Annotated in this window: 404 protein-coding genes, 3 tRNA genes, 3 rRNA genes, 1 other RNA gene and 14 pseudogenes (2 of these 425 running past the window's edge); 211 read left to right on the top strand and 214 right to left on the bottom strand. The window is 60.1% G+C overall.

The window, feature by feature from the left end; genetic code table 11:
* From KQ659_RS05050 to KQ659_RS05035, 4 genes are all read left to right on the top strand, one after another.
* Positions 1–1,215, top strand: partial view of an MFS transporter gene (locus KQ659_RS05050; protein ID WP_216690016.1) — the 3' portion only. The gene continues 24 nt to the left of window position 1, outside the view; 1,215 of the gene's 1,239 nt are visible here — the last part of the coding sequence; its start codon lies beyond the left edge, outside the window; it ends in the stop codon at positions 1,213–1,215.
* A gap of 264 nt (positions 1,216–1,479) precedes the next feature.
* Positions 1,480–3,540, top strand: coding sequence for a DUF3857 domain-containing protein (locus tag KQ659_RS05045; RefSeq protein WP_216690017.1), 2,061 nt, complete (start codon positions 1,480–1,482; stop codon positions 3,538–3,540).
* A 113-nt stretch (positions 3,541–3,653) separates the two neighbouring features.
* Complete coding sequence (locus KQ659_RS05040; protein ID WP_216690018.1) at positions 3,654–5,705, top strand: DUF3857 domain-containing protein; 2,052 nt, start codon at positions 3,654–3,656, stop codon at positions 5,703–5,705.
* 91 nt (positions 5,706–5,796) lie between these two features.
* Complete coding sequence (locus KQ659_RS05035; protein WP_216690019.1) at positions 5,797–7,737, top strand: DUF3857 domain-containing protein; 1,941 nt, start codon at positions 5,797–5,799, stop codon at positions 7,735–7,737.
* A gap of 174 nt (positions 7,738–7,911) precedes the next feature.
* Here KQ659_RS05035 and KQ659_RS05030 read toward each other — a convergent pair whose 3' ends face one another.
* The 3 genes from KQ659_RS05030 to KQ659_RS05020 all read right to left on the bottom strand — a co-directional run bounded on the left by KQ659_RS05030 (position 7,912) and on the right by KQ659_RS05020 (position 15,311).
* Positions 7,912–11,418, bottom strand: a complete 3,507-nt coding sequence (locus KQ659_RS05030) for a T9SS type A sorting domain-containing protein (RefSeq protein ID WP_216690020.1) — start codon at positions 11,416–11,418, stop codon at positions 7,912–7,914.
* A gap of 684 nt (positions 11,419–12,102) precedes the next feature.
* On the bottom strand, positions 12,103–14,160 hold the full coding sequence (locus KQ659_RS05025) for a helix-hairpin-helix domain-containing protein (protein ID WP_226929846.1): 2,058 nt from the start codon (positions 14,158–14,160) through the stop codon (positions 12,103–12,105).
* 206 nt (positions 14,161–14,366) lie between these two features.
* Positions 14,367–15,311, bottom strand: coding sequence for a PorV/PorQ family protein (locus KQ659_RS05020; RefSeq protein ID WP_216690022.1), 945 nt, complete (start codon positions 15,309–15,311; stop codon positions 14,367–14,369).
* 106 nt (positions 15,312–15,417) lie between these two features.
* On the opposite strand from KQ659_RS05020, the gene KQ659_RS05015 reads away from it, so the two are divergent.
* The 3 genes from KQ659_RS05015 to KQ659_RS05005 are packed head-to-tail and all read left to right on the top strand — an operon-like array spanning position 15,418 to position 17,350.
* The gene (locus KQ659_RS05015) at positions 15,418–16,152 is read left to right on the top strand and encodes a M48 family metallopeptidase (RefSeq protein ID WP_216690023.1); all 735 of its coding nucleotides are present in this window, start codon (positions 15,418–15,420) and stop codon (positions 16,150–16,152) included.
* A gap of 22 nt (positions 16,153–16,174) precedes the next feature.
* Positions 16,175–16,399: a membrane protein insertion efficiency factor YidD gene (gene yidD, locus KQ659_RS05010; RefSeq protein WP_216690024.1), complete on the top strand. Its 225-nt coding sequence runs from the start codon at positions 16,175–16,177 to the stop codon at positions 16,397–16,399.
* A 45-nt stretch (positions 16,400–16,444) separates the two neighbouring features.
* Entirely contained in the window at positions 16,445–17,350 is a 906-nt protein-coding gene (locus KQ659_RS05005) for an SdiA-regulated/phytase-like domain-containing protein (RefSeq protein WP_216690025.1), read from the top strand.
* A 94-nt stretch (positions 17,351–17,444) separates the two neighbouring features.
* Here KQ659_RS05005 and lgt read toward each other — a convergent pair whose 3' ends face one another.
* From lgt to KQ659_RS04970, 7 genes are all read right to left on the bottom strand, one after another.
* Complete coding sequence (gene lgt, locus KQ659_RS05000) at positions 17,445–18,455, bottom strand: prolipoprotein diacylglyceryl transferase (protein WP_216690026.1); 1,011 nt, start codon at positions 18,453–18,455, stop codon at positions 17,445–17,447.
* A 99-nt stretch (positions 18,456–18,554) separates the two neighbouring features.
* Entirely contained in the window at positions 18,555–18,857 is a 303-nt protein-coding gene (locus KQ659_RS04995; RefSeq protein WP_216690027.1) for a hypothetical protein, read from the bottom strand.
* The gene (locus KQ659_RS04990) at positions 18,850–19,482 is read right to left on the bottom strand and encodes an RNA polymerase sigma factor (RefSeq protein WP_226929839.1); all 633 of its coding nucleotides are present in this window, start codon (positions 19,480–19,482) and stop codon (positions 18,850–18,852) included. The genes KQ659_RS04995 and KQ659_RS04990 overlap by 8 nt, the downstream gene beginning before the upstream one ends.
* 215 nt (positions 19,483–19,697) lie before the next feature.
* Positions 19,698–21,620 carry an NAD(+) synthase gene (gene nadE, locus KQ659_RS04985; protein WP_216690029.1) on the bottom strand — a complete coding sequence of 641 codons (1,923 nt, stop codon included), beginning with the start codon at positions 21,618–21,620 and terminating at the stop codon, positions 19,698–19,700.
* A 171-nt stretch (positions 21,621–21,791) separates the two neighbouring features.
* Complete coding sequence (gene rnc / locus KQ659_RS04980; protein ID WP_226915646.1) at positions 21,792–22,517, bottom strand: ribonuclease III; 726 nt, start codon at positions 22,515–22,517, stop codon at positions 21,792–21,794.
* A 165-nt stretch (positions 22,518–22,682) separates the two neighbouring features.
* Complete coding sequence (gene fabF, locus KQ659_RS04975; RefSeq protein ID WP_216690030.1) at positions 22,683–23,933, bottom strand: beta-ketoacyl-ACP synthase II; 1,251 nt, start codon at positions 23,931–23,933, stop codon at positions 22,683–22,685.
* A 167-nt stretch (positions 23,934–24,100) separates the two neighbouring features.
* Positions 24,101–24,337, bottom strand: coding sequence for an acyl carrier protein (locus KQ659_RS04970; protein WP_019948606.1), 237 nt, complete (start codon positions 24,335–24,337; stop codon positions 24,101–24,103).
* 162 nt (positions 24,338–24,499) lie between these two features.
* On the opposite strand from KQ659_RS04970, the gene KQ659_RS04965 reads away from it, so the two are divergent.
* Together KQ659_RS04965 and pyk are read left to right on the top strand one after the other, a co-directional pair.
* Positions 24,500–24,928 carry an IPExxxVDY family protein gene (locus KQ659_RS04965; RefSeq protein ID WP_216690031.1) on the top strand — a complete coding sequence of 143 codons (429 nt, stop codon included), beginning with the start codon at positions 24,500–24,502 and terminating at the stop codon, positions 24,926–24,928.
* 267 nt (positions 24,929–25,195) lie between these two features.
* Entirely contained in the window at positions 25,196–26,635 is a 1,440-nt protein-coding gene (gene pyk / locus KQ659_RS04960) for a pyruvate kinase (protein ID WP_216690032.1), read from the top strand.
* An 81-nt stretch (positions 26,636–26,716) separates the two neighbouring features.
* On the opposite strand, the gene KQ659_RS04955 is transcribed toward pyk, so the two are convergent.
* The 4 genes from KQ659_RS04955 to rpsT form a co-directional block, all read right to left on the bottom strand.
* Positions 26,717–27,670: a T9SS type A sorting domain-containing protein gene (locus KQ659_RS04955; protein WP_226929838.1), complete on the bottom strand. Its 954-nt coding sequence runs from the start codon at positions 27,668–27,670 to the stop codon at positions 26,717–26,719.
* A 33-nt stretch (positions 27,671–27,703) separates the two neighbouring features.
* Positions 27,704–27,916, bottom strand: coding sequence for a hypothetical protein (locus KQ659_RS04950; protein ID WP_216690034.1), 213 nt, complete (start codon positions 27,914–27,916; stop codon positions 27,704–27,706).
* A gap of 70 nt (positions 27,917–27,986) precedes the next feature.
* Positions 27,987–28,277, bottom strand: coding sequence for a hypothetical protein (locus tag KQ659_RS04945; RefSeq protein ID WP_216690035.1), 291 nt, complete (start codon positions 28,275–28,277; stop codon positions 27,987–27,989).
* Between the two features lie 200 nt (positions 28,278–28,477).
* Positions 28,478–28,729 (bottom strand): 30S ribosomal protein S20, encoded by a 252-nt coding sequence (rpsT, locus tag KQ659_RS04940; protein WP_168674786.1) that lies wholly within the window; start codon positions 28,727–28,729, stop codon positions 28,478–28,480.
* A gap of 276 nt (positions 28,730–29,005) precedes the next feature.
* Between rpsT and KQ659_RS04935 the strand changes: the two genes are divergently transcribed.
* The gene (locus KQ659_RS04935) at positions 29,006–29,986 is read left to right on the top strand and encodes a YheT family hydrolase (protein ID WP_216690036.1); all 981 of its coding nucleotides are present in this window, start codon (positions 29,006–29,008) and stop codon (positions 29,984–29,986) included.
* A 215-nt stretch (positions 29,987–30,201) separates the two neighbouring features.
* Here the strand turns inward: KQ659_RS04935 and rsmG are convergent, their stop codons facing one another.
* The 3 genes from rsmG to KQ659_RS04920 all read right to left on the bottom strand — a co-directional run bounded on the left by rsmG (position 30,202) and on the right by KQ659_RS04920 (position 32,731).
* Positions 30,202–30,819 carry a 16S rRNA (guanine(527)-N(7))-methyltransferase RsmG gene (rsmG, locus tag KQ659_RS04930; RefSeq protein ID WP_216690037.1) on the bottom strand — a complete coding sequence of 206 codons (618 nt, stop codon included), beginning with the start codon at positions 30,817–30,819 and terminating at the stop codon, positions 30,202–30,204.
* Between the two features lie 149 nt (positions 30,820–30,968).
* Positions 30,969–31,592: an RNA polymerase sigma factor gene (locus tag KQ659_RS04925; protein WP_216690038.1), complete on the bottom strand. Its 624-nt coding sequence runs from the start codon at positions 31,590–31,592 to the stop codon at positions 30,969–30,971.
* On the bottom strand, positions 31,583–32,731 hold the full coding sequence (locus KQ659_RS04920) for a glycosyltransferase (protein WP_216690039.1): 1,149 nt from the start codon (positions 32,729–32,731) through the stop codon (positions 31,583–31,585). The genes KQ659_RS04925 and KQ659_RS04920 overlap by 10 nt, the downstream gene beginning before the upstream one ends.
* Before the next feature lie 228 nt (positions 32,732–32,959).
* Here KQ659_RS04920 and tgt point away from each other — a divergent pair, with 228 nt between their 5' ends.
* The 3 genes from tgt (at position 32,960) to KQ659_RS04905 (ending at position 36,390) form a co-directional block, all read left to right on the top strand.
* Positions 32,960–34,090: a tRNA guanosine(34) transglycosylase Tgt gene (tgt, locus tag KQ659_RS04915; protein WP_168674780.1), complete on the top strand. Its 1,131-nt coding sequence runs from the start codon at positions 32,960–32,962 to the stop codon at positions 34,088–34,090.
* A gap of 138 nt (positions 34,091–34,228) precedes the next feature.
* Positions 34,229–35,308, top strand: a complete 1,080-nt coding sequence (locus tag KQ659_RS04910; RefSeq protein WP_216690040.1) for an LptF/LptG family permease — start codon at positions 34,229–34,231, stop codon at positions 35,306–35,308.
* A 134-nt stretch (positions 35,309–35,442) separates the two neighbouring features.
* Positions 35,443–36,390: a DMT family transporter gene (locus tag KQ659_RS04905; RefSeq protein WP_216690041.1), complete on the top strand. Its 948-nt coding sequence runs from the start codon at positions 35,443–35,445 to the stop codon at positions 36,388–36,390.
* A gap of 69 nt (positions 36,391–36,459) precedes the next feature.
* Here KQ659_RS04905 and ispE read toward each other — a convergent pair whose 3' ends face one another.
* Positions 36,460–37,281: a 4-(cytidine 5'-diphospho)-2-C-methyl-D-erythritol kinase gene (gene ispE / locus KQ659_RS04900; protein WP_216690042.1), complete on the bottom strand. Its 822-nt coding sequence runs from the start codon at positions 37,279–37,281 to the stop codon at positions 36,460–36,462.
* A gap of 102 nt (positions 37,282–37,383) precedes the next feature.
* On the opposite strand from ispE, the gene KQ659_RS04895 reads away from it, so the two are divergent.
* The 5 genes from KQ659_RS04895 (at position 37,384) to KQ659_RS04875 (ending at position 41,219) form a co-directional block, all read left to right on the top strand.
* A complete protein-coding gene (locus KQ659_RS04895) occupies positions 37,384–38,025 on the top strand; it encodes a sugar transferase (RefSeq protein ID WP_216690043.1) in 642 nt (213 codons plus the stop codon).
* Positions 38,026–38,171: 146 nt separating this feature from the next.
* Positions 38,172–38,855 carry an acetyltransferase gene (locus KQ659_RS04890; protein WP_216690044.1) on the top strand — a complete coding sequence of 228 codons (684 nt, stop codon included), beginning with the start codon at positions 38,172–38,174 and terminating at the stop codon, positions 38,853–38,855.
* A gap of 5 nt (positions 38,856–38,860) precedes the next feature.
* A complete protein-coding gene (locus tag KQ659_RS04885) occupies positions 38,861–39,235 on the top strand; it encodes a four helix bundle protein (protein ID WP_216690045.1) in 375 nt (124 codons plus the stop codon).
* A gap of 2 nt (positions 39,236–39,237) precedes the next feature.
* Positions 39,238–40,398, top strand: a complete 1,161-nt coding sequence (locus KQ659_RS04880) for a DegT/DnrJ/EryC1/StrS family aminotransferase (RefSeq protein WP_216690046.1) — start codon at positions 39,238–39,240, stop codon at positions 40,396–40,398.
* A 227-nt stretch (positions 40,399–40,625) separates the two neighbouring features.
* A complete protein-coding gene (locus KQ659_RS04875) occupies positions 40,626–41,219 on the top strand; it encodes a hypothetical protein (RefSeq protein ID WP_216690047.1) in 594 nt (197 codons plus the stop codon).
* Between the two features lie 133 nt (positions 41,220–41,352).
* Here KQ659_RS04875 and KQ659_RS04870 read toward each other — a convergent pair whose 3' ends face one another.
* From KQ659_RS04870 to atpD, 4 genes are all read right to left on the bottom strand, one after another.
* Complete coding sequence (locus tag KQ659_RS04870) at positions 41,353–42,483, bottom strand: trans-sulfuration enzyme family protein (protein ID WP_216690048.1); 1,131 nt, start codon at positions 42,481–42,483, stop codon at positions 41,353–41,355.
* A gap of 123 nt (positions 42,484–42,606) precedes the next feature.
* Entirely contained in the window at positions 42,607–43,710 is a 1,104-nt protein-coding gene (locus tag KQ659_RS04865; protein WP_216690049.1) for an AI-2E family transporter, read from the bottom strand.
* Positions 43,711–43,845: 135 nt separating this feature from the next.
* The gene (gene atpC / locus KQ659_RS04860; RefSeq protein WP_216690050.1) at positions 43,846–44,094 is read right to left on the bottom strand and encodes an ATP synthase F1 subunit epsilon; all 249 of its coding nucleotides are present in this window, start codon (positions 44,092–44,094) and stop codon (positions 43,846–43,848) included.
* A 117-nt stretch (positions 44,095–44,211) separates the two neighbouring features.
* Positions 44,212–45,717 carry a F0F1 ATP synthase subunit beta gene (gene atpD / locus KQ659_RS04855; RefSeq protein ID WP_216690051.1) on the bottom strand — a complete coding sequence of 502 codons (1,506 nt, stop codon included), beginning with the start codon at positions 45,715–45,717 and terminating at the stop codon, positions 44,212–44,214.
* Positions 45,718–45,992: 275 nt separating this feature from the next.
* On the opposite strand from atpD, the gene KQ659_RS04850 reads away from it, so the two are divergent.
* The 5 genes from KQ659_RS04850 to pth all read left to right on the top strand — a co-directional run bounded on the left by KQ659_RS04850 (position 45,993) and on the right by pth (position 49,124).
* Positions 45,993–46,065, top strand: a tRNA-Gln gene (locus KQ659_RS04850).
* A 153-nt stretch (positions 46,066–46,218) separates the two neighbouring features.
* Positions 46,219–47,148 carry a ribose-phosphate pyrophosphokinase gene (locus KQ659_RS04845; RefSeq protein WP_216690052.1) on the top strand — a complete coding sequence of 310 codons (930 nt, stop codon included), beginning with the start codon at positions 46,219–46,221 and terminating at the stop codon, positions 47,146–47,148.
* Between the two features lie 262 nt (positions 47,149–47,410).
* Entirely contained in the window at positions 47,411–47,680 is a 270-nt protein-coding gene (locus KQ659_RS04840) for a hypothetical protein (protein WP_216690053.1), read from the top strand.
* A gap of 92 nt (positions 47,681–47,772) precedes the next feature.
* Positions 47,773–48,345 (top strand): 50S ribosomal protein L25/general stress protein Ctc, encoded by a 573-nt coding sequence (locus KQ659_RS04835; protein ID WP_216690054.1) that lies wholly within the window; start codon positions 47,773–47,775, stop codon positions 48,343–48,345.
* Positions 48,346–48,557: 212 nt separating this feature from the next.
* Positions 48,558–49,124: an aminoacyl-tRNA hydrolase gene (gene pth / locus KQ659_RS04830; protein ID WP_216690055.1), complete on the top strand. Its 567-nt coding sequence runs from the start codon at positions 48,558–48,560 to the stop codon at positions 49,122–49,124.
* Between the two features lie 64 nt (positions 49,125–49,188).
* Here pth and metG read toward each other — a convergent pair whose 3' ends face one another.
* Entirely contained in the window at positions 49,189–51,231 is a 2,043-nt protein-coding gene (metG, locus tag KQ659_RS04825; protein WP_216690056.1) for a methionine--tRNA ligase, read from the bottom strand.
* 345 nt (positions 51,232–51,576) lie between these two features.
* Between metG and KQ659_RS04820 the strand changes: the two genes are divergently transcribed.
* Positions 51,577–52,200 (top strand): hypothetical protein, encoded by a 624-nt coding sequence (locus KQ659_RS04820; protein ID WP_216690057.1) that lies wholly within the window; start codon positions 51,577–51,579, stop codon positions 52,198–52,200.
* Between the two features lie 153 nt (positions 52,201–52,353).
* Here KQ659_RS04820 and KQ659_RS04815 read toward each other — a convergent pair whose 3' ends face one another.
* From KQ659_RS04815 to msrB, 3 genes are all read right to left on the bottom strand, one after another.
* Positions 52,354–52,725 carry a hypothetical protein gene (locus tag KQ659_RS04815; protein ID WP_216690058.1) on the bottom strand — a complete coding sequence of 124 codons (372 nt, stop codon included), beginning with the start codon at positions 52,723–52,725 and terminating at the stop codon, positions 52,354–52,356.
* Positions 52,726–52,800: 75 nt separating this feature from the next.
* Complete coding sequence (locus KQ659_RS04810) at positions 52,801–53,592, bottom strand: DUF3050 domain-containing protein (RefSeq protein ID WP_216690059.1); 792 nt, start codon at positions 53,590–53,592, stop codon at positions 52,801–52,803.
* 156 nt (positions 53,593–53,748) lie between these two features.
* A complete protein-coding gene (gene msrB / locus KQ659_RS04805) occupies positions 53,749–54,297 on the bottom strand; it encodes a peptide-methionine (R)-S-oxide reductase MsrB (protein WP_216690060.1) in 549 nt (182 codons plus the stop codon).
* A gap of 229 nt (positions 54,298–54,526) precedes the next feature.
* Here msrB and typA point away from each other — a divergent pair, with 229 nt between their 5' ends.
* The 5 genes from typA to KQ659_RS04780 all read left to right on the top strand — a co-directional run bounded on the left by typA (position 54,527) and on the right by KQ659_RS04780 (position 60,506).
* The gene (typA, locus tag KQ659_RS04800) at positions 54,527–56,338 is read left to right on the top strand and encodes a translational GTPase TypA (protein ID WP_216690061.1); all 1,812 of its coding nucleotides are present in this window, start codon (positions 54,527–54,529) and stop codon (positions 56,336–56,338) included.
* Positions 56,339–56,486: 148 nt separating this feature from the next.
* Entirely contained in the window at positions 56,487–57,014 is a 528-nt protein-coding gene (locus tag KQ659_RS04795) for a hypothetical protein (RefSeq protein WP_216690062.1), read from the top strand.
* A gap of 10 nt (positions 57,015–57,024) precedes the next feature.
* Positions 57,025–57,552, top strand: coding sequence for a DUF6630 family protein (locus KQ659_RS04790; RefSeq protein ID WP_216690063.1), 528 nt, complete (start codon positions 57,025–57,027; stop codon positions 57,550–57,552).
* Positions 57,553–57,635: 83 nt separating this feature from the next.
* On the top strand, positions 57,636–60,089 hold the full coding sequence (gene galB / locus KQ659_RS04785) for a beta-galactosidase GalB (RefSeq protein ID WP_216690064.1): 2,454 nt from the start codon (positions 57,636–57,638) through the stop codon (positions 60,087–60,089).
* Positions 60,090–60,170: 81 nt separating this feature from the next.
* Complete coding sequence (locus KQ659_RS04780) at positions 60,171–60,506, top strand: hypothetical protein (RefSeq protein ID WP_216690065.1); 336 nt, start codon at positions 60,171–60,173, stop codon at positions 60,504–60,506.
* Here the strand turns inward: KQ659_RS04780 and KQ659_RS04775 are convergent.
* Entirely contained in the window at positions 60,503–61,330 is an 828-nt protein-coding gene (locus KQ659_RS04775; protein WP_216690066.1) for a TrmH family RNA methyltransferase, read from the bottom strand. The genes KQ659_RS04780 and KQ659_RS04775 overlap by 4 nt on opposite strands.
* Positions 61,331–61,411: 81 nt before the next feature.
* On the opposite strand from KQ659_RS04775, the gene KQ659_RS04770 reads away from it, so the two are divergent.
* From KQ659_RS04770 to KQ659_RS04745, 6 genes are all read left to right on the top strand, one after another.
* The gene (locus KQ659_RS04770; RefSeq protein WP_216690067.1) at positions 61,412–62,914 is read left to right on the top strand and encodes a sensor histidine kinase; all 1,503 of its coding nucleotides are present in this window, start codon (positions 61,412–61,414) and stop codon (positions 62,912–62,914) included.
* 119 nt (positions 62,915–63,033) lie between these two features.
* On the top strand, positions 63,034–63,444 hold the full coding sequence (locus KQ659_RS04765; RefSeq protein WP_216690068.1) for a response regulator: 411 nt from the start codon (positions 63,034–63,036) through the stop codon (positions 63,442–63,444).
* Between the two features lie 193 nt (positions 63,445–63,637).
* Positions 63,638–64,618 carry a hypothetical protein gene (locus KQ659_RS04760; protein ID WP_216690069.1) on the top strand — a complete coding sequence of 327 codons (981 nt, stop codon included), beginning with the start codon at positions 63,638–63,640 and terminating at the stop codon, positions 64,616–64,618.
* A gap of 113 nt (positions 64,619–64,731) precedes the next feature.
* Entirely contained in the window at positions 64,732–65,010 is a 279-nt protein-coding gene (locus tag KQ659_RS04755; RefSeq protein WP_216690070.1) for an endonuclease III domain-containing protein, read from the top strand.
* A gap of 18 nt (positions 65,011–65,028) precedes the next feature.
* Complete coding sequence (locus KQ659_RS04750; RefSeq protein ID WP_216690071.1) at positions 65,029–65,211, top strand: hypothetical protein; 183 nt, start codon at positions 65,029–65,031, stop codon at positions 65,209–65,211.
* Between the two features lie 243 nt (positions 65,212–65,454).
* Positions 65,455–65,781, top strand: a complete 327-nt coding sequence (locus tag KQ659_RS04745; RefSeq protein WP_216690072.1) for a DUF167 domain-containing protein — start codon at positions 65,455–65,457, stop codon at positions 65,779–65,781.
* Positions 65,782–65,807: 26 nt separating this feature from the next.
* Here KQ659_RS04745 and KQ659_RS04740 read toward each other — a convergent pair whose 3' ends face one another.
* The 4 genes from KQ659_RS04740 to KQ659_RS04725 form a co-directional block, all read right to left on the bottom strand.
* Positions 65,808–67,694 (bottom strand): polysaccharide deacetylase family protein, encoded by a 1,887-nt coding sequence (locus tag KQ659_RS04740; protein ID WP_216690073.1) that lies wholly within the window; start codon positions 67,692–67,694, stop codon positions 65,808–65,810.
* Between the two features lie 168 nt (positions 67,695–67,862).
* A complete protein-coding gene (locus tag KQ659_RS04735) occupies positions 67,863–69,065 on the bottom strand; it encodes a threonine synthase (protein WP_216690074.1) in 1,203 nt (400 codons plus the stop codon).
* 63 nt (positions 69,066–69,128) lie between these two features.
* Positions 69,129–70,034: a LysR family transcriptional regulator gene (locus KQ659_RS04730; protein WP_216690075.1), complete on the bottom strand. Its 906-nt coding sequence runs from the start codon at positions 70,032–70,034 to the stop codon at positions 69,129–69,131.
* A gap of 79 nt (positions 70,035–70,113) precedes the next feature.
* On the bottom strand, positions 70,114–70,743 hold the full coding sequence (locus tag KQ659_RS04725) for a CatA-like O-acetyltransferase (RefSeq protein ID WP_216690076.1): 630 nt from the start codon (positions 70,741–70,743) through the stop codon (positions 70,114–70,116).
* Positions 70,744–70,911: 168 nt separating this feature from the next.
* Between KQ659_RS04725 and KQ659_RS04720 the strand changes: the two genes are divergently transcribed.
* Positions 70,912–71,607, top strand: a complete 696-nt coding sequence (locus KQ659_RS04720; RefSeq protein WP_216690077.1) for an HAD family hydrolase — start codon at positions 70,912–70,914, stop codon at positions 71,605–71,607.
* Between the two features lie 219 nt (positions 71,608–71,826).
* Here KQ659_RS04720 and KQ659_RS04715 read toward each other — a convergent pair whose 3' ends face one another.
* Positions 71,827–72,954 carry a PAS domain-containing sensor histidine kinase gene (locus KQ659_RS04715; protein WP_216690078.1) on the bottom strand — a complete coding sequence of 376 codons (1,128 nt, stop codon included), beginning with the start codon at positions 72,952–72,954 and terminating at the stop codon, positions 71,827–71,829.
* Positions 72,955–73,206: 252 nt separating this feature from the next.
* Between KQ659_RS04715 and KQ659_RS04710 the strand changes: the two genes are divergently transcribed.
* The 4 genes from KQ659_RS04710 (at position 73,207) to KQ659_RS04695 (ending at position 76,264) form a co-directional block, all read left to right on the top strand.
* Entirely contained in the window at positions 73,207–73,560 is a 354-nt protein-coding gene (locus KQ659_RS04710; RefSeq protein ID WP_216690079.1) for a hypothetical protein, read from the top strand.
* Complete coding sequence (locus tag KQ659_RS04705) at positions 73,530–74,402, top strand: hypothetical protein (protein ID WP_216690080.1); 873 nt, start codon at positions 73,530–73,532, stop codon at positions 74,400–74,402. Before KQ659_RS04710 ends, KQ659_RS04705 begins: the two co-directional genes overlap by 31 nt.
* A gap of 207 nt (positions 74,403–74,609) precedes the next feature.
* Positions 74,610–75,629, top strand: coding sequence for a helix-turn-helix domain-containing protein (locus KQ659_RS04700; RefSeq protein ID WP_216690081.1), 1,020 nt, complete (start codon positions 74,610–74,612; stop codon positions 75,627–75,629).
* Positions 75,626–76,264: an IS630 family transposase gene (locus KQ659_RS04695; protein WP_226929833.1), complete on the top strand. Its 639-nt coding sequence runs from the start codon at positions 75,626–75,628 to the stop codon at positions 76,262–76,264. Before KQ659_RS04700 ends, KQ659_RS04695 begins: the two co-directional genes overlap by 4 nt.
* A gap of 63 nt (positions 76,265–76,327) precedes the next feature.
* Here the strand turns inward: KQ659_RS04695 and KQ659_RS04690 are convergent, their stop codons facing one another.
* Together KQ659_RS04690 and KQ659_RS04685 are read right to left on the bottom strand one after the other, a co-directional pair.
* A complete protein-coding gene (locus KQ659_RS04690) occupies positions 76,328–77,404 on the bottom strand; it encodes a sodium:calcium antiporter (RefSeq protein ID WP_216690083.1) in 1,077 nt (358 codons plus the stop codon).
* 784 nt (positions 77,405–78,188) lie between these two features.
* Positions 78,189–80,921, bottom strand: coding sequence for a S8 family serine peptidase (locus KQ659_RS04685; protein ID WP_216690084.1), 2,733 nt, complete (start codon positions 80,919–80,921; stop codon positions 78,189–78,191).
* 444 nt (positions 80,922–81,365) lie between these two features.
* Between KQ659_RS04685 and KQ659_RS04680 the strand changes: the two genes are divergently transcribed.
* The 3 genes from KQ659_RS04680 to KQ659_RS04670 all read left to right on the top strand — a co-directional run bounded on the left by KQ659_RS04680 (position 81,366) and on the right by KQ659_RS04670 (position 83,707).
* Positions 81,366–81,557 carry a hypothetical protein gene (locus tag KQ659_RS04680; protein ID WP_216690085.1) on the top strand — a complete coding sequence of 64 codons (192 nt, stop codon included), beginning with the start codon at positions 81,366–81,368 and terminating at the stop codon, positions 81,555–81,557.
* Between the two features lie 30 nt (positions 81,558–81,587).
* The gene (locus KQ659_RS04675; RefSeq protein WP_216690086.1) at positions 81,588–82,739 is read left to right on the top strand and encodes a transglycosylase domain-containing protein; all 1,152 of its coding nucleotides are present in this window, start codon (positions 81,588–81,590) and stop codon (positions 82,737–82,739) included.
* Between the two features lie 77 nt (positions 82,740–82,816).
* Positions 82,817–83,707, top strand: a complete 891-nt coding sequence (locus tag KQ659_RS04670) for a penicillin-binding protein 1C (protein ID WP_216690087.1) — start codon at positions 82,817–82,819, stop codon at positions 83,705–83,707.
* Between the two features lie 55 nt (positions 83,708–83,762).
* Here KQ659_RS04670 and KQ659_RS04665 read toward each other — a convergent pair whose 3' ends face one another.
* The 4 genes from KQ659_RS04665 to KQ659_RS04650 all read right to left on the bottom strand — a co-directional run bounded on the left by KQ659_RS04665 (position 83,763) and on the right by KQ659_RS04650 (position 87,733).
* The gene (locus tag KQ659_RS04665) at positions 83,763–84,632 is read right to left on the bottom strand and encodes an SMP-30/gluconolactonase/LRE family protein (RefSeq protein WP_216690088.1); all 870 of its coding nucleotides are present in this window, start codon (positions 84,630–84,632) and stop codon (positions 83,763–83,765) included.
* A 10-nt stretch (positions 84,633–84,642) separates the two neighbouring features.
* Positions 84,643–85,635 carry a 2-dehydro-3-deoxygalactonokinase gene (locus KQ659_RS04660; RefSeq protein ID WP_216690089.1) on the bottom strand — a complete coding sequence of 331 codons (993 nt, stop codon included), beginning with the start codon at positions 85,633–85,635 and terminating at the stop codon, positions 84,643–84,645.
* 199 nt (positions 85,636–85,834) lie between these two features.
* Positions 85,835–86,983 carry a galactonate dehydratase gene (gene dgoD / locus KQ659_RS04655; protein WP_216690090.1) on the bottom strand — a complete coding sequence of 383 codons (1,149 nt, stop codon included), beginning with the start codon at positions 86,981–86,983 and terminating at the stop codon, positions 85,835–85,837.
* Positions 86,984–87,103: 120 nt separating this feature from the next.
* Entirely contained in the window at positions 87,104–87,733 is a 630-nt protein-coding gene (locus tag KQ659_RS04650; protein ID WP_216690091.1) for a bifunctional 4-hydroxy-2-oxoglutarate aldolase/2-dehydro-3-deoxy-phosphogluconate aldolase, read from the bottom strand.
* Between the two features lie 106 nt (positions 87,734–87,839).
* On the opposite strand from KQ659_RS04650, the gene KQ659_RS04645 reads away from it, so the two are divergent.
* From KQ659_RS04645 to KQ659_RS04620, 6 genes and pseudogenes are all read left to right on the top strand, one after another.
* Complete coding sequence (locus tag KQ659_RS04645) at positions 87,840–88,445, top strand: 2,3-bisphosphoglycerate-dependent phosphoglycerate mutase (protein WP_216690092.1); 606 nt, start codon at positions 87,840–87,842, stop codon at positions 88,443–88,445.
* 112 nt (positions 88,446–88,557) lie between these two features.
* Positions 88,558–89,877: a family 1 glycosylhydrolase gene (locus KQ659_RS04640; protein WP_216690093.1), complete on the top strand. Its 1,320-nt coding sequence runs from the start codon at positions 88,558–88,560 to the stop codon at positions 89,875–89,877.
* A 151-nt stretch (positions 89,878–90,028) separates the two neighbouring features.
* A complete protein-coding gene (locus KQ659_RS04635; RefSeq protein ID WP_216690094.1) occupies positions 90,029–90,772 on the top strand; it encodes an SDR family NAD(P)-dependent oxidoreductase in 744 nt (247 codons plus the stop codon).
* A gap of 264 nt (positions 90,773–91,036) precedes the next feature.
* Positions 91,037–91,615, top strand: a pseudogene (locus KQ659_RS04630) (DUF4197 domain-containing protein); the annotation flags it as partial.
* A gap of 172 nt (positions 91,616–91,787) precedes the next feature.
* On the top strand, positions 91,788–92,258 hold the full coding sequence (locus KQ659_RS04625) for a MaoC family dehydratase (RefSeq protein ID WP_216690095.1): 471 nt from the start codon (positions 91,788–91,790) through the stop codon (positions 92,256–92,258).
* Positions 92,259–92,376: 118 nt separating this feature from the next.
* Positions 92,377–94,419: a S9 family peptidase gene (locus KQ659_RS04620; protein ID WP_216690096.1), complete on the top strand. Its 2,043-nt coding sequence runs from the start codon at positions 92,377–92,379 to the stop codon at positions 94,417–94,419.
* A gap of 53 nt (positions 94,420–94,472) precedes the next feature.
* On the opposite strand, the gene KQ659_RS04615 is transcribed toward KQ659_RS04620, so the two are convergent.
* From KQ659_RS04615 to KQ659_RS04605, 3 genes are all read right to left on the bottom strand, one after another.
* A complete protein-coding gene (locus KQ659_RS04615; protein WP_216690097.1) occupies positions 94,473–94,868 on the bottom strand; it encodes a DUF779 domain-containing protein in 396 nt (131 codons plus the stop codon).
* A 65-nt stretch (positions 94,869–94,933) separates the two neighbouring features.
* Positions 94,934–95,116, bottom strand: a complete 183-nt coding sequence (locus KQ659_RS04610) for a hypothetical protein (RefSeq protein WP_216690098.1) — start codon at positions 95,114–95,116, stop codon at positions 94,934–94,936.
* 375 nt (positions 95,117–95,491) lie between these two features.
* Positions 95,492–97,021 carry an aldehyde dehydrogenase family protein gene (locus KQ659_RS04605; protein WP_216690099.1) on the bottom strand — a complete coding sequence of 510 codons (1,530 nt, stop codon included), beginning with the start codon at positions 97,019–97,021 and terminating at the stop codon, positions 95,492–95,494.
* A gap of 164 nt (positions 97,022–97,185) precedes the next feature.
* Here KQ659_RS04605 and KQ659_RS04600 point away from each other — a divergent pair, with 164 nt between their 5' ends.
* Positions 97,186–98,115 carry a helix-turn-helix transcriptional regulator gene (locus tag KQ659_RS04600; RefSeq protein ID WP_216690100.1) on the top strand — a complete coding sequence of 310 codons (930 nt, stop codon included), beginning with the start codon at positions 97,186–97,188 and terminating at the stop codon, positions 98,113–98,115.
* Positions 98,116–98,202: 87 nt separating this feature from the next.
* Here the strand turns inward: KQ659_RS04600 and KQ659_RS04595 are convergent, their stop codons facing one another.
* On the bottom strand, positions 98,203–99,129 hold the full coding sequence (locus KQ659_RS04595; RefSeq protein WP_216690101.1) for a bestrophin family protein: 927 nt from the start codon (positions 99,127–99,129) through the stop codon (positions 98,203–98,205).
* A gap of 41 nt (positions 99,130–99,170) precedes the next feature.
* Positions 99,171–99,686 carry a GreA/GreB family elongation factor gene (locus KQ659_RS04590; protein ID WP_216690102.1) on the bottom strand — a complete coding sequence of 172 codons (516 nt, stop codon included), beginning with the start codon at positions 99,684–99,686 and terminating at the stop codon, positions 99,171–99,173.
* Positions 99,687–99,807: 121 nt separating this feature from the next.
* On the opposite strand from KQ659_RS04590, the gene KQ659_RS04585 reads away from it, so the two are divergent.
* A complete protein-coding gene (locus tag KQ659_RS04585; protein ID WP_216690103.1) occupies positions 99,808–101,061 on the top strand; it encodes an MFS transporter in 1,254 nt (417 codons plus the stop codon).
* Here KQ659_RS04585 and rfbD read toward each other — a convergent pair.
* From rfbD to KQ659_RS04560, 5 genes are all read right to left on the bottom strand, one after another.
* Complete coding sequence (rfbD, locus tag KQ659_RS04580; protein WP_216690104.1) at positions 101,058–101,924, bottom strand: dTDP-4-dehydrorhamnose reductase; 867 nt, start codon at positions 101,922–101,924, stop codon at positions 101,058–101,060. The genes KQ659_RS04585 and rfbD overlap by 4 nt on opposite strands.
* 120 nt (positions 101,925–102,044) lie before the next feature.
* A complete protein-coding gene (locus tag KQ659_RS04575; protein ID WP_216690105.1) occupies positions 102,045–102,977 on the bottom strand; it encodes a TIGR03915 family putative DNA repair protein in 933 nt (310 codons plus the stop codon).
* Positions 102,978–103,083: 106 nt separating this feature from the next.
* Positions 103,084–104,430: an Ig-like domain-containing protein gene (locus KQ659_RS04570; RefSeq protein ID WP_216690106.1), complete on the bottom strand. Its 1,347-nt coding sequence runs from the start codon at positions 104,428–104,430 to the stop codon at positions 103,084–103,086.
* Between the two features lie 593 nt (positions 104,431–105,023).
* Positions 105,024–105,299 (bottom strand): hypothetical protein, encoded by a 276-nt coding sequence (locus KQ659_RS04565; protein ID WP_216690107.1) that lies wholly within the window; start codon positions 105,297–105,299, stop codon positions 105,024–105,026.
* A 7-nt stretch (positions 105,300–105,306) separates the two neighbouring features.
* On the bottom strand, positions 105,307–106,575 hold the full coding sequence (locus tag KQ659_RS04560) for a putative DNA modification/repair radical SAM protein (protein WP_216690108.1): 1,269 nt from the start codon (positions 106,573–106,575) through the stop codon (positions 105,307–105,309).
* Positions 106,576–107,043: 468 nt separating this feature from the next.
* Between KQ659_RS04560 and KQ659_RS04555 the strand changes: the two genes are divergently transcribed.
* The gene (locus KQ659_RS04555; RefSeq protein ID WP_216690109.1) at positions 107,044–108,948 is read left to right on the top strand and encodes a BamA/TamA family outer membrane protein; all 1,905 of its coding nucleotides are present in this window, start codon (positions 107,044–107,046) and stop codon (positions 108,946–108,948) included.
* 53 nt (positions 108,949–109,001) lie between these two features.
* Here KQ659_RS04555 and KQ659_RS04550 read toward each other — a convergent pair whose 3' ends face one another.
* Positions 109,002–109,454 carry an energy transducer TonB gene (locus tag KQ659_RS04550; protein WP_216690110.1) on the bottom strand — a complete coding sequence of 151 codons (453 nt, stop codon included), beginning with the start codon at positions 109,452–109,454 and terminating at the stop codon, positions 109,002–109,004.
* Between the two features lie 367 nt (positions 109,455–109,821).
* On the opposite strand from KQ659_RS04550, the gene KQ659_RS04545 reads away from it, so the two are divergent.
* From KQ659_RS04545 to KQ659_RS04525, 5 genes are all read left to right on the top strand, one after another.
* Positions 109,822–110,172 (top strand): ArsR/SmtB family transcription factor, encoded by a 351-nt coding sequence (locus tag KQ659_RS04545; RefSeq protein WP_216690111.1) that lies wholly within the window; start codon positions 109,822–109,824, stop codon positions 110,170–110,172.
* Between the two features lie 61 nt (positions 110,173–110,233).
* Entirely contained in the window at positions 110,234–110,695 is a 462-nt protein-coding gene (locus KQ659_RS04540; protein WP_216690112.1) for a DUF6428 family protein, read from the top strand.
* A gap of 43 nt (positions 110,696–110,738) precedes the next feature.
* Positions 110,739–111,167 carry an arsenate reductase ArsC gene (locus tag KQ659_RS04535; protein ID WP_216690113.1) on the top strand — a complete coding sequence of 143 codons (429 nt, stop codon included), beginning with the start codon at positions 110,739–110,741 and terminating at the stop codon, positions 111,165–111,167.
* 48 nt (positions 111,168–111,215) lie between these two features.
* Complete coding sequence (locus KQ659_RS04530; RefSeq protein WP_216690114.1) at positions 111,216–111,749, top strand: GNAT family N-acetyltransferase; 534 nt, start codon at positions 111,216–111,218, stop codon at positions 111,747–111,749.
* Positions 111,749–112,459, top strand: coding sequence for an MIP/aquaporin family protein (locus KQ659_RS04525; RefSeq protein WP_216690115.1), 711 nt, complete (start codon positions 111,749–111,751; stop codon positions 112,457–112,459). The genes KQ659_RS04530 and KQ659_RS04525 overlap by 1 nt, the downstream gene beginning before the upstream one ends.
* Before the next feature lie 298 nt (positions 112,460–112,757).
* Here the strand turns inward: KQ659_RS04525 and KQ659_RS21680 are convergent, their stop codons facing one another.
* Positions 112,758–114,227, bottom strand: a complete 1,470-nt coding sequence (locus KQ659_RS21680) for an OmpA family protein (protein WP_216690116.1) — start codon at positions 114,225–114,227, stop codon at positions 112,758–112,760.
* Between the two features lie 297 nt (positions 114,228–114,524).
* On the opposite strand from KQ659_RS21680, the gene KQ659_RS04510 reads away from it, so the two are divergent.
* Positions 114,525–115,361 (top strand): CvfB family protein, encoded by an 837-nt coding sequence (locus tag KQ659_RS04510; RefSeq protein WP_216690117.1) that lies wholly within the window; start codon positions 114,525–114,527, stop codon positions 115,359–115,361.
* 307 nt (positions 115,362–115,668) lie between these two features.
* Here KQ659_RS04510 and KQ659_RS04505 read toward each other — a convergent pair whose 3' ends face one another.
* Entirely contained in the window at positions 115,669–116,784 is a 1,116-nt protein-coding gene (locus KQ659_RS04505; protein ID WP_216690118.1) for an IS4 family transposase, read from the bottom strand.
* A gap of 117 nt (positions 116,785–116,901) precedes the next feature.
* Here KQ659_RS04505 and KQ659_RS22040 point away from each other — a divergent pair.
* The 5 genes and pseudogenes from KQ659_RS22040 to KQ659_RS04480 form a co-directional block, all read left to right on the top strand.
* Positions 116,902–117,153, top strand: a pseudogene (locus KQ659_RS22040) (transposase); the annotation flags it as partial.
* Positions 117,154–117,247: 94 nt separating this feature from the next.
* On the top strand, positions 117,248–117,898 hold the full coding sequence (locus KQ659_RS04495) for an NAD-dependent epimerase/dehydratase family protein (protein ID WP_216690120.1): 651 nt from the start codon (positions 117,248–117,250) through the stop codon (positions 117,896–117,898).
* Positions 117,899–118,154: 256 nt separating this feature from the next.
* Positions 118,155–118,760 carry a peroxiredoxin-like family protein gene (locus KQ659_RS04490; RefSeq protein WP_216690121.1) on the top strand — a complete coding sequence of 202 codons (606 nt, stop codon included), beginning with the start codon at positions 118,155–118,157 and terminating at the stop codon, positions 118,758–118,760.
* Between the two features lie 31 nt (positions 118,761–118,791).
* The gene (locus KQ659_RS04485; RefSeq protein WP_216690122.1) at positions 118,792–119,478 is read left to right on the top strand and encodes a spondin domain-containing protein; all 687 of its coding nucleotides are present in this window, start codon (positions 118,792–118,794) and stop codon (positions 119,476–119,478) included.
* Positions 119,479–119,700: 222 nt separating this feature from the next.
* Positions 119,701–120,300: a hypothetical protein gene (locus tag KQ659_RS04480; protein WP_216690123.1), complete on the top strand. Its 600-nt coding sequence runs from the start codon at positions 119,701–119,703 to the stop codon at positions 120,298–120,300.
* A 168-nt stretch (positions 120,301–120,468) separates the two neighbouring features.
* Here KQ659_RS04480 and KQ659_RS04475 read toward each other — a convergent pair.
* Positions 120,469–121,190, bottom strand: a pseudogene (locus KQ659_RS04475) (IS5 family transposase); the annotation flags it as partial.
* A gap of 293 nt (positions 121,191–121,483) precedes the next feature.
* Here KQ659_RS04475 and KQ659_RS04470 point away from each other — a divergent pair.
* From KQ659_RS04470 to KQ659_RS04445, 6 genes are all read left to right on the top strand, one after another.
* Complete coding sequence (locus KQ659_RS04470; protein ID WP_216690124.1) at positions 121,484–122,017, top strand: double zinc ribbon domain-containing protein; 534 nt, start codon at positions 121,484–121,486, stop codon at positions 122,015–122,017.
* A 223-nt stretch (positions 122,018–122,240) separates the two neighbouring features.
* A complete protein-coding gene (locus KQ659_RS04465) occupies positions 122,241–122,876 on the top strand; it encodes an ABC transporter ATP-binding protein (protein WP_216690125.1) in 636 nt (211 codons plus the stop codon).
* The gene (locus KQ659_RS04460; protein WP_216690126.1) at positions 122,873–123,331 is read left to right on the top strand and encodes a hypothetical protein; all 459 of its coding nucleotides are present in this window, start codon (positions 122,873–122,875) and stop codon (positions 123,329–123,331) included. The genes KQ659_RS04465 and KQ659_RS04460 overlap by 4 nt, the downstream gene beginning before the upstream one ends.
* Positions 123,332–123,460: 129 nt before the next feature.
* The gene (locus tag KQ659_RS04455) at positions 123,461–123,985 is read left to right on the top strand and encodes a hypothetical protein (protein WP_216690127.1); all 525 of its coding nucleotides are present in this window, start codon (positions 123,461–123,463) and stop codon (positions 123,983–123,985) included.
* Between the two features lie 340 nt (positions 123,986–124,325).
* Positions 124,326–126,935 carry a PAS domain-containing sensor histidine kinase gene (locus tag KQ659_RS04450; protein WP_216690128.1) on the top strand — a complete coding sequence of 870 codons (2,610 nt, stop codon included), beginning with the start codon at positions 124,326–124,328 and terminating at the stop codon, positions 126,933–126,935.
* Between the two features lie 32 nt (positions 126,936–126,967).
* On the top strand, positions 126,968–127,372 hold the full coding sequence (locus KQ659_RS04445) for a response regulator (protein ID WP_216690129.1): 405 nt from the start codon (positions 126,968–126,970) through the stop codon (positions 127,370–127,372).
* Between the two features lie 116 nt (positions 127,373–127,488).
* Here KQ659_RS04445 and KQ659_RS04440 read toward each other — a convergent pair whose 3' ends face one another.
* From KQ659_RS04440 to KQ659_RS04355, 18 genes are all read right to left on the bottom strand, one after another.
* Positions 127,489–128,598 carry a porin gene (locus KQ659_RS04440; RefSeq protein ID WP_216690130.1) on the bottom strand — a complete coding sequence of 370 codons (1,110 nt, stop codon included), beginning with the start codon at positions 128,596–128,598 and terminating at the stop codon, positions 127,489–127,491.
* 23 nt (positions 128,599–128,621) lie between these two features.
* Complete coding sequence (locus KQ659_RS04435; RefSeq protein ID WP_216690131.1) at positions 128,622–129,185, bottom strand: potassium-transporting ATPase subunit C; 564 nt, start codon at positions 129,183–129,185, stop codon at positions 128,622–128,624.
* 408 nt (positions 129,186–129,593) lie between these two features.
* Positions 129,594–130,724 carry a redoxin domain-containing protein gene (locus tag KQ659_RS04430; RefSeq protein ID WP_216690132.1) on the bottom strand — a complete coding sequence of 377 codons (1,131 nt, stop codon included), beginning with the start codon at positions 130,722–130,724 and terminating at the stop codon, positions 129,594–129,596.
* Between the two features lie 202 nt (positions 130,725–130,926).
* Positions 130,927–132,279 carry a sigma-54-dependent transcriptional regulator gene (locus KQ659_RS04425; RefSeq protein ID WP_216690133.1) on the bottom strand — a complete coding sequence of 451 codons (1,353 nt, stop codon included), beginning with the start codon at positions 132,277–132,279 and terminating at the stop codon, positions 130,927–130,929.
* A gap of 85 nt (positions 132,280–132,364) precedes the next feature.
* The gene (locus KQ659_RS04420) at positions 132,365–132,742 is read right to left on the bottom strand and encodes a cupin domain-containing protein (RefSeq protein WP_216690134.1); all 378 of its coding nucleotides are present in this window, start codon (positions 132,740–132,742) and stop codon (positions 132,365–132,367) included.
* 22 nt (positions 132,743–132,764) lie between these two features.
* A complete protein-coding gene (locus KQ659_RS04415; RefSeq protein ID WP_216690135.1) occupies positions 132,765–133,373 on the bottom strand; it encodes a hypothetical protein in 609 nt (202 codons plus the stop codon).
* Between the two features lie 184 nt (positions 133,374–133,557).
* Positions 133,558–133,830, bottom strand: coding sequence for a hypothetical protein (locus tag KQ659_RS04410; protein ID WP_216690136.1), 273 nt, complete (start codon positions 133,828–133,830; stop codon positions 133,558–133,560).
* Positions 133,831–134,162: 332 nt separating this feature from the next.
* The gene (locus tag KQ659_RS04405) at positions 134,163–134,855 is read right to left on the bottom strand and encodes an OmpH family outer membrane protein (RefSeq protein WP_216690137.1); all 693 of its coding nucleotides are present in this window, start codon (positions 134,853–134,855) and stop codon (positions 134,163–134,165) included.
* A gap of 306 nt (positions 134,856–135,161) precedes the next feature.
* Positions 135,162–136,121: a succinylglutamate desuccinylase/aspartoacylase family protein gene (locus KQ659_RS04400; RefSeq protein WP_216690138.1), complete on the bottom strand. Its 960-nt coding sequence runs from the start codon at positions 136,119–136,121 to the stop codon at positions 135,162–135,164.
* 261 nt (positions 136,122–136,382) lie between these two features.
* Positions 136,383–137,336, bottom strand: coding sequence for a 30S ribosomal protein S6--L-glutamate ligase (gene rimK, locus KQ659_RS04395; RefSeq protein ID WP_216690139.1), 954 nt, complete (start codon positions 137,334–137,336; stop codon positions 136,383–136,385).
* Between the two features lie 69 nt (positions 137,337–137,405).
* Positions 137,406–137,882 carry an ATP-dependent zinc protease family protein gene (locus KQ659_RS04390; RefSeq protein ID WP_216690140.1) on the bottom strand — a complete coding sequence of 159 codons (477 nt, stop codon included), beginning with the start codon at positions 137,880–137,882 and terminating at the stop codon, positions 137,406–137,408.
* Complete coding sequence (locus KQ659_RS04385; protein WP_216690141.1) at positions 137,879–138,043, bottom strand: 2TM domain-containing protein; 165 nt, start codon at positions 138,041–138,043, stop codon at positions 137,879–137,881. Before KQ659_RS04385 ends, KQ659_RS04390 begins: the two co-directional genes overlap by 4 nt.
* A 297-nt stretch (positions 138,044–138,340) precedes the next feature.
* Positions 138,341–139,108 carry a hypothetical protein gene (locus KQ659_RS04380; RefSeq protein WP_216690142.1) on the bottom strand — a complete coding sequence of 256 codons (768 nt, stop codon included), beginning with the start codon at positions 139,106–139,108 and terminating at the stop codon, positions 138,341–138,343.
* Positions 139,109–139,162: 54 nt separating this feature from the next.
* Positions 139,163–140,044: a 4-hydroxy-3-methylbut-2-enyl diphosphate reductase gene (locus KQ659_RS04375; RefSeq protein WP_216690143.1), complete on the bottom strand. Its 882-nt coding sequence runs from the start codon at positions 140,042–140,044 to the stop codon at positions 139,163–139,165.
* 208 nt (positions 140,045–140,252) lie between these two features.
* Positions 140,253–140,945 carry a (d)CMP kinase gene (gene cmk, locus KQ659_RS04370; protein ID WP_216690144.1) on the bottom strand — a complete coding sequence of 231 codons (693 nt, stop codon included), beginning with the start codon at positions 140,943–140,945 and terminating at the stop codon, positions 140,253–140,255.
* 31 nt (positions 140,946–140,976) lie between these two features.
* Complete coding sequence (locus KQ659_RS04365; RefSeq protein ID WP_216690145.1) at positions 140,977–141,381, bottom strand: hypothetical protein; 405 nt, start codon at positions 141,379–141,381, stop codon at positions 140,977–140,979.
* A gap of 32 nt (positions 141,382–141,413) precedes the next feature.
* On the bottom strand, positions 141,414–142,250 hold the full coding sequence (locus KQ659_RS04360) for a hypothetical protein (RefSeq protein ID WP_216690146.1): 837 nt from the start codon (positions 142,248–142,250) through the stop codon (positions 141,414–141,416).
* A 102-nt stretch (positions 142,251–142,352) separates the two neighbouring features.
* Positions 142,353–142,502 carry a hypothetical protein gene (locus tag KQ659_RS04355; RefSeq protein ID WP_168673697.1) on the bottom strand — a complete coding sequence of 50 codons (150 nt, stop codon included), beginning with the start codon at positions 142,500–142,502 and terminating at the stop codon, positions 142,353–142,355.
* 87 nt (positions 142,503–142,589) lie between these two features.
* Between KQ659_RS04355 and ade the strand changes: the two genes are divergently transcribed.
* Together ade and KQ659_RS04345 are read left to right on the top strand one after the other, a co-directional pair.
* Positions 142,590–144,245 carry an adenine deaminase gene (gene ade, locus KQ659_RS04350; protein ID WP_216690147.1) on the top strand — a complete coding sequence of 552 codons (1,656 nt, stop codon included), beginning with the start codon at positions 142,590–142,592 and terminating at the stop codon, positions 144,243–144,245.
* A gap of 50 nt (positions 144,246–144,295) precedes the next feature.
* Positions 144,296–144,778, top strand: coding sequence for a hypothetical protein (locus KQ659_RS04345; RefSeq protein ID WP_216690148.1), 483 nt, complete (start codon positions 144,296–144,298; stop codon positions 144,776–144,778).
* Between the two features lie 84 nt (positions 144,779–144,862).
* Here the strand turns inward: KQ659_RS04345 and KQ659_RS04340 are convergent, their stop codons facing one another.
* Positions 144,863–145,273: a response regulator gene (locus KQ659_RS04340; RefSeq protein ID WP_216690149.1), complete on the bottom strand. Its 411-nt coding sequence runs from the start codon at positions 145,271–145,273 to the stop codon at positions 144,863–144,865.
* A 74-nt stretch (positions 145,274–145,347) separates the two neighbouring features.
* Positions 145,348–146,322, bottom strand: a pseudogene (locus KQ659_RS04335) (PLP-dependent cysteine synthase family protein); the annotation flags it as partial.
* A 356-nt stretch (positions 146,323–146,678) separates the two neighbouring features.
* On the opposite strand from KQ659_RS04335, the gene sucD reads away from it, so the two are divergent.
* Positions 146,679–147,560, top strand: a complete 882-nt coding sequence (gene sucD / locus KQ659_RS04330; RefSeq protein WP_168673693.1) for a succinate--CoA ligase subunit alpha — start codon at positions 146,679–146,681, stop codon at positions 147,558–147,560.
* A 376-nt stretch (positions 147,561–147,936) separates the two neighbouring features.
* On the opposite strand, the gene KQ659_RS04325 is transcribed toward sucD, so the two are convergent.
* The gene (locus tag KQ659_RS04325; RefSeq protein WP_216690150.1) at positions 147,937–148,671 is read right to left on the bottom strand and encodes a hypothetical protein; all 735 of its coding nucleotides are present in this window, start codon (positions 148,669–148,671) and stop codon (positions 147,937–147,939) included.
* Positions 148,672–149,110: 439 nt separating this feature from the next.
* Between KQ659_RS04325 and KQ659_RS21765 the strand changes: the two genes are divergently transcribed.
* The 5 genes from KQ659_RS21765 to KQ659_RS04300 all read left to right on the top strand — a co-directional run bounded on the left by KQ659_RS21765 (position 149,111) and on the right by KQ659_RS04300 (position 152,353).
* On the top strand, positions 149,111–150,526 hold the full coding sequence (locus KQ659_RS21765; RefSeq protein ID WP_226930095.1) for an FAD-dependent oxidoreductase: 1,416 nt from the start codon (positions 149,111–149,113) through the stop codon (positions 150,524–150,526).
* Between the two features lie 168 nt (positions 150,527–150,694).
* Complete coding sequence (locus KQ659_RS04315; RefSeq protein ID WP_216689832.1) at positions 150,695–150,979, top strand: transposase; 285 nt, start codon at positions 150,695–150,697, stop codon at positions 150,977–150,979.
* Positions 150,976–151,380 (top strand): IS3 family transposase, encoded by a 405-nt coding sequence (locus KQ659_RS04310; protein WP_216689834.1) that lies wholly within the window; start codon positions 150,976–150,978, stop codon positions 151,378–151,380. The genes KQ659_RS04315 and KQ659_RS04310 overlap by 4 nt, the downstream gene beginning before the upstream one ends.
* Before the next feature lie 69 nt (positions 151,381–151,449).
* Complete coding sequence (locus tag KQ659_RS04305) at positions 151,450–152,007, top strand: IS3 family transposase (protein WP_216689836.1); 558 nt, start codon at positions 151,450–151,452, stop codon at positions 152,005–152,007.
* 163 nt (positions 152,008–152,170) lie between these two features.
* On the top strand, positions 152,171–152,353 hold the full coding sequence (locus tag KQ659_RS04300) for a hypothetical protein (RefSeq protein ID WP_216690152.1): 183 nt from the start codon (positions 152,171–152,173) through the stop codon (positions 152,351–152,353).
* A 105-nt stretch (positions 152,354–152,458) separates the two neighbouring features.
* Here KQ659_RS04300 and icd read toward each other — a convergent pair whose 3' ends face one another.
* The 3 genes from icd to KQ659_RS04285 form a co-directional block, all read right to left on the bottom strand.
* Positions 152,459–153,724 carry an NADP-dependent isocitrate dehydrogenase gene (icd, locus tag KQ659_RS04295; protein WP_168673688.1) on the bottom strand — a complete coding sequence of 422 codons (1,266 nt, stop codon included), beginning with the start codon at positions 153,722–153,724 and terminating at the stop codon, positions 152,459–152,461.
* Positions 153,725–153,926: 202 nt separating this feature from the next.
* On the bottom strand, positions 153,927–156,917 hold the full coding sequence (locus KQ659_RS04290; RefSeq protein ID WP_226929831.1) for a M16 family metallopeptidase: 2,991 nt from the start codon (positions 156,915–156,917) through the stop codon (positions 153,927–153,929).
* A 215-nt stretch (positions 156,918–157,132) separates the two neighbouring features.
* Positions 157,133–159,244, bottom strand: coding sequence for a DNA polymerase III subunit gamma/tau (locus tag KQ659_RS04285; RefSeq protein ID WP_216690154.1), 2,112 nt, complete (start codon positions 159,242–159,244; stop codon positions 157,133–157,135).
* Between the two features lie 297 nt (positions 159,245–159,541).
* Here KQ659_RS04285 and ssrA point away from each other — a divergent pair.
* Positions 159,542–159,914, top strand: a transfer-messenger RNA (tmRNA) gene (ssrA, locus tag KQ659_RS04280).
* A gap of 101 nt (positions 159,915–160,015) precedes the next feature.
* Positions 160,016–162,133 (top strand): glycoside hydrolase family 97 protein, encoded by a 2,118-nt coding sequence (locus tag KQ659_RS04275; RefSeq protein ID WP_216690155.1) that lies wholly within the window; start codon positions 160,016–160,018, stop codon positions 162,131–162,133.
* 99 nt (positions 162,134–162,232) lie between these two features.
* Here KQ659_RS04275 and KQ659_RS04270 read toward each other — a convergent pair whose 3' ends face one another.
* From KQ659_RS04270 to KQ659_RS04250, 5 genes are all read right to left on the bottom strand, one after another.
* The gene (locus KQ659_RS04270; protein ID WP_216690156.1) at positions 162,233–162,631 is read right to left on the bottom strand and encodes a hypothetical protein; all 399 of its coding nucleotides are present in this window, start codon (positions 162,629–162,631) and stop codon (positions 162,233–162,235) included.
* 327 nt (positions 162,632–162,958) lie between these two features.
* Complete coding sequence (locus KQ659_RS04265) at positions 162,959–163,333, bottom strand: DUF3037 domain-containing protein (protein WP_216690157.1); 375 nt, start codon at positions 163,331–163,333, stop codon at positions 162,959–162,961.
* A complete protein-coding gene (locus tag KQ659_RS04260) occupies positions 163,320–164,114 on the bottom strand; it encodes a HipA family kinase (RefSeq protein WP_216690158.1) in 795 nt (264 codons plus the stop codon). Before KQ659_RS04260 ends, KQ659_RS04265 begins: the two co-directional genes overlap by 14 nt.
* 205 nt (positions 164,115–164,319) lie before the next feature.
* On the bottom strand, positions 164,320–165,165 hold the full coding sequence (locus KQ659_RS04255; protein ID WP_216690159.1) for a DUF5916 domain-containing protein: 846 nt from the start codon (positions 165,163–165,165) through the stop codon (positions 164,320–164,322).
* A 165-nt stretch (positions 165,166–165,330) separates the two neighbouring features.
* Positions 165,331–165,750 (bottom strand): carbohydrate binding family 9 domain-containing protein, encoded by a 420-nt coding sequence (locus KQ659_RS04250; RefSeq protein WP_216690160.1) that lies wholly within the window; start codon positions 165,748–165,750, stop codon positions 165,331–165,333.
* 480 nt (positions 165,751–166,230) lie between these two features.
* Here KQ659_RS04250 and KQ659_RS04245 point away from each other — a divergent pair, with 480 nt between their 5' ends.
* From KQ659_RS04245 to KQ659_RS04230, 4 genes are all read left to right on the top strand, one after another.
* Positions 166,231–167,118: an ISAs1 family transposase gene (locus KQ659_RS04245; protein ID WP_216690161.1), complete on the top strand. Its 888-nt coding sequence runs from the start codon at positions 166,231–166,233 to the stop codon at positions 167,116–167,118.
* Between the two features lie 88 nt (positions 167,119–167,206).
* The gene (locus KQ659_RS04240) at positions 167,207–167,353 is read left to right on the top strand and encodes a hypothetical protein (RefSeq protein WP_216690162.1); all 147 of its coding nucleotides are present in this window, start codon (positions 167,207–167,209) and stop codon (positions 167,351–167,353) included.
* A gap of 120 nt (positions 167,354–167,473) precedes the next feature.
* The gene (locus tag KQ659_RS04235; protein ID WP_216690163.1) at positions 167,474–167,617 is read left to right on the top strand and encodes a hypothetical protein; all 144 of its coding nucleotides are present in this window, start codon (positions 167,474–167,476) and stop codon (positions 167,615–167,617) included.
* Positions 167,618–167,709: 92 nt separating this feature from the next.
* Positions 167,710–168,123: a hypothetical protein gene (locus KQ659_RS04230; RefSeq protein ID WP_216690164.1), complete on the top strand. Its 414-nt coding sequence runs from the start codon at positions 167,710–167,712 to the stop codon at positions 168,121–168,123.
* Between the two features lie 74 nt (positions 168,124–168,197).
* Here the strand turns inward: KQ659_RS04230 and KQ659_RS04225 are convergent, their stop codons facing one another.
* From KQ659_RS04225 to KQ659_RS04205, 5 genes are all read right to left on the bottom strand, one after another.
* Positions 168,198–168,548: a hypothetical protein gene (locus tag KQ659_RS04225; protein ID WP_216690165.1), complete on the bottom strand. Its 351-nt coding sequence runs from the start codon at positions 168,546–168,548 to the stop codon at positions 168,198–168,200.
* 84 nt (positions 168,549–168,632) lie between these two features.
* Positions 168,633–169,619, bottom strand: coding sequence for a UV DNA damage repair endonuclease UvsE (gene uvsE, locus KQ659_RS04220; RefSeq protein ID WP_216690166.1), 987 nt, complete (start codon positions 169,617–169,619; stop codon positions 168,633–168,635).
* A gap of 131 nt (positions 169,620–169,750) precedes the next feature.
* Positions 169,751–170,425 (bottom strand): carboxypeptidase-like regulatory domain-containing protein, encoded by a 675-nt coding sequence (locus KQ659_RS04215; protein WP_216690167.1) that lies wholly within the window; start codon positions 170,423–170,425, stop codon positions 169,751–169,753.
* Between the two features lie 140 nt (positions 170,426–170,565).
* Entirely contained in the window at positions 170,566–171,222 is a 657-nt protein-coding gene (locus KQ659_RS04210; protein ID WP_216690168.1) for a hypothetical protein, read from the bottom strand.
* A gap of 157 nt (positions 171,223–171,379) precedes the next feature.
* Positions 171,380–172,606, bottom strand: coding sequence for a metallophosphoesterase (locus KQ659_RS04205; RefSeq protein ID WP_226915650.1), 1,227 nt, complete (start codon positions 172,604–172,606; stop codon positions 171,380–171,382).
* A gap of 291 nt (positions 172,607–172,897) precedes the next feature.
* On the opposite strand from KQ659_RS04205, the gene radC reads away from it, so the two are divergent.
* From radC to KQ659_RS04145, 12 genes are all read left to right on the top strand, one after another.
* Positions 172,898–173,653, top strand: a complete 756-nt coding sequence (radC, locus tag KQ659_RS04200; RefSeq protein WP_216690170.1) for a RadC family protein — start codon at positions 172,898–172,900, stop codon at positions 173,651–173,653.
* 111 nt (positions 173,654–173,764) lie between these two features.
* Positions 173,765–174,376, top strand: a complete 612-nt coding sequence (locus tag KQ659_RS04195) for a DUF1684 domain-containing protein (protein ID WP_216690171.1) — start codon at positions 173,765–173,767, stop codon at positions 174,374–174,376.
* 203 nt (positions 174,377–174,579) lie between these two features.
* Entirely contained in the window at positions 174,580–175,479 is a 900-nt protein-coding gene (locus KQ659_RS04190) for a bestrophin family protein (RefSeq protein WP_216690172.1), read from the top strand.
* Positions 175,480–175,903: 424 nt separating this feature from the next.
* Positions 175,904–178,339, top strand: a complete 2,436-nt coding sequence (gene pheT / locus KQ659_RS04185; RefSeq protein ID WP_216690173.1) for a phenylalanine--tRNA ligase subunit beta — start codon at positions 175,904–175,906, stop codon at positions 178,337–178,339.
* A gap of 217 nt (positions 178,340–178,556) precedes the next feature.
* Positions 178,557–181,568 (top strand): M16 family metallopeptidase, encoded by a 3,012-nt coding sequence (locus KQ659_RS04180; protein ID WP_226929826.1) that lies wholly within the window; start codon positions 178,557–178,559, stop codon positions 181,566–181,568.
* A gap of 255 nt (positions 181,569–181,823) precedes the next feature.
* Positions 181,824–182,120, top strand: a complete 297-nt coding sequence (locus KQ659_RS04175; RefSeq protein WP_168673663.1) for a coiled-coil domain-containing protein 22 — start codon at positions 181,824–181,826, stop codon at positions 182,118–182,120.
* A gap of 40 nt (positions 182,121–182,160) precedes the next feature.
* Positions 182,161–182,454 (top strand): cell division protein ZapA, encoded by a 294-nt coding sequence (locus KQ659_RS04170; RefSeq protein ID WP_168673662.1) that lies wholly within the window; start codon positions 182,161–182,163, stop codon positions 182,452–182,454.
* 131 nt (positions 182,455–182,585) lie between these two features.
* The gene (gene rny / locus KQ659_RS04165; protein WP_216690174.1) at positions 182,586–184,274 is read left to right on the top strand and encodes a ribonuclease Y; all 1,689 of its coding nucleotides are present in this window, start codon (positions 182,586–182,588) and stop codon (positions 184,272–184,274) included.
* A 134-nt stretch (positions 184,275–184,408) separates the two neighbouring features.
* A complete protein-coding gene (locus KQ659_RS04160) occupies positions 184,409–185,191 on the top strand; it encodes a hypothetical protein (RefSeq protein ID WP_216690175.1) in 783 nt (260 codons plus the stop codon).
* Positions 185,192–185,273: 82 nt separating this feature from the next.
* Positions 185,274–186,239 (top strand): N-acetylmuramoyl-L-alanine amidase, encoded by a 966-nt coding sequence (locus KQ659_RS04155; protein ID WP_216690176.1) that lies wholly within the window; start codon positions 185,274–185,276, stop codon positions 186,237–186,239.
* A gap of 79 nt (positions 186,240–186,318) precedes the next feature.
* Positions 186,319–187,563 (top strand): pyridoxal phosphate-dependent aminotransferase, encoded by a 1,245-nt coding sequence (locus KQ659_RS04150; RefSeq protein WP_216690177.1) that lies wholly within the window; start codon positions 186,319–186,321, stop codon positions 187,561–187,563.
* Between the two features lie 22 nt (positions 187,564–187,585).
* Positions 187,586–188,257, top strand: a complete 672-nt coding sequence (locus KQ659_RS04145; RefSeq protein ID WP_216690178.1) for a cytochrome b/b6 domain-containing protein — start codon at positions 187,586–187,588, stop codon at positions 188,255–188,257.
* 151 nt (positions 188,258–188,408) lie between these two features.
* Here KQ659_RS04145 and KQ659_RS04140 read toward each other — a convergent pair whose 3' ends face one another.
* Both KQ659_RS04140 and KQ659_RS04135 read right to left on the bottom strand, forming a co-directional pair.
* Positions 188,409–190,769, bottom strand: a complete 2,361-nt coding sequence (locus KQ659_RS04140; RefSeq protein ID WP_216690179.1) for a M1 family metallopeptidase — start codon at positions 190,767–190,769, stop codon at positions 188,409–188,411.
* A 270-nt stretch (positions 190,770–191,039) separates the two neighbouring features.
* Positions 191,040–191,636 carry a HupE/UreJ family protein gene (locus tag KQ659_RS04135; RefSeq protein ID WP_216690180.1) on the bottom strand — a complete coding sequence of 199 codons (597 nt, stop codon included), beginning with the start codon at positions 191,634–191,636 and terminating at the stop codon, positions 191,040–191,042.
* 76 nt (positions 191,637–191,712) lie between these two features.
* On the opposite strand from KQ659_RS04135, the gene KQ659_RS04130 reads away from it, so the two are divergent.
* From KQ659_RS04130 to KQ659_RS22205, 3 genes and pseudogenes are all read left to right on the top strand, one after another.
* Complete coding sequence (locus KQ659_RS04130; protein ID WP_216690181.1) at positions 191,713–192,636, top strand: hypothetical protein; 924 nt, start codon at positions 191,713–191,715, stop codon at positions 192,634–192,636.
* A 250-nt stretch (positions 192,637–192,886) separates the two neighbouring features.
* Positions 192,887–193,028: pseudogene (locus tag KQ659_RS04125) on the top strand (IS3 family transposase); the annotation flags it as partial.
* A gap of 612 nt (positions 193,029–193,640) precedes the next feature.
* Positions 193,641–193,979 (top strand): annotated as a pseudogene (locus tag KQ659_RS22205) (transposase); the annotation flags it as partial.
* 33 nt (positions 193,980–194,012) lie between these two features.
* On the opposite strand, the gene KQ659_RS04115 reads toward KQ659_RS22205, so the two are convergent.
* Both KQ659_RS04115 and KQ659_RS04110 read right to left on the bottom strand, forming a co-directional pair.
* Positions 194,013–194,558, bottom strand: a complete 546-nt coding sequence (locus tag KQ659_RS04115) for a DUF305 domain-containing protein (protein WP_216690184.1) — start codon at positions 194,556–194,558, stop codon at positions 194,013–194,015.
* A 180-nt stretch (positions 194,559–194,738) separates the two neighbouring features.
* Complete coding sequence (locus KQ659_RS04110; RefSeq protein WP_226929825.1) at positions 194,739–195,026, bottom strand: helix-turn-helix domain-containing protein; 288 nt, start codon at positions 195,024–195,026, stop codon at positions 194,739–194,741.
* 418 nt (positions 195,027–195,444) lie between these two features.
* Between KQ659_RS04110 and KQ659_RS04105 the strand changes: the two genes are divergently transcribed.
* The 3 genes from KQ659_RS04105 (at position 195,445) to KQ659_RS21410 (ending at position 196,428) form a co-directional block, all read left to right on the top strand.
* Entirely contained in the window at positions 195,445–195,795 is a 351-nt protein-coding gene (locus KQ659_RS04105) for a DoxX family protein (RefSeq protein WP_216690186.1), read from the top strand.
* 5 nt (positions 195,796–195,800) lie between these two features.
* Positions 195,801–196,145 carry a DoxX family protein gene (locus KQ659_RS04100; RefSeq protein ID WP_216690187.1) on the top strand — a complete coding sequence of 115 codons (345 nt, stop codon included), beginning with the start codon at positions 195,801–195,803 and terminating at the stop codon, positions 196,143–196,145.
* A gap of 154 nt (positions 196,146–196,299) precedes the next feature.
* Positions 196,300–196,428 (top strand): hypothetical protein, encoded by a 129-nt coding sequence (locus tag KQ659_RS21410; protein WP_262905473.1) that lies wholly within the window; start codon positions 196,300–196,302, stop codon positions 196,426–196,428.
* A gap of 403 nt (positions 196,429–196,831) precedes the next feature.
* Here the strand turns inward: KQ659_RS21410 and KQ659_RS04095 are convergent, their stop codons facing one another.
* The 7 genes from KQ659_RS04095 to KQ659_RS04065 all read right to left on the bottom strand — a co-directional run bounded on the left by KQ659_RS04095 (position 196,832) and on the right by KQ659_RS04065 (position 204,306).
* The gene (locus KQ659_RS04095) at positions 196,832–197,947 is read right to left on the bottom strand and encodes an IS4 family transposase (protein WP_216685403.1); all 1,116 of its coding nucleotides are present in this window, start codon (positions 197,945–197,947) and stop codon (positions 196,832–196,834) included.
* A gap of 420 nt (positions 197,948–198,367) precedes the next feature.
* Positions 198,368–200,977, bottom strand: coding sequence for an ATP-dependent chaperone ClpB (gene clpB, locus KQ659_RS04090; RefSeq protein ID WP_216690188.1), 2,610 nt, complete (start codon positions 200,975–200,977; stop codon positions 198,368–198,370).
* Between the two features lie 138 nt (positions 200,978–201,115).
* A complete protein-coding gene (locus KQ659_RS04085; protein WP_216690189.1) occupies positions 201,116–201,844 on the bottom strand; it encodes a hypothetical protein in 729 nt (242 codons plus the stop codon).
* Position 201,845: 1 nt separating this feature from the next.
* Positions 201,846–202,616: a glycosyltransferase family 25 protein gene (locus tag KQ659_RS04080; protein WP_216690190.1), complete on the bottom strand. Its 771-nt coding sequence runs from the start codon at positions 202,614–202,616 to the stop codon at positions 201,846–201,848.
* A 241-nt stretch (positions 202,617–202,857) separates the two neighbouring features.
* Positions 202,858–203,274, bottom strand: coding sequence for a type II toxin-antitoxin system VapC family toxin (locus tag KQ659_RS04075; RefSeq protein WP_216690191.1), 417 nt, complete (start codon positions 203,272–203,274; stop codon positions 202,858–202,860).
* Entirely contained in the window at positions 203,271–203,513 is a 243-nt protein-coding gene (locus tag KQ659_RS04070; protein ID WP_216690192.1) for a hypothetical protein, read from the bottom strand. The genes KQ659_RS04075 and KQ659_RS04070 overlap by 4 nt, the downstream gene beginning before the upstream one ends.
* Before the next feature lie 220 nt (positions 203,514–203,733).
* The gene (locus tag KQ659_RS04065; protein ID WP_216690193.1) at positions 203,734–204,306 is read right to left on the bottom strand and encodes a hypothetical protein; all 573 of its coding nucleotides are present in this window, start codon (positions 204,304–204,306) and stop codon (positions 203,734–203,736) included.
* A gap of 662 nt (positions 204,307–204,968) precedes the next feature.
* On the opposite strand from KQ659_RS04065, the gene KQ659_RS04060 reads away from it, so the two are divergent.
* Positions 204,969–205,640, top strand: coding sequence for a T9SS type A sorting domain-containing protein (locus KQ659_RS04060; protein WP_216690194.1), 672 nt, complete (start codon positions 204,969–204,971; stop codon positions 205,638–205,640).
* Between the two features lie 82 nt (positions 205,641–205,722).
* On the opposite strand, the gene KQ659_RS04055 is transcribed toward KQ659_RS04060, so the two are convergent.
* Positions 205,723–206,616, bottom strand: a complete 894-nt coding sequence (locus tag KQ659_RS04055; protein WP_226929823.1) for an NmrA family NAD(P)-binding protein — start codon at positions 206,614–206,616, stop codon at positions 205,723–205,725.
* Between the two features lie 149 nt (positions 206,617–206,765).
* Here KQ659_RS04055 and KQ659_RS04050 point away from each other — a divergent pair, with 149 nt between their 5' ends.
* The 4 genes and pseudogenes from KQ659_RS04050 (at position 206,766) to KQ659_RS04035 (ending at position 210,757) form a co-directional block, all read left to right on the top strand.
* A complete protein-coding gene (locus KQ659_RS04050) occupies positions 206,766–207,110 on the top strand; it encodes a fibronectin type III-like domain-contianing protein (RefSeq protein ID WP_216690195.1) in 345 nt (114 codons plus the stop codon).
* Between the two features lie 74 nt (positions 207,111–207,184).
* The gene (locus KQ659_RS04045; RefSeq protein WP_216690196.1) at positions 207,185–207,976 is read left to right on the top strand and encodes an SDR family oxidoreductase; all 792 of its coding nucleotides are present in this window, start codon (positions 207,185–207,187) and stop codon (positions 207,974–207,976) included.
* Between the two features lie 167 nt (positions 207,977–208,143).
* A pseudogene (gene uxuA, locus KQ659_RS04040) lies at positions 208,144–209,204 on the top strand (mannonate dehydratase).
* 86 nt (positions 209,205–209,290) lie between these two features.
* Complete coding sequence (locus tag KQ659_RS04035; protein ID WP_216690197.1) at positions 209,291–210,757, top strand: hypothetical protein; 1,467 nt, start codon at positions 209,291–209,293, stop codon at positions 210,755–210,757.
* Positions 210,758–210,892: 135 nt separating this feature from the next.
* Here KQ659_RS04035 and KQ659_RS04030 read toward each other — a convergent pair whose 3' ends face one another.
* On the bottom strand, positions 210,893–212,230 hold the full coding sequence (locus KQ659_RS04030) for a PQQ-dependent sugar dehydrogenase (protein ID WP_216690756.1): 1,338 nt from the start codon (positions 212,228–212,230) through the stop codon (positions 210,893–210,895).
* Positions 212,231–212,335: 105 nt separating this feature from the next.
* Positions 212,336–212,737 (bottom strand): NUDIX hydrolase, encoded by a 402-nt coding sequence (locus KQ659_RS04025; protein ID WP_216690198.1) that lies wholly within the window; start codon positions 212,735–212,737, stop codon positions 212,336–212,338.
* A 261-nt stretch (positions 212,738–212,998) separates the two neighbouring features.
* Here KQ659_RS04025 and KQ659_RS04020 point away from each other — a divergent pair, with 261 nt between their 5' ends.
* On the top strand, positions 212,999–213,358 hold the full coding sequence (locus KQ659_RS04020; protein ID WP_216690199.1) for a winged helix-turn-helix domain-containing protein: 360 nt from the start codon (positions 212,999–213,001) through the stop codon (positions 213,356–213,358).
* Positions 213,359–213,407: 49 nt separating this feature from the next.
* Positions 213,408–216,050 carry a TonB-dependent receptor gene (locus tag KQ659_RS04015; protein WP_216690200.1) on the top strand — a complete coding sequence of 881 codons (2,643 nt, stop codon included), beginning with the start codon at positions 213,408–213,410 and terminating at the stop codon, positions 216,048–216,050.
* A gap of 76 nt (positions 216,051–216,126) precedes the next feature.
* Here KQ659_RS04015 and KQ659_RS21675 read toward each other — a convergent pair whose 3' ends face one another.
* The 3 genes from KQ659_RS21675 to nuoK form a co-directional block, all read right to left on the bottom strand.
* Positions 216,127–217,722 (bottom strand): OmpA family protein, encoded by a 1,596-nt coding sequence (locus KQ659_RS21675; protein WP_269808171.1) that lies wholly within the window; start codon positions 217,720–217,722, stop codon positions 216,127–216,129.
* A gap of 310 nt (positions 217,723–218,032) precedes the next feature.
* A complete protein-coding gene (gene nuoL, locus KQ659_RS03995; protein ID WP_216690201.1) occupies positions 218,033–219,982 on the bottom strand; it encodes an NADH-quinone oxidoreductase subunit L in 1,950 nt (649 codons plus the stop codon).
* A gap of 109 nt (positions 219,983–220,091) precedes the next feature.
* Positions 220,092–220,436, bottom strand: a complete 345-nt coding sequence (gene nuoK, locus KQ659_RS03990; protein ID WP_168673615.1) for an NADH-quinone oxidoreductase subunit NuoK — start codon at positions 220,434–220,436, stop codon at positions 220,092–220,094.
* A gap of 481 nt (positions 220,437–220,917) precedes the next feature.
* On the opposite strand from nuoK, the gene KQ659_RS03985 reads away from it, so the two are divergent.
* Positions 220,918–228,963 carry a T9SS type A sorting domain-containing protein gene (locus tag KQ659_RS03985; protein ID WP_226929818.1) on the top strand — a complete coding sequence of 2,682 codons (8,046 nt, stop codon included), beginning with the start codon at positions 220,918–220,920 and terminating at the stop codon, positions 228,961–228,963.
* Positions 228,964–229,615: 652 nt separating this feature from the next.
* Here KQ659_RS03985 and KQ659_RS21760 read toward each other — a convergent pair.
* Entirely contained in the window at positions 229,616–231,652 is a 2,037-nt protein-coding gene (locus tag KQ659_RS21760) for an IPT/TIG domain-containing protein (RefSeq protein ID WP_216690203.1), read from the bottom strand.
* 392 nt (positions 231,653–232,044) lie between these two features.
* Here KQ659_RS21760 and KQ659_RS03975 point away from each other — a divergent pair, with 392 nt between their 5' ends.
* From KQ659_RS03975 to KQ659_RS03945, 6 genes are all read left to right on the top strand, one after another.
* Positions 232,045–232,647: an RNA polymerase sigma factor gene (locus KQ659_RS03975; protein WP_226929815.1), complete on the top strand. Its 603-nt coding sequence runs from the start codon at positions 232,045–232,047 to the stop codon at positions 232,645–232,647.
* Positions 232,648–232,750: 103 nt separating this feature from the next.
* Positions 232,751–233,134, top strand: a complete 384-nt coding sequence (locus KQ659_RS03970; protein ID WP_216690204.1) for a hypothetical protein — start codon at positions 232,751–232,753, stop codon at positions 233,132–233,134.
* A gap of 117 nt (positions 233,135–233,251) precedes the next feature.
* Positions 233,252–233,506: an autorepressor SdpR family transcription factor gene (locus KQ659_RS03965; RefSeq protein ID WP_168673613.1), complete on the top strand. Its 255-nt coding sequence runs from the start codon at positions 233,252–233,254 to the stop codon at positions 233,504–233,506.
* 28 nt (positions 233,507–233,534) lie between these two features.
* Positions 233,535–234,251: a DUF1648 domain-containing protein gene (locus tag KQ659_RS22200; RefSeq protein WP_216690205.1), complete on the top strand. Its 717-nt coding sequence runs from the start codon at positions 233,535–233,537 to the stop codon at positions 234,249–234,251.
* Between the two features lie 187 nt (positions 234,252–234,438).
* Positions 234,439–234,843 carry a carboxypeptidase-like regulatory domain-containing protein gene (locus KQ659_RS03950; RefSeq protein ID WP_216690206.1) on the top strand — a complete coding sequence of 135 codons (405 nt, stop codon included), beginning with the start codon at positions 234,439–234,441 and terminating at the stop codon, positions 234,841–234,843.
* 612 nt (positions 234,844–235,455) lie between these two features.
* Complete coding sequence (locus KQ659_RS03945) at positions 235,456–235,938, top strand: carboxypeptidase-like regulatory domain-containing protein (protein WP_216690207.1); 483 nt, start codon at positions 235,456–235,458, stop codon at positions 235,936–235,938.
* A 79-nt stretch (positions 235,939–236,017) separates the two neighbouring features.
* Here the strand turns inward: KQ659_RS03945 and KQ659_RS03940 are convergent, their stop codons facing one another.
* The 4 genes and pseudogenes from KQ659_RS03940 to KQ659_RS22025 all read right to left on the bottom strand — a co-directional run.
* Complete coding sequence (locus KQ659_RS03940; RefSeq protein ID WP_216690208.1) at positions 236,018–239,677, bottom strand: ABC transporter permease/M1 family aminopeptidase; 3,660 nt, start codon at positions 239,675–239,677, stop codon at positions 236,018–236,020.
* A 68-nt stretch (positions 239,678–239,745) separates the two neighbouring features.
* Positions 239,746–240,648: an ABC transporter ATP-binding protein gene (locus KQ659_RS03935; protein WP_216690209.1), complete on the bottom strand. Its 903-nt coding sequence runs from the start codon at positions 240,646–240,648 to the stop codon at positions 239,746–239,748.
* 404 nt (positions 240,649–241,052) lie between these two features.
* A complete protein-coding gene (locus tag KQ659_RS03930) occupies positions 241,053–242,750 on the bottom strand; it encodes an outer membrane beta-barrel family protein (protein ID WP_408610789.1) in 1,698 nt (565 codons plus the stop codon).
* Between the two features lie 96 nt (positions 242,751–242,846).
* Positions 242,847–243,545: pseudogene (locus tag KQ659_RS22025) on the bottom strand (carboxypeptidase regulatory-like domain-containing protein); the annotation flags it as partial.
* Between the two features lie 395 nt (positions 243,546–243,940).
* On the opposite strand from KQ659_RS22025, the gene KQ659_RS03925 reads away from it, so the two are divergent.
* The 4 genes and pseudogenes from KQ659_RS03925 to KQ659_RS03910 all read left to right on the top strand — a co-directional run.
* The gene (locus tag KQ659_RS03925) at positions 243,941–244,774 is read left to right on the top strand and encodes a ribonuclease H-like domain-containing protein (RefSeq protein ID WP_216690211.1); all 834 of its coding nucleotides are present in this window, start codon (positions 243,941–243,943) and stop codon (positions 244,772–244,774) included.
* Between the two features lie 295 nt (positions 244,775–245,069).
* Positions 245,070–246,614, top strand: coding sequence for a serine hydrolase (locus KQ659_RS03920; protein ID WP_216690212.1), 1,545 nt, complete (start codon positions 245,070–245,072; stop codon positions 246,612–246,614).
* Between the two features lie 56 nt (positions 246,615–246,670).
* Positions 246,671–247,189, top strand: coding sequence for a delta-60 repeat domain-containing protein (locus KQ659_RS03915; protein WP_216690213.1), 519 nt, complete (start codon positions 246,671–246,673; stop codon positions 247,187–247,189).
* Between the two features lie 12 nt (positions 247,190–247,201).
* Positions 247,202–248,968, top strand: a pseudogene (locus KQ659_RS03910) (delta-60 repeat domain-containing protein); the annotation flags it as partial.
* A 365-nt stretch (positions 248,969–249,333) separates the two neighbouring features.
* On the opposite strand, the gene KQ659_RS03900 reads toward KQ659_RS03910, so the two are convergent.
* Positions 249,334–250,380, bottom strand: coding sequence for an NAD(P)-dependent alcohol dehydrogenase (locus tag KQ659_RS03900; protein ID WP_226915656.1), 1,047 nt, complete (start codon positions 250,378–250,380; stop codon positions 249,334–249,336).
* Positions 250,381–250,565: 185 nt separating this feature from the next.
* On the opposite strand from KQ659_RS03900, the gene KQ659_RS03895 reads away from it, so the two are divergent.
* The gene (locus KQ659_RS03895; protein ID WP_216690215.1) at positions 250,566–250,871 is read left to right on the top strand and encodes a DUF3817 domain-containing protein; all 306 of its coding nucleotides are present in this window, start codon (positions 250,566–250,568) and stop codon (positions 250,869–250,871) included.
* 14 nt (positions 250,872–250,885) lie between these two features.
* Here KQ659_RS03895 and KQ659_RS03890 read toward each other — a convergent pair whose 3' ends face one another.
* Positions 250,886–251,611: a DUF1990 domain-containing protein gene (locus tag KQ659_RS03890; RefSeq protein WP_216690216.1), complete on the bottom strand. Its 726-nt coding sequence runs from the start codon at positions 251,609–251,611 to the stop codon at positions 250,886–250,888.
* Complete coding sequence (locus tag KQ659_RS03885; protein WP_216690217.1) at positions 251,604–252,182, bottom strand: DUF1990 family protein; 579 nt, start codon at positions 252,180–252,182, stop codon at positions 251,604–251,606. Before KQ659_RS03885 ends, KQ659_RS03890 begins: the two co-directional genes overlap by 8 nt.
* Before the next feature lie 123 nt (positions 252,183–252,305).
* On the opposite strand from KQ659_RS03885, the gene nfi reads away from it, so the two are divergent.
* On the top strand, positions 252,306–252,995 hold the full coding sequence (nfi, locus tag KQ659_RS03880; protein WP_216690218.1) for a deoxyribonuclease V: 690 nt from the start codon (positions 252,306–252,308) through the stop codon (positions 252,993–252,995).
* A gap of 14 nt (positions 252,996–253,009) precedes the next feature.
* Here the strand turns inward: nfi and KQ659_RS03875 are convergent, their stop codons facing one another.
* Positions 253,010–253,912, bottom strand: a complete 903-nt coding sequence (locus KQ659_RS03875; RefSeq protein WP_216690219.1) for a glutamate--tRNA ligase family protein — start codon at positions 253,910–253,912, stop codon at positions 253,010–253,012.
* A gap of 18 nt (positions 253,913–253,930) precedes the next feature.
* Positions 253,931–254,323: a VOC family protein gene (locus KQ659_RS03870; protein WP_216690220.1), complete on the bottom strand. Its 393-nt coding sequence runs from the start codon at positions 254,321–254,323 to the stop codon at positions 253,931–253,933.
* Positions 254,324–254,501: 178 nt separating this feature from the next.
* On the opposite strand from KQ659_RS03870, the gene KQ659_RS03865 reads away from it, so the two are divergent.
* The 6 genes from KQ659_RS03865 to pgl all read left to right on the top strand — a co-directional run bounded on the left by KQ659_RS03865 (position 254,502) and on the right by pgl (position 262,717).
* A complete protein-coding gene (locus tag KQ659_RS03865) occupies positions 254,502–255,968 on the top strand; it encodes a complex I subunit 4 family protein (RefSeq protein ID WP_216690221.1) in 1,467 nt (488 codons plus the stop codon).
* A 192-nt stretch (positions 255,969–256,160) separates the two neighbouring features.
* The gene (locus KQ659_RS03860; RefSeq protein ID WP_216690222.1) at positions 256,161–257,561 is read left to right on the top strand and encodes an NADH-quinone oxidoreductase subunit N; all 1,401 of its coding nucleotides are present in this window, start codon (positions 256,161–256,163) and stop codon (positions 257,559–257,561) included.
* 242 nt (positions 257,562–257,803) lie between these two features.
* Positions 257,804–258,502 carry a M15 family metallopeptidase gene (locus tag KQ659_RS03855; protein ID WP_216690223.1) on the top strand — a complete coding sequence of 233 codons (699 nt, stop codon included), beginning with the start codon at positions 257,804–257,806 and terminating at the stop codon, positions 258,500–258,502.
* A 261-nt stretch (positions 258,503–258,763) separates the two neighbouring features.
* Positions 258,764–260,266: an NADP-dependent phosphogluconate dehydrogenase gene (gene gndA, locus KQ659_RS03850; protein ID WP_226929813.1), complete on the top strand. Its 1,503-nt coding sequence runs from the start codon at positions 258,764–258,766 to the stop codon at positions 260,264–260,266.
* A gap of 98 nt (positions 260,267–260,364) precedes the next feature.
* Positions 260,365–261,891: a glucose-6-phosphate dehydrogenase gene (zwf, locus tag KQ659_RS03845; protein WP_216690224.1), complete on the top strand. Its 1,527-nt coding sequence runs from the start codon at positions 260,365–260,367 to the stop codon at positions 261,889–261,891.
* A 100-nt stretch (positions 261,892–261,991) separates the two neighbouring features.
* Positions 261,992–262,717, top strand: coding sequence for a 6-phosphogluconolactonase (gene pgl, locus KQ659_RS03840; RefSeq protein WP_216690225.1), 726 nt, complete (start codon positions 261,992–261,994; stop codon positions 262,715–262,717).
* A 123-nt stretch (positions 262,718–262,840) separates the two neighbouring features.
* Here the strand turns inward: pgl and KQ659_RS03835 are convergent, their stop codons facing one another.
* The 9 genes from KQ659_RS03835 to purH all read right to left on the bottom strand — a co-directional run bounded on the left by KQ659_RS03835 (position 262,841) and on the right by purH (position 275,385).
* Positions 262,841–266,044: a TonB-dependent receptor gene (locus KQ659_RS03835; protein WP_216690226.1), complete on the bottom strand. Its 3,204-nt coding sequence runs from the start codon at positions 266,042–266,044 to the stop codon at positions 262,841–262,843.
* A gap of 325 nt (positions 266,045–266,369) precedes the next feature.
* Positions 266,370–267,248 (bottom strand): EamA family transporter, encoded by an 879-nt coding sequence (locus KQ659_RS03830; protein WP_216690227.1) that lies wholly within the window; start codon positions 267,246–267,248, stop codon positions 266,370–266,372.
* Positions 267,248–268,006 carry a ribose-5-phosphate isomerase RpiA gene (rpiA, locus tag KQ659_RS03825; RefSeq protein WP_216690228.1) on the bottom strand — a complete coding sequence of 253 codons (759 nt, stop codon included), beginning with the start codon at positions 268,004–268,006 and terminating at the stop codon, positions 267,248–267,250. The genes KQ659_RS03830 and rpiA overlap by 1 nt, the downstream gene beginning before the upstream one ends.
* An 84-nt stretch (positions 268,007–268,090) precedes the next feature.
* The gene (locus KQ659_RS03820) at positions 268,091–268,807 is read right to left on the bottom strand and encodes a 3-ketoacyl-ACP reductase (protein ID WP_216690229.1); all 717 of its coding nucleotides are present in this window, start codon (positions 268,805–268,807) and stop codon (positions 268,091–268,093) included.
* 117 nt (positions 268,808–268,924) lie between these two features.
* Positions 268,925–270,784 (bottom strand): penicillin-binding protein 2, encoded by a 1,860-nt coding sequence (gene mrdA, locus KQ659_RS03815; RefSeq protein WP_216690230.1) that lies wholly within the window; start codon positions 270,782–270,784, stop codon positions 268,925–268,927.
* A gap of 133 nt (positions 270,785–270,917) precedes the next feature.
* Positions 270,918–271,445 (bottom strand): hypothetical protein, encoded by a 528-nt coding sequence (locus KQ659_RS03810; protein ID WP_216690231.1) that lies wholly within the window; start codon positions 271,443–271,445, stop codon positions 270,918–270,920.
* On the bottom strand, positions 271,442–272,380 hold the full coding sequence (mreC, locus tag KQ659_RS03805; RefSeq protein WP_216690232.1) for a rod shape-determining protein MreC: 939 nt from the start codon (positions 272,378–272,380) through the stop codon (positions 271,442–271,444). The genes KQ659_RS03810 and mreC overlap by 4 nt, the downstream gene beginning before the upstream one ends.
* 145 nt (positions 272,381–272,525) lie before the next feature.
* Complete coding sequence (locus KQ659_RS03800; protein WP_168673580.1) at positions 272,526–273,551, bottom strand: rod shape-determining protein; 1,026 nt, start codon at positions 273,549–273,551, stop codon at positions 272,526–272,528.
* 298 nt (positions 273,552–273,849) lie between these two features.
* Positions 273,850–275,385: a bifunctional phosphoribosylaminoimidazolecarboxamide formyltransferase/IMP cyclohydrolase gene (gene purH / locus KQ659_RS03795; protein WP_216690233.1), complete on the bottom strand. Its 1,536-nt coding sequence runs from the start codon at positions 275,383–275,385 to the stop codon at positions 273,850–273,852.
* Between the two features lie 183 nt (positions 275,386–275,568).
* Here purH and KQ659_RS03790 point away from each other — a divergent pair, with 183 nt between their 5' ends.
* Positions 275,569–275,850, top strand: coding sequence for a hypothetical protein (locus KQ659_RS03790; RefSeq protein WP_216690234.1), 282 nt, complete (start codon positions 275,569–275,571; stop codon positions 275,848–275,850).
* A gap of 24 nt (positions 275,851–275,874) precedes the next feature.
* Positions 275,875–276,879 carry a hypothetical protein gene (locus tag KQ659_RS03785; RefSeq protein ID WP_216690235.1) on the top strand — a complete coding sequence of 335 codons (1,005 nt, stop codon included), beginning with the start codon at positions 275,875–275,877 and terminating at the stop codon, positions 276,877–276,879.
* On the opposite strand, the gene KQ659_RS03780 is transcribed toward KQ659_RS03785, so the two are convergent.
* The 4 genes from KQ659_RS03780 to KQ659_RS03765 form a co-directional block, all read right to left on the bottom strand.
* The gene (locus KQ659_RS03780) at positions 276,860–277,147 is read right to left on the bottom strand and encodes a hypothetical protein (protein WP_216690236.1); all 288 of its coding nucleotides are present in this window, start codon (positions 277,145–277,147) and stop codon (positions 276,860–276,862) included. The two genes, KQ659_RS03785 and KQ659_RS03780, sit on opposite strands and share 20 nt — an antisense overlap.
* A gap of 216 nt (positions 277,148–277,363) precedes the next feature.
* Positions 277,364–278,632: a BamA/TamA family outer membrane protein gene (locus tag KQ659_RS03775; RefSeq protein ID WP_216690237.1), complete on the bottom strand. Its 1,269-nt coding sequence runs from the start codon at positions 278,630–278,632 to the stop codon at positions 277,364–277,366.
* A 125-nt stretch (positions 278,633–278,757) separates the two neighbouring features.
* Positions 278,758–279,081 carry a (2Fe-2S) ferredoxin domain-containing protein gene (locus KQ659_RS03770; RefSeq protein WP_216690238.1) on the bottom strand — a complete coding sequence of 108 codons (324 nt, stop codon included), beginning with the start codon at positions 279,079–279,081 and terminating at the stop codon, positions 278,758–278,760.
* Between the two features lie 130 nt (positions 279,082–279,211).
* Complete coding sequence (locus KQ659_RS03765) at positions 279,212–279,601, bottom strand: ArsR/SmtB family transcription factor (protein WP_216690239.1); 390 nt, start codon at positions 279,599–279,601, stop codon at positions 279,212–279,214.
* Between the two features lie 101 nt (positions 279,602–279,702).
* Between KQ659_RS03765 and KQ659_RS03760 the strand changes: the two genes are divergently transcribed.
* The 3 genes and pseudogenes from KQ659_RS03760 to KQ659_RS03750 all read left to right on the top strand — a co-directional run bounded on the left by KQ659_RS03760 (position 279,703) and on the right by KQ659_RS03750 (position 282,211).
* Complete coding sequence (locus KQ659_RS03760) at positions 279,703–280,389, top strand: carboxypeptidase-like regulatory domain-containing protein (protein WP_168673572.1); 687 nt, start codon at positions 279,703–279,705, stop codon at positions 280,387–280,389.
* Positions 280,390–280,535: 146 nt separating this feature from the next.
* Positions 280,536–280,778, top strand: a pseudogene (locus KQ659_RS22015) (GxxExxY protein); the annotation flags it as partial.
* A 59-nt stretch (positions 280,779–280,837) separates the two neighbouring features.
* Positions 280,838–282,211 carry an NAD(P)/FAD-dependent oxidoreductase gene (locus tag KQ659_RS03750; RefSeq protein WP_216690241.1) on the top strand — a complete coding sequence of 458 codons (1,374 nt, stop codon included), beginning with the start codon at positions 280,838–280,840 and terminating at the stop codon, positions 282,209–282,211.
* Between the two features lie 148 nt (positions 282,212–282,359).
* Here the strand turns inward: KQ659_RS03750 and KQ659_RS03745 are convergent, their stop codons facing one another.
* The 7 genes from KQ659_RS03745 to KQ659_RS03715 all read right to left on the bottom strand — a co-directional run bounded on the left by KQ659_RS03745 (position 282,360) and on the right by KQ659_RS03715 (position 291,838).
* Entirely contained in the window at positions 282,360–283,679 is a 1,320-nt protein-coding gene (locus KQ659_RS03745; protein WP_216690242.1) for a M16 family metallopeptidase, read from the bottom strand.
* A gap of 68 nt (positions 283,680–283,747) precedes the next feature.
* A complete protein-coding gene (locus KQ659_RS03740; RefSeq protein ID WP_226929812.1) occupies positions 283,748–284,053 on the bottom strand; it encodes a hypothetical protein in 306 nt (101 codons plus the stop codon).
* 478 nt (positions 284,054–284,531) lie between these two features.
* On the bottom strand, positions 284,532–284,738 hold the full coding sequence (locus tag KQ659_RS03735) for a hypothetical protein (protein ID WP_226929811.1): 207 nt from the start codon (positions 284,736–284,738) through the stop codon (positions 284,532–284,534).
* A gap of 198 nt (positions 284,739–284,936) precedes the next feature.
* The gene (gene porV / locus KQ659_RS03730; RefSeq protein WP_226929810.1) at positions 284,937–286,166 is read right to left on the bottom strand and encodes a type IX secretion system outer membrane channel protein PorV; all 1,230 of its coding nucleotides are present in this window, start codon (positions 286,164–286,166) and stop codon (positions 284,937–284,939) included.
* A gap of 50 nt (positions 286,167–286,216) precedes the next feature.
* Positions 286,217–290,239 (bottom strand): type IX secretion system sortase PorU, encoded by a 4,023-nt coding sequence (gene porU, locus KQ659_RS03725; protein ID WP_216690244.1) that lies wholly within the window; start codon positions 290,237–290,239, stop codon positions 286,217–286,219.
* Positions 290,240–290,387: 148 nt separating this feature from the next.
* Entirely contained in the window at positions 290,388–291,083 is a 696-nt protein-coding gene (locus tag KQ659_RS03720; RefSeq protein ID WP_216690245.1) for a CDP-alcohol phosphatidyltransferase family protein, read from the bottom strand.
* A 113-nt stretch (positions 291,084–291,196) separates the two neighbouring features.
* Complete coding sequence (locus tag KQ659_RS03715; protein ID WP_216690246.1) at positions 291,197–291,838, bottom strand: MBL fold metallo-hydrolase; 642 nt, start codon at positions 291,836–291,838, stop codon at positions 291,197–291,199.
* A 176-nt stretch (positions 291,839–292,014) separates the two neighbouring features.
* On the opposite strand from KQ659_RS03715, the gene KQ659_RS03710 reads away from it, so the two are divergent.
* The 9 genes from KQ659_RS03710 to ccsA (KQ659_RS03670) all read left to right on the top strand — a co-directional run bounded on the left by KQ659_RS03710 (position 292,015) and on the right by ccsA (KQ659_RS03670) (position 302,563).
* Complete coding sequence (locus KQ659_RS03710; RefSeq protein WP_216690247.1) at positions 292,015–293,091, top strand: NAD(P)/FAD-dependent oxidoreductase; 1,077 nt, start codon at positions 292,015–292,017, stop codon at positions 293,089–293,091.
* A gap of 200 nt (positions 293,092–293,291) precedes the next feature.
* Positions 293,292–296,570 (top strand): hypothetical protein, encoded by a 3,279-nt coding sequence (locus tag KQ659_RS03705; RefSeq protein ID WP_216690248.1) that lies wholly within the window; start codon positions 293,292–293,294, stop codon positions 296,568–296,570.
* 153 nt (positions 296,571–296,723) lie between these two features.
* A complete protein-coding gene (locus KQ659_RS03700; protein WP_394369638.1) occupies positions 296,724–297,395 on the top strand; it encodes a heme exporter protein CcmB in 672 nt (223 codons plus the stop codon).
* 17 nt (positions 297,396–297,412) lie between these two features.
* Complete coding sequence (gene ccsA, locus KQ659_RS03695) at positions 297,413–298,168, top strand: cytochrome c biogenesis protein CcsA (protein WP_226915661.1); 756 nt, start codon at positions 297,413–297,415, stop codon at positions 298,166–298,168.
* Entirely contained in the window at positions 298,158–298,406 is a 249-nt protein-coding gene (locus KQ659_RS03690; protein WP_216690249.1) for a CcmD family protein, read from the top strand. Before ccsA (KQ659_RS03695) ends, KQ659_RS03690 begins: the two co-directional genes overlap by 11 nt.
* A gap of 133 nt (positions 298,407–298,539) precedes the next feature.
* A complete protein-coding gene (locus KQ659_RS03685; protein WP_216690250.1) occupies positions 298,540–298,968 on the top strand; it encodes a cytochrome c maturation protein CcmE domain-containing protein in 429 nt (142 codons plus the stop codon).
* 223 nt (positions 298,969–299,191) lie between these two features.
* Positions 299,192–299,611: a nucleotidyltransferase substrate binding protein gene (locus tag KQ659_RS03680; RefSeq protein WP_216690251.1), complete on the top strand. Its 420-nt coding sequence runs from the start codon at positions 299,192–299,194 to the stop codon at positions 299,609–299,611.
* Between the two features lie 3 nt (positions 299,612–299,614).
* Complete coding sequence (locus tag KQ659_RS03675) at positions 299,615–299,947, top strand: nucleotidyltransferase family protein (protein WP_216690252.1); 333 nt, start codon at positions 299,615–299,617, stop codon at positions 299,945–299,947.
* A 15-nt stretch (positions 299,948–299,962) separates the two neighbouring features.
* Entirely contained in the window at positions 299,963–302,563 is a 2,601-nt protein-coding gene (gene ccsA / locus KQ659_RS03670; RefSeq protein WP_216690253.1) for a cytochrome c biogenesis protein CcsA, read from the top strand.
* A gap of 391 nt (positions 302,564–302,954) precedes the next feature.
* Here the strand turns inward: ccsA (KQ659_RS03670) and KQ659_RS03665 are convergent, their stop codons facing one another.
* A complete protein-coding gene (locus KQ659_RS03665; protein WP_216690254.1) occupies positions 302,955–306,605 on the bottom strand; it encodes a T9SS type A sorting domain-containing protein in 3,651 nt (1,216 codons plus the stop codon).
* A 242-nt stretch (positions 306,606–306,847) separates the two neighbouring features.
* Between KQ659_RS03665 and KQ659_RS03660 the strand changes: the two genes are divergently transcribed.
* From KQ659_RS03660 to pruA, 9 genes are all read left to right on the top strand, one after another.
* Complete coding sequence (locus tag KQ659_RS03660; RefSeq protein ID WP_216690255.1) at positions 306,848–307,642, top strand: Rossmann-like and DUF2520 domain-containing protein; 795 nt, start codon at positions 306,848–306,850, stop codon at positions 307,640–307,642.
* A gap of 70 nt (positions 307,643–307,712) precedes the next feature.
* Positions 307,713–308,048, top strand: a complete 336-nt coding sequence (locus tag KQ659_RS03655) for a 2Fe-2S iron-sulfur cluster-binding protein (RefSeq protein ID WP_226915662.1) — start codon at positions 307,713–307,715, stop codon at positions 308,046–308,048.
* A 119-nt stretch (positions 308,049–308,167) separates the two neighbouring features.
* Positions 308,168–308,404 carry a Fe-S cluster assembly protein IscX gene (gene iscX / locus KQ659_RS03650; protein WP_226915663.1) on the top strand — a complete coding sequence of 79 codons (237 nt, stop codon included), beginning with the start codon at positions 308,168–308,170 and terminating at the stop codon, positions 308,402–308,404.
* A gap of 140 nt (positions 308,405–308,544) precedes the next feature.
* Positions 308,545–308,739: a cold-shock protein gene (locus tag KQ659_RS03645; protein WP_216690257.1), complete on the top strand. Its 195-nt coding sequence runs from the start codon at positions 308,545–308,547 to the stop codon at positions 308,737–308,739.
* Between the two features lie 147 nt (positions 308,740–308,886).
* Positions 308,887–309,825 carry a geranylgeranylglycerol-phosphate geranylgeranyltransferase gene (locus tag KQ659_RS03640; protein ID WP_216690258.1) on the top strand — a complete coding sequence of 313 codons (939 nt, stop codon included), beginning with the start codon at positions 308,887–308,889 and terminating at the stop codon, positions 309,823–309,825.
* Between the two features lie 95 nt (positions 309,826–309,920).
* Positions 309,921–310,613: a YjjG family noncanonical pyrimidine nucleotidase gene (locus KQ659_RS03635; RefSeq protein WP_216690259.1), complete on the top strand. Its 693-nt coding sequence runs from the start codon at positions 309,921–309,923 to the stop codon at positions 310,611–310,613.
* 133 nt (positions 310,614–310,746) lie between these two features.
* Positions 310,747–311,295, top strand: coding sequence for a hypothetical protein (locus KQ659_RS03630; RefSeq protein WP_216690260.1), 549 nt, complete (start codon positions 310,747–310,749; stop codon positions 311,293–311,295).
* 63 nt (positions 311,296–311,358) lie between these two features.
* A complete protein-coding gene (locus KQ659_RS03625) occupies positions 311,359–311,766 on the top strand; it encodes an energy transducer TonB (RefSeq protein WP_216690261.1) in 408 nt (135 codons plus the stop codon).
* Between the two features lie 81 nt (positions 311,767–311,847).
* Complete coding sequence (pruA, locus tag KQ659_RS03620; RefSeq protein WP_216690262.1) at positions 311,848–313,512, top strand: L-glutamate gamma-semialdehyde dehydrogenase; 1,665 nt, start codon at positions 311,848–311,850, stop codon at positions 313,510–313,512.
* 121 nt (positions 313,513–313,633) lie between these two features.
* Here the strand turns inward: pruA and KQ659_RS21755 are convergent, their stop codons facing one another.
* Complete coding sequence (locus KQ659_RS21755) at positions 313,634–314,578, bottom strand: PAS domain-containing protein (RefSeq protein ID WP_226930087.1); 945 nt, start codon at positions 314,576–314,578, stop codon at positions 313,634–313,636.
* Positions 314,470–314,769, bottom strand: coding sequence for a PAS domain-containing protein (locus KQ659_RS22010; RefSeq protein WP_408610788.1), 300 nt, complete (start codon positions 314,767–314,769; stop codon positions 314,470–314,472). The genes KQ659_RS21755 and KQ659_RS22010 overlap by 109 nt, the downstream gene beginning before the upstream one ends.
* A 261-nt stretch (positions 314,770–315,030) precedes the next feature.
* Between KQ659_RS22010 and KQ659_RS03610 the strand changes: the two are divergent.
* From KQ659_RS03610 to KQ659_RS03560, 11 genes and pseudogenes are all read left to right on the top strand, one after another.
* A pseudogene (locus KQ659_RS03610) lies at positions 315,031–315,411 on the top strand (NADH-quinone oxidoreductase subunit A); the annotation flags it as partial.
* Between the two features lie 101 nt (positions 315,412–315,512).
* Positions 315,513–316,070 (top strand): NADH-quinone oxidoreductase subunit B, encoded by a 558-nt coding sequence (locus KQ659_RS03605; protein WP_226915664.1) that lies wholly within the window; start codon positions 315,513–315,515, stop codon positions 316,068–316,070.
* A gap of 110 nt (positions 316,071–316,180) precedes the next feature.
* Positions 316,181–316,741, top strand: a complete 561-nt coding sequence (locus KQ659_RS03600; RefSeq protein WP_216690265.1) for an NADH-quinone oxidoreductase subunit C — start codon at positions 316,181–316,183, stop codon at positions 316,739–316,741.
* A 193-nt stretch (positions 316,742–316,934) separates the two neighbouring features.
* Entirely contained in the window at positions 316,935–318,122 is a 1,188-nt protein-coding gene (locus KQ659_RS03595) for an NADH-quinone oxidoreductase subunit D (RefSeq protein ID WP_226915852.1), read from the top strand.
* 16 nt (positions 318,123–318,138) lie between these two features.
* Entirely contained in the window at positions 318,139–318,711 is a 573-nt protein-coding gene (locus KQ659_RS03590; protein WP_216690267.1) for an NADH-quinone oxidoreductase subunit NuoE family protein, read from the top strand.
* A gap of 4 nt (positions 318,712–318,715) precedes the next feature.
* The gene (locus KQ659_RS03585) at positions 318,716–319,060 is read left to right on the top strand and encodes a hypothetical protein (protein WP_216690268.1); all 345 of its coding nucleotides are present in this window, start codon (positions 318,716–318,718) and stop codon (positions 319,058–319,060) included.
* A gap of 12 nt (positions 319,061–319,072) precedes the next feature.
* On the top strand, positions 319,073–320,413 hold the full coding sequence (gene nuoF, locus KQ659_RS03580) for an NADH-quinone oxidoreductase subunit NuoF (RefSeq protein ID WP_168673543.1): 1,341 nt from the start codon (positions 319,073–319,075) through the stop codon (positions 320,411–320,413).
* A 168-nt stretch (positions 320,414–320,581) separates the two neighbouring features.
* The gene (locus KQ659_RS03575) at positions 320,582–321,598 is read left to right on the top strand and encodes a 2Fe-2S iron-sulfur cluster-binding protein (RefSeq protein WP_226915665.1); all 1,017 of its coding nucleotides are present in this window, start codon (positions 320,582–320,584) and stop codon (positions 321,596–321,598) included.
* A 146-nt stretch (positions 321,599–321,744) separates the two neighbouring features.
* Complete coding sequence (gene nuoH, locus KQ659_RS03570) at positions 321,745–322,839, top strand: NADH-quinone oxidoreductase subunit NuoH (RefSeq protein ID WP_216690269.1); 1,095 nt, start codon at positions 321,745–321,747, stop codon at positions 322,837–322,839.
* Positions 322,840–322,845: 6 nt separating this feature from the next.
* Entirely contained in the window at positions 322,846–323,424 is a 579-nt protein-coding gene (locus KQ659_RS03565; RefSeq protein ID WP_168673540.1) for a NuoI/complex I 23 kDa subunit family protein, read from the top strand.
* An 81-nt stretch (positions 323,425–323,505) separates the two neighbouring features.
* A complete protein-coding gene (locus KQ659_RS03560) occupies positions 323,506–324,012 on the top strand; it encodes an NADH-quinone oxidoreductase subunit J family protein (protein WP_168673539.1) in 507 nt (168 codons plus the stop codon).
* A 59-nt stretch (positions 324,013–324,071) separates the two neighbouring features.
* Here KQ659_RS03560 and KQ659_RS03555 read toward each other — a convergent pair whose 3' ends face one another.
* The 4 genes from KQ659_RS03555 to aspS all read right to left on the bottom strand — a co-directional run bounded on the left by KQ659_RS03555 (position 324,072) and on the right by aspS (position 328,054).
* Positions 324,072–325,058, bottom strand: coding sequence for an SWIM zinc finger family protein (locus KQ659_RS03555; protein WP_216690270.1), 987 nt, complete (start codon positions 325,056–325,058; stop codon positions 324,072–324,074).
* Between the two features lie 370 nt (positions 325,059–325,428).
* A complete protein-coding gene (locus KQ659_RS03550; protein ID WP_216690271.1) occupies positions 325,429–325,617 on the bottom strand; it encodes a hypothetical protein in 189 nt (62 codons plus the stop codon).
* A gap of 208 nt (positions 325,618–325,825) precedes the next feature.
* A complete protein-coding gene (locus KQ659_RS03545; protein ID WP_216690272.1) occupies positions 325,826–326,287 on the bottom strand; it encodes a hypothetical protein in 462 nt (153 codons plus the stop codon).
* A 3-nt stretch (positions 326,288–326,290) separates the two neighbouring features.
* Positions 326,291–328,054 carry an aspartate--tRNA ligase gene (gene aspS / locus KQ659_RS03540; protein ID WP_216690273.1) on the bottom strand — a complete coding sequence of 588 codons (1,764 nt, stop codon included), beginning with the start codon at positions 328,052–328,054 and terminating at the stop codon, positions 326,291–326,293.
* A gap of 253 nt (positions 328,055–328,307) precedes the next feature.
* Here aspS and KQ659_RS03535 point away from each other — a divergent pair, with 253 nt between their 5' ends.
* From KQ659_RS03535 to KQ659_RS03505, 7 genes are all read left to right on the top strand, one after another.
* On the top strand, positions 328,308–328,748 hold the full coding sequence (locus KQ659_RS03535; protein ID WP_168673533.1) for a T9SS type A sorting domain-containing protein: 441 nt from the start codon (positions 328,308–328,310) through the stop codon (positions 328,746–328,748).
* Between the two features lie 172 nt (positions 328,749–328,920).
* Positions 328,921–329,475: a hypothetical protein gene (locus tag KQ659_RS03530; RefSeq protein WP_216690274.1), complete on the top strand. Its 555-nt coding sequence runs from the start codon at positions 328,921–328,923 to the stop codon at positions 329,473–329,475.
* A 27-nt stretch (positions 329,476–329,502) separates the two neighbouring features.
* A complete protein-coding gene (locus KQ659_RS03525) occupies positions 329,503–329,916 on the top strand; it encodes a nucleoside deaminase (RefSeq protein WP_216690275.1) in 414 nt (137 codons plus the stop codon).
* A 106-nt stretch (positions 329,917–330,022) separates the two neighbouring features.
* Positions 330,023–330,637, top strand: a complete 615-nt coding sequence (locus KQ659_RS03520; RefSeq protein ID WP_216690276.1) for a superoxide dismutase — start codon at positions 330,023–330,025, stop codon at positions 330,635–330,637.
* A 178-nt stretch (positions 330,638–330,815) separates the two neighbouring features.
* Positions 330,816–331,931 carry an alkene reductase gene (locus tag KQ659_RS03515; RefSeq protein ID WP_216690277.1) on the top strand — a complete coding sequence of 372 codons (1,116 nt, stop codon included), beginning with the start codon at positions 330,816–330,818 and terminating at the stop codon, positions 331,929–331,931.
* Positions 331,932–332,078: 147 nt separating this feature from the next.
* The gene (locus KQ659_RS03510; protein ID WP_216690278.1) at positions 332,079–333,365 is read left to right on the top strand and encodes a nucleoside permease; all 1,287 of its coding nucleotides are present in this window, start codon (positions 332,079–332,081) and stop codon (positions 333,363–333,365) included.
* 33 nt (positions 333,366–333,398) lie between these two features.
* Positions 333,399–334,493, top strand: coding sequence for an AAA family ATPase (locus KQ659_RS03505; RefSeq protein WP_216690279.1), 1,095 nt, complete (start codon positions 333,399–333,401; stop codon positions 334,491–334,493).
* Positions 334,494–334,604: 111 nt separating this feature from the next.
* Here KQ659_RS03505 and KQ659_RS03500 read toward each other — a convergent pair whose 3' ends face one another.
* Positions 334,605–335,015 carry a nucleoside-diphosphate kinase gene (locus KQ659_RS03500; protein ID WP_216690280.1) on the bottom strand — a complete coding sequence of 137 codons (411 nt, stop codon included), beginning with the start codon at positions 335,013–335,015 and terminating at the stop codon, positions 334,605–334,607.
* Positions 335,016–335,240: 225 nt separating this feature from the next.
* On the opposite strand from KQ659_RS03500, the gene KQ659_RS03495 reads away from it, so the two are divergent.
* The 5 genes from KQ659_RS03495 (at position 335,241) to KQ659_RS03475 (ending at position 339,580) form a co-directional block, all read left to right on the top strand.
* A complete protein-coding gene (locus KQ659_RS03495) occupies positions 335,241–336,287 on the top strand; it encodes a DHH family phosphoesterase (RefSeq protein ID WP_216690281.1) in 1,047 nt (348 codons plus the stop codon).
* 37 nt (positions 336,288–336,324) lie between these two features.
* Positions 336,325–337,368: an FKBP-type peptidyl-prolyl cis-trans isomerase gene (locus KQ659_RS03490; RefSeq protein ID WP_216690282.1), complete on the top strand. Its 1,044-nt coding sequence runs from the start codon at positions 336,325–336,327 to the stop codon at positions 337,366–337,368.
* 89 nt (positions 337,369–337,457) lie between these two features.
* Positions 337,458–338,054: an FKBP-type peptidyl-prolyl cis-trans isomerase gene (locus KQ659_RS03485; protein ID WP_216690283.1), complete on the top strand. Its 597-nt coding sequence runs from the start codon at positions 337,458–337,460 to the stop codon at positions 338,052–338,054.
* A gap of 108 nt (positions 338,055–338,162) precedes the next feature.
* Entirely contained in the window at positions 338,163–338,582 is a 420-nt protein-coding gene (locus KQ659_RS03480; RefSeq protein ID WP_216690284.1) for an FKBP-type peptidyl-prolyl cis-trans isomerase, read from the top strand.
* 44 nt (positions 338,583–338,626) lie between these two features.
* Positions 338,627–339,580, top strand: a complete 954-nt coding sequence (locus tag KQ659_RS03475) for an FKBP-type peptidyl-prolyl cis-trans isomerase (protein ID WP_216690285.1) — start codon at positions 338,627–338,629, stop codon at positions 339,578–339,580.
* 100 nt (positions 339,581–339,680) lie between these two features.
* Here the strand turns inward: KQ659_RS03475 and recO are convergent, their stop codons facing one another.
* From recO to KQ659_RS03455, 4 genes are all read right to left on the bottom strand, one after another.
* Complete coding sequence (gene recO / locus KQ659_RS03470; RefSeq protein WP_216690286.1) at positions 339,681–340,400, bottom strand: DNA repair protein RecO; 720 nt, start codon at positions 340,398–340,400, stop codon at positions 339,681–339,683.
* A gap of 111 nt (positions 340,401–340,511) precedes the next feature.
* On the bottom strand, positions 340,512–342,887 hold the full coding sequence (gene porZ / locus KQ659_RS03465) for a type IX secretion system anionic LPS delivery protein PorZ (protein ID WP_216690287.1): 2,376 nt from the start codon (positions 342,885–342,887) through the stop codon (positions 340,512–340,514).
* 71 nt (positions 342,888–342,958) lie between these two features.
* Positions 342,959–343,585 carry a thymidine kinase gene (locus tag KQ659_RS03460; protein WP_216690288.1) on the bottom strand — a complete coding sequence of 209 codons (627 nt, stop codon included), beginning with the start codon at positions 343,583–343,585 and terminating at the stop codon, positions 342,959–342,961.
* 151 nt (positions 343,586–343,736) lie between these two features.
* Positions 343,737–344,075: a 2Fe-2S iron-sulfur cluster-binding protein gene (locus KQ659_RS03455; RefSeq protein WP_216685327.1), complete on the bottom strand. Its 339-nt coding sequence runs from the start codon at positions 344,073–344,075 to the stop codon at positions 343,737–343,739.
* Between the two features lie 37 nt (positions 344,076–344,112).
* On the opposite strand from KQ659_RS03455, the gene KQ659_RS03450 reads away from it, so the two are divergent.
* The gene (locus KQ659_RS03450) at positions 344,113–345,279 is read left to right on the top strand and encodes a hypothetical protein (protein WP_216690289.1); all 1,167 of its coding nucleotides are present in this window, start codon (positions 344,113–344,115) and stop codon (positions 345,277–345,279) included.
* Between the two features lie 64 nt (positions 345,280–345,343).
* On the opposite strand, the gene KQ659_RS03445 is transcribed toward KQ659_RS03450, so the two are convergent.
* The 12 genes from KQ659_RS03445 to KQ659_RS03390 form a co-directional block, all read right to left on the bottom strand.
* Positions 345,344–346,318, bottom strand: a complete 975-nt coding sequence (locus KQ659_RS03445) for a hypothetical protein (RefSeq protein ID WP_216690290.1) — start codon at positions 346,316–346,318, stop codon at positions 345,344–345,346.
* A 362-nt stretch (positions 346,319–346,680) separates the two neighbouring features.
* Complete coding sequence (rodA, locus tag KQ659_RS03440) at positions 346,681–347,976, bottom strand: rod shape-determining protein RodA (protein WP_216690291.1); 1,296 nt, start codon at positions 347,974–347,976, stop codon at positions 346,681–346,683.
* Positions 347,977–348,099: 123 nt separating this feature from the next.
* Positions 348,100–348,211, bottom strand: a 5S ribosomal RNA gene (gene rrf / locus KQ659_RS03435).
* 120 nt (positions 348,212–348,331) lie between these two features.
* Positions 348,332–351,251: ribosomal RNA gene (locus KQ659_RS03430) — 23S ribosomal RNA — on the bottom strand.
* Positions 351,252–351,447: 196 nt separating this feature from the next.
* A tRNA-Ile gene (locus tag KQ659_RS03425) sits at positions 351,448–351,521 on the bottom strand.
* Positions 351,522–351,619: 98 nt separating this feature from the next.
* Positions 351,620–353,135, bottom strand: a 16S ribosomal RNA gene (locus KQ659_RS03420).
* Together the 16S, 23S and 5S rRNA genes with 1 tRNA gene alongside form the textbook arrangement of a ribosomal RNA operon.
* Positions 353,136–353,798: 663 nt before the next feature.
* Complete coding sequence (locus KQ659_RS03415; protein WP_216678786.1) at positions 353,799–355,001, bottom strand: serine hydrolase; 1,203 nt, start codon at positions 354,999–355,001, stop codon at positions 353,799–353,801.
* 316 nt (positions 355,002–355,317) lie between these two features.
* A complete protein-coding gene (locus tag KQ659_RS03410) occupies positions 355,318–356,583 on the bottom strand; it encodes a hypothetical protein (protein WP_216690292.1) in 1,266 nt (421 codons plus the stop codon).
* Between the two features lie 62 nt (positions 356,584–356,645).
* Complete coding sequence (locus KQ659_RS03405; protein ID WP_226929809.1) at positions 356,646–357,992, bottom strand: APC family permease; 1,347 nt, start codon at positions 357,990–357,992, stop codon at positions 356,646–356,648.
* Between the two features lie 29 nt (positions 357,993–358,021).
* Positions 358,022–358,555, bottom strand: a complete 534-nt coding sequence (locus KQ659_RS03400; protein WP_216678788.1) for a DUF2480 family protein — start codon at positions 358,553–358,555, stop codon at positions 358,022–358,024.
* Between the two features lie 259 nt (positions 358,556–358,814).
* Positions 358,815–359,513: a tRNA (adenosine(37)-N6)-threonylcarbamoyltransferase complex dimerization subunit type 1 TsaB gene (tsaB, locus tag KQ659_RS03395; RefSeq protein WP_216678789.1), complete on the bottom strand. Its 699-nt coding sequence runs from the start codon at positions 359,511–359,513 to the stop codon at positions 358,815–358,817.
* 5 nt (positions 359,514–359,518) lie between these two features.
* On the bottom strand, positions 359,519–359,677 hold the full coding sequence (locus KQ659_RS03390) for a hypothetical protein (RefSeq protein WP_216685333.1): 159 nt from the start codon (positions 359,675–359,677) through the stop codon (positions 359,519–359,521).
* Positions 359,678–359,777: 100 nt separating this feature from the next.
* On the opposite strand from KQ659_RS03390, the gene KQ659_RS03385 reads away from it, so the two are divergent.
* Entirely contained in the window at positions 359,778–360,608 is an 831-nt protein-coding gene (locus KQ659_RS03385) for an IS5 family transposase (protein ID WP_216678791.1), read from the top strand.
* Here the strand turns inward: KQ659_RS03385 and KQ659_RS03380 are convergent.
* The 4 genes from KQ659_RS03380 to rpmH form a co-directional block, all read right to left on the bottom strand.
* Positions 360,605–361,042 carry a hypothetical protein gene (locus KQ659_RS03380; protein ID WP_216678792.1) on the bottom strand — a complete coding sequence of 146 codons (438 nt, stop codon included), beginning with the start codon at positions 361,040–361,042 and terminating at the stop codon, positions 360,605–360,607. The genes KQ659_RS03385 and KQ659_RS03380 overlap by 4 nt on opposite strands.
* Before the next feature lie 74 nt (positions 361,043–361,116).
* Positions 361,117–362,811 (bottom strand): S41 family peptidase, encoded by a 1,695-nt coding sequence (locus KQ659_RS03375; RefSeq protein WP_216678793.1) that lies wholly within the window; start codon positions 362,809–362,811, stop codon positions 361,117–361,119.
* 25 nt (positions 362,812–362,836) lie between these two features.
* Positions 362,837–363,328, bottom strand: a complete 492-nt coding sequence (rnpA, locus tag KQ659_RS03370; protein ID WP_216678794.1) for a ribonuclease P protein component — start codon at positions 363,326–363,328, stop codon at positions 362,837–362,839.
* A gap of 51 nt (positions 363,329–363,379) precedes the next feature.
* Positions 363,380–363,538: a 50S ribosomal protein L34 gene (gene rpmH, locus KQ659_RS03365; protein ID WP_035563087.1), complete on the bottom strand. Its 159-nt coding sequence runs from the start codon at positions 363,536–363,538 to the stop codon at positions 363,380–363,382.
* Between the two features lie 141 nt (positions 363,539–363,679).
* Between rpmH and KQ659_RS03360 the strand changes: the two genes are divergently transcribed.
* Complete coding sequence (locus KQ659_RS03360; protein ID WP_216678795.1) at positions 363,680–365,413, top strand: M61 family metallopeptidase; 1,734 nt, start codon at positions 363,680–363,682, stop codon at positions 365,411–365,413.
* A gap of 110 nt (positions 365,414–365,523) precedes the next feature.
* On the opposite strand, the gene KQ659_RS03355 is transcribed toward KQ659_RS03360, so the two are convergent.
* The 3 genes from KQ659_RS03355 to KQ659_RS03345 all read right to left on the bottom strand — a co-directional run bounded on the left by KQ659_RS03355 (position 365,524) and on the right by KQ659_RS03345 (position 366,999).
* The gene (locus tag KQ659_RS03355; protein WP_168671110.1) at positions 365,524–365,778 is read right to left on the bottom strand and encodes a hypothetical protein; all 255 of its coding nucleotides are present in this window, start codon (positions 365,776–365,778) and stop codon (positions 365,524–365,526) included.
* A gap of 100 nt (positions 365,779–365,878) precedes the next feature.
* Positions 365,879–366,817 (bottom strand): PfkB family carbohydrate kinase, encoded by a 939-nt coding sequence (locus KQ659_RS03350; protein WP_216690293.1) that lies wholly within the window; start codon positions 366,815–366,817, stop codon positions 365,879–365,881.
* A 106-nt stretch (positions 366,818–366,923) separates the two neighbouring features.
* Positions 366,924–366,999, bottom strand: a tRNA-His gene (locus KQ659_RS03345).
* Positions 367,000–367,156: 157 nt separating this feature from the next.
* Between KQ659_RS03345 and KQ659_RS03340 the strand changes: the two genes are divergently transcribed.
* The gene (locus tag KQ659_RS03340; protein WP_216678798.1) at positions 367,157–368,566 is read left to right on the top strand and encodes a DEAD/DEAH box helicase; all 1,410 of its coding nucleotides are present in this window, start codon (positions 367,157–367,159) and stop codon (positions 368,564–368,566) included.
* A 68-nt stretch (positions 368,567–368,634) separates the two neighbouring features.
* Here KQ659_RS03340 and KQ659_RS03335 read toward each other — a convergent pair whose 3' ends face one another.
* On the bottom strand, positions 368,635–369,087 hold the full coding sequence (locus tag KQ659_RS03335; protein WP_216678799.1) for a hypothetical protein: 453 nt from the start codon (positions 369,085–369,087) through the stop codon (positions 368,635–368,637).
* A gap of 166 nt (positions 369,088–369,253) precedes the next feature.
* Positions 369,254–369,964, bottom strand: a complete 711-nt coding sequence (gene upp, locus KQ659_RS03330) for a uracil phosphoribosyltransferase (RefSeq protein WP_332875061.1) — start codon at positions 369,962–369,964, stop codon at positions 369,254–369,256.
* Positions 369,965–370,232: 268 nt separating this feature from the next.
* Here upp and KQ659_RS03325 point away from each other — a divergent pair, with 268 nt between their 5' ends.
* The 7 genes from KQ659_RS03325 to KQ659_RS03295 all read left to right on the top strand — a co-directional run bounded on the left by KQ659_RS03325 (position 370,233) and on the right by KQ659_RS03295 (position 378,394).
* Positions 370,233–372,188 carry a capsule assembly Wzi family protein gene (locus KQ659_RS03325; RefSeq protein WP_216678800.1) on the top strand — a complete coding sequence of 652 codons (1,956 nt, stop codon included), beginning with the start codon at positions 370,233–370,235 and terminating at the stop codon, positions 372,186–372,188.
* 103 nt (positions 372,189–372,291) lie between these two features.
* The gene (locus KQ659_RS03320; protein WP_216678801.1) at positions 372,292–372,642 is read left to right on the top strand and encodes a hypothetical protein; all 351 of its coding nucleotides are present in this window, start codon (positions 372,292–372,294) and stop codon (positions 372,640–372,642) included.
* Positions 372,643–372,663: 21 nt separating this feature from the next.
* Positions 372,664–374,508: an ABC transporter ATP-binding protein gene (locus KQ659_RS03315; RefSeq protein ID WP_216678802.1), complete on the top strand. Its 1,845-nt coding sequence runs from the start codon at positions 372,664–372,666 to the stop codon at positions 374,506–374,508.
* A gap of 119 nt (positions 374,509–374,627) precedes the next feature.
* A complete protein-coding gene (locus tag KQ659_RS03310; protein WP_216678803.1) occupies positions 374,628–375,101 on the top strand; it encodes a hypothetical protein in 474 nt (157 codons plus the stop codon).
* A 24-nt stretch (positions 375,102–375,125) separates the two neighbouring features.
* A complete protein-coding gene (gene lpcA, locus KQ659_RS03305; protein ID WP_216678804.1) occupies positions 375,126–375,731 on the top strand; it encodes a D-sedoheptulose 7-phosphate isomerase in 606 nt (201 codons plus the stop codon).
* A gap of 86 nt (positions 375,732–375,817) precedes the next feature.
* On the top strand, positions 375,818–377,353 hold the full coding sequence (locus KQ659_RS03300) for a YifB family Mg chelatase-like AAA ATPase (protein ID WP_216678805.1): 1,536 nt from the start codon (positions 375,818–375,820) through the stop codon (positions 377,351–377,353).
* 6 nt (positions 377,354–377,359) lie between these two features.
* Positions 377,360–378,394, top strand: coding sequence for a quinone-dependent dihydroorotate dehydrogenase (locus KQ659_RS03295; protein WP_216678806.1), 1,035 nt, complete (start codon positions 377,360–377,362; stop codon positions 378,392–378,394).
* Here KQ659_RS03295 and KQ659_RS03290 read toward each other — a convergent pair.
* From KQ659_RS03290 to KQ659_RS03280, 3 genes are all read right to left on the bottom strand, one after another.
* The gene (locus KQ659_RS03290) at positions 378,336–378,710 is read right to left on the bottom strand and encodes a hypothetical protein (protein ID WP_216678807.1); all 375 of its coding nucleotides are present in this window, start codon (positions 378,708–378,710) and stop codon (positions 378,336–378,338) included. The two genes, KQ659_RS03295 and KQ659_RS03290, sit on opposite strands and share 59 nt — an antisense overlap.
* 131 nt (positions 378,711–378,841) lie before the next feature.
* Complete coding sequence (locus KQ659_RS03285) at positions 378,842–379,018, bottom strand: DUF2306 domain-containing protein (protein WP_216678808.1); 177 nt, start codon at positions 379,016–379,018, stop codon at positions 378,842–378,844.
* A gap of 134 nt (positions 379,019–379,152) precedes the next feature.
* Complete coding sequence (locus KQ659_RS03280; RefSeq protein WP_216685337.1) at positions 379,153–380,265, bottom strand: acyloxyacyl hydrolase; 1,113 nt, start codon at positions 380,263–380,265, stop codon at positions 379,153–379,155.
* Between the two features lie 353 nt (positions 380,266–380,618).
* On the opposite strand from KQ659_RS03280, the gene KQ659_RS03275 reads away from it, so the two are divergent.
* The 3 genes from KQ659_RS03275 to KQ659_RS03265 all read left to right on the top strand — a co-directional run bounded on the left by KQ659_RS03275 (position 380,619) and on the right by KQ659_RS03265 (position 382,859).
* Positions 380,619–381,308, top strand: a complete 690-nt coding sequence (locus KQ659_RS03275) for a porin family protein (RefSeq protein ID WP_216678810.1) — start codon at positions 380,619–380,621, stop codon at positions 381,306–381,308.
* Between the two features lie 208 nt (positions 381,309–381,516).
* The gene (locus tag KQ659_RS03270) at positions 381,517–382,119 is read left to right on the top strand and encodes a porin family protein (protein ID WP_216678811.1); all 603 of its coding nucleotides are present in this window, start codon (positions 381,517–381,519) and stop codon (positions 382,117–382,119) included.
* Between the two features lie 149 nt (positions 382,120–382,268).
* The gene (locus tag KQ659_RS03265; RefSeq protein WP_216678812.1) at positions 382,269–382,859 is read left to right on the top strand and encodes a porin family protein; all 591 of its coding nucleotides are present in this window, start codon (positions 382,269–382,271) and stop codon (positions 382,857–382,859) included.
* A gap of 95 nt (positions 382,860–382,954) precedes the next feature.
* Here KQ659_RS03265 and KQ659_RS03260 read toward each other — a convergent pair whose 3' ends face one another.
* The 6 genes from KQ659_RS03260 to KQ659_RS03235 all read right to left on the bottom strand — a co-directional run bounded on the left by KQ659_RS03260 (position 382,955) and on the right by KQ659_RS03235 (position 392,718).
* Positions 382,955–384,319 (bottom strand): dipeptidase, encoded by a 1,365-nt coding sequence (locus KQ659_RS03260; protein WP_216678813.1) that lies wholly within the window; start codon positions 384,317–384,319, stop codon positions 382,955–382,957.
* A gap of 110 nt (positions 384,320–384,429) precedes the next feature.
* On the bottom strand, positions 384,430–384,879 hold the full coding sequence (locus tag KQ659_RS03255) for a QcrA and Rieske domain-containing protein (RefSeq protein WP_216678814.1): 450 nt from the start codon (positions 384,877–384,879) through the stop codon (positions 384,430–384,432).
* Positions 384,880–385,036: 157 nt separating this feature from the next.
* Positions 385,037–385,615, bottom strand: coding sequence for a hypothetical protein (locus tag KQ659_RS03250; protein ID WP_216678815.1), 579 nt, complete (start codon positions 385,613–385,615; stop codon positions 385,037–385,039).
* 414 nt (positions 385,616–386,029) lie between these two features.
* A complete protein-coding gene (locus tag KQ659_RS03245; RefSeq protein WP_216678816.1) occupies positions 386,030–386,392 on the bottom strand; it encodes a hypothetical protein in 363 nt (120 codons plus the stop codon).
* A gap of 37 nt (positions 386,393–386,429) precedes the next feature.
* Positions 386,430–387,074 carry a glycerol-3-phosphate 1-O-acyltransferase PlsY gene (gene plsY / locus KQ659_RS03240; RefSeq protein WP_216678817.1) on the bottom strand — a complete coding sequence of 215 codons (645 nt, stop codon included), beginning with the start codon at positions 387,072–387,074 and terminating at the stop codon, positions 386,430–386,432.
* Between the two features lie 97 nt (positions 387,075–387,171).
* Positions 387,172–392,718, bottom strand: coding sequence for a hypothetical protein (locus tag KQ659_RS03235; protein ID WP_216690294.1), 5,547 nt, complete (start codon positions 392,716–392,718; stop codon positions 387,172–387,174).
* 329 nt (positions 392,719–393,047) lie between these two features.
* Here KQ659_RS03235 and KQ659_RS03230 point away from each other — a divergent pair, with 329 nt between their 5' ends.
* Positions 393,048–394,079 (top strand): Gfo/Idh/MocA family protein, encoded by a 1,032-nt coding sequence (locus KQ659_RS03230; RefSeq protein ID WP_216690295.1) that lies wholly within the window; start codon positions 393,048–393,050, stop codon positions 394,077–394,079.
* Here KQ659_RS03230 and KQ659_RS03225 read toward each other — a convergent pair.
* The 13 genes and pseudogenes from KQ659_RS03225 to KQ659_RS03175 form a co-directional block, all read right to left on the bottom strand.
* Positions 394,076–394,738, bottom strand: a complete 663-nt coding sequence (locus KQ659_RS03225; RefSeq protein ID WP_216690296.1) for a hypothetical protein — start codon at positions 394,736–394,738, stop codon at positions 394,076–394,078. The two genes, KQ659_RS03230 and KQ659_RS03225, sit on opposite strands and share 4 nt — an antisense overlap.
* 66 nt (positions 394,739–394,804) lie before the next feature.
* Positions 394,805–395,026, bottom strand: a complete 222-nt coding sequence (locus tag KQ659_RS03220; protein ID WP_216678821.1) for a hypothetical protein — start codon at positions 395,024–395,026, stop codon at positions 394,805–394,807.
* 60 nt (positions 395,027–395,086) lie between these two features.
* A complete protein-coding gene (locus tag KQ659_RS03215) occupies positions 395,087–396,112 on the bottom strand; it encodes an alpha/beta hydrolase family protein (RefSeq protein WP_216690297.1) in 1,026 nt (341 codons plus the stop codon).
* Between the two features lie 3 nt (positions 396,113–396,115).
* Positions 396,116–397,054 carry a class 1 fructose-bisphosphatase gene (locus KQ659_RS03210; protein ID WP_216690298.1) on the bottom strand — a complete coding sequence of 313 codons (939 nt, stop codon included), beginning with the start codon at positions 397,052–397,054 and terminating at the stop codon, positions 396,116–396,118.
* 89 nt (positions 397,055–397,143) lie between these two features.
* Entirely contained in the window at positions 397,144–397,530 is a 387-nt protein-coding gene (locus KQ659_RS03205; protein WP_216678823.1) for a nuclear transport factor 2 family protein, read from the bottom strand.
* Between the two features lie 139 nt (positions 397,531–397,669).
* Positions 397,670–397,816: a hypothetical protein gene (locus tag KQ659_RS03200; RefSeq protein ID WP_216678824.1), complete on the bottom strand. Its 147-nt coding sequence runs from the start codon at positions 397,814–397,816 to the stop codon at positions 397,670–397,672.
* A gap of 6 nt (positions 397,817–397,822) precedes the next feature.
* Entirely contained in the window at positions 397,823–398,014 is a 192-nt protein-coding gene (locus tag KQ659_RS03195) for a hypothetical protein (protein WP_216678825.1), read from the bottom strand.
* 44 nt (positions 398,015–398,058) lie between these two features.
* Positions 398,059–398,607, bottom strand: a pseudogene (locus tag KQ659_RS03190) (MFS transporter); the annotation flags it as partial.
* Positions 398,608–399,035: 428 nt separating this feature from the next.
* The gene (locus KQ659_RS03185; protein WP_216678826.1) at positions 399,036–400,727 is read right to left on the bottom strand and encodes a sodium/sugar symporter; all 1,692 of its coding nucleotides are present in this window, start codon (positions 400,725–400,727) and stop codon (positions 399,036–399,038) included.
* A gap of 254 nt (positions 400,728–400,981) precedes the next feature.
* Positions 400,982–401,743, bottom strand: a complete 762-nt coding sequence (locus KQ659_RS21750) for a hypothetical protein (RefSeq protein WP_332875089.1) — start codon at positions 401,741–401,743, stop codon at positions 400,982–400,984.
* A gap of 82 nt (positions 401,744–401,825) precedes the next feature.
* Positions 401,826–402,452, bottom strand: a pseudogene (locus KQ659_RS21745) (glycoside hydrolase family 88/105 protein); the annotation flags it as partial.
* Positions 402,453–402,745: 293 nt separating this feature from the next.
* On the bottom strand, positions 402,746–402,916 hold the full coding sequence (locus KQ659_RS21740) for a hypothetical protein (RefSeq protein WP_317196045.1): 171 nt from the start codon (positions 402,914–402,916) through the stop codon (positions 402,746–402,748).
* A gap of 205 nt (positions 402,917–403,121) precedes the next feature.
* Entirely contained in the window at positions 403,122–404,270 is a 1,149-nt protein-coding gene (locus tag KQ659_RS03175; RefSeq protein ID WP_216690299.1) for a GDSL-type esterase/lipase family protein, read from the bottom strand.
* 528 nt (positions 404,271–404,798) lie between these two features.
* On the opposite strand from KQ659_RS03175, the gene KQ659_RS21735 reads away from it, so the two are divergent.
* A complete protein-coding gene (locus KQ659_RS21735; RefSeq protein WP_216690300.1) occupies positions 404,799–405,758 on the top strand; it encodes a T9SS type A sorting domain-containing protein in 960 nt (319 codons plus the stop codon).
* A gap of 217 nt (positions 405,759–405,975) precedes the next feature.
* Here KQ659_RS21735 and KQ659_RS03165 read toward each other — a convergent pair whose 3' ends face one another.
* The 3 genes and pseudogenes from KQ659_RS03165 to prmA form a co-directional block, all read right to left on the bottom strand.
* Positions 405,976–408,492 (bottom strand): MG2 domain-containing protein, encoded by a 2,517-nt coding sequence (locus tag KQ659_RS03165; protein ID WP_216690301.1) that lies wholly within the window; start codon positions 408,490–408,492, stop codon positions 405,976–405,978.
* Positions 408,493–408,695: 203 nt separating this feature from the next.
* Positions 408,696–409,105: pseudogene (locus tag KQ659_RS03160) on the bottom strand (IS701 family transposase); the annotation flags it as partial.
* Between the two features lie 364 nt (positions 409,106–409,469).
* Positions 409,470–410,300 (bottom strand): 50S ribosomal protein L11 methyltransferase, encoded by an 831-nt coding sequence (gene prmA, locus KQ659_RS03155; protein WP_168671167.1) that lies wholly within the window; start codon positions 410,298–410,300, stop codon positions 409,470–409,472.
* Between the two features lie 116 nt (positions 410,301–410,416).
* Here prmA and KQ659_RS03150 point away from each other — a divergent pair, with 116 nt between their 5' ends.
* Entirely contained in the window at positions 410,417–411,529 is a 1,113-nt protein-coding gene (locus KQ659_RS03150; protein ID WP_216690302.1) for an IS4 family transposase, read from the top strand.
* 98 nt (positions 411,530–411,627) lie between these two features.
* Here KQ659_RS03150 and KQ659_RS03145 read toward each other — a convergent pair whose 3' ends face one another.
* The 5 genes from KQ659_RS03145 to uvrA all read right to left on the bottom strand — a co-directional run bounded on the left by KQ659_RS03145 (position 411,628) and on the right by uvrA (position 417,275).
* Positions 411,628–411,978, bottom strand: a complete 351-nt coding sequence (locus KQ659_RS03145) for a hypothetical protein (protein ID WP_216678831.1) — start codon at positions 411,976–411,978, stop codon at positions 411,628–411,630.
* Between the two features lie 106 nt (positions 411,979–412,084).
* Positions 412,085–412,849: a triose-phosphate isomerase gene (gene tpiA / locus KQ659_RS03140; protein ID WP_216678832.1), complete on the bottom strand. Its 765-nt coding sequence runs from the start codon at positions 412,847–412,849 to the stop codon at positions 412,085–412,087.
* A gap of 103 nt (positions 412,850–412,952) precedes the next feature.
* The gene (locus KQ659_RS03135) at positions 412,953–413,834 is read right to left on the bottom strand and encodes a tryptophan-rich sensory protein (RefSeq protein ID WP_216690303.1); all 882 of its coding nucleotides are present in this window, start codon (positions 413,832–413,834) and stop codon (positions 412,953–412,955) included.
* A gap of 175 nt (positions 413,835–414,009) precedes the next feature.
* Positions 414,010–414,408 carry a DUF2251 domain-containing protein gene (locus KQ659_RS03130; protein WP_216690304.1) on the bottom strand — a complete coding sequence of 133 codons (399 nt, stop codon included), beginning with the start codon at positions 414,406–414,408 and terminating at the stop codon, positions 414,010–414,012.
* A gap of 11 nt (positions 414,409–414,419) precedes the next feature.
* Complete coding sequence (gene uvrA / locus KQ659_RS03125; protein WP_216690305.1) at positions 414,420–417,275, bottom strand: excinuclease ABC subunit UvrA; 2,856 nt, start codon at positions 417,273–417,275, stop codon at positions 414,420–414,422.
* 340 nt (positions 417,276–417,615) lie between these two features.
* On the opposite strand from uvrA, the gene KQ659_RS03120 reads away from it, so the two are divergent.
* From KQ659_RS03120 to KQ659_RS03085, 8 genes are all read left to right on the top strand, one after another.
* Positions 417,616–418,443 carry a hypothetical protein gene (locus tag KQ659_RS03120; protein ID WP_216690306.1) on the top strand — a complete coding sequence of 276 codons (828 nt, stop codon included), beginning with the start codon at positions 417,616–417,618 and terminating at the stop codon, positions 418,441–418,443.
* 97 nt (positions 418,444–418,540) lie between these two features.
* Positions 418,541–419,938, top strand: coding sequence for an alpha/beta hydrolase family protein (locus KQ659_RS03115; RefSeq protein WP_216690307.1), 1,398 nt, complete (start codon positions 418,541–418,543; stop codon positions 419,936–419,938).
* A gap of 171 nt (positions 419,939–420,109) precedes the next feature.
* Positions 420,110–421,594, top strand: coding sequence for an alpha/beta hydrolase family protein (locus KQ659_RS03110; protein WP_216678838.1), 1,485 nt, complete (start codon positions 420,110–420,112; stop codon positions 421,592–421,594).
* A 198-nt stretch (positions 421,595–421,792) separates the two neighbouring features.
* Positions 421,793–422,845, top strand: a complete 1,053-nt coding sequence (locus KQ659_RS03105; RefSeq protein WP_216690308.1) for a ComEA family DNA-binding protein — start codon at positions 421,793–421,795, stop codon at positions 422,843–422,845.
* Between the two features lie 164 nt (positions 422,846–423,009).
* Positions 423,010–423,651 (top strand): (2Fe-2S)-binding protein, encoded by a 642-nt coding sequence (locus KQ659_RS03100; protein ID WP_216678840.1) that lies wholly within the window; start codon positions 423,010–423,012, stop codon positions 423,649–423,651.
* Positions 423,652–423,763: 112 nt separating this feature from the next.
* Entirely contained in the window at positions 423,764–424,747 is a 984-nt protein-coding gene (locus KQ659_RS03095) for an FAD binding domain-containing protein (RefSeq protein WP_216678841.1), read from the top strand.
* 101 nt (positions 424,748–424,848) lie between these two features.
* On the top strand, positions 424,849–427,182 hold the full coding sequence (locus KQ659_RS03090; protein ID WP_216678842.1) for a xanthine dehydrogenase family protein molybdopterin-binding subunit: 2,334 nt from the start codon (positions 424,849–424,851) through the stop codon (positions 427,180–427,182).
* Between the two features lie 70 nt (positions 427,183–427,252).
* A complete protein-coding gene (locus KQ659_RS03085; RefSeq protein ID WP_216678843.1) occupies positions 427,253–427,891 on the top strand; it encodes a nucleotidyltransferase family protein in 639 nt (212 codons plus the stop codon).
* Positions 427,892–427,895: 4 nt separating this feature from the next.
* On the opposite strand, the gene KQ659_RS03080 is transcribed toward KQ659_RS03085, so the two are convergent.
* Positions 427,896–429,170, bottom strand: coding sequence for an MFS transporter (locus KQ659_RS03080; RefSeq protein ID WP_216685361.1), 1,275 nt, complete (start codon positions 429,168–429,170; stop codon positions 427,896–427,898).
* Positions 429,171–429,299: 129 nt separating this feature from the next.
* Here KQ659_RS03080 and KQ659_RS03075 point away from each other — a divergent pair, with 129 nt between their 5' ends.
* The 3 genes from KQ659_RS03075 to nth all read left to right on the top strand — a co-directional run bounded on the left by KQ659_RS03075 (position 429,300) and on the right by nth (position 431,698).
* Positions 429,300–429,704 (top strand): hypothetical protein, encoded by a 405-nt coding sequence (locus KQ659_RS03075; protein ID WP_216690309.1) that lies wholly within the window; start codon positions 429,300–429,302, stop codon positions 429,702–429,704.
* Positions 429,705–430,002: 298 nt separating this feature from the next.
* Positions 430,003–430,641 carry an RNA polymerase sigma factor gene (locus KQ659_RS03070; RefSeq protein WP_216678846.1) on the top strand — a complete coding sequence of 213 codons (639 nt, stop codon included), beginning with the start codon at positions 430,003–430,005 and terminating at the stop codon, positions 430,639–430,641.
* A 379-nt stretch (positions 430,642–431,020) separates the two neighbouring features.
* The gene (gene nth / locus KQ659_RS03065) at positions 431,021–431,698 is read left to right on the top strand and encodes an endonuclease III (RefSeq protein ID WP_216678847.1); all 678 of its coding nucleotides are present in this window, start codon (positions 431,021–431,023) and stop codon (positions 431,696–431,698) included.
* Between the two features lie 271 nt (positions 431,699–431,969).
* Here nth and KQ659_RS03060 read toward each other — a convergent pair whose 3' ends face one another.
* Both KQ659_RS03060 and gldB read right to left on the bottom strand, forming a co-directional pair.
* Complete coding sequence (locus KQ659_RS03060) at positions 431,970–433,175, bottom strand: glycosyltransferase family 4 protein (RefSeq protein ID WP_216690310.1); 1,206 nt, start codon at positions 433,173–433,175, stop codon at positions 431,970–431,972.
* Positions 433,176–433,268: 93 nt separating this feature from the next.
* Positions 433,269–434,291 carry a gliding motility lipoprotein GldB gene (gene gldB / locus KQ659_RS03055; protein ID WP_216685363.1) on the bottom strand — a complete coding sequence of 341 codons (1,023 nt, stop codon included), beginning with the start codon at positions 434,289–434,291 and terminating at the stop codon, positions 433,269–433,271.
* Positions 434,292–434,370: 79 nt separating this feature from the next.
* Between gldB and KQ659_RS03050 the strand changes: the two genes are divergently transcribed.
* Positions 434,371–435,078, top strand: a complete 708-nt coding sequence (locus KQ659_RS03050; RefSeq protein WP_216685364.1) for a porin family protein — start codon at positions 434,371–434,373, stop codon at positions 435,076–435,078.
* 61 nt (positions 435,079–435,139) lie between these two features.
* On the opposite strand, the gene KQ659_RS21730 is transcribed toward KQ659_RS03050, so the two are convergent.
* The 5 genes from KQ659_RS21730 to KQ659_RS03025 all read right to left on the bottom strand — a co-directional run bounded on the left by KQ659_RS21730 (position 435,140) and on the right by KQ659_RS03025 (position 440,056).
* Positions 435,140–435,736: an IS4 family transposase gene (locus KQ659_RS21730; RefSeq protein WP_216685365.1), complete on the bottom strand. Its 597-nt coding sequence runs from the start codon at positions 435,734–435,736 to the stop codon at positions 435,140–435,142.
* Positions 435,737–436,332: 596 nt separating this feature from the next.
* Complete coding sequence (locus KQ659_RS03040; RefSeq protein ID WP_216678852.1) at positions 436,333–436,560, bottom strand: IS4/Tn5 family transposase DNA-binding protein; 228 nt, start codon at positions 436,558–436,560, stop codon at positions 436,333–436,335.
* Positions 436,561–436,708: 148 nt separating this feature from the next.
* Entirely contained in the window at positions 436,709–438,316 is a 1,608-nt protein-coding gene (locus tag KQ659_RS03035) for an Rne/Rng family ribonuclease (protein WP_216678853.1), read from the bottom strand.
* 343 nt (positions 438,317–438,659) lie between these two features.
* Complete coding sequence (locus KQ659_RS03030) at positions 438,660–439,580, bottom strand: tetratricopeptide repeat protein (RefSeq protein WP_216678854.1); 921 nt, start codon at positions 439,578–439,580, stop codon at positions 438,660–438,662.
* A 134-nt stretch (positions 439,581–439,714) separates the two neighbouring features.
* Positions 439,715–440,056 (bottom strand): HU family DNA-binding protein, encoded by a 342-nt coding sequence (locus KQ659_RS03025; RefSeq protein WP_317170162.1) that lies wholly within the window; start codon positions 440,054–440,056, stop codon positions 439,715–439,717.
* A 157-nt stretch (positions 440,057–440,213) separates the two neighbouring features.
* Between KQ659_RS03025 and mutY the strand changes: the two genes are divergently transcribed.
* The 4 genes from mutY to recG all read left to right on the top strand — a co-directional run bounded on the left by mutY (position 440,214) and on the right by recG (position 444,823).
* Positions 440,214–441,296, top strand: a complete 1,083-nt coding sequence (gene mutY, locus KQ659_RS03020) for an A/G-specific adenine glycosylase (protein ID WP_226929808.1) — start codon at positions 440,214–440,216, stop codon at positions 441,294–441,296.
* 139 nt (positions 441,297–441,435) lie between these two features.
* The gene (locus KQ659_RS03015) at positions 441,436–441,870 is read left to right on the top strand and encodes a single-stranded DNA-binding protein (RefSeq protein WP_216690311.1); all 435 of its coding nucleotides are present in this window, start codon (positions 441,436–441,438) and stop codon (positions 441,868–441,870) included.
* Between the two features lie 157 nt (positions 441,871–442,027).
* Complete coding sequence (gldD, locus tag KQ659_RS03010; RefSeq protein WP_216685369.1) at positions 442,028–442,612, top strand: gliding motility lipoprotein GldD; 585 nt, start codon at positions 442,028–442,030, stop codon at positions 442,610–442,612.
* Between the two features lie 114 nt (positions 442,613–442,726).
* Positions 442,727–444,823 carry an ATP-dependent DNA helicase RecG gene (gene recG, locus KQ659_RS03005; RefSeq protein WP_216685370.1) on the top strand — a complete coding sequence of 699 codons (2,097 nt, stop codon included), beginning with the start codon at positions 442,727–442,729 and terminating at the stop codon, positions 444,821–444,823.
* A gap of 63 nt (positions 444,824–444,886) precedes the next feature.
* Here recG and KQ659_RS03000 read toward each other — a convergent pair whose 3' ends face one another.
* A complete protein-coding gene (locus KQ659_RS03000) occupies positions 444,887–445,114 on the bottom strand; it encodes a hypothetical protein (RefSeq protein WP_216690312.1) in 228 nt (75 codons plus the stop codon).
* Positions 445,115–445,475: 361 nt separating this feature from the next.
* Between KQ659_RS03000 and KQ659_RS02995 the strand changes: the two genes are divergently transcribed.
* The gene (locus tag KQ659_RS02995) at positions 445,476–446,930 is read left to right on the top strand and encodes a hypothetical protein (RefSeq protein ID WP_216690313.1); all 1,455 of its coding nucleotides are present in this window, start codon (positions 445,476–445,478) and stop codon (positions 446,928–446,930) included.
* Between the two features lie 222 nt (positions 446,931–447,152).
* Here KQ659_RS02995 and KQ659_RS02990 read toward each other — a convergent pair whose 3' ends face one another.
* From KQ659_RS02990 to KQ659_RS02965, 6 genes are all read right to left on the bottom strand, one after another.
* Positions 447,153–448,943 carry an acyl-CoA dehydrogenase family protein gene (locus KQ659_RS02990; RefSeq protein WP_216685373.1) on the bottom strand — a complete coding sequence of 597 codons (1,791 nt, stop codon included), beginning with the start codon at positions 448,941–448,943 and terminating at the stop codon, positions 447,153–447,155.
* A gap of 213 nt (positions 448,944–449,156) precedes the next feature.
* On the bottom strand, positions 449,157–449,609 hold the full coding sequence (locus KQ659_RS02985) for a hypothetical protein (RefSeq protein WP_216678861.1): 453 nt from the start codon (positions 449,607–449,609) through the stop codon (positions 449,157–449,159).
* A 128-nt stretch (positions 449,610–449,737) separates the two neighbouring features.
* Positions 449,738–450,925, bottom strand: a complete 1,188-nt coding sequence (locus tag KQ659_RS02980; RefSeq protein ID WP_216685374.1) for an acetyl-CoA C-acyltransferase — start codon at positions 450,923–450,925, stop codon at positions 449,738–449,740.
* A gap of 209 nt (positions 450,926–451,134) precedes the next feature.
* Positions 451,135–453,543, bottom strand: coding sequence for a 3-hydroxyacyl-CoA dehydrogenase/enoyl-CoA hydratase family protein (locus KQ659_RS02975; RefSeq protein WP_216685375.1), 2,409 nt, complete (start codon positions 453,541–453,543; stop codon positions 451,135–451,137).
* A gap of 120 nt (positions 453,544–453,663) precedes the next feature.
* Entirely contained in the window at positions 453,664–454,149 is a 486-nt protein-coding gene (locus KQ659_RS02970; RefSeq protein WP_216678864.1) for a MarR family winged helix-turn-helix transcriptional regulator, read from the bottom strand.
* A 200-nt stretch (positions 454,150–454,349) separates the two neighbouring features.
* A complete protein-coding gene (locus tag KQ659_RS02965; protein ID WP_216678865.1) occupies positions 454,350–456,128 on the bottom strand; it encodes an AMP-dependent synthetase/ligase in 1,779 nt (592 codons plus the stop codon).
* 197 nt (positions 456,129–456,325) lie between these two features.
* Between KQ659_RS02965 and KQ659_RS02960 the strand changes: the two genes are divergently transcribed.
* The 4 genes from KQ659_RS02960 (at position 456,326) to KQ659_RS02945 (ending at position 459,362) form a co-directional block, all read left to right on the top strand.
* Positions 456,326–457,483, top strand: coding sequence for a formimidoylglutamase (locus tag KQ659_RS02960; protein WP_216678866.1), 1,158 nt, complete (start codon positions 456,326–456,328; stop codon positions 457,481–457,483).
* 64 nt (positions 457,484–457,547) lie between these two features.
* Positions 457,548–457,793: a cytochrome b5 domain-containing protein gene (locus KQ659_RS02955; protein ID WP_216678867.1), complete on the top strand. Its 246-nt coding sequence runs from the start codon at positions 457,548–457,550 to the stop codon at positions 457,791–457,793.
* Between the two features lie 77 nt (positions 457,794–457,870).
* Complete coding sequence (murQ, locus tag KQ659_RS02950) at positions 457,871–458,671, top strand: N-acetylmuramic acid 6-phosphate etherase (protein WP_216690768.1); 801 nt, start codon at positions 457,871–457,873, stop codon at positions 458,669–458,671.
* A gap of 106 nt (positions 458,672–458,777) precedes the next feature.
* The gene (locus KQ659_RS02945; protein WP_216690314.1) at positions 458,778–459,362 is read left to right on the top strand and encodes a hypothetical protein; all 585 of its coding nucleotides are present in this window, start codon (positions 458,778–458,780) and stop codon (positions 459,360–459,362) included.
* Positions 459,363–459,431: 69 nt separating this feature from the next.
* Here the strand turns inward: KQ659_RS02945 and KQ659_RS02940 are convergent, their stop codons facing one another.
* The 3 genes from KQ659_RS02940 to era all read right to left on the bottom strand — a co-directional run.
* A complete protein-coding gene (locus KQ659_RS02940) occupies positions 459,432–459,701 on the bottom strand; it encodes a hypothetical protein (RefSeq protein ID WP_216690315.1) in 270 nt (89 codons plus the stop codon).
* Positions 459,702–459,857: 156 nt separating this feature from the next.
* Complete coding sequence (gene der, locus KQ659_RS02935; RefSeq protein ID WP_216678869.1) at positions 459,858–461,186, bottom strand: ribosome biogenesis GTPase Der; 1,329 nt, start codon at positions 461,184–461,186, stop codon at positions 459,858–459,860.
* A 175-nt stretch (positions 461,187–461,361) separates the two neighbouring features.
* Positions 461,362–461,373, bottom strand: partial view of a GTPase Era gene (gene era / locus KQ659_RS02930; protein ID WP_216678870.1) — the final stretch only. Its footprint extends 885 nt past the window's final position; 12 of the gene's 897 nt are visible here — the last part of the coding sequence; its start codon lies beyond the right edge, outside the window; the stop codon is at positions 461,362–461,364.

Here is a 461,373-nt window from a genome sequence, read left to right as displayed (position 1 = left end):
CCCTACACGCTCGGCTTCTGGCTGATGTGCCTGTCGTCGTTTCTGTTTTTCCTCAGCTTCAACCTGCTGCTGCCCGAGCTGCCCGACCACCTCACCCGGCTGGGCGGGGGCGAGTATAAGGGCTTCATCATTGCCCTCTTCACGCTCACCGCCGGGCTGAGCCGGCCGTTTTCGGGTAAGCTGGCCGATACCGTGGGGCGCATTCCGGTGATGGTCTTTGGCTCGCTGGTGTGCTTTATCTGCGGTTTTTTCTACCCGTGGGCGCTCACGGTCACGGGGTTTCTGGGGCTGCGGCTGCTGCACGGGTTCAGCACGGGCTTCAAGCCCACGGGCACGGCCGCGTTCATCGCCGACATCGTGCCCGTGGCACGGCGCGGCGAGGCCATGGGCCTGCTCGGCGTGACGGGCAGCCTGGGCATGGCCGCCGGCCCGGCCCTGGGCTCGTGGCTGGCCACGCAATTCTCGCTGAACGTGATGTTTTACGTGTCGAGTGGGGTGGCGCTGCTCTCGCTGGCGGTGCAGGGCACCCTCACCGAAACCCTCCCCCCGGCCCAGCGGCAAAAGTTCAGCTTCGGACTGCTGAAGCTGAACTGGGGCGAGGTGCTGGAGCCCCGGGTGCTGCCGGCGGCCCTCACCACGCTACTGTGCCTGTTTCCGTTTGGGGCGGTGCTCACCGTGATTCCCGACCAGAGCCGGCTGCTGGGCCTCACGGGCTCGCACAAGGGCTGGTTTTACCTGTGCTACACCATTGCCTCGCTGGTGGTGCGGCTGGTGGCGGGCAAGTCGTCGGACAAATACGGACGGGTGCCGGTGCTGCGCTGGTCTACGGCGCTGCTGGCCGTGGGGCTGGCCATCCTGGTCTGGACGCCCTCCATCCCGGTGTTTTTGCTGGGCGCGGTGGTGTTTGGGCTGGGCACGGGCCTGAACTCGCCCACCCTCTACGCCTGGACCATCGACCTGAGCGACCCGCTGCGCCGGGGCCGGGCCGTGGCCACCATGTACATCGCCCTCGAAGCCGGCATCGGGCTGGGCGCGCTGGCGGCGGGCTGGATTTTCAGCAACCACGCCACCCACCTGCCCTACGTGCACGCCCTCAGCCTACTGTGCGTGCTGGCGGCGCTGGGGTACCTGCTGCGGGTGCCCGCCGACCGCCCCGCCGGCCACTCAGCCGCCGCCGATGCCGTGCCCGAGCCTTCGGCCGAGGAAGTGGTGTAATAGCGCCGCGAAGGTCTGGCCAAACGATGCGGCAACGCAGCACTTCGTGGCTCGTCGGTCGCTCCGTTCGGGCATTCCCGTTCAACACAATCCGGATTTGAGGCGCTAGCGACGAGGCGCAAAGCTGCGTCTTTACATCGTAGTGAAAGCTTTTGCTGATTTGAACAGCTTCGAAAAAAAAGGAAGATGAAAAATAGATGATTTTCGATTTGATTCCCTTAGTTTTAGGGGTTCAAAGATTGTCTACTCCATTCTTTTTTCTGCATGCAAGCATCTCTACGGCCGGACCGCTGGCTGGGCCTCGCGTGGGCTTTTTTGCTGATTACCGGCTATTCGGCCCGTGCTCAGAATGAGCCCATTAAGTTTGGGGTGATTGATAGCCGTGACCTCACGGCCGCGCCTTTTGTGGGCGATAGCGCGGCGGCGGCCGTGGTGCTGTGCGATTTTGGCCGGTCGCGCCTGAAGGGACAGGGCGGCGGTTTCCAGGTGATTTTTGAGCGGGTGACGCGCATCAAAATCCTCAAAAAGCCCGGCTACGAGTACGCCACCGTCGAAATCCCGCTCTACCACCGCGACGACAACCAGGAAAAGATGTCGAACCTGCGGGGCTTCACCTACAACCTGGTGAACAACGCCGTGGAGAAAACCCGCCTCGAAACCAGCGGCGCGTTTCTGGAAAAGCGCACGCCCACCGTCAATGTGCAGAAGTTTACGCTGCCCAACGTGCGCGTGGGCTCGGTGGTGGAATTTGCCTACACCCTGACGTCGGATTTCCTGTTCAACTTTCAGGACTGGACGTTTCAGCGCGACATTCCGGTGCGCTGGAGCGAATACCGGGTGAGCATCCCGTCGTTTTACCGCTACAAAATCATTTATCAGGGCGCGCAGGCTTTTGCCGTGAACAAGGCCACGGTGGGCTCGACCAACCTGGTAATCGATGATAAGATTCCGGCGGGCGCGGGCATCAGCGCCGGCCAGAAGGTGGGCACGCTCACCGTGAGCGCGCCCACTGCGGAGCACACCTGGGCCCTGAAAGACGTGGCAGCCTTTGGCGAAGAGCCGTTTATGACCACGGCCCAGGACTACGTGGCCCGGCTCGATTTTGAGCTCGCCGGCGAGCAGTGGCCCGACGCGCCCTACCACGACCTGACCGGCACCTGGGAGAAAATCAACGCCAGCCTGCTGGCCGAGGAGGAGTTTGGTGGCCGCCTGGGCCACATCGGCTTCATGCAGTCCCAATTGCAGGGCCTGGCCGCCAAATACCCGGTGATAACCGACCGCGCCGCCGCCGTGCGCCAGCTCGTGATGGCTGCCGTGCGCTACGACGGCACCGACCACTACTTTGCGCCCGAACCGCTGCGCAAGGCCTACGAGGCCCACCGGGGCACCTCGGCCGAGGTGAACCTGCTGCTCATCGCCGCCCTGCGCGAGGCCGGCATCGAGGCCCAGCCGCTGCTGCTGAGCACCCGCGACCACGGCTCCGTGAGCAAGGAATACCCGCTGCTGGACCGCTTCAACTACGTGATGGCGCTGGTGCCACTGGCCGATGGCAAAGACTTGCTGGTGGATGCCACCGAGCCCCTGCTCCCCTGCGGCGTGCTGCCCCAGCGCTGCCTCAACCGGGTGGCCCGCCTCATTACCAAAAAGCCGGAAGACAGCCGCTGGGTGGACCTGGCCCCTGCCCTGCGCCGCGTGCACTACCAGCAGGTGGCCCTCGCCCTGGATGCCCGGGGCGGCCTCACGGGCAAGGTGCACGACGAGCACGGCGGCTATGCCGGGGCCGAAGCCCGCGCCCGACTGGCCAGCCAGGGCGAGAAAAAATACCTGGCCACCGCCGCCCAGCGCCACGAAAGCTGGACGCTGAGCAAGCCCGCCCTGGCCCAAACCGACAACGTGGAGAAGCCCCTGGTGCTGGACTACGAATTTGCGCAGCCCGCCGAGGGCCCCGCCGCCGCCGGCGCGCTCTACCTGAGCCCGCTGAGCGAGTTTGGCCTGGGCCAGAACCCGTTCCGGCGCGAGCAGCGGGACTTCCCCGTCGATTTTGGCCTGGCGCAGGACGAAACGCTGGTTATCAACCTGACCCTGCCGGCCGGCTACGAGCTGGCCGCCGTGCCCAAGCCCGCCGTGGTGGACCTGCCCGAGGGCGGCGGCCGCTTTATGTGCAGCGTGGCCGCCGCCCCGGGGGCGGTGACGCTCACCAGCCGCCTCACGCTCCGCAATGCCGTGTACAGCGCCGAGCAGTACCCTAACCTGCGCGAGCTGTACCGCCTGATGCTGGAAAAGCAGGGCGAAAAGCTCATCATTCAGAAGAAGGCTGGCAGCTGAGCAGCGGGTTTCTATCTGTAATCAATTGAACGTCATGCTTCGACTGCGCTCAGCATGACGTTCAATAAACAACTCCATCATTTCCCATCACTTTCCCCCCACCCCTTCTACTCATGAAGCACTCGTTACGCTACCCGGCGGCGTTGGCCGCTATGGTACTGGCCAGCCTCACGGCCCAGGCCCAGACCGAACCCATCAAATTTGGTAAGCCCGACCCCAAAGACTTCACGGCCGCGCCGTTCGTGGGCGACTCGGCCGCCGCAGCCGTGGTACTCTGCGACTACGGCACCACCAATTTCCAGTACAACAACAACGATTTTCAGCTGATATCGGAGCGTACCACGCGCATCAAAATCCTGAAAAAATCCGGCTACGACGCGGCCACAGTGGAAATATCGCTCTACCACCGCGGCGACAGCCAGGAGAAAATCACCGGCCTGCGCGGCACCACCTATAACCTGGTGAATGGCCAGGTAGTGAAAACCAAGCTGGACGGCTCCAACACCTTCACCGAGGACCTGACGGCCAACGTGCGGGTGCGCAAGTTTACGCTGCCCGATGTGCGCGAGGGCTCGGTGATTGAGTACAACTACACGGTTATTTCCGACTTCCTGTTCAATTTTCAGGACTGGACGTTTCAGCGGGATATTCCCGTGCGCTGGAGCGAGTTTCGGGCCATCATTCCGGAGTATTTCCACTACAAGATGCTGCAACAGGGCTACCACCCGCTGGCCGTGCAGACCCGGAATGAGAGCGCGATACAGTTTACGATACACACGGCGGGGGGATTCTCAGGCAGCGGCTTGATGACCAGCCGCGAGGCGGCTACCAACGACGCCGTGTCGGCGCGCGCCACCAACTATGACTGGGTGATGAAGGACGTCCCGGCTTTCCGCGACGAGCCGTTCATGACCACGTCGGAAGATTACCTGGACCGCATCACCTTTCAGCTGGCCGGCGAGCAGTTTCCGAATCAGGCCTACAAAAATGTATCCGGCACCTGGGCCAAAATCGACATGGAGCTGCTGGGCATGGATAACTTTGGCGGGCAGCTGGACCGGGGTGGCTTTCTGAAAGACCAGATTATGCCGCTGGTGGCCAAATACCCTGACCTGGCGGCCCGCGCCGCCGCCGTGCGCGAAGTGGTGATGGCCGCCGTGCGCTACGACGGCACCGACCACTACGCCACCACGGCATCGCTACGCAAAGCCTTTGATGCCCACCACGGCACGGCGGCCGATGTGAACCTGCTGCTTATCTCGGCCCTGCGCATGGCGGACATTCCGGCCAATCCGCTGCTGCTGAGCACCCGTAGCCACGGCCGCGTAGACCAGACCCAGCCCATGCTGTCGCGCTTCAACTACGTGATGGCGCTGGTGCCGCTGGCCGATGGCAAAGACCTGTTGGTGGATGCCACCGAGCCCCTGCTCCCCTGCGGTGTGCTGCCCAAGCGCTGCCTGAACCAGGCCGGCCGCCTCATCATGAAAAAACCCGAAGATGGCCGCTGGGTCGACCTCAACCCGGCCCAACGCTACGTGCACTACCAGCAGGTAGCCCTGACCATGGACGCTAAGGGCGGCCTCACGGGCAAGGTGCACGAGGAGCACGGCGGCTACGCCGGCGCCGAGGCCCGCCAGGAGCTAAGTAGCCTGGGCGAGAAGAAATACCTGGCCCAGATGACCCGCCCGCACAGCGGGTGGACCGTGCCCAAGCTGACCGTGGGCGAACGCGAAAGCGTGGACAAACCCCTGGCGTTCGACTACGAATTCACCCAGCCCGCCGACGATAACGCCACCGCCGACCTGCTCTATCTGAGCCCATTGCGCGAGTTCAGCGCCGAGCAAAACCCCTTCCGGCACGATGACCGGCTGTTTCCCGTGGACTTTGGCGCGCCGCAGGACGAAACCACGATGGTAACCCTGACCCTGCCCGCCGGCTACGAGCTGGCCGAAATGCCGAAGCCCGCCATTGTGGAGCTGCCCGGGGACGGTGGGCGCTTCATGTGTACCATCACGGCCGGCGCGCCCGGCGTGGTGCAGCTCATGAGTCGTATGAGCCTACGCAAGCCCGTGTACGCGGCCGAGGAATACACCCAGCTCCGCGAGTTCTACCGCCTGATGCTCGAAAAGCAAGGCGAGAAGCTCATTATCAAGAAGAAAGCCTAGATGAGTTAAGAGTTGAAACTGCGCTCGGCAATCCCTAACCTTTAACGCTGAACTCCTAACCTTTAACTCTTAACCCTTAACTCACAATCCAATGAAAGCTCTGCTCTCTTTTCTGGCCGTGCTGCCACTTGGCAGCTTTCTGGTGCGCCCGGCGGCGCCCGCGCCCAAATATGCGGTGGCTGATATTCCGGCGGCCCTGCGCGAAGGGGCCAACGCCGTGTTGCGGGCCAATGATGAGGTAGTGACCGTGAAATCGGCGGGGCGGCTGGTGCACACCGTACACCGCGTGGTGACGGTGCTCAGCGATGCCGGCGACGACTTTGGCCGGCACGGCGAGTATTACTACGACCTCGAATCGTTGAGCTACCTGCACGGGGCCGTGTACGACGCCGACGGCCGCCTGCTGCACCAGCTGCGGGCCGCCGAAATCCACGACCAGGGCGTGGGCGGCAACGATTTGATGACCGATGTCCGGATTCGCTACGCCGACCTGCGCCAGCCCCAAACGCCCTACACCGTAGAATTTGACTACGAAACGGTGTCGGACAACGCATTATTCTACCCGCACTGGCAGCCGCAGGAAGCCGAAGGCCTGGCCGTGCAAAGCGCCACCCTACGCGTGACCACGCCCACCGCCCTGCCCCTGCGCTACCAGGAGCGGCAGCTGCCCGCCGGCACCACCGTGGCCCACACCAGCACCAGCGGCCAGGAAACCTACGAGTGGCACCTGGCCAACCTGCCGGCCGTGGACGAGGAAGAAGCCGCTCCGCTGCTGGCCGACCTGACGCCGACCGTGGCCATGGCCCCCGGCACCTTCGAGGTGCAGGGCCACAAAGGTTCGGCGGCCTCCTGGCAGAACCTTGGGCTGTGGAGCTACGAGCTGAACGCCGGCCGCGACGTGCTGCCGCCCGCCACCCTGGCCAAGGTGCAGGCGCTGGTGCGCGACGCCCCCGATGCCCGCGCCCGCGCCCAGCGCGTGTACGAAATGCTGCAGGGCAGTACCCGCTACATCTCGGTGCAGCTGGGCCTGGGGGGCTGGCAGACCTTCCCGGCCAGTTCGGTGGCCAGCAACGGCTACGGCGACTGCAAGGCCCTGAGCAACTACACGGTGGCCTTGCTGAAGGCGGCAGGCGTACCCGCCTGCGTGGCCCTGGTGAAAGCCGGGCCGGACGAGCCCGATATCCGGGCCGACTTTCCCAGCACCCAGTTCAACCACGTTATTGTGTGCGTGCCGCCGGCCAAAGGCGACCGGGCCGACACGCTGTGGCTGGAGTGCACCAGCCAAACCAATGCCTTCGGCTACATGGGCAGCTTCACGGGCAACCGCCACGCGCTGCTGCTCACGCCCGAGGGCGGCAAGCTGGTGGCTACGCCCCGCTACGGCACCGCCGAGAATCGCCAGGTGCGCCGCCTCGACCTGTTTCTGGATGCTGCGGGCAGCGCCACGGCCACGGCCCGCACCCTGCGCACCGGCCAGGAGCAGGACCTGTATGCCGCCCTGCTGAACGAGCTGGGGCCGGTAGAACAGAAAAAGTACGTCACCGACCACCTGCGGCTGTCCACGTTCACCCTTACCAAGCTGAGCCTGGCCGCCGCGCCGGCCGGCCCGCTGCCAGGAGTGGTCGAGCACCTGGCGCTGACCCTGCCGGGCTTTGCCCTGCCCAGCGGCAAGCGGGTGTTCATCAACCCCAACCTGCTGAGCCGCCTGCCCGCCCTGCCCGCGCAAGTGGGCGAGCGCCAGTCCGACCTGTGGCTCGACCACGCCAGCCTGCACGCCGATACCGTGCGGCTGCACCTGCCCACCGGCTTCCAGCCCGAAACTCTGCCCGCCCCCGTGCAGCTCAGCACCGCTTACGGCACCTACGCCAGCCAGTACGCCACCCTGCCCGATGGCACCATTCAGTATATCCGCCGGCTGGAGCTGAAGCGCGGCCACCTGCCCAAAACCGCTTACGCCGGCTACCTCGACTTCCGCCGTAAAATCAGCGTAGCCGATAAGACGCAGGTGGTGTTATTGAAAACGGAGAGCTAACCGGATATACGGCGGCAGGTGAAATCATTCAGGCACAAAAAAGACCATTTCCAACGAGGAAACGGCCTTTTTTGTGCCTGAATGCAAAACGGTCATTCCGACGGAGGAGGAATCTGATGATTACCGTTCAACGGCTTTACCCAGATTCCTCCTCCGTCGGAATGACCGTTCTGCTTAGTTGCCGGTGTGCACCAGCTTCTGCGTGAAGCGCTGGCCATTCTGCACCACCTGCACCACGTAGATACCGGTGGCCACCGTGCTGAGGTCGAGCGAAGGCTGGGTGACTCCGGCCTCAATGGTCTGCTGCATTACCACGCGGCCGGCCAAATCGGTGAGGCTGATGGTGCCGGCCGTGGCCAGGCTCAGCTGCAGGCCCACGCGCTGCTGTGCCGGGTTGGGAAACAGCACGAAGCCCGCCGCACCCACACCAAATGCCACCGTCCGCACCGGCGAGTATTCGCTGGTGCCGTCCAGGTCCACCTGGCGCAAGCGGTAGTACACCTTGCCCCCGCCCATTTCGGCGGCGTTGGCATCGAGGTAGCTATAGTCATGCGAAATAGTGCTGGAGCCCGCGCCTTTCACTTCGGCCAACTTCTGGAAAGTCACGCCGTCGCGGCTGCGCTCCAGGTCAAAATGGTCGTTGTGCAGCTCCGTGGCGGTATTCCAGTTCAGGCGGGCGGCGCGGCTTTCGGCCTTGGCCGTGAAAGCAGTGAGCGTCACCGGCAGCGGGCCGCTGAACTGGCGGTTGCACATGGCGCTCATAGGAATCACGACCGTGGCATTGCCCGTATCGGGGCCCGAATAAGAAATACGGAACACATTACCGCCAGTATTTTCCCCGTAGAGGGCCAGCAGCGGGTGCGCCCCGGCCCCCATAGTAATGGCCACACTGGTCACCGATTGCGGGCCGTGCAGATTGCCGTCGTTCACTGCGGCATTGGCCGCAACCAGCGGGGTGGCGCGGGCCGAGTTGTCAAGCCACAGGTAAGAAGCATCGTCGCTGTAAAGGGTAAAGGTGTAGCTACCCGCCGTAGTAATGGTGAGGTAGCCCCGATAGCGAACGCTGTACTGGGCGGGATTGGTGACCGAGCCGCTGCCAAAAGCCGCCGACAAATCGCCCCAGGCATTGCTGGCGGTATAGTTCGCACTGCCTTCTGAGCGCTTCATATCAGCTACTTTGGGCGAGTCGAAGAACGTGAGGACGTCGTTGAAATAGCCCTTGAAATATTCGGCATACAGGCCCTGCGTAGCAGTCGTGCCATCGTAGGTGGTGCCGGCGCAGGTGCCGGTGCCGACGGGCATGGTTACGGTGGTAGCCACGCGCATAGTGCTGGCCACGCCGTTGTTGTTGGTCGCGTCCGGGTCGGGCTCAAAGGCCGTGGCCGAAGCCACGCCCGCCACGGACTGGTTGTTGTTGGGCAGCGTGAAGGTGAAGGCGAAGCTCTGCGACGTGCCCCGGTTCACCTGCCCAATGGCCAGCGTGGCAATACCCGTATCGAAATCATACGTCGTACCGGCCGGGAAATCCCTGATGAGCAAGGCCTTGGCCAGCTGCACCGTGAGCACCGTGCTGGTAGCATCGGCCGTGCCGGAGCCACCAGACGGGGTAATATTCTGCACGATAGCCGTATACGTAACAGCGGAGGCCGCTGCCACTGTGCTGGGGCCGCTCAGCGTCACATTCAAATCGGCGGGGTAAATCACCACCAAGTTGTTGGTACCCGAGTTGTCGTCGTCCAACTGGCACGCTTCCGAAGTAGTAGTGCTGATGGTGGACGTTATTGCGACGGTGCCCGCCACGGAAGGCGTGTAGTTGATGGTCGCGTTGGCATTGGCCCCGTTGGCCAGGGTTGTTACCGCGGTGAACGTCACCTGACCAGTCGCATTATCATAGCTACCCGAACCCGTGCTGGTGGTCACCGTCACGGCACCCGCGCCCAGGCCGGCGGGCAGTTGCACGAAGCGCGTCACATTATCCGCCGCGTCGGGGCCATTGTTGATGAAAGTCACATTGATAACCGCCTGCTGATTGGCGGGCAAGGGATTGGTACCGAAGCTGATGCTGGTGGCCACATCAGCCACCGACTGGCACAGCGCTACCGAGCAGGCACCGGCATCGGCGCGACCTGCGCCGCCCCGGGTGCCGCCGTTGGGCGGGAATTCGGTGAGCGACCCTGAGAGCGATGTCCCGTTCAGGCCGCCGCTAACGTCGGTGGTGGGTGCGCCGTTGGTGTAGCTCACCAGGCCGCCGCCGCCGCCGCCACCCGCGCCTTCCGCTTCTGCGGGAAGGGCGCTCTGACTGCCGCCCTTGCCGCCCCGGGCCAGCAGGGCCGTGGTAGTCAGGTTGGTTGAGTTCACTACCACGCTGCCGCCGCCGCCGCCGCCGCCCGCGCCGTCGTTGTTGCTCACTACCGTCACCGAGCCGCCATCGGCCAGCAGCGAGCCGCCGGTTACGGCCCCGCCCGCTACCAGGTAGATAAAGCCGCCACCGGCCGCGCCGGCCGTGCCGCTATTATTGTTCGAGTCGCCGGCGCCGGCGCCGCCACCGAAGAAGGCCCGACCGCTGCTCACCATGGGGTGGCCGCCGAAGCCGCCTTTGTTCTGGCGGTTGTCGCCGCCCCAGGCCGCCTGGCCGGTGGCCAGCGTCAGGGCATTCTGATTGGTCCTGGAGTAACTGTAGCCCCCACGCCCGCCGCCGGAAGAGGTTGAGGTGGCGAAATTGGCCGCCTCCAGGTTCCAGGCGGCGTCGTAGGCGTTGCTGGCGCCCCGGTCGGGGTTGCCGGTGCCGGTGTAGGTGGCCCCGGCCCCGGCCACGTTGGCGCCGCCGCCGCCGCCGCCGCCGGCGTTGTGCGAGTTGCCGCCGCCACCGCCGTTGGCCGGGGCACCGCGCCCGTAGCGGCCATTCAGCGCATCATACTCGGCAATGGTGCCGGCTATGCTCTCGCCTTTCTCAGCCGCGTAGTTACTGGCCGTCGAGCGGTAGCCAAGGTCATTGTTGGGGGCCGCGTCGGTGTTCTGCTCCAACGCGCCACCCCGAAAGCCTAGGGCCGACACGTCGAGCGTAGCGCCGGTAGCCAGCGTCACGTCGCCGGTGGCTTCGATGGCCAGCACGCCACCCGTAGTACCATTCCAGGCCTGCGCTTTCACGCTGATGTTGGTGTTTACGGTGAGCGTGGTGTAGCGCGGCACGCGCACTACCTGGGCATGGCCCGCCGTGGTATACGAGCTGAATAACTTGCAGCTCAGCGCAATAGTAGTGGCCGTGGGTACTGCAGCAACTTCAACCAGCTGGTAGCGGCCGGCATTGTTGAGGGCCGTCACGGTGCCGTAGGTAGCATCATCGGCGGTGCTGATGGCGGCTCCCTGGGGCTGCACCAGCAGCAGCAGGTCGCCGGCCGCCAGCGGAGCGGCGAAGCGGTTGTTGGCGTTCAGCAAGCTGCTGGCTACCGTGATGGTAGTAGCGCCCGTAGTCGCGTTGGCCGTCAGGGCAGTGTATTCGTTCACGATGGCATTGGTAGTAGCTATCGTGCCAACCCCACTTTTGCCCGCCTGGGCAGCCGCCTGCTGCCGGCCCGTGCCCGCCAGCAACAACGCCAAAGCTCCTGTGCGCAGCAGGTGATTGAAACGTTGTTTGCCAACCACGGCCAACAGCTTGCGGCCTAATTGTAATTCTCGTTGCATGAAAGGTGTTTATGTGTGCTTTTTTCTAAAATCAGGTCAATTATTTATAGATTCCAATTTTTATGTTTTTTTGAGCAAAAAAAAATGGCATCACAAATCAGCAATTCCATCTTTATCACCCTGAAAATAAGAATCTAGCAATACCAATGCTATTAAGCATGAGATATTAAAATCAATTATCAACCTAGGAATTGATCAATACAAAATTAGTATTGCAATCAATAGAAGTTATTTTATATTCGACAAAACCCAACTATCGGCGGTTAAAACAGCACTTCTGCACTTTATAATTTTTATATCTGATTATTTACTTTCCTAAATAATCAGTGAACACATTTTTAAAATTAAAATTATATGACAATTAATTATCAATATTCAAGTTTGGTTTTTTTATATCTCTCTCATTTATGCAGGGAAGCTCGCTGCACCTTTATGTTGGTGCTCAATAGTATTATTTCCAAATACGACTTAGGTTTTTTTCGCTCCCCGGCACTTCAGTGCCGGGGAGCGAATGAGGCAGAAGCCAAGGCTGCGGGTTTAGATGCTTTTTGAGTTAGCGACGATGTGGCGGGGCACAGCCCAAACTCAACAGCCCGGAGCAGCGCTCGTGCGCTAAATGCCAGGCGGCTCCACAACAATAGTTGTGGAGCCACCTAGCATTGGACCCGGCCCAAAACTCCAGCGCTAAAACTTCATTCGTACTTGCGCCTTCACCTCACCGCGCAGCGAGCCCTGGATGGACTCCAGGCCCGTACCCACCACGTCCTGGTGGCGGTAGCGGGTTTCGGCGTAGCGCAGCCAGAGGGTGAGCGAGCGGTTGATGCGGATTTCGGCCAGGCCGTACACCCGCGTGCCCTGGCCGTAGAGGGCCGGCACCGACACGGCCAGCAGCACATCCTGCTCGAACACGTATTGGCGGCTGTCGTAGTCGTCGGCGTCGAAAATGGCGTAGCGGGCCGTGAGCTTGAGGGTGCGGTTGAACTGGTAGCCCACGTCCTGGGCCAGCACGTAGCCGCTGCGCCAGGCCAGGCCATCGTCGTCGCGCAGGCGCGAGGCCTGCATGCGGGTGCGCAGCTCCAGCTGCGGCGTGGGGGCGGTGTTGTAGTACACCAGAATGCTCTGGCGAAGCTGCTCGCCGGGCAGCGGCAGGGCGCGGGTGGGGTATAGATTGTTGAGGTCGGTACTGGCCAGGTCGCGGGGCTTCAGGCGCTGGCGCAGCTGCACATAGAGCAGGCTGGTTTTGGTGGGCGTGTAGGCAATGCGCAGCAAGGCATCGTGGCCATCGGTGGGGGCACTGGCGCGGTAGCGCAGCCACGGAAAGCGGAACTGGTCGTAGTAGGCCGAAATTTCCCAGCGGGCCACGGGCCGCACTTTCAGGCCGATATAAACGCCGGTTTCGTTGATGTTGCGGGTGTTTTCGCTGAAAGCGTTTCCGTAAAGCGTGTGGAAATCGGAATCGTAGTGCCGCACCAGCAGGGCCGCGTCCACGCTGGAGCCAAGGCTGGCCAGCAGGCCGTTCACAGTGCCCAAACCGCCGCCGCTACTACGCGCCGTTTCGCCAAAAAGCAGGAAGTTGCGGTACACGTAGCTGTAGTTCAGGCTCAGGGCCAGGTTTTCGCGGCCGCTGAACTCGAAGTAATTGTAGGGCTCGGGCCGCTTGAGGATGGGTGTGCCGTAGTACGTGAACAAGCCGGTGACACCGATGGCCAGGTTGCCGTCGCGGCTGGTGTAGGTGGCATTGCCGCCCCCGAGGGTTTCGGCCAGCCGGTGGCGGTTGGCAATTTCGGAGGCCGTGCGGTGGAAACCGGTGTAGAGCAGGCCCGAGGTAAACTCGTCGTACTGCGCCAGCGAATCCTGGGTTTGCTGCAGGTTGGCATCCACATTCTTGTGCGATACGAAACCCGTGACCTGCACCGTGGGTGCCACCTGATACGTGAGTGCCCCGCCCCGAAAAAACGAGTTTTCGAGCAGCGACGAATACGCCCGCACGCCCACCGATGAGCGCCGCAGCGTGGTAATCGTTTCGGCCCCCTTGCCCACGGCCAGGCCCGACGACAGCAGCAGACCCTGCCCGAATTGCAGCTGGTAGTCGCCCAGCGCCAACGCCTTCAGCTTACCCCGCTCCTGAATAAGCAGGTGCGCCGACACGTAATCGGCCCCGAACTGCCCATTGTTAGGGTTCCACACAATGGGCTCGCCAGCGTCCTTTTCCAGCGAAAAGCCCACGCTGAAATCCTTAGTATGGCTCACGCGGTAGCGAATCAGCATCTTATCGGCCGAGCCGAGGTAGCGGGTAGTGGGCCGGCCCTGGTAGAGGGTGGGCGGCGTGTAGCCCTGGCGCTCCTGCAGCACCCGCTCGTAGCGCAGGTACAGGGCATTATTATCCTCGCGGGCAATGCGCTGCCAGAGCGTGCCCCGGCTGGAATTGGCCCCACTCATCTGCACGCTCACGAAGGGCAGAATGCGATTTATGGTGCGCAGGTCGTAGCCCTCAATGCTTTGCAGCTCATACACGCTCAGCAGGTCGCCGTTGGCCTGGCGGTGGTTTAGCAGCGTGGTTATCTGATTTTCATTGAGCAGCAGCAGCGAGCGCAGCTCCTCGCGGGTGGCGGCATTGAGGTTGATGGGCGTTTGGTAGTACTGGAGCAGCGTCTCGTAAAGGTCCTCGTAGGGCACTTCGTCCGACTGAATTTCGGCAAATAATTCCTGCGTCAGGCGGTCGAGGTCCGGCGCGCGGCGCACGTAGTCCTGGGCGTTGGCGTAATTATTAATTAATAATTGAGAATTAATAATTAGAGCTACAATCCAAATCAACCGCTTCGGAATACCCCTGAAAAGCCAGGACTTACTGGCCCACCGCAAGCCAACGCAGCCCCAGCCCAACCACTTACCAACTATATTTTCCATCCTGAATTTTTAATTATTAATTCTCAATTATTAATTAAAAATTACTTCCCCCACGATTTACTCACGCTCAAATGCTGGCTGAAGCCCAGCGCCTGCTGAAACGCCGCCGCGTAGTCAATCTGGAATGCGCCGGCCAGCACACCAATACCCGCGCTGGCCTGCTCCGTGAGCGAGGCCAGGCCCAGCCGGGCCGCCAGCACCGGCACCGGCCGGTATTCCAGTCCCACCTTGAAATTGGCGGCGCGCTCCACGTCCTTCTCGGTTTCTACCAGCAGCAGCACCTGGCTGCCGGGGCGGTAGGCCAGGCCGGCTTTGAGGATGGTAGGCACCCGCTCGTCCTGGTAGCTGGCCAGTTTGGCCTGGTTGAGGTTGTAGAGCGACGCGCCAAAGCTGAGCCGCCGGGGCACGATTTCAATCTGGCCGCCCAGTGTGCCCAGCACCATGCGACGGCTGCCCAGGCCCTCAATGCTTATCTGGAGCATATCGGCCCGCGCGCCCAAGCTTATCTGGCCAAAACGGTAGGCGTAGCCCACGCCCACGCGGGTTTCATTATAAAGCACGCCGCCGAAGCGCTGCGCCTCGAAGGCTACCACGCCATTGCGCGCCCAGGTGGGGGCGGGCGCGGGGCTCAGCGACGGGGCCGCGCCTTCGGTGCCTTGCATCACGCCGCCCGCGTCGGGAGCCGTGGTACGGCCCAGGGGCAGCGCCACCGTGAGCGCGCCCACGTTCAGGGCCGAGCTGAAGTAGCGGTTTTCGGCGTAGAAGCCCACGCTGGGCCGCTGAATTTCGCTGATGCCGGCCACGTTGTTGCCCATACTCCACACCTCGCCGGCCAGCGCCACCGAGGCGTTGCCGAGCGCGGCGGCGCGGGCTCCGCGCACGCCGGGGCCATTACCCTGCGCCCGCACTCCCGCCCCCGGCAGCACACCCGAGACGATGACAAAAAAGCAAAAAGTAGAAATATATTGAGGTAAACAGTGTTTCATAAGGGTAAGGTAGCAACTCGGATGGGATTGCCTGAACTCGGCCCGAAATTATTTTGCCGGCCCGCGCGGTTATCCATTCCGGCACCACTGCCGAACTTGCCGTCCCATGCCCCGCTACTTCTCTGCCGCGCCCCGCCGCGAAACCCTTGCTTACCAAAATCAGTCCCTCAGCTACACGCTCGTATTCCGGTCGCGGCGCACCATCGGCTTTGCCGTGCGGCCCGATGGCAGCGTGCACATCAGCGCCCCGGCCGGCACCTCGCCCGAGTGGGTGGCCCAGCAGGTATTGAAAAAAGCCGACTGGATTCTTAAGCACCAGGAAACCTTTGCCAGCCGGCCGGCCCCCACTCCTACCCGCCATTTCGAGGCCGGCAGCACGCATTACTACCAGGGCCGGGCCTACCAATTGCGCTTCGCGGAAGCCCGCCGGCCCACCGTGACGCTGGCAGGCGATGAGCTACTAATGGCCACGCCCGCACCGCTCACGCCGGCCCAGGCCGAAGCCCTGCTCCACGCCTGGTACGCCCGCCAGGCCGGGCCGCTGTTCGCCGAATCATTGCTGCGGGTGTGGCCGCGCTTCGCCGAGTTTAACCTGACCCGCCCTATCCTGTCGGTGCGCCAGATGCGGACGCGCTGGGGCAGTTGTACGCCGAGCGCGGCCCGCATTCGCCTCTCGCCGGAGCTGGTGCACGCCCGCCCCGAGTGCCTCGACTACGTGCTGCTGCACGAGTGCTGCCACCTGCTGGTGGGCGACCATTCCAAGGCATTCTACGACCTGCAAACCCGGCTGCTACCCGACTGGGAACGGTGGAAAGCAGAGCTGAACGCGCTGCCCAAGTAAAGAACCCGTTTTATTTCCCGCTATGATTTCCCGTCTTTTTCGCGCCCTCTTCCTTAGCCTTGTCTGGTTTTACCAGCGCTTCATTTCGCCGCTCACCGCACCGAGCTGCCGCTACGCGCCTACGTGTTCGGTGTATGCGGTGCAGGCCATCACCAAACATGGGCCGTGGCAGGGCGGCCGCCTGGCGCTGCGGCGCATTGCCAGCTGCCACCCCTGGGGCGGCCACGGCTTCGACCCCGTACCCTGAACAGCAGCTTGCGTATAGACAGGCTCACTTTCATGCTTTACGTTAATGCGCTTTATTCCCCTCGTGCCGGCCGCGTTGGTCCTGTTGCTCACGGCGGCCTGCTCCCAGGCTCAATCTGATAAAACCACCGACTCGCCGCTGAACGCGGGAGTGGACATGCCCAAGGGCGGCGACCGCCGCAAGGATAAAAACGCGGCTTCTGAAATTGCCGGCCTCAGCAAAGTGGGCTCTGTTAAAGGGGTAGTGCCCGAAAGCTCGGGCCTGGCCCCGGCCCCCGACGGCCAGCACTACTTCAGCTTCGGCGACGACGGCAACTCGCCCACGCTCTACGAAGTCAGCGGCGCGGGCCAGCTGGTGCGCACCCTGGAGGTGCCGGCCACCAACACCGACTGGGAAAGCCTGAGCCGCGACGGCAGCGGTAACTACTACATCGGCGACTGCGGCAACAACGAAAGCCAACGCCAAGACCTCAAAATCTTCAAGTTTCGGCCCGACAGCCCCAAGGTCGTCGGCACCATTGCTTTTACTTACCCCGACCAGCACGATTTCCCACCCAAGAAAAAGCAGCGCAATTTCGACTGCGAAGCCAACCTCTGGCACGATGGCCAGGTGTGGCTTTTCACCAAAGACCGGGGCCAGGACCGCACCAGCAACGTGTATACCGTGCCCGACCAGCCCGGCACCTACACCGCCAAAAAAATCACCGGCCTGGCCATTCCCGGCCAGGTAACCGATGCCGCCCTGCGCGCCGATGGCCACCGCTTGGTGCTGCTGGGCCGCGGCGAGCTGTTCATTCTCGACGGTAATTCCTGGGCCGATATCCTGAAAGCCACGCCCCGCCAGATTTCCCTAGCTGGAGCCGGCCAAACCGAAGGGGCTGTTTTCAAAGACGATAACACGCTGCTCATCAGCACTGAGAAAGGCGATTTGTACGAGTACAAACTGCCGTAAGCGCACAGGTTTGTCAACTAAAAAGCGGTTTCGCAAGGTTGGACGTCGTGTCCAATCCTGCGAAACCGCTTTTTGCGTTACTTAAAACTAAGACCTATACCCGAGGTTGCTCCAGGCCGGGCGTGGGCTGCGGGTCGCCTTCTTTGCCCAAGTCGCGCGGGGCGTAGCCGTAGGGGTTTTCGGGGTCTTTGCCGGCCCGCCACAGCACCCAGATACCGATAAAAATCAGCGGGATACTCAGCAGCTGGCCCTGGTTGAAAAGATGGCCGTCTTCGAAAGCCACCTGGTTCTCCTTTAGGTACTCGCCCAGGAAGCGCTGGGTGAAAAGCAGCACCACAAACAGGCCAAACAGCTGCCCGCGCGGCGTGCGCTCTTTGGTGCGGTTCCACATGAAATAGAGCAGGACGAGCAGGAAAACGCAGAACAGCGCCTCGTAAATCTGGGTGGGGTGGCGCGGCACGGCCATGGGCGCATCGGGCGCTACGGGCGTGCCTTCGGGCTGCAACTGGTAGGTACTGGTGCCATCCTGATACTGCACGGGGCGGGCGGCCACCTGCACGGCTCCGGCTGGCAGCGGGCGCGTTACGGGCAGCAGGTGGTCCACATCGCGCGGGAAGGTGAAGGCCCACGGGGCGCTGCTGGGCTTGCCCACAATCTCAGAGTTCATCAAGTTGCCGGTGCGGATGCAGGCGCCGCCCAGCGCTACCACAATCACAATGCGGTCAAGCACCCACAGGTAATCGAATTTATTATTACGCGCAAACAGCCAGCAGGCCAGCAGGATGCCAATGGTAGCGCCGTGGCTGGCCAGTCCGCCCTGCCATATTTTGAACACCACCATGGGGTCGGCTTTCAGCGCCTCAAAATCATAAAACAGCATGTGGCCCAACCGCGCACCCACAATGGTGCCGATGAGCATGTATATCGTAATCACATCGACCCACTGCGGCGAAACCCGCTCGGAACGGTAGATGTGCGTGAGCACGAACGTGCCCACCACGAAGGGCAGCATGAAAAACAGCCCGTACCAGCGCAGCGTGACCGGCCCGAGGTGGGCGATAATGGGATTAACGTTCCAGAGAATAGCGTCGAGAAAAGGATGCATGCGGGGCGAAGAGGTTATAAGGCGTCAAAGGTACTATGTCCTCCGAGGTTGCGACTTTACGGCGGCGGGGCAATGATAAGTTGGTAGCAGTGGCTGAAATCAGCGCGGAGGCAACGGTTTTAGTCCGCTCGGTGGACTGGCGTGGTACCGCACAGCGGCTGAAGTAAGGGCTGGGCCGTCGCCGCTCAGGGCTAGCACCAGCGCCCCCAGCAGCACCGCGTAGGCGGGCTGGCGTAGCCAGGCGGGCAGCCATTGCCGGGGTGCCCCCGCATTGGCAACGAGCCGGGCCTGCACCCGGGCATAAAAGAACGGCCGGGGCTGGGCTACGGGCTGGTGGCGCAGCTGGCGCATCAGGTCCTCCCATTCTTCGTCGGAACCGGGGCGATTGATGATATCAGACATGGCGAAGATGAGCTTGAACGTGTTTGCGGAGGGTTTGCCGGGCGCGGAACAGCAGGGATTCGACGGCGGCCACGGTGGTACCGAGCACGGCCGCGATTTGCTCATAGCTCAGCTCCTGCTCGTGGCGAAGCGTGAAGGCCACCTGCTGCTGGTCGGGCAGGCGGGCGATGTGGGCCAACAGGAGCTGGAGCTGCTGCTGGCCCTCCAGCAGCGCCAGCGGGTGGGCGTGGTCGGGTGGCTCATGCAGCACGTCGTTATTGCCGCCCAACAGGCTGGTGAAGTAGGCAAAGCGCTTTTTGGCCTGGACCTTGCGGCGGTTTTTCAGGGCCCGCGACGTGGCCAGGCGGTAGAGCCAGGTGCTCAGCGACGCCTCACCCCGAAACTGGCCGATGGTTTGGTAAACCTCCACGAAAACTTCCTGGGCCACATCCTCCGCTTCTTCCTCATTGCGCAGCAGGGAAAATATCGTGCGATAAATCCGGTTCTGGTAGCGCGCTACCAACGTGCGAAACGCGGCTTCGCTCCCGGCTTGCAGCTGCGCTATCAGCTCCACATCGGCGACAGGCGCCGGAGTAGCCAACCGGTCGCCGGGAAGCGGTTCATGAGCCAGAAATAGCGGAAGCACGCAGGTCACAGGGGCCGGACTAAATTTCAGAATTACGCCACGCTGCGGCTGCATCAGCCTACTGCTGCGCGTACCAAGGTTGCGTAGGGTTAGTACCCATTACCGCCTAAAACTTGCGCCCAAGATTAATCGTTTCTTCCAAAACCCTGATTAACAGGGCATATTTCGTGCATATTCGTACTTACACACCCGCTCGGCACAAGCTGAAGCCTGTGCTACAAGGCTGCCAGCTCCTCCGAAAAGCTCCCGCTGAGAATCGGAAACCGCAGCCAGGAGCGCGGGTCCACGTTGTAGTCGTCGAGGTGGAACGAGGGCGCATACCGCTCGCGCTTCCACTGGTTGCGGCTCCAGAGGCTGTAGAAGCGGCGTACAAAGGCGCGGAGCTGTTCGTGGTCGAAGCCGGTGGCCTCACCGTCCAGCGCGGCCAGCACCTGGCTGGGGCTGAGGCGGTCGTAGAAGGCCAGCCGCTCAATGCGGTTGAGCAGCACGTAGGGCATGAGGTCGCGCTCGTCAGTCTGCTTGTCGGCCAGCGGGCGGAGCTCGGCGGTGGGTTGCAGCGCATTTACGTGGCGCAGGGCCGCATAGCCCAGCTCGGTTTCGGCCCAGCGCAGCCACTTTTTCACGAAGTCCTTGTCGACGCCCGCGATGGGCGAGATGCTGCCAGCCGTGTCGCCGTCCATGGTGCAGTAGCCCACGCTGGCCTCCGAGCGGTTAGAAGTGGTGATGAGCAAGCAGTTCAGCACGTTAGCCATCATCCAGATGCCGGGGGCCCGCACCCGTGCCTGAATATTTTGCAGGGCCAAATCGTCGGTTTGCCAGGTCAGCTCCCTGCCCAGTGCACCCTCAATCTTACGCACGTAGCCGGCCACTTCAGCATCAATCTCCCAATTGAAAAACCGCGCGCCAATGCTCTCCGCCAACTCTTTGGCTGAAGTGAAGGTGTCATCCGAAGAATTTACCGTACCCTGGTAGGCGCAGGTCAGCAGCTGATTTACCAGTGCCTGATTGGTGCTTAGTACTTGGTGCTTAGTGCTTGGTTTTTCGTCCTGCACAACCTGTTCAGCCGCGCCGCCGGCACCGGTTTGCACCACGTCTTTTCTCGTTTCCTCGAAGCAGCCGCTGCGGCGCTTAAACTCCTGCAGGCCCAATTCCTCCACGCCCAGGCGCACCATTTCGGCCACGCCCACGGCGCAGAAGCTGGAGTCGGCCCCGCCGCTCAGGCTCAGCACGAAGCCCCGGCTGCGGGCCTTGCGCAGGTAGTCAAACAGGGCCAGGCTCATGGCCTGGTTCAGCTCCTTGTACTCATCGGGCGCGGGCAACGGCACAATTTCGGCCGCCGGCTCCTGCGGGGTGGCGAAATCCACGTCCACCCACTCCAAATCCACTTCCTTGAAGCTCAGTAGTTGGTTGCGCTTCAGCAGATGGCCGTTGCGGGCCACCAGAATTTCCCCGTCGAAGATGATGCGGCCGGCCTCATTGCCCAGCAGGTTGGCGTAGAGATAAGTGCAGTCGAACGTGCGCGACGCCTTCATTACCAGCTGATAGCGCACGTCGGTTTTGCTCATCGCAAAGTGGCTGGCCGAGGGATTTACAATCAAATCCACCTTGCCCATGAGCCGGCAGGCGGGCCGCACGTTGTCGGCCCGCCAGGCATCCTCGCAAATCTCGAAGCCGAAGCGCACGCCCTCGTGCTCAAAAATAAGGTCGCCCAGCGGCCACGTCTCCCCTTCCCAGGTTACCGTTGTGGTTTCGCCCGCCACCCAGGGCGCAAAGAAGCGCGTTTCGTAATGCACGCCGTCGTTGGCCAAAAACTGCTTGGCCGCAAAACCCAGAATCTGCCCGTCGCGCAGCACGGCGGCCGTGTTGTAGGTGCGGCCCGGCAGGCGCACCGGCAAGCCCACCACTACGCAAATGCCCTGCGTCCATTCGCGCACCTTTTGCAGGTGGGCCAGCGCCGCCTCGGGCATCCAGTCGCTCAGAAAAAGGTCCTCGCAGCCGTAGCCAGTCAGGCACAGCTCGGGCAGGCATAGCAGCTCCACGCCCGCACTTTTAGCCTGCTCGATGGCGGTCTGGATATTCCGCAGGTTGTTTTCCCAGTCAATGGGAATCTGGTTGAGGGCGGCTCCGGCGATGCGCATTGGAAGGGTTGAATTTTGAGGGTTGAGGGTTGAGTGCGGTTGGTCACACTCTTCATCGCTAATAGCAACTACCGCTAAGTCACCTGGTTTTCCGCAAAAGGTTATTTCCGCTCTGTTAAAAAGAAATTCCTATCCTACTCACTCAACACTCAACCCTTAAAAATCAACCCTTCAGCTGACTCCCAGCTCCGTCAGCGCCCGCTCGGCCGCCAGCTGCTCCGCCTGTTTCTTGCTCAGCCCCATGCCGGTGGCGATGACTTCCTCATCCAGCAGCACGTTGGCCGTAAACTCCATCATACCGCCCGGCCGGGCCTCACCCGTGATATCGTAGCGCAGGACCCTGCCCTCACGTTGCGCCCATTCCACCAGCTTACTCTTGAAGTTGGCCGTGGTAGTCGTGATAGTATGCACGTCCACAAAGCCATTCACGAGGCGCGTGAGGATGAAGTTACGGGCCGATTTGTAGCCCAAATCCAGGTACACGGCTCCTACCAGGGCCTCCAGCGCGTTGCCGTTCACGGAGCGCGAGCGGGCGGCGCGGCCCTGCGCGGCATCCAGCTGCACCAGCCCATCGAGGCCCAGCTTGAGGGCGATGCCGTTCAGGCTTTCGCGGTTCACGATGCGCGAGCGCACCTCGGTCAGGAAGCCCTCCTGCTCGTAGGGGTACTTTTTGAACAGGTATTCGGCCACCACCGTGCCCAGCACGGCATCGCCGAGAAATTCCAGCCGCTCATTGGTCTGGTGCTTACCAATAGCCGGCTGCTGCCGCACCGCCGACGAGTGCGTGAAGGCCAGCCGGTAGAGGCGGGCATTCTTAGGCGTCTGGCCCGTCACGGTGGCTACCGCCTGCCGAAACGCTTTATCAGAAGCAAACAAACGGGATACAAAACCGAGCAAAGGGAAGATGGTAATAAAGTGGAGTGACTATAAAAGCCCGTCATGCAGAGCGCAGCGCAGTTTCTTGCCCGCCACCAGTAATCCTGTCGATTGAATTACTTACGGCGGTAAAGAAACTGCGCTGCGCTCTGCATGACGGACTTTTTCTATTGCAGCGACTGCCGCCTACAGCTTACGGAAAATCACCGACGTGTTGTGGCCACCGAAACCAAACGTGTTGCTCATGGCCACGCGCACCTCGCGGGGCTGCGCCACGTTCGGCGTGAAGTTCAGCGCCTGGTTGATTTCCGGGTCGGGCGTGTGCAGGTTGATGGTGGGGGGCACCAGGCTGTTCTGCATGGCCAGCAGGCAGGCCACGGCCTCAATGCCGCCAGCGCCGCCCAGCAGGTGGCCGGTCATGCTTTTGGTCGAGGAAATGTTCAGCTTCTCGGCGTGCTCACCGAACACTTTTTCGATAGCCTTGATTTCGGCCCCGTCGCCCAACGGCGTGCTCGTGCCGTGGGTATTAATGTAGTCCACGTCGGTGGTGGCAATGCCGGCGTCGCGCAGGGCATTTTTCATCACCAGCACCACGCCGCTGCCGCTGGGGTCGGGCGCGGTGATGTGGTAGGCGTCCGACGACATACCGCCGCCAATCAGCTCGGCGTACATTTTGGCGCCGCGCGCCTTGGCGTGTTCGTACTCTTCGAGCACCAGCGCACCGGCCCCTTCGCCCAGCACAAAGCCGTCGCGGTCCCTGTCATAAGGCCGCGAGGCCGAAGCCGGGTCGTCGTTGCGCTCGCTCATGGCCTTGAGGGCGTTGAAGCCGCCCACGCCCGATTCGGTAATGGCCGCTTCGGAACCGCCCGTCACCACCGCATCGGCCAGGCCGAGGCGAATGTTGTTGAAGGCCGCAATAATGGCATCATTCGACGAGGCGCAGGCCGACGTCGTCACGAAATTCGGCCCGCGAAAACCGTTTTTGATGCTGATGTTGCCCGACGAGGAGTCGGCAATCATGCGCGGAATGAAGAAAGGCGAGTAGCGGGGAGTGCCGTCGCCTTTCTCAAAGGCGAAGCATTCTTCCTGCAACGATTTCAGGCCGCCGATGCCGGAGCCCCAAATCACGCCCACCCGGTCCTTATCAACGCCGCTTTCCAGCAGGCCCGAGTCGGCGATGGCCTCATCGGCCGCTACCACGGCAAACTGCGTGAACAGGTCCATTTTGCGATGCTCCTTGCGGTCGAAGTAGTTATCGGCTTCGTAGCCTTTCACTTCGCAGGCAAAGCGGGTTTTGAACTTGGTGGGGTCGAAGCGCGTGATGGTGGCCGCGCCGCTGGCGCCCGTGCGCAGACCTTCCCAGTAAGCCGGGGCGGTATTGCCCAGGGGGGTGATGGCTCCAAGGCCGGTAACGACAACCCGTCGGATGGACGACATAAGTCAGGCGCCAGAAGCGCGAAAGATGAGGCAGGATAAAACAGCAAAACCGGCCGGCGGCTAGCCGGCCGGTATGCGCAGAACTTAGGGATTCATTCCAGGCAAAACGCGGAAGTTGAGTAAAGATTATTTACGCAAATTGCTCGTTGTGCTCAGGATGAGGAAGACTACTTAGCGTGCTCTTCGAGGTAGCTGATGGCTTGGCCCACGGTGCCGATGTTCTCGGCCTGGTCGTCGGGGATGCTCACGTTGAATTCCTTTTCGAACTCCATAATCAGCTCGACGGTATCCAGCGAGTCAGCACCCAGGTCGTTGGTGAAGCTTGCCTCGGGGGTAACCTCGGAGGCTTCAACGCCCAGTTTATCAATAATAATGGCCTTTACTTTTTCTGCGATTTCAGACATTTCCGTGGGGGTTTAGGGAAAACTACAGTGCAAAGTAACGAGAGATTTTCCAACTAACCCACGGCTGCGCTTCCAAAATGCGGGTACAAGATTATGGCGATGGCCCGTCGCGGTCCGTAGCTTTGCCGCTTCCCGCCTGCGGGTGCCCCTTTTGTGGCCGCTATGAAAACTTTCACCCTTGATGTTGAGTACGAGTGCGACTTCGCCCTTTTCGGGCTGGTGAGTAGTACCCACGACTACACGCTGGCCTGGACGCTGAACCGCGCCCTGCGCCTGCGCTTCGTAAAGCAGCCCGAACTGCTGCTCAACCTCCTCAGCCATGGCCGGCTGGTGTTTACGCACTACCTGCACGCTACCGAGAGCCTCACGCTGCGGCTGCTGCGCAACCGCTCCATTGCCCCTTCCAGCCTCAAAAAGCCCTACCTGGCCCCGGATATTAAGGAATACGACTACCTGCTGGCCGTGAGCAACGGCAGCGGCCATCTGGCCGATGACGAAATCCTTCAGTGCCTCACCGCCCTCGATGCCGTGCAGTATGCCTGCCAGTTCGACCCGAATTCGCTTAAATACAAGGAAAACCTGATTATGTGATTGCCGGGGCGGGCGAGGCACATGGCCTTGCCCCAACGGAAATAAACCAACGCGCTCAGGTGCCCAATAGGGCCATAAACAAACGTTTGCCTGGAAAAACCCCGGGCAAGTACCGCGGCAAACGGTAGGGTTTTCGGTTAAATTAAACGACTTTTGCGACTATGGGTGGCATTTTTATTCTGCTATCGCCCCAGCTTGCGCGCTGCGCCAGCGTCCCCTTCTGCCTAAGGAGGGGAGTTTTTTTGTTCCGACATTTCATCCCAACGCATGGAAACCCCCAACTCTTTTAACAAAACCAAAATTGTGGCCACCGTGGGCCCCGCCTCCAACACGTATGAGCGCCTCGGCACGCTCATGCGCGAAGGCGTGGACGTATTCCGGCTCAACTTTTCGCACGGCGCGCACGAGGAGCACCTGTCGGTTATCAACACGGTGCGGCGGCTGAACAAGGACATGCGGACTTCGGTGGGCCTGTTGCAGGACTTGCAGGGACCGAAAATCCGGTTGGGTGAGGTAGAAGGCGGCGGTGTGGAAATCAAAGCCGGCGACAAAATCAAGCTGGTGTGCGGCGAGAAGGAAATCAGCACGGCCACGCGGCTGAGCACCATTTACCTGGGCCTGGCCCGCGACGTGAAGGCCGGCGACCAGATTCTGATTGACGATGGCAAAATTGAACTGAAGGTGCTGGCCACCGACCGCGACAAGGAAGTAGACGTGGAAGTGGTGTACGGCGGCCTGGTGAAGCCCCGCAAAGGCATCAATCTACCCGACTCCGAAGTATCGGCCCCGAGCATGACCGAAAAGGACATTGAAGACCTGAAATTCGGCCTGGAGCACGACGTGGACTGGGTGGCCCTGAGCTTTGCCCGCAAGGCCGACGACATTCGCTTCATCAAAAAGCTGATTGCCGACGCCGGCAAAAATACCCGCGTGGTGGCCAAGATTGAGACGCCCGACGGCCTGCGCAATATCGACGAAATCATCGCCATCGCCGATGCTGTGATGGTGGCCCGTGGCGACCTCGGCGTGGAGGTGAAGATGGAAGAGGTGCCGATGGCGCAGAAGATGATTATTGCCAAGTGCAACGCGGCCGGCAAGCCCGTTATCGTGGCCACCCAGATGATGGAGTCGATGATTACGGCCCCCCGCCCTACCCGCGCCGAAACCAGCGACGTGGCCAACGCCGTGCTCGACGGGGCCGATGCCGTGATGCTCTCCGCCGAAACCGCCGTGGGCGCTTACCCCGCCGAGGTGATTCGCTCGATGGTGGGCACCATCCTGAGCGTGGAAAGCCGCAGCCCGCAGCTGTTTCATAAGTGGTGGCCCATCGACTCCAGCGGCACCAACTTCATGGCCGACAGTATTTTGTCGGCCTCCTGCCACCTGGCCAAAAACACCGAGGCCAAAGCCATTACCGGCATGACGCACCGGGGCTACACGGCCTTCCAGCTGGCCAAATACCGCCCCAAAGCCAATATCTTCATCTTCACCGATAACCGGCCTCTGCTCACGGCCCTGAGCCTGGTGTGGGGCGTGCGCGGCTTCTACTACGACCGCCTCGTGAGCACCGACAGCACCGTGGCCGACATCCGCTACGTCCTCACCACCACCGGCCACCTCGAAGCCGGCGACGTGTACATCACCACCGGCTCGATGCCCATCCAGGACAAAGGCAAAGCCAACATGGTGCGGGTGAGCATCGCCTAACTCACAATCCCGGCCCGCTGGCCGAATACGAAAAGAGCCCGCTACGAAAGTAGCGGGCTCTTTTTTGTGGTGATACCCGGCCTATTCGTGGGTCAGCTTCCACGTCGCGGTAGCGCCATCGGGGCTGGTAAGGTGGAGCAGGTAGAGGCCGGCGGGCTGCCCGACCAACGGTACGGATACGGCCGTCTGCCCAGCAGCCACGGGCGCGCGCCACACGGCGCGGCCCAGCGCATCGGTCAGACGCAGCGAGGCCCCGGCGCGGGCGGGCTGGACCAGCGTGAGCGTGGCAGCTTCGGCGGCGGGGTTGGGGTGCAGCGTGGCAATGGCGGCCACCTGGGCGGCACGAGTAGGCAGCAGGGTAGCATAGTTTGTATTCGAGCCGCAGATAATGGGGCCAGTGAATCCGCTTTTCACGGAATATTGTAGCGTTTTTTCATCGGTTCGAATGTCGCCCAATCCGGTTTCTGCGGCAAAATGCTGAAACCAGTTACCGTCCGTTATTGTCCCGTACGACAGTGTATTATTGCTGGCCATTCCACTGCGGTGCAAATATTCGTAGCCCAGAATAGTGTTACCACTCTGGCAGGTAGGAAAGGTTGGCTGCGACAGGCCCAACCCCACCAGCACTACACTGCCAGCGAAACGGGACAGCTCCCGGTACTCTCCGGACAGCAGCGGCAGCGCCTCATACTGTTGCGACTGGCCCGTGCGCAGCGAAAACGCCAACCGGCCCGTTTGCACCGGCCCCAGTACCGTTCCAGGCGGCGTGCCGAAGCAGCCAGAAATACGGTGATTTACGACCTTGCTTTGTTGGCGGTAGGTGAAAATCAGCGAGTCGCCGACCACCTGCCGCGTCAGCATAGCGCGTAGCGTATACGTACTGGTGCAGGGCGGCCCGCCCACCGATTGTGGCGTCGTTTCGTAACCCAACAGGTCGCCAGGATGCAAATCGAAAAGACGGTCCGGCGATAGCGGGGAGCCGGCCAACGCCACCGGCAGTTCGCGGATAACATATTGCGGAGCCGTGCTCGTCAATGTAAGCCAGCGTGGGCCAGCCAGTAGCCCGTATTACCGGCTCAGCCGCACCACTGCTCCCGAGCTGAGGGTGACAACAGCCACCGAATCGAAGGGACTGCCCGGCTGGCTGCCTACCCGGTCCCAGCTACGGCTCGTGAGGGTGGCCGTGAGCGCGGGCGAGGTACTGGCTACCCAGGAGCTGCCCACAGCCGCCCGGGGTCGTAGCCGCAACGATAGGGCCGCTTGCTGGCTTCCTTCAGCCACGTTTTCCAAAATGAATTCGGCCGTACCCGGCTGCCATACCAACCGCGACCCGAATAGGTTGTTACGGCTTTTACGGGCAGTCGTAAAAGCAAACATTCCCCCCCAACGCACTGCCATCAAACGGCCACATTAGCCGGTTAAAGGCCCACACGGAATCACCTCCCGCAGTGCGATATGTTGAGTCAAGACGCAACAAAAACACGTTGGCGGTCCCATTAGAAGCAGAAGACGAAGTGGGAGAAAACGAATAAATCAGCCCCGGCCGAAACGGCCGCCACGCCTGTTGCGCACTGGCGCTCAAAGCCGTAAACGAAATCAGCGCGGCCAGCAAAGGCTGCGCCCAAGGGTAGGCGTGTTTCATGGGTTGGGGGTAGTTGATGTGGAATATTGCCCGTAAGGTAAGCAACCCACTCAAATACTCCCGAATAAAGCTATGTTAGCTCGCCCAAAAACCTATTTACACGCAAAAAGCCCTGCTCAAAACTGAGCAGGGCTTTTTGTAAGGAGCGCGAGACCAGACCTTGGGGCGGCGCAGTCTGGCCTCGCTAGGCTCGTCTCGCACTAAAGCGCGTTGACGAGCTTTGTCAGCTTGCTTTTGTTGTTAGCAGCTTTGTTCTTGTGGATGATGTTCTTCTTGGCCAGACGGTCCAGCATCGAAGTCACCTTCTTCAGCAGCTCTTGGGCAGCCGTTTTGTCGGTCGTCGTACGGAGCTTTTTGATAGCCGTGCGGGTGGATTTGTGCTGGTAACGGTTCAACACGCGCTTGGCTTCGTTGCTGCGGATGCGCTTGAGGGCCGACTTATGGTTTGCCATGAGCAGGAAATATATAGGAGCGTTATGCTTGAGTTCTGTGTTTGGGAGGGCAAAGGTACGAATCCGTCTGACAAATTCAAACCTTACCGCCAAAAATCTTGAGCCAATGCTTATTATATTCCGTTGAGGAAATCAGAGTCCCTCTCAAAACGGCCAATACTCATTCCAAATTCACTTTCAGGCAGCTAAATTAGTATGCATGCCGATTAGGTGCGAACTTTACCAAACCTCCCCCTCCCACCCAGCGCGCCCAGCCACTCCCAGCCCCTCCGTGCCATGCCGCTCGTTGCCGAAACCCATTATCAGTCGCCTTTTTACCTGTTCAATGGTCATTTGCAGACCATTGTGCCCAGCCTGTGGCGCACCGTGCCCGACGTGGCCTACCAGCGCGAGCGCCTGGAGCTGCCCGACGGCGATTTCCTGAACCTGGATTGGAGCCGCCTGCCCAAACACCACCCCACCAACGACCTCGCCATCGTATCGCACGGCCTCGAAGGCGACGCCTCGCGGCCCTACGTGCGGGGCATGGTACGGGCCCTCAACCGCGCGGGCCTCGATGCCTTGGCCTGGAACTACCGCAGCTGCGGCGGCGAGATGAACCGCCTGCTCCGCTCCTACCACCTCGGCGACACCGAGGACCTGGACCTGGTGCTACGCCACGCGCTGGCCACCGGCCGCTACCAGCGGGCCTACCTGCTGGGTTTCAGTGCGGGTGGCAACGTGACGCTGAAGTACCTGGGTGAGGATGCGGCCCGCGTACCGGCCGAGGTGCAGCGGGCGGCGGTATTCTCCGTGCCGACGGATTTGCAGGCCAGCTCGGTGCATATCGGGCGGCTGCAAAACCAGGTGTACCTGCGGCGATTTCTGAAATCGCTGCGCGAGAAGGTGCGGGCCAAGGCCGAGCTGCTGCCCGGCCAGGTCGACCTGGAGGGGATTGAGGAATTGCGCGATTTCCAGCAGTTCGATGACAAATACACTGCGCCCATGCACGGGTTCGATTCGGCCGATGCCTACTACCAGTATGCAAGCTCGGGCCGCTACCTCAGCGGCATTCGGGTGCCTACGCTGCTGGTTAACGCGCAGAACGACCCGTTTTTGCCGGCTTCCTGCTATCCGCGGGAGGTGGCGGTCAGCTCACCCTTTGTGTTCCTCGAAACGCCGCCTGAGGGCGGGCACGTCGGCTTTGCCGAGAGCAGCGGCGAGTATTATTCGGAGCGGCGGGCGGTGGCGTTTCTGACGGCGGCGGTGCCAGCGTAGGCGAAAACGCTTGTTTGTGACTGGCGCGAGTTTAGCGCAGTGTAACTCGTGCCCACTATCTGGGCGAGGCTGTGCCTCGCATCAGAACGGCGCGGCCCATGCAAAGCCGAATTGCCGCTGGCGCGGCACAGGAGGCACAGCCTCCTGCATAGCCGGCACGAGTTACGCTACGCTAAAGTCGCGCCAGAGCCGGCTAAACTCGCAATGACAACCGATTACTTGGCTGGTATAAACACCACTTTTTTCGTCTCGAAAAACTCTTCCGGATAGACGTCGCTCAAGTTCGTTACCCGGGCTTTCAGACCCGACTCGGCGATTTCCTCCGTCAGGTCGCCCCCTTTGAGGTAGTACAGGCCGGCACCGGGCGCGCCCTGGGGCTTGAAGCGGTGGGCAATCCAGGGATGGAAGGTGGCGAGGCGGGCCACGGCGCGGCTCACCACGAAGTCGTATTTGGCGCGCACCTGCTCGGCGCGGGTTTGCTCGGCGGTCACGTTGTTCAGGCCCAGCGCGGCGGCCATGAACTGCACGGCGCGGATTTTCTTGCCAATGCTATCTACCAAGTGGAAGTGCACTTCGGGGAATAGAATGGCCAGCGGCAGGCCGGGCAGGCCGCCGCCGGTGCCCACGTCGAGCACGGCGCTGCCTTTAGGAAACTGCACCACTTTGGCAATGCCCAGCGAGTGCAGCACGTGGCGCTCCGTGAAATTCTCCATGTCGGGGCGCGACACCAGGTTGATGGCTTCGTTGGTGGCGCGGAACTCGGCTTCGAACTGCTGAAAAAGCTCAAGCTGCTGCGGGGTGAGTTGGGGGAAGTGGTGCTGGAGGAGGTTCATGGGTGCGAGCTATTTGAAAACGGTCATTCTGAAAGCAGCGTAGCGAAATGAAGAATCTCTACCGCGAGAGTAATTAATTACTTCCATGGTAGAGATTCTTCATTTCGCTACGCTGCTTTCAGAATGACAAAAACGAAACGCAGCGGGGCTTAAATAATCTGCTTGGTGTGCTTCACCATGTCATAGAGCAGCTCGCGGGCGCGGTGCAGCTGGGCTTTCACGGTGCCGAGAGGGGCTTTGAGCTCGGTGGCGATTTCTTCGTAGCTGAGCTCGTCGAAATAGCGCAACGACACGAGGCGCTGGTACTTATCGGGCAAGCGCGACACGATGTGGCGCATGATTTCGATTTTCTGGTTGCGCACAGCGTGCTCGGCCGGATTCAAGTCGTTGTCGCGGAAATCGATGGTGATTTCGTCGCCGTTGTCAACCTTAATGGCCGAATCAATCGACATGGTTTTGATTTTATTCTTGCGGATAAAATCGATGCAGTTGTTGGTGGCAATGCGGAACAGCCAAGTGCTGAACGCATACTCGGGGTTGAACTTGTGCAGGTTGCGAAAAGCCTTGGCGAAGGCCTCAATGGTGAGGTCTTCGGCATCGTCCTGGTTGCGCACCATCTTGAGCACCACGTGGTACACGGGCTTTTTGTAGATGTGCATCAGCTCGGCATAGGCCTTCTCATCGCCGTGGTCCACGGCGGCGCGAATCAGCTTAAAGTCGTGTTTGGCTTTAGCTGAAAACTGCTTTTGACTATCTTGGTTGTTTACTTCCATCGAAGGGTGCGGTTAAGGAACAGCGAGATTCCCAGAGCCAGGTATTGAAAAAAATAAACCGCATCGAGCACCGGCAAGAGCCCGACGATTACGGACTGGCCGAGCCGCTGGCTCAGACGCGCATACACGACGCTTACGAACAAAGTTCGCAGAACCCATACGACTATCAAAGATACCCAATTGTTTGGCGAAAAAACTAGCACAACGGTAGTCAGATAGAACAACATATTGGCCAGCACGAAGGTGCCCACCCGCAAACGGTCGGGGAGCCGGTAGGCCCGCCCGGCTGATAAGTGCCGGCGCTTTTGGCGCCACCAGGCGGCCCAGGTTTCGGCGGGCGCGCTCAGGGTGTGGGCTGAGGGGTCGGCTACTACGGCCACGCGTTGGCGCTGGCGCACGGCGTCCTGCACCAGCAGGTCGTCGTCGCCGGAGAGCTGGCGGATGTGCGAGGCAAAGCCCTTGGTGGCCGTGAAGCAGGCGCGGGTGTAGGCCAGGTTGCGGCCCACGCCCATGTAGGGCCAGCCGCGCCAGGCAAAGCTGAGGTACTGAGCAGCAGTGAGCAGCGTTTCGTAGCGGATGAGCTGATTGAGGAAGCCGGGCGCTTCGGCGTAGGCGGAAAAGCCCAGGACGAGGTCGGCCCCGTCTTTTTTGGCAAAGCCGCGCTGCATGAGGCGCAGCCACTGGTTGGTGGCCGGAATGCAGTCGGCATCGGTGAAGAGGAGGCAGGCGTAGCGGGTGGCTTTGATGCCGAGGGTGAGGGCGTATTTCTTGGGCGCGAAGCTGTCGGGGGTGCGGCTGATGGTGACGAGGCGAATTTTTTCGGGGTAATACTGGACCAGCTGCTGGGCGTATAAATACGTGTCGTCGTGGCTGCGGTCGTCGATGAGCACGATTTCGAAAGCCGCCGGATAGTCCTGCTGGAGCAGCAGCGGCAGCAGGCGGCGCAGGTTGTCGAGCTCGTTGCGGGCGCAAACGACAATGGACACCGGCTCGGCATCCGGACCGGGCGCGGCGGCCGAGGCTTCGGGGGCGCGGCGGGCAAAGGGCCAGAAGAAATATACCGCGTAGAACAGCTGCACCAGCACGCACGCCAACAAAAGCCAGAAAAATGGGGACGTGGGTACGGGTGGAAGCAACAAAGCGGCGGGTACGAATGAGCCCGCAAAAGTACGGGGCGCGAAACGGGCGGGTTACCTTTGCGGAAAGCAAGGGCCGTAGCCCGTCATGCTGAGCGTAGCCGAAGCATCTCGCGTGCAGCAGTAACTCAATCGTGAAGGCGATTCTAATTACTGCTGCACGCGAGATGCTTCGGCTACGCTCAGCATGACGTTCTTTTTGCGCTCTGCTGCGACCTCGCCTTCCCCCGCATGACCTTCGACCTCCTCGCCCAAGACCCCGCCACCAAGGCCCGCGCCGGCCGCCTCGAAACGGCCCACGGCACCATAGAAACGCCCATTTTTATGCCCGTGGGCACGGCCGGCACCGTGAAGGCCGTGAGCCAAGCCACGCTGAAGGACGATGTGCAGGCCCAAATTATCCTTGGCAACACCTACCACCTCTACCTGCGCCCGGGCCTCGATGTGCTGCGGGCGGCCGGCGGCCTGCACAAGTTTAATGGCTGGGACCGGCCCATTCTCACGGATTCGGGCGGCTACCAGGTGTACTCGCTCAGCAATACCCGGAAGATTAAGGAAGAGGGCGTGAAATTTCGCTCGCACATTGATGGCAGCCAGCATTTGTTCTCCCCGGAGGGCGTGATGGACATTCAGCGCGTGATTGGGGCCGATATTATCATGGCTTTTGATGAGTGCACGCCCTGGCCCTGCGAGTACGACTACGCCGCCCGCTCCCTCGATATGACGCACCGGTGGCTGAAGCGCTGCATTGCACGCTTCGACAGCACCGAGGGCCTCTATGGCTACGAGCAGGCGCTATTTCCGATTGTGCAGGGCAGCACTTTCAAGGACTTACGCATCAAATCGGCCGAGTTCATTGCCGAGCAGGGCCGGGCCGGCAACGCCATCGGCGGCCTGAGCGTGGGCGAGCCCGCCGAGCTGATGTACGAGATGACCGAGCTGGTGTGCGACATCCTGCCCAAGGACAAGCCGCGCTACCTGATGGGCGTGGGCACCCCGGCCAACATATTAGAAAACATTGCGTTGGGCGTGGATATGTTCGACTGCGTGATGCCGACCCGCAACGCCCGCAACGGCATGCTGTTCACCACGCAGGGTATTATGAACGTGACGAACCTGAAATTCGCCACCGATTTCACGCCCATCGACCCGGTGCTGGAGGGCGCGGCCAGCAACTTCTACACCCGGGCCTACGTGCGCCACCTCTTTCAGTGTCAGGAGATGCTGGGGCCGCAAATCGCCTCGGCCCACAACCTCACATTTTACCTGTGGCTGGTGAAGGAAGCCCGCAAGGAAATCATCGCCGGCACGTTTGGGCCGTGGAAAGAGCGCATGGTGAAGCAATTGATGACGCGGTTGTAGAACGTCATGCTGAGCGCCGCCGAAGCATCTCGCTTGCCACCACTAAATAATGGCGCTCTCACGATTAAGTTACTACCGCACGCGAGATGCTTCGGCGGCGCTCAGCATGACGTTCTAATTATTCCATTACTCACCCCAATGAATATCCTCGACAAATACATCATTAAGAAATTTCTCGCCGCGTTTTTCTTCTCGGTGGTAATTCTCGTGACGGTGATTTGCGTGATTGATTTCACGGAGAAAAACGACGACTTTATTCAGCATAATCTGCCGATATCGAAAATTATTTTCGGCTATTATATTTATTTGTTTCCCTATTTCGCCAACCTGCTGTCGCCGATTACCATTTTTATTGCCGTCGTGTTTGTGACGGCGCAACTGGCGGCGCGGACGGAAATTGTGGCTATTCTGGCCAGTGGCGTGAGCTTCCGGCGGCTGATGCTGCCCTACGCCATGGGTGGTGCGGTGGTGGGACTGCTGATATTCGGGTTGATTGGCTGGGTGCTGCCCATCGGCAATAAGTCGCGGGTGGCGTTTGAGCGGGCGTACATCAAACTGCCCTACCGGTTTCAGGGGCGTAACGTGCACATCAAAATCGGGCCGCGCAGCTACGTGTACATGGAGAGCTACGACAACCTGAGCAACATCGGCTTCCATTTTGCGCTCGAAACCGTGGACAGTACCATCCTTAAGCGCCGCCTCACGGCCGATGCCATCAACTGGGATTCGACTAAGCAGGTCTGGCACCTCTCGCCGCAGCTGGTACGCACCTTCAGAGGCGCGCAGGACGAAACCCTGCAAACCGTGCCCGCCCGCGACACCACCCTGAACCTCTTTCCGAAGGACTTTGCCAGCACCTACAAGCTGGCCGAAACCATGACCCTGCCGGAGCTGAACGCCTACATTAAAACTAAAATAGAGCGCGGGGCCGACGACACCCAGCTCTACCTGAGCGAGAAATACGAGCGGTACGCATACCCGTTTTCCATCGTTATTCTGACCCTGATTGGGGTGACGCTCAGCGCCCGCAAGTCGCGGGCCGGGGTGGGTGGGCAAATTGCGCTGGGGTTCGTGCTGGCCTTCGTATTCATCATTTTCGTGATGCTGAGCCGCAACTTGGCGCAGGTGGGCAGCATGTCGCCACTGGTGGCGGCGTGGGTGCCCAGCACCGTATTCTCGGTAATCGGGCTGGCGCTGTACCGGTTTGTGCCGAAATAATTTTATCAATGTGCAGAATGTGGAGATGTGAAAATGTGTGGCCGATAGCTAGGGGAGAAAGTGCGGCACACCGGCACACGCCTGCCTTTTAATTTTCACATTTTCACGTCTTCCCATTTCTCACATTCAACTACGTGCTCCGCGACTACCTCAAGCTTCATTTCATTGTGCTCCTGTGGGGCTTCACGGCCATATTGGGCAAGCTGCTGACGGTGCCACCGGTGGAGCTGGTGTTCTGGCGCACGCTGCTGGCGGCGGCCGGTCTGACGGTACTACTGGCGGGGCGGCGGCAGGCCTGGCGCGTATCGGCGGGGCAGGCGGTGCGGTTGCTGGCGGTGGGCGCGCTGGTAGCGGCGCACTGGATTACCTTCTTTCTGGCGGCGCGGCTGTCGTCCGTTAGCGTGTGCCTGGCGGGGCTGGCCACGCTGGCGCTCTGGACCTCGCTGCTGGAGCCGCTGCTGCTGTGGCGGCGGGTGCGCGGCTACGAGGTGGGGCTAGGTTTGATTACCATGGTGGGGCTGTACCTGGTGAGCCAGGCCGAACTCGACCAGCTGCTGGGCCTGGGCGTAGCGGTGCTCTCGGCGGGCCTGTCGGCACTGTTCAGCGTGCTGAACTCGAAGCTGATTAAGACGCATCCGCCGCTACGACTCACCTTTTACGAGATGGCGGGGGCTTGTTTGAGCATCGTGCTGTTCTTCCCTATTTACAGCCATTATTTCACGCAGGGACGGGGCTTGCAGCTGGCGTGGCACGGCTACGACTGGCTCTGGCTGGGCCTGCTGGCGGGCGTGTGCACAGTATATGCCTTCTCCACATCGGTAGAATTGATGAAGCGAATTTCGCCTTTTGCGGTGAATCTGACCATTAATCTGGAGCCGGTATATGGCATTTCGATGGCAGCGGCCATTTATTGGCTGCACACCAAAGGACTGCTGCACGCGCCGCAGTTCAACGGCGAGCGCATGAGTACGGGCTTCTACATTGGCACCCTGCTCATCGTGCTCAGCGTGCTGATTCACCCATTGGTGGCGCGCCTGATGAAGGACAAGCAGCCGGACCTGGAGCCAGCCATGCCGGTTTGAGTTGAGAGTTGAGGGTTAGGAGTGAAGAGTTAGGAGTCAGTCGACTCTTCACTCCTAACTCTCAACTCTTCACAATAAGCCCTGCCACACTGCGTACGCTGTCGGCCACGTCATGGCCACTGGCTCCCCGCTTTCCCACAAGCCATACACGGCCGAGCCAGAGCCCGACAGGCTCGCGTAAGTAGCGCCGGCGTTGTACAACTGCTGCTTAATCTCGGCCAGCACCGGGTGGCTGGGCGTGAGGGCCGTTTCGAAGTCGTTGCTTACGGTGGCGCGCCAGGTGCTCATGGGTTGCGCCAGCGCCTCGCGCAACGAGTGCTGCGGCGGCTGCGGGCTGATGCAGGCATACGCCTCGGCGGTACTGATGTGGAGGTTGGGATACACCACCACGCAGGCCATACCAGTCAGGCGCAGGCTGATTTCTTCGAATACGTCGCCTTTTTCTACGGCCAGCACCGGCTTGTTTTGGATGAAGAAGGCGCAGTCGGAGCCCAGGCGGCGGGCGTAGCCTTCCAGGGTTTCCGCCGAAAGATTGAGACGGAACAGGTCGTTGGCAGCCCGCAGGGCGAAGGCGGCATCGGCCGAGCCCCCGCCCAGGCCCGCCCCGATGGGCACTATTTTATGCAGGTACAGCTGCGCCGGCGGCAGCTCGGGAAAATCGGCCTGCAACAGCTCGTAGGCCCGCACGCAGAGATTGGTGGCCGGGTCGCCGGGAATGGGGCGGCCGGTGAGGGTGAGGCTAGTAGGATGGCCGGGGGCGGCGGGCAGCATCTCAAAAGCATCGGTCCAGGGCAGGGGTACGAAGACTGATTCGAGGGTGTGGAACCCATCGGGCCGGCGCTGGGTAACGTAGAGGCCGAGGTTGAGCTTGGCGTTGGGGAAGACGAGCATAGGTGCTACGCTTAATTAGGAATGAGGAATGAGGAAACAAAAGAACGTCATGCAGAGCGCAGCGAAGCATGACGTTCTTTGCCTGCTCGTTTAATTAACTCAGTGTCCACCCCTGCTTCCCTTTACGCCCGCCACGGCAAGCGCCTGCTCGACCTCGCGCTGGCCGGGCCGCTGCTGCTGCTCGCGCTGCCGCTGCTGGCGGGTGCGGCGGCGCTGGCGGCCGGCCAGAACCGGGGCCGCTGGCTGTTTCGGCAGCTGCGGCCGGGCTGGCACGGGCGGCTTTTCACGCTCTACAAGCTGCAAACCATGACCGACGCCCGCGACGCTGCCGGCCAGCCGCTGCCCGATGCCGCGCGCCTGCCCCCGCTGGGCCGCTGGCTGCGCGCTACCTCCCTCGATGAATTGCCCCAGCTCTGGAACATTGTGCGCGGCGATTTGAGTCTGGTAGGCCCGCGCCCGCTGCTGCCCGAGTACCTGCCGCTGTACTCGCCGGCGCAGGCCCGCCGCCACGCCGTGCGCCCCGGCCTTACTGGTTGGGCGCAGGTAAACGGCCGCAATGCCATCAGCTGGGAGGAAAAATTCGTGTTTGATGTCTGGTACGTGGACCACCTTTCGCTGCGGCTCGACCTGCTTATTCTGTGGCGCACCGCCGGGCGGGTGCTGGGCGCGCGCGGCATCAATACGCCCGGGCAGGCCACTACTACGGCCTTTCGGGGCAGTCCGCCACCACCGCCTTCTTCGTAAATTATCATCTATTGCTACGCAGTGCTTTCTGCGGCGTCTGTTTTTGTGGCTGGTTGCTCGTTTAATGCTGTTGAGCCGTTTTTTAGCACGAGAAACCAGTTGAAACATCTGACTCAGGAGCTACTTGCGTAACATCAGTTATTGTCATGACACAACTCTTCTTTTCTGATTACGAGGTAGCGGAGGAGCTGCCGCCGCTCGTCATATTCGGAGCGGGCGGCCTGGGGCGCGAGGTTCTGCTGCTACTCCGGCAGCTCAACGAGGCGCAGCCGAGCTGGCAGGTGCGCGGCTTCTACGACGACCACGCCCCTACCACGCCCACCGTGGGCGGCCTCCCCTACCTCGGCACCAGCGCCGACCTCAACGCCACCGCCGAGCCGCTGGCCGTGGCCGTGGCCGTGGGCAGCTCGGCCAGCCGGGCGGCCGTGATGGCACGGCTCACGTCGGAGCAGCTCAGCTTTCCGAGCATTGTGCATCCGGCCGTGGCGCTGGGGCCGATGCAGCGCATTGCGCTGGGCGCGGGCTGCATCATTCAGCAGGGCTGCCTCCTGACCTGTGATATTACGCTGGGCCGGTTCGTGCTACTCAACCTGGGCTGCACGGTGGGGCACGATGCCACGCTGGCCGATTTCTGCTCCCTGATGCCGCACGCCAACGTGAGCGGCGCGGCCCGGCTAGAGCAGGGCGTGTACCTTGGCACGAATGCCACCGTTATCCAGGGCGTACAAATCGGCGAAAACACCATCCTCGGAGCCGGCGCGGTGGCCGTGCGCGATTTGCCGGCGAATGTGACGGCGGTAGGCGTACCGGCGAAGCCAGTTAAGAGTTAAGGGTTATGGAATTGGAAGGAACGGTATTGCATAAGAGCTTTGTGTTTGCAAAACGCATTGCAAAGCTCTATAAGCACTTATTGGCGCAGGGACAACCCCGAGCTTTGGCCGACCAGCTGCTTCGTAGCGGCACTTCAATATGCGCTAATATGGAGGAGGCGACAGGCGGCTTTTCCCGCCGCGACTTTGCCGCTAAATGCGGCATCGCCTACAAAGAAGCCCGCGAAACCCATTATTGGCTGCGCCTGCTCAGCGAAACCGAATGCCTGAATTTTCGCCTGGCCGAATCATTATTGACTGATGCCAAAGAGTTACGCCACATGCTGAGCGCCATCGTTTGCTCCACCCGCGAAAACTCCCAACTCTTAACTGATAACTGATAATGCGCAGCCAGGATTACGACCGTCTCTACCTCTCCCCTCCCCACCTCGGCCGACACGAAATGAACTACGTGCACAAGGCCATTGAGGACAATTGGGTGGCTCCGGCCGGACCAAATATCACGGGCTTCGAGGCCGACATTTGCGCGGCGGTGGGCGTGCCATATGCAGTAGCGCTGAACTCGGGCACGGCGGCCATTCACTTGGGGCTGATTTTGTTGGGCGTAGAGCCGGGCGATGAGGTGCTGTGTCCTTCCTTCACCTTCGTAGCCACAGCCAACCCCATTGTGTACCTCGGGGCCACGCCGGTGTTTGTGGACAGCGAGGCCGAAACCTGGAACATCTGCCCCGAGCGCCTGCGCGAGGCCATCGTGGACCGCATCGCCAAGGGCCGCAAGCCCAAAGCCCTAATCCTGGTACACCTCTACGGAATGCCCGCCAGGTTGCCCGAAATCCTGGCCCTGGCAACAGAATTCGACATTCCCATCCTCGAAGACGCGGCCGAAGCCCTAGGCTCGGAGTGGGAGCAGCAGCCGCTGGGCAGCTTTGGACGGGTGGGCGTGTTCTCCTTCAATGGCAACAAGATTCTGACCACCAGCGGCGGCGGCGCGCTCGTGACCCACGACAAGGCCCTGGCCGACAAAGCCCGCTTCCTGGCCACCCAGGCCAAAGACGACGCCCCCTACTACCAGCACTCCGAAACCGGCTACAACTACCGCCTGAGCAACATCCTGGCCGGCATCGGGCGGGGCCAGATGGAGCTGCTGCCCGAGCGCGTGAAGCGCCGCCGCCAGATTTTCGACTGGTACCGCGAGCACCTCGCCGCCGTGCCCGGCCTCACGGTGGCGCTGGCCCCGGAGCCGGCCGGCAGCCGCGCCAACCGCTGGCTCACCACCATCCTCGTGGCCTCGCCCGACCCGGAAAACCACGCCCCCGCCCCTACGCCCGAGGCCGTGCGGCTGCACCTCGAAACCCGCAACATCGAGAGCCGGCCGCTGTGGAAGCCGCTGCACCTGCAGCCCCTGTTTGCCGCCGCCCCCATGTACGGCGGCGCGGTGTGCGAAGACCTATTTGCCCGGGGCCTGTGCCTGCCCAGCGGCACCGCGATGGGCGACGGCGAGCTGCGCCGCGTGAAAGAGGCCCTGACGGTGGCGCTGGGCTAACGCCAGCCCGACCGGTAGTCGTTGTTTAGCGGAACGTACTTGCTATGAATGGCAGCAGTATAGCGCCATGGGCGACGGCGAGTTGCACCGCGTGACAGAGGCCACGCGTGAGACAGCTCGAGTCAGAGCCATGCAACATTTGATGCGAAAGTCTTGCGGAATTGGCCCGCTTCTACACCGTGGCCCGGACTTTGCCGTTAAAGGATAACCTCACTTCTTTATTTCCCATGAAAAACCCCTGTCTTCTCGCGCTGTTGTTGCTGGCCTCGCCTTTTGCCGCCCTCGCCCAGACTAAATCCACCACAACGACGACGACCAAACCCAGCTCGACCACCACCACCACCGCCCCGGCCGGCACCCAGCAGCAAATCGAAGTAACCGAAGACCTGGACCCCGAAACCGGCAAGGTTATTCGCCGCACCACGCGTACCATCAATGTGCCGGTGGGCACCACCACCAGCCCTGCTTCCACCGCCGGCAGCAGCAGCAGCAGCACGATGGATGCCCCCGCCACGGCCGCCACCGATGCCCAGGTGTCCACCTTTCTGCGCAAGAAAACCACCGTTTCCACGCTCACCACCACCGGCCTGCTCGCGGCCTACGACCTGTTCACCGAGCGCGTGCGCAACGACCGCCAGAATTGGAAACCCGCCGACTGGGCCACCGCCACCAACATCATGAGCAGCCTCAACGACCGGTACCAGCAGCTGCGCGGCAGCTTTTCGCTCGATGATAAGCTGACCATCCGTTCACAGCAGGGCGAGTTTCAGGCCCTGCGCACCGCCAAGCAAATTTCCACCCAGGTATCGGACAAGCTGTAGCTTCTCAACCAGGAAAACAGCTAAAGGAGCTTCATTTGGTATGATGAAGATAGCCTCCAGCCGCGAATAATCAGCCGCAAATCGTTGCTAAATCAGCGCGCTGCCTCGAATTTTCGCATTCACCCAAGCGCCCCTAGTCCAGCGCGTGGGCCAAATCGGCCAGTAGCTCCTCCACCGGTTCAATGCCTACACTCAGCCGCACCAGCCCCACGGTGATGCCCAATTCGGCCCGCTGCGCATCGGTCAGGGCGCGGTGCGAGGTATAGAGCGGGTGCGAGCACGACGAATCGACCCCCGCCAGCGAGGGCGCAAACGGAAACCGCTGGCTGCGCTGCATGAAGCGGTTAACCATGGCCGCATCATCCGGCAGCCGGAACGAGAGCATGCCACCGAAGCGCCCTGCGCCCTGCAATGTGGCCAGCGCGTGCTGCGGGTGTCCGGGCAAGCCCGGATAATACACGGCCTGCACGGCCGGATGCTCGTTCAGAAACTCGGCTACTACCAGCGCGTTTTCGCTGTGGGCGGCCACGCGCAGGCGAATGGTTTTCATACCGCGCACGGCCAGCCAGCTTTCCATAGGGCTCAGCGTGAGGCCGAACACGATGCCAATCTGGCGCAGGCGGGCCACATCTTCCAGGGTGCGGGCCACCACGGCCCCGGCCGTCACGTCGGAGTGGCCGGCCAGGTATTTGGTCACGCTGTGCAGCACGAGGTCGGCCCCGTAGGCCAGCGGCCGGGTGAGCACGGGCGTCGAAAACGTGTTATCGACCACCAGTTTCAGGCCGTGGCGGTGGCATTCGTCGGCGGCGGCGCGCAGGTCTACCACGCGCAGCAGCGGGTTGCTCATCGTTTCACAAAGCAGCAGCCGGGAAGTGGGCTGCACGTAGGCCGCCAGGTTGTACAGGCTATCAAACGGCACGTACGTCACCGCAATGCCCAGCCGCGCCAGCTCCAGGTTCAGCAGCGCCGCCGAGCCGCCGTAGATATCGGCCGCGCACAGCACGTGGTCGCCGGCCTGGCAGTAGGTTAGCAGCGCCGCGAAAATGGCTGCCATGCCCGAGCCCGTGGCTACCGCGCCCGCGCCACCTTCCCAGTGGGCCACGGCGGTGGCCAGCTCATCGGAGTTGGGGTTGCCGTTGCGCGAGTACAGGTAGCGGCTGCCCGGCTCGTCGAAGTATTGCTGCACCGCGTCAAGGTCTTCAAACTTGAAAACCGACGTTTGGTAGATGGGCGTGATTTTAGGCTGAATATTGGGTTGGTCCATGAGCGCGAAAGCGGAGCGTGAGGCGCAAAGGTCGGCACGCGGCCGGCTTCGACGGGTATGCAACGGGCCGAAAAACTATTATTCCTCCGCCGGGGAAAATTCCGGGAAAAGCGTCGTACGATTTCACTCCGTTTTCTCCGGGGTCGGAATAACCGGTTTGTGTTCGGGCGGGCTATTCACCACCAGCTTCATGTGCTGGCGGTTTTCGCGCCGAAACACTTCCATCAATACCATAAAATACGACACCAGCAGCGGCCCCACCACCAGCCCGATGATGCCGAATATCTCCACGCCCAGCACAATGCCCACCAGCGTTATCAGCGGGTGAATATTGCCCATGCGCTTGGCCAACACGATGCGCAGCACGTTATCGATGTTCATAATCAGGATGAAACCCACCAGCAAAATCCCGATGGCCTGCCCCTTATTCCCCTGCGAAAACTGATAGAGCGCGGCCGGCCCCCACACCAGCGGCGTGCCCAGCACCGGCAGAAACGCCGCAAAAAAGGCCACCACACCCCAAAAAACCGCGTCGGGCACCCCAAAAATCAGCAGCGTGGCCCCCGTGAGCACGCCCTGCACCACCGACACCAGCACCTGGCCCAGCACGTTGGCATTCACATTGTTTTGCAGCGACTCACCCAGTTCCTGCAGCGTCTCGTTGCGGAACGGCAGGTAGCGGTGCAGTCCCAGCAGAAAGAACGTTTCCTGCATAAACATGTAGTACATCGTGAACAGCATCAGGCCCACAATCACCAGGAAGTTGAGGGCGCTGCTGGCCAGCGTGGGCAGCCAGCTCGTGACTTTGGCCGCACCCTGCAGCAGCAGCTGGCGCACGTTCAACTGTTCAGTCAGCTGGAAGCCGGTGGCTTTTTCCAGCTTGTGAATCACCTCCAGCAGCCGGTTGGGGTTCTGAGCGAAGGCAATTAGACGGTCGAGCAGCAGCGAAGTCAGGGCGTAGAACGGAATCACGAGTACCACCACCGTCACCAGCAGAATACCCACCACCACCATCTGCCGGTTCCAGCGCCGCTGGTATACCAGCGCCAGCCACCACGGCCGAAACACCACGAACAGGATGCCCGCCGCCAGAAACGCCGTGAGGTACTGCGCCAGCCCAAACACCATCAGGGCCCCCAGTCCAATCAACGAGGCTACCAGCAGCACATAGCGCTGCCGGGGAGTATAAATATTTTCAACGGCAACAAATGGGTCCGAAGATCTCATAAACAGCAAAGGCAAATGGTTTTGCGCGCAGTATGCTATACGGTATTCTCTTCACTTGGCCGGCTCATACCACAAAAAAGCCGCTCCTGCCAGGCAGGAGCGACTTTCGGCCAGATGCTAACGGTTGCTGCGGCGTTACGCCACTGCGCCTTCGGCCAGCACTATCACGTTGTTACGCAGCACTTCCACCACGCCGCCTTCGATGCGGATAACCTCGCGGCCACCGGCACCGCCGGTCAGCGTCACGTCGCCGGCTTTCAGCGCGGCAATGAGCGGAGCGTGATTATTCAGCACTTCAAACGCGCCATTGGCCCCCGGAAACTGGGCCGCCGTCACTTCGCCTTCGAATACCTTGCGGTCGGGGGTGATGATTTCTAAATGCATTTCTTTAAATGTGGGGAATGTGATGATGTGAAAATGTGGAAATGTGGCTAGTGTATTGATTTGTTGACAATCAATTTTCACATCACCCACATTCCCACATTCTCCACATTTAAAAAATTACTTGGCTTCTGCAATCAGGCGCTCGCCTTTGGCCACGGCATCCTCGATGTTACCAACGAGGTTGAACGCCGCCTCGGGGAGGTGGTCGTACTTGCCGTCGATGATTTCGTTGAAGCCTTTGATGGTGTCTTTGATATCAACCAGTACGCCTTTGAGGCCGGTGAACTGCTCAGCCACGAAGAAGGGCTGCGACAGGAAACGCTGCACGCGACGGGCGCGGTTCACAACCTGCTTATCCTCTTCGCTCAGCTCGTCCATACCCAGAATGGCGATGATGTCCTGCAATTCCTTGTAGCGCTGGAGCAGCTCTTTCACGCGCTGGGCGGTGTTGTAGTGCTCGTCGCCGAGGATGTCGGCCGACAGGATGCGCGAGGTCGAGTCCAGCGGGTCAACGGCCGGGTAGATGCCCAGCTCAGCGATTTTGCGGCTCAGTACCGTCGTGGCGTCCAAGTGGGCAAAGGTGTTGGCCGGGGCCGGGTCAGTCAAGTCATCAGCCGGCACGTAAACGGCCTGTACCGACGTGATAGAACCGCGCTTGGTGGAGGTGATACGCTCCTGCATGGCACCCATTTCGGTGGCCAGCGTAGGCTGGTAACCCACGGCCGAAGGCATACGACCCAAGAGAGCCGATACTTCCGAACCTGCCTGCGTGAAGCGGAAAATGTTGTCGATAAAGAACAGGATGTCGCGGCCGGCACCGGTGCCGTCGCCATCGCGGAAGCTCTCGGCAATGGTCAGCCCCGACAGGGCCACGCGGGCACGGGCTCCGGGGGGCTCGTTCATCTGGCCGAACACGAGGGTAGCCTGCGATTTTTCCATCGCCGCCATGTCCACCTTGCTCAGGTCCCAGCCACCTTCTTCCATCGAATGCTTGAAGGCATCGCCGTACAGAATGATGTTGGACTCAATGAATTCACGCAGCAGGTCGTTGCCCTCACGGGTACGCTCACCCACGCCGGCAAAAACCGACAGACCTTCGTAGGCCTTGGCCACGTTGTTGATAAGCTCCTGAATCAGTACGGTTTTGCCTACGCCGGCACCCCCGAACAAACCAATCTTGCCACCCTTCACATAAGGCGCGAGCAAGTCGATAACCTTGATACCGGTGAAGAATACTTCCGAAGAAGTAGCCAGCTCCTCAAACGCCGGGGCGTTGCGGTGAATGGACAAGCGCGGCCCGCTCTTGGGCTGCGGGATGCCGTCAATGGCTTCGCCAATCACGTTGAACAGGCGGCCTTTCACGCCGTCGCCGGTGGGCATCGAGATGGGAGCACCCAGGTCGCGTACTTCCGCGCCACGGGCCAGGCCCTCGGTCGAGTCCATGGCAATGGTCCGAACCCGGTCCTCGCCCAGGTGCTGCTGGCATTCCAGCACTACCACTTGGCCGTTCTCTTTGGTTACTTGGAGGGCGTCGAGAATGTTGGGCAGCTTCGTGTTTTCACCCGCGAAGCTCACGTCCACGACGGGTCCGATGACCTGGGTGATTTTGCCGGTATTGGCCATTTGGTTGTATTTATGATGAAGTTGATGCTCTTTTCAGGCCGCAAAATTACGGTAGAAGCGTGGCTTTTCCAACCATAACGTTTGCGGCACCCGGCCCAACTATAAATATTCTACCCAGCCCCTACCCCGTGAAAATCAGGCATCAATGAGATGAAAGCCGCTTTCGGGGGTGATACCGACGATTTTTTCTTCAATTTTTTTTCAAAAAATCCTTGCACCGAATTTTTCCGGTAGTACATTTGCACTCCCAAACGGCATGTAGCCAACTGGAAAATTGTCCGATGGTGTAACTGGCAACACGCTTGATTTTGATTCAAGAAAGTCCAGGTTCGAGCCCTGGTCGGACAACTTCGACACCGCTCGACAACTTTAGCAAAGGCGCTGGCTTCTCCCTCCCCGGGAGTAAGTTAGTGCCTTTCGCTATTTATTCCTCATCACGCTGCCGCCTGTTGCTCTGCTTAAACCCGGATTAACAGGCGGTTTTGCTTTATCCTTCCCTTTATGGACCCGCACGCTAAACTATTCGCCGGCAGCGCCTCACAGGAGCTGGGCCACAAAATTGCCGCCGCTTTTGGCCAGCCCCTGGGCGACCTCACCCTTCAGCGCTTCGCCGACGACGAGCTCAGCCCCAGCTTCGACGAAAGCGTGCGCGGCTGCGAGGTGTTTCTTATCCAAAGCACTTTTCCGCCCTCCGAGCACCTCATGGAGCTCATGCTGATGGTGGATGCCTGCAAGCGCGCCTCGGCCCACAAGGTGACCATCGTGATGCCCTACATGGGCTACGCCCGGCAGGACCGCAAAGACAAGCCCCGCGTGAGCATCGGGGCAAAGGTCGTGGCCAACATCATCCAGAGCGTGGGCACCGACCGCCTGATGACCTGCGACCTGCACGCCGGCCAGATTCAGGGCTTCTTCGACATTCCGGTCGACCACCTCGACGGGGCCACTGTCACGGCTCCCTACATCCAGTCACTGAACCTGAAAAACCTGATTTTCGCCTCGCCCGACGTGGGCGGCGTGGTGCGGACCCGCGCCTTCGCCAAGAAATTTGGAGCCGAAATCGTGGTCTGCGATAAAATGCGTGTGCGGGCCAATGAGATTGCCTCCATGCAGATTATCGGCGACGTGAAGGGCATGGATGTGGTGTTTGTGGACGACATGGTGGACACCGCTGGCACCATTTGCAAAGCCGCCGACCTGGTGATGGAGCGCGGGGCCAACTCGGTGCGCGCCGTCATCACGCACCCCCTGCTGAGCGGCCCGGCCCACGCCCGTATCCGCGCCTCGGCCCTCACCGAGCTGATTACCACCGATACCATTCCGCAGCGCGAGGTGAACGATAAAATCCGGGTGATTTCGCTGGCTCCGCTGTTCGCTGCCGCCATCCGCAACGTGGTGACGCACGAGAGCATCAGCTCGCTATTCGTGTAGACACTGGCCTGATTGACTTTACCCCGGCACGTCGTGCTGAGCGCTGCTTCGGCCGCGTTTAGCACGACGTGCTCTTTTTATCCCCGATGCCCTACCGTATCTGATAAGATTGGCACAATTTTGTAGAAAGACTTCCCGACTGGAACTTTTTTCTGCAAACGTGATGAACAAGCTTTACACTTCCACCTTCACCCTTTAAGTCGCGCTGCTGCTGAGTGCCTGCGCGTCCTCGGTTCACATTCGGGCGCTGGCCCCGGCGGCGATGCCTATGCCAGCCAACCTGCAAAGTGTGGCCACGGCCAACCGCATTATTCCGAAGTCGCGGCGCGATAAATTCTTCGATGCGCTGGAAGGCGCTTTCACCGGCGAAGGCATTGGCGTGGACCGCGCCGGGGCCGACGAGTGCCTGAACGTGGTGGGCCGGGCGCTTTATGTATTCCGGTGTTCGTATTCGGTGCCGCAGGAACCGGGGGCGGCCGAAGATACCCGCCATTTCTTCACCACCATCGAGTTCAATCCCATTAAGCCGTAGGTTTTTATAGCACTAACCCGTACCTTTGCGGCCCGTTTGCCTCCAACATTGGAGGCGAACGGGCCATTTATCATCCCCCAAAAACCACTTTTATGAAAAGCCTCGAGATTGTAGGGTTTAAAAGAGCGAATCTCGGTAAAACGGACGCCAAGGCATTGCGCCTCGACGCTCAAGTACCGTGCGTATTGTATGGCGGCACCGATACCGTGCACTTCTCCGTGCCCGCTATCCTGTTCCGCGAACTGTTGTACACGCCGGAGGCGCACATTGTGGACCTGAACGTGGAAGGCACGCTGTACAAGGCAATTGTGCAGGACGCCCAGTTCCACCCCGTAAACGAAATGCTCCTCCACGTTGACTTCCTGGAGCTGGAAGAAGGCAAAGAGGTAAAAATGGACATCCCCGTGAAGTACATCGGCGTTTCGCCGGGCGTACTGGCCGGTGGCAAACTGGTGAGCAAGCTGCGCAAAGTGCGCGTGCGTGCTACGATGGACAACCTCCCCGACTACGTGGAAGTGAACATCGGCACCATGGAGTTGGGCAAATCCATCAAAGTGGGTGCCGTGGAGCCGAAGGGCTACACCATCCTCACCAGCGCCGAGGCGCCTATTGCCACCATCACCATCCCGCGTGCCCTGAAAGGCGAGCTGGCCGCTGGCAAGTAATCCTGAACCGCAGCTTTAACGGAATAGACAGACTCTCCCGATTCTTTCATCCATTAAACTACGCTTCAACCGAAAAGCCGCTCCAACTTTGGGGCGGCTTTTTATTTGCGCTGCGAAAAGGTCGCGCTTTGCCATTATCGAGTGGCAGCAGCTTCTGAGAATTGACGCCAGAATCTGTGCAATCCGTTAAATCCGTTAAATCTGCGGTTCAGATGAAATTTTTGGTTCTCTGCCTGGGCAATATTGGCCCCGAATACGCCGATACCCGCCACAACATCGGCTTCATGGTAGCCGATTATCTGGCCGCCAAATTCGACGCGCCGCGCTTCGAAATTGGCCGCCACGCCTTCACCACCGAGTTCAAACACAAAGGCCACACCTACGTGCTGGTGAAACCTACTACCTACATGAACCTCAGCGGCAAAGCCGCCGCCCACTGGCTGGCCACGCTCAAAATCACGGCCGAAAACATGGTCGTCGTGACCGATGACCTGGCCCTGCCCTTCGGTAAGTTGCGGTTGAAAGGCCAGGGCTCGGCCGGCGGGCACAATGGCCTGAAGGATATTCAGGCCACGCTGGGCAACGATGTGTATGCCCGCCTGCGCTTCGGAGTAGATGCCAATTTCCCCAAAGGCCGGCAGGTGGATTATGTACTGGACCCGTTTTCGAAAGATGAATTAATTGAATTGCCCACGCGCATTGAAAAAGCCGGCGAGGCGGTTTTGGCATTCGGCGCGATGGGGCTGGAACGGGCGATGAATGTGGTGAACGTGAAGTAAGCGGCTGGACGACATAAAAAGAACGTCATGCCGAGCGCAGCCGAGGCATGACGTTCTTTCTGACTTACGCCACGCTGCTGCCGTTGCGCACGGGCTTACCGGGCTGCATGAGCGCGAGGCTACCATCGGCATTCTCGGCCATGAGCAGCATGCCCTGGCTTTTGATGCCTTTGATTTCGCGGGGCGCGAGGTTTAGCAACACCTGCACCTGTTGGCCAATCAGGGCCTCGGGGATGAAATGCTCGGCGATGCCGCTCACGATGGTGCGCTCTTCCAGGCCCAGGTCGACGGTGAGCTTGAGGAGCTTTTTGGTTTTGGCTACTTTCTCGGCGGCCGTAATGGTGCCGATGCGCAAATCCATCTGGCCAAAATCATCGAACGAGATATCGTCTTTGGCCGGCGTGACGGGGGTGTTGGCCAACTGATTTTCCTTTTTGGTGTCGAGCAATTTCTGCACCTGGGTTTCCACCACGGCATCTTCAATTTTACCGAAGAGCAGCGCGGCTTCGCGCAGCTGGTGGCCAGCCGGAAGGGCGTCGGGGCGGCCGGCACTGGACCAGTTTCCCAGCTCCAGATTGAGCATGGTGGCCAGTTTCTGGGCCGATTCGGGCAGGAAAGGCTCCAGCAGCGGGGCCAGACCAGCGGCAATCTGCAGCGACACATTCAGCACGGTGCCGGTGCGGACGGCATCGGTTTTGATGAGGTGCCAAGGCTGGGTTTCGGCCAGGTATTTATTGCCAAGGCGCGCCAGATTCATTACCTCAGCTAGAGCATCGCGGAAGCGGTAATTTTCAATCAGCTCGCCAATTTTCGCCGGAAATTCGGAAGCCTGGGCCAACGTAAGCCGGTCAATATCCTGCAATTCACTTACTGCCGGTACTTTGCCTTCGAAGAATTTGTGCGTGAGTACGGTGGCACGGTTCACGAAATTGCCGAGTGTGGCCACCAATTCGTTGTTGTTGCGCGCCTGAAAATCTTTCCAGGTGAAATCGTTATCCTTGGTTTCGGGGGCATTGGCGCACAGCACGTAGCGCAACACATCGGCCTGACCAGGGAAATCCTGCAAATATTCGTGCAGCCACACCGCCCAGTTGCGCGAAGTGCTGATTTTATCGCCTTCAAGGTTCAAAAATTCATTAGCAGGCACATTATCCGGCAGAATAAATTCGCCGTGCGCCTTCAGCATCACTGGGAAAATAATGCAGTGGAAAACGATGTTATCCTTGCCGATAAAATGCACCAGCTTCGAGCCGGCATCTTTCCAGTATAATTCCCACTCGTCGGGGAAGGCTTCTTTGGTGGCTGATATGTAGCCGATTGGCGCGTCAAACCACACGTAGAGCACTTTGCCTTCGGCGCCGGGCACTGGCACGGGCACACCCCAGTCGAGGTCGCGCGTGACGGCGCGGGGGTGCAGGCCCTGGTCAATCCAGGATTTGCACTGGCCATACACGTTGGTTTTCCAGTCGTTTTTGTGGCCCTCAATTATCCATTCGCGCAGCCAGGGCTCGTATTGGTCGAGGGGCAGAAACCAGTGCTTGGTATCGCGCAAAATGGGCTGCGCGCCGCTGAGCATGGAGCGCGGATTAATTAATTCGGTCGGGCTGAGCGAAGTACCGCAACGCTCGCATTGGTCGCCGTAGGCATTTTCGTTGCCACAATTGGGGCAGGTGCCCACAATGTAGCGGTCGGCCAGAAATTGCTGCGCTTTTTCGTCGAAATACTGCTGGGTAGTTTGCTCGATGAACTTGCCTTCGTTATTCAGCTTGGTAAAAAAACTACTGGAAACCTCGGCGTGCGTAGCCGACGACGTGCGCGAATACACATCGAACGAAACGTTGAAATCTTTGAACGAATCCCGAATCAGGGCGTGGTATTTATCGACCACCTGCTGGGGCGTAACACCTTCTTTCTGGGCCCGAATGGTAATGGGAACGCCGTGCTCATCGGAACCGCAAATAAATTTTACATCACGGCCGGCCGAGCGCAGGTAGCGCACATAAATGTCGGCGGGCAAATAAACCCCGGCCAAATGCCCGATGTGCACCGGCCCGTTGGCATAAGGCAAAGCAGCGGTAACGGTGTATCGCTTAGGAAGAAGTGCCATAAAAATCAAAAATAAAAAGGCGGGGATGCGAGGATTAATTTTCGCAGAAAATCAGGGCAATTATTCCCCGTTGCAAAGAAACGATTAAAAAAAGTACAGTATTAAATCAACAAAAAAACCGAGCAAACCGTTTGACGCTTAAATGATTTTATATTTGAGCGTGCTTAATTAAAATGTAGCGCCACTCAATCGACTTCCTTTCGCCTATTTCACCCTTCACTAATCAATTTTTTTCAGATGAAAAAACCTGCTTCTCCGCTTAAAACGGAAAAACGTGCGAAACGCACACCGGAAGATAAAGCAGCCCGTAAATCGGCCAAAAGTGCAGGCCGCGCCTCCGCTGACTTGAACGACGAACGCGCCAGCAAAAAAGCCAGCCAGAAGAAATCCCTCAAGTCGGCCGCCAAGCAATTGCAAAAGGAGCTGAACGGCCGCATGAATGAAGTAGTGGCACGCATCCGCAAAGAAACGAAGGCCAAGCTGAAGGAAGTGGTGAAAGAAGCTACGCGCCGCCTCGATGGCGACACGGAGCGCATGTTTGAGCAGGCCCTGCACACGATTGTGCGGCATTATGACTCGGTATCCGGCGCGGCCGCTACCGACAATAGCCCGAGCGAAGCCCCTGCTCCGGCCGCAGCTACCGGCAAGCCCACGGCAGGCGGCAAAAAAAGCCCCACGCTGAACAAAGATGGCACGCCCCGCAAGGCCCGCGCCCTCCGCGATGCCGATGAGGAAACGACCGCAACGGCTGCCAGCGGCCGGGGACGCAAGCCCAGCACCACGGCTACCAAAAGCAAAGCCACCGGCGCTAAGCGTGGTCCCAAGCCAGCCGCTGCTGCCGCCTCGGCCGGCACGGGTGCCAAGCGGGGCCCCAAGCCCCGCGCTCAGGCGGCACCCGCCCCCGAGCCCGCAGCAACCGGCGTTATGAGTTCGGCCGATAGCCCTGGTACGGGCGAGGCAAGCGAATAGCCTGCTTCAGCCACAGTGCTGCTAGTGGCAGAAAGCCCGCTCCGAATAATCGGGGCGGGCTTTTTTGTTGCACCCGTTCAGGAAGTGCTGAGAATTATGCAGCCCGATATTCTGGCGGGCCTGCCACGCAGCTTTGATGCTGCGGGCGGCACATCAGGGCCGGGGGGTGGTATTCAATGGCACGGGAATATCGGTATTGAGGCGTTTCAGACGGGTTTCGGGCGTGGTGTTGTTGGGGTCGTTGGTATTCACGCTTTCGATGCGCTTCTGGCTGTTGATGCTGGCCGCCTGCTCGCCGAGGCGCACGCGGTTGGGCGTGGCATCGGGCACGGCGTAGCCATTGCTGGTGCCCGCGCCGTTGCTGTTATAGATGGCGCGGCGGTCGGCATCGGTGCGAACCTCGGTGGGCGTGCTGGTGGGCGCGGCGGTTTCCGAGTTTTTCTCCGATACCGAACAGGCCGAGAGCAAGGCAGCGGCCCCGAGCATCAGCCAGGGGCGGGCAGTGAATAATTGAAAAGTCAGCATGGCCGGATAAGTAAAAAGGAGGCAGCCAGGCGGCTGCCTCCTTCAAACGGCGGGTAAGACCTGGTGGTTGGCGGACTACGCCAGCATGGGGCTGGGCTGGGTGGGCCTGATGCCGTCCCAGAGGGCCATACGGGCTTCCAGGCACTCGATAGTGACTTGCTGGGCATCCTGCCAGCGCTGGGGGTCGTCGGCGCACAGCTCGCGCACCATTTGCTGGGCCAGCGGGGCGTGCACTTCCTCGTCGAGCTGAATGTGGCGGTCGAGGTAGTACGTGAACGTGTCGAGCTGGCCGGGGAATCGGTCGCGCAGCTCGCCTACCAACTGGCGGAACATGGCCGGAATCAAATCTTCACGCCCAAAAGTGAAGGCGGACGCCACCGCGTGCGCCTTGCCGGATTCAATAATTCGAAACGTGGTTTCGACGAACTGGCGCACCGACTCGGGAGCTTGCGCATCGGTGAGGGCCTGGGAAACCGGGCGGCCGGCCCCTACTGCCGCTACCAGCCGGCGAATGGGCTGGGTGTTGGCCCCACATTCTTCCATGGCCCGCATGTAAAGCTCGAAATGGCTGGTGGGTTGGCCCTGCGGGTCGAGGTCGGTTTCCTCTTCCAGCACAATCTCGTTGATGAGGCGGCGCGTGGCCGGGTTGGCTGTGGGCACCCACGGCACATCGACGCAGGTCAAATCGCGTTGCAGGGCTTTGAGCAGCGACATAAAATCCCACACGGCAAAAACGTGGTGCTCCATGAACTGACGCAGGTCGGCCATGGTCTGGAGGCGGTAATACAGCCCGTTATTCAGCAATAGCTGGCGGGTATTGGCCACCTCCTGCTGCAAATATTCGATGGGGTCCAGAACATCTTCCATATGACATCTTTTTATAACTATTTGAACACGACTAATTCGCTACTACGTATAACAATAAGCCCTCAAAATGGTTTATACAAACGAAAAACCCCTTGGCTTGGATTGCCAAAGGGTTTTTCGTTTGTTAATTTTCCCAGGAAAGCACTAGGCTTTCTTTTATTTCTTCTCAAAAACCAGCGCATTGCCGTCCATGCAGTAGCGTTGGCCGGTGGGCTTGGGGCCGTCGTTGAAGACGTGGCCGAGGTGGCCGCCGCATTTGGCGCACACAATCTCGTCGCGGCTCATGCCAAAGCTGTTGTCTGCAGCCACCTTGACACTGGTTGCAGCGGCCGGGGCAAAGAAACTGGGCCAGCCGGTGCCCGACTCAAACTTGGTATCGGAAGTGAAGAGCAGGTTGTGGTCGGCGGCGCAATAATAGGTGCCGACGGCGTGATTATCGTGGTATTTGCCGGTGAAGGGACGCTCGGTGCCTTGCTCACGCAGAATGTAGTACTGGTCGGGCGTGAGGAGTTTTTTCCACTCGGCATCGGTGTGACGCACCGCAAATTCGTCGGGCTTGCCGGTGAGGGGCTGCGCCTGGAAGTAAGTTTTGCCGCCCACGGTGCGGGCTGGGGAGGCCGTATTGGCGACTACGTCGCGCTTTTGCGAGCAGGCCGAGTTGAGCGAGAGCACCGAAACAAATAATATCAGCAGGGAAAAGCGCATGGTTGGGATGGGGTTTTAATGACAACTGACCAACATACGGCGGCAGCGTCCGGTTTGGTCGTGAGGTCAGACGAAATAACGCCGGGAACCTTACGCCCCAGCTAATCGATTTAGGGCGACAGGCTTGGCTGTGCGGCAGGGTGCGGCAGCGGGGCTTGAGTTAAGAGTTGAGTATCACAAGGCTTTGCGCGTTTTTATCTGTACCTTTGCACCCGCAAAACCAACCCATATGGCCAACAATATTCGTAACATTGCCATCATCGCTCACGTTGACCACGGCAAGACTACTCTGGTGGATAAGATTATCCACGCATCCAAGATTTTCGATGCGCACCAGCACTTCGACGACCTGATTCTCGACGACAACCCCCTGGAGCGCGAGCGTGGTATTACCATCGTTTCCAAAAACGTATCGGTACGCTACAACGGCACCAAAATCAACATCATCGACACCCCTGGTCACGCCGACTTCGGCGGTGAGGTAGAGCGCGTGTTGAAGCTGGCCGACGGCGTGCTGCTGCTCGTGGATGCCTTCGAAGGCGCCATGCCGCAGACCCGCTTCGTGCTCAGCAAAGCCATTGCCCTGGGCCTGAAGCCCATTGTGGTGGTGAACAAAGTAGACAAGGAAAACTGCCGTCCCGACGAGGTGCACGAGCAGGTTTTTGACCTCATGTTCAACCTTGGCGCTTCGGAAGACCAGCTCGATTTCGTGACTTTGTACGGTTCCTCGAAGCAGGGCTGGATGAGCACCGACTGGAAAGTGAAGACCGACAACCTGATTCCGTTGCTCGACGCGGTTATCTCGTCGATTCCGCCCGCGCCGACCTTGGAAGGCACGCCCCAGATGCAGATTACCTCGCTCGACTACTCGTCGTTCGTGGGTCGTATCGCCATCGGCCGCGTGCACCGCGGCACGCTGAAAGAAGGCTCAAACATGAGCCTGATGAAGGCTGACGGCAGCATCAAAAAAGTAAAAATCCGCGAGCTGCACATATTTGAAGGCCTTGGCCGTGTGAAGGTGGACTCCGTGAGCAGCGGTGAAATCTGCGCTGTGTCGGGCATCGAAGGCTTCGACATTGGTGACACGCTGGCCGACGCTGATAACCCCGAGCAATTGGAGCGCATCAGCATCGACGAACCGACGATGAACATGCTGTTCACCATCAACAACTCGCCGTTCTTCGGCAAGGAAGGCAAGTTCGTGACCTCGCGTCACCTGCGTGACCGTTTGTTCAAAGAAACCGAGAAAAACCTCGCCCTGCGCGTGGAGGCCACCGATAAAGAGGATACGTTCCTCGTGTTCGGCCGCGGCATTCTTCACTTGTCCGTACTCATCGAGACCATGCGTCGCGAAGGCTACGAGCTGCAGGTGGGCCAGCCCCAAGTGTTGTTCAAGGAAGATGATAACGGCAAGCGCACCGAGCCAATCGAATTGCTGGTAGTGGACGTGCCCGAGGAATCGGCCGGCAAGGTAATCGAGCTGGTGAGCATGCGCAAAGGCGAAATGACCATCATGGAGCCCAAGGGCGACTTGCAGCACCTGGAGTTCACCATCCCGTCGCGCGGTCTGATTGGCTTGCGTAACAACGTGCTGACTGCCACCGGCGGCGAGGCAATCATGAACCACCGCTTCGTGGATTATGAGGAGCATAAGGGTCCGATTCCCGGCCGTATTGCTGGTTCGCTGATTTCGCTGGAAACCGGCGCCGGCACGGCTTACACGATTGACAAGCTGCAGGACCGTGGTTCGTTCTTCGTGGACCCGGGCGAGGAAGTGTACGGCGGCCAGGTTATCGGCGAGCACACCCGCCCCAATGACCTGACGGTGAACATCCAGAAAGGCAAGAAGCTGACCAACATGCGTGCTTCGGGCACCGACGACAACGCCAAAATCACCCCCAAGCGCCAGTTTTCGCTGGAAGAAGCCATGGAATACATCCAGAAGGATGAGTACCTGGAGGTGACGCCGAAGTCGATTCGGATGCGCAAGATTCTGCTCGACGAGAATGAGCGTCTGCGCTACGCCAAGCAGGCTGACTAATTGCCGCCTGATTTTATAAGCAAAACGCCCAGCTTCGAATTCCGAGGCTGGGCGTTTTGCTTATGAGTAGCTGCGAATGCGAACGGTGCGTTATTTTTACTGATTGTTCGCTGAACAATTGGTTTTCTTTCCTGCCACGCTTCCCCGTATGCTTAAAAAATCTACCCTGCTACCGTTGCTGGCCCTGCTCATCATGGCCCGGCCGGGACGAGCCCAGTCGCCAGCTGCAACGATGACCGAACACCCGGACAAATCTGAATACAAGCTCTCCCGCGCGGGTTTTGAGGACGCTTATGCATTTAATGACACAGCGCGCGCCATCATCCGCATGTACTACGCCAAGTGGAATACCGGCCGCAACATTATGCGCTTTGCCGCGATTCCGGTGCCGTTGGTAACCGTTGTTGGGCGACACTACGAGCCGAATCCGGCTACGTATGGTGTCACGCCCAACTACAACGCTTATTACTACGATTCGTGGGTTGCACCCATGGCTTTTAGCTTGTTGGGCGTATCGGTGTTTGGAATGGTGCGGGCCATTAACAACGGCCGCGACCAACTGTATCAGACCATCCGGCAGTACCATGCCACGCGGCGGCTGCCGCTGTCGATACGCCCGGCCGCACTGGTTCCTTATCTGCTGGAAGTGCAGCAGGAGGGCGTCCAGCCCCGCTAAATTTTAATTTATGACGAATTTGAAATCCCTCGAAAATCTGAGCCGCTTCGTGCAGCTTTTTACGCTGAATAATACCGAAGCTACCCAGCGCGTAACCGAGCGGCTGGCGCTGGTGCTGCACGACCCGGCTGCCTATCAGGAGCAGTTTGCCGAGGAGTTGGAAGAGCGCAGCGTCGTGGCTGTTCTGCCGGCGCAGGAGCTGCGCGATTTGGCCCTGATTGATGCGCTGCTGGCTGAAGAGCTGCTGTGGGAAAGCGACTGGAAGGACCCGGCGGCCGACCTGGTTTACGGCATTAACGAAACGCTGACGCAGCAGAAGAAATCAATACGGCTGCATGCGCCCGCCAGTGGGCGCGCCACAGTGGCCGGCCCCGAAGCGCTTGACATTGTGCAGGACCTGGCGGAGCCGATGGGCCTGGCAGTGGTGCTGTTTACCTTGGACAGCGACTCGTATGCCTTGAGCGTGGTGGTCGATGCACAGGCCGAGGAAGCCCGGCAGCTGGCACTGGAACTGGGCTTTGGATTGACGGTGTACTAACGCCAACGGAGCAGGATAATCGATTGTGTAAAATTGGGGGCACGTACCTTGCGGCTCCGACTACACTCCTATCCTACTCGCTTATGCTGCTAAAAAACCTGTTGGCCGCTGCCCTGCTGCTGGCCAATACCGCTGCCGACGCTCAGAACCGTCACGAGTATTTACTCGATTCGAACTGGAAATTCTCGAAGGGCGATGTGCCGAATGCAGCCAGAACCGACTTTGCCGATGCCAAATGGCAGACGGTGAGTGTCCCGCACGACTGGGCCATTGTGGGGCCGTTTAGTGGGAACAATGACTTACAGGTCGTTAAAATCGAGCAGAACCAAGAGCAGAAGGCCACGCAGAAATCGGGGCGCACGGGCGGGTTGCCGTTTATCGGCACGGGCTGGTACCGGCGGCGGCTGGCAGTGCCGGGCTTTGGGCCGGGGCAGCGGGCGGTGCTGCTCTTTGATGGAGCGATGAGCAACGCGCATGTTTTTGTGAATGGTAAGGAAGCCGGATTCTGGCCGTATGGCTACAACTCGTTTTCGCTGGACATTACTTCCTTTTTAAAGCCGGGCGACGGCAACGTGCTGGCCGTGCGCCTGGAAAATCAGCCCGAGGCTTCGCGCTGGTACCCCGGCGCGGGCCTCTACCGCAACGTGCACCTGGTGGTGACGGATGCCGTGCACATTCCGGTGTGGGGCACTTACCTGACCACGCCTGAAATCACGGCCGCGCAGGCCCAGGTAGTGCTGAAAACCACGGTGGAAACGCCGGGCGGCAAGCTCCAGCCGTTGCGGCTCGATACCGAAATTCGCGACGCGGCGGGCATGTTGGTGGCCACGACCAGCACGGCGCTAACCAACGGGCTCACGTTTGAACAGCGCCTGACGGTGCCGCAGCCCCGGCTGTGGTCGCCGGAAACGCCGGTGCTCTACACGGCTTCGTCGAAGCTGTATGCGGGCAAGGCGCTGAAAGACGCTTATAAAACTACGTTTGGCATTCGCTCCTTCAAGTTCGAGAAGGGTGTGGGCTTTTCGCTGAACGGGCAGCCGCGCAAGTTCAAGGGCGTGTGCAACCACCATGATTTGGGGCCGCTGGGCGCGGCGGTGAACACGGCGGCATTGCGCCGGCAACTGACGCTGCTGAAAGATTTGGGCTGCGATGCCATTCGGACTTCGCACAACATGCCCGCACCGGAGCTGGTAGCGCTGTGCGACGAGATGGGCCTGATGCTGATGGTGGAGTCGTTCGACGAGTGGAAATCGCCCAAGGTAAAAAATGGCTACAGCCAGTATTTCGATGCGTGGGCGGAGAAGGACCTGGTGAGCATGGTGCACCACTACCGTAATAATCCGTCGGTAATCATGTGGAGCATCGGCAACGAGGTGCCCGACCAAAGCAATGCCAACGGTCCCATTATTGCCCGGCGCTTGCAGGACATCGTGCACCGTGAGGACCCCACCCGCCCCGTGACCATGGGCCTGGACCGCTTCGACGACGATTTCAAGTACGGCATCGCGGCCGTGCTCGACATTCCCGGCTTCAACTACAAGCCCCACCGCTACGCCGAAGCCCTGGCCAAGCTGCCGCAGGGCTTCCTGCTGGGCGCGGAAACGGCTTCGACGGTAAGCTCGCGCGGGGTGTATAAATTTCCAGTCGAGAAGGCCAAGCAGAAGCAGTACCCAGATAATCAGTCGTCGTCGTACGACCTGGAGGCCTGCGTGTGGTCGCAGACGCCGGACGAGGAATTTGCCGCGCAGGACGACCTGCCGAACGTGATGGGCGAGTTTGTGTGGACGGGCTTCGACTACCTCGGCGAGCCCACGCCTTATGACGAAAAATGGCCCTCGCACAGCTCCTACTTCGGTATTCTGGATTTGGCGGGCATGCCCAAGGACCGGTACTACCTCTACCGCGCCCGTTGGAACACGGCCAGCCCAACGCTGCACCTGCTGCCGCACTGGACCTGGCCCGGCCGCGAAGGCCAAACCACGCCGGTTTTTGCCTACACGAGCTACCCCTCGGCCGAGCTGTTTGTGAACGGCCAGAGCCAGGGCCGCCAGACCAAAGCCTCATCGGACCAGCCCCAGACCCGCTACCGCCTGATGTGGAACGATGTAAAATATACGCCCGGCACCCTCAAAATAGTGGCCTACGATGCCCAGGGCAAAGCCGCGGCCACCGAAGAAGTACGCACGGCGGGCGCGCCGCACCACATCCGACTGGTAGCCGACCGCACCGCCCTGGCCGCCGATGGCAAAGACCTGGCCTTCATCACGGCCCGCGTAGAGGATGCCCAAGGCAACCGCTGCCCCGACGCGGCACAGTCGCTCAGCTTCACGGTGAGCGGCGCGGGCAGCTTCCGGGCCATCGGCAACGGCGACGCGACTTGCCTGGAGCCGTTTCAGCAGCCGCAAATGCGGGTGTTTCAGGGACAGCTGGTGGCCATTGTGCAGGCTGGCCAAAAAGCCGGCACGGTGCAGGTGAAGGCCACGAGCCAGGGATTGCAAAGCGGCTCATTGGAACTTTCGACCCAACGGACGCAGTAGTTACGGCAGCTATTTGCAAGTGGGCGAAGTTCGGTTTCGCCTTATCTTATTCCAAGTCTTACCGTTTCCCAACCCGATTTTATGGAACCCCGAGATGAGCGCGATTTACCAGAAGTAGTAGCCGAGATTCTGATTGAGCAACACGCCATGCGTGAGGACATTGCAGCCCTACGCCGGGAAATGGGAGAACAGATTGGCGGCTTGCGCGAAGAAGTTGGCGGCTTGCGCGGGGACGTTGTCGGCTTGCTCCAGGACCTCCAAACCGGTTTGGATAACCTTGCGCAAACATTTAATAGCATGACCAACGCCATTTTGGATGCGATGAACCGGGGCAATGACCGTTACAACAGTTCCGACCAGCAAATTAAGCAACTGGATACCCGCGTGACCAAGCTGGAGAATCCCGACGCCGCCTAACTAGCCGTGCGTTGGCGCACGGCCTCAAACGCCAGCACGGCCCCGGCCACACTCACGTTGAGCGAGTCGATGCGGCCCATCATGGGGATGATGATGGTTTCGTCGCAGGCGGCGAGGGCGGCCGGCGTGAGGCCGTCGGCTTCGGTGCCGAGCACGAGGGCCGTGGGCTGACGGAAGTCGCAGTCGAGATAGGAATGGGCCGTGGGCGTGAGGGCGGCAGCGTAGCTACGAATGTGCTTTTCACGCAGGAAGGCCGTGATTTCAGCCATCGGCGCGGCAATGACGGGCACCGAGAACACACAGCCGATGCTGGACCGGATGGTATTGGGATTGTAGAGGTCGGTGCGCGCATCGCCGATGAGCACGGCATCGACGGGGGCGGCGTCGGCGGTGCGGAGGATAGCGCCGAGGTTGCCGGGCTTTTCCACGGCTTCGAGCACGAGGAGCAGCGGGTTGGCGGGCAGGCGGAGGTCGGCCAAGGTGCGGGCGGGGGTGCGGAGCACGGCCAGCAGGCCATCGGAGCCTTCACGGTAGGCCACTTTCTCGAAGACGGGGCGCGTGACTTCAAACCACTCGGGCGCGTCTTTTTTGCCGGAAAACAGACTTTGTAACTCAGCCATACCGTTTTCGCCGGCCAGCTCGGGACAGGAATAAATGGTGGCTACCGGCACGCCGGCCTCCACGGCAATGGTGAGCTCGCGCAGGCCCTCGACCAGGGTGAGGCCAAGGGCACGGCGCTCGGCCGATTTCTGCTGGAGCTTCAGGAGCTGCTTAATGCGGGGGTTCTGGGGGCTGCTGAGGCGGTCGAGGGGAGCAAAAGACATGGGGCAAAGATACCGGGCCAGCGGCCGGAGCCAACCCGGCGGCGGTGAGTCGCGTAGGGCCGGCCACTACCTTCGCTGCCGATGAACATCAAATCGAACACCAAATCGAACACCAAAATTATTGTGGGCTTTGCCCTGGCCGTGGGCGTGCTGCTGCTCACGGCAGCGGCTTCGTTCTGGAGCATCCGGGGCCTGAGCGTGCAAACCCGAAACGTGGAGCACACCTACCAGGTGCTGCAGGAGGCCGAAACCATTACGGCGGTGCTCAAAGATGCCCAGGCAGGCACGCGCGGCTACCTGCTCACCGGCGACACGGTGTACCTGCGGCCCTACAGCATGGCCACCGGCCAGCTGCCCGCCGCCCTGGAACGCGTGCAGGCCCTGACGGTGGACAACCCCGACCAGCGCGCCCGCCTCGATTCGCTACGCGGCCTGGTGGAGCAGGAATTCCGCATTCTGCGGCCCCTCACGGAGATAAAAAAAGCCATGAGCCAGTCGGCCATGCAAACGCTGCTCGACACCGACCGCCAGACCCTGCGGCAGGTGCGGCTGCTGTACGCCCGCATCAAAACCAGCGAGCTGGCCCTGCTGGCCCAGCGCAGTGCGTTGCAGGATGTTTTTGAAAAAGCCACGCCCATCGTGGTGCTGGTTTCGGCGGTGCTGGCCGTGCTGATTGTGGTGTGGCTGGTGATAAAGGTGGTGAAGGAGCTGGAAGACAACCGCCGCCTGCAAAGCGAGCTGGCCGAAGTGAACGCGCAGGTGAGCCGCCGCATTGCCCAGATTCGGAAGCTGGCCGAGCAGGTGGTACAAGGCGACTACACGGTTAAAATCACGGATGATGCCGAGGACAACCTCGGTGGCCTGGCCGCGTCGCTCAACCACATGACCCAGACGCTGGAAGGCAGCTTCAGCGCCCTGGAAAAGCGCAACCGCGAGCTCGACCAGTTTGCCTACGTGGCTTCGCACGACCTGAAAGCGCCGTTGCGCGGCGTGACCACCATCGTGAAGTGGATTGAGGACGAGCTGGCCGCCGAGCTCTCGCCCCAGCTCCGCACCTACCTCGACCAGATGAAGGGCCGCCTGGCGCGCCTCGAAGACCTGATAAACGGGCTGCTGGCCTACGCCCGCGTGGGCCGCACCGCGCAGTCGCGCGAGGCCGTGAACGTGCAGCAGCTTCTGACCGCCGTGGCCGACTTGGTGGTGCCGCCCGATTTCACGCTGCGCATCGGTCCAGATATGCCTACCTTCGAAACCGACCGGCTGAGCCTGCAACAAGTCTTCACCAACCTGCTCTCGAACGCTGTGAAATACCACCAGCGCGGGGCCGGCCAGCTGGAAGTGACATGCCAGGACATTGGCCGGTGCTATGAGTTCCGGGTGCAGGACGACGGCCCGGGCATCGCCCCGGAATACCACCAGAAGATTTTCCTGCTCTTTCAAACCCTGCGCGACCGCCACACGGCCGAAAGCACGGGCATCGGGCTGAGCATCGTGCAAAAAATTATTAACGAGCAGCAGGGCACTATTCGCGTCGAATCGGCTGTGGGGCAGGGGGCTGGTTTTATCTTTACGTGGCCGAAATAAGGCAATTTGAATAACGGCGAGCAGAACCGTCATTTTTATCCGTCATCCTTCGCAAGCTCAGGATGACGGATAAAAATGACGGGCGAGCTTATAGCTACCCACTACTCATTACCCTATACATGCGCTCTGTTTTACTAGTTGAGGACGATATTTTTGATACGATGACGGCGGAAAAATCCTTCGCCAGATTCAACGTGCCGCACCAGCTGCACACCGCCTTCAACGGCGAGGAGGCTCTGGACCTGCTCCTAGGCCGCAACGGCGCGGAGGCGCTGCGCCCCCTGCCCGAAGTCATTCTGCTCGACCTGAACATGCCCCGCATGAACGGCATCGAATTTCTGACCGAGCTGCGCGGCAACCCCGAATTCCACCATATTCCGGTGTTCATCACCACCACTTCCAGCATGGAGGAGGACCGCGCCGACGCCACTACCCTGGGCGTGAGCGGCTATATTCTGAAGCCGCTGGATTTTGAAACCGGCAACGACCTGTCGGACAGTCTGAGCCTGCTGGAGAAGCTGCTAAAGTAGCGCCGGACGGGGCCGGCACGCTTGCGGGTTCACCTGCGCTTCACGATAAAAGTGCGGAATTTACAGGCGTTTCCCAACGTTGGATTTTCGCGGTTAGCTGGCCCGATTGCGGCGCGGCGGCGCGTGGTTCGGTATTATTGGCGGGACATGGGTACCTTGTTCGGCCTGTTGGTCCTAATTGCTGTCCTTCCGTATGAAAATTCCCGTTTTATATCCGGCCCTGCTGCTGGTTTTGCTGGGTGGGCGCGCGGCGCAGGCCCAGGACGATGGCCCCCGCCAGCTGGGTGCGCCGCCGGCCATGCCCACGCCCGTGCGGCCCCGTCCGGCCCCGTCCCCGCGCCAGCTGGAAGCCGTACCCATGGCCCCGCCCGACTCTTCGCGCCGCACTGCGGTAACGGCGCCGCTGCCCGGCCCCATGGCCGCGCCGGCTCCCGTGTACGCCCCCACGGCGGCCGGCCAGCTGCCGGGCAATAATACCCGCGCGCCCCGCTTCCAGGTGGGCCTGAAAAACGGGATGATATACTCAGCCAATGACGTGGAAACGAAGAATCCGCTTTTCGGCCGCTCCTATCTGCTGCTGGATGGGCGGCAGAAGTTTGAGCTGGCGGAAATCGGGTTTTACGAGGATGAAACCGGCCATTACGTGCGCACCACGCTGCCCAACTCCTCGCGGGAAACCACGCTGCGCCGCGAGAAAACCGGGCGCATCAGCCTGTACTCCATCACCTCTTCGCAGTACAGCTCGGGGCCGGGCGGGTTTGGGGGCTACCCGGGCTATGGCTACGGTGGCTATGGCATGGGCTACGGCGGGTTTGGCGGATACCCCTACGGCGGCTACCGCACCGTGAAAACCGAATACTTTTCCAAAGACAATGGCCCTATTCAAAACCTAACCAACAACAACCTGATGCTGGCCACCCGCGACAATGCCGGGTCGCAGGAGCTGCTGCTGGATTCGCGCCGCTACCAGCGCCTCACGCTGGGCAGCTACGTGGTGGGCGGCGGGCTGCTGGTGGCCGGGCTGTTTCAGTCGCTCCGCCCCGGCGATGGCCAAGCCGGCATTTCGCCGCTGGTTTACGCGGCTATTCCGGTGCTCATCGTGCCCATCGTGCTGCAAAGCAAGCAGTCTAATAACCAGCGCCAAGCCATTGCGCTTTATAACTCGACGCGGTGAGATTGTCATTCGGAGCATTCTGCGTTTAAGTAGTCAGTCATAAGTAATCGGTACACGCGCGGCTGTGCGCCGAGTACGGGGCTCCTTTTCCATTTTTCAGCACCAAAGACCCGTTGAGCGAGCTGGTGAGTGCCCTGCTCTCGCACCGCACCAAAAACGCCGATTCGCACCGGGCCTACCAGGAATTGCGGGCCACGTTTCCCACCTGGGAGGCCGTGCGCGACGCGCCCACCGAGGCCGTGCAGCACGCCATTCGGGCCTGCACCTGGCCCGAGCAAAAGGCCCCGCGCATTCAGACCGTGCTGCGAGAAATCAGCGAGCGCTGCGGCACCGATGTGCCGTGCGCCGTGGATTTCCTGGCCAAAATGCCCATTCCCGAAGCCCGCGCCTAGCTGGAAAGCATCAGCGGCGTGGGGCCAAAAATCAGCGCCGCTACGCTCCTGTTCAGCACGCTGCGCATTCCGGCTATGCCCGTGGATAGCCACCACCACCGCGTGGCCCAGCGCCTGGGCCTCATCGGACCGAAGGTGGGCGAAGGGCCGGCCCACAAGCTGCTCGAGGCCCTGCTCCCGCCCGCCTGGGATGCCCAGTAGGTGTGCGACCACGACGAGGCGCTCATGTTCCACGGCCAGAAGTACTGCTACTTCTCATTGCCGGCCTGCGGGCGCTGCGTGGTGCTCGACCAGTGCCCGTTTGGGCAGGCGCGGCTTGGCGGCAAGGCTGCCGGATACTTAAAGAACATCATGCTTCGACTTCGCTCAGCATGATGTTCTTTAAGTAGTCAGTCATCAGTAATCGGTAGTCAGATAGAAATTAATAGACTAATTTTTAGACAGATGAAATCTGACTACTTATTACTGACTACCTGCTTATTGCCACCAACACTAAATAAAAGCATGATTCTGCACCTGCGGGCCAAGCCCAATGCCCGCCAAAACCAGCTGCTGCGCGCCGCCGACGGCACCCTGACCGTGCGCCTGAAAGCGCCGCCCCAAGAAGGCCAGGCCAATGCCGTGCTGCTGGCTTTTCTGGCCACCGTTTTTGCCGTACCCAAAAGCCGCGTGCTGCTGCTGAGCGGGCACACCGCCCCATTCAAAAAGATGGAGATTGAGGGCGTGAGCGAAGAAGAAGGGCAGCGGGTGCTGGCCGAATTGATTTCGTAAAATCGGCTGTTTCACCGGCGGAGGACTTACTTTCCGCGCTTCCAGCGGTAGTATTTGCGGTACCAGGGTGAGGTTTTTTTGAACAGGCTGCTGGTGGATTCGTTCGGAAACATGTTCACCCGGAACACGTGCATGCGGTCGGCCTCAATAGTGAGGCCGCCGGTGTCGGTGGCTATGCCGAAGGCGAAACCGGCTTCGCGCACGGTGGCTTTCACGGCTTCGCTCAGGTCGCCGTAGGGGTAGGCGAAGGTCACTATTTCGGTTTGCAAGGCGGCTTCCAGCGCGGCTTTGCTGCGCTGGATTTCGGCGGCGGCTTCGTGCAGCGGCAACGTGGTGAGGCGCGGGTGCGACATGGTGTGCGCGCCGATTTCCCAGCCGGCAGCCACGAAAGCCCGTTTTTGGGTCAGGTCCATGATGTCGGAGCGGGGCTCGGTGGGGTCAGCGGCCAGGTCCCATTGATTGTGGCGCACGTCGGCATCGCCCAACAAATACAGCACGCCCCGGTAGCCGTAGTGCTGCATCAGGGGCAGCAGGTTGGTGTAGTTATCGGTGTAGCCGTCGTCGAACGTGAGGATGATGGGGCGCGCCGGAAAATCAGCCAACGACCGTTCACCGTTCGCATATTTCAGATAATCGGCAAACGTTATGGGCGTTAGATTTTGCTTTTTGAAATAAGCCAGGTGCTTTTCAAAATTATCCTTTGTGACGTAAATCTGGTGCTTGGTGGCCAGCGGCGCATCGGGGATTTTGTGGTACATCAGCACCGGAATGAAGCCAGGAACGGCTTTCTGCATTCGGGCGGCCTGGTACACCTCCAGTACCCGCGCCGCGATGGTGGCCAGGCTATAGTGTGCTTGTACCTGCTGCCGGAGCGCGGCCGGCACCGCCTGCGGCTGCCGCAAAAACCCTTGCGCATCGGCCAGCAGAGCGGCAAAATCGACTTCTGAGGCGCTTAGCCGGGCCGCAATATCGCCGAAGTTGGACGCTGCCGCCGGGGCAAAAGTCGCTTCCGTAACGAGGCCCTCGTAGCTGGCTTCGCCCAGCGCCAGCACGGGCCGGCCTGCGCCCAACGCCTCAATTGCCACCCGCCCCGCCCCAACGACCAGCGTGGTGCGGGCCAGCCAGCCGGGCACGTCATCACTAAAGCCCACCACCTCAATGCGCTCACCAAAATCGGCCTGTAGCTGCGCCAGGGCCGTTTTACCCGCTGCCGGCAAGTGTTGCAGCTCGCCGCCGATGAGGGCCACCCGCAACGCCGGAAACTCGCGCAGCAAGGTCGGGAACACCTGCACCAGCAGGGCCGCCGCCCGCTCGCCCTTGCCCCCATTGAAGCGCCCGATGAATGATACCCTCAATGAAGCAGGAGGAATGGGGAATGAGGAATTACCCTCACCACTCCCCAATTCTTCATTCTTTGCGCTTGACGCTGCACTGAGCAGAGCGAAGGAAACCCCGTTGGGAATGGCCTCGATTTTGGCGGCGTCCATCTTCACTTCCGTGATGAGGTGCTCGCGCAGATTGGCACAAATGGCAATGACTTTGTCGCCGTACACATCGAGCAGCGACGTGGAAGTGTGCAGGTGCTGGCGGCCGTGCACGGTGCTCACCAGCGGCACCGCCAGGCCGCGCAGGGCGAAATAGCTCACCCAGCTGGCTGCCCGCGAGTGGCAGTGCACTACATCTATCCGTTCTTTTTTGACAAGCTGGCGGATGATGCGGGCGTTGCGCAGCCGCTGCCGGTAGCTGCGGTTGCTGATGCCGGCCCACACCAGGGTGGCCCCGGTGGGCAGCTTATCGGCATCGGCCACTACCCATACCTGGTGGCCCTGGGCGCGGTGGGCTTCGGCCAGTTGCACGGCATAGGCCACGGAGCCCGCAAAAAACTCAGCCGAAAGAACGTGGAGAATGCGCATGGGGCAAAGGTATTGCCGGAAGCGGGGGGCTGCATAACGAAAAGAGAACGTCATGCTGAGCGCAGCCGAAGCATCTCTACTACGCAACTAATTCTTTCGATTGCGTTAGTAATGAGGCAGCGATGCTTCGGCTGCGCTCAGCATGACGTTCTAGCTACTCGCAGACGGCTACCCCCAGGCCCGGCCGGCCACGTTGTCCATGTATTTCTGGCCGTTGCCAGTGTTCAGGAGCAGGATTTTCTCGTCGGAATGAATGGCGCCGGTGGCCAGCAGCTGGCGGGCGGCCGTCCACACCGCGCCGCCTTCGGGGGCTACGAACAGGCCTTCCTGGTGGCCGAGGTCGCGCATGCCGTCCAGCATGCCTTCTTCGCTCACGCTCACCACCGTGCCATGCGACTCGCGGAGCACGCGGAGCATCATGTTTTCGCCCAGCGGGTGGGGCACGGCCAAGCCGTTGGCCAGCGTGGCGTGGCCGTGGTAGTTGTGGCAGTTGGGCTGGCGGCCCTCGTAAGTTTCGAGGAGCGGGCAGCAGTTTTCGGCTTGCACGGCCACCATGCGCGGTAATTTCACATGGGGGGCGAGCCAGCCAAGCTGCTTCATTTCCTGAAACGCTTTCCAGATGCCGATGAGACCGGTGCCGCCGCCGGCGGGGTAGAGCAGCACGTCGGGCAGCGTCCAGCCAAGCTGCTCGGCGATTTCGTAGCCCATGGTTTTCTTGCCTTCGAGGCGGTAAGGCTCTTTCAAGGTCGAGATGTCGAGGAGTGCGCCGTCGGCGTTGCGCTGGCGCACGCGGGCCCCGCAGTCGCTGATGAGGCCATCGACGAGCTCCACTTCGGCCCCGTACCAGTAGCATTCCTCCTTGAACGCCTCCGGGGTGTGGCGCGGCATCACCACCACGGCGCGCAGGCCGGCGCGGGCGCAATAGGCGGCCAGGGCCACGCCCGCGTTGCCGGCCGTGGGAATAATGCAGCCTTCCACGCCCATCTCCTTGGCTTTGGACACGGCCATGCTCAAGCCGCGCGCCTTAAAGGAGCCGGTGGGGTTCTGGCCTTCGTCTTTCAGCAGGAGGTGGGCCAGCTCGTGGCGGGCGGCCAGGCGCGGCAGGCGCAGCAGCGGCGTGAGGCCTTCGCCGAGGGTCACCTTATTTTCTTCGTGCAATAGCGGCAGCAGCGCGCCGTAGCGCCACATCGAGGTATCGGCCTGGTCGATGACGGCGCGGCTGAGGGGCTGGTGTAGGTCGTAATCGGCCACCAGCGGCACATTGCAGCAGGCTGACACGCGCTGCAAATCGAAGGCAGAGTATTCGGTGCCGCAGGCGGAGCAATGCAGTGCGGCGAGGCGGGACAGGGATTCGGAGGCGACCAGTTTCATGGGGCAAAGTACGGAACTGCCTTGCCCTAGGTATGCCCAATTGGGATGGACTTTTGGAATAGCCTATGCCTTACCAGAATAGTAGCGCCGCGTGAACTGGAGAAAATCCTTATAGGGTGCGTTGTTCTCGGTGCCCTTGCGCTGAATGAAGTTGAACTCCCGCTTCAACAGGAAATTATTAATTTTTACTTCCACTAACTCGCCGGAAGCCAGCTCTTTTATCACCGCCTGCCGGGGCAGAAAGGCCAGACAGGTATCGACGCGCACGAAATTTTTGAGGGCCTCGGTGCCGCCCATACGCACGCGCACCGGCAGGGCGGCCAGCTTGATGCGGTGCCGGGCCAAGGCTTCCTCCAGCACGGCCAGGGTGCCGGAGCCATCCTCGCGCAGCGCCAGGGGCGTGGTGAGCAGGTCGTGCACTTCGAGGGAGCGCTGCTCGAGTGGGTTATTGGCGGCGCACACGGCCACCACGTCGTCGGTGAGCAGCGGGGTATAGGTCACGTTGCTCACTTTGTGGATGCCCTCGATGATGCCCAGCTCGATTTCGTGGTCGAGCAAAGCGCGCAGAATATTATCGGAATTGCGGTTTTTGAGGCTGAGTTGGCGGTTGGGATGCAGGCGCAGGTAGGCCGATACTACCGGCGGCAGCACATAGAGCGAAATAGTGGTACTGGCCCCGATGACGAGGTGCTGCGTAGGCGCGAAATCCGGGCTGAGCGCGCTCATTTCCTGGTGCAGCTCCTGTTGCAGCTGCTTAGCTTGCAGCAGTTTTTCGTAGAGCTTGCGGCCGGCCGGGGTGAGCTGAATGCTGCTGCCCAGGCGCTCGAACAGCCCGGTTTTGTAGCGTTCTTCCAACGCTTTTACCTGCTTGCTCACGGCCGACTGGCTAGTGAACAACGCTTGGCTGGCTTTGGTGAAGCTCAACCGCTGGGCTACTTCGAAGAAGACTTCATGGGAATGGGAGAGCATGATGTGAATGTAGCACATGCTTCAGCTTGTGCAGAGAACGGGGAATAGTGAGCAGGGCCGGCACAAGCTAAAACATGTGCTACAAGCTCAGCCGCCGCTGAAACGCCGCCAGAAACAGCCCAGCGTGGTAGCCATCGCCCAGCCCATGGTGTAAATTGACTGACACGGGCATTTGCAGCGTATCGCGTTCCTGAAAAACCTGGCCGAAGGAAATTTTGGGGCAGCTGTCGGGGTGCGAGAAGCTACGGGCGTGCGAAAGCCCGGTGAAGCGCACCCACGGCAGGGCCGAGCAATGCACGGTATCGGGGCGGCCGGTGGTGTCGTTGAGGCGCAGGCCAATGCTGGCCTGCACGGCGGCAATTTCAGCTTCGGCGGCGACGATGAAGCCGGCCAGCGTGTCGTGCTGCTCGATGAAGGAAAAGGCAAACGTGTGGTCGGGCCGGCCGAGGGTAGCCGAGGCGTGAATGCGGTCGTAGCAGTATACCTGGCCGTTTTCGATGCGGTAGCGGAAGGCTTCGACTTCGTTGGCCGCTTCGAGGGCGTGGTAGAGGTAGTACAGGAAAAACGACACGCCCAGCCGCTTGGCGGCGGCCTGGGCGGCTGTGCAGTCCACGTTGGCCGTGAGGCCGAAGAAGGGCTCTTCGAAGGCCGAAAAAAAGGCAAAGTGCTCGCGGCGGGGCCAGGTTTCGAGGTCAATCAGGTGCTTCATGGGGGGCAAAGGTCGGTAGCTTTGCGGGCTAGTTTGCCGGTTTTGTCATGCAGAGCGTAGCGAAGCATCTCGCTTGTGGCGGTAACTCCATCGCCAGAAAAGGATTAGTGGCGGCATGCGAGATGCTTCGCTACGCTCTGCATGACGTTTTAAATCAACCTGCTTCCCATGCCCACTCAAACCTTTATCGCCTTCGACGCCGACGATACACTCTGGCCCAACCAGCCGCATTTCGACCACGTCGAAGCCCAGTTGCTCCAGATTCTGGCCCCGTATGCTGACCATGCCACCATCAACGCGCGGCTCTACGACGTGCAGCGGGCTAACATGCAGCTATTCGGCTACGGGGCCAAGTCGTTCATGCTCTCGATGATTGAAACCTCGATTCAACTCTCCGGCGGGGCGGTACACGGCCACGAAATCCAGCGAATTTTGGATTTGGGCAAGGACCTGCTGCGCTTCCCCATCGAGCCGCTGCCCGATGTGGTGGCGGTGCTCACGGAGCTGAAAGAGCGCGGCCACCGGCTGCTGCTGCTCACCAAAGGCGACCTGTTCGACCAGGAAAGCAAAATAGCCCGCTCCGGCCTGGGCGACTTCTTCGACCACGTCGAAATCGTGAGCGAGAAGGACGAGCCTACCTACAGCCGCCTCTTCGCCCGCCTCAACATCACGCCCGACAACTTCGTGATGATTGGTAACTCGCTGAAATCCGACATTCTGCCGGTGGTGCAGCTGGGATTTTCGGCCATCCACGTGCCCTACCACGCCAACTGGATTCACGAGCACGTGCCCGCCGAGCGGCTGGCGGAAGTGGAGTTTCGGGCGGTGGGGCGGCTGCGGGAGGTACTGGGGCTGGTGGGGTAGCGGCGTGAGAAGCTTCTCAGCAATTCGCTGGCACGTCATGCTGAGCTTGTCAAAGCATAAGTAAGCGGGCAGAAGAACGTCATGCAGAGCGCAGCGAAGCATCTTGCCCGCATTAGTAATCCAATCGGATGAATTAGTGGTGGCGGGCAAGATGCTGCGCTCTGCATGGCGTTCTACTTTTGCACCACTACTTAAAACCGACCCATTCCCACAAACCCCTTACGCATCGAGCTCGACCAGCTCGGCCGGGACGAGGCTGCCGACGGCTTCCGAGCGCGGAACTTCTACGGTGAAGGTGCTGCCGATGCCTTCGGTGCTATCGACGGAAATGGTACCGTGGTGCCACTCCACAATGGTTTTGCACAGCGCCAGGCCCAGGCCGGTGGTGGATTCGCCGCGCAGGCCCGGCCGCCGGGCTTTGGTGAACCGCTCGAACAGGTAGGGCTGCATGGCCAGCGGAATCCCAACCCCGTCATCGACCACGTGAATGAGCACACTGCCGGGACCGGGCGCAATGTGCACCGCAACGTGGCCGGCATCGGGCGTGAACTTGAAGGCGTTGCCCACCAGGTTGATAAGCACCTGCGTAAACTTGTTGACGTCCAGGTTCACATATATCGGCTCGTCGGGCAGGGTGTAGGCGAAGTGATGGCCCAGCAGCCGCTGCCCAAGCTGGAGCTGGTCGAGCGGCACGCGCAGAATGGCCCCGATATCGACCCGGTTTACCTTGAGGTCAGAGTTGGTCGAGGTCAGAAATTCGATGTTGATGAGCTCGCGAATCATCTTCACGCTGTCGCGGCTGGTGGCTTCGAGCACTTGTAGCATTTCGGGAATGCGGCTGTTTTCCGGCGCCACCACTTCCTCGTGCAGGAACCCCGCAACTTGCTGCACCATGATGAAAGCGCCGCTCAAATCGTGCGAGAGAATCTCCAGCGTGGCGTTTTTGCGGCTGTTGAACAGGTCGGCGTTTCCCTGGTAGTGCTTCATCACGCTCACGTCGCGCAGGGTGCCGCCCAGCAGCACGCGGCCATCGACTTCCTGATACGAGGGCGTAAGGCAGAACCACTGGTTGGGCTTGCCGGGCGTCTGGAGGCGTACTTCTACTTCGTCGGTCACCTCATTTTGCACCCATCGGGCCCAGTAATGGGCAACATAGGCCAAGTCGTCGGGGTGCAGGCGCTGGAGCAGGGCCGGCAGCTCGGCATTTACCCCTTTCAGGCTGCCGTGCAATACAGTTTGGTAGGCGGCGTTGACGAACACGATGCGGCGGGCCGCGAGGTCGTACACAAACTGCACGTGGGGACTGGCTTCCGCCTGGTCAAGAAAGAAGCTGGCGAAGTCAGACATGTGAAAATTATTGATTATCAAAGCAGTGCAAGCATTAGTTCCGCTGGATTGCTTCATACGAGTGCGCCATAATTATGGGCACCCACCGAGGTCGATTACGCTGCCGGGCCGCGCATGCGCCCCGGCCCGGCCCGGTTCCGACTTCGCCCGGCCGGGGCACTTCCGGCAGGGGTCGGCGAAAAAAATAAGCGCCGCCATATAGGCGACAATTATTATTACCTTCCGGCCACAATTCCTTTCCCCCACCCCCCCATGCTGGCTCGTTACCGCTTTTTGCCCCTGCTACTTGTGCTGCTGGCGGCTTCCTCGTGCTCCAAAAAATCGGCCAAGGAACAGGTAGTCCAAACCACCGCCGACGGCGACGAAATCGACCCCTACGCCAACCTCGTCTTCACCTTCGATGACGCGGTGGTGGATGCCGGCCAGATAAACCGCTGGGACACCACCCAGTTCGTGAAGTTCTCGCCGGCCGTGCCGGGCAAGTTTAAGTGGACCAGCGCCCGCGAGCTCACGTTTTCGCCGATGACGCCGTTTCAGCCCAGCACGGTGTTCAAGGCCGATTGCGGCCTTCGACCTTGCCCAGCGGGAAGCAGGAGCTGGCCCTGAACCGGCCGAAATTTCACACGCCATACCTGAAAATGGCGGCGCCGCAGGTGTTTTATGGCAGCTCGAAGCGAGCGGCGGGCACGGCCGAGCTGGCCGCCAACCTCGTGTTCAACTACCCCGTGCGGCCCGCCGACCTGCGCTCCCGCCTGCGCGTGAGCCAGGACGGCAAGCCCGTGGCCGTCGAAATCAGCACGGCCGAGCCGGATGCCACGCTCGGCATCAGCTTCAAGCAGGACGTGAAGGTGGGCACGCCGCTGCGCATTGACATTGCGCCCGGCTTGCGGCCCGCCACCGGCACCGTGGCCACCACCACCCTCACGGCCCAGGCCGAAGTGCCCGACCAGAATGAGTTCAGCAAGGATTTGCGCTACCTGCTGCAATACCCCTACGGCTGCCTGGAGCAAACCGTGTCGGCCGCCTTCCCGCAGCTCTACTACGCCGATTTGGCGGCCACCTTGCAGCAGAAAACCGGCGCGGCGGCCAAGGCCCAGCGCTACAACCCGAACTACCACGTCCAGGAAGCCATCCGCAAAATCGAGAGCATGCAGCTCTACAACGGCAGCCTGAGCTACTGGCCGGGCGGCGACTACGACAACTGGTGGGCCACCGCCTACGCCGCCCATTTCCTGCAGGAAGCCCAGCAGGCCGGCTTCGCGGTGAATAAATCGGTGCTCGACAAAACCCTGAAATACCTGCAGTTCCGCCTCAAAAGCGCGAAACTGAGCCCTACCAGTACTTCGACGCCAACAACATTGCCCGCGAGCGCACCATCGCCAGCAAGGAAATCGCCTACTCGCTCTACGTCCTCGCCCTGGCCGGCCGCCAAGACCCCGTGGCCCTGAGCTACTACCGCACCAACCGCCCCCCTGCTGGCCGAAGACTCCAAGTTCCTCCTCACCTGCACCCAAAGCATCCTCGGCAACCAGCGCGCCTTCCGCGAGCTGCTGCCCCAGCAGTTCGGCCCGCAGCGCCCCACCCACCGCGCCCTCGTCAGCACCGACCCCAACAACCCGCAAATCCCCGGCATCGCCCGCCAGCTCAGCCGCCAGATGAAAGCGGCCGGCTGGCTCAGCACCCAGGAGCGCGCCTTTGCCCTGCTGGCCCTCGGCAAAATAGCCCGCCAAAACGCCCGCAGCACCACCACCGCCAGCCTGTTTATTGACGGTAAACCGGCAGGGAATTTCGATGGCAAAGACCTCACCCTGCGCAACGTGGCCAACCGCAACGTCAGCATCCGCACCGCCGGCCGCGGCAGCCTCTACTACTACTGGGAAACTGAAGGCATCTCCGCCAGCGGCCAGGTACACGAGGAAGACAGCTACCTCAAAGTCCGCCGCCAGTTCCTGAACCGCGACGGCGTGCCGCTGGGCGCCCCCGTCTTCCGCCAGAACGATTTGGTGGTCGTAAAAATCACCCTCGAAGCCGCCGAATCAGCCGGCCAGGTCAAGAACTTCGCCATCAACGACTTGCTCCCGGCCGGCCTAGAAATCGAGAACCCGCGCATCGGCCCCCTGCGCGAGCTAAGCTGGGCGAAGGATGCTGCCACGCCCGATTATCTGGACGTGCGCGACGACCGGATTAACCTGTTCACCACAGCTATACTCGTCGCGAAGTTAAAAGAGAGAAAAAAGGGTTCGCATTACCTCGTGGGATTGACCTTACCTGATTCGGAGCGCGTCTTATTACAGCAGGCGCAGCGTGCCTGCCGGGGCCAGGCGGGGTACGTCCCGGTTACGGTGCTGCTCATGCTCGACCAAGGGCACGCCGCGGCGAGGGTGGCCCAGGCGCTAGGGGTGGACGTGAGCAGCGTGTACCGCTACGCTCAGACCTACCAGTTGCACGGCCTGGCGGGCTACCTGCGGGCCGAGCAGCCGGGCTATTGGGGCTTGCTCACCAGCGCCCAACTGGCGGGCTTGTGCCGGGAACTGGGCCAGCAGTTGTACACCGACTGCCGGGCCATTGCCGACTGGTTGGCCGCTACTTACGGGGTCCGTTACTCGGTTTCGGGCCTGACGGACGTGCTGCACCGGCTGGGCCCAAATGCTTTGTCGCATTTTCCTATAAATTGACCACGGCCGTGCCCTGCCAAGCCGACGCGGCGGCCCAAACGGCCTTCCTCACCGACACGCTGGCCCCGCTGCTGGAAGCGGCCGCCGCCGGGGACGCGGTGGTCTATTTCGCTGACGCGGCCCACCCCACCCACAACACGCGCGCCACCCACGTCTGGACCGAAACCGGCAAGGAGCGCCCCTTGCTCACCGTCAGCGGCCGCGAGCGGGTCAACCGCAACGCCGCCCGCAACGCCCACTGCCCCACCCAGGTCCACCTCGACGAAACCGACTGCGTCAATGCCCAAAGCACCCAGCGGCTCTACGAGAAACGGCTCGCCGCCCACCCGCAAGGCCCGGTACACGTTATCTGCGCCAACGCCCGCTACTACCAAAATAAGGCCCTCAACGCCTGGCTGACCGATAAGCGCCTCGTGCAGGTCTTCTTGCCGCCGTATTCGCCCAACCTGAACCTGATTGAACGCCTCTGGAAGTTTCTGCGCCAGAAAATCATCAACACCGCCTTTTACCGCACCAAGGGCCAGTTTAAAACCGCCGTCCTCGATTTCTTTGACCGACTCGACGAGTTTGGCCCCGAACTCGCGTCCTGTATGCGGCTCAAATTTCACGTCCTGGATTCGCAAAGTAATTCGTGACGAGTATAACTTTTGGACCAAACTTTTAACCAAGGCCAGTCTTGGTAAACGTACTGCCGCTGCTTAGTGGTGGCCACTGATAACAATCAGCCCCACTACGCCGAGCGCGTAGAACACGAGTACCAGCAGCGAATCGAGGCCCATGCCTGCCACCTGCCGGCGCGGGCGGAAGAGTAAGCCAAAGAGGTACACGCAAGTGAGCAGCATGCCTAAACCGGTCAGATAGAGGTCTGTTTTGCCGGCGTGGGGCAACACTGCCTGGCCCGAAATCACGCTGGCCAGCAGAAACAGCACCGGCAGAAAGGCATTGCCGCCAAAGATGTCGCTGACGGCTAGCTGGTAGTCGCCGAGCCTGATGGAGGCCAGCCCGGTAGACACCTCCGGCAGCGAAGTGGCCGCGGCCAGCACGGTCGAGCCAAACAGCACGCCGCTCATGCCCAGGTGCCCGGCGATGGCGTCGCCGCTGCTCTCCAACACGACCCCCGCAACCAGCGTCACCCCGGCGGCCGCCACAAAAACCAGGATGGTCTGGGTGGTACTCCCCGGTTTCTGCTGGGCCTTTTCATCTTTTTTAGGCTTCGCAGTCCCTTTCGGTTCCGGCCGGCCGCCGGGCGGGGCAGTGCCCAGGGCTTGCCAGGGCAAGTCTTTCCGCGCTTTGCCAACCAGCCACAAGCCCGCTACCCACAGCCCGAAAATGAGCAGGGCCGCGGGTGGCACCCGTGCCACGATAGCCGTATCGGGCAGCTGGCTGCCGAGCACGGCCACGGCCAGCACTGCTAGCACGAGCAGGCCTTCGAGCACAAGCACCAGCGAGGCGGCCCGGTACGTGAGCGCGTCCTGCCGGCCCAGCCCAAATACGTCGAGCAACACCAGCACCACCGTCTGGATGGCAATGCCGCCGAGAATATTGCCGGTGGCGATGTCCAAATGGCCGCCCAGCGCGGCGCTCACAGTAATGGCCAGCTCGGGCAAATTGGTGACGATAGCCAGCAGCAGCAAGCCGCCCAGCGCCTGCCCCAGACCAAAGCGTGACGAAAGCACGTCGGTCGTATTGGAAAGGTAAATACCCGCTATCCAGACGGCCACGCCCGCCGCTACGAAAGCCAGCAGCAACAAGGGCAGGGATAAATGCGCGAACATAGTTGAGAGATTAGTGAGCGCCCGCGCCAGCTCGGCGGGCCAGTGCTTCTACTGTAGGGGTAACAAGAGTTGGAACAGAAAGTATCGGTAGGCCCCTTGAACTTCTGAAAAGGGGCCTTCTGGTCTTATTGAAGCCGGTATAGGAGTGCAAAAAGAGGCATTGAGGCACGAGATGAGCAAAAGAAACGAGTCGGAAAGTCAAAGGCTAGTCATGGCACAAAATCGCTTGGAGCCCCTTAAGACGTCCGTTTTTTGCGACGCCCACCCGTTCAGGTTTCCCGTACCGATACTTTCTGTTCCAACTCTTATGCTACCCCATAAGGTGCTAATGGGCCGTAAGAGCCCCGAAAAAGAATAGTCTTTCTCGCTTCTCAAGGCTATCGAGCGGGAGTAGCGAAAACGAACGTTAAAGCTGTCACTTGGCCTTCTGCATAGGTATCGCTCTGTCAAACAAGGTGCTGGCCAGGAAAATTACGCAGGTGCGCGCCCGGGTCGGAGGTTTTGCGCTAGCACTGGCGCGAGTTTAGCGCAGCGTAACTCGCGCCAGTCATGGCCGGGAGGCTGTGCCTCCCGTGCCGCGCCAGCGGCAATGCGGCACTGCGCCAACGGTACCGTTTAGGCAACTTGTTCTGATGCGAGGCGCAGCCTCGCCCGCATGGCCGGCACGAGTTACGCTGCGCTAAACTCGCGCCAGTGCTAGCCAGTTGTGCCCGCCAGAACACAAAAAAAGGCGGCCTGCTCCGGAGAGCAGGCCGCCTTTTTTAGCGGTTAGCCATGTTGCTGCTTATTGCAGCACCAAGCGCTTGATCGAAACCGACTCGCTGGTTTTTACCTTGAACAGGTAGGTACCGCGGGCCATGTCGCGGCCATCAAATTTCACTTCGTGGTAGCCGACATCCTGGGTATCAACTACCAGCATTTTCACTTTGGCACCCAACGTGTTATACACATCCACGCTCACCGGGCCTTGCTGGGCCAAGTAGTAGCTGATGGTGGTAGTTCCAGTGAAGGGATTGGGGTAAGCAGCAGTTTCGGGGGTCAGAACGGCCATGCTGGTGCTGGTGCCCGAAGTACCGCGAGCGGCAGCAGCAGGCTGGGTAACAGCATTGTACTGCGGGAACGTGCGGGTGACGATAACCGCAAACTCACCCCGCGTTACCGACTGCGTGGGATTGAAGGTAGCGTGCACCACCGGCTGCAGGTCGTAAGGGCCCTGCGTTACCGAGAAGTAGGCATTGATGAGGTTGAGCTCCAAGGCAATGCTCACGTAGCCTTCCAGGCCGGCGGGAATGTTGGCGGCATCATCAACGGCCACCTTAGCACCGTTGTAGTTCACCGTTACAGCCTTGCCATTGCGGGCCAGGGCCTGCGTCTGGAAGCCCAGGGCCTGCACCAGCGAGTAGGCCAGCGAAGCGCGGCTCACCTGGCCATTGGGAGCAAACGAACCGTTGGCGGTGGGCACCATCACGCCGTTGAACTGCTGGTACCGGTCGCGGATGGCAGCGCCACGGGCGGCTACCGACTCAGTCAGGAGAATGTCAGTGTCCGACGATACATCGCTGAACGTGCGCGAGCCATCGGTGGGCTGGTACTGGCGCACGCCCTGGCCCATCAGCAGATAGTCGGCCAGCTGCAGACGGGTGAGGGGCTGGCTGGGCTTGAAGCCGTTCGAGAGGCCATCAACGAGGCGGTTGGTCACGGCCATGATGATGGAAGCTTCGGCGGGGTTACCGGCGATGTCGCTCAGGTTGGTGGTGCCAGCGGGGGTTTGCATGGTAATCTTCCCATCGATGTCCTCGGGAGCCGCCACGCCGTCCAAGCCATCTACTTTCAGTGTCCAGGTGCCGGCCATGGGCGAGGCCACGGCTACGCTCCGGCCAGGCGTGAGGGTAAACTCTACGGGAATGCCCGAGCGGTACTGCTTGCCGGTGGGGTCGAGCACAATCAGGTTGACCGTATTGCCAGTCTGGCCCATTACTCCGTAGGTATTGATGCTGGCCTCCAGGCTGTTTACACCGCTGGGCACGCTGAAGGTGAACTGGTTCGAGGCCGTGGTAGCGGGGTTATACTTTACGGTGAAGTTGCTCACTGCGGCCAGCGAGTTCACGCTGCTGCTGAAAGTGCGGGTGCTGTTGACGGTAGCGCCGAAGTTGGTACCCCGGAAAGCGCGGTCCACCGCAGCATAGGCATTCACATAGCCCGCGCCTACTTCCCACGACTCGCGGCCGGGCATATTGGTGGCGGTTTTCTGCAGCAGCTCCTTCACCTGGGCGGGGGACATTGACGGCTTAGCTTCCAGAATAAGGGCAATGACACCAGCCGTGTGGGGCGTGGCCATCGAAGTGCCGCTCAGCACCGTGTAGAAAGGCAGCTCGGCCGGCGTGAGCACGGCGGCATCCGTCTGGGCACCCAGCAGTGGTATCGGGCCCTGCGTGCGGGTCGACACCACATCAACGCCGGGGGCCGTAATCACGGGCTCGTTCTTATAGGTCCAGGTCTGGCCATCTACCTGAAACGTGCCGCTCTGGCCCTTCACCCCACGCGAGGAAAAGCTGGCGAGCAAGCCATTCTTGTCGCCGGCGGCCACCGAAATGGTCCAGGGCGCAATGGCGTAGGGGTTGTGCGTATCGGCACCGGGACCGGAGTTGCCGGCGGCAAACACCACCACCATGTTGCGGTCGTAGCAGCGCTTGGTGGCCACGTTCAGTGGGTCGCTGGGGTTAAAGGTGCCCGACGAGCCAAAGGAGTTGCTGATAACCCGGATATTGTACTGAAACTGGTGCGTCAGGGCATAGTCGAAGCCGCCAATGGCATCGAGCACGAGCAGCGCACCGCCCGAGCCGTAGCCAAGCAGCGAAGCCCCGGGGGCCACGCCCTCGTATTTGCCACCCGACCGCGAGCCGTTGCCGCCTACCGTGCCCGCACAGTGCGTGCCGTGGCCTGAGTTGTTGTCAGTGTTCGGCACGCCTTCCACGTAAGTCACGGGTAGCATGGCATTCACCGAGTTGAGGTTGGTAGAGCCCAGCGTATTCTGCACCAAGTGAGTGCCGAGCTTGATGTCATCGTGCGTGCCATCTACGCCGCTGTCGTTGATGAGCACCCCAATGCCGCGACCCGAAACCGGCGTCCCGTTGTTGCGGGCCGTGATTTGCTGGTCGAGGCGCAGGCGCTTCACGCCGGTCAGGTTGGTATCGTCGTAGTTTTCGTAGTCAAGCTGCTTATTGATGAACAGCGAGCGCACGGCCGGGTTGGCGGCCAGGGCATCGACCTGCGCGGCCGTAGCCACAATCCCGGCAATAGGCAGCGCCTGCATGGTAATGCCGCGCGTGATGCCCAACTGCTGCAGGGCCAGCAGCTGCGAAGCCTGGGGTGCCCCGCTTCCATTGAAGGTCACGACTACCTGGGCAATCGGGCTGGTAGCAAAGGCCGTCCGCAGCTCCGGGTCGACGATGGCCTGGCCAAACGCTGCGCCATTAATCCCTGCCACGAGCAGGGTAAGGAGAATTTTGTTTTTCATGTAAACGTGTGGAAATAGCGAGTAGGTTGGTGAAGTATTGCGGCAGTCGGGCAAGGATATGCAGCAACCCAATTGTTGCGCCGGGCCCAGCGCAAGGGCGTTGCTAGTATTCCTGACTGCTACGACAATACTTACGAGACACTATTTCCGGCGGATTTACCCTGAATGATTATTTTTTTAACTTTTATTCATTTTATTGAAAATACTTTTTAGTAATCAATAAATAGTTGCCAGTACCGTATAATAACACCATTTTAATTGAAAATTACATTTTCGCCATTACGATTGCGAGCAACCTAAGTACGGCGTTTGGCGAAACGGCCCGGGCAGGGCATCCCGCTTATGGCAACCGGAGTAGTATCCTGGGTTTGCTTAGGGTTTCCGCTATCTTTCGTCATGATTCGGCGGCAGAGCATACGACTACTTTGGGGGCTTGCGGGGGCGTTGCTCCTGCTCTTCGCCATTGACCGCCTTTTCCCCGCGCCGCCCGCGCCGCGCTACTCTCCGATTGTGCTGGCGGCCGATGGCAGCGTCCTCCACGCCTACCTGAACCCCACCCAGAAGTGGCGGATAAAAACCGAATTAGCGGAGATAACGCCGACATTGCAGCAGGACATTATCAACAAGGAAGACTGATATTTCCGCTACCATTTCGGCGTGAATCCCGTGGCGATACTGCAGGCGGCCGGGCGCAATATTTTCAAATCCGGCCGCACCACCGGAGCCAGCACCATCACCACGCAGGTGGCCCGACTGCTGGAACCCAAGGAGCGCACCTTCGGCAATAAGCTACTAAAAATGCTACGCGCCACGCAGTTGGAAGCCCATTACAGCAAGGCTGAAATCCTACAGCTCTACCTCAACCTGGTGCCCTACGGTGGCAATATTGAAGACGTGAAATCGGCCGCGCTGCTCTACTTCCAACAGCCACCCGATTACCTCTCCCTGGCCCAAACCGTGACGCTGGCCATTATCCCGAATCAGCCCCGCGTGCTGGTGCTGGGCAAGAACAACGACCGGATTCTGGCCGACCGTAACCGCTGGCCACGACAGTTACGGCAGCAGCATCTGTTTCCGAATCAGGATATTGAGGATGCCATCAACGAACCGCTGGATGCGCAGCGCCGCACCGCGCCCACGCTGACCCCGCACCTGGCGCGGCGGCTGGTGACGCAGTTTCCCGGCCGGCCCATCATCCACTCCATGCTGCGGCGCAACCCCCAGGCCAAAGCCGAGGACCTGACCAAAAACTACGTGCGCCGCCTGCGCGAGCTGGGCATTTCGCAGGCCGCCGTGGTGGTGGTGAGCAACCGCACCCGCGCCGTGGAAGCCTACGTGGGCTCGGCCGACTTTGCCGATGCCGCCAGCAGCGGGCAGGTCGATGGCGTGCGGGCCATCCGCTCGCCGGGCAGCACGCTGAAGCCCTTTTTGTATGCGCTGGCGCTGGATAGGGGCATCGTGACACCGAAACTGAAGCTGCCCGACGTGCCCACCAACTTCAGCGGCTTCCGCCCCGAGAACTTCGACAAGAGCTACGCCGGCGAAGTGACTGTGGAGCGGGCCCTCACCTACTCGCTCAACATCCCGGCCGTGCGCGTGCTATTCGAAGTCGGCGTGCCCGTTTTCATGGATAAGCTGCGGGCGGCCGGGTTCAAAAGTGTGGCAAGAGCGGCCCCGCAACTAGGGTTGAGCACCATTCTGGGCGGCTGCGGGGCCACGCTGGAAGAGCTTACCGGGCTGTACGCGGCGCTGGCCGATGGCGGGCGGTATGCACCACTGAAGCTGGTGCTTAATGAAGAATTAAGAATGAGGAATTGACGCCGAAGCGACTTTCCTCTACGTCAGGCACGCGGCCTCACGCCCGAAATTTCTCATTCTTCATTCCTAATTCTTCATTGATAAGCCCCGCCGCCGCCTTCCTCATCACCGACATTCTGGCCCAGCGCACCCGACCCGACCTCCCGATGGGCTACCAGAACAGCCGCCACCTGCCCAAAATCGCCTGGAAAACCGGCACCAGCTACGGCCGCCGCGATACCTGGAGCATTGGCTACAATCAGGACTACACCATCGGCGTGTGGGTGGGCAACTTCAGCGGGCAGGGCAGCCCGGCCCTCACCGGAGCCGATGTGGCCTCGCCCCTGCTCTTTGACCTCTTCAACACGCTCGCCTACAACTCGCCCAACAACTGGGCCGTGCCGCCCGCCACCCTCGATTGTCGCCTCGTCTGCGCCGAAACGGGCCTCGTACCGGGCGAGCATTGCCCCAACCAGCTCATCGACTACTACCTGCCCGGCACCTCGTCGGCCCGGCGCTGCGAGCACCAGAAAAAAGCCTTGGTATCGGCCGATGGCACGATTGCCTACTGCCGGGCCTGCGTGCCGGCGGCCGGTTTCCGGCGGCAGTTATTCCTAAACCCGCTGCCCGAAGTATTGGCGTTCCGGGAGGCGCAGGGGTTGCCCGCCAGCCGCCTGCCGCCGCACAACCCCGCCTGCCGCCTCGTGCACAACACCGACGGCGGCGCGGGCGCGGCCCTGGTCATCACCTCCCCGCTCGACCATGCCGAGTACGTGCTCGACCGCCACGAGCAGCAGCAAATGCTGCTCAGCTGTGCAGCGGGCAGCGAGGTGCGCCAGGTTTTCTGGTACGTGAACGACCAGTTTCTGCGGGCCGCGTCGGCCACCGAGCGGGTCTTTTTCCGTCCGCCCAGCGGGACCGTCAAAATCTCCTGCGCCGACGACCACGGCCGCAATGTCGACATCAAGTTGGAAGTGCAGGAGTTGTAGCGCGGACTTTTAGTCCGCGGATTCAAGCAAATCACTCGCGGACTAAAAGTCCGCGCTACTCTCCAAAAAAGCAGGCCGGCACGCCCGCCACGCCGGGCCGCACCGCAAAAACGTCGCCACTGAGCGGAAACGTCGCCGCTTGCTGCGGTGTGAGGCCGCCCCGCGCCGAGGTGATGAACAGCGTTTCCAGCCCCGACCCGCCGAAAGCGCACGACGAAGTGAACGGCGCGGGCACCGCCACTACCTGCAGCAATGCCCCCGTGCCAGGGTCGTAGCGCTGCACGCGCCCGCCGCCCCACAGCGCCACCCAGAGCTTACCTTCCGCGTCGATGGTCATGCCATCGGGCCAGCCCTCGGCCTCGGCGAAACGGACGACGACGCGCGAGTTGGCAATGCTGCCGGTGGCATTGTCGTAGTCGAACGCCTGCACGGCGAGCGTGGGCGTGTCGATGTAGTACATTGTGGTGCGGTCCGATGACCACGCGATGCCGTTGGAGTTGGTGATGCGGGGCAGCATGACGTGCGTGCTGCCATCGGGGTCGAAGCGGTAGAGGGTGCCGGCGTGCGGGCGCAGCAGCATATCGAACGTGCCCACCCAGAGGCGGCCCGCCGGGTCGCACTTGCCATCATTGAAGCGTAGATGCTCGTCCGTCAGGGGGTGGGCGAGGCGGGTGAGCAGGCCGGTGGCCAGGTCGATTTCGTGAATGCCGGTTTGCAGGGCCACCAGGGCGCGGCCACTGCACCGGGGCACCACCGTGCCAATGCGCCTGCCCACGGGGTAAGGCCGGTCGTGGCCCGTGGCGGGGTCGAAAACGTGCAGCGCCCGACCCTCGATATCAACCCAATACAACTCGGCCGTTTCCGGATTCCAGATGGCTCCTTCGCCCAAAGCTGCCTGCGCATGAAGAATGGATTCGGCCTGCATAACGGGTTATTTACGCGGTAGGCAAGGTGGCAAGGTGCTGCTTCAACACGGCCAGCTGGCCGTTCAGGGTCACTTCTTCGGCAGTTTTGGTGGTTACCGGGCACTTGTGGGCAATACCCAGCACGCGCAGGGCCGCGCCATAGAGGTCCACCAGCACGGGCTCGCCGGCCAGCACGATGCGGGCCGGGCGGTGGGCCAGCAGCTCGTGGCACTCGCTGCCAATGAGCAGGCCGCTCAGGTAGAAGTAGTTTTCAGACTTGCTATTCTGGCTGAATAAGTCGTTGGTACGCACCATAAAAGCGTTGTGCAGCAGGTTGACCTGCTGGCCTTCCAGCACGCCCCGGGCAAACCACTGCTGATGCCGGCCTTCGGCGAGCATCCCCTCTGCTTCCACCGAGGCCGCCAGGATGCTTTGGGTAGCAAGCAGCGCGAAAAGCTCCCCGGTCATGTAGGTTTTCAGGGCGGTGGCCTGGCCGTGTTGCACCGTTACGTGCTTGGCGTGGGTGCCGGGATGCAGGAAAAGCTGCTCCTCGGGCGTATTTTCAAACCCGCAGCCCACCAACTGCACCTCCTCGCCGCGCATTACATCATCGGCGCTCCGCACGCCCGAAATCAACAAAACGGGATGCGGAAAATCGACCGTCGGAGCAATGGTTTGGGTGAGCAAATCCGAGCCATCCACCGCGAAGGGCAGCGGCTTGTACGGCAGCTCCGCCATGCCGATGGTGGACGAAGCCATGCCCGAAATCACCACGGGCACGCCCGCCAGCGTGGTTTGGGCCGCCGCTGCCATCTGCTGAATGTGCCGCCGCACGATGGTCAGGTAAAACGCCACGCGCTGCTCCGGCGGCTGCCCGGCCTGTTGCCAGCGCCCGGCCGTGGCCGCGTTGCCCTCCTTCGAGCTTGCTCCGGCCAGAATTTTCCGGGTTTCGCGCTCCACCAGCCGCAGGCGGAAGGAAGTAGTGCCCCAGTCGCAGCTGAGGAAGGTGGTAATGGGGTTCATAGCTGAGGATTGAACAGTACTCCCCTCCTCAGCCGAGGAGGGGATGTTTCAGCGAAGCTGAAACGGGGGTGATTGCTTCGTTGAACGGCTCGCGACCGCATCGTGCGGGGGTCGTTTGGGGGTCGTTCAACGAGGTCAACCACCCCAGCTGCCGCTTCGCGGCAGCGTCCCCTCCTCAGCTGAGGAGGGGAGTGATGTGCTACCATTCTGCCACGCTCCCATCCTCATTTCGCCAGATGGGATTGTGCCAGTTGTGGCCAATGGCGGCGCGGCGGCGCACGTATTCCTCGTTGATTTCAATGCCGAGCCCCGGCCCACCGGGAATGCGGCAATGCCCGGCCTCGTAGTCAAATACTGACTTATCAACCAGGTAATCAAGCAAATCATTCTCCTTGTTGTAGTGAATGCCCAGGCTCTGCTCCTGAATGAAAGCATTGTGGCACGAGGCATCCACTTGCAAGCAGGCGGCCAGCGCAATCGGCCCCAACGGGCAGTGCGGCGCGGCGGCCACATCGAAGGCTTCGGCCATGCCGATGATTTTTTTGCACTCGGTGATGCCGCCGGCGTGCGATACATCGGGCTGAATGATATCGACGTAGCCATCGATGAGCAACTGCTTGAAATCCCAGCGCGAAAACATGCGCTCGCCGGTGGCGATGGGAATGCTGGTATGCCGGGCAATCTCGCGCAGAGCCTCGTTGTTCTGCGGCAGCACGGGCTCCTCGATGAACATGGGCCGATAGATTTCCAGCTCGTGGGCCAGCACCTTGGCCATGGTTTTGTGCACCCGACCGTGGAAATCGATGCCGATGCCCAGCCCCGGCCCGCCCGCCGCCCGCACGGCCGCCACGCGGGCCAGCACGGCGTCAATCTTCACGTAGGAATCGACGTAGGCCATTTCGTCGGTGGCGTTCATCTTAATGGCGGTGAATCCCTTGGCCACCATGTCGACGGCCGCCGCGCCTACGTGCTCGGGCCGGTCGCCGCCAATCCAAGAGTAAACGCGCATTTTGTCGCGCACCGGGCCGCCCAGCAATTGGTAAATCGGCGCATCGTGGTACTTGCCCTTGATGTCCCACAGCGCCTGGTCGATACCCGCGATGGCCGACATCAGAATGGGCCCGCCCCGGTAGAAGCCGCCCCGGTACATCACCTGCCAATGGTCTTCGATGTGAAGCGGGTCTTTGCCGATTAGGGTTGACATCAGCTCGGTTACGGCAGCGGCCACGGTGGCCGCCTTGCCCTCAATCACGGGCTCGCCCCAGCCCACGAAGCCGGTATCGGTTTCAATTTTGAGGAACAGCCAGCGCGGCGGCACCTGAAAGAGTTCGAAGCGGGTGATTTTCATGGGGTGTCGGATAGGAATATTTGAACGGGGAAAGGTCGTCATGCAGAGCGCAGCGAACCGATGCTTGGCTACGCCGACCTTCGGTTCGCTGCGCTCTGCATGACGAGCGTCCTCATCGCTCTACCCCGCCACCGCCGCCACAAACTGCCGCGCCCGCTCCGTGAGCTGCGTCAGGTACTCCTCCGTCACGGCCTGCCGGGTATCAACCAGCGCGCTGCCCAGGCCGAAGGCTACTGCCCCGGCTTCTTTAAATCCTTTGATATTATCCAGCGAAACGCCGCCCGTGGGCATGAGCGGAATGAAGGGCAGCGGCCCGGCAATATCTTTAAAATAGCCCGCGCCGCTGGCCGAGGCTGGAAACACTTTGATGATGTCGCCGCCGTATTCGTAGGCCTTCAGAATCTCGGTGGCGGTGTAGGCCCCGGGGATGCTCACGGCCCCGTAGCGCTTGGTCAGGCGAATGGTTTTTTTGTTGAGGGTGGGCGAGATGATGTATTTCGCCCCGGCCAGCAGGGCGGCGCGGGCCGTTTCGGGGTCGAGCACGGTACCGGCACCCACCAGCACCTTGCCTTCCATCGCCCCGGCAACTTCCTCAATCGAAGCCAGCGCGCCGGGCGAGTTCAGCGTCACTTCCATCAGGCGCACGCCACCGGCGTGCAGGGCCCGGGCAATGCGCAGCAGGCTCCGGGGGTCGGCTCCGCGCACAATGGCGATTACCTTGTGTTCGAGAATGTGGGCCAGTGGGTTCATGCAGACTTCAGAACGGGGCGCGCATCATTGCGCCTTCCTGGCAACGTAGAACCACGAACGCAGGTTAGGCCCGGCGGCCGGCGGCTCGTCCTTTTCCCCCTCCCCCATGGCCAACCTGGTGCTCGTCCGGCACGGCGAATCGACTTCCAACCTGGCCAATGTCTTCACCGGCTGGCTCGACGTGCCCCTCAGCCCCACCGGCGAGGCCGAGGCCCACACCGTGGCCGACAAGCTGCGCGGCTACCACTTCGACGCGGCCTACAGCTCCGACCTGATTCGGGCCGAGCGCACGCTCGACATCATTGTGGCGCGGCCGGCCTGGGCCACCATTCCGGTGCACCACGCCGGGGCCCTGCGGGAACGCATGTACGGCGATTTGCAGGGCCTCAACAAAGCCGAAACAGCCCTGAAATACGGCCAGGCCCAAATTGATAGCTGGCGGCGCAGCTACGCCGTGCCCCCGCCCGGCGGCGAAAGCCTGCAGCAAACCCAGGCCCGGGCCGTGAAATACTTTGAGGCCGAGATTGCCCCGAAGCTGCGCGCCGGCCAGGATATTCTGGTGGTATCGCACGGCAACACCTTGCGCGGGCTGCGCATGTACCTAGAGCACCTCACGCCGGAGGAAGTTGAATCGCTGGAAATTGTGACGGGCGGCATCTGCGTGTATGCGTTCGATGCGCAGCTGAAGATTGTGGAGCGGCGGCTACTGTAGCCGCGCCGGCCGCAGTGCCCCTGAACGTAACGTGAACCGGCGAAAGGAGTAAACCGGTGGATACAGACCGGGTTGCCCACCTCGGCGGCCAGCCATCACCTTTCCTTCGCTCATGGTTCCTCAGTTCCTTTTCGCCACCGGCATCGAAAACAGCAACCCCACCATCCAGAACGGCCGGCACCGCGTGGATGAGCTGGAAAAATGCAACCACTACAAGCTCTGGCAGAAGGATTTCGACCTCGTCGATGAGCTGGGCATCAAGTTCCTGCGCTATGGGCCGCCCATTCACACCACGTTTCTGGGGCCGGGCAAGTACGACTGGAGCTTTGCCGATGTGACGTTTCAGGACCTGTTGCGGCGCAACATCTCGCCCATCGTGGACCTGTGCCATTTCGGCGTGCCCGACTGGATTGGCAACTTCCAGAACCCCGATTTTCCGGTGCTGTTTGCGCAGTATGCCAAAGCGTTTGCCCAGCGGTTTCCGTGGGTGCAGCTCTACACGCCGGTGAACGAGATGTACATCTGCGCCGTGTTTTCGGCCCGCTACGGCTGGTGGAACGAGCAGCTGACCGGCGATAAGTCCTTCGTGACGGCCCTTAAATACATCGTGAAGGCCAACGTACTGGCTATGAGCGCCATATTAGAAGCGCGACCCGATGCTATTTTCATCCAGAGCGAGTCGTCGGAATATTTCCACGCCGAAAATCCGGCCGCCATCGGCCCGGCCGAAACCATGAACTCCGAGCGGTTTCTGTCGCTGGATTTGAACTACGGCCGCCGCGTGAATTCGAGCATGTACGAATTCCTGACGGACAACGGCATGACCCGCGAAGAGTATCACTTCTTCCTGAAAAACAAGATGAAGCACCATTGCATAATGGGCAACGACTACTACCACACCAACGAGCACCGCGTGGCGGCCGATGGCAGCACCCGCGCCTCGGGCGAGATTTTTGGCTACCACGTCATCACCACACAGTACCACGACCGCTACCGCCTGCCCGTGATGCACACCGAAACCAACATCTGGCAGGGTCCCAACGGCGACGAGGCCGTGAACTGGCTCTGGAAAGAGTGGGCCAACGTGCTGCGCGTGCGCAACGACGGCGTGCCCATGGTGGGCTTCACCTGGTACTCCCTCACCGACCAGGTGGACTGGGACACCGCCCTGCGCGAAAACAACGGCCGCCTGAACCCCGTGGGTCTCTACGACCTCGACCGCAACATCCGGCCCGTGGGCACGGCCTACAAGCACCTCATCGCCGACTGGCGCCAGGTGCTGCCTGCCCAAAGCGTGTGCCTGCAAGTGCCCATCGTGATGCCCCAGGCCAGCAACGCCGCCTGGGCCCGGGAGCAAAAAGCCAACGCGAAAGCCGACACCGCCGATAGCTCCACCAAACCGGCCAATCCCACTACTACTGATTCCGCGTAAAATACTGTCATGCAGAGCATAGCGAAGCATCTTGCCCGCAGTCACCAATCAATGCGAGTGCGAGGATTGAATTACTGCCTCTGGCAAGATGCTTCGCTGCGCTCTGCATGACGTTCTTCTTTCCTAAATCTCCTCCTTCCCCCCCTTCCCCATGCCTCTTCGCTTCCAGGATAAAGTCGTTCTCATTACCGGCGGTGCCAGCGGCATCGGCCTGGCCACGGCCCGGCGTTTCGCCTCCGAAGGGGCCCGCGTGGTACTCGCCGATTACAACCAGGCCAACCTCGATGCCGCCGTGCCCGAGGTGCAGGCCGCCGGCGCGCCCGAGGTGCTGGCCAGCCTCTGCAACGTGGCCGTGGAGGCCCAGGTAGAAGCCACCGTGGCCGCTACGTTGGCCCGGTTCGGCCGCCTCGATGCGGTGGTGAACAACGCCGGCCTCATGCAGTTCAAAGCCCTGGAGGAGCTGACCGGCGACGATTGGCTGCGCATTCTGAACGTGGACTTGCTGGGCGCGTTCTACTTCACCAAGCAGGCTTTTCTGCACATGAAGCCCGGCGGCAGCATTGTGAACGTGTCCAGCATTCACGCCATCGAAACCAGTCCGCTGGTGGCCCCTTATGCGGCGGCGAAGGCGGCCATGCTGTCGCTCACCCGCTCGTCGGCTCTCGAAGGCAAGCCGAAGGGCATCCGCACCAACGTCGTGCTGCCCGGCGCCATCGACACGCCCATGCTCTGGGAGAATCCGAACGTAAAATCCGGCGTCGAAATCATTGACAAAACCGACGTGGGCAAGCCCGAAGACGTGGCCGCCATCATCGCCTACCTCGCTTCGGATGATGCCGTCTTTGTGCAGGGAGCCGAAGTGCGCGTAGACGGCGGCCGGCTCAACCGGCTTTAGCATCCGGCACGGCCCTTGTACTGCGCCCATTGCCGGGCTGTTCCGCAGTGGCGCTCCTCCTATGAAAACCTTCACTCTCGCGGCCCTGCTGCTGCTTTCGGTTAGTTCTCTCAATGCTTCGGCCCAGTTCCGCCTGCCCAATCTGGGCGGCATCAAGCTGCCCGGGGGCATCAAACTGCCGGGCAGCACCTCGGGCACCACCAGCTCCACGGGCAGCAGCAGCATTGCCGGCCTCAGCAGCGCCTCCTTGAGGCCAATGGCCTCAAGGAGGCGCTGCTGCAAGGCATCAGCAAAGGGGCCGACCAAGCCTCCCAGACCGATGGCTTCTACCTCAACCGCCTCATCCGTATTCCTTTCCCACCCGATACCCAGCGCGTGGCCACCACGCTGCGCAGCATTGGCCTGGGCAGCCAGGTCGATAAGTTCGAGCTGAGCCTGAACCGGGGCGCGGAGGACGCGGCCAAAAGCGCCAAGCCCATTTTCATCTCGGCCATCAAAAGCCTCACGTTTTCCGACGTCTGGAATATCCTGACCGGCCAGAAGGACGCCGCCACGCAGTTCCTGAAGCGCACCACCTCGACGCAGCTGGTTTCGGCTTTCTCGCCCATCATGCAGAAAAGCCTCGACCAGGTGGGAGCCACGCGCTACTACACCCAGCTGGCCGGCAGCTACAACCAGCTGCCCCTGGTACAGAAAGTGGAGCCCGATTTGAACCAGTACGCCACCGGCAAAGCCGTGGATGGCCTGTTCACGCTCATCGCCCAGGAAGAAGCTAACATCCGCGAAAATCCCGTGGCCCGCACTACTGAGCTCCTGCGCCGCGTGTTTGGCGGCCGCAGCTAGGCGAGGCTGGTACGCCCCGGTCTGACCGCCCTAGGCGGTCAGACCGGTTGTTGTAACACGATTTCGTTCCCTCTTCAACCGGTCTGACCGCCTAGGGCGGTCAGACCGGGGAACCAAACCAGTGGCGTATGTTTACGGCCCTTTATCCGTAATCATTCGCCACTTTTCTTTTATGTCCATCCTTACCATTGGCAGTCTTGCCGAACTCGAAGCGCATACCAGCCAGGAGCTGGGCGTGTCCGAATACCACACCATCACGCAGGCCCAAATCGACCAGTTTGCCGCCGCCACACTCGATTTTCAGTGGATTCATACCGATGCCGAGCGCGCTGCGGTAGAGTCGCCCTTTAAGGCCACCATTGCCCACGGCTATCTCACGGTAGCGCTGCTGCCCTACTTGTGGCAGCAAATTGTGACCATCGAGAACCTGAAAATGCAAGTGAATTACGAAATTGAAAGCCTGCGCTTCAACCAGGCCGTGACCGTGAACAGCACCGTGCGCCTGCACGCCAAGCTGCTGTCGGTGGCCAACCTGCGCGGCATTGCCAAAACCCGCATCGAAGTTTCGCTGGAAATTGAGGGCGTGAAAAAGCCGGCGTATACCGGCGTAATTACGTTCCTATACCACTTTCAGGAGCAATAGAAATATAGAATACCTGCGCTTATTTAGGCGACAGGCAGGAATGACCGGGCAGCTCACGCTGTCCGGTCATTTTTTTGGTTAAATTGGTCGAAATATTCATCTTTTTCTGCGAATGCTTATGAAACATCTCCTTTTGGGTTTGGGCCTGCTGCTGGCTTTGGCCACTCCGCAAGACAGCGTGGCCCAAACCGCCAAAACGGGCAGCCAGCCCCCGCTCATCGACCGCGAGCTGCTGTTCGGTGACCCCGAAATTTCGGGGGCGCAACTCTCGCCCGACGGCAAGTTTCTGTCCTTCATCCGGCCCTACAACGGCACCCGCAACATCTGGGTGAAAGGCCTGAACGAGCCCTTCGACAAGGCCCGACCCATGACCAACGACCAGGCTCGCCCGGTGCGCAGCTACTTCTGGAGCCGCAACGGCAAGTACCTGCTTTACAGCCAGGACAAAGCCGGCGACGAGAATTTCAACATCTACGCTGTGAACCCGGCGGAGGCCCTGCCCGCTGGCCAGGCCGTGCCCACCGCCCGCGACCTCACCGGCCTGAAGGGCGTGCGGGTGCAGATTGTCAACGCACCCCTCACCGACCCCAATACCTTGTATATCGGCCTGAATGACCGCGACAAGGCCTGGCACGACCTCTACAAGCTGAACCTGACCACCGGCGAGAAAACCCTGATGCGCCAGAACAACGACCGCATCGGCGACTGGGTGTTCGACTGGAACGACCAGCTGCGCCTGGCGGCCCGCTCGAACCCCGACGGCAGCACCGAGTGGCTGCGCGTGGAAGACGAGCAAATGACGCCCTTCTACAAGACCACGATTGACGAACAGAGCGCCGTGGAAGGCTTCGCCAAAGACAACCAGCACGTATACCTGGCCACCAATAAAGGCTCGCGCAACCTGGCCGAAATCGTGCTCCTCGACCCCGCTACCGGCCAGGAACAGCCCTACCAGACCGACCCGCTGAAACGCGTGGACGTGGGCGGCCTCACTATCTCGGAAAAAACGCATGAGCCAGTGTACGTAAGCTTCGAGGACGACCGGATGCGCCGCGTATGGAAGGACAAGAGCTTTGAGCAGGATTTTGCCGCCGTAAGCCGGCGGCTGCCGGGCCTGGATGTGCAGCCCATATCGCACACCACCGACGAGCGGCTGTGGCTGCTCGCGGCCAGCTCGGCCACCCAGCCCAGCGTGTCCTACTTATTTGACCGCCAGACCAAGCAGCTCAGCAAGCAGTACGAAACCCGTCCCAAGCTGCACCCCGCCGACCTGGCCGACATGAAAGTGGTGCGCTACAAGTCGTCGGACGGCCTCGAAATTCCGGCTTACCTGACCCTGCCCAAGGGCGTGGCGGCCCAAAACCTGCCCGTCATCATTCTGCCCCACGGCGGGCCCTGGGGGCGCGATGTCTACGGCTTCAACACCATGGCCCAGTTTCTGGCCAACCGGGGCTACGCCGTGCTCTCACCCAACTTCCGGGCCAGCACCGGCTACGGCAAGCAATTTCTGAACGCCGGCAATGGCGAGTGGGGCCGCAAAATGCAGGACGACCTGACCTGGGGCGTGAAGTACCTGGTGGCACAGGGCATTGCCGACCCCAAGCGCGTGGGCATCATGGGCGGCTCGTATGGCGGCTATGCCACGCTGGCTGGCGTGGCCTTCACCCCCGATTTGTACAGCGCCGCCGTGGCCATCGTGGCCCCATCCAACCTCACCACGCTGCTCAACGCCATTCCGCCCTACTGGGAGGCCGGCCGCAAGCAGATGTACGCCCGCATGGCCGACCCCGGCACTGCCGAAGGCCGGGCGGCTCTCGACCGCATGTCGCCGCTGGGCTCGGCCAATAAAATCAAAACCCCGCTCATGGTGGTGCAGGGCGCCAACGACCCCCGCGTGAACAAGGCCGAGGCCGACCAGATTGTGGTAGCCCTGCGCGACCGCAACTACCCCGTGCAGTACCTGCTGGCCCCCGACGAAGGCCACGGCTTCGCCCGCCCCGTGAACAACATGGCCATGTTTGCAGCCTCCGAGAAGTTTCTGGCCGGCCACTTGCACGGCCGCTACCAGGAAAGTATGAGCCCCGCCGTGGCCAAGCGCCTGGAGGAAATCACGGTTGACCCCAAAACGGTGCAGTTGGTGACGAAGACGAACGTGAAGTAGAACGAGTAGCGGCTGTCATGCTTCACTGCGTTCAGCATGACAGCCGCTGACGTTTACACCGCCATTTCCGGGTATTCATCACCGGCAAATACCGGGGCCATATCCTTTTCCTCGTCCTCGGTAAATAGCCGCGAGCGAATCAGAAACCGCACGCCCAGCGGGATTTCCAGCGAGAAGCTGGCGCCCCGGCCCTTCACTACATCCACCGTGAGCTGGGTGTGTTTCCAATACTCGAACTGGCTGGCGCTCATAAAAAAGTCGCAGCCGTAGATGCGGCCCAGCCAGGTATCGTTGCCGCCCACCCGAAACTCGCCCTTGGCAAAGCACATGGGCGAGGAGCCGTCGCAGCACCCGCCGCTCTGGTGGAACATGAGCGGGCCGTGCTCGTCGCGGAGCAGGTCGATGGTGGCTTCGGCGGCGGCGGTGACGAGGACGCGGGGGGTGGGCATAGTTGTGAGGTAAGCTTTAGCTTGCCGTATAATCAGGCCAGCCAAAAATGATTGCCGGAACTGCTCTAGCGACGGCGAAAAATGTACGTATTGCCGGTCCGCTCCTCACGCACCGCGACTGACTTATCAGGAGCTATGGTGCAGGAGCCGGGGCGGCTCAGCCACTCGTAAGCGAGCTGGCGGGTACCATCCCACCATTGGTGGCGGTTGTCGGCGCGGGCAATGCTGCGCTGGGCAGCATTGGGCATGCGGTCAATACCGGGTTGGATATCCGATGGCTCAACGTTGGGCCGGGATTCTGTTTTTTACAGCTTCCAATCCGGATTTTTGGCTCCCGGAACCGGTAGTATCTGTGCCTGAGATGAGAAACCGCACAGCAGGACAGAACTTAGCAAAAGGCTTTTCATGGTCGTGGTGCTTAGTACTGCTAGTGAAGACGCAGTTCCAAGGCAAAAGATGCGTAGCGACACGGGTGGCTGCTTAAAATAGAACGTCATGCCGGGCTTCTTTCCGCAGCTTTACCGGCCCCGGGGGCGCGGTAGAGATGCTTCGGCAAGCTCAGCATGACGTTCTGTTTTTCATTTTACGGCCCTGCGGTGCCAGCTAACGCTTACCGCACTGCGCTAGAAAAAGCCCAGCGCCTTCTCGCTGTAGCTGATGAGCATGTTCTTGTTCTGGCGGTAGTGGGCCAGCATCATCTTGTGGTTTTCGCGGCCGAAACCGGAGGCTTTGTAGCCGCCGAAGGGCGCACCGGCGGGGTAGTCGTGGTAGCAGTTCACCCACACGCGGCCGGCCTGGATGGCGCGGGGCACCTCGTACAGCTCATGCGCATCACGAGTCCACACGCCGGCCCCGAGGCCGTAGAGCGTATCGTTGGCAATTTCGATGGCTTCTTCCACCGTTTTGAAGGTGGTGACGGACACCACCGGGCCGAAGATTTCCTCCTGGAAAATGCGCATCTTGTTGTGGCCCCGAAACATGGTGGGCTGAATGTAGTAGCCCTCGCCCAGCGCGCCGTCGGCCTGCGAGTAGGCCTCGCCGCCCACCAGCACTTCGGCACCTTCGGCCTTGCCGATTTCGAGGTAGCTCAGGATTTTCTCGAACTGGTCGTTCGAGGCCTGCGCGCCCATCATCGTGGTCATGTCCATCGGGTTGCCCAGCTTGATGGCCTTCACGCGCTCGATTACGCGGGCAATAAAGTCGTCGTAGATGTCCTCCTGCACAAGTATCCGCGATGGGCAGGTGCAGATTTCGCCCTGATTCAGGGCAAACATCACAGCCCCTTCGATGGCTTTATCGAGGAAGTCGTCGTCGTGGTCCATCACGCTCTTGAAGAATACGTTGGGCGACTTGCCGCCCAGCTCCATCGTCACCGGAATGAGGTTTTCGGCGGCATACTGCATGATGAGGCGGCCGGTGGTCGTCTCGCCCGTGAAGCTGGCCTTGTTGATGCGCGGCGACGAGGCCAGCGGCTTGCCGGCTTCCAAGCCGAAACCGTTCACCACGTTAATCACGCCCGGAGGCACCAGGTCCTGAATCAGTTCCATGAGCACCATGATGCTGGCGGGGGTTTGCTCGGCGGGCTTCATCACCACGGTGCAGCCGGCGGCAATGGCGGGGGCCAGCTTCCAGGTAGCCATCAGCAGCGGGAAGTTCCAGGGAATAATCTGACCAATAACGCCCAGCGGCTCTTGAATATTGAGCGACAGCGTGGTGCTGTTCAGCTCGGTGGCGCTACCTTCCTCCGCCCGAATCACACTGGCGAAGTACCGGAAGTGGTCAATGACCAGCGGCATGTCGGCATAGGTGGTTTCGCGAATGGCCTTGCCATTCTCGACGCATTCCACGGCGGCGAGCATGGCCAGGTTCTCCTCGATGCGGTTGGCAATTTTGTTGAGGATGTTGCTGCGCTCAGTAGCCGAGGTTTTGCCCCAGGTTTTGAAGGCTTCGTGCGCGGCATCGAGGGCTAAGTCAATGTCTTCCTTGGTACTGCGGGCCACTTTGGTGAAGACTTTGCCGTCGATGGGCGAGGAATTTTCGAAGTACTGGCCTTTCACCGGAGCCACCCATTTGCCACCGATGAAGTTGTCGTAGTGCGATTTGAACTTGGGGCGTTCCACCAAGGTGGTGGTTTCTTCTAAGGTTTCAGCCATGACGTTGTTGGATGGGAATGAGTTGAACGGGAGATGTTGTAAAGGTCTGCTTTTAACCAGCGGCCGGGTTGTGGTATTATCGCAAAGAGTGCCGAAATTGTCGCAACTTGCTCTGCCATCTCCGTATTAGGAGTGTGTACTCCCTCACCACAGCCATTTCCGCTATGCCAGCCCGCGTTCATTTGCCTGCCGCCGTTGCCCCGCTCGCGCTGGAGCAGCTGCATTACTTAGTCGAAAACCGGACAGTATATAGCCTGGAAGGGTTCGAGCTCAATGTGTTCGAAACGCACCGTGCCGCCTACCGCGTGCCCCTGCGCCTCGATGGCCTAGCCCTGACCACCATGCTGCGCGGCCGGAAAGTAATGCACCTGCCCGGCCGCGCTGCCTTCGACTACCTGCCCGGCGAGTCGGTGGTAGTGGACAAAGACGAGCTGATGGAAATCGACTTCCCCGATGCCTGCCTGTGCAAGCCCACCCAATGCCTGGCCGTGGCCATCGCGCCCGATACCATCCGCCACACCGTCGATTTGCTGAACGAGCGATATCCCAAGGCCGAATCTCACCAGCCCTGGGCCATCGAAGGCCCCGAGTACGCCCACCTCACCAACACCCCCGAACTGACCGACACGCTGGGCCGCCTGGTAGCCGTGTCGCGCACTTCTGATGTAAATAAGGACGTGCTAGCCGGCTTCACGCTCCAGGAATTGCTGGTGCGCCTGATGCAGACGCAGGCCCGCCAGCTCATTTTCCACGACTATGCCCGGCACCTTAATACGCACCGCTTTGCCGCCGTGGTGGGCTATATTAAAGACCATCTTTCGGAGAGCCTGACCATCGATAAGCTCAGCGCACTGGCCTGCATGAGCAAGGCCACCTTCTTCCGGGTCTTCAAGCGCGAGTTCGGCATTACGCCGGTTGAGTACATTATTCGGGAGCGGCTGGGCGAAGCCAAGCGGCTGCTGCGCCACCCACTGGCCAGCGTGGCGGAGGTGTGCCTGCGGGCGGGTTTCAATAACCTGTCGTACTTCCAGTCGCTGTTTAAGAAGTACGAGGGCATGACGCCGGGGGCGTATAAGAAGCAGCTGGTAGCATAGCTGAACGTACCGTGGACTCTGCGAGTCCGCGCGGTTGAACGGCCTATCGCCTCCCACACGCGCGGACTCGCAGAGTCCACGGTACAGTTAAAACACCACGCTATATGGCAGGTCGGCTAGCTCGCGCACTTCTTTATCCAGCTCTACCCGCATGATTTCGTGCACGTTGGCCCGGATAAGGTTGGAAATCTGGGTGAGCGGCAAGTCGTTGCTGTCCTTGCCGAAGGGGTCTTCAATCTCGTCGCCAATCATCTCTACACCTAGCAGCGCGTAAGCTCCGAACATGGTGATAGGCACCGTGAGCCACTGGTAGGTATCCAGCAGGTTGAAGGGCATTATCAGGATGAATACCGTAATGAAGCCCTTGATAAAGAAGCTGTAGGAGAACGGAATGGGCGTGCCCTTGATGCGCTCGCAGACGCCGGCCACGTCGAGCAGGGTTTCGTGGTGGCGCTGGAAGGTGATAAGGTGCTCGGGCAGGATGACGCCCTGGCGCAGCAGGTGCTCGAAAAACTCCTGAATAAGGGCGGCAATGCGACTGGGGACATGGTCGATGGCACGCAGCTGGTCGACGTGGCCCGGGGTTGCATCTTCCAGCTTCTCGAAGCGCACGCCTCTGCGCAGGTGACCATCGAGGGCAATGGGGAAATTGGAGAGCAAGCGGGCAAAGTAGGTACGGGTAGCCATGTCATCGGCCGGCAGGCGGGCATTGACGAGCACGGCCAAGTTGCGGCAGTTATTCACGAGCTCGCCCCACACGCGGCGGCCCTCATAAAATCGGTCGTACGCCGTGTTGGTCCGGAAGACCATCAGCAAGCTGAGCATGATGCCCAGGAAAGTAAAAAACTCTTTGTCGATAACCGTATTCAGGCGCTCAAATTCGGCGGCACCAGCCGTTATTACGGTGGCATAGATACCCACGAAGAACACCCGTTTCAGCAGTTGGCGAATTACATCAGAAGCGCTCAGATGCCGCAGCGCATCCAACCAGTCGGTCGATTTATATATAATCATAAGGCTGTTAGAGACCGGCCACATGGCCGGACGAGTTAAAATTACGAATCAGCATAGCGGATGTCCGCCACCTCCACCAATTCCTCCTTGGGTCCCAGCTTAAAGGACACAGTCTGGCCCAGCCTTGCGCCCTGCAAGGCCCGGGCAATAGGAGCCACAAACGCCACTTTGCCGCTGGCAATCTCGGCTTCGTCCACCCCCACGATGGCCAGCGTGCGCTCCGCTCCGGTTCCGCTGGTGCGCAGCGTGACCGTGGCTCCGAAGCGCACCTCTTTGGGCGGCTGGCCGGCGGGCTCCACCACCCGGGCGCTGCCGATGCGCTCCAGCAGCAGGGCCAGCCGGCCGTTGTAGAGGGAGAGGCGATGGGTGCGGTCGGTATCGTTGTCGTGGTTGGCTTCGGCCTGGGTGCGCTCGGCTTCCAGGATAGCCAGCTCACTGCGGAGCAGCGCCAAGCCGGCGGGCGTAACGTAGTTGGGCGTGCCCGGCGGCAGGGCCGCCCGGGGCGGAATAATGGGCGGCGTCTGCGCGTCGTCTTCCTTGGTAAATCCTCGGCTCATGCTGGGCAAACGCAGGAGCGGCGGGCAGGTTGCGCGGGTGCGGTGCAACTATCGGGGCCGGTTGGCAGTTACCCAACGCTATTTCGCCGCCATCCTATCCCGATTCGTTCGCGCTATTTAAATGTCAGAATTGCTTATCGAACCCGCCCCTGCGGCAGTTTCGCCTCCCCTACCCCTCCGCCGGCTCGACGGGGCCCTCGTCTGGCTCATGGCCATCACCTGCGGGCTGGTGGTGGCCAATATTTACTACAACCAACCGCTACTGGCCGCCATCGGCCGCACCTTTCACCTCTCCGACAGCAGCGCCAGCCTGGTGGCCACGGCCACGCAGGTGGGCTACACGCTGGGCATGCTGTTTGTGGTGCCGCTGGGCGACATGCTGGAGCGCAAGCGTCTGATAATGATTATGCTGCTGGGCGCGGCAGCCTGCCTGGGACTGGCAGCGTTTGCGCCCAGCTTTGCGCTGCTGGCGGGGGCCAGCATCCTGTTGGGCATCTGCTCGGCGGTGCCGCAGCTGCTGCTGCCCATGGCCGCCCACCTGGCCCCCGAGGCCGACCGGGGCCGCATCGTGGGCCGCATCATGAGCGGGCTGCTGATTGGCATTCTGGCCTCGCGCACGCTCAGTGGCTACGTGGGCGCGCACCTGGGCTGGCGGGCCATGTTTGAGATAGCGGCCGGGCTGATGCTGGCCCTGCTGGGCCTGCTGGCCTGGCGGCTGCCCCGCGACCAGCCAAATTTCGCGGGCTCCTACGGCTCGCTGATGAAGTCGCTGCTGACCCTGACGAGCACCCTGCCGGCCCTGCGCCGCTCGGCGCTGGTGGGCGGGCTGCTGTTTGCGGCCTTCAGCGTATTCTGGACCACACTCACGTTTTTTCTGGAAGGCCCGGCCTACCAGTACGGCAGCGATGTAGTCGGCTTTTTTGGGCTGATTGGGGCAATGGGGGCCTTAGCCGCGCCGCTGGCCGGCAAAGTAGCCGACACGCGCGGGCCGGACTTCACCATCGGCGTGGGTATTCTGCTGGCACTGGCCGCCTACGTGCTGATGGGCCTCACCGGCTTTCACCTGGCCGGGCTGGTGCTCGGCGTCATTCTGCTGGATGTGGGCGTGCAATCGGTCCACATCTCCAACCAGACCAAGGTATTCTCCCTGGTGCCCGAGGCACGCAGCCGCCTCAACACGGTGTACATGACCGGCTACTTCACGGGCGGCTCGCTCGGCTCGGTGGCCGGCGGGCTGGCCTGGATGCACGGCGGCTGGGCCGGCGTGTGTGTGCTGGGTGGGGCATTTACCTGCGCAGCCTATTTGGCCAGCCGCTACTACGGGCGCGACTCAGCCGCTACTTCGGTAACTGACGCTCAGCAAACTATAGCTTAAAACCCCGCTGCCGCAAGCCGCTCCACGCAGGTTTTCAGGCTCTCGCGCCAGTGCGGGATGGCTACGCCCAGTTGGGTCTTAATCTTAGTCTTGTCCATCACCGAAAACGGCGGACGGGTGGCCTTGGTAGGGTATTCGGCGGTGCGGATGGGCGTAGTTTTCACCTCAATTGCACTGAGCTCAAAAATGGCCGTGGCGAAATCGTACCACGAAGTCAGGCCCTCGTTGCTGTAGTGGTAGAGTCCGTAGGCCGTGCTGCGGCTCTCGATGAGGCCGAGGATGACACCGGCCAGGTCGATGGCGTAGGTGGGCGTGCCCACCTGGTCCCAAATCACGCGTAGCTCGTCGCGCTCGCGGCCCAGCTTCTGCATGGTTTTCACGAAATTGCCGGCAAATTCCGAGTACAGCCAGCTGGTGCGCAGCGTGAAGTATTGCTCGGTGAGGGTCGGAATCACCTGCTCGCCCTCGAGCTTGGTGAGGCCGTACACGCTAATTGGCTCGGTAGCGTCGGTTTCGAGCAGGGGCTCGTTGCCCGCGCCGGCAAACACGAAATCGGTGGAAATCTGAATGAGCACGGTGCCGTGCTCCGCGCAGAGACGAGCCAGGTTTTCCACGCCGTCGCGGTTGATGCGGCGGGCCAGGTCTACCTCATCCTCGGCCTTGTCCACGGCCGTGTAGGCGGCGCAGTTGATGACGTAGGCCGGGCGTTGCTCGGCAAATAGCGTGGCCAGGCCCTCGGGGTTGAGGATGTTGGCCTGCGCCTCGGCCAAAAACAGCAGGCCCGTTGTGCCACGCTCGCGGGCTACGTGCGCCAGGCACTGCCCCAATTGCCCGGAGGCTCCAAAAACCAGTGTCGTACTCATGGCTAATACTCGGATTAGCCCGCAAGTTAGGCCCAGCCACCTTGTAGCACATACTTTGGCTTATGCGGCGCTGAACGATATTCGGCACGATGCATAAGCTAACGCATGTGCTACAAGACCTTACCCCGCTGGCGGCAGTAGCTTCTGACCCGCCGACACCTCCTTGCCCACAATCACCTGCTTGTTTTTAATGGGCTCGAAGCGCTGCTCACGGGGCTGCTTTTCGCTGAGGTATTTCCAGTAGCGCAGCGGCATGTGGCGGCGGTGCAGCTTCAGGTTTTTACGTTCGGGGATATTAACGTGGTCGAAATACGTCTGCCAAAGGTGCTTGAATAACGGCTCTCGCTCATCAAGCACAGTAGCGGAGATGTCGGTTGATTTCTGCCCCGTGGGATTTTCAAACTGCACAATGTCGGTGCGCGTGAGGTCATAGTACAGCCCGTAGTGGCGGCGGCGGTCATAAATCAGCCAGCGCTGGTCGGCGTAGCGCTTGGTGAAGTGCGCGGCGATGAGCGGCAGCACGTCCATATCGGGCTCAATGGTGGCGTGGAACAGCTCGTCGCTGGTTTTCTCGAAGCGCACGAAGGCCTCCATGCGATGCTTCTCGCGAAACATCATCTGGGCCAGGCGCTGCACGCGGCGCACGTCGGCGTTGGCGTAGTTCTCGGCCACATCAACCGGCGAGCTCAGGGCCAAATCCACATACCTGAAAATCAGCAGCTCCCGGTCGGCATCTTCGCTCAGAAAAACGTGGTAGAGGCGGGCGCGGGCCTCGGCACTCATCGTTTTCAGCAATCCTTCCCACACGCGGGCGGCGCGGGTTTCGTCGGTTTCGCGGTGGGCGGGCTGCGCAAACAGGCCACTCTGGGCCGTGGCTTCGGGCTGAATGCTGTTGGGCGGCGACTTGCTTTCGTAGATGCTGAACAGCACCGTGAGCAGGCCCTCGAAGGTGCCGTCGTAGGTGTAGTCCAGCGGCGGGGTGGTGAGCGTGGGGGCCGAGCGGCGGCGGGCGGCGGCTCCCACCAACGACGCCGGGCGACGAATCGGTTTCATACAAGCAAATCAACGTGGCGAATAAGTACCGGTTACGCACGCCAGCCCCGCTGGTTCGGGGTGCTGACCGGGACGGCTAGCGCCATGGTCAGCACCCCGACCAACCTTAGCGGCTCACCACCAGGCGCGCCGTGGCAACGCCGTAGCTGGTTTGCAGCTTCACCAGGTAAATGCCATCAGCCAGGTCTTCGGTGCTGAGCGGCAGCGCTAACGCCTTGCCAGCCTCGGCAGTACCCACTCCGATGGTTTTCACCCGTGCCCCGCGCAGGTCGTAAAGCGTTGCCACGAAGGCGGAGGCCGGCCCCGGCGCAAAGGTGAGCACGGCGCGGCCCGAAGCCGGATTAGGCGAGATGCTCAGAGCCGTTGTGAGGGACGCGGGCTGAGTGGCGGTGGCCGTGGCCGTACGGCAGCTGGTGCCTACGGTGTAGATATGCGGGTCGGCAAGGGAGGTTTGCTGGGCGCCCCCCGGGCCGATTTCGTAAGTGAAATACACGCTCGTAACAGTGCCGCTGGCAATGGCTTTGCTAAAGGTGAAGTCGCCGGCTGCGTTCTTAACCATGGTATAGCCAGGGTATGCCCCTATCGAGCCTTCGCGGATGAACACAATGGCCAGGTTGCCGCCCGCCGTGGCTCCGCGCGGATGGAACGTGAAAGTCACGTTGCCGCCGGTCGTCACGGCTGAGTAGGAATAATCGGGCCGGGTGGAGCAGTAGCCGTCCGGGCTTTGCACCAGAATGGCTACCGGGGCCGAAGTCGTGCTGGCATTGCCGTTATCGGTGGCTTTGGCCGTAAGTGAGTAGGCATCGCCGGGCACGCCCGTCCAGGTGTAGGTATAGGGAGCCGTCAGGGCCTGCCCCAGCAGCGTAGTGCCCTGATAGAATTCTACTTTCGCAATGGTGCCATCCGAATCGGTGGCATTGGCGGTGAGGGTGATGGTGGCCGGTGCGGCAAAAACCGCCGAAGCCGCGGGTGCGGTGAGGCTAACCGTGGGCGGCACGTTGCTCGACGATACGGCGCACACCGTGCCTACGGTGTAACTGTGCGGCGTGGCGGCAGTATTGCGCTGTGGGCCGCCGGGCCCCACCTCGTAGGTGAAGTACAGGCTCGTAACCACGCCCCCCGCAACGGCTTTGCTGAAGGTGAAGTCGCCGGCCGCATTTTTCGTCATCGTGTAGCCCGGGTAAGCCCCCACAGAGCCCTCGCGGAGGTAGATAATGGCCAGATTGCCACCCGCCGTGGCTCCCAAGGGGTGAAACGTAAAGTTCACATTCGGCCCCACCGTTTCGGCCAGCACAGCGTAGTCGGGCGTGGTGAAGCAGTAATCAACCAGCACGTCTGCGGGCCGGGCCAGAGCCGAAGCCGTTCCTCCCAGTGTGCTCAACAGCGCCAGCCACAGCAGCAAAAGCAGGCGGCAAATCGGCAAATCCAAGATAGAGTAGTTGTCTTTTTTCATGGGGATTTTGGGAAAAGTGGTAAGAGAAATAATTGTTGGAAGCCAAAAAAAAGGACGGCCCCGGGCATGCGTTAGGGCAATGGAGCAGGTCAGGTGGGGGTTTCAGCCGCCTGCATCGGGTATCAGTCCTGCAGATAATCTTGTGCGTGCGGCGTAAGCAACTGCCTGCGAGCAGCCGCCTTTAGCGGCTGCGTATAGTTGCTCCCTGCCGCACTCAACCGCATTAATGGCAAGCGCCGCCCGTGTGCAATAAGCGTATAGGCACAGTCGAAAACTGCGTTTTTGCCCTATCAACTGCTGTATTAAGGTAGGCAAAAGTCTCTTATGCTGCCGAACCCAGCGCCCTTTTGCCCAAGGCAACCTGGGTGGACTCGCTCGATTTGCTACCCCATCACCACAAAGCCGGGCCGCCCGGCAACGACTTGCTACCGGATGAGCAAACCACTGCCGGACGCCCCGGCTCCCTTCAATTCTGCATACAAGCTGCGGCCGCTGGGCCGTCGCCAAACTACAAAAGTCCAGCAGCGCCCAAACGCCCGGCGCAACCACAAGGCCACGCAGCAAGCGCCCCCCCCCCCCTGGGTGCGCCGGCCTTACGCCGCCTGCTGGCGCTGCTCGCCCTGACGGCGGGCTTCGTGGCGGGCGCGGGCCTCATCGTGCAGCTGGCGCACCAGCGGCATCAGCTCGCTGAGGCGGCAGCAGCACGAGAGGCGGTCTACTTTGTCGGATTGCGGCAGCACGGCGGGCCGCGGCTGGGCTTGACGATGAATGACTTTCATGACAGAAAAGAGAATGTCGTGCTGCACGCCGCCCAGGTGGCCGGGGTGCAGCAGCGCGGTGGAAGATTCAGCGTTGAAGTCAGCTTGCATGACGGAATCAGGAGGCTTGCGCAAATAAGTCGAGCTGCTGCGTCACGAGGGCCGAGCGCACCGAGCCGGCCCCGAACAGAATCTGGCGGCGCACCTGCTGCTCGGTCAGCTCGCCGATGACGGGCTGGTGCTCGCCCCGGCAGGTGAGGAAATACTTGGCGCGCTTCAGCACCACGCCCAGCTGGCGCAGGGTTTCCATATCGAGCGTGGCGAAGCGGCGGGCCGCGATGATGCGCTTGGCCGAGCGCGCGCCCACGCCGGGAATGCGCAGTATCATCTCATAGTCGGCCACGTTCACATCGACGGGAAATACGTGGCGGTTGCGCAGGGCCCAGGCCAGCTTGGGATCAATTTCGAGGTCGAGGTGCGGGTGGGCGGGGTCGAGAATTTCATCGGCCTGGAAGCCGTAGAAGCGCATCAACCAGTCGGTCTGGTACAGGCGGTGCTCCCGGATAACGGGCGGCTGCGTGACCTGCGGCAGGCGGGCATCGTCCGTGACCGGGATATAGCCGGAATAGTACACCCGCTTCAAGCCGTAGCCCTTATACAGGCTGTCGGTCAGCTTGATAATCTGCAAGTCCGTCTCGGGACTGGCCCCCACAATGAGCTGCGTGCTTTGGCCGGCAGTGGCGAAGGCGGGCACTTTCCTGAACAGCGCTTTTTCCTCCTTGTTCTGGATGATGCCGTCCCGAATCTGGCCCATCGGGGTCAGGATTTCGGCATAATTCTTTTCCGGGGCCAGCGTGGTCAGCGCCAACTCCGAGGGCAGCTCGATGTTCACGCTGAGGCGGTCGGCGTAGAGGCCGGCTTCGGCAATGAGCTCAGGCGAGGCGCCGGGAATGGTTTTGACGTGAATGTAGCCGTTGAACTTATGCTCAGTACGCAGCTTTTTCACGATGCGCACGAGGCGCTCCATGGTGTAGTCGGGGCTGGAGAAAATGCCGGAGCTCAAGAACAGGCCCTCGATGTAGTTGCGGCGGTAGAAGTTAATGGTGAGGTCCACCACTTCATCCACGGTGAAGGCCGCGCGCTTCACGTCGTTCGAGCGGCGCGACACGCAGTAGGCGCAATCGAAAATGCAGTGATTGGTGAGCAGAATCTTGAGCAGGCTCACGCAACGGCCGTCCTCGGTGTAGCTGTGGCAGATGCCCATGCCCTCGGCATTACCGAGGCCTTTGCCCTCGTTTTTACGCTTGCCGCCGCTGCTGCTGCACGAGGCATCGTACTTGGCCGCGTCGGCTAATATGCTTAGTTTCTCCTGAATGCGCTCGTTCATGCGGCGGGATATTGCTTTCGGCCTTAAAATTACGAATCAGCGCCCAAATAGACACTACAATTTAAGCTAATTTTATTGGAAATATTTTCTTTTCCTGGTAAAATATACGTGGTCGCTGAGTCGTGATTTTTAGTAAACCTCAACCGCCGTTTGGCGTGGCGCATACGCTGGCCGCATTTTGGCCGTGCGCGCTGGCCGCAGTTTAGCGCGCAGCGCGTAACTGCGTGCCACACCGTGAAGCGAGTTTGCAACTCGCTGCCGCGAAGCGGCAAATCCTTCGTCGGCTTTAATGGCGAGTTGCAAACTCGCATTACCCATCGGCCAGCAGTTACGCGCTACGCGCTAAACTGCGGCCAGCCGGATTTAGCACCCAACCACCGGCCAATCCCGTAGACGGCCGCGCCCGTCTCCTTTTCGTAATTTGCGGCGTTGCGTTCCTACATGAATTTCCGCAGTCCTGTCCTGCTTGTGTTTTTACTGCTGGGCCTACTGGCCGGGCCGGCGCGCGCGCAGACGTTTGACCCGCGCTCGGCCGTGCCACCCGACTCATTGAAGGCGAAGCTGGAAATCCTGCCCCAACGGCCCGACTCCCTGCGCCAGCGCTTCGACGAGCAGCGGCTGCTGAACCGCTTGCAGGCCTATTCGCGCCGCAAAACCATTGCGGGCCGGGCGGCGTCGGCCCTGTTCAACTTCACGCGGCGCCAGGAGGAGCAGGCCGGCCTCGATGCCGTGCTGCTGGACCGGCAGTTCGACCGCCACAACTTCAAAATCGTGCGGCGCATCAACATCCGCACGCTCGATGCCTTTGGCTACAACCTTTCGGACTCGGCCCGGGTGCCGCGCACCGTGGTTGAGAAGGCCGGCAATGCGCTGCACATCAAAACGTCCCGTTCGCGCATCCGGCAGGTGCTGCTGTTTCGGTCGGGCCAGGCGCTGGAGCCCCAGGCCCTGGCCGAATCGGAGCGCCTGCTGCGCCAGACGCCCGAAATCCTGGATGCCCGCGTGCTGGTAAACGAGCGCACCACTACCCAGGATAGTGTTGATATTGAGGTATTTACCAAGGACGTGTTCAGCATCACGGCCGGCGTGGAGGTGGGCACGGCCACGTCGGGCGTCATCACGGCTGGCGACGACAACTTCCTGGGCCAGGGCCACCAGCTGGCCAACTCCTATAGCTACGGCCGCAACCTCCCCCAGACCTGGGCCTACCAAGGCAGCTACACGGCCCCGTTCCGGCACTTTTTCTTCGCGCAGGCCCGCTACCGCAACGAAAACAACTACCGCTCGGGCGGGGTGTCGCTCACCCGCGACTTTTATTCGCTCGGCACGCGCTACGCCGGAGCGCTCAGCTTCAATGCCTACGACCAGAACGTGGGCCTGCAGGCCCCGCCCGCTGGGCAGCAATACGTACTATACCCCCTACGTAATTATGTGCAGGATGCCTGGATAGGCCGCGCCCTACGCCTGCGCTCCTACGACCTGGGCTACGAAAACCCGGGGCGCATCATCGTGGCGGCCCGCGTCATCAACACCAACTTCACCGTTACCCCCCAACCCACCGACGCTCCGCCGCCGGACTACCACAACGGTACGCTGCTGCTGGGCACGGTGGGCTACTCGGTGCGGCGCTATTACAAGGCCCGGTATCTGTTTGGCTTTGGCCGCACCGAGGACGTGCCCACGGGCACGCTGCTAAGCTTCACGGCGGGCTACGATGTGAACAGTGTGCTGCCGCGCCGCTACTTCAACGCGCGCATTGCGGCCGCCAGCTTCAGCGCCAGCGGCAGCTACCTCTATGGAGCCGTCGACTTTGGGTCGTTTCAGACCGTGAACCAGCCCCGCGTGTGGCAGCAGGGCCTGCTGGGCACCGAACTCACGGCCTTCACCAGGCTCTACCACATAGGCAACTGGCAGTACCGGCACTTCCTCAGCAGCCGGGGCACCATCGGGCTGAACCGCAACCCCGGCGACCTGCTTAAGGGCATCACCAACGACCGGGGCCTGCGCGGGTTTTCGCCGGGGCAGCCCATCATTGCCACCAGCCGCTTCGTGGTGAACTACGAAACCACGCTTTTCACGCCGCTTTCGCTCCTGGGCTTTCGGCTGGCCGGCATTGCCTTCGCCGACGCGGCCTGGGTGGGCGACCAGCCCCGGGGCGGCACGCCCTTCAACAATTCGCCCTACACGGCCTTTGGCCTGGGCCTGCGCTTTCGCAACGAGTTCACGGCCCTGCGCACGTTTCAGCTGCTCATCGGCTATTACCCGCGCGGCCTGGCCACGCCCAACGGCATCAAAATGTTTGAGTCGACCCGCGAAACGGTTACGTTCAACGATTTCGGCCTCGGGCCGCCCGGCACGGCACCCTATCAGTAAATTGATAAACAAGTAAGTTTAAAAATTTACTCAGTTACTCATTTACCAATTACCTATCGCTCTGTGTTGAAGGAGATGGGCACGGTGCAGGCCACGCGCACGGGCTGGCCGTTGGAGCGGGCGGGCTCCCAGGCCGGCATCAGCCACACCAGGCGCAGAGCTTCGTCGTTGAGGCCGCTGCCGGGGCCACTCACCACGTGGGCATCCTGCACCCGGCCCTGGGCACTGAGGATGAAGTTGACCATTACGCGTCCCGATACCCGCCGTTGCAACGCCTGCTGCGGGTAGTGAATATTTTTGCTGAGGTAGGCCCCAAAGGCCTTATCACCGCCCACAAACTGCGGACGCACCTCCGGGTTGATGAACACCGAATCGGGCTTGATGGCCGCCGGGGCCAAGGGGCTGGTATTGGCAGCCGGGTTGGGGCCGGTTTGCGCCAGGCTCTGGCCGGTGGCCAGCAAGCCCAGCAGGCCAACACCCGATAGAAAGCGTAAAGAATTCAGCATGTTGCGAGGGAATAAAGAGTAGAGGATAAACGCCAGGCCAGAAAGGCTAGCAACAAACTAATCTACGAAAGTTTTACCGGAATTGGCTTTTGTAAATAAAATAAATGCACTGGCAGGCATAATTAAAAACTTAAAAAAAGGCATTCCCGGCAAAGCTCACAAGCAGAAAATACGCCTGAGAATCACCAAGAGGCAATTACTGCGCCACAAAATTATCACTCACTTGCATTTTAAAAATAACAAGCTGATTATTGTTAGCAATTAATTAATTTAATTATTTCAAGAAATACCGGGACGATGAAAACAGAACAAAGCAAACCTCGTACCTTTATAATCGTAAATCGACGATAAGCAAATTACTTCCCTCATGGCCATACATAAGCGAGCCGAGTTCACGGCGGCCGAGCAGCGGCTGGCGGCCATTGCCAAGGCCCTGGGGCACCCGGCGCGGGTGGCCATTGTGCGGCTGCTGGCCCAGCGCCAAGCCTGCGTGTGCGGCGAGCTGGTGCTGGAGCTGCCCCTGTCGCAAAGCACCGTATCGCAACACCTGAAGGAGTTGAAAGCGGCCGGGCTGGTGCAGGGCGAGGTAGACGGGCCGCGCGTGTGCTACTGCCTGGATGCGGCCGGCTGGGCCGTGGCCCGGCAGCTGCTCGGCGATTTGCTGGCGGAGATGCCGGTTGTGGCCCCCGCTCCCACTACCACTCCCAGCTGCTGCTGAGCAACCGGATGCCCCGCGTCTTTTTTCAATATCCGTTTTTCACCCAATCAATCATACTATCATGAAAATATCTGAGATGAAAGAGGCCCTGAACGGCCTGAGTGCCGTGAGCTTCCGGCTGCCGGACGGCACTTCCCTGCCCGCCCATTTCCACGTGACGGAGGTGGGGCTGGTGAGCAAGCATTTTATCGACTGCGGCGGTGTGGAGCGGCGCGAAACGATGGCCAACTTCCAGCTCTGGGAGGCCGGCGACTACGACCACCGGCTGGCCCCGCAGAAACTCCTGAACATCCTGAAGCTGTCGGAAAAAATCCTGGGCCGCGAGGACTTGGATATCGAAGTAGAATACCAGCAGGCCACCATCGGTAAGTTCGGGCTCGTGTTTGATGGGACTGATTTCCGGCTCACGGCCAAGCAAACGGCTTGCCTGGCGCAGGATGCCTGCGGCATTCCGGCCGACCAGCAATTTGCCCTGCCCCAGTTGCAGGTGGCGGCCTGCACGCCGGGCGGCGGGTGCTGCTAGAAACCGCTAAACTCTTTCATTCGCATTGATTTTTAGCAAGCTTATGCCTGACAAAAAGAACATTCTGGTGCTGTGCACCGGCAACTCCTGCCGCAGCCAGCTGCTGCACGGCTACCTGGCGCAGGAGCTGGGCGAGCGGGCAGCCGTGTACAGCGCGGGCGTGGAAGTGCACGGCCTCAATCCCCGCGCCGTGCGCGTGATGGCCGAGGACGGCGTGGACATTTCGGCCCACACCAGCAACCATGTGGACGAGTACGCCGCCGTGCCCTTCGACTACGTCATCACCGTGTGCGACCATGCCAACGGGGTATGCCCGGTGTTTCCCTCAACGGCCAAAAAGCTGCACCACAATTTCCCCGACCCGGCCAAAGCCACCGGCAGCGAGGCGGAAATAATGGGCCAGTTCCGGAGCGTGCGCGACCAGGTGAAGGCCTATGCCCGGGATTTTGTGCAGGCCGAATTTTCGGGGTGACGTTCTTGCTTAACATCGCAATCCTTATCACCTCTCCTCTTCCTCTCCATGACCATTCTTCCCCTCATGGCTGAGCACTGGCCGGCGGTGCGCACCATCTACGCCGAGGGCATGGCCACCGGCATGGCCACCGGCATGGCCACCGGCATGGCCACTTTCACCACCGAACTGCCCACCTGGCAGGCCTGGGATACCGGCCACTTGCCCACCTGCCGCCTCGTAGCTACCGATGAAACGGGCACCGTGCTGGGCTGGGTGGCCCTTTCGCCGGTTTCGGGGCGCTGCGTGTATGCGGGCGTGGCCGAGGTGAGCGTATATGTGGCCGCTGCGGCCCGGGGACGTGGCATGGGGCCGGCCCTGATGAAAGCACTGGTGGCCGAATCGAAACAAAACGGCCTGTGGACTTTGCAGGCCGGCATTTTTCCCGAAAACACGGCCAGCGTGCGACTGCACGAGGCCGTGGGTTTCCGGCAGGTGGGGCGGCGCGAGCGCATCGGCCAGTTGCGCGGTATGTGGCACGACACCCTGCTACTGGAGCGCCGCAGCGCCGTGGTGGACACTACGAACCCAACGGAAAACTAATGCAGCCAACCCTACGAACCTGCCTGCTGGCCGAAATGCTGGGCACGGCCATTCTACTGATTTTTGGGACCGGCGCGGCCGTAGTCGATGCCCAGACCCACGCGCTGGGGCACGGCGGCGTGGCGGCGGCCTTTGGGCTGGTGGTGTTCATCATCATCCAGAGCCTGGGCGAAACCAGCGGCGCGCACGTGAACCCGGCCGTGACGGTGGCCTTCTGGGCCATGGGCCGGTTTGAGGGGCGGCGGGTGCTGCCCTACGTGCTGGCGCAGCTGGCCGGCGCGGCCATTGGCAGCGGGCTGGTGAAGCTGATTGCCACCCCGGGCTCGGACCTGGGCGCAACGCTGCCGGCCCACGACACCCTGCAGGCGCTGGGCATCGAAACCTTCCTCACCTTCTGGCTCATGCTGGTGATTTTCCGGGTTACCTCGGGCTCCAAGGAAGTGGGTATGCTGGCGGGGCTGGCCATCAGCGTTACGGTGGCGCTGGAGGCGCTGGTGGCCGGGCCCCTCACGGGCGCGAGCATGAACCCGGCCCGCTCGCTGGCCCCGGCCCTGCTCAGCGGTATCTGGACGGACTGGTGGGTGTATGTGGTAGGGCCGGTGGCCGGCGCACTACTGGCCGTGGCCGTAGATGCCAGGCTGCAGCTGCGCCCCGCTGTTTCAGCCCTGAGCACTTCTGCAGTAGCAGCGGTGGCTGAAGGCGAGGCGTGACGTTTTAAATTCAACACACTTCCTTCAGCACGGCCACAGAATGAAGCCGTTGTAAGTACTGGCGCAGAAGTAACCGTATTCGGGTCGGACCGGTTGAGGCACCAACGATTTCGGTTTAACGACAACCGGTCGGACCGGAGCATACGTTTACCTCTGCCCTGAATAATAGAAATCGCAAAGCTGCGTCGCTACGCCGTGCTGGCTACTTGCAAAAAAGCCCCTGAAACGCCATTCCGATAACACAAAAGAGAGCCCCACCAATGCGATGGGGCTCTTTTTGTCGTTTCCGGGCCAATGCTTAGAGCACGGGCGTGGGAACGGGAACGGGAACGGGAACGGGAATGAACTCAAATCGGAATTCGACCCGGCGGTTTTTCGTCATGCCGGCGGGTGTGGTGTTGGGTGCCGCTGGCTCGCTCTCACCCTGGCCTTCGGTGATGATGCGGCTGGACTCGACCCCCTTGTTGGTGAAGTAGCGTTTCACAGCTTCGGCACGGCGCACGGAAAGGCCCTGGTTGTACTCATCGGTACCGCGGCTGTCGGCGTGGCCAATGATGCGCAACTGGTAGTCCGCGTGGGTCTTCATGGCTTGCGAAATGCGGTTGGCCGTGGGATACGAGCTGCGCTCGATAACCGTGCTGTTGGTGCGGAACCGGATGGGCACCTGCAGTTTCAGCAAGCTGGGGTCGATGGCCAGCGGGCAGCCCACTGAGTCGACGCGGGCACCGGCGGGGGTGTCGGGGCATTTGTCCACGTTGTCGAGCACACCGTCGCGGTCCTGGTCGAGCACCAGCGGGCAGCCGTTGGCATCTACCCGGGTGCCGGCGGGGGTGTCGGGGCACTTATCGTTGGGGTCGCTCACGCCGTCGTTGTCGGCGTCGGGGCAGCCTTTCAGCTCGGCCTTGCCAGGGGTATCGGGGCAGGCATCTTCGCTGTCGCGCACGCCATCGCCGTCGCGGTCGGGGCAGCCTTCGAGGGTGGCGAGGCCTTTCTCATCGGGGCACTTGTCCTGGTAGTCGGGCACGCCATCGGCGTCGCGGTCGAGGGGGCAGCCGTTGGGGTCCACGGCCACGCCGGCGGGCGTTTCGGGGCACTTGTCCTTGCGGTCGGGCACGCCGTCGTTGTCGGTATCCTTGGCTTTGCCGAAGGCGATGGTGAGGCCCACGGTGTACTGCAGGTACCGGTCATCGAACTTGTCGCTGTCGCGGATGGGCTCGCCGTCAATGTTGGCATTGAGGGGAATGTGCTGGCCGGTCTGGACGAACACACCCACCGCATCAGAAAGCCGGAAGTTGATACCAGCGGCACCAAACAGGTCGAAGTACGACTTGTTTTCGTTCACGTTCAGGCCGCGCACCTTGCCTTCGCGGCTCATGTACACGTAGCCGGGGGCGGCCAGCAGGTAGGGCTGCACGCGGGCGTCTTCCTTCAGGGCCCAGCCGTTATTCAGCTTCAGCTTGAGGACCAGATTGGCATTCAACACATTGTTGCTGAAGTAGGTGGCGGCACTCTGGGCACCTTTCAGCACCACGTAGCTGCCCTGCAGGCTCAGGTCGAGGCCCGGGGTGAGGTAGCGGTTGATGCCGATGCCGGGGCCATAGGCGTTGCGGTCCCACTTCCAGAAGTCTTCGCCCAGGCTGCCTTTGTACTGGTAGGCGCTGCCGAACAGGCTGACGGCCGTTTTGCGGTCGGCCGTTTGGGCGTGGCCGTGCGAAGCGACCAGCCCCACAATGGCAACGGCTTGAAGAGTTGTTAAAAGGTCTCTCATATGGGAGGGTTTTAGGATAGAGAAAGGCACCGAGAGAGCGAAAAAGCAGCACGCCGGGCCACACGCGCAGCTTCCTGCTATACCCTACAAATTCTATAAGGCTATAAATTAATTGCCTCCAGCGGCTCAAATTGGCCCACCCGCCTGAGAATGAAACGGTATTATCAGCGTTTTTTTGAAGTTGCGGCGGGCGGCTGGGGGCGCGGGGGGCGTAATCAGCAGCGCAACAATGGCTACAGCCGCCTCAAATTCATTTCCTCCCGACCTTTGCCCCTTCACTTCTTAAGACTCCCCCCTATGGCCAGCCTCCTCCTCGGCGATTACAACGACCTCGAAGTAGCCCGCGAAACCAGCATCGGCCTCTACCTCACCTCCGACGACGGCGACCTGCTGCTGCCCGAAAAGTACGTGGAGGCCGGCACCCGCGTGGGCGACATCGTGCGCGTGTTCGTGTACCGCGACTCGGAAGACCGCCTCATTGCCACCAACCTGCGGCCCCTGGCGCTGGTGAACTCCTACGCCGGCCTCACGGTGAAGGACCACGGCCCGGCCGGCGCCTTCCTGGAGTGGGGCCTGGAAAAAGACCTGCTCCTGCCCTTCCGCAACCAGCGGCGCGACCTGCGCACCGGCGAGCGGGTGTTTGTGTACGTGTACCTCGACGAGGAAAGCGACCGCCTCGTGGCTTCCACCAAGTGGAAGCAGTTCATCAGCAACGAGCCTTTCCAGGGCGAGCCCGGCGACGCGGTGCGCATCATGGTGGCCGACGAAACCGAGCTGGGCTACCCCATCATTGTGAACGGCACGCACCAGGGGCTGCTGTTCCACAACGAAGTATTCCGCCCCCTGCGCCTGGGCGAGCAGCTATCCGGCTTCCTGCGCCAAGTGCGAGCCGATGGCAAGCTCGACGTGCGCCTGCAAAAAGAAGGCTACGGCGAGGTGGAATCGGCGACGGATACGCTGCTCAAAGCCATTCAGGCCGCGCCGGGCGGCCGCCTGCCGCTGGGCGACAAGAGCCTAGCCGAGGACGTGTACCGCCGCGTGGGCATGAGCAAAAAAGTATTTAAGAAGGCCCTGGGGGCACTATTCCGGCAGGGACTAGTGCTACTGGAGCCGGAAGCAACCCAGTTGAAGTAGGGTGCGGGGCTTGCCCCCGCCCGTCGTTGAACGGTAACCTTAAATACGGCTCTAAATTAGAGCCAACTACTACCGTTCAACGACAGTAAAGCAAGCTCCGCAAACCACTTCATGGAATTACCTCCGCAACGCCGTAGCATTCGATACAATGGGTATGACTATAGCATGGCTGGCTATTATGCTCTGACTATCTGTGCACACAACAAAGCCCATATTTTCGGCAGTTTGGCAACGGGAGAATCATTACAACATTCTTCCTTGGGTGAAGTCACACTACTTGAATTAGCTGCTGTACCAGAACATTACTCTACCCTACTATTTTTCTAGTGAATTGATATCGAGTAATTTGCCAGCAAAACCAGCGCAATACTGTTTCCACCATTCGGGCGAGCTTCTCAGCCGCCCCGGTACCGGGGCGGCTGAGCTGGCGCAGGATATTTAAGCCGTGTCGGCTAAGGCTCATGGCTCGGTAGCCGTGGTTTTTGCGGCCGATGGGCTGGCTTTTCCGGTCGGCTACCGTGCCCACGCCCAGGCAAAAGGCGTACGCCAGACTGACCAGGGCCACGAGCTTGCGCAACTTCAGGTGGCAGCGCAAGTGACTGGCCTCCAGGTTGAAGCTCCGACCTTTGAGGTTCTGAAAGCACTGCTCGATGGTCCAGCGCTTGGCGTAGAGCTGCCCCATGTACGGCAGGCCCACGTTGCCAAAAAGAAAGAGGAAATCCCCGTCCGTCAAGGCCTTGACCCAGACCTGTCCCCAGACCCCGTCGACCTGGCACTGGGCGAAGCGCCGGGTCTGTCCGACGGCCAGGCCCAGGTCCGTAATGGCTTGCCGGCGGCCACTCGGGTGAGTGAGCAGGTGGTGCCGGGGTAGACGCATAACAAAAGGCAGTCCGTTGTCCTTGAGCCATTTGAACCAGGCATGGCCCACGAATTCGCGGTCGCCCAGCACCAGGCCAATCCGGTCTTTGCCCAGCACCTGGACGCAGACCCGGAGCAGGGCGATGCGGTCAGCCGCGTTGGAATTGCCGCTGCGGTTGTCGAGCAGTTCCCAGTAGAGGGGCACGTGAAACGCGCCCTGACCCACGGTCACGAGTAGGATATTGACCTGGCACTGGCCGAAATCCCACTCCGTGCGGTCCAGGCACAGGCGCAGCTTGCCCTGGGCCGGCAGCAGGCCCAGTACTAACTGCGCCAGCACCAGATAGTTCAGGTCCGTTTCGCGGAAAAAATCCTGAATCCGGGTTTCGTTCGAGGCCAACTTGACGGCATCGTTCAAGTGCTGGGCCACCTCGCAGAATTGGACGTTGCGGCTTTTTATCAGCGCGATAATGAACTGGCTCACAAACTTTTGGCGAGCCAGGTTGCGCACCACCGGCAGGTGTTGTAAAACGGTCGTAATTTTGGCGATGAGGCGTTGCTTCATGGGGCGGAACGAGTTGAGCGTGTAGGAGCCTCAAAGGTCGGGCCGCCCCGTTTTTTTGCCTTGCCTGACTTTTAGTAGGGTAGAGTACCAGAACATTTCCCCACAGTAAAACTAGATGCCTGGATATTAATGCCAAATCATCTGCATTGCATTTTGGTGCTGACACGCAATCAGGTAGTAGCCATAAATGCGGTCGTGGGCAGTTTCAAGTCACGTTGCTTTACCCAATGGCGTAAGCAATTATTAGCCGCAAATCAGCCGGCACCGGCTTCGTGCTGGCAGCGTGATTACTACGAGCGGATTATTCGCGACGCCAGCGAGCTGGAAAGCTACCGACGCTATATTATAGACAACCCTAATCGGTGGTAGTACGGGGCTTGCCCCTGCCTGTCGTCGAACAGAATTTTCAGGATGGCGTAGACTCTGCTCAACGACGGGCGGGGGCAAGCCCCGCACCCTACTTATGAAAACCGCCCTCCTCGCCGGTGCTACCGGCCTCATTGGTTCACAACTACTGCCGCTGCTGCTGGCTTCGGACCGCTACACCAAGGTGATTGTGGTGGGCCGCAAGGCTGTGCCCACTATCCATCCCAAGCTGGTGCAGGTGGTCACGGAGCTGGACAAGCTGGATGAGGCGCGCCTAAAGCTCATCGCCGACGACGTGTACTGCTGCCTGGGCACCACCATGAAGCAGGCGGGCTCGAAGGAGGCATTTTTCAAAGTCGATTTCCTGTACGTAGTGCAGCTGGCAGCGCTGGCGGCCAGCAACTTTGCCGCGCAGTTCATGGTGGTATCCAGCATGGGGGCCGATGCCGAAAGCTCCATCTACTACAGCCGGGTGAAGGGCGAAATGGAAGCCGCCGTGCGCCAGACGCCTTTCCGGGCCATTCATATTTTCCGGCCCTCGCTGCTGCTGGGCGAGCGGGCGCAGCCCCGCCTGGGCGAACGCCTGGGGGCCATAGTGCTACGGCTGGTGAGCCCGCTGCTGCGCGGCCCGCTGCTGAAGTACCGCCCCGTGGCCGGGGCCACAGTAGCCGCCGCCATGCTCCACGCCGCCGAGGATGACGGCGGGGGTGTGCGCGTGCATCTTTCCGACGAACTGGCCCGGGACTAACAACTGGGACAGCCCCAAGGAACTGGCGTAGGCTACTACCTGCCGCAACCGCGCACTGCCAGCTACCAGCGGGGGGCGCTGTTGCTATCCGCTGCATTGGCGGCCACTTCGGCGCGGGCTGCTCTGGCCGAAGTGGCCGCTGGTTTTTTCCTGACCGATACAGTGGAGAGGGCTCTGAACAAAAAGTAAACCCGGGTGTAAGGGTGGTAGCGGGTGGCCGTCTGGCCCCGCAACTGTTCGTTATTTCCCCAAGCTCATGAAGTCCTTTTTGAATCTTACCGGCGCACTGGCACTGCTGGCCGCTCCGGCGCTGGCCCAGCAAGCCCCCGCTCCATCACTCACGGCCTCGGCCCTGGCGGTGGGTAGCATGGCTCCGGCTTTTAAAGGCCAGGATGCCGCCGGCCGGCCAGTAGAGTTGCGCCAGCTCTTGAAAAAGGGCCCCGTAGTGCTGTATTTCTACCGTGGACAGTGGTGCCCGTATTGCAACAAGGAGCTGAGCCAGCTGCAGGATTCGCTGCAGGTGCTCACGGCCAAGGGCGCGCAAGTGGTGGTGATAACTCCCGAAACGCCGGCCAACATCGACCAGACGGTGGCCAAAACCAAGGCGTCGTTCCCCATCGTACATGACCAGAACCTGACCATTATGAAGGCCTACAAAACGGCTTTTGTGGTGGACGATGCCACGGCGAAAAAGTACATGGGCTTCGGCGTCGACCTGAAAAAGGCCAATGGGCTCGACCAGAACATTCTGCCCGTGCCCGCCACCTACGTCATCGGTCAGGATGGCAAAATCAAGTTTGCCTACTTCAACACCGACTACCGCCACCGCACCAGCGTGCGGCAGGTGGCCCAGGCGCTGTAATCCCGCTCGTCTAATCCCGTTTTTTCGCGCCATGCCTTGTTCACTCCATCGCCTGGGCCTGTGGCCCGCCATGCTTGGGCTGGCAGCCTGCACCAACACCAGCCCGGCCGGGCAGCCCCCCGCCCCAACTATTGGGCCGGCCCTGTACCGCGTCACGTTCGAAGCCACCTGGAGCGCCGACACGCACGCCAACTTCCCGGCCGGGGCGCATTTTTCGGCAGTTATCGGGGCTTCACACCGGGCCGATGGGCTGCTGTTTCGGCCCGGCCAGCTGGCCAGTACCGGCATCAGGGACATGGCGGAGCGCGGCAACAATACCGCGTTGCGGACCGAAATAACGACCTTGGCAAGCAGTGGCGCGGCTTTCCGAATGTTGGAGGGGCGCGTTATCAACTCGCCGGGGATGGTGGCCGACACCATTCGCCTCGACGCCGCCCACCCCCGCCTGAGCCTGGTGACGATGATTGCGCCGAGCCCGGACTGGTTTGCGGTGCTGGAAGACGAAAACCTGCTCGATGCCAACGGCCAATGGGTGGCCCAGCGCCGGGTGCCCGCCCGTGCCTACGACGCCGGCACCGACAGCGGCCCCAGCTTTACCGCCCCCGACCAGGCCACCCTGCCGGCCGGCGTGGTAGCCCCGCTACGGCTGCCGCCCGCCACCGGCCCCGCGCCCGACGGCCCGCCGCTGGGCACCTGGCTCCTGGAGCGCATCAAATAACCCAAAGCCAACCGGAGTGCCGGCAGCAGCCTGGCGGAGGCCTGACACGGAGCGGTGCAACGACTTGTTGGTCGTCGCACCGCTCCGTGTCAGGCCGAACAAGCCCGCTGGGCAGTTCATCGCACCACCCGACTTTGGACTGCTACCTGCGGGTTATGGCGTACTTCGCGCCTTACCGCTTACTTTTGTCCAACTTTTAACATTACCAAACAGTGTTTTTTCATGAATTATTTACGTCTTACCGGGTTCCTGCTTCTCCTGTTACCCGGCCTGGCCGCTAACGCCCAATCGAAGAAAAAAAGTAGCGGCGGCGGCAGTGGCAGCGGTTCGGGCTATAGCACGGGCATTGGCCTGCGCGGTGGCGGCTGGTCGTCGGGACTCACGCTGAAGCACTTTTTGGGCAGCGGCAAGGGCGTGGCCATCGAGGCTCTGCTCACGACGGAGTACAAAGCACGCGGTGGCCGCCTCACCATTCTGGGCGAAAAGCACATTGGTGTGCCCGACGCCAAGGGCCTGCAGTTCTACTACGGCGCGGGCTTCCACGCCGGGGCCTACCAGGGCCGCTACTACTTTGCCGACGACCGGTTTTACTACAACGGCCGCAACGGCGACGGGTACTTCCTCAAAGGCAACAAAGACGGTTATTACTACGACGAAACCACGTACCTCGCCATCGGAGCCGACCTGATTCTGGGCCTCGAATACAAGCTGCCCGACCTGCCCTTCGTGGTAGGCGTCGACTACAAGCCCTTCTTCGAGGTATTCCACGGCTACACCGGCTTCTACAACGATGCGGCCGTGAGCCTGCGCTTCACGTTCTAGCCCGATTTTTTTCCGAAGCAAAAAGCCTGTCGGCCGGAGCGATGCTCTGGCCGACAGGCTTTTTGCATTTCTGAACAGGCACAACGGCCGGCAGTGGGGCTATGCTGCGGCTGCCAGGACCGCCGCACCATGCTAGAGCGTGAGGACAATAAAAGATTTATTTATTTATCTAAGCCAATCTAGCGTAGCACCAATATACCAAAAGGCGAGGAAGGAAACGGCGGTTTTTTCGTAGCGGGTGGCCAGGCGGCGGTATTGCTTGAGGCGGCCAAAAAAGCGCTCGACTTTGTTGCGGTCGCGGTAGGTTTCTTCGTCCATTGCCAAGGGTTCTACCCGGTTGGGATGGCTGGGAATGACGGCTTCGATGCCCCTTTCGGTGCAATAGGCGCGGGTTGCGTCGCTGTCGTAAGCCGTGTCGGCCAGCACTTTGCCCGGCTGCAGGTCCGCCAGCAAGGGCAGCGCCTGCGGGCTGTCGCCCGCCTGGCCTTCGGTCGCAATCAGCCGCACGGCGTTGCCCAGCGACTCCACGCAGGCGTGAATTTTGGTGCCGATGCCCCCGCGGCTGCGTCCGAGGCACTCGGTGGCGGCGTTACTTTTTTTTGGCCCGCTGAATGCTGGTGCGCCCGCACGACGGTCGAATCGAGCATGACCCAGTCCAGTTCGGGGGCTTGCAGGGCCTGGAAGGCCCGCTCCCAAACCCCTTTGGTCGCCATGCGCCGGAAGCGCTTGCACACGGTGTTGAATTTGCCGAAGCGTTCGGGCAGGTCGGCCCACGGGCAACCGGTGCGCATTATCCACACGACCGCGTTGAAAAACAAGCGGTTGTCTTTGCCCGTTACCCCGCAATCCGTGGCTTTACCCGACAAAAGGGGACTCACCGCCAGCCATTGAGCATCGCTAATCTCATGTCTTCTCATAAATAATTTCTTCGTTATAAACGATTGCCAAAGCAAAGGTAATTGTCCTCACGCTCTAGGGGCCTTCAGTATCATCATATTGGTATTTGACGCTACTTTTACCCGTCACTTCTCTCCATCGCCCCATGAGCTCCCTGATACAATTCGTTGCCAACTACGACGACCTTTCCACCGATAAGGGCTTCCAGTTCAAGTTTCATTGCGATAAGTGCCGCAACGGCTACATGTAGCGGTTTCAGCCCAACGCCATTGGCATTGCGGGCAGCTTGCTGCAGGCGGCCAGCAGCCTGTTTGGCGGGCTGGGCAGGGCCGAAAACGCGGCCTACCACATTCAGCGGGCCGTGGGCGGCAAGGCGCACGACGACGCCCTGCAAACCGCCGTGGCCGAGGGCACGCAGCAGTTCAAGCAGTGCACCCGCTGCGGCCACTGGGTGTGCCCCGATGCCTGCTGGAACCACAGCGCCGGCCTCTGCGAAAGCTGCGCCCCCGACGAGCAGGAGGAGCTTCGCGCCCAGCAGGCCCAAGCCACGAGCGAGCAAATTCGGACCAAAACGCGCGAGCAGGATTACACCAAAAACCTCGATTTCCTAAACCGCGACCCGCTGCTGCAATGCCAGAGCTGCCAGAGCTACCAGAGCTACCAGAGCTACCAGACCAAGCTGGCCCCAGGCCAGAAGTTCTGCCCCAGTTGCGGCACTCCGGCCACCGCCCAAACCCAGCCCCGCCACTGCACCAGCTGCGGCGAGGCGCTGAAACCGGCACAGAAATTCTGCCCCGGCTGCGGCACCAAGGTGGGGTAGTGCGGAGCGGTAAGCCAAAACCACGTCAGGCTTAGCCAGCGTGTGCGCCGCCGAAGCGCCTCTATCGCGCCAATAATCGACGATGATTGGCGTTGGGCAGAAGGCTGGTCCCGGAGCTTGCCAGCTGGCTGGCTGGCTGCTGGCTGGCTGGCTGGCTGGCTGCTGGTTTGCGGCGGGCGTAGCTGGCGGCCTTGCGGCCGTTATCTTTTTTTTCCGCTGATGCATGCTGCAACTCACGAATTTTAGCAAGTCCTACCGCGGGCGGGCGGTACTGCGCATCAATTCGTTTGCCTTCGCCTCCGGCACCTCCTGGGTTCAGGGGGCCAATGGCTCGGGCAAGAGTACCCTGCTCAGCGCCATTGCCGGCATCACGCCGTTTGAGGGCGATATTTTGCTGGCGGGGAAATTGAGCGTTAAAAAACAAGCGGTGGCCTACCGCCGCCTCGTCAATTTTGCCGAAGCCGAGCCCGTATTTCCCGAATTCCTGACCGGCCGCAAGCTGATTGACCTGTTCCGAACGGCCAAGAACGGCCCACCCCACCAGGAGGACTTCTACCTAGAAGGCCTGCACATGACGGCCTACGTGCACGAACCGGTAGGCTCCTATTCGAGTGGCATGCTCAAGAAGCTGTCGCTGGTACTCGCTTTTCTTGGCCAGCCCACCTGCATCGTGCTCGACGAGCCGCTGACCACCCTGGACGCGGCGGCTATTCCGGTGCTGTGCGCGTGGATGGCCCACCAGCACGCCCAGCAGGGCACCAGCTTCCTGCTCTCCTACCACCAAGCCTTTGCGGCGGGGGCGCTGCCAGACATGCAGCAGCTGCTCATCGAACACACCACCCTGCGTCACGCCAGATGAACAGGCCCCTGACGCGCGTCTTGCTCAACGTCGTGGCCCGTAGCTTTTATCAGGAGCATACGGGCTGGCTGATTGTGCTGTTCCTGGGGGTGTTCGTTAACTTTTTCTGGACCCAGGTGCCCAACCAGAACCACCTCACGGAGGCGCAGATTCTTGCGAACGGCTTTCGGCTGGTCATCCTCTCGGTGAGCGAGCCCATTGGCGTGGCCGCGCTGCTCGGCGGCGGCTTTCTCTACAGTCTCAAGAGCTGGCATTACGTGGCGGGCCGCTTGAAAAGCCCCGATGTGCAATTTATGGCCTACAGCAGCAACGCCTTGCCGGGGCGAGAACAGGTCATGTCGTGGGCCGTAGTGCAAGGAGTTATCCTGTTGCCGGTGGTGGTTTTGTACCTCTACGCCATGGTTATCGGGTTCTTTTTTCACCACTGGCAGGTACCCGCGCTTCTGCCCGCGTAACTGCTGCTGCTCGCCCTGGCCGGCGCGTACTACTACACGCGCCTGCTCAGCAGCACGGTGGGGAAGCCGGACAAACGAGCGGGCCTGACGTAGGCGCACCACTAGCCCAAACCGTTATTCAGCCTGTTCTTGTACGAAATCATCGCCACCAAGCGGATAACTTATCTGCTGACCAAGCTGGCATCAGCAGCGAGTATTGCGTTGCTGCTTCTAGCTTTTTCAGACGCCCGCGCCGATGTTCGGCTCGCGGGTATGATAGCACTGTGCTGTGCGTTCGGGCACGTCATCCTGGTCTTTCAAGCCGGTGAATTCGAATTGTTTTACCTTCCCTTCGTGCGCAACCTGCCGTACGGCCGGGGACGAGCCTATGGCCGACAGGTGCTGTTGTACGGCGTGCTGCTGCTCCCCGAGCTCGCGTGGCTGCTGACGGCAAACGGGTTCCGCGCCGGCCTAACAGCGGCCGCTTTGCTGCTGAGCGTAACCCTGCTGCTACGCGCCTTGCTCTACCGGACGGGCCAGCACATGACCTTTTACCTGCGCATCGTAGTTGGCCTGTTTCTTTTCCTGCTCCTGGCCAACTTATTTGCGTTGACCGGTTTGCTGGCCATCGGCAGTGCCCTGGCGGCCGGGATATTGCTATTCAGCTACCGTTGACTACCAGCCGCCCCCGGATAGAGGGCAGTGGTCAGAAGCCGGGTGGTGCGATGAATTGGCCAGCGGGCTTCGTCGTATCACTAATTGGTATTGCACATGGCAGCGGCCGGAAAGCGTTTAGTGGTACGACGACCAAAAAGTCGTCGTACCGCCCGACTTTAGACCACCGCCGGAATGAACGAAGCGGCAAAACGGCTTCGGCGGCGCGGGCGCACCAGCGGAGCATCACGGTCGCCCACTCCCCGGCCGCAACCGCCTCGCACTGGTAAAATGGAGCCGGGCGGGCCATTCGGCCCCAATCGCAGTACCTTGTTCGGGCATTAGCTACGTATGGTTTTTCATGCCTGATTCTCCCCACCCTCCACTACCGGCCGACCTTCTCTCTTCGCAGGACCTGTTGCAGGTGGTGCTCAACACTTCCCAAAACGGCATTATGCTGCTGCGGCCCGTATATGATGCCACCGGCACCACCATTGTGGACCTGGCCTGGGCGTACCTCAACCCCGCCGCCCGGCAAATGCTGAGCCTGCCCGAGCATCCCACCGAGTCCTTCCTCTCGCTGTTTCCGACGGCGGTGGCGGCCGGTGTATTCGGCTTCTACCGCGACGCATTTTTGAGCGGCCAGGAGGCGCGCCGCCAGAACAACTACCAGCACGACGGCCTCAATGGCTACTACCTGCTGGTGGCCCAGCGCCAGGGCGAGGTATTGGTGGTGAACTTCACCGACACCAACGACCAGACCCGCTCGGCCATCGTAGAGGAGCTACGCATCAGCCAGGCCCGCGAGCTGGAGGCCCGCGCCGAAACCGAGCAGCAGCGCCAGCAGCTGGAGCAGATGCTGCACGACGCCCCGGCCATGATTTGCGTGTTCGACGGGCCGCAGCACACCTTTCAGTTCGTGAACCAGGCCTACCAGGCGCTGGTGGGCAACCGGCCCCTCGTAGGGCTGTCCGTTGCCGTGGCCATGCCCGAGCTGGAGGACCAGCCCATTTTCGACCTGCTGGATAGTGTGTACCAGACCGGCGAAACCTTCCGGGCCTCGGAGATGCTGGTGCAGCTCGACCACGACAACGAAGGCCGCCGGGAGCTGGAAAAATGCTACTACAACTTCATCTACCAGGCCCGGCACGACCAGCGGGGGGCCATCACCGGCATTTTTGTGTTTGCCTACGACGTGACGCCGCAGGTGCTGGCCCGCCAGGAAGTGCAGAACCTGAACGAAGAGCTGGCGGCCATCAACGAGGAAATGGCCACTACCAACGAGGAGCTGCGGGCCAGCAACGACGAGTTTATAGCGACCAATACGGCCCTGGCCCACTCGGAGCAGGCCCTTTGCAGCCTCAACCAGGAGCTGGAAAGCCGCGTGGTGGCCCGCACCCAAGAAAGCCAGACGGGCCGGGACGAGGCCGAGCGCCAGCGCATTCGGTTCCAGCGCGTGTTCGAGCAGGCACCGGTTGCCATCTGCGTGTTTCACGGGCCCGACTATGTGCTGGAAATCGTGAACCCACCCATGGCCCGCATGCTGGGCCGAGCACAGAGCCAACTGGTGGGCCTGCCATTTTTTGAGGCGGTGCCGGAAATGCAGGCACAGGGCCTGCGGGTCCTACTCGACGAGGTGCGCCGCACGGGCGTAGCCTTTGTGGCGCAGGAGCAGCCCATTCGCCTGGCCCACCACAAAGCCGACGAGGTGGGATACTTCAATTTTGTGTACCAGCCGCTGCACAACGAGCAGGGCCAGCCCACCGGCATTACCTGCATCGCCACCGAGGTAACCGAACAGGTGCTGGCCCGCCAGACCACCGAAGCCGCCACCCAGCGCCCGCGCCTGCTCACCGATGCCCTACCCGTGCTCATCTCCTATGTTGACCGCGACGAGCTTTATCAGTTCGTGAATCAGTCGTATCGCCGCTGGTTCGGCCGCGACCCCGAAACCATGATGGGCAAGTCGGTGCTGGAGATAATCGGCCCCGCGGCCTACGCCCCCGTGCAGGACTACATTGCGCGGGCGCTGGCCGGCGAGCACCTGGAGTTCGAGGCCCGCATGCCCCACCGCGAGGGCTTTGTGCGGCACACCCGCACCGACTACATTCCCGATGTGCACCACGGCGAAGTACGTGGCTTTTATGCCCTCGTCACCGACATTACTGAGCAGGTGGACGCCCGCCAGCACGTGCAGGAGCTGAATGAGGAGCTGGCCGCCATCAACGAAGAAATGCTGGCCGCCAACGAGGAGCTGCGCGACACCAACGACCGGCTCAACCACACCAACGTGGACCTGGACACGTTCGTTTACACCGCCTCGCACGACCTCAAAGCCCCCATTGCCAACATCGAAGGCCTGCTGCTGGCCCTGGCCGAGCAGCTGCCCGCCACCGTGCGCCACGCCCCCGACGTGACCCACCTGCTGGACATGATGAGTGGCTCGGTCACCCGTTTTCAGCGCACCCTCGGCCACCTCACCGATGTGAGCAAGCTGCAGCAGGCCCACGCCGAGCCCGCCGAAGCCGTGGACCTGGCCGCCCTGGCCGAAACCGTGCGCCTCGACCTGGAACCGGCCCTGGCCGCCGCCGGCGGCCACCTCAACCTGGATGTGGCCGACTGCCCCACCGTGCGCTTTTCGCCCAAAAACCTGCGCAGCATCCTGTATAACCTGCTCAGCAACGCCATTAAGTACCAGGTGCCGGGCCGGGCCCCGCAGGTGCTGCTGTGCGCCACGCGCCGCCAGGGCCAGGTGCAGCTGGAAGTGCACGACAACGGCCTGGGCCTGACCGAAGCCGAGCAGACCAAGCTGTTTGTGATGTTCCGGCGCCTGCACACCCACGTCGAGGGCACCGGCGTGGGCCTGTACATGGTCAAGCGCATGGTAGAAAACGCGGGTGGCAGCATCCGGGTGCAGAGCGAGCCGGGCGTAGGCTCCACCTTCACCGTAGTGCTGCCCGACCGCGCCTGAACCTAACCCCCGGCCGCTACGTAGGGGTGGCTATGCCTAAGCTAAGCAGTGTGCTGTTGGTCGATGACGACCCGACCAATAATTTTCTGAATGAACGGCTGCTCAAGCGGCTGGCTGTGACGGAACACATTTTAGTGGCCGAAAACGGGCGGGAAGCCCTGGCTGTAATCCAGCAGGCCAGCACCGCGTCCCAGCCTAGCTACCCGGCCCTTATTCTGCTCGATATTCAGATGCCCGTTATGAATGGCATTGAGTTTTTGCAGGCCTACCAGCAATTGCCGCTGCCCCAGCGGCGCGACACCACCGTGGTGGTCCTCACCACTTCCATGGACCTGCGCGACCTCACCTGCCTTGAAGCTCTGCCCGCCGCCGGCCACATCACCAAGCCCCTCACCCTGGAGAAACTCGATGCCGTGCTCCAGCAGCACTTTCAATAGCCAATCAGCCCCCCAGAAAGCTGTTTGAGGCAGCCCTGATAAGCCGCCACCGGCAATCCTGTCCAATCCCGTCATGGCATCCACGTTCGAGTGGCTGGCCGTTGGCCTATCACCGCTTAAAACGACAGCGCGATGCTCGTCGTCACGTTGCCATAGCTGCGGTTATCGGGGTTATCCACGCGAGAAAATACGCCGCTCGCCCCGTTCAAATATCGGCCTTCGACGCGGCATAGCACGTTGCTGGCGGGCGCGTAGTCGAGGTTGAGCGAGCCGCCGACCACCCGGAAATCGGCATCGAAAGCGGTGGGCGAAATGCTGTTGATGATGACGCCGCGCTCGGCGTAGTAGTACTCGCCGCGCAGCGTGGTGGAAAACTTTTCGGCCAGCTTATACTTCACGAAAGCCGAGGCTGTGTGCCAGGTATCGTACTTCTCCTGGCTGGCGCTCTGCTGCTTGCCCACGTCGAACACCAGCGCCAGGTTCACGCGCTCGGTGGCGGCGTAGGTGATGTAAAAATCGTGGAAATAGCGGCGGCGGATGCCCAGGCCGGTGGGCTGCTCGTTGCCGTAGAACGTGCTGCTGTTGATGAGCACCTTGTCCGACGGCTTCCACTGCAGCTGGGTGCCGAGGGCCTTGGCCTGGTTGGTTTCGCGGATGTTCTGCCAGCCGTTCAGCACCAGCCCGGTGAGGGTGAGCTTGGGGCCGACTTCGTAGGTGAAGCGGGCACCGGTTTCGAAATAAGGCGAGTTTTCGGCGTTCAGCGAGCGGGTGAGCGTCCAATTGTCCTTCGACAGGGCCGATTCGAAACCCAGGTGTGAGTTGAAAATTCCGAAGTCCAGCCACGCCTTGGCAAACGGCCGGAAACCCGCGTACGCCTCGTAGATATGCTGGAACACCAGGTCTTCCTTCGAGTAGTTGGCCGCCGGATACGAACCCGTGTGCAGGCCCACCGTGCCGCGCACCGTGCCATCGTTGTAGCGAACCCCAACCAACGCCTGGTTCACCGTGAACTCGTTCTGGCGGTTGTGCGAGAAAATAAAGGAGGGCCGGCTATTGCCATTGGCATAGTCAAAATCATAGCCGTAGTAGCCATCCACGAAGCCATAGTAGCTGAGCGGCGAGGGTGTGGCAGTGGCGACAGCAGGCGGCGGTGTCGTTTCGGGAGTAGTTTGGGCGGTGGCAGCCAGCGGTAGCGCAGCCAGCAACAGAGAGATAGAAAGCTTCATCAACAAATTTTACAAGAAATAAATTACCGGGCGGCCAGCGAGTCCAGCGCCAGATTTAGTTGCCATACGTTCACTTTGGCCGGACCGAAGAACGCCAGCAGCGGTTTTTCGACGTGGCGCGCCACCAGCGCCCTCACCTGGGCCTCGGGCAGCCCGCGTACCCGCGCCACCCGCGCCACCTGCACCAGCGCCCCGGCTGGCAAGAGGTGCGGGCCGCGCCCCGCGCCGCTGGTTGTGAGCAGCGCGGCAGGTACCTGGCCGGTGAGCGCCGTGGGGCGCTGCTGCGCGAAAGCGGTGAGGCGACTGTGCACCGTTTTCAGGCATGCCGGATTCGAAGAGCCTTTATTAGAGCCGCTGGAGGCATCGACCTGGTAGTCGGCTGCCGAGGGCCGCGAGTTGAAATACCCGGGCGCATCAAACTTCTGGCCCCCGTTGGCAAAGCCCGCCACGGGGCTATTGCGGCTGATTTGGACGCCGGCGCCGGGCGCAGCCTGCGCCACGGCCGCTACAAAGGCCGGGCATAGGATGCAGCACAGTACCAGCAGAGCGATGGGAAGGCGGAAGGCGGAATTGAGCTGGGTTTTCATGATTGAGGAGCTAAATGGTGGTTGGTGGCGCGCGTCTGCGGCGCGTGCCACCAACCACCCCCGATACAGGGTACCATCACCCCACCTGGCCCATAAACTCGCTGCTTCCGCCGCAACAGCGCCAGCAGCCGCCGAAGCCGGCGACGTACAGAATCGCGATGAAGAAAAGGCGAGCTATACTGGGTGTGATTGATGGGGCTGTCCGAGTCTTTACCAAACCGGGTCCGAATTTCCTTATAGCTGGTTATTCTGATGCAACAATCTGAAATACAGATAACAAACTTCCATCAATGCAATTTATTGATTTTCTCAAACGCCAAAAACCGGGTCATTCTGACCCGGTGCGGCGGTCAGAATAACCCGGTTTCTACATTTCAGCAGCGGCCTAAGTATCTGCCGCAGGTAGTGCTACTTTATCAATTTTGCCAGGGTAGCGCCTAGTTCATCGCCGTGCAGGTTTACGGCCACGATTTTGCCGTCGGGGCCCACCAGAAAGTTTTGTGGGATGGCCTGCACGGCGTAGCGCTGGGCGGCGGCATTCTGCAAGCCTTTCAGGTCTGATACTTGGGTCCAGGCCAGGTGGTCGTCCTGAATAGCCTTGAGCCATTTGGCCCTGCCTTCCTCGTCATCGAGCGACACGCCCAGGATGTCGAAATTACGGTCTTTATAGGCGTTGTAGACCTTGGTTACGGCGGGGTTTTCGGCCCGGCAGGGCTTGCACCAACTGGCCCAGAAATCGACCAGTACGTACTTGCCCCGGTAGTCGGCCAGGCTCACCGTTTTGCCATCGGGCGTAGGCTGGCTGATGGCCGGGGCCGGCTGGCCTACCCCAATATCTTTCAGACGCTGCACCATGGCGCCGTAATCGCGGCCTTGCGGCGTATTTTTCAGCGCCGGGCTGAACGGCTCATACAGGGGGCCCACGATGGCATACCGGGGCGTATCCCACATACGCATTCCAAGTAATGCATCCAGGCTCGCATAGGAGCTGGGGTTGGCTTTGATGAATGCGTAGTTGACCTTCACCATCTCCTTATTCAGTGCCTGAAAGCGGGCCTGCACCTGCTCCTGGAAACCGGGAGCCTGACGCTGAGACTCGGTTGCCTTCTGCGCCTCGGCTCCAACAACTTGCATACGGGCGATAATCGGTTTCATAGAAGCATCCAGGCGCAGATAATCGGCCATAGCCGGCCCACCTGTAATGGTAGCGTGGGCCAGCGAGTCGGGGCTGGTCACGGTTACGGTGCCGGGCTCCAGGAATATGCGCGTGCGGTCACCCATTGGCCCAAACAGACTGACCAACCGCCCTTCGCGTCGAAATACCAGGTCGGCCGTGGTGGGTGCATCGGCGGTACCTTTCAACTCAAAAACGCCATTTTTCAGCGTCGCCGAGTCGGCAATGCTCATGCCGCGCACCAGGTAAAGCTTGGCCGGGGCACTCAGGTTGCCGAGCTTGCCTTTGACGGTATAAGCAAACGGCGTTTGGGCCTGGGCCAGGCACGGCAGGGCCAGCAGCAAGGCGAGTAGGTACTTTTGCATACGAGTGGGAAGTTGGTTGTGGAAAGATTTACAGGAACTTAACCGGCCCAATATAACCAGTCCTGCGGTGCCTTTCACAACGTTGGACTGCCGGCAAAAAGTATGTGCAAAGGGCGCAAAATTCCGAGCGCGCCAACAGCAGTAAAACCCAGAACAGTCATGCTGCGGGCAGGGCTCAGCATGACTGTCTCCATATCCTTGCCTACAACCCGTACTCCTGAATCTTGCGGTACAGCGTTTTGGTGCCGATGCCGAGTTGGCGGGCGGCTTCCATCTTGTTGCCACCGGTGTCGAGCAGCACCTGCCGAATCTGGCGTTTTTCCTGGGTGCGCAGGGTGCGGTCGGTGGCCTCGTCGAGGCCGGGGGCGGGCGGCAAGTGGTGAAACTCGGGCGGCAGGTCGTCCACGGTCAGGGTGTCGCCATCGGCGAGGATGGCAGCGCGTTCGAGCACGTTTTTCAGCTCGCGCACATTGCCGCGCCAGTCGTGGGCACGCAGCTGGGCCAGCACCTCCGGCTCGAGGCCGCGCAGGCGGCGACGCAGCTTGGCGGCGAAAAACTGCAGGAAGTAGTTGGCCAGCTCGGGCACGTCGTCACGCCGCTCATTCAGGCCGGGCACAGGCACCGTGAACACGGCCAGGCGGTAGTAGAGGTCGGGGCGGAAGTGGCCGGCTTCAGCTTCGGCGCGCAGGTTGCGGTTGGTGGCGGCCACAATGCGCACGTCCACGCTGGTGGGCCGGGTGTCGCCCAGCTTGGTAAACTGCCGCGTTTCCAGCACCCGCAGAAACTTGGCCTGCACATTCAGCTCCAGCTCCCCTATCTCATCCAGAAAAATAGTGCCGCCGCTGGCTTCTTCCAGCAAACCCTTTTTATCGGCCAGCGCCCCCGTAAAGGCCCCTTTCTTGTAGCCAAAAAGCTCCGATTCGAGCAAATCGCGCGGAAAGGCCGAGCAGTTCACGGCCACAAACGGCTTGTTGCGGCGCGGGCTGGCCTGGTGCAGGGCTTGGGCAAACAGCTCCTTGCCCGCGCCGGTGGGGCCTTCCAGCAGCACGGTGCTGTCGGTGGGCGCGGCACGCTGGGCCAAGCGCTTGGCCTGCTCCAGCGCGGCCGAGTGCCCAATCATCGACTCGAAACTATACTGAGTGCCGACCTGCTTCTCCAAATCGGCCACGCGGCGCTGGAGACGCGCTTTTTCGGCGGCGCGGTCGACTACCACGAGGAGCTGGTCGTCGGAATCGCCCTTGGTGAGGTAGTCGAACGCGCCTTCCTTCATGGCCCGCACGCCGTCGGGAATGGTGCCGTAGGCCGTCATCAGCACCACTTCGGCCAGCGGGGCGAGGGCCTTGTAGCGGGGCAGCAGGTCGAGGCCGCGGCCGTCGGGCAGCTTCACGTCGCTGAGCACTACCAGTACCTCATTGGCCAGCTCTCGCAGGGCTTCGAGGCCGCGCATGGCATCGGGGGCCTGGCGCACGGTATAGCCTTCCAGCTCCAGGGTGCGGGCCACGGCCTGGCGCAGCATGGCTTCGTCGTCGATGAGCAAAATGGTGCCGGTGGGCATGTGGGCGGGGCAATAAAGGGTGGGTGCAAACGCCCGTCAAAGCTACGCCGGCTGCTCTTTGCGCCTTCCCACTGCGGCGGGGCCGCTAGTGCCGGCTGGCCAGGCCCATGCGCTCCACGGTTTCGCCTTCGAAGTCGAACTCAATCAGAATGGCCGGCTCGTCGCCCACCACCCAGCCGTCGTGGCCCGGCGCAATGGCCACCGCCTGCGGGGCCACAAACACTTCCATCGCGCCGTCGGCATACTGAATATTTATCTGGCCGCTGGCCAAAAAGCCAACGTGCGCATGCATGCACAGCGGTGTGCCCACGATGCCCTTCAGGTTTTTTGACCACCGGAAGCCCACCGGGTACACAATGCGCTTGACGCGGGCATTGCCGGTGGGCACTACATCAATGTGCACACCGCCGACTTCGCGGTGCGTAGCGCCCTTCATCGGGCCGAGGAGAGAGGACGTTTCCATACCCTAACCTACGCATTTTCAGTTATTTTTTCGTCATGGCGGCAGCTACTATTTTGGTGTTGGCCGGCAGCGGTACTTCGCGGGAAGTTTCAAATTTGCCGCCTTCGGGGGCAGTTTCCTCCACGCGGCGCTGCACCACGCGCAGGCGGCGGCCATCAACGTGCAGCACGGCCAAATCGGAGCTGGTGCCGGTGGCCGCCGAGTAGCTGCGGAAACCCATGAGCATGCCGGGCGGGAAGTTGGCGGCTTTGGCCTTGGCGGCGTCCACTACATCGGGCTTGCCCACAAATTTGCCCAGGTCGATATCCATGGGCGCGCTGCCCTGCACCACGAGGTGGGCGCTGGTGCGCGGGTGGGCGGGGTCGTCGGCATCGGGGGCGGGCTGAAAGCGGAATGACGCTTTCAGCGTTTCAACTTCCTTGAGGGCGGGTATGACGGTTTCGGGCGCGGCGGCCGTGCCATCGGCGGCGGGAGCAGCGGCAACCGCCGTGATGGAGTCGGCTTTGCCGGCGGCGGCAGGCGTGGCGGCGGCTTCGGGGGGCGGGACCATGGGCGCGGAAGTGACGGGGGCCGTCTGGTTGCAGCCGGCCAGCAGCAGGGCCGCGCTCAGGGTCAGAATCGAGGATTTCATGGGTAACGGGATGACATCAGTTCGGGCTGTAAGATTAAGCATAATTGCTGAACCCCGACTTTTTCAGCGCTCGGCGCAGTTTAACGGGGCAACGGCTCCAGATTTTGATAAGGACAAACAAAAAGCCCGGCCGCGTTTCCGCAGCCGGGCTTTTCAGGAATTGATTTTATGACCAAAATGCCGCTTACCAGCGACGACCCCGACCCCGGTAGCCATAGTTCGGCCGGGGAGCATAGTACACCGGGCGCGGCGCGTAATAAGGCGCGGGGGCGATGATAACCGGAGCCGGCGCATATACTACGGGTGGGCGGGGCGGATAGTACCGGGGACCATAATAAGCCCGGGGCGGGCCATAATAGCCGCCCCCGATACGCACCGAAACCTGGGCACTGGCCACCTGGCTACCAAGCAGCAGCAGGAACAGGCCCAAAGCAAAAACTACTGATTTAGTCCGCATAAGAATTCGCACCGAAGCGCGCTGATTAATGATGGAAGGACGACAATTGGACTTTAGACGCAAATGCCGCCACAAGGTTTAATGCGTTGGCTAGGGCAGTTGGATGCGGTAGGTAGCATCGACCGCGCCACCGAACAGGCCGTAGCCGGGGCGCACGTAACCGCTGATGATGAACCGATTATTTTGTTGCGCGTGAATGGAAGTGCACTTCCCGGCAATGCCAGGAGCTGCTTTGGTACTGCGGGTATTTACAAAAAATCAGGAGCAAAAAAGACCGTCATGCCTCGAATACGCTCGGCATGACGGTCTTCATATTCCAAAGGACTGCGCTCTTACTTTTTCCGATAGCCGGCATTTAGGTAAGCCAGCACGGGCGTGGTGATGTCGAGGTTTTTCTCGCCGTAGGCGATGGTGCCGCTGGGCGCGGCAATGAGAATCAGCTTGTAGCCGTGGGCTTTGCCGTAGGCTTCCACCTTCTTATTCACGCTTTCGAGCACGGTTTGGGTGAGCTTGGCTTCTTCCTGCTGCGCCTGCTGCTGCAGCATCTGCTGCTGCTGACCCACCTGCTGCTGCTGCTCCTGCAGCTTCTGCTCGGTAGCGGCGCGCTGCTCGGCGGTGAGGCTGGCCGCCTGCTTCTGGTAGGCTTCCACGTTGGCTTTGAAGCCGGCCAGCATGGTCTGGTTCTGCTTTTCCCAGCCACGGGCCTTGCCCTCGAAGGCTTTGCGCGCATCCTTCATGCCCTGGTAGCCGTCCAGCATTTTACCCGACTCCACGTAGGCCAGCTTGCCCGAGAAATCGCCGGTGTTGTCCTGCACGGGGGCGGCGGCCACGGCGGGCGCGGCAGCATCGGCGGGCGAAGTGGCGGTGGCGGTATCGGCGGCGGGCTCGGGGGTGGCCATCACGGCCATGCTGCTGTCGGTAGCGAGAGCGGGTGCAACGGGCGTGTGGTTGAAATGCAGGAAGTACAAACCGGCCACGGCCAGCGCCAGCATAATGTTAATGGTAAGCTGAAGAGGGTTTTTCATTGAAAACGAATGATGAGGAATGAACAAAAGTAAGGGTAGACCGCGAGAAGGTGGAGAGCAAGGCAGAACGTGATGCCGCGCGCCGCGCAGCATCACCCGTATGCTGGCCGCAGTTTGGTGCGCAGCGCGTAACTACTGGCCTCTTCGTAATGCGAGTTTGCAACTCGCTGCCGCGAAGAGGCAATCCAACGGCCATCATCAATGCCCAATTACAATGGCCATTCTGCGGCTGTGAGTCACAGACTCACCTTACCATCGGCCTGCAGTTACGCGCTGCGCGCTAAACTGCGGCCAGCACCCGCCCCACTACGCCGGTACGGCCAGGTGCAGCAGGGCATCGCCCTGGTTCACCACGGGCATGTAGTTCAGGCCAATCACGTAGCCGCTCAGGGGCGACTCCAGCCGCACCGACTGCGCACCATAGGGGTCGGCCACGGAGCCATAAATCTGGCCCTTCTCAATAAACTGCCCGTTCTCGACGTGCGCCCGGAATAGGCCCGCAAACCGGGCCCGCAGCCACGTATGCCGCCGGCAAATAATGCCCGGCCGGGCTGGCGCAGGCGCTTCTGGCCCCATACCCAGGTGGTGCAGCACCCGCAGCGTGCCCGCCACGGCCTCCTCAATGCCGGGCTCATCGAGCCGCAGGCTCTCGCCGGTTTCGTACACGATAATGCGCTTGCCCAGCTCCTGCGCCGCCTCGCGCAATGACCCGCCCCGCAGCCCCGCATGCAGCGTGAAGGGCGCGCCAAACGCGGCCGCCATGGCATCCACCTCGGGGTCGATACCCAGCAGGGCGCGCACCTGCGGAAAGTTGGACCGCGCCGCCCCGCCCGTGTGAAAATCGATGCCGTAGTCAATCAGCGGCATGATTTCGCGCATGAAGCGGTGGGCCACCCGCCCGGCCAGCGACCCCCGCGGAAACCCGGGAAACGAGCGGTTCACGTCCTTGCCATCGGGTACGTCGCGGCTGAAATTAAGAAAGCCGTAAATATTGAGAATGGGAATGGCGATGACCGTACCCCGCAGCGGCGCCAGCAGCTCGCGCCGCACCAGCCGCCGGATGGTCTCAATGCCGTTCACCTCATCGCCGTGCATGCCGCCCATGAGCAGCAGCGTGGGGCCGGGTTCCTGGGCGCGCAGCACATGCACCGGCACGTCAATCACCGTGCCCGAGGGCAGCTTCGAAATAACCAGCCGCGTGAGCACCCGCTCGCCGGGCTGAATGGTGAGACCGTTGAGGTGAATGGCAGCGGAGGTAGCAGGCATAGGCTTGGTTGAACGATAAACGCCCCTCCTTACCAAGGAGGGGATGTTCGCGCTTCAGCGCAAACGGGGATGGTGCCACGGGAGGGTGGGCGTTGAACGGGTTGGCCGCAAAGCCAGAACGATGCCAGAACGCCCCATTTCCGAGGCAGCGCCCGCCAGCCGCGAGTTGTTCAACGGCCACCCTCTGGTGGCACCATCCCAATTTTCGCTACGCGAAATTGTCCCCTCCTTGGTAAGGAGAGCAATAAAACCTCCCCGCTCCTACTTGCCCGCCGGCACGTCCGACTGCGCATCTACGGCCCGAACGGAGTCTTTTTTGGGTTTGGGCTTCTCTCTTTTTCTGGCGGCGAGGTCGGCCGTGTATTCGATGATGCGGCCGGCGATATCCTGCCCGGTGGCTTTTTCAATGCCCTCCAGGCCCGGCGAAGAGTTCACTTCGAGTACCAGCGGGCCGCGCTTGCTTTGCAGCATATCGACGCCGGCAATGCCCAGGCCGAGGGCTTTGGTAGCCAGCAGGGCGGCGGCTTTTTCGGCGCGGGTGAGCTTGACAAGGATACCCGAGCCACCACGGTGCAGGTTCGAGCGGAACTCACCCTCCTTGCCCTGGCGCTTCATGGCTCCCACCACTTCGCCATCCACCACGAAGGCGCGCAGGTCGGCCCCCTTGCTTTCCGCAATAAACTCCTGCACGATGATGCGGGCCTTGAGGTTGTGAAACGCCTCAATTACCGACTGCGCGGCTTTGGCCGACTCGGCCAGCACCACGCCCAGGCCCTGGGTGCCTTCGAGGAGCTTGATGATGACCGGCGCGCCACCCACCTGCTCAATCATGGCCGGCACGTCGGCCGAGAAGTTGGTGAAGGCGGTTTTGGGCATGCCCACGCCGGCGCGGCTCAGGATTTGCATCGAGCGCAGCTTGTCGCGCGAGCGCACAATGGCTTGGCTGTCAATGGCCGTACGCACCTTCATCATCTCAAACTGCCGCACTACGGCCGTGCCGTAGAACGTGACCGAGGCCCCAATGCGCGGAATAATGGCATCGAAGCCCTCCAGCAGCACGCCCTGGTACAGGATGCCGGGCTTCCCCTTTTCCAGCACAATGTTGCACTGCAGGTGGTCGATGACCACGGCTTCGTGGCCCTGCGCAAGGGCAGCCTCCACCAGCCGCTGGGTGGAGTAGGATTTGGGCTCACGCGAGAGAATGGCCAGTTTCATCGTGGAGTTGTAAAGGAGGTGGAGAAGCGGGGCAATGGAATGGGGTGGAGTACCGCGCCACAAAACTAGTCAGGGGCGGGTGCGCCGGGCAGTGGCACGGGCCAGGAACTTGCAGGAAAGGTTGCGCCGGGCTACGTCAACCACAAACCGGCCCTGCCGCAACAGGCTGCGCCCCAGCAATACGGGGTATTTCATGTCGGAGCGGTCGGAAAGCGAAAAATCGGCTTCAAACGCTTTGCCGTAGAGCTGCACCACCGCCCGAATTACGTAGCGCTCCTGCACCTCGCCATTACTGGAGCGAATGTCGCGCAGGGCAAACTCGGTGAAGGTGAGCGGGCAGCCATCGGCCCCCACATGGCCGGGGTCGAGGAGGTTCACCACCAGCACGGGCGGCTGCCCGGCCGGAGTTTCAATGTGAATATTGGTACAGTGAATGGCGCTGGTGTACGCGCCGGTGTCCACCTTGGCCTCCACGCCCACGAGGGCGAAGGCCGGAAAATCAACCAGCTCGCGGCGGCCGAGGGTGCGCTTGACGGGACGATTCATGCGGTGAAAAGGGGCAGGCGGAATGGGTGAGTCGGCCTCGTGCTGGCCCAGATAACCCACAGTATCGCGTTCACGAACAAAAACGACAGCAGGTGCGATTGGAATTTGGCGCGGACTTTGGCCTTTTGCCACAGGTAGGGGTCGCGTTGCAGGGTTTCCATGAGCTTGGGGATGAGGTTGGTTGGAATTGATGATTAAATATAGCCGGTTGGCTTTCCCACCCGCAAGCGGCAGTTGCCGAACGGTCGGAAAAGGCTTCCCAAGCGTCGAAAGCGAGGGTTGGGCCGCGCGCCATGATGCCCGCATCAGTACCAAATGCTGCTGCTGCTGCGTAAAGTATCTATCGCAGCCGTGCGGGTTTCATTACACCCCACTCCCTTTAGGCCCGCTTCTCCCCTTTCCGCCCGCCTGCAGCTCGTGCAGGGCAGCATTACCTGCCAGCCGGTGGCGGGGGGGCGCTATCTAGCCGCTGGTCGGGTGCGATATTCGTTGTAGCCCTGCACTATTTTCACCATGTCGCGGTAGTGCAGCTGGCCGGCATTGAGGGCCGATAGCAGCTCAGGGTCATCGTGAAAATAGGCCGTCATCTGGGCTACGAAATCGCCCCGGCCCACCTTCACCAGCTCCTCGCCGGGGCGGCGCAAAAACCACTGGCGGTCGGGAAAGCCACTCAAGCCTGGGGCACTTAAGCCCGCGGTGCCCATGACCGTGGCCCCAGCCACGCCAGCCACCGGGGCCAAGAGGGGCTGCGGCATTTCAGTGTAATTGAAGAGCTCAACCGGACCATTCACCAAGCACTTGGCGATGAGGTGCTTGCGCTTACCATTCAACACCATGTGCTCCTGATACAGCCCGTTGACTTTAATGGACTGCACCTTGTCAACGTCAATGCTGAACGGTTCGCGGCCAAACCGTTTCAGGTCCTCTTCATGCCGATGAAAGGGCAGGTATTTACTGAAACCCATCAGGTTCACCGGAATCCAGACGAAGTGCGTCTTGCCATCGGGACCCAGAATTTCGGCCCTGCCAAAGCCCCGAATGGTTTTGTCGAGGTAGCTGGTGCCCACAGCTGCCGCCAGCGAATCGTCGGCCACCAGCGGGGCAGTCACCATTGGCGCGGCCGAGGCAGTGGAAACGGCAATAGCAGGCGGGGCTTGCTGAGCGCAGCAGACACGGCCGGTAGCGACCAGTCCCAGCATAGTAATTCGCAATAAAGATGCTTTCATTGGTAAAAGGAAAGGGTTTTTACCGAAGTTAAGCGCCCGGGCGCGCTCAGGGAGCTACGCTGGCTCGCCCACGCCTTCCACGCGCTCGGCCACCTGCTTCATCAGCCACAGCGGGGTGCTGGTGGCCCCGCAAATGCCCACGGACTGCGCGCCGGCCAGCCATTCCTCGTCTATTTCGGTTTCGTTCTCGATGAAATAGCTGCGCGGGTTCACCACATTCACCACCGAGAACAGGGCCTTGCCATTGGAGCTTTTGCGGCCGCTCACGAAAAGCACCACGTCGTATTCGGCCGCAAATTTGGCCAGGGCGGGCTCGCGGTTGCTCACCTGCCGGCAGATGCTGTCGTTGGCATCGAAGCTATCGAGCGTGCCGCCGACGGCCTGAATGCGGGCTTCCATCAGGGCCTTCATCTTATAGAAGCCGGCCGTACTTTTGGTGGTCTGGCTGAAGAGGGTAACGGGGCGGGCAAAGTCAATCTGGTCGAGGTCGGCCTCGTTCATCACGATGATAGCGCGGTTGCCGGTCTGGCCCGTGAGGCCGGCCACTTCGGCGTGGCCGGGCTGGCCATATATCACAATCTGGCCGTCCTGGCGCTGGCTCAGGTCGAAGGCGTGCTTCACGCGGTTTTGCAGCTTGAGCACCACCGGGCAGCTGGCGTCAATCAGCTCCAGGTTGTTTTGCAGGGCCAACTGGTAGGTTTCGGGCGGCTCGCCGTGGGCCCGGATGAGCACCTTGCAGTCGTGCAGCTGGGCCAGCTGCTCGCGGTCGATGATGCGCAGGCCATGCTGGTGCAGGCGCTCCACTTCCATACGGTTGTGTACGATATCGCCGAGGCAATAAAGCGTTTTTTCGTGTGCCAGCTCATCTTCAGCCATCTGAATGGCGAATTCAACGCCAAAGCAATAGCCGGAATTTTTATCAATCGTAACCTTCATGCTGTGCCTTTAACATCACTGCGGCGGCGAGGAGTTCACCGGGGACAAAGGTACGGCAAGGCGGCGGGGTATGGCATTGGGAGCAGTCGGCCCGTCATGCAGAGCGCGGCGCAGCATCTTGCCCGCAGATAAGCATATCATTTACTATTGCGGGCAAGATGCCGCGCTCTGCATGACCACCTTTTCCGTCTTTCCCTCTAAGCCTCCCCTAGTCCCAGCCCGCCATGAACAGAGCCGATGACACCCTATCGAGCACAAAATCAACCTGCTCCGCAATGGTGATGTGCGTGGTATCGAGCAGCACAGCATCGGCGGCGCGGCGCAGCGGGCTTTCGGCGCGGGTCGAGTCGAGGTAGTCGCGCTTGCGCAGGTTCTCGATGATGTCTTCCAGGGGCACCTGTTCGCCTGTTGCGGCTAGCTCGTCCTGGCGGCGGCGGGCGCGCAGCTCCACGTCGGCAGTCATGAAGATTTTCACTTCCGCATCGGGAAATACGGTAGTGCCGATGTCGCGGCCGTCCATCACGACGCCGCGCTTGCGGCCCATTTGCTGCTGCTGGGCCACCATGGCGTGCCGCACCATCGGGATGACCGACACTTCGCTCACAGAGTTGGAAATCCGCATCTGGCGAATGTCGTCCTCGCAATTCACGCCGTTTAGGAACAGCTCGTTGCGGCCCGTGTGGCGGTGGCGGCGGAAGGTGATGCTGATTTCGCGCAAAACCTGCTCGATGCGGGCCATGTCGTCGAAGCTGATGCCCTGCTCCAGCAGGTGCAGCGTAACGGCGCGATACATCGCCCCCGTATCGACGTAGGCGTAGTGTAGCAGCGACGCTACGGCTTTGGCTGTGGTACTTTTGCCACAGGAGGAGTAACCATCAATGGCGATAACGAGTTGTTTCATAACGACGCGGGCGGCCATTGGCCCCGCAAGATTACGAAATCCAAGCCTTACGAGCAGCAGGTGGGCTCTTCAACCGCTGTGGAATGGAGGCAAAAAAGGCCGCTACGGAGGCGCTTTCTCCCTCATTCAGTTGCGCATCGACTAAATAAAAGGGATTAAAAAAAAATCGACCGCCCAGCCCCACGCCGGTCGTGCGGTCCTTGCCGGTGCCCCATTCGCCCCGATAGACCTCTACCAGGCACTGCCCCAGGAAGCAGCCCAGCGCCATTACCACGCCCGGCCGCTCGGCCGGCCCCAAAATGCCCCGCTGCGCCCGGATAAAATTATCCAGGTGGGCCACGCCTTCGGCATCGAAGGCCTTTAACTTCAATTGCTGCCGCACCTGCTCGGCGGCGGCCGTTATGGAATCGAGGGGAGTTGGCGTGGGCTTAGACATAAAACAAAGTAAACTAGAAACCACCGCCCGGGTTATTTGCGGGCCTGTAGCAGGGCCTCGCGGCGGTTCGCGGCGTAAGTGGCCAGCAGTTGCGGGGCCTCAAAGCGTGAATCCATTTCGCCGGCGCGCAGGCGGGCGCAGAGGATGGGGTCGTCGGCCAGCAGCCCGAGCATCAGGCGGCGGTAGGCACCGGCTTTGGCGGGCAATTCAAACGTCCGGGCGGCCTGGCGCAGCAAGATGGTCTGGCTGGTGCGCGGATACACAAACAGGTCCATTATAATCCCGAAGAAAGAATTCTTAACGGCCTCATCCTGCCTGGCTAGGTAGTCGATGGGCGGTGTGGCCCCGGGCGTGGGCACGGCCGGGCCATTCAACGGGGCAGGCTGACGGTACGGGCGCTGGTCCTCTGGCGTGAAGGCCTGATACTTCAGCACCTCGTACCGGTCGTCGCGGTACTGGCGCTGGGCAAAGCTGGCCGGCACCAGCCGGTGGCCTTTGCGCTGTACGAAGGCCGGTACGGTCACAAACGTGTCGCCGCGCACCACATAGGCGCTCACCTCGCCGGGCCAGAATACGGCATAATCGGTCAGGTTATCGGGGCGCAGGCGCACACGGTCGGGCAGGTCAGGACCGAATATTTCGGCCGGATGCCAACTACCATCGGGCAGGCGGTAGGTGCCGGGATAGCCACTGGCAGCGTAGCGTGGTGCAGACGCGAGGGGGTAGTCGGCCGGGCGGGTGGCCGAGGGTGTGGTGGGCCCGATAGTAGCCGCCGGGCGCGGGTTGCGCAACGGTATCTGGGCAGGGCTGATGAAGCTCAACAGTAAAAGAATCAGCAGCAGCCCGCCGGAAAGGAAGGTATTTCGCATAATGGGTAGAGCCAAGCGAGTTGTAAAAGGTTGCTTAAAGCCTATCCGAATAGGGCGTCATGCTTCGCTCCGCTCTGCATGACGCCCTATTCGGATAGCCTCTTAGTGCCCACACGGGCACGGCACCGATTTACCACCGCTGTGGTGCTTGTACCAGGAGGTTTTTTTCTGTTGGGCCGTGCGGCGGGCACAGCCGCCCTGGGCCAGCAGCAGCGGCAGCACGAGCAGCAAAAGGGCAAGATTCTTTTTCACCGGAAGCGGTTTTTTGTCAAATATAAGGTTCTTTGCCGACGCAAAACCGGCAACAGGTCGGTTTGCCATTCGCTCCAGCCCCACCTTATGACTGTAGATTTCTCGCTCACGGCCAACGTCGTCGACATTTTCGCCCGTTCCATCCAGCCCGCCATTATTCAGATTGAAGGCGGCCGCATCGCCGCCATCGCGCCCATTGCCGAGGCTGAGGCCGACCCTACCCTGCCCTACGTGCTGCCCGGTTTTGTCGATGCCCATGTGCACGTCGAAAGCTCGCTGCTGGTGCCTACCGAGTTTGCCCGCTTGGCCGTGGCGCACGGCACGGTAGCCACCGTGAGCGACCCGCACGAAATCGGCAACGTGCTGGGCGTGGCTGGGGTGGAGTTCATGCTCGAAAACGCGGCGCACTCGCCCTTTAAATTCTGCTTCGGTGCGCCCAGCTGCGTGCCAGCCACGCCGTTTGAGACGGCCGGGGCCGAAATCACGGTGGCCGACATCAAAAAGCTGTTCGAAAACCCCAAAATCGGCTATCTGGCCGAGATGATGAACTGGCCCGGCGTGCTGCACCGCGACGCCGACGTGATGGCCAAAATTGCCCTGGCCCACGCCGCCGGCCGCCCCGTGGACGGCCACGCCCCCGGCCTGCGCGGCGATGATGCCGCCCACTACGCCAGCGCCGGCATCAGCACCGACCACGAGTGCTTCACCGCCGCCGAGGCGCTCGACAAGCTGGCCGTGGGCATGAAAATCCTCATCCGCGAGGGGTCAGCGGCCCGCAACTTCGATGCCCTCATCGAGCTCATGCCTGAGCACTACCACCACCTCATGTTCTGCTCCGACGACAAGCACCCCGATACGCTGGTGCTGGGACACATCAACCAGCTGGTGCAGCGCGCCGTGGCCCTCGGCAACGACGTGTTCAATGTGCTACGCGTGGCCTGCATCAACCCCGTGAAGCACTACCACCTGCCCGTGGGCCTGCTGGGCGAAGGCGACCCGGCCGACTTCATCGTGGTGAAAGACCTGCGCGATTTCGAAGTGCTGCAAACCTACCTGGATGGACAGCTGGTGGCCGAAAATGGCCAGTCGCTGCTACCCGCCGCGCCCATTGCCGTGGTCAATAACTTCCACGCCCAGCCCGTGACGGCGGCCGATTTCCAGCTGCCCACCACCAAGGAATCGGCCACGCTCCGCGTCATCGAGTGCTTCGATGGCCAGCTCATCACGGCCCGCGTCGATTTGCCGGCCACCATCGAGAAGGGCCTCGTGGTGCCCGATGTGGCTGCCGACATACTCAAGCTGGCCGTCATCAACCGCTACCAGCCGCACGTAGCGCCGGCCGTGGCCTTCATTCGGGGCTTTGGGCTGAAGCACGGCGCGCTGGCCAGCAGCGTGGGCCACGACTCGCACAACATCACGGCCGTGGGCTGCGACGACGAAAGCCTGGCCCGCGCCGTGAACCTGGTGATTCAGGCCAAAGGCGGCCTGGCCGCCGTAGGCGCCGATGGCCAGGAAATTCTGGTGCCGCTGCCGGTAGCCGGCCTCATGTCGGACCAAAGCGGCACGGCCGTGGCGGAGGCTTATGCCGCTGTTGATGCCTTGTCCAAGCAAATGGGCTCGCCGCTGGGCGCGCCATTTATGACGCTCTCGTTCATGGCGCTGCTCGTTATCCCAAGCCTGAAACTGAGCGACAAGGGGCTGTTCGACGGCCAGCAATTCACGTTCGTTGATGCGGTGGAATAAATTTAGCGCGATTTCTGCGTAGGGTCCGACCCCGCACCCTATTGTTCTTTATGAAACTGCTACTGCTTCTTGTACCATGCCTGCTGCTGGCCACCCAGCCCACGGCCGCACAAAAATACCGCACCGCCGCCGGCCTTCGCAGCGACGGCAACAACTACGGACTCACCATTCAGCAGCTTATTCTGCCCAAAACCACGCTGGAAGGCCTGGGCATGTTTGGGGTGCGCGAGCGTAGCGCCACGGTGCTGGCCGAGCGCCATTTCGGCATTCTCGGCCCCAGCCTGAACTACTATTTCGGGGCCGGGGCGCACGTGGGCAACCACAAGGACGATGGCACTTTCTGGGGCTTCGATGGCATGATTGGCGCGGAGTATAAAATCGCCTTCATCCCCCTCGTCATCTCCCTCGATTTCAAGCCCACCATCGAGTACGGCTCGGCCGACTGGAACCGATTTCCCACGGCGTTTTCCATCCGCTACATCTTCATCAAACAGAAAAAAACCGGCATTTTTCGCATTTTCGACAAGCGTTGAGCGCACATAAAAAAACCGCTGCCGGCGAACCAGCAGCGGTTTTTTATGCGCGTTTCCACCGGGCGGACCGGCAGAAAGCAGGGGTTATTGAAAGCGCTTTTCCAGCAGCTTGCGCATTTTTTCCTCGGTGAGGGGCTTGGTCAGGTACTCTACGTTGGGGTACTGGGCCACGCGGGCGGTATCGGCCCCGTGCATGGAGGTGGTGAGCACGGCCATTACGGTCTGGTCCTGCACGGGTTGGGGCAGAGCATTGTAGAGCTCCAGGAACTCGAAGCCGGACACGCCGGGCATTTTCAGGTCTACAAACACGAGGTCGGGCGCGGGCACGCTGCACTCGGTAGTGTTGTCACCCCAGAGCTGCTCGAAGGCTTCATCGGCCCGCGAAAACGTGCTGACGTGGTCGGCCACCGCGAGCCGCCCCAGCAGCCGGTTGTTGAGAAAGCTCGTGGTTTCGTTGTCGTCAACGAGTACAATGTGATTCAAATTAGCAGACATATTGTAGGGCTAAAAAACAAGCTTTTACGAAGATAACATCCTGACCGCGCTTCCGCAATGGCCTAGCTCACTTAGAGCCATCCCTGGGCGCGCATCCAGTCGTCGTTATAGATTTTTCCGAGGTAGCGGGTGCCGTGGTCGGGCAGGATAATCACCATCGTGTCGTCCTCTTTCAGGTGCTCGCGGGCGTACTCCAAGGCCCCGAAAACGGCCGAGCCGCAGCTCCAGCCCACAAACAAGCCTTCTTCTTTGGCCAGGCGGCGCGTCATCACGGCGGCGTCCTCGTCGGTTACTTTAATGAACAAATCGATAACATCGAAGTCCACGTTCTTCGGCAGAATATCTTCGCCGATGCCCTCCGTTTTATAGGGGTAGATTTCGTTTTCGTCGAAGATGCCCGTTTCCTTGTATTTCTTGAACACCGAGCCATAGGTATCGAGGCCGATGGTCACGATGGCCGGGTTCTGTTCCTTGAGGTACTTGCTGACGCCGGAAATGGTGCCGCCCGTACCCACACCGGCCGCCCAGTGCGTGATTTTGCCCTCCGTCTGCGCCCAGATTTCGGGGCCGGTGGCATCGTAGTGCGCAGCGGCGTTCGAGAGGTTGTCGTACTGGTTGGGGTAGAAGGAATTGGGCGTTTCCTCGCTCAGGCGCTTGGCTACGGAGTAGTAGCTGCGCGGGTCTTCGGGGGCCACGTCTACGGGGCACACCACCACCTGGGCGCCCACGGCGCGCAGAATGTCCTGCTTTTCCTTGCTCTGCTTGTCACTCATCACGAAGATGGTGTTGTAGCCTTTGGCGATGGCGGCCAGGGCCAGGCCCATGCCCGTATTGCCGCTAGTGCCCTCAATGATGGTGCCGCCGGGCTGGATAAGGCCGGCCTTCTCGGCGTCTTCCAGCATGCGGATGGCCATGCGGTCCTTCACCGAGTTGCCGGGGTTGAAATACTCAACCTTGGCCAGCACGGTGCCTTTAATGCCGTCGGTTACTTTATTGAGCTTAACGAGAGGCGTGTTGCCAACAGCCTCGATAACGTGGTTGAAATACATCGAAAAATGATGGGTGGGGAGATGGGGGAGTCAGGGGGCAAAGGTACGGATTTCGGCGGCGGGGCAGAGGCAGTTGCTGGTAGTGGCTGAATAGAAGGTCATGTCGAGCGCAGCCGAAACATTTCGCCCGGGTCGTTCACACGATTGATTTACTGCTGCACGCGAGATGTCTTGGCTGCGCTCGACATAACGGTCCAAGGGTGTTCTGCATAACGTTCCGGCAGTGCTCCGCATGACCTTCAACCGATTGCATAACTTCTGCCTTGCCCTAGCCCCAAAACCCCCTACTTTTGCACCACCGTTGCCCGTCCGGGCTTCCCTCCTCCACTCCATCAATATCCCAAAAACACCTCCGAATGAGCGTTCTGGTCAATAAAGATTCCAAGGTTATCGTACAGGGCTTCACCGGCTCCGAGGGCTCGTTCCACGCCCAGCAGATGATGGACTACGGCACCAACGTGGTGGGCGGCGTGACGCCCGGCAAAGGTGGCTCCGAGCACCTGGGCCGTCCCGTGTTCAACACCGTAGCCGAGGCCGTGGAAAAGGCCGGTGCCGACACCACCATCATTTTCGTGCCCCCGGCTTTCGCCGCCGACGCCATTATGGAAGCCGCCGATGCCGGCATCAAGGTGATTATCACCATCACCGAAGGCATCCCGACCAAGGACATGATTGCCGTGAAGCAGTACCTCTCGGAGCGCCCCACAGTGACGATGATTGGGCCAAACTGCCCCGGTGTGATGACCGCCGGCGAGTGCAAAGTGGGCATCATGCCCGGTTTTATCTTCACCAAAGGCAAAATCGGTATCGTTTCGAAGTCGGGCACGCTGACCTACGAAGCTGTTGACCAGCTCACCAAAGCCGGCCTGGGCCAGACCACGGCCATTGGCATCGGCGGCGACCCCATCATCGGCACCACCACCAAGCAGGCGGTAGAAATGCTGATGAACGACCCCGAAACCGAAGGCATCGTGATGATTGGCGAAATCGGCGGCGGCATGGAAGCCGAAGCCGCTCGTTGGATTAAAGCAACCGGCAACAAGAAGCCCGTCGTGGGCTTCATCGCCGGCCAAACGGCCCCTCCCGGCCGCCGCATGGGCCACGCCGGTGCCATCGTAGGCGGCGCCGACGATACGGCCGCTGCTAAAATGGCCATCATGCGCGAGTGCGGCATCCACGTAGTGGATTCGCCCGCTGAGATTGGCGATACCATGCTGCGCGTACTGGGCGGCAAGTAATTTTTTGGCGTCTTAGCGCCGAAAGTATTTGACACAAAAAAGCTCCCGCTTCGGCCGGAGCTTTTTTGTGTCAAATGGCCTGACTATTGGTGTTGAGACGCATCCTTGTGTCTTATCGGCAAGTACTGTACTATTGCAGAAGTAGGCGTATACTCCGGTCCGACCGGTTGTCGTTAAACCGAAATCGCTGGTGCTTCAACCGGTCGGACCGCCTAGGGCGGTCGGACCAGCAGGCCCGACTCGAATACGGTTACTTCTGCGCCAGCACTTAAACGAAATCCGCCTTTATCGTTCAACGATGAGACGTAAGGATGCGCCTCTACGCCGTTAGGACGAATTGCTCATCGCCTTCAAAAGCGGGGTACGGGCACGCACCCTACTCGCTCAGCGTGGTGTTCTTATCCAGATTAATCACAATACCCACCTGAAACACCGAATTGGCCGCTTTCAAGTACTTATTGCTGCGGAAGCCGAAAATCTGGCCGCTGATGAGCTGTAGCTGCACGGGCCCGGCAATCTGAGTGCGGGTGAAGGTGATGGGCTCGAAAAACACGTTGCTTTCGCCAGGGGCGGCCAGGCCGTCAATTTTGAAGTTATTGAGCTGCATGTAGCTCAGGCGCAGGGCCGCGCCGTAGGTGAGCGGGAAGTCGCGGTTGAATAGGTGCAGGCTGTTTTGCTTCTTCTTGGCGTAGTTCACCTGGGCGAAGACCTTGGACAGGCTGCCGTCAAGGGTTTTGTTGACGATTTGGGCTTCGTTGCGTTCGATGCGCTCGGTGGCCCCGCCACCGCCGCCCACGTACACTTCCAGCACGCGCTTGTCGGGCAGGCGGGTGAAGTAGCCGAGGCTGGCTTCGGCGAAGTCGATATTTTCCGTTCTATCGGATTTTTTGCGGTGCAGGGACGAGAACGTGCCGGCCACGGCCAAGTGGTTGGTGAGGCCGTAGGCTCCTTGCAGGGCATAGTTGGTGTGTTGATTGGTGCTTACAGTGCCGTAGAACTCGCCCTGGTGCGTGAGCATGGGCGCATGGGGCGGGGGTGGAAAATACAAAGATGCGCAGCCCGTGAGGCCCGAGGAAACAGCTAAGAAAATCAGACGCAACAAATGCTTCATACAGCGGGGCGAGGCAGGAATGAGGACAGGCAACGCCTGATACGGCAATTTCGTGTTTCCGCCCGACATTCTCCCGCATTTCCCGGGTTGACAGGTTGAACGCATATAAATTTTGAGGACTGAATCCAGTCTACCAGGGTACTTTTTTATTTTGGACCTGACGCTTTTTTAAAACCTAAAATACCCTGTGAGACAATGGAGGCCCATGACTCCATTTATATGCGTTCAACCTGCCGGGTTGAGCTCAGTCGCGCGCGTAAACCGGGCCGTATGTAAGGGCATAATTAATCTCCTTCGCCACGCCCGTTATGCCTGCTGATTCGTTTGATGCCATCATTATTGGGGCCGGCCAAGCCGGTACGCCCCTTTCCTACGCGCTGGCCGCCGCCGGCCGCCGCGTGGCCTTCATCGAGAGTGACTTTCTGGGGGGCTCTCCTGCATCAACTACGGCTGCGCGCCCACCAAGGCACTGCTGGCCTCGGCGCAACGGGCGCACCTCGTGCGCACGGCGGGCGCGCTGGGCATTGAAGCCCCCGAGCCGGTGGTGAACTTCGGGGCCGTGATTGAGCGGATGCACACACTACGCCAAAAGTCCCGCGACAGCCTGCACCGCAAGATTACGGAGGTTCACGACGGTATCACGCTCATTCGGGGGCGGGCGCAGTTCACGGCTCCGCACTCGCTGCAAGTGGCCCTGGTAGGCGGCGGCGAGCAACACCTCACGGCCCCGCTCATCTTCATCAACACTGGCACCTGCGCTGCCGTGCCCGACATTGAGGGCCTGGCCGACAGCGGCTACCTCACCAGCGACTCCCTTTTGCTGAACATGACGGAGCAGCCCGAGCACCTAATCATTCTGGGCGGTAGCTACATCGGGGTCGAGTTCAGCCAGATATTTTGCCGGCTGGGCACCCGCGTCACCATCATCGACAAGGAGCCGCGCCTGATGTCGCGCGAAGACCCCGACGTGAGCCACCCGCTCGAGGAATTGCTGACCGAAGCCGGTGTAGAACTGGTGCTGAATGCTAACACCCGCCGCGTATCGCGCGGGGCCAACGGCACCCTCACCGTGACGATGGACACGCCCGATGGGGAGCGTCGCCTGCGCGGCAGCCACCTGTTGGTGGCCGTGGGCCGCACGCCCAACACCCGCAACCTCGGCCTGGAGCACACCGGCATCACCCTCGACGCAGACGGCTACATTGAAGTGAACGAGCACCTGCAAACCGGCACGCGCGGCGTGTACGCGCTGGGCGACGTGAAGGGCGGCCCGCAATTCACCCACATCAGCTACGACGACTACCGCATTGTGCGCGACGCCCTGCTGCACAACAGCCAGCGCACCACTGCCGACCGGCCCATGCCCTATGTGGTATTTACGGAGCCGCAGCTGGGCCGCATCGGCATCTCGAAGAACCAAGCGAAGGAGAAAGGCATCCCCTACCGCGTGAGTCGGCTACCGGCCAGCACTATCGGAAGGGCCGTGCAGACGGGCGAAACCGAGGGCTTCGTGGAGGTGCTGGTGGGCGACGACGACCGGCTGCTGGGTGCGGCCGTGTTCTGCGAACAGGGCGGCGAAATCATGACCATGTTCCAGCTGGCCATGGCGGGCGGGCTGCGCTACCAGGAATTAGAGAATATGATTATTGCCCACCCCGTGTGGGGTGAGGTGCTGAATAATGCTTTTCAGCGGCTGAAACTGGGGAGTAGCTGGCGGCGCTGGCGCGAGTTTATCGTGCCGGTTATGATGCGAGTTTTCAACTCGCCCGGTAGAACGGTGCTACCGGCTTCTATCGGCGCGGCCGGGGGAGGCTCAGCCTCCCGGCATGGTTGGTCACGAGTTACGCTGCGCTAAACTCGCGCCAGTTTGGGGGGTATGCTTTGAGAAACTCCAGCAGCGGCTGTAGCTTGATGATGACCATCATTTATAATTAATGCGTTCTTTAAAGCGCTTGTTTTATCAGCAAAACCTGTAGTACTCCCCAAAAGCTGGACAGGTTAAGCGGGCTAGCTTAGCTCGATTATGACCCCAAAACGCACCCGCCGTCGCTATACGGCCGAGTTCAAAGCGGAGGTGGCGCTAGCCGCCCTCACCGAGCGCCAGCCATTGGCCGAGCTGGCCGCTCACTCCCAATTGGCTACCGCTCAAATCACCCGTTGGAAGCTGCAACTGCGTGAGCAGGCCACCCAGGTTTTCACCGAAGCGCCTGCGGCCGGCACGCCCTTACCCGACGTCGAGCCCCTCTACGCGGCCATCGGTCGGTTGCAAATGGAAAACGCGCTGCTAAAAAAAACGCTACCCCGATGAGCTCGGCCCAACAACGGGTCCTGGTTCAGGCCTCGGACCCGGCCGGTAGCTCGGTCGCCGCTCGCTGCCAGGCCCTAGGCCTGGCCCGCAGCAGCTTCTACTACCAGCCCTGCGGAGAAAGTGCCTACAACCTGGAGCTCATGCGCCTGCTCGATGAGGAGTTTACCGACCACAACTTCAAAGGAGTGCTCGGCCTGCGCGACCACCTGCGCCTGGCCGGCCACGCCGTCAATGCCAAGCGCGTGCGCCGCCTCGTGCGCCTGATGGGCCACGAGCCGATTTATCCCAAACCGCGCTTGTCCATTCCTGGTCAAGGTGTTACGCCCTACCAGTACCTACTAGACTTGTTGCGTAATGTTTGTGCTCAAAATCAGCCTATTACAGGCATGAAATCGCGCTAATTTTATTGGCAATGTGGCTTAGACGTTCTCTTTTCAATTTTTGTCGGTTTTTATTTTTGACATAATTAATTGATTATCAAGGCTTTTTGCTTCGCAACAACTCTACTGCGGGACCGCCCGGCCACCGCCCCGAAGGAGGTATGGAGTACCGACATCACGTACGTGCCCATGGCCAAGGGCTTTCTCTATCTGGCCGCCGTGCTCGACTGGCACTCGCGCTACGTGCTCAGCTGGCAGCTCTCCAACTCGCTCGACGTGGGCTTTTGCCTGCAAGCCCTGGCCGATGCGTTGCGCCATGCTCCGGCTCCCTACATCTTCAACTCCGACCAGGGCAGCCGGTTCACCAGCCTCGCCTACGAACAAGCTTTGCTGGACGCCGGCTGCCGCATCAGCCGCGACGGCCGCGGCCGCGCCACCGACAATGCCTTCATCAAACGCCTCTGGCGCACGGTCAAATGGGAACATATCTATCTTATCCCGGCCGATGACGGCCAGCACCTGCACCAGCAATTAACCGCGTACTTTGCCTACTACAATCATCGCCGACCCCATCAAAGTCTCGGGGGCCAAACGCCCGCCCACGTCTACCAAACCAACACAACATTCAATCATAACAATATTACTTAACAAACCCCGCTAAACTGTCCAGTTTTTGGGGAGTAGTACAACCAATCTCCATGTCCAAAAACATAATACCCATGGCGCAGAGCCTAAAACAGGCCTAGATAGTCGGTCTGTCAACAGCCAACCATTTGCGTACGACGTGAATAACGCATACAAACTCATAATTATGGAAAGAATATTAACCGCAATAAATATTGATTTTGCAGTAATTAAAAGTGCAGCGTTTGCGCTCCATTTACTATCCATAAAAAACGCACCAGCTATAATAGAGCCTATAAATAGCAGAAATGAGCCAGTAGAGGCAATTATTACATTAGGCTTACGCGAATCTGAGAAATTCAGCATTTAGTTTATTATTCTATTCAATATTGAGTTGTCTATTACAACTAAAACCCCCGCGCCAGCCAAAGCCAACGCGGGGGTTTCTGTGGGTGCTTAGGCAGCAGCCAAGCTACTACATATTCTTGATAATCTCCTGGCCGAATTCGCTCGTTTTGAGGAGGGTGGCACCTTCCATCTGACGTTCGAAGTCGTAGGTTACGCGCTTGCTGGCGATGGCGGCTTCGAGGCCTTTGTTGATGAGGGCAGCGGCCTCTTTCCAGCCCATGTATTCCAACATCATCACGCCGGATAGGATAACCGAGCCGGGGTTCACCTTGTCGAGGTTGGCGTATTTGGGGGCCGTGCCGTGGGTGGCTTCAAAGATGGCGTGGCCGGTGCTGTAGTTGATGTTGGCGCCCGGCGCGATGCCGATGCCGCCCACGATGGCCGCCAGCGCATCGGAGATGTAATCGCCGTTCAGGTTCAGGGTGGCCACCACCGAGTACTCCGAGGGGCGCAGCAGAATCTGTTGCAGGAAAGCATCGGCGATGCTGTCCTTGATGATGAGCTTGCCCTGGTCCACGGCCTGCTTTTGCAGCGCGTCGGCCACGGCCACGCCCTGCTTGGCCACGATTTTATCGTACTGGGCCCAGGTGAACACCTTCGCGCCAAACTCCTTCTCGGCCAGCTCGTAGCCCCAGGTTTTGAACGCGCCTTCGGTGAACTTCATGATGTTGCCCTTGTGCACGATGGTCACCGAGGGTTTCTTGTGCTCCAGCGCGTACTTGATGGCGGCGCGCACGAGGCGCTCGGTGCCTTCCTTGCTCACGGGCTTAATGCCGAACGAGGACGACTCGGGGAAGCGGATTTTCTTCACACCCATCTCGTCCTGTAGGAATTCGAGCATTTTCTGGGCCTGGGGCGTACCGTTCATGTACTCGATGCCGGCGTAGATGTCCTCCGTGTTCTCACGGAAGATGACCATGTCGGTCAGCTCCGGGTGCTTCACCGGCGAGGGCACGCCGTCGTAGTAGCGCACGGGGCGCACGCAGGCGTACAGGTCCAGCTCCTGGCGCAGGGCCACGTTCAGCGAGCGGATACCGCCGCCCACGGGCGTAGTCAGGGGGCCTTTGATGCCCACGAGGTATTCGCGGAATGCGTCGAGGGTTTCGGTGGGCAGCCAGTTGGTGGTGGCTTTATAGGCTTTTTCGCCGGCCAGCACTTCCTTCCACATCAGCTGCTTTTTGCCACCGTAGGCTTTCTCCACTGCGGCGTCGAACACCAGTTTGGAGGCGCGCCAGATATCCGGCCCGATACCGTCGCCCTCAATGAAGGGAATAGTGGGTTTGTCCGGAACGGTCAGCTTGCCGTTTTTAATGGTGATTTTTTGCTCTGCCATGTGGGTAAAGTAATGTTTTTAGTTAATGTTCAGGCGGGTCACCTCCCCCCTAGCCCCTCTCCTTGCGGAGAGGGGGACTAGCTTTTAGTCTTTTAATTTCTAGCCTTAGAACTGTTCCAGCCTGGGCTAGAAACTAGTCCCCCCCTCTCCTTTGGGAGAGGGGGGCTAGGGGGGTGAGGTGCCCCCTGGGACGGTACCGTTCCTAGTACCCGAAAATTTCTTTCAGCGTGAGCTGCTGCACCTGGCCGTACTTGGCCAGCTCCTTGAAGTTGAGCCGGTCTTTCGAACCAATAACCAGAATAACCTGGTTTTGTCCGCTAATCTTGGCCAGCTGAAACTTCTTCAATTCATCAAACGTCATTTTCTGGGTGCTCGCGTACACATCGCGGCGCAGGTCGTAGTCGAGGCCGAGGCGCTTGGCGCGCTCGTAGCTCATCAGGATGTTGCCCTTGGTGATGCGCTCGGTGCTGATGCTGTTACGGATAGCATTTTTGGCGATTTCCAGGTTGGCTTCGGCCACGGGCATGTCGGTTAGCAACGCTTCCATGCCGGCCATGGCCTCGGGCAGCTTGTCGCTCTGGGTGCCGATGTAGCTCAGGTTGTAGTTAGAACGCCCCAGCTTGTCGGCGCTGTTGTAGCCGGAATACGCGGAGTAAGCCAGCGCCTTGCTCTCGCGCAAATCCTGAAACACGATGCTGCCCATGCCACCGCCGAAATACTCGTTGTAGAGCGCCAGCGTGGGGGCCAGCTCCTTGCTATACAGGTCGCCCTTGGTCAGAAACAGGATTTCGGCCTGCACCATGTTATAGTCGACCCAATAGACCTTTTTGTCTTTCAGGGGCTGCTCGGCGAAGTCCTTAGCCGCCGGGGCGGGCGTGAGCTTGGCGGGCGTTTTATGCTCTGCTTTGAGCACATCTCCAATCGTCATGGTATCACCCTTGCCCGGACGCGGCCCATAGTACAGCACCCGATGCTGATACGTCGGCAGCTTTTGAATCAGCGCCGTGAGCTGCGCCGGCTTCAGCGCCTTCAGCTCTTTCTCGCTGAGGATGTTCGTGAAGGGGTTTTTGGGGCCGTATTTCACGTAGCTCACCATCGCCGCATTCAGAATCACGCGCTTTTCGAGCTTGGCATCCTGGCGCTGCTTGAGGATGCCGGCCACCATGTTTTTCAGGGCGGCGGCATCGGGCTTGGGCGCGTGCAGCAGCTGCTCAAACAGTTTCAGCGCGGGTTCCAGATTGGCGTCGAGGCCGTTGAGGGTGACGAAGGTGCGGTCCGGCCCGCTGCTCACGCTGAACGAGCAGCCCAGCTTGTAGAACTCCTGCTGCAGCTGCGCGGCACTGTACTGGCCCGCGCCGAGGTATTGCAGGTAGTCGGCGGCCAGGCCCCAGCGCGGGTCCTGGTTGTTGCCCAGATCGAAGACGTAGTACAGGTTGAACAGGCCGTTTTCGGTGTTGTGCGTGTAGTACAGCGGCAGGCCGGGCTTGATTTCCGTCTCCTGAATGTCCTTTTTGTAATCGACAAACACAGGCTGCAGGTCCGTGCTCGGCATCGCGGTGAGCTGCTTGTAGTAGGCCGAGGCCACGTCGCGGTTGGCCGGCACAGGCGTGATGGCGGGCTTCACCACCTTCACCTTGTTGGGGTCGGTGCCAGTGCGCTTGAACACCGTCACGAAGTTCTGGCCGTAATTATCGTTGGCGAATTTCACGATTTCGGCCTTGGTAATGGTGCCGAAATCGTCCTGCTGTTTGAGGTAGTCTTTCCAGTCGATGCGCTCAATGAAGGCCTCGTACATGGCGCTGGCGCGGGCCTCGTTGCTTTCGTAGCTCTTGGTGCGCGTCAGCTTCTCGTTGTTGATGATGGCCGGAATCAGCCAATCGGGGAAGTTGCCAGCTTTCACCTTGGCCAGTTCGCCCAGCAGCAGACGTTTCACGTCCTCCAGCTTCTGCCCCTCGCGCGGCGTGCCGTAGATGACGTGCGTAGAATAGTCGTCGTTCATGTCCGTAAACGACGACGCTTCCAGTACCTGCTGCTGCTGGTTCAGGTCGAGGTCGATGAGGCCGGCCTGGCCGTTGGTCAGAACTTTATCCAGCATGCGCAGGCGCACTGCATCTTTCGACGCTTTGCCCGGCAGGCGGTAACCAATCATCACGTTTTCCGACTGCGGCCCGAGAATTTCCTTGGTAATCGGGGCCGTAATCGGCTGCTCTACCGGCGCGTTGAAAACCGGCACCGGCTTGCTCGGAATCGCGCCGAAATACTTATCAATCAGGCGAATAGTCTGGTCGTAATCTAAATCCCCGCTCAAGCATAGCGCCACGTTATTCGGCACATAGTACTCACCGAAATACTTCTTAATTTCCGTAATCGACGGGTTTTGCAGGTGCTCAATCGTACCGATGGTCGTTTGGGTGCCGTAGGGGTGCGTGGGGTAGAGCGAGGCATTCAGCGCCTCAAACTCCTTATTGAAATCGGAATCCAAACCCCGGTTTTTCTCCTCGTACACGGCCTCCAGCTCGGTGTGGAACAGGCGCGGCACCATCTCGCGCATCCGCTCGGCCTGGATGGCGGCCCACTTCTCCAGCTGGTTGCTGGGAATATCTTCCTGATACACCGTTTCCTCGTTCGAGGTGTGGGCGTTGGAACCTTTCGCACCGATGGCACCCATTACTTTATCGTACTCATTCGGTACGGCATAAGTAGCGGCCACGCCCGAAATCGAGTCAATCTGGTGGTAGGTGCGCTTGCGGGCGGCGGCATCGTTGCGTTGCCCACGGTATACTTCATAGAGCGCCTCAATCTTATCAAGCTCTATTTTTTCTTTGGCCCAATCCTGCGTGCCCAGCTTCGAAGTACCCTTGAACACCATGTGCTCCAGGTAGTGCGCGAGGCCGGTGGCAGTAGCGGGGTCATTCTTAGAACCCGCCCGCACGGCCAGGTAGGTCTGAATACGCGGCGCATCCTTGTAGTCTGATAGATAGACCGTCAGGCCATTATCCAGCTTGTAAATTCGCACGCCCAGCGGGTCGCCGGGCACCGATTCGTAGCGGTATTCTTTGGCGGCCAGGGGCGCGGCCGCCGGCGCAGCGCTGGCGGCGGCGGAAGCAGCAACAGCCGGCTTGCTCGATTGGCATTGCGTGGTGAGGCCCAGTACCGCCAGGGCAGGAAATAGCAGCAAAAAGTTGTTTTTCACGAATGTCGCAAGCGGGTAGCTGGGGGGTTCAAAAAACAAAGGTAGCTGGCTGATAGGGGAATAAAAAACAAAATTTCGTCTTATCTTGCAAGATTTTTCCGGCGTCAGCTGATGATTGGCGCAGCAGTGGCAGCCTCCCCCCAATCGTTTGCGGAATTTTGACGATGTAGGGGCGGGGTCGTACCCGGTAGGGCTTGTCCCCGCCCCTACTCGTTCTAATAGTCGGCTTCCAGGCCCAGGCGTTGCTTGGCCTCGCGCAGGGCGGGGAAACGCTCGGCCAGGTATTCGAACTTATCCGAGGTGGTGTAGAGCCGTTTGGCCGTGGGGGCGGCCTCCGTGAGCACGGGCTGCACGTTGAGGCGCGGATGGCCGGTGCGGCGGCGCAGGTCAGCCAGGAACTCCACCCGCATGTCATTGAACTGGTCAATCTGGATGGGATTGTCGACGGCCAGCTCGATGCTGTGCTCGGCATTGGCCGTTACCGGGCGGTTCAGCACCCAAAACTCGCTCATGCGGTCCTGGGCGCGGCGCTCCTCGGCAATTTCCTTCCACACGCGCTGTAGCAGCGCGGGGTCGACGGGAGCCAGCGGGCCGCCGGTGGACTGCGGCTCGACCAAAGCTGCTGCGTCCTGGGCCGACTTACTGGCGGCAGCAGCTGAGCGGCTGCTCAGGTCTTTCAGGCTCGGGATTTTACTGGCTAGGCTGGGGATTTTGGCGAAGGCAGCGGCCGGTGAGGGGCGCGGCGCGGGCTCAATTCCCTCAAAGCTGGGCACACCGATTTCGACATGCGGCAGCGTGTCGCGCATCTGGTGGCGCTCGGTGATGGCGGCGTCCGGGTCGGCCTCAATACTGGGCGTGTCGTGCATTTCCTCCACCCCGTTTTCGACGGGCAGCGGCTCGGGGCCATCGGCGGGCGCGGGGCCGGTGGCCACGGGCGCGCCGGCTGGCATGGGCAGCGGCACGGGTGCGGCCGCCGAGCGCGGCGCAGCTACGTAAGGCGCGGCCGGCGATTCAGTAGCATAAGCCGCTGGGGCAGCGTAGGAAACCACCGAAACCGGAGTAGGGGAAGTAGCTGGGGTTATGGCCGTTGGCGAGGCTATTGGGGCGGCTTGGGCATGGCCGTTGCTGCCGGGAGCCGAGGCAACGGCTGCGGCTTCGCCTTCACCGTTTAGGCTGCTAGTTTTTTTTTTAGCCTCGCCGTTGGCGGGGCTTAGCTCGCGGACGAACTGCACGGCCCCGTTCAGGTAAGCCAGCTTCATCAGGGCCAGCTCGACGTGGAGGCGCTGGTTTTTAGCCTGCTTGAACTCGCGGTCGCACTGGCTGATGAGGTTGAGCGCGGAGAGCAGGAAGGCCAGCGGCGCGGCCTGGGCCTGCTGTACGTACTGCTGCTTGATGCCATCGGACACTTCGAGCAGCTGCACCGTTACGGCATCTTTGCAAACCAGTAGGCCGCGCAGGTGCTCGGCGGTGCCCACCACGAAGTTGTGCAGGTCGAAGCCGTTCTGCATCACTTCATCGAGCAGCAGCAGGGCAGCCGAGAGGTTTTCGGTCAGCAGGCTATCGATGAGGCGGAAGTAGTAGTCATAGTCGAGGATGTGTAGATTTTGCACCACCTCCTTGTAGGTAAGGTTGTTGCCACCGAAGGTCACCATCTGGTCGAACATCGACAGGGCATCGCGCAGGCCGCCGTCGGCTTTCTGGGCCAGCAGGTGCAGGGCATCGTCTTCGGCCGTGATGCCTTCCTGGGTGGCCACGTAACGCAGGTGCTGGCGCATGTCCTCCACCTTGATGCGGCTGAAATCGAAAATCTGACAGCGCGACAGGATGGTGGGGATAATCTTGTGGCGCTCGGTGGTAGCGAGGATGAAGATGGCGTAGCTCGGCGGCTCCTCAAGCGTCTTCAGGAAGGCGTTGAAGGCCGCGTTCGAGAGCATATGCACCTCGTCGATGATGTAGATTTTGTACTTGCCGGCCTGCGGAGCATAGCGCACCTGCTCCACCAGCGAGCGGATATCCTCGACGGAGTTATTGGAGGCCGCATCCAGCTCGTGCACATTGAAAGAGGCGTTTTCCTGGAAGGCCACGCAAGAGGCGCACTGCCCGCAGGCCTCGGTTTCGGGGCTGAGGTTGGTGCAGTTGATGGTTTTGGCCAGGATGCGGGCGCAGGTGGTTTTGCCCACCCCGCGTGGGCCGCAAAACAGGAAGGCCTGGGCCAGGTGCTGGCTCTGAATGGCGTTCTGCAGCGTGGTGGTGACGTGCTGCTGCCCCACCACGCTGCGAAACGTGGAAGGACGGTACTTGCGGGCCGAAACGACGAAATTATCCATAAGCTATGTGTAGCAAAGTTACCCAGAAAAGGGCGGCTTTGGAAGCAATATGTCATCCGGAGCGCAGCGAAGGACCTTATCCCGGCTGCGCATTTTGCCGGGAACATTCGGCTTGATTTGGCTAAACAAAGGAGTTACTGCGCATCGTTTAGCGGTGATAAGGTCCTTCGCTGCGCTCCGGATGACAGCTGTTAGAAGGGGAACCTTCCCTGCTTCCCCTGCGTTTCCATTCTACAACGTACCTTCGCGACCCGATTAGCCTTTCGAGGCGACCACGGGACTCGTTCTTTACCATTTGGGGATGACCGGAATTGACAGCTTGCGCAAATTGCGGGTAAGCGTGCCAGGAGTTGATGGAAGCTCTCCTGTCAAAAAATCTATCAACAATCAACTGGCGACTATTCGTACGCCATGGCTGCCTAGTTCAGAATTAGGTAATTGCCATCGTGCCGCCTGGGTAAGTTTCTACACCTGGGAGTTCGGCGCGTCGTAAGTAGAAAATAGCCTTCGAGGAGCTGTGACTCGGGGGCGAAACCCAACTGCAGCTAGGGGGATTTCAAAGGCCTGACTGACGCCTGGAATACCATGAAAATCCAAGTCTGGATACGCACGTAGAAAGCACGTTGATTTCCTTGTCTGGACCAGGGTTCGAATCCCTGCATCTCCACTTTAAACCCCGTCTGCCTAGTGCAGGCGGGGTTTTTCGGTTTTCAGACCGGGCCAGAATCAACCGTTTGCACAATCTACTTCCACCTCTTTTCCCCTGCTGTGATGCTGAATTATACCCGCCGGCTGCTGGCGCTTTGCTGCCTGATTTTGCTTTGGAATACGGCCCTGGCCCAAACCATCAAATCGCCCAACGGGCAGCTGGCGCTGCAATTCGCGTTGCAAGGCGATGGCGTGCCCACGTACCACCTCACCTACAGGGGCCGCGACGTTATCAAGGCCAGCAAGCTGGGGCTGGATTTGAAAGATGCCCCGGCGCTCATCAGCGGCTTTGCCGTGGCCGATACCAAGCAGCGCACCTTTGACGAAAGCTGGCAGCCGGTGTGGGGCGAGGTAAAAATTATTCGCAACCACTACAACGAGCTGGCCGTGACGCTCACGCAGGCCGCCACCAGCCGGAGCATCCGGGTGCGGTTTCGGGTGTTTGATGATGGCCTAGGCTTCCGCTACGAGTTTCCGCGCCAGCCCAAGCTGGATTATTTCACCATTAAGGAGGAGCGCACGCAGTTTGCGCTGGCCGGCGACCACAAGGCTTTCTGGCTGCCCGGCGACTACGACACGCAGGAGTACAGTACCGTGACCTCGAAGCTGTCGGAAGTGCGCGGCAAAATGAAAGCGGCCGTAACGGGCAACGCCTCGCAGACCACCTTCTCCCCCACCGGCGTGCAGACGCCGCTCATGCTCAAGAGCCAGGACGGGCTGTACATCAACATCCACGAGGCGGCGCTGATTGATTATTCCTGCATGAGCCTGGAGCTCGACGACAAGAATTTCGTACTGGAATCGCACCTCACGCCCGACGCGGTGGGCGACAAGGGCCGGATTCAGACGCCAGCGCTTTCGCCCTGGCGCACGGTGATTGTGAGCGACAAGGCGGGTGATATTCTGGAGTCGAAGCTGGTGCTGAACCTGAACGAGCCCACCAAATTCAAGGATACTTCGTGGATAAAGCCAGTGAAGTACGTGGGCGTGTGGTGGGAGATGATTACGGGCAAAAGCTCGTGGTCGTACACTAACATGGATAACATCAAGCTCGATTCCATCGACTATAACAAGGTGAAGCCCAACGGCACGCACGGCGCGAATACGGCTCATGTGAAGGAATACATCGACTTCGCCGCCCTGCACGGCTTCGACGCGGTGCTGGTGGAAGGCTGGAATATTGGCTGGGAAGACTGGTTTGGCAAGCACAAGGACTACGTGTTCGACTTCGTGACCCCCTACCCCGATTTCAACGTGACGGAACTGCAGCAATACGCCGCCAGCAAGCACGTGAAGATGATTATGCACCACGAAACGTCGGGCTCGGTGCGCAACTACGAGCGGCACCTCGACTCGGCCTTCACCTTCATGAACAAGTACGGCTACGACGCCGTGAAAACGGGCTATGTGGGCGACATCGTGCCGCTGGGCCACCACCACTACGACCAGTGGGTGATTAACCACTACAACTACGTGCTGGAAACCGCCGCCAAGCACCACATCATGGTGAACGGCCACGAGGCCGTGCGCCCCACCGGCCTGGCCCGCACCTACCCCAACCTCATCGGCAACGAGGCGGCGCGGGGCACGGAGTACGAATCCTTCGGCGGCAACAACGCCGACCACACCACCATCCTGCCCTTCACCCGCCTCATCGGCGGGCCGATGGACTACACACCGGGCATTTTCCAGACGAAAATCAGCGTCCTCAATCCCAACAACAAGTCCTTCGTGCACAGCACGCTGGTGCGGCAAATGGCCCTGTACGTGACCATGTACTCGCCCCTGCAAATGGCCGCCGACCTGCCCGAAAACTACAATAAGCACCTCGACGCCTTCCAGTTCATCAAGGACGTAGCCGTGGACTGGGACGACACCCACGTGCTCGAAGCCGAGCCCGGCGACTACATCACCATCGCCCGCAAGGCTAAGGGCAAAAGCAGCTGGTTTATCGGCAGCACCTGCGATGAAAACGGCCGCACCTCCAACATCAGCCTGAGCTTCCTCGACCCCGGCAAAAAGTACGTGGCCACCATCTACGCCGACGCCAAGGACGCGCACTACGAAACCAACCCGCAGGCCTACACCATCCGCAAAATGAACGTAACGCGCAAGACCAAGCTGGCGCAGTATTGCGCGCCGGGCGGCGGCTACGCCATCAGCGTGGTGGAGGCGCGGTAGCGGGCAGGCAGCACCAGTTGAGGCAATAGCTTATCAACTTATTTAAATCACTGTTTTCTTAAACATCTCCTTTGCACTCTTTTGAGCAAGCAGCACCGCTTATTCCAGCATTGTTCTGCGATTGTCAAGCGTTAGCGACACCAGGCTCTCGTATTTATCCAGTGAAAGATTTTGCTTCACCTCCCGTTTTTGCAAGAGCCGCCGAAAGATGATTTTACCCGCGCGGTTCTTGACGACCAATTCATTGTGGTCTGCCACCTTGCCCACACAGAAGCCGATTTTGTCCTCTATCTCGCCGTTCTTCAGCCGGCGCATGGACATGCCGATTGACATGTTATACTCGAAGGTTCCGTGGACCACGAGGTGGCCGTTCCAGTACACCGCATAATACCCCTCAAATCCACTCCTCAAGTAGATGCCAGGCCCGCAAGGAGGTGGCGCGGGCCGAGACGCCAACAAGGGAAGCAGCGAGAGGAGGAAGATACACAGCACACGCATGGCAGCAGGGGAAAGCGGGCGCCGGCTGAGTGCGCTCTAGAAGCCGATTGTTCAATGATACACTCCTTTCGGTACACTACTAGCAGCGGCCCGAAAATGAGTGGCCCGCAAGCTACTCCAGTGCCGAGCGAGTTTACGAAACCCGTCTATGAATCAAAGTGTACGAAATGCACAAAGGGGATGAGTTTCGTAAACGCCCACAATGCCCAGAGTTGTCCGGGAACAAGCAGGAATACCCACCTCGGTGTTGTCAGTTTAGGGATGCTGTCTCGGCCACTTATTTGAATTTGCTTGGCGTTCCATGCCTCACATTTTCTGAGAGGACAGCTAGCTCACCAATTCCTCAAACAGCCGCGCCAGCGTGGCGGCCGCATCGGCGGTGCGGCCGGGGTGCAGCGGCGAGCACTGCACCACCGTGCTGCGCGTGGCCGTGAGCCAGCGGAACCGTTCGGCCACCGGCAGCTGCCCGATAACGCCCCCGGCGGCCCGGCCCTGGCAAATCTGCTCGAAGGCCCGCAGGCGGGCGGCTACTTCGGCCTGGTCGAGGGCCGGGGCGAAGGCGTGGAGCCGGGCTTCGGGCAGCAGCCAACGTACCTGCAAGAAGCCCAGGCCGCGGCAGTAGAGCACCACGCCCACGTTCAGGAATTCTTCGCGCTCCACGCGGGGCACCACCCGCAGCACGGCGTACTCAAATACGTGCATCGTGGGCGTCGTTAATTTCCTGAATGAAAGCGGCCGACTGTGCCAGACGGTTTTCGAGAAAGCCGACGTAGGCGGCCCGCTCTTCGGCGGGCGTGCCGGCGGCGTGGGTTAGCCACGCATCGGGCACCAGCGCCACAATGGCCCGAATGACTTCGGGCGTGAGGCGGGCGTGACCGAGGGCATCGGCGGCGGCCAATTCGGTGGCCTGGGGCAGCAGGACGTGGGTTTTTATCTGCGGAAACGGGCGGGGGCGCGGCGCGGCCCACTCGGGGCCGGCGTGGTGCACATACAGGGCCGCGCCGTGGTCAATCAGCCACAATTCCTTGTGCCACATCAGCATGTTGGTGTTGCGGGCGGTGCGGTCCACGTTCAACGTGAGCATATCGAGCCACACGATGAGCGAGGCCAGGTCGGGTTCCACGGTGGTCACCAGCGCGTCGTAGGTGATGGCGCCGGAGAGGTAGTGCAGGGCCAGGTTCTGGCCGGTGCTGGCTTGCAGCAGGTCCTGGATTTCCTCGTCGGGCTCGGTGCGGCCGAAGCTCTCATCCAACTCGCAGAACACCAGCTCGGGCATGCGCAGACCCAGCACGCGGGCTATTTCGCCCACAATGAGCTCGGCAATCAGGGCCTTTACGCCCTGGCCCGCGCCCCGGAATTTCACCACGTAGAGGAAGTTGTCGTCGGCCTCCATCAGGGCCGGCAGCGAGCCGCCCTCGCGCAGGGGCGTCACGTAGCGCGTGAGCACGACGGTGCGGACTTCGAGGGCAGGGTTTGCCGGCATAGGGGACGATAAAAGGGAATTGCTGCGACTGCAAAGAACGTCATGCCGGGCGCAGCCTGCGTAACCTCACCCCCTAACCCCCTCTCCAAAAAAGAGGGGGAACTAGCTTCTAACTCTAAAATACTAATAACCAGCCCTCCGATAAAAAACTAGTCCCCCCTCTTTTTTGGAGAGGGGGTTAGGGAGTGAGGTTACGGCTGGCGAACTACCGACCCTTCCGCAACGCCAGATAATCCAAATAATACAGCACCTTCACCGACAGCGAGTTATTGTGCGGCGTGTTGATGGTGTTGTTGAAATTATCGAAGAACTGCGGCGTGGCCTCATTGGCCTGCAAATAGGTGGAGCCGGCGTTTTTCCAGACCACGCTGATTTGCGAGCCGGGCGCAAACCACCACGAGTACACCGCGTCCACGTTGAAGGCGTTGTAGGTGTTGTCGCGGTTGAGTTGGTAGGCGGCGGATTGCTCCTCCGCGTTCTTGCCGAGGGTGGTAAAATCGAGGTAGCGCACGTTGCTGGTGTAGTGGCGCAGGCGCAGCGTGAACGACATGCGGTTGGTGAACGTGTAGGCTACTGTGGCCACGTTAGCCACCGTGGCCACGTTGCGGCGGCCCAGCAGAATCTGGCCGGCGAAGGGCTGGTCGAGGGGTTCGGCCTTGTCGAGGCCGCCGTTTACGTAGTCGATTTGGTTCTGGCGCAGGCTCCAGTCCACGTTGAACTGCACCTCAAACGGCGAGAGGTTGAGCACCTGGTTGTCGCTCTGCACCTGCCCGAAATCGGGCACCAGCGTGGCATCCAGGGTGAAGCTTTCGTTGATGCCCCACTTCACGTCGGCCCCGCCGTTGAAGCGCGTGGTCAGGCGCTTGGTGCCGTCGGCGCTCAGCGGGTTGTGGTTCACGTAGCCCGACACGTAGGGCGTGAGCGAGAGACGCAACGGCGGTTTCACGCCCTGCACGCCCGTGAGTTCGCCCCACTGGTTCACGAAGCTGTCGACCTGCGGCTTCACCTCGTTCCAGAAATACACCGCGTTGTCGCGCTTGCGCTGCCGCATAAAATTCAGCCCCCACTGCTACACATCAGCCGTGCTGAAACGGATGGCGGAGTACGGAATGCGCATTTCGGCCACCCAGTCGGTGCCGCGCAGGGCGGTGCGGCTTTCCCACACGGCGTTCCAGTTGAAGTCCTCGCCGCCGGCCGGCGAGTAGCGCGAATCGAGCTACACGCCGCTGCTGGTCACGATGAATGCGTAACCGTTGAGCTGGTCGTGGTAGGTATCGAGGAAGATGCCGATGAAGTCGGAATTACCGGTGTTGTCGCGCGCCGTCAGCTCGCGGGGGATGGAGTCGGCGGCCACATCGTGCATTACCGCGCCCACGTAAATCGCGGCGTCATCATACAGCATGCGCACTTCGGTGGGGTGTTTTTCGTGGGGGCCAGGCTTGGGGCGGTTCTGGATAAAATCGGTGGCCGGCAGGGCCTCGCGCCACGCGGCCTCGTCCAACACGCCATCGAGCTTGATGGGCTGGGCGATGCGCAAGGCCGCCAGCTGGCGCTTGGGCGCGGCCGTAGCGGCCGCCGCCGCCGCAGTAGCCGCCGGGGTTTGGGCCAGGGCCGGCACAAAAGCCAGGCTCAGCATTCCAAAAACAAAAAAACAGACGCGCAGAAAGAAAGGGTGCAACATGGCGAAGGACAGTTGAGGGTGGTTCGAAGACCTATTGGAAAGGGTTTTGCAGCCTGATAGCCACCCTGAGTCAATGGAGCGGGGCGGGGTGCAGCCGGCGCACACTCACCAGGTGGCCGGGCCATACCGCTCCCATCCGGGCTGGTTTGCAGACCAGCCTGGGCGGTGCCCCAGCTCCATTATATCAGGTTTTTGGCGCAGCCGACGGGCCGTTAACACCCCGTCAGCTTTCGCGGTAAAGCATTTTTAATCAGGCAACAAGTATTCGATTGGCAGCCGTTATGGCTCCATTTTGCGTGGAAACTCCCGCTGTTGGGATTGGTTACTTCCGCTTGCGGAAATAAACGTCGTTGCCCACTGATTCGAGTTTGACAAGCGGGCCGCTACCGCTAATAGGGTCATTGCACCAAACGCGTAGTTAGCGAATTTTGCGGGGTGGACTATGCTGAGTTTTTTGAGGAAGTAACGGATTACCGGGTGCAAGGCCGCTGTTTGCACGAATTAAGCGACATTTTGCTGCTCGTGCTCCGTGGTTTGCTAGCTGACTGTGAGATATTTGAAGATATTTACGATTACGCCTGTGACAAAGAGGCCACGTTGCGTGAGTTCATGGACTTGCCGGCCGGCATCCCGTCCCACGACACGCTCAACCGCGTCTTTCGCCACCTGGTGCCCACCGAGCTGGAACGTTGCCTGAGCCAGTGGGGGCAGGCTATCGTGACCTTGCTGGCCGGTCGGCACCTGATTATCGACGGGAAGCAGCTGCGCGGCACCACGCCCGCAGGCAAACGGCAGGCCCCGGTCCAGCTCGTCAGCGTCTGGGCCGCCGAGCAGCGCCTGTGCCTGGCGCAGACGGCGGTGGAAACCAAGCGCAATGAGCTGGTGGCCATTCCGCAGGTGCTCGACCTGGTGGAGGTCAAGGGCAGCGTGGTCACCCTCGATGCGATGGGCTGCCAGCGGGCGGTGGCGGCGGAGCTGGTGGCGAAAGGCGCAGATTACGTGCTGGCCGCTCAAGCAGAATCAGGGCGAGTTACACCGGCAGGTAGCTGCCCACTTTGCCCCCTTGCTCGCCCGGCCCGCCGCCCACCAGCAGCGCGACAAGGGACATGGGCGCGGGGAGCTGCGCCGGGTCTGGGTCAGCCAACACTGGGGGCTGGTGGATGCCGGCGCCGACTGGCCGGGCTTGCAAACGCTGGTTTGCCAGCAGACCACGCGCTGGGTGGCAGGGCAGGCGCAACAGGCCACGCGTTATTTTCTCTGCTCGCTGGCCGGAGCGAGTGCGGCCACGCTAGCGGGGTACATTCGTGGATACTAGAGTATTGAAAATCAGCAGCATTGGCACCTGGACGTACCCTTTGCCGAAGATGCCTGCCAGTGCCGACGCGACCACGCGCCACGCAACCTCTCGACCATGCACAAGCTGGCCTTGACGCTGCTGCGACGCTCCCCGCTGGTCATGAGCCTGAAACGCAAACGCAAAAAAGCCGCCCGCGATGATAAATTCCTGCTTCAGTTACTGGCCCAGCTTCCGCAAGAGGAAACGACTTCGATAAGCTAACTGCTCGTTTAGTGCAATGGCCCTACTCTGCAAGCGGGCACTTTCCCAAATAAGAACTTCCAACCACACCCGCTTTCAAATAACCCATTGATAATCATAAAAATGTATTTCCCCGCATTATTGAGCTTTGGCCTTAGCAACGCGGCCTTTGCGCAAACAACCACCGGCGGCATCATGGGCACCACCTCGGGCCGCCGCACCAAAACCAAGGGCAATATAACCAACGGCAAAGTCAAGATAAAAGGCCAGTCTATAATGCAGTAACTTTTTGCGGCTCAATGCCGTAACGAGTTGGCATCCGGCTGGTTCTTACCGAAGCAGCCGGCTTTTTTTATTCCCCATTCCCCCACCCCGCTATGAAATATTCCCTCTTACTAGCCGGCCTGCTATTTGCCACCACGGCCCAGGCCCAAACCGTTCCCTTCGACCCCTCGGCCCCTGTGCGCGGCGGCAGCCAGGGCCAGACCACCGTGCCCCCCGTGAACCCGGCGCTCAACCAAAGCACCATTCAGGGGCCGCCCACCATGCAGCGCACGCCCACCAACCGCGATGCCCAGCCCACCCGCCAGCTCGATGGCCGGGGCTTCTGGCCCGCCGCCACCCCGGAACAGTCGCCCAACGCCGTGCCCGATATCCGCGAGCAGCCCATCCGGCGGGCCGACCAGCCGCGCCAGTCTACGGACGTAGTGCCCACCCGCTCGCGCCGCAGCAGCAGCAGCAACATCGAGCAGAACACCGTGCCTACCTACAACCCGAACACGCCCAAATAGTCCAGGCTACCGAACGCAAAAGCCCCGCCGGACTAATATCCGGCGGGGCTTTTTGGTTGATGGGCGCGCGGCTGCTACGCCTTTTTGGCGGCGTGGGCCAGCAGGTCGCCGCCGTGGCGGCGCAGCAGGTCGGCCAGCTCGGTGAGCGGCTTTTTCAGGTCGGCCGGAGCACTGGCGCTGATTTCGCCGGTCTGGTCGCCCAGCATCGAAAGCGAGTTGCCGATGGCCGTGCTGCTCAGTACGCCGCTGCTGAGCAGCGACTGGAGGTTGCCGATTTCGCGGGCAATGTCCTGCAGGCCGGGCTCGCCGCTCTGCAGAAACTGCTGCTGCCAGGTTTCGGTATTGTCCATGGCCGAGCCCAGGGGCAGGCTGGTGAGGCCATTGCGCAAGGCGCTAACGGTAGCGAGAAGGTGGTCAGAAGGCATGGTTTTTTGGGGTATAAGGGTGTGAGGATATGAGGGTAGGAAGGGCGCAAACGCCCGTTGATGCCGTACGCAGTTGAAACCGCGCTAACTGGGAGTTTCTTTTTTAGCACGCCTGGCTTTGGCGGGCGCGTTGGGGTCGGGGGGCAGCGCGAGGGGCGGGCTGCTGGCATCGGGCGCGGCGGCGCTCAGGCCCAGCTCGCGCAAAATGGCCACGGCGCGCAGGGCGCTGGCTTCCTTGTTTTTTATTTCCAGCATCAGGTCGAAATCGAGGCCGTGCAGGTGGGTGAGGAATTCGCAAAACTGCTCATCTACCAGGTCGTTGGTGTGCTTGCCTTTGCGCTCACCCAGGGCCTGCGAACTATAGTCCATCAGGGGCACGCCGTCGGCGGTGGGGTGCCAAGTGGCGGCGGCCAGGCGCAGGGCCTCGGCCATGGGCTCGCCGTGGTTGAGGCATTCGTGGTGGAAATTATCGAACAGAATGGGTACGCCCGTGAGCTGGTGCAGCGCCAGGCAGTCGCGCAGGGAAAACAGCCGGTCGTCGTTTTCAACCACCACGCGGGCTTTCACGGCCGGCGGCAGGGCGGCGTGCACCGCCGCAAAACGGCTTATGGCCAGCTCCCGCTCGCCATACAGCCCGCCCACATGAATCTGGAGCTTGGCCGTGCCATCGAGCCCCATCAAGTCCAGCATCGAACCCTGGTACACCAGCTCCTGAATACTGCGCTGCACAATATCGGGGCTGGGCGAGTTCAGCACCACAAACTGGTCGGGGTGGAAGCTCACCCGCAGGTTATGAACCTTGATGTAGTCGCCAATAGCCCGGAAATCGGCCGCAAAGTGCGTTTGCCAGTCAAACGTATTGATGGGATGCGAGCCGAAGGACACAATGCTGGAGCCGATGCGGAAAAAGAGCAGGCCCTGAGCCACGTTCCATTCCAGCATGCGGCGCAGGCAGGCCAGGTTGGCCGTTACGGCCGCAACCAGTCGCTCTTCTGAATACGATGCCAGCCGGAAAGTATTGCCGGAGCTGCAATCCATCGCCTCGTTCACGCAAGGATACCCAATTTTCATACATTGGGCTTACGCGGAAATGCAGCCGGCAGTTATCGGGGGGGATAAGAGTTAGGAGTTGAGAGTGAACAGTTGTTATTCAATTGCTCACTAAAAACTGTTCACTCTCAACTCCCAACTCTTAACTTCTCTTAAGGCTGGTAGCCGCGATTGTCCAGAAAGGCCTTGTTGTACTCGGCGCGGGCCTTGCGGGCTTTTTCGGCGCGCTGCTCGGCTTCAATCTGCTCCATTTTGCGGCGCTGCTTGCCCTCGCGCGAAAACTGGTCGTAGAGCAGGCTCACGGGGCTGGCAATGGTGGGAATGGGCGCTTTGGGAGCTGTGGAATCGACGGCAAAGAGCGGCTTGGGCTTGGGCGGGCGCCTGGCCCCGCTCACCACTGGCGGCGCGGGCCGCTTGATGTTGCGCAGCGCCCGGTTGATAATGGCGCGGTCGGGCCGGTCGCTCACTACCTGCACTTCGCCCAGGCGCACGCTGTCGCGGGCCAGCTGAATGCGCACCACCAGCTGCGACAAGCCCGTACTACCCAGCGCCATGCGCTGCGTCTTATAGCCCAGCGCCCGAAACTGGACGGTATCCGTGGGCAGGGCATCGATGCTGAAATCGCCGGTGGTGGTGGTCACCACACCGCGCCTGGTGCGCAGCACCTGCACCGTAGCCCCCGGAATGGGCAGCCGCGTCTGGGCTTCCGACACGCTGCCACTCAGGCGCACCGTGGGGGCCAGCTGGGCCTGGGCCCGGCCAGCCAGCAGCCACAGCGCCGCCAGCAGGCCCAGCACCCGGCCCAGCTTTGGCCAAGGGGCCGGCACACAATACTTTACTTTTAAAACCATTAATCCTTAAACGCAACGCTCCTACAAAGTAGCAACCCAACGAGCCAAAAAAAGCCCGCACCGTTGCAGGTGCGGGCCTTTTAGCGATAATTTGGCCGATTATATCGACCAAACCGTTAGTTTTTGACTTTGGTACCGTCGGCGTCTTTCATTTTCACCTTGCCGTTTTCCTTCATCTTGATTTTGCTGCCGTCCTCGGCTTTGGCCTTCAGTTTCGATACCTCCATGCCGCTGGTCATGCCGTTATCAGTGGTCGTGGTGGTGGAGCTTTCCGTGGTGGTCATCGACGACGAAGCCGCGCCGGTAGTATCCGACATCGACGAGGCCGACGAGTTATCGTTCGCGTAGTTGCTGTCGTCGTAGGTCGAGCGGCTCGACTCGTAGGCCTGGTACTGGGTGGGGTCGGTGAAAACCGACTTGAACTCGGTATCCTGCGCCGTGTTGGCGTCGCGCATGGCGGCGGCCATGCCGGTGGTGTCGGTGGTGTACTTGCTGCGCAGCTCGTTCATGCGCTTGTAGCGGTTCACGTACACGGTGCGGATTTTGGTTTTCGTGGCCTCGTCCATGATTTTCATATCAGCCACCATTTTATCGGCGATTTTTTGGGCGCGGGCCTCAATCTGGGCATCCGTCATCGGGCCGGTGGTTGTGGTAATCGTCGTGGTGGTAGTACCGTCGGCGGGTACGGTGGTCACTTCGGTGGTTTTTTCCTGCGAGCAGGAGGCCAGGGAGAGAGCGGCAGCGCCGGCGAGAATCAATAGGGAATTTTTCATGTGTTGAGAAAAGGGGAGTTGAAAAGCAAACCGAAAGTGGTTTGGGGGCGCTTTATGGTAATGGCGTAGTGGATGTTATTTCAGGTTTAATTCACCGTTAAAAGAACGTCATGCGGAGCGCCGCCGAAGCATGACGTTCTTTTTTTCCACACCAATTCTACGCCCGGCGCAACTCAAACACCGTGATTTCGGGCAGGAAACCTACCCGCCCCGGGTAGCCCAAAAAGCCCAGGCCCACGTTCACGTACAGCTTCTGACGGCCCTGCTCATACAGGCCGGCCCACTGCTTATACACGTATTTCACGGGGCTCCATTTTAGAAAGGGCAGGTTCACACCGAACTGCATGCCGTGAGTATGGCCGCTGAGGGTGAGGTCGATATCGGGGTAATTGAGCACCTGCGCTTCCCAGTGCGAGGGGTCGTGCGAGAGCAGGATTTTGAAGGGCGCGTCACCGCTGGCGGCGTGGGCCTGGGCCAGGTTGCCGTGCTTGGGGAAGTTGGCGTGGCTGCTCCAGTTCTGCACGCCGAGCACCGATATTTTATCGGTGCCGCGCGTGATGGTGTGGCTGGTGTCGTTGAGCAGCGTCCAGCCAATTTTGGCGTGGTTCTGCATCAGGCGCTCCAGGTTGGCGCGCTTGTCGGCGGGGGTTTTCCAGGCCACGTAATCGCCATAGTCGTGGTTGCCGAGGCTGGAAAAAATGGGCAGTTCCGACTTGATGCCCGCGAGGGCCGGAATATGCGGCTCCACCTCGGTGGCGCGGTTGTTCACCAGGTCGCCGGTCATCAGAATCAAGTCGGCACCCTGGCGATTTATCATGGCCACGGCCCGCTCCAGCGGCTCCGTCGAGTTGAAGCTGCCGGTGTGCAAGTCCGAGATTTGCAGCACTTTAAAGCCGTCGAACGCCGGCGGCAGGTTGGGATAGCGCAGTGTCACGCGGCGCACGGTGTAGTCCGTGCCGCCCTTCACCATGCCCCACAGCAGCGAAAAAAAAGGAATAGCCCCGATGCCCAGCGCCAGCTTCGCCAGAAATTCGCTGCGCGGAATGGCCACCACGTCCGTGCCCGCCGGCCGGCTGGCCGAGCTCATGGCCCAGCGGCCCAGCCGCGTCACGTCTTCCAGCAGCAGCGGGATAAACATCACCAGCTTGGCCCCCAGCAGCAGCACGGGCAGGCTCATGAGGTAGCTTTTGAGTTGAATATTGCCCGTTTGCCGGGTCGAGCCGGCCCAGGCCGCAATCATCCAGCTACCCACCGTGAGCAGCCAGTAGCTGATGGCCGCCGCCCGCCGGACACCGGGCGAAAGGTGCTGCACTACCGTGCGTACTGCCTGATAACCATACCATTCAGCCAGCACCACCACGGCCAGCACTAACCATAAAACCAACGGATTACGCATACAAACCTTCTATTCAGATTACGCCGCCGCGCACCAATGCAGCGGCAGCTTCGGGGCTTAAACGCACCCGGCCCGCTTTTGCTTTACATTTAAAGAAAATTCGAGGTCCGTGAATGAGGTAGAGACGCAATACCTGGCGTCTCGTCGTTGCTGATGTTGTTATGACTGCGCAATGCAGGAGTCGTAGGCGGCGTGGTTCCGGTCGTTCAACGATGAGACGCCAGATATTGCGTCTCTACCCCCAAACTGCTCTAATACGCTTTTTACCTTCTGCCACCCATGCCCACGCCTGACAAGCAGCCCCACGCCGCTCCTACCCTGCCGGGTACGCCCCTGCCCTATGCCGCCCCCACCGCATCCGGCATCAAGAGCTGGGCCGAGGATGACCGGCCCCGCGAAAAGCTAATGGCCAAAGGCCGCGCCGCCCTCTCCGATGCCGAGCTGATTGCCATTCTGCTGGGCTCGGGCACCACCAGGCTCTCGGCGGTGGATGTGGGCATGCTCATGCTGCAAGGCGTGGGCAACGACCTCAATGCCCTGGCCCGCGAGAGCGTGAAGCAGCTTTGCCGCCACCCCGGCATCGGCCCGGCCAAGGCCATTACGATAGTGGCCGCGCTGGAGCTGGGCCGCCGCCGCAAGGAGGCCGATGCCACCCCGCGCACCACCATCACCTGCTCGCGCGACATTTATAATCTGATTCGACCGAATTTGATGGACCTGCCGCACGAGGAATTCTGGGTAATTCTCCTCAACCGTGCCAACGTGGTGATGCGCAAAACCGCCATCAGCCGGGGCGGCGTGGCCGGCACCGTGGCCGACCCCAAAATGATTTTCAAGGAAGCCCTGGAGCAGCTGGCCAGCAGCATTATTCTGGTACACAACCACCCCAGCGGCAACCGCAACCCCAGCGCCGCCGACATTCAGCTCACCAAAAAGCTGAAGGAAGCCGGTAATTTCCTGGATTTACCCATTCTCGACCACCTCATTTATTCCGACCAGGGCTATTACAGCTTCGCCGACGAAGGCATGCTGTAAGTTGTCACGCTGAGCGCAGCGAAGCATCTTTTCACGTCTGCACGCATTATTCAGCGGTAACGGGATGCTTCGCTACGCCCGGCATGACAGCCGATTTTAAAACAAAAATTAATGATTAAAAAACTTGCCCTCGCTGCCGCTATTATCGGCATTATTTTCTATTCGCTAAACGACGCGAAACCAAATAACAGCGTCTATTTAGCGCAATTAAATAAATTTCGCAGCGAGAAAAACCGCACTTTTCGGCAGTCGGAAGAATCGCCAATTTCTGCCGCGCAAAAAGCACAGTTTGACAGCCTGAAATATTATGCAGCCGATTTAGCTTTCGTGCCACACGCCGATATTTCGCGCACCGAAACCCCGGATACCACGCTTATTCAAATGAGCGATAACAAAGCCGAGAAATACCTGAATTGGGGCGTGGTGAAATTCAACATCAATAATTCACCCCAACAATTACGGGTGTATTTAAAAGCCAATGGCCGCGATTCCACGCTATTTATCCCCTTCACCGACCTCACCAACGGCCACGAAACCTACGGCGGCGGCCGCTACCTCGACGCCCCCATTCCCAGCCTGAACGAACCGGAAATCGAGCTCGATTTCAACCGCGCCTACAATCCCTACTGCGCCTACAACAACGAGTACAGCTGCCCGGTACCGCCCGCCGAAAACCGGCTGCAGGTCGCCATTCCGGCCGGCGAAAAATCGTTTCACGAGTAATGGCAGCCCTTCGTTGGCGCTCAGCAGCGGGAAGGCCGGGCTGGCGGCAGCCATTGCTGCCAGCCCGGCCGGCAAATTCTCGGGACGGCGAATGTTGAACAGCAGCACAGTAGGCTTGCACTGGCTGACTGCTTCAATGCCGGGTTTTAGCTATACGCTGCCCAAGTCCGTAGAAATAGGCCTACACTATCTTCAGATTGCCTATGCTACTGGACAAAAAACTTCCTGTTCGCTTTATTCTACGACGTATTGGGCCCGACATGGCACTGGTGCTGCTCATCTCGGCGGTATTCCTGCTGCTCAAAACGTACCTCTCCGCTTATTTACCACCCATTCCGCTGTCGTTGCCCTCCATTCTGGGTAGCGCCATCTCGCTGCTACTGGCCTTCACCATCAGCCAGTCGTACGAGCGGTGGTGGGAGGCGCGCAAAATATGGGGTGCCATCGTCAACGATTCGCGCACGCTGGTACTGCAGGCGCGCACCTTTGTAAAGGCAGAGTATCTGTCGGAGGGACTGTTGAACAGCCTGGCCTGCCGGCAGATGGCGTGGTGCTACGGCCTGGGCGAAACGCTACGGGGCCAGGACCCCATGGCCACGCTTGCCCGCTACCTGCCAGCGCAGGAGCTGGCCTACGCGGGGCGCCAGGCCAACAAGTCGCTGGCGCTGTTGTCGCTGCATACCCAGCAGTTCAAAATCCTGTATGAGCAGGAGGCCATCAATCCCTATCAGCAAGTGCAGCTCGATGATACGCTGGTACGCCTCTGCGACTCGATGGGGCGAGCCGAGCGCATCAAAAGCACGGTATTTCCGACCAACTATCGGCGGCTGGTACACTTTCTTATCTATCTGTTTCTGGGCACCTTATCGCTCAGCCTGGTTGAAACCAACGGCCTTTGGGAAATACCGATTCTGGTTATGTTCGCCGTTATCTTCTTCCTGGTCGAGCGTACCGCCCGCTACATGCAGGACCCCTTCAGCAACCTGCCCACCGATACGCCCGTCACGGCCATTGCCCGCACCATTGAGATAAACCTGCGGGAGCTGCTGGAGAGAGAAGATGTACCTACTCCCATACCCGCCGAAGCCTATTACCTGATGTAGGGTCTAATCAGCAGTTTGAGTTGATACCGTTAAACCGGTCATGCTTCGGCTGCACTCAGCTTGACCTTTAAGCAGCTCCTTAGGCTTTAAGTGGACTCATAATCAAATTCAGCATCGATAACGCGCCACAGCAGCTGCGACTCTCCCCGCCTCACTCCTTTCACTGACCTCACCAACGGCCGCGAAACCTACAGCGGCGGCCGGTGAGAAATCGCTCCATGGCCAGGTGCGGAAAAGGTCGCCGTTCTGAAGGCACAAAACCGTTCGGCATTGTCCTGCAACTCGCTCTCCCAATCTGCTGCCGGTGACTCTCCGCTTAGCCTTCTGTGTTTTGGAAATCTCCCGGGCACATCCTCCCAGACGCCTTGCCTCGCTTTGTACCTTTGCTCCCTGACAACGAACAACTAGCAACGGACAACTACAGATGCGCATTTCCCTCGACTGGCTTAAAACCCTCATTCCGACCGACAAACCCGCCGCCGAGATTAGTGCCTTGCTCACCGGCTCAGGCCTGGAAGTGGAGAGCGCCGAGGAGCTGGAAAGCATTCCCGGCGGCCTGCGCGGCCTAGTGCTGGGCACCGTACTCACCCGCGAGCCCCACCCCGATGCCGACAAGCTGAGCCTGACCACCGTGGACGTGGGCGACGCCACGCCCCGCCAGATTGTGTGCGGTGCCCCCAACGTAGCCGCCGGCCAGCGCGTAGTGGTGGCCCTCGAAGGCACCATGCTGTACCCGAGCAGCGGCGAGCCGTTCAAAATCAAGAAAAGCAAGATTCGCGGCGCGGCCTCCGAAGGCATGATTTGCGCCGAGGACGAAATCGGCCTGGGCCAATCGCACGCCGGCATTATGGTGCTGACCACCGAGCTGCCCAACGGCACGCCCGCCGCCGACTACTTCGGCCTGGGCTCCGATACGGTGTATGAAATCGGCCTCACGCCCAACCGCGCCGATGCCGCCTCGCACTACGGCGTGGCCCGCGAGCTGCGCGCCCTGCTGCGCCAGCCCTGCCATTTGCCGGATGTGAGCGGCTTCGCGGCGCCGGTTTCGGCAGCCAATAATATTGCTGTCAACATTGAAGATGAAATAGCCTGCCCCCGCTACGCCGGCCTGCTGCTGGAGAACGTGCACGTTGGCCCCTCGCCCGAGTGGCTGCAGCGCCGCCTGCGCAGCATCGGCCTCTCGCCTATTAATAATGTGGTGGACGTGACCAACTTCGTGCTGCACGAGCTGGGCCAGCCTTTGCATGCCTTTGATGCCAAACAGATTACCGGCGGCCAGATTCGCGTGAAGCGCGCCGAAGCCGGCGAGAAATTCGTAACGCTGGATGGCACCGAGCGCAGCCTGAAAGCCGAGGACTTAGTGATTGCCGATGCCAACGGCGTGCCGATGGCGCTGGCCGGCGTGTTCGGCGGCAAGACCTCGGGCGTGAACGACGGCACTACCCACGTGTTCCTGGAAAGCGCCTACTTCGGCCCCGCCGCCGTGCGCCGCAGCTCGCAGACGCACCAGCTGAAAACCGATGCTTCGTTCCGCTTCGAGCGCGGCACCGACCCGAATATGGTGATAATAGCCCTGCAAAGGGCCGCGCTGCTGCTGCAGGAAGTGGCGGGTGCCACCGTTGCCGCCCCTATCGTGGACGAGTACCCCGCGCCCGTGCTACCGGCCACCGTGCGCCTGCGCCTGCCCCGCGTGGAGCGGCTGGTGGGCCAGTACATCGCCCCCGAGCGCATCCGCCAGATTTTGACGGACCTCGACATCGAAATCAGCGAGGAGAACCCCGACGCCGGCGACCAGGACACCTGGACGCTGACCGTGCCGCCCCACAAAGTGGACGTGACCCGCGAGGCTGACGTGATTGAGGAAATCCTGCGCATCTACGGCTACAACAACGTGGCCCTACGCCCCAACAACTCGGCCTCGTTCCTGGCCAAATTCCCAAATCCTGACCCCGAGGTGACGCGCGTGAAAATCGCCTCGCTGCTCAGCGGCCAGGGCTTCTCGGAAATTCTCACCAACTCGCTCACCAACTCGCTGTATTTCGAGAAAGAGGCCGAGCCGAACAACGCGCTGGTGCGCATTCTGAACTACAACAGCGTTGATTTGAACGTGATGCGGCCCACGCTGCTGCACTCGGGCCTGGAGGTTATCCGGCACAACATCAACCGCCGCCAGCGCGACTTGAAGCTGTACGAGTTCGGCAAAACCTACTTGCAGAATGAGAACGGCAAGCACCTGGAAAAGAACAAGCTGGTGATTTACCTGACGGGTAACGCCGACGGCGAAACCTGGCAGCAGAAGTCAGAAAAGGCGGCGTTCCACGACCTGGGCGGGGCGGTGCAGCAGGTGCTGGCGGCACTGGGCTTCGGTGGCGCAGCTTCGCAGCCGGTGCAGCATGAGTACCTGGCCGGCGGCCTCGCGCTGCTGGTGCACAACCAGCCGGTAGCGCAGCTGGGCGCGGTGTCGGCCTCGGTGCTGAAGCGGCTGGACGTGACGCAGCCGGTGTGGTATGCCGAGCTGGACTGGGATGCGCTTTCGAAGAAGTACAAGCCCACGCTGGTGGCCCGCGAGCTGTCGAAATTCCCGGAAGTGCGCCGCGATTTGAGCATCGTGGTGGATTCGACGGTGACGTTTGACCAGCTCCAGCAGATTGCCCGGCGCACCGAGAAGAAGCTGCTGCAAAGCATCAACGTGTTCGATGTATACGCTGGCGAAAACCTGGGCGCGGGCAAAAAGTCGTACTCGGTGAGCTTCACCCTGCAGGATTTCAGCCAAACGCTCAGCGAGCAGGCCATCGACCAGGTGATGCAGAAGCTGATTCAGCAGTTCGAGAAGCAGGCCGGCGCGTTGATTCGGAAGTAGGGTTCTGACACTTCTAGCCCGCAGAAGTCGCAGAAGCTTGCGCAGAAGCCGCAGAACGTTCTGCGACTTCTGCGACTTCTGCGCCTTCTGCGGGCTGAAACTGTAATGCTTCCAGCAGGCAGCCGATAAACCTGGCCGTAGCGCAAGCCGCCCGGCCATTGCCTGCGCGGCCGTAAGTTGCGGCCGCAATCCTCATTCTTTCACCTTTTCCGCACAAATGAACCTTCGTTTCCTGTCCACCCTGGGTCTGGCGCTGATGACCAGCGTCAGCTTTGCCCAGCAAAAACCCGCCACCAAAGCCCCGGCTGCCAAAACGGCGCTGGCAACCCTGCCCAGCGGCACCAAGCTCATCGAGAAGGTAACCAAGCAGCCCGGCCAGCTCGTCATTCCCTACGAGAAGTATGTGCTGCCCAACGGCCTCACCCTGGTGGTGGCCGAAGACCACTCCGACCCGTTGGTGCACGTCGATGTGACCTACCATGTGGGCTCGGCGCGGGAGCAGATTGGCAAATCGGGCTTCGCGCACTTCTTTGAGCACATGATGTTTCAGGGCTCCGACCACGTGGGCGACCAGCAGCACTTCAAGCTGGTGACGGCCGCCGGCGGCACCCTCAACGGCAGCACCACTACCGACCGCACCAACTACTTCGAAACGCTGCCCAGCAACCAGCTCGAAACCGGCCTTTGGCTCGAAGCCGACCGCATGGGCTTCCTGCTCGACGCCGTGAGCCAGAAGAAATTCGAGATTCAGCGCTCGACGGTGAAGAATGAGCGCGGCCAGCGCGTTGACAATACGCCTTACGGCCAGTCGCAGGAGTACCTCATTCGCACGATGTTCCCCTACGGCCACCCCTACTCCTGGTCGCCCATCGGCTACCTCGAAGACCTGGACCGCTCCGACGTGAACGACCTGAAGAACTTCTTCCTGCGCTGGTACGGCCCCAACAACGCCACCCTGACGGTGGGCGGCGACGTGAAGCCCGCTGAAGTAGTGAAGATGGTGGAGAAGTATTTCGGCCCCATCAAGCGCGGGCCGGCCGTACCCGTGCAGAAGCTACCCGCCCCGGTGCTGGCGCAGGACCGCTACGTGAGCTACTCCGACAACATCCGCTTCCCGATGCTGCAGATGTGGTTCCCGACCGTGCCCCAGGGCCACCCCGACGCCGTGGCGCTCGATGCCCTGGCCGATATTCTGGGCGGCGGCAAAACTTCGCTGCTCTACAAAAACCTGGTGAAAAACCAGAAAACCGTGCAGGCCCAGGCCTACCAGCAGAACTACGAGCTGGCCGGGGCCCTGACGATTACCGCCCTGCCCCTGCCCGGCAAAGCCCTCGACAGCACCGAATACATCATCCGCAACACCCTGAAAGAGTTTGAAACGCGTGGTGTAAACGACGGCGACGTGCAGCGCTTTAAGGCCCAGACCGAAGCCCAGGTTATTAATGCCCTGGCCAGCGTGCAGGGCAAGGTGAGCCTGCTGGCCGCCAACCAAACCTTCTACGGCAACCCCAACTACCTCACCGTAGAGATGAAGGAGTTGAAGGCCCTTACCAAGGCCGATGTGCAGCGCGTGTACGACAAGTACGTACGCGGCAAGCACGCCGTGATTCTGAGCGTGCTGCCCAAAACCGGCGGCGCGGCCGCCGCCAAGCCCGACAACTTCACCGTTGATAAGTCGGGCTACAAAGCTCCCGACTACGGCTACGCCGGCCTGAAATACGTGAAGCCCATCGACACCTTCGACCGCAGCAAGCAGCCCGCCGCCGGGGCCAATCCCGTAGTGAAGGTGCCCGCGCTGTACCAGGAAACCCTGCCCAATGGCCTGAAAATCGTGGGTACCAAGAACACCGAGATTCCGGCCATCACCATGCGCCTCACCATTCGGGGCGGCCACCGCCTCGAGCAGGCCATGCCCGCCAAGGCTGGCCTGGCCCAGCTCACGGCCAGCATGCTGAACGAAGGTTCGGAGAAGTACACCGGCGAGCAGTTCACCACGGAACTCGACAAGCTGGGCTCCAGAGTGCTGGTTAACGCCGGCGACAACGAAACCACCGTGTACGTGCAGAGCCTGACCAAGAACCTGCCCGCCACCATGGCCCTGCTGGAACAGCGCCTGCTGCACCCGCGCTTCGACGCGGCCGACTTTGCCCGCGTGAAAAAGCAGCAGATAGAGCTGATTGCCAACTTCGCCAACCAGCCCGCCGTGGTGGCCGACCTCACCTACAACCGCTTGGTTTACGGCTCCAATAACATTGCCGGCACGGCCGTGGCGGGCACTACGACCTCGGTGGGCAGCATCACGCTCGACGATGTGAAGAGCTTCTACAACACCTACTACTCGCCCAACGTGAGCTACCTCGTGGCCGTGGGCGACGTGGACCAGGCCACGCTGGACAAACAGCTCGGCTTCCTAAAAAACTGGGCGAAGAAGGACGTGACCATCCCGGCCGACATGGCCGGCGTGCAGCCCGACAAAACGACCGTCTACTTCGTGAACAAGCCCGGCGCGGCGCAGTCCGAAATCCGGGTGGGCTACCTCACCGACATGAAGTATGACGCCACCGGCGCCTACTACAAAGCCGGCCTGGCCAACTTCCTGCTCGGCGGCGCCTTCAACTCCCGCATCAACCTGAACCTGCGCGAGAACAAGGGCTACACCTACGGGGCCAACTCGGGCTTCCGTGGTACGCGCTACGCGGGTCCATTCACGGCCCAGGCCGGCGTGCGCGCCGATGCCACCGCTGCTTCGGTAAAGGAGTTTATGAGCGAGATTCAGAACTACCAGAACGGTATTTCCGACGAGGAGCTGGCTTTCCTGCAAACCTCAGTGGGCCAGAGTGATGCCCTCAAGTACGAGACTGGCCAGCAGAAAGCCGGCTTCCTGTCCCGCCTCGTAGAATATGACCTGCAGCCCACCTACGTCAACCAGCAGACCGATATTCTGAAAAACCTGAAAAAGGAAGACGTGCAGGCCATTGCCAAGCAATATCTGCCCGCCGATAAAATGTATATCGTGGTGGTGGGCGACGACAAGCAGCTGCCCACCCTGCAGGCCCTGGGCTACCCCGTAGTGCAGCTGGACATGGAAGGCAAGCCCGTGGCTGCCGAAATAATGAAGATGCCCATGCCCGCCCCCACCCAGATGGCCGCGCCGACGGATGAAAAGATGAAGAAGCAGTTTGACGACGGCGGCAAAATCAAAACCAAAACCAAGAAGGGTAAAAATTAACCCAGCAGGTCGGTCGTCGTAACGCCCGATTGAACGTCATGCTGCACTTGCCGAAGCATCGCTACCGTGCAGCTAGTCCTAACCGATGGATTACTACTGCGGTAGCGATGCTTCGGCAAGCGCAGCATGACGCGCTGTTTTGCGTTCCTTTCCGGCTCAAACGCAAACCTTGCTGAGGCACAAGCCGCGAGCAAGCGCCGGGTAAAGCGTAGCTTTCGGCCCGCCGCTTTATCTTCACCCAAAATTTATTCGCCCGTGGCCTCATCCCAACAGCTTGCGCAACTCGACCGCCTGGAGCGGCAGATTACCACCTTAGTGGCTGCCTATCAGCAATTGCGCGAGGACCTGGCCGATGCCAACACCACCGTGCAGCAGCTCCGCGCCGACGTGCGCGAGAAAGACCGCCTGCTAAAAGAGCGCCAAAACCAGGAAAATATCGTTAAACTTGTACACACCATAGCTGGGGAACCCACCCACGCCAACGAACTTAAACTGCGCCTCAACGAATACATCCGCGAACTGGACAAGTGTCTTGCCTATTTGAGAGACTAAACCGAACGACCCTCACCCCCACTGCCTTAACTTTCGCCCTATGAGCGAATTAGCCATAAAAATTCGGATTGCTGACCGGGACTATCCCATGCGCGTTGACGTGCAGGATGAGGAACGGTTGCGCCTGGCTGGCCGCCTGTTGGGCGACAAGCTGCGCGAATTCCGGGAAGGCTACGGCATTCAGGACAAACAGGACCTGCTGGCCATGGTTGCGTTGGCTACAATGGCCGACCAATTGAAAGTGAGCAAGGAAAAGGATGGCACCGATGCGGCGCTAACCGAACGGCTGGCTCGTTTCGACGAGCTACTATCCGGCGTGGTGCTGACGGGGTAATACCCCCGCCCGGCACGCACACAACTCGTTGGCCCGGCAGGGCGGCGCGGCAATCGGCCGCTTCCGCCCGGCCCGGGCAAAATTGTTCTACCTGGTTATGGTTTTTACCCCACCCCAAAAACCATAATTACATGTCATCCATCATATTATACTGTTTGCTGACCGCAGTGGTCGCCCTTGTGGCGGGCATCGTAGTGGGCAGGCAGCTGGCCGGCAAAGCCCGGCTGGACCATGAAGGCGAGGCCCAGGCCCGCGCCCAGCAAATCCTCCGCGACGCGGAGGAGAAAGGCAACCGTCTTCGCGACGAGAAAATAAAGCAGGCCGATGAGCGCCTGGAGCAGTCGAAGAACAAGTTCAAGACGCTGCGCAACGAGTTTGACCAAGAAAGCCGTCGCCTCAAAGCCGAGCTGGAAGGCGAGCTGACCCAGCGCCGCCAGGGCGTGGTGGAGCAGGAACAGAGCATCAAGATGCTCACCGAAACCACGCAGCGCCAGCTCGAACAGCTTCAGAAAAAGGAAAGCGACCTCGACCGCCAACGCGAGAAAAACCAGACCGACACCCAGCAGCTGCGCGATAAGCTGGAAAGCCAGGCCGAAAAGCGCCGCACCGACCACGAGGAAACGATGGCCGAGCTGGAAGAAAAGCAGCGCGATGCCGACGAGCAATTGCACTCGGTGCAGCGCCAGCTCGAAACCATTGCCAACCTGACCGCCGCCGAAGCCCGCGAGCAGCTGGTAGAGAGCCTCAAGAACGAAGCCCAGATTCAGGCCAGCTCCTTTGTGAAGGATACCGTGGCTCAGGCCAAACTGACGGCCACCAAGGATGCGAAGAAGATTGTGCTTGAAACCATTCAGCGCACCGCGTCGGAGCACGCCATTGAAAACTGCGTGTCGATTTTCAACATTGAAAGCGACGACGTGAAGGGCAAAATCATTGGCCGCGAAGGCCGCAACATTCGGGCGCTGGAAGCAGCTACGGGCGTTGAAATCATTGTGGACGACACGCCGGAGGCCATCATCATCTCGGGCTTCGACCCGGTGCGCCGCGAAATTGCCCGCCTCTCGCTGCACTTGCTGGTGAAGGACGGCCGCATTCACCCGGCCCGCGTGGAGGAGATTGTGGCCAAAACCCGCAAGAACATCGAGGAGGAAATCGTCGAAATCGGCGAGAAAACCATCATCGACCTGGGCATTCACGGCCTGCACCCCGAGCTGATTAAGATGGTGGGCCGCATGCGCTTCCGCTCGTCGTACGGCCAGAACCTGCTGCAACACAGCCGCGAAGTAGCCAACCTCTGCGCCACCATGGCCGCCGAGATGGGCCTCGACGTGAAGAAAGCCAAGCGCGCCGGCCTGCTGCACGACATCGGCAAGGTGAGCACCGAGGAGCCGGAGCTGCCCCACGCCATTCTGGGCATGGAGATGGCCAAGAAGTGGAAAGAGCACCCCGACGTGGTAAATGCCATTGGTGCTCACCACGATGAGATTGAGATGACAGCCATGATTTCGCCTTTGGTGCAGGCCTGCGATGCCATTTCGGGCTCGCGCCCCGGTGCCCGCCGCGAGATGATGGAGAGCTACATCAAGCGCCTGAAGCAGCTGGAAGAAACGGCCAACGGCTTCAAAGGTGTAAACCAGTGCTTCGCCATCCAGGCCGGCCGCGAGCTGCGCGTGATGGTAGACGCCGAAAACGTGACCGACGAGCGCGCCGCTGAGCTGAGCTTCGAGATTTCGCAGAAAATTGAGAAGGAGATGCAGTACCCCGGCCAGATTAAAATCACCGTGATTCGGGAGATGCGCGCCGTGGCCTACGCCAAGTAACGTGGCATAAGCTTTAGCTTGTGCGTCGAAAAGAAACCACGGAAGCCCTCGCAACGAAAGTTGCGGGGGCTTTTTTGTGCTTAACTTCCTACCTTCCCTCTGACCCGAAACCCCACCTATTTTCTACCGAACTCATGAGCCAACGGCTACTACTTTTCCTGAGTACGGGCTTCAGCCTCTTCCTGACGAGTTGCGTCGTGTACATGCCCATGCAGTGCGCGGCTCCGCAGATTACCGATAAAAATCAAGGCGAATTCACCATCAGCACCTACCTCAATGGCCGGGCCGATGTGGCGGCGAGCTACTCGCCGGTGCGGCACTTGCTGGTGCGGGCGGCTTATAGCAACCTGCGCGATAATTCGCGGGACAGCACCTACTATCGCGGGCACCAGTACGACCTGGCCGTAGGCACCTACTGGCGGCTGGGCGACCAATGGCTGGTGGGCGCATTGGGCGGCATCGGGCAGGCGCAAAGCACGGCAGCGTATTCCAAGGGCGGCTTTCTGTTTGGCTATCCTACTAAGTACGAATTTGATGCGCGCTACAACAAAGTATTTGGTGAAGCCTACGGCATCTTGCAAGCCAGCGACGCCTTATCGTTTGGAGCCGCCTACCGCGTTACGCAGGTAAATTTCACGCATCTGACCAATCTCGGCAGCCCACTTGACCTAAGCAGCATGACCCGCAGCGAGCCGATGGTGTTTATGCGGGTGCGGCTCGGCATGGGCCCTGCCGAAAACCGGCCCGTGCAGCTGCAGGCAGGCTGGGGCACGTCGAGCACATTTGGCTACAACGAAAAAGACCCGAACCAGACTTACGACCCCGGGGTGCGCGACCTTAAGCAAAACCGGGGCTACGCCACCATCGGCATCACGGTATTTCCGCATTTTCTGTTTCGCAAGACCCAAACCAATTGACGGCGGACGTTGAGCCACCGGCTTTTTTGCGGAAATTTGGACCGCTAATCCGCCGCTTCCTCTCGAAACTTCACTTTCCCCGATGACCCTTCGCCACTGCCTGGGCCTGGCCTGCGCTGCCGCCCTGGCCGCCTGCGCCGTCCAGAAGAATCCTTACGCCGCCACCAACAAGTCGTATAAAGCCCAGGTGAAGGCCTATGCCGAAGCCCTGCGCGCCATGCCGGGCACCACGCCGGGCGGCGACAGCCTGCTGGGCAAGTACTGGGTGGGCACCACCAATTTCAACCTGCGCAAGCCCAACTACGTCGTCATTCACCACACGGCGCAGGACTCCACCGCCCAGACGCTCAAGACCTTTACCATGCCCAGCACGCAGGTGAGCGCCCACTACGTGATTGGGCGCGACGGCCGGGTGTACCACATGCTCAACGACTACCTGCGGGCCTGGCACGGCGGCGTGGCCCGCTGGGGCAACACTACGGACATCAACTCCGCGTCCATCGGAATTGAGTTGGATAACAACGGCATTGAGCCATTTGCCGAAGCCCAGGTTACCAGCCTGATGCACATTCTGGGCGGCCTGAAAAAAGCCTACGGTATTCCCACGGCCAACTTCATCGGCCATGCCGATATTGCGCCCAGCCGCAAGAATGACCCCAGCGCCCTGTTTCCCTGGAAGCGACTGTCTGCCAACGGCTTCGGCCTGTGGTACGATGCCGGACCGCTGCCCAGCCCCTTCGTGGCCGACAGCGCCGCCGCCCTGGCCGGCCGCCTGCTTACCCCGCCCCTGCCGGCCCCGGACGACGTGCCGATGGCCACCATTCTGCCCGTGGACACCAGCAAAGTGGATGCCCAACTGGCGCGGCTGAACGGGCCGATTACGGTATTCAGCCCCCGCGAGGCGCTGCGCATTATCGGGTACGACACGCGGGATTTGCCAGCGGCCATCCGGGCGTTCAAACTGCATTTTATTCAGCAAAACGTAGGTATGCCGCTCAGCGATGCCGACAACCGGATTCTGTATAATCTGTATAAGAAGTGCTTGTGAGAGACTGCAAGCCGTATATTTAGCCAACCAAGTAAGCTGGTGGCCGATGCCGCGCCGGCCGGAGATTTAATTTGATTTTATGCCAGAAATATCCAAGCGCGGGCAGGCCATGCCCGTTTCGCCGTTTCGCAAGCTGCTGCCTTATGCTGACGCCGCCCGCCAACTGGGCAAAATCGTTTATCCCCTCAACATTGGCCAGCCCGATGTGCTGACGCCGCCCGAAATGCTGGCTGCCGTGCGCAATGCCGACATCGCGGTGCTGGGCTACGCCCCCGGCGCGGGCACCGACAGCTACCGCCGCAAGCTGGAAACCTACTACCAGCGCGCCGGCATTCCGGCGCGTTTCGAGGATATTATGGTGACCACGGCGGGCAGCGAAGCCATTCTCTTCGCCATGCTCAGCTGCCTGAACCCGGGCGATGAGGTGATTGTGGCCGAGCCCTTTTATGGTGCTTACACGGCCTTTGCCATCGCGGCCGGCGTGAGCATCGTGGCCGTGACGGCGCACATCGAGGACGGCTTTGCGCTACCCCCGATAGCTGATTTTGAGGCCGTTATTACCCCCAAAACCCGGGCCATCCTCATCTGCAACCCCAGCAACCCCACCGGCTACGTGTACCGCCGCGATGAGCTGGAAGCCCTGCTGGACCTCTGCAAGCAGCACGATTTGTACTTGCTTTCGGATGAGGCCTACCGCGAATATTGCTACGACGGCGCCCACGCTACCAGTGCTCTAAGCCTGGCCGGCAGCGAGCAGCACGTAGTGATGGTCGACACGATTTCGAAACGCTACAGCGCCTGCGGGGCCCGCGTAGGCGCGCTCGTCACGCGCAACCCCAACATCTGGCAGGCTGCGTTTCACTTCGGGCAAATGCGCGTCTGCCCGCCGGTACTGGAAATGATTGCCGCCGAAGCCGCCTGCAACCTACCCGCCACCTATTTCGACGAAACCCGGGCCGAATACCAGGCCCGGCGCGACCTCACTGTGAATGCCCTGCGTACCATGCCGGGCGTGGTGTGCCCGGTGCCGGGCGGGGCCTTCTACGTGGTGGCGCGCCTGCCCGTGGACGATGCCGAGAGGTTTGGCCAGTGGCTGCTCGAAGCTTTCACCCTCGACAATAAGACGCTGATGCTGTCGCCGGCCAACGGTTTCTACCATACCCCGGGCCTGGGCCGGCAGGAAGTGCGCCTGGCCTACGTCATCAACCAGACCGATTTGGCGGCGGCGCTCAACTGCCTGGCGCACGCGCTGCTGGCCTACCCCGGCCGCATCGAACCCGTGCCCGCCGCGGCCGTAGAAGCTGCCATTGCTCTCCCTGCTTAATCATTTATTCTCCACCGCAGCTATGTACCAAGCCGTTGCCCCCGCCGTCGAAGCCCCCATTAAAGACTACCGCGCCCCGTTGCGGTTTTGGCACTGGGCCAATACCTTACTAATTAGCCTGCAATTGATTACCATTCTATTTCAGAAGGTGATAGTCAAATCCAAATCGGCGGTGCCCGAGTTTCAGCAGGCCATGAGTAAGGCCAACGTCACGATAACCGCGAAGCAGGGCGGGGCTTTTGCGCACATCATCAGCGAGCGCATCTGGACCTGGCACATCTATTTTGGCTGGACGCTGGTGGCCCTGTGGGTGCTGCGGCTGGGCCTGCAGCTCACGGGGCCGTCGGAGCTGCGCTTCTCGGCCCGGCTGATGGAGATTCTGCGCCGCTACCGCCTCGCCCCGCCCGCCGATAAGAGCAAGGCCGGTAAAATTCTATTTGCCAAAACTACCTACGCGCTGTTTTATATCTTCCTCACCATCATGGTGGCCACCGGCCTCATCATGATATACGAGGACACGGCCTTCTTCGGCCCCATGCACCACACCGCCGGAGAAATCCACAACGTGACGATGTACCTCATTATGGGCTTCATTGCGCTGCACGTGGTGGGCGTGGTGTGGGCCGAAACCAAGGAGGACCACGGCCTGGTTTCGCGCATGGTGGGCGGCGAGGCTCCGAACAGCAAGGCGTAACTCCCCACCCGTTAGCTTGATGCACGAAGCCTGCGGAGAGGGAGAGCCTGACAAACAAGAAGCCCATTGCTGAACAGCAATGGGCTTCTTGTTTGTCAATGTAGTTCCAGCTTGCCCCGTTTCCTGCGAAGAGGGAACCGGGTGAGGTGGATTACTGGCCGCTGCCCACCGGCTTCTGCTCCAGCTTCTGCATGGGGCTGGCGGCGGCTTTGGGCTGCTGCATGGGGTTGGGCTGGACCTGCGGCAGCGGCTGCTCAAACAGCTCGAAGCGCGAGGCGGCAGGCTGACGGGGGAAGGCGTTGTTGCTCAAATCGGTATCGGCCGTTTGCTGAAAGGGGTCGATAACGAAGCTAATGACGGGCTTCTTGGTCACGATGACCTTGGTAACCTGAGCGTTGTTTTTGCGCCAGATTTCGGCCGGGATGGTCTGGATTTCCTGGGTGTTGTCGGCAAAGGTCATCTGCACGATGACGGGCATTACCAGGCCGCCCACGTTGCGCAGGCTCAGCTCGTAGAAGTTGCTCTGCGAGTCGTTGAGGCGCTGCTGCTGCTCGGGCGTTAGGGTGCCGAGCATGGCGGTGTAGCGCTGCTGGTCGGCGGGCGTTACGGCCAGCGGGTCGTAGTTGTTGTAGAAGTCCTTCAGCTCGGGCTTGTCATCGACCAGGGTTTTGGGGATGTCGGTGGCGTTGCGCTGGGCTGTGATGGACTGCGCCGCGGCGGCCTTCTGCTGCTGCAAACGGGCGTTTTCGACCTGCGGGTTGCGGGTGCTGGCGTTGTAGGATTTCACCGATTCCAAGGCAATGTCGGTGTGCTCGGTGGTGTAGAACCAGCCGCGCCAGAACCAGTCGAGGTCCACGGCCGAAGCGTCTTCCATGGTGCGAAACAGGTCGGCGGGCGTGGGGTGCTTGTAGGCCCAGCGCTGGGCGTAGGTTTTGAAGGCGTAGTCGAACAGCTCGCGGCCCATCACAGTCTCACGCAGGATGTTGAGGGCCGTGGCGGGCTTGCCGTAAGCGTTGTTGCCAAATTGCAGGGCCGACTCCGAGTTAATCATAATCGGCGATTGCAGGTTGTCGGCAGTGGCCATGTAGGCCGCGATGTTGCGGGGCTCGCCGCGGCGGCTGGGGTAGTTGCGCTCCCACTCCTGCTCGGTAAGGAACTGCACGAACGAGTTCAGGCCCTCGTCCATCCACGTCCACTGCCGCTCGTCGGAGTTGATAATCATGGGGAAGAAGTTGTGGCCCACTTCGTGGATAATCACTGAAATCATTCCGTATTTTACCTGCTGCGAGTAGGTACCGTCTTTCTCGGGCCGGCCGCCGTTGAAGCACAGCATCGGATACTCCATACCGCCCACCGGACCGTGCACCGAAATGGCCACCGGATACGCGTAGGGAATGGTGTATTTCGAGTAGGTTTTGATGGTGTGGGCCACCACCTGCGTCGAGTATTGGCCCCACAGGGGGTTGCCCTCCTTGGGGTAGTAGCTCATGCACATCACGGGCTTGCCATCCTGCTTAATCTGCATGGCATCCCAGATGAACTTGCGCGAGCTGGCCCAGGCGAAGTCGCGCACGTTTTTGGCGGCAAACGTCCAGGTTTTGGTGCCGGTGGCGCGGCTGCTTTCGTTCTTCACGGCCTCGTCCTGGCTCACGATGAGCACGGGCTTGGTGGCCGATTTGGCCTGCTCCCAGCGCTTCTGCTGGGTGGCGGTGAGGACCTGGGCGGCATTTTGCAGCGTGCCGGTAGCGCCCACGATGTGGTCGGCCGGCGCGGTGATGCTCACCTTGTAATCGCCGAAGGGCAGCGTGAACTCGCCATTGCCCAGAAACTGCTTGTGCTGCCAGCCCTGGTTATCGGAGTACACGGCCATGCGGGGGTAGAACTGAGCCATCTCGTAGAGGTAGTTCTTGTCGGCCTCGAAGTACTCGAAACCACTGCGCCCGCCCTGCTTGTACTGGTCGGTGATGTTATAGTGCCACTTCACCTGGAACGATACGGCCTGGCGCGGCAGCAGCGGACTGGGCAGGTCGATGCGCATCATCGTATTGTTCGTCACGGTGTGCAGGGCGCGACCGTCCTTGCCGGTCACGCTCTCAATCTTGAAACCGCCATCGAAGCCCGACATCATGCCATCCACCGCCTGGAACGTCATCTTGTCCTGCAGCTGGCCGACTTGCGTGGCGTTGGCAATCGAGTTTTTCTCGTAGATATTTTGGTCGAGCTGCACCCAGAGGTAGGGCAGCGCATCGGGCGAGAGGTTGGTGTAGGTGATGGTTTCGCGGCCGGTGAGAGCCTGCTTGGCATCATCGAGGGTGACTTTGATGTCGTAGTCGGCCCGCTGCTGCCAGTAGTCGGTGCCGGGCGCACCGCTGGCGGTGCGGTAGCTGTTGGGCGTGGGCAGCATCGTTTCGAGCTGCGCAAATTTGTCGGTGCCGGAGTTGGTAGTTTGGGCAATGGCGGGTGCCTGCCCTGCCACGGCCAGCACCAAGCCGGCGAATAAAAGACGACGCATAGAAAAAGCGTGAAGTGAAGAAATCAGATTGAAAACTGGCGACCAATAAGGTCGCTTAAAGTTACGGCAAGGTTGCGGAAGGGCGCGGCGAGTGGGCAACAAGGGAAAATGGAAGAGCCATCGAAACGTCATGCCGAGCGCAGCCGAGGCATCTCGCGTGGGGTAGTAATCCAATCGTGAAGACGTGTTTGATTAGTAGTGGCACGCGAGATGCCTCGGCTGCGCTCGGCATGACGTTCTTTTTCGTCGCTTTAATCCCTGCCCCCGCCCCTACGGCCACAGCAGCTGCAGCAGCAGCACCGTAGCAATGCCCAGGGCCGCGCCGCTGGTGGTCAGCAGCCAGTCGCGGCGTGCCACGCGCAGGCTGCCGAGCAGCACCGCCCCAACCAGCAGAATGGTCGCCACGATGAGCACCTGCCCCAGCTCCACGCCTACGTTGAAGGCCAGCAGCTCCTCCAGCGGGCGGCTGTTGGCCCCGAGCAGCGCCCGCAGATAGTTGGAAAATCCCAGCCCGTGAATCAGCCCAAACCCCAGCGCCAGCGCATTGGGAGCCACCGCCAGCACCGACGTACGCCGGGTGATGAGCTGGCCCGCCCCGCGCAGGTTCCACAGCGCCGTAACCATGATAGTGACCGGAATCAGCGCCTCGATGAGAGCTGGCCTGAACGCAACCAGCCCCAGCGTGGCCAGCGCCAGCGTGAGCGAATGCCCCACCGTGAAGCTGGTAACCAGCGCCAGCACGCGCCGCCAGTCGGCCAGCACGTAGGGCGCGCACAGGGCCAGCAAAAACGTGAGGTGGTCGGCCGCGCGCGGCGTGCAGATATGCAAAAAGCCGAGTTGCAGGTAGGTCTGAAAAACGGAAGCCATGCGGCAAAGCTAGCGGCTTCAGATTTGGGGGACGCCTTCCTAACTTGTACCGTTTTTCCACTTCCTTTTCTATATTATGCTGAAACGCTACCAACTGCTTTTACTGCTGCTTCCCCTCGGCGCGGCCCGGGCCCAGGCCCCGGCCAACCCGGCCCCGGGCACTTTCTACCTCACGCGCCAGGACTCGGCCCGGGCCGTGCACGAGCTGTTTCAGAGCCGGCGCGGCGGCGGGTTTGGGTGGCTGGCGTTTGGCGGGGCGGGCACGGCGGCCTCCATCATTCCCGCCCAGCAGGCCACCAGTGCCGGCGTCTGGGTACCCGGTGTCGTCATCGGCTCGGCCCTGGCAGTGCTGGGCACCAAAAAGCTAATCCAGTTCGGGTGGGGACGTGAGCGCCGGGTGTTGCGGAAGCTGGCCGCCACCGGCCACTTACCCATCGACGTTCAGCGCCGGCTGCACGGCAGCTTTGCACCCCTGCACGGCACGGCCTCCGCGCCGAATCCGCTGCTTGCCTACAGTACTGCCCCTACTGGTGCGCCGGCGGCCGACGGCGCTGTTCCGGCCCCGGTTTCCGGTACTCCAGCGGCCGAAGCTCCGCCCCGGACGCTGGCCGACGCCCGGCAGGATACGCTCGATGCCGTGCAGGGCCTGTTCAATGCCAAGCGGCTGGTCGGGCAGCTGCCCATCCTGCTCGCCCTGCCCGGCCTCCGCCTGATGACTGGTGCCACCAAAACCGGCGTCCCGAATTCGCCATACATCCAGACCCAGAGCAGCGACCCGCCGGCGGGCCAGATAGCCCTCGGCCTGCTGCTGATGACGGGCGGCGTCACGTACATGTTCTTGCACAATGCCCCCTACTCCGACGCCAAGTTTAAGCTGCTGCACGACGAGTACCTGGCCGGCCATCCGCTCCCGCCCGCCCTGCGCGCCCAGCTTAAGCCCAAGCACATTGAGGCCGGCCGCACCTACCGCGAAAAAATGGAGCGCCGGGGCCATCGGTAATACGCCAACTTCCGCGCCCGTTTATCCACAAAAAAAGCCCTGACCAATGCTGGTCTTGTCCTTACCCACATCTTCCAAAAAGCGCCGGCCAGTAGGCCGGCGTTTTTTGTGGGGTCTTGTGGGGGGTGGGCAGTAGCTTGCGGGATGAGTATTTCGACGCATTTCTGCGACCCGCAGTTGTGGGCTGTCCCGTCCGGGTATTTGTTGACACCTTTTCCGAAGATGTCATGGAAAACCCTTCTGGCCGCGTGTGCGGCGTAGTCAACGCGACTACAGTTTGCCCTTTAAATTGGCCGTGGTGGGCGAAGTCGGCCGCGGCGAGCTGAGCTACAACCAAGCCCAGCGGCGCTACGGCATCCAGGGCCGCAGCACGGTGCTGACCTGGTGCCGGCGGTATGCCAGCCATTTCGTAACTTTTAAGGCCGCCGGACCCACTTCCCCCGGCGGCGTCCCCGCCGTGGACCCGACTCCGGAACAGCATGTCAAGCAGTTGGAAACTGCTTGACGTGAACAGAAAAAGCAGTACGAGAAGCAGTTAAAAGATAGTAAGACCTGAATTTGTTGCTGCGCACGATGCTGCAGGTGGTGGAGAAGGACCACGGCATCCCCCTGCCAAAAAAGTCTTTCCGGCGGCCGTTCGCCGCCTGGGGGCCGACAAAGCCTTGAGCACCCAGCGCAGTTGCCAGCTCTACGGCGTGAGCCGGCAAGGCCTCTACCAGCGCCGCCAGCGCCAGGCCCGGCAGGCGGTGCGCGCCGAGCAGGTACTCGAGCAGGTGCGCACCGTACGCATCAAGCTCCCGCGCCTGGGCACGCGAAAAGTGCTCCACAAAATCACGCCCCTGTTGCGGGTCCAAGGCGTGGCCTGCGGGCGCAATGCCTTGTTCACCCTGCTGCGCCAACGCGGCTTGCTCGTACCCAAAAAACGCAGCTACACCAAGACCACCGGCTGCCTGGCCGCCCTGGACCGGGCCGTACGCGAAGCCGGCCGGGCCGCCACCGGCTGCATCCACCACTCCGACCGCGGCAGCCAGTACGCCTCCGACGCCTACCAGGCGGCGCTGAAGAAGGCGAAACTGCGCTGCTCGATGACCGACGGCTACGACTGTTACCAGAATGCGCTAGCCGAGCGGGTCAACGGCATTTTAAAAGACGAATTCCTCTTCGTGCTCCCCGACGACCTGGCCCAGGTCCGTTTGCTCGTCGACCAAGCCGTGCACCTCTACAACGAGGAACGCCCACACCTGGCCCTGAACTACTTAACCCCAAATCAAGTCCATCAGCAAGGAAAAAGCCCCGCCGGAAAATCCGAGCAGGGCCCTTGCCTTATTCCTGTCAACATATAGCCGAACGAGACACGCGGACGCGGTGGCGGGGCGTTACTTGTTGCGCGCGAGCCAGTCCTGCAATTCCTTGATTTCCTGGCGCTGGTCGGCAATGATGGCCTGGGCCAGGTTGCGGGTCGTGGTCTGGCGGCCGTGCACCAGCAGGGCCTCGGAGTTGTCGATGGCCGCCTGGTGGTGGTCCACCATCAGCTGGGCAAAGTCGTAGTCGGCCCGGCCCGTAATGGTGCGCTTGTCGCTGCTGGCCATCATCTTGTCCATATTGGCTTTTTGAATCTGGCTGAACTGCGGCACGAGTGGCTGCTGCGGCTGGTGGCCGCCGAGGAAGGCGTTAAACTGGGCAATCTCGGCCTGCTGCTTGTTGACGATGGTTTGAGCCGTCGTTTTCATCTCCTGGTTCGAGCCGCTTTTCAGCTCTTCCTGCGCCATTTTGATGGCCGCCTCGTGGTGCAGCACCATCTGGGAGGCGTAGTCGTGGTCGGGGTCCTGGGTTTTGGCCTGGACATCCATTTTCGTCATCATGTCCATCATAATGGTCATGTACACGCTTTGGTGGGCCGGGTCCATGTCATGACCTTTCATGCAGGACGAAAAAAACAGCCCCAGCAGGGCAAAGGCAAGCAGGGGTAAACGAAAGCGAGACATAGTCAAGATGAAGTTCTGGTGAGCGCCCATAACACCCAAGCCGGGTATTTTGATTCGATGGTTTTCTACTATTTGCCAGCCTGATTTCCAGCCTGATTTCCAGCCTGATTTCCAGCCCTAAATCAACGAATCCAGACTCCGGCGGGCGGGGCTGGCGGGGCCCAGGCGCTGAAACTCGGTGGGGGTAAGGCCGGTCAGTTGCCGGAACTGCCGCGAGAGGTGCGCCGGGCTGCTGTAGCCCAGCTGCTGCGCTACTTCGGCCATGGGCAGCTCGCCGTACCCAATCAACTCCTTGGCCCGCTCCACCTTCTGGCGAATGATGAACTTCTCAATCGTGAGGCCTTCGGACGCGGAGAACAGGTGCGACAGGTAGTGGTAGTCCTTCTCCAGGTAGGGCCATCGCACCAAATAGGGTCATTGCACCAAATGCGTAGTTAGCGTTTTCTGATTGAGCTTAAAAAAAACATGTGTCGATTGCCGAATCGAATGGCCCTTTCCAGCGCCAAGATTCGGTGAAATGATTTACTGGCTGCTCAAATAGTTACAACAGCCTCCTCACAACTCGCCTTGTTCAAATCGTGTTATTGGTCAATGCGTTATGAATATTAGCTCAACTATAGCAACGCTAACTGTGCATTTGGTACAATGGCCCTATATTGAGAAAGAAGTAATATTGACAATCAACCAAATATAAACCGAGCCCGTAGAGTGTATACCAGGATGTAAGCTCAGTGTAACTTCTACCGCAAGACGGGAAGCGTCTGCCAGAAGGGGGCTGCCGTGATGGCCTGCGACGATGCGTACTTTTTAAATAATATCGAATATGAGTGTAATAATTGTACTCGCCCAAATCATCATCGCCATTTCCATTGTTGTGGTGTGGGTATTCCGTTTCGATAACATCGTTAAGGAATTCAAGCAGTATGGGCTGCCGGATTTGGTACGCAACATGGTGGGCGCAACCAAAATCTCGTTGGCTACGCTGTTGGTGGCCGGCATCTGGTTTCCGCAGCTGGTGCTGGTGCCGGCCCTGATAATGGCTTTTTTGATGTTATGCGCGCAATTGGCCCACATTAAAGTGCGCAACCCCTGGTACAAATATGTACCCTCCCTCCTGCTGCTGGTTTTGTCGTTGTTTGTGGCCGCGGCTTACGCAGGTGTGATTTCTGTATGAACCTAATGATTACTATTCTCACCTGGATTTCCAGTATCTCCTTTCTTTTTTACGGCATCAGTTATTTCAAATCGGCGCACCTGCAGCAGGAGTTTGTGCGCTACGGGCTGCAGAAGTTTGGGCCACTGACGGCTATACTGGAGTTGCTGGGAGCCATTGGGTTGCTCGTGGGCCTGGTTTCCCCGCTCATTCTGCTGCTCGCTTCGGGAGGGCTAGCGCTACTCATGCTGCTGGGCTTCGGTGTGCGAATGAAAATCGGCGACGGTTTTTGGCTATCGCTACCATCCTTCCTGTTCATGCTGCTCAACGGCTACATCTGCTACGTAACGTGGCAGCGCTATACCGCTTAGCTGTTCTGCAACTGGCGCGAATTTAGCGCAGCGTAACTCGTGCCTGAACACCGGGCGAGGCTGTGCCTCGCAACAGAACGGCTTGCCCTGAAACTACCTGGCGGCGCGGCTGGCCATTGCCGCGTTGCGGCAGTGGAGGCACAGCCTCCATATCATGGCTGTTCACGAGTTACGGCTGCACCTAAACTCGCGCCAGATTGGCGTTGCGGTGTTGCACCAAATGTACCGCACCCGGCGCTACCGCGAGCGCGTGGAGCGGTGCGCACTGCGGCGGGCAGCGTAGTCGGCTAGGCCGCACTACCTTACCAATCTGTAGCTTGCAGGAATTAGTCTTCCTTTTATTAAAACTTGAAATGCATAAACACCTACTCGTTTCGGCACTAATTTTTGGCATTTCTACTTCCGCTTTTGCGCAGGCTCAGAATACGCAGCCGCTTACTTCTACACCAATTGTAACAACTTCGCCTGCTGTCTCATCCGACACGGTACAAGCCATTCATCAGTTGTTTAAAAGCCATCGCACCGGCGGCTTTATTTTGACTGGAGGCGCCGTGATTTTCACGCGCATTGCTATTAGCACGGTTGGCACCGTACCAGCAGGTGTTTTTGTAGTTATTTTTGGTGGAATACCGGCCATAATTGGTTTTGGAAAGATTGTGCGATTTAGTGTAAGCAAAGAAGCTACTCTACCCTACTATTTTTCTAGTGAATTGATATCGAGTAATTTGCCAGCAAAACCAGCGCAATACTGTTTCCACCATTCGGGCGAGCTTCTCAGCCGCCCCGGTACCGGGGCGGCTGAGCTGGCGCAGGATATTTAAGCCGTGTCGGCTAAGGCTCATGGCTCGGTAGCCGTGGTTTTTGCGGCCGATGGGCTGGCTTTTCCGGTCGGCTACCGTGCCCACGCCCAGGCAAAAGGCGTACGCCAGACTGACCAGGGCCACGAGCTTGCGCAACTTCAGGTGGCAGCGCAAGTGACTGGCCTCCAGGTTGAAGCCCCGGCCTTTGAGGTTCTGAAAGCACTGCTCGATGGTCCAGCGCTTGGCGTAGAGCTGCCCCATGTACGGCAGGCCCACGTTGCCAAAAAGAAAGAGGAAATCCCCGTCCGTCAAGGCCTTGACCCAGACCTGTCCCCAGACCCCGTCGACCTGGCACTGGGCGAAGCGCCGGGTCTGTCCGACGGCCAGGCCCAGGTCCGTAATGGCTTGCCGGCGGCCACTCGGGTGAGTGAGCAGATGGTGCCGGGGTAGACGCATAACAAAAGGCAGTCCGTTGTCCTTGAGCCATTTGAACCAGGCATGGCCCACGAATTCGCGGTCGCCCAGCACCAGGCCAATCCGGTCTTTGCCCAGCACCTGGACGCAGACCCGGAGCAGGGCGATGCGGTCAGCCGCGTTGGAATTGCCGCTGCGGTTGTCGAGCAGTTCCCAGTAGAGGGGCACGTGAAACGCGCCCTGACCCACGGTCACGAGCAGGATATTGACCTGGCACTGGCCGAAATCCCACTCCGTGCGGTCCAGGCACAGGCGCAGCTTGCCCTGGGCCGGCAGCAGGCCCAGCACTAACTGCGCCAGCACCAGATAGTTCAGGTCCGTTTCGCGGAAAAAATCCTGAATCCGGGTTTCGTTCGAGGCCAACTTGACGGCATCGTTCAAGTGCTGGGCCACCTCGCAGAATTGGACGTTGCGGCTTTTTATCAGCGCGATAATGAACTGGCTCACAAACTTTTGGCGAGCCAGGTTGCGCACCACCGGCAGGTGTTGTAAAACGGTCGTAATTTTGGCGATGAGGCGTTGCTTCATGGGGCGGAACGAGTTGAGCGTGTAGGAACCTCAAAGGTCGGGCCGCCCCGTTTTTTTGCCTTGCCTGACTTTTAGTAGGGTAGAGTACAAAGAAGCTAAAATTGTAAGTAATTTTGAAAAGAACAAGACATTACCAAATGCAATTCGTCGCAGACTCAAGCGAGAGTATTTCAAACAATTAAGTAGTCGTGCAGAAGTAAGCGTATTGATTCTAGAACGTCATGCTGAGCTTGTCGAAGCATCTCTACCGCTTCACAAGGGCCGTTCAACGAAGCGGTAGAGATGCTTCGACAAGCTCAGCATGACCGCCTTTTTTGCTACGGTTACTTTTGCGCGATTACTTAGAATCACTAAACAATAAAAAGCCCCACCAGCAAGACGCTGACGGGGCTTTCCCATTCTAAACCAACCAACCGGCAATTACACCGCCGGCATCTCCACGTTCTCGAACTTCACCGCGCCGTCTTCCAGCACGGCTTCTACCACCGAATCTTTCGAGACGCGGCCGGAGAGGATGTCTTTCGACAGCTCGTTCAGAATCACGCGCTGCAACACGCGCTTCAATGGCCGCGCACCAAACTGCGGGTCGTAGCCGGCTTCACCCAGGTAGTCGAGCACTTCGCTGGTGGCTTCGAGCTGGATACCGGCCTCGACCAGGCGCTGCTGGATTTGGCGGAACTGGATATCGACAATCTTGCGGATTTCCTTGCGCTTGAGGGGCTGGAACATCACGATTTCGTCGATGCGGTTCAGGAACTCGGGGCGCATGTGCTGCTTGAGGCGCTCCATGACTTCGTCGCGGGTGCGGTCGACTACTTCGTCGTGGTTGAACTCGTTGAGCTCCTTGAAGTTCTTCTGGATTATGTCGGCCCCGGTGTTCGAGGTCATGATGATGATGGTGTTCTTGAAGTTGGCCACCCGGCCTTTGTTGTCGGTGAGGCGGCCGTCGTCGAGCACTTGCAGCAGAATATTGAACACGTCGGGGTGCGCTTTTTCGATTTCATCGAGCAGCACCACCGAGTAGGGCTTGCGGCGCACGGCCTCCGTGAGCTGGCCGCCCTCGTCGTAGCCCACGTAGCCGGGAGGCGCCCCAATGAGGCGCGACACGGCGTGGCGCTCCTGAAACTCGCTCATGTCGATGCGCACCATCGAATTCTCGTCGTTGAACAGGTACTCGGCCAGAGCCTTGGCCAGCTCGGTTTTGCCCACGCCCGTCGAGCCCAGGAAAATGAACGAGCCTATCGGCCGCTTGGGGTCCTGCAGGCCGGCGCGGGAGCGGCGCACGGCATCGGAAATAGCCGCAATGGCCTCGGCCTGGCCGGCCACGCGCTTGCCCAATTCGGCTTCGAGCTGGAGCAGCTTCTCACGGTCCGATTGCAGCATTTTGCTCACCGGAATGCCCGTCCACTTGGCCACCACTTCGGCGATGCTCTCGCTCGTGACGACCTCCTGGAGCATGGTGCCGCCATCCTTGTTGGCGGCGGCTTCTTCCTGCAAGTTTTTCAGCTTGGCTTCGGCTTCCTGAATCTTGCCGTAGCGCAGCTCCGCTACCCGAGCATAATCGCCCTGACGCTCAGCTTGTTCAGCCTCTAATTTGAACTGCTCAATGGCTTCTTTCTGGGTTTGAATGCCCGTCAGAATGCCTTTTTCGCTTTCCCAGCGGGCCTTTAGGGTGTCGCGCTTGTCGTTCAGGTCGGCCAATTCCTTGCTGAGAATGGCTTCGCGGTCACGGTTATCTTCGCGGCGGATGGCTTCGCGCTCAATTTCGAGCTGCATGATGCGGCGCTGGATTTCGTCGAGCTCCACGGGCATGGAATTCAACTCGATGCGGAGCTTGGCGGCGGCCTCGTCCATGAGGTCGATGGCCTTGTCGGGCAGGAAACGGTCGGTGATGTAGCGCGAGCTTAGCTCTACGCAGGCAATCACAGCGTCGTCGGTGATGCGCACGCCATGGTGCAGCTCGTACTTCTCCTTGATGCCGCGCAGGATGCTGATGGCGTCTTCCTGGTTGGGCTCGTCCACGGTCACGGCCTGGAAACGGCGCTCCAGGGCCTTGTCCTTCTCGATATACTTCTGGTATTCCTTGAGCGTGGTGGCCCCGATGGCGTGCAGCTCGCCGCGCGCCAGGGCGGGCTTGAGCAGGTTGGCGGCGTCCATGGCACCCTCGCCCCCGCCGCCGGCCCCAATGAGGGTGTGCATCTCGTCGATAAAGAGCACAATCTGGCCATCGGAATCGGTCACTTCCTTGATGACGGCCTTGAGGCGCTCCTCAAACTCGCCCTTGTACTTGGCCCCTGCGACTAGCAGGCCCATGTCGAGGCTCATAATGACTTTGTCGCGCAGGTTTTCGGGCACGTCGCCGGCCACGATGCGCTGGGCCAGGCCCTCCACGATGGCAGTTTTGCCCACGCCGGGCTCACCGAGCAGCACGGGGTTGTTTTTGGTGCGGCGCGAGAGGATTTGCAGCACGCGGCGGATTTCCTCGTCGCGGCCAATCACGGGGTCCATCTTGCCGCGCCGCACCTGTTCGTTGAGGTTAGTGGCGTAGCGGTTCAGGCTCTGGTACTGGTCTTCGGCGCTCTGGCTGGTGACTTTGCGCCCGCCGCGCAGCTCCTGAATGGCGGCCTTCAAGTCCTTGTCGTTGAAGCCGGTGTCTTTGAGCAGGGTGGCCACGGCATCCTTGCCGCTAAGGATGCCCAGCAGCAGGTGCTCGACGGACACGAACTCGTCGCCCATGCCCTTCATGGCGGCGTTGGCGCGCTGCACGGCGGCAGCGGCCTCGTTGGCGAAGTAGGGCGAGCCGCCGCTCACCTTGGGGTAGGCAGCCACAATGGCATCGAGCCGCGGCGTGAGGATGTTGAGGTTGGCGCCCAGCTTATTGGCCAGAAACGAGAAGACGCTTTCGTCGCTCTGGAAGAGGCCCTTCAGCAAATGGCCCGTTTCGACGGCCTGCTGCTGGTTGCCCCCGGCTATTTCGGTGGCCTTCTGCACGGCCTCCTGTGCCTTGATGGTGAAGTTTTTAAAGTCCATTTTCGTTAGTCGCTAGGTGGGTGCTTCGGGTCAGGAAGTCGCTACGAAGGGACTAGCAAATGAGGTGCGAGAAGGGATTTTCGGACTTTTTGGCGGGAAAACGCGAATTTCAATAATGTATAAACTAACAATTTGTCATTATTGGGGTGTGTATTTGATTCTCTTTAGCTTCCCTGTTGAATAGGCAGTTGATGCTTTATCGTTAGTCGAATAGAAAAACAAATAAGACTTGGTTTTTCCAATGTAAAATTCAGTATTACTAGATGTTAGTGTATTGCCTTCAAATTCAACCTCTACGTTACTGAAATAACCCGCTTTCACTTTTTGAATCTCATTCCACGTTGCGAGTAGAATCAGAGACGTGAAACTTATTATCAAAGAGAGTATTATCACGTACTGCTGAAGCGACTGAATACCGGGATATGCACTTGATTCTAGGGCTGCCATTGGCACCAGCATGGTAATAACAGGCCATGCACAAACGTACCTAACAAGTTCAAACTTCTCTATTTTAGGTCTTCTCCAAAGAATCGACAAAAACACAAGAAGGAATACAAAGCCTATAAATATTACAGGCAGCAGAAGGCTAACATGCATACTCAGCCTTTGAAAGAAGCCTAATCCAATATCAATTCCCGAAAGGTTGTAAGGCAGAATGATGCCAACATATGGAATGGCCAGAATCAACACAATCACACTCGCTGTTGCTATATTATCTGCGAATAGAGTTATTATCTCACTTGGGTCGATATAGTCAACGATTGGAACGTTGAAAGCTTTATAATAAATAATGAATTTTGAAAACCCAACTATTAGCAATGCTAGTGAGATAACACTTATGGTTTGACTTGAAAAGAAGGATTCCATGCTATCTAAATTTGGTAGAACTGGAAAATGAGTAATCAACCCAGCATAGTGGCTCATTAAAGTGATATGCAAGAATCCGCCTATCGCGAATTAACGAGCCAATTGCAGAATCTACGCCACCTCGTGTCACTTGTACAGTTGGAACCATGTTTAAAAGTTTTCTTGCACCATTATAGCTAACGATGTATCCGTAAGCCCCATTTCTAATTTGATATGGAATGAAGGCTTGTCCATTTATAATAACACGTTTATTATGCGGGTAATTATTCCCGGAATTTAGAAATAATATATCAAAATCAGAAGGTACCAATTTCAATGCATGGTTTAGCTCGCTGTTAAAATTTTCAGCAAGGATTATATCATCCTCAAAAATCATTGAATACTCAAGCTTTCGACTAACTGCTTCTGTCCAAATCGAATAATGCCCAAGCCAGCACCCAATACTGCCTTTTGAAAGGTAGTCAGCTGACCTCACACTTATTACATTAGTGAATTTGTAGGCAGCCTGCCAGATGACACCATCATGAATAGTGTAACCTAGTTTCTCATTATTAAATCTCTTTTTGATAACGCTTTGCCTATTCAGGCTGGTTTTCAGCGATAAAACGAATGTCTGCCGTATGCATATTGACCCATCAACTATACGTTTGACTTCGGGAGGCTTATGCCATCTCAATCTGAGCTTAGCATATTCAATCCTATTGCTGAAATTATAATGCGCAAAAGCATTAAGCACTAATGAGCTGAACAGCTTTAGTATTCCGGTAACCACGAATATGCTTGAAAGTAAATCTTGGTAGAAAGCAGGAGCAAGCTACATAGAAGCTTCAGTTTCTCTCAGCGGCGCGGGCAGCGGGCGGCGGCCGTGAGGCAGAAGCTGTGGTATCGTTCCAGCGGCGTGGGCAGCGGGCGGGGGCGTTGGGGGTGAAGGCGGCGGTTGGGGCTACTGTGGCGCAGAAGCGGTGGTATCGTTCCAGCGGCGGGGGCAGCGGGCGGGGCGGCGGGGGGGCGACTTATGGATTGTCAATCCAGTTTTCCTGCACCAAGCCCGATATATCAGCGAAGTGCCTGGTATTGCGCGTAACCAGCAGGAGGTCGTGCCGGAGAGCCGTGCAGCCTATCATCAGGTCGAAATCATCGACAGGGCGGCCGGCGCGACGCAAGCGGGTTTTCTCGGCGGCGTAGTATTCGAAGCAGTCCGCAATGGGCAGTATATGCCCTTCGAACGCAATACGAAGCTCATTCAAGGCCTGTCGGTTAGCGGCCTGTTTGTTTGGGGCGCTGTTGGCTACGCCGTACAGCATTTCGGCGATTGTCAATTCGCTGATGAAGCAGTTATCAAAGCCGATACTATCCAGCTTTTCGACAATGCCGTATTCGTTTTTGGTGAAATGAATGCAGATATTAGTATCCAGCAGGTAGAAACTCATAGCTCTACATCGCGGTCGCGGAAGTGCCGCGATTCCGTGAGCATCTTATTGATTTCATCCCCACTTTCGTCGGACTGCCAGGAACCTGCCAGCGCCAAAAAGCGCCGCCGCCGCTCTTCTTCCGAAATAACGGCGACTGAAGGCGTGGCGGTGGCTTTTACGCCCAGCCGTTGCGCCAGGCTCAACAGCAAGTGCAGGTCGGAATCGTTGGTTGGCTCTAAAACGAGTGTGGTAGCCATAACGGGCAGATGCTGGATGACGGAGTGAAACGATGCTGCTTCCAAAGCTAAGTTACACAGAAGCTCAGGTTTCTTCAGCGGCGGGCGTAGCTGGCGGGGGGGCGGGTAAGAGGCCGGGGCGGGAGTAGCGCCTGGCGCGCGCAGGAGCGGGGTTGGGTGGCTGCGATTGGCGTAGATATTGTACTCGGGAGTTCAACTATCAGGAAAGCGTAAGGCGACCCTACATGGTGGGGTGCGGCAGTGGGGCTATTTTCCGCAGCAGGGTATAGAGCGCGTGGTAAACCTCCCGCAGCTCGGCGGGGTCGGTGAGGGCCGTTTCCTTGGTGAAGGTGAGGTACACGTTGGCACCGGCCTCGTGGGAGGCGGGCGCCAGCGTGAGGCGGCATTGCTGGTGGCGCAGCAGGGTCTGGCGCAGGGCCGCATCGGGCAGTAGCAGCTCGCGCAGGGCGGCCACATCGTTGGTGGTGATGATGAAGGCGGCGTCCAGCTCCGGGTCGCCCAATTCCACATCGGTCATGCCCAGCAGCTTGCCCAACTCGTGCAGCCAGTCCTGCTCGTGCAGGGCAAAGTGCAGGGGGGTATGGTTGGGCACCAGGGCGGCCATTCGAGTGCTCTGAAAACCGCCCTCGAAGCCGCCGCCCAGGTCAATCTCGATATCCAGCTGCATGTGGTAGCCGTCCTGAATCAACTCGGCGGTGTAGTCGAACAAGTTGCCTTCCTGGGTAATATTAGCGGCTACCTCCTGCCAGAGGGTGGCTTCCGTATCGGCGGAAAAAATGTGCACGTTGCTCATAAGCGGGAGAATTAAGAAGGCAGTAAAGCCTGGTTTGCCGTTTATACAGAGATACTGCGTTGCGGGGGCAGAAGTTGCCGGCTGGCCGCACGCCTCTCCACAATGACGCACGCTTGTAGCGCGTGCCCGACACTATAGCGGAGTAGTGCCACCATTGGCGCACAGCAGCAAGCGTCCCGGACACAAGGCATTGGCAAGCAGCGCGCGGGACCGGGAGGCACTGCCCCGGCATTCCCGGCACACGTTTGTGAGCTTACGCCAATGCAGGTGAAGCTGCTGGTTTTTTCTACCAGCAGCCACCGGGCAGGCTGGCGGCAGGCGGCGGGGAGGGCTCTTTGCGGCAGCACCGTGAGGCAATTTCGCTTGACAGCGCACACAATTCGAGCAAAAATTCAGAAAACGGCCTTTTTATTTTGCCGGATAGCAATATTTTATTGGCAAAAGCCCCTCCAAAGTGCAAACGTTTGTACCTCCTCCAAACGGCCCTGAGAAGGTATGTAAGCCAACTACTTTCGGGCCGTGAGATAGGTTGACGGAATATATCTTAGCATAGCATTGCTCATTCAGGCCAAAATTTTTGTATCACGCCGGGTACAATAAAACACAATTCCGACTTACTTTTGGTGCACAATTCCCAACCAACATTTTCAACCATTACCCATATGAAAAAATCTACGCTTAAGTTCGGCTTTTTGCTGGCTTTCCTGTTCTCGGCCACCGTTTCGATGGCACAACTGGCGTCATACGGCACCATCGGTGTTATCGGCACGGCTACGAGCCCAACCGGTGCAGCTACCGGCTGGGACAACTCTATTGCGATGACCCGGACGGTGGCCGGCGGCCACGACTGGACGATTACCATGCAATTCTCGACAAACGAGATGAAGTTCCGCGCCGACAACCTCTGGGCTAACAGCTGGGGCTCAACGGCGTTCCCGACCAGCACCCCCGCCGCTGTTACGTACAATGGTGCCAACATCCCGGTAGCCCCGGCTGGCCGCTACACCGTTCGCTTCAACGACCAGAGCGGTGCTTATTCGTTTTCTATCGTTACGGCTACCCAGTCGGCCAGCGCAGCTATCCTGAAAATGGCCGTTTCGCCGAACCCCGCTTCGGGAACGGCCAGCGTATCGTACGAGCTGCCCGCTACGGCTACGGCCGCCATCACGGTGCAGAACCTGATGGGCCAGTCGGTACGTCAGTTCTCGGCCGTACGCCAGAACGCCGGCCTGCAAAGCCAGAGCCTGCCCCTGCAGAACCTCGCCTCGGGTATCTACCTGGTGAAGCTGGAGACCGGCACCCTGACCCAGACCACCCGCCTGGTGGTAGAATAGTGTTTGCCGCCCGGGGCTGATGAAGCCCGGGGTTTTTGGCCGCCCCCGCCCCGCCCGGAAACGGATGGAGCGGGGGCGGTTTTTATTTGCGGGCAGCCAGTACTTCGCGCACCGGCGTCCAGCGAATTTCGGGGTAGCGGGCATTGTCGAGCGGGGTGAGCTTGGGCCTGCCCGTGAACATGTTGTGCAGGTACTGCATGCCCTGCCAGGGCGGAAACACGTCGTCGGAGGTCGGCATGAGGGTTTTGGTCACTTTTATCATCGTGCCCAGCACCCACAGGCCGCCCACCCGCAACAGTTTGAAGGGAGTGCCGGTGGCGGCAGTGGCGGCTTTTTGCAGGCCCCGGATGCTGGCTACCTCGCCGGCCACGCGCAGGTAGCGGGGCGTGGTGGGGTCGAGGGCGGCGGCGGCCGTGAACTCGGCGGTATTGGCCGTGGTGGTGAAGTCGAGCGGCTGGTCGGCATCGCCGTAGTAAAGCACCCGCTTCAGACCGAAGAGCACCACGGGGGCCTGCCCGGTGAGCAGGTCGGTGAACATGCCGTTGAGGATGGACGTGGCGTGGATGGGGGCCTGGTCGAGCCGCTGATTGAACTCGCGGCGCAGGTCGAGATTGCGGTTGGAGCCGGCGGGCAGCTTGGTGTAATCGATGCAGTAATCCGACGGGATGAAGCGGGGCACGCCGGCCGCCACGGCCGCGTCGAGCAGGCGCTTTTGGGTGCCCACAATCACCTCGCGCAGCCCCGACAGGGCTGACACCACGCAGGCCGCGCCCGCGCAGGCCTTGGTGAGGGCCGTGACGCTGTTGAAATCAACCGGTACAATATCGGCCCCCAGGTCCTGCAGGGCCGTGACTTCCGGCTTGATATTGCCCACCCGCACCAGCGCCCGCACGGCTGCACCACGCTTCAGCAGCTCTTGGGCAATGCGGAAGCCAAGGTCGCCGGTGGCCCCGGCCAGCACGATGGGGGCCGGCACGGCCCCAGGGCGGAGCGGGGGATTTGATTGATGTTGTGCCAAAGCGAAGCAGGGAATTTACTGGATGGAACTTCCCGGCGGGAGGCGGAGCGTTGCCAGTACGCCGGCCGCAAGCTACGGCCAAACCACACGGTTTCAGTGGTCCTCGCTTGCCGCGTGGCGGCGGGCCATCGGCTGCGCTACGCGGCGAGCGAGGGTGGGTCAGCTTCACCCTCACCAACACCGAAAAAACAGCTGGCGAAGAAGTGGCCCAATTATACCTCCGCGACCCCGTGGCCTCCGTAGTACGCCCGCTCAAGGAGCTGAAGGATTTCCGCAAAATCAGCCTTAAACCCGGCGAAAGCAAAACCGTGACCTTCACCATCGACAAAGCCAAGCTGTCCTTCTACAACGCCAAGCTGAAGTGGCAGGCCGAGCCCGGCAAATTCAACCTCATGGTGGGCAGCGCCTCGGATGATATCCGGCTGGAGGGCGCGCTGGAGCTGCTGCCATAACTGCCGCCGCCCCGGTCTGACCGCCCTAGGGCGGTCAGACCAGACCAGCATCAACTTCTACATATCAACACCTTATGCCTTTCCTATCCCAATTCTTGCTCGCCGATAAAGTCGTCGTTATCACCGGGGCCACCGGCGTACTGGGCGCGTCGATGTCGCTGGCCGTGGCAGAGGCCGGTGCTAAAGTGGCCATTTTGGGCCGCAACGCCGAGCGGACCGAGGCGCGCGCCGCCGCCATCCGGGCCGTGGACGGCGAGGCGCTGGTTATCCTCGGCGACGTGCTGGATACCGGCCAGATGAACGCCGCCTGCAACACCATTAGGAGCACCTGGGGCCGCATTGATGGGCTGGTGAATGCGGCCGGCGGCAATATGCCCGGCGCCACCGTCGGCCCCGGCCAGGACCTGTTCGACGTGGGCATCGAGGACACGCGCCGGGCCGTTGATTTGAACCTGTTCGGCACCGTGATTCCGACCACCGTTTTCGGCCACGTGATGGCCGACCAGGGCACGGGCTCCATCGTTAATATTTCCTCCATCACCGCACAGCGGCCCCTCACCCGCGTGCTGGGCTACACACCCTGGATGGCCACCGAGCTGGGCCTGCGCTACGGCGGCGGCAGCCGCATGAATGCCATCGCACCGGGCGTGTTCCTCACCGAGCAAAACCGCGACCTGCTCATCGCCGCCAACGGCTCGCACACCGAGCGGGCCACCAAGTTTATCAGCCACACGCCCTTCCAGCGCTTCGGCGAGCCGGAGGAGCTGACCGGCACGCTGATTTACCTGCTCAGCAACGCCTCGCGGTTTGTGAACGGTGAGACGGTAGTAGTGGATGGCGGCTTTAATGCCTACAGCGGCGTCTAGTCCGTTTATTTTGAACGAAAAAAGAACATCATGCCGAGCGTAGCCAAGGCATCTCGCGTGCAATAGTAATCCAATCGTTTCAACGTCATTGATTAGTGATGGCACGCGAAATGCCTCGGCTGCGCTCGGCATGACGTTCTGGTAAACCCCCAAATTCTTCCCCTACAATGCCCATTATCCAAAGCTGGCGCTGGTACGGCCCGAACGACCCCGTAAGCCTCGCCGACATCCGCCAGACCGGCGCGACCGACGTTGTTTCGGCCCTGCACCACATCCCGAACGGGGAGGTATGGACGCGGGCTGAAATCCAGCAGCGCCAAGCAATTATCCGCGCCGCCGGCCTGACGTGAAGCGTGGTGGAAAGCGTGCCCGTGCACGAAAGCATCAAAACCCGCACCGGCCATTTTCAGCACTATATCATCAATTACCAAGAGTCGCTGCGCAACCTGGCGGCCTGCGGCATCTACACGGTGACGTATAATTTCATGCCCGTCCTGGACTGGACGCGCACCGATTTGGCCTACGAAGTCGGGGACGGCTCCCGCGCCCTGCGCTTCGGTAAAGCGGCCTTTGTGACCTTCGATACGCTGCTGCTGAAGCGCCGGCCTGCCGGGCAGTGAGGAGAGCTTCACGCTGGAGCAATTCCAGCAGGCGCTGGATGCTTATGACGGCGTCGACGCGGCCCGGCTGCGCGAGCATCTGATTCTGTTTCTGCAGGAAATTGTGCCGGTGGCTGAGCGGGCCGGCATCAACCTCGCCATTCACCCCGACGACCCGCCCTACCCCATTCTGGGCCTGCCCCGCGTGGTGAGCACCGGCGAAGACGTGGCCGCCCTGGCGGCCGCCGTGCCTTCGCTGGCCAACGGCCTGTGCTTCTGCACCGGCTCGTTTGGCGTGCGGGCCGATAACGACCTGCCCGCCATGATACGCCGGTTTGCTGACCGTATCCACTTCATCCATCTGCGCAGCACCCAGCGCGATGCCGATGGCAACTTCTACGAAGCCAACCACCTCGAAGGCGACGTGGATTATGTACGCCGTGATGCGCGAGCTCATCCAGGCCATGCGCCGACGCAACATGAGCCTGCCCATGCGCCCCGACTACGGCCACCAGATGCTCGACGACCTGCACAAGCACACCAATCCCGGCTACTCGGCCATCGGCCGCCTGCGCGAGCTGGCCGAGCTGCGCGGGCTGGAAATGGGCATCAGTCGCAGCCTGGCCTAGATTCCAGGGTTTGCCGGCCCGGCCTGGTGTAAATTTGGCCCGGCCCGGCCGCAGTGGCCGGGCTCGTTCTACCCCAATTGCGCCGTATGCTGAAGCGAAACTGGCATTATCTCCTGCTCCTTTTTCTGATTGGCGATTTAGCGTACTCCGGCTGGCAATATTTTCAGTTTCCCCTCGATGGCGACCTCGCGGCCATTGTGCTACCGGGCAAGGCCTACAGCACGGTGCTGCACGACCCGTTTGGGCTGCGGGCGCTGCTGGGGCATGAGCGCTACCCGGCCCCCAACCGGTTTTTCGCGCACCTGCTCCTGCATGAGTATTTCCGGCGCGTACCCCTGCTGCTGCAAGGCGCGCTCAGCCCCCTCGACAGCGTGTACGCGGCGGGCGCCCTGCTGAAGCTGGCCGTGCACACGCTGCTGGTGTACGTGCTGGCCGTGGTCATCAGCAATTCCCGCAACGTGCTGTGCCGCAGGTTTCTACTGGCGGCAGTCCTCATTACCCCGCTTTTGCAGGCCGAGGGCTACGGCGGCCAGATGGGCGTCATCGACTGGTCGGTGACGTACGCGGCCTTCTATGCGCTGCCCATGAGCCTGCTGTTGCTGTTTTTTCTGCCGTTTTTGCGGGCGGCGCTGCATGGCACGCCGTTGCGCTTGTCGGCGCTGGAATATGCGGGGCTGCTGGGGCTGGTGGTGGTACTGGCCCTGAACGGGCCGATTATTCCGGCCGTGGTGCTGCTGGTGTGCCCCACGGCGCTGCTGCTGGCCTGGCGCGGGCACTTTGCCACGCTGGCTAGTGGCCTGGGCTGGTTTCGGCGGGCCACGGTGGCCGTGGGGGCGCTGCCCTGGCGCAAGGTCAGCTTGTTTGTCCTGTTCAGCGCCCTGAGCCTGTATTCGCTCTACATTGGTCGGAATAATTCCGAAAACGAGTGGGCCGTTATTCCCCTGCCCGAGCGCTACGCCCGGTTGCCCTTTGGGGTCTACGATGAGCTCACGGGCAAGCTGGGATTGCCTCTGCTGCTCATCATGCTGCTGGTTAATGCCTGGCTAATAACCCGCTCCGTACGCACGCCACTGGGAGCCAAAGCCCAGCGGGCGCTGCAATGGCTGGGCGTGTTTGCGCTGGTATACATCCTGCTGCTGCCATTGGGTGGCTACCGCGCCTACCGGGAAAACGTTATCCGGCGCGACAGCATTCTACCCATTATTCTGGGCATGATTGGCTGCTTTGCCTTGTCGGGCTACTACCTGCTTACGCACCTGCCAGCCGTGGCCCGGCGGCGCTACGCGGCGGCCATGGCCGTTTTCGCAGCCATATTCACGGTGGCCGACAAGCCCCGGGCCCGCGATTTCAACACCTGCGAGCGGCAGCAATTCGCCACGCTGGCCCAGTCGGCCGCGCCGGTAGTGCTGCTGCCCTCCGACTGCCCCCTCATGAGCTGGGAACCGCTTACCGACTATCGCAGCTCGGATATAAACACCGCAATAATGTACCATTGGGGCATTATCAAAACGCCCCGGCTGTATTACCAAAAGCCCTTTCCCGCCGCGAACTGAGGCTTACTTGGCACCTATCCGAATAGCACGTCATGCAGAGCGGAACGAAGCAGCTTTACTGCAACAGTAACCATGCTATTGCAGTAAAGCTGCTCCGCTCTGCATGACGTGCTTTTTAGCGCCTATTTGAATGGGCTACTTGGCCACACGCACGCGCCAGATTTTATCCCCGGCGTCGTCGGCCACCAGCAACGAGCCGTCGGGTAGCGTGGCCACGCCCACCGGCCGGCCGTAGGCATCCCCCGAATCGCCACCGGCCAGGAAACCGGTCAGAAAATCCTCCGGCTGGCCGGGCCGACCATTGGCGAAGGGCACGAACACAACCTTATAGCCCGAATACTGCTTGCGGTTCCAAGAGCCGTGCTCGCCAATGAACGCCCCGTTGTGGTACCGGGCGGGGAAAGCGTCCTTGTCATAGAATGCGAGGCCGAGGGCCGCCACATGCGCCCCCAGCGCTACATCGGGCACCAGGGCTTTTTTCACCAGGTCGGGCCGCTCGTTTTTGCGGCGGGGCTCTTCATTCTGGCCGAAATACGAGTAGGGCCAGCCGTAGAAGCCGCCCTCCTGTATGCTGGTGAAGTAGTCGGGCACCAGCTCATCGCCCAGCTCGTCGCGCTCGTTCACCACGGCCCAGAGCTTGCCGGTGCCGGGCTGCCATTGCAGGCCAATGGGGTTGCGCAGGCCGCTGGCAAATACTTTTTCGCCCGTGCCGTCGGGATTTATCTGGAGAATGTTGGCGCGGCGCACTTCTTCCTCGGCTCCGTGCTCCTGCACGTTGCTGGCCGAACCCACCGTTACGTAGATTTTGGAGCCGTCGGGCGCGGCCAGCAGGTTGCGGGTCCAGTGGTTATTGTAGCCGCCTTGGGGCAGGCCCAGAATGCGCTGGCCCGTGCCCGTAATTTTGGTAGCGCCCGGCTGGTACGGGAAGCGCAGCACGCCATCGGTGTTGGCCACGTAGAAATAGTTACCCATAATCAGCATCCCAAACGGCTGGTTCAGGTTGGCCAGGAAGGTGGTGCGCAAGTCGGGAATGCCGTCGTGGTTGGTATCGCGCAGCAGGGTGATGCGGTTGGCGCTGTGGTCGCGCAATGAGCGGGACTTGTCGAGCTTCAGCGCGGCCACTATTTTGAGGGGCACGCTCATGGCAATGGTACTGGCTTCAGCCACCAGCACGTCGCCGTTGGGGGCCACGTACAGCCAGCGCGGGCCATCCAGCTGGCCGGCATACTCCGCCACCGTGAAGCCGGCGGGGGCCACGGGGGTTTTACCGGCCGGCCAGGGCTGAATATTCACCCGGTTGGAAACGGATTTGGTGGCGTATGGCGCGGGCAGGTACACGGAGTCGGCCATGGGCGTGGTCACAGTTTGGGCCGGCGTGTTGACGGCAGCTTCCTGCTTTTCCTGTTTGCTGGGTCCAGCGCAGGCGGCCAGCAGGCCCAGGCCGGCCAGCAATAGCGGCGCATTTTTTGACATCATAGCGGAGAAATAAGTGAGCCCGTGCGGCCGGATGGGGGCGCAGCAGGGCTTCTATTTTTACTCCCTGATGCCGAATTGGTTACGCCTCAGCTTGCTGCTGCCTCACTCGGCCAGTAACCCCTGCGCTTGCAGCCAGTCAAAAATCAACTGGTCTACGGCCGATACCTGGGCGCGGTGCCGGTAAGTCAGCCACGTTACTTCCGCAATTTCGGCGGCCGGCTGCAGCGTACCGCTGTAGCCGGCGTAGTAGCAGGCCATGCGCACCAGCACGCCCGCCGGGTGCCCGTGGGCGGGGGCCTCAAACGTGCCGGCGTGCACCAGGCTGGCCGGGTCGAGGGCCACGGTCAACTCCTCTTCAATTTCGCGCAGCAGCGTTTGGGCATCGGTTTCGCCGGGCTCCCGCTTGCCGCCGGGGAAGTAATACCGGTCTTTACCGTGGCTGCGGGTGCTCAGCACCGCACCATCGCGCAGGTGCAGCCAGGCTATTTTATCAATTACTGACATTGGGAGAAGGAAGGTTAATCTGAAACCATTAAGCCGAAAAATGCTGCCTTGTTCGGGCCAACGCCATCAGCACAGCGGCCTGTAACCAGATTGTGCCGCTTTTTTTCATAGGCGGTAACAATACGCAATAAGCCGGGGCTAACGGGTATAGCCGAAAGATAGCAACGGCATCGGGGGCCGTGGGGGTGGAAAATACCCGGCAGATGCAGCAACTGCTGTAGCATGGCTCCGGCAAGGGGCCGTTGCGTGTATCATTGCCGGATGAAATCCCTGCTGCGGCCCACCCACTCCTATCGCCTCAACGGCCGCCTCTGGCTCGAAACCGACGACGGCCGGTTCCTCGGCATCGGCCGGCTGGAATTGCTGGAGCACATTGCCGCGCTGGGCTCCATCTCGAAGGCCGCACAGGCCATGGGCATGTCCTACAAGCGCGCCTGGGATTTGGTGAGCTCCATGAACGCGCAGGCTACCACCCCGCTGGTGAGCACCCAAACCGGCGGCTCCAAAGGCGGCGGGGCAGTGGTGACGGCCGCCGGCCAGGCCGCCATTGTGGAGTTCCAGGCCCTGCAAGCCCGTTTTCAGGAATTCATGGCGCGCGAAACAAACCGACTGCACGAGTAGTTGGCAGGCAGCAATCCGTTATATATTTACGGATATAACGTTTGTTTTTATGCGTTCCTGTTTACTCTTTGGCCCCCACCCGGTGCTGTTTGCGGCGGCCTGGCTACCCGTTTTTGCCGCGCAGGGCCAGCAGATAGCTCCGGCCGATACGACCCACCAGAAAGTTGATTTGGAGGAAATAGTGGTATCCGCTTCCAAAGTCGAGGAGGGCTTTTTGCAGTCGCCGGTGACGGTGGAAAAGCTCAACGCGCGGGCGCTGCGGCTCACGCCCGCACCGTCGTTTTTCGATGCCATTGAGCACCTCAAAGGCGTGCAGGTGATTACGCCCAGCCTGGCTTTCAAGGTGATAAATGCTCGGGGCTTCACCAACACCACCAACGTGCGCTTTGCCCAGCTCGTGGATGGCGTGGACAACCAGGCCCCGCACATCGGCGGGCCGATTGGGAATATCCTGGGGCCGAGCGATTTGGATATCATGGCGGTGGAGATTGTGCCCGGCACGGCCGCCGCTCTCTATGGGCTGAACGCCATCAACGGGCTAGCCAACTTCCGGACGAAAAACCCCTTCAGCTCCGAGGGCCTGAGCGTGCAGCAGAAAACCGGCGTCAACCACGTTGGCGACCCGTATAGCGGGGCCAAAATCTTCTCCGAAACCAGCCTGCGTTACGCCAGGGTGCTGGTGGCCGATAAGCTGGCGCTCAAGATGAACGGCACTTTTCTGCGCGGCTACGACTGGGTGGCCCACGACCAGACCGACATCAACCCCAACGGCAACGCCACCACCGGCCTGTTTGGGGCCAGCAACCCGGCCCAGGACCAAGTGAACCGCTACGGCAACGAGTCGTCGGACCGCCGCAACCTCACACTGGGGGGCAAGAGCTACTCGGTGGCCCGCACCGGCTACGACGAGCGGGATTTGGTCGATTACAACCTGCAGACCCTGAAGGCCGACGCGGCGCTGCACTACCGCTTCCGGCCCGGCACGGAGCTGGCCTACACCTACCGCGTAGCCGGTTTCGACAATGTATACCAGCGCTCCAACCGCTTCCGGCTGCAGGACTACCGCTTGCAGCAGCACGCTCTGAGCCTGACCACGCCCGTGGTGCAGGCCCGCGCCTACTTCACCCGGGAAAATACCGGCCGCAGCTACAACCTGCGCTCGATGGGCGAGAACATCGACCGCAGCTACAAGCCGGACAATGCCTGGTACGGCGACTTTGCCACGGCCTGGAACGCGGCCACGGCCGGCGGCCAGCCCGTGCCCCAGGCCCTGGCCAGTGCCCGAGCCGCCGCCGATGCCGGCCGCCTCCAACCCGGTACTACGGCATTCAACCAGCGCCTCAGCCAGCTGCAGGACGTGAACAACTGGGACGTGGGCGCGGCCCTGCGCGTGCGGGCCAGCCTGTTGCACGCCGAGGCCCAAGCCAACCTGGCCGAAGCCCTGCGGCGCGGCGGCGCGCACCTGCCCGCCACCCTCGACCTGCTGGCCGGGGCCGACCACCGCACCTACATCGTGGTGCCCGACGGCAACTATTTCATCAACCCCAACCCCGGCAAAGACCCACTCAATGACAACCTGACCTACTCCAAAACGGGCAGTTTTGTGCAGGCCGGCGGCCGGTTCTTCGCCGAGAAGCTGCGCCTCACGGCCACGCTGCGGGCCGATAAAAACGACTATTTCAATCTGAAAATCAACCCGCGCTTCACGGCCGTACTCTCGCCCACGCCGCGCCAGAACTTCCGCCTCAGCTATCAGAGCGGCTACCGATTCCCGAGCCTGTTCGAGGGCTTCTCGAATGTGAACAGCGGGCAGGTGAAGCGCATTGGCGGGCTGCGGGTGATGTCGGATGGCGTGTTTGAGAACAGCTACCTGCGCAGCAGTATCGACCGCTTCAACGCGGCCGTGACGGCGGGCATCAACGGCACGCCGGGCCAGACGCGCGCCCAGGCCATTGCCGCCAGCCAGGGCTTGCTGGTGAAAAACCCTTACACCTACATCAAACCCGAGCACATACGCTCGCTGGAGGCCGGCTACAAGGCTACTTTCGGGCCGGGCGGCCGGCTGCTGGCCGATGTCGATTTTTACTATAATTCCTACCGCGATTTTATTGCGCAGGTAGAGGCCTACGTGCCGGTAGCTTCCGGCGGCGGCGCACCCCTGCCGGCCAATGCTGACCTTAACGCCATCGCCACGGCGCTCAATAACACGAACCTCACCGGCCCGGCACCTACCCAGGCCCGCTACCGCCTCTGGACCAACTCGCAGAGCCAGGTGTATAACTATGGCGGCTCGCTGGGCCTGCGCTACGAGTTGCCCGGTGGCTACCTCGTGGGGGCCAACACCACCTATACCCGCCTCGACCGCACCGAAAACGGCGACGGCCTCGAAGATGGCTTCAACACCCCGCGCTGGGCCTGCAACCTGAGCCTGGGCAACGAAAACGCCTACAAGAACTTCGGTTTCGGCCTCAACTACCGCTGGCAGCAGGACTACTACTCCCAGACTTTTCTGGTGAACGGTACCGTGCCGGCCTACCACACCCTCGACGCTCAGCTCAGCTATTCCGTGCCCGCGCCCAACCTACGCTTCAAGCTGGGTGCCAGCAACCTGCTCAACCGGTATTATGTGTCTTACCTCGGCGGCCCAAGCGTGGGCGGATTATATTATCTATCCGCAACGTATTCGATATAAACATTCGATATAAACACAAAAAAGGCCCGCTCTCATCGAGCGGGCCTTTCTAGTTAGCGCTTGCCACGAGGGCAATCTACTTGCGCTTCATCGGAGCCTTCTTAGCAGGTGCTTTCTTGGGCACTACTTTGTTAGCACGGGTCGGTACGGGCTTGCCGGCAGCCTTAATTTCCGTGATGGTGGGCGCCGCGCCATACTTCACTTCGGCGGCATTGGTTTCGCCGGTGAGGTAGGGGTCGAAGTCAACCCGACGGTTCAGCGCCTGGCCAGCAGCCGTAGCGTTGTCGGCAATCGGCTTGGTTTCGCCGTAGCCACGAGCCTCAATACGGTCGGCCGGGATGCCTTTGCTCAGCATATAGGCACGGGCAGCGTTGGCACGCTCGTAGCTCAGGCCCAGGTTGAAGTTATCAGCGCCTTTGCTGTCGGTATGGCCGGCAATGCTGAGGCTGTAGTCCGGGTAGTCGTTCATAATCTGCACCATCTGCTCCAGCTTCGGATACGACGAGGCCTTAAGAGTAGCCTTGTTGAAATCGAAGTTGATATACTTGGTGGCTTCGTTCAGGATTTTCTTGGCTTCAGCCTTAATCTCGGGGCAGCCTTTGTTGCTGGCGGGGCCGGCACGGTCGGGGCAACGGTCCTGGTAGTCGGGTACACCGTCGCCGTCACGGTCAAGCGGGCAGCCATTGGCATCCACGCTCACACCAGCTGGCGTGTTGGGGCACTTATCGTTCTGGTCGATTACGCCGTCGTTGTCGGAATCGGGGCAGCCTTTCAGCTCAGCTTTGCCGGGGGTATCGGGGCAAGCGTCGTCAGCATCGGTCACGCCGTCGCCGTCACGGTCGGGGCAGCCCTGCAGGGCGGCCACGCCTTTCACGTCGGGGCACTTATCCTGGTAGTCGGGAATGCCGTCGCCGTCTTTGTCGAGCGGGCAGCCATTGGGGTCAACGGCTACGCCGGCCGGGGTGCCGGGACACTTATCCTTCTTGTCCGAAACGCCGTCTTTGTCCTCGTCCTGCATCTTGCCCAGTGCCACCGTAATACCGGCCTGATGCAACAGGAACCGGTCATACAGCTTATCGCTGGGGCTACTCAAGTTGTCTACGCGCTCGGTGAAGGGGTAGTGCTGGCTGGTAGTCAGGTCCAGATACACAGCAGCGCTCAGACGAAAGCGCAGGCCGGCCAGGCCAAATACCTCGGGCCGACGAATCTGCGTAACCCCAAAGCCTTTACCGGAAACCTGGCCCGAGCTGTTGGCCAGGAACATGCCGGCGCCGCCCATCAGGTAAGGCTGAATGAAGGCGTCTTCTTTCAGAATCTTACCGTTGTTGAGCTTGAGCTTCAGACCCAGGTCCACCATGCCGATACGGGCCTCAAAGTTGGAGCCTGTGTACAGCTCACTGCTGTACTTGTAAGTTTCGTAGTAGCCTAGCACAGCCACGTCGAACGATGGCGACAGGTAACGCGTGATGGTGCCGCCGCCGCCCACCGACAGGTCGTTGCCGGAGCGGTTCCAGAAGTCGGAACCCATGTTGCCGCTGTACTGCAGCAAACCGATGTTTGCACTCAGCGCCGTTTTGCGGTCGGCGGTTTGGGCTTGAGCACCCGGAGCTGCCATGCCGAGCATGACTGCTCCCAAGGCGAGGCCACGTAGGAGATTAGGTTTTGAGGCCATAAGTTTTAGGTTTGGAGATAGATGTATCATTCGCCGCGAGCCAGTCGGCCCACGTTGCTTCAGATGTTGTCCTATACCACTTTTAGCTAAAAAAGTTGCTATCCTAACCCTGCAAGTCCTAATTATTAAAACATAAATATTTTATAAATCAGGCACTTGCCAAACTAAATATTTGGCTTTCTCCAGCCATCAAAAGTTTCATTCACTTAAATAGGGCCATTTTTTAGCCGGCCAGCCGACCGGTTATTACAGAAAAAGCCACCTGTTTTCACAGGCGGCTTTCCCAAAAAATACCAAGCGAATTCCAGCTTTAGAACCGGCCAAAATTCAGCCCCAGAATCAGCACAATACCCACAACCATCAGTATCAGATAGGTTTCAACGGCCCCGGTCTGCACGTAGCGCAGCAGCTGGCCGCCGCCATTCACAGCGCGGCCAAAAACACCCACCACAGGGTTAATAACGCCGTTTTCCACAAACTTGTACAACCCCATCGACAGTGCCATAACGGGCCGCGTGAACAGGTTGTTATACAGTTCGTCGATGTAGTATTTGTGGTACACCAAGCTCTCGGGGGCCGAACGCTGGGCCTCGTCTTCGGCGGGGCGCTGGGCGCGGGCCACATACATCACATAAGCCAGGATGATGCCCAACAAACCTGCCCCTACCGAGAGGCCCATCAGCATGTATTCAGTCCCCTTGTCCAGCTCGGCCGAGAAAACCTCGGGCATCAGCCGTTGCGAGTAGGTGAAAATCGGAGCCAGATACTCGGCCAGATAGTGGTGACCGCCCGTGAACATGGGCGCGCCCATGAAACCACCCACAGCCGCCAGAATGGCCAGCACAATGAGCGGAAAAGTCATCGAAGCGGGCGATTCGTGCAGGTGATGCTTCTGCTCCGCAGTACCCCGGAACTCGCCGAAGAAAGCCAGAAACAGCAGGCGGAACATGTAAAAAGCCGTGAGGAATGCCGTGAGCAAGCCCATGGCCCACAGCACTTTGTTGTGCTCAAAGGCGTGCGCCAGGATTTCGTCTTTGGAGAAGAAGCCCGAAAACGGCGGGATGCCCGAAATAGCCAGGCAGCCAATCAGAAACGTGAGGAAGGTGATGGGCAATGCCTTGCGCAGGCCGCCCATGCGGCGCAGGTCCTGCTCGTTGCTCATGGCATGAATAACCGAGCCGGCCCCGAGGAACATCAGCGCCTTGAAGAAGGCATGGGTGAGCACATGAAACAGGGCCGTGGAGTAGCCCATCACGCCCAGCGCCAGGAACATATAGCCCAGCTGCGAAACGGTGGAGTAAGCCAGCACTTTCTTGATATCGTTCTGGGCCAGGCCAATGGTGGCGGCAAACAGCGCCGTGGCCGCGCCTACAATGGCCACTACCTGCAGCGTATCGGGCGAGAGCGTGAACAGCACATTGGCCCGCAGCACCATGTAGATGCCAGCCGTAACCATGGTAGCGGCGTGGATAAGGGCCGAAACCGGCGTGGGGCCGGCCATGGCATCGGGCAGCCAGGTATAGAGCGGCAGCTGCGCCGATTTGCCCATTGCGCCCACAAACAGCAGCAGCGTGATGGCCGTACAAATGCCCACGCCATACGTACCAAACTGGCCAAGGCTGGCCTTCTGGAACACCTCGGCGTATTGCACCGAGTTGAAGGTGAGGTAAATAAGAAAGATACCAAGCAGAAAACCCAGGTCACCAATACGGTTGATGATGAAGGCTTTTTTAGCGGCGTTGTTGTAAGCGGTGTTCTTGTTCCAGAAGCCGATGAGCAGGTAAGAGCACAAGCCCACGCCTTCCCAGCCGATAAAAAGGATGACGAAGTTGGCCCCCATCACCAGCAGCAGCATACTGAAAATGAACAGGTTCAGGAAGCTAAAGAACTTGCCCACGTTCTCGTCGTGGTGCATGTAGCCGATGCTGTAGACGTGAATCAGGAAGCCCACGCCCGTCACCAATAGCAGCATTATCAGGCTGAGCTGGTCAATCTGGTACTGAAACGGAATCTGCAGCGAGCCCACCGAAATCCATTCGAATAGCTGCACGGTGTACTGGTACTGAAAATTCAGGAACAGCACCAGCGAAATCAGGAACGAGCCCAGCACCGTGGCGCTGCCAATGAGGCCGGCCACGGTGCCGGACAGCTTCCGGTTCAGCAGCCCGTTCAGCAGAAAGCCCAGGAAGGGCAACAGCGGAATGAGAACGTAGAGCAGCGTGGGGTAAGGGGCGTTGGCGCCGGGAAGAACGGTTTCCATTGATAAGTAAGTAACTGAGTAAGTAACTGAGTAAGTAAGTAAACGAGTGCGGACATGAGCAAATCGAGGTAGCGGCCGGTAGCCGTTACTCATTTACTCACTTGCTCATTTACCATTTTAGCCTACTCAGCAGGTTGACGTCGGTGGTCTGGAAGTTGCGGTAAATCATGACGATGATGCCCAGGCCGACCGAGACTTCGGCAGCAGCCACGGCCATGATAAAGAACACGAAAATCTGGCCGTTGGGGTCGGAGCGGTAGGCCGAAAAGGCCGTCAGCAGGATGTTCACGGCATTGAGCATCAGCTCCACACACATGAAGATGATGATGGCATTGCGCCGCACCAGCACGCCCGTGACACCGATGGCAAACAGGGCCGAGGCGAAAAAGACGTAGTACTGGAGCGGAACGGTCCGAATGACTTCGGGGATGGTTTGGGAAACAGTTGGGTCCATACAGGAAGAGCCGGCAAATGGGCAACGTGCAGCCGGCCGGCCGGCAAAGGTACCCGAAAAACCACCAGTCAAAAAATCATAATAAATGACCATCGCCGTGGTGTGCCCTGCGAATGCATCTCCTGTTTACCAACGTCTAAAACGAATACTGCACATAATCTGTGCGGCAATTAATACCGATGAAAAGCGCTCAACTAAACAATCATTAATTATCAATAATAACCATATTCAAGATAAATCGCATTAAAAACATAATCAAAATAATACAATTCCAGTTTCCGGAGACAAAACTCCAGAAATTGTACTTAGCCTTTTTCCAGATACCTCTATTAAAGATAATTATGCTTTTGACTTGATGAGAGCCAAAGTTGCTTTTTCTAACGGATTAATTATGCAAAATTCGTATAGTGTAAAACTATAACCACATTTCCTCATCCACTAATTTGCGCTTTTACCAAATCATTCACCATTCCTTCTTTTCATGAAATCATTCTTACTTGGATTATTATCCATATTCTGGAGTACGCTTGCAATGGGTCAGACCTTGTATACGTTCAATGGCGGCGGCACTACTGGCCTGTGGACTGACGCGGGCATCTGGACGACTGACCCTACGGGCTCAACGAGCATAAGCCCCCGCCTGCCAACCAGCAGTGATAACGTGGTAGTGACTAACAGCTTTGTTGTCACGCTCAGCAGCAAACTGCTGGCAGGTGCAACCCCCGCCAGCATTACCATCCAGCGGGGTGGGGTGCTGGACCTGACCAGCAAGACTTTTACCCCAGCGGCCCCTGCCTTCACGGGGACGCTAGGTCGCCTGGCTGGCCAGGGCACCCTTCGCATTGCGGCCCCTTACTTCCCAGCCGTGACGAACAACGATTTTGATGACCCTAATACAGGTACGGTCGAGTTTTACGACTGGACCACTACTACTTCGGCTTTGCCCCTGCCTGCCTCGGGCATGTACAATAGCCTGCGCCTGCTCAATACCACGGGTACCGCTTATACTGCCTATCTAGATGGGGACCTGAAGGTCAATGGCAACATGGTACTATCGCGCTCCAACACTACTGCTTTTCCCTCCGGCAACTCCAATGCCAACGCGACAGCAGCTACCGCCAACGCCGGCATTTTATTTAGAATCGGAAACGCGGCGGCCAGCCGTGCATTAAGCATTTATGGTGACATTACGATTGGAGCAGGCACGTTTTTGGGCGTTGGCACCACCAACAGTAGTACGCATATACTGACGGCGTACGGTAGTTTCATCAATAACGGAACGGTAAACCTGCACAATGGAACCGCTAACGACAATCAAGTAGCCACGCTTGTATTTTCGGGCGCTAGCAACGCCATTTTTGCCTGCAATGGCGACACCGACCTCGATATTCTGAAAGTTGATAAGGGCACCGACAGCCAGGTACTGCTTAACATCACATCTGCCGCTGGCTTATACGGCAACGCCCAAGGCAACTTGCGCCTCAATCACTTTGGTAGTGCCCGGCTGCTGGAACTGGCTAATGGAGTCACTAAAATCAACAGCGGCGTTTATCTGGCCAAAATTCATAATGGCACCTTTGCTGGTACTGGCGCTAATACAGGCTATTATGAGCTGGGGTCTACTACTACTAGCCCCACTTTGTGGGTGGCTGGTGGTACCGTAGTAAATACGAATGCGCTAGCGTTTGTTATTTATGGCACTTTACGTGTTTCTGCGGGCCTGCTCACATCAGTTACCTCCGATGCCATGGTTGTTCGGGAAGATGGTCAGATTCTTATTGAAGGCGGCAGAGTAACCGTCGACAAATTCCGTCCTTCTAGTACCTCTTCCGACCACCGGGGCTCTTTTATTATTACAGGAGGCACTTTTGAAGCAATTGGCACCTTTGCAGGAACTGGCGCAACTACGAATTTTGCCCGCTTTGCCATTCCTTACCAATCTCAGGCGTTCCGGATGACGGGTGGAACTATTCGCGTCGCGAACCCGGCAAACTGTACGGGCCTGTTTCACATCGGAGTAAACAGCAATAATGCCATTGTAACGGGAGGTATCATTGAATTACAGCTGCCAAACACTAATACAGACGCTAGTATTCTCACGACGGCTCCCCTGTGGAATCTACTTATCAAAAAGCCAACGCTCTCGGGTGGTTCAACCAGCAAGGCGGTGCTGGCCAACATCACATCGGAATACACCACGGGTGCCACTAATAATGCCCAGCCCATCACGGTGCTGAACAATTTCACGCTCGACGCCACTAACCCTACCACGTTTGATGCCAAGTCACTGGATGTAAACATCCAGGGCACGCTCGTTATCGGCGCGAACTGCTCCTACCTACCCGGCAATAATACAACCATCTTCAGCGGCCCACAAAACCAGCTGCTGACAAACAACGGCACCATCGGGACCACAGCGGGCGTCGGCACGTTCAACAACTGGACCATGGATAAATCGGCCGGTACGCTTACGTTGGGCGGCACGGTAACGACTTACCGGGTGCCGGCCACAGCCACGCTGGCGCTACTCAAGGGCGTGCTGAACGATGGTACGAAGACCATCAACGTGCTGGGCAATCTGGTGAATTCGGCCGCGCACACCAGCGCGGGCGGCGCGGGCAGCATTGTGCTGGCTGGCACCGCCAACCAAACGGTGAGCGGCGATGGCACCGGGGTATTTGGCAACCTTACAATCAATAATTCGAGGGCCACAGGCACCGTGGCGGTTACGCTAACGGCCAACATGAGCGTCGCCAGCACACTCATGTTGCTTAGCAACAACATTCTCGCCATTGGCTCAAACCGCTTAGCCTTGACGAATGTGCAAACAGATGCTTTGGGTACGGGTAATACCTTCTCTACGTCGTGCTTTATCCAGACATCTGGCAATCAGAGCGATTTGGGCTTGCAGAAAACATATGGCAAGGGCGACTCCTTCACTTTCCCGGTTGGGACGGGCCAAGGCGGCACGGCACGCTATGCACCAGCCAAAATTGAGTTGCGCCTAGCCTCTTCCGACCCGCTCGACAAGTTTGGGCGGGTAAGCGTGAGCCCGGTGAGTTCCCGCAATCCTTTTGTGACGGGTACTACCAATTCGCTGGCTTACTACTGGAAGGTTCGCAGTGCTGATTTTGGGTCTATTCCGGCTTCTTCGGTGTACGAACAGTTCACCATGACCAACGCGGTTGGTACCGGCACGGTGGCCAATTACGTACCTGCCCGCTACTTGCCCATTACCTGGATGAAATACCCTGCCAATGGCATGAGCGTTGGCGCTAGCCTTTCCTTTATCAACTTCAACGCCATCGATGATTTCGCTGGAGAATTCACGGCCGGCGAACCGACCGCGTTTGGCCCCATCACGGCTTTCTACAGCCGCACCAGTGGCAACTGGGAAGTACCCACTACCTGGAGCACCACCGGCTACAACGGCACGGCGGCAACTGCGGTGCCCGGTGCCGGCAACCCGGTGTTTATCGGCTCAGCTGCTGACGGGGCCAACCACACGGTGACCGTGACGGCCGACAATGCCAAAGCCGGCTCGCTGGTGATTGACAACGGCTCGACACTGGATGCGCAGGCCTTCACGGGGCTAAATTTTGGGGCCCTGCCGGACTCGAAGCCGGGCGGGTCGGGGGTGCTGCGTATTGCATCGGCTACCGTCCGTTCGGGGAAAAATAATGGCAATAATTCCTACGTGTACACCACTACTACTGTATTCCCAGGCGGTGATTTTGGGTCTTTCCTACAGGCTGGCGGCGGTACCGTTGAGTACTACACGACGACGACTCCCTACGTTAGCGACACGCCTGCTTATAACCAAGATGTGACGCTGCCCACGACCTCTTCTACGGGCCTATCGCTCAATTCTTACAACAGCCTGTGGCTGAATGCCATTGTAAACACCACCATCACGCTTCCTGGCCTGAACTTGCAGGTTTACTCGCAGTTTAAGTCGGGCACAGCTTCCAGCTTCGTGGGTGATGCTTACCTGAGTGGAGCCGCAACCGGAGATTTGCGCACCGGCTCGATGCTCGTGCAAGCCGGCGGCCTGCACTTTAACAATGGCACCGTTTGTAATCTTACGGTCGACACCGATGTGCAGGTTAACAGCGGGGCCACTTTCGACACCAATAGCGCGGGCGCAGCCGTCACGAACAATATTATCGTGAACGGCTCCATCACCAACAATGGCACGCTAAATTTCAATACCGGCGGCAAGACGGCCGCCCTTACTTTCACTGGCGACCAGACGGCTAACATCACGGGTCCTACGGCCAGCGCAACCACCCTGTACTCGCTCACCGTGAACAAGGGTACTGGCCGCACGGCCACACTGAACCTGGACGTGGCGGGCCCCCTAACTACGCCCACCAGCAACTGGCTGACCCTGACCAACGGCACGCTGCGCTACGCCAAGAATTCGGGCACGCAGCCCCTGACCATTCACAACGCGGCCAGCCCCTATCTCATCACCGATAACGCGGGCCTGACCGTGGACGCGCCGAATGCAGGAGTAACTGTAGCCACAAACACCAGCGCGGCCTCGGACCTGAAAATGGCCGGCCAGGTACAGGTACTGCAAGGGACGCTAAGCGTGGGCAGCGCCACCGGCACCGGCAATGACCTGGAATATGCCAGCGCCGGAACCCCGACGCTGAAAGTTGCCACCGGGGGCACCCTGTACGTAAACGGCCAGATTCGCCGCACGGTGACCAACCTCGACGGAGCCTTACGCTTCGACCAGAGCGGCGGCACCATCGACATCGACGGTCAGGGCGCCACAACTGCTCAGAACAACGAGCGGGGTTTGTTTGAGGTACAGGGCAAGGGCAGTATCTTCCGCATGAGCGGCGGCACCCTGAACCTGCACCGCTCCAACGGCCGACCCACCATCGCGGCCGACCTGTACCTGGCACCCGACTCGACGGTAGTGACGGGCGGGACAGTAGTGCTGGGCAACACCGCTGCCGGCGTGGGCAACGTGAGCATCAGCGTGAGCGCGACGGTACCGCTCTACGACCTGCGCGTAGCAACCGGTACCAACAACACGAACACCAACACCGGCCTACTCACGGGCGTGCTTGCGCTGGCGCTGAAAGGTTCGCTGACCATCGGCAACGACAACTCGTTCTTCAATGCCAACGGCTTGGACCTGAACATCTACCAGAGCCTCATCAACAACAACACCTCGGCCAGTACAGCCCTGAACGCGGGCGGTTTCCAGCCGATTTTGACTACGCAGACCACCAGCTTCCTGGGTGGCATTGCCACGCAGCTGCTCACGGGCACGGCCAGTAACCTGACCGTGTTTGGCGGCCTAGTACTGAACACGCCCCAGACCAACGGCAAGCTGCAGCTCGGCGGCAACGCACTGACGGCCGGCACCCTGACCCTGACCAAGGGCACGCTCGACGACAACGGCAAAACCCTGACGGCGCTAGGCGACGTGCTGAACTCGGCCACCCACACCAGCACGGGCACGGGCAGCATCATCCTGGCCGGCACTACCAATCAAACCATTGGCGGCAACGGCACGGGCCGCTTCGGCAACCTGACACTGAACAATGCTCTTGGTGCCACGAGCACGACCAACCAGGAAATCACCCAAGTGCTCAAGCTCACCAACGGCGTACTCACCATCGGCTCGAACCTGCTGTGGCTGAGCAACACAGCCGCCGGAGCGGTGACTGGCTTTGATGCCACGCGCTTCATCCGTACCAACGGCATCGTGGCCGACCAGGGCCTGCGCAAGAACTACCCCGCCAGCGCACTGAACTTCACTTTCCCTATAGGTGCGGCGGCCAAATACACCCCTGTGCAAATGAACCTGACCACCAACTCGGTGGCCGGCACCATCACGGTGCAGCCCATTGACCTGGCTCACCCCTCCACCACTGATGTTGCTGCCAAGGAGCTGAATTACTACTGGCAAGTAGGCAGCACGGGCTTAAGCGCCACACCTACGGTTACGCAGCAGTTCACTTTCATCGACAACGGCGTGGGCAACGACGTGAACGGCACCAAAGCCAGCTACAAGCTGGGCCGTTTCCTGAACGGGGCCTGGGTGCCCGTCGGCGGCATTAGCGGCAGTTCGGTAGATGCTACAGCCAATACCCTCACCAATACTGACGTCAACTACATCAGTGGCGACTACACGGGCGCGGAGGTTTCGGAGTTCAACGCAGTTGATACTTACTACAGCCGGAACGCTACGGCCGGCCTGGCCGCCGGCGCGGCCTGGAATCTGGCTTCGTCCTGGACGTTTAACTCAAACGGTACGGACTCCAGCCCGCTGCCTACCACCTTCCCCACCGTGGCCAACCCGGCGGTGATTCGCGCTGGTCACCTCATCAACTCGAACGGCCCCGGCCGTGGAGCAGCGACCCTGCAGCTGCTGGGTACGCTGGACCTGGCCGCCAACGCGGCCAATAATTTCAACGCCGTGACCGGTACCGGCACGTTGCGCATTGGCTCGGCCCTGTTCCCCGCCGGCAACTACAGCAACTTCGTAGCGCCCAACACAGGTAATGTGGATTTCACGGGTGCCGTGCAACTGCCGGCCCGCGACACGTACAATAATCTGACGTTCTCAGGTGCTAATACCAAGCAGCTGACCAACCTCGACCTGACCATCAACGGCACCCTGAGTGTGGCTGCCAACACGACCGTTAACAACCCCACCAGCCAGAACATCACCCTGACCTCAGCCACGAGCGGGGCTACGGTGGCCGGCACCTTCAACCTGAACGATGGCCAGCTGACGACAGGGGCTTCGCTCACGACGAGCAGCACTGGCATTGTGACGCTGGGGGCCGGCGCGGTAAGCCTGGGCACATCCCTGACCAACAACGGCTCGCTTACGCTGGGCAGTGGCAACTTCACTACGGGTACTTCGCTCACCAATGGAGGCACGTACGATGCCTCAACTGGCGCGGGTACCATCACGCTAGGCACCAGTTTCAGCAACAGCGGCACCTACCTAGCCGGTACCGGTAACCTAAACGCGGGCACCACCTTCACCAATTTGGCAGGCGGCAACTTTTCGGCCGCCACCGGTGAGGTGAATGCTAACGGAACCTTCACCAACGCGGGCTATTACATTGCCAACGCGACCAATCTGCTTCATGCCAACGCGGACTTCACCATTCCCACAGGCGGGAATTTTTTGGCGGGCTTTTCTACGATGGTGTTTCGCGGTAACTTTACCAATACTGGCAACTTCGACCAAGGCAACAGCCTGACGCAGTTTCTCACGGATGTTAATCATTCCGTCACCGGTAATACTACCTTCTGGGATTTGCAGAAGTTCGGGAGTAATACTCTCACATTGGGCACGAATACCAACATTACGGTAGTCGACCTGCTGACTTTGAAGAATGGCTTCCTCTACACGGGTCCGGCTGGTTCGACCAATATTATCAGCCTGACCAACACGGCTACTCAGCCCATTATCGGCAATACCCTGAGTTCTTACGTATCGGGCCGCCTGGCCATGACGCTGCCCAACGAAGCCGCCAGCATCCGGGTATTCCCAGTGGGTGCAGGTGGCCGCTACCGCCCTGTCACGATTAAGCCGCAGGGCGCTTCATTGAGCCCAGTGGTGCTGGTCGAAATCATCAACGGTGCGCCAGCTGGCACGGTCGATGGCACTTTGTCGAACCTCTCAGCCAACCGCTACTACCGTATTCATCTGCTGTCGGGCACCATCACCCAGCCCACCGTACAGTTGAGCTTCAACACTGATGTGGTGGACGAGGCCGTGACTGTGCCTGGTAACCTACGCGTGGCCCGTTCTAATGGCCCAAGCGGCCCGTGGAGCACGGCTGGCGGGGCTGGCGTATATTCTCCAGATGCGCCGCGTGGCTACACTATTTCAGCCGCTTCCCTTACTACTATCAACAGCACCTCCTACTTCGCACTGGCCTCGACCAACAAAGTGGATAACCCCCTGACGGGCTCTGCACCGCTGCCCGTCGAGCTTCTGCAATTCACAGCTACACTCAAAGGCTCGGCCGTGCACCTGGACTGGGCCACGGCTTCGGAAAAGAACAGCGCCTACTTCATGGTGGAGCGGTCGGCTGACGGCCATAGGTTTAATGAGCTTGGCCGCGTAGAGGCCCAGGGCAGCACCACCTTCCGCCACGACTACACCCTGGTTGATAACGCTCCGCTGACTGGCCTAAGCTATTACCGCCTGCGGCAGGTAGACAACGATGGCATCCTGGCCTACTCTCCGGTAGCTACGGTGCACTATGCTCCGGAAGGTGCCGCGCCGGTTCTGCAGGCCTACCCCAGCCCCGCCACCCACGACGGCTTCCAGGTAGCGGTTACCAACCTCACGGGCAGCGCGGGTAGCACGGTACAGGTGTTCGATAACGTAGGCCGCCTGGTATTCACGCAGGCCGTGGATGCCAACACTATGCAAGCCGCCATTAAGCCGACTCACCCACTGGCCTCGGGCATGTATTTCGTAACCTGGACAACGGAGAGTGCTAAGCTGACCATCAAAGTAGTGATAGAATAGCGTAGCGTAATTTTCCTGAATCCTGCTTCAACAACCCCGGCTGTTCATGCAGCCGGGGTTGTTCATTTTGAGCTCATTGCCGTGGTCGAGCTTTCGCACTAAAATTTCATACAGGGTTCCGCAGGGCTAAATCGCTATGCCATGTTGTATCCTGCTGTACCACTTAACGGAAACACTGCGGGTCCCTGCGGTTTAATTCTGCGGAGCATTGCATGAGAGCAATAAAAGTATTTGGTACGCAAGCTCTGCCCCGTCAGAGCATTTTCCTTCGTCGGTAAGATGGTTGCCGACGGCTTGCTACTTCGCAACCGGGGTCAGGTAAGCAGCCAGTAGCTTTACCTATATCATAAGCCACTGAAAAAAATGGTGATTACCCATCACCAGACTATAGAGTTGTTTAGAAAGTCACAAAAGGTACTCAAACGGTCATGCAGAGCGCAGCGCAGCATGACCGTTTGAGTACTTTCTAAACAGCTTCTATCTATCGCTCAGGACTAACACCTTATAAGTGCTTGAACCGGTCAACCTAATCACCCGGACAAACACACATATCACTACCCTTTCGCACAAAAAAAGAGCCCCACCGGAAAACTCCGGTGGGGCTCTTTTTTTGCTGTAGGCGGCCGATTTGGGGAGGCTGCCCGGTTGCTGCTTAGCGCTTCTCGATGCGCCGCACGGCGATTAGACCACTCTGCCGCACTTCGAGGAAATACACGCCGCTGGCCAGCGTGGCGGGCAGCGCCAAATGCTTGTCGGCTCCTAGCGGGGCCGGGGCCAGCACCAGGCGGCCCGTCAGGTCGCGCAGGGCCACGGTGGCCGGTGCTGCTGAAGGCAGGTCTACCGTCAGGTGGTCGGTGGCGGGGTTCGGGAACACGCTTAGGCCGGGTAGCGCCTGGCTGGCCAGCGTGGCCGACACCAGGTTGAATGACGTGGCGCTGGTGGTCGTGCCACCCGGCGTCGTCACCGTGAGCAAACCGGTTACGCTGCCGGTGCCGGCAGGCAGCACCAAAGTAATGGTAGTGGCATTCACCACCGTGAAGTTAGGCACGTTGAACGAGCCAATGCGCACAACTGTAGCTCCTGTAAAGTTGGTACCCGTGATGGTTACCGACGTACCAGGGCCGCCCGTGGTGGGTGTAAAGCTCGTGATGGTGGGCACTGGCACGGTCACGGTGAACGTAGCACCGGCCGAAGTTCCCCCGCCCGGTGCGGCATTGATTACCGTCACGCCGCAGGTGCCAGCCGTGGCAATGGCAGCAGCAGGTACGCTGGCCGTCAGCTGGGTAGCCGAGACGAAGGTTGTGGCCAGGGCCGTGCCGTTGAAGCTCACAACCGAACCGCTGTAAAAGCCCGTGCCATTAAGTGTCAGGGTAAAGGCTGCCGCGCCGGCCACAGCGGTGGCGGGCGTCAGGCTGCTGATAACTGGCAGCGGGTTGGGGGCCACCACGGTGAACGTGCCCGTGCTGGTGGCCATGCCCCCGGCCGTGGTAACGGCAATAGTGCCCGAAGTGGCCCCGGCCGGCACCACGAAGGTGATGGTACTGGCATCTACTACGGTGAAGCCCGTCACTGCTACGCCATTCAGGGTGAGGGCTGAGGCACCAGTCAGGAAAGAACCTGTGACGGTGACCGTGGTACCTACCGGCCCGCTGGTGGGGCTAAAGCTGGCAATCAGCGGGGCCGGCGCTACCGGCGCGAAGGCAATGCCCCGAAAGGCCGTATTGGTAGCGGCCGTGGCCACCGGTGCCGGAATGCTGGTTAGCGTCGGGGCCACGTTGTAGCCGGTATTGTCGGAAAGCAGGTAGAGCCCGGTGGCGCTGGTGGCTACTAGCGACACCGTAGTGCCGGTGGTATTGCCATCGAGGCCGCGCACCATGGTCGTGGCCGACCCGGCGATGATGCCATTCAGCGTCCAGGTGCCGGCCACCAGGCTCCATTTCTGAATGCCGCCGCCGGTACCGCTGCGGTCATCCGCCACATATAGTACATCCACGCCGGGTACAGTCGTGCTCAGGTCAGCAAAGTAAAAGCCGTAGGGGCTGGGGCCAGCGGCAGTGGCAGGAAAGCCGGGCAGGATGGCAACGGTTTGTCCCGCCGCCGTAGGCAGGCCCGTACCCACGGCACTCAGACCGATGTAAGAGCTGGAAGCGGTCGAGATGTAGAGGTTGCCCCCGGCCACGGCCACGCCGCGCAGGTTGGTGGGCGAGGTGTTTAGCTGCGTGGGATTGAACCCACCGAAGGTAACGTACTGCACTCCCGAGTTGCCGCCCACTACGTACAAATCCGTGCCATCGGCCGAGGCCACGGCGCGTACGTTAGAGGCATTGAAGGCGCTACCGAGGCTCGTGCTGGTGTCCACGCTGCCATCGGGGCTCACCACGCCTACTACGCGGGCCACGTCGGCGGCTTGGGAGCTGGCCACGGCAGCGGTGCCCGGGGAGGTGCCGTAGCCGGCCAGCAGCAGGCTACGGCCATTGCCGGTACGGGACAACACTAATTCCGAAGTGGAGTTGCCACTGGCAGTAAGAATGCGGTTGTTACCGGTCACGGCCGTAGGCAGTGCCACCGACTGCACTAGCACTCCAGCCGGCGTGTACTCATCCAGGTATATGACTGTGGCCACCGCGGTCAGTGTGGCGGTGCCATCGCCTACGCGCGTCACCACAATGTTGCCCGGCGTGAAAGGCACGGCCGATGCTAGGAACGGACATAAATACAGCCACCCAACGAGGCAAACCAACAATTTGTTAAAGTAGAAATAATTCATGGTAAAAAGTGAAAACAGGAAAGAAGGTGAAAGGGGTATTCCGTGGCAATAAAGTTTAATTCAAAAGTACTAACCGCCATCCAATAGCCTGGCTGACATCAGGATTGACATCGCAAATAGTATAACTTTTTCCGTAAATGTTATCTATTTTAGGCAGCAAACCCAATACGTGGTCCCGCAGGCAACCCATCGACTACCGCTACCGCTGGCCATCGCCCCCGATATGAAAGGCTACCCACTGGTTTTGGTGCACAAATCGAAAAGTTGTAAAGTAATTTCAACCCGCCAGCGTCTGTTTATTCAGAATGACAACCATGGCACTTTCGCTCCCCTCTCCCCTCCTGCCGATGTCGGCCTCGCAGCAAGACCGCCAGATTGCTGAAACTGTGCGCCAGCAGCGGCCCCGGCTGCTGCAGTTCATCCGGCGGCGCATTCCGGATGAGGCCGAGGCCGAAGACCTCCTGCAGGACGTTTTCGCCGAGCTCGTAGAAAGCTACCGGCTGCTCAAGCCCGTGGAACAGGCGGCGGCCTGGCTCTTCCGGGTGGCCCGCAACCGCATCACCGACCTCTACCGCCGCAAGCGGCCAGTGAGCCTGGAGGCAGCCTTTGGCGCCGCCGAAGCCAGCGACGACGGTGAGGGCCTACTGCTGGCCGACCTGCTCCCCGCCCCCGACGACTCGCCCGAAAACCGCCTGCTGCGCGAAACCCTCATGGAAGCCCTCAGCGATGCCCTGGCCGAGCTACCGGTGGCCCAGCGCGAAGTGTTTGTGTGGCACGAGCTGGAGGATAATACCTTCCGCCAGATGGAGGAAGAAACCGGCGTGCCGCTCAAAACCCTGATTTCGCGCAAGCACTACGCCGTGCTGCACCTGCGCAAGCGCTTGCAAAAGCTCTACACCGAACTATTCACCGACTAAAGGTGAAGTGGTGAAATAGTGGGCTTGATGTTCTGCCAACCTCGTCGGCCGCATCAAATCCTAGTCTATCTAACCACCTCACCCTTTCACTATCTCACCTATCATGAACCGTAAATTCTGGCTGCTGCGCGGCCTTCGCTTCTTCTTCTTTGCGGCGCTCTTTGTTGCCGTAGTCGGGTTTGCCACACAGGCCCTCTGGAACTGGCTGATGCCGGCGCTGTTCCGCCTGCCGGCCATCACGCTGGGCCAAACCTACGGCCTGCTACTGCTGAGCCGTATCCTGTTTGGTGGTTTCCGGGGCGGGCAGCCCGGCGGCTGGGCCCGCAAGCGCCGCGAGTGGAAGCAGCGCATGGCCGGCCGCATGGAGCACCTCAGCCCCGAAGCCCGCGAGAAATTCCGCCAGCAAATGCAAAGCCGCTGCGGCATGGCCTCCTGGGGCCGCCGCCCCGAAACGGCCGCCGAAACCCCGGCGCAGCAGCCGGCCTAGCGGCTGGCAAGGTTCGGCCCAATCCACAAACTATGTTAGCAGCGCGGCCCTTTTTGGGGTCGCGTTTTTTTATTTCGATTTTATTTAGATATTTGCCTAATTATTGAAACACCCTGTATGAATGCTCTTTTCAAAGCCCTGAACGACCCCACGCGCCGCGCCATTCTGGAGCGGCTGCGCGGCGGGCCGGCCACCGCCGGGGCCATTGCCGAGCAGTTCCAGTTCTCGGCCCCCACCATCAGCCACCATCTCGACCTGCTGCGCCAAGCCGACCTCGTGACCAGCCAGAAGCAAGGCCAGTTCGTGGTATACACCCTCAACATGACCGTATTAGACGAACTACTAGGCTGGCTTTACCAATTCAAGTCCTAACCTTTTCACCGCTCTTTTTGCCCTACTCATGAAGAAGAACCTACTCATCTGGCAACTGCTCACGCTCGGGGCCATGCTGGCCCCGTCGCTGTATCTGCTTTTTGTGTGGCCGCAGCTGCCGGCCCAGGTGCCTACGCACTTCGACAGCGCCGGACAGCCCAACGACTACATCGGGCGCGACCACATGTGGCTGCTCATGCTGGGGGCGCCACTATTTGTGGCGTTCTTTTTCACGATACTGCCCTATCTCGACCCCAAACGCCGGCTCGACAGTAGCAGCGTAAATTTCCAGAAGCTGCGCCTTGCAATGGTGGCCATGCTGGGAGGGCTGTTAGCCTACGGCCTGTATATGGGGCTGCACCCCGGCACCACAAGCCGGGGCATAACAGTGCTGCTGGGCCTGTTTCTGGCCTTTATGGGCAACTATTTAACCACAAGTACAGCCCAATTACTTCGTAGGCATCCGCACGCCCTGGACGTTGGAAAGCCCTACCGTGTGGGCCCGTACGCACCGCATAGGTGGCATGGTCTTTTGCCTGGTGGGGGTCCTGCTTATCGGGCTGGCGCTGATAGTACCGGCCCGACAGATGAATCTGGTACTCGTGGGGCTGATACTGCTTACAACGGCATTTTGCTATGGTTACTCCTACTTCGTTTTCCGGCAGGAAGAGCAGCGGCGCAATGTGGTCTGAATCGCCTATTATACAATAATCAGCTGATAACTGATTATTGTATAATTAGTTAATTCTAATAGAAAACCTCCACACTAATAGTGCGGAGGTTTTTTTATGGATGCTGAGCCGGTGCGCTAACTAATAATTGCGCTTATCCCAGAATAAAAGCGAATTTATTATTACAAATGCTTGCAACATACTATGATTTTATTGTACGTTTGTATTCTGCAATAAATAATATTATTAGTGCAATTCGCCATGAAATTCGGCCTTACTTCCACCGTTGCTGCTGTCGGTTTTTTGTTGGCCGCCATGCCCAGCCAGGCACAATATGCTTATACCCAAGCGGGTGAAAAGATGGAAGAAGCAGCCGGCACCGACCCGGAAGAAGGCACTAAAACCGTCACTACCAAAGTTATTCATGGCATGATACAGGGCAAAACAGGTGTATTACCCGGAGCTACGGTTTGGCTACACGGCAGCCACACCATTGTGGTAACCAACTCGGAAGGTGAATTCGAGCTGCGCGTGCCCAGCAACACGAAAGAAGTAGAGCTGACCTGCGGCTACGGGGGCCTGCGCGAAGAAGTAGTGCATCTGGCAGCCGTGCAGGCACTGGGCTCGGTGTACCTGCTGCGCGATAAAGGCCCGGCTACCCAATGATTCCTTCCCGCCCACTTTCCTCTTGCTACTAGCTACCACACCTCTTTTCTGCAACCCCAATTGCTAAACCCTGGCCTCATAGGCCAGGGTTTTTCTATTTGATACTCCTAGAGAGGTTTCGGATTCTATGTACACGATGTAGAGACGCAACATTTTACGTCTCGTCGTTGAACGACCGGGACCGCACAAACCTGCGCGGTTATAACAACATCAGCAACGACGAGACGCAAAATATTGCGTCTCTACATCGTGTACACGGACCTTGAATTTGCTCTAAAGTAAAGCAAGGTGCGGGTACAAGCCCGGCCGGATATGTACAACTGCTCGTTCGCAAGCTGCAGGGACGGGCACAATGGGTTACGGCTCATTACTGAGGGAAATTACTCGACGGTCCTGGCGTGGGTTGTGCAACGGCGAGATGCAAAACGTAGCGTCCCTATATCATTCTTACAATACACTCTGCAAGGAGTGCAAATGCGCTAGCTAATTCATTGCTTTGGCAAATCCAGTCATTCACCGGCGGTTTGATACAGTTGGGCGAGGCGGGTCATTATCCCACAAATGCAATGCGACATTTGTATCATTCAAAAATATCTGATACTTATCACCGCCATGCGCTTCTCCTCCTCTATACTCGTCGTCGCCGTTTTTGCCTGTGTTATCAACCTGGCTACTTTTACGGCGCAGGCCCAACGTGGCTTTACCGGCGCTGCTTTTGCCCTGGCGACTGATACCGACGGCGGGACCATGGGTACTAAGCCGGAGAAGAGGGTGCTCATGGGCAAAATCACCAATCCGGCCGGCCCGCTGCCCGGCGCCGTGGTTATCCTGACGGCCTCCAAGCAAATGGCCGTGACCAACGCCGACGGCGAGTTCAAATTTGAAGTACCAGCCAACGCCGGAGCCCTCGATGCGCTGGTGACTTACGCCGGCTACGCCGATGAAAAAATGACCCTGAATGCCTCGGCCGACGAGTCGACGGTGAGCCTGACCAATGCCCGCGTAATCGTGGTATCGCGCAAGCAGCAGCTCAAGCGCTACCTCAAAACGGCCCACAAGCAAGTGAAGCGCGACCTGCGCCAGGTGCGCAAATAATCGCACGGCGGCTGCCCGAATACAAAAAATCCCCGACCACTTTGGCCGGGGATTTTTTTGTGCGCCTGTGCTTCCAGCCCTACAGGTCTTTGGTGTTATCGTCGAGCTGCCGGTCCATTAGCAGGTGGTAGGGGTCGATGGCGACGGAAGCGGGCTTTTTGCTCACCACGAAGCGCAGCTGGTTGTCGCCGGTGCGCAGGCGGCGCTTCTGGAGCAGCAGCGGGGCCACGGGCTTTTTATCCTTGCCCATTTCGGGGAAAATGGCCACGGGCAGGGCGTCGCGGGTTTGGTCGGCGGGCTTCTGGGCGCCCAGACTGTCTGCATAAAACTTGGCCGATTTCACCGTGAAATCGACCTGATAGCGGCCGTCGGGCAGCTTTCTGCTGGTGGCGGCCGTCACGCGGTTGTCGTAGAGCGTGATGCGCTCGAACTGGTCGGTGAGGTAGGGCTGGAGCGAATCGGGGGCGGCGCGGCGCAGGTAACCGATGAACTCCGTCGAGTTGGTGTAGGGCGGCTGCTGGTAGGCCACGGCGGCCACGTACTTTTTGAGGGCCGCATTCAGGGTGGCCTCGCCGAGGTAGTCCTGCAGGCCGTACATCACCACCGAGCCCTTGGCGTAGTGGATGTACTGCTGGTTTTCGACCAGCGCCAACGGCACTTCCTTCTTCTGCTCGAAGGCGCGGCCGGTGAGGTAGCGGTTCATGTCGAACTTAAGGAAGCGCTGCATGGTGGCCGGGCCATTGTGCGCCCGCAGCACCATCAGGGCCGAATATTCGGCCATGGCTTCGGCCAGGAGCGTGCTGCCCTGCACGTTGCCGCCTATTACCTGGTGCGCCCACCACTGGTGGCCTACTTCGTGGGCCGTCACGTAATAGGGGTAGTTCAGGTCTTCGGGGTCTTTGTCGTTCACGTTGGCAATGAAGCCGATGGCTTCGGAAAAGGGCACCGTGTTGGCAAAGCTTTGGGCGAAGGACTGGTAGCGCGGAAACTCCAGAATACGCAGTTGGCGGTGCTGGTAGGGCGAGAAGTTTTTGGAGCAATACGCCAGCGCATCCCGTGCGCCCTCGGCCATGCGCTTGAGGTTGTACTCGTGGCCCGGCTGGTAGTAGATAGTGATGGGAATGGTGCGGTGTCCGGCCGTGTCAACCCACTGGCTCTTATACTCTTGGTAGCGCGCCGAGAGAAAGGTGTAGAAGTTGAGCATGGGCCGGTCCATCACGTAGGTGAAGTAGCGGCGGCCATTTTTCACCCACTCCTTTTGCAGGTAGCCGGGGGCAATGGCGGTCTGGTCGGCCTCGGTGCTCACGGTGGTGCGGAAGCGAATCCAGTCGGCATCCTGGCTGATGTAAGTGTTCTGGCGCGCCTTCAGGTCGTTCACGGGGGCCATGCGGGGCTTGGGTTTCAGGCCGTAGTTTTTGCGGTCCTGGTCACCGGATAGCTCGGCGCCCTCGCGGTAGCCCAGGCCGGGCAGGTAGTTGCTGCTGATGAAGGTGCCGTTGTACACGATGTCGGTATTCGTGCCCGTGCTGGGGAAGCCGCGCTCCTGGTACAGAATATCCATGCCGAGGGCCAGCGAATCGCCGGGGGCCAGCGGCCGGGCCAGGCGGTAGAGGAGCACGCCGTAGGTGGTATCGTTCAGGGCCAGGGTGGCCTGGCCGGGCTGGCCCAGCGTGATGGAGCGCACGCGGGGGTTTTGCTCCACGGGAATGCTCACGATGACGGTATCGAGGGCGCGGGCGTGCTTGTTCACCAGCGTGAACCGGCCCCGGAACCGCACTGCGCGGGTGCTGGGGAAAATCTCCGTGTTCATATCCACGGCCGTGATGCGGGGCTGGGCCACGTCTTTGAAGCGGCGGTACTGCTTCTCGTAGGCTACCTGGCGCTTCTCACCTTCCTTGGGCGTCAGGTATTTGTTCAGCACGTTGGTGTTGTAGAAGATGTAGCCACCCGTACCCAGGCTGATGAGCAAGCCCAGGGCCAGAGCGGCGGTGCTGCCGGCGCTCCAGCGGCGGCGGGCTTCGCGCAGGCGGCCGGTGGTGTCGGTACCGCGTGTCCAAAGCAGGCTGGCCAGCAGCACCAGTAGCAACGCCACGCCGGCCCACAGCAGCTTGGTCCACCAGAAGGCGGGCAGGAAGTGCGCGTAGCCGTTCATGTCCGAATACTGGCCGGGTGTGGGGCCGCCGCCGTAGCCCAGCAGCCGGTGGCCAAAACCAATCTGGCTCCGGAAAATATTGGCTACGTAGTACATCACCATCACCGCGAAGCCCAGGTACTTGTTGTTCACCACCACCTGCGTCACCATGCTCAGCACGCACAGCAACAGCAGGAACGGCAGCTCATACAGAAACAGCGCCTGCAAATACTGGCCGATTTCGTAGTGGAAATAGCCTTTGAAGGTCTGAATCAGCAGGCCACAGACCATCACCACGGCCAGCAGCACTACCTGCACCAGCCCCAGCGCGGCCAGCTTGCTCAGGAAAGGCACCCAGCTGGGCACGGGCACGGCATCGGTAATCTGGGCCACGCCGGCCTCGCGCTCGCGCCACACCAGCTCGCCGCTGTAGAAGATGATGATGGCCAGAAAGAACAGGAAAAACGAGCCGGTGATGGCTTGCAGCACCTCGTAGGTGACGGGATAAGTAGCGGTATCGAAGGTTCGGCCAACCTGCGACGAGGTGGCCAGCAGCAGGATAACACCCGCTCCCGCAATGGCCAGAAAGTAGCGACTGCGCACAATGCCGCGAAACTCCAGTTTGGTCAGGCTCCACCACTGGCGCAGGCTCATGGCCCCGCTGAATACCTGCGCCACGCGCGGCAGGCGCAGGCCGCCGGGCTGGGCAGCGGGAACCGCTTCGGCCGCCAGGACATCGGCGGCAGCCACGCGGCGGCTCTTCTTATCGGGCTTATCCGAGGCGAAAGCTGAGAACCGGAACCGGGCGTAGCACAGGCCCAGCAGACCTAAGCCTACCGCCAGCCACACGGCCCGGTTCAGCAGCACATAACTGGAGAGGGGCAGCAGCAGGGAGTTTTTTTCGGCCGAAGTCCAGTAGCGGGTGGTGAATTCGATGGCCGATATGCCGAAGGCATCCAGCGCGGCTACCAGGTGCTCATTCTTGAGGTCCTGCAGGTAGGCCGTGGCCACCAGGTACACCACCAGCAGCAGCACCGAGCCGATATACGTGCTCAGAATATTGCGCGAAAGCGTAGCTCCCGTGAAGAAAATAGCGCCCGAAAACAGCAGATTGGGCAGCACCAGCACGAGGTAGGGCCACACGTAGGTACCGGCCGGGGCCACGGCCAGAAACCGCTCGGCCGCCACCCAGGGCATCATACCGGCCACGGCCGCGCCCAGCCCGATACCGCTGAATACCAGCACCGAAATCAGGTAAGAGCCAAAAAACCGCCCGCCCAGATACCCAAATTTGCTGATGGGCGTGGTGTAAAACAGTGAATGCGTACGGTACTCGAAGTCGCGGTACACGGGGTTGCCCATCAGGGAGGAAGCGATGATGACGCCGAACACGCTGAGCACCGCCGTGATGATGTTGAGCGAGAACGGGGCGTTGATTTTCACCGTCTGGCCGTCGCCGCCAAGGGCCACTTTCACGCCCGTACCGAAGCCGCCGCCGGCCGCCGTTACCAGCAGAAAAGCCATGGCGAACAGCAGCAGAAAATAAATCCAGGTAGCAGGCCGCCTGAGGCGGTATTTGAGTTCAAAAAGAAGTATTGGGAGGAACATGTGGTCAATTAAAAATGATGAATTAAAAATTAAGAATGAGGTGGACGCAAGCCGCCCAGCTGAGCTCATTAGGCCGTGACGGGGCCATTTTTAATTTTTAATTCATAATTTTTAATTTCCGAAAAATACACGTCCTCCAAATCCGGATTCACGGCCTCAAAGCCGCTGTCGGGCGCGGAATCGGCCAGGATGTGCACCACGGTTTTGCCCGCAAAAAGGCGCGAGCTGATAACCTGCTGGCTGGCTTGCAGCGCTGGCAGTTCGGCTTTTTCAATAAGCTTGCGCCATATTTTGCCTTTCAGGTTGCCCATCACCGAAACCGGGTCGCCGGTGAGCAGCACTTCGCCCTTGTTGATGATGGCCATATGGCGGCACAGGTCGGCTACGTCGCTCACAATGTGGGTACTGAGAATCACCACCAGGTTTTCGCCAATCTCGCTCAGCAGGTTGTGGAAGCGGTTGCGCTCGGCGGGGTCGAGGCCGGCGGTGGGCTCGTCCACGATGATGAGGCGCGGGTTGCCCAGCAGCGCCTGCGCAATGCCGAAGCGCTGCTTCATGCCGCCGGAATAGCCGCCCACGTGCTTTTTGCGCACGTCATACAGATTGGTCTGGTGCAGTAGGGCGGCCACCATTTCCTTGCGCTCCCGGCCGTTGGCAATGCCTTTGAGGGTGGCGAAATGGTCGAGCAGCTCCTCGGCGCTCACGCTGGGATACACGCCAAATTCCTGCGGCAGGTAGCCCAGCACGCGGCGCACGGCCTCTTTATCGCGCAGCACGTCAATGTCGTCGAGCATGATGGAGCCCGTGTCGGCGTCCTGCAGGGTGGCGATGGTCCGCATCAGGCTGGATTTGCCCGCGCCGTTGGGACCCAGCAGGCCAAACATCCCGTTGGGGATGTCAAGCGTGACGTTTTTGAGGGCCTGCGTGCCGTTGGGGTAGGTTTTGGAAAGATTGGTAATCGTGAGGGCCATGCTTTTTTGCAGAATATGAAGAATGTAAGCCAGAAGGCACTGTGCGCTACAGAAATCGCCAGAGGTGGCGATTCATTACAGAGAGTTGACCAAAGAGATGCACGGCCCGGCGAAGGGGTTGCCTGGGTATTGTTAAAAGGCGTTGCAGTAGAGGCACAAAAACGGTCATGCCCCTCGCTCTTTCGGAGTTGCACTCCAAAAGGTGCCTTGGTGGGGAGTTATACTCCCCGTTGATGCGCTTTGCTCTTTCGGAGTTGCATTTCGAAAGCTGCCTTTGGGGGAATCACACCCGCCATTGGTGCCAGCCGTGATATACAAAGCGGAGTATAACTCCGCCACAGCGCAGCTTTCGGAGTTATACTCCGAAAGAGCAACGATGCCATGGATTCAGCACCATCCCCCCCCTACTGCCCGCCCTGCTTGCTGCCGCCGCCGCCCTTCACATCGTCGTTCGAGATGGACTTGCGCTGCTTGGTTTGCTGGGCCTGGCCGAAGCGGTAGTTGAAGCTGAGGCGGAATGAACGTTGGTAGGAGTAGTTACGGTTGGTTTCGCTGAAGGTGGGCGTGTCGGTGGTGTTGCGGTAGAGCCAATAGTCGTTGAAGGGAGCGGCGATGTTCAGCACCACGTCGGCTTTGTCCTTGAGGAAGGTCTTTTTGACGCCCATCTGGTAGTAGAGGTTGGCCGCGCCCTGGCCCTGCAAGTCGGGCGAAGGCAGCGAAGCATACACGTACCCCTGAAGCGTGAAGTTTTTGGGCAGCTTATAGGAGGAATTCAGGTTGAGGCCCGCCGTGAAGCCGCGCCGCTCGATGCCCAGCGACGGGCTGCGGCGCACGATGTACTGAATATCCGGCCCGCCGCTAATATCCCAGCCCTTGGCCGGCTTGGCCGAGCCGTAGCAATTGAGCTGGTAAAACGCATTGGAGGCCACGTTGGCGTAGGTCTGCCGGGTCACGCCGCTGGCATCAGGCCCCAGGCGAATCGACTCGATGGCATTGCCCGTGCGGCGCATCGAGGCCGCGATGTTGAGCGAGCCCGCCTTGCCGTTGGTGTTGAAGCTCAGCTCGTAGGAATCGGTCAGCTCGGGGCTCAGGGCGGGGTTGCCGTACACGAGGTTTTTCGGGTCGGAGCGGTCCACGAAGGGGTTGAGGTAGTCGATGTAGGGCCGGGTGATGCGGCGGCTGTAGGCCAGGCGCACGCTGTTGTTGTCGCTGAAAGCGTACTGCGCGTTGCCATTGGGCAGCAGCGAGAGGTAGCTGCGCACGAAGCTGGTGTCGTTGGTGCGGAAATCGGCCGAAATGGCGGTGCGCTCCAGACGGCCGCCCAGGCTCACGCTCAGCTTCTTGCTCAACTTATTGATGTAGGTGGCGTAGCCGGCCTGCACGTTTTGGCCGTAGCTGAAATCGGTGGAGCGGCCGGGCAGGCGCACAAAATCCTCGGTCTGGCCCCGGGTCAGGCCATCGACGTTGGCCACCGAGCCAGTATTGCGAAAAATGGCTTTTAGGCCCGTTTCCAGGGTTTGCTTCTCGCCGAAAGGCTGGGTGAGGTCGGTTTGCAGCGTTACTTCGCTGCCCGGCGTGCGGCCCCGGCTGCGCTCGCGGTAGTTGGCGCGGCCCACTTCCAGGTTGGTGGTGGAGTTGAGATACTGGTCGAAATCGTAGCCAAACGTGCCGCTATTATTGGCGTACTGGCCCAGCACGCTCCACTCCTTTCGGGGCAGAGCGAAGGTTTTGGTGTAGGTGCCGGTCAGCTCGCCATTGAGGCCGCTAAACTTGCTGTTGGTGGCGCGGGTGAAGAGCTGGTTGTCCTGCGGGCGGGCGGGCGACACGAAGTCGTTCAGCATGTTATTGTAGTCGTGGCCGGCGTAGCGGTTTACCGAGGCGGCCAGCGACAGGCTCTGGTGCTCGCTCAGGTCGTAGTCGAGGCCCACCGAGCCATACATCCACTGGCCGCTGTAGTTGCCCACACCCTGCTGGGTCAGGGTCGAGTTATCGGTTTTACCGAAGCGGGTGCGCTCCGACCGGTTCGGCCCGTGCCAGCCGCCCGTGCCACCCGAGGAAGTGAAGCCCAGTTTCTTGGTTTTGAAGTTAAGCGAGCCGTTCACGCCCGAATTCCGGTTGCCGCCGCTCGCCCCAATGCGGCCGTTAAGGCCCTGCTCCACCCCCTTTTTCAGCACGATGTTGATGATGCCGGCGGTGCCTTCGCCGTCGTACTTGGCCGGCGGCGTGGTGATAATTTCGACCGACTTAATCTGCTCGGCCGGAATACCTTTCAGGGCTTCGGCCAGGTTGCTGGCCAGCGTAGGCGAGGGCTTGTTATTCACCAGCACCTTGAAGTTGCTGGAGCCGCGCATCTTCACGTTGCCGTCGCCGTCCACGGCCAGCAGCGGGGCTTTGCGCAGCACGTCGGCCGCAGTGCCGCCGGCATTGGTGGCGTCCTGGTCGGCGTTGTACACCATGCGGTCGGGCCGGATTTCCACCACCGGCTTCGTCCCGATGATGACGGCCTCGGCCAGCGCGGTGCCGGCCACGGGCAGGCGGAACGTGCCCGCGTCGGTAGCGCCGGCGGTAATGGTCACGTTGCGCGTCTGGGTGCCGTAGCCCACGTAGCTCACCCGCAGCCGGGCCGGGCCGGGCGCGAGCTTGGTGAGGGAGAATTTGCCGGCCTCGTCGGCGGCCACGCCGGTGATGGGCTTGTCGTTGGGCGCGGATGGCAGCAGTACCACCGTGGCGTAGGGCACGGGCTCTTTCTTAAGCGAATCGAGCACGGTGCCGACGAGCGAGCCGGTGGCCGCCACCGCCGGAGTAGCGGCAGGCGTTTGGGCGGCGGCGGGGCGGGCCAAGCCAGTCAGGAGCAGACACAACAGGCCCGCCGCAAAGCAATGCGTAGATAGTTTCATCGGTGCAGATTAGGAAAGGAAAGAAGGTTACGCTCAAACAGATGACCTAGCCGTGGCCAGGGTTGCCTGTCAGGAGCATTAAATTGAGGTGAAGCTCTGGAGAATATTGGCCCTGGTGTCCAAACGTTACAGCGGCCAGCATTATTTTTTTTAGGAATCGCCATTACTGGCGCAAGGCCGGAGTAACAGGCAGCTTTCTGACTCAAAGGGCCGGGCTGCCGAGCCGCATAGTCCAGGCTGGGACGTGCCACCAGCGGATACCGGATGCGGCAGCAGGATGCCTGCGAATCTGAGCCGCTTGCATGCAGCGCAGGCTTTGCCGTAGCTTTGAGATAGGCGGGCGGCCCGGCGGCCCCGACGTATCTTCCACTACTTTCACTGCTTTTCCTTCTGCCATGAACATCCTGCACAATGTCGACCTGACCCGCATTTTCTTCGTCGATATTGAAACCGTGCCCGGCCACGCCACCCATGCCGAGATGCCGGCCGCCCACCAGCCGCTCTGGAAGAAGTTCTGCGACAAGCGCCACGCCCGCGAGCTGGCCGAGGGCCAGACCCACGAAGCCCTGTTTGCCAACGGCGGCCTCTATGCCGAGTTTGGCAAAATCGTGTGCATTTCGGTGGGCAAGTTCTACACCCTGGCCGATGACACGCTTGAATTTAAAGTGAAATCGTACGCCAACGATGATGAGCACGAAGTGCTGCGGAGCTTCGCCCGGGCCCTGGACGAAGCCAAACCCTACGGCACCAAGCTGCCCACCGCCACCAACACCCGCGAGCACGACGACCCGAAGCGCATCGGCCACTACCTCTGCGCCCACAACGGCCGCGAGTTCGACTACGGCTACATCGGCCGCCGCATGCTGATTTGCGGTCAGCCCATTCCGCCGATGCTCGACGTGGCCGGCTACAAGGCATGGGACCTGCCTCACCTGCTCGACACCATGGAGCTATGGAAGTTTGGCGATTTCAAAGGCACTATCTCCCTGGCCCTGCTGGCCGGCGTCTTCGGCATTCCCTCACCCAAAGACGACATCGACGGCTCCCAGGTGGGCCACACCTACTGGACCGAGAAAGACCTCAAACGCATTGTGACCTATTGCGAGAAGGACGTTATCACCACGGCCCGCGTCTTTATGCACTATCAGGGCCTCAAGTCGTTTTGGCCCGACGTGCGGGTTACCCATACCCCGTGGCCGCCCATACCGGTCATGCGGGTAGTGGCCTAACCCTGGCAGGCGGCTTAGCTTTGAGCCGGCTGAAATCCCTTCGGGGTGTTTCAGCCGGCTTTTTTTACGTTGTGCTCAACCGCTGCCCGTTGCTCTGCTCTTTCGGAGTTGCACTCCGAAAGCCGGACTGCCGGGGACTTATAGTCCCCAATCGTTGCGCCGTTGCCACCCCGGAGCGGAGTACAACTCCGCAACACGCGGCTTTCGGAGTGCAACTCCGAAAGAGCAGGAGTTCCACTCCGAAAGAGCAAAAAATCCTTCATTCGGCACTTTTTAGACCTTGCTTTCAACACCAATGCGCTTACTTCCTTTCCTGGTCACGCTGGCTGCGGCCGCCGCCCTTTCCCTCCCCGCTCACGCCCAAACGCCTACGCCCGGCGCGGGCAACGCCTTCGTGCGCGACAGCCTAGCCAGCTACGTGCAGCGCGGCCTCAAATTATGGAACATTCCTGGCCTGGCCGTGACGGTGGTGAAGGATGGGCAGGTAGTGGTGTCGCAGGGTTTCGGCGTGAAAGCCGTGGACAAGCCCGAACCAGTGGACGGTAATACCCTCTTCCTCATCGCCTCCAATTCCAAACTCTTCACCGGCACCGCCATTTCGCAATTGGTCGAGGAAAAAAAGCTGAAGCTGGACGACCCGGTGCACCAGTACCTGCCCGATTTCCGGCTCTATGACTCCGTCAGCACCCGCTTGGTTACCATTCGCGATGTGCTGGGGCACCGCATGGGCACCAAGACCTTCCAGGGCGATTTCACCTTCTGGGATTCTAACCTGAGCCGGGCCGAAATCCTGCAAAAAGTGCGCTACCTGAAGCCTGTGGGGCTGTTTCGGCAGCAGTACGGTTACAGCAACTACGGCTTCCTGACGGCCGGCGAAATCATTCCCGTGGCCACCGGTGGCACCACCTGGCAGGACTTTGTGCAGCAGCGCCTGCTCACCCCGCTGGGCATGACGAATACCTACCCCAGTACGGCGGGGGCCAGCCAGCGGGCCAACGTGGCGCTGCCCTACACCACGGCTTTCGGCCCGCTCACGCGGGTGCCGTTTGATGAGGTGGATAATTTCGGGCCGGCCGCCAGCCTGGTTTCCAACGTGAATGACCTCGGCCACTGGCTGCGCTTCCAGCTCGACAGCGGCCAATACAACGGCCAGCGCATCATGCCCTGGGCCACGCTGCGCCGCACCCGCGAGGGCAACACGCTGGTGAGCGCCAGCAAGTCGCCCATCTTCCCCAGCCACTTCCGCACCTACGGCCTGGGCGTGTACTCAGCCGACTACAACGCCCGCCAGATTTACTGGCACACCGGCGGGGCCAACGGCTTCGTGACCAACGTGTGCTTTGTGCCCGAAGAAAATCTGGGCCTCGCCGTGCTCACCAACCAGGACAATCAGAGCTTCTTCGAAGCCCTGCGCTACCAGCTGCTCGATGCTTACCTGGGCGTGCCCTACGTGGACCGCAGCCGCCAGCTCTACGCCTTCGCCCAAAAGGGCAACGCCGAAACCGCCAAGAGCGTGGCCGAGCTGGCCGCCCGCGTGGCCCGGAAAATAAAGCCCGCCCGCAGCCTCAAAGCCTACGCCGGCACCTACCAGCACCCGGTATATGGCCCCATCACGGTGGAGCCGAAGGGCCGGCAGCTGCTGGTGCGCTTCTCGCACCACCCCGCCCTCACCACTACGCTGGACTATATGGACGGCGACACCTTCCGCAGCACCTTTTCCAACGCGGCCTACGGGATTTTCCCGGCCCCCTTCGCCGTGGAGAACGGGCAGGTGAAAACGCTGGAAATTCGGGTGAACGAAGGGCTGGAGCAGGACCCGTACCTGTTCACGAAACAATAAGCAAGCCTTAAATTTGATTGAATCAATTCTGCGTTAATTCCTTTCCTTCCAACTTTATGCGTCTTTTTTACTCATTTATCACGGTAGCTTTGCTGGGCTGCGGCAGCTGGCTTTCCGCCGCCGCGCAGCAGCTCGACCCCGGCTTTGCGCCCAGCACGCTCACGGCTCCCGGGGGTGGAGTTTTCGCTTCCCTTAAGCAGCCCGATGGCAAGGTGCTCATCACCGGTCAGCTCCAACTGCTGAACGGGCAGCCGTCGCCCCGAATGGCGCGCCTCAACGCCGACGGCACCCCCGATGGCACGTTCCGGTCGCAGGCCGGCAGCGGCCCCAGTGCCAACATTACCGCGCTGGCGCTCCAGCCCGACGGCAAAATCCTACTGGGGGGCGAATACGGCGTGACGGGCTACAATGGTGCGCCCGTGCAAAACCTCATCCGCCTCAATGCCGATGGCAGCTTGGACAATTCGTTCAGCTCGGGTGGCACCGGGTGGCAGAGCAGCATCTACAGCATTGCCGTGCAGGCCGATGGTAAGATTTTGGTAGGCCGCGTTTTACAGTCCACTTTCAACGGGTAACCCACCAAGGGCGTGATTCGGCTGTTGCCCACCGGCCGGCTCGACACCAGCTTTGCCACCAGAGCCGGGTTCACCAACGGAACGGGCGGCTACGGGGAAATCCGGCGGATTATCGCGCAGCCCGACGGCACCATTATGGTGGCCGGCCAGTTCGATGCCGTGGACGGGCAGCCCTGCCTGGGCGTTGCCCGCCTCAGCGCCACCGGCAGCCGCGATGCCTCGTTTAGCTCGCCGCTGGTCAGCTACGCGTTTGTGTTCGATATGGTGCGGCAGCCCGATGGCAAGCTCGTTCTCGGGGGCAACACGGTGGCAAGCTCGACCAACGGTTCCAGCCTGGTGGTGCGCCTGCTGCCCACCGGCGCGCTGGACCCGTCTTTTACCCGCGTTGCGGCCAGCGGAGTAGTGTTTGGCCTGGGCCTCCGCGCCGATGGCAGCATCCTGGTTACGGGTGGGCTCAACTCCTTCGGCGGGCTCTCCAGCACCGGCCTGGTGCGGCTAACCTCGGCCGGGGCGGTCGATGCCGCGTTTGGGGCAGGCAGCCAGGGCAACTACGGCACCGTGATGCGCGCGGTAGAGCTGAATAGTGGCCAGTACCTGATAGTCGGCTTTTTCAACAGCTCAGGCAGCCAGCCAAGCAGCGGCGTGATGCGCCTGCTGGCCACTGGCAACGTCGATACCAGCTACACCATGTTGCTGGAAACGGTAGCCTCGGGGCTCGTCACCCCGCAGAACAACGGCCAGCTCGTGCTGAGTACCTACAGCCTCACCACCTTCAACGGTCAGGCGGTGAGCACCCAAGGCTACCCGCGCTTCCACCGCATCAGTGCCAATGGCAGCTACAACGCACTGATAACCCTTCCCGCCCCTACGGCACGGCCCGGTGGCAGCACCTATTCTGTCAATGCTTCCGCACAGGCCGACGGTACTTTCTACGCCACTTACCAGAATACTGACAGCACTGCCCTGGTGCGCCGCGTACTGGCCAACGGCACGTTCGACGCCACGTTTGCGGCGGCAGAGCTCCGTTGGAGCCGCCCGTACCCGCCCTGCTGCCTTGGGGCGAGCATTGCCATCCACCCCGGCGGTGGATTGCTGGTCACCAGCTCTTCCACTAAAGCAAATGGCCAGCCCATGAGGACGATGGTGCGCCTCAACGCCGATGGCACGCTCAACACGCAATTTGCTCCGCCCCTCAATACCACCTGGCAGGTGCTCGCCGTAGGCACGGGCAATACCGCCGGCTTCCGCTACCCCGTGGGCCTGGCCAACGGCCAGACGCTGGTGCTCTGGAACGATGCCACCCGCAGCTACGCAGACCGCCTCAACCTCGATGGCACCATCGATAACACCTTCTCGATTGGCACGGGCGGCGGCCCTGGCTCGCTGTTTAGCATCGTGGTTGTGGCCGGCGGCAAAATTATGGCAAATGGCAACTTCACCTCCTTCAACGGGCAGGCCGCGCCCTACGGCCTGCTGCGCCTGCTGCCAAGCGGCGCGCCCGACCCCGGCTTCACGGCCGCCAGCGCCGCCCACACGCTGGCCGAACAACCCGATGGCAAGCTGCTCATCGTGGCACCCGGCGCTACCTCGCAAACCGAGCGCCTGGTGCGCCTCATCACCACCGGCAGCTTCGATACTGGTTTCCAGGCCGTAGTGGTGGGCAATGAGTCGTTCTCGCCCGCAGCAGCGACCGTTTACCTCCAGCCCGGCACCAATGCCATTGTGCTTGGCGGCGACTTCACCAGCGTGGCCGGGCAGCCGCGCTTCGGGCTGGCCCGCCTCGTGAACACGGTGCTGGCCACGCGCAACGCCACGGCGGTGCCGCTGGCCGATGCCTTCCCCAACCGGCCCATAACCAGCTCACCCTGCGCCTGCCCGCCGCGCCCACCGGCCCCGTGCTGCTGGCCGACCTGCAGGGCCGCACGGTGCGCCGCTGGGCGCTGGCGCAGGCCAGCGGCACGGTGCCGCTGGGTGGCCTCGCGCCGGGCGTGTACCTATTGGGCATCACCACCACGGCCGGCCAAAGCTGGCAGCGTATTGCCATCGAATAAGCCCGAATCCAACTTATCGGCCAAACGCAAAAAGCCGGCTTCCCTCGCGGAAAGCCGGCTTTTTGCGTTTAATTATCGAGTGGCTGCTGGTTGTTACAGCGTGGCCATGTCAATCACGAAGCGGTATTTCACGTCGCCTTTCAGCATGCGCTCGTACGACTCGTTGATGTCCTTCATGTCGATGAGCTCGATGTCGGACATGATGTTATGCTCGGCGCAGAAGTCCAGCATTTCCTGCGTTTCGGCAATGCCGCCGATGAGCGAGCCGGCAATGCGACGACGCTTACTGATGAGGTTGAAGGCATGGATGTGCGGTGCCTCTGTGGGCACGCCCAGCAAAATCATGGTGCCATCGCGGCGCAGCAGGTTCACGTAGGTGGCCAGGTCGAGCTGGGCCGATACGGTGTTGATAATGAAGTCGAAGTAGTTGCCTACCGACTTCAGCTGGGCCTCGTCTTTGGTTACCACAAACTTGTGGGCGCCCAGCTCTTTGGCATCGGCTTCCTTGCCGGGCGAGGTGCTGAGCACCGTTACCTCGGCACCCATGGCGGCGGCGAGCTTCACGGCCATGTGGCCCAGGCCGCCCAGGCCCATCACGCCCACGCGGTGGCCGGGGCCCACTTTCCACTGGCGCAGGGGCGAGTAGGTGGTGATGCCGGCGCAGAGCAGCGGCGCCACACGGGCCAGGTCCAGCTTATCGGATACTTTGAGGGTGTACTTCTCGTCCACCACAATCTGGCTCGAGTAGCCGCCGTAGGTGGGCGCGCCGCTGCCAATCTCGCGGCTGTTGTAGGTACCCACCATGCCGGTGGTTTCGCAGTACTGCTCCATGCCTTCCTGGCAGCTGGGGCAAGTGCGGCACGAGTCCACCATGCAGCCCACGCCGGCCAGGTCGCCTACTTTAAAGTTTTTCACGTGGTCGCCCACCTTGCTGATGCGGCCCACAATTTCGTGGCCGGGCACCATCGGGAACATCGAGCCGCCCCACTCGTCGCGCACCTGGTGCAGGTCGGAGTGGCACACGCCACAAAACTGAATATCAATGAGCACATCGTGCGGGCCTACTTCGCGGCGCTCAAAATCGAAGGGTGCGAGGGGGACACTGGGAGCCGGGGCGGCGTAGGCTTTCGTTGGAAGCATAATTGGGGGTATTGTAAGCGTTAATGGTTAGGGAAATAAGTCGGCACAAAGGCAGTAACGTAATACGCCCATGGCCTGAATGCCGGAAACCCTGAAGTGTATAACCGGACAGAGCCACTAAAGTTTGCGGGGCCGGGCCGAAAGGTGTGGGGTAGCTTTGCGTTTCCACCCAAACGCACATTGCTATGTCCCTCACGCCCGGTCATCTTTTTCTCACTTCACTGGGCCGCCTGCGGCTGATTGGGTTTCTGGAAGGCATTTCGTTGCTGGTGTTGCTGGGCATTGCCATGCCCTTAAAATACCTGGCGGGCCAGCCCCTGGCGGTGCGCTACGTGGGTATGGCGCACGGTGTGCTGTTTGTGGCGTACGTGCTGCTGGTTATTCAGGTGGCCATTGAACGGCGCTGGTCGTTTGGAAAAGCGCTGCTGGCGCTGGCCGTTTCCGTGCTGCCATTCGGCACTTTTTGGGCTGAAAAACGGCTATTCCACTAAAAATTCGCAGCTTGTTATCCCGGCCGCGGTGCCCCGGCGGCGGCGGCAGCGGCAGCTGGCGAGCCTTGTGCTAAAGCCTGGCCCACCAGCTCCCGCATTCGACGCAACGACTCGCGGGCAAACTTGCGCTGGAGTATTCGCCCAAACAGCTTGAAACCCACCCAGTAGAACGGGTTGCGAATCTGGCCGGACTGCGATACGGCGTGAATGCGAAACTGTACGGCCCCGGTCGGCAGATTTTTGTGAATGGTGAAGTCAATCTGACCGCGCTCGAAGTGGCCTTCGAGGGTGCGGTAGCCGTAGCCCCACACCCGTTCCGGGTACGAGCCGGCCGGGCCGCTGGGCGTGGGGCGGGCTTCCTCATCGGTGACCTCGCTCACGCGCACGCCGAAGTAGAAATTGAAGACCAGAAAGTGCGCCCGCAGCACCATAATGCGCTTTTCGAGCGGCATAGTGGGGTCGAAGTAGCCGGTGATGAGGTCGGGCGGGGGGAAGGCGTAGCGGCGCAGCACATCCTGGGCGGCGGCGAAGGAGCCGGCAGCCTCGGGTGGGCCGGGGGCTTCGGCGGGCAGGTCGGTTTCGTAGTCGTCGAGGCGCCAGCCGGTGGCGCTGGCGTGCTCGTTCTGGCGCGAAAAGTCGTAGTTGACCTTGGCGTTGCGGTAGGCATCAAGGCGGGCGCGGTACTGCTCCCAGGCGGGCGGCTTTGCCGAGGCCGGCACGGCGATAGTTGGGCTACTCATGGCGGGTGTGATGAACGTGGCTGGCTTCGTCGTGCCGGAAGGTTTCGACTACTACGTCGGCCAGGGCGTGGCCGCCGCTGGCCGCCGCCACGCGCCGGCAGAATTCGACCCAGGAGGCTTCCTGCATCAGCTTGCCGCCGCCCAGGGTGTCGTAGGCGAAAGCCACCAGCCCATCGCGCGAGCGGGCCGAGGAACGAATTTCGAACCGCAGCACGTCGGGCGACTCGTCCAGATAGTGGGCTTCGAAACGAATACGGCCGGCCTCGGGGTGGCCTTCGAGCGTGATGAATTCGAAGTAAGTGGCACCGACATCGGTGACGCGCACGCTGCCGTTCCAGGGGCCGCGAATGGTGATATGGAATTCGTCGCCGGTCTTAATGGGGCCCGCGTCGCCGGTTGTCTTTTCGAAATCGGCGAGTGCCTCGGGCGAGAAGCGGGGCACATCGGCCTGCACCTCGGCCATAAGCTGAGCGGGTGAATGCCGCGCCCGCTGCACGTCAATAAAGTAGCGGCGCTCCAGTAGCGGGCCGGAGCCGGTAGAAGCGGGTTGTTCGGGAGGGGAATCAGACATGGCCAACGAAGAAACGTATGGCCTTCATACGCCCCATGCCGCCGCAGGATGCTAAGGTTGAGCTATTCGGGGCCACAATGCTGCCTTTTCCTCAGCTCAGAATTCAACGCTCATACCCGCCAAATGGCTTACTACCGCCCGCCCGGCCCTCCCCCCGACCCCGCCCTCGTGCGCAGCCTCACCGAGCAACAGCACGAAATGCGCCAGCGCGTGCGCGCCGAGCTCCTGCCCCGGGAGCCACACCTCATCGCCGGCTGCGACTCCTCATTCCCCACGCCCGACACCATTCTATCGGTGTTCGTAGTCCTGAAATTTCCTTCGCTGGAGCTGGTAGAGAAAGTGTACAGCTACGGGCCCGTAGACATGCCCTACGTGCCCGGCTTCCTCTCCTTCCGCGAGGCGCCGAACGTGATTCACGCCTTCGCCAAGCTGGAGAACAAGCCCGATGTGATTATGGTCGACGGCCACGGCATTGCGCACCCGCGCCGCATGGGCATTGCCGCGCACCTGGGCGTGCTGCTCGACATGCCCATCTTCGGCGTGGCCAAGAATAAGCTGACGGGCATTTTTCAGGAGCCCGGTATCGAGCGCGGCAACATTGAGCCGCTGCTCGATGCGAAATCCGGCGAGCTCATCGGCGAGGTTATTCGCAGCAAGGACAAGGTGCTGCCGCTGTTCGTGAGCCCCGGCCACCGCTGCGACCAAGCCACCGCTACCCGCCTCACCCTGGCATGCTTGAAAGGCTACAAATTGCCGGAGCCTACCCGTTTGGCCGATTATTGGGCCGAGCAGTTTAAGAAAGAGGTGCGGTAGTTTTTCGCACAGAGTTAACGAGAGGGCAAAGAGCGTTTCACCGAGGTGAAGGCCTGTTGGAGCATCGGCAATGTGGCAGCAGCCTCTGCCGGGAGCTTCAGCAGCTGCGCCACGGCCTGGAATACGGCTTGCTTTCCTTGCTCCTGAGCCAGAATACCCGCATCCAGCGGCAGCTGCTGCGACTTAGAGAGCTTCTGGCCGGCCGCATCGGTCATCAGCGAATGATGAAAAAAATGCACCTGTGTTCTATTAAAAGCAGTTGTTTCCGAGAGCTGCACGGCCAGCCAAAGCTGCGCGGCAGAGCTGGCTTGCAGGTCCAGCCCGCGCACAATCAGGTTGGTACCGAGGCGTAAATCATCGACTACTGAAGCCACCTGGTACGCGGCTACGCCGTCCTTTTTGCGAACCACAAAATCCGGCATTAGCGCGCCGAGCGGCACACTGGTTTCGCCCTGCCAACCATCGGCAAACTGAATTTCAGTACCAGCCGGCACCTGCGCCCGCCACGCCGCGCCGGGCGTTTCGAGCGAAACCGGGGCTTCGGGGCCGCCGGTGCGGGTGCGCTGGCTGGCCTGCACCAAACCGGGCTGCTGCGCCAGCCGGCGCAGCACGCGGTTGTAGTCGGGCAGGTGCAACAGCTGCGAATGGTGGCGCAGGAAATTGTCGGGGCCACTGGGGCCGTGGTCGTAGTCAATCCCCAGCCAGTCGATTACGCGGAAGATATTATCCAGGTAGGCGGGGCGCAGACGGGCGCGGTCCAGGTCGTCGATTCTCAGGTGCAGCGTGCCGCCGGCCCTGCCGGGTACGACCTGCCGCGTGAGCAGCCAGGTGAGCACGAAGTTCACGGCGTTGCCGAGGTGCAGGAAGCCGCTGGGCGTGGGCGCGAGGCGCGAAACAACGGGCGAGTGGTCAGACATCTTTGGCAGTAATTGGCGCTACAGATTCCAGACCGCCTGTTGCAGCACCACGCGGTAGCCGTCGGGGTCTTCAAAAGTACGGCCCTGCTGGTCCCAATACGGATTATATGCTGGCACGGGCGCGAAGCCGGCGGCCAGCATCCGCTGCACGGCGGGCGGCCATTCGGCGGCATCGGGCAGGTAGAACACCAGCAGGTTGTCGGCCGTGGGAGCGCGGCCCACGGCGTGCCCCGGCTGGTGCGTGAACTCCAGATGGTACGGCGCGTGCGGGTGGTCCAGCATCACGCCGTCGAATCCGTTGTGGGCGGTGAAGGATATGAGTACCTGCAAGCCGAGGCCATCGCAGTAGAAACGCAGCAGGGCCGGCAGGTTGTCGGTGGGCCGAACCACGCGCAGCATGGGTATTGCCATGAGGAGAAGGTTGTGAACGGCAAAGTTGGCGGCCAACGGGTACAGGCGCCCCAGCCGTAAAGTGGCCCGCCAGTAGAAGTTGCACAAAAACGGTGGTGCCTTCCTACTCCGTGCGTAAGTTTGCGGTCAATTTGCGGGTGGGTTCCCCCACCCTGCAACGCGCCCAACCCGCCTGCTGATGCTGACTGCTGTACTGCTTTTTCTCCCTTTAGCCGCCGCCCTGCTGCTGCTAGTCGTTAAGGGAGCCGCCGCCCGCGCCCTTGCCTTCGGGGCCTCGCTCCTCGAATTCGTTGTCGCCGCCTACGTCACGTTCGACTTCACCCGCCACGGCTCAACTGCCTACAACCTCGATTACCGCTGGATTGCCTCGGCCGGCATCAACTTCCATATCGGGCTCGATGGCCTGAGCCTGTTGATGGTGCTGCTCACCACGTTCCTGGTTCCGCTCATTCTGCTGAGCGCTTTCAAGCGCGATTACGACAACCCGTCCACGTTCTACGCCCTCGTGCTGTTTATGCAAACGGGCCTGCTCGGCGTGTTCGTTTCGCTCGATGCCTTCCTGTTCTACTTCTTCTGGGAAGTGGCCCTCATTCCGATTTACCTGCTGGCGGGTGCCTGGGGCGGCGAGCGCCGCGTGGCCGTCACCCTCAAGTTTTTCCTCTATACCGTGGTGGGCTCACTGCTGATGCTGGCCGGCTTCGTGTACCTCTACCTGCAAACCGGCCCCGCCGCCGGCTCGCTGGCCCAGCACTCCTCGGAGCTCACCGCTTTCTACAGCCTGAAGCTCAGCGCCGCCGAGCAGTCGTGGCTGTTCTGGCTGATTTTCGCCGCCTTTGCCGTGAAGATGCCCATCTTCCCCTTCCACACCTGGCAGCCCGACACCTACACCGAAGCCCCCGCCCCCGCCACCATGCTGCTCTCGGGCATCATGCTGAAAATGGGCATCTACGGCACCCTGCGCTGGTTGCTGCCCGTGGTGCCGCTCGGCGTGAGCCAGTGGCAGAAGCCGGTTATCATCCTCTCCGTCATTGGCATTATCTACGGGGCCATCATCGCCATTCGGCAGCGCGACGTGAAGCGCCTCATCGCCTACTCGTCCCTTAGCCACGTTGGATTGATGGCGGCCGGCGTGTTCTCGCTCACCCAAATCGGCCTGCAAGGCGCAGTGGTTCAGATGCTGGCCCACGGCGTGAACGTGGTCGGCATGTTCTTCATTGCCGATGCCATTGAGCGCCGCACCGGCACCCGCTACATCCCCGACCTGGGCGGCCTCACGCGCCGCACGCCCATCCTCTCAGTTTGCTTCCTAATAATGCTGTTGAGCACGGTGGCCCTGCCCCTCACGGGCGGCTTTGTGGGTGAATTCCTGCTGCTGGCCGGCGTGTACGAATACAACGCCTGGGTGGGCGCGGTGGCCGGCCTCACCATCATTTTCTCGGCCGTGTACCTGCTGCGCATGTTCCAGCGCGTGATGCTCGGCCCGGATTCGTCGTTCTCCGAAACCATTACCGACCTCACCGGCGGCGAGTTGCTGGTGCTGGTGCCGCTCATTGTGCTGGTGTTCTGGATTGGCCTGTTCCCCAACACCTTCCTGCACATCTCCGAGCCGGCCGTCACAAATATCCTGGCGCTGGTCGGGCGCTAACGGGACGCCTCACCCCCGGCCCCTCTCCGCAGGAGAGGGGAGCTTGTCAAAACAACGATTCTAATCAAAGCCGGGGCTAACAATCCTGCTTCCAGACTGCTAAGTTTCCTCTAAATAAAAGCCCCCAACGTCGCCTGGCTCCCCCTCTCCCACGGAGAGGGGGCCGGGGGGTGAGGCGAACGCCAGAACAACATGACTTCCATCATTCTCCTCTCCGTCTTCGGCATTCTCAACCTGTTCTTGGGCTTTCTGCGCTCGAATAAGGTGCTGCTGCCCGGCGCCATGCTGCTGTTGCTGGCCGTGTTCGGGGCCAACTACGCCGACTGGAACGTGGCGCACGCGCCCTACTTCAACAACATGCTGGTGGTGGACAACTACACGGTAGCCTTCACGGGCATCGTGCTACTCACCACCATTCTGCTGCTGCCCTTCTCGCGCAGCTACGTGGTATCGGGCGAGCCCAACCTGGCCGAATACTACGCCCTGCTACTCTTCTCGCTGGTGGGAGCCATCATGATGATTGGCTACGACCACCTCATCATGCTCTTCGTGGGCATTGAAATCCTAAGCATCAGCATGTACGTGCTGGCCGGCAGCAACAAGCGCGACTCCCGCAGCAACGAAGCCGCCCTGAAATACTTCCTGATGGGCGCGTTTGCCACCGGTATCCTGCTCTTCGGCATTGCGCTACTGTATGGCGCTACCGGCACCTTCGCCCTCTCGCAGCTGGGCGCGGCCGTAGCCAACCCTGCCAACGCCAGCCTGCAGCCGATGCTTTACATCGGTATTCTGATGATGATTATCGGCATCGGCTTCAAGGTATCGGCCGCGCCGTTCCACTTCTGGACGCCCGACGTGTACGAGGGCACGCCCACGTTCTTCACCGCCTTCATGAGTACGGTGGTGAAAACGGCTGGTTTCGCCGCCTTCCTCAAGCTGCTGGCGGTGGCCCTACCCGCCGCTCAGGGCTTCTGGATGCCCACCATTCAGGCCATGTGCGCCCTCACGCTGCTCCTCGGCAACGTAGGCGCGGCGGCCCAAACCAACACCAAGCGCATGCTGGCCTACTCCAGCGTGAGCCACGCCGGCTACTTGCTCATCGGCCTCGTGGCCAGCAAGGGCATGCTGACTGGCGATGCCGCCAGCGGCATTTTCTTCTACTCGCTGGCTTATTCTATTGCTACGGTAGCCGCCTTCGGCGTACTGAAACTGGTGGCCGAACACCGCCAGGACGACTCCTACGCCGGCCTCAATGGCTTGGGCAAAACCAACCCGCTGCTGGCCTTCGTGATGACGGTGGCCATGCTTTCGCTGGCTGGCATTCCGCTCACGGGCGGCTTTTTTGGCAAGTTTTTCCTGCTGGCGGCGGCCGTGGGCCAGGGCTATATCGGCCTCGTGGTATTCGCGGTTATCATGAGCATGGTGGGCCTGTACTACTACCTGCGGCCCATTATCGCCATGTACATGCAGCCCGCCCCCGAGGGTGCCACGCCGGTGCCGGTCGATGGTATTCAGACCGTGACGATGGTGGTGCTGGCGCTACTGACTATTGCGCTGGGCGTGGTACCGGGCTTTATGAGTGGGATTTTGTAAAAATCTTCTTTGCGTATAAGCAGAAAAAGCAGCCTAATGGGCTGCTTTTTCTGCTTATTTGACTCTCCGCCAATCGGCTTTCGCTATGAAGCTGTTTGGAAAGTCAGCCCAAAGTCGCGGCAACCGGTCCGACCGCTCTAGGTGGTATGACCGGTTGCCGCGAGAACGGCGCCAGTGCTTATGGGGCCGATGCCAACGACAACCGGTCGGACCGGCGCAACCCGATTTTCTAAACAGCTTCTATGAATCGTATCCTACTACAGCTGTGGCTATTGTGCTTCCTGAGCATCTTCGGTGGCTGCGCCGTGCAGCCGCCGCACGAAGCCGGCCCGTTCCAACCCGGCGGGCTGGTGGAGCTGGCCCGGCTCGACCCTACCATTCGATTGGATATCCGCTACGCCACTACCCACAATTTCATGGGCCGGGTGCTGTACCCGCAGGCGCGGGCATTCTTGCAGCGCCCTGCCGCCGAGGCCCTGGTGCGGGCGAATAGCACCTTGAAACCACTGGGCTACTGCCTACTGGTATTCGATGGGTATCGCCCCTGGCGCATCACCAAACAGATGTGGGACCACACTCCGACCGATAAAAAGGAATTCGTGGCCGACCCGCAAAAAGGCTCCCGCCACAACCGGGGCTGCGCCGTAGACCTGAGCTTGTGGGATATGGCGGCCAACAAAGAAGTTGCCATGCCCGGCGAGTACGACGAGATGAGCCCTCGCTCTCCTACGCTGCTTACGCTGGTGGCACTCCGGCACAACGGATATCGCGGAACCTGCTCCGCAGCACAATGGAGCAAAACGGCTTCATCGTGTTTCCCGCTGAGTGATGGCATTTCGACTATCAGGACTGGAAATCATATCCAATTCAGAACGTGCCGTTTAATCGGTTGTAGCGGATTTTATATAGGACTTACGCACTTCAAAAGCTATGTAACCTGAAAATCAACGACTTGCATTCAAGACGTATATTTGTTATATTACTGTTTTTCAGTTGGTTAGTGTTTCAACTGCGTAAGTCCTATTATAACAAGGCCAGCCATCCCGGCCAGGCTGCCGGTGCGTGCCAGCAGGGCCAGCGGCACGCGGCGCAAATACGCGCCGGCGCCCTGCCCCCACCAAAACTTTCGCCCCGGTTTCGCCTTTTTCCGGCGTAACTCGTTTCCTTAACCTGAACACTGCTTCCTAAACCCCTCTTTTCTGATGAGTACAACTCCCGCTTCCAAGCCTTCTTTTGGCATGATTGGCCTTGGTACCATGGGCCGCAACCTGCTGCTGAACATGGCCGACCACGGCTTTCCCGTGGCCGGCTACGATAAGGACGCCGATAAAATTGCCCTGCTGGCCAAGGAAGGCGCGGGCAAGCCCGTACACGGCTTCGCCGACCTCGCCACCTTCCTCAACGGCCTGCAAACGCCGCGCGCGGTGATGATGCTGGTACCCGCCGGCCCCATTGTGGACAGCGTGATTGCCGAGCTGCAGCCCCTGCTGGCCCCCGGCGACATCATCATCGACGGCGGAAACTCCCACTTTACCGACACCGAGCGGCGCGCCAAGGCCGTAGAAGCGGCTGGTTTTCACTTCTTCGGCATGGGCGTGAGCGGCGGCGAGGAAGGCGCCCGCTTCGGCCCCAGCATGATGCCCGGCGGCGACAAAGAGGCTTACCGCGTGATGCAGCCCATGTTTGAGGCCATCGCGGCGCAGGTCGACGGCCAGCCGTGCGTGACCTACATCGGCCCCGGCGCGGCCGGCCACTTCGTGAAGATGGTGCACAACGGCATCGAGTACGGCCTGATGCAGCTCATTGCCGAAACCTACGCCGTGCTGAAAACCGGCCTGGGGATGGATAACGCGGCCATTGACCAGGTATTCACGCAGTGGAACGAGGGCCGGCTACAATCTTTCCTGCTCGACATTACCAAGGACATTTTCGGCTTCAAGACCCCAAATACCGACCATTTGCTGCTCGACGACATCAAGGACGAGGCCCGCTCGAAGGGCACCGGCAAGTGGACCTCGCAGGTGGCCATGGATTTGGAGGTGCCGCTATCCACCATCGACACGGCGGTGACCATGCGCAATCTATCGAAGTACAAAGCCCTGCGCGGGGAGCTGGCGGGGCTATACGGCCCGGTGGCCGGCCCGCTGCCGGTAGCGCGCGAGACCTTCCTGGCACAGCTGGAGCAAGCATTTTACTTTAGCATGGTCATCACCTACGCCCAGGGCATGCAGCTGCTCTCGAAGGCCTCAGAGGACTATACCTACGACCTGAACCTGGCCGACATCGCCAAAATCTGGCGCGGCGGCTGTATTATCCGCTCGGGCTTTTTGAACGAGATTTTTGACGCCTACCAGCACACGCCGAAACTAGCCCACCTCCTGCTCGATAGCCAGGTGCAGAAGCTGGTGAACGATGCTGTGCCCGGCAGCCGCGCCGTGGTGGCGGCCGCCGCCACCGCCGGCCTGGCCCTGCCCGGCTACATGGCCTCGCTGAGCTATTTCGACACGTTCCGCACGGCGCGGATGCCGTCCAACCTCATCCAGGCCCAGCGCGACTACTTTGGGGCGCATACGTACGAGCTGATTGGGAAGGCAGGCGTATTCCACACGCAGTGGACGCCGGCGCACGAGGATGCGACTAATAAGCAGGATGCGCAGGTGGAGGAACATGGTTCGACCGAGGAGCCGGTGAAGCCGAACAGCTAGTCGGGCTTTCTCACCATTCACAAACGGTCGTGCAGCGCGCAGCGAAGCACGACGAGCAGATACTACCGTAAAAACCAGCCATTCCCGCTTTATTGGCAATGAACAACAACCATAATATTAAGCCCACCGTTTTCGTCATCTTCGGCGGCACCGGCGATTTGAACGCCCGCAAGCTTTCGCCGGCGCTGTATAATCTGTTCCTCGACGGCTGGCTGCCTGAGCAGTTTGCCATCATCGGCACGGGCCGCACCAAGCTCACCGACGCGGAGTTTCGCACCATTCTGCTAGCCGACCTCAACGAGTTTTCGCGCAGCGGCAAGGCCAAAAAAGAGGCCTGGGACAAGTTCTCACCACACATTTACTACCAGGTATCCGACGTAAAAATGCCGGCCGCCTACGAGGAATTCAGCCAGCGCCTTTCGGCCTTCGAGCAGGAATGGAATGCCCCGGCCAACGTGATTTACTACCTGGCGGTGGCCCCGGAGTTCTTCCCCATCATTGCCACGGGCATTGCCCAACGCCACACCAAGGACGACCCTACCCGGGTTCGCATCGTGATTGAGAAGCCCTTCGGGCACGATTTGGAGTCGGCCCGGGCACTGAACAAACTGTTGGCCCAAAGCTTCCAGGAGTGCCAGATTTACCGCATCGACCACTACCTGGGCAAGGAAACGGTGCAAAACATCATGGCTTTCCGCTTCGCCAATGCCATCATGGAGCCGCTCTGGAACCGCAACAGCATCGAGCACGTCCAGATTTCGGTGACCGAGCAGTTGGGCGTGGGCGACCGCACCGGCTACTACGACGGCTCGGGCGCGCTGCGCGACATGATTCAGAACCACTTGTTGCAGCTGCTGTGCCTGGTGGCCATGGAGCCACCCGTGAATTTCACGTCCGACGAAGTACGCAACCGCAAGGTAGACGTGCTGCGCGCCATGCGCCGCTTCACGCCCGAGGAAGTGCGCGAGTCGGCAGTGCGCGGGCAGTACGGCGCGGGCTGGATTGAGGGCAAGGAGGTGCCCGGCTACCGCGAGGAAAAGGACGCCAACCCCGCTTCCAACACCGAAACCTTCGCGGCCGTGAAGTTTTTTGTGGATAACTGGCGCTGGCAGGGCGTACCGTTCTACGTGCGCACCGGCAAGCGCATGCACCGCTCGGCGTCCATCATCAGCATCCAGTTCAAGGACGTGCCGCACGTCATCTTTCCGCCCGAAACGGGCGAGAGCTGGCAACAGAACCGCCTTGTTATCAGCATTCAGCCCGAAATGAGCATCCGCCTGCAAGTGCAAGCCAAGCGCCCCGGACTCGACATGATGCTGAACACTGTGGACATGGTGTTCGACTACCATGGCACCTACGCCGCCGAAGCGCCCGAAGCCTACGAAACCCTGCTGCTCGACGCCATGCTCGGCGACCAGACCCTATTCATGCGCGGCGACCAGGTGGAGGAAGCCTGGGATTTGGTGATGCCCATCCTCAACTCCTGGCAGGGCCGCCCCAGCCTCAATTTCCCCAACTACTCGGCCGATTCGTGGGGTCCGGAAGTGGCCGAGGCCCTCATTGCCCGCGACGGTTTCCACTGGTTCACGCTACCGCTGAAAAGTAACGACAAGAAAAAAGCGTAGTAGCAGTAGCCCACGAGATACTTCAGTCGCGCCCGGCATGACGGTCCGGATTAAGCACCTGCACTCAGCTCCTCCTTCCCCTAATCCCTGAAAATACCCCATGCACCTACACATCCAGCCTACCATTGAGGCCACGCTGCATGCCTTGGCCGATTATTTTGTGGCCCGTGCCGCCGATGCCATTGCTGCGCGCGGCCGCTTTGCCGTGGCCCTGTCGGGCGGCAGCTCGCCCAAAAAGCTTTATGAGCTGCTGGCTTCGCCCGCCTACCGCGACCAGATTGACTGGACCAAAGCGTACTTCTTTTTCGGCGATGAGCGCAACGTGCCCCGCACCGACCCGCAGAGCAACTACCTGATGGCCAAAACGGCCCTGCTGGCCCCGCTCAACATTGCCGACGACCACGTTTTCAGCTTCGACACGGCCCTACCGCCAGCCGAGGCGGCGAAGGCTTACACCCAGACAATCAACCACTTTTTCAGCCCCAAGCCCGCCCGGCTCGATTTGATTTTACTGGGCTTGGGCGATAATTCGCATACGGCTTCGCTGTTTCCACATACCGAGGTATTGCAGGCCACCGTGGCCGAGGTGCAGGCCGTATTCGTGCCCGAGGTAGACATGTTCCGCCTTACGTTCACGGCGCCGCTCATCAACCAGGCCAGAGCCGTGGCCTTCCTTGTTTTTGGGGCCGATAAGGCGGCGGCCGTGCGCCGGGTGCGCCAGGGCCCGCGCAACACCGAGGAGTTTCCGGCCCAGCTCATCACCCCTTCGGCAAACGAGCGGCATTGGTTTCTGGATGAGCCCGCAGCGGCCGTTTTGACCCGCTAAGCTCAACAACAAAGACAACTATATAGCAGACCGGCCATCGTATACGATTCCGGCTACTTGCAGACGCAAAAGGGCCCCGGCGATATTCGCCGGGGCCCTTTTGCTGGTCGCGTGGGTCGATACCTAGTCGAAGATGTAGCGCACGCCCACCTGCGCACGCCAGCGGCTGGTCAGGTTGGTATCGGTGAAGAAGGTCTGGTTGCCGCCCCGGAAGGTATAGGCAGGCGTATCGGCAGAAGTGCCGGTGCCGTAGGCAGCCTCGATGAGGCGGTTGTTGCCCACCAGCTGGCGGTTGCCCCAGCTGCGGTTCAGCAGGTTGCCGAGGTTGAGAATGTCGAACGACACTTGCAGGGTATTCTTTTTGCCGCCGCTGGTGGTGAGGATGAAATCCTGCATCAGCTTGGCGTCGAGCTGGGTGTACCAGGGCGAGATGGCCCCGTTGCGGGCGGCGTAGCCGCCGCGGTTGCTGCTCAGGTAGTCGTCCTGGTTGATGTAGGCGTCGAGTTGCTGCCACTGCTGGGCGGCCGTCACGGTCTGGCCGGCGGCGTTGGTGTAGGGCACCAGGTTAATCTGGCTCTGGCTGGCTGGCACGAAAATCAGGTCGTTGCCTTCGATGCCGTCACGGTTCAAATCGCCGGCGTAGGTGTAGCTGAAGCGGTTACCCTGGCCGGCTTCAAACACCAGCCCGAGGGTAGTACCGAGCTTGTTATCGGCATAGGAAAAGCGGCGGCCGGCGGCGGCAATGATGCGGTGGCGCAGGCCAAAGTCGCTGTACGAGAGCTGGGGCTGGTTGGGGTTGCCCACCACGGGCAGGCGCTGGAAGGCATCACCGGCAATCTCGCCGGGGTTCGAGGTGAGGTCCTTGGCCAGCGAGTAGGTGTAGGCGGCCGAGGCGTAGAAGCCGCTGGTAAACTCCTTGCGCAGCTGCCCGGTGAGGGAGTACTGGTAGCCCTGGTTGGTGTTTTGGAGGCCGATTACGCCCGCATCGAGGAAGGTGAACTGGCCGTTGGGACCGGTGAAGGAGTTGAGGCGCGGGCCGCTGGCGGGATAAATCTGGCGGTTGTCGGCCCCGGTTAGGCGCTGGGTGGGCGTCACGAGGTTGTAGTTGCGGTGCACCACGGCATTGATATCCTTCGAATAGATGGCCTCCAGCGTGCCGATGATGCCGCCGGGCAGCTCCTGGTCGATGGCCAGGTTCGAGCGCCATACCTGCGGAAACTTGAAGTCGCGGCCCGTCGAGTTAATCTGGAAAGTGTAGAAGTCGCCAAACGAGGCGTTCGAGGCCTGGTTCGAAATCCACACAAACGGGATGCGGCCGGTGAAAATGCCGGTGCCGCCACGCACCTGGGTTTTTGCCCCCTCAGCCTGCGAGGTATAGTTGAAGCCCAGGCGGGGCGAGAACAGCGGCGTAGACTTGGGCAGCTCTGATACGTCGACCTTGGTGGGGTTGCCGTTCGGGTCGTTGAAGGTAGCCGCCGAAATCTGGGCGTTGGCCGCCACCGTGGTGCTGTAGATGGGCATATCGGCGCGCACGCCCAGCGTCAGCTTCAGGGCCGGGTTCACCTGGAACTCGTCCTGCACGTAGAGGCCCAGCTGGGCCACGGTCACGTCGACCTGCTTCACGGGCAGCTTGGCACCGGCGGCGGCCTGGGCATTCAGGTCCATAAAGCTGGGCTGGCCGGGGCGGGTGTTGGCGAAGAAGTCGCTCAGCTCCATGCGGCCGTAGCCGTAGCGCTGCAGGTTGAAGCCGTTCACGAACTGGAACCGCTCGTAGTTCACGCCCGCCGTGAGGATATGGGCGCCGGCGAAGTAGCTCAGGTTATCGGTCAGCTGCAGAATATTCTGGTCCAGGGTATTATTGGCCGAAAACTGCTCGGTGCCCACCGTGGTATAAGTTGTGCCACCCTGCGTAATGTCAATCTGCGGGAAGAACTTGCCGGCGGGCAGCTCGCGGAAGTCGCGGAAAGCCGAGAAGCTGGCCTGCGCCTTATTGCTGAACTTGCCGTTGCCGAAGCTGCTGTTCAATTCGGCCACCACCGAGTTCAGGTTGTTGTTGATGGTGTAGCCCGAGTTGGCAAACTGCAGGGTATTCACGCCGGGCACCCGCGACGAAGGCGCGATGGCAATGGGGTGCGGGCCCTGCTCGCGGTAGCTCTTCAGATAGTTGTAGCGGATGGAGAAGGTGTTCTGCGGGTTGATATTCCAGTCGATTTTAGCCAGAATCTTATCCGAGTACGTGCGGTAGTTGAAGCCCTGAAAGTCGCCGGGGTCGTAGCCGTACACCGACGTCAGCCGGTCGCGGATGGCCTGCAAATCCGAGGCCCGCGCCCGGCTCACGCCGGTGAGCTGGCCATTCTGGGCGGCAGTGGCCTCGGCCGCGCTGCTGGCAGGCCGGAAAGTCTGGCCCGGGTCGGTCTGGCGGGTCAGCTCGGCATTAGCGAAAAAGAACAGCTTGTTCTTGATAATCGGACCACCCAGGGCAAAGCCTGTCTGGTTGAATTTCAGGCTGGGGTTATCAATGGTCGCGCCTTCCACCTTGCTGCCAATCAGGCCCTGGTTGCGGAAGTAGGTGTACACCGTGCCCTTGATTTCGTTGGTGCCGCTCTTGGTTACGGCGTTGATGCCGGCCCCCGTGAAACCGCCCTGGCGTACGTCGTAGGGTGCCAGGCTCACCTGAATCTGCTCGATGGCGTCGAGGCTCACGGGCTGCGAGTTGGTCTGGCCGCCGGGCGTGGGCGAGTCGAGGCCGAAGGAGTTGTTGAAGATGGAGCCGTCGAGCGAGAAGTTGTTATACAGCGTGTTGCGCCCGCCAAAGCTCTGGCCGCTGGCCTGGGGCGTGAGGCGCGTAAAGTCCTCCTGCGAGCGGCTGATGGTGGGCAGCGTGCGAATGGCCGTGGAGCTGATGTTGGTGACGGCCCCGGTGCGGTCGGGGTTAATCTGGCCGTCGCGGTTGCCCTTCACCACCACTTCATCCAGCTTCTGGCCCTCGCCTTCCCTCAGGGTGATGCGGGTTTCGAAGGTTTTGCCCAGCACCAGCTGCACGTTGTTCTGCACGTAGGTTTCGTAGCCCACGAAGGACACCTTGATTTCGTAGGGCCCGCCAATGCGCATGTTCAGCAGGTCGAACTGGCCATTGTCGCGGGTGCCGTTGCCGTAGGTCGTGCCCGAAGGCAGGTGGGTGGCAACTACCGTCGCGCCGGGCAGCGGTTGCCCCTTACTATCCAGCACCAAGCCCTTAATGGCTGAAGTAGTAACACCCTGCGCCACAGCCGGCAAGGCACTCGCCAGCATTAAAAATCCCACCAATACGCGTAATAACGTTTTCATAGCAAGCATCTTATGTGGTTTTCCGGAAATCTTCCCGGTAATCTGGCCGCAAAAGTACGGTAACATACAAGTGATGCATGCATAACATTAATGCCGGATGCAATATATAATATAAACATAATTATACCGTAACATTAAAACCACTCCGATTTCTGTACTGACTGCCTATTTTGGTGCGCAGCCGGGCCCACAGGTACCGAAAGCAGCGATGATAAGCAGGTAGTCAGTAATAAGTAGCCGGTAGTCGGACAGAAATCAATTTGCTGATTTTCAGATAGATGAAGTCTGATTACTGACTACTACTTAAAGCCCCGCTACCCCGTTCCTATTGCCCGCCCACGGCCGGTACTGGCGGCCCGGCTCCGGCCGCCAGCGTGGCCCCCAAACTGGCCACCACAATAAAGCCGACCGCCAGCCACTGCCCCAAAAGCAGCCGCTCGCCCAGCAGCAGCCAGCCGGATATCGCCGCCGCCACTGGCTCCAGGCTCATCAGAATGCTGAAGGTGCGGGTGGGCAACGTGCGCAGCGCCTGCATCTCCAGCGAAAATGGCAATATGCTGGAAAACAGCGCCAGCAGCCCCCCCAGCAGCAACAAGTGCGGCGTGAGGTTCAGCAAGCTGCCGCTGGCTACCCCAAAAGGCAACACCGGCAAGGCCGCGAACAGCATCCCAATGGCCACCGCCTGCTGGCCCGGCAACACTGCCGCCGTGCGCTGGCCCAGCACGATGTACACGGCCCAGGCCCCGCCGGCCGCCAGCGCAAAAGCCAGGCCCAGGAGGTCAATTCCCTGGCTGTGCCACGGCGCAATCAGCGCGATGCCCGCGGCGGCCAGTAGCGCCCACACCGCATCGGCCCAGCGGCGCGAGCCTGCCAGCGCCAGGCCCAACGGCCCCACAAATTCCAACGTGACGGCCAGCCCGAGCGGAATGCGGGCCAGGGCGAAGTAGAACAGCAGGTTCATCAGCCCGAGGGCCAGGCCGTAGGGCACCACCGCCCGCCACTGCGCCCCCGACAAGCGCCCCAGCTGCGGGCGCACTACCAACAATAGCACCAGGGCCGAAATACCCACCCGCAGGCTGGTAGTGCCCGCTGGCCCCAACACCGGAAACAGGCCCTTGGCAATAGCTGCCCCGCCCTGCACGCTCACAATGGAAAGCAGCACGGCAGGCACCGCCGGAAACGTAAATCGGCCGGAATCAGGCATTACGGCAGCGCCGAAAATGTGGCGGCCGCTACCGCCGCCTGGCCCGGGCGCAGCACCTGCGCCGCGCCGCCCTGCACGATGATGGCGGCCCGCGCCAATCCCAGAAACAAGCCGTGCTCCACCATCCCGGGAATGGTTTTCAGCGTGAGGGCCAACTCGGCCGGATTCTCAATTTTCTCAAAATAACAGTCCACCAGCAGGTTGCCCTGGTCGGATTGGGCCAGGTCGGCAGGGCGCAGCTTGTCTGCCCGCACCACGGGCGCACCGCCCAGGGCGGCCACGGCGTCCATCACCCAGGGCAGGGCGAAGGGCACCACTTCCAGCGGCAGCGGGAACCGGCCCAGCTGCGCCACGGCCTTCGACGAATCGGCCACGATGAGCAGGTAATCGGAAGCGGTGGCAATGACTTTTTCGCGCAGCAAGGCCCCGCCCCCACCCTTAATGAGGCGCAGCTGCGAGTCGAGCTCATCGGCCCCGTCCACGGTCAGGTCGAAGCGCAGGCCGCGCCGGGGCTCCAGCATGGGGATGCCCACGCGGCGGGCCAGCTCATCGCTCGCTCGCGAGGTAGCCGTGGCCTGAATGCGCAAGCCGCCCTCGCGCACCCGCTGGCCCAGCAGCTCAATAAACGGCGCGGCCGTGCTGCCCGTGCCCAGCCCCACCACCATGCCATCGCGTACCCAACCGGCGGCGGTGGCGGCAACGAGTTGTTTTTCCTGAGCGAGCTGATGCTGCTGCTGCTGGGTTTCGGGGCTTGACATGGAGCTTGGAGCGTTTGGTGATAACCAGAAGCGCCCCCGCAGCCAGGCTGCGGGGGCGCTTCGCCAACAATTGGGTGCCCGAAATTACGGGTTTGTCGACCACATACCGGCCTCTTTAATAAAAATGCGACGGTTCAGCTTCAGTTGCGACACCATGAACTCGGCCAAATCCTCAGGCTGCATCACCTTGTCGGGGTTACCGTCGGTGAGCTTGTTTTCGAGGGCCAGTGGCGTGGCTACCGTGCTGGGCGTGAGGGCCGACACGCGGATATTGTGCTTGCGCACCTCCTGCATCAACGACTCGGTGAGGCCCAGCACCGCGAACTTCGAGGCGCTGTAGGCGCTGCTGCCAGCGGCAGCGCGCTGCCCCGACGTGGACGAAATATTGATGATATCGCCGGTCTGGCGCGCAATCATCACCGGCAGCACGGCGCGGGTCACGTAGTACGTGCCCATCAGGTTCACCTGAATAATGTGCTCCCACTGCTCGGGCTCCATCTCCAGAAACTTGGCAAACGTGCCAATGCCGGCGTTGTTGATGAGGATGTCAATGGGGCCCAGCTCCTGGTGGATTTTAGCCACGGCGAGATTCACGGCGGTGCGGTCGGCCACATCGGCCACGGCCGTAATGACAGTGCCACCGGCGGCAATAATCTCGGCCGCTACGGCTTGCAGGTCACTATCGGTGCGGGCCAGTAGGCCTACGTGCACGCCTTCAGCGGCCAGCGCCAGGGCCACCGAACGGCCAATGCCTTTGCCTGCGCCCGTAACGAGGGCGACTTTTCCTTGGAGGGATTCCATGTTTTTTCGGGGGTTGTGAAGGGGTAGAACCAGCTTTGGGGCCGAAAGGTTGGGGCACTTCCGTTTGTCATGCAGAGCGTAGCGAAGCATGACGGTCAGTTTACGTCGCACGTCGTCCTACATCCCGTGCAGATGCTTGGTGAAGTCGCCGTACATCACCCAATCTTCCCAGCGCTTGCGGTGCGGGGCCACTTTGCCGCGGAGGTATTTCTCAATCATCAAACCAGCGGCCGGGGCAGCGCTGGTGCCCCCAAAGCCACTGTTCTCGATGAACACGGCAATGGCAATTTTGGGGTCCTGCACCGGGGCGAAGGCCGCAAAGGTGGCGTGGTCGAAGCCGTGGGGATTTTGCACGGTGCCGGTTTTGCCGGCCATCGTGATGCCGTATTGCGAGAGCGAGGCCAGGTTGCCGGTGCCGCCGTTGCCGTCCACCACCATCTCCATGCCGGGGATGATGTACTTGAACAGTGTCGTGTCCACGGCCGTGTAGTGCTTCTGCTGGAACTCGGGCAGCGGCCCGCCCTGGCCAATGCCGCGCACGAAATGCGGCGTGTAGTAATAGCCCCGGTTGGCAATGGTGGCCAGCACGTTGGCCATCTGCAAACCGGTGATACCGATTTCGCCCTGCCCGATGCTGAGTGAGTACACGTTGCGGAAGCTCCAGCGGTGCTGGCGGTTGTGCTTCTTATCGAAAAACTTCTGGTCGTAGAACTCCGGCGACGGAATCAGGCCGCGCTTTTCCTGGCTCATGTCCACGCCCAGCTTTTCACCCAAGCCGAAGGACTTCACCATTTTCTGCCACTGCGCCAGCCCAATGTGGGCATCGTCGTACTTGTTCTTGGCCTGCCCGCGCTGCACCACAGCCCGCAGCACCTGGTAGAAATACGGGTTGCAGCTGTTTTTGATGGCGAGACTGACGTTGGCCGGATACTCGTGGCGGTGGGTGCATTTCACCAGCTTCTGGTTGCACTCGAATCCCGTGCTGGGCTGCACCACGCCCAACTGCAAGGCTACCAGCTCATTCACCAGCTTAAACACCGAGCCGGGCGGATAGGTAGCCATCAGCGGTCGGTCGAACAGCGGGCGGTCGGGGTTATTGAGCAGGGTCATGTAGCGGTTGCCTGAGCCCTTGCCCGTGAGCAGCTGCGGCTGGTAGTGCGGGGCCGAAACGAAGGCCAGAATCTCACCCGTCTTGGGGTCGATGGCCACAATGGAGCCGCGCCGGCCCGCCAGCAGCTTCTCCCCATACGCTTGCAATTCTGCGTCGATGCTCAGGTGCAGGTCTTGCCCGGCCACCGACAGCGTGTCGAACTCGCCACCGCGAAACTTGCCTTTTTCGATGCCGCGCACGTTCACCATCTTGTACTGCACGCCGCGCCGGCCCATCAGCGTCTGCTCGTAGTAAGATTCCAGGCCTGAGATGCCCACGTTCTCGCCGGGCTGATACTTGGCGTATTTGGGCTTTTCGAGAAAAGCCGGCGTGATGGCCCCCACGTAGCCCAGGGCGTGGGCCAGGTTGGGCGTGCGGTAGGCCCGCGCCATGCGCGTCTGGGTGCGGAAGCCCGGGAAGTCGCCCAGCTTATCCAGAATAACCGCCAAATCGGCCGTCGTCAGGTTTTGCAGGATAGGCGAGGGCTTCACGCGCGAATACTTTTTGGCCGCTTTCAGGCTGGTGCGCAGGTCTTCCAGCGGTATTTGCAGCAATTCGGCAAAGCGGAGCGTGTCGAGCTGCTGCACTTCGCGGGGCACCACCACCAGGTCGTACACCGGCGTATTCTGCACCAGCGGCAGGTTTTTGCGGTCATAAATCAGCCCCCGGTACGGAATCTGCACCAGGCGCTGCAAGGTGTTTTTGTCGGCGGCCAGCTTATACGTCCCGTCCAGCACCTGCATAAAAAACAGACGGGTGAGGAAGATGAGGGCCACCAGTAAAAAGATGCCCTGCACCACGTATTTACGGCCTTCGAGGTATTGCATAGGTAATTTAAATTCTCCCGAACGTCATGCTGAGCCTGCCGAAGCATCTCTACCGCAATAGTAAATAATTAATTGAGCGGTAGAGATGCTTCGGCAGGCTCAGCATAACACTCTATATCAATCAACTAAACAACTAGCTCCTTCCCCGGCGCACCGGAAAAAACAGCAGCTGCACAATCAACAGCGCGAGGCTGGTAAAGAGTGCACTCACCAACATTTTCCCCAGCGTGATGCCAAAATACCGGAAGCTGCCCAGCTCCAGCAGGAAAAACGCGGCGTGGTGCAGCACTACCAGCAGCGTCATGTACACGCCAAACCACTGCCAGCCCATCTGGTGCACGTTCACGGCGTCGGCGCTGTCGTAGCCGTCGCGCGGGGTGAGTAGGCGCAACACCCACGGCCGCAGAAAGCCCAGCAGCACCGCCGCCGCCGCGTGCAGTCCGCCCGTGTCGTAAAAAATATCCATCGTGAGCCCCATCGCAAACGAGAGCAGGAGCTGCACCACGATGGGCGTGGTGATGGGCAAAAACAGCAAAAAGCCCAGGTAGAAAAAGCACCAGCCCAAATCAAACAGCACCAGCCGGCTGATTAGCAAAACGTGCACGCCCGCATACAGCACGAAGCGCAGCACCTGCAAAAAAATGAACCGCAGGCCGCTCATGGACGCGCCCCTCCTTTCGGCAGCATGCCCGTGTGGGTTTCCAGGGTGTCGCGCTCGGGCTTGTTGCGGTTGGTCACGATGTACACGTAGGTCAGATTGGCAAAATTGACGCCCAGCTTCACCCGGATGGTCCAGAAATTCTTGTCCGGCTCCTTCACAAAGGAGTCGATGATGCCAATGAAAATACCCTCGGGGAATACCGAGTTGTAGCTCGACGTGAGCACTGTATCTCCCTTCACCAGCTTGGTTTCGCGCAGCACGTTGTCGAGCAGCGCGTGGGTGGGGTCGTCGCCCTGCCACTTGATGGTGCCAAACGTGCCATCGCGCTTGATTTTGGAGGCAATGCGGGTTTGCGAATGCAGCAGGCTCGTGACGGTGGCATAATGCGCGCTCACCACTTTCACGCGGCCCACTACGCCCCCGGCCGCCACCACGCCCTTACCGGGCACCACGCCATCGGCGCTGCCCACGTTCAGCGTGAGATAGTTATCAACATTATGCAGCATATTGTTGATAACCCGGGCCGGAATAAGTGGATAACTCGGGTCGCGGGCCGCCACCAGCTGCTGCCCCAGCAATAAGGTGTCGGGCCTGGTTGCCGGCCGCTGGTAGCGCACGCGCTTCAGCGAATCGGCGCGGGCCGGGGCCAGGGCCACCGAATCGGCCTCGCGGCGCGTCGAATCGGCCGGGAAAAGCTGCTGGCGGAGGGCAGCATTTTCGGCGGCCAACTGCTGGTTCATCTCGGCCAGCTGGAAGTAGTCCAGTATCTGGGTGCGGCGGGCCAGCACCATGCCCGCGTATGAATTGGCCGAATTAAAAAACGCCGCCCGCTGATATGAATTACTGGTAATGAATAAATACAGGCTGATTATTTCCAATAAGCTAAATACCAGCGCCCCGCGAAAGCGAAATAGGAAAAGAAATAGATTCCGCACGGAGGTATTTTACTTTTTATCGGAGAACATAGAACGTCATGCAGAGCGCAGCGAAGCATCTTTACCGCTGTAGTAAATCTGATTACTTACGCAGTAAAGATGCTTCGCTGCGCTCTGCATGACGTTCAACTATTATCATCTTGAGTTACGTCAGCAACACGCCTTTGAAGGCCTGGATGTCCTTAATAGCCTTGCCCGTGCCGCGCACCACGGCGCGCAGCGGGTCTTCGGCAATGTGAATCGGCAGCTTGGTTTTGGCAGCCAGGCGCTTGTCCAGGCCACGCAGCAGGGCGCCGCCGCCGGTGAGGTGAATGCCGTTTTCGTAGATATCGGCCGACAATTCGGGCGGCGAAATTTCGAGGGCTTTCAATACCGCTTCTTCAATTTTAGCTACTGATTTGTCGAGGGCAATGGCGATTTCCGAAAAGGTTACTTTGATAACTTTCGGAATGCCCGTCATCAGGTCGCGGCCGCGCACTTCGTGGTCGGGCGGCGGCACGTCGAGCTCGGTGAGGGCCGCACCAACTTCAATTTTGATGCGCTCGGCCGAACGCTCGCCGATGAGCAGGTTGTGCTGCCGGCGCATGTAGTCGAGAATATCCTGATTGAACACATCGCCGGCCGTTTTAATAGACTGGTCGCACACGATGCCCGACAGCGCAATTACCGCGATTTCGGTGGTGCCACCTCCGATGTCGATAATCATCGAACCGACGGGCTGCTGCACGTCGATGCCAATGCCAATGGCAGCGGCCATGGGCTCCTGAATCATCCAGACTTCCTTGGCTCCGGCGTGCTCGGCGGAGTCGCGCACAGCGCGCTTCTCTACCTCGGTAATACCCGACGGAATGCAGATGACCATGCGGTGCGAGGGCTGAAACAGCCGCTTGCGCGTGTCAATCATCTTAATCATGCCCTTAATCATTTCCTCGGCGGCGTGGAAATCGGCAATCACGCCGTCCTTCAGGGGGCGAATGGTACGGATGTTATCGTGCGTTTTTTCGTGCATCTGCTGGGCCTGGCGGCCCACGGCGATGACTTTATTAGTAGTGCGGTCTTTGGCGATGATGCTCGGCTCATCCACCACGATTTTATCGTTATGAATAATGAGCGTATTGGCCGTACCCAGGTCGATGGCGATGTCGCTGGTCAGGAAATTAAAGAAACCCATTGAGTTAGCTGCAATAAGGCGGAGTCCGGTTTTAGGGCCGGGCAGAATAATGTGCAAAGGTACGGAAGGTTTGCGCGGGGTTGGTGCTACCGCACAACGACCAGCTACCCTCCTTATTTTAAGGGGGGGGACATTTCAGCAAAGCTGAAATTGGGGTGGTGCATTGGTCGAACGAAGGCCGAACGGCTTGCGCAGGCGTTGCGCCGGCTTCGTTCGACCAATGCACCACCCCCGTTTTTACTTCGCAAAAACTCCCCTCCTTTAAAAAGGAGGGGAGTTTTGTTCAACTGCCTCAGCCTTAGTGCTTGAAATGCCGCACGCCGGTGAGCACCATGGCCATACCCAAATCATCGCAGGCCTTAATGCTGTCGGCATCCTTAATGGAGCCGCCGGGCTGCACCACGGCGCGGATGCCAGCCGCGCCGGCAATTTCCACGCAGTCGGGGAAGGGGAAGAAGGCGTCGGAAGCCATCACGGCCCCGTCCAGGTCGAAGCCGAAGGTGCGGGCTTTTTCGATGGCCTGGCGCAGGGCATCCACGCGCGAGGTCTGGCCCACGCCAGAGGCCAGCAGCTGGCCGGCCCGGGCCAGCACGATGGTGTTGCTCTTGGTGTGCTTGCAGATTTTGCCGGCGAAAACGAGGGCGGCCGTTTCCTCTTCAGTCGCGGCCGATTGGGTCACGGTGCGGAAATCAGCGGCAGTTTCGGTCTGGCGGTCGGCATCCTGCTCGATAATGCCGTTGAGCAGGGTTTTGACCAGCTTCTTCGGGAACTCAACGGGCTTTTGCAGCAGCAGAATACGGTTTTTCTTGCTCTGGAGCACCGGCAACGCATCAGCGGCGAAGCCGGGGGCGATAAGGACTTCGAAGAACAGCTGGCTGAGCTCGGCGGCAGTGGCCGCGTCTACCTCCTTGTTTACGATGATGACGCCGCCGAAGGCCGACGTTGGGTCGCAGCTCAGGGCATTCACGTAGGCCTCGCGCAGAGTGGCAGCCTGGGCCACGCCGCAGGCATTGGTGTGCTTGAGAATGGCGCAGGCCGGCTCGCCATCGGTGAATTCGGCCATGAGGGCCACGGCGGCATCCACGTCCACCAAATTATTGTAGCTCAGCTGCTTGCCGTGCAGCTGGTCGAACAGGGCCGTGAGGTCGCCGTAGAACGTGCCGGCCTGGTGCGGGTTCTCGCCGTAGCGCAGGGGCGTGGCGGGCTGGGCGCTGAGGCGGAGGGCGCTACCGGCTACGGCCGTGCCCTGGCTCATGTAGTTGAAAATTTCGGTGTCGTAGTGCGAGGTGGTGGCGAAAGCGGCGGCGGCGTAGTGGCGGCGGTCTTCGATGTCAGTCGCGCCGTTTTTGGCGGTGAGCAGCTCGGTGACGGCCGCGTACTGGTCGCGGCTGCTGATTACGAGCACGTCGCGGAAGTTTTTGGCGGCGGCACGCAGCAGCGAAATGCCCCCGATGTCAATTTTCTCGATGACGTCCTGCTCTTCGGCCCCGCTGGCTACGGTTTCTTCGAAAGGATATAAATCAACCACTACCAGGTCGATGGGCGGAATATCGTGCTGCTCGGCTTCGGCGAGGTCGCCCACGTCGTGCCGGCGGTGCAGAATACCACCAAACACCTTGGGATGCAGCGTTTTCACGCGGCCACCGAATACTTCGGGAAAGCCGGTGAGGTCTTCCACGGCGGTTACTTCGGCACCCTCTTCTTCGAGGAATTTCTGGGTGCCACCAGTGGAGTACAGCGTGACGCCGTGCTGGCGCAATACCTGCACCAGCGGGGCCAGCCGGTCTTTGTGATACACGGAAAGCAACGCAGCGCGAATGGGACGGGACGACATAAAACGGGCGAAAAACTGGGCATAATTACCGCCACGAAGGTACGCCCGGCCTTAGCCTGCCGTCTGCGGGCAGTGTTACCGAATTATTACCACCGCGCCCGGCGGCTGCAAAATCAGCGCTGGCCGAACACTGCGCCACTTTGATAAGTATAGCAAAGAACCCTGCTTTACCCATTCTAGCACATGCTGACTACCGCGGCCGCTTTGCCCGCTACCGAACCCGGCCCTATTGAAGCGCCCACCCCGGCCGTGATGACGCCTACCGAAGCCGAAGAGGCCGCCGCGCAGCTGGCTCCCCGTCTCTTCGACCAGGCGGCCGCTACCGATGTGGAAGGCGGCTTTCCCATCCAGGAGTTTGGCTGGCTGCACGCGGCCGGGCTGCTCACGGCGGCGCTACCGGCGCCCCTGGGCGGAGCCGGGCTGCACTCGCCGGCGGCCACGCTGCCGCTGCTGCGGGTGTTGTAGCACGTTGGGCGGAGCAACCTAGCGATGGGGCGCGTATTTGAAGGCCACACCAACGCACTGCTGCTTATTCAGCAGCTGGCCACGGCAGCGCAGGTAGCCGGCTATGCGGCCGATGCCCGCGCCGGGCGCTTATTCGGCGTTTGGAACACTGAGAACCCGGTCGATGGCGTGCACCTGAAGGACTTGCCCAACGGCCGCTACCGCCTGCGCGGGGCCAAAACCTTCGCTTCCGGGGCCGGGCAGCTGGCGCGGCCGCTCATTACCGGGGCGCTGCCGCATGGGCAGGGCTGGCAGCTGTTTGTGCTGCCGGCCGATGCCCAGCCGCCCGCGCTGGACCGCTCTTTCTGGCAGCCGATAGGCATGCGGGCCACCGCCAGCTTCCGGGCCGATTTGACCGGGCTGAAAATCGGCCCAGAGGACCTCATCGGCCCGCCCAATGCCTACTACCAGCAGCCGGCGTTCAGCGGCGGAGCCATCCGGTTTGCGGCCGTGCAGCTGGGCGGGGCCGAAGCTGCTTTTGACGAAACCCGCGACTTCCTGCGCAGCCTCGGTCGCACCGACGACCCCTACCAGCGCCAGCGCCTCGGCGAAATGGCCATTATGCTGAAAAGCGGCCGCCAATGGCTGCGCGGGGGCGCAGAAAATGCCGCCCGCCCCAGTGCTGCAACGCCTGAAGGAGCCGAAGCCACCGTGGCCTACGCCAACATGATGCGTACCGCCATCGAAACCATCAGCCTGGAGATATTGCGCCTGGCCGGGCAGCCCACGGCGGCTGTGCTGGCGAGCGACGGCACCATGTCGCACCCCAGCTGGGTGCTATTTTCGGCACCGGCGCGGCAGGCGGTGCGGGCGGCCGAGTTCCGCCACGCCCTCACCATTCTGGGGGCCGATGCAACGGAGCCGATGCTGCTGGCCCTGTCCGATGGCGGGTTGCCCGACGGCCCAAATAAGCCCGGATTCACCGAAGCCGTAGCGCGGCTGCGGGAGTTTCTGAAATGCCAACAGGCCGCTACCGTGCTAGTGCCCTGACGGCGCACCACGGCAGCAGTAGCATCCCGGCAATTATTGGCCAATACGATGACCTCGAAGCTGCTGGGGGCAGGGGTTGGCCGTGCTCGGTGGTTTGGGTGGCGGGCAGGGTGGCGGCTTCGTCTTTGGCTGGAATGATGACGCTGATGCGCAGGCCGGCCGCGCATTGGTCGCGGGGTGGCAGGGGCTGCCGCAGCAGCAAAGAAATGGGAGCGGTAGCCGTGGCCTCGTGGGCCGCCAGGAAACGCGCGGGGGTAGCGTGGTCCATCGGGCGGGTGTACGCCGGGCAATGGCGAAAGGATAAGGCGGAGCTTACGCCACTAATGCGCCAATTCGCTCACGGATGGGGTTTTACAGCCAGCATTTCCCAGGTAATCAGCGCGCTGGCAGCGGCAGCTGTTTTGATTATAATCGGGGTTAAAATTTACAAAAAAGCCTCTTCTGAAATCAGAAGAGGCTTTTTACGCAATTCTATAATTCCTACCTAGAAGGCTTCGCCGATGGCAAACAGGATGCCCGGCTTGCTGCCGGTGCCGCCGGCGTAGTCGAGGCGCAGGTTCACGCGGTCGCGGCGGATGAAGTTGAAGCGGATGCCCGCGCCCCCGGCGTACTTGGTATCGCTGAGGCTGAACTTGTCGACGTACTGGTTTACGTTGCCCACGCCGCCGAACACGGCCCCGTCGAAACGCTTCAACCAGCTGATAGTAGCATTGGGGAACAGCTTATGACGGATTTCGGCCTGAAACATTATCATCTGGCGGTCGCGGTAGCGCTGCTCGTAAATGCCGCGCAACAGGTTGGCGTTGTTGTAAAGCGTGCCGCCCAAGTTGGCACCAATGCCGGCCAGCTCGCGGAATGGCACATCGCCGGTATGGAACTGCCCGAGGAACTGCGCGGCCAGAATGGTGCGGTTGGACCCCAGCGGCTGAAAGTGGCGGGCATCGACCTGATAGCGCGTAAAGCGGTAGTCGGAACCCAGGCCCGTGCCGTTAAAGGTGGCGCTCACATCGAGCAGATTGCCACTGAAGGCGGCCAGCGGCACATCGCGCGTGTCGTAGGTGAGGACCGGCCCGAGGCCCGAAATCCGGGTATTCTTCCGTTCGCGCTCGGTCATGCGCGAGTCGTTGTAGAAGAAGTTGGTGCTGTTGCCGTCGGTGGTTTTGGCCGGCGCGCCCACCCCCGTAATGTTGGTGAAACGGTACAGCGCACCAAAAAACAGCTTGGGTGCAATCTGCTTCTGAATCCGCTGGTTGATAATGAACAGCTTGTAATCCGTTTCCGACTCGTTGGCGCTGGTAGTGCCTGGGCCTTTGCCGTAGTAATATAGCAGGATGTCGTAGGCGCTGATTTCACCGTTCAGGTAAAACTTTTCGCCCGGCGTGTACACCGAGTGCACCAGCTGAATGAGCGACTGGCCCTCGGTGGTGGTCCAGTACTGCAGCCGCGCGTTGGAAGGCCGGGTAAGGGTATCGGCCGAGAACCGGCCGCTGAGCAAGGCACCCAGGCCGTAGCCAAGTCCGGTTTCGGCCTGATAAAACAGCACCGGAATGGGCAGCAGGCTAAGATTGCCATTCTTACCCAGCTGGCCGAAAGACTTCGTGCTGCGAAGCTGCTGCCCGGCCGGGGGCGCAAGGCCAACGCTGCGAGGCGCGGCCGGGGGCGTGGTGTAAACCGAATCGGGGCGCGCAGCTGGCTGGGCGGCGGCGGTAAAGCTCAGCCCGGAGAAGACCAGGGCTGCGAGAGAAAAACGCATGGGAGCGGAAATGAGAAGCAAATAAATTGCTCTATCAACGGATTATGGAGCCCTACGGTTGGCAGTAGCGGCGGCGTGGCCGGCCAAAGGCCCTTTTTACCCCGCGGAGGCTAGCTTTTGCCGGCCTATTCGTCGCACAGCAGCAAGCGCTCCACCACCTGCCCCAGGCCCAGGTGCCGGGCCACCAGCTCGGCGGCATCGGCGGGGCGCACTTTACCGTAGGCCGTGCCTTCGGGATATACGATGAGGGCCGCGCCGGGGCCTTTTTTGCACTGTTTACACAGGTCGAGGCAATTGCAGGTCTGCACCCGCACCTGCTCGCGCTCCCCCCCGTGCAGCAGCTTTTTCAGGCCCTGAATCTTCAGCTCTTTCTTCAGAGCTTTGGCCACGTCCTCCCCTACTCCAGATTTCTGATTGGTGCACACAAAAAGGCGGCGAACGGTACTCATAATTAACGACGAAAAACAAGAAGCTGACCGTCATGCAGAGCGCAGCGAAGCATCTTTACCGCGCAACGCATTTATTTACTACTGCGGTAAAGATGCTTCGCTGCGCTCTGCATGACGGTCTTACGAAAGCCTACCCCAGGCCGTGCCAGTGGCGGTTTTGCAGCTTATACGCGGCCAGCTCGCGGTTCGACCACAGGGTTTGGTACACTTGCTGGTCGTGCAGCAGTTGGGGGTCTTTTTCCATGAAGGCCAGCAACTCCTGGAGCAGCTCGGCCGTCTCTTCTTTCAGGAAATAATACATCCAGTTATCGAGCCGGCGCACATTCACCAAACCTGCATTTTTTAAGTACGATAATTGCCGACTGGTTTTGGTCTGGGTGAAATCCAGCACTTGTTCCAAATCGGCCACCACCATTTCCTGGTTGCGCCACAGCAAATGCAGGATGCGCACGCGGCTTTCATCGCCCAAAGATTTAAAAAGTTGCTGCCCAAAAGCAACCGTGAAATGTTTCAAGCGCATCTGCTGTCTGGGAAGGGGAGGTTTGCCCGTCGTTCTTTCTGCCCAAAGTTACCATCGGCCCCGAATCGGATGCCGTATATTTGTTTTTCCGCTATCTGAATATGCCTGATTTCTTGCGCCTTCGTCGCTTTCCCTTCTTTTTTGCCGCAGCGCTGCTGCTCATGCTGCTGGCCGGCTCGGGCGCGCACGCCCAGGGCAAGCGCAAGGTGATTCAGTTCACCGGCATTGTGGCTACCGGCGACAGCCTGCTGGGCGTGCCCGGGGCCACGATATATGTGCCCAAGGCGGGCCGGGGCACGGCATCCAACATCTACGGCTATTTCTCGATGGCCGTGCTGGCCGGCGACAGCATCGTGATTCGCTCGCTGGGCTATGCCAACCAGACCATCATCATTCCGAAGGATTTTCAGCGCCAGAGCTACTCCGTTATCGTGCAGCTGAAGGAAGATGCCACCGTGCTGCCCGAGGTGCGCGTGTTTCCCTACACCACCGAGCGCGACTTCAAAAAAGCCTTCCTGGCCCTGCGCCTGCCCACGGAGCGCGGCACCGCCGCCGCCGACAACCTGAACCAAGAGCTGATGAACCGCATTTTCCGCACCCAGCCCATGGGCGCGGTGGCTAACTTCCGCCAGTCGATGAGCAACCAGCAGCTCGACTACGACCGCCGCATGGGCATGGCCCCCAACCAGTACTCCAACAACCCGCTGCTCAACCCGTTTAGCTGGCTCCAGCTCATTCAGCAGGTGAAAAAAGGCGAGTTTAAGAAGAAGAACTACGACGACGAATAGGACCACAGATTAAGTGGATTTCAACCGATTGAACGGGTTTTTATGGTTCTGATTCGGACTTCCTTTCGCTACCTTTTACCCGTTGAAGGGGTTGAACGCCGAGCGCAAAATTGACTTGCCCACTTATTTAGAACGAAAAAGTCGGCTCCCGCAGGGCCGACTTTTTCGTGGAAGGCCAAATATTAGTTGAGTTGAAAGCATTCGACAGTTTGACTCCAGCTCACAGTTCGCAACTACTCAACGACCTCGAAGCATTCGGGATTCCGGTAGGGCCGATGCTCAATTTCAGCACTCCCCATCTGGAAATCAAACGGCTACTGAAATGCCTAAACCAGCCAAACGCACAACCACCAGCCATCCCAATATATACAAGTATTTCAGGCCAATAGCCAACCAGAAACCATAGAAATCTGTTTAACCGGTTGAAATCAACTTAATCTGTGGTCTTATGGATACTAACCTCCCCGTTTCGGATAAGCCGCGCGTCGTTATTGTAGGCTGTGGCTTTGGCGGTTTGCGCCTGGCCCAGGCGCTGCACAAGGCCCCGGTGCAGGTCGTCGTCGTCGACCGCAACAACTACCACAACTTCCAGCCGCTGCTGTACCAGGTAGCTACCGGCGCGCTCGAAGCGGATAGCATTGCGTATCCGATTCGGAAGATTTTTGCGGGGCAGACCAACTTCTTCTACCGCATGGCCGATGTGCAGCGGATAGAATCCACCACCAATACCTTGGTAACCAGCGTAGGCCATATCCAATACGACTACTTGGTGCTGGCCACCGGCTCGCTCACCAACTTCTTCGGGCTGGAGAGCATTGAGCGCAACGCCATGCAAATCAAGAGCATCCCGAATGCCCTGAACCTGCGCAGCTTCATCTTTCAGAATTTTGAGAAAGCCCTGCTCACCAACGACCCGGCCGAGAAGCAGGCGCTGCTGAACATCGTGGTAGTGGGCGGCGGCCCCACGGGCGTGGAAATCAGCGGCTCGCTGGCCGAAATGCGCAAGCACGTGCTACCCAAGGACTACCCGGAGCTGGACCTGCGAGCCATGCAGATTTTTCTGGTAGAGGCCGGGCCAGCGCTGCTCGGGACCATGTCGCTGGCCTCGCAGGCCGATGCTAAGCGCTACATGGACGACCTGGGCGTGCTGGTGCAGCTCAACACGCCCATTAAGCGCTACGAAGACGGCAAGGCTTATTTCTCGGACACTGAATTTATTCAGACCGAAAACCTGGTGTGGGCCGCCGGCGTGAACGGGGCCGAAGTGCCCGGTCTGCCCGCCGAGTCCGTGACCCGCAACAAGCGCATCACGGTGAACGACTGGAACCTGGTGCAGGGCCAGACCAACATTTTCGCCATCGGCGATGTGGCCAACATGGTGACCACCGACATGCCCCAGGGCATGCCCATGCTCGCGCCCGTGGCCCAGCAGCACGCCGACCACCTGGCCCTCAACCTCCAGCGTATGCTGCGCGGCGAAACGCCCCGCGACTTCGTGTACAACAACAAGGGCTCAATGGCCATCGTGAGCCGCAATAAGGCCGTGGTCGACCTGCCCGGGAACATCCACTTCAACGGTTTCTTTGGCTGGCTCACCTGGCTGTTTGTGCACCTGATGACGCTGGTGGGCTTCCGCAATAAAGTGGTGGCGCTGGTAGACTGGGCCTTCAGCTATTTCAGCTCCGACCAGGCGTTGCGGCTCATCATCCGCCCCTTCAGCCGCCGCGATGTGAAGGACGACAAGGGCAAAAAAGGCGCGGAGCACCGCACCGCTACAGTTGAGTACAACGCTACGCCGCCCGCCATTCAGGAGCCGGCCTAATAGCCTCGCTTCTCGCTAAATAAGAACGGTCATGCTGAGCGGAGCCGAAGCATCTCTACTGCAATAGTAAATAGATTACTTATGCGGCAGAGATGCTTCGGCTGCGCTCAGCATGACCGTTTTTCGTGTTATTACCGTTCGCCCATGCTTAGGCGGTAAGCTTCAGCGGCGGGCCGGCGATAACCGTTTGCATAGTTGTGGGTGCGAAGTAGGACTGAGCCAGCGCTTGCAGCGTTTGAGCATCGGCGGCTTCGGTTTGCTGCACGAATTGGGTGTAGTAGTCGGCCGGCAGGTTCAGGAACACGAGGTTCTTATATTTATCGCACTGCTCGAAAACGGTGGACAGCTCGTTGGCAAACTTGCCCAGGATGTAGTTTTTCACCGTTTCCAGCTCCTCTTCCGGAATCAGCTCTTCCTGCAGGCGGCGCAGCTCCAGCTCAATCTCACTCACCGCGAAGTCGGCGCTTTCGCCTTTCACATCGGTGCCGATAACGAGCGTTGTCCCGAACTCGCGCGGAGCCACGCTGGCGTAAATGCCGTAGGTCAGGCCCTTGTCTTCGCGGATATTCCGCATCAGGCGCGAGCCAAAGTAGCCGCCGAACACGTTCACCAGCAGCCGGAGGCGGTGGGTATCGGGGTGGGTGGGCGCGGGCCAGGGCCGGCCCATGCGAATGGACGCCTGCAAGCTGCCGGTCACAGAAACCCGGTCGGGCAGCGCAGAAATGACGGGCTCGTCAACGGCGGGCGACGCGGCCAGGGGCACTGCCGTAACCGGGGCCGTGCCGAAGGTAGCGGCCACCAATTCCTGCTCAGCGGCCACATCGCCACAGAGGAAAATCTCGGCGTTACTAAACGAATACATCGTCTGATGAAAAGCCTGTGCTTCCACTGCCGTCAGGGTCTGGTAGGCTTCGGCGTCGAAGGGCTGGCCGTAGGCTGTATCGGCCCCGAAGAGCAATTCATTGAACCGCTCGGAGGCCAGGTAACTGGTCTTTTTGCGCTCGACGCGCGCATTTTGGATGGTGCGGGTTTTCAGCTGCTCCAGCTCGGCCGCCGGAAAGGCGGGATTGCTGAGCACGTCAATCACCAGCGGCAGCAGCGTGGGCAGGTGCCGGGTGAGGCAGTAGAGCGTGAGCGTGGAGCGGTCGAAGCCGGAGTCGCAGTCGAGCGAAGCACCGTAGAAGGCCACCTCGTCGGCAATCTGGCGGGCGGTGCGGGTGGTGGTGCCCTCCAGCAGCATGCGGGCAGTGAGGGAAGCCAGACCGGGGCGGTTTTCGGCCAGCTTGCCGGCCCGGAACACGGCTTGCAGGCGCACTACGGGCTGGGCATCGTTGGCCAGTACGTGCAGGCGGGCACCGCTGGGCAGGGTGTGTACATCGGCATCGGGCAGCGTGACGCGGGCCAGCGGCTGAACGGGAGGGGCAACGGTACGGTCGAGCATCGAAGCAGAAGTCGAAGAAGAAGGCATAAGCAGTAATAACAAACTCCCCTTCTCGGCCGAGAAGGGGAGCTGTGGGGTAACTAAAAAAGGACGGGTTAGTTCGAAGGCGTGTCGCCGCTGGTGCCACCGGCCCCGTTCTGGTCGAACGCCTCAGACAGCTTGTTCAGGTTGAAGTGCAGCGATACGCGAATGGTCTGGGCCAGGGGATTGGCCTGACTGTTCTGGCCCGTGGGCACCAGGTAGGTGCCGTCGATGCCAAATACCTGGTAGCGCACGCCCAGGCCCAGGCTTGCGTATTGACGGCCACCCTTTTCGGGGTTTTCGTAGAAGTAGCCGCCCCGCGCATACAGCAGGTCGTTGCCGTACTCTACCCTACTATTTTTAGTAATTGATTTTAGCAAATTTGCCTCGTAATCAGTTCAGTAGCGTTCAGCCAAGCGGGCCAATGGGTCCTCAGGCAGGGTCAGCGGGCGGGCGAGTTGGCGAGCAGATTGAGCCGTGGCGGCTCAGGCTGGCGGCGGTAGCCGTGGTTTTGCGGGCAATGGGCTGGCGGCCGCCGTGGAGCAGCCGCGCCCCTGCCAGACAAAACGCGGTGGCTGACCAGGGCCACAGCTTGCAGCTTTGGAAACAGCAGTGGAGTATTCCAGGTTAAAGCCCCGCCCTTTCAGATTTTGAAGCATTGCTCAATCGTCCAGCGCTTGGCATAGAGTTGCTCGAGGTGGTTTCAGACCGGCCGTGGCAAACAGGAAGACAAACGCGTCACCCGCCACGGCCTTGACCCGAACCTGCCCCAGACTCCGTCGACCTGCACGTGGGCGAAGCGGCGCGCATAGCGGCACCAGGCCCAGGTCGGCAGCCTGCGCCGGCCGTCGGCGTGGGTCAGGCAGTGGTGGGCAGGCGCATGACAAAATTAAGCCCATTGTCTTTGAGCCACTTGAACCACGCATGGCCAAGCGATTCCCGGTCGCCGCCCCTGACCAGGCCGATGCGGTCTTTAGCAAGATGAGCGCTTTCGAGCGCCGCGATGCGGTCAGCAGCGTTAAGGTTGCCGCTGCGGTTGTCGAGCAGGTGCCAATAAAGGAGCACGTGGACCTCGCCCGTGCCGACGGTGACAAACGGATGTTCACTTGGCTGGCAGTCCACTCCGTGCGGTCGAGCATAAGCGCAGCTTGCCCTGCGCAGGCAACAAACTCAGTAAATCCCCTGGCCACCAGTACGTAATTGAAGGTCTACTTCGCGGAAAAGTCCTGAATGCGCGTTTCGTTCGAAGCGGGCTTGGCCGCGTCATTGAGGTGCTGGGCCACCTCGCCGAATTGCACGTTGCGGCTCTTTGTCAGGCCAGAATGCAAACGTAGCCCACAAACTTTGGCGGGACGAGTGGCCCACAAACAGGGCCTGCTGCAAAAGCGTCGTAATTTTAGCGGCGAAGTGTTGCTTCACGGGGCAGAACAGGTTTTGCGGGTGAGGTGTCGTAACCCCAAAGTCGGGCACCCCCGTTTTTGTACCTGAAAATAGTAGGGTGATATCGTTGTAGTTGTACTCCAAGCCGCTGGAAAGGTTGATTTCGCGCAGCTCTTCCTTAAAGCCACCGGGCGCATCGTTGAACGAGTTGAAGATGCCACTCACGATGTTCTGGTTGTTGCGGCGGGTGTTTTCGGCTTTAATAAACTCCAACTGCGCATTCCGCTCGGCTATTGTGCCACCAACAAGAAGCGTTTCGTAGTACGGCGAGGGCACGAGCAGCTTGCTGGCGTCGAAGGTGACCGTAATCTTGTTGTACTGGTCAATCTCGCGGGTGATGGCCGTGCCCAGCTTCAGCGTAGTGGGCAGGAAGCTGGGGTTGAGCGGGTCGGCATAGGTCATCTTGTTGCCGATGTTGGTTATCGAAGCCCCAAAAGCCAGGTTATAGATGCCGGTGCCAATGGTGGCATCCTTGGAATAATAGGCCCCCAGGTCCACGGCAGCGGCATTGCCGGACTTGGCATCGTTGTTTGCGTATGCTCCCACCAAGTTGGAGCGGATGTAGCGCACCGAAGCGCCCACCCCGAAATTATCCGTCAGCTGCAAGCCGTAGGACACGGCCAGGGCATACTCTTTGGGGTTGAAAGAACCGACCGGCAGATTGCCGCCGTCGCGGTAGTCAATGCTTCCCAAATCGAAATACATCAGCGAAGCCCCAAAGGCGGAGCGCTTGCCCACCTTGGCGTAGCCCGAGAGGTACGACAAGCTCATATCGTCGGTGATGTTGCGCAGCCAGGGCGAGTAGGATACCGAGGCGGCGTACTTGTACTGCACGAAGCCCAGCTTGCCCGGGTTAAAATACGCCGAGTTCGCGTCGGGCGAAGTTGCCACACCCGCCTCGCCCAGCGCCGATGAACGCGCATCGGGGCTGAGGGTCAGAATAGGCACGGCCGTGGTAATGGTGTGGGGTGTAGTCTGGCCCTGGGCAGTGGCCACTACGGCCAGCAAGCCGGCTGAAAGCGCCACGCGCGAACGGGAAAAAAGAAGCTGCATAGAGGTGGGAAATGAGGACCGGGTGTGGCCCGGGCGCAAATAAAAGCGGATTAATTGAGGATGACGAGTTTTTCGTATTTCGAAGCCACCGAATTGTTACGCTGCGAACGCACGGTGAGGCGGTAAACGTATACGCCGCGCGCCAGCTGGTCGTCGTAATCGTCGCGGCCGTTCCAGCTGATGCTCTGCTGGTGGGCTACGGTGCTGGGCACAATGGCATTGAGGGTACGCACCAGGTGGCCGGCCACGGTAAAAATCTGCACTTGTACATCCAGGTTGTCGGGTTCGCTGCCCGCCTGGTTGTGGTCGAAGAAGAACGTAGTGGAGTGGGCAAACGGATTGGGGTAGTTCAGCACATGGTCGAGCGCCAGCTTCACATCGTGGGCTACGATGAACTCAATCTCCTTCTCGGACGAATTATTATAAGTATCCCAGGCTTTGACCGTGAGCGAGTGCGGCCCCGTGCTCAGGTCTTTGAACAGATTTTTCACGTTGCCCGAGGTAAAGTCCCCCACGTTGGCCACATAGCTCTCGTTCAGTACCAGCAGCTTATTAGGGTCGTGGTCGATAACAGCCGTGATGTCGTGGCCAATGCCCGTGCCCGTGGTATTGATGCCGTTTTCGTCGGCCAAATCGGCCAGCAGTGTGGTGGTCTGGCCCGTGAGGCCGCCGAACACGAATGCCTTGCTGTCCATAAAGAGACTGATGCGCGGCGGCTGGTTGTCCTCAGGCGCATTGCGGGAGGCTCCACCCGCCAGCCGTGTCTGGTAGCCGTTGGCGTCGATGCTGTGGGTAGCATCTGAAGCGTAAAGGCTGATTTTGCCCATTCCAACCTGGTAATTGATGTCTTTGGGCACCACAAAGACCAGGCTGAACTGGCCGTTCACCACATCGGCCTGCCCGCCATAAATCACGCTCTCCTGAATCCTAATCGGCGATGGCGTATCGCCGGGCTCGTTGCCGAGGGTCATCACGGTGGTGGGCTTGTCGTAAATCGTAACCTGGGCCCGGCCGGTAAACGTGGCGTTCAGGGTACCGTTGTTCAGCAGCTTGCCGTGCAGGCGAATGCGCGACAGCGCGTGCAAGGTGTCGGCAGTCACCCAACCTTTCCCGATGCGCTGGCGCACGCTGTCGAGCACCACCGTTTGCTTGGGGTAGGCCAGCACCATGCTGGGGTCGGCCAGCAGCGAATAGTTGCGGTTGTTGATGCCCCCGGCCTGGTAGTCATTCTTGCTCATCATCACAATGGTGCCGATGTTGGGCATCTGGCCATTGATGGGCTGCAGCACCCGGTTGAAGTAGCGCTGGTTGAGGCCGGCATTGAGGCCGGCCTCAACCACGCGGGTGGTGGTGAAGAGCCCCACGGCCCCGCCCGTAGCATTATCGGTAAGCGACTGCTCGCCGGCCGAGGTGAAATCGGGGTTGTCGTAGGTGCTGAAATCGCAGGTGCCGGTGGTGAAGAACGTGAGGTTGTTGGGGTTGCGCAGGGCCAGCACCGAGGCGTTGGTCACAATCTGCTCATCGGCCAGGCCCTTGGGGCCACCGTGGCCCAGGTAGTTCACAATCAGCGAGCCCTGCTCCACCGACTGGTCGATGGCGCGGTTGGCATCGGGCGAGCGTTGGCCGGCGGCCACGGCCTGCTGGGCGTACAGGTCCAGGTACACTTTGTGCACGTTGTAAACCGGGGCGGTGGCATTGATGATGTTGGCAATGGCATCGGAACCAATGCTGCTGTCGATGAAGATGTTGTTGTTGCCATCGTCCGACACCAGCGTAATACGGTTGCGCCACTTGCCGTAGGCGGCGGTGGCATCGTAGCCAATCACCTTGTTCACCATCTGCTGGGCCTGGGTGGTGTTGTTCAGCTCGCCTTTGGGCAGGCGCACCGGCAGGCGGCCCACGCCAATATCAAACAGCTCGCTGCCCAGGTTCTGCTCGTCCCACTCGCCTTCGTTGTCATCCAGCAGGCCATAGAAATCATCGGAAGAATAGCTGGCCTGGCCATAGAAACCGGGCGGGTACGACGGGTAGGGCGACTGCGACTCCCGCGACTCGTAGGTGGGCACGTAGTTCTGGTTGAAGGCGTCAAAATTGGCATCGGTTTTAAACGGCACCCTTTTTTTCCACCAGTCTGGCTCGGCGCTCTTGTCGTTGTACGGGTCCGACTTATAATCATACGAAGCATCGCCCAGTAGCAGCAGCTGCATGTTTTTGCCGGCCGGAGCGCGGTCGTACAGCATCTTCATAAAATCGCGGATGGCCGACACGTCCTGCCCGCCCGAGCCAAACTCATTGTATATCTGGCCGGTAGTGGCCACCGCCACCCGCAGGTTGTCGTGCGTGGTGCGGTGAGCGGCCAGCTGCTTTGCCTGCGCCAGAAACGTCGGATGCGTCACAATCACAAGGTCCAGCATGGGCGCGCCCACGGTGCTATTGAGCGCGTGCAGGTCCTGGTTGGCTACTTTGCCGAAGGCCCGCACCGGGTGGTCGCTAAAGTCGCCACCGGGTTGCAGGGTCACAAACTCGCGCACCGTATCGGCCGGCGCGATGAAGCTACTGCTGGCATCGAGCGTCATGGCCTGGGGGCGGCGCGGGTTGGTCACGTCCCACACCACGGCCCCGGTAGGCAGGCCAGCAAAAACGTAGCGGTTCTGCCGGCCGGGACCAACGTTGGTCAGCGTCCGGAACTCCAGCTGCGGGCCGCTGAGCTTGAGCAGGCGCTCGGCGTTAATCTCAAAGTAATCGAGGTAGCCGCTGGCGCCAGGGTCGTTGCTGCTATACGTCAGCTCCAGCCGCAGCTCAGTACCCGGCGCACTCAGGCTCAACTGGTTGGTGGATGACGACACAATGGTTTCGGCCGAGAACGGCTGGCCGGACCGAGCCTCAATGAGCTGAGTAGCCAGGGGCTGCGCATTCAGCGTAACCTGAAAAGCGCTAGCCACCGAGGAGCTGGCCAGCAAGTTCGTGGTGACACGTACCGAGCTATTCGGCACCAAATCGCTGATTCCGCCGAGCGTAAACTCCTGCTTGCCGCCCACCTGGAAACCCTCGCCCACCCAGTTGCGGCCCGAGTGCAGCAGGTTCACCAGGTCGTGCTCGTAGAAGTCGCGGTAGGTGAAACTGGTGATGCTGACGGGCTGGCCCGTGGCCGGCACGGCGGCCTTCACCGGCACCCGCAGGCCCGGCCGCGCATCCACTTTCACGAAGTAGTAAGCAGTATCGGTGTAAACGTTGTTGCGGTGCCGGAACATGCCACCCTGCGCCGCCCAGGTATGCGCCCCGGGCGAATAAAACAGGAAGTACTCGTTGTCGTCCAGTACGTTGTCATTATTACTGTTGACAAACATGATGTTATTCTCCATCAGGTCATCGGGCCGGTAGGCGGCGTTGGCCTGGGGCAGTATGCCCATGGCATTGCCGTACAGGTGCAGGTTGTTGGGGTTGAGGCCCGACGGCAGGCCCAGCTTGCTCAGCGCAGCTTTATCGAGCTTGTAGATGCCGCTTTTGCTGTTGCCGTTTTCGGCCACGCCCAGCTTGTACCAGTCGCCGCTTTGCAGCACCGAATGGGCGGCGTAGTTGCGGGTAGAGGCGGTGCCCCGGGCGGCCACGCCGGCCCCGGCGGGCGCGTAGCGGTAGTCGAACGAAACCAGGCGCTCGGGCTGGCCGCTCTGGGGGCCGCGCCGCACGGGGCGCAGGCGCAGGAACGTAACGGCCTGCTTCATCTCAACGCCGGTGACGAGCTGGGCCTCGGGGCCAGCCGGCAGCTTGCTGCTATTGAACAGCTTAGCATCGGCCGCTGAAAACGGCTCGTACACCATGTTGAGGAACTCGCCCTGGCGCACCTCCCCACTCAGGCGCATGCTGAACCAGCCAACCTGGTCATCGAGCACCAGCTGGGCTTCGCTGAAGCCCGGCACTTTCTGCTTGCGGGGGTTCAGGCTGGGCACCTCAATGTAGCCGCCCCATTTCACTACTCCGTGGGCTGTGGTACCATCCGACTGGGCTTTGGCCGCCGGAGCTGTGGCCCCCACGATGATTCCCACGAATGCAACAAAGAGGAAAGAAAGACGCATACACCTTAGTAAATTGAGACTTGTTTCCTGGCTGCCCTACCCGTCACGTACTGGTTTCCGCAACAGCACTACCGGGCGGCAGGTTCACCCGGCAATAGCTTCTTAACAACCAAATAATCTATTTATTGCGTCCCTGCATCCAATGCAGCTACCGAACGGCCGTTTTCGGCACCGAGAGCAGCACGTAGAGCAGCACCACCAGCGGCACGGCGGCGGCTTTGAGCACCAGCAATAATCCTGCCGCCAGCAGCATAAACAGAAACCGCCGCCGGTTATCGGCCCAGCGCAGGTTCTTAAACTTGAGGGCAAACAGGGGCAGCTCGGCCACCAGCAGCCCCGAGAGCAGCGCCGTGAGGCCCAACAACAGCCAGGGATTCAGAATGATGGGCGCAACACCAAACTGGTCGTACGCCAGAATGAGCGGTAGCGAAGCCACCACCAGCGTGGAGGCTGGCGTGGGCAGGCCAATAAAGGAAGTCGTCTGCCGAGTGTCGTTGTTGAACTTGGCCAGCCGCAGGGCCGAGAAGATGCTGACCGCGAAGCCGAAATAAGGTACCCATTCCGGCAGCCCACCCGCGCCCACGCTCCGCGTGAGCAGCTCAAAGAAAATAGCGCCCGGCACTACCCCGAAGGAAACCATATCGGCCAGCGAATCAAGGTCTTTGCCAATGGCGGAGGATACGCGCAGGGCCCGGGCCAGCAGGCCGTCGGCAAAGTCGGCGGCGGCGGCGGCAGCCACAAACCAGGCCCCGATTTCCAGCCGGCCGGCAAAAATATTGGTCAGCGCCAGGCAGCCACATAATAGATTGAGGCAGGTAACGGCGTTGGGCAGGTGTCTTTTCATTTAACAGGTATCAAGTAGCATAACACTTTAACGAATTCGTCTATCTTCTTCAGCCTTCCCCTGGCAGCACCATTGGTGCCCGCTAATGGCTGTTAAATGATAAATGCTAATTGTTAAATGAGAAACGGGTTGCCGCGCCGCTCCTCGCCGATGGTGGTGGCGGGGCCGTGGCCGGGGTGCACGGTGGTGGCATCGGGCAGGGTCATCAGCTCGGTTTCGATGCTGTGGAGCAGCGTGGCGTGGTCGCCGCCGGGCAAATCGGTGCGACCGATGCTGCGCTGAAACAATACGTCGCCGCCAATAACCGTGGCCGTGGGCGCGTGGTAGAATACGACGTGGCCCGGCGCGTGGCCCGGCGTGAAGCGCACTTCCAGCTCCGTTTCGCCGATGTGCACGGGCTGGCCGGCTACCAGCTCGCCGGTGGGCTCGGCCGGCTGGTACTGCGGAAAGCCGTAATTGGCGGCGTAGGTGGGCACGGCGCGTAACGTGGGCAAATCGAGGCTGTGCAGCAGAAACGGCGTGCCGGGCCAGGTGCTCAGCACAAACTGATTGCCCAGCACATGGTCGATGTGGGCGTGGGTATTCAGCAGCAGTACTACCTGTAAAGCATTGTGCTCCACGTACTCGCGCAGGGCCTGCTGCTCGGCGGGCGTGTAGCAGCCGGGGTCCACGATGGCGCACTGCCGGGTGGCCTCGTCGATGAGCAGGTAGGTATTTTCGGAAAAAGCGTTGAAGGTAAAACCAGCGACTGTCATGGCAAAATAGAGGTTCTGAGCAATGCGGAAAGGTACGGCAGAAAAGAAATGTTGAATGTTGAGGGTTGAGTTTTGAATGGAAATCGGGGCGGCGGCTTTCTATTCAAGGAGCCTGGTCGCACATTTAAAACGCAGCCCTCAACATTCAACATTTCTTCTTTCTTACCTTGCCGGCCATGACGGACTGTGATTTTCTGATAGTGGGCCACGGCATTGCGGGCGCCACGCTGGCTTATGTATTGCGCGAGCGGGGCCACCGGGTGCTGGTGTACGACCCCGGCCAGGAAAACTCGGCCTCCAACGTAGCGGCGGGCCTGATGAACCCCGTGGCCGGCAAGCGCTTCGCCCTCACCTGGCGGGCGGCCGAGCTGCTGCCCTTCGCGGCTGCTTTTTACCGCGAGCTGGAGCAGCGCTACCAGCAGTCGTTTTTCAGCGAAGCGCCCATTTTTAAAATCTTTGCCTCAGTAGAAGAGCAAAACGCCATGCTGGCCCGCAGCGCCGACAATCCGTGGGGCGACTTCGTGGCCGCCCTCACCACCACCGACCCCGGCCTGGCCGGCGTGCACGCGCCCTTTGGCGGGGCCTGGCTGCGGCACGGCGGCCACGTAGCCGTGCGCGAGCTACTGGCGAGCATGGCCGCCGAAGGCACCCGCGACGGCTGGCTGCGCCGCGAAACGTTTGACTGGACCAGACTGGTTTTCGAGCCCGGTGGAGCCGAGTATGCCGGGCAGGTGCGGGCCCGCCACGTCATCTGCTGCGAAGGCGCGGCGGCGGTGCGCAACCCGTACTTCAGCTGGCTGCCCCTCACGCCCAACCAGGGCGAGGTGCTGGATGTGGACTGCGCGGACCTTAGTTCGGACCAAGTGCTCAACCGGGGGGCCTACGTGGTGCCGGTGGGCGCGGGGCGGTTTCGGGTGGGTGCCACCTACCGCTGGCCGCCGTTTGCCGATGGCCCCACGGCCGTGGGCCGCGAGGAGCTGGCCGCCCGACTCACCGTGGTAACCGACCTGCCGTTTGCCGTGACGGGGCAGCAAGCCGGGGTGCGGCCCGCCGTGCGCGACCGCCGGCCGCTAATGGGCCCCCACCCCACCGTGCCGGCGTTAAGCTTTTGCGGCGGCTACGGGTCCAAAGGTGTGATGCTGGCCCCACGGCTGGCAGTAATGCTAGCCGATTCGCTCCTTCACCAGACCGAACTTTGGCCCGATGCCAGCTTGCAGCGATACAACGCCTTGCAGCCCGTTGGCGTAACTTGAAATCTTATTATCCCCGGCTTATATTGAAGCGGTGGCGCCCTGTTTGCCCGGCCGATATGCGGCTGGATAACAATTTTCCGTTAACTGCTTTTATTGTAGCCTGCGCCGCCAGTTCGGGACTGCCCGGGGCGGCGGTGCAGGCCACAAATTTTTTAGCGTTTCGGCGGATTAATTTTTGTTTTTGCTCGTTGGCCCCCATTATGACCATTCCACTATCCACTACTACGAAGCGTACGCTGGGGGTCCTAGCGCTGCTGCTGCCGATGCTTTGCCCACCCACGGCCCGCGCCCAAACGGCGCAGGAGCCCTTCGGCCGGGTGCGCGTGCAATACAAAATTTTTCATTGGCAACAGCTTAGCACTCAGAACTTCAACGTGATGTACTACGACGGCGGCCAAGCCAGCGCCCGCCGCGCCGCCGAGTATGCCGAGAAGGAGCTTCAACGCATTACGGCGCTCATCGGCTATTATCCCTACTCAAAATCGACGCTGCTGTTTTATAATTCGGTGGGTGATTTGCGCCAGAGCAACATTGGCCTCACCGCCACGCAGCAGCAGATAAACGGCGGCGAAACCCCGCTGGCCCGCATGAGCAAGGTGCAGATTGCCTTCACCGGCGAAGAAACCGAGTTCAAGCGCCAGCTCAGCACCCAGATTACGGAGGTGTTGCTCAATGATATGATGTACGGCGGCTCGCTGAAGGAAGTGCTGCAAAGCAGCTACCTGCTGCAGCTGCCCGACTGGTTTATCGGCGGGGCTTCGGCCTACGCCGCCGAAGGCTGGAGCGTGGACATGGACGGCTACATGCGCGACATGACCAAGCAGTACCCCACCGGCAACCGCACGGCCCCGTTTTTCCTGCGCAACTCCAAGCTGGCCGGCCAGAGCATCTGGAACTACGTGGCCGAGCGCTACGGTTACACCACCATTCAAAACATCCTGAACCTCACACGTATTACCCGCGATGTGGAAGTGGGCATCAGCTCGTCGCTCAACGTGCCGTTTAAGGTATTTCTGAAAGACTGGCTCACGTATTACCGCGAGCTCAACGGCCAGCCCGTAGCCACGCTGGTCGAGCCCGACAAGAAATTCCGGCAGAGCGGCCGCAACCGCCATTCCGATGTGTTCTCGCAGCCCATTGTGAGCCCCAACGGCCAGCAAATAGCTTACGCCCAGAACGAAGGCGGCCGCTACCGCGTGATGGTGGTGGACCGCGATGGCCGCCACCGCCGCACCCTGAGCCGTGGCGGCTACCACACCCCCGACCAGCAGGTGGAAACCCGCCTGCCCGTGCTGGCCTGGCGCGGCAACTCCCAGGTAGCGGTGGCCGAAATGAGCCGGGGCGAAATGGCCCTGCACCTGCGCGACGCCGACGGCCGGGGCCTGGTGCGCCGGGTGCGCGAGGCCATCCGGTTTTCGCGGCCGGCTTCCCTATTCGCGGCTTATGACCAGATATTGAGCATGAGCTATTCGCCCGATGGCAAGGCACTGGCATTTAGCGCCGTGCGCAATGGGCAGAACGATATTTACCTGCTGCGCGCCGGCAGCCGCAAGGTAGAGCAGCTCACTGACGACTTGTTCGACGACGTGCAGCCGGTGTTTCTGCCCAGCGGGCAGGCGCTGGTGTTCAGCTCCAACCGCTACCTCGATTCGCTGGGCCGTGCCCGGCCGGCTACGTTCCAGAACGTGGTGAACAACTATGACTTGTTCCAGTACCACCTCGATGGCCGCCCCGTGCCGGTGGAAACGCTGGTGAGCACGATTTCGAACGAAACCCGCCCCCGCGCCATCTCCGACGATGAAATTCTGTACCTCGGCGAGGAAAGCGGCGTGCGCGCCCTGTACCGGTATTCGCTGAAAAGCAAGCAGCACGCGCTGCTGACCAACTGGCTGCCCAATACGCAGGATTTTGATTACAGCCCACTTACTTCGGCGCTGGTGTTTGTGGCCCCGGCGCAGTCCCACGACATCCTGTACGTATACCCCGAGTTCCCGCTGCCGGCCTCGCTGCCCCTCACCAAAACCGCCCGCCAGCAAACGCTGGAAGAACGGTCGGCGGCCCCGCGTGCGGCGGTACCCAAGCCCGCCGCGCCCGCAGTTGCGCGGGTGGCGGCCCCCGCAGCGCAACCAGGCGACTCGACGGATACCCAACCCGCCACCCGCCCCGAGCGCCGCAAGGCCACCGAAGCGGTGAACACCAGCGACTATCAGTTTGAGGAAGACGAGCCCGTGCAGGCAGCGGCAGCTAAGCGCCGCCGCCTCACGCCTACCGCCGCCGCTACGGCAGCGGCGGCCACGGCTAAAGCGCAGGCGGACGCCCCGGCCATCACGGGCCCCTTCCGCTACGATACGCGCTTCATGGCCGATAACGTGTCGACTTCGCTGTACATGGACCCGCTGCTGGGCCTCGGCCTCCAGTTTAGAGCGGCCCTGACCGATGTGCTCGAAAATCAGCGCATCGACGCCAGCCTGTTCGGCTTGTTCGACCTGCGCACCAGCAATATCCGGGCATCCTACACCAACCTGACCAAGCGCTACGACTGGGGCATTGCCTACCAGAAACAAGCCTATTTCTTCGACCTCGATGATGGCCGCTACCGCTACGGCCGCCACGAAATAGCCCCCACCATTGCCTACCCGCTCACCCACAACCTGAGCGTGCGCGGCGGGCCCCGCTTCGTGAGTATCTCGCGTACCCGACTGGGCGACGTATCCACGGAAACCGACCAGAGCTATAACTACCTGGGCTACAACGGCGAGTTGGTATTCGATAACAGCATCAATACCGGTGTGAACATGGTGAGCGGCACCCGTCTGAAGGCCAGCGTGTTGAACCTAAGCAACCTGAGCGATAAAGGCCTGAGCTTCGGCAAGTTCGTTGTCGATTTGCGCCACTACCAGAAAATCAGCCGCTCCATTGTGTGGGCCAACCGGGCCAGCTACGGGCAGTTTTTTGGTCCCCGGCCCCAGGTATTCCGCATCGGCGGCATGGACGACTGGCTGAACGCCGGCTACACCGATGCCCGCTTCCTGAACGGCTACACTGCCCCCGACCAAGTGTTCAACCAGGAGTTTGTAACCAACCTGCGCGGCTTCGACTACAGCGCCCGTAGCGGCCCGCGCTATGTGCTATTCAACAGCGAGCTGCGCATACCAATTGTGCAGTATTTCGCGCACCGGCCCATCTATTCGGGCTTCTTCCGCAACCTGCAGCTGGTAGGTTTTACCGATGCCGGCACGGCTTATTCGGGCACCAACCCCTTTGGCACCGACAACTCGGCCAATACCGTAATCAAGCAGTATAACCAGTATTTTGGGGCCACGGTCACCAATTTCAGCAACCCGTTACTCATCGGCTACGGGGTGGGTGCCCGCACCACGCTACTGGGCTTTTATGGCAAAGTTGATGTGGCCTGGGGCCAGAAGGACTACGTGACACACGGCCCGAAATTCTACTTCACGCTGGGCTACGACTTTTAACCACAGATTCTGCGGATTTCAACGAACTGAACGGATTATTTGTGGTTCTACCCGGACAATACCAACGGGCTGGACCACAGGCAATCCGTTCAATTCGTTAAAATCCGTTCAATCTGTGGTCTATCTTTACAGCCCGAAACTGAACCCCTGCCAGTGCTGCTCCGCGAAATCTCCACCTTGTTAGCCAAAGACTTCCGCCTCGAATGGCGGCAGCGGGCGGCGCTGGGCGGGTTGCTGCTGTACGTGGGCAGCACGGTATTCGTATGCTTTCTGAGCTTCAGCCTGCGCGGCGGCACCCCGCCCCCGCCGGCCTGGAACGCGCTGCTGTGGGTCATTCTGCTCTTTGCGGCCCTGAACGCGGTAGCCAAAGGATTCATGCAGGAAAGCCCGGGCCAGCGGCTGTACTACTACACGCTGGTGCGGCCCCAGGCCGTTATTCTGGCCAAGATGCTGTATAATACCCTGTTGCTAATGGCGGTGGCATTGTTGGGACTCTTCCTTTACACGGTGTTTCTGGGCAATCCCATTCAGGATGCGCCGCTGTTTGTGGCCAACTTGCTGCTGGGGGCCGTGGGCTTTGCCACTACGCTCACGCTGGTGTCGGGCATTGCGGCCAAGGCGGGCGGCAATGGGGCCACGCTCATGGCCATCCTAGGCTTCCCGCTGATGGTGCCCATGCTGCTGCTGCTCATCAAGGTGAGCAAGAATGCGCTCGATGGGCTGGACCGGGGCCTGAGCCACCAGTCGCTACTCACGCTGCTGGCCCTGAACATGATAGTGGGCGCAACTTCGTATCTGCTGTTTCCTTTTTTGTGGCGCGGTTGATTTTTAATTAATTACCTATGACTACAGCGGCAATTATTGGCAGTGTGTCGGGCCTCGTGATGACGGTGGGCGGCGTGTGGGGCGGGCAGCGCCTGGTGGAGCAGCGTGGCGGCGGCGCACTCTGGAAAGGCCTGGCCGTGCTGCTGATTGTGGGCGCGACGGTGGCCGGCTTTCTGGCCCCGGTGCCAGCCCTGCCCATTGTGAACGAGAGCATCCGCAACCTGTTCTTCCACGTACCGATGTGGTTTGCCATGATTATGGTATTACTCGTATCGGTGTGGTATTCCATCCGGTACCTGCGCGAGCCTTCGGCCCGGCTCGATGTACTCGCCCATGAGTCGGCCAAAACCGGCATCGTGCTGGGCCTGCTGGGCCTGGCCACCGGCAGCCTGTGGGGCCGCTTCACCTGGGGCGCGTGGTGGACGCCCGACCCCCGCCTGAACGGCGCGGCCGTGGCCATGCTCATCTACGGGGCCTACCTGGTGCTGCGCGGTTCGTTTCAAGACGAGCAGCAGCGGGCGCGGGTTTCGGCTATCTACAACATTTTTGCGTTTGCGGCGGTCATTCCGCTGCTGTTTGTGCTGCCCCGCCTCAGCGGCCCCTCGCTGCACCCGGGCCAGACCGGCAACCCGGGCTTCAACCAATACGACCTCGACAACACCATGCGCAAGGTGTTTTACCCGGCCGTTATCGGCTGGATTTTGTTTGCCTTTTGGGTGGCCCAGGTGAGCAGCCGCTACGTTTTCCTGAAACTGAAACACGATGAACAATAAGCTTGTCCTGCGCCCACTGGGGCGCGTTTGCCAACTACTGCTGCCGCTGTTGCTACTCACTTCGCTGGCTTTTGCCCAAACGGCCGAGGTGGCCCCCACCATGGCCGATGACCTGCGCGCCAGCGGCAAAATATACGTGGTGGTGGCCGTGGTGGCCATCATCGTGGCGGGCCTGTTGGCCTACCTCATTTCGCTCGACCGCAAAGTGAGCCGCCTCGAAAAAGAAATGAAGTCCTAGCGGCTTACCCGGGCACCCAAGTCCCCCCAGACTTGTTATCACCTCGCAATTGTCCCCATTAAAAAACCGCCCGGAGCCAGCGCCATCCACGAAATCCGTGAAATCCGCTTAAATCCGTGCTAATCCGTGGTATATGAAGAAGACGCATCTGTTCATTGTTGCCATTATCGCGGTAGCCGCCGCCATCATTCTCAGCACCACGGCCGATGCCAGCGTGTACGTGGGCTTTGGCGAGGCCCGCACCCGGGCCGCCGAGGGCAACACCACCAAAGTGCACGTAGTAGGCAAGCTGCCCCGCGATTCCCAGAAGAAGCCCATGGGCCTGGAGTATGACCCGGTATCAGACCCTAACTACTTCGCCTTCACGCTGGTCGACACCACACACCTGGCCCAGCGCGTGGTGTACAACAACCCCAAGCCCCAGGATTTCGACGCTTCCGAGCAGGTCGTTATCACTGGCTGCATGAAGGGCGACGTGTTCATGGCCGACCAGATTCTGCTGAAATGCCCCAGTAAGTACGTGAAGAAGGATTTGAAGGGCGCGACAGCTTCGATCAACTAAGCATTGACAGCCCCTGACCGGAAACCAGGCAGTGTGGGCAACGAAAATTCGTTGCCCACACTGCCTGGTTTTTAGTTAAACCCGTTTCAAATGCCTGGGCCCGCGACTTTTTCACCGACCGATTGTTATTGAGTCTCCCGGCTCCAGCGGCGCGGCCGTAAATTTGCCATTGCTTGGGTGGCCCCGAAATTTTCACCATTGCCTTTTTCCTGCATTCTGCTTCATGGACACGCTCGACCTAACCGCTCTGGAACGCTGCCTGGCTACGCTGGAACGCGCGCATGCCCGGCTGGTCGTGACCAGTCCGACCAACGACGACCATGACCTTTTTCGGGCGGCCTGCGTGAAGGAGTTTGAATTGATACTCGAAATTGTAGTGAGGCTGCTGCGCAAGGTGCTGCGTGAATACGTGACCTCGACCCGTGAGCTGAATGAAGTACCGTTCAAGCATATTCTGCGGCTGGCGGTCCAGCATGGCCTGCTTAGCCTCGATGAAGTGGACCGCTGGCTGCTGCACCGCGACAATCGCAACACTTCAGCCCACGAATACGGGATGCAGTTTGCCGAGAAAATCGTGAGTTCCCTGCCCACCTTCATCAGCGATACCCACGCGGTGCTCGCCACCCTGCGCCAACAAGCCTGACCCATGCTGCATCTGCGCCCCAAAGACCTCGCCTTAGTACACGACCTCATCGCCCGGCACCTGCCCGCCGAAGTTGCCGTGTGGGCCTACGGCAGCCGCGTAAACGGCAACCACCACGAGGGCAGCGACTTGGATTTGGTGCTGCGCACCCCCGACCTGACCCCGCTGCCGGGCCGCCTGCTCGCCGGGTTCCGCGAAGCGCTGACCGAGAGCAACCTCCCGATTTTTGTGGATACGCACGACTGGGCTACCCTGCCCGAGTCGTTCCATCCGAGAATTCTTAACCGCTACGAAGTGGTGCGTCCCTGCGCGCCCGTACCAGCGGTAACCGCCTGATTTTACTTGTTGCTTATGAACTTATTAGTAGGACAAATCGGCCACCTCAGCGTCATTCTGGCCTTCGCGGCGGCGCTGGTGGCGGCGTATAGCTATTTCCAGGCCTCGCGGGGCCGGGCGCTGGGCGAGGAAGACGCCAGCTGGCTGCGGCTGGGGCGCGGCGCGTTTTTCGTGCACGCCATAGCCATTATCTCCGTGATTGTGTGCTTGTTCAACATCATTCACGCGCACCGCTACGAATACTATTACGCCTGGAGTCACAGCTCGAACCACCTGCCGGTGCAGTACATGATTTCCTGTTTCTGGGAAGGCCAGGAGGGCTCATTCCTGCTCTGGATTTTCTGGCATGTGGTTATCGGCCTGTTTATCATGCGCTACAATAAGAAGTGGGAAGCACCCGTAATGGCCGTGTTCAGCGGCGTGCAGGTGTTTCTCGTGAGCATGATTGTGGGCGTGGTGCTCGGCGGGGTGAAGATTGGCTCGTCGCCGTTTATCCTGCTACGCGAGTTCCTGACGGACCTGCCGGTGTGGAAGATGAACCCCAACTTCGTGCCCAAGGACGGCACCGGCCTGAATGCTCTGCTGCAAAACTATTGGATGGTGATTCACCCGCCCACGCTGTTCCTGGGCTTTGCGCTCACACTGGTACCGTTTGCCTTCGCCATCGCCGCGCTCTGGAAAAAGGAGCTCACGGCCTGGGTGAAACCCGCTTTGCCCTGGACGCTCATCGGCGGCGGCGTGCTGGGCGTGGGCGTGGTAATGGGCGCTTACTGGGCCTACGAAACGCTGAACTTCGGCGGCTACTGGAACTGGGACCCGGTCGAAAACGCCGTGTATATCCCTTGGCTGGTACTGGTGGCCTCGCTGCACGGCATGGTGCTGTGGCAGAAGCGCCGCACCGGCCTGCGCACCGCGTTTGCGCTGGTGGTGGCTACGTTCATCCTCATTCTCTACGCCACCTTCCTCACCCGCAGCGGCGTGCTGGGCAATGCCTCGGTGCACTCATTCACCGATTTGGGCCTGTCGGGCCAGCTGTTCCTCTACCTGGCTTTCTTCACGGTGCTGGCCGTGGCCCTGCTGATTTGGCGCTGGAAAGAGATTCCGATTTCAGCCAAAGAGCTGAACGCCTACAACCCCGAGCTGTGGGTATTTGTGGGGGCCACGGTACTGTGCCTGGGCGCGTTCCAGGTGCTGTTCACGACTAGTATTCCGGTCTACAATTCGTTTATGGGCCTGATTGGAATCAAGACCAACGTGGCGCTGCCGGCCGACCAGATTGCCCACTACTCCAAGCTGCAGCTTTGGATGGGTGTGGGCGTGGCCCTGCTTTCGGGCATCGCGCAGGTGATGTGGTGGCAGCGCAATACCAAAGAAACTCTCATCAACTCCCTCACCGCGCCCACACTACTGGCCCTGCTGGGCACGGCGCTGGTGGTGCTGCTGGTGCGCTACAACGAGCTCACCATCTCGCCGGCCTACGTGGTGCTCACGCTGGCGGGCCTGTTTGGCGTGCTGGCCAACTTTAGTACCATCTTCACCTTATTGCGGCGGGGTGTGCGCCTGTCGGGGGGCGCGGTGGCCCACCTGGGCATCGCGCTGATGCTGCTGGGCATTCTGGCGTCGTCGGGCTACTCCAGTATCATTTCGCGCAACGTGTCGGGGCTGCTGTATTCGCGGGAGTTTACCGAAGACCTGAACCGCGACAACGTGCTGCTGTGGCGCAACGAAACCGCGCCTATGCACGGCTACCAACTCACCTACACGGGCCAGTTTTTTGAGGTGCCCGGCGTGCCCGGCTACGTTGACAAGCAGTTCCTGTACCGCACCGACGACGACTACAAGGCCGTGGCCCGCACGCCCATTGCCGTTGATGGCAAGACCTACTACGCCACCGGCGACACGGTTGAAATCCTGCCCGAAAACACCTATTACCGCATCAATTACAAGGACCAGAAGTCGGGCGAGCAGTTCACGCTCTACCCCCGGGCGCAGGTGAACGAGGAAATGGGCGGCCTGCTGGCCTCGCCTGCCATTAAGAAATTCTGGGGCCACGACATCTACACGCACATCAGCTCGGTGCTCGACCCCCGCAAGGAGAAGCCCTGGAGCGAGGCCAAGGAATCGGTACTGAGCGTGGGCGATACCATTTTCCTCAACGACTACTTTGCCGTATTCCGGGCCGTGGAGGCAGCGCACGAAACCGCCGGCCTCAACCTGCAAAAAGGCGACCTCGCCCTGCAGGCCGACATGATTGTGTACGGCGAAAAGCGCCAGTACCACGTTCACCCCGTGTTTGTGGTGCGCAACCGCATGGTGGGCAGCCTGCCCGACGAGGCCGAAGACCTCGGCGTCCGCATCACCTTCAACGCCGTAGACCCGGCCAAAGGCAAGTTCACCTTCGGCGTGAGCACCACCCAAAAAGACTACGTGATTCTGAAGGCGATGGAAAAACCCTTCATCAACCTGCTCTGGAGCGGTACGCTGCTCATGGCCATCGGCTTTGGGCTGAGCGTGCGGCAGCGCGGCGGCAAAGGCGTGCTGGCCGATACATCGGCCGAAGCCGAAGCGCCGGCCGAGTCCAGCGGGCGGGCCGTGCGGCCCCAGCCAGTGGGGTAAACCTCCCAATCAGAAACAAGAAAGCCATTCCTGCGCGCAGGAATGGCTTTCTTGTTTCTAGCATCCCATTCATTGGTACTCTTGCTGCTACCGCAGATAATCGAATTATAATGGTCACGAAATGGATTGCGAAAAGCGAAGTAGGGTACGGAGCCTGCCCCCACCCGGCGTTGAACGGCTACAACTGCTTCGTTCAACGCCGGGCGGGGGCGGGCCCCGCACCCTACCGCTGTTTCGCAATCTCATTCGTGACGAGCATATCAGGCATGTAATCTTATTTTCCAGAGTTAAGAATCAGGTTTCCAAACCCGGCCTGCCTTTCCTGACGCAGACACAAAAAAAGGGCCGCCCAATGGGCGGCCCTTTTGCCGAAGTGCAGCGAAGCCGAAGCTTACTTCACAATCGAAATCTGCTGCTGGGTGTACTCCTCGCCGTTGCGCACTTTGAGGGAGTAGATGCCCGAAGCAAGCGACGACAGGTTCACGCTGTTGCTGAAATTGTCCTTGGCCGAGCCCGTGTACACGCGCTGACCAAGCATGTTGATTACTTCCACGCTCATGGCCTGCCGGGCGTTGGCCCCATGGATTTCGAGGTTGAACACGCCCGTGTTCGAAGGGTTCGGGAACACGCTCACGGCGCGCTTCAGCGCCTCCGAAGTAGCCAGCGGGCCGGCCGTGATGGAGAAGTCATCCACGGCCAGGAAGCCCTGGTTGGCCAGGCTGATGGCGTGGAAGCCCACGTAGTAGCTGGCCGCCGTGGCGGGCGTGATGTCGAGCACAGCCGGGGTGGTGGCGTTGCTGGCCAGCAGGTACGCAGCGCTGGTCATGGCCGTGTTGGTGTAGAGGAGGTTGGTCTGGCCTGCGGGCGTGGCGGCGGTGCCGTACTTCACTTCCAGGCCTTCGGTGTAGCCACCGGTGGCCACACGGTAGTAGAACGACACGCGGTAGCGCTGCGTGGTCACCAGGCTCAGGGCCGGGGTGAAGAACCAGTCGTTGGCCGCTACCGTGGGGGTCGGGCCCTGGTTGTTGTAGGAGTACACCATGGCATTGGGAGCCGAGCGGGCCACGTTGGTGGCGGCGGGGTCTACCACGGTGCTGGTGGCACGCCAGGTGAAGCTGTCGTTGTTCACATCGGTTACCGTAATGCCACAGGGCAATGCCTGGTTGGCAGCCACCACGTCGAAGTTCTGGGCGTAGGGGAAGGCAGCGATGATGGGCGGCGTGCAGGCCGTGGTCACCCGTACCGGGCCACCCAGGCCGCTCAGCGACGTGGCGCTGCAAATGGTCTGGATGTAGAAATCGTAGGTCGTGCTGGCCGACAGGCCAGTCAGCGTGTAGGTGGTACCGGTGAAGGTGGCCGAGGTAGTGCTGCCGGCACCACCGGGCGTGAAGCCTTGCGCGCCGTACACAATCTGGTAGCCCGTAGCACCGGCTGCAGCCGTGAACGAGAACGAAGCCGAGGTAGCCGTGCTGCCCGTGATGGCCAGGGCCGTAGGCGTGGGGCAGGTGTTAGGAGCAGCCGTTTCGGCTTCAATCATGTAGCGCGAGTTGTTGCTGGCGGCATCGACCGGGGCCGTGGCCGTGGTGGTCGTGATGTTGATGGTGTAGAAGGTAGCCGGGCGGGCAGGCGTTTCGTCCTGCACAGCCACCGGGAACACGGCGGTACTGTTGGCGGGCGTTACCTGGGCAATGCCCACGAGGAAATCGCCGGCCGGCACGTTGGCCGTCAGGTTGAAGGTGTGCAGCTGGCCCAGGTCGGCGGCAGTGAGGGTGTAGTCGGCCGAGCGGCCAATTACAGCCCCGGTGGTAGCGTTCACCACTACGCCAAACACGGCAGTATTGCTGGTGAGCAAGTTGGGGTCGTTGTAGATAAAGGCGCGCACGGCCGAGATATCGCGCGTGGCATTCACGGTGAGTTTGGCGCAGAAGGCAATGGTGCGGGCCGCGGTAGTTACCGGTACCCCGAAAGCACCGGAGGGCGCTACGCCGGGGGCGATGAACGAGAATTTGGTGGGGCTCGTGGTCATGACCTGCGCCACCGAGTTGTTGCCGTTCACGTCATCGTTGGGCACGGTCACGGTCACGGTGTTGGCACCGGCGTTAGCCAGGCTGATGTTGGCGAAGCTCACTACGTTGGTTGCGCCCACAGCCAGCGAGGTCACCGTCTGGGTCAGGGTCAGGGTATTGGCTCCGGTGATGTTCAGCGTAACCACGGTGGGGGCGGTGATGGCGGCGGCCCCGGCGTTGCGCACCACGGCACGCAGGCTGAAGGGGTTACCGGCCGGTACGGCCACCGAGCCGTAGCCCTGAATCTCATTCACGGCCACGTCGTTGTTGGCCGGGGCAGCCGTCACGGCTTCCACCAGGTAGCGGCTGGTACCGGCGGCAGCATCCGTCGGAGTTCCTCCGGCGGGCGAGAAGCGGTAGAAGGTACCCGGGCGGGTGGGCGACTCGCTCTGCACCCCCATGGGGAAGAACGAAGCCGTGCCGTTGCTGGCCGGCGATACCTGCACCATGCCCACAATAAAGTCACCGGCCGGCACCGTTACCGGTGAAGTCAGGGTGAAGGTGTGCATGGCGTTGATGTCGGCAGCCGTCACTACAAAATTGGCTGAGCGGCCCAGTACGGTACCCGTCCCATCGAGCACGATGCCGTAGAGAGTTTCACCCACGGTCGTTTTTTGGGTAGGTGGGCTAGAAGGGGCATCGTACACAAATGCCCGCACAGCCGTTACCGAACGGGCCGTACTCAGCGAATACTTGGCTCCGAAGCCCAGCTCACTGCCCGAGGGATAACCCACGGCGCTGGAAGCCCCCACGCCCGGCGAAACGTAGGAGAAGGTAGTGGTGTTCACCACTTGGGTTTCAGCCTTGGAGTTATTCTGGGTATTGTCGTCGTTCGGTACCGAAACCGTAACAGTGTTGGTGCCTTGGTTGGCCGACGTGTAGGCGGCAAACGTTACCGTAGCGCTGGCGCCCACGGCCAGCGCCGCAATGGTCTGGGTATTGGTGAAGGTGTTGGCCCCGGTCACGTTCAGGGTCACCACCAGGTTGGTCAGGGAGTTGGTGCCGTTGTTGCTCACCAGGGCTTTCACCGCGTGCGGAGCCGCACCGGGCACCGCCAGCTGGTTGATGGTGTAGAGCTGCGAAATGCCGGCATCGTTGGGCACGGTGGGCACAAAGCGGTAGGTGCGGCCATTGTCCGGCGGCACCGACTGGCGGAAGTTGAACGCGCCGGTAGCACCGGCCGTTACGGGGCCGCTGGCAAAGGTCACGGCCGCATCACCCCACGGCGATATCGAACCCTTAGTAACCCGTACAATCTGAGTAGCCCCGTTGCCGGCGCCTTTTAGGCCCGTCTGGGCATATTTGAAGTTGTTGTTGGCCGCCGCCGCCGCAGTTGGTGCCGCGTACACAAAGTCAATGGTTCCGTTGACTTCGTACAGCTTCACCTGGAACGCCATGTTGGCGTACTGGTTCGCGATGCTGGTGCCGCCGGCTTGGGAAAGCTGGGCCTTATCGGCCACGTTTTTCCACTGAATGGTGCACACCCGGTTGGGGGCGGTGCCGGTGGTAACCATGCGGTACTCAGCGGTGCTGGTGCCGCTCAGCAGGTCGTAGTTGAAGGGCGACACTAGGTTGATATCGTCGGCACCGGTGCCCAGCAGCGTGCCACCGCTGTTAAACTCAGCATAGGCCGTGTAGAGGGCTACAGTAGGAGCCGTCATACCAGCCGCCGCGCCTAGCTTCAGGAAGCCGTTGGTGTTCAGAATGAAGCGGTCCATCGTTGCGCCGTTGTAGGCGAAGTTGAACCCGATAAGCTGCTCGGCCGAGTTGGCGTCGTCGGTGCTCGAAGTGCTGATGACCGTGCCGGTCGTGCCCAGGTCGGAGTAAGTGCCAGCCAGGTTCTGGGTGTTGGCAACCGGGTAGTTAAGGGTTGTTTGCGCCTGCGCGCCCACGGCGGTACCCGTGGCCAGCAGCGCGGCCAGGGCAACATGCCGCAAACGCGCATTTGGCCCCGAACGATTGTAGTGGTGGTTCATTGAAAAGAGGGTGTAAAATGGGTGAATAGAGAGAATTATGGGGTTGAGCGAATGAGTGTAACCAGCCGCTGTGCCAGTTAACTTACAGGTTAGCCGGTAGCTTTGGGGATACAAGTTGCTAAACTTTGGGCACAAATCAGTGAACCCGCGCCTTTTTGCAGCGACCTCAACCATTGCACTGGCAGCAATAACGCAGTCAATCGTTTATCCTATTTTATAAATTTATATTATATCATTAATTAATGATAGTTAATCATCCTGATTCCCTGCAAATTGGCCTGTTTGGCGCGGGCCGTGTGGCCAGCCAGCTGGCTCCGGCTCTGGTGGCCGCCGGCCACCGGCTGGCCTTCGTGTGGAGCCGCACGGCCACGGCCGCCGAAGCCCTGGCGGCCACGCTGCCCGGCACGCCCGCCCTGGCCACCCTGGCCGCGCCCCTGCCCCCCGCCGACGTGTACCTGCTGGCCGTGCCCGATACTGCCGTGGCCCCGCTGCTGGCCGGCACCACCTGGCCCGCCGGGGCGCTGGTGGCCCACCTGGCTGGGGCCCTGCCCCTGGCGATTTTCGAAGTGCAGCCGGCCGTGCGGGGCGGCGTGTTCTACCCGCTCCAGACTTTCAGTCCCGGCCGCGCCATCGACTGGCCCACGGTGCCGCTGTGCATTGAGGCGGCCGATGCCGGGGCCGAAGCCACGCTGCTGGCGCTGGCCGGCAGCCTCAGCCGGCACGTGCGGCAGCTCGCCTCGGCCCAGCGCCTGAAGCTGCACGTGGCAGCCGTTTTTGCCAACAATTTCACCAACCACCTGTTGGGCATTGCCGATACCCTGCTGGCCGAGGCCGCCCTGCCGGCCGAGCTGCTGGCCCCGCTGGTGCGCGAAACCGTAGCGAAAGCCCTGGCCAACTCACCGTTTGGCGTGCAGACCGGGCCGGCCGTGCGGCACGATGCGCCCACGCTGGCCGCCCACCACGCCGCCCTGGCGGCCCACCCGGCCTGGCAGGCGCTCTATGGGCAGCTCACGGCCAGCATCCAGGCCCAGCTTTGATGCCGGGACCGGAGGCAGTACCTTTGCAGTGGCAAATGCCGTCTATTATTCGTCTTATTCGCTTCTCGTTTTGTCCGCTTCCGCCACCACCATCACCTTCCAGTTCAACGACGGCCAGCCGGCCCAGACCCACGTGGCGGCCTCTGGCGAGTCGGTGCTCGACGTGGCCCTGAACAACGGCATTCAGTTGCAGCACAACTGCGGCGGCGTGTGCGGCTGCAGCACCTGCCACGTCTACATCAACTCCGGCGGCAACGACCTGCCCGAGATTTCCGATAAAGAAGAGGACTTCATCGACCGCGCCGAAAACCCGCGCATCAACTCCCGCCTGGCCTGCCAGTGCGTAGTGGAGGCCGATATGCAGCTCGTCGTCACCATTCCGCCCCAGCACTTCCTGGGACACTAGGTTTTTAAATGTGAAAATATGATTGATATGGAAATGTGAAAATGCTTTCAGCAGCGCACTATTTCTTAAATCAAGCATTTTCACATCTTCACATTAATTCACATTTTCACATTTCATCCGTGAACCACTTTGAGCCGCCCATGCACTGGGCCGACCACGAGGATATTGCCATGGCCCTCTACGAGAAGTTCGGCGACGACTTCACGGAAGCAAAAATCTACCGCATCCGCTTCACCGATTTGATTGATTGGATACTGAGCCTGAACAACTTCGACGGCACCCGCGAGCAGGCCACCGAGGGCCACTTGGAGCAAATCCAGGCTAAGTGGGTGTACGAGTGGCGCGATAACCAATAACGGACGAGCCTGAGCCGCCGGCCGGCCAACCCCGCGTTGGTTTCCCGCGTAAGCGGGTTTGGAATGGCATTATTGGTGCCGTTTCAGGCCTTTCCGCAGCCTTTACCCGGGCGGTTTTTCTTTTCCTTTTTGTTTTTTGCATGAAAACCGGCATCATCAAATTTTTTAACGAGGCCAAAGGCTATGGCTTCGTGACCAACGACCAAACGAAAGAAGACTTTTTCGTACACGTAACGGGCCTGAACGGGACCACAGTGCAACAAAACGACCGGGTAGAATTTGAGACCCAGGAAGGCCGCAAAGGCATCAATGCCGTGAACGTGCGCAAAATCTGAGCTTGAAAACGCTCTGATGGCTGCCCCCGCGCCATCGCAGAAGCCTCTCCCGCCACGGAGAGGCTTTTTTGTGCCCGGCACGCGCCCACCGCCCACCAACAGCCCGCCACTTTCGCCGACCTTTGCACTTCGCCCCGCGCTCTGCCGATGAACCAGCTGCCCCCCAAGCCGCCTGCCCCCGTCCTGCCCCCGCCGCACCCCACCGGGGGGCTGCGCACGGCCCTGCCCACGCTGGTGCGCTGGCCCAACCTGCTGATTATGCTGCTGTGCCTGGCGCTGGTGCGGGCCGGCCTGCTGCTGCCCGGTCTGCCGCTGCGGCAGTCGCTGCTGGCCCCGCGCTTCGGGCTTCTGGTGTGGGCGGCGCTGCTGATAGCGGCGGCGGGCTACATCATCAACGACTATTACGATGTAAAAATTGATGCCATCAACCGCCCCGACCGGCTGGTGATTGGCCGCGTGGTGAACCGGCGCATGGCCATGCTGGCCCACATGGTGCTCAGCGGCGTGGGCGTGCTGGTGGCCGGCTGGCTGCACCCGGTGCTGGGGGCCGTCACGCTGGGCGCGGCACTGCTGCTATGGGGCTACTCAGCCCGCTTCAAGCGCATGGCGCTGGTGGGCAACCTCAGCATTGCCACCCTCACGGCGGCGCTGGTGCTGCTGCCCGAGCTGCAATTGCAGCTCCAGCGCCACGACAACAACAGCGTGGTGTGGCCCTACGCGCTGGCCGCGTTCCTGCTTACCATGGTGCGCGAAATCGTGAAAGATGTGGAAGACATGCGCGGCGATGCCCAGCACGGCTGCCGCACGGTGCCGCTTGTGTGGGGCGTGGCGCGCACCAAGTGGGTGGCGGGCTTTTTTCTGGCCTGCCTGGCGCTGCTCACGCTGGGCGCTACGGGCCGGCTGCTGGTGAGCGGGCACTGGCCACTGGCGCTGTGGCTGCTGCTGCTGGTGCTGCTGCCCATGGCCCAGCTGACGCGCCTGCTCATTCGAGCCGACCGGCGACGGCACTTCCGCCACCTCAGCACGTTCTGTAAGGGCATTATGCTGGCGGGCGTGCTGAGCATGGCCCTGGCCGGCTCGCTGTGACTTTAGTTGTCAGTTACTGGTTGCCCGTTATTGGTTTAAAGGCTTATTCAACAAAACAAACAACTGACAACCAACAACTGATAACTAAACCCATAATGAAATACCGCCACCTCTTCTTCGACCTCGACCACACGCTGTGGGACTTCGAGAAAAACGCCAACGAAACTCTGCACACGCTGTATGAGCGGCACGATTTTGCCCGCTACGGCACCTTTGCGGTGGAACAGTTTATCAGCGTGTACAGCGACATCAACCACGCACTGTGGCGTATGTACCAGAACAATAAAATCACGCAGAAGCAACTGCGGGAAACCCGCTTTGTGCGGACGCTAACGAAGCTGGGGGTGGCCGAGCCCGACATCCCGACCAATATTTCGGATGAGTTTACGGACCTCCTGCCCCTGAAATCGGCGGTATTTCCCTACACCCACGAGGTGCTGGACTACCTGAAACCCAAGTACCACCTGCACCTCGTCACCAACGGTTTCAACGATGTGCAGGCCCTCAAGCTGGATTCGTCCAACCTCACGCACTACTTCCAGGAGCTCATCACTTCCGAGCACAGTGGCCACCTCAAGCCCGACCCGCGCATGTTTGCGCACGCCCTGGAGCGTACCGGTGCCACTGCCACCGAAAGCCTCATGATTGGCGATAACCTGGAATGCGACGTACTGGGCGCCCACAACGCCGGCATCGACCAGGTGTATTTCAATCCCGACAAGCGCCGGCACTTCAATACGATAACGCACGAAATCAGCTGTTTGAGCGAACTAAAGGCGTTTTTGTAATAACCCAAAAAAGAACGTCATGCCGAGCGTAGTCGAGGCATCTCGCGTGCCGCAGTAACTCAATCGTTGAACGATGCGAGCGAGATGCCTCGGCTGCGCTCGGCATGAGGTTCTACTGTTTCCCACCAATTCCATGGTACACCTCATTGGCCTCTCCGGCCGCCGGGGCAGCGGCAAAGACACCGTGGCCCGCCTCATTCAGCAGCTCCAACCCGAGCGCAACTGGCAAATCCGCTCCTTCGGCGACTCCATCAAATCCGTCTGCGCCGCCCTTTCGGGCGAGGATGTGGCCCCCTATTATTCCCAGAAAGGCAAGGCCGAGCTGGTGCCCACCTTCCACCGCACGCGGGGCGAAATGCTCCAGCAAGTAGGCCAGGCCCTGCGCGACTGGGAGCCGCTGGTCTGGGTCGATGCCTTCTTCGCGGCCCTGCCACCCGATGCCTTCATACTCGTACCCGACATCCGCTTCGCCAACGAGGCCGACCCCATCCGCGCCCGTGGCGGCCTCATGCTGCGCGTGGAAGGCGACCCGCTCCAGCAGCGCGGCGACGGCACCCGCGACGACAACCATCCCAGCGAAATTGCGATGGACGACTACCCAAACTTTGCCGCGACCCTGCACAACACCAGTTCCCGCGACGGCCTCACGCGGCAGGTGCGTGAGCTGCTGGGGCAGATGTAGTTTTGAATGGATAATCCTTTCAGCAGTTTTATGAAGCAGTTTATCTTTCCCATTATTTGCATAATGTCTGCATCTGTTAGCTGCTATGCACAATCTCCTTGTGATTCGCTGTATGCGGCAGAGGACCGTTTTTGGAAAAGCTTTATCGACAAAGGCAACGTAGGGCTAATGTTATTCGATGTACCTCCAAAAGTGACTTCCGGCAAGGAAAAATTAGTCAACTATACTGGTAGTAAGGATAAAACAGGCACTGTCATGTACCGAGTAATCGTGGATAAAGATGGCAGTGCTACCTGCTTAAAACTTGAGTATACCAGCAACAGCCTGCTTGTTGAGGATGCCAACCAGATAGTATCAACGCTAAGATTTGCTCCTGCGCTGCTAGGTGGTAAAGGGATAAGGTCCACAATGAACTTTACCGTTCGCTTCTATGAAGCAGAGTCAAGGAAACGTAAGAATTCAAGTTTCTAACGCGACTGCGGCTACTTCAGATTCCCTCTACCTTTGCCCCATCCCACCCCAAACCCTCCTTCAACCTAACCCGAACCCACCATGGCCAACGGCTTTTTCAACGTCCCCGTCCCGATTAACGAACCCGTCAAAGGCTACGCGCCCGGCTCGAAAGAGAAGCTGGAGCTTCAGCAGGAGCTGCAGCGCCTGAAAAACCTGGAGTTGGACATCCCCATGCACATTGGCGGCGAGGAAGTGCGTACCAGCAACCTCAAGCGCATCAGCCCGCCGCACGACCACCAGCGCACCCTCGGCCACTTCCACTACGGCGACGCCAGCCACGTTACGCAGGCCATCGACGCGGCCCTGGCCGCCCGCACCGCCTGGGCCGAAATGCCCTGGGAGCACCGCGCCGCCATCTTCCTCAAAGCTGCCGATTTGCTGGCCGGTCCCTACCGTGCCCGCATCAACGCGGCCACCATGCTGGCCCAGAGCAAGAACGCCTTCCAGGCTGAAATCGACGCCGCCTGCGAGCTGATTGACTTTTTCCGCTTCAACGTGCACTTCATGCGGCAGGTGTACGAGCAGCAGCCCGAGAGTCTGCCCGGCATGTGGAACCGCCTGGAGCAGCGTCCCCTCGAAGGCTTCGTGTTCGCCCTCACGCCATTCAACTTCACGTCCATCGCCGCCAACCTGCCCTCGTCGGTAGCCATGATGGGCAACGTGGTAGTCTGGAAACCAGCCGATACCCAGGTCTACTCGGCCCAGGTCCTCATGGAGCTGTTCGAGGAAGCGGGCGTGCCCGCCGGCGTCATCAACCTGATTTACGCCGATGGCCCCGTGGTGGGCGATGTGGTGTTCAAGCACCGCGATTTCGCCGGCATCCACTTCACCGGCTCCACCAAGGTGTTCCAGACCATCTGGCAGGAAATCGGCCAGAACATTGCCAGCTACAAGTCCTACCCCCGCATTGTGGGCGAAACCGGCGGCAAAGACTTCATCCTCGCCCACCCCTCGGCCCACGCCAAAGCCGTGGCCGTGGGCATCTCGCGCGGCGCGTTCGAGTACCAGGGCCAGAAATGCTCTGCTGCCTCCCGCGTGTACCTCCCCAGCAACCTAGCCGATGAAATTCTCGGCTACGTGAAGGAAGACCTTGCCTCCTTCAAAATGGGCGATGTGGAAGACTTCGGCAACTTCATCAACGCCGTTATCGACGAGCGTTCCTTCGATAAGCTCGCCAAATACCTCGACGGTGCCAAAGCCGACCCGAACGCTGAAATCATCGCCGGCGGCGGCTACGACAAGTCGAAAGGCTACTTCATCGAGCCCACCGTCATCGTGGCCAAAGACCCTAAATACATCACGATGTGCGACGAGCTGTTCGGCCCCGTGGTAACGGTGTACGTCTACGACGCCGACAAATTCGAAGAAGCGCTGGAGCTGGTCGATTCGACCTCGCCCTACGCCCTCACCGGCGCCATCTTCTCGCAGGACCGGTACGCCATCGACCTGGCCTCGAAGAAGCTCATCCACGCCGCCGGCAACTTCTACATCAACGACAAGCCCACCGGCGCCGTAGTCGGCCAGCAGCCCTTCGGCGGGGCCCGCGCCTCCGGCACCAACGACAAGGCCGGCTCCATCCTGAACCTGCTGCGCTGGGTGTCGCCCCGCGCCATCAAGGAAACCTTCGTGCCCGTGACGGACTACCACTACCCCTTCCTGGGCTCGGAGCCCAAGGAGGACTTGAACCGCGACAAAGGCTTGTAGAAGCTGGCCACCGGAACTGTTTTTTTTATCTTGAAGCAGTTTCCTCACGTATTCTAAAACACGAAAGCCACTTCTGCACCAGAAGCGGCTTTCGTGTTTTAGAATACCTTTCTACGCCCATTCAGCAGTCGCAGGGCTCATCATCAACAATCTCATCATACTCAAAAAGCGACTGAATGACTCGGATTTCTTTGCTGTCCACCGGCTTATGAATCAGGTCGGCCACCAGGTCGTAATGCCTGGATTTCTCCAGGTCCTTCAGGGCCAGCGACGAGGTGAGAATATAGATGTGGCAGGTCCCGCGCAGGGCATCCTGGTAGGGTGCCAAGGCATCCAAAAACTGCCAGCCGTCCATTATCGGCATGTTCAGGTCCAGGAATATTATCTGAGGCACGCGCTGCTTTTTGCTCACCAGCTTGTCCAGCGCCTCCTGGGCCGACTGAAACGTGCAGATGCAATTGGAAAACCCTTCAGCCTGCTTGCGGGATGTGATGTCCTGCATGGCCCCCATCATGCGCACGGCCCGGCCCGCCGCGTCGCGCAGCAGGTATCCCCGGTCAAATACCTCGGCCCAGGTGCCGTTGGCCCGCCGAAACCGGTATTCCTCCTGCCAAAACAGATTTGTGGTTTCGAAAGCCGCGTGCCGCAGGCCGGCCACTACGCGCGGGCTGTCGTCGGGATGCACATAGTCGGCCCACTCGCTGAAGGGCATGGGATTCTGCGCTAGCTGGTAGCCGAATAGATTTTCAAACCCCTCACCCCAATACAATGAGTCGTCACTGATGGTCCAGTCGTAAATGGCATCGGTAGTGGCTTTCAGGGCGTAGGCCAACCGCTCGTTGCTGATGCGCAACGCCTTTTCCACCTGCTTTTCCTTAGTGAGGTCGTGCACCACGCCCAGCAGCTGGCAGCAGCGGCCGTCTTCGTCGGGCACGGGCGTTACGCTCACTTCGCCCGTTACCTGACCGGTGGGGTAATCGGTCGTTTCCTGCCACACCACACGTTCCATGCTGGCAATGGCTTCGCGGTACTTGCTGAGCACCAGGCTGAGCGAGGGTTCCGGAATAATATCCCCCCGTAGCGGCCCACTACCTGCTCTACCGGCTGGCCGGTCGTTTTCTCAAACGCTTTATTAGCGAACACAAACCGGTAGCGCCCCTCGCCCTCCACGTTCAGCACAAACGTGACATCGACAATGGTATCGAAAAGGACCGAAAGCTGGTGCTCTCGTTCTGCCAGGGCCGTATTAGCCGCCATGAAGTTACCCGAAGTATCAGCAGGATTAGACATAGGGAGGAAGGATAGTGCCCAGCTTGCCCCTATTAAGGAAGCACATCCAAGCAAAAGCCAGCAATACGCCGAATATTCCCGACCGGTGCAACCCCAACGGGCCGCCATCGCCGGCCCAAACCGGCCGTCCACGTAGCGGTTGTCGCCTCAACATTGCGCCCCAACCCCGTGGGCGCTACCTTTGCCCTTCAGCGCCCGTGAGGCCTGCTTGCTATATAATTGACCGCTATGTACCTAGCCCTGCCCGTCAACGGTTATCAGCCGTCCGACTACCTGCCGATACTCATCCAATTTGGCCTGGCCCTGGCTTTTGTGGCCTTCGCCATGATTGTCTCGCACCTGGTAGGCCCCAAGCGCCACAGCACCGTGAAGGATGCTTCCTTCGAGTGCGGCATCGAGTCGGTGGGCAACGCCCGGACGCCTATTTCGGTGAAGTACTTCCTGACAGCCATTGTGTTCGTGCTGTTCGACGTCGAGGTTATCTTCATGTATCCGTGGGCCGTGAACTTCCGCGCCTTGGGCCACGCCGGCTTCATCGAGATGCTGGTATTTATGGCGCTGCTGCTGGCCGGCTTCTTCTACATCATCAAAAAGGGCATTTTGCGCTGGAACGAAGCACCAATGGCCCAAACTTTCGCCGCCACGCCGGTGTTAGAAAACCGGCCCGCCCAAGTGTCGAAAGCTGCCTAATCTGCTTGTCTCTTATAACTATGGCTGATAACCGAGTTCCTGAAATTAAATCCGTTGAAGCGCCCGAGGGCGTGGAAGGCGCCGGCTTCTTTGCTACCTCGCTGGAAAAGGTGGTGGGCATGGCCCGCGCCAACTCGCTCTGGCCCCTGCCCTTCGCCACGTCCTGCTGCGGCATCGAATTCATGGCCACCATGGGCTCGCACTACGACATTTCCCGCTTTGGCTCCGAGCGCCCCAGCTTCTCGCCCCGTCAGGCCGATTTGCTGATGGTGATGGGCACCATCGCCAAGAAAATGGCCCCCATCGTGAAGCAGGTATATGAGCAGATGGCTGAGCCCCGCTGGGTGCTGGCCATGGGTGCCTGTGCCTGCTCGGGCGGAATTTTCGACTCCTACTCGGTGCTGCAGGGCATCGACCGCATCATCCCGGTCGATGTGTACGTGCCCGGCTGCCCGCCCCGCCCCGAGCAGGTCATCGACGGGCTGATGCGTGTGCAGGACCTGGCCCGCAACGAATCCATGCGCCGCCGCAACGCCCCTGAGTATCAGGCCCTGTTGGAATCCTACAACATCAAGTAAATTAGCTGTTAGCCCTTAGCGGTTAGCTGTTAGCTTTTTCTGAGCAGACAGGTTTCCGGTGAACATGAAAAGCTAACAGCTAGCAGCTAACAGCTAATAGCTACAACGAAATGACTCCTCAAGATGCTGCCGTCGCGCCCGAAGCGCCCGTTGCCGAAGACCCGATAAAGGCCCAGAATTCGCAGGTGCTTGCCTTGCTCACCCGCCTGTTCGGCGCGGATACTTTTACCGATGTGCACGAGCCCTACGGTCTGCTCACGGCAACCACCACGCGCGAACGCATCCACGAAATCATTGCCGGCCTGCAGCAGGACCAGGAGTTGAAGTTCCACTTCCTGACCACGATGTGCGGCATTAACTACCCCGAAAACCCGAGCCAGGAGCTGGGCATGATTTACCACCTGCACAGCCTGACGAAGAACATCCGGCTGCGCCTGAAAATCTTCTTCCCCGTTGCCGACCCGGTGGTACCCACCCTCACCGACCTCTACAACACGGCCAACTGGATGGAGCGCGAAGCCTACGATTTCTACGGCGTCATCTTCACCGGCCACCCCAACCTCATCCGCATCCTCAACGTGGAGGACATGGATTACTTCCCAATGCGCAAGCAGTACCCGGTGGAAGATGGTACCCGCGAAGACAAAACCGACCTGTTTTTCGGCCGGTAATTATTTGGTACTTAGTTGTTGGTGCTTGGTGCTTGGTACAAACAACATTTAAACCGACAAGCAAGCACGAGTTACCCTAAACCAAGCACCAAAAATCAAGCACCAGGCACCAACTAAAATGGCAGTAAACGACGCCCTGGCAGGCACCCACAAGATTCAGGAAGAGGCCGCTGCCCAGCGAGCCGGCCAGTTGATGCCCATTCTCAACGACTTCAGCCAGGAGCTGACGACGCTGAACCTGGGTCCGACGCACCCCGCCACACACGGCATTTTCCAGAACATCCTGCAAATGGATGGCGAGCGCATCGTATCCGGCGTGCCCACCATCGGCTACATCCACCGGGCGTTTGAGAAACTGGCCGAACGCAAGCCGTTCTACCAGATTACCACCCTCACCGACCGGATGAACTACTGTTCGTCGCCCATCAACAACCTGGGCTGGCATATGACGGTGGAAAAAATGCTCGGTGTGACCGTGCCGAAACGCGCGCAATACATCCGAGTGATTATGATGGAGCTGGCCCGAATTACCGACCATCTCATCTGTAACTCTATTCTGGGCGTGGATACGGGCGCGTTCACGGGCTTTCTCTACCTGTTTCAGGAACGTGAGAAGGTCTATGAAATCTACGAGGAGGTGTGCGGGGCCCGCCTCACCACCAATATGGGCCGCGTGGGTGGCATGGAGCGCGACCTCTCGCCCGTGGCTATCGACAAGCTCCGCGCCTGGCTGAAAAGCTTCCCGGTGGTGATGAAGGAGTTCGAAAGCATGTTCAACCGCAATCGCATTTTCATGGACCGCGTGGTAAACGTGGGCCCGATTTCGGCGGAAAAGGCCCTGAGCTACGGCTTCACCGGCCCCAATCTGCGGGCCGCCGGCGTCGACTACGACGTGCGGGTGATGAACCCGTATTCGAGCTATGAAGACTTCGAGTTCGACATTCCGGTGGGCACCAACGGTGATACCTACGACCGTTTCATCGTGCGCAATGAGGAAATCTGGCAGAGCCTGCGCATCATTAATCAGGCCCTCGACCGCCTGCCCGACGGCCCCTACCACGCCGACGCGCCGCACTACTACCTGCCCGACAAGCCGGACGTGTACAAGAACATGGAGGCCTTGATTTACCACTTCAAAATCGTGATGGGCGAGATTGATGCCCCCGTGGGCGAGGTGTACCACGCGGTGGAAGGCGGCAACGGCGAGCTGGGCTTCTACCTGGTGTCGGACGGCGGGCGCACGCCCTACCGCCTGCACTTCCGCCGGCCCTGCTTTATCTACTACCAGGCGTACCCCGAAATGGCCGTGGGCACCACGCTCTCCGACGCCATTGTTATTCTCTCGTCCATGAACGTCATCGCCGGCGAACTGGACGCCTAGTTTTTGCTATTGATATATGGAGCCGACTACCGCGCCCGCTAAACCGACCTTCTCTGCCGCCGCCCAGGCGGAAATCAAGCGCCTGCTCACGCATTATCCGGCCGATAAGAGCAAGTCGGCCCTGCTGCCGATTCTGCACATCGCGCAGGCCGAGTTCGGCGGCTGGGTGAGCCCCGAGGTGCAGGACCTGGTAGCAGAAACACTTAATATTAAGCCCATTGAGGTATACGAGGTGTCGTCGTTCTACACCATGTACAACCTCAAGCTGGTGGGCAAGCACGTCCTGGAAATCTGCCGTACGGGCCCCTGCATGCTGCGCGGCTCCGACGAGCTGACCGCTAATCTGGAGCGCATCACCGGGGCCAAAGTAGGCGGTACTTCGCCCGATGGCAACTTCACCCTGAAAGAAGTGGAGTGCCTGGCCGCCTGCGGCTTTGCCCCCGTGGTGCAGGTGCGCGAGCAGTATTACGAAAAGCTCGACACGCCCGAAGCGGTGGATGCCATGCTCAACGAGCTGCGCGGGCAGATTCATCGGCCCATCCTGTCGTGGGAAGAAAACGACCTGCCTAATTCGCTTAAAAACAACTAGAATTATGGCCGAACAAAACCAGGATTTGCCGCTCGTCGTGTCCGAGATTCTAATTGAGATGCACGAATTGCGCGGCGACATTAAGCAGTTGCAAACCGTGACGGTGCATCTCAGCCACAGTGTGGAAAAGCTGGAGGTGAGTGTAGACAAGCTGCAGGTTGAAATGGGCGAAGTAAAAAGCGCCATTGTTCAGTTAGCAGGTTCTATCAAAACCCTGACTGAGGAAAGCCGCAGCAATACGGAAATGCTCATCGCGGCCTTTCGGGAAGAAGGCATGTACGTGCGCCAGTTGCTGCAACAGCACGATGCCCGCATAACGCGACTGGAAGACAATCAGCCCAATAAATAAGCAATTACCGCTATGGGACGCAAGCTATTAACTGAACATATTAACGTCGAAGGCATCAACACCTTTGAAGTGTACCGCAAGCACGGCGGCTACCGCTCCGTGGAAAAGGCGCTCAAAACCATGACCCCGGACGAAGTGACCGAGGAAGTGAAGAAGTCGGGCCTGCGCGGGCGCGGCGGTGCGGGCTTCCCCGCCGGCATGAAGTGGGGCTTTCTGGCCAAGCCCGAGGGCGTGCCGCGCTACCTCGTGTGCAACGCCGACGAATCGGAGCCCGGCACCTTCAAGGACCGGCAGCTGATGACGAAACTGCCCCACCTGCTCATCGAGGGTATGATTACGGGCAGCTACGCCTTGGGCGCGCGCACCAGCTATATATACATCCGTGGTGAGCTATTGTACGTGCTGCGCATCCTGGAAAAGGCTATTGCCGAAGCCTACGCGGCCGGTTTCCTGGGCGAGAATATCCTCGGCTCGGGCTACTCGCTCGATTTGCACGTGCACCCCGGTGCCGGTGCTTACATCTGCGGCGAAGAAACGGCCTTGCTCGAATCGCTGGAAGGCAAGCGCGGCAACCCACGCAACAAGCCGCCATTCCCGGCCGTGCAGGGGCTGTACGCCCGCCCTACGGTGGTGAACAATGTGGAAACCATTGCGGCCGTGCCGGTTATCGTGAACGAAGGCGGCGATGAGTACGCCAAAATCGGCATTGGCCGGAGCACGGGCACCAAGCTCATTTCGGCCTGCGGCCACCTTAACAAGCCCGGCATCTACGAAATTGAGCTGGGCCTGCCGGTAGAGGAATTCATCTACTCCGACGAGTATTGTGGCGGCATCTGGAAAGGCCGCGACCTGAAGGCCGTAGTAGCGGGCGGCTCGTCGGTGCCGATTCTGCCCAAAGAGCTGATTCTGAAAACCGCCGCCGGCGAAAACCGCCTGATGACCTACGAGTCATTGAGCGACGGCGGCTTCGTGACGGGCACCATGTTGGGCTCCGGCGGCTTCATTGCGATGGATGAAACCACGTGCATCGTGAAGAACACCTGGAATTTCTCGCGCTTCTATCACCACGAGAGCTGCGGGCAGTGCTCGCCCTGCCGCGAGGGCACGGGCTGGATGGAAAAGGTACTGCACCGCCTGGAGCACGGCCACGGCTCGATGCACGACATCGACCTGCTGGTGAGCGTGGCCAAGCAGATTGAAGGCAACACCATTTGCCCGCTGGGCGAAGCGGCCGCCTGGCCGGTAGCCGCTGCAGTACGCCACTTCCGCCACGAGTTCGAGTGGCACGTGACCAACCCCAAAGAAGCTACTGCTCCCGGCGCGGCCTATCGCGGCGCGGCGGTGCTGGCGTAGAGGCGGTAATGAACGAAGAAAAGGACGTCATGCTGAGCTTGCCGAAGCATCTCTACCGCTTCGTTGAATCGATTGAATTACTTAACCGGTAGAGATGCTTCGACTTCGCTGCGACGCTGCTTGATACGCAGAATACTCAGCATGACGACCTAAATACAAAACTATCAAATGGCTAAAATAACGTTCGACGGTATTGAAATAGAGGTTGCCGATGGCACCACTATCATGAACGCGGCCCGCCAGATTGGCGGCAGCATCGTGCCGCCCGCCATGTGCTACTATACCCCGCTGAAAGGCTCGGGTGGTAAGTGCCGCGCCTGTTTGGTGAAGGTTTCGGCCGGCTCGGCCAAAGACCCGCGTCCCATGCCCAAGCTGGTGGCCTCGTGCATCACCACGGTGCAGGACGGCATGGTGGTGGAAAACACCATCAACGAGCAGGTGATGGACGTGCGTAAGGGCATTGTGGAGATGCTGCTCATCAACCACCCGCTCGACTGCCCGGTGTGCGACCAAGCTGGCGAGTGCAGCCTGCAAGACTTCGCCTTCGAGCATGGCCTGAGCACCACCCGCTACGAGGAAGAGCGCCGCACCTTCGAGAAAATCGACATCGGCCCGCTCATCCAGTTGCACATGACGCGCTGCATCCTGTGCTACCGCTGCGTGTACACCGCCGACCAGCTCACGCCCGAGCGCGTGCACGGCGTGCTGGGCCGTGGCGATGCCTCGGAAATCGGCACCTACATCGAGAACATCATCGACAACGAGTTCAGCGGCAACGTCATCGACGTGTGCCCGGTGGGCGCGCTAACCGATAAAACCTTCCGCTTCAAGCAGCGCGTGTGGTTCACCAAGCCCGTGAACGCCCACCGCGACTGCCAGACCGACAAATGCGAAGGTCGCGTAACCCTCTGGTACAAAGGCAAAGACGTACTCCGCGTAACCGCCCGCAAGGACGAATACGGCGAAGTGAAAGAGTGGATTTGCAACACCTGCCGCTTCGATAAAAAGGAAACGTCGGACTGGACGCTGGAAGGCCCAGCGCACATCAACCGTGCCTCGGTGATTGCCCAAAACCACTACGAGCTGCCAGTGGTGAACCCGCAGGTGATTCGGGATTTGCCCGAAAGCACCACGCGGGAGCTGGAACGCAACCCGCCATTGCGGCTGGGTGGTTTGAATAATTAAGCAGTAGAACGACAATAGAAGAACGTCATGCAGAGCGCAGCGAAGCATCTTGCCCGCTTCGTTGAGCAAAGTAATTATTTACTTCCCCGAGCAAGATGCTTCGCTGCGCTCTGCATGACGTTCCAACGAAATAGACAATTCCAAATATGACTCTCCCCGCTCTGGGCTGGCAAGGCCTCGTTGTTCTGGTGGTATTCGGCGTTTCGCTGCTGATTGCCACCTACTCCACCTACGCCGAGCGCGTTATCGCCGCGTTTCTGCAGGACCGGGTGGGCCCGGACCGCGCCGGTCCGTTCGGCCTGCTGCAGCCGCTGGCCGATGCCGTAAAGCTCTTCACCAAGGAAGAATTCTTTCCGGCCGGGGCCAACCGGGCGCTGTTCGTGTTCGGGCCCTGCCTGGCCATGGTCACGGCTCTGATGTCGTCGGCGGTGATTCCGTTCGGCAACTTCCTGCAGTTCGGCGATACCATCGTGCATCTGCAAGGGATTGAAATCAACGTAGGCATGCTCTACGTGTTCGGCATGGTGTCGCTGGGCGTGTACGGCATCATGATTGGCGGCTGGGCTTCGAACAACAAGTTTTCACTGCTGGGCGCCATCCGGGCCGCTTCGCAGAACATCAGCTACGAGCTGGCCATGGGCTTGGCCCTGATTGCGGTGCTGATGATTTCGGGCACGCTGTCGCTGCGTGAAATCACGCTGCAACAGTCGTCGGCCGCGCCGTTTGTGTGGCACGACATCTTCAACTGGAACATCATGAAGCAACCGCTGGGCTTCCTGATTTTCATTGTGTGCGCCTTCGCTGAAACCAACCGCACGCCCTTCGACCTGCCCGAGTGCGAAACCGAGCTCATCGGCGGCTATCACACCGAGTATAGCTCCATGAAAATGGGCCTGTACCTGTTTGCCGAGTATATCAACGTGTTCGTGGCTTCGGCCGTGATGAGCGTGCTATACTTCGGTGGCTTCAACTTCCCGTTCCAGTACGAAATGCGCGACTGGCTGGTATCGAGCCGGGGCCTGGAGTTGGTCACGGCCCAGAACATCATTACCATTGTGGGCCTGCTGGGCCTGTTCGGCAAAATCTTCGCCTTTATTTTCTTCTTCATGTGGGTACGCTGGACGCTGCCGCGCTTCCGCTACGACCAGCTGATGCGCCTGGGCTGGACCATCCTCATCCCGCTGGCCATTTTCAACATCCTGCTCACGGGCGGCCTGATTACGTTCGGCGTAATTAAATAACGACTTATGGAATCCTTAAGCAAACGCGCCAAAGTTCTCGAAAAGAAGCCGATGACCCTGGCCGAGCGGGCCTACCTGCCGGCTATTTTCCAGGGCTTGTCGATTACGATGCAGCACTTTTTCCGGGCGGCCACCAAGAAGCAGGTCACCATCCGCTACCCCGAAGAAACGCGCCCCTTCTCCCCTGTTTTCCGGGGCCTGCACGTGCTGAAGCGCGACGAAGCCGGCCGCGAGCGCTGCACGGCCTGCGGCCTCTGCGCCGTGGCCTGTCCCGCCGAAGCCATTACGATGGTAGCTGGCGAGCGCAAAAAGGGCGAAGAAGGCCTCTACCGCGAGGAGAAGTACGCGGTGAGCTACGAAATTAACATGCTGCGCTGCATCTTCTGCGGCCTGTGCGAAGAAGCCTGCCCCAAAGCCGCCGTGTACCTGCAAGCCGACAAAATGGCCCCGCCACGCTTCGAGCGCGACGAGTTCATCTACGGCAAGGACCGGCTGGTGGAGCCCGTGACGCCGGATAATCGCTCGAAGCGCGGCATCCAGCTCACGCCTGAGCAGGCCGACAAGCTGCGCACGCAACTGGCGTAGCTTCGTGCGGTAGGCTTTAGCTTGCCGTCTTCAAACCTGACCCTCTTAACGAACGGCAAGCCAAAGCTTACCTCACAATCAATGTCCCTCTTCCTCTTTATTTCATTCGTGGCCCTGCTGAGTGCATTGGGCGTGGTGCTGGCCAAAAACCCGGTGCACAGCGTTCTGTTCCTCATCCTCACGTTCTTCACGCTCTCGGGCCACTACCTGCTGCTAAACGCGCAGTTCCTGGCCGTAGTGAACATCATTGTGTACGCCGGGGCCATCATGGTGCTGTTCCTGTTCGTGATTATGTTCCTGAACCTGAACGAGGACACTGAGCCGCACAAGCCGGCCCTGGCCAAATTTGCGGCCGCCATCGCCGGTGGTTCGCTGCTGCTGATACTGGTGGCTGCTATGCGTAACATCAGCCCTGCCGGCTACGACGCGGCTACGTTCGACTCGCAGATTGGCATGGTGGATAAGCTGGGTATGGTGCTGTTCCGCGACTACGCGCTGCCGTTTGAGTTGGCGTCTATTCTGCTGCTGGCCGCCATGGTGGGTTCGGTGATGCTGGGAAAGCGCGAAACGGGCGAGCGGAACTTCTAGCTTTTCCGAAGCAATTCAAAAAGCAAAAAGAGCGTCCGGCCGGATGCTCTTTTTGCTTTTTAGCGCGCAGAATTTTTGGGCTGACGGCCGCGCTTTTTGGGTGGCAGGCCGGTATCCAGCTCATTCTTAATGGGGAAGAATCCGGCCGTAGTCAGGGCCTGATGCAGCGAGGAAAGCCGCCGGTACTGCTGCATCAATTCTGAAGCGAATAGCCGCACCTGCTCCCCCAGGGCTGGCAGCGATACCAATCTACTCAAACACGTCGCGATGAAATAGTAGAGCGGGCTGCCGCGCAATGACTGGTTATTCAGGTAGCCCTCAAACCGCTCCATTACCGCATCGAAGGTAGCTTCGGGCTGGGCACGGGCCGATTCGGCTAGCAGGTAGGGCCAAGCCTGGGTGTTGAATGGCTGGGGCTCGCGCACCCAGTCCAGGGGCAGGAGCAGCGCCAGGAGCTCTGGCTGCCTGTTGCCGTTGATGAGGACATGGGCTTGTTCCACGAAGGTGAGCGGACGGCGCGGCGCGGGACGGCGGCCGCGCGGCTTGGGAGCAGCCGACGGCGGCCGGGCTGTGGCCGCCAGCAATAAGGCTTCATCGAACTCGAAAGCCTTCAGAAACCGACGCAGCAACTTGGGCTTTTGCAACAGGAGCTGCTGTAGAAACGCCAGCCGCTCCCGGTCGCTGGTACGGATCCAGGCGGCGGACAGCAGGTGGGCGCGGCGGGCTTTTTTAGTCAGCGGGGCGGGTTCGGGGACTGGTTTGGTTTCGTCGCCGCCGCCAAACCAATCGAGTACGGCCAGGCCCAGGGCGATACCGTGCTTGCACACGTCGCCGTAGTCGTAGGGGCAGTCGCAATAAATTTTCGGCGGCTTACCGGGGCGAATGGTCAGCTCGACACGGTAGGTTTCGGTGCCTTCCACCCTGGCCTTGAAGGTGTCGCCGGTGCGGCTGATGCGGCCCACGGCGTTGTCATCATAGTAATAGGCACTGCCCCGCTCGAAAATCTTCTGCGGCACCAGCGCTTCCAAATCTGCTTCCGTAAACATAACCTTTAGCGTGACTGACAATTAGGGGCCGCAAACATAAGTACCTCCGAAGCAACGTGGCTGGTTCCGGGCCCTGCCCTACTGCATCGTAATACATTTTGGCGCGTATTTGCTACAATGTAAAAGCGCCGCCCCCAGTGAGGAGACGGCGCTTTTTAATAGATATAGGACTTACGCACTTAAAAAGCTGTGTAACCTGAAAATCAACGACTTGCATTCAAGACGTATATTTGTTATACTGCTGTTTTTCAGTTGGTTGGTATTTCAACTGCGTAAGTCCTAAGATAATTTTTAAAGTCCTAGCACTTCAACAAATAACAATCACCTGAGTAATCACCTAACCGGGCCGAATATCCCGGCCAGACTGGTATTAATTGTAAGTAGCGGTAGTCGAAATGCCCTGCACCTGCGCGATTACCGTCGAGCGGATGGGCATGGAACGGTAGGTAGGCACCCGCAGCTTGTGCATCGGCGAAACCACCAGCTGCACCTGCATAAGCGAGGCAGCAAGAGCACTCCAGAACAGGAAAACGGCGGCGAAGATGTATAGTTTAGTCATGGATGCGAGTGGTACGGTGCTTAACTGAAACAAACCTACTCGACTGGGGCATGGTCGGATTTCGGCCTTCGTTCAACCCTGAGCGTTGCCCGGTGAACGCAGGAATCCGGGGGGTGAGTGCTGCAAAATCGATTTTTGGTTCTGGCTATAGTCTCCAAATAAAAAGCGGCGACTGAAGTATCAGTCGCCGCTGCTGTTGCAATGATTCTTACGTCTGGCCTGACGCGCATTTTTTCAAATACACGCGAAGCGAACGAATATCGACATCCAACTGGTCAATCCAGATTTGTTCAATATCAAAGTGTGGATTGAATCGATTGACAATTGCCAGATGCTCTGTCACACCGCCACGAAATCCAGTGCTTTGCTTGATTACGGCCATTACCCGAGTCCAAGGCAAATGACTTGATTTTACCGTCCAGATTCCCTGGTAGCCAATCTTGAGTTGCGGGCCTTGGTTGCGGAGCATTTTTACAGCTCGCCAAACCATGAAAAGCCCAGTAGCTGACAGAAACAGCAAGGCCAATGCCCTCCACCAAAAAGTTAAAACCAAACTTCCGAATAACAGCGGCACTCCGAACACAAAATTGAACAGAATCGCACTTTGCGAATAGCCAATTTCGTATTCGTAAGCAATCTGCTTTTTGCTGAAGCGGGGCTTTTTCTTCATTGGCTACTTCGCCACCACGTCCGTTTTAATGCTCAGTTCCTTGAGCTGCACCTCCGAAATCGGCGAGGGCGAGTCAATCATCACGTCGCGGCCGGAGTTATTTTTGGGGAAGGCGATGAAGTCGCGGATGCTGTCGGAGCCGCCGAAGAGGCTGCACAGGCGGTCGAAGCCGAAGGCGAGGCCGCCGTGGGGCGGTGCGCCGTACTCGAAGGCATCGAGTAGGAAGCCGAACTGGGCCTGCGCTTCTTCGGGCGTGAAGCCAAGCAGCGAGAACATGCGGGCCTGCACGGCGCGGTCGTGGATGCGGATGGAGCCGCCGCCCACTTCTACCCCATTGATTACCAGGTCATAAGCATTGGCGCGAACCTGCCCGATGGTTGCGGGCGAGTCGAGCAGAGCCAGGTCTTCCGGCTTGGGCGAGGTGAAGGGGTGGTGCATGGCGAAGTAGCGGTTTTCCTCTTCGCTGTATTCGAGCAGGGGAAAATCGACCACCCACAGCGGCGAGAATTCCTCCTTGTTGCGCAGGCCCATGCGCTGGCCCATTTCGAGGCGCAGCTCGCTCATGGCTTTGCGGGTTTTGGCTTCGGGGCCGGCCAGTAGCAGCAGCAGGTCGCCGGGGTTGGCGTTGAAGGCGGCGCTCCACTTCTGCAGCTCTTCCTGCGAGTAGAACTTATCGACCGATGATTTCACCACACCGTCGGCCTCCACGCGGGCGTAGATGAGGCCGGTAGCACCGATTTGCGGGCGCTTCACGAAGTCAGTCAGCTCGTCGAGCTGCTTGCGGGTGTAGGCGGCGCAGGTGGCGGCGTTGATGCCCAACACCAGCTCGGCGCTGTCGAACACGGGGAAGCCCTGGCCTTTCACGGTGTCGGTGAGGTCGGCGAACTTCATGTCGAAGCGGGTGTCGGGCTTGTCGTTACCGTAGTCGCGCATGGCGTCGGCGTAGGTCATGCGGGGCACAGTGGGGAAATCGAGGTTTTTGATTTCCTTGAACAGGTAGCGCACCAGGCCCTCGAACATGTCGAGGATGTCTTCCTGGGTCACGAAGGCCATTTCGCAGTCAATCTGCGTGAATTCGGGCTGGCGGTCGGCGCGCAGGTCTTCGTCGCGGAAGCACTTCACAATCTGAAAGTAGCGGTCGAAGCCCGATACCATGAGCAGCTGCTTGAACGTTTGGGGCGACTGCGGCAGGGCGTAGAACTCGCCGGGGTTCATGCGGGAGGGCACCACGAAATCGCGCGCACCTTCGGGCGTGGACTTGATGAGCACGGGCGTTTCGACTTCGATAAACTCCTGGCCATCGAGGTAGCGGCGCACGGCCTGGGCCATTTTGTGGCGCAGCATGAGGTTGTTGCGCACGGGGGTGCGGCGCAGGTCGAGGTAGCGGTACTTCATCCGCAGGTCGTCGCCGCCGTCGGTGTCGTCTTCGATGAGAAAGGGCGGCAGTTTGGCGGGGTTCAGAATCTCGACTTTCTCGGGGCGGATTTCAATGCCGCCGGTCGGAATTTTGTCGTTCTTGGAGTAGCGCTCGGCTACTTTGCCGGTCACTTGCAGCACGAACTCGCGGCCGAGGTGGCGGGCGGTTTCGCGCACAGCTTCGGCCTCCTGGCCTTCTTCGAGGGTGATTTGGGTGAGGCCGTACCGGTCGCGCAGGTCAACCCAGAGGATGGCGCCTTTGTCGCGGGTGCGCTGCACCCAGCCGCAAAGGGTGACGATTTGACCAATGTGTTCGGCGCGGAGCTCGCCGCAGGTGTGGGTACGTAGCATCTTGGCAATTAACAGTTAACAATTTAACATTTAACAATCATCGCCTTTCACGTAACAGCTGGTGGCTTGCGGTACACGAGGGTGAGCCGGATGCCTGGGGAATGCCCTGTTAAATGGTAATTGATAACTATTAGATGAATCCACCGCGAAGGTAGCCACTACGCGGGCGGGGCGAAACCCAAACTTTGGTACGGAGTATGCAAAGGCAGACCGTAGCTACGTTCCTTTGTCTTCTCAATCCCTTCAAATACCCATGAAATTTCTTCCCGCTCTCGCTCTGGCCGCCGCCCTTTTAGTAGCCGGCTCCGCGCAGGCCCAAACCAAAATCAAAACCAAGAGCAAGTCGGATGCCTCGGGCACTGTCATCAAATCAAAGTCTACGGGCGATGCCGTGACGCTCGATGGCCCCATCAAGCGCATCGAAACGCTGTCGGGCATCGACGTTTTTCCCAAGCCGAACTCGACTGATATTCTGCTGAGTTTCACGCAGCAATTCACCAAGGCCGGCACGCTGGTGATGACCGATTACAAGAACAAGGTGATGTACCAGACTGACCTGGACCCCGCCAACAACACCGGCGCGCCCGTGAACCTGGGCAAGATTCCGGCCGGCACCTACCTCGTAGAAGCCAAAACCGGCAACTACGTGTACTGGAAGAAGGTCCGCATCAAGTACCCCACCGTTCGCCGCTAAGCGGAGTTTGAAATACTTCAGAACGTCATGCCGAGCGCAGCCGAGGCATCTCTCTGGTGTTAGTAACTCAACTGTTTGGTTACTACTGCACGCGAGATGCTTCGACTGCGCTCGGCATGACGTTCTTTCTTTGTATGACGTTCTTTTGTATTGTTACCATTCCCTGTCTGCTATGAAATTCGCTTCGCTGCTGCTGTTACTTTTTGCCCTCACGTCTTTCGGCCCCGCGCCCAAGCTCACCACCGTGAAGCTGGCTTCGACGCTGAGCGTGGGCGTACCAGCGGGCTTCGCGCCCCTGCCCGACGACGGCATTGCCGTGAAATATCCGTCGCCGCGCAAGCCGCTGGCCGTGTTTTCCAACCCCAGCGGGCGCGTGGATTTTAGCGTAGCCGTGCGCCCCACCACGTTCGAAAGCTTCGATTACGGCGTGCTGATTAAGATTTACAAGTCCAGCATTCAGCGGCTTTATACCAAGGTTGATTTCATCAAGGAAGATATACGAACCGTGAACGGGCGCGATTTCATCTATTTCGAACTCGTTTCGACCGTGGCCGACAGCCGGCGCACCGGCAGCCAGCTGGCCCCAATCAAGCGCTACCAGGCCGTGCAGTATGCCATTGAGGGCACGCAGCTCTACGTCTTCACCTTCGTGGCCCCGGCCGAGGAGCAGGCCCAGTGGCAGCCCACGGCCCAGGCCGTGATGGGAGCCATCGTAATGAAGAAATAAGCAGTGCTGGCCCCCGACGAATACTTTATGACTCAGGCGCTGGCCGAGGCCGAAAAAGCCCTAGCCGCCGATGAGATTCCCATCGGGGCCGTAGTGGTGTTTGAAAACCAAATAATTGGGCGCGGCTACAACCAGACCGAGCGCCTGCGCGACGTGACCGCCCACGCCGAAATGCTGGCCCTCACGGCCGCCGCCAACTACCTGGGCAACAAGTACCTGTCCGACTGCACGCTCTACGTCACCATCGAGCCTTGCGTGATGTGCGCCGGGGCCAGCTACTGGGCTCAATTAAAAGCCGTGGTGTTTGGCGCGGAGGAGCCCAAAGTGGGTTTTCGACGGCATGGGGCCCTTTTGCATCGGCGCACGCAGCTGCGTGGTGGTGTGCAGGCCGATGCCTGTGCCAAATTGATGCAGCAGTTTTTCAGTATGAAGCGAAAATAATCTACTTTTGAAGCCTAACTACTGGCCAACGCAACTATGCGGGCAGCCGCCGGTTTAAAAACCACCCTTTCCTTCTCTTTTCACTAACCCAACCCCTTTTTCAGTTATGGCTTTCGAACTTCCCAAACTCCCGTACGCCTACGACGCGCTCGAACCCACGTTTGACGCGCAGACCATGGAAATCCACCACACGAAGCACCACCAGGCTTACGTGACCAACCTGAACGCGGCCATCGCGGGCACGGAAATGGAGAACCAGTCCATCGAGGAAATCATGCACAACATTGCCAAAGCCCCGGTAGCTGTGCGCAACAATGGCGGCGGCCACTACAACCACTCGCTGTTCTGGACCATCCTCTCGCCCAACGGCGGCGGGCAGCCCACCGGCGCGGTGGGCGAAGCCATCACCACGGCATTTGGCACATTTGATAAGTTCAAGGAAGAGTTCAGCAAAGCCGGTGCTACGCGCTTCGGCTCGGGCTGGGCGTGGCTGTGCAAACAGCCCGACGGCTCGGTACAAATCTGCTCGACCCCGAACCAGGACAACCCGCTGATGCCCGAGTCGGGCTGCAAGGGCATGCCCATCCTCGGCCTCGATGTGTGGGAGCACGCCTACTACCTGAAATACCAGAACCGCCGGCCCGACTACATCGCCGCCTTCTTCAACCTCATCAACTGGGATGAAGTGAACAAACGCTTTGCCGCCGCCTACGCCGCATAGTCTCAGCAGCTAAGGCTTTTTTTACTGAAAAAGGCTCGTCTCCCACCGGAGGCGGGCCTTTTTTTATTGTCGACTTCGCTGGCGAAACTCAGCCGAAAACAATTCGTGTACGTACCTGCTTTATCACCGCGCCTTATTTACCCGGCGGCTTGCGCACCCCGCCAATTCAATCGAACTTATGTCAAGCAAAGCTTTTGAGCCCGCCCAACTCGGCCCGCTCACCCTTACCAATCGCATCGTAATGGCTCCCATGACGCGCTGCCGCGCCCTGGGCAACGAGGCCAATGAGCTGATGGCCGAATACTACCGCCAGCGCGCCACTGCCGGCCTCATCATTTCGGAAGGCGTGTCGCCCTCGGCCGATGGCCTGGGCTACGCCCGCATTCCCGGCCTGTTCACGCCGGAGCAGGTGACCAACTGGCAGCGCGTGACGGAAACCGTGCACCACCACGGCGGTCACATTTTTATTCAGCTCATGCACGCCGGCCGCGTGTTCCATCCGCTCAATCTGCCCGAAGGGGCCGAGGGGGTAGCTCCTTCGGCCATCGCGGCCAAAGGCCAGATGTGGACCGACCAGCAGCAAATGCAGGACCAGCCCGTGCCCCGTGCCCTCACCACCGAAGAAGTGGCCGAAGTGGTGCAGCAGTACGCCCACAGCGCTAAGCTGGCCATGGAAGCTGGCTTTGATGGCGTAGAAATTCACGGCGCCAACGGCTACCTGCCCGAGCAGTTCCTGAACCCGAACAGCAACCAGCGCACCGACGAATACGGCGGCAGTGTGCAGAACCGCACCCGCTTCGTGCTCGACGTAACCCGCGCCGTGGCTGCCGAAATCGGGGCTGACCGCACCGGGGTGCGCCTCTCGCCGGGCAGCACCTTCAACGACATGGGGGCCTACCCCGAAATGGCCGAAACCTACGCCTACCTGGCCGCCGAGCTGCAAAAAATCGGCGTGGTGTACGTGCACCTCGTGGGCACGAGCAACATTCCGGCCGACGTGCTGGACAGCATCCACACCGCTTACACCGGCCCCGTCATCTACAACGGCGGCTACCGCGACCTGGCCCGCACCGAAGCCAACCTCGCCGGCCGCGCCGACTTCATCGCCTTCGGCATCGCCTATATCGGCAACCCCGACCTCGTGGAGCGCCTGCAAGCTGGCCAGCCTCTGTCCGAGAGTGACCAAGCTTCTTACTATTCCCCCGGCCCTAACGGCTTTGCAGACGGCTACACCGACTACCCCACGGCCGATGGCCAGCCCGCCGGCACGTTCTCGCCCACCTACGAGGCGTAAAACGGCCCCCAACGGCTAATGCAAGCCCCTGCGAAGCTCGCCCCCAACCGGGCGCTTCGCAGGGGCTTTTTTATTTATCTTTGACGGTCGTGGCCCCTGCGCCGCGCCTGCATTCGTCATATCCCACCCCTTTTGCCCCGTTCCCGCATGAATACGAAGCTGCGCCTTACTGTCCTGAGTTTCCTCCAGTTCTTTATCTGGGGCTCGTGGCTGATTACCATTGGCGCTTATTGGTTTCAAACGAAGCAATGGTCTGGTGCCCAGTTTGGGGCCATTTTCTCAACCATGGGCATTGCTTCCATCTTCATGCCCTCGCTCATGGGCATTGTGGCCGATAAGTACGTGAACGCCGAAAAGCTCTACGGCATCCTGCACATTCTGGGCGGCATCACGCTTTGCACCATCCCGATGGTGACGGACCCGGGCACGTTCTTCTGGGTTATCCTGCTGAACATGATTTTCTACATGCCCACGCTCTCGCTGTCCATCGCCGTGTCGTTTTCGGTACTGAAAACCGAAGGGCTCGACGTAGTGAAGGACTACCCGCCCATCCGTGTCTGGGGCACCATCGGCTTTATCGTGGCCATGTGGACGGTAAGCCTGCTGGGTTTCGAAAAGTCGGCCAGCCAGTTCTATGTGGCGGCTGGTGCAGCTTTCGCGCTGGGTCTCTATTCCTTCACGCTGCCTAAGTGCCCGCCGCAGTCGGCCAATTCTTCGAGCCAGAGCCTGGCAGAAATTCTGGGGCTTAAATCGTTCGCCATTCTGCGCGACCGCAAGATGCTCACCTTCTTTATGTTTGCCCTGCTGCTGGGTGCCGCCCTTCAGCTTACCAATGCTTACGGCGACACTTTCCTGCACGATTTCGACCAGAACCCGGCCTACAAAAACACCCTCACGGTGAAGTATCCGGCCATCATCATGTCCATCTCGCAGATTTCTGAAACCCTGTTTATCCTGGCCATTCCGTTCTTCCTGCGCCGCTTCGGCATCAAGCAGGTGATGCTCTTCAGCATGATTGCCTGGGTGCTGCGCTTCGGCCTATTTGCCTACGGCAACCCCGGCCAGGGCCTCTGGATGATTATCCTCTCGTGCATCGTATATGGCATGGCGTTCGACTTCTTTAATATTTCGGGCTCGCTGTTCGTCGAAACCCAGACCCAGCCCAGCATTCGGGCCAGCGCGCAGGGCCTGTTTATGATGATGACCAACGGCTTTGGAGCGGTGCTGGGCAGCTCGCTCAGCGGCCTCATCATCCAGCACTACTTCACCGATGCTAATGGCGTGAAGGACTGGCACAGCATCTGGCTCACGTTTGCGGGGTACTCGCTGGTTATCGCGGTACTGTTCGTACTTATTTTCAAGCATAAGCACACCACCCAGCCGGTCGAAGACTCCTCGCACGTCGCGCCGTTGCTCTCCGTTGAGCAAGCCTAGCCGGCCGGCCTTTTTCAAGCATTCGCATCTGGCATGACGCCCTCGCTTACCCCTCCTGCCCCCGATCTATCGCTGAGCTACACCCACCAGGGCTTTCAGCCCGTGGCGTGGTTCTATGCCACTTTCGGCGCGTTGCCGCGCCGTGAAATCTACCAGCTGGCCTCTACCGAGGCACGGCAGGTTGTGCTCACCGCCCTTGCCGAAACCCACGACCTGGACCGCGCCACCGTGATGCAATCGGTGTACGTGGAGGAAGTGGGCAAGGCTCCCGAGCTGCAGTACCAAGCCCTGACGCTGGCCCCGCACGTGCTGCTGTGGTTTTACGACCGCGGCATTTACGGCGACCAGGCGGCCCAGCTCTACTATTCACCCCAGACCGACCCGGCCCTGCTGGCCCAGCTGCGCGCCCTGCTCACGGCCCACCTCGAAACCGGCAAAGTCGAGCGCAAGCGCATTCAGGTGCTGCGCCTCAGTACCGGCGACCTGGAGTTCAGCCCCCTACCCATCACCATTCCGGCGCTGAATCTGGCCACGCACTACAACGACGACCTGCTGCCCGCCCACGAAACCATTGTGCAGCGCCTGCAGAAGCCCAACGACAAGGGCATTATCATCCTCTACGGCCCGCCCGGCAACGGCAAAACCAGCTACATCCGCCACCTCTGCGGCCTCACCGATAAGCCCAAGCTGTTCATCCCGCCCAATCTGGCGGCCCGCATCGCCGACCCCGAATTCATCAACCAGCTCCACGACAACACCAATTCCATCCTGCTGATTGAGGATGCCGAGGAGCTGCTAACCAAGCGCGATGGGCCCGGCGGCAACGCCGTGAGCAACCTGCTGAACCTGTCCGACGGCCTGCTGTCCGACGGCTTCCACATTCAGATTATCTGCACGTTCAACACCGAGCTTTCGCGCATCGACAAGGCCCTACTGCGCAAGGGCCGGCTCATTGCGGCCTATCATTTTGGCCCCCTGGCGGCCAACAAGGCCCAGGCCCTGAGCACCACGCTGGGCCTGACCGACCCCATTACGGAGCCAACTTCCCTGGCCGAGCTCTACAACCGCGAGCCCAATACCTTTACCGAGCTGGAGGCCAATGGCAAACGCATTGGTTTCAGCCGCTAAAAAAAGCTCAACAATACAAGATTAGTATAAAAACAGTCTGCTTTTGGTATAAAGAAAAAGCCCGCTCTGCATGCGCAGAGCGGGCTTTTTGCTACCTTGCGGCGGCTGGAATTACTTGTTGCCGAAGTAGAATTCGCCTTCAATCTGCGCGTTTTCGTCCGAATCCGAACCGTGCACGGCGTTGGCTTCGATGCTCTTGGCGTACTTTTTCCGGATGGTGCCTTCCTCGGCGTTGGCCGGGTTGGTAGCGCCGATGAGGGTACGGAAATCAGCTACAGCATTTTCTTTTTCGAGAATAGCCGCCACAATGGGGCCGCTCGACATGTATTTCACGAGGTCGTTGTAGAACGGACGCTCGGCGTGCACGGCGTAGAACTGGCCGGCGCGCTCGGCGCTGAGGTTGAGTTTCTGGAGCTCCACGATACGGAAGCCGCCGGCCTCAATCATGCTCAGGATGCCACCAATGTGGTTTTCCTGAACGGCATCGGGCTTAATCATCGTGAATGTGCGGTTGGTGGCCATTGCGTTGGTCGGGGGAGAGTGGGGGTTGAAAAAAGTATTGAGCCACAAAAGTAGCAACAAAGCGCACGGGTTGCTTTGGCCGGGTTCTACCCGCCGTTGAGATACTTGAAGAGAACCTTCCGCAGGCAGTGCGTTGTTGAGAACGGATTTATGCCGACTTTTGCCGCCCCAATTATTCGTAAGCCACCGGCCCTCAGTTCCGTTTCCGGGCCATTCACGTTGTCGATGTCTAGTTCCATTTCCGCGCTGCAAGCCTTGCTGGCGCAGCCCAAACAGATTGTTATTACCACCCACCACAAGCCCGACGCCGACGCGCTGGGTTCGTCACTGGCCTGGGCCGGGTATCTGAAGCAGCAGGGCCACCACGTCACGGTGGTCACGCCGTCCGATTATCCGGCCTTCCTCAATTGGATGGAGGGCAACGACGAAGTCGTTGTTTACGACAAGCGCCGGAACGACCGGCAGGTGCGCGACCTCATTGCCCGCGCCGAGGTTATCTGCTGCCTCGATTTTAGCTGCCTGGGCCGCATCAATGAGCTGGGCGAATACATCCGGGTGGCCAGCGCCACCAAGGTGCTGGTAGACCACCACCAGGAGCCCGAGGACTTTGCCGACATCACGTTCTCGGTGCCCACGGCAGCCGCTACGGCTGAGCTGATTTTTGAAATCATCCGCGACCTGGGCCATCAGGACCTAATCACCAAGGGCATGGGCGAGGCGCTGTACGCGGGCATTATGACCGATACGGGCTCGTTCCGCCACCCCAGCACCTCGCGCAACGTGCATTTGATTATTGCCGAGCTGCTCAAGGTGAACATCGACCTCTCGTCGGTGCACCGTCGCATCTACGACTCGCACTCCGAAATCCGCCTGCGTTTTTTGGGCTTCGTACTGAAGGATAAGCTGGTGGTGAACCGCGAGTTCAACACGGCCTACATCGCCATTACGCAGGACGAGCTGCGCCAGTACCAGAGCAAAACTGGCGACACCGAAGGCCTGGTAAACTACGCCCTGAGCATTGAGGGCATCCTTTTCGCGGCGGTTTTCATTGACCGCGGCGTGGCCGTCAAAATTTCTTTTCGCTCGGTGGGCAGCTTCTCTGTCAGCGACTTTTCGCGCAGGCATTTCGACGGCGGCGGGCACCACAATGCCTCCGGCGGCATCAGCTACCTGCCCCTCGATGCAACCGTGGACCGCTTCCTCAGCATCCTGCCCGAATACAAGGAACAATTAACGGGCGTACCCGCTGCCGTAGCGCCGCCAGTGGCGTAACTTTGAACCGTATCTGACCCTCACTTTTTTAATTTTCATGCGTTTTACCTCCCGCTCTGCGCGGCAGCTGGCCCTGGCGGCCGGCGTGCTGAGCTTCGCTTCCCTCACCGCCTGCAACAAAGGCGGGGGTGACTTTGCCAAGACCAAGTCCGGCATCGAGTACAAGATTTTCAAAAAAGTCGGAAACAGCTACGAGCGGCGCGAAATCGGCCCCGACGGCGACCCGACCTACAAGGACCGCGTGGGCAAGTTTCTGCTCGGCAACATGCAGTACCGCACCGGCAAGGACTCGGTGCTTCAGAACACCCGCCGCGACGTGGGCATGCCCGTGCCCCTGCCCCTGCAGGAGCTGAAGCAGAAAGGCATGCCCGACGAGGCCCTGTCCATGCTCCAGCCCGGCGACAGCGGCGTGTTCCGCTTCCAGGTCGATTCGCTCATCAAGCCCAAGTCGGGCCAGCCCGTGCCCCCCTTCCTGAAGCGCGGCGGCAACGTGGTGCAGATGTTTGTATCGACCACCAACAAGCTCATCACGCAGGAAGAAGCTCAGGCGATGCAGCCCGAGCTGCAAAAGCGCGCCATGGCCGCCCAGCTGAAGCAGCGCATGGCCTCGCCCGAGTACGCCAAGCAGATGCAGGCCCAGAAAGACGCCCAGGCGAAGGCCCTGGCCGAGCCGGCCGTGCAGGCCCAGATGAAAAAGGACGATGCCCTGCTGCAGGAATACATCAAGAAAAATGGCCTCACCGTGCAGAAAACGCCATCGGGCGTCTACTACCAGGTGCTGAAGCCCGGCACCGGCGCTACGCCCAAAGCCGGCCAGACCGTGAGCGTGAACTACAACGGCACGCTGCTCAGCGGCAAGCAGTTTGACTCGTCGGACAAAGCCGGCAAGCCCATTGACTTCCCCATCGGCCAGGGTGCCGTAATTCCGGGTTGGGACGAGGGCATTGCCCTGCTCAACAAGGGCAGCCGCGCCATTCTGCTCATTCCTTCGGCGCTGGCCTATGGCACGCGTGGGGCCGGGGCCGACATTCCCGCCAATGCGCCCCTGCGCTTTGAAGTGGAACTTGTTGACGTTCAATAATCCTTCTTACTGTTACTGATTCCGGCCAACGGGCGGCACGGCACTATTGCCCGGGCTCCGTTGGTCGGAATCTTTTTATCCGCTTCGCCATGAATAAAATTCTGCTCCGTGCACACCACCTGGTGCTGGGTGCCTGCCTGCTGCTCGCCGCTCCGGCCCTTTGGAGCTGCAACTCGCAAACGACCTACCAGAAGCAGGTGGCTGAACACCAGAATCAGCTGAAAATCATCGACGAGGATACGATTCATAAGTATCTGGACAAGCGTAATCTGCTGAAAAAAGCCCGCCGCACCAACTCCGGCCTGTACGTGGTGGACAGCGTGGCGGGCACCGGCCTGGCCGTTACCACGGGCAAGCAGGTGCGTGTGAAGTACATCGGGCGGTTTCTGAGCAACGGCGCGCACCCGGCCTCCACGGGCTACCCGGCTTCGTATGGCAACCCCAACTATCCACAGGGTACTATTTTCGATAATTCCTCGGAGAATCATACCCAGTGTGGCTGTGTGGTATTCACGGGTGGCAGCGGGGCTATTCCCGGTTTCAACGAAGGCTTGTTGCTGATGCGCCAGGGCGACCGGAAGTTGTTGCTTATTCCCTCCTATCTGGCCTACGGCCCCACCGGTTCAGCTTCCATCCCCGCCGATTCGGCGTTGATGTTTGACGTAGAAATCCTCGAAGTATTTTAAGTCTGCCATGCACGGCACCACGGGAATCGCGCGGGGAATAGGCAGCCTGCTGGCCTTGCTGCTGCTTAGCGGCCCGGCAGCCCAGGCCCAGGATGCCCCAAGCCGGCCGTGCCCACTACGCCCATTGTCTCCGCCACCGGAGCCAGCCCCGATACCGCGCACCTCGCTCCGCAGTTTACGCCGGGCGGGGTGCGTTTTATTTTTCGGGAGCGTGGCACGGGGGCGCTGGCCCGGCCTGGCCAGCGCGTAGCCGTGCGCTACACCGGTTTCCTGCCCGACGGCCATATTTTTGACGCGACGGCCGCCTCGGGTGGGCCGGTGCGGTTTCGGGTGGGCCGCAAGGAAGTCATCGCGGGCTGGGACAAATTGTTGCCCCTGCTGCCCGTGGGATCCCGGGTGCGCGCCTGGATACCGGCCGCGCTAGCCTACGGCGCAGCCGGCGTGCGCGACCCCGACGATGAATCTCATTACTTAATTCCTCCCGATACTGACCTGGTATTCGAGTTGCAGGTTATGAGCGTCCGGTAAGACTTCATGCGGCCGCTCATCCTTCCAGAACCTTACTTAGAACAATGCGAAATCTGTTTTTTGCCGCGTTAGGGGCCCTGTTTAGCTTAGCCCAGGTGGCGCAGGCACAGGCGCCGGCTACTGATTTCTCCCGCCTGCCCGCAGGCACGGAGTACCGCCTCTTCCGCAAAGATGCCACCGGGCACTATCAGCCCCGCGCCCTCGCGCCCACCGATGCGCCCTACGCCAGCCGGGCCGGCCAGGTCCTGACGGTATTCATGGAATTCCGTACGGGCCGCGACTCGGTGCTTATGAACTCGCGCCAGCTGCAGCCGCTGCCCCAGCCGGTGGCTCTGCCCGCGCAGGTTACCTCCGGCAGCCTGGAGGAAGCCCTGGGCCTGCTGCTGCCCGGCGACAGCGCCATCTTCCGCTTCCCGGCCGATACCGTGTTTGCGAAAACCTTCCGCCAGCCCGTACCGCCGTTTCTGCGCCGGAGCGGCAACAAGCTGGTCGTATTGGCCAGCGCCCGCGAGCTAGTGACGATGGCCGAAATGACGGCCCGCCAGCAGAAGCTGCAGGAAGAAAGCGTCCGGCAGGGCAAGGCACTGGCCGCCGCACAAATGACCAAGGACGTGGCTACCATTCAGGCCTACCTGAAAAAGAACAAGGCCACTGCCAAGAAAACGACGGGCGGCACCTATTACATCCTCAAGAAGCTCGGCACCGGCCTGCCGCCCAAAACCGGCCAGACGGTGCGCGTGCTTTACCGGGGCACGGTGCTGGCCACGGGGCAGGAGTTCGACTCTTCGGCCAAGCACGGCAACGAGCCCATTTCCTTCGTGCTGGGCCAGGGCCAGGTAATTCCGGGCTGGGACCAGGGCATTGCTATGCTCAACAAAAGCAGCAAGGCAGTATTGCTCATTCCGTCGCCCCTGGCATATGGCCCCCGCGGTGCCGGCGCCGACATTCCCGCCAACGCCGTGCTCCGCTTCGAGGTGGAACTGGTTGACTTCAAATAACCGGATTAAGCCGTTAAGCTTAAAAAAAGCTGTCCTGTGCTTGTCAGAAACCAGACGCCTACCGGCATACTGGTTTCTGACAAGCACAGGACAGCTTTTTTTAGTTGAGAACCTGCGACAGGATTTCCAGGGAGCGGATTTCGCCCATCTGCTCCACGTGCAACTGGTAGTAGCGGATGAGCACGTTCAGTAGCTCATGGCGCACGCGGCCGTTGGGGATGGTGCTGGTGGCGGGGGCGCGCAACAGCTCGTCGAAATAGCCATCGAACTCGTGCAGCCGCAGCGTGGCCGGGCCGGTCACGCCCTTGGCAGTGGCCGCGTGGCCCGCCATAATCACCTGGTCGGTCAGTTCACTGCCAGAACTGATGCCAAACCCCAGGTAAGCAGTCAGTTGCAGCAGAAACCCCAGCGCAAAATTCTCGCTGCCCGCTGCTTGCCGGTCAAAGTCCAGGATGGAATCGTGCAGAAATTTAAACAGCGCTTCGTTCTGCTCTTCCTCGCGCACGACCCGGCCCAGCACTTCCGACAGAAACAGCACCACGCTGCTTTTGTGCACGTCGTAAGGCAGCGTCTGGAAGGGCTCGGCGCACCGGAACTCCGACAGCCGCGTGAGGCCGCTGCTGCCCCGGGCCACGTAGGCCACCAACTCCAGCAGCGTGAAGGGCTGAAACAGGGCTATGCGCCCCGGCGGCTTGGCCTTGCGCACGCCATTCACCACGTAGGTCTGCACGCCCAGCCGCTCGGTGTACACCCGGGCGATAATGCTCGTTTCGCGGTATTTGAGGTAGCTGAGGACAATGCCCCGCGTCTTAATCAGCATGCTTTATTAATGTGAAAACATGGAAAATGTGGAAATGTGGAGATTTTCAACTGGCTTGCAACTGGCACATTTCCACGTTTCCCAGATTTCCACATTTCCCACACGCTCAACTCATTTGCTAAGGACGGCTACTTTGCTCACGCAGCCGTTTTTGCCATCGGCGTCCGACGATAGCACCAGATAAATGCCCGACCGCACACGCTGGCCATCGGGCATGGTCAGGTTCCAGGCAACGGTCCCGCCGGTGGCCGTGGTGGCATACACGAGATGGCCCGCCACGTCGGTAATTTTCACCAACGCATTATTAGCCAAGCCGCTGATTCCAACTGTGCCCTGAAAATCAGGCCGCACGGGATTAGGGAATACGGCCGTGCAGTGCGGCTCACCTTCGGTTACGGTAGCTGAGCCCCGGTAGGCGACCACACCAGCATCGGTGGCCACCCATACTTCGCCGGTCTTGTCGTTCACCTTCACGTCCACAATGCGATTGGAAGGCAGCGGGCTGTTGGCCGTAGTGAAGTGCATCAGGGCCTCGTCGGCATCGGGGCTAAACAGCCATAGGCCATTATCGGTCCCGAACCACTTGCGGTCGGCCCCGTCCACGGCCAGCGTCCGCACGGCCTCGCTAAACAGCGCCGGAAAGCCCGTGCCTTCCCCGCGCCGCACCACCGGCAGCGTGAATCCGGCCGGGGACAGGAACGGGCCGCTCGGGTCACTAAACACGGCCACGCCTTTAATGGTAGCCGCCCACATGTACCCGCGCCGGTCTTTCGCCAGCTCGTAAATCTGATTATCGGGCAGACCGGTCGCGGACGTAAACAGGCGCGGTGGATTGGATTGAGTAATGGCGGGGTCTACCGCGTAAATGCCAATAGCAGGCCCGGTGCCGGAGGGGTCTGTTTTGCGCGATACAGTTACCCAGGCGTAGCCGTTGTCATCGAGGGCAACTCGCTCAAGCTCCTGCAGATGAGGCACCCATGGAATAACCTGCCAGGTGGTCGTAGCAGGGTCCAGTATAAACAATCCCGAGCTACCGGGAAGCAAATGCCGGTTCACTACCCACACTTTGCCTTCCGAGGTTGCTGCTACATCCGTTACCTCAACCCGATTATTTCCCAGCCCAAACGTGCCAATGAGTGGGCTACCAGTCGGGAGGCCTTCACCGAAATGCCGCACCTGGTCAGGCCCTTTCCATTCCAGCAGCCCCCCGCCATAGGCCCCCACGTATAAGGTACCATCGGGCGTGCGGCTCCCGCGCACGGGGCTCAGCAAATACGGGATTGAACTTGAATTACCGGGCAGTTTCGGCGGATTAAAGTTACTCCATTGCCCAGCATTGTATTCGTAGAATCCTGACTGATAGTAGTTAGGAGTATAACGCTCACTGTAGCCTCCGGTGAATACGTCGACAGTATTCGCATGGGCATCGGCCAGCAAACTAAACGCCAGGCTGCTTGCCGGCCCGTTGGCCACAAACGAGTCGGTAACCCTGCCGGTGCCGGCCTGCACCCTTTGCAGGCCTTTTTCGTAGTTCGCCACGTAGTAACTGCCATCGCGGGCGCGCACTACATCTTGCGCATACCCCGTTATGGCGGGCACCACGGTAGTTACCGCGCCGTTGCGGTCAATGCGGCGCACTCCGGCATTGTCATCAATGGCCAGCACGCCAATGCCACTGGTGCGTAAGCTGCGAAACGACCCCGCGTAGGTATTAGGAACCGATTGCCAGGAATTTGCAACGACTTTATACACGCCCGCGCCGTCGATTGCCACATACACCTGCCCATCATAAACCGCTAATAGCCGGTATATCGCCGCGCCGGGGTTCAGCGGCACGGGTAGCGAGAGGGTCCAGTTGCGGTAGTCCAGCAGGTTGGTGGTTAGTGCCCCGCGTAGCAGGCCTGCCGAGGTGGCCAGGTACAGATAGGTCCCCGTCGAAGCGGCATCGTACACGCTCACAGTTGTCCCTCCGGGACCAATGCTGCTGTACGTATCCGTTATTTCAAGCTTTACTAAATCAATGACAACCACGCCGAAGGTAGCCGAAACGTATGCTTTGCCATTGCTGATTGATATCCGGTTGATTGGGCTGTTGCCGGCCTGAATCCCGCCCTGCCCCAGTTTGCGCAGCACATCATTGATATTGCGCACGCTACCATCGGGCCGCAGAACGTCAATATTGGCGTTGCGATACCCCAGCACCGTTTGCTTCGTCACCGAATCGTAGGCCAAGGCCGTCACTGCTACGTCATTCAGCCCGTCGCGGCGCGAAAGCACCTGGGTGGTATTCTGGGTCTTATCCAGAAAATAAAAGGCGTTTTCCGTGGCTACATACAGCCGGCCGCCCGCATCGGCCAGCACTAAGGGGTGGTTGGTGGGAAGGTGCAGTTGCCAGTCGCCGTAGCCAACCGGGCCCTGGGCAAAAGCTGTGCTCGCACACAGAAAAAAGCCGGTTAACCCCAGCAAACAACGGAAAAAGTGGGACATACGCTCAGCAAAAGCTCAAAGTAAGGATAGAAAGCAGCAGGGCCGCCGTTGCCAACGCTACACCCCGAAATTTAGTGCGCAGCGGCTGGGCGGGCTTCCGGTGTGGGTTCCTTGGCCTGCATACCCTCCAGAAAACACGGCCGGCAGCGGGCTTCGTACAAGTCGGTTTCGCCCAGCAGCACCTGGCTGGCACTAGCCGCGATGCGATAGGAATACGAAGCAATTTCGCCGCAGCACACGCACACGGCGTGCACCTTGGTCACGTATTCGGCCGTGGCCAGCAGGGCTGGTATGGGGCCAAAGGGCCGCCCCAGGTAGTCCATATCGAGCCCGGCTACAATAACGCGGATACCATTATTAGCCAGCTGCTCGCATACGTTTACCAGCGAGCTGTCGAAAAACTGCCCTTCGTCGATACCCACTACGTCGGACCCAGCCGCGAGCAGTAGAATTTCCGAGGCAATGGCCACCGGCGTCGAGCGAATGCGGGCGGCGTTGTGGCTCACCACATCTTCGGCGTGGTAGCGCGTATCAATCGCAGGCTTAAAAATTTCGACCCGCTGCCGGGCAATGCGGGCACGGGTGAGGCGGCGAATCAGTTCTTCGGTCTTGCCCGAAAACATGGAGCCACACACCACTTCAATCCAGCCCCGGCGGGGGGCATTGTGGCGGTTTCCGACGCGAGGTTCAATAAACAAAATACGGACGGGCTTGGGTGGTTTTGAATCCTAAAGTTAGGGACGAACCACCAAGGGCGATGCCCGCCACATTCACCGCCCCTGCCCCCAAATCAGCAAACGCCCTGACCACCTGCCTTTCCCTGCCGGCGCGGGCCAGCCAATATTTCAGTCAATCGGCCGCCAGGCCTTCGCCGTACCGCACGTGGGGCAATTGCGTTGCCTCGGGCACACAGCCGGTGGCATCGCCCATGGGCAGTTGGGCCTGGCAGGTCAGGCGCTCATTGGGCAGGAGGCGGCCGGCCGCCTGGTAGCGCAGCTCGGCCACCGTGAGCGGGCTCAGGTTTTCCTGGCCCGCCCGCAGCTGGACGCGGCAGGTAGTGCAGCGCCCTTTGGCCCCGCAGGCGTGCATCCAGTCGTGGCCCGCAGCTTGCAAAGCCGCCAGCAATGTGGCCCCGGCGGGTACGTTCACGGCCGCGCCGGGCAAGTTTTCAATCGTCAACAGGGCCATTTGTGCCTAACTTGGGCCACCGAAACCCGGCCTTTTTATGAACGACAAATATAGCCTCGCCAAGTGTGCACAGTATGGCCGCCGCCTGGCCGCCCGGCTCTGCGACCAGCATTTTGGTACCCAGCCCACTGCCACCATCGACGGCCCGGCCGTGCTCAAGTTCACGCCCATTCGCCAGCTCAACTTATTGGTTATCCGCCAGCTATTGGGCCAATGGCAGGCCGAAACCGCCCGCCTGCGCAGTACCTATTTTGACTTTGAGGCTGCCCCGGTGCAGGCCGCTCTGGCCCAGTTCATGAATGTGCTTTCGCGGCACATCAGCCTGAACCGCGCCACTTTTGAGCCCCTGTTGGCCCAGGCCGCCACCGATACCCTTGGCATGGTAGCCGACCCTACGGGCGGCTTCCAGCGGCTGCTTCTCGGCAATACCGAAAAGCCTACCCTGGCTTTGCTGCGCGATAACCTGCGCTACATCGACATCGACAAAGCTTTTTACCAGGGTTTTATTGATAGCCTACCGGTTAGCGACGACCTCAGCCGCGATTTCCTCGCGCATCGGTTCGAGCTTTACCGCACCGCTAACTACAAGGCCCATCAGCCCATCCAGCGGCTCGTCACCGAGCTCAGCACGCTTTTGCCCCTCACCACTGCCGACCTGCTTGAGGATGGCCCGGTATCCGTTGCCGCCACGCCCCCACGGGTCAAGGAGCCGGCCCCGGTTTCGGCTCCTGTAGCTCCCCCCACGTTCGTTGCGGCCCCCAAGGAAGAGCTGCCGGAACCACCCGCGCCAATTGTGCCCAAGCCTGCGCCAATCGCCGGACCGCCAACGCGGCCGCTTCCAACGGTTGATTCCGCCATCGTTCCCCTGCACGAAAAGCTGAAAGCCGGCCAGCAAGCTGCCTCTCCTTTAGCCGAAACGCTCCGCGCCACGTCGGCTCCCGCTACGCTGGCCGAGCGCTCAGGCCCCAAAGTTGATACACTGCGCGAAGCCATTTCCATTAACCAGCGCTTTAGCTTCATCAACGAGCTGTTCAATGGTGAAAACATGGATTACCACGCCGCTATTCAGCACCTCGATTCCCTGCCCGCCATCGACCAGGCCCGTGCCTACGTCAATACCGACCTTTCGCAGCGCTACGATTGGAGCCGCAAGGAAGAGCATGTCAACAAGCTCCTGAAGCTCATTGAGCGCAAATTCGCCTAGCAACACGCAAGTATTTTTCTACATTGAGTCGTTTTCTTCTGCAAGAAGGCTAACCGTACCCCGGTTAGCCTTCTTTCTTTTGCATTAACGGCTGTGGCCCTCGGAGCCCCACCAATGCCAACGCCAGCAGCAGTGGCCACACCGGCACCAAAAACCGAGCTGCCCCCAAGGGGCCAGTCAGGGCCGCCACGTACAGCAACAGCCCCACTGCCACCCAGCGTCCGTAGCGCATCGCATCACTACCGTGTTGCAACCGATGAAAACCGCGCACGGCAAACCCCAATCGGGCTACGTTCGCCAGCAATATTATCCCCAATAGTGCCAGTTGCCCCCAAGGCAGGCTTGTAGCAGCCTGCCACAGCCGGCCCTGCCGCGCCTGATTCAGCAAGCCGCCTCCGGCAGGCGGTGGCCAGCCCAGCAGCTGACTCAAATCGAAACGGCCAGGGTCCAGGAATAACGCAACCATCCCTTGCACATGTTGCCGCGCATACAAGTCGAGATGCGCCGTCAGCATTGCCCCCGCCTGGGCCTGAATAAAATGCTGCCGCGTCGCAAAATCCGATGCCGCATTAGCCCGCTCTATTACCTGCGTCACCCATTTTTCTTCTACTTCCGGTCCGGCAATCTGCCGCACCACCCCCGCTGCATTGTACTGCAGCAAATTAATTTCCGCAATACTCGAAAAATGAAAATAACCTGTCCGCTGCTGGTTCCACTGCATGTACAGCCCCACCACCAACACAGGGACCAGGCCAATGACCACCACTGCCAAACGGCGGTAGCGCCAGCCCACCCCTACCGCCAGCACCGTAACCACAAATGCCAACGGATAAAAAACTGGTTTTAGCAGCAAAGCCGCCACCACCGCCACCACCCCGGCCGCAAAATACCGCAGTCGGCAAGAACGAGTAAACGCAAAAGCTGAAATAGCGATACCGAGTACTGCCGTTTGCAGCAGCATTTCACTCATCACAGAACTCGCATAGATAAGCTGAGCCGGAAAAGTTAACACCGCCCCTACTGCCAGCGCCCAATCCAAAGAGCCAGGGTTTGCCCATCGCCCCCACCACCTCAATACCACCCCCAAGCTCAGCAGACTAAGCATATTCTGAAGCACCAGCAGCATTGCCGGGTGCCCGGTAGCGCTTCCCAAGCCTAGTATAACCAGCGGATAACCAACTGGCCGAATCGTGAACTCCTGCACCGCCTGCCCACTGGGTACTATCGCAGGCCAGGGCCGAGCATAAAGCTCCCCATACCGCCACAGGTTCTCAGCCGCCTGAATGTAGCGCCCCGTATCCGCAAAAGACCAATTCCCTTGGCGAAGCACCCAGCCCAACGTCAATACGTGTGCGCCCACCAGCACCGCCCACACCCAACCCGGCACCTGTGCTTTCCCCATCAGCGTACCAAATCCTGCTTTCGGTAAGCATCAAGCGCCAGTAGGCTAAACAGTAAAATGGTAAACGACCATAATGAAGACCCGCCGTAGCTGAAGAAAGGCAGTGGAATACCTACCACCGGAGCCAAGCCTATTGTCATGCCCATATTCACAGTGATGTGGAAAAACAAAATACTCGCCACACAATAGCCATACGTTCGTCCAAAAACAGACTTTTGCCGCTCCGCCACATAAATAATGCGCCACAGCAGCGTTAGGTAAAGCCCAATCACCACTAAGCTGCCCATCCAGCCAAATTCCTCCCCTACCGTACAAAAAATAAAATCAGTACTCTGCTCAGGTACGAAATCGAATTTAGTCTGCGTCCCTTGCAGAAAACCCTTCCCCAACAATCCCCCCGACCCAATGGCAATTTTACTTTGAGTTACATTCCATCCCTTACCCAACGGGTCCGAAGAAGGATTTATTAATATCTCAATCCGCTGCCGCTGGTGGGGCTGTAATACGTGGTTATAGAAGAAATCTACACCCACAACCATTCCAATCACCGCCACCCATACCCCAATTGCCAACGGCATATGGTGCCGCAACACTCGCCGGTTAATCCCCAGCACAGCCAGCAAAATCACCGTAAAAGCAGCCATAAGCCACATCTTCGGCACTATTAAAGCCAATATCAACACAACGCCGGCCACTACCAACAACAGTAATATCAGCGGAGACATCCCCTCCCGGAAGTAAGCCAGCAGCAACGCCCCAAAAACCAGCGCCTGCCCCGATTCATTCGACGCTACAATCAGCAACGGCGGCAACAGCGTAATCCCAGCCAGTATCAACTGGTCACGCCAATCCTGATATCTCAGGTTAATACTCGCCATAAAGCGTGAAGCAGCCAACGCAGTCGTAAACTTTGCAAACTCAGCTGGTTGCAATCTTACCGGTCCCAATTCCAACCAGGAACGGGACCCAGCAATCGGCCGAGCCACCACCATTGTTATCAGCAGCAGCACAATCATGCCCGCATACAACGCATACGCCAGAGTATCATATGCCTTGTAGTCAACTACCAGCAGTACAACAATCAATACAACTCCAGTCGCAATCCATAATAATTGTTTGAACCAGTTAAACGCCATCAGCTTATCAAAGCTCATATTGCTTAAAGGATTTGCTGGCGCGTCCGGCGAGTAGCTCGATGCATAAATACAAACCCAACCGATTCCAACCAGTATCACATAAAGCAATACCGTTACCCAATCAATACTTCTGCTATAGCGTGCGGGAGAAACTTGCAAAAATAATGTAAATAAAGATAAGTTGACAAAAATACGCCAGTCCAAACTCTTTCTGCATCATCGCAGACAGCAAAAATCCTCTTGGTTGCTGGTGAAAGCATCCAAGAGGATTTCCTGTTGTAAGGTTGGCGGCGACCGACTCTCCCACCGGTGAAGGCAGTACCATAGGCGCACCGGGGCTTAACGACTCTGTTCGGAATGGGAAGAGGTGAACACCCGGGCTAAAGCCACCATTGCTGGCGGGGAGTGTGCGTGTTCTATTACCCTGCTTGCGCAGGAACACACTCCTCAATAACTCGACATAAGGGGACAAAAACGAAACGTATTGTGCGCGCTCGACGCCATCCTTGCGGATGAAAAGAAGCCCTCGGCCACTTAGTACGGCTCAGCTATTCTATTTCTAGTTTTTCACCTGCCGCCTATCAACGTCGTCATCTCCGACGGGCCTTCCATTGGGAAATCTCATCTCCAGGTGAGTTTCGCACTTAGATGCTTTCAGCGCTTATCTCGTCCCAGCGTAGCTACCCGGCGCTGCACCTGGCGGTACAACCGGCGCACCAGCGGCTGGTCCATCCCGGTCCTCTCGTACTAAGGACAGGTCCTGTCAAATTTCCAACGCCCACCACAGATAGGGACCGAACTGTCTCACGACGTTCTGAACCCAGCTCGCGTGCCACTTTAATCGGCGAACAGCCGAACCCTTGGGACCTTCTCCAGCCCCAGGACGTGACGAGCCGACATCGAGGTGCCAAACCTCCCCGTCGATATGAGCTCTTGGGGGAGATCAGCCTGTTATCCCCGGCGTACCTTTTATCCTTTGAGCGATGGCCCTTCCATGCGGAACCACCGGATCACTATATCCGTCTTTCGACCCTGCTCGGCTAGTCGGCCTCACAGTCAAGCCCACTTATGCTATTGCGCTCTGCGTACGGTTACCAAGCGTACTGAGTGGACCTTTGAAAGCCTCCGATACTCTTTTGGAGGCGACCACCCCAGTCAAACTACCCAGCAGCCACTGTCTCCCGGTATTCCGGGATTAGGCATCAGGCACGGCAAGGGCGGTATTTCAACGTTGGCTCCCCGAGAACTAGCGTCCCCGGCTCAGCGCCTCCCGCCTATGCTACACATGCCGAACCCAACACCAATGGCAACCTATAGTAAAGGTGCACGGGGTCTTTCCGTCCCGTGGCGGGTACTCGGCATCTTCACCGAGACTACAATTTCACCGAGCTCACGGCTGAGACAGCGCCCAGATCGTTACACCATTCGTGCAGGTCGGAACTTACCCGACAAGGAATTTCGCTACCTTAGGACCGTTATAGTTACGGCCGCCGTTTACCGGGGCTTCGATTCAAACCTTCGCCTTGCGACTAAGTTCCCCTCTTAACCTTCCGGCACCGGGCAGGTGTCAGACCTTATACGTCCGCTTGCGCGTTAGCAAAGTCATGTGTTTTTGTTAAACAGTCGCCTGGGCCTTTTCACTGCGGCTTCTCGTCTTGCAACGAGGAAGCGACCCTTCTCCCGAAGTTACAGGTCCATTTTGCCGAGTTCCTTGGCCGTGATTCACTCGAGCGCCTCAGGATACTCTCCTTGACTACCTGTGTCGGTTTGCGGTACGGGTAATAATAGCATTAAAACGCTTAGCAGGTTTTCTTGGCAGTCCGATTAGGCACACTATCCGCGTGACCCGAAGGTCGTACGGTACTATCAGCTTTCGGCTAGGTCCGCGTACTTAACTACGGTCCCAATACCTACGGCCTTCAACGGGCACTTCCGTCCGCCCGCGGTGCTTTCACTTCTGCGTCACTGCATCACTTGCTACCATTAGTACAGGAATATTAACCTGCTGTCCATCGAGTGCACCTTTCGGCTTCCCCTTAGGTCCCGACTAACCCAATTCCGATTAGCGTTGAATTGGAAACCTTAGTCTATCGGCGTGCGGGTTTCTCACCCGCATTATCGTTACTCATGCCTACATATGCTTTTCTCCACGCTCCAACATGCCTGACGACACGCCTTCACCGCAAGGAGAATGCTCCCCTACCACGTGATGGTCTTGCACATCACATCCAAAGCTTCGGTACTAGATTTGATGCCCGCGTATTATCGACGCCCGCTCGCTCGACCAGTGAGCTGTTACGCACTCTTTAAAGGAATGGCTGCTTCCAAGCCAACCTCCTGGCTGTCAAAGCAAGTGGACCTCCTTTGTTCAACTTAATCTAGATTTAGGGACCTTAGCTGTTGGTCTGGGTTCTTTCCCTCTCGGCCGGGGACCTTAGCACCCCAGGCCTCACTGCCGTGTATAGCCATTGGCATTCGGAGTTCATCAGGATTCGGTAGGCTCTGACACCCCCTAGTCCTATTGGTAGCTCTACCTCCAATGACCTCAACCACGACGCTGTACCTCAATACATTTCGGGGAGTACGAGCTATTTCTCAGTTTGATTGGCCTTTCACCCCTACCCTCAAGTCATCCAAATCCTTTTCAACGGAAACTGGTTCGGTCCTCCAGTGCGTGTTACCGCACCTTCAACCTGCTCAAGGGTAGCTCACAAAGTTTCGCGTCTACCCCCCCCGACTGCACGCCCTATTCAGACTCGCTTTCGCTGCGGCTCCGCGCCTTAAAGCGCTTAACCTTGCCGGGGAGGAGTAACTCGTAGGCTCATTATGCAAAAGGCACGCTATCAGGACACTAAATCCCTCTAACTGCTTGTAAGCACACGGTTTCAGGTTCTTTTCACTCCGGTATTCCCGGTTCTTTTCACCTTTCCCTCACGGTACTAGTTCACTATCGGTGTCTCAGGAGTATGTAGCCTTAGCGGATGGTGCCGCTCGATTCAGACGGGGTTTCTCCGGCCCCGCCCTACTCAGGATCCCACTACCGTGAATCAGAATTGTCGCTTACCGGACTCTCACCGTCTATGGTGCCGTTTCCCAACGGCTTCAGCTAACTCGATTCAATCAGATGTCGTGGTCCTACAACCCCGGATTGGCCGTAACCAACCCGGTTTGGGCTCCTCCCCGTTCGCTCGCCACTACTTGGGGAATCATTGTTATTTTCTTTTCCTGCAGGTACTTAGATGTTTCAGTTCCCTGCGTTTGCCGCCGCCAGTCAAGCTGGTCAGCTCTCACATCTTCCATGTGAGGGGTTGCCCCATTCGGAAATCTGAGGATTATCGGGTATGTGCCCCTACCCCCAGCTTATCGCAGCTTATCGCGTCCTTCGTCGCCTCTGAGACCCTAGGCATCCCCCGTGTGCTCTTTCTTACTTCTTTTTCGTAAACGCTGCTTCTATTACTAGAAGATGCTTTCCCCATTACTGAGGCAAGCGCGCTACGCTTCGTTTTTGTTACCCCTTACGTCAAAGAACGTGTACTACTCTGGTATTTAGTAGTGTCGAGATTGACCTCCTATTGAAGTCAATCGGTATTACTGAATCCTGAGCTTTTCAGACCGTTTGGCAAAGCCAAGTGGGCCTGCGTGGACTCGAACCACGGACCTCTACATTATCAGTGTAGCGCTCTAACCACCTGAGCTACAAGCCCGTATTCGGATTCAAAATTGTTTGAATGATGGAAAAGACAATAATAAGTTGTAATTGTAAGCGTCTCACGCCACGAACTCACGAGTCGAATTGCTCCAGAAAGGAGGTGATCCAGCCGCACCTTCCGGTACGGCTACCTTGTTACGACTTAGCCCTAGTTACCTGTTCTACCCTAACTGGCTTCGTTGCGGAGCACCAGCTTCAGGTCTACCAAACTTCCATGGCTTGACGGGCGGTGTGTACAAGGCCCGGGAACGTATTCACCGCGTCATTGCTGATACGCGATTACTAGTGATTCCAGCTTCACGGAGTCGAGTTGCAGACTCCGATCCGAACTGAGAACGGCTTTTCGGGATTGGCGCACCATCGCTGGTTGGCAACCCGCTGTACCGTCCATTGTAGCACGTGTGTAGCCCTAGGCGTAAGGGCCATGATGACCTGACGTCGTCCCCGCCTTCCTCACTGCTTGCGCAGGCAGTCTGTCTAGAGTCCCCATCATTACATGCTGGCAACTAAACATAGGGGTTGCGCTCGTTGCGGGACTTAACCCAACACCTCACGGCACGAGCTGACGACGGCCATGCAGCACCTTGCTTTGTGTCCCGAAGGAAAGGCTCATCTCTGAGCCGGTCACGCGCATTCTAGCCTAGGTAAGGTTCCTCGCGTATCATCGAATTAAACCACATGCTCCACCACTTGTGCGGGCCCCCGTCAATTCTTTTGAGTTTCACTCTTGCGAGCGTACTCCCCAGGTGGGATACTTAACGCTTTCGCTAAGCCAGTGACCATCTATCGCCACCAGCGAGTATCCATCGTTTACGGCGTGGACTACCAGGGTATCTAATCCTGTTCGCTCCCCACGCTTTCGTGCCTCAGCGTCAGTTACAGTCTAGGCAGCTGCCTTCGCAATCGGTGTTCTGGATACTATCTATGCATTTCACCGCTACAGTATCCATTCCGCCACCCTCGTCTGTACTCAAGTCCTCCAGTTTCCAGGGCAGTTCCACTGTTGAGCAGTGGGCTTTCACCCCGGACTTAAAGAACCGCCTACGCACCCTTTAAACCCAATAAATCCGGACAACGCTTGCACCCTCCGTATTACCGCGGCTGCTGGCACGGAGTTAGCCGGTGCTTATTCATCAGGTACCGTCAGTAGAGGACGCATCCCCTTTTTTCTTCCCTGATAAAAGCAGTTTACGACTCAGAAAGCCTTCATCCTGCACGCGGCATGGCTGGGTCAGACTCTCGTCCATTGCCCAATATTCCCTACTGCTGCCTCCCGTAGGAGTCGGGCCCGTATCTCAGTGCCCGTGTGGGGGACCAGCCTCTCAGCTCCCCTAGCCATCGTCGCCTTGGTGAGCCGTTACCTCGCCAACTAGCTAATGGCACGCAACCCCATCTGAATCCAATAAATCTTTAACTGTTACTTGATGCCAAGCTGCAGTTTTATGCGGTATTAATCCGCCTTTCGGCGGGCTATCCCCCAGATTCAGGTAGGTTGGTTACGCGTTACGCACCCGTGCGCCACTATCTCTATTGCTAAAGACCGTTCGACTTGCATGTATTAGGCCTGCCGCTAGCGTTCATCCTGAGCCAAGATCAAACTCTCCATTGTAAAATGTTCTACACCAGTTCGAAAACTGGCTGATGTCGAGTGCTAATCCGACTCGTATTAACGAGTTCATGTATTCGTGTTACGCTTGTAATTGCTGCTCCCTGCATCGCTGCAAAAAGCCCTTACTATTTGTCTTTTCCAAACATTCAAAGAACGTGTATCAGCCCAGTTGGCGTGATAGTGTGGCGGTGTGAACTGCCTGTTTTTCTTTCTCTCAATTCCCTTTCCTGCGATTGGGAGTGCAAAGGTAAGAAGAAGTTTTTAACTGACAAGCAAAAGATGAAAAGTTTTTATTTTTCGTTCGTTTCGCTTTTCAAGTCTTTCCGGCCTCCTGTCGAAGCGGGGTGCAAAGGTAAGGGGCTTTTTTCGACTTTCACAAGGGCTTTCGAAATTAATTTTTCTAGGCTTTGCTGGGCTGACATGGATGAGCAATACAGGTATTGCGGCCATGAAGTTCCTCACTGGTCAAATTTCTGTTGGAGCAGTTGCTTTGGCAGAACCCGTAGTCCGTTAGACGATTTGGGACTGCAAAAGTAGGGTGATTTTCTGAGTATCCAAGGCGTAGAGGAAAGATTTAGGCTTACTGGGGTACTGATGGAGCAACTGGGAACAATGGACTTTTAGGAATCAGTGACTTAGCGAACGGGGAATTTTTGATAAAATTTAGCGAATTGGCTCGGGGGCGAAGAATTCGGTGAGGTTGGGACGGTATTGGCGGGGGCGTTGGGCTTCGTATTGCTGGATTTGGCGGCCTAATTGGGCGAGGAAGGGCTGGCCGATGCTTTCGTATTCGTAGGTGCCGTCGTTGATGATGCCGTTTTGGTTGACGTATAGGACGGCGCTGAGGAGGAATTCAGACTGGTGGAGGTAGTCGGCGAAGTAGGCAATATCGGCGAGGTAGCCGTGGGACATGCCTACGATGTTATAGATGCGGAGGGCAGATTGGTGGGGAAGGTCGGGGTTGCGGCCGTAGTAGAGGTACTTTTTGTAGGCATCGAAGTAGCGGGCGGGGGTGTAGGTGCGGAAGCCGGACTCGTGGGGGGTGGCGTGGAGGTAGCGGCAGAGGAAGGCGTAATCAGTTGGGGTGAGGCGGAGGCGTTGGGTGGCGGGGACGGATTCGGGGAAGAGGATGCTTTGGAGGAGAGTGGTGATATCGGGGAGCGGGAGGTTATTGGCGGTGGTGAAATCGTAGGGGGTGGGGATGACGCGGCCGCCGGCCTGGTGGGCGCGGCCTTTGAGGACGCGGCCGAGGGGGCTGGTGTAGGTGATGGGATTGTATTGGGCGAGTTGCTGATAGAGGGTATCACCCTGGGGGGTGTGGAAGCTGATGGGGTTGGTGTGGCGATTGGCGGCAGTATCGCAGGGGGCGAAGCGGCGCGTGATGCGGACGGTGGGGTAGCCGAGTTGGGTGAGGCGCTCGTTGAGGGAGCGCTGGCCGAGGAATTCGTAGAGGCGGTTGTAGGCGACGTTGTCGCTGACGAGGAGCATGCGCTTGATGTAGTTGCCGACGGTGGCGGTGCGGTCGGAGTCGGCGGGGGCGGCGAAGGGGACGGGGGTTTGGCAGCGGAAGGCGGTGCCGGTGGTCATGATGGTGCGGCGGGTGACGCGGGGGTTGTGGAGGTCGTTGAGCTTTTCGAGGGAGAGGGCGACGACGGGTAGTTTGACCAGGCTGGCGGGGTTGAAGTACTGGCGGGGGTTGAGGTGGTAGGTGTGGGGGGTGAAGGTGGGGCGGTTCTGGGCGTCGCGGTTGATTTGGGTGTAGATGATTTGGAGCTCGTATTGGGGGTTGGTAGCTATTCTTGTTAATAAAGGTTTTGTGTGGATTAGGGAGTCTAGGAGGGGGGAGTCTCCTGGCGTTAACCTCACCCCCTGACCCCTACCGGGCACGGCCCCTCTCCCGCGGAGAGGGGGCACCGGTTCGTGAGGGCGATTTACCTCAGCCCCCGGCCTCCGAAGACATACTTTGTGTGCATTTCCCTGCGGAGAGGGGGAGCCTGACGAAACTAGGTTATGAGTAGTTGTAGCTTGAGTAGCTAGGGTTGTGACGGCTGTTGCTGCGCACAGGCTAGCGACTCCTATTATATAGGTGTAGATTTTAAGAGGCAGGATTTCCATAGCGTTGCAAATAAAAAGGGCCGTGATGTTGCCACCACGGCCCTGTGGGGCTGATTTTATACGGGGGTTAGTCGGCCAGGGGGACTAGGCGTTTGGCGAGGAGGAGGTTGGAGTCGGTTTGACGCCAGTTGTAGCCCGTGCCGAAGGACAGCGCCTTGGGTTTGTGGAGCGTATCGGTGTAGGCGGCCGTGAGCTCGGGCTGGTAGTGCTTGGCGAACAAGTTGATAGGACGTTTGTAGGCACCGTAGTAATTGAACTGCCAGGCCCCTTTCTGGAAGTACTTCATAGCGATACCAGAATCGTCTTGCAGAATGTAGCGGCTACGACGGAGGACGAGTGCCCGCACTTCGCTGAAATAAACCTTGTGCATGAGGTAGGTAGCGGACTTCACGTAGGTGGTGAGGGGACCGAGGCTGCGCACGAAAGCAAGCGGGGTAGGCTTGACATTGAGGCCGTGGTTACTGAGGTCGGTGGAAAAGTAATAGACCGTTTTAGGCTGACCATCGGGACTAAGGAGCTTGATTTCAACCCCAAGAACCGATTTGGGGTGAGCGGCCTGGGTGGTATCAGTGGGAGCATCCTGCAACTGCCCGGTAGCATTGAGCTGCACGGGCCGAATGGCGGTAATTTGGTTGCCGGTGCGGGTAGCGAAAAGCATGAGTAGTGGCAAGGCTCCGTCGAGCTCCACCGACTTGAGGTCGACGGCCATGTCGTTGGTGCGAAAGAAACTGAAATTGAGTACCGACCAGAGCGAGGCTTTGACGGCGGGGAACAGCTTGGGATTTTCGAGGGAGGCGCGGGCAGGAACGCTGCCAACGGGTTCGAGGCCCATCAGGACGTAGGTTTGGCTGGTGGGGAACATCGTGAAGACGTTCAGGAAATCGGGACCGCTGAAGGGGTAGAAGATGGTGGGGCTGTTGGCGTGCACGGAATCGAGTTCGGTGGCGGCCCATTTAGTCATGCGCGTGGTATGGGTGGCGCGGTATTTATCCCAACTTTTATCCTGGTCCTGAGCAAAGGCCTGCCAGGCGGGCTGCTGGACAAGTTGGGCGAGGGCGCTGTGCTGGCTGGGCTGCTGGCCGCCGAGGAAGAGCGCAACATCCTGCGCATAGGCAGTATCGGGAGCGGTGAGGCGATTGGGACGCGAGGTAGCGCTGGCAGAAGATGCCGGAGCGGATACTGCCTTCGTAGAATCGATGGCTTCAGCAGTAGAAGCCATCGATTCCTCGGCAGCCGTGGTGGCCGTTTCGGTTGTGGTATTTGACTCGGAACAGGCAGTTAATAGAAGCAGAGCGGCCGGCAGAAATCGGAGCGCAACGGTGCGGAAGTACATTATATAGGAGCGAATGGAAAACGATGGACTTCGATGAATGAAGTCCGGAATGAAGACGCAAGTTACGGTGCCCCTTTAGCCAACGGGGCGGGACGACGATTTGCCAGGTACATAGTGAGGAAGTACACCAGTGCGCCCACGGCCAAAGTAGCCAGGCCATAAAGCGACTCTACTGGTTTATCGCGCAGAATAAAGGCAAGGGTCCAGCCACTGAGACCCAGAAAAATGAGCGGCGTAACAGGATACCCCCAGGCACGATAAGGACGCGGCAGATTAGGCTGCTGCCAACGAAGAATAAAAAGACCCAACACCGTGAGGAAGGTGAATAGATTCAGCACAAAGCCGGCGTAAACCAACACGCCCTGAAAACTGGGCTTCAGAATAAAGGCCAGCGTGAGGGCCATTTGCAGCAATAATGCCCGTACCGGAATGCCGGCGCGGCTTTTGGGGGCCAGAAAGTGCAGCGCCGGAATGTCCTCCCCCATCGTCTGGACGATGCGGGGCCCGGCAAAAATCATCGAGCTGATGGTGGAAACGAGCAGAGCTGCAATTACGCCCCCCATTAGCCGCCCCCCGGCTGCCCCAAAAAGTGAGGTTGCGGCCACAAATCCTACCTCTACCTGCCCCTTTAACCCAACCAATGGAGTGGAGCGGAGAAACACGTAATTGAGCCCTATATATAATAGGAGTACGACGGCGGTGCCAACCAACAGAATGCGAGAGAGATTACGCCGGGGATTTTCTATTTCGCCAGTGAGGTACACGGCGGCATTCCAGCCCGAGTAAGCATAGCTCACATACACCAACGATACGGCGAACGCAGGGCTTACCAAGGCTTGCCAACCAGCGGCATCGGGGGCGAAACTCAAGGGCTGCCCCTCCCCCATTAGCATACCCGCGCCAATAAAAAGCACTAATACGGCTACTTTGAGGGCCGTGATGGCAACTTGCAACCGGCTACCGGCGCGAGTGCTGCTGCCGTGCACAAAGGTGAGTACCAAAACCACCGCTACCGAAAGCCAAGTAGGCTGGAGGCCCGGCCACACGCGCCGGGCATACTCGCCCAGCGCCAGGGCGGCCAGCGCCGTGGGGGCCGCAAAGCCCACCGTGGCCGATACCCAGCCCGACAAAAAACCCAGCGCGGGATGATAAATCTGGCTGAGGTAATGGTATTCGCCCCCCGAACGGGGCATGGCGGCGGCTAGCTCGCCGTAGCACACCGCACCGCAGATGGCAATGAGGCCGCCCACGAGCCACAGCATCAGCAGCGCAAAGCCACTCTGGATACCGATTACCTGGAAACCAAGGCTGGTAAATACGCCCGTACCCACCATGTTGGCAATGACGATAGCCGCGCCGGTGAGGAAAGTAATTTTATAGGGGAGATTGGGGGGAGTAGTTGCCTTCACAAACGCAAAGATGCGAAGGGTTGCTGCGGCTACTCCGCTGTGCTGGCTGCTTTAGGCTTTTTGTAAAGCGGCACGGTGCTGCATGGCTCGCCGTACATGACGCTGCTGGTGACGGGCAGTAGCTTTTGCATAATGGCCACGTAGGCAAACGTGGGTACGGGCACATTGCCGCAACCCTTCACTACTACTTTGCCGTCGCGGTATTCTTCGATATCAATCGCGGCGATGGCTTCTTCAAAGAGCGACTGCTCCAGGGCGTCGAGGTTGCCGAAGACGTAGCGGTGGGCGTGGTTCTGGAGCTTGGTGGCGAGCAGCATGTAGGCCCAGGTGGGCACAATGGCATCGGCCGAGCAGATGATGGCGACGTTTTTGCCGTCGTAGGGCGTCCAGTCGTTGGTTTTCACGAACTCGCGGAAATCCTTTTCGCGCAGCATGAGGCCGTGGAAGAGGTTGTCTTTGATGTCGTACACCACCCGCTCGCCGGGGTGGATGAGCTCTTCCAGGTTGAGGGTGACGAGGCCGGAGTTGGCGACGCGGTTGACGAAGAGGGGTTCGGTTTCCATAAGAAATTAGCAGGAGAATAAGTTAAAACAGTGCTTCGCAGGCAACAGTTACTGTAGCAGTGACAACAAGGCAGCAACCATGAAAACTAAGCTTTGCGCGCATTGCCAGCAGGAGGCTACCACGCTATACCGAATTCAAACAATAGCCAGGGGCAAAAGCTGGTTTTTTGTTTGCGAGAGCTGTTGCGTTAAAGCAAAATCCCGACCGGGCTACCGCTATGGCGGCACTTGGCAAGGCTATCGGCACTAGTCCGAAAGCTCATAATGGCTGTTTTTTCGGCGTGGTGGTATACACTTCTTTCAGATAAAACGGCTCGTAGTACGCCACATCCTGAAATTCCTGCCGGTGGAATGCAGCTACGCCCAGTTGCCCCACCGAAATAGCCGAAGGCTCAATCCCCGCCAGGAAACCAGCCTGCGCCGACTCCCCCAGCACCACCTGAAACTTCGCCGCGCCATTGCCAAATAACAACACGGAATTATTGGCCAATTGTTCGGCCAGCGTATCGGCGTCGAGGATGAGAGGCGTGGGAGCCAGCACCTCCTGCCCGTCGCAGGCATAGATGGCGGCGTAAACTTCCTGCCGCCGGGCATCCAGCATGGGGCAAAAAAGGAAGTTTTCGGGCCGGGCAGTGCCGGCCGCCACCTGCGCCGCCAGCGCTTTGAGCGTGCTCACGGCCACCAGCGGAATATCGAGCGCGAAGCACAGGCCCTTAGCGGCGGCGGCCCCGATGCGCAGGCCAGTGTAGGAACCGGGCCCGTCGCTCACGGCCACGGCGGCAAGGTCGGCCAGCTGGTGGCCGGTGTTTGCGAGCAGCTGCTCGATGAGGATGGTGAGGTGGGTGGAGTGCGACTTATCGAGCCGCAGCTCGGACTGGCCGACCAGGGAGCCGTCGGCCACGCGGTGTAGGGCGACTGAGCAGATGGGGGATGAGGTTTCGAGGGAAAGGAGAAGCATTTCGTTTACTCAACACTAAAATTTGGGTTCTGACTGATGTACTCTTCTATCACTTCATCCAGTGAGTAGTCTTTATCATCTTCAGAAAAATCATCGATGTATTCCGCCAACTCTTGCTTGGAAAAAGCTGGACTGACCAAGACTTCATAAATATGCTCTGCCAAAAGCTGCTTGAGGATTGATTTATAGAAGCTGTTTAGAAAGTCAAAGGACTCCCAAAAAAGCGCGAAATTTGAGGTGTAACACTCCTTTTTTCGCATTTTAATGGAAGTCCTGTCCAAAGATATGATTCGCCAATGGATTCTGCCCGCGCTCACCTTCTCCGCCCATGGCCGCCCCTCGGTCGTGGAGCCGGCCGAGTTGGTGGAAGCCATTCTCTACAAACTCAAAAGCGGCTGTCAATGGCGATTATTGCCTGTTAAACAGTTTTTTACGGGCGCATCGCTGACCTGGCAGGGCGTGTACGCCCGCTTTAATGCGTGGCGCAAGGACGGGTCCTGGCAAGGGGTATGGCTCCGCTTGTTGCGCGAAAACGGGGCCCATCTGGACTGTTCCAGCGTCCAACTCGACGGCAGCCACACGCCCGCCAAGAACGGCGGGGAGGCCGTCGGCTATCAGGGCCGCAAGAAAGCCCGTACCACCACAGCCCTCTTCTTGGCCGATAACCGGGGACAACCGCTGGCCTGCGCCAGCCCGCAGGCGGGCAACCACCACGACACCCACCAGCTCAACGCCTTGTTCGGGGAAATCTGCGCCTCGCTCGAAGCGGCCAATATTCCCGTCGCCGGGCTGTTTCTGAACGCCGACAAAGCCTTTGACACCCAAGGCTTTCGTCAGGAATGCGCCCGGCGCGACATCGAGGCCAACATTCCCCGCAACCGCCGCGCCGCCGACTGGCAGACCGACGACGACACCTTTTTCGACCCCGAACTCTACCGCCGCCGCGTCGTGGTCGAACACGCCAACGCCTGGCTCGACGGCTTTAAAACCTTGCTCGTGCGCTACGAAACCAGCGTCGGCAATTGGCTGGCCTGGCACTGGCTCGCCTTCGTCGTCATCTTTTTGCGAAAAATTAATCAAAAGCCGACTTTCTAAACAGCTTCATAATTACCAGTAAGAACAAAATCTACTTTTTCTGGCTCCTCATCACAATTCCAAAACTCATAACGAGTGACGCTCCTAGCTTCTAAAGAAGTGTAGAACCACTCATCTGCATATTGATTATGGCTCCAAGAAGTAGTGTGAGCCCGGAATCTCCAGAGAAACCCTTTCTTGAAATCATCAATTTCAACCAGCTCTTCAGAAAAATCAGGTATTCCCCAAGCTTCCCGATTAGCGTTGAAATTTTGCGCCTCCTGATTGCGAATAAAAGCCGCTCTCGTTTTTGAAGCTTCAGTTTCTACAGCTTCCAATCGCTGCGCAAGCTCCAACCGCAATTCACTGGAGTTACCGACATTTTCCAACTCTACTAGTGAACTAACAACAGATGCCAAAATGCTCGGCTTCTTTACAAGCTCTTCGATTGACATTCCTCTATTACTCATAGGAGACAAAAAAGCAGGCGCCTTTCAGTGCCTGCTTTTCTACTTAACGCAGTTCAAAATCACTTCGTCCCCGCCGACTTGCGGGCGCTGGCGGCTTGGCCCGTGGACTTCAGCAGCGCGGCGTAGCGGTTCGGGTCGTTCAGGACAGCCACGGCGGCGATGATGTTGGGGTCGTCGTCGAAGCCGGCTTCGGTGCGGCCTTTTTCGAAATAGTAGCGCGATACGATTTCCTGCTCCAACAGCTCCTTGATTTCGGGCTTGAATCGTTGCAGGTCATTGGCCTTATTCACGGTCACTTTCTTGCGAATGGCTTCGAGCTCCAGCTTCACGTCATCGTAATGCTTTTCCTCTTTCACCTTCTTACTGAGGTCGGTGAGGGCCTTTTCGGCATTGGTGCTGTAGCTGATGTTCTTGCCCTGCAGGTAGGTTACGAACTTCTGATAGTCCACGTCCGAGAGCTTGAACTGGCGGGCAGGCACGATGGTGGCGTGCTCGACGCGGTAGCGGGTGGCGTAGTCGAAGAGGTAGCTTTTCTGGAGCAGGATGCGGGTGATGTCCGCAATTTCGCGGTCATTCACCTCCACGTCGGGAGCTACGCCGCCGCCGTCGTACACGGTGCGGCCGGCGGTGGTTTTGAAGGCCGTGCGCAGCGAATCGGGGAATTTGCCCAGCGTGCCGTCTTCGCTGCGGTGGGCGTAGTCGATTTCCTGAATGCAGCGGCCGCTTGGGATGTAATATTTGGCGGTGGTCACCTTCAGCTGCGAGTTGTAGCTCAGCGGCCGGGTGGCCTGCACGAGGCCCTTGCCGAAGGTGCGCTCGCCCACCACCACGGCGCGGTCGTAGTCCTGCAACACGCCCGACACGATTTCCGAAGCCGACGCCGAGCGGTTGCTCGTGATAATGGCAATCGGAATCTGGGTATCGAGCGGCACGTCGAGGGCCTTGTAAGTCTTATTCCACTCCGTCACCTTACCCTTGGTGCTCACCACGTCGAGGCCCTTGTCGATGAACAGATTGGAGATGTTGACGGCCTCGTTGAGCAGGCCGCCGGGGTTGTCGCGGATGTCGAACACGATTTTCTTCGCGCCCTGCTCTTTCAGCTTGGTGATGGCAGCGCGTACTTCCTTACCGGCATCTACCGTGAAACCGCCGAGCTGGAAGTAGCCAACATCGCCGGAAATCATACCCGTATAAGGCACGTTATCGACCTGAATTTTATCGCGGGTGATGTTGATTTCAACCGGCTTTTCCTGGCCGTAGCGCGTCACCATCAGCTTCACCACCGAATTGGCCTGGCCCTTGAGGAGCTTGCTGATATCGGAGTTCGACTTTTTATCGACAATCACGCCGTTGATGTCGAGGATTTCATCGCCGGGGAGCAGGCCGGCCTTCTGGGCGGGGTAGCCCTCGTAGGCGCTTTGCACTACGGTTTTGCCGTTGCGCTTCACCACCGAGGCCCCGATGCCGCCGTACTGCCCGGTGGTCATGGTGCGGAAGTCCTCGATGTCGTCCTCCGGAATGTAGTTGGTATAGGGGTCGAGCGAGCGCAACATGGCATCGATGCCGGTTTTCACCAGCCGGCCGGGCGTCACTTCGTCAACGTAGTAGGTATTGACTTCCTTAAATAGCGTAGCGAAAATGTCGAGGTTCTTGGCAATTTCGAAATACCGCTCATTATCAGAAGCAGCTCGAAAAGAGACCAGACCCAACGTGCTTAGGGCTAGCGTAGCGAGTAGTTTTTTACGAATAGTCATAAGTCACAGTAGCAAGTAGGCGAATCTACGCGGCAGGAGGCGAGGCCGATGCTTCGCCCGGTACAGCCAGTAAACGATGAATAGCGGAAATTAATTTTTTTTCCACCAACGTCAGCTGACTTTTTTCCTTGCCCGTGAAGATAATACCCAGAAAAGCCACTGTATGGCCACCGGGTTGCTCGGTAAGCCGATATTTATTGAGCCGGTACGCCTCCCGAATAAGCCGCTTAAGCCGGTTGCGGTCGACGGCCCGCTTAAACGTGCGCTTGCTCACACTGATGAGCACTTGCGGCGGAGCCAAGGTCGGCGCATCCTTTTTTATCCAGACGATGCGCAGGGGATAAACGCCAAAAGAGGAACCCTGCTTGCTAAAAAGCTCTTCGATGAGCTTCTTGCGGCACAGGTGTTCCTCTTTCGGGAAGGTGTAACGCCGGTTGAGGGGCGTAGTCCCGGTAGCCTCATCTCCCGGCCCCTTCTCCTGCGGAAAAGGGAAGCCAGGTGATTGGGATTCTTGCATATTGAAGCGGTTAGCTAAAAACCATTAGCTACTGGCTAACAGCTTACTTGACTAGCGCTTGTGCTTGCCTTCGTCGGATACGGTGAGGCGCTTGCGGCCTTTGGCACGACGACGGGCCAGCACGTTGCGGCCATTGGCGGATTCCATGCGGAGACGGAAGCCGTGCTTGTTAACGCGCTTGCGCTTCGAGGGCTGATAGGTACGTTTCATATCAATGAATCTTAAAAAGACGAGTTTCGAGTTGGGCCGGCAAAGGTACGGGCTTTGTCTGGAAAAGGCAAGGTCCTCAAGCACTTTTATGTCGGCAGGCAGGTAGGCAGTAGTTTTAGGGGCATTTATACCGATTTGGCCATGATTAACTACCGCGTTTCCTATGAGAATCCCCTCACGTTTTACCTACAAATCGAGCTCACGCTGGACGTAGCCGCCGACGCTACTGCCCCGCTGGAACTGCAGCTGCCCGCGTGGCGGCCCGGCCGCTACGAACTGCAGAACTTCGCCCAGAAGATTCAGAAAGTTGAAGTTTTTGACGCCGCAACCGGCCAGCCCCTGCCCTACCGCAAGCTCACGAAGGACCGGTGGGAAGTGCCCAATGCGGCCGGCCGCAGCGTGCGGGTGCGCTACAGCTTCTACGCCCACCAAATGGACGCCGGCGGCTCCTGGCTCGATGAGACGCAGCTGTACCTGAACCCCGTGCAGGCGCTGATGTATGCCGAGGGGCGGCAGCTGGAGGAGTGTGAGCTAACGCTGGCGCTGCCCGAGGGCTGGCAGGTGGCCTGTGGGCTGAAACAGACGGCGCCAAACGTGCTTTCGGCGAAGAATTTTGACCAGCTGGCCGACTCACCGCTGATTGCCAGCCCTACGCTGGTGCATCAGGAATACGAGGCGGGCGGGCTGCCTTTTCACGTCTGGGTGCAGGGCGAGGCGGAGCTGAACTGGCCGCGCATTCTGGCCGATTTCAAGGCGTTTTCGGAGGAGCAGCTGACTATGTTCGGAGGTTTTCCGGTGGCAGATTACCACTTTATGAACCAGTTTCTGCCCTACAAGCACTACCACGGCGTGGAGCACCACAACTCCACGGTGATTACGCTGGGGCCGGCCGAGCTGATTATGAGCGAAGGGCTGTACAAAGAATTACTGGGCGTGAGCTGCCACGAGCTGTTCCATACCTGGAACATCAAGAGCATCCGGCCGGCTGAGATGCAGCCCTACGACTACAGCCGCGAGAACTACTTCCGCACCTGTTTCATTGCCGAGGGCATTACAACCTACTACGGCGAGTACCTACTGGCGCGTAGCCACGTTCGCACCCCGGCGCAGTATTTTGAGGAGCTGAACATCGTACTGCGCAAGCACTACGACGATGCGGGCGGCGACAACCTTTCGCTGGCCGATGCCAGCATGGACCTCTGGCTGGACGGCTACAAACCCGGCGTGCCCGACCGTAAGGTGTCGGTGTACCACAAGGGCGCGCTGGTGGCCATGCTGCTGGACCTCACCATCCGGCAGCTTTCCAACCACGCCCATAGCCTCGATGACGTGATGCGGCGGCTGTACGAGGAGTTCGGCAAAACCGGCATTGGCTACACCGAGGATGACTATGCGCGCATTGTGAACGAAGTGGCCGGACGCGACATGCACGCCTATTTCGACAAGTTTATCTACGGCACCGCGCCGCTGCTGGAGCCGCTGGACCGGGTGCTGCACACGGTGGGCTGCCAGCTGCTGATGGGCGAAAACGCGTCGGCTTCAGAAGGCACGTTTGGTTTCCGCACGGTGGTGAAAAACGAGCGGACGGAAGTAATGGCCATCTGGCCTGACTCGCCCGCCGCCGTCTCCCTTACCGTAGACGACGAAATAGTGGCCGTGAATGGCCGCCGCGTCGATATGAACCTGCAAAGCCTGCTCAGCACCGGCGCGCCGACCTACGAGATGAGCGTGTTTCGCCAAAATCGGCTGCTGACGGTGACATTAGCCGCCACGCCGGGCGTCAGCTTCGGGCAGCGCTATGCAATTGATAAGCTGGAAACGGCCGACACGGCGCAGCAGCGCGGGTTTGAGCAATGGCTGGGGTGGGCGTTCTAATTGGATAACATCCCCCATAAGGAATCAAAGATTCGCGTCCTTACCACAAACAAAAAATGCCCCGCCGGATTCGTCCGGCGGGGCATTTTTTGCTAAAGCAGCGCTAGCTACTAATGGTCTTTGCTATTGTCGGCACCCTTTTTCATCGGGCCTTTGTTCACCGACATCGGCTTGTTGTTCTGGGGGTTGCTGCGGATATTGTGCACGCCCTCGCCGGCCGTGAGGCCATCGGTGGTATTGCCTTGGTGCGATACCTGGTTGTCGTTCGGGTTCTGAACCTGCGTGCTCTTACGGCCGGTTCGGGCCATGGGGTCTACGGAGGTTTTTTTATTCTCGAGGTTAGCTTCTTCTTGGTGCAAGCTCATAGCGGGTGAGTTTTAGGATGAAATATAAAGGGAGGCAGTATACTTGATATACCTGATTTTCACCTAAAAGGTTGCTCCTCACGCCAGTGCCTGCGGAGTGCTACGCTACATTGGCTACGGCTATGGCGGGCACCACCTTCACCAGCTCGGCAAACTGGGCTTCGCGGGCTTCCAGTTCCTCGGAGGTGAGGTTGAGCAGGCGCTCGGTGCCGAACTTCTCGACGCAGAACGAGGCCAGGGCCGAGCCGTGAATGACGGCGCGCTTCATGTTTTCAAAGCTGATGTCGTCCGTCGCGGCGAGGTGGCCGATGAAGCCGCCCGCGAAGGTGTCGCCGGCACCGGTTGGGTCGAATACGTCTTCCAGCGGCAGGGCGGGCGCGTAAAACACCTTGTTCTTGTGGAAGAGAAGGGCACCGTGCTCGCCTTTCTTGATGATGAGGAATTTCGGCCCCATGCCCATGATTTTTTTGGCGGCCTTCACCAGCGAGTACTCGCCGGACAGCTGGCGGGCTTCCTCGTCGTTGATGCTCAGCACGTCCACCATTTCGATGGTAGCGATGAGCTCGTCGAGGGCAATGTCCATCCAGAAGTTCATCGTGTCCATCACAATCAGCTTGGGGCGGTTCACGAGGCGCTGAATGACGAGGCGCTGCACCTGCGGGGCCAGGTTGCCCAGCATCAGGTACTTGCAATCCTGGTAGGCGTCGGGGATGATGGGGTCGAAATCGGCCAGTACGTTGAGCTCGGTTACAAGGGTTTCGCGCGAGTTCAGGTCCTTGGAGTAGATGCCCGACCAGAAGAAGGACTTCTCGCCCTGCTTCACTTGCAGGCCTTCCACGTCCACACCGTGCTCTTCGAGCAGCAGGATGTCGGACTGCGGAAAGTCGTCGCCCACCACGGCCACCAGTTTCACCGGCTTCAGCGAGTACGACGCCGAAAGGCTGATGTAGGTGGCGGCACCGCCGATGATTTTATCGGTTTTGCCGAAGGGCGTTTCCAGGGCGTCGAACGCGACGCTGCCGATGACGAGCAGGCTCATGCAGGTAAATTATGGTGAATAAAGAATCGAAATTAAAGCCGTATTAAAACGGATTCAGTGCAAGCAACAAAAAAGTCCCCGGATAATTCCGGGGACTTTTTCTGGTGGGTAAATAATGGGGCTCGAACCCACGACCTTCGGAATCACAATCCGACGCTCTAACCAGCTGAGCTATATCTACCATGTTTGTTTTGGTGGTGCAAAGATAGAAAAAGAAGTGGGAAAAGGCAAAATAAATTCGGGTTGTGCGGTAAGCTTTAGCTTGCCGTGGTGGGGAAAGCACGCATTATCAGTACGGCAAGCTAAAGCTTACCGCACAAAAACCCCGACCTTTGCGGAATGGAACCCAACACTGCCCCATCGTTCAACGATTTCAAGCTCAACAAACAACTGCTTTCGGCCGTGGCTGCCGCTGGCTTTACCGACCCCACGCCCGTGCAGCAGCAAACCATCCCGCTGCTGCTGGCCGGGCACGACGTATTAGGCATTGCCCAAACCGGCACCGGCAAGACGGCTGCCTTCGGCCTGCCCCTCCTCATGAAGGTGAAATATGCCCAGGGCAACAACCCACGGGCCCTGGTGCTGGCTCCCACGCGCGAGCTGGCCATGCAGATTGAGAAGCATTTGAAGGCACTGGCGGTGAATACCGACCTGCGCATTTTCGCCATTTACGGCGGCCTGGGCCCAAAAACCCAGATTGAAACCATTTCCGAAGGCCTTGATATTCTGGTGGCCACGCCGGGCCGGCTGCTCGAAATTTACCTGAAAGGTGCCGTGCGGCTCACCGACCTGAAGACGCTGGTGATGGACGAGGCCGACAAGATGATGGACATGGGCTTTATGCCCCAGATTCGGCGCATTCTGGAAATTATCCCGCGCAAGCGTCAGAATGCGCTGTTTTCGGCCACCATGCCGGAGCGCGTGACCACGCTGAGCGAGGAATTTCTAGAGTTTCCGGTGCGCGTGGAAGTGACCCCGCCGGCCAAAACGGCCTCTACCGTGTCGCAGGTGATGTACGGAGCGCCCAACCTGCTCACCAAAATCAACCTGCTGCACTTCCTGCTGCACCGCGACATCGATACGATGACGCGGGTGCTGCTCTTCTGCCGCACCAAGCAGCACGCCGACCAGGTGGCCCACTTCCTGGAGCGCAAGGCTCCGGCCGGCGAGGTGCGCGTGATTCACGGCAACAAGGGCCAGAACGCGCGGATGAACAGCATGGACTCCTTCAAGGCCGGGGAGGTGCGCTACATGGTGGCCACGGACGTAGCCGCCCGCGGCATCGACGTGCCGCAGGTGACGCACGTTATCAACTTCGACGTGCCGATTGTGCACGACGACTACGTGCACCGCATTGGCCGCACGGGCCGGGCGCTGCACACGGGCGCGGCCATCACCTTCGCCAACGAGGCGGAAATGGTGCACGTGGCCGAGATTGAGCTGCTCATCAACCAGAAGATTGAGCTACTGCCGCTGCCCGAGGAAGTGGTGGTGGAAGAAACGCCCTTCGAGGAGCAGCAGAAGATGGGCCGCGAGCTCGATGAGCGCCGCAAGAAGCTGGACCCCACCTTCAAAGGTGCTTTCCACGAGAAGAAGGAGTGGATTAAGCCCGGCGTGACGATTGACAAGCGCACCGGCAAGCCCTTCGCCGAAGGCCAGAAAAAGAGCACCAAGGGCTCGAAGGCTTTTGTGGGCAAGAAAGGCGGTTCGAACCCCGGCGTGAAGGCGCTGAAGCGGCGGGGACGGTAAATTGAGTTAAGGGTTAGGGGTTAAGAGTTGCAGTTCTGTCAACTCTTAACCCCTAACCCTTAACTCAATCAATGTCCGTGGTGGATGAGATGGCCGAAGCGGATGCTGGCGAAGGTGAGCGCCGCGCCCCAAAACAATGCGCTCAGAAACATGTGCAGCAGGATGCGCTGGCGGGGCACGCCCAGCAGCGTGGCGATGACCGTACCCCCGATGGGCGAGAGCAGAATGGGCGTGAGAAAGGCGATGCCACCCATCCCGAACTTGCGGAATACCTTGATGATGTTGCGCGAGCGTTTGGTGAAAATAGGCTCACGGCGCAGGCGGCGCTGCATCTGGCGGTGCCGCATCCAGACTCCGCCCACGCCCGAGAAAATGAACACGCTGGTCATCATTCCTGCCACGGTGAGGCCCAGCGTGGGCCAGAAATGCAGGCCCATGGAAGTGCCGGCCAGCGGGCCGCCCAAAAACTTGACCGTGCTCAACAGGAACACAGACGCGTATTTAATGGCGGGATGGAGCACGACGAAACGAAAGGGCAGGCAACGGGTGAGAGGGAAACGGCAACGCGGGGTGGGCGCGTGGCAAAGATACCCCGTTTGGCGGGGCAGGGTTCCATGGGGGTGGTGCGAAGGCGGTGCTTTGGGGGGTTGGCATGCCGTGGACTGCGAAGCACCGCTTCGCACTACATCACAGCTTGCTGCCGTAGGAGAGGTCGCCGGCGTCGCCCAGGCCGGGAATGATGTAGGCTTGCTCGTTCAGCTTTTCATCGATGGCCGCTACCCAGAGGGTGGCTTCGGGGATTTCGCGGGCCACGTAGGCCAGGCCTTCGGGCGATGCGATGACGGCGGCGATGTGCACCTGACGCGGCATGCCGAAGCGCAGCATGGCGCGGTAGGTTTGCACCAGGCTTTTGCCGGTGGCCAGCATGGGGTCGGCGAGGATGAGCACGCGCTCATCGAGGCTGGGGGCCGACAGGTAGTCGACCTGCACCTGCACCTGGGCGGTGCCTTCGATGCGGTAGGCAGCCACGAAAGCACTGGGCGACTGATCGAAATAGTTCAGGAAACCTTGATGAAAGGGTAACCCGGCGCGCAGCACGGTGGCCAGAATGGGAAAGTCGTGGAGCAGCTTGCCGGTGGTTTCGGCCAGCGGCGTCTGAATAGTTTTATCGGTGTAGCTGAGGTGGGCGCTAATGCGATAGGCGATAATTTCGCCCAGGCGCTGGAGGTTGCGGCGGAAGCGGAGGCTGTCCTTCTGCACATCTTTATCGCGCAGCTCGGCCAGGAAATGATTGGCAATGCTGGGCTCGGCACACACGACGTGGATGTTGGCCATGGCCTCGGGGGCATCGGCGGCGGCGGGGGCCGAAGCGGCGGAGGAAGAGAGCGGCGTGGCCATACAAACAGGATTTTGGTGAAGGATGCCAAGCAAACAGCCCGGCCGGCACCCCGAAGTTGGCACAAAAACGGGCAGTAGGCAAGAATGCGGGCCGGAATTCGTCCGCGCCTGCGTGGTTCTGCGGCAGATTTAGGTTGGAGCCGATGCGGGACAGCGACAGCCCTCTTACACCCGCCAACGGCTTGCTGCGTAGGTTTGTTAAAAAATGATGATGCCGGGCTTTTAACAGGGAAGCAGGGCGTCGGTTTTATTCGGATTATCTGTTTCTATGTATAAATCTCTGCTACTAACGGCTGTTACGGCGCTGCTGGCCAGCGCGGCAGCGGCCCAAACGCCGGCAACTGCCCCGTCTGGCACCTCGGCCCTTGCCACTGCTACCGAAAAATCGCCCTGGGTAATTTTCGACCAGCCGTTGCCGGATAAGCCGGTGATGGAACCGAAGCCCAGCAAAACCACTCAGGGAGCCAACTACGTGCCGCTCGATGCCGACATTTACCGGCTGATTGACCGCTACGCCATTAAATTCGGGGCCGATTCGCTGAGCGACCCGCATACCAGTGTGCGGCCTTATACCCGCGTTGCAGTGGCCCACTTGGGCGAACGGATGCTTTCGCCGGATAGTACCGCGACCGCCGTGGGCAGCCTGTCGCGTTCCGACCGCTTCAACGCCCAATACCTGTTGAAAGATAACTGGGCCAACAGCGCCCGGGGGGCGTCCATTAACCAAAGCGCCAAACCAATACTCACGTATTTCTACCGCGACCAAACGGACCTGTACAACGTTGTAACCCCCGATTTTACGCTGCGCGTGAATCCGGTACTCTTGCTTTCGGCCGGCAAGGACAGCCAAAACTCCGACGGCTTGCGCTACGTGAACACGCGGGGCGTACAGTTGGAGGGCACCATTGACCAGCGGCTGGGTTTCTACACCTTTCTGGCAGACAACCAGCAAGCTGTGCCGCAGTACGTGCAAAACCGAATCCAGCGCGACCAGATTGTGCCGCACGAGGGCTACTGGAAATATTTCAAAACCCAGGGTGGCAGCCAATACGACTTCTTCACGGCTCGCGGCGGCATCACGTACGCGGCCAGCAAGCACATCAACATTCAGCTGGCGCACGACCGCAACTTCATCGGCAACGGCTATCGCTCGCTGATTCTGTCGGATTACAGCTCGCCGTATTTCTTCCTGAAAGTGAATACGCGGGTCTGGAAATTCAACTACCAAAACATATTTGCTGAACTGACGGCGCATAAGGAAAATGCTGACCAGGTGTACTCTAAGAAATACCTGGCGTTCCACCACCTGAGCTTCGACGTAACGCCCAACTTCAATATCGGCGTGTTTGAGAGCACCGTACTGGGTGGTCGTAATGCCCAGCTAGACAGTCTGGGGCGCTATATCCCGGGCAGCCGGCGCACGGGCTTCGAGCTGCAGTACCTGAACCCGATTATCTTCTACCGGGCCATCGAGCAGCAGGTAGGCTCGGCCGATAATGCGCTGCTGGGCCTCGATTTTAAGTGGAATATTCTGCACACGGCCCAGCTTTATGGGCAGGTAGTGCTGGACGAATTTAAGATTAGCGAAATCCGCTCCGGCAACGGCTGGTGGTCAAACAAGCAGGCCTTGCAGTTGGGCGCCAAGTATATCGACGTAGCGGGTATTCGCAACCTCGACTTGCAAATGGAGCTGAACTACATTCGGCCCTACACCTATCAGCACGAAAGCTATTACACTGCCTACACGAACTACGACCAGCCCCTCGCCCACCCCATGGGTGCCAACCTGACCGAGGTGCTGGGCGTGCTCAGCTACCAGCCCCTGCCCCGCCTAAACCTAGTAGCTAAGGCCATTTACACCGAGCAAGGCCTGGATTACGGCTACAGCGCCGGTGGCAATGTCATCACGACTGGCCCGCTCAGCACTGCTGTTCCCGGCAGTCCCATCACCACGGGCACCATTGCCAACTACGGCGGCAATCCGCTCCTCCCATACGGCTTCCACCCGATGGACTACGGCAACCGCACCGGCCAGGGCAACAAGAGCCGCCTGCTCCACACCGATTTCACAGCCACCTACCAGCCGCGCCTGAACCTGTTTCTGGATGCCAAGCTCATTGCCCGGCACCAGACCTACTCCCTCACCCCGGCGCTCAATGGCAACGAGGTGTACGCCTCGCTGGCCGTGCGCTGGAACATCGCCCAGCGCCTGCACGAGTTTTAAGATGTGCGGTAAGCTTTAGCTTGCCGTTTTGTATTATTCCCGATAACTCCTTAATGGAGAACCCCATATTCTACACGGCAAGCTAAAGCTTACCGCACATTGCATGCCCGCCACCACCCTTCTATACCGCCCCGTTAACCAACAGGAGCTGGATTTGATTGCCGCCAGCAACTGGCGCAGCTTCCCGCCGCGCCTGCCCGAACAGCCCATTTTTTACCCGGTGCTGAACGAGGAGTACGCGGTGCAGATAAGTCGTGATTGGAACGTGCCATATTATGGTGTGGGCTACGTGGTGCGGTTTGCGGTTGACAATGAATATCTCGCGCAATTTGCCGTGCAAAATGTGGGCGACCCAATGCACAATGAGCTTTGGGTGCCCGCCGAACAGCTGGCCGAATTCAACCAGCATATTGATGGGCTGATTGAAGTAATTGCCGAGTTCCGGCGTTCTTAAATCCGCTCGCCACCCTTGCTTATGAAAACCTATCTAAGAATCCTCAGCTACGCCCGGCCCTATGCCGATTTCGTGCCGCTGTACCTGCTGTACACCGTGCTTGGCATCTTTTTCAGCATTGGCAACTTTGCGCTCATCATTCCCCTGCTGAATGTATTGTTCGATAAAACCGGGCAAATGCAGGCAAAGGCCCCCACTGTTCTACCTCACTTCGCGGTGTCGCTGGATTATGTAACCAGTGCGTTCAACTACTATTTCTCCCAGATGATTGCCGACCATGGCAAGCTGGGTGCGCTGCTCTTTGCGTGCATTGTGCTGGTGGCTTCGGTGTTCTTCAGCAACGTATTCCGGTACCTGAGCCTGCGGCTGGTGGCGCGGGTGCGGGCCCGCGTTATCCGCAACATGCGGCGCGACCTGTACCACCGCATCATTGGCCTGCAGCTGGGCTATTTTGCTAATGAGCGCAAGGGTGACCTCATGTCGCGCTTCACCAACGACGTGCAGGAAGTAGAAGCTTCGGTGGTGAACACTCTGCAGGCCGTGGTGCGGGAGCCGCTCACCATTGTGGGCTATTTCGCGGTGTTGTTTTATATGTCGGTGCCGCTCACGCTGTTCACGCTGGTGCTGCTGCCGCTGTCGGGCGGCATTATTGCCACGCTGGCCAAGCGGCTGCGGCGGCAGGCCAAGCTCAGCCAGGGCACGCTGGGCTCCATGCTGTCGGTGATTGAGGAAACGCTGGGCGGCATCCGCGTCATCAAGGCGTTTAATGCGCAGGACTACATCAAGGGTAAGTTTGAGGAGCAGAACGACCAGTACGCCCGCACCGCCCAGCGCATCGACAACACGCGGGATTTGGCCTCGCCATTTTCGGAATTTGCCGGGGTTTCGGTGGTGGCCGGGCTGCTGTATTTCGGCGGCTCGCTCATTCTGAGCGGTCAATCGACGTTGGAAGGGGCCTCGTTTATTACCTACATCGTGCTGTTTTCGCAGGTATTGACTCCGGCCAAAGCTTTGTCCAGCTCCTTCGGCAATATCCAGCGCGGACTGGTGGCCGGCGAGCGGGTGCTGAGCATCATCGACACCGAGCCCGCCATCCGCGACCGGCCCGATGCCACGGTGCTGCCCCCCTTTGAGCGCGAAATCGAGTTTCACAACCTGAGCTTCAGCTACGATGAAACGCCCGTGCTCTACGACATCAACCTAACCATCAAAAAAGGCCAGACGGTGGCACTGGTGGGCGGCAGCGGTGGCGGTAAAAGCACCCTGGCCGACCTCCTGCCCCGCTTCTACGACCCCAGCGCCGGCCAGATTTTCATCGATGGCCACGACCTGCGTGCCTGCTCGCTGCACTCGGTGCGCGACCAGATGGGCATCGTGACCCAGGAAAGCATTCTGTTCAACGACACGATTTTCAACAACATCCGCTTCAATACCCAGGCCACCGAGGCCGAAGTGATGGAAGCCGCCCGCATTGCCAACGCCCACGAGTTCATTATCGCCAGCCCCGAGGGCTACCAGACGGTGATTGGCGACCGGGGCTCGCGCCTTTCGGGCGGGCAGCGCCAGCGCCTGAGCATTGCCCGCGCCATCCTGCGCAACCCGCCCATTCTCATTCTCGACGAAGCCACTTCGGCCCTCGATACCGAGAGCGAAAAGCTGGTACAGGAGGCCTTGCAGCGCCTGATGCAGAACCGTACCTCGCTCGTCATCGCCCACCGCCTGAGCACCGTGCAGCACGCCGACGAGATTGTGGTGCTCCAGCACGGCCGCATTGTGGAGCGCGGCACGCATGATGAGCTGCTGCGGCGCGAGGGCGGCGTGTACCAGCGCCTGAGCTCGATGCAAACCAACGCCGCGCTGGTGTAGCCGCGCATACTTAGTGGTTAACGGTTAATAAAGCATTGAGCAGCCCCGACCATTAACCACGAATCATTCACCACTCACTATAATCCCTATCTTTCGTCTCAAATCAACTTTTCCCTCTTATGCTCGCTCTCAAACGCATTGTCACCGTCGCCGTAATGGTTTACCTGCTGCTGGCGCTGCTGTTCATTCTGGCCCCGGCCGTGCGCTCGTCGGTAATGGGCATGGGTTCAGGCCTGTCGGTACTGGAGCAGGAACGGCAGTTTTTCTACGTCATGTTTGTGATTGGAGCCGTGGTAATGGCCCTGCAGCTCATTACCGAAAACCTGGACAGCACCCTGCTGCGCCGCACCGTGAACCAGAACGAAGGCAAAATCAACGAGTTAAAAGCCAAGCTCTACGACCACCAGCAGCGGGGTACCACGCCCGCGGTACCGGGCAGCCGCACCATCGACGGCCGCATTGCCGAACCGGCTATCCCCGCTACGCGCCCCCTGGAAAACCGCCCGGTTGACCCGTTGCCCCAGCCCACGTTCCCCCAAAACGACCCCAGCCTGTCGAACACCCCACCGGCCGACCGGCCACCCCTGGCCTAGCTCTGCCTCCTGATTCCGTTTTCCGTGCCCGATACGACTTCCCTCCCCGACCTGATTCGCGCTGAGCTGACCGAAGCCCGCGCCGTGCTCGACCGCTTTCTGACCGACCCGGCCCACGTCGCCAGCATTGCCGCCGCCGCCGAGCTCATTGCCGCCAGCCTGCAAAGCGGCGGCAAAGTCCTCACCTGCGGCAACGGCGGCAGCCTCTGCGACGCCCAGCATTTCGCCGAGGAGCTCAGTGGCCGCTACCGCCAGAACCGCCGCGCCCTGGCCGCCATCGCCCTCACCGAAGCTTCGCACATGACCTGCGTAGCCAATGATTTCGGCTTCGAGTTCGTATTCAGCCGCTTCGTGGAAGCCCTGGGCCGCCCCGGCGATGTGCTGCTGGCCATCAGCACCAGTGGCAACTCGCCCAACATCCTCCGCGCCGCCGAAGCCGCTAAAAAACTGGGGATGAAAGTAGTTTCCCTCACCGGCAAGGATGGCGGCGAGCTGGCGGGGCTGAGCGACGTGGAGATTCGAGCCCCGCACAGTGGCTACGCCGATAGGATTCAGGAAATCCATATCAAAGCCATTCACATCATGATTTTGCTGATTGAGAAACTGGTGATTGGTGAAGTGGTGAAATAGTGAAATGGTGAGCTGGCGAGTTATTGAAGCTGTGCGGTAGTAGGTTTGTAGGGACACTAGAATATTCACTATCTCACCACTCTACCATGCTTACCAAAACCTTCGGCTCGGCCGTGCAGGGCGTCAACGCCTACACCATCACGATTGAAGTGGTGGTGGGAGCCGGGACGAATTTCTTTGTGGTGGGCTTGCCCGATAACGCCATTAAGGAGAGCCAGCAGCGGATTGAGGCGGCGCTCAAGTTTCGGGGGTACCGCATGCCGCGCACCAAAGTGGTGGTGAACATGGCCCCGGCCGACATCCGCAAGGAGGGCGCGGCCTATGATTTGCCCATTGCGCTGGGCATTCTGCACGCCTCGCAACAGCTGAACACCGAGCGGCTGGGCGACTACATCATCATGGGCGAAATGTCGCTCGATGGCGAGCTGCGGCCGATAAAAGGCGTTCTGCCCATTGCCATTCAGGCGCGCAAGGAGGGCTTTAAGGGCATTATCCTGCCCAGGGAAAACGCGGAGGAAGCAGCCATCGTCAACAACCTTGATGTGATTGCCGTGGGCAGCATGCAGGAAGCCATCGACTTCTTCGAGGGCCGTACTGAAATCGTGCCCACCAAAGTGGATACCCGCGACCTGTTCCAGCACGCGGTGAATAAATACACGGCCGACTTTGCCGACGTGCAGGGCCAGGAAAACATCAAGCGGGCCTTGGAAATCGCGGCAGCCGGCGGCCACAACGTGATTATGATTGGCCCACCCGGCGCGGGCAAAACCATGCTGGCCAAGCGCCTGCCCAGCATCCTGCCACCGCTGAGCATGCAGGAGGCGCTGGAAACCACCAAAATCCACTCGGTGGCCGGCAAGCTGGGCGGCGGGGGCTTACTGAGCACCCGACCGTTTCGCAGCCCCCACCACACGATTTCGGATGTGGCGCTGGTGGGGGGCGGCAGCAACCCGCAGCCCGGCGAAATCTCGCTCTCGCACAACGGCGTGCTTTTTTTGGACGAATTGCCCGAATTCAAGCGCACGGTGCTGGAGGTGATGCGCCAGCCGCTGGAGGAACGCCGCGTGACCATTGCGCGGGCCAAGCTCAGCATTGAGTTTCCGGCCAACTTCATGCTCATCGCCAGCATGAACCCTTGTCCGTGTGGCTATTACAACCACCCCGAGAAAGAATGCGTGTGCGGCCCCGGCGTGGTGCAAAAATATCTAAACAAAGTGAGCGGTCCGCTGCTTGACCGTATTGACTTACACGTCGAAGTGACGCCCGTCACCTTCGACCAGATGACGGAATCGCGCAAATCGGAAACCAGCGCCGAAATCCAGGTGCGGGTAGACAAGGCCCGCCAGGTGCAGGAAACGCGCTTTACCGACTACGTCGACATTCACTCCAACGCCATGATGCCACCCCAGATGGTGAAGGATATCTGCCAAATCAGCGAAGACGGCCGGCAGCTGCTGAAAACGGCCATGGAGCGCCTCGGCCTCTCGGCCCGCGCCTACGACCGCATTCTGAAAGTGGCCCGCACCATTGCCGACCTGGCCGGCACCGACGATATTCAGATTAACCACCTGGCCGAAGCCATTCAATACCGCAGCCTCGATAGAGAGGGTTGGGCGGGGTAAACCATCATGTATAAAGCCCTCGTCAAGCCCCTCCTTTTCAACCTCGACGCCGAGCGCGCCCACCACTTCGTTTTCGATAATCTGCGCCGGGCGACGCGGGTGCCGGGCACCCAGTCCCTGCTCCGGGCACTCTACGATTTTCAGGACCCGAGCTTGGCGCGGGAGGTTTTCGGGCTGAAGTTCCCGAATCCGGTGGGCCTGGCAGCGGGCTTTGATAAGAACGCAGCCCTGACCGATGAGCTGGCCACAATGGGCTTTGGCTTCGTGGAGATTGGGACGGTGACGCCCCGGCCGCAGCCCGGCAACCCGGCGCCGCGCCTGTTTCGGCTGCCGCAGGACGAGGCGCTAGTGAACCGCATGGGCTTTAATAACGACGGGGCAGCCGTGGTGGCGGCGCGGCTGGCCCGGCGGCGCAACCGGCAGCTCATCATCGGCGGCAATATTGGCAAAAACAAGGACACGCCCAACGAGCGCGCTGCCGACGACTACGTGGCCGGCTTCGAGGCCCTGGCCGAGGTGGTGGACTACTTCGTAGTGAACGTGAGCTCGCCCAACACGCCCAACCTGCGCCAGCTGCAGGAGAAAAAACCACTCATTGACCTGTTGCAGCAGGTGCAGGCCCGCAATCTGGCCCGCGCCCGCCCGCGCCCGCTACTGCTAAAAATAGCGCCCGACCTCACGAATTCGCAGCTCGACGACATTCTGGAAATAGCCCGCGAAACGCAGCTCAGCGGTCTGGTGGCGACGAATACCACCATCAGCCGCGACAACCTGAGCTCCGAGCCCAGCTACGTAGCCAGCCTGGGGGCGGGCGGCCTGAGCGGCAAGCCGCTACGGGCGCGGGCCACCGAAGTCATCCGCTACCTGCACCAGAAATCCGACGGCGGGCTGCCCATCATCGGCTCGGGCGGCATTCACTCGGCGGCCGATGCGCGGGAGAAACTGGAGGCCGGCGCGGCGCTCATTCAACTATACACCGGCTTTATTTACGAAGGGCCGGCGCTGGTGAGCCGGATAAACCGGAGCCTGGTGCCAGCATAACCCGCTGCCCGCGCACCCGCCGGTGCCACCAGATAATGATGGGTACCCTAATGGCCGTGGGCCACAGGAAGCTGTACGAAAACGGAATAAAGTATAGGCTGGTGGCCGAAAACGCCGTTACGGCCGCAATGTAGGACGCCATAAAGCCCGAAATGTGGTTGAGCAGCCATTGGTTTTTGGTCCAGTGGCCGGCATTAGCGTAGCCGCGCAGCTGGCGGAAAACCGTGAAGGCCCCGATGCTGCCGAACACGCCCACGGGAATGTTGCCGGACAGCACCGCATACCCAACCGTGCCCAGGAACACGAGCAGCCCCACGCCGGCTACGGCCCGAAGGCCGCTATGTGGGCATCCCAGGCCAGGCTTTTCAGGAAAACTGAGCGGTAGCCGAAGCCGGCCATGTACAGGCTGAACACGGCGGTGAGCAGCAGAAACGTGCTGTGAATGTGCTACGAGCCCGCCAGGGCCGTGGTGCCGGCCACCACCATCGACCAAAAAAACACCAGCCCCCAGCGCCGGTGCGCTGCCCCGCCCTTGCGCACGGCCAGCGCCACGGGAGCCACAAAAAACCCGGTGAAGCCGGCCGCGATGTGCAGGTAGCAGTTAAGGGCGAAGAAGGTTTCCATGACGGCAGGCGCGGCTATTGTTGAACCACGGCCGAAAGATGGAAACCGATTCGGCCCGCGCCAAACCGGCGCTACCGAAACATTGGCCGGGGCAGCCGAAGCGTCATCAGCGGCCGAAAAATAGGGGCACGCGGCTACAGCTTTGCCCCTACTTTGAACTCGATTACGTCGGCCGCGCCCCGGTGGATTTTCAAATCGACGGCCCCGAATACCACGTCGGTAAAATGGTATTTCAGGCCCAGGCGCTCGTAGTAGGCCGTGCTCGATTTGTAGGGTGAGTACACGTAGAAACCCAGGTGCGACACAAAAGCCAGCCGGCCGAATAGCAGCTCATGGCCCACAAATACGCCGGCTTTCTTCACGTCGGGCTGCGGGCCGCCGGCGCGGGTGGTGTCTTCCAGGGTGGCTTTCAGGCTGCGGTCGTTGAAGCCCTCCACGCCCAGCAGCAGGTTGGATTTGCGGTTGACGCGGCGGCCCACGGCCAGCGTCACGGAGTTCACCAGGTACTTCTGCTTGTCGCCCTCGGTGCGCTGCTTGAAGCCCAGGCTGGTGCTCACATTGAAGAAATTGGTCCCGATTTCGGCCGGCAGCGGCGCGCCCGAAGCAAGCGTGGGGGCCGGGCGCTGCTGGTGGTAGTTCAGCCCCAGCACCACCGAGGGCAGGTTCACGCCGAAGTTGGGCTTGGTGGTGGCGCCATTGGAGTAGTGGTTCAGCCCCGCCCCTACCAGCAGGCCCAGGTGCGGCGTGAGGGCGTAGTCGTACTCGAACCGGAACTGCAGCGTGGCATTCAGGGCCGAGCTGGCGATGGTGTTTTTATGGTTCGTTTCCTGGTTGTAGGGGTTGGTGAGGTAAGCCAGGCCCGCGCCCAGCCGGAAGCTGAAATCGTGCTTCGGCCCGCGCGAAAACGTTTTGCTGATGTAGGGACTGGCCGAGAAAACGTAGCCCAGCACCGGGTTGTGAAAGTCGTAGTACGTGAGGGCCAGCCCCACCTTTGGGAACTTGTACCACGCGTGCCAGGGCGCGGCCCCGGTCGTCTGGCGCTGCAGGTTGATTTCGAAGCCCGTGGGATGCGAGGCTACCAGGTGCCGGATGGCATAAGTGTGCGCCATGATTATGCTGCCCTGGGCATAGGCGCCCACAATGAACGGCGCAGGCGGCACCGGCGCGGCGGCGGTATAAGCAGTCTGGGCGGCGGCCCCGGACGTAGCCAAGCTCCACAATAGCGCCGGCATTACGGTCTTGCTCAACCTTAAAATAGCATCACCCTTCATATTTATATATTAGATTTATTTAGAAAGTCACAAAAGGTACTCAAACGGTGATGCAGCGCGCAGCGCAGCATCTCGCTCGCATCGTTGAACGGGCCTGACGAGGCGAGCAAGATGCTGCGCTGCGCGCTGCATCACCGTTCGGGGACTTTCTAAACAGCTTCAGTAGACCGGCATCAAAAATAAGCCCCTGTAAAGCTGATTGATAGATTTTACCAAAAGAATAATACGCCTTTTCCACAACCCATGCTCCCTCCGGGCCGATATACTCCCTGATTCTGAATCACTGTAATAGATTGTCTTCAGAATTCATCTTATCATTTTTATTAATCATGAAAAAAACAATCCTATCGCTGGCACTGCTGGCTGGGCTAACCAGCGCGGCGCAAGCTCAAACCGGACTCAAACTCGGCCTTAAAGGCGGCTTCAACGGTGCTACTTTTTCCGGCAACGACTCGAAAGGCAATCAGTACAAGGCAGGCTTCTCGGCCGGCGGCCTTATCAACTACGGCTTTTCGGACCTGATTTCGGTGCAAGGCGAGCTGCTGTATTCGCAGAAGGGCGCCTCCATCGACGGCATCAACTACACGACCCCCTCGGCCAGCACCACCAACGGCACGTTCAAATCGACTATCGGCTACATTGATGTGCCGATTTTGCTGAAAACCACCATTGGTGATAATGGCAAGGGACTGTTCTTTGAGTTGGGCCCACAGGGCAGCTTCGTCATCAATAACCGCGACTTCATTGAAGATGGCGGCGGCAAGCAGATTAGCTCCTCCAATACCAGCACCGATGACCTTAACAAAGTGGTGATTGGCTACGTGGGCGGCATCGGCTACCAGCTTACCAGCGGCCTGGGCATCGGTATCCGCTACGCCGGCGATTTCTCGCAGGTCTATAAAGATGGCAATTCCAAAAACCTCTTTTCTTCGGCGGCCAGTGGGTTTAACGGCAAGAACCCCAGCGTGCGCAACTCAGTGTTCCAGTTTCAGGTGCACTATCTGTTCGGCGGTAAGTAGCCGGAACAGCTTTCGATTAGGCAAAAAAGCGGCCCGACTTCAACGTGAAGTCGGGCCGCTTTTTTTGGGGCTGGCAGCGCAGTGGCTTTTCTATGCGCCCGTGGTGGTTACCTCAGCAACCTATTTGCGGTGCGGGCGGTATATGCCTCAGCCCTATATATCCGGCAGCTTTAAACCTGACTATCAATACCTTCATCATTTATTCACAATGAAAAAAGTCCTTCTTCCCATCGCCTTGCTGGCCAGCACCATTGGTGCGGCGCAGGCCCAGACGCCCGCCAACAGCATTGGCATCAAGGCTGGCTATGGCATCACCAGCCTCACGGGCAACACCAGCAGCGGCTATACATCCAAGAGCCACTCGGCCTACCAGGCCGGCCTGATGGCTGACGTGTATTTTGGGGAAGTCATTTCCTTCCATCCCGAAGCCCTGTATACCAAGCAGTATTTCGATGCTACTGACCTGGTTAACCTGAGCCGCGACGTGGACTACATCAACGTGCCGCTGCTGGCCCGCTACCACGCCGACGGGCTATTTTTTGAAGCCGGCCCGGAGGTCAACTTCGCCTTATCGGGCAAAGATGAAGGTGGTGCGGACATCAAAAGCCGCGACGTGACGCCGGTGACCCTCGACTACGTGGTGGGCCTGGGCTATCAGCTCCCGGTGGGCCTCTCGCTGGGCGTGCGCTACGATGGCGGCATCAGCCACACCTATAAGGACGCGGCGGCCAACAACCTGGGCACCGGCAACCTGCGTTCCAGCACGTTCTGGTTCAACCTCGGCTACGCTTTCGGGGGCACGGGGCGCTAGTAGCCCGCTTCTCCACACTACTAAAAGCCCGGCTTCCGCAATGGAAACCGGGCTTTTGCGTTGCGGATGGTGTCACAGTCTTGAAACGGCCGACAGGTGTACCCCTGGCCCAACCCGTAGCTTTGCGGCATCATCTATCTACTTCACTTATGAAAAAGACTCTTTTCACCCTCGCGCTGCTAGCCGGGCTCATGGGTGCGGCGCAGGCCCAGAATGTTTCGCTGGGAATTAAAGCGGGGCCATCGTATTCCGGCTTCGTGGGGGCGCAGGCCACCAACTATGAGAGCATTTTCGGATTTCACGCCGGCATTTTTGCTAATATTGGCCTCACCGACATGTTTGCCTTCCAGCCCGAAATTATCTACTCACAGAAGGGGGCGAAAGTATCCAGCATTGATGTAACGACCCGCCTGAACTACGTTGATATTCCGCTTTCGTTCCACGTCAACGCCGATGGCCTGTTCTTCGAGGCGGGACCGCAGCTTGGCATCCTGGTAGCCGCCCAGGACAAGGCCGGCAGCGTGAGCGTGGACCGCAAACCCCTCTACAACACCTTGGATTTTGGCTACCTGGCTGGGCTGGGCTACCAGCGCAAAACCGGCCCAGGCATCGGCCTGCGCTACAACGGCGGATTCACCAACGTGCAGAAATCGAGCACTGCGGGCAGCGTGACGGTGCAGAATAACATCCGCAACAGCGCATTTCAGCTGTATCTGACGTACTCCTTTGGCGGGCGCTAAGCGCCGCTTCCCCTACTTCTACTTACCAAAAAAAAGCCCGGCTTCCATTGCGGAAGCTGGGCTTTTTGCTGCTGATAAAGATGAAGCTCCGGCGTCTACTCGGCCGCCGCGTAGTTGCGGTAGAAGTGCGGGATGGTTTCGATGCCTTTCAGGAAGTTGAACACGCCGAAATGCTCGTTGGGCGAGTGGATGGCATCAGAATCGAGCCCGAAGCCGAGCAGGACGGTATCGAGGCCGAGCTCCGACTTGAACATGGCCACGATGGGGATGGAGCCGCCGCCGCGCGTGGGCACCGGGCGCTTGCCGAAGGTAGTTTCCATGGCATCGGCGGCGGCTTTGTAGGCTACCGAGTCGGTGGGCGTCACCACGGGCTCGCCGCCGTGGTGGGGGCGCACTTCGACGGTGACGCCGGCCGGCACGATGCTGGCGAAATGCTTTTGGAACAGGGCTGTGATTTCGGCCGAAGTCTGGTGGGGCACCAGGCGCATGGAGATTTTAGCGTGGGCCTGCGAGGCGATGACGGTTTTGGCACCCTCGCCGGTGTAGCCGCCCCAGATGCCGTTCACGTCGAGCGTGGGGCGGATGCTGGTGCGCTCCATGCTGCTATAGCCTTTTTCGCCGTAGCTATCGGGCAGGCCAATGCTCTTCTGGAACTCATCTTCTGAGAACGGGGCTTTGGCCATTTCGGCGCGCTCGTCGGCGCTCAGCTCGTCCACGTTGTCGTAGAAACCCGGGATGGTGATGTGGCCGTTGGCATCGTGCAGGCTGGCAATCATCTCGCACAGGGCGTTGATGGGGTTTTGCACCGCGCCGCCATACAGGCCGGAGTGTAGGTCACGGTTGGGGCCGGTCACGGTTACTTCGTGGTAGCTCAGGCCGCGCAGGCCCACCTCAATGCTGGGCACATCGTTGGCCAGAATGCCGGTATCGGACACCAGAATGACGTCGGCTTTCAGCTTCTCTTTATTGGCCCGCACGAAGATTTCGAGGTTGTTGGAGCCGATTTCCTCCTCGCCCTCAAACATGAACTTGATGTTGCAGGGCACGCCGCCCTGGCCGTCGCGCATCATCATTTCGAAGGCTTTGACGTGCATATACACCTGGCCTTTGTCGTCGCAGGCACCGCGGGCGTATATTTTTTCGTCCTTAATCACCGGCTCAAAGGGCGGCGAGTTCCAGAGTTCGTAGGGGTCGGCGGGCTGCACGTCGTAGTGGCCGTACACGAGAACGGTTTTGGCCTCGGGGCTCACGATGTAGTCGCCGTATACGATGGGATTGCCGGCCGTGGGGCAGATTTCGACGTTTTGCACGCCGGCTTCTTCGAGGCGGGTTTTGAGGAAGTCGGCGGCTTTCAGTACATCGGCGTGGAACTTGGGGTCGGCCGACACGGACGGGATGCGGAGCCAGTCCATCAGCTCATCGAGAAAGCGGGTTTGGTTATCGGCGAGGTAATTGGCCATACGGAGCAAGTTTGTAGGTTGGGAATACGGGGGTAAAAGTAGCGGGCGGCGGCTGATAAGCGCGCCAACGGCGGGCATTCCCCCCCTGCCAGCCCACCCCGGCCCCGCACCTACCCCGTGATGCGCAGCGAGGTGCCGGTTTGCGTCACGGTGTACTGCTTTAGGGCGCGGGGCGAGGGGCCGCTGAGCACGGTGCCGGCAATGTCGAAAACGGCATTGTGATTGGGGCACACGAAGCGGCTCTGGCCCTGGCTGAAGTACACGCTGGTACCCTGGTGGGGGCAGGGTGCCTGCAAGGCCACGTAGGTGCCGGCCGTGGTTTTGGCCACAATCACGTCGCGCGTGGGGCTGTAGAGATAGCCTTTGGCCGCATCGTTGAGCGGGGCGCTGCTGGCGGCGGTAAGGTCCACGGTGAAATCAATGCCGGAAGCGCCGGGCACCGGGTCGCTGCTCTTGCTACTGCCGCAGCCGCCGAGGCAGGCCGAGGCCACCAGGGCCGTAGCGCCCAACCCAAAGAGCTGCAGAAAGTCTTTGCGATTCATTTCTGAGGAAGTAGCCATAACACAAAAGAAAGTGGATGAGAATAAGCATCGGCTGAATATGCCGGACAAACGCCTAAAGCCCCGGAATTTATTCTGCCACCGGCCAGCTAACCGACAAAACCCCGACCTGGGCCGATTGTTCCCCGGCGGGCATCGGCCAGCACTGGCCGGTGGCTCACTGCCGCGCATCCAGCACCAGGTCGTGCACCATCACCTCGCCCAGCGGCCAGGCGGCAGCCCAGTCTTTTTCGGGGCTTTCGAATGTGAGCAGGTAGAGAGTGTCAGTTTTGGCATTGGCCAGGGCCAGCTGGTACACGATGCGGGCGTCGGCATCGGGTGGAGCGTCGCGGTAGCGCACCGTCCACTTGTGCCAGGCGCCTTCCACGGAAGCCGCTTTTTCCAGTACCTGCTGGCCCCGGCCGAAGCCCGTGCGCAGCATCAGCAGCTCGGCGTATTCCGGGGCCGGGTGCCGAGTGTGGGCCGTGGCCTTACGCACCACTTGCAGCGCCAGTCCCGTTTGAAACTCGCCGCTTTCGCCTATTTGCTCCTGGGTAAGGTAATAGGTGGGCGCGCCTTTCTGGCCCTCGGCCCGGTAGTACCAGCCGGCGGGAAGCAGTGCGGCGGCTTTGCCGTCGGGCAGCGCCTGCCAGGCAAAGCCGGCGGGCGGCGTGGCTAGCGGCACGTTGTAGCGTTGGGCGTGGGCGGGATTTAGCAGTGATAAACCCAGTATCAGGGCAGACAGGAAACGGAGCATATGCTAAAAATAAAGCCGTTCTCAGGCAGCGCCAGGGAGGTACGATTTACGCCCAACCAGGAGGCCATCCGTTCTTGCGTGAGAGCAAAACGTTCGCGGAAATAATCAGCCATGCTGAAGGCAGTACGCTGGCCATTGCTCAAGCCTAACAATCGGTTCGAGTTAGTAAAAAACGACGCCTGGAAGATATAGAGACGCATCTTTGCGTCTTGTCGTTGGCCGATTTTGTTCAACGACGAGATGCAAAGATGCGTCTCTACATCAGGCAGACGGCCCGAGAATTTAACTCAAACAGCTTATTATGCTTGGGCGGTGAGCCGCCGGCGGTGTTTCGTTCAGCGGTCGAGTCAGAGACCCGAAGCCAATTGACCGCGCGTCGCAGACGCGCGCCAGCGGAGTGGCCTGTTGGATGGCCTAAAACGGAACCTGTTTGGAAAGTTTGAGCAAGTGGTTCCAAGTTGTATCAAAAGGAAAATCGTCTTGCGTTTCAGACTCATCCCGGGAAAAGATGCGGTCAGAATCCGTCCACAAGCCCAAATTGCGATGGGTTGGAGCAAACAGAATGGGGGTATCCTGTGTGGTAAATCCAATCTCGCGCATTGGGTACCCTGCTTCATCTATCTCAACCAGCCAGTAGCTGACCGATGGGAAGCACACGTCGTAGTCGGGGCTAGCCTTAGGTACTATCTTCATCAAGACCCAAGCGAGGACTTGCATTAGGGAGCCACCTTTATCAAATGGCCTGCGATGAACCTGGGGCACTTTGATGATGGCCATTGATAGTCAATTGGTGTTTTATCGCCTCTAGCCCTTTTCACTTCGCCCACGGCAGCGGCACCCTACTCTCCGTCCCGCTGCGCAGCCGGCCGATATTGGCCCGGTGCGTGTAAATCAGCAACGCCGCCAGCAGGAAGCCCACATACACCAGAAACGGCTGCGCCGGTCGGAACTGGGGCAGCAGCTGCAGCAGCGCGAAGGTGATGCCCGCCGTCATGCTGGCCAGGCTCACGTAGCGAAACAGCAGCAGCATCACGATAAAGACGAGCATGCACACGCCCACCGTGGCCGGGGCCACGCCCAGCATCATGCCCAGGATGGTGGCCACGCCCTTGCCGCCCCGGAACTGCGCAAACACCGGGTAGATGTGCCCCACCACGGCCAGCGCCCCGCAGGCCAGCCGGTAGTACAGCTCATGCTCGGGGGCGATGGCGCCCTGCGCCACCAGCCACTGCGGCAGGTAGTAGGCGGCCACGAAACCCTTCAGAGCATCGATGAGCAGCACGGCCGTACCGGCTTTGGGGCCCAGCACGCGGAAAGTGTTGGTGGCCCCGGCATTGCCGGAGCCGTGCTCGCGGATATCGGCCAGATTGAAGAAGCGGCGGCCCACCCACAGGGCCGTGGGAATGGAGCCGAGCAGATAAGCGGCCAGCAGGGCCAGGGCGATGTAGAGGAGGGGCATGGCATAAAAGTAGTGCGAAGCGGTGCTTCGCGCCCCCGCGCCACGAGGCAGCATTGCTGCCCGTGCGGGGGCGCGAAGCACCGCTTCGCACTACATGCTAGCTGTCGCCGAAGGGGTCATCCCCTTTTTTCTTTTTCTGTTTCTCTTCCTCCTTCTTCTTTTTCTCCTCGTCTTTTTTCGCCTTCTCCTCTTCCTTTTTCAGCTTTTCGGCTTCCTTGGCCTGGCGGTCGGCTTCCTTCTTAGCATCGGCGGAGTCGGGAGCGGCGGGGGTGGCAGCAGCGGGCGTAGTAGCAGCCGGAACAGCAGTAGCCGGAGCGACCACGGCCGGAGTGGCAGCTGCGGGAGCATCGGCGGCTTTGTCCTTCGCCTTTTCCTTTTTGGCCGGAGCCGGGGCCGGAGCGGGGTCGTCCAGCACGCCATCGCCGAAGGGGTCGTTGGCTTTGGCTTTTTTCTTCTTTTTGGAAGTCGGCTCGGGGGCGGCCTCGGCGGTGCCGGGGTTGGCGTTGGGGTCGGTGCCGAAGGCGTCATCGGCCTTGCCCTTTTTCTTCTTTTTGCCATCGGGGGCCTCGGCGGGGTCAGCCATGCCCGTGGGGGCCACGGTCCGGGTAATCTGCTTGCCGGTTTTGCCCAGATAGTCCTTCTGGAAGTGCGTGCGGAAGGCATCCACGTCGGTCAGCGCCCCCAGAAACACCCCGTAGCTGGTGGCCGTTTCGTAGTCGTACTTGGCCTTGCTGCTGATTTCGTAGTTGAAGTTATCGCTGGACGAAGTTGTGAGCATCAGGTTATTGGCGTACTTGAAGTAGTACCAGCTTTGCGGCTCGGCTTCGAGGTAAATCTCCACCATTTCATTCCCGTCTTCGCGACGAATCTCGATGCTGCCCGTCACCAGGGCGTTGAGCGGCTGCTTGCCCACGCCGGCCACGCCAATCGGGCCCACCGAGTACCAGGCGTGCCGCTTCTCGTTCCAGCGCAGGTTTACCTGGCTCAGCAGCAGGGTGTGGCCCGTGAGCTTGGGCGAAAGCTGCGCGATTGACCCGGCGGCCCCGCTGCGCGCGGCGTAGCTCTGCGTGGCCTTGTCGCCAATGAACTGGGCCAGCTTGTAGAGCTCATTGGTAGAGCCGGTCTGGGCCTCGGGGCCGTTTTTGGTAATTTTAGCCATCTCGCTCCCCATCACATCGATGGACTTGGGGGGCATGGTGAAGTCGATGCCCAGCAAGGCATCCACGGCGTAGCGGGCGCTGTCGGGGTTGGCCGCGCCCACGCCGCTGGCAATCATCTTGTAGTCTTTGCTGGGGGCGATGAAGGACAGCGGCCCGCGAAAGGTGATGCGGTTGGTAGAGTCGATGTAGGTGAGGGCCGCGCCCTCGTAGGCATTTATGTCGCTGGGGTCGCTGCGCGAGATGGTGTAAGTGGCCTTTTTTGCATCATAGCGTAATTCGCCGTCCACCTTCAGCATGGTCAGATCTTCGGGCGGGGGCGCGAGGGCACCATAGAGCGGGTAGAGCTTGCCGCTCTGGTCGGCCCGGAACAGGCCGATAACAAGTGGGGTATTGTCGGGGGCCTTCAGGTCGCGGAGGTTGATGCGGACGTTTTTCGGGTCGATGGAGTCCTTCAGCGCCACCCAGGAGGAGTTGGAGTGGTCGTTGCCGAACTGCAGCTGCGCTTCCCCAGTGAAGGCGAAGCCGCGCCGCCGGGAGTTCAGCTGCACGTTGCCCCGGTAGCCGATGCGGTGCAGTAGCTGCACCTTGTTGCTCACGTTCACGGCGGCCGTGGCCACGGTGGCGGGGCCCTGCGCGGTGCTTTCGAAGGCTCCGCTGGCCGTTTTGGTGCGGCGGAAAGGGTTGATACCGCCACTGCCGCTCACGTCGGTACTGGCCATCAGGAAGGCCGGTTCGGGCTCAAAGTTGTTGAAGCGCAGCGACACCGAGTCGTTGGCGGTTTTAACCACGTAGTCAGCGCTACCGGTGAAGGCCGCCTTCGACACCACTTCAATGCTGCCCTTGGTGAGGCGGTGAAGCTTGGCCAGCGAGTCGAGCAGCACCACGGAGTTTTTGAGGCGCTGAATTTTGCCATTCACCCCAACGTTCACGCGGCCCGAGTCGGGGATAATCCAAGCATCGGCGGCGGCAATGTGGGGCACGCCACTCACCTGCATCTGGTACTTGGCCAGGTCGTAGAGGCCGCTGGTAGCCTTAAATTTCAGGCCGTACTGCGTGGGATTGGTCGAGTAGAAGAACGACTTGGTGGAATCAGCTCCCTGGGCCATGCGCAGCTGCACCTGCTTTTTCTTGAAGTCCCAGTGCCCTTTGCTGAGCGTGGTGCCGAACGTGGAGTACGGCAGCTCGACGCTGGCCTTGCTATCCTTCTCGCGGGTAAAGTCGGCCGTGCCCTTCTTCAGGTTGTACTCGAAGGCCACGTCGTTGGCGGTGAGGGCGGGCTTGTTGGATTCGGCCGATTTCACGCTCAGCGTGGCATGACTGCCGGAGTAATGGTCGGAGTTAAAGGTAAAATCGTGCGACTTGATGAGCGACTGCGGGCCGTCGAGGCGGCCGTCGCCGCCGGTGCCTTTGGGCGTGAGCAGCGCCGTGCCCGTGAAGTTGTAGCTGGCCACGGTCTTAGCCTTGCGGTCGGCGTTGGCGTAGAGGCGGGCCGTGCCGCCGCCGGCCGGCGTGGCCAGGAACATCGAGTCCTGCTTCACATTCCAGTGCATGAGGTAGTTGGGCGGCATGCTGATGCGCGGAATATCGACGGCGCCCTCGGTGCGGGCCGCGATAACGCCCGTACGGCCCACGGATACCACCGAGTCGCGGTACAAGACGAAGGCGTCGGAAGTGAAGGTGCCCGACTGGTACGTGATGCTGCCATCGGCCTGCAGGCCCCGGCCGTTCATCTTCACCTTGCTGAACACCCGGCCCTTGCCCTTGTAGAGCGGAAATCCGTCCTTCGGCACATCATAAACAAAGCCCAGCGAGCCGTCTTCCTGCACCGTGAGCTTGGTTTTGAGGTCGGGCAAAATGCCACCGCTGCGGAACGTACCCGTAAAGCCCGCGCTCGATTTGCCAATGCCGTTGAGCGAGTCGAGCCGGAAGGGCGGAATGTCGAACACCAGCGTGGAGTCGTACACGCCGCCCAGCACATCCTGCTTGCCGAAGTACACGTTGGCCCCGCTCTTGGTGTCGAAAGCCGGGTATTGGCCCTTTTTCTTGCGCCCCGATTTATTGGTAGGGTCGTTGAGGAACAGGCGGCCGGTCGAGGTGCTGCCCTTGTTGGTGAGGGCAAAGTCGGCGTGCTTGCCGGTGGATTTGCCCTTGGCATTCTTGGTTTCGCTGCGAATGACGATGGAGTCAATCTTGGCCATGTCAATGTAGAAGCCGTCGTAATCGAAATTGAAATCGCGGCCCTTAAAGCGCATGGCCGAAGCCACCACCGCGCCCCGGAAATTGATGTTCCGATTCTTGCCAATGCGGATAATGGCGCTGTCCGGCTTCACGTACACCGTGGCCGAATCGTCGGAAAAGTTGAAGCGGTCCACGCCGCGCACCAGCAGCTCGTTGGTGTTCAGGTTGAGCGTAGCGTTGCGGCCCGAGCCCGACAAGGACTTAATGGCGATGTGGTCGTAGTCCTTTTTATCGCGGGCCGAGGCCACGTAGTGTGCGCCCTTGGGCAGAATGGTTACGTCGCCAGTCTGGGGGTTCCAGACCACGTAGCCATCGCGGGCCAGGCCGGCCATGTCGGAGCGCATATTGGGCACCGAGGTTTTCAGGTTCTCGGCCAACTCGCTCACATTGATGGTTTTCGCATCGCCGTGGGCCTGGCTGTAGCCCACCAGCATTTGCAGCGGGTGCAGCCGGTTGATGCTTTTGAGCTGCTGGTAGCGGTTGTTGGTGAAGAACTCCTTGCTCTCGAAATCGGCCGAGCTCTGGTTTTTCGACGACAGCACGGCGAAGTCGATGAGGGGCTGGCGCAGGTTCCAGGTCAGGGCCTCCGTGCGGATGTCCATCTGGTGGTAGGAGTCGCTGTAGGGCGTGTTCTTATACAGGCCTTCCTCGCGCGAGAGCTTCAGCTGCTGCTTATTTTTCGAGTATTTGAGCTGCGTACCGGGGTGCGTCAGCGAGTCCTTGGTGCCTTCGTAAATGGTAACGGCGGCCCGGCTGGCCGTAATCACCGAGTCGCCGAGCACGTAAGCGCGCGAGGTTGCCTTGAACTTGGGCTTGCCGTCGAGGCTCACCATGAGGTTGGCCAGCGACCCATCGAGGGCCGCGCTGAGAATCCGGCCGCCGGCCATCGAGATACCGCCCCGGTACTGAATGTTGTCGCCCAGGTTCTTGATGCGGGCATCGTTGGTGAGCGAGATGAAGCGCGGGTAGCCAGTATCGGGGGCGCCGGGCCTGCGCCGCACGCTCTTGTAGCTGAGGGCACCTTTCACGGGCGCTTCCAGCACGGCCGGGTAGCTCAGCGTCACGGGCTGGGCCGTAAACTCGGGCTTGGTCATGTCGAAGTCGAAGCCCGCCAGCTCGGCCGTTACCAGATTGGTTTTGATGGACCACACCAGCTGCCCGCTCGTGGCAACAAACCGGTTGGTGCCGGGCACGGCCGTGCCGCTCACCTTCTTCACAAACACCGAATCGCCGCCGGTGGCCATAAACAGGTCGGCATCCTTCACCACAATCACCGCGCCCCGGGTGGGCGGTGGCGAGTAGGCATTGTACACGGCCGAGGGCGTGAACGAAGGGGCCGGCGCATCAAAATCGGAAGAAGCCGGCTTGGCGGCGGCCGGTTTGGCGGCCGTGGCTTTGGTGGCCGGTTTGGCAGCGGCAGTGGCTTTTTTTGCGGGCGCTTTTTTCACGGGCGCGCCCCAGCCATCGTCATCGCCCCAGCCCCCGCCCGAGGGCGACGACCACATATCGGCCGAGTCCCAGCCGCTGCTGGACTTTTTCTTGGGCGCGGGTTTGGCGGCGGCTTTGGCCACGGGCTTAGCGGCCGGCTTTTTGGCTACGGGTTTGGCGGCGGGCAGCGGCGCTTCTTTGGGAGCGGGCGTGGGTGCCCCAAATTCCAGGTTCGACTCCGGTGCGGCGATGGGCGAGTAGGCGAACGAAACGGTGCCGCCCACGGCGCGCAGCGTGTTGTAGCCCGAGCGGTAGAGGTAGCCGCCGTTGAAAAACCGGTTGGTGCTGACGAGAAATTTCTCGGTTTCCTGCGGCGCTTCCTTCTCCAGGGTCTGGGTCAGCACGTCGAGGTACTGGTCCATCTGCTGGTCGCTGAGCTTGGCCAGAATTTTACCGGTTACGATGTTGCCAAACAGCATTTCGAAGTGCGGCCGGGGCTTAAATTTCTTGGCCAGCATGGTTTGCGACAGCGCCACAATGCGCGACTGCTGCGAGCTGGTGAGGGTATTGGAGGCCCACAGTTCTTTCAGGCGGGCGGCCGTCACACGGGCCACGGCGTTATTGGTGCTGGCCATCATGCCCTGCACGTCGTTGATGTACTGGGCGGGGTCGGTCGAAAGCTTGCCTACCTGGTAGCGCGGGGCGGCTGCCGGGGCCGTGCCAGCCGGCGCGGCCGGCTTGGTTTGTGCCAGCGCAGGCGCGGCAAAACCCAGCCACAGCCCCAGCCACACGATAAAAACACCAATTGCTTGCTTCATAAAGTCTGTTAGTTCAGGAACACTCATTCGTTGGTCCGGCTTTGGGCGGCGGCGAGCGAGCAGTATCGCCCGGCGTCGCCCCGGCATGCGGTGGCCCGCCCAGCCGCCCGCTCAACCCAACGAGTGGTTTTTCCAACGCAAACGCCGGACCCGAAGGATAGTGCCCGGTGCGGCGCATAAAAACCCGGTACAAGTTAGGCACAATCAAAAAAGCAATTCGCCAACAGTCGGGCTTAAAGTGCTTTGCCTTTTGATTATTACTTTTTTTCTCAGCAGCATCCTTTTCCCTGCCCTCGACCACAAACCCGGCCGGGCTTTACATTTGACGCATGACCCCCCCCCCCCCTATTCGCACCGCTTTGCTGGCCTATGGCATGTCGGGCAAGCTTTTTCAGGCGCCCTTTCTGGCCGCTCATCCCGGCTTCGAGCTGTACGGCGTGGCCGAGCGCACCGAGCAGCGCATGCACCTGGACTATCCCGACATCCGCAGCTACCCCAGCGTAGCCGACGTGCTGGCCGACCCCAGTATTGAGCTGGTAGTGGTGAACACGCCCAGCAACACCCACTTCGACCTGGCCAGCCAGGCCCTACGCGCCGGCAAGCACGTTCTACTCGAAAAGCCCGTGGCCACGTCCGTAGCGCAACTCCAGGAGTTATTGACCCTGGCCCAACAGCAGGGCCGCCACCTACTGGCCTACCAAAACCGCCGCTGGGACAGCGACTTTCGGGCCGTGCGGCGCGTAGTGGAAAGCGGCCAGCTGGGCCAACTATTCGAAGTCCACATTCGCTACGACCGGTACAAGCCGGCGCTGCATTTCAAGAAATTCAAGGAGGAGCCCGGCCCCGGCGCGGGCCTGCTCTACGACCTCGGCCCGCACATCATTGACCAAGCCCTGAGCCTGTTTGGCCAGCCCCTGAGCGCGCACAAAACCCTGGGCAGCTACCGCTCCGGCACCCAGGTCGACGATTTTTTCTCGCTGCACCTGCGCTACCCGGCCGGCCTGCATGTATGGGTGAGCTCGAGCCTGCTCATCGCTGACCCCGTGCCGGCCTACGTGCTGCACGGCACCCAGGGCAGTTACCAGAAAGACCGCACCGATGGCCAGGAAGCCCAATTACTGCAAGGGCTGTCGCCCCAGGCCCCCGACTACGGCCACGAAAAGCCCGGCCAGGAAGGCCGCCTCACCCTGGCCGCGCCCAATGGTACCCTCGGCACCACGCTCGACCCGGCCGCCCCCGGCAACTACCTGGGCCTGTTCGAAACCGTGTTCCAAACCATTCGCCACAACGAGCCCTACCCCATCCGCGACGAGCAGCTGCTGTGGCAGAATGAGCTGCTGGAGCAGCCGGCGGTGCTTTAGCGACGCATCATTGCTCTCTCCGGGGTTTTGCCTACCATCAGCTTATCGCCCAACGCCCGCTGCAAAGCTGGCAAATCATAGTGCCGCAGCACACCGGGCAGCACTTCCGAGTACACGTTTTTGGTCGTCGGCTGCGCCAGAAGCTGCTGGTACGTTGGGGGTATTTGGTCCACCGTCAGGCGCATGATATCCGCCCAGAGGGCGGCCGCGTGCAGGGCCGGCACCACGGCCCGGCCGCTGGAACGGAGCTCCACGGGCGCACCCGCCAGCGGGTCGACGCAGCGCACGAATACGTGTAGGATGTCGATATCAGACAGGCGCTGGATGGGCAGCTTGCGGCCTAAGTACTTATCCATCATGTTGTTGTGGTATTTGCGGTTGTAGTATTTGGGGTCGATGGCGGCGGTGGGGTCGGCGGTTTCGCCCAGGCCGAGCAGGTCGGCCAGAAGCACTGCTGTGCCTTGATTAAGGTAGGCCTGCACCTGGGTCATGCTGCTGTCGAGCACGGTCGCCTTGCCCCCATCGGCCAGCCAGATGACGACCTTGCCGGGCCGCACCGGGCCAGTGGGCAGCGCCAGCAGAAGCGGTAGCGGGGGCTCGCCCGGCAGGCGCAGCACAAACTTTTGCAGGGTTAGGCCGGCGCGGCACACGGTATCCAATGGCTGAATTTCTACCCGTGTGGGCAGGTTATCGCTGGTTATTGCTGATGCATAACTACGCTGCTGCTATTGCACCGTCGCCAGGATTTCGGCGGGAGTGACCGGGCGGCGGGCGGCCAGCCGTTGGGCTTCGGCAAAATTCTGCCTGCTCAGCGTGGCCTCGTCCCAAAAAGCGGTATTAACCTGGCCAATGGACGTGCATTGCAGCTCTTTGGTAGTTGAAACAGGCAGATTCCCTTCCCGCACCGGCGCGGCATCACCATAAAACCAACGCCGAAACCACGCCACCGCCGCCTCCCGCTTGGGCTGCGAAATGCCGTGGCCGTCATCATACGTGAATAAATCGAGCTACCCGGGCTTGCCCAAGGCGCGGTAGATGCGGCGGGTTTCGGCCATGGCGGCTTCGATTTGGGTGTAATCCACGAAATCGTAGCGGCCGGCCAGTATAAGTAGTGGCTTGGGCGCGAACATGATGGGCCAGTCGGCGATATCGAGACGGTCGCGGCCGGCCCCGAGTAGTTGCACGCAGCCGTCGGCGGGACCGGTCAGCTCCAGGTTTTTCTCGCCGCTAGCCACGTAGCGGCATAGCGCGGCTACCTTCATACGCGGCTCCAGGGCCATGAAATAGGCCGTTTGGGTAGCGCCGCCGGAATTACCGAGGCAGCGCCGCCGGGCGGTATCCACTTCGGGGCGCGTGAACAGGTAGTCGAGGCGGCGGGCGTTGTCCCAGAACTCTTCGCCGGGCGTGGTCTGGCCCAGCAAGGTGGCATCGGCGTTCAGCAGGGTATGCTTGGTGGTGCCGCCCCGGGCAAGGGGCTTGCCGGCCACATCGGTCAGCTGCATCCGCTCGCCCTGTGAGATGGGGTCAATCACCAGCGCCTCAAACCCGTGCTGCGCGAGTAAAATCGCCGTTTTCTGGTACGAAACCGTGGCTTTTGACTCCTGCTCGTGCCCGCAGAAGAGCAGTACGCCGGGCTTCTTCCCCTTGCCGGCTGGCACGTACAGATTGGCCGTGACGTGGTGGTGCGGCGTGCTTTCGTAGATGATTTTCTCAATCTGAAAGCCCGACCGCTGCAACCGGCCCGTCACCTGTGCCCGCAGCGGCGTGCGGGCCGGCAACGGCCCCAGCACTCGCCGGAAGCGGGCCCGCACGCTGTCGCGGTAAGCCAGCGCGCTGGCCGCCGACTGCACGGCACGGTCCAGCTCCGCCGCGCGGGGCGCGTACTGCGCATGCAGCTGCTGAAGCAGATAGGTGTTGAGAGTAGTAGGAGCTTTCCAGTCCAGCACGTTGGGGCCGGGCTGCTGGGCCTGGCCCGAGCGCCCTATCAGCAGCGCCAGCCAGACCAACAGGCCGATTCTTGCCCGCGTCGCCATGCGCTAGGCGGCCGCTACCGCCTGTAGCTCCTTCACCAAATCGGCGGAGCCCACGAAGAGCGGGGCGCGCTGGTGCAGGTCGGCGGTGGGCGGCACGTCGAGCACTACATCGGCCCCGGTCACGGCCATGCCGCCGGACTTGTCCACCGTGGGCGGGTAGAAGTAGATGCCGCCCGTGAAGAGGTTGCGGTGGTAGTCGGCCACCAGCGAACCCACGTAGCGGGCCGTGAGGCGGCGCTTCTTGCAGGTGGTGAGGTAGGTCCGCACGAACTCGGGGTAGTCGAACCAGTTACCCTCGTTGCAACTGAACACCGGCCCGTGCTGCGGAATCTTGATATCAGGGTGCGAGAGGAAGAATTCGCCCAACGCGTTTTCGTAGGTGAAGCCCGTTACGCCGTGGCCGGTGGTGTTCACCAGCATGGTGCTGGAGCCGTACAGGATGTAGCCGGCCGCAATCTGCGCCCGGCCACCCTGCAAAAAGTCCTCCTTGCGGGCCGGGCCGCCAATGCGCGACACCCGGCGATAAATGCCGAAAATGGTGCCGATGCTCACGTTTACGTCAATATTGGACGAGCCGTCGAGCGGGTCGATGGCCACCACGTACTTGCCGTTGTCGTTGCCGGTCTGGATAATTTCCTCGTTCTCCTCCGAGAGCACCGCGCAGGCTTCGCCGCCGTTGGTGAGGGCCCGGATGAAGCGGATGTTGGCTTCCACGTCGAGCTTCTGCTGGGCTTCGCCCTGCACGTTCTGCTCGCCCATGGCCCCGGTAATGCGCAAAAGACCGGCGCGGTTCACGATTTTACCGGCCAGGGTAATATCGTGCAGCAGCTGGCTCAGCTCGCCGGTGGCGTAGGGGAACTCGGCCTGCATGCGCATGATGTAGCGCTCCAGGGTAATGCCAACGGGCGTGGCCAGGGCATTTTCGGTAGTGGTCTGGGACATGGGGTGGATGGTATTACAGTTGGTTAGACCGTCGTGCTTCATCTTGCGTCCGCGCAGTCGAAGCATGACGGTCAGGGAAGAGCCGTGTTCTACGAGGCTTGTTTCTGAGCTTGCCACAGCACTACCTGCCAGCCTTTTTTCTTGTCCTTTATCTGCACCACCACGTACTTGATACGGGCTACGCTGGTACTACCATCGAGCTTGGGCGGCGAGGTGATTCGGATGGTGCCGTTCACCACGGCCGTCTTGTCGTCGTTGTAGGAGCGCACGTTCAGGGCATCAATTTCGATGCTGCCGTACTGGCTTTTGCCGTCGCGGATGCTCTGAATGTATTCGGCTTTGGTGTTTTCGTAGCCGTCGCCGTGGATGTAGACCAGGTCATTGCCCAGCACTTTTTCGAGCACGGCGTAGTTCTTTTTCACCTGCGCCTCAAAGCGCTGGCGTTCGAGGGCTTCCACTTCTTTTTCGGCAGTCATTTTCCTGGATTTGGGGACCTGAGCGAAGACAAGTAAGGGCAAAACCAGCAATAGCGCCAGCAGTAACGCCAGCAGTAACGGCCTCGTTTTCATATTCTTAGAGTCAGGAATGGTGTAGGGACGGGGTCGTACCCAATGGTTATTCGTCGTCGAGCTTGATGGGCTCCATGCGCGGCACCAGCGTGAACATCAGCACCCAGGCCAGCAGATAAGCCGCGCCGCAGATGAAGAACATGATGTAGTATGCCTTATCGATTTGGCCGATGCTTTCGAAGTGCACAAACATGCGTTTTTACACCAGCGCCGTGAGGGCAATACCGCCCAGACCGCCCGCCATACCGCCAATGCCCGTGACCGAGCCCACCGCCCGCTTCGGAAACATGTCCGATACGGTGGTGAAGATATTGGCGCTCCAGGCCTGATGCGCCGCCGCTGCAATGCCGATGACCAGCACCGCCAGCCACATGTTGATGCCCCCAGCCACTGCGCAAACACAATCGGGAACACGCAGCAGGCAATAAGCAGCATCGCCGTTTTGCGGGCCTTGAACGCGGGCATGCCCCGCTTCATAAAGCCCAGCGGCAGGTAGCCGCCGCCCACGCTGCCGATGCTCGACAGCACATACACCGCCGCTACCGACAGGGCAATGGCCGTGCCCTTGAGGTAGTACTGCTTGCCCAGAAAATCGGGCAACCAAAACAGGTAGAACCACCAGATGGGGTCGGGGAGGAACTTGCCAATCACGAAGGCCCAGGTTTGGCGAAAGCTCAGCAGCTTGCCCCACGAGGCTTTGGGCTTTTCCTCTGTCACGCCCTCGGCGGGCAGGCCAGCAGGAATATCGGCGTTGATGTAATCAAACTCAGCCTTGCTCAGGCGGGCGTGCTTAGCGGGCGTTTCGTAATACACTATCCAGAGCACCAGCCAGATAAAGCCCAGCGCACCCGTGATAATGAAAGCCCATTGCCAGCCAATGCTTTCGGCGATGAAGAAGGGCCGACAGGCCCGAAAAAGTAGTTGGGACCGGTCCTGCTTCTTAAAGATTTGGTGAAGCCTCAGCCAAAAGCAAGAGTTGAACAATATTTTTTTGCGCAATCGTTGCCTGGAACGATGCCATGTGCCCCTCTTCCATCCAAACCCGGCACCAAATATGCCTCAGGCACTAAAATTTCAACAAAGCATACCCGGCTTACCCAGCCGACTGCAACAAGACCAATTATTAAACTTTACCAATACAACCGATTCCCAACCCATCACCGACACGGCCCCCGGATTTCACAGATTCCCTCCGTTAAAGGCCCGTAAAAAGCCCCGGGAGCCCGTCGTTTCAAAACGACGGGCTCCCGGGGCTTCCGATTGGCAATTGCGCAAATGGGCCTACGGCGCCACGTTCGGCCCCCACTCCCGCAAGAGGGTTGACAGGGCGGCGGCCGGCAGGGCCAGGCTCAGCAGCACCCGCTATTCAAACGGGATGCTTATTTCATGCGCTGTTTCACGCAAGCCCGGCCCTACCAGTAAATGGTGTACAAGGCAGTGATGATGACCAGGATAACGGCCGTGCCAATGGCAAAGCTGGGCTGCGGCTTAAACATGCTGCTGTCGATTTCCAGACCGTTGGTTTTCACGCCGCGGCTCTTCTCATACAGGCTGATAATAATCATCCCAATCACACAGAAAACGAACACGAAACCCATCCGGTCGAGGAAGGGAATTTCGTAGACGCCGGCGGCATTTTTGATGGAGAAGCCGAAGGGCGAAAGGAACGACAGGTTCACGATGCCGGGCAGGAACTTGAGCAGAATCGAGAGCAGGAAGCCGCCGATGGTGGCAAACAGCGCCGCGCTCGACGTGGTTTTCTTCCAGAAGAAGCCCAGGATGAACATGGCAAAAATGCCCGGCGACACAAAGCCTGTGTACTCCTGAATGTACTGGAAACCGCCTTTTTTGTCGATGCCCAGGTGCGGCGCGATGAGCACGCCCAGAATCATGGCCACGACTACGGCAATTTTGCCGGTGCTCACCAGCGTCTTTTCGGAGGCGCTGGGGTTGATGACTTTCTTGTAAACGTCGAGCGTGAAGATGGTGGCAATGGAGTTGGCTTTGCCGGCCAGCGAGGCCACCACGGCGGCCGTGAGGGCGGCGAAGGACAGACCCTTGAGGCCCACGGGCAGGATGTTGAGCAGCACCGGGTAGGCGCGGTCGGGGTTCAGCTCGCCGCCCGAGACCATGGCCTTGCCGAACTCACCAAAGATGTCCTGCTTATACAGCACGTAGGCCGCGATGCCGGGCAGCACCACAATCACGGGCATCAGCAGCTTGAGGAAGGCGGCGAACAGGATACCGGCGCGGGCCGTGGGCAAATCGGCCCCCAGGGCGCGCTGGGTGATGTATTGGTTGCAACCCCAGTAGTTCAGGTTCACAATCCACATGCCGCCGAGCAGCACCGTGAGGCCCGGCAGGTCCATGTAGTTTTCGTTGTCGCGCTTGAAAATCATCTGGAAGTGGTCGCTGGCGTGCTCCGTCATCAGGCTGAAGCCGTTGAGGACGCCCGAAGAGCCGTAGTGCTCAGCTACCAGGTTCAGGGCCAGGTAGGTGGTAGCCAAGCCGCCGAGAATCAGGAAGAATACCTGAATAACGTCGGTGAAGCCAATCACCTTCATGCCGCCGAGGGTGATGATGACCGCGAAACCGGCCAGCATGTACATACAGAACGTGAGGTTGAGGCCCGCGATGCTGCTGATGGCAATGGCCCCGAGGTAGAGAATGGAGGTCAGGTTGACCACGATGTAAAGCGCCAGCCAGAACAGGGCCATAATCATGGCCACCGTGCCGTTGTAGCGCTGGCTCAGGAACTGCGGCATGGTGGCAATGTTGTTCTTCAGATACACCGGGATGAAGAACACGGCTACCACGACCAGCGTAATGGCGGCCATCCACTCGTAGGTGGCAATGGCCAGGCCCATCTTAAAGCCCGAGCCCGACATGCCCACAAACTGCTCGGCCGAGATGTTGGAGGCGATGAGCGAGGAGCCGATGGCCCACCACGTCAGGGAGCCTTCGGCGAGGAAATAGTCTTTGGAATCGCCTTCGATGGTGCCGTCGTGGCCGGTTTTGCGCCGATAAATCCAGATGCCGTAGCTGGATACGATGATGAAGTAGACGAAGAAAACGATGTAATCAATCGTAGCGAGCTGGTTCATTGAACGAAGAATGGGAATTTAGAGCAACGCGACTGCCCGCACCGGCGGGCGCAGTGTGGCGAGGCTATGGTAAAGTAATGTTCCGGCAAAAAAACCGCTTCTGAAAGGAAAATCTTTGCTTTAATTGCGCAATCGTTTTCGAAACCGTTACCGATAATTACCTGGCTAGTGAGTGCTCACCAGCCTTCACCGTCCAAAACAAAGCCAGCCGGGAAATTCCCGGCCAGCTTTGGTCGGCGCATTACTTCTTCGATTTACTTGCCTAGCAGCCAGGCAGCCAAATCCTTACCGGCCTGAAAATCCTCGAACGAAGCCGGGATTTTGCGGCCGTCGGTGTATTCGTTGTACAGCCACGGGTCGCCGAGGATGAAGACTTTGCCCTTGCCCAGGCGGGCCGTGGTCATGATAATTTTATCGTTATTGACGACCAGCGGCCGGGCCGGCGGCCGGGCCGGCGGCCGGGCCGACAGCACTGCCAGCTCCTTCACATAAGCAGTTTTGGCATTTTTGAAAACCACACTACCGGAGGTCAAATCCACTTTGCCCTGCTCGAACTGGGAGCCCTGCACCATGTTCACGCTCTGATTGGTGAACTGCACGCCGAAGTTTTTGGTCAACTCGTTGAAGTATTTGGTTTCGCAGTTGGCCGTGTCGTTGGCCAGCAGCACGAGGGTGCCGCCGCCGCGCACCCACTCAGTGATAACCTTGCTGTCGGCGGGCTGGATGTAGTTGGGCTTGGGCGACTCCTTGCGCGAGTCCGGGTCGACGATGATGTACACGCTCAGGGGCTTGAGGCTGGCGGCGGTGGGCGCGGCGGGCACGGATACCGTTTTGGCCCCCAGCTCACGGAGCTGGGGGCCCCACAGCCAGAAGCCGCCATGCGTACGCTCTTCCCAGGTGTAGTGCCATTGCTCGGGCTCGCCGGGGAGGGGGCTTTTGCGCGTTTCGTGGTTGAAGTAGTAGTCGAGGCCCACAGTTTTGCCCTGACCGAGGGCATTTTCGGCGGCAATCTCCATCTCGGTGCTGGCCAGAATGAAGGGCCCCCACGCCCTTCAAATCGTTCTTGCGCAGCGGTTCGGTAAGGTAGTAGTCGAAGGAGCCATTGCGGTGGGGCTTGCCGCCCAGGCCGCCCACGCTCACGGTACCGTTGAAGGCAAGTGCGCCGTCGGCACCCGTTTCCACGAAGGTTTTCAGGATGCCGTCGTAGCCTTTGCGGGCCACGGCGGCGCACTTTTTGTCGAGGTAGCCCATCCGCACGCCTTTGGCCAGCGCGTATACGAACATACTGCTGCCGGAGGCTTCGGCGTAGTTGCCCTTGCGGGTTTCCTGGCCCATCACGAGGCTCCAGGTGCCGGTTTTGGGGTCCTGATACCGGGCCACGGCAGGGGCCAGGCGTTGCAGGGCCTTGAGGAGCAGGGGCCGCTGCGGGTGGTTTTCGGGGAAGTAATCGAGCACGTCGACCAGGCCCATGGCGTACCAGCCCATGGCGCGGCCCCAGAAGCTGGGGCTCTGGCCGGTAGTTTTACTGGCCCAGGGCTACTCCCGGCTTTCGTCGTAGCCGTGGTAGAGCAGGCCGGTTTTGGGGTCCACAAGATGCTTCTCAATCAGGGCAAACTGCTTGGCTACGTCATCGAGCCCGGCCGGCTGGTTGAAAATCCGGCTGTACTCGGCGTAGAACGGCTCGACCATGTATAGGCCGTCGAGCCACATCTGGTTGGGGTAGGTTTTCTTGTGCCAGAAGCCGCCTTCTTTGGTGGGGGGGGCTGGGTTTCGAGCTGCTTGTGCAGCAGCTGCGCGGCCTTTATGTACTTGTCGTTGCCGGGCACCGACAACTGGCTCAGCAGCAGCAGGGCGTGGCCAGTAGTGATGTTATCGAGCTGGTATTCATCAGCCTTATAAGTGCGAATGCTGCCATCCTTTTACACAAACTGGTCAACATCTTTCTGAATGCAAGTGAAGTAGCGGCCGTCGCCGGTGCGCTGCCACACGCGTTCCAGGGCCTTCAGCATCAGCCCCTGCTAATAGTCCCAGCGGGCCGATTTCCGGTTACCGATAACGATGGAGTCAGGGCTCCAGGAAATGAAGGCATCGGCCATGCGCTGCGAATACGGTCGCGGAGGGGCCGTCTGGGCCGAGCCGGTTTCCGCCAGCAGCGTGAGGGCCAGCAAGGGAAGGAGGAATTTTCTCATAGTCATGATTTGCAAATGGCGCTGCCGGACGCCCCCCCCCGGCCCCCTCTCCGAAAAGGAGAGGGGGGAGAGTTCTGGTGAGTTGTGCACCTATAGCCAAATAATGTCGGCTGGCGCCACTCTCCTTTTCGGAGAGGGACGGGGGGGGGGGGGGGGTGAGGCGACCTTTCGCGCCGTTATGCTACCGCGCCGCCACTGGAGTTGTTTAGAAAGTACCGTGGCCGGTGATAGCGATGTTGGTGAGGTCGGTACCCGACAGCGGGGCCTGGCTGCGGATGGCCTCCTCCCCTTCCCAGGTGGTTTTGATGAGCGGATACTGGCTGCGGTCGGCCGTAAACTGCACCAGTGCGCCATCGGCCAGGTGCAGGTTCACATTGCTTTTCAGGCTGATAGGCCCGGTGAGCCACAGGCCACGCGGCACCAGCACGATGCCGCCGGCCACGGCGCAGGCCTCAATCGCCTTGCGGAATGCCTCGGTGTTCAGAGTCTGGCCGTCGGCCACCGCGCCGTATTTGGTCAGGTTGAAGGTGTCCTTCTTAAAGGCGGTTTGCAGCACCACGGGCAGGTCGGCGGTGAGCTTGCCCGCAAATACAGTGCGGCTGAGGTGGCTGGCCAATGCCAACTTTTGGGCTGCTACATCCTCGGCTACCAGCTGGGCCACGCGGGTGGCTCCATACTCTGAGAAGTGGGTGTCGTCGTTTTTGGCGGGGGCTACGGGGTTGGGCTGGTAGTAGCCGTTCTGGTAGCTCCAGAACAGCGGGCGGGTGCCGGCCTCGCCCAGGCCCGAGTACAGGGCCCAGCTTTTCTCGTGCAGGTCAATGAGCGGCACTTTCTGGGCTTTGGCCACCTCGCGCACCACGCCGGCGTACTCGCTGTGGTCGTCCTTGCGCTTGCCATTGCTATCGAGATATCGGCGACCTACCGGCTTGATCAGCAGGATATTCGCCCCTTTGGCCCTGCCCTCCTGCACAAATTTGGTGAGCAGCTGGCGGTACAGCGTCTGGGCCGTGGCCGAGCGGGTGCTGTCTTCGGCTTTGGAGTCGTTGTGGCCAAACTGGATGAATACCCAATCGCCGAGCTTAATGACTTCGAGCACCTTGGCCCAGCGGCCTTCGCGCAGGAAGCTTTTGGTGCTGCGCCCGTTCACGGCGGTGTTGCGAATCACCACGCCGCCGTCGAAGTACTGGCCGAATTCCATGCCCCAGCCGCGCTCGGGCTTGGTGAGGTCGGGCTTGTCGGCCATGGTGGAATCGCCGACCAGGAAAATCTGGGTTTTGGGGGTTTCGGCCGGGTGCCAGGCCATGGTCAGGAAGGCAGCCAGGCCGGCCAGTATCGTTACGAAGGTTGATTTCATTGAAGGAAAACCAAAGGTGGGACTCGCGCTGGCCGGAGCCATCAAGGGATTGTAAAGGCAGGGTTGCCCTAACAGTCTTAGACCAGACGCGCCCCGAAAACAGCCTGTTTTTGCCGGATTAGGCACCTTTAATTGCGCAATCATTGCCGGGAACGTTGCCACGTCGGCCCGTCTTCCCCAACAATCCCGTTTCAGCCATCGCAATCCATTCTGAGATTTATTCTACGACCAACGAAGCCCCGGCTCCGGCCGGGCGCGGGTGGGAACGTTCCCGACAAGGATTGCGCAACTATAGTCCCGCAAAGCTTTTGCATTGGCCAACCAAAGCCAGACATTGTGAGGGTAATGTCTGGCTGAGCTACGCTCGGCGGCACGCACCCTGGTTTTTTATCCATTCATTTTCCACCGATTCGTCCTTTACCTCACCCTATTTCCAATACTCCCGATGAAAAAAATCTACTTCCGGCATTCCTGCTCTTAGGTGGCCTCGGCTTTGCCGAAAAAGCCAACGCCCAAACGGCAGCCTTCGTGCAATATCCCCTCACCATCAACGGCAGTGACAACGCCACCGTGCTCTCCACCGGCGTTACGACCAATGCGCCGGTGCTGCACCGCATCGTGCTTTCCGATGGCGGCACGGCCGGCGGCCTGGTTCCCGCCTATTGCATCAAAGGCCAGGCTATTGGCGCAGTCGCCGATGGCACTGGTTTCAGCACGCTGGCCAGCTCGCCAAAAGGCATTGCTTACGAGCAGTTTTCCATCACAGCTACGGCCGCTTTACGCGTCGATTCGCACGACTTCAATATCCGCACGACCCAAAGCACTAACAGCCGGCTGTCGCTGCTGTGGCCGCTGAACGGGTTCATCACGGACTCGACGGAATTCAGCTACGCCAAAGGCCCTGCCACCAACCCGGGCACCAGCACGAGCTTACCCGTCACCCCCGGCGGCATTTTGCCGTCGGCCCACAATGGCACGTTTGGCACCGGCATTACGGGTCCCAGCGCCGCTACGGCATACGCTTACATGCCCCAAGACAACTCCCTGAACCCCAAAGACGGTTTCCTCTTTGCATTCAACAACAACGCTACGGGCCTGACCCTGGCCGCCGGCCAGACGCTGATGGTACGCCTCTACACGGCCCTGGGCAGCAACACCGTCGGCCGCTGCGTGCTGCTCAGCAACATGACCTTTAAGAGCCGGCAGGCTTACGTTCCCATATTCCTGGCTACCCGCTCGCTGGTGGCTACCAACCTGGGCGTGTACCCCAACCGCACGCAGAACCGCCTGAACGTGCCCCATACCGCCGCCAGCCGCGATGCCCGCGTCACGGTATTCCGCACCACCGGGGCCCGGGTTGCCAGCTTCAGCGCCCAGCCCGGCACCACCGAAACGGCCGTAGACCTGAGCAACCTGAGCCGTGGCCTCTACCTGGTAGAGTACGCCGACGGTGGCCAGCGCAGCAGCGCCCGCATTGCCAAGGAATAGCCTGTTCCGGCTTTCGCCCGTTTGCAACGCGCCCCTGGCTCTGCCGGGGGCGCGTTTTGTTTTAGGTGTTATCGAAGTGAGCGCCGCAGCAAGCTGGCATGCCGCCGCCCGGTGCGCAAGTGAAACAGCCGTAATTTCTGTCAGGAAAGCGGCATGTTGGCACTTCCCGCTTGTTCACCCCAATCCGGAGTCGTTGCAAACAGCACCGGCTACCGCCTTACTTCCCCTTCACGGTGAGCGTGCTGCTGCCCAGGGCGGGCATGCCGTCCAGGCTCAGGCCCTCGGCCACGGCCTGGAAGGTGCCGCTGCCGTCAGCGGTGAAGAAGTGCAGCTCGGCCTCGCCCTTGGCGTTGGTCCGCACGATGGGGTTCCAATAGAGGGTGCTGGTGCGCGGGTCGGCGGGCGGGTTGGTGAGCAGGGCGTTGTAGCGGGGCTGGTAAAACTCGCGCACCTCGGCGAAGCCAGCCATCTTCACAATGGCAATGCCCGGCGAAGGGCCTTTATCGGCGCCCTTGTAGTTGGGGTCGGCGCGCTTGGTGTAGATGGCGATGGCCCCGCCGGTGCCGCCAAAAATAGCCGCCTCGGCACCCTTGAATATCTCAACCGACTCGACATCATTGGACGACATGTTGGCAATGAAATCGAGGTCGACCCGCTGCCCATCCAGAATAAACAGCGGCGTGCCCGAGTTTCGGATTTGAACCGACAGGTTGGGGGCCTGGCCCGTAATTACGAGGCCCGCCACGCGGCCCTGGAGCAGCTGCAACACGTTCATACCCGACTGCGAAGCCGACATTTCGGTGAAGTCGACCACCGTGCCGCCGGTGGCGCCATAGAGGCGGCGCGGGTCGTCGGAGGGGATTTTCACGCGCTTGGCCGTCACGGCCACGTTGCTCAGAGTGATGTTGCGAATGGCTCTCTCGGGGTGCATATCGAGGTCGGCGGCCTGGGCCTGGCGGCTGCGGCGCACGAAGGCGGCCACCCCCGCCGGGGCGGCCGCCAGCGAGGGCAGCGGCGGCAGCGCCTGGGTAGGTATCGCGGGGCCTTCATCGGGCAGAATGAGCACGTTGCTACCGCCCTGCGACCGCCGCGCCTGCAGCGTGATAACGGCCGTATCGACCACCGGAATGCCCACGAAGCTAAAGCGGCCATTGGCGTTGGTGGTGCCGGTGGTCACGTTTTTGGAAGGGCGCGTTTGCAGGAAGGTGAGCTGGCTGTTGGCAATGGGGCGGCTGCCGTGCTCGCTCACGACCTGACCCACCAGGCTCAGGTCGTGCTCGGCGCTGAAGGGCTGAAGCGGGGCCTGGCCGGCCAGCACCTGCTTCCACACAAAGCGCCGCCAGCCCTGGGTGAGCAGCAGGTCGTCGAGGGCCAGATTGGGGCCGGCCGAGGTGCTGCGGAAGTAGTAGCCCGGGTTTTCCACGTAGCCCACCAGGTCAGAGGTCAGCAGCAGGTTCGAGGCAATGGTTTCGGCGGTGGGGTCGAGGGCACTGAGGCCGGCATCGCTCACACCGAGCGAGAAATTAGTGGCCACCGGCTGGCCGGCGGCGTCGGTCACGCGCACGGCCAACTGCACCGGCGCGTGCGGCCCATAGCTGGGCTGGTCTGGGGTGATGCTGATGCGCAGCCCGGCCGGCCCATTCTGCACAAAAGCCAGCCGCTCGCACCGCGGCGTGCCCTCCGCATCGAACAGCGTGAAATGCACGATGCCGCTGGGGTAGTTCTTTTTGGGCATGCGCCACGCGGCGGGGGCATCGCCAGTGAAGGTGCGGGGGCCGGGGTATACCGCCACGCCGCGCACCTGGGTCATGAGCTGCACGGGGCCAGGAGCGGGCGCGCCGGGCACGCCCCGGTAGCGGGCCTCTACGATAAAGTTTTCGCCACCATCCACTACGTGCAGGGTGTAGCCGCTGGGCTGCACGGCGGGCAGCGGGTAGTCGGCGGTGCTGCCATCGGGCATGGTGAAGTGGGCGTGGTAGCGCTGGCCGCTGCCGGGCAAAAAGGCAAAGCGCCCCATGCCCGCGTGCCGGCTGCTGAAGGAGGGCACTACCACCCCATTTTTATCATTCAGAATCTGGCCGCGCACGTCGAGGCCCCGGCCGTTGGGGTCGGTGGCTTTGCAGGCCACCACGGCGGGCAGCCCCTCCACGAGGTAGCCGCCTTCGGGCAGAAACTGCACATCGGGGCGGGCGGCGGCGGCGGCGCGGGCGCGGGCAAAGGCCGTGGTGGGCACGGCCACCGGGCGGGGCTCCTGCGGGCCAATGGGCGAGGCCGGCCATACGCTCAGCCGGCGGCTGTACACGAACTCGTCGCCGGCGTTGCGCATCCAGTTGGTGTAGGCCCGCAGCACGTAGGTGCCAGCGGCCAGGGTATCGGTAATGGCGAGGTCGCCGCTGGCACGGCCGCCCTGCAGGCGCAGGGTGCGGCGGGCCACCACCCGGTGCTCGGGCGAAACCAAATCGACGTGCAGCACCTGGCTGAGCGAGTCGAGCCGGTGCGCCGAAGCATCAACCACGTAGGCACTGAACCAGATGGTTTCGCCGGTGCCGTACACCGGCCGGTCAAGGTGCAGGTACACTTTTTCCTGCCGGGCGGCGGCGTAGTACTCGGCCAGCTGCCGGGCAATGCGCGGCAGCAGCCCATCCTCGGGCGGGCGCAGCCGAAACGCGGTGAGGCCAATGGCAACGGCCAGCCCGGCGGCCAGCATTCCTTTTTGCACGCGCACTACTTTCATGGTTGCATTCAGTCGAAAACAGACGGCCCGCACACACGGGCCGGCTCCTAGATTACCGCACAAAGATGGCGACGACATGAAGCACCGGCCCACCCGGGCACCTTCCTTAGCGACAGCAAGCTACTCGCCAGCGCGCTACTGCCGGGGTTTTTGGGGCGGCTTGGGCAAAAAATCGGTACTCTTGTTAGGACTTACGCACTCGACTATACAAGTGCTTGAATGAGTGGTTTTTGGAGCAACTGCCGCAGGTAGGGTGCCCATTGCTGTTGGTCACCTGATAAATAGTTTGCCCCATGCGGCGGGCGTGTTGACGCAGCGATACCCAGGCCAAGCAACAACAGGCCAAGTGGTTGCGTTGCGCCATCTCCTTCCGGCACGGGCACTTCTCCGACCCCGTCAACTGTTTGAAGCTGCGGTGAAACTCCTCTACCTGCCAACACACCTGCACGGCTTCAATCACCATTTCGCGGGTCAGATGAGCAGCCAAGTGGTTGGTAATAAACCATTCAATGTCGCCGTTCGTGGCCACTAGCTTGAAGAGTTTTACGCCAAAGGGCACTTCTTTCAGGCGCACTTCCACGCCCTGACTCCAACCGCCGGGCGGCGGCGCTAAGCGGCCAGGCCGGCCACCAATGCCACGAGGCCCAGGCCAACCCGCGCCGCTGGCCGGCCGGCTGCAACACGAAGCGAAGAAAACGGAGTGGAGAATAAATTCATTGCGGGAAATCTGGGGTGCTGATAAAAGAATCACCCAGGCCCGCCGCACCAAAACAGCCGCGGCAGGCCGGTAATTCTGTATGCTAATATTACGGCCCCAATGGCTCGTAATATGCCTTCAGGACCCTTTTTATTCGCGCAATCGTTGCCGGGAAGGATGCCACCCGGCACAACCAACGCCCCATGCAGCCGACCGCAACGCAAAACGTCCTGCTTCGCAACCGAAGCAGGACGTTCTTTACTATTGGTGCTGCTGGTACTTATTCCTTCTCAAACACCGCCGATACCCAGCTACGCAGCGTGCGGTGGCGCTGGTAGCGCAGGCCATGCTTGCTGGCCTCGGCCTGAATTTTGGGCAGGTCTTCCTCGTAGAAGCCGCTGAACAGGATGGGCCGGCCGCTGGGCAGCAGGCGGGCGTACTCGTGCATATCCTCCAACAGCACGTTGCGGTTGATGTTGGCCAGAATGAGGTCGAAGGGCTCCTCGTTGGCGAGGGTTTCCACGCCGCCCAGGCGACACTCGATGCCGTGGCACTGATTTTCGGCGGCGTTGTCGCGGGCATTTTCCACGGTCCAGGGCTCGGTGTCAACGGCCAGCACCTGGCGGGCCCCCAGCATCTCAGCCATAATGGCCAGAATGCCGGTGCCGGTGCCCATGTCCAGCACGCGCAACCCTTTATGGCTCACATCAAGCTGATTTTCAATCATCAGGGCCGTGGTTTCGTGGTGGCCCGTGCCGAACGACATGCGCGGCATTATCACAATGTCGTAGTCGACACCGGCCGGCTCGGGGTGAAACGGCGCACGCACCGATACCCGCTCGGCAATGATGAGAGGTTGGAAGTTCTTCTCCCACTCGGCATTCCAGTTCTGGCGGGTAATCACGCGGTGCGAATGGCTCAGCTCGCCCTGGCCCTCGTAGCGGCTCATGATTTCGGCCACCGCGTCGGGGTTGAAAACATCTTCGGTGGTGTAGGCCTGGAAGCCTGCATCGGTATCCTCAAAGGTGTCGAAACCCACTTCGGCCAGCTCGGCCACCAGAATGTCGGCCAGCTCGCGCGGGGCTTCGACGGTCAGTTCAATAAAATCCACTTGGTTGAAGTTATAAGTTAAGCGTTAGGAGTACTCTACCCTACTATTTTTCAGGTACAAAAACGGGGCAGCCCGACCTTTGGGGTTCCGACACCACCAAAAATCCGTTCTGCCCCGTGAAGCAACACTTCGCCGCTAAAATTACGACGCTTTTGCAGCAGGCCCCGTTTGTGGGCCACTTGTCCCGCCAAAAGTTTGTGGGCCAGTTCATTCTTGGCCTGATAAAGAGCCGCAACGTGCAATTCGGCGAGGTGGCCCAGCACCTCAATGACGCGGCCAAGCCCGCCTCGAACGAAACGCGCATTCAGGACTTTTTCCGCGAAGTCGACCTCAATTACGTACTGTTGGCCAAGCTTTTACTGAGTTTGTTGCCTGCGCAGGGCAAGCTGCGCTTATGCCTCGACCGCACGGAGTGGGACTTCGGCCAGTGCCAGGTGAACATCCTACTCGTCACCGTCGGCACGGGCGAAGTCCACGTGCCCCTTTATTGGCACCTACTCGACAACCGCAGCGGCAACTCCAACGCCGCCGACCGCATCGCCGTGCTCGAAATCTGCGTGGCCTTGCTGGGCAAAGACTGCATCGGCCTGGTCGTGGGCGACCGGGAATTTGTCGGCCATGCGTGGTTCAAGTGGCTCAAAGACAACGGGCTTAATTTTATCATGCGCCTGCCCAAGCACCATTGCCTGACCCACGCCGACGGCCGGCGGCAGGCCGTGGCCGACCTGGGCCTGGTGCCGGGGCAGGTGCGCCGCTTCGCCCACGTGCAGGTCGACGGGGTTTGGGGGCAGGTCTGGGTCAAGGCCGTGGCGGCGGACGCGTTTGTCTTCCTGTTTGCCACGGCCGGCCTGAACCACCTCGCGCAACTCTACGCCAAGCGCTGGACGATTGAGCAATGCTTTCAAAATCTGAAAGGGCGGGGCTTTAACTTGGAAGCCACCCACTTGCGCTGTTTCCAAAAGCTGCGCAAGCTCGTGGCCCTGGTCAGCCTGGCCTACGCGTTTTGTCTGGGCGTGGGCGCGGCCGCCCACGGCGGCCGCCAGCCCATTGCCCGCAAAAACCACGGCTACCGGGCCGCCAGCCTGAGCCGCCACGGCCTCAATCTGCTCCGCCAACTCGCCCGCCCGCTGACCCTGCCCGAGGACCCATTGGCCCGCTTGGTTGAAACGCTACTGAACTGGATTACGAGGCAACTTGCTAAAAATCAATTACTAAAAATAGTAGGGTAGAGTACGTTAGGAGTTAAGAGTTTGAGAACCGAAAGATTGAAGTTGAAGCCGTTTAACAGTTCAACTTATAACTTTTAACTCCTAACTCTTAACTCCCCTTAATTGGTCTTGCAGCCGGCGAAGGAGCGCACCGTGGTGTAGTGAATGCTGAAATCAGCGCGGCTGCGGTCGGTTACCACCAGCAGCACGTAGTCGGCAAAGTCGCGGGCGGGGGCTTCGGCCCACAGGCCGGGCTTATCGGCAAACAGCTTGTTGTTCTCCTTGAAAATCAGCACATCGGCAAAGGCTTCTTCGGGCTCTACGTACACCGTGCCGTAGCAGTAGCTGCGCCGGCCCGGGTCGGTTTCGAGATAGACTGAGCCGAAGATTTTGCACGGCTCCAGCGGGCCGGCCGCCGGGCTTTTGGCGGGTAGCAGGGCCAGCAGGAGCGTGAGAATGAAGGAGAGCATTGAGGAAGGGTTGAGTTTTGAATGTTGAGGGTTGAGTGTAGGATGTCAAATGCAATGCCGCGTTGCGCGTTCAACTCAACACTCAACCCTAAAAATTCAACCCTTCTTAAAACGACTGGATAATCGTGGTGAAGTCCGCCGCTTTCAGGGCCGCGCCGCCGATGAGGCCGCCGTCCACGTCGGGCTGCGAGAACAGCTCCTTGGCATTCTGCGCATTAGCCGAGCCGCCGTAGAGAATGGTGGTATCGAGGGCGGCTTCGGCGTCGTAGGCGCGGGCAATCTGCTCGCGGATGAAGGCGTGCACTTCCTGCGCCTGGGCGCTGGTGGCGGTGCGGCCCGTGCCGATGGCCCAGATGGGCTCGTAGGCAATCACGACCTGGGCAAATTCCTCATTGCTGAGGTGGAACAGGCCATCAGTGAGCTGCTTGCCAATGTATTTAAACGTTTCGTCGGCCTCGCGGGTATCCAGCGACTCGCCCACGCAGAAAATGGGCTTGAGGCCGGCGGCCAGGGCGGCTTTCAGCTTCTGGCTCAGCAGCTCGTCATCTTCGCGGAAGTACTGGCGGCGCTCCGAGTGGCCCAGAATCACGTATTCGCAGCCCACTGAGGCCAGCATTTTGGCCGAAACTTCGCCGGTGAAGGCGCCGCTTTCTTTCTGGTGGCAGTTCTGGGCCCCGAGGTGAAAATTGGAGGCTTGCGGCAGCTGCTGGCCCACGGCGTGCAGGAACGGGAAAGGCGGGCAAATCACGACGGTGGGCGCGGAAGCCGCGCCCGCTTCGCCGGCCAGACTGGTGATTTCACCTACCAGGGCCAGGGCCTCGGGGTAGGTCAGGTTCATTTTCCAGTTGCCGGCAACAAGTTTTTGGCGCATAATCGAGCGGGTCAGGTAAGAAGGTTGGGACTACCTGCAAAGCTACGGGCCAAACCGGCGGCGGCGCACCCGCACCCGCGCCGCGCCACGCCGGGCCACGCCGCTACTCGGAGGCGCGCATGGTGTTGCGGGCGGCAATCTCGGCTTCGGCGGCGGCGGCGGCTTCGTCGCGCAGCTGCCAGGGCGTTTTGCGGCCGCCCAGCCGCGAGAGCACAACGCCCGCAATGGCCACCACGGCCGCGCCAATCAGCGCGGCCCAGCCCAGCTCGGGCACTTCGCGCAGCCGCACTACCCACACGGCCACCAAGGCCCAGGCCACCACCAGTGGGAACACCATATCGCGAAACACGCGGCTCATAATCAGCCCCAGCGCCACCACCACAAAAATCAGCCCCAGCGTGAGGGTTACCGATGCACCTTCGGCCGTTTGCCAGCCCAGCTGCTGCAGCCCGATGGTGATGTTGATGACCGACGCCACCGAAATCCAGCCCAAGTACAGCGAGAACGGCACACCCGCCAGCGCCGGAGCCGCGTCGGCGAAAATGCGCCGCCGGGCCCGCCCGTAAGCCACTATCAGGCAGCCGAGAATGAGCAGCATCACGCCCACACTGGGCAAAATCAACTCATAGGCAAACAGGACCACCCAGGCCCCGGTGGCAACACTGGCCAGCGTGAGCGGCTTGGCCAGGGCATCAGGCAGCGATATTCGCCGTTGCGCCGGCAGCAGCTGCCACACCGCATAAATGGTCAGGGCCAGAAAAATCAGCCCCCAGATGCTGAACGCGTAGCCCGCCGGCGTGAACAGCGTGGGGTACTTGGCCGAAACCGCACCCATCGTTTGCCCGGCGAAGGGACGGGTATTTGAATAATAGTTGAGGGCAATATTGCCGATGATGGCCAGCGCCGTCAGCCACCGCCAAAGCCGACCCGTGCCCGACCGGTTAGCGGCAGCGTAGTGGTCCGGAGGCGTTGTAGCGGTGGGCATAGTCACGAGGATGGATGTGAGGGGGGAAGTGAACTTACGTATTAATCTTTATGGATGGTTCTACGTTTTTCAGACCATCCCGAATCACTTTCCGGCTACCGCAGCCACTACCCTACAGGACAACGCATTGGCCGGTATTCGGCTTGCTTAACAGACACGACCTACTCTACTGGTATCAGGCCGCAAAGTATTGTTCAATCAATTCATCGGTCAATTCCCGTTTCAGTACTTGCCCGTTGCGGACGGCCGGAAATGCGGTGCGGCAAAAACCCGCCATGCGCTGAAAGTCGAACAGCGCATGGCAATACCCGTTGATGAGCAGGGCCGCCGCCGTGCCGGCCACGTCCCAGAATACCTGTAGCCGCACGGGCACCTGCCGGTCGGCCACGTTGGCCACATCATAAATATGCAGGGCATCAAGCAGCTCCATGGTGGTGCCCGGGCGAACGGCATACAGGTACCCCGTCGTGCCATCATCCTCAAACACCACGCCTATCGTGCCGGCCGCCGACGTGCTCTCGATAAAGGCATTGGGCGTCCCAATCGTAATTTTTGCTTCGACACCGAGCTGCATAATGGCTGAGCTTAGGAAACCTTCTCGGCCAGGAAGCGGGCCGTGTGGTTGGTGTCTTTCAGCTTCACCATGTCCTCCGGCGTGCCTTCGAAGAGCAAGTGACCGCCGTTCAGGCCACCCTCGGGGCCGAGGTCGATAATCCAGTCGGCGCACTTGATGATGTCGACGTTATGCTCGATGATGAGCACGGAATTACCCTGCTCGATGAGCGCATTCAGCGCACCCAGCAGCTTGGCGATGTCGTGGAAATGCAGGCCGGTACTGGGTTCGTCGAAGATGAACAGGATTTTATCCTGCTGCAGCGTCGCGCCTTTGGTGAGGAACGAGGCCAGCTTCACGCGCTGGGCCTCGCCGCCGCTCAGCGTGTTGGCCGACTGCCCGAGGCGGATGTAGCCCAGGCCCACGTCTTCGAGCGGCCGGAGGCGGTCGGCCACTTTGGGCTGGCTCTGGAAGAACTGCACGGCATCGGTCACCGTCATTTCCAGCACCTCATAAATGTTTTTGTCCTGGAATTTGATTTCCAGAATATCCTGCTTGAACTTCTGGCCACCGCAGCCCTCGCAGGTCAGGTAGATGTCGGCCATGAACTGCATCTCGATTTTCACCTGGCCTTCGCCCTGGCACACTTCGCAGCGCCCGCCGTCCACATTAAAGCTGAAGTGCGACGGCTTCAGCCCCCGGGCCTTGGCCAACGGCTGCTCCGAAAACAGCGTCCGGATGGCGTCATACGCCTTCACATACGTCACCGGGTTCGAGCGCGACGACTTACCAATGGGGTTCTGGTCCACGAACTCGACGTGCGACACCTGCCCGCTCACGCCCGTGAGGCGGTCGAATTTGCCGGTGCTTTCGCCCGCGCCGCCGCCCAGCATCTTCATCAGGGCCGGGGCCAGAATGCGCTTGATGAGCGTGGATTTGCCCGAGCCGGATACGCCGGTTACCACGGTCATCACGCCCAGCGGCAGCTTCACGCTCACGTTTTTGAGGTTGTTTTCGCGGGCACCGGTCAGCTCCAGGGCGTTGCGCCAGGGGCGGCGCACTTTGGGCACCGCTACTTCCATTTTGCCGCTCAGGTAAAGGCCAGTATAGGTTTCGGTGTCCTGGAGCAGCTCGGCCATGGTGCCCTGAAACATCAGGTTGCCACCGCCGCTGCCGGCCTCGGGGCCGATGTCGATAATCTGGTCGGCGGCTTCCATCATCTTCTCCTCGTGCTCCACCACCACCACGGTATTGCCGAGCTGCTGCAAGGAGCGCAGCACGCCGATGAGCTGCTCCGCATCCTTGGGGTGCAGGCCGATTGAAGGCTCATCGAGCACGTACATGGAGCCCACAAGTGCCGAGCCCAGCGACGTAGCCAGCGAAATGCGCTGGCTCTCGCCGCCGCTCAGCGTGTTGCTCAAGCGGTTCAAGGTCAGGTACCCCAGGCCCACGCGGTTGAGGTAGCCGAGGCGGTTGGTGATTTCCGTTACGAGGCGTTCGGCCACTTTGGCATCGTGCTCGCTCAGGCTCATGTTCTGGAAGAAAGTCAGCGCGTCAGAGATGGGCAGCAGCACGATATCGGCAATGCTGCGGCCGTCGATGCGCACGTATTGCGCATCCTTGCGCAGGCGGGTGCCCCGGCAATCGGGGCAGGTGGTGCGGCCCCGGTAGCGGCTTTGCAGCACGCGGTACTGGATTTTGTGGGTCTGCTCGCTCACCCATTTGAAGTACTTGTCCAGGCCGTCAAAGTGCTTGTTGCCGGTCCAGAGCAGGCGCTGCTCGGCCTGGCTAAGGTCATTATAAGGCCGGTGAATGGGAAAATCGAAGCGGATGCCGTTTTTCAGCAGCGGCTTCAGCCACTCGCCCTGCTTCTCGGTGCGCCAGGGCGCAATCGCGCCTTCGTACACCGTCAGGCTCTTGTCCGGAATCACCAAGTCCTCGTCAATGCCCAGCACCGAGCCGAAGCCCTCGCAGGTCTGGCACGCGCCATAGGGGTTGTTGAAGGAGAAAAAGTTGACGCTGGGCTCCTCGAAGGTGACGCCGTCGAGCTCGAATTTATCGGAGAAGATGCGGGTTTCGGGTTCTTGGTCGGGAGCAGCCAGCTGCACCACGCAAGTGCCGTGACCCTCGAAAAACGCGGTTTGCACCGAATCGGAGAGGCGAAACAGCAGGTCCTCATCGTCGGGGCGCAGCACGGCGCGGTCCACCATGATGGACACATCGCCCTTCACCTCGGGCTGGTCTTCCCCTATCAGGTCCTCGATTTGCGAAGTCACGCCGTCCACCACCACGCGGCTGTAGCCTTTTTGCAGCAGCAAATCCAGCTCCTTGCTCATGGCCCGGGTCTTGTCGGGGCGGTGCAGCGGGGCCAGAATCATGACCCGGGTGCCGTCGGGCTGCGCGGCCAGAAAGTCCACCACATCGGCCACGTTATCCTTGCGCACCTGCTCGCCGCTGACGGGCGAGTACGTGCGGCCCACCCGCGCAAACAGCAGCTTGAGGTAGTCGTAAATCTCGGTGCTGGTGCCCACCGTCGAGCGGTTGTTCTTGATGCTGACCTTCTGCTCGATGGCAATAGCCGGCGAGATGCCCCGGATGTAGTCCACGTCGGGCTTGTCCATGCGGCCCAGAAACTGGCGGGCGTAGCTGCTCAGACTTTCCACGTACATGCGCTGTCCTTCAGCATATAGCGTATCAAAGGCGAGGCTGGATTTGCCCGAGCCCGAGAGGCCTGTGACGACGATAAACTGGTTACGCGGTAGGGCTACGCTGAGATTTTTGAGGTTGTGAACCCGGGCGTTTTTGATGAGGATAAATTCGCGCGGGTCGAGATTATCAATGGCGTTGTCGGCGGGGGCCGATACCTGCAAAGCGTCTTTTTTGGGCATAAACAAACTAACAGCGGAGGGGGGCCGGAAGGTTTCGGCCATGGGCATTTGCTGCGGGTGCGAAGGTACGGGCGGAGGGGAGTGGCATAAGCTTTAGCTTGTGCGTGCTGACAAATGCACAACAGTGACGCGCTTTCCTTAACATTACGCCACATTTCGTCCCATCAGATACTTATGCCTTTTTCCAGCCCATTAGCCACTCTCTACCAAGTTTTACAAGTAGTGCGGCTCAGTGCCCAGACTCACGCGGACTTACTCCGCAAAAGCGAAGCGGCTACCCGTGCCGCACTCATTGACCCGATTTTACGGTCGCTGGGCTGGGATACTGCATAATGTGGGAATGGTTGAGCCCGAAAAAACTATAAATACCGCTTGGCGAGCCGATTACGCCTTGCATAACGCCGAGAACAGTATTGACCTTCTGATTGAAGCTAAATGTTTGGGTTCGAATTTGGAGAAGTACAGTACCGTGCAGCAGTTACTCAGCTATGCCTTTGGGTTTGGGGTACTGAAAGTTGTGGTTACTGATGGCATTAACTGGCATTTCTACAGCGATTTTAAGCCCGGTAACTCAGTTGCCAATGCTCAATTTAACCTATTGCATGACAATGAAATAACGTGCGCTTTGCAGCTTATCCAATGGCTCGATGCGGCACATAGCGGACACGGCAGCCACTCATCAGCGGCAATTGCTGCGGCAACTGTTATTAAAGCAACTAACCACAGCACTATTCAGTCGCCAAAACCACAACCTACTACCAAGTCGCAGCCGAAAAAATCGAAGGCAGAAGCTATTGAATTTATAGAGGTGAGCCAACTGAACCTAGCCGCTTTGCCCACCGGCCAGAAACCGAAGCAGCTACGGCTACCGAATGGCTCCATCAAAACAATTTCAACTTGGAAAGACATTCTGCTGGAAGTATGTCAAATGGTGCTGAAAACCAACTCGAATATATCAATCCCATTTCCTGATAAGGCTGGCAAATCCCGCTTTATGTTTTCGAGTAGTAAGCCTGAAAAAGGCTCTAGTTCAATAAGCTCTTATAAAGGCAAAGCCATTTTTATTGGCACTCATTACAGTGCAGCCGCTTGCATTGCCAATGCGCTTTATGCCTTGCAACAGCTGCCTTCCAACCAAAAGACGACTACGCTCGCCGTGAGTTTCTAACCACAATAAGGTAGCACACACAAATTTTTTATTTTCATCATTTAGAAGTTTGTCTAATTATCTTCGTACACTTGCAGCGTCATTCACCTCCACGCCAATGAACCTGCTGAACCGCTCCTTCTTAACCACCGCCGCCGCGCTGCTGAGTTTTTCTAGCGCCCACGCCCAAACGGCTCTACCCAGCCTCACCGGCGACTGGTCCGGCACGCTGATGGGCACGCTGGAACTTACCGCGCACCTCACCGACCCGGCCGGTGGGCCGCGTACGGCCACGCTGGATATTCCGGCCCGGCACGCCAACGGCCTGGTCATGCAGTTCACCGCACCCGCCGACAGCGTATACCTGCGCCTGCGCCAGCCCGTGGCCGCGCAGTTTGCCGGCCGCCGCTCGGCCGATGGGCAGCAGCTAACCGGCGAGTGGCAGCAGGGCCTGCGCTCCTTCCCGCTCACCTTCAGCCGGGCGGGCGGGGCCAAAGCCGCCGGCCCCAACCGGCCCCAAACGCCGCAGCCGCCCTTCCCCTACCAGTCGGCCGATGTCACGTTTAAGAATGAAAAGGCCAGCATCACCCTGGCCGGCACCTACACCGTGCCCGCCGCCATGGGCCCGTTTCCGGCCGTGGTGCTGCTCACCGGCTCGGGGCCGGAAGACCGCAACGAAACCATCTTCAGCCACCAGCCCTTCGCGGTGCTGGCCGACTACCTCACCCGCCACGGCATCGCCGTGCTGCGCTTCGACGACCGGGGCGTGGGCCAGAGCGGCGGCACCCAAAAGGGGATGACCAGCGCCGACTACACCACCGATGCTCAGGCCGCCCTGGCCTGGCTGCGGGCCCAGCCGGGCATCCGCAAAAGCCAGGTGGGGCTGCTGGGGCACAGCGAGGGCGGCACGGCGGCCATTGGGGCGGCCGGGCAGCCCGCCGGGCCCGATTTCCTGGTGCTGCTGGCCGCGCCGGGCGTGGCTGGCGATGAGCTGATTGTGCAGCAGTCGCTGGCCTTGGTCGGCCTGAATATCTCGGACCCGGCCCAGCTGGCGGCCCTCGAAAAGCAGCAGCGCAGCATGACCCGGATAATCCAGAAAACCCCCGACGATGCCCAGGCCCGTACCCAGCTCGTGGCGCTGTACAACCCCACCAACGCCCCCAACACGGCGGCAGCCATGGAGGCGCAATACGCCGTGATGGTATCGCCCTTCTACCGCCACCTCCTGGCCGACCGCCCCGCCCAGACCCTAGCCAAAGTGCATTGCCCGGTGCTGGCCCTAGGCGGCAGCAACGACCGGCAAGTGCCCGCCGCCCTGAACCTGGCCGCCACCGCCGCCGGCCTGAAAGCCGCTGGCAACCGCGACGTAACCACCAAAGAATTGCCGGGCCTCAACCACCTGTTTCAGACGGCCGCCACCGGCAGTCCGGCCGAGTACAGCACCATTGAGGAAACACTGGCCCCGGCCGCGCTGGCCCTGATTGGCGACTGGATTGCGCAGCACACCAGGAAATAGCCTCCTTATCTATTGCTAATGCCAACGGCCGCTCCGCAAGAGCGGCCGTTGGCATTAGCTGCCGAGCCATTAAACAAAAAAACAGCAATTGTGATAAAAAACATTTGTTGTACTTTTCAGCCTTGATTTGTCTTGAAACCACTTTATCTACCCTTTTTATATCCTGATTCCATGATAAGATTACTACTCTCCTTTCTGATTTTTCTGGGATTAATTATTCAGCCCCCGGCGCGGGCAATGGCCGCGCCGCCCACGCCCGCGCCGCTCAACGGCCAGTGGAAAGGCCCGTTGAAGCTGCTCGGCGGGGAGATTTCCATCATCATCACCATCGTACCGCTTACCAACGGTGCTTACTACGCCGCCCTCGATGCGCCCCAGCAGCGCATCAGCCGCATGCCGGTGGAAGTAGAGTTGAAAGGCGACAACCTGACGCTGACCATCGAGCAGGCCGGCAGCAGCTTCGTGGGCAAGGTGCTGGATGAAGGCACCACCCTCAGCGGCACCTGGAAGCAGCCGGGCCTGACGGCGCCCATGGTGCTCACGCGGGCGGTGGCCTCCACGCAGGCCATCACCAAGTTCAAGGCGACGCCGCCTTACCGCGAGTCCGACGTCACGTTCACCAACCCCGTTACCAAAAACCGGCTGGGCGGCACGCTCACCATTCCGGCCGGCGAAGGGCCGTTTGCGGGCGTGGTACTGCTATCCGATTCCGGCCCGCAAACCCGCGACGTGGACGTGAACGGCTACCGCATGTTTGGCCAGCTGGCTGACTACCTCACCCGCCACGGCATTGCCGTACTCCGCTTCGATGACCGGGGCGTGGGCAAATCGACCGGCAGCTATTCCAGCGCCACCACTGCCGATTTCGTGACCGATGCCCAGGCTGCCATGACGTTTCTGCGCGCCGAGAAGCTGGTAGCCGCGCACCGCGTGGGCCTGCTGGGCCACGGCGAAGGAGCCAACGTGGCCCTGCTGGCCGCCGCCACGCCGGGCCGGACGCCAGCATTTGTGGTGTCGCTGGCCGGCTATGGCCAGCTGGGCAATGAGGTACTGCGCCGCCAGCAGGGCGAAATCATGCGCCTGATTGGAGCCGACCCTTCGCAGGTGAAAGCGGCCCAGGACGTGTACCAGCGCACGGTGGACGTCATCCGCCAGACGCCCGACAACACCGTAGCCCGGTCCAAAGTGGCCTCGCTGCTGCTCGGGGCCAATATGGGCATCGACGCGCCGATGGCCCGCGCCCGCGCCGTGCAGCTCACCTCGCCGTGGTCGCGCTATTTCTTCGATTTCGACCCCCAGGCCAAACTGCCCGGCGTGCAATGCGCAGTGCTGCTGCTCAATGGCACTTCCGATTTGCAGGTTTCGGCCCGGCGCAACATGACGCCGCTCTACAAGGCCCTGCGCCACGCCAAGCGCACGGCCACCGAGTACAAGCTCGACGGCATCAACCACCTGTTCCAACCCGCCCCGGCACAGTGGCCGATGATAAACGGCGTGCAGCAAGCCGTTTTCTCGCCCGAAGGGCTGAAAATCATCCATTCCTGGGTAGCCCAGGAAACCCGCCCTCCCGGCGACCCGTTGCCCGTGACCGTGAAGCGTCCCGCCACCCAGCGCAAGGCCAGCCGCACGCCCAGCGTCAGCAGGGCCCGCAACTAACGCGCTTGTATTGCGGACGCTGCGAGTCCGTGAGCGGTGAATTTAGGGAGGGGTTGGTCTTTCTGCGCGCAGATTTGCAGAACGGCCAACCCGTTTTAGCGTTGCTGTTAGGGCCGTTTCACCTATACTTGCCCCACAAACCGGACGGCCCTTTCAGCTCCGGCGGTTTGCTGCTACTTCCCTACGCGCTTCTACCCAATGGCTGCTCTACCCCCGCCGCGCTCAGGCTGGTCCTGGCTCAATTCCCGTCCCGTTCGCTGGGTTCGCCACTATTTTGGTTATTCTAGGGGCGAGGCGCGGGGCATGATGGGCATTTTGCTGCTGATGCTGGGCTTCATTATCGCGCCCATGCTCCTGCGCCCGGAGCTGCCGCAGTACCTGCCCGCTGCCGACCAAAAAGCCCTCGATGAGCTGGCCACTCAGCTCAAAGAGCACCGCGCCACCGACCAGAGCTTCGCCAGCCGCTACCCCAAGCGGAACTACAAGAAATTCGACCGCAGCGGCAGCCGCTACCCCCAAATTGCGCAGGTCCGGCTCAGCCTTTTCGACCCCAATGCTCTCACAGCCGAGGGCTGGGAAGCGCGGGGCGTGCCGCATTTCGTGGCGGCCCGCCTGGAGAAATACCGCGCGGCGGCGGGCGGCTTCAAAGCCAAGGCTCAAATAAAGAAAATGTACGGGCTGGAGGACTCGGTGTACCAGCGCCTGGCCCCCTTCATGCAGCTGCCCGAGGAAGGCGCCAGGCGCGACTACGCCGCCAACCGGCCCGGCCCCGATGGCAAATCCCCGCCCTTCGCCAGTACTGATGGTACGCCCGGGAAATTCCCCCGCAAGCCGCGCAACCTCCAGCCCTTCGACCTCAACACCGCCGATACCACGCAGCTGATGCAGATTCGCGGCATTGGCGCGGGGCGGGCGAAGTGGGTGGTAAAGTACCGCAACCAGCTCGGCGGCTACCTGCGTGAGGACCAGCTCGACGAAATATTCGTACTGAAAGACGCCCCGGATTTGCGCGACAGCCTCCGGAAATACACCTTCGTGGCGCCCGGCTACGCCCCCAAAACGGTGAACGTGAACACGGCCTCCTTCGATGAAATGTACCTGCAGCCCTACATCGGCAAGCCCCGGGCGCGCATCATCGTGGCCTACCGGCAGCAGCACGGCCCCTTCAAAACGGTGGAGGATTTGAAGCAGATTCCCATCCTGAAACCGGCCGACTGGGAGAAGATGCGGCCCTACGTGCGCTGCCAATAGCGACGGGCTTTCCTAAAATTCATCAAAAACTCAGAAAGAATAAGCGACCATTCGGAATGGTAGTAGCGTAGTAAATGGTTGAACTTGGCGGACCTTTATGGCCGAGCCGGCTCAACCTATCGGGGCCAGCGCTGTTACTGCTAGCCACTGCCTATTCTCTTATCATGACGGATAACTTCACGCCCGATTCGGCCGCGCTGCCCGACGGCCCGGCCCCGCAGGACGGCCGCCGCTCGTTCATCAAGCAAGCCACCGGCCTGCTGGGCCTGGCCCTGGCCCCGCCCCTCGTCAGCCAAGCCGAGCGCCTCACCGCCATGTCCCGTAAAGTGGAAGGCGTCAGCGAGATGCGCCTCAAGGTGAACGGCACCCTGCGCACCATTCAGGCCGAGCCGCGCGTGACGCTGCTCGACGCCCTGCGCGAGCGCCTCGACCTCACCGGCTCTAAAAAAGGCTGCGACCACGGCCAGTGCGGCGCCTGCACCGTGCTGGTAGACGGCCGCCGCGTGAATAGCTGCCTCACCCTGGCCGTGATGGCCCAGGGCAAGGAAATCACCACCGTGGAAGGCCTCGCCAAGGGCGAAGAGCTGCACCCGCTGCAAGCCGCGTTCATCGAGCACGACGGCTTTCAGTGCGGCTACTGCACGCCGGGCCAGCTCATGTCGGGCGTGGCCTGCCTGAAAGAAGGCCACGCCAAAACCGATGCCGATGTGCGCGAATGGATGAGCGGCAACCTCTGCCGCTGCGGGGCCTACCCCAATATCGTGGCCGCCATCCGGCAGGTAGAGCAAAGCGGCTTTAAAGGGTAAATCAAAAGAACGTCATGCAGAGCGCAGCGAAGCATCTTTACCTCAATACTAATTAATTACTACTGCGGTAAAGATGCTGCGCTCTGCATAACCGCCTATCAGCAAACAATCTATGAACAACTTCACCTACCTCCAGGCCACGCAGGCGAAAGAAGCCACCGCCGCCGTGCGCGACAGCAAGGACGCAGCCTTTATCGCGGGCGGCACCACGCTGCTCGATTTGATGAAGCTGAACGTGGAAAACTACGGCCAGCTGGTCGACATCAACACGCTCGCCTTCAAGGGTATTGAGCAAACGGCCGACGGCCTGCGCATTGGCGCGCTGGAGCGTATGAGCGATGTGGGCGAGCATCCGCTGGTGGTACAGAACTACCCGGTGGTGTCGCAGTCGCTGCTGCTGGCAGCGTCGCCGCAGCTGCGCAACATGGCCAGCATCGGCGGCAATCTGTTGCAGCGCACGCGCTGTGGCTACTTCCGCGACACCGCCTTTCCGTGCAACAAGCGGGTGCCCGGCTCCGGCTGCCCGGCCCAGGACGGCGAGAACCGGGGGCTGGCCATTCTGGGCACCAGCAAATCGTGCATCGCCACCTTCCCCGGCGACCTTGCCGTGGCCCTCGTGGCCCTGGATGCCGTGCTGCTGCTCGAAAACGCCAAGGGCAAGCAGCGCCGCGTGCCGCTGGTCGATTTCCACCTGCTGCCTGGCAACACGCCTCAGAAAGAAACCGTGCTGGAACCTGGCGAGCTGATTGTTTCGGTGACCATTCCGGCCGCCGCGCACGCCCGCAAATCCACCTACCTGAAGGTGCGTGACCGCACCTCCTACGCCTATGCGCTGGCCTCGGTTGCCGTGGGCATTGACGTGCAGGACGGTACCATTCGCTCGGCGCGGGTGGCGCTGGGCGGCGTGGGCACCAAGCCCTGGCGCTCGGTGGCCGCCGAGAAAATCCTGACCGGTGCACCGGCCACGGAAGCCACGTTCCGGGCCGCCGCCGCCGCCGCCGTGCGCGATGCCCAGCCCCGCGAGCAAAACCGCTTTAAAGTAGAATTGGCCCAGAATACGCTGGTGCGCGCCCTCACCGAACTGACTACTGCATAAAATCTAATTAAAAATTGAGAATTAAAAATCCTGCTCAAGGACTTTCATCGCTGCGCTCATTTTTAATTCATCATTTTTAATTCTTAATTATCAATCCCGCCATGTACGAGAACGAACCCGCTTTCTTCGAAACCTCCCCCAAGCCCGGCGTGGTGGGCAAGCCGCTCGACCGCGTGGACGGGCGCGATAAGGTGATGGGCCGGGCCAAGTATTCGGCCGAATACCCGCTGCCCGGCCTCACCTACGGCGTGCTCAAAACCAGCGACATCGCCAAGGGCCGCATCCAGCGCATCGATACCAGCGCGGCGCAGAAAGAGCCGGGCGTGCTGGCCATCTACACCCACGAGAACCTGCCCAAGCTGGCCCGAACGCCCAACGACCCCGAGGGCAAAAAGGCCATCGGTGCGCCCATGGGCTTCATGCCGATGACCTCGGACGTAATTCACTACGCCGGCCAGCCGGTGGCCTTGGTGGTAGCCGATACCTTCGAGCGGGCCACCCACGCCGCCCGCCTGGTGCGCGTGACCTACGCCGCCGAGCAGCCTATTGCCGCCTATACCGACTCCAAAGCTCAGCTTTTCAACCCTGAGAAAATTCAGGACGGTAAGGCCGACGGCTACACCCGGCGCGGCGATGCCCGCGCCGCCATGGCCAGCGCTCCGGTGAAAATGACAGCCGTGTACACTCACGCCATCAACCACCACAACCCCATGGAGCCGGGCGCGACCACCGCCATCTGGGAAGCGTCCGACCGCCTCACGGTGTACGAGTCGACCCAGGGCGTGACGCGCACGCAAAAGGCGCTGTCCACCATGCTGGGTTTGCCGCAGGACCAGGTGCGGGTTATCACCAAATACCTGGGCGGGGGCTTTGGCTGCAAAGGCTCTTGCTGGCCGCACACCGTGCTCACGGTGCAGGCTGCCAAAGCATTGGGCCGGCCCGTGAAGCTGGTGCTCACACGCCAGCAGCAGTTCACGAGCATGGGCCACCGCGAAGACCAGACCCAAACGCTGAGCGCCGGAGCCACTCAGGACGGCAAGCTGCTGGCCCTCATTCACGAGAAAACAGCCACCACCTCGCCCTGGGACAACTATACCGAGTCGAACAGTAAAATCATCAACATGCTGTACGAGTGCCCCACCTTTGAATCGCACTACGAGCTGGGCCGCGCCAACGTGATGACCTCCACCTTCACCCGGGCCCCCGGCGAGGCGCCCGGCTCCTTCGCCATCGAGTGCCTGATGGACGACCTGGCTTACAAGCTCGGCATCGACCCCATTGAAATCCGCCTGCGGAACTACGCCGAAAAAGACCCTAGCACCGGCCAGGACTGGAGCAGCAAGGGCCTGCGCGAGTGCTACGCCCGCGGGGCCGAGCTCTTCGGCTGGAGCAAGCGCAACCCCAAAGCCGGCGCCACACGCGACGGCCGTACCCTGGTGGGCTGGGGCATGGCCACGGCCAGCTACCCGGTGCACAACTCACAGGGCACCGCCCGCGTGCGCCTCTACGCCGACGGCCACGCCGTGGTACAAAGCGGAGCCACCGACCTGGGCACCGGCACCTACACCGTGATGACGCAGGTTGCGGCCGACTCATTGGGCCTGCCGCCCGAGAAAATCCGCTTCGAGCTGGGTGATACCAAGCTGCCCACCGCGCCCAACTCGGGCGGTTCGGTGGCAGCGGGCACCGTGTCGTCGTCCGTGTACATGGCGGCGCAGGACGTGTGGGAGCGACTGACTAAAGTGGCTATTAAAGACCCCAAATCCCCGCTTTTCAAGGCCAAGCCGGAAGAGGTGGTGATGGAAAAAGGCCGTCTTCAGCTGAAGGCCAACCCCTCAAAAGGCGAGGACTTCAGAGCTCTGATGAAGCGGGCCGGCATGGACGATATCGAAGGCAGCGGCCAGGGCAAGTACGGCGCGGGCTACGAAGCCAGCCAAAGCACCGCCGCTGCCGGCGATGCCCACAAGGAAGAGGCGGCGAAGCACTCCATGCACTCCTTCGGGGCGCATTTCTGCGAAGTACACGTCGACCCCGACCTGGGCACCGTGCACGTGAAGCGCTGGGTGAGCGTGCACGCCGCCGGCCGCATCCTGAATGCCAAAACGGCCCGCAGCCAGATTATCGGCGGCAGCATCTTCGGCATTGGCGCGGCCCTGATGGAGGCCACCGCCCGCGACCCGCACTACGCCCGCTACACCAATGCCGACCTGGCCGAGTACCACATCCCCGTGAATGCCGACATTCCGGACATGACCGTGGAGTTTATCGACGAGCACGACCCCTTCATCAACGCCATGGGCGTGAAGGGCATCGGCGAGATTTCGATGGTGGGCGTATCGGCCGCCGTGGCCAACGCCGTGTTCCACGCCACCGGCAAGCGCGTGCGCGACCTGCCCATTACGCCCGATAAAATCCTGGGCACGAAGGCCGTTTAAGAGGCTACTCAAGAACGTCATGCTGAGCTTGTCGAAGCATGACGTTCTGATTTATTCAAAAACAAGCCCGATGCAAACGCCGCCCCCCTCCAGCGCCACCGCTCCCATCGCCGAGCCGGTGGCGTTGCTGCTTCTGGCCGCCGGGTCTTCCAGTCGCATGGGCCAGCCCAAGCAGCTCCTGCTCTACCACGGCCGCACCCTCCTGCGCCACGCGGCCGAAACGGCCGTGGCCAGCGGCTGTACGCCCCTTGTGCTGGTGACCGGGGCGCTGCACGAAGCCCTGGTAGCCGAAATTTCGGGCCTGCCCATTCAGGCCATTCACAACCCCGATTGGGAAACCGGCATGGCTTCGTCCATCCGCACCGGCCTGGCCGCCATTGCCGATACCCGGCCTGCCGCCGTGCTCATCATGCTCAGCGACCAGCCCTTGGTGACGCCGGAGCTGCTGCGGGAATTGATGGCCCGGCAACAGCAAACGCAAGCCCCCATCGTGGCGGCGGCTTATGGCGATACGCTGGGCGTGCCCGCCGTTTTCGCCCAAACCATGCTACCGGACTTGCTTCAGCTGCAAGGGCAACAAGGGGCCGGGCGGCTCATTGCCAGCTGGGGCGCGGCCGTGGAGCGGGTGTTGTTTCCGGCCGGTTTGCTCGATGTGGACACGCCAGAGCAGTACGCGGCTTTGCTGGAAACCCAGCCTCGTCAGCCGTAATTTCTTATTTCGTACCCGATTCCAGCTTGCGCAGCTTATCGGCCTTCCAGGTCGTGATGGCCACTACCAGTAGCGTCATCAGCCCCCCAAAAACCACCGAACGCACCGTACCCAGCAACTTGGCCGCCGTGCCACTCTCAAAAGCTCCAATCTCGTTGCTGGAGCCGATGAAGATGTTATTCACGGCTGACACCCGGCCTTTCATATACTCTGGGGTGTAAATGTGGATGAGCGTGGAGCGCACAATCACCGACACGGAATCGAACACGCCGGTCAGGAACAGCAAAAACAGCGACAGGTAGAAGTTTTTCGACAAGGCGAAGCCGATGGTGGCCAGCCCGAAGCCCGCCACCGCCCACAGCAGCTTGCGCCCGGCCCGCCGCTTCAACGGGAAGTAGGTCAACGCAACTGCCATCAGCACCGAGCCAATGGCCGGAGCCGCTTCCAGCTGCCCGAAGCCCTTGGCGCCCACGTTCAGAATATCCGACGCAAACACCGGCAGCAGCGCCACCGCCCCCCCAAACAGCACCGCAAACATATCCAGCGACAACGCCGCCAGCACCAGCTGGTTGCCGAAAATAAAGCGCAGCCCACTCAGCACGCTGTCCTTCAGGTTCAGCCGCTCGCCTTCCATGGGCGGCAGCGGCCGGTTGGCAATGCGCACAAACTGGAACAGCGCCAGCGCCAGCAGCACCGTGCTCACCACGTAGGAATTGGTCACGCCCACGGCCGCAATCAGGTAGCCGCCAATGGCCGGCCCCAGCACCGCCGAGCCCTGGTAAGTGGTGCTGTTCCAAGTAATGGCGTTGGGCAGCAGCGCCCGGTCGGGCAATAGCTGCGGCATGAAGGAGAACAGCGCCGGCCCCATGAAGCCCCGCGCCAGCCCGCTCACGAAAATCACCCCGTACAGCGGCAGCGTGTACAGCGAGTCCTTCGCCAGCCAGTGAATGCCGTAAGGACTGGCGAAGCCCGCCAGCGCCGCCGCGCACAGCACCAGCACCGCAAGCGCCACCACCACAATGTTTTTGCGGCGCATCGAGTCGGCCACGTACCCGGCATACAACGAAACCACAATGCTCGGAATGGCCTCCGATAGGCCAATCAGCCCCAGCGCCAGCGGATTATTGGTGAGCTTGAATATTTGCCAACTCACTACCAGGCCCTGGATGCGCGTGGCCACCGTGAGCAGGGTGCGGGCCGATACCAGGCGGCGAAAATCAGGGACGCGCAGTGCCGCGTACGGGTCGTGGGCCGGCGAAGAATCAGCAGATGGCAGCATAAGAGCACAAAAACCGCCTGTGCAGCGGCCAGCGGCAAAGGTAGCCCTGCCTTGCCGTCGCCGGTTAGTTTTGCCACCCCATTTCGCCTACCTTGCAACCCAACGCTCATCCTACTTCCCGCTCCGCTTATGCAAGATTTTGGCCTGGAAATAACACCCCGCCCCGACTTGCCCGCCGTGGTGGCCCGCTGGCAGCGCGAAATAACCGAATCCGAGCTCCAGCACGGCTACCTCGGTATTCTCGCCGCCGGCGATGCCCTCGGCTGCTGGCGCTGGCTACTTGACCTGCGCCGCCGCGAAGAGCTGGCCAGCCCCGCCCTCACCAGCTGGATTAACACCGAGCTCTTCCCTCAGCTCCTGAACCGCTATCCCGCGCCCGTTCGCATAGCCTTCCTCATTTCACCCCTGCGTGCCGCCATCGAGCAAACGGCCAGCTCCGCCGCCGCCCTCAGCTCCGCCTCGCACCCCGGGCAGGGCTACCAAACGGCCCTGTTTACCGAAGAAGCCGCCGCCTACCGTTGGCTTGCCCAATGAACTGCTTCACAGGCAGCCCGAATTATCTTACCTGCTTCGGAAACTTTTTTCAGAAAAACGCCTAGGTAATTTCCCTGAAAAACGGCTTAGATGAAGTTTTGAGGAAGGTTGCGCCAGATTCTCAAAAAGATTGCGGCATTTTTCCACCAAAGGCTATTGCGTAAGTGGATTCTATTTCTCTACATTTGGTCTGATTCTAGCTGGGTAAAACCTACCACCGCCCGTCGCTCCCAGTTTTTTTCTCGGTAACTGCATACTATGGCATAAAGCTCTACGTTCTCCTATTCCGTAGCCCTTTATGGACCTCATGCAACCGAGCGACTCCGCGCTCATCTCGCTCTACCTGGCCGGCCAGGAATCCGCTTTCGCTATCCTCCTCGAGCGGCATCGCAGTCGTGTGTTCACGACCATCCTCCTCATCGTGCGCGACGAGGACATGGCTGAGGACCTATTACAGGACACGTTTATCAAGGCCATCCACACCATGAAAAGTGGCCGCTACAACGAGGAGGGCAAGTTTGCGCCCTGGATTTGCCGCATCGCACACAACCTGGCCATCGACTCGTTCCGGCGTGGCAAGCGCGTGCCCCACATCAGCCTCACCGATAACGAACGGTTAAATAATACACTAACCATTGCCGACGACGGCCCGGACGATATTCTCGCCCGCGAAGAAACCCACAGCCGCCTCCGGGCGTTAATCCAGGAGCTGCCCGCTGCCCAGAAGGAGGTGTTGCTAATGCGCCATTACGGCGATATGAGCTTCCAGGAGATTGCCAACGCCACCGGCGTGAGCATCAACACGGCGCTGGGCCGGATGCGCTACGCGCTGATAAACCTGCGGAAAAAGATGACCGCAAATTCTCTGCATCACTATGATTCAAACCTTACCCCATTCGACACTACTTCAGTATGTGTACAACGAATTGCCGGTTGAAAGGCAGCGCGAGGTAGAGGAGGCATTGCAGCACGACCCGGACTTGGCCGCGAGCTGCGCCGACCTCCTTTTGGCCCAGCGGGCGCTCGACGGTGTACGTCGCGAACCCCGGCCCGAAACCTCCGAGGCCATTTTGCGCTACTCGCGCACTTTCTTGAGCAGGTCCTGAGCCCCTTCAACTTCTTGTGGCGGCCGCTGCATATTCCGCGCTGGCGGAGTTAGGCACTTTACGTCTGTCATGCTGAACGCAGTGAAGCACCTTATCGCGTAGGAACGGCTTGTTCTGGCGTGATAAGATGCTTCACTGCATCAGCATCACAGCCGAGAGCAAGTAATTGCAACCACCCTACTTTTGTGGCCTCCCCTACTCTCCCACCGCATGACTCGCGCCAATCGGTTTCGCTTCTTTCTCGACTACTTCACCACCAATTTTCCGGAGCCCAAAACTGAGCTGGCCTACGGCAATCCCTACGAGTTAATTGTGGCCGTGGTGCTGAGTGCCCAATGCACCGACAAGCGCGTGAACCTGGTAATGCCCGCGCTGCTGGCCGAATACCCCACCGCCGCGCACCTCGGCGCGGCCACCGCCGATGATATTTTCCCTTTCATCCGCAGCGTTTCCTACCCGAACAACAAGGCCAAGCACCTGGCCGGCCTGGGCCGCATGCTCACCGAAGATTTCGGCGGCGAAGTACCGAGTATAATCGAGGAGCTTCAACGCCTGCCCGGCGTGGGCCGCAAAACGGCCAACGTGGTGGTTTCCGTCATCTACAACCAGCCGGCAATGGCCGTTGACACCCACGTTTTCCGGGTGTCGCACCGCCTAGGCCTCGTGCCCAAAACGGCCACCACGCCCCTGGCCGTGGAGAAGGCGCTGGTGCGCTACATCCCCGAGGAGCTTATTGCCAAAGCCCACCACTGGCTGATTCTGCACGGCCGCTACATCTGCGTAGCCCGCTCGCCGAAATGCGAAATATGTCCGCTTTCGGCCAGCTGCGCATATTTCGAGAAAACCTTCGTCAAGCCCCTGGCCAAGCAGCCAAAGGCTTCGGCGTAACGCCAACCTTACGGCGCTACAGCAAGCGCCAAATGGTTTTTGGCACAAGCGGGTACAAGTGTGGAAGCTGTTTAGAAAGTCCCCGAATGGTCATGCAGCGCGCAGCGAAGCATCTTGCTCGCATCGTCAGGCCCGTTCAACGAGGCGAGCAAGATGCTTCGCTGCGCGCTGCATGACCGTTTGAGCACCTTTTGTGACTTTCTAAACAACTCCGTTGCATTACGCGGCACAAACCAACGTTGGTTTAACTCAATGCTGTCAGGACATTACTTTATCGCACTGCCACCTGCTCCATTATTTGCTGTATCTGGGCGGCCATGCGCTGGCGGTCAAACGCCTGCCGGGCGAGCGCACGGCCATTGGCACCAGCCTGCGCCAGGGTTTCCGGCTGGTACAGCAGCGTTTGGAGCTGCGCGGCCAGCGCCGGGGCATCACCGGCCGGCACGTACCAGCCGCAGGCATGCTGCTCCACCAGCGCTTTGGTCCAACCCGCGTTAGTTACCACTACCGGCGTGCCCACAGCCAATGAGTCGTACAGCTTCGCCGGCGAATTGGAATCCAGCACCGGCAAACCCAGGAACGAAACCACCGAAACATCGGCCAGCGCAAACCAACGGAATACCTCGTGGCGTGCCTGCCCCCGCACCAGCCTGATGCGCCCCGGCCACCGCACCGCCGCCGCCGCAAGCAGCGCCTCGAAAAACCCGTGGCCCAGAAACAGCCAGACCACTTCCGCATCGGCCGCCACCATCGTTTCGGCCGCCGCTACCAGCGTTGGAATATCATTGGCCCGCCCAAATGTGCCCGCGTATAGCACCACGCGCTTGCCGGCCAGGCCCTGCTCCTGCCGCAGCAGCTGCACGGCGGCGGGCGTAGCGCGGTCTGCCAGCTCCAGGTCGGTGCCATTGAGCACGGTGGTGACTTTGGCGGCCGGAATACCCAAATCGGTTACGTAGCGCGCCATATCGGGCGAGAGCGGCAGGATGTGCCGGGCACTTTTATACAGCCGCTTTTCCAGCTGATAAAGCTGCTGCCGGGCCACTGGCGTGGGCACCGCCCCCATCGCAATAGGAAAGGCGGGCCACAAATCCTGCACCTCGAACACCCACGGCACCCGCCGCCAGCGCGCCACCTGCGCCGCCGCCCAGGCAGCAGTCAGCGGCGTGCTGATACCCCAAATCACGTCCGGCTTATCAATCCGTAGCCCCTCGCGCACGGCCCACGCCGCATAGTGCCCAAAGGCCAGCGCCCGCCGGGCCGGGCCCATTTTATTATCATACCGCACTTCAGCTTCACGAATCTCCACCCCTTCGGGCACCCAGGGAAATTCCTGCGTCAACCGCTGCCCTTTCCATGCGGGGGTGGTCAGCAGCGTTACCCGGTGCATTTTGGCAATGTGGGACAGCAGCGCATAGTGCCGGCTGGTAGCCGGGCAGTCGGGGTTGGTGTGGTACTGACTGAAAACGGCGATGTGCATAGGCGGTGAGATGGTGAAATGGTGAGGTGGTGAGTTTGATGTTTTATCTGGGCGTTCAGCGCTTCAAACTCACCACCTCACCATTTCACAACCTCACCGCTTGGGCCGGTAGTGCGAGTCGTTGAGGATACGCTGGGCATTCTTCTCGGACATTAGGCGGCCCAGCGTCACGTCGGGATGCTCGGCTACGTACTTTCTGATAATTTGCAGGCCCACCCACTGGCCCACGCGGCCGGGACAGGTTTTGTCGATTTCGGGCACGTTGGGCCGCTCACCCACGTATTTCTGGAGCAGGAACGGCGTGGTGGTGTACAGCAGATTCTTTTCCAGAAAATGAGCCCACACCCGGCCTTCGTTCGCATCGAGGCCCAGCATCTCGCGCCGGGTATAGCCCATCAGCACCGAGTCGGGGGTGCAGGGCAGCACCAGACTGGCAAAGTAGAGCGACTTGCCGGCATGCACCATCGCATCAAGCATGCTATTGGCGGTTAGCTCGTGCTTGTTGTACTTGCTGGCCACATCCTGGGCCAGCACCGGCATAAGGCCGGCCGGCGTATAGCGGCGCAGCATGTACTGCGGCAGGTCGGGTCGCTTGCTGGCCTTGGGGCCGATAAACCAGTCCAGGCTCATCACCAGCAGGCTGTCATTCACGTAGATATCCTTCGCCAAAAAGCCGCTGACGTACGTCACCGTGGGCGGCACCCGGAAATCGGGAAAGTAATAATGCACCCGCCGGAACATCTCGCCCAGGTCGTGGCGCAAGGCGGCGCTATCGGGGAAGGCGGCGGCCGTTTCGCGGCCCACCTGCTGCAAGGCCGGGTTGGTAGCAAGCTGTACCAGAGTGCCTTCCAGCTCTTTTTCCGTGGCCGGCTGCCGCTGCAAGTAGTAGCGCGCAAAGGCCGGGTTGGCATCCATAAACTGCTGCGCCTGCGCGGGCGTCTTCAGCTGGAAAAAAGCCGGCTCCAGCCGTTGTATCTGCACAGATACGGCCGCCGCATCCTCGGCCGCATCGGGACGGCAGCCTTCGGCCGGACCGCTTTTGCAACCGCCAAGGCTGAGGCCGGCTCCTAAAAATATGGGCAGCCAGCGCCGCCAGGCAAAATTATTCGTATTCACGCACGTTACTTTGAGGTAAAATTAGCCAAAACCTGTTGGCTGCCGGCTGTTGCCAGCAGCAATGGAACGATAAACCCCTATGAAAAAACTACTGCTCGCGCTTTTCACCCTCGCCGCTACCATTGGCAGCGCCTCGGCCCAGGTCGAAATTGGCCTGAAAATTTCGCCCTCCATCACCAGCCTGCGGGCCGATTCACCCACCAGCACGGCAGTTGGCAACAACTTCACCAGCGATGGCAGCAAGCTTAGCTTCGGAGGCGGGTTAGTGGTTGATTATTTCTTCGGTGAAAACTATGCCTTTAGTACAGGCTTACTACTAACCGGTAAAGGCGGCACCATTGCATATAACGAAACCAAAAACTCTACTGGGGGTGGAAATGGGCTGAATTTCACGAACTCACTGAAAATAAGCACGCAATACCTCGAGCTTCCCCTTAGTGTGAAGTTGTTCACTAATGAAATAGCCCCTGCCACCCGGCTCTATTTCCAAGTCGGCGGCTCACTGAATGTTCCCATTGGCACCCGCATCAATGGCGAAAAATTCTACATTGACCCAAGCAACAATACCAGTGTCAAGGCCGGCGATTACGTCAAGTTTTTCGATGCTGACGCTTTGGCGGGTGCTGGTGCAGAATATCAATTGGGCAAAAGCACCAAACTTTTCGCCGGCCTTAGCTACCACCGTGGTTTGGTCGACATCGACAATTATTTCGAAAGCACGCGGAAATTCAAAGACGTTACCATTAAAAACAGTGGCTTCGCGTTAGACTTGGGCATCAAGTTCTAAGTATTCGCAACCGCCAGCAAAAAGCCCCAGCTTCTAACGAGGCCTTGTCCTTACCCACATCTCAGGGCTGGTCGAGTTGAGTGGCGAGCCGGACGCCTTCGACGAGTAGGCGCAAGCTCATCAGGCCGCGCCAGAGGGTTTGCCAGCCGGGCGGTCCATCGCCTTTGCGGCCCAGGTGGCCGCAAAGGGCATCATACACGTCGCGCACGGTCTGCACCGGTCGGTGGCTGCGCAGGGCGAGCACCCGCAAAAAAGTCGCCTCCAGCCCCGCGGCCGTCGCCGGCAAGTCGGGTTGGAGGCGGCTTTTTTCGCGCATATCCACCAAAGCCAGGGCCACGACGCTGAGCAGGGCCACGGCGGCAAACAGCCGCTCGGCGGTTTGGAGTTGGAGTTTTTCGGCCCCCAAGCCCGTTTTCAGGGCTTTGTGAAAGTCCTCGATGAGCCAGCGGCTCACGTACTGGCGGGCGCATGCCTGGGCCTGGGCGAAGTCCGTGACGGGCTGGTCGCAGAGCAGCAGCCATTCCAGGCCCGGCGTGGCCGAATCAGCTTCGGCGGCTTCCCAGACCCGCACCACGGCGCAGGGAATCGGGTCCCCTTTGCCCGTGGCGGCCCCCGGCCCCTGGGGCGCGCGCAGGGCCAGCGGGGGGCTGAAACTCACTTGCAGCGCGACCGCGCGCGCGCGCCGCCTGGCCCGGCCGGCCGCGCAAGGCCAAGGGAAACTGGCCCGCCGACGGCTGGGCCCGTGCCAGGGCGAAGAGCCGTCTGGCGGGTGCTTCCCCGGGGCCGGCCACCAGGGCCCGGTCCTGGGCGGCGCGCACCACGAAGCCCAGGCCCTGGGCCTGGCACTGCTGCAAGTGCTCGTAGATGTCGGCCCCGCGGTCGGCCACCACCACCCAGCGCGTGCCCGCCGGCGGGCGGCCCACCTGGCGCAGGCTCCGGGACCAGAGGGCCGACTCCCGCACGCGGCCCTGGCGCAGGCGCGAGCCGCCGGGGGGATGGTCTTTTTCGGCTGCCGACACGGGCTGCCGGACGTGATACTGCTGGTCCAGGAGGCCCAGCAGCGGCGACGCGGGCCGTTTGGCGGCCGGGTGAATGCAGCAGCACGCCCTGGCTCGTGGCCTTGCCCGGCCCGACCGGCCCCAGGCCGGGGCGGCGCGCGGCGGTTTCGGGCCAGCTCAGCTCGGTCGTGTCTTCCACCAGCAGGTAGGTTCCCGGCACCTGCAACGCCTGGCGAACCACGGCCTGGTGCAGCCCCTAGAGTGCCTCGGGCGTGGCCGTTACACTCCCCAGCAAGCGGTACGCCGCTTTGCTGGCCCCGGCCTGTCCGGCGCTCAGCTGCGGAATGCTCGCCCCGGGCTGCCGCGCCCAGCCGGCGGCCAGCGTCACGACCCGCCGGCTGCGCCGCACGTCGCCCAATACCGTGCCCCCAAAATGCGTCTGGGCCCACCACTGCGGGTCGCAGAAATGCGTCGAAATACTCATCCCGCAAGCTACTACCCACCCCCCACAAGGCCCCATAAAAAAACGCCGGCCTACTGGCCGGCGCTTTTTGGAAGATGTGGGTAAGGACAAGGCTTCTAACGAGGCTGGGGCTTTTTATTGATTCGTATTGTGGCCGAAACAACCTTCGTTAGTCCACTATTTCCACCTCACGGTCCTGCAAACGGCTCATGGCGGCGGCCGACGAACGCAGCTGGATTTCCTCGCCCCGCTCGTCTTCGATGCGGTAGTCGGTGAGGCCCAAGCTGCTGTCATTCACCACTTTCACCCATTTGTAGTACTTGAGATACCACTTCATCTGGCGCGAAATCAGGCCTTTGGTGTAATAGGCATACAGGAACGGGTGCACCGACAGCGTGATGCCCGACTGGTTCTGGTTCACCAGCAGGTCGTCAATGCTGTTGTCGATGTCGTCCGTCACCTGGATGGAGGCCGAAATTTTGCCCGTGCCGCCGCAGGTGGGGCACACCTCGCCGGTCACGATGTTCTCGGCCGGCCGCACCCGCTGACGGGTAATCTGCAGCAAGCCAAACTTGGTGATGGGCAGCACGGTGTACTTTGCCTTGTCGAGCTTCATCACGTCGCGCACGGCGTCTTCTACCTTCTTACGGCTTTCGCCCGAGCGCATGTCAATGAAATCGACCACGATGATGCCGCCCATGTCGCGCAGGCGCAGCTGACGGGCCACTTCTTTGGCCGCCAGCATATTAATCATCAGCGCGGTAGCTTCCTGGTCGTTCTCCTGGTTACTCTTGCTACCCGAGTTCACGTCGATAACGTGCAGAGCTTCGGTGTGCTCAATCACGAGGTAGCCGCCGCCGGGCACAGTCACGGTTTTGCCGAACAGCGTTTTCAGTTGCTTCTCAATGCCGGTTTGCTCAAAAATCTTGATTTTTGAGTTGTGCAGCTTCAGCAGCCCCAGCCGGTCCGGTGCGATTTTTTGCAGGTAGTCCCGCATCTCATCGTACATCGCCGGAGCATCCACGGTAATGCTGTCGAACGACTCGTTCAGCATATCCCGCACCATCGACGAGGTGCGGCCCAGCTCGCCGAGCACCTTGTCGTTGGGCTTGGCGGTGCGCAGCGTGCTGTACAGCTGCTCCCACTTCGCCACCATATCCTGCATGTCCTTATCGAGCTCGGCCACTTCACGTCCCTCCGCCACGGTGCGGATGATGACGCCGAAATTTTCGGGCTTAATACTGGCGATGAGCCGCTTGAGGCGGTCCCGCTCAGCTTTACTCACAATTTTCTTACTGACGCTGATGGTGTTTGAGAACGGCATCAGCACGAGATAGCGCCCGGCCATCGAAATGTCGGTGCTCACCCGGGGGCCTTTGGTGGAAATCGGCTCCTTGATAATCTGGACAACGATTTGCTGCCCTTTCTTAAATACACTTTCCGCCTTCCCCACTTTTTCGAGGACGGGTTCAAACGTGAATTTTTCCAGCCCGGCGCTGGGCGCCCGGCCGCTCTGTACCGTGCGGGCCCACTTCGTGAACGAAGGGAATTGCTCGCCGAGGTCGCCGTAGTGCAAAAACGCGTCTTTTTCGTAGCCAATGTCTACGAAAGCTGCGTTCAGGCCGGGCATCACCTTTTTCACGGTGCCCAGGAAGATGTCGCCTACTGAGTAGTTGGTGTCGTTGCGGTCGAAGTGGTATTCAATCAGCCGCTTGTCCTGCAACAACGCTATTCGCTCGCCTTCCTGAGTAGAATTAATGACTAATTCATTACTCAAAGCCTTGATATAGTTAAAGTAACCTGCCGGTAATGCCGCTATAGGCCTACCCCGAAACCGGCAAAGGGAAGCCAGAACCTAACGGTTCTGGCTTCCCTCGCGAGCCACAGGAAAAGCATCTGGCGCGGCCCCACTCGGGAGGCTACGTGAGAGATAGGCTGCTGGCTCCCTTCCCGTTAGGAAATCTGCCGGCCGCCGCTACGCCCCGTGAGGCTTACTTCTTCTTGTGGCGGTTCTTGCGCAGGCGCTTCTTGCGCTTGTGAGTGGCAATCTTATGACGCTTTCTTTTTTTACCGCAGGGCATGATGCTTGGGGGTTAAGTTGGTGATTGGTTGTGTCGTAGCTATTTCAATTTGGCGATTTCCTCTTCTACCGAAGCGGCCAGCGCGGGGTCGTTGCTGAGGCTTTTGGCGGCAAGGAAGGCCTGTTTGGCTTCTTCCTTAGCGCCTGTACGGGCCAAAGTTACGCCGAGGTAGAATTGTCCGTTCACATTTTTTGGATTGACTTTCACCAAATCCTGGAAACGCTTCACGGCTTTGTCGTACTGGTTGCTTTGCACCGCGAGTATTCCCATGTTATACAGGGCTTTCTCGTTGCGGGGGTCGGCTTCCAGCACTTCGCGCAGCAACGTTACGCCCTGCACGGGGTTTTCGGAGGCCATGTAGGCCATGCCGAGGTTGGTTTTGGCATCGAGGTTACCGGGTTGGTCCTTCAACACCTTGGTGTAGAGCTCCCGCGCCTTGCCGCCGAGCAGTTTCACCCGCTCGTCGGTAGCCGCAAAGCTAAACGCCTGGAAGTAGGCATCGGCGGCCTGCTGCCAGTGCTGGGCACTGGGTTTGGCCTGGGCCACCTGCTCCAGGTAGTAGCCAGCGCTGTCGAAACGCTCCACGTCGTTGTAGCGGCGGGCCAGGGTGGTAGCCACCGTGGCTTTGGCATCGGGTGTGGCAGCAGCCTGGTACTCGCCCAGCAACCGCGCCAGCTCCTGCCGTTGGGCAGTGCTGGTGGTGGTGTGCGGGGCGGCATCGGGGCCTTTGTTCTCGGTAGCGGTGGCGGGTACCGGGCCAGACGAGGCTTCGGGTTTGGAGCCGTTGGTAGCCATGCCCCCGCCGTCACGGTTGGCCGTGGCAGCAGCGTCCTTGCTCATCTCCGATTTGCTCTCCTTTGGCTTCATGATGCCTTTGGGCAACACGTATAAGCCGCCAACCAGCGCGAGCGCGGCAGCGACGAGGACCAATTGATGCGGAGCGGTGCGAGTAGTAGCCATTAGCTGAAAAAAGCCGGCCGCCGGGCTTTCCCTTACGGAAAAGACACCGGCGGCGCGGCCGGTAATTCATCGTTGTTAGAAAACCTGCAGGGAGTTAATCCCCCTGCCTGTTTCCTAAACAATAACAAACATAATTAGGCTTTGGCCGCAACGGCTTTCACCTTCTTGCTGTTCTTAATCTTAGCCACGAAGGTTTTCGAAGGCTTAAAGCTCGGGATGTAGTGCTCCTCGATGATGAGGGACGTGTTTTTCGAGATGTTGCGGGCTACTTTACGAGCGCGCTTCTTATTTACGAACGAGCCGAAGCCGCGTACATAAATGTTGTTGCCCTCGGTCATCGAATCTTTCACGACTTTGAAGAAGGCTTCAACAGTCATCAATACATCAGCTTTCTCGATGCCGGTCTTCGTGGAGATTTCGGCGATTACCTCAGCTTTAGTCACGTTGGTATGGTACTTAGAGTGGTTGAAAAAAATACAGTTTTAGGCAAAATAGTCCCAAATTCCAGCGTAAGCCCTTGCCCGGTAAGCGGTTCGCCCTTGAATTGGGGCCACAAAGGTAACCCCATTTTTTCGTTTTACCAATCAACCCTTCTAAACTAGGTGTTGGCCCAAATTATTCGCTTTCAAAATTTTGACCGCAAAAACCTCTCAGCCTTCCTTCCTGGCCTCTGCCCTACTGGCCTGGTACCCGCGCCACCAGCGCGACCTGCCTTGGCGCCACACCCGCGACCCGTACGCCATCTGGCTATCGGAGATTATTCTACAGCAAACCCGTGTGGCGCAAGGCCTTCCCTACTACCAAACCTTCCTGGCGGCCTACCCCACCGTGCAGGACATGGCCGCCGCGCCCGAGGCCGAAGTACTGCGCTACTGGCAGGGTTTGGGCTACTATTCCCGGGCCCGCAACATGCACCGCACCGCCCAGCAGGTGGTGGCCGAATATGCTGGAAAGTTTCCCGGCACCTACGCCGAATTGCTGAAATTGCGTGGCGTGGGGCCCTATACGGCCGCCGCTATCGCGTCGTTTGCCTTCGATGAAGCCGTGGCCGTGCTCGATGGAAATGTGTACCGGGTGCTGGCCCGCGTTTTTGGACTTCACTCCGATATTGCCGCGCCCAGCTCGCGCAAAGAATTCCAGGCCGTGGCCGACCAGCACATCCCCGCCAGCACACCGGCCGACTTCAACCAGGCCATTATGGAATTCGGGGCCATTCAGTGCACTCCAGCCAAGCCCGACTGCCTGTTTTGCCCGATGCAGCTCAGCTGCTGGGCGTTTCAGCATGGGCAGGTGGCGCTGCTGCCGGTGAAAAGCAAGGCGAAGGCCTCGCGCACGCGCTACTTCCATTACTTTGTGCTGCGCCACGGCGAGCAAACGTACCTGCGCGAGCGCCGTGAGAAAGACATCTGGCAGGGCCTGTATGACTTTGCGCTGGCCGAAACCGCCGTGCCGGAGCTGCCTACCGCCGAGCTCCAGCGCCACCTGCATGCCCTGGGCGCGAACCTGGATACCAGCCAGGCGGCCGAGCCCAGCGCGACGTATCGCCACGTATTGAGCCACCAGAAGCTGGAGGTCCGCTTCCACCCAATGGCGCTGGCCGAGCCGCTGCAGGAGGCCGCGTTACGCGATTTGAGCTTGCGGGCCTACTCGCCGGCGGAGATTGAGGCGCTGCCTAAGCCGAAGTTGATTGCTAACTATTGTGACCAAAACCTTTGAGCGGGCCTGCCTAATTTAATTAGATTTTTCAGCCTTTATTTTTAGCAAAAAGTATTGCGTGGCAAATTTAATTTCTTATCTTTGAGACAGAAAAGGCCGGGTGGCTTTTTCAATTCTGTATTTCCTAACGTGCAATAATATGGCCGGAGTGAACAAGGTGATTTTGGTAGGCAACCTGGGCAAAGACCCCGAAGTGCGCCATTTGGAAGGCGGTGTGAGCGTGGCTCACTTCACCCTCGCCACCAACGACTATTACAAGGATAAGCAAGGCAACCGCGTGGAGCGGACCGAGTGGCACAACATTTCGGCGTGGCGCGGCCTGGCCGAAATGGCTGACAAATACCTCAAAAAGGGCCAGCAAGTGTACATAGAAGGCAAGCTGCGCACCCGCCAGTACCAGGACAAGGACCAGCAGACGCGCTACATCACTGAAATCATCGCCGATGAGATTTCGATGCTGGGCGGTCGGCCGCAAGGTGCTGCTCCGGCGGCCAATGAGGCCAATGGCGCGGGCGTGGCAGAACCGCAACACAGCTTCCGGCAGGAGCCGGAGCTGGACCAGCTGCCCTTCTGACTGCCCGATGGGGGCCTGCACGGCCTGTGGCTGCAACTGTCCCGCGCAGTGATTGAGATGAAGCCCTGGCACTGCGCTGGGGCTTTTTTCGTTGCGGTGGCAGTTACCTTTGAAACTATGAAGGCTGGGCTGTTTTAGGGCCGGGGCCGCTTCTTGCATGAAATGTCTTTCAATATTGCCGGTGCTCACTGGGCTGGGGCTGCTGGCGGGCTGCTCGTCGGCCCCGGATTTTACGCCCAAGCCCAAGGGATACAACCGCATTGACCTGCCAGCGCACCGCTACCGGATGCTGCCCGCCGGCCACCCCTACGAGTTCGAATATTCGACGCAGGCCGTGATTAAGCGGGATTCGTCGTATATGGCGCAGCCGCACTGGCTGAACGTGTACTACCCCAAGCTGCACGCCAACGTGCAGATTACGTACATGGACGTGCAGCGCGACCGCCGCCTCTACAACAAGATGATGGAGGATGCGCGCAAGCTCACGGGCAAGCACGAAATCAAGGCTACGGCTATTGATGAGCGGATTTTGAAGACGCCGAGCGGGATGCGGGCCTCGGTATTTGAGTTGCAGGGTGAGGTACCGAGCCAGTTTCAGTTTTATACCACCGACAGCACCAAGCACTTTTTCCGGGGCGCGCTGTACTTCCGCACGGCCACGGCCAATGACTCACTGGCCCCGGTGATTGAGTACGTGAAGACGGACATAGTTCGGATGCTGAACACATTACGCTATAAATAACTTTCAATTAACAGTTATCAATTAACAGTTAACAGTTCTGGCAGACAGCTAGGATGTAGCTGAAGCAGGGCCTTGATTGATAGAGAATGTTGGATGATAAATGATAATTGTTAAATGAGTTTTTTCAATACCCGGCTCGAATTTCTGCGTTCGGTGGGCAGCCTCCAGCGGGCCCAACTGCTGGGCAAAGAGCTGGGCCTGTTTACTTATGGCGACCTGATTCAGCGCTACCCGTTCCGGTACCTCGACCGGACGCAGGTGTACAAGGTGGCCGACCTGAACGACGACCTGCCCTACGTGCAGGTGCGCGGTATGCTGCGCGGCAAGGAGCTGGTGGGCGAAGGGCCCAAGCAGCGACTCACCGCCAAAGTGGGCGACGGCACCGGTGAACTGGAGCTGGTGTGGTTCAAGGGGGTGAAATGGGTGCAGCAATACACGCGCAACAACCAGGAATACATCGTTTTCGGCAAGCCGACAATGTTCAACGGGCGGCCACAGATGGCGCACCCGGAACTGGAAGAAGTGACCGAAGCCAAGCCGGGCCAGAGCTTTCTGCAGCCGGTATACAATACCTCAGAGAAGCTCAAGAACTACCACCGCGTTGATAGCAAAGCCATTATGCGGATGGTGGCCGAGCTGCTGCGGCTGGCGCAGCCGCACATCACGGAGTCGTTGTCGCCGGCGCTCATTGAGCGGTATGGGCTGATGGGCAAGGCGCAGGCCATGCAGCAGATTCACTTTCCACAGAGCGCGGAATTGCTGGCGGCGGCGCAGTTCCGGCTCAAGTTTGAGGAGCTATTTTATGTGCAGCTCAAGCTGCTGCGGCAGCGCGACCAGCGCAAGGTGACCCTGGCGGGCCAGATTTTCAATCAGGTGCCGACGCTGGTGGATTTTTATAAAAACCACCTCGCATTTGATTTGACGGGAGCGCAGAAACGCGTTATCCACGACATTTACAAGGACTTCTGCACCGGCCAGCAGATGAACCGGCTATTGCAGGGCGACGTGGGCTCGGGCAAAACCATCGTGGCCTTCATCGCCATGCTGATGGCGACCGACAACGGCGCGCAAAGCTGCATCATGGCTCCCACCGAGATTCTGGCCGACCAGCACTACACCGGTTTAAAGGTGTACGCCGACGCGCTGGGCATCCGCATTGGCAAGCTCACGGGCAGCACCCGCACCGCCGAGCGCCGCGTGCTGCACGAGGCCCTGCGCGATGGCAGCATGCACATGCTGGTGGGCACCCACGCCCTGCTGGAGGACGTGGTGCAGTTCCGCAACCTGGGCCTGACGATTATGGACGAGCAGCACCGCTTTGGCGTGGCGCAGCGCTCGAAGCTGTGGCAGAAAAACCCGCACATCATCCCGCACGTGCTGGTGATGACGGCCACGCCCATCCCGCGCACGCTGGCCATGACGCTGTATGGCGACCTCGACGTGAGCGTAATTGACGAGCTGCCCGCCGGCCGCAAGCCCATCGTGACGGTGCACCGGTTCGATGCCAACCGCCTGAAGGTGTTCGAATTCATCCGCGACCAGGTGAAAATCGGGCGGCAGGTATACATCGTGTACCCGCTGATTGAGGAATCGGAAACGATGGACTACAAGGACCTGACCGATGGCTACGAGAGCGTGAGCCGGGCCTTTCCGGAGATGCAAATCAGCATCGTGCACGGGCGCATGAAAGCCGAGGAAAAGGACTACGAGATGCAGCGCTTCATCAAGAAGGAAACCCAGATAATGGTGGCCACCACCGTGATTGAGGTAGGCGTGAACGTACCCAACGCCTCGGTGATGGTGATTGAGAGCGCCGAACGGTTCGGGCTTTCGCAGCTGCACCAGCTGCGGGGCCGCGTGGGCCGCGGAGCCGACCAAAGCTACTGCATCCTGATGAGCGGCTTCAAGCTGAGCAAAGATGCTCGCACCCGCCTCGAAACGATGGTACGCACCAGTAACGGCTTTGAGATTGCCGATATCGACCTGAAGCTGCGCGGCCCCGGCGACCTGATGGGCACCCAGCAAAGCGGCGTGCTGGACTTATTGATTGCCGACCTGGCCAAGGATGGCCGCATCCTGAGCGAGAGCCGGGCGGCGGCCCAGGCGCTGCTAAGCGAAGACCCTAACCTGGCCAATCCAGAAAACGCCAACATCCGCCACCACATCGAAAGTCTGCCGGCCACGGCCGTGAACTGGAGCCGGATTAGCTAGCGGTTTGTGCTGGCGGCAGAGCAAAAAAAAACGACTTTAAAAAAAGTCGTTTTTTTATTCTGGCTAGAACATCTCAGCAATGAGTCCGCTACCGCTCTGCTGCGGCTGGGCTTGCTGTCGGATAGACCGGACGGGCTCGGAAGTGAGCACCTGATGAACCAAAACAACCGAGGAGCTGGATTTGGCAGTGGGTTCAACTGTTTGGGCTACAGTGGCCGGAGCCGACTCTTTAACGAGCCTGCCGCCAATAATGAGGGCCGATAACAGGGTGAACTTGAGTAATGACTTCATAAGGATAGTAGATAATTGCGGGTGCAAAGGTACAGTGAAACTGGAGTTAGTTCAAAAAATACATTTAAAAAGTCAAATAGCTCGACCAAGTTGAGCGGTTACGAGTTGAAGCCCAGCCGGGTATCGAAGGCCGCCAATCGTTCCCGATTGAACCTTGAAAGCTGACACGAAGTAAACGGTGTTCCTGTACGAAAGTGACTGCGGGAGTGTTATGCTTGGAATACGTTTTTGTTAGCCGCTCCCCCTCTTGGCACAGGACTTAACTGCTAAAAAGTAAAGTCAAAGCTCAAAAGCAGGTACTTTTGGGCACACCAGACCGTTGAAATCCACTTTCCTTATGTTTCCAAAACGTCAAATTTTTATGTTGCAGCGCGCAGTAATAATCGGTTTGATGAGCGGAGCCCTGCTGGGCAATGCGGTATCGGCCGTGGCTCAGAAGACAAAGTCGGCCCCCTTCAGCTACCTACCCGAGCAGGGTACCGACCGCTACGACATGCGCGTGCCGCACAAGACGTTGGCCCTGGCCGATGGCTCGGGCTTTATCATTCTGGCCCACCAGAGTGCGGGCGGCTACGCGGTGGAGCGCTACGATATCGACCTCAAAAAGCAGTGGAGCACTACCATCCCGGTGGGGCCGAGCGAGACGCTGGAAGCTTTTGGGCGTGGCTCGCAACAGGCCCTGGTAGTGCTCCACCATAAGGACGGCGACAGCCAGAACCTGACCGTGGTGCCCGTAAGCCTGCAAAGCGGCCAGAAGGGCGCGGCTAAAATGGTGATGAGCGCCCCCGCCCGCGACCGCCGCCCCGGCGTGAGCATCTCGCCCGATGGCGGCCGGCTGCTGGCTTTCCGCTACCTCACCAGCAACCAGCAGGTGAAGAGCATTGCGGCCACGCTATTCGACCAGAACCTGGCGCAGCTGGAGGAAAAAACGTATGATTTCCGAACGTTGAGCGACTTTTTCTCGCCAGCCGTGCACGTTGCCAACGATGGCACGCAGTATGTGACGCTCATCAGCGAGGGCATGAAGAAACTGACGGTGCGCCGCTATCCGGCCGGGCCTTCTACCGAGATTAAGGTGCTGGGCGTGCCGGTGGGTGGCGTGTTTGGCGGCCGGGCCGTAACGGTGCGCGACGCCCGATTCACGGTGCTGAACGATGGCAGCCTGTATGCCGCCGCGCTGTGCGCCGACTACCAAACCGGCGAATACTACAGCCTGAAAGTAGTGAAGTACGATTTCAGTGGCAACGGCGACATGAAGTTTTCGCCGGAGTTCCGCTTCACGCCCGCCTACCTGACGGAAGTGAGCAAGGCCAGCGGGGTCGATGTGAAACGCCTGGACGACATCTACTTAGGCGAACTGCTGCTGACGCCGGAAAAGCAGCTGATAGTAGTGGCCGAAAAGCACTACGAGGAAGGCGGTAGCGAGGCCCCGGTGCACGCCCGCGAGCTGCATGTGTTTGGCTATAATGAGTTTGGCGCGCCTACCTGGCACAGCATCGTGGCCAAAGACCAGGTGGCCCCGGCCGTGGATTCGTACACCGGCATTGGCTTCCGAGCCGCCGTATTTGGCGGCATGGTGCAGCTACTCACGCTGGAAAATATCAACAAGAAATCGGACCTGTACCTGCGGCGGGTGAATGCCCAGACCGGCGTAGTGAGCGCGCCCGAGCGCCTGAAACTGAACGTGGCCGACGACCAGCAGCTGGCCTACGTGAAGGATTTCACGGCTTGGCTCAATGAGAAAACCATCATCGGCGTGAGCCGGCCGAGCAAGAAGTCGGCCGCGTTGCAGTTGGATAAAATCGTGGTGAAGTAGCGCAGACTTTTAGTCCGCAGCCACAATAAAAAGGGCCGTTCCTGAACCCAGGGACGGCCCTTTTTGAATGAGTCAAACTCATTGTCTCCACTCGCGGACTAAACGTCCGCGCTACATAAAAGGGCCGCCCCCAATTGGGAGCGGCCCTTTTCGCCATCCACAAAATCCGTAAACTAAAAGTCAGCGTAGCCAAATTCGTTAAAATCCGAGCTACTCCGTGGTCTAGACGGCGTACTCGTTGGCCGTAATCAGCTTAGCGGCGATGCGGCGGCGCGACTCTTTCACATTGATGAGTTCGGTTTTGGTGAAGCGCTTGAGGCCCATGAGTAGCAGGCGCTGCTCGTCGCCCTCAGCCATGCTGCCGATGGCATCCTTAGCCGCCTTTTCCACGAGGTCCACGGCGTCGGCCAAGTACACGCGGGCGATATCGGCTTCAACCGACATTGCCTCTTCGCCCTTCACGGAAGCTTCTTTCTCTACGCGGAGGATGGTGCTCTCGGCAATGTACACCTTGATGGACATGTCGGCGATGTTCATCAGCAGCTCCTGCTCCTTGGCGAGGGTAGCGGTGAACTTCTGCACGGCCGAGCCGGCTACCATCAGGATGACCTTTTTCAGGTTGGCGAGGGTTTTCATCTCCTTGCTGAACAGGCCGGTTTCCTCGTCCTGGCTCATGCTCGGGATGCTCATCAACTCCTGCTGCACAGCCTGAGCAGGGCCCATGAGGTCGATTTCACCTTTCAGGCCCTTCTTCAGAATCATATCAACGGCCAGCAGGCGGTTGATTTCGTTGGTGCCTTCGAAGATGCGGTTAATACGCGAATCCCGGTAGGCGCGGTCCATTGGGTAGTCGGCCGAGAAGCCGTAGCCACCGAAAATCTGCACCCCTTCATCCACCACGTAATCAAGCACTTCCGAGCCTTCTACTTTCAGAATGGCGCACTCCACGGCAAACTCGCGGGCGGCACCCAGCAGAGCCTCGTTGGTGCCTTTACCTTCGGCCAGCAGCTGCTGTTCCATGCGGTAGATATCGGCACCAGCGCGGTAAATAGCCGATTCCACGGCGTAGAGGCGGATGGCCTGCTGCGCCAGCTTGTAGCGAATCGCGCCAAACTTCGAAATTGGCATCTTGAACTGCACCCGCTCGTTGGCGTATTTCACGCTCTGGGTGGCGGCACCCTTGGCAGCGCCCAGGCAGGCGGCGGCCAGCTTAATGCGGCCGATGTTCAGCACGTTGAAGGCGATGAGGTGGCCTTTACCAATCTCGCCCAGCACGTTCTCCTTCGGCACCTGCGCATCAGTCAGGAACACCTGACGGGTGCTGCTGCCTTTGATGCCCATCTTGTGCTCCTCGTTGCCGAGGGTCAGGCCGGGCGTGTCTTTATCCACGATGAAGCCGGTGAACTTGTCGCCGTCAATCTGGGCAAATACGATAAATACGTCGGCAAAGCCGGCGTTCGTAATCCACATTTTCTGGCCGTTCAGGACGTAGTGCGTGCCTTCGGTGTTGAGAATGGCTTTGGTTTTGGCACCCAGGGCGTCGGAGCCGGAACCAGGCTCGGTGAGGCAGTAGGCACCCATCAGGCTGCCATCGGTGAGGCCGGGCAGGTATTTGGCCTTCTGCTCATCGTTGCCGAAGTACAGGATGGGCAGCATGGCGATGCCCGTGTGCGCCGCAAACGCCACCGGGAACGAGTGGCCGCCGCCCACACCCTCCGTCACGCGCAGGGCCGTAGTGAAGTCCATGTCCAGCCCGCCGAACTGCTCCGGAATGCTCACGCCGAACAGCCCGAGCTCGCCTGCCTTCTGCATCAGGCCACGCATGAGGCCCTCTTCGTGGTTGTCGAGGCGCTCCAGTAGCGGGGTTACCTCGGCAGCTACAAAGTCGATGCAGGTCTGGTGCATCATTACCTGCTCCTCGGTAAAGTCAGCCGGCGTGAAGACGCTCTGGGCATCGGTCGGCTTGATGATGAATTCGCCGCCCTTCAGGCTGGCTTGCTGCGTGGTTTCCATGACGTTTGGGGTGGGTGTAGAGTTGAAAAGTGTTAGGCGTGCCTACTAGTTGAAGAAACAACGAGGCCAGCGGTTTGGTGTTGCAAGATACAAAAAATATGTTAGGCACGCCTACTACTTTGCAAAAGGAAAACCCCGGATGTGCGGGGGTTTTAGGTTTTAGCCAGTATGCCTTATTGAGAGCAACTGAAGCATCTTGGTATGGGTTGATTCTTACTTCAATTCCATCAAAGCACCGCTCTTGATAAGCATTTGCTGGTCTTTGTACCGAAACTGCACAAAGGCTGCGACGGCTGACAAGTAACGTACTTGTGTCGCTTCAGGTAACTGGTGCTGCTTCAAGAAGCTGGTGTAATCTGTCATTATATCCGCTACTGACCCATTTCTTAGAATCACAATTTTGCCCTTCCGATTAATAAAAAGCCGGCCGGAATCATGAGAGCCCCAAGTGAATAAATAGACACCATCTGTGAACTGCCGCCGTGAATGGTTAATCACGTTGAAAACGGGAACGTATTGGTACTGACCTGCGAATATTTTGAGGTTGATGCCATCATGCGATTCAATATAATGGCGGATTTGAAGTTCGACTGGAGCGGGAATTCTGACAGCTTCATTCGCAGCAAAGTCAAAGCATTGTGCTTTTACTTCTGCGATATTCAGCATCAGAAGCGATAAGCAAAACAGCAATGAAGCACCTCTCCCACTTCCTTGTAATCGGAATTGATTACTACTGCGGTAGAGATGCTTCACTGCATTCAGCATGACGTTCTTTATAGCAACGGCATCAAAAGCTACTTCAGCAACTCGTAGATGCCGGCGACGCCCTGGCCGCCGCCCACGCAGGCCGTGACCATGCCGTACTTCTTGCCGCGCTCGCGCAACTCGTCGAAGAGCTGGATGCTGAGCTTGGCACCGGAGCAGCCCAGCGGGTGGCCCAGGGCGATGGCGCCGCCGTTCACGTTCAGCTTCTCGGGGTCGATGCCGAGCTCGCGCACCACGGCCAGCGACTGCGAGGCGAAGGCTTCGTTCAGCTCAAACAGGTCGATGTCTTCGAGTTTCAGGCCGGCTTGCTTGAGGACTTTCGGCACGGCTTTGATGGGGCCCATGCCCATGATGCGCGGGTCCACGCCTTCGGTGGCGTAGTTCACCATGCGGGCGATGGGCTCCAGGTTCAGCTCCTTCACCATGCGCTCCGACATCACGAGCACAAAGGCCGCGCCGTCGGAGGTTTGAGAAGAGTTGCCGGCCGTGACGGTGCCGTTGGCAGCGAACACGGGGCGCAGGCGGGCCAGGGCTTCCACCGAGGTGTCGGCGCGGGGGCCTTCGTCGGTATCCACCACGTAGGAGCGGTTTTTCTTCTTGCCGGTGGCGGCGTCCACGTAGGTTTCCTCCACCGTCACGGGCACAATGCTCTTGGCAAACTTGCCGGCCGCGATGGCTTTGATGGCCTTCTGGTGCGACTGGTACGAGAATTCGTCCTGGTCCTGGCGGCTGATTTTGTAGTCGTTGGCCACGGCTTCGGCGGTGAGGCCCATGCCCATGTAATAGTCGGGATGAGTCATCGCCAACTTGTAGTTGGGCACAGTTTTCCAGCCCACGGTGGGCACCATGCTCATGCTCTCGGTGCCGCCCGCGATGATGCAGTCGGCCATGCCGGCCGAGATTTTACCCACGGCCATGGCAATGGTTTCCACGCCGGAGCCGCAGTAGCGGTTCACGATGAGGCCGGGCACGTTGATGGGCAGGGCCAGCAGCGAAATCAGGCGGCCCATTTGTAGGCCCTGTTCGGCCTCGGGCACGGCGTTGCCGACGATAACGTCGTCAATGCGCGTAGGGTCGAGGGCGGGCACCTGGGCCACGAGGTGCTTGATGACGGCGGCGGCGAGGTCGTCGGGCCGGGTGAAGCGGAAACCGCCGCGGGGGGCTTTGCCCACGGCCGTACGGTAGCCGGCTACGATATATGCGGTGTTGTTCGACATGTTGTTCTGACGTTAACCTCACGAGACCCCTTTGGGGCGTAGCCCCCTCTCCCGTGGAGAGAGAGGACTAGTTTCTAGCGCTAGTTAACTAACTTTTAAAAAGTTAAAGACTAAATTTTGATACTCACCCGAAAGTCTAAGACTAGAATTAGAAACTAGTTCCCCCTCTCTGCGGGAGAGGGGGCTAGGGGGTGAAGTGACTCGTGAGGTTAATTCCGCAGTGGCTTACCAGTCGTCAAAATGCTCTGAATCCGTTCCAGCGTCTTGCGCTCGCCGCAGAGGCTCAAGAACGCCTCGCGCTCCAAATCCAGCAGGTACTGCTCGCTCACTTCGGTGGGCGACGACAAATCGCCGCCGCACATCACGTAGGCCAGCTTATCGGCAATGAGCTGGTCGTGGGTCGAGATGTAGTTGCCCTGCTGCATGGCGTACACGCCGGTCTTGAACATGGCCAACGCGCCTTTGCCGTGCACTTTGATGTTGGTTTTCTGCAGCGGCTGGGTGTAGCCGGCATCGGCCATATCGATGGCGGCGGCTTTAGCCTGGGCGATGACGCGATTGCTGTTCAGCACCACTTCGTCGCCCCGGCGCAGGAAGCCTAGGTCGAAGGCCTCAGCGGCGGAGGTCGAAACCTTGGCCGTACTGATGGTCATGTAGGTGTTGCGCAGCAGGTTGAATTCCGGCTCGCCGTCCTCGTACTTGAGGGCGGTGCGCAGGGTCATTTCCTTGGTGCCGCCGCCACCGGGAATCAGGCCCACGCCGAATTCCACGAGGCCGATGTAGGATTCGGCCGCCGCTACCACACGGTCGCAGTGCAGGTTCAGCTCGCAGCCGCCGCCCAGCGTGAGGCCGTGCGGGGTGCCCACCACCGGGATGCTGCTGTAGCGCATCCGCATCATGGCCTGCTGGAACTGCTGAATCATCATGTTCAGCTCGTCGAAATCCTGGTCGAGGGCCTGCATATACACGAGGCCCAAGTTGGCGCCGGCCGAGAAGTTCGGCGCGTCGTTGCCCACCACGAGGCCGCGGTAGCCGGCTTCAGCCATCTCCACACCTTTCAGCAGGCCCAGAATCACGTCCTGGCCCAGCGCGTTCATCTTCGAGTGGAATTCCACGTTCAGGATGCCGTCGCCGAGGTCGATAACTGAGGCACCGGAGTTTTTCCACAGCACTTTACCGCTGGCGCGCAGGTTGTCGAGAATGATGAAATTCTCCACACCTGGCACCGACTGGTAGCTTTTCGAGGCGATGTCATAGAACTGGCGCACGCCAGCTTCGGTCACCTTATAAAAGGTAGTATTACCGGCGGCCAGCATCTCCTCCACCCACGGGGCGGGAGTGCGGCCGGCAGCTTTGGCCAGGTCGAGGCCGGCCTGCACGCCCAGCGCGTCCCAGGTTTCAAACGGGCCCATTTCCCAGCCGAAACCGGCGCGCAGCGCGTCGTCCAGCTTGAACAGCTCGTCGGAAATCTCGGGGATGCGGTTACTCACATAGGAGAAGAGGCTGCCAAAGCTCAGGCGGTAGAACTCGCCCGCCTTGTCCTTGCCCGCCACCAGCACCTTGAAGCGGTCGGCCAGCTTCTCGATGGTTTTGGTCATTTCCAGCGTGGCGAATTTCACCTTTTGGCTCGGCTTGTACTCCATCGTGCTCAGGTCGAGCGCGTGGATTTCCGACTTGCCGCCTTCACCCTTCACTTTCTTGTAGAAGCCCTGGCCGGTTTTGTCGCCCAACCACTTGCTCTCGCCCATTTTCTGCACGAAATCGGGCAACACGAATACGTCCTTGGCCTCGTCGTTCGGCAGGCCTTGGGCCAGGCCGTTGGCCACGTTGATGGTCGTATCGAGGCCCACCACGTCAGACGTGCGCAGGGTAGCCGACTTGGCGTGGCCGATAACTGGACCAGTCAGCTTGTCGGTTTCCTCCACGGTCAGGCCCAGCTTCTGCATGGTCTGCATGGCATCGAGCAGGGCGAAAACGCCCACGCGGTTGGCAATGAAGCCGGGGGTGTCCTTGGCCAGCACCACCGTTTTGCCTAGGTACAAATCGCCGTAGTGTTGCAGGAAATCCAGCACTTCCGGCTTGGTGTCCGGCGTGGGAATGATTTCCAGCAGCTTCAGATAACGCGGCGGGTTGAAGAAGTGCGTGCCGGCGAAATGCTGCTTGAAATCCTCGGAGCGGCCCTCGGCCAGCAGGTGAATCGGGATGCCGCTGGTGTTGCTGGTGATGAGCGTGCCGGGCTTGCGGAACTGCTCCACCCGCTCATAAAGGCCTTTTTTGATGTCGAGGCGCTCGATTACGACTTCAATCGTCCAGTCGCAGCCGGCAATTTCCTTGAGGTTATCATCAAAGTTGCCGATTTTGATGCGGCTGGCGTCGGCCTTGCGGTAGAGCGGCGAGGGGTTGGCAACGATTGCAGCCTGCAGCGCAGCATTCACAATGCGGTTGCGCACGGCCGGGGCCTCCAGTTTCAGGCCCTTTTTCTCCTCGTCGGGCGTCAGCTCTTTAGGCGCAATGTCGAGCAACAGCACCTGCACGCCGATATTGGCGAAGTGGCAGGCAATGCGCGAGCCCATAACGCCGGAGCCGAGCACGGCAACTTTTTTGATGGTTCGATTCATAGTATTTTGACTGTCATTCTGAGCGCAGCGAAGAATCTTGTCACGTCCGCACTGCTGTGATTACTAGCGCCGACGAAAGCAGCCGTGATAAGATGCTTCCTTCGTCAGCATGACAAATACTTAGCTGTAAGAGGTGGGGGTTTCAGCCCGCAATGCTTTCAGCGTAAAGTCTTCAAAAAGGGTTTTACCCTCAATCATACCCGTAATCTGAGCCGCCACCTTAAAGAACACATCCAGCTGGCTCTGCGGGATTTTCTCCCGGATTTTCAGGTTGAAGTGCCTCACCGTCTGGCGCGAAACCTCCTTTTTCTCCAGCCCCAGTTCCGTCAGGAAAATGCGGACCGAGCGTTTATCCACGGAGTCAGCCTGCTTATAGACAAGGCCTTTTTCCTCCATGCTGCGCAGGATTCGGGTAAGGCTGCGGGTTTCGAGGCCCAGCAGCGGCGCGATTTTGGTAGCCGGTGTGCCGCGCTCTTGGTCGATGTTCAGCAGCACAAAGCCGATGCTCGTGGTGATATCATTTTGGGCAGCCTGAGTGTTGTACATGCGCGAAATCGCGTGCCAGGCCACTTTAATGTTGTAATCGACGGTTTCTTCGGCTTTCATGGGCGGGCGGTAAGAGCGGTAAACTTACGAAAAATTTGTTAGGCTTGCATACTATATCCCGATGCGATAAAAAAGAACGTCACGCTGAACTGCTTGCCGCTTCTCCACCGCAGCAGGAAATCCGGTTGAGTGGATACCTGCCTGGCAGAGGTGCTTCACTGCGTTCAGCATGACGTTCTTCGGACCTAACCGCCCCTGCCCTACCGCTCCCCGGCCGAGTTATACAGGCCTTCGATAATGTCCTTATTGTTTTCGGTAATGACCTTGCGCTTCACCTTCATGGTGGGAGTCATTTCGCCACTTTCCACGGTCCAGAGCTCGGGCAGGAGAGCGATTTTTTTCACCTGCTCCCACTGCGCAAAGCGCTGGTTGTATTTCTTCACCAGCCCCTCGTAGAGGTCCACTATCTTGGGGTTTTTCACCAATTCCTCGTTCGAGGCATCGGGCACGCCGTTGCGCTTGCACCAACCCTTGAGGTCGGAGAAGGAGGGAATGACGAGCGCCGAGGCAAATTTCTGGTCGGCCCCCACCACCATGGCCTGCTCGATGAGCGGGTCTTCCTTGAACTTGCCTTCGAGCACCTGCGGGGCAATGTACTTGCCGCCCGAGGTCTTGAACATCTCCTTCTTCCGGTCAGTGATTTTCAGAAACTTGCCGTTCACCAACTCGCCGATGTCGCCGGTATGGAACCAGCCTTCCTCGTCGAATTCCTTGGCCGTGAGCTCGGGCTGGTTATAGTAGCCCTTCATCACCGAAGCTGATTTGGTCAGAATCTCGCCGTCGGCCGCAATTTTCACCTGCATGTTGTCGATGAGCGGGCCCACGGCCCCAATCATGTTGTTCTCGGGCTCGTAGCCGCCCACGGCAATCACGGGCGAGGTTTCGGTGAGGCCGTAGCCTTCCATCACATGGATGCCGGCCGCCCAGAACACGCGGGCCAAACGGGGCTGCAAGGCCCCGCCGCCACTCACGATGCAGCGCAGGTTGCCGCCCAGCGCCTCGCGCCACTTGTTGAAAATGAGCTTATTGGCCAGCGCCAGCTGGGTATTATAGAGGAAGCCCTGGTCTTTCTGGGTATCGTACTTCAGGCCCAGCTCCAGGGCCCAGAAGAACAGGCTTTTCTTCACGCCTTCGAGCTCATGGCCCTTTTGCACGATTTTATCATACACCTTTTCGAGCAGGCGCGGCACGGTGGTGAAAATATCAGGCTTCACTTCGCGCAGGTTGTCGGCGATGACGTCCATGCTTTCGGCGTAGTAGATGCTCACCCCGTTTATCATGTACAGATAGGTCACCATACGCTCGAAAATGTGGCAGAGCGGCAAGAAACTCAACGCTTTATCGTCCTTCGTGACCGGCACGAAGCGTTGCGAGTTGCGGCAGTTACTCAGGATGTTATCGTGCGTGAGCATCACGCCCTTGGGCTTGCCAGTGGTGCCGCTAGTGTAGATGAGCGTGAGGAGGTCGTCGGGCTCGACGGCGGCTTTCAGAGGCTCCAGGGCAGCGGCGTTGCCCTTTTTACCAATTTCCAGCAGTTCGTCGAAGTGGCGGGCACCGTCGATTTTATCGAAGGTGAAGACGTTTTCAGCCGGGATGTCGAGGCCCTCCGTGGCTTCTTTCACCTTGTCGAACAGCTTCTGGTCGGCCACGAATACGGCCCGCACGCCGGCGTCGGTAAAGATGTACTTGTAGTCCTCAACGGTGATGCTCGGGTACATCGGCACGCTGATGGCCCCGATTTGTGAGATGCCGAAATCGGCCAGCATCCACTCCGGGCGGTTCATGCTGATGATGGCTACTTTGTCGCCGCGTTTGAGGCCGAGCGATACGAGACCGAGCGAAACCAGGTTGGCCTGGTCCTGAATTTGCTGGCTGCTGATGGGCACCCAGTTTCCGTTGATTTTAGAGGCCAGCGCATCGGATTTGGGCGACTCGGCAATTTGGTGGGCTAGTATATCAAAGGCGCGACGAACGTCCATGGGTGGGGCGGATAAAGCGTATTGCGTGAAATTCAGCTTAAATAAAGCGCTTTTTTCGGGGCTGCGCCCCCCCGCGCCACGCACTTCTGCAGCGCTGCAGCTGCCCGTTAAAACCAAATGAGCCGCAAAAACGCTCAAAAAGCCCCAAAATCCGGCTTTTTTCGGTGTAATTTTGAGCCCTAGCATTCCCGCTCCCAATGAATCTGGCCCTGTTTTTTGACCCGCTGCCGGAAACGCTGACCGAGGCCGTGCCCGCGCCTACCACGCTGGCCGCCTACGCCACCCGCTTCACCGAAACATTCCCCGACTGGCGCACCGCCGACCTAGCCATCATCGGGCTGGATGAGTGGCGCGGCAGCGCGGCCGGACCGCCCAGTCCCCGCCGCCACGGCCCCAACGAAGTGCGCCAGCGCTTCTACCAGCTGCAAAAAGGCACGGGCATGCTGCGCCTCGTCGACCTCGGCAACCTGCGACCCGGCCTCACCCTGGAGGATACTTACCAGCGCCTGCGCGAGATTATCGGGGCGCTACTCGAAGAAAACACGGTGCCCATTCTACTCGGAGGCAGCCACGATTTGGACTACGGTCAATTTCTGGCCTACGAAGCGCAGGACCGCACCATCAATGTCACAATAGTAGACTCGCGGCCCGACATGGCCGAGCCCGGCCCCGGTACCCCGGCCGAAGAGAGCCACCTGCGCAGCCTGCTGGTGCACGAGCCCAACATCGTATTCAGCCTGGCCCACCTCGGCCACCAGCAGTACCTCACCCCACCCGAGGTGATGGTGGCCCTCGAAAAGCTCCATTTCGATACCATGAGCGTGGGCGAGGTGCGCGCCGACCGCCGCCTGGCCGAGCCGCTGGTGCGCCAGGCCGATTTTATGAGCGTGGATATTGCCGCCATTCGCTGGCAGGACTCGCCGGGCTACTACCCAGCCAACCCCTTCGGCCTGGGCAATGAGGAAGCCACGCAGCTGTGCTGGTACGCCGGCCACAACGAGCAGCTTAGCTCCTTCGGCATCTACGGCTACCGGGCCGACGTGGATGCCAACGGCCTGGCTGCCGCCACCATCGCCAGCATGCTCTGGTACTTCGTGGAAGGCTTTTACCACCGCCGGCCCGAAACCGGTTTCGGCACGTTCCGCTTCCTCACCTACACCGTGGTGCTGCCCGGCAACCCCGACAAGCTGGTGTTCTACAAATCGCGCCGCGCCGAGAAATGGTGGATGGAAGTGGAGCGCCTCGGCGACAATGCCACCAAGCGCGTGGTACCCTGCACGTATGAGGACTACCTGAACGCCTCGCAGGGCGACCTGCCGCAGCGCTGGATTCGGTTGCAAGCGCTGCTGAGCTAGGTTTTATTTGACTTATTACCCGGAACGTCATGCTTCGCTGCGCTCTGCATGACATTCTTTTTGTATGATTGCCCCCCTCCCCACCTACACCAAAAACCAGCTCGCCCTGCGCAATGGCCAGGACCGCGACGAAATCTGGGTGGCTTACCAAGGCCGGATTTATGACGTGAGCCGCTCGCGCCTCTGGCGGCGCGGCAATCACTACGAGCACTGGGCCGGCCAGGACCTCACCGCCGAGCTGGACAAAGACGCGCCGCACACAGCCAACGTATTCGATAACTTCCCCGTTGTGGGCCAGCTTGTGCGGTAAGCTTTAGCCTGCCGTCTGTCTCAATCTCTTCTTTACCACCACGGCCCTGCGGTGCCAGCTAAAGCTTACCTGACATGATGACCACCGAAGCACCCTCCGAATTCGACCACCTCGAAACCCTGCCCACCGCCGAGCTGCTGGCCGGCATGAACCAGCTCGACCAAACCGTGCCCCAAACCGTGGCCAAAGCCCTGCCGCAGCTTGAGCGGCTGGTAGAAGCCACCGTGGCCCGGCTACGAGCGGGCGGCCGGCTGTTCTACATTGGGGCGGGCACCAGCGGGCGGCTGGGCGTGGTGGATGCCTCGGAATGCCCACCCACGTTTGGCGTGCCGGCCGAGATGGTGGTGGGCATCATAGCGGGTGGCGATGGCGCCATTCGGGTGGCCGTGGAAGGCGCGGAAGACGACGCCGAGCAGGCCTGGAAAGACTTGCAGGCCCACAACATCGGCCCCAAAGATGTGCTGGTGGGCATTGCCGCCTCGGGCCGCACGCCCTACGTCATTGGTGGACTAACGCGGGCACGGGCGGCGGGCCTGGCCACGGGTTGCGTGGTATGCAACGCCGGCTCAGCGGTAGCTGCGGCGGCCGAGTTTCCGGTGGAAGTGGTGACGGGGCCGGAATTCATCACCGGCAGCACGCGTCTCAAGGCCGGCTCGGCCCAGAAAATGGCGCTTAACATGCTCACCACGGCCACGTTCATCCGCCTGGGCTACGTGCGGGGCAACAAGATGGTCGACATGAAGCTCTCCAACGTGAAGCTGGTGGACCGGGGCGAGCGCATGCTGATGGACGAGCTCGGCATTGCACAGGCCGAGGCGGCAGCCCTGCTGAAACAGTACGGCAGCGTGCGCACGGCGCTGGAAGCTGTCCAGCCATAGCACATGCTTCGGCTTGTGCCTCACGGCCTTACTTTTTCATCCGAACGATTCGGGATTTCTGGCGTTTCTAGGGAGGCACAAGCTAAAGTATGTGCTCCATCGTCCCATGCACACCATCGAGCCGCACTACAACTGGATTGAGCAATACTCAGCCTCTGAAGACCCTCGTTCGCCACTTTTCGAGACCGAGAACAGTCTGGAGACCTATACCAACACGATTTACGGATACTACATTCATCCGCAATGGGACAGCCTGGGGTCCGACACCCTGTTCTTCAAAATCCTCTTTGCCGACTATGACGATGGCATTGCCGTGCTCGAATTTATCGGCGAGTGGAACGACGCCATTGAAAATGACATCATGGAGCTCAAGCGGAATATCATCGATATTCTGGTGCACGAGGGCATCCGCAAGTTCATTCTCATCGGCGAGAACGTGTTCAACTTCCACGGTTCCGACGATGACTACTACGAGGAATGGTACGAGGATGTGGAAGATGGCTGGATTGCGGGCATCAATTTCCAGGAGCATGTGCTGCGCGAAATGAAACAGTACAACGTGGACAACTACATCAACTTCGGCGGCCAGCTCGACGACCTGCCTTGGCGCACCTACGAGCCACGACGCCTGTTTGAAGTAGTGGATAACCTGCTGAGCAGGCGGCTGGGCCTGCCCGAAACCGAGCTGTAGTCCAACTCCTCTAAACGCAAAAAAGCCTCTCCGTTGCCGGAGAGGCTTTTTGTTGTAAAGCAGTTAAAACTACTTCTTAACTTCTTCGGTCGTGGTGGTCGTGGTGGTCGTGGTGGTGCCAGCAGCGTCCATTTTGTCAGCGTTGTCCTGGATGGCTTCGCCTTTGGCATCAGCCGAGTCACGCACCATGTCAGCCTTGTCTTCCATAGCGTCAGCTTTGGCTTCGCCAGCGTCTTTCACGTTTTCGCCAACCTGCTCCTGAGCCTCTTCTTTCTTACTGTCGCACGAAGTGAAGGTGAACGAACCGAGGGCCAGGGCGAGGAACAATACTTTTTTCATCTTGGGGTTTGTTTTAAAATGTGGTTGGTTTTCAAGCAACGTTCGAAGCACCAGCCGAAGCTTAGCTTCAAATTCGTGGCTTTATACCTACTCTCAAAGAAGGTAACCCGCTGCCGAAAAAAATTATGAAGGATTTATGAGGACATTCCTGCCTCCTTATTTCTTCCGAAACAGGATGCCGATGGGCACGCCCGTGAAATCGAAATGCTCGCGCATCCGGTTTTCGAGGTAGCGCACGTAGTTGGTTTGCACGTACTGCGGCAGGTTGGCGAAGAAGGCAAACACCGGGTTGTGCGTGGGCAGCTGCGTCACGTACTTGATGCGAATCATCTTGCCTTTGAGCGCGGGCGGGCCGTACTTCTCAATCTCCTTCAGCATGATGTCGTTCAGCTGTGAGGTCGGGATTTTACGGCGCTTGTTGCCATACACCTCAATGGCCGTTTCAATGGCCTTGTGCACCCGCTGCTTGTTCAGCACCGAGATAAACACCATGGGGATGTAGGCAATGGGCGCAATCTTTTCGAGGATTTTTGCCTCGAACTCCTTAGAAGTATTGGTTTCCTTGTTCTCCACAAGGTCCCACTTGTTCACCAAAATCACGATGCCTTTGCGGTTTTTATCGGCCAGGGTGATGATGTTCACGTCCTGGGCTTCGATACCACGGCTGGCGTCCAGCATCACGATGCAGACGTCGCACTCTTCCAAGGCGCGCAGGCTGCGCATGTTGGCGTAGAATTCCACGTCCTCGCTCACCTTGGCCTTGCGGCGCAGGCCAGCCGTATCAACCAGGATAAACTCCTTACCAAAGGCGTTGTAGCGGGCCGAAATCGAATCCCGCGTCGTGCCGGCGATTTCGGTTACGATGCTGCGGTCTTCGCCGAGCAGCAGGTTCACGAGGCTGGATTTGCCCACGTTGGGGCGGCCCACCACGGCAATGCGCGGAATTTCCGATTCCGGCTCTTCCTCACCGGGCTCGTCGAAGTTGGCAACTACGGCATCCAGCAATTCGCCGGTACCGTGGCCATTGGCGCTGCTGATGGCGTAAATTTCGCCGTCGCCCAGGCCCAACGAGTAGAACTCGCCCACGCCGTTGGCGCGCAAGTTAGTATCGGCCTTATTGGCCACCATATAGATGGGCTTTTTGCTGATGTAGCGGCGCAGCACGTGCGCAAACTCCTCGTCGAGGCCGTGCACGCCGGCTTCGGCATCCACCATAAACAGGATAACGTCGGCCTCTTCGATGGCCAGTTTCACCTGCTTGTTGATTTCGCCCTCGAAAATATCTTCCGAATTGTGCACGTAGCCACCCGTGTCAATCACGGTGAAGTTCTTGCCAATCCAGTCGCCGTAGCCGTAGTGGCGGTCGCGGGTTACGCCGCTCTCGTTGTCCATAATAGCCTTGCGCTGACCTACAAGGCGGTTGAATAGCGTGGATTTGCCCACGTTGGGCCGCCCTACAATGGCGACCGTGTTTTGCTTTGACATGATATGTGGCCCCAGCCGCCGACCCGACCTAGATTCGGCAGTGCCCGGGGTGTGTTAGTTATAGATGGTCGGAATATGGTGAGGTAGTGAGGTGTGAGATGGTGAGTTTGATATTCCGCTCGCGCAAATGCCGCAGTTAAAACATCAACTCACCTTCTCACACCTCACCATCTCGCTACTGGTACCC

Origin of the sequence: Hymenobacter siberiensis, from assembly GCF_018967865.2 — a bacterium.
GTDB lineage: Bacteria > Bacteroidota > Bacteroidia > Cytophagales > Hymenobacteraceae > Hymenobacter > Hymenobacter siberiensis.
This window is presented reverse-complemented; position numbering and strand designations above follow the sequence as displayed.

Excerpts from the sequence above, each read along its gene's own strand:
- KQ659_RS03565 (WP_168673540.1), top strand. The coding sequence starts at position 322,846 with ATGGAATCCTTAAGCAAACGCGCCAAAGTTCTCGAAAAGAAGCCGATG.
- KQ659_RS03830 (WP_216690227.1), bottom strand. The coding sequence starts at position 267,248 with ATGCCTGATTCCGGCCGATTTACGTTTCCGGCGGTGCCTGCCGTGCTG.
- KQ659_RS03475 (WP_216690285.1), top strand. The coding sequence starts at position 338,627 with ATGCGAAATCTGTTTTTTGCCGCGTTAGGGGCCCTGTTTAGCTTAGCC.
- nadE (WP_216690029.1), bottom strand. The coding sequence starts at position 21,620 with ATGCGCATCGCCGGAGCCGCCCTCAACCAGATTCCCATTGACTGGGAA.
- KQ659_RS04700 (WP_216690081.1), top strand. The coding sequence starts at position 74,610 with ATGAAAGCGGCCGGCTGGCTCAGCACCCAGGAGCGCGCCTTTGCCCTG.
- metG (WP_216690056.1), bottom strand. The coding sequence starts at position 51,231 with ATGGCACTTCTTCCTAAGCGATACACCGTTACCGCTGCTTTGCCTTAT.
- KQ659_RS03085 (WP_216678843.1), top strand. The coding sequence starts at position 427,253 with ATGCAAACGCCGCCCCCCTCCAGCGCCACCGCTCCCATCGCCGAGCCG.
- KQ659_RS03790 (WP_216690234.1), top strand. The coding sequence starts at position 275,569 with ATGCTGACTACCGCGGCCGCTTTGCCCGCTACCGAACCCGGCCCTATT.
- KQ659_RS04525 (WP_216690115.1), top strand. The coding sequence starts at position 111,749 with ATGCAGCCAACCCTACGAACCTGCCTGCTGGCCGAAATGCTGGGCACG.
- KQ659_RS03380 (WP_216678792.1), bottom strand. The coding sequence starts at position 361,042 with ATGTCAATCGAAGAGCTTGTAAAGAAGCCGAGCATTTTGGCATCTGTT.
- KQ659_RS03785 (WP_216690235.1), top strand. The coding sequence starts at position 275,875 with ATGGGGCGCGTATTTGAAGGCCACACCAACGCACTGCTGCTTATTCAG.
- KQ659_RS04390 (WP_216690140.1), bottom strand. The coding sequence starts at position 137,882 with ATGAATCGTCCCGTCAAGCGCACCCTCGGCCGCCGCGAGCTGGTTGAT.
- KQ659_RS03945 (WP_216690207.1), top strand. The coding sequence starts at position 235,456 with ATGCGCTTCTCCTCCTCTATACTCGTCGTCGCCGTTTTTGCCTGTGTT.
- KQ659_RS04595 (WP_216690101.1), bottom strand. The coding sequence starts at position 99,129 with ATGATTATATATAAATCGACCGACTGGTTGGATGCGCTGCGGCATCTG.
- KQ659_RS03685 (WP_216690250.1), top strand. The coding sequence starts at position 298,540 with ATGAAGAAGACGCATCTGTTCATTGTTGCCATTATCGCGGTAGCCGCC.
- KQ659_RS04105 (WP_216690186.1), top strand. The coding sequence starts at position 195,445 with ATGAGTGTAATAATTGTACTCGCCCAAATCATCATCGCCATTTCCATT.
- KQ659_RS04465 (WP_216690125.1), top strand. The coding sequence starts at position 122,241 with ATGCTGCAACTCACGAATTTTAGCAAGTCCTACCGCGGGCGGGCGGTA.
- KQ659_RS03625 (WP_216690261.1), top strand. The coding sequence starts at position 311,359 with ATGTCTGCATCTGTTAGCTGCTATGCACAATCTCCTTGTGATTCGCTG.
- KQ659_RS04485 (WP_216690122.1), top strand. The coding sequence starts at position 118,792 with ATGCCTTGTTCACTCCATCGCCTGGGCCTGTGGCCCGCCATGCTTGGG.
- KQ659_RS04715 (WP_216690078.1), bottom strand. The coding sequence starts at position 72,954 with ATGTCTGACTTCGCCAGCTTCTTTCTTGACCAGGCGGAAGCCAGTCCC.
- KQ659_RS04260 (WP_216690158.1), bottom strand. The coding sequence starts at position 164,114 with ATGCCGGCAAACCCTGCCCTCGAAGTCCGCACCGTCGTGCTCACGCGC.
- ispE (WP_216690042.1), bottom strand. The coding sequence starts at position 37,281 with ATGCTCGTCTTCCCCAACGCCAAGCTCAACCTCGGCCTCTACGTTACC.
- KQ659_RS04870 (WP_216690048.1), bottom strand. The coding sequence starts at position 42,483 with ATGGACCAACCCAATATTCAGCCTAAAATCACGCCCATCTACCAAACG.
- KQ659_RS03135 (WP_216690303.1), bottom strand. The coding sequence starts at position 413,834 with ATGCCCACCGCTACAACGCCTCCGGACCACTACGCTGCCGCTAACCGG.
- KQ659_RS03115 (WP_216690307.1), top strand. The coding sequence starts at position 418,541 with ATGAACCTGCTGAACCGCTCCTTCTTAACCACCGCCGCCGCGCTGCTG.
- KQ659_RS04735 (WP_216690074.1), bottom strand. The coding sequence starts at position 69,065 with ATGAAACTGGTCGCCTCCGAATCCCTGTCCCGCCTCGCCGCACTGCAT.
- KQ659_RS04770 (WP_216690067.1), top strand. The coding sequence starts at position 61,412 with ATGAACATCAAATCGAACACCAAATCGAACACCAAAATTATTGTGGGC.
- KQ659_RS04415 (WP_216690135.1), bottom strand. The coding sequence starts at position 133,373 with ATGAAATCCTCGATTCTGACCCTGAGCGCGGCCCTGCTGCTGGCCGGC.
- KQ659_RS02985 (WP_216678861.1), bottom strand. The coding sequence starts at position 449,609 with ATGCTGAATATCGCAGAAGTAAAAGCACAATGCTTTGACTTTGCTGCG.
- KQ659_RS04315 (WP_216689832.1), top strand. The coding sequence starts at position 150,695 with ATGACCCCAAAACGCACCCGCCGTCGCTATACGGCCGAGTTCAAAGCG.
- KQ659_RS03340 (WP_216678798.1), top strand. The coding sequence starts at position 367,157 with ATGGAACCCAACACTGCCCCATCGTTCAACGATTTCAAGCTCAACAAA.
- KQ659_RS04085 (WP_216690189.1), bottom strand. The coding sequence starts at position 201,844 with ATGGAATCCTTCTTTTCAAGTCAAACCATAAGTGTTATCTCACTAGCA.
- KQ659_RS04810 (WP_216690059.1), bottom strand. The coding sequence starts at position 53,592 with ATGGAAGATGTTCTGGACCCCATCGAATATTTGCAGCAGGAGGTGGCC.
- KQ659_RS04795 (WP_216690062.1), top strand. The coding sequence starts at position 56,487 with ATGCTTAAAAAATCTACCCTGCTACCGTTGCTGGCCCTGCTCATCATG.
- KQ659_RS03710 (WP_216690247.1), top strand. The coding sequence starts at position 292,015 with ATGACGGACTGTGATTTTCTGATAGTGGGCCACGGCATTGCGGGCGCC.
- upp (WP_332875061.1), bottom strand. The coding sequence starts at position 369,964 with ATGGCCACGCCGCTCTCTTCCTCCGCCGCTTCGGCCCCCGCCGCCGCC.
- KQ659_RS03145 (WP_216678831.1), bottom strand. The coding sequence starts at position 411,978 with ATGCTCTCCTTCATTCTCACGCTCCTGCTGGCCCTGCTACCCGCCAAA.
- nuoH (WP_216690269.1), top strand. The coding sequence starts at position 321,745 with ATGACTCTCCCCGCTCTGGGCTGGCAAGGCCTCGTTGTTCTGGTGGTA.
- KQ659_RS02995 (WP_216690313.1), top strand. The coding sequence starts at position 445,476 with ATGTTGCAGCGCGCAGTAATAATCGGTTTGATGAGCGGAGCCCTGCTG.
- KQ659_RS03600 (WP_216690265.1), top strand. The coding sequence starts at position 316,181 with ATGACTCCTCAAGATGCTGCCGTCGCGCCCGAAGCGCCCGTTGCCGAA.
- KQ659_RS05015 (WP_216690023.1), top strand. The coding sequence starts at position 15,418 with ATGCCCCGCTACTTCTCTGCCGCGCCCCGCCGCGAAACCCTTGCTTAC.
- galB (WP_216690064.1), top strand. The coding sequence starts at position 57,636 with ATGCTGCTAAAAAACCTGTTGGCCGCTGCCCTGCTGCTGGCCAATACC.
- KQ659_RS05045 (WP_216690017.1), top strand. The coding sequence starts at position 1,480 with ATGCAAGCATCTCTACGGCCGGACCGCTGGCTGGGCCTCGCGTGGGCT.
- KQ659_RS04230 (WP_216690164.1), top strand. The coding sequence starts at position 167,710 with ATGAAATATTCCCTCTTACTAGCCGGCCTGCTATTTGCCACCACGGCC.
- KQ659_RS05035 (WP_216690019.1), top strand. The coding sequence starts at position 5,797 with ATGAAAGCTCTGCTCTCTTTTCTGGCCGTGCTGCCACTTGGCAGCTTT.
- KQ659_RS04140 (WP_216690179.1), bottom strand. The coding sequence starts at position 190,769 with ATGCGTCGTCTTTTATTCGCCGGCTTGGTGCTGGCCGTGGCAGGGCAG.
- KQ659_RS04890 (WP_216690044.1), top strand. The coding sequence starts at position 38,172 with ATGACACAACTCTTCTTTTCTGATTACGAGGTAGCGGAGGAGCTGCCG.
- KQ659_RS03250 (WP_216678815.1), bottom strand. The coding sequence starts at position 385,615 with ATGCTCCGTTTCCTGTCTGCCCTGATACTGGGTTTATCACTGCTAAAT.
- KQ659_RS04030 (WP_216690756.1), bottom strand. The coding sequence starts at position 212,230 with ATGTCAAAAAATGCGCCGCTATTGCTGGCCGGCCTGGGCCTGCTGGCC.
- KQ659_RS03075 (WP_216690309.1), top strand. The coding sequence starts at position 429,300 with ATGCAAGATTTTGGCCTGGAAATAACACCCCGCCCCGACTTGCCCGCC.
- icd (WP_168673688.1), bottom strand. The coding sequence starts at position 153,724 with ATGGCAGAGCAAAAAATCACCATTAAAAACGGCAAGCTGACCGTTCCG.
- KQ659_RS04430 (WP_216690132.1), bottom strand. The coding sequence starts at position 130,724 with ATGCAAAAGTACCTACTCGCCTTGCTGCTGGCCCTGCCGTGCCTGGCC.
- tpiA (WP_216678832.1), bottom strand. The coding sequence starts at position 412,849 with ATGCGCCAAAAACTTGTTGCCGGCAACTGGAAAATGAACCTGACCTAC.
- KQ659_RS04615 (WP_216690097.1), bottom strand. The coding sequence starts at position 94,868 with ATGCCCACCCCCCGCGTCCTCGTCACCGCCGCCGCCGAAGCCACCATC.
- KQ659_RS04435 (WP_216690131.1), bottom strand. The coding sequence starts at position 129,185 with ATGAAAACCCAGCTCAATTCCGCCTTCCGCCTTCCCATCGCTCTGCTG.
- mrdA (WP_216690230.1), bottom strand. The coding sequence starts at position 270,784 with ATGCAATACCTCGAAGGCCGTAAATACGTGGTGCAGGGCATCTTTTTA.
- KQ659_RS03680 (WP_216690251.1), top strand. The coding sequence starts at position 299,192 with ATGGACACGCTCGACCTAACCGCTCTGGAACGCTGCCTGGCTACGCTG.
- KQ659_RS03350 (WP_216690293.1), bottom strand. The coding sequence starts at position 366,817 with ATGAGCCTGCTCGTCATCGGCAGCGTCGCGTTCGACGCCCTGGAAACG.
- yidD (WP_216690024.1), top strand. The coding sequence starts at position 16,175 with ATGATTTCCCGTCTTTTTCGCGCCCTCTTCCTTAGCCTTGTCTGGTTT.
- KQ659_RS03400 (WP_216678788.1), bottom strand. The coding sequence starts at position 358,555 with ATGGAAACCGAACCCCTCTTCGTCAACCGCGTCGCCAACTCCGGCCTC.
- pruA (WP_216690262.1), top strand. The coding sequence starts at position 311,848 with ATGGCCAACGGCTTTTTCAACGTCCCCGTCCCGATTAACGAACCCGTC.
- KQ659_RS03590 (WP_216690267.1), top strand. The coding sequence starts at position 318,139 with ATGGAGCCGACTACCGCGCCCGCTAAACCGACCTTCTCTGCCGCCGCC.
- KQ659_RS04065 (WP_216690193.1), bottom strand. The coding sequence starts at position 204,306 with ATGAGCAACGTGCACATTTTTTCCGCCGATACGGAAGCCACCCTCTGG.
- ccsA (WP_226915661.1), top strand. The coding sequence starts at position 297,413 with ATGACTACAGCGGCAATTATTGGCAGTGTGTCGGGCCTCGTGATGACG.
- KQ659_RS02975 (WP_216685375.1), bottom strand. The coding sequence starts at position 453,543 with ATGAATCGAACCATCAAAAAAGTTGCCGTGCTCGGCTCCGGCGTTATG.
- rpsT (WP_168674786.1), bottom strand. The coding sequence starts at position 28,729 with ATGGCAAACCATAAGTCGGCCCTCAAGCGCATCCGCAGCAACGAAGCC.
- KQ659_RS04685 (WP_216690084.1), bottom strand. The coding sequence starts at position 80,921 with ATGAAAAACAAAATTCTCCTTACCCTGCTCGTGGCAGGGATTAATGGC.
- recG (WP_216685370.1), top strand. The coding sequence starts at position 442,727 with ATGAGTTTTTTCAATACCCGGCTCGAATTTCTGCGTTCGGTGGGCAGC.
- recO (WP_216690286.1), bottom strand. The coding sequence starts at position 340,400 with ATGCTGATTAAGACGCGGGGCATTGTCCTCAGCTACCTCAAATACCGC.
- KQ659_RS04635 (WP_216690094.1), top strand. The coding sequence starts at position 90,029 with ATGCCTCTTCGCTTCCAGGATAAAGTCGTTCTCATTACCGGCGGTGCC.
- KQ659_RS02970 (WP_216678864.1), bottom strand. The coding sequence starts at position 454,149 with ATGAAAGCCGAAGAAACCGTCGATTACAACATTAAAGTGGCCTGGCAC.
- rsmG (WP_216690037.1), bottom strand. The coding sequence starts at position 30,819 with ATGAACCTCCTCCAGCACCACTTCCCCCAACTCACCCCGCAGCAGCTT.
- clpB (WP_216690188.1), bottom strand. The coding sequence starts at position 200,977 with ATGGACTTTAAAAACTTCACCATCAAGGCACAGGAGGCCGTGCAGAAG.
- nuoF (WP_168673543.1), top strand. The coding sequence starts at position 319,073 with ATGGGACGCAAGCTATTAACTGAACATATTAACGTCGAAGGCATCAAC.
- KQ659_RS21750 (WP_332875089.1), bottom strand. The coding sequence starts at position 401,743 with ATGGAGATTGCCGCCGAAAATGCCCTCGGTCAGGGCAAAACTGTGGGC.
- KQ659_RS21675 (WP_269808171.1), bottom strand. The coding sequence starts at position 217,722 with ATGGCCTCAAAACCTAATCTCCTACGTGGCCTCGCCTTGGGAGCAGTC.
- KQ659_RS03560 (WP_168673539.1), top strand. The coding sequence starts at position 323,506 with ATGTCCCTCTTCCTCTTTATTTCATTCGTGGCCCTGCTGAGTGCATTG.
- KQ659_RS04250 (WP_216690160.1), bottom strand. The coding sequence starts at position 165,750 with ATGCTGAGCCTGGCTTTTGTGCCGGCCCTGGCCCAAACCCCGGCGGCT.
- KQ659_RS04285 (WP_216690154.1), bottom strand. The coding sequence starts at position 159,244 with ATGGATAATTTCGTCGTTTCGGCCCGCAAGTACCGTCCTTCCACGTTT.
- KQ659_RS03490 (WP_216690282.1), top strand. The coding sequence starts at position 336,325 with ATGCGTTTTACCTCCCGCTCTGCGCGGCAGCTGGCCCTGGCGGCCGGC.
- KQ659_RS04210 (WP_216690168.1), bottom strand. The coding sequence starts at position 171,222 with ATGAAAAATTCCCTATTGATTCTCGCCGGCGCTGCCGCTCTCTCCCTG.
- KQ659_RS03775 (WP_216690237.1), bottom strand. The coding sequence starts at position 278,632 with ATGCGTTTTTCTCTCGCAGCCCTGGTCTTCTCCGGGCTGAGCTTTACC.
- KQ659_RS03535 (WP_168673533.1), top strand. The coding sequence starts at position 328,308 with ATGAAATTTCTTCCCGCTCTCGCTCTGGCCGCCGCCCTTTTAGTAGCC.
- KQ659_RS03450 (WP_216690289.1), top strand. The coding sequence starts at position 344,113 with ATGAACGACAAATATAGCCTCGCCAAGTGTGCACAGTATGGCCGCCGC.
- pyk (WP_216690032.1), top strand. The coding sequence starts at position 25,196 with ATGGAAACCCCCAACTCTTTTAACAAAACCAAAATTGTGGCCACCGTG.
- KQ659_RS04535 (WP_216690113.1), top strand. The coding sequence starts at position 110,739 with ATGCCTGACAAAAAGAACATTCTGGTGCTGTGCACCGGCAACTCCTGC.
- aspS (WP_216690273.1), bottom strand. The coding sequence starts at position 328,054 with ATGCTACGTACCCACACCTGCGGCGAGCTCCGCGCCGAACACATTGGT.
- KQ659_RS03455 (WP_216685327.1), bottom strand. The coding sequence starts at position 344,075 with ATGGCCCTGTTGACGATTGAAAACTTGCCCGGCGCGGCCGTGAACGTA.
- KQ659_RS04445 (WP_216690129.1), top strand. The coding sequence starts at position 126,968 with ATGCCTAAGCTAAGCAGTGTGCTGTTGGTCGATGACGACCCGACCAAT.
- KQ659_RS04935 (WP_216690036.1), top strand. The coding sequence starts at position 29,006 with ATGCCGCTCGTTGCCGAAACCCATTATCAGTCGCCTTTTTACCTGTTC.
- KQ659_RS04070 (WP_216690192.1), bottom strand. The coding sequence starts at position 203,513 with ATGGCTACCACACTCGTTTTAGAGCCAACCAACGATTCCGACCTGCAC.
- KQ659_RS03525 (WP_216690275.1), top strand. The coding sequence starts at position 329,503 with ATGACTCAGGCGCTGGCCGAGGCCGAAAAAGCCCTAGCCGCCGATGAG.
- KQ659_RS22200 (WP_216690205.1), top strand. The coding sequence starts at position 233,535 with ATGAAGAAGAACCTACTCATCTGGCAACTGCTCACGCTCGGGGCCATG.
- KQ659_RS03110 (WP_216678838.1), top strand. The coding sequence starts at position 420,110 with ATGATAAGATTACTACTCTCCTTTCTGATTTTTCTGGGATTAATTATT.
- KQ659_RS03100 (WP_216678840.1), top strand. The coding sequence starts at position 423,010 with ATGACGGATAACTTCACGCCCGATTCGGCCGCGCTGCCCGACGGCCCG.
- KQ659_RS03835 (WP_216690226.1), bottom strand. The coding sequence starts at position 266,044 with ATGAAAACGTTATTACGCGTATTGGTGGGATTTTTAATGCTGGCGAGT.
- KQ659_RS03080 (WP_216685361.1), bottom strand. The coding sequence starts at position 429,170 with ATGCTGCCATCTGCTGATTCTTCGCCGGCCCACGACCCGTACGCGGCA.
- radC (WP_216690170.1), top strand. The coding sequence starts at position 172,898 with ATGCCCACGCCTGACAAGCAGCCCCACGCCGCTCCTACCCTGCCGGGT.
- KQ659_RS04410 (WP_216690136.1), bottom strand. The coding sequence starts at position 133,830 with ATGCGGACTAAATCAGTAGTTTTTGCTTTGGGCCTGTTCCTGCTGCTG.
- KQ659_RS05040 (WP_216690018.1), top strand. The coding sequence starts at position 3,654 with ATGAAGCACTCGTTACGCTACCCGGCGGCGTTGGCCGCTATGGTACTG.
- ade (WP_216690147.1), top strand. The coding sequence starts at position 142,590 with ATGACTGTAGATTTCTCGCTCACGGCCAACGTCGTCGACATTTTCGCC.
- KQ659_RS04965 (WP_216690031.1), top strand. The coding sequence starts at position 24,500 with ATGAAAACTTTCACCCTTGATGTTGAGTACGAGTGCGACTTCGCCCTT.
- uvrA (WP_216690305.1), bottom strand. The coding sequence starts at position 417,275 with ATGCCCAAAAAAGACGCTTTGCAGGTATCGGCCCCCGCCGACAACGCC.
- KQ659_RS04510 (WP_216690117.1), top strand. The coding sequence starts at position 114,525 with ATGGCCAGCCTCCTCCTCGGCGATTACAACGACCTCGAAGTAGCCCGC.
- KQ659_RS03000 (WP_216690312.1), bottom strand. The coding sequence starts at position 445,114 with ATGAAGTCATTACTCAAGTTCACCCTGTTATCGGCCCTCATTATTGGC.
- KQ659_RS03550 (WP_216690271.1), bottom strand. The coding sequence starts at position 325,617 with ATGACTAAACTATACATCTTCGCCGCCGTTTTCCTGTTCTGGAGTGCT.
- KQ659_RS04155 (WP_216690176.1), top strand. The coding sequence starts at position 185,274 with ATGACCCTTCGCCACTGCCTGGGCCTGGCCTGCGCTGCCGCCCTGGCC.
- KQ659_RS04325 (WP_216690150.1), bottom strand. The coding sequence starts at position 148,671 with ATGAAGCATTTGTTGCGTCTGATTTTCTTAGCTGTTTCCTCGGGCCTC.
- typA (WP_216690061.1), top strand. The coding sequence starts at position 54,527 with ATGGCCAACAATATTCGTAACATTGCCATCATCGCTCACGTTGACCAC.
- KQ659_RS04365 (WP_216690145.1), bottom strand. The coding sequence starts at position 141,381 with ATGTCTAAGCCCACGCCAACTCCCCTCGATTCCATAACGGCCGCCGCC.
- KQ659_RS03640 (WP_216690258.1), top strand. The coding sequence starts at position 308,887 with ATGAACCAGCTGCCCCCCAAGCCGCCTGCCCCCGTCCTGCCCCCGCCG.
- KQ659_RS03935 (WP_216690209.1), bottom strand. The coding sequence starts at position 240,648 with ATGGCCCTCACGATTACCAATCTTTCCAAAACCTACCCCAACGGCACG.
- KQ659_RS03300 (WP_216678805.1), top strand. The coding sequence starts at position 375,818 with ATGCTTACCAAAACCTTCGGCTCGGCCGTGCAGGGCGTCAACGCCTAC.
- KQ659_RS03605 (WP_226915664.1), top strand. The coding sequence starts at position 315,513 with ATGGCTGATAACCGAGTTCCTGAAATTAAATCCGTTGAAGCGCCCGAG.
- KQ659_RS04275 (WP_216690155.1), top strand. The coding sequence starts at position 160,016 with ATGCTGAATTATACCCGCCGGCTGCTGGCGCTTTGCTGCCTGATTTTG.
- atpD (WP_216690051.1), bottom strand. The coding sequence starts at position 45,717 with ATGGCCAATACCGGCAAAATCACCCAGGTCATCGGACCCGTCGTGGAC.
- KQ659_RS03175 (WP_216690299.1), bottom strand. The coding sequence starts at position 404,270 with ATGAAATCAACCTTCGTAACGATACTGGCCGGCCTGGCTGCCTTCCTG.
- KQ659_RS04345 (WP_216690148.1), top strand. The coding sequence starts at position 144,296 with ATGAAACTGCTACTGCTTCTTGTACCATGCCTGCTGCTGGCCACCCAG.
- pheT (WP_216690173.1), top strand. The coding sequence starts at position 175,904 with ATGCGCATTTCCCTCGACTGGCTTAAAACCCTCATTCCGACCGACAAA.
- nth (WP_216678847.1), top strand. The coding sequence starts at position 431,021 with ATGACTCGCGCCAATCGGTTTCGCTTCTTTCTCGACTACTTCACCACC.
- KQ659_RS04760 (WP_216690069.1), top strand. The coding sequence starts at position 63,638 with ATGAAAATTCCCGTTTTATATCCGGCCCTGCTGCTGGTTTTGCTGGGT.
- KQ659_RS04540 (WP_216690112.1), top strand. The coding sequence starts at position 110,234 with ATGAAAATATCTGAGATGAAAGAGGCCCTGAACGGCCTGAGTGCCGTG.
- KQ659_RS04765 (WP_216690068.1), top strand. The coding sequence starts at position 63,034 with ATGCGCTCTGTTTTACTAGTTGAGGACGATATTTTTGATACGATGACG.
- KQ659_RS03070 (WP_216678846.1), top strand. The coding sequence starts at position 430,003 with ATGGACCTCATGCAACCGAGCGACTCCGCGCTCATCTCGCTCTACCTG.
- dgoD (WP_216690090.1), bottom strand. The coding sequence starts at position 86,983 with ATGAAAATCACCCGCTTCGAACTCTTTCAGGTGCCGCCGCGCTGGCTG.
- KQ659_RS04995 (WP_216690027.1), bottom strand. The coding sequence starts at position 18,857 with ATGTCTGATATCATCAATCGCCCCGGTTCCGACGAAGAATGGGAGGAC.
- KQ659_RS03360 (WP_216678795.1), top strand. The coding sequence starts at position 363,680 with ATGATTAACTACCGCGTTTCCTATGAGAATCCCCTCACGTTTTACCTA.
- KQ659_RS03095 (WP_216678841.1), top strand. The coding sequence starts at position 423,764 with ATGAACAACTTCACCTACCTCCAGGCCACGCAGGCGAAAGAAGCCACC.
- KQ659_RS03750 (WP_216690241.1), top strand. The coding sequence starts at position 280,838 with ATGGATACTAACCTCCCCGTTTCGGATAAGCCGCGCGTCGTTATTGTA.
- KQ659_RS03205 (WP_216678823.1), bottom strand. The coding sequence starts at position 397,530 with ATGACTGCCGAAAAAGAAGTGGAAGCCCTCGAACGCCAGCGCTTTGAG.
- KQ659_RS04790 (WP_216690063.1), top strand. The coding sequence starts at position 57,025 with ATGACGAATTTGAAATCCCTCGAAAATCTGAGCCGCTTCGTGCAGCTT.
- KQ659_RS04645 (WP_216690092.1), top strand. The coding sequence starts at position 87,840 with ATGGCCAACCTGGTGCTCGTCCGGCACGGCGAATCGACTTCCAACCTG.
- KQ659_RS03485 (WP_216690283.1), top strand. The coding sequence starts at position 337,458 with ATGAATAAAATTCTGCTCCGTGCACACCACCTGGTGCTGGGTGCCTGC.
- KQ659_RS21410 (WP_262905473.1), top strand. The coding sequence starts at position 196,300 with ATGGCTGTTCACGAGTTACGGCTGCACCTAAACTCGCGCCAGATTGGC.
- KQ659_RS03210 (WP_216690298.1), bottom strand. The coding sequence starts at position 397,054 with ATGTCCCAGACCACTACCGAAAATGCCCTGGCCACGCCCGTTGGCATT.
- KQ659_RS04190 (WP_216690172.1), top strand. The coding sequence starts at position 174,580 with ATGCTACTGGACAAAAAACTTCCTGTTCGCTTTATTCTACGACGTATT.
- KQ659_RS04550 (WP_216690110.1), bottom strand. The coding sequence starts at position 109,454 with ATGCTGAATTCTTTACGCTTTCTATCGGGTGTTGGCCTGCTGGGCTTG.
- KQ659_RS03985 (WP_226929818.1), top strand. The coding sequence starts at position 220,918 with ATGAAATCATTCTTACTTGGATTATTATCCATATTCTGGAGTACGCTT.
- KQ659_RS03965 (WP_168673613.1), top strand. The coding sequence starts at position 233,252 with ATGAATGCTCTTTTCAAAGCCCTGAACGACCCCACGCGCCGCGCCATT.
- KQ659_RS02990 (WP_216685373.1), bottom strand. The coding sequence starts at position 448,943 with ATGGAAACCACGCAGCAAGCCAGCCTGAAGGGCGGCGAATTCATCATC.
- KQ659_RS04690 (WP_216690083.1), bottom strand. The coding sequence starts at position 77,404 with ATGTTCGCGCATTTATCCCTGCCCTTGTTGCTGCTGGCTTTCGTAGCG.
- KQ659_RS03770 (WP_216690238.1), bottom strand. The coding sequence starts at position 279,081 with ATGAGTACCGTTCGCCGCCTTTTTGTGTGCACCAATCAGAAATCTGGA.
- KQ659_RS03690 (WP_216690249.1), top strand. The coding sequence starts at position 298,158 with ATGAACAATAAGCTTGTCCTGCGCCCACTGGGGCGCGTTTGCCAACTA.
- KQ659_RS03245 (WP_216678816.1), bottom strand. The coding sequence starts at position 386,392 with ATGGCCATCATCAAAGTGCCCCAGGTTCATCGCAGGCCATTTGATAAA.
- KQ659_RS03355 (WP_168671110.1), bottom strand. The coding sequence starts at position 365,778 with ATGAGCTTGCACCAAGAAGAAGCTAACCTCGAGAATAAAAAAACCTCC.
- KQ659_RS04135 (WP_216690180.1), bottom strand. The coding sequence starts at position 191,636 with ATGGCTTCCGTTTTTCAGACCTACCTGCAACTCGGCTTTTTGCATATC.
- KQ659_RS03970 (WP_216690204.1), top strand. The coding sequence starts at position 232,751 with ATGAACCGTAAATTCTGGCTGCTGCGCGGCCTTCGCTTCTTCTTCTTT.
- KQ659_RS04910 (WP_216690040.1), top strand. The coding sequence starts at position 34,229 with ATGAATATCCTCGACAAATACATCATTAAGAAATTTCTCGCCGCGTTT.
- KQ659_RS03915 (WP_216690213.1), top strand. The coding sequence starts at position 246,671 with ATGCGTCTTTTTTACTCATTTATCACGGTAGCTTTGCTGGGCTGCGGC.
- KQ659_RS04600 (WP_216690100.1), top strand. The coding sequence starts at position 97,186 with ATGCCAGCCCGCGTTCATTTGCCTGCCGCCGTTGCCCCGCTCGCGCTG.
- KQ659_RS03215 (WP_216690297.1), bottom strand. The coding sequence starts at position 396,112 with ATGGCGACGCGGGCAAGAATCGGCCTGTTGGTCTGGCTGGCGCTGCTG.
- KQ659_RS04405 (WP_216690137.1), bottom strand. The coding sequence starts at position 134,855 with ATGAAAAACCCTCTTCAGCTTACCATTAACATTATGCTGGCGCTGGCC.
- KQ659_RS03800 (WP_168673580.1), bottom strand. The coding sequence starts at position 273,551 with ATGGGTTTCTTTAATTTCCTGACCAGCGACATCGCCATCGACCTGGGT.
- KQ659_RS03820 (WP_216690229.1), bottom strand. The coding sequence starts at position 268,807 with ATGGAATCCCTCCAAGGAAAAGTCGCCCTCGTTACGGGCGCAGGCAAA.
- KQ659_RS02980 (WP_216685374.1), bottom strand. The coding sequence starts at position 450,925 with ATGTCGAACAACACCGCATATATCGTAGCCGGCTACCGTACGGCCGTG.
- KQ659_RS04945 (WP_216690035.1), bottom strand. The coding sequence starts at position 28,277 with ATGAAACACGCCTACCCTTGGGCGCAGCCTTTGCTGGCCGCGCTGATT.
- KQ659_RS04970 (WP_019948606.1), bottom strand. The coding sequence starts at position 24,337 with ATGTCTGAAATCGCAGAAAAAGTAAAGGCCATTATTATTGATAAACTG.
- pth (WP_216690055.1), top strand. The coding sequence starts at position 48,558 with ATGAAATTTTTGGTTCTCTGCCTGGGCAATATTGGCCCCGAATACGCC.
- porV (WP_226929810.1), bottom strand. The coding sequence starts at position 286,166 with ATGCAGCTTCTTTTTTCCCGTTCGCGCGTGGCGCTTTCAGCCGGCTTG.
- KQ659_RS21740 (WP_317196045.1), bottom strand. The coding sequence starts at position 402,916 with ATGAGAAAATTCCTCCTTCCCTTGCTGGCCCTCACGCTGCTGGCGGAA.
- KQ659_RS04740 (WP_216690073.1), bottom strand. The coding sequence starts at position 67,694 with ATGCGCATTCTCCACGTTCTTTCGGCTGAGTTTTTTGCGGGCTCCGTG.
- KQ659_RS04745 (WP_216690072.1), top strand. The coding sequence starts at position 65,455 with ATGAAATCTGACTACTTATTACTGACTACCTGCTTATTGCCACCAACA.
- KQ659_RS04725 (WP_216690076.1), bottom strand. The coding sequence starts at position 70,743 with ATGAAGCACCTGATTGACCTCGAAACCTGGCCCCGCCGCGAGCACTTT.
- KQ659_RS04605 (WP_216690099.1), bottom strand. The coding sequence starts at position 97,021 with ATGGCTGAAACCTTAGAAGAAACCACCACCTTGGTGGAACGCCCCAAG.
- KQ659_RS04060 (WP_216690194.1), top strand. The coding sequence starts at position 204,969 with ATGAAAAAATCTACGCTTAAGTTCGGCTTTTTGCTGGCTTTCCTGTTC.
- KQ659_RS04640 (WP_216690093.1), top strand. The coding sequence starts at position 88,558 with ATGGTTCCTCAGTTCCTTTTCGCCACCGGCATCGAAAACAGCAACCCC.
- gndA (WP_226929813.1), top strand. The coding sequence starts at position 258,764 with ATGAGTACAACTCCCGCTTCCAAGCCTTCTTTTGGCATGATTGGCCTT.
- KQ659_RS02955 (WP_216678867.1), top strand. The coding sequence starts at position 457,548 with ATGATTGCCCCCCTCCCCACCTACACCAAAAACCAGCTCGCCCTGCGC.
- KQ659_RS04400 (WP_216690138.1), bottom strand. The coding sequence starts at position 136,121 with ATGCCTGCTACCTCCGCTGCCATTCACCTCAACGGTCTCACCATTCAG.
- KQ659_RS03975 (WP_226929815.1), top strand. The coding sequence starts at position 232,045 with ATGGCACTTTCGCTCCCCTCTCCCCTCCTGCCGATGTCGGCCTCGCAG.
- KQ659_RS04115 (WP_216690184.1), bottom strand. The coding sequence starts at position 194,558 with ATGAAAGGTCATGACATGGACCCGGCCCACCAAAGCGTGTACATGACC.
- KQ659_RS04815 (WP_216690058.1), bottom strand. The coding sequence starts at position 52,725 with ATGCTGACTTTTCAATTATTCACTGCCCGCCCCTGGCTGATGCTCGGG.
- KQ659_RS03285 (WP_216678808.1), bottom strand. The coding sequence starts at position 379,018 with ATGGAAACCTTCTTCGCCCTTAACTGCTACCTGCACATCGCGGCCGGC.
- KQ659_RS03410 (WP_216690292.1), bottom strand. The coding sequence starts at position 356,583 with ATGTACTTCCGCACCGTTGCGCTCCGATTTCTGCCGGCCGCTCTGCTT.
- nuoK (WP_168673615.1), bottom strand. The coding sequence starts at position 220,436 with ATGGACCCAACTGTTTCCCAAACCATCCCCGAAGTCATTCGGACCGTT.
- rpiA (WP_216690228.1), bottom strand. The coding sequence starts at position 268,006 with ATGTCAAGCCCCGAAACCCAGCAGCAGCAGCATCAGCTCGCTCAGGAA.
- KQ659_RS04130 (WP_216690181.1), top strand. The coding sequence starts at position 191,713 with ATGCTGAAACGCTACCAACTGCTTTTACTGCTGCTTCCCCTCGGCGCG.
- KQ659_RS03860 (WP_216690222.1), top strand. The coding sequence starts at position 256,161 with ATGACTTCCATCATTCTCCTCTCCGTCTTCGGCATTCTCAACCTGTTC.
- KQ659_RS02965 (WP_216678865.1), bottom strand. The coding sequence starts at position 456,128 with ATGGACGTTCGTCGCGCCTTTGATATACTAGCCCACCAAATTGCCGAG.
- KQ659_RS03165 (WP_216690301.1), bottom strand. The coding sequence starts at position 408,492 with ATGAAAGTAGTGCGCGTGCAAAAAGGAATGCTGGCCGCCGGGCTGGCC.
- KQ659_RS03545 (WP_216690272.1), bottom strand. The coding sequence starts at position 326,287 with ATGAAGAAAAAGCCCCGCTTCAGCAAAAAGCAGATTGCTTACGAATAC.
- KQ659_RS04225 (WP_216690165.1), bottom strand. The coding sequence starts at position 168,548 with ATGCCTTCTGACCACCTTCTCGCTACCGTTAGCGCCTTGCGCAATGGC.
- KQ659_RS04495 (WP_216690120.1), top strand. The coding sequence starts at position 117,248 with ATGAAAACCGCCCTCCTCGCCGGTGCTACCGGCCTCATTGGTTCACAA.
- KQ659_RS04385 (WP_216690141.1), bottom strand. The coding sequence starts at position 138,043 with ATGGAAACCCTGCAACGCGACCCCTACCTGTGGCAAAAGGCCAAAGTC.
- KQ659_RS03595 (WP_226915852.1), top strand. The coding sequence starts at position 316,935 with ATGCCCATTCTCAACGACTTCAGCCAGGAGCTGACGACGCTGAACCTG.
- KQ659_RS04585 (WP_216690103.1), top strand. The coding sequence starts at position 99,808 with ATGTCAGAATTGCTTATCGAACCCGCCCCTGCGGCAGTTTCGCCTCCC.
- fabF (WP_216690030.1), bottom strand. The coding sequence starts at position 23,933 with ATGTCGTCCATCCGACGGGTTGTCGTTACCGGCCTTGGAGCCATCACC.
- KQ659_RS04150 (WP_216690177.1), top strand. The coding sequence starts at position 186,319 with ATGCCAGAAATATCCAAGCGCGGGCAGGCCATGCCCGTTTCGCCGTTT.
- gldD (WP_216685369.1), top strand. The coding sequence starts at position 442,028 with ATGAAATGTCTTTCAATATTGCCGGTGCTCACTGGGCTGGGGCTGCTG.
- KQ659_RS03780 (WP_216690236.1), bottom strand. The coding sequence starts at position 277,147 with ATGGACCACGCTACCCCCGCGCGTTTCCTGGCGGCCCACGAGGCCACG.
- KQ659_RS03230 (WP_216690295.1), top strand. The coding sequence starts at position 393,048 with ATGACCCCCCCCCCCCCTATTCGCACCGCTTTGCTGGCCTATGGCATG.
- KQ659_RS04880 (WP_216690046.1), top strand. The coding sequence starts at position 39,238 with ATGCGCAGCCAGGATTACGACCGTCTCTACCTCTCCCCTCCCCACCTC.
- KQ659_RS03310 (WP_216678803.1), top strand. The coding sequence starts at position 374,628 with ATGCTCGCTCTCAAACGCATTGTCACCGTCGCCGTAATGGTTTACCTG.
- KQ659_RS03765 (WP_216690239.1), bottom strand. The coding sequence starts at position 279,601 with ATGCGCTTGAAACATTTCACGGTTGCTTTTGGGCAGCAACTTTTTAAA.
- KQ659_RS03505 (WP_216690279.1), top strand. The coding sequence starts at position 333,399 with ATGACGCCCTCGCTTACCCCTCCTGCCCCCGATCTATCGCTGAGCTAC.
- KQ659_RS03030 (WP_216678854.1), bottom strand. The coding sequence starts at position 439,580 with ATGGCTACTACTCGCACCGCTCCGCATCAATTGGTCCTCGTCGCTGCC.
- KQ659_RS03575 (WP_226915665.1), top strand. The coding sequence starts at position 320,582 with ATGGCTAAAATAACGTTCGACGGTATTGAAATAGAGGTTGCCGATGGC.
- tgt (WP_168674780.1), top strand. The coding sequence starts at position 32,960 with ATGACCTTCGACCTCCTCGCCCAAGACCCCGCCACCAAGGCCCGCGCC.
- KQ659_RS03060 (WP_216690310.1), bottom strand. The coding sequence starts at position 433,175 with ATGCACATCGCCGTTTTCAGTCAGTACCACACCAACCCCGACTGCCCG.
- KQ659_RS04845 (WP_216690052.1), top strand. The coding sequence starts at position 46,219 with ATGGACCCGCACGCTAAACTATTCGCCGGCAGCGCCTCACAGGAGCTG.
- nuoL (WP_216690201.1), bottom strand. The coding sequence starts at position 219,982 with ATGGAAACCGTTCTTCCCGGCGCCAACGCCCCTTACCCCACGCTGCTC.
- msrB (WP_216690060.1), bottom strand. The coding sequence starts at position 54,297 with ATGCGCTTTTCCCTGCTGATATTATTTGTTTCGGTGCTCTCGCTCAAC.
- KQ659_RS04255 (WP_216690159.1), bottom strand. The coding sequence starts at position 165,165 with ATGCGGCAGCGCAAGCGCGACAACGCGGTGTATTTCTGGAACGAGGTG.
- KQ659_RS04775 (WP_216690066.1), bottom strand. The coding sequence starts at position 61,330 with ATGTCTTTTGCTCCCCTCGACCGCCTCAGCAGCCCCCAGAACCCCCGC.
- lgt (WP_216690026.1), bottom strand. The coding sequence starts at position 18,455 with ATGCATCCTTTTCTCGACGCTATTCTCTGGAACGTTAATCCCATTATC.
- uvsE (WP_216690166.1), bottom strand. The coding sequence starts at position 169,619 with ATGAAAATTGGGTATCCTTGCGTGAACGAGGCGATGGATTGCAGCTCC.
- KQ659_RS03940 (WP_216690208.1), bottom strand. The coding sequence starts at position 239,677 with ATGTTCCTCCCAATACTTCTTTTTGAACTCAAATACCGCCTCAGGCGG.
- plsY (WP_216678817.1), bottom strand. The coding sequence starts at position 387,074 with ATGCCCCTCCTCTACATCGCCCTGGCCCTGCTGGCCGCTTATCTGCTC.
- KQ659_RS04865 (WP_216690049.1), bottom strand. The coding sequence starts at position 43,710 with ATGAGATCTTCGGACCCATTTGTTGCCGTTGAAAATATTTATACTCCC.
- KQ659_RS04575 (WP_216690105.1), bottom strand. The coding sequence starts at position 102,977 with ATGAAACCGATTCGTCGCCCGGCGTCGTTGGTGGGAGCCGCCGCCCGC.
- KQ659_RS04440 (WP_216690130.1), bottom strand. The coding sequence starts at position 128,598 with ATGAAGCTTTCTATCTCTCTGTTGCTGGCTGCGCTACCGCTGGCTGCC.
- KQ659_RS04180 (WP_226929826.1), top strand. The coding sequence starts at position 178,557 with ATGAACCTTCGTTTCCTGTCCACCCTGGGTCTGGCGCTGATGACCAGC.
- KQ659_RS04590 (WP_216690102.1), bottom strand. The coding sequence starts at position 99,686 with ATGAGCCGAGGATTTACCAAGGAAGACGACGCGCAGACGCCGCCCATT.
- KQ659_RS03275 (WP_216678810.1), top strand. The coding sequence starts at position 380,619 with ATGAAAAAAACAATCCTATCGCTGGCACTGCTGGCTGGGCTAACCAGC.
- KQ659_RS05030 (WP_216690020.1), bottom strand. The coding sequence starts at position 11,418 with ATGCAACGAGAATTACAATTAGGCCGCAAGCTGTTGGCCGTGGTTGGC.
- KQ659_RS03745 (WP_216690242.1), bottom strand. The coding sequence starts at position 283,679 with ATGCCTTCTTCTTCGACTTCTGCTTCGATGCTCGACCGTACCGTTGCC.
- KQ659_RS04665 (WP_216690088.1), bottom strand. The coding sequence starts at position 84,632 with ATGCAGGCCGAATCCATTCTTCATGCGCAGGCAGCTTTGGGCGAAGGA.
- KQ659_RS04360 (WP_216690146.1), bottom strand. The coding sequence starts at position 142,250 with ATGCGAAATACCTTCCTTTCCGGCGGGCTGCTGCTGATTCTTTTACTG.
- atpC (WP_216690050.1), bottom strand. The coding sequence starts at position 44,094 with ATGCATTTAGAAATCATCACCCCCGACCGCAAGGTATTCGAAGGCGAA.
- purH (WP_216690233.1), bottom strand. The coding sequence starts at position 275,385 with ATGTCGTCCCGTCCCATTCGCGCTGCGTTGCTTTCCGTGTATCACAAA.
- KQ659_RS04625 (WP_216690095.1), top strand. The coding sequence starts at position 91,788 with ATGTCCATCCTTACCATTGGCAGTCTTGCCGAACTCGAAGCGCATACC.
- KQ659_RS04380 (WP_216690142.1), bottom strand. The coding sequence starts at position 139,108 with ATGAAAGCATCTTTATTGCGAATTACTATGCTGGGACTGGTCGCTACC.
- KQ659_RS04025 (WP_216690198.1), bottom strand. The coding sequence starts at position 212,737 with ATGTCAGTAATTGATAAAATAGCCTGGCTGCACCTGCGCGATGGTGCG.
- KQ659_RS03040 (WP_216678852.1), bottom strand. The coding sequence starts at position 436,560 with ATGAGTATTTCGACGCATTTCTGCGACCCGCAGTGGTGGGCCCAGACG.
- KQ659_RS04885 (WP_216690045.1), top strand. The coding sequence starts at position 38,861 with ATGGAATTGGAAGGAACGGTATTGCATAAGAGCTTTGTGTTTGCAAAA.
- KQ659_RS04240 (WP_216690162.1), top strand. The coding sequence starts at position 167,207 with ATGCACAAGCTGGCCTTGACGCTGCTGCGACGCTCCCCGCTGGTCATG.
- KQ659_RS04035 (WP_216690197.1), top strand. The coding sequence starts at position 209,291 with ATGCTGAAGCGAAACTGGCATTATCTCCTGCTCCTTTTTCTGATTGGC.
- nfi (WP_216690218.1), top strand. The coding sequence starts at position 252,306 with ATGGCTTACTACCGCCCGCCCGGCCCTCCCCCCGACCCCGCCCTCGTG.
- KQ659_RS04075 (WP_216690191.1), bottom strand. The coding sequence starts at position 203,274 with ATGAGTTTCTACCTGCTGGATACTAATATCTGCATTCATTTCACCAAA.
- porU (WP_216690244.1), bottom strand. The coding sequence starts at position 290,239 with ATGCGTCTTTCTTTCCTCTTTGTTGCATTCGTGGGAATCATCGTGGGG.
- KQ659_RS04450 (WP_216690128.1), top strand. The coding sequence starts at position 124,326 with ATGCCTGATTCTCCCCACCCTCCACTACCGGCCGACCTTCTCTCTTCG.
- KQ659_RS03720 (WP_216690245.1), bottom strand. The coding sequence starts at position 291,083 with ATGAAAAGACACCTGCCCAACGCCGTTACCTGCCTCAATCTATTATGT.
- KQ659_RS04425 (WP_216690133.1), bottom strand. The coding sequence starts at position 132,279 with ATGCCCACCGGCACCATTTTGCTCATCGACGACGAAGCCATGCTGCGC.
- KQ659_RS04265 (WP_216690157.1), bottom strand. The coding sequence starts at position 163,333 with ATGCACGTATTTGAGTACGCCGTGCTGCGGGTGGTGCCCCGCGTGGAG.
- KQ659_RS04020 (WP_216690199.1), top strand. The coding sequence starts at position 212,999 with ATGAAATCCCTGCTGCGGCCCACCCACTCCTATCGCCTCAACGGCCGC.
- KQ659_RS03015 (WP_216690311.1), top strand. The coding sequence starts at position 441,436 with ATGGCCGGAGTGAACAAGGTGATTTTGGTAGGCAACCTGGGCAAAGAC.
- KQ659_RS03130 (WP_216690304.1), bottom strand. The coding sequence starts at position 414,408 with ATGCAGCTCGGTGTCGAAGCAAAAATTACGATTGGGACGCCCAATGCC.
- pgl (WP_216690225.1), top strand. The coding sequence starts at position 261,992 with ATGCACCTACACATCCAGCCTACCATTGAGGCCACGCTGCATGCCTTG.
- KQ659_RS03235 (WP_216690294.1), bottom strand. The coding sequence starts at position 392,718 with ATGAAGCAAGCAATTGGTGTTTTTATCGTGTGGCTGGGGCTGTGGCTG.
- KQ659_RS04610 (WP_216690098.1), bottom strand. The coding sequence starts at position 95,116 with ATGCCCAATGCTGCCCAGCGCAGCATTGCCCGCGCCGACAACCGCCAC.
- KQ659_RS04835 (WP_216690054.1), top strand. The coding sequence starts at position 47,773 with ATGAAAAGCCTCGAGATTGTAGGGTTTAAAAGAGCGAATCTCGGTAAA.
- KQ659_RS03375 (WP_216678793.1), bottom strand. The coding sequence starts at position 362,811 with ATGACTATTCGTAAAAAACTACTCGCTACGCTAGCCCTAAGCACGTTG.
- KQ659_RS03515 (WP_216690277.1), top strand. The coding sequence starts at position 330,816 with ATGTCAAGCAAAGCTTTTGAGCCCGCCCAACTCGGCCCGCTCACCCTT.
- KQ659_RS04460 (WP_216690126.1), top strand. The coding sequence starts at position 122,873 with ATGAACAGGCCCCTGACGCGCGTCTTGCTCAACGTCGTGGCCCGTAGC.
- KQ659_RS04160 (WP_216690175.1), top strand. The coding sequence starts at position 184,409 with ATGAGCCAACGGCTACTACTTTTCCTGAGTACGGGCTTCAGCCTCTTC.
- KQ659_RS04710 (WP_216690079.1), top strand. The coding sequence starts at position 73,207 with ATGCTGGCTCGTTACCGCTTTTTGCCCCTGCTACTTGTGCTGCTGGCG.
- KQ659_RS03855 (WP_216690223.1), top strand. The coding sequence starts at position 257,804 with ATGAATCGTATCCTACTACAGCTGTGGCTATTGTGCTTCCTGAGCATC.
- KQ659_RS03760 (WP_168673572.1), top strand. The coding sequence starts at position 279,703 with ATGCCTGATTTCTTGCGCCTTCGTCGCTTTCCCTTCTTTTTTGCCGCA.
- KQ659_RS03885 (WP_216690217.1), bottom strand. The coding sequence starts at position 252,182 with ATGTCTGATTCCCCTCCCGAACAACCCGCTTCTACCGGCTCCGGCCCG.
- rimK (WP_216690139.1), bottom strand. The coding sequence starts at position 137,336 with ATGAAACTGGCCATTCTCTCGCGTGAGCCCAAATCCTACTCCACCCAG.
- KQ659_RS03260 (WP_216678813.1), bottom strand. The coding sequence starts at position 384,319 with ATGGCCAATTACCTCGCCGATAACCAAACCCGCTTTCTCGATGAGCTG.
- KQ659_RS04270 (WP_216690156.1), bottom strand. The coding sequence starts at position 162,631 with ATGCGTGTGCTGTGTATCTTCCTCCTCTCGCTGCTTCCCTTGTTGGCG.
- porZ (WP_216690287.1), bottom strand. The coding sequence starts at position 342,887 with ATGTCCCACTTTTTCCGTTGTTTGCTGGGGTTAACCGGCTTTTTTCTG.
- KQ659_RS21680 (WP_216690116.1), bottom strand. The coding sequence starts at position 114,227 with ATGAGAGACCTTTTAACAACTCTTCAAGCCGTTGCCATTGTGGGGCTG.
- KQ659_RS03520 (WP_216690276.1), top strand. The coding sequence starts at position 330,023 with ATGGCTTTCGAACTTCCCAAACTCCCGTACGCCTACGACGCGCTCGAA.
- KQ659_RS04170 (WP_168673662.1), top strand. The coding sequence starts at position 182,161 with ATGAGCGAATTAGCCATAAAAATTCGGATTGCTGACCGGGACTATCCC.
- tsaB (WP_216678789.1), bottom strand. The coding sequence starts at position 359,513 with ATGCTTCTCCTTTCCCTCGAAACCTCATCCCCCATCTGCTCAGTCGCC.
- zwf (WP_216690224.1), top strand. The coding sequence starts at position 260,365 with ATGAACAACAACCATAATATTAAGCCCACCGTTTTCGTCATCTTCGGC.
- KQ659_RS03295 (WP_216678806.1), top strand. The coding sequence starts at position 377,360 with ATGTATAAAGCCCTCGTCAAGCCCCTCCTTTTCAACCTCGACGCCGAG.
- KQ659_RS04925 (WP_216690038.1), bottom strand. The coding sequence starts at position 31,592 with ATGGAAGTAAACAACCAAGATAGTCAAAAGCAGTTTTCAGCTAAAGCC.
- cmk (WP_216690144.1), bottom strand. The coding sequence starts at position 140,945 with ATGAAACAACTCGTTATCGCCATTGATGGTTACTCCTCCTGTGGCAAA.
- sucD (WP_168673693.1), top strand. The coding sequence starts at position 146,679 with ATGAGCGTTCTGGTCAATAAAGATTCCAAGGTTATCGTACAGGGCTTC.
- KQ659_RS04420 (WP_216690134.1), bottom strand. The coding sequence starts at position 132,742 with ATGGAAACGTCCTCTCTCCTCGGCCCGATGAAGGGCGCTACGCACCGC.
- KQ659_RS03320 (WP_216678801.1), top strand. The coding sequence starts at position 372,292 with ATGCCCGCCACCACCCTTCTATACCGCCCCGTTAACCAACAGGAGCTG.
- KQ659_RS03645 (WP_216690257.1), top strand. The coding sequence starts at position 308,545 with ATGAAAACCGGCATCATCAAATTTTTTAACGAGGCCAAAGGCTATGGC.
- KQ659_RS04660 (WP_216690089.1), bottom strand. The coding sequence starts at position 85,635 with ATGAACCCCATTACCACCTTCCTCAGCTGCGACTGGGGCACTACTTCC.
- KQ659_RS04045 (WP_216690196.1), top strand. The coding sequence starts at position 207,185 with ATGCCTTTCCTATCCCAATTCTTGCTCGCCGATAAAGTCGTCGTTATC.
- KQ659_RS03865 (WP_216690221.1), top strand. The coding sequence starts at position 254,502 with ATGCTGACTGCTGTACTGCTTTTTCTCCCTTTAGCCGCCGCCCTGCTG.
- KQ659_RS03315 (WP_216678802.1), top strand. The coding sequence starts at position 372,664 with ATGAAAACCTATCTAAGAATCCTCAGCTACGCCCGGCCCTATGCCGAT.
- KQ659_RS03705 (WP_216690248.1), top strand. The coding sequence starts at position 293,292 with ATGACCATTCCACTATCCACTACTACGAAGCGTACGCTGGGGGTCCTA.
- KQ659_RS03105 (WP_216690308.1), top strand. The coding sequence starts at position 421,793 with ATGGCTGCTCTACCCCCGCCGCGCTCAGGCTGGTCCTGGCTCAATTCC.
- KQ659_RS04095 (WP_216685403.1), bottom strand. The coding sequence starts at position 197,947 with ATGAAGCAACGCCTCATCGCCAAAATTACGACCGTTTTACAACACCTG.
- KQ659_RS03510 (WP_216690278.1), top strand. The coding sequence starts at position 332,079 with ATGAATACGAAGCTGCGCCTTACTGTCCTGAGTTTCCTCCAGTTCTTT.
- KQ659_RS03900 (WP_226915656.1), bottom strand. The coding sequence starts at position 250,380 with ATGCTTCCAACGAAAGCCTACGCCGCCCCGGCTCCCAGTGTCCCCCTC.
- KQ659_RS03660 (WP_216690255.1), top strand. The coding sequence starts at position 306,848 with ATGATAGTTAATCATCCTGATTCCCTGCAAATTGGCCTGTTTGGCGCG.
- KQ659_RS04545 (WP_216690111.1), top strand. The coding sequence starts at position 109,822 with ATGGCCATACATAAGCGAGCCGAGTTCACGGCGGCCGAGCAGCGGCTG.
- KQ659_RS03385 (WP_216678791.1), top strand. The coding sequence starts at position 359,778 with ATGGAAGTCCTGTCCAAAGATATGATTCGCCAATGGATTCTGCCCGCG.
- rny (WP_216690174.1), top strand. The coding sequence starts at position 182,586 with ATGTCATCCATCATATTATACTGTTTGCTGACCGCAGTGGTCGCCCTT.
- KQ659_RS04875 (WP_216690047.1), top strand. The coding sequence starts at position 40,626 with ATGAAAAACCCCTGTCTTCTCGCGCTGTTGTTGCTGGCCTCGCCTTTT.
- KQ659_RS04340 (WP_216690149.1), bottom strand. The coding sequence starts at position 145,273 with ATGTCTGCTAATTTGAATCACATTGTACTCGTTGACGACAACGAAACC.
- KQ659_RS03325 (WP_216678800.1), top strand. The coding sequence starts at position 370,233 with ATGTATAAATCTCTGCTACTAACGGCTGTTACGGCGCTGCTGGCCAGC.
- rnpA (WP_216678794.1), bottom strand. The coding sequence starts at position 363,328 with ATGCAAGAATCCCAATCACCTGGCTTCCCTTTTCCGCAGGAGAAGGGG.
- KQ659_RS04490 (WP_216690121.1), top strand. The coding sequence starts at position 118,155 with ATGAAGTCCTTTTTGAATCTTACCGGCGCACTGGCACTGCTGGCCGCT.
- KQ659_RS03185 (WP_216678826.1), bottom strand. The coding sequence starts at position 400,727 with ATGAACCAGCTCGCTACGATTGATTACATCGTTTTCTTCGTCTACTTC.
- KQ659_RS04530 (WP_216690114.1), top strand. The coding sequence starts at position 111,216 with ATGACCATTCTTCCCCTCATGGCTGAGCACTGGCCGGCGGTGCGCACC.
- KQ659_RS04565 (WP_216690107.1), bottom strand. The coding sequence starts at position 105,299 with ATGCAAGCTGACTTCAACGCTGAATCTTCCACCGCGCTGCTGCACCCC.
- KQ659_RS03810 (WP_216690231.1), bottom strand. The coding sequence starts at position 271,445 with ATGAGCGGCCTGCGGTTCATTTTTTTGCAGGTGCTGCGCTTCGTGCTG.
- KQ659_RS03555 (WP_216690270.1), bottom strand. The coding sequence starts at position 325,058 with ATGTTTACGGAAGCAGATTTGGAAGCGCTGGTGCCGCAGAAGATTTTC.
- KQ659_RS02960 (WP_216678866.1), top strand. The coding sequence starts at position 456,326 with ATGAATCTGGCCCTGTTTTTTGACCCGCTGCCGGAAACGCTGACCGAG.
- KQ659_RS03500 (WP_216690280.1), bottom strand. The coding sequence starts at position 335,015 with ATGGCCACCAACCGCACATTCACGATGATTAAGCCCGATGCCGTTCAG.
- KQ659_RS03950 (WP_216690206.1), top strand. The coding sequence starts at position 234,439 with ATGAAATTCGGCCTTACTTCCACCGTTGCTGCTGTCGGTTTTTTGTTG.
- KQ659_RS04560 (WP_216690108.1), bottom strand. The coding sequence starts at position 106,575 with ATGAACGAGCGCATTCAGGAGAAACTAAGCATATTAGCCGACGCGGCC.
- KQ659_RS02940 (WP_216690315.1), bottom strand. The coding sequence starts at position 459,701 with ATGAAAAAAGTATTGTTCCTCGCCCTGGCCCTCGGTTCGTTCACCTTC.
- murQ (WP_216690768.1), top strand. The coding sequence starts at position 457,871 with ATGACCACCGAAGCACCCTCCGAATTCGACCACCTCGAAACCCTGCCC.
- KQ659_RS04620 (WP_216690096.1), top strand. The coding sequence starts at position 92,377 with ATGAAACATCTCCTTTTGGGTTTGGGCCTGCTGCTGGCTTTGGCCACT.
- KQ659_RS04480 (WP_216690123.1), top strand. The coding sequence starts at position 119,701 with ATGAATTATTTACGTCTTACCGGGTTCCTGCTTCTCCTGTTACCCGGC.
- KQ659_RS03270 (WP_216678811.1), top strand. The coding sequence starts at position 381,517 with ATGAAAAAAGTCCTTCTTCCCATCGCCTTGCTGGCCAGCACCATTGGT.
- KQ659_RS04570 (WP_216690106.1), bottom strand. The coding sequence starts at position 104,430 with ATGAAAAAAGACAACTACTCTATCTTGGATTTGCCGATTTGCCGCCTG.
- rfbD (WP_216690104.1), bottom strand. The coding sequence starts at position 101,924 with ATGAGTACGACACTGGTTTTTGGAGCCTCCGGGCAATTGGGGCAGTGC.
- KQ659_RS04780 (WP_216690065.1), top strand. The coding sequence starts at position 60,171 with ATGGAACCCCGAGATGAGCGCGATTTACCAGAAGTAGTAGCCGAGATT.
- KQ659_RS04195 (WP_216690171.1), top strand. The coding sequence starts at position 173,765 with ATGATTAAAAAACTTGCCCTCGCTGCCGCTATTATCGGCATTATTTTC.
- KQ659_RS04100 (WP_216690187.1), top strand. The coding sequence starts at position 195,801 with ATGATTACTATTCTCACCTGGATTTCCAGTATCTCCTTTCTTTTTTAC.
- KQ659_RS03890 (WP_216690216.1), bottom strand. The coding sequence starts at position 251,611 with ATGAGTAGCCCAACTATCGCCGTGCCGGCCTCGGCAAAGCCGCCCGCC.
- der (WP_216678869.1), bottom strand. The coding sequence starts at position 461,186 with ATGTCAAAGCAAAACACGGTCGCCATTGTAGGGCGGCCCAACGTGGGC.
- KQ659_RS03265 (WP_216678812.1), top strand. The coding sequence starts at position 382,269 with ATGAAAAAGACTCTTTTCACCCTCGCGCTGCTAGCCGGGCTCATGGGT.
- KQ659_RS04720 (WP_216690077.1), top strand. The coding sequence starts at position 70,912 with ATGCCCACTCAAACCTTTATCGCCTTCGACGCCGACGATACACTCTGG.
- KQ659_RS02945 (WP_216690314.1), top strand. The coding sequence starts at position 458,778 with ATGCACACCATCGAGCCGCACTACAACTGGATTGAGCAATACTCAGCC.
- KQ659_RS04015 (WP_216690200.1), top strand. The coding sequence starts at position 213,408 with ATGCGTTCCTGTTTACTCTTTGGCCCCCACCCGGTGCTGTTTGCGGCG.
- KQ659_RS03635 (WP_216690259.1), top strand. The coding sequence starts at position 309,921 with ATGAAATACCGCCACCTCTTCTTCGACCTCGACCACACGCTGTGGGAC.
- rpmH (WP_035563087.1), bottom strand. The coding sequence starts at position 363,538 with ATGAAACGTACCTATCAGCCCTCGAAGCGCAAGCGCGTTAACAAGCAC.
- KQ659_RS04730 (WP_216690075.1), bottom strand. The coding sequence starts at position 70,034 with ATGCTCTCCCATTCCCATGAAGTCTTCTTCGAAGTAGCCCAGCGGTTG.
- ccsA (WP_216690253.1), top strand. The coding sequence starts at position 299,963 with ATGAACTTATTAGTAGGACAAATCGGCCACCTCAGCGTCATTCTGGCC.
- KQ659_RS22010 (WP_408610788.1), bottom strand. The coding sequence starts at position 314,769 with ATGGCGGCTAATACGGCCCTGGCAGAACGAGAGCACCAGCTTTCGGTC.
- KQ659_RS03495 (WP_216690281.1), top strand. The coding sequence starts at position 335,241 with ATGTCTAGTTCCATTTCCGCGCTGCAAGCCTTGCTGGCGCAGCCCAAA.
- KQ659_RS03200 (WP_216678824.1), bottom strand. The coding sequence starts at position 397,816 with ATGTTTGTGCACTTCGAAAGCATCGGCCAAATCGATAAGGCATACTAC.
- KQ659_RS03585 (WP_216690268.1), top strand. The coding sequence starts at position 318,716 with ATGGCCGAACAAAACCAGGATTTGCCGCTCGTCGTGTCCGAGATTCTA.
- KQ659_RS03875 (WP_216690219.1), bottom strand. The coding sequence starts at position 253,912 with ATGTCTGACCACTCGCCCGTTGTTTCGCGCCTCGCGCCCACGCCCAGC.
- KQ659_RS05020 (WP_216690022.1), bottom strand. The coding sequence starts at position 15,311 with ATGAAACACTGTTTACCTCAATATATTTCTACTTTTTGCTTTTTTGTC.
- KQ659_RS03050 (WP_216685364.1), top strand. The coding sequence starts at position 434,371 with ATGAAAAAACTACTGCTCGCGCTTTTCACCCTCGCCGCTACCATTGGC.
- KQ659_RS03895 (WP_216690215.1), top strand. The coding sequence starts at position 250,566 with ATGTCCCTCACGCCCGGTCATCTTTTTCTCACTTCACTGGGCCGCCTG.
- KQ659_RS05005 (WP_216690025.1), top strand. The coding sequence starts at position 16,445 with ATGCGCTTTATTCCCCTCGTGCCGGCCGCGTTGGTCCTGTTGCTCACG.
- KQ659_RS04375 (WP_216690143.1), bottom strand. The coding sequence starts at position 140,044 with ATGAAGGTTACGATTGATAAAAATTCCGGCTATTGCTTTGGCGTTGAA.
- KQ659_RS04505 (WP_216690118.1), bottom strand. The coding sequence starts at position 116,784 with ATGAAGCAACGCCTCATCGCCAAAATTACGACCGTTTTACAACACCTG.
- KQ659_RS03920 (WP_216690212.1), top strand. The coding sequence starts at position 245,070 with ATGCGCTTACTTCCTTTCCTGGTCACGCTGGCTGCGGCCGCCGCCCTT.
- KQ659_RS03925 (WP_216690211.1), top strand. The coding sequence starts at position 243,941 with ATGAACATCCTGCACAATGTCGACCTGACCCGCATTTTCTTCGTCGAT.
- KQ659_RS03120 (WP_216690306.1), top strand. The coding sequence starts at position 417,616 with ATGGTTGAGCCCGAAAAAACTATAAATACCGCTTGGCGAGCCGATTAC.
- KQ659_RS03870 (WP_216690220.1), bottom strand. The coding sequence starts at position 254,323 with ATGGCAATACCCATGCTGCGCGTGGTTCGGCCCACCGACAACCTGCCG.
- KQ659_RS03665 (WP_216690254.1), bottom strand. The coding sequence starts at position 306,605 with ATGAACCACCACTACAATCGTTCGGGGCCAAATGCGCGTTTGCGGCAT.
- KQ659_RS04650 (WP_216690091.1), bottom strand. The coding sequence starts at position 87,733 with ATGAACCCACTGGCCCACATTCTCGAACACAAGGTAATCGCCATTGTG.
- KQ659_RS03630 (WP_216690260.1), top strand. The coding sequence starts at position 310,747 with ATGGTACACCTCATTGGCCTCTCCGGCCGCCGGGGCAGCGGCAAAGAC.
- KQ659_RS03715 (WP_216690246.1), bottom strand. The coding sequence starts at position 291,838 with ATGACAGTCGCTGGTTTTACCTTCAACGCTTTTTCCGAAAATACCTAC.
- KQ659_RS04840 (WP_216690053.1), top strand. The coding sequence starts at position 47,411 with ATGCCTATGCCAGCCAACCTGCAAAGTGTGGCCACGGCCAACCGCATT.
- KQ659_RS03255 (WP_216678814.1), bottom strand. The coding sequence starts at position 384,879 with ATGGCTACTTCCTCAGAAATGAATCGCAAAGACTTTCTGCAGCTCTTT.
- KQ659_RS03090 (WP_216678842.1), top strand. The coding sequence starts at position 424,849 with ATGTACGAGAACGAACCCGCTTTCTTCGAAACCTCCCCCAAGCCCGGC.
- KQ659_RS04145 (WP_216690178.1), top strand. The coding sequence starts at position 187,586 with ATGTACCAAGCCGTTGCCCCCGCCGTCGAAGCCCCCATTAAAGACTAC.
- KQ659_RS04300 (WP_216690152.1), top strand. The coding sequence starts at position 152,171 with ATGGAAAGAATATTAACCGCAATAAATATTGATTTTGCAGTAATTAAA.
- KQ659_RS04310 (WP_216689834.1), top strand. The coding sequence starts at position 150,976 with ATGAGCTCGGCCCAACAACGGGTCCTGGTTCAGGCCTCGGACCCGGCC.
- KQ659_RS03675 (WP_216690252.1), top strand. The coding sequence starts at position 299,615 with ATGCTGCATCTGCGCCCCAAAGACCTCGCCTTAGTACACGACCTCATC.
- KQ659_RS03530 (WP_216690274.1), top strand. The coding sequence starts at position 328,921 with ATGAAATTCGCTTCGCTGCTGCTGTTACTTTTTGCCCTCACGTCTTTC.